The organism is Pseudomonas sp. Marseille-Q5115 (assembly GCF_916618905.1).
In the GTDB taxonomy this organism is placed as follows: domain Bacteria; phylum Pseudomonadota; class Gammaproteobacteria; order Pseudomonadales; family Pseudomonadaceae; genus Aquipseudomonas; species Aquipseudomonas japonica_A.
The window spans coordinates 3,143,701-3,602,308 of the sequence record NZ_CAKAKI010000001.1; the positions used below are offsets into that span (position 1 = coordinate 3,143,701).

390 protein-coding genes, 13 tRNA genes, 1 other RNA gene and 8 pseudogenes (1 of these 412 cut by a window edge) are annotated in these 458,608 nt (G+C 62.2%); 184 read left to right on the plus strand and 228 right to left on the minus strand.

The genetic code is table 11. The features are described from left to right. Window positions 1–678, plus strand: the 3' portion of a protein-coding gene (fabI, locus tag LG385_RS14440) for an enoyl-ACP reductase FabI (protein WP_225774864.1). 117 nt of this gene lie to the left of the window's left edge; the window shows 678 of its 795 coding nt (coding positions 118–795); its start codon lies beyond the left edge, outside the window; it ends in the stop codon at window positions 676–678. Between the two features lie 65 nt (window positions 679–743). On the opposite strand, the gene LG385_RS14445 is transcribed toward fabI, so the two are convergent. The 6 genes from LG385_RS14445 to tig form a co-directional block, all read right to left on the minus strand. After that, on the minus strand, window positions 744–2,618 hold the full coding sequence (locus tag LG385_RS14445; protein ID WP_225774865.1) for a SurA N-terminal domain-containing protein: 1,875 nt from the start codon (window positions 2,616–2,618) through the stop codon (window positions 744–746). 152 nt (window positions 2,619–2,770) lie between these two features. Then, entirely contained in the window at window positions 2,771–3,043 is a 273-nt protein-coding gene (locus LG385_RS14450; protein WP_181114811.1) for an HU family DNA-binding protein, read from the minus strand. Window positions 3,044–3,190: 147 nt separating this feature from the next. Further along, a complete protein-coding gene (gene lon / locus LG385_RS14455; protein WP_181114813.1) occupies window positions 3,191–5,587 on the minus strand; it encodes an endopeptidase La in 2,397 nt (798 codons plus the stop codon). Window positions 5,588–5,749: 162 nt separating this feature from the next. Beyond that, on the minus strand, window positions 5,750–7,033 hold the full coding sequence (gene clpX / locus LG385_RS14460) for an ATP-dependent Clp protease ATP-binding subunit ClpX (RefSeq protein WP_181114816.1): 1,284 nt from the start codon (window positions 7,031–7,033) through the stop codon (window positions 5,750–5,752). Between the two features lie 106 nt (window positions 7,034–7,139). Beyond that, the gene (gene clpP, locus LG385_RS14465) at window positions 7,140–7,778 is read right to left on the minus strand and encodes an ATP-dependent Clp endopeptidase proteolytic subunit ClpP (protein WP_181114818.1); all 639 of its coding nucleotides are present in this window, start codon (window positions 7,776–7,778) and stop codon (window positions 7,140–7,142) included. Window positions 7,779–7,866: 88 nt separating this feature from the next. Beyond that, on the minus strand, window positions 7,867–9,180 hold the full coding sequence (tig, locus tag LG385_RS14470) for a trigger factor (RefSeq protein WP_181114820.1): 1,314 nt from the start codon (window positions 9,178–9,180) through the stop codon (window positions 7,867–7,869). Between the two features lie 269 nt (window positions 9,181–9,449). On the opposite strand from tig, the gene LG385_RS14475 reads away from it, so the two are divergent. Continuing rightward, window positions 9,450–9,983, plus strand: a complete 534-nt coding sequence (locus tag LG385_RS14475) for a biliverdin-producing heme oxygenase (RefSeq protein WP_225776249.1) — start codon at window positions 9,450–9,452, stop codon at window positions 9,981–9,983. Between the two features lie 6 nt (window positions 9,984–9,989). Here the strand turns inward: LG385_RS14475 and hepT are convergent, their stop codons facing one another. From hepT to LG385_RS14500, 5 genes are all read right to left on the minus strand, one after another. Then, a complete protein-coding gene (hepT, locus tag LG385_RS14480) occupies window positions 9,990–10,427 on the minus strand; it encodes a type VII toxin-antitoxin system HepT family RNase toxin (RefSeq protein ID WP_225774866.1) in 438 nt (145 codons plus the stop codon). Beyond that, window positions 10,417–10,812, minus strand: coding sequence for a type VII toxin-antitoxin system MntA family adenylyltransferase antitoxin (gene mntA, locus LG385_RS14485; RefSeq protein ID WP_225774867.1), 396 nt, complete (start codon window positions 10,810–10,812; stop codon window positions 10,417–10,419). The genes hepT and mntA overlap by 11 nt, the downstream gene beginning before the upstream one ends. 143 nt (window positions 10,813–10,955) lie before the next feature. Continuing rightward, window positions 10,956–11,040 (minus strand) — tRNA-Leu (locus LG385_RS14490). Between the two features lie 53 nt (window positions 11,041–11,093). Further along, a tRNA-His gene (locus tag LG385_RS14495) sits at window positions 11,094–11,169 on the minus strand. Between the two features lie 44 nt (window positions 11,170–11,213). Continuing rightward, a tRNA-Arg gene (locus LG385_RS14500) sits at window positions 11,214–11,290 on the minus strand. A 290-nt stretch (window positions 11,291–11,580) separates the two neighbouring features. On the opposite strand from LG385_RS14500, the gene folD reads away from it, so the two are divergent. Further along, window positions 11,581–12,435, plus strand: coding sequence for a bifunctional methylenetetrahydrofolate dehydrogenase/methenyltetrahydrofolate cyclohydrolase FolD (gene folD, locus LG385_RS14505; RefSeq protein WP_225774868.1), 855 nt, complete (start codon window positions 11,581–11,583; stop codon window positions 12,433–12,435). 103 nt (window positions 12,436–12,538) lie between these two features. Here folD and LG385_RS14510 read toward each other — a convergent pair whose 3' ends face one another. The 6 genes from LG385_RS14510 to LG385_RS14535 all read right to left on the minus strand — a co-directional run bounded on the left by LG385_RS14510 (window position 12,539) and on the right by LG385_RS14535 (window position 18,489). Next, window positions 12,539–14,281, minus strand: a complete 1,743-nt coding sequence (locus LG385_RS14510) for an ABC transporter substrate-binding protein (RefSeq protein ID WP_181114824.1) — start codon at window positions 14,279–14,281, stop codon at window positions 12,539–12,541. A gap of 64 nt (window positions 14,282–14,345) precedes the next feature. Then, a complete protein-coding gene (locus LG385_RS14515) occupies window positions 14,346–14,618 on the minus strand; it encodes a DUF2160 domain-containing protein (protein ID WP_181114826.1) in 273 nt (90 codons plus the stop codon). A gap of 12 nt (window positions 14,619–14,630) precedes the next feature. Next, window positions 14,631–15,425, minus strand: a complete 795-nt coding sequence (locus LG385_RS14520) for a carbohydrate ABC transporter permease (RefSeq protein WP_181114828.1) — start codon at window positions 15,423–15,425, stop codon at window positions 14,631–14,633. Window positions 15,426–15,437: 12 nt separating this feature from the next. Beyond that, entirely contained in the window at window positions 15,438–16,301 is an 864-nt protein-coding gene (locus tag LG385_RS14525) for a carbohydrate ABC transporter permease (protein ID WP_225774869.1), read from the minus strand. After that, window positions 16,298–17,395, minus strand: coding sequence for an ABC transporter ATP-binding protein (locus LG385_RS14530; protein ID WP_225774870.1), 1,098 nt, complete (start codon window positions 17,393–17,395; stop codon window positions 16,298–16,300). The genes LG385_RS14525 and LG385_RS14530 overlap by 4 nt, the downstream gene beginning before the upstream one ends. Further along, a complete protein-coding gene (locus LG385_RS14535) occupies window positions 17,395–18,489 on the minus strand; it encodes an ABC transporter ATP-binding protein (protein WP_181114834.1) in 1,095 nt (364 codons plus the stop codon). Before LG385_RS14535 ends, LG385_RS14530 begins: the two co-directional genes overlap by 1 nt. A 211-nt stretch (window positions 18,490–18,700) precedes the next feature. Here LG385_RS14535 and LG385_RS14540 point away from each other — a divergent pair. Continuing rightward, window positions 18,701–20,490 (plus strand): annotated as a pseudogene (locus LG385_RS14540) (sigma-54-dependent Fis family transcriptional regulator). A gap of 85 nt (window positions 20,491–20,575) precedes the next feature. Here the strand turns inward: LG385_RS14540 and cysS are convergent. Then, window positions 20,576–21,958 (minus strand): cysteine--tRNA ligase, encoded by a 1,383-nt coding sequence (cysS, locus tag LG385_RS14545; protein ID WP_225774871.1) that lies wholly within the window; start codon window positions 21,956–21,958, stop codon window positions 20,576–20,578. Between the two features lie 7 nt (window positions 21,959–21,965). Beyond that, window positions 21,966–23,666 (minus strand): glutamine--tRNA ligase/YqeY domain fusion protein, encoded by a 1,701-nt coding sequence (locus LG385_RS14550; protein ID WP_225774872.1) that lies wholly within the window; start codon window positions 23,664–23,666, stop codon window positions 21,966–21,968. A gap of 143 nt (window positions 23,667–23,809) precedes the next feature. On the opposite strand from LG385_RS14550, the gene LG385_RS14555 reads away from it, so the two are divergent. Further along, on the plus strand, window positions 23,810–24,313 hold the full coding sequence (locus LG385_RS14555; RefSeq protein ID WP_225774873.1) for a peptidylprolyl isomerase: 504 nt from the start codon (window positions 23,810–23,812) through the stop codon (window positions 24,311–24,313). Next, window positions 24,310–25,032, plus strand: coding sequence for a UDP-2,3-diacylglucosamine diphosphatase (locus LG385_RS14560; RefSeq protein ID WP_225774874.1), 723 nt, complete (start codon window positions 24,310–24,312; stop codon window positions 25,030–25,032). The genes LG385_RS14555 and LG385_RS14560 overlap by 4 nt, the downstream gene beginning before the upstream one ends. A gap of 6 nt (window positions 25,033–25,038) precedes the next feature. Here LG385_RS14560 and LG385_RS14565 read toward each other — a convergent pair whose 3' ends face one another. Then, window positions 25,039–25,863, minus strand: a complete 825-nt coding sequence (locus tag LG385_RS14565) for a substrate-binding periplasmic protein (protein WP_413247327.1) — start codon at window positions 25,861–25,863, stop codon at window positions 25,039–25,041. A 182-nt stretch (window positions 25,864–26,045) separates the two neighbouring features. On the opposite strand from LG385_RS14565, the gene LG385_RS14570 reads away from it, so the two are divergent. The 3 genes from LG385_RS14570 (at window position 26,046) to LG385_RS14580 (ending at window position 27,251) form a co-directional block, all read left to right on the plus strand. Beyond that, a complete protein-coding gene (locus tag LG385_RS14570; protein ID WP_181114850.1) occupies window positions 26,046–26,603 on the plus strand; it encodes an exonuclease domain-containing protein in 558 nt (185 codons plus the stop codon). 64 nt (window positions 26,604–26,667) lie between these two features. After that, entirely contained in the window at window positions 26,668–26,949 is a 282-nt protein-coding gene (locus LG385_RS14575) for a pyrimidine/purine nucleoside phosphorylase (protein ID WP_181114853.1), read from the plus strand. A 119-nt stretch (window positions 26,950–27,068) separates the two neighbouring features. Continuing rightward, on the plus strand, window positions 27,069–27,251 hold the full coding sequence (locus LG385_RS14580) for a PA1571 family protein (protein WP_225774875.1): 183 nt from the start codon (window positions 27,069–27,071) through the stop codon (window positions 27,249–27,251). Between the two features lie 33 nt (window positions 27,252–27,284). Here LG385_RS14580 and pdxB read toward each other — a convergent pair whose 3' ends face one another. Genes pdxB through rlmM form a run of 3 tightly spaced genes read right to left on the minus strand, consistent with a single transcriptional unit; the run spans window position 27,285 to window position 29,798 of the window. Then, entirely contained in the window at window positions 27,285–28,427 is a 1,143-nt protein-coding gene (gene pdxB, locus LG385_RS14585; protein ID WP_225774876.1) for a 4-phosphoerythronate dehydrogenase PdxB, read from the minus strand. Window positions 28,428–28,444: 17 nt separating this feature from the next. Further along, window positions 28,445–28,699 carry a sulfurtransferase TusA gene (tusA, locus tag LG385_RS14590; RefSeq protein ID WP_181114861.1) on the minus strand — a complete coding sequence of 85 codons (255 nt, stop codon included), beginning with the start codon at window positions 28,697–28,699 and terminating at the stop codon, window positions 28,445–28,447. 43 nt (window positions 28,700–28,742) lie between these two features. Beyond that, window positions 28,743–29,798, minus strand: a complete 1,056-nt coding sequence (gene rlmM / locus LG385_RS14595) for a 23S rRNA (cytidine(2498)-2'-O)-methyltransferase RlmM (protein WP_181114864.1) — start codon at window positions 29,796–29,798, stop codon at window positions 28,743–28,745. A 234-nt stretch (window positions 29,799–30,032) separates the two neighbouring features. On the opposite strand from rlmM, the gene acnA reads away from it, so the two are divergent. The 3 genes from acnA (at window position 30,033) to LG385_RS14610 (ending at window position 35,232) form a co-directional block, all read left to right on the plus strand. Beyond that, on the plus strand, window positions 30,033–32,771 hold the full coding sequence (gene acnA, locus LG385_RS14600) for an aconitate hydratase AcnA (protein WP_225774877.1): 2,739 nt from the start codon (window positions 30,033–30,035) through the stop codon (window positions 32,769–32,771). 143 nt (window positions 32,772–32,914) lie between these two features. Further along, the gene (locus LG385_RS14605; protein ID WP_225774878.1) at window positions 32,915–33,610 is read left to right on the plus strand and encodes an RHS repeat-associated core domain-containing protein; all 696 of its coding nucleotides are present in this window, start codon (window positions 32,915–32,917) and stop codon (window positions 33,608–33,610) included. Window positions 33,611–33,666: 56 nt separating this feature from the next. Then, a complete protein-coding gene (locus LG385_RS14610) occupies window positions 33,667–35,232 on the plus strand; it encodes a methyl-accepting chemotaxis protein (RefSeq protein WP_225774879.1) in 1,566 nt (521 codons plus the stop codon). Between the two features lie 6 nt (window positions 35,233–35,238). Here the strand turns inward: LG385_RS14610 and LG385_RS14615 are convergent, their stop codons facing one another. Then, window positions 35,239–35,898, minus strand: a complete 660-nt coding sequence (locus LG385_RS14615) for an alpha/beta family hydrolase (protein WP_225774880.1) — start codon at window positions 35,896–35,898, stop codon at window positions 35,239–35,241. Window positions 35,899–36,050: 152 nt separating this feature from the next. Here LG385_RS14615 and ccoN point away from each other — a divergent pair, with 152 nt between their 5' ends. From ccoN to LG385_RS14670, 11 genes are all read left to right on the plus strand, one after another. After that, window positions 36,051–37,493, plus strand: coding sequence for a cytochrome-c oxidase, cbb3-type subunit I (gene ccoN, locus LG385_RS14620; protein WP_225774881.1), 1,443 nt, complete (start codon window positions 36,051–36,053; stop codon window positions 37,491–37,493). Next, window positions 37,490–38,098: a cytochrome-c oxidase, cbb3-type subunit II gene (gene ccoO / locus LG385_RS14625; protein WP_225774882.1), complete on the plus strand. Its 609-nt coding sequence runs from the start codon at window positions 37,490–37,492 to the stop codon at window positions 38,096–38,098. The genes ccoN and ccoO overlap by 4 nt, the downstream gene beginning before the upstream one ends. A gap of 4 nt (window positions 38,099–38,102) precedes the next feature. Next, window positions 38,103–38,270, plus strand: coding sequence for a cbb3-type cytochrome oxidase subunit 3 (locus tag LG385_RS14630; protein ID WP_225774883.1), 168 nt, complete (start codon window positions 38,103–38,105; stop codon window positions 38,268–38,270). Continuing rightward, the gene (gene ccoP, locus LG385_RS14635; RefSeq protein WP_225774884.1) at window positions 38,263–39,177 is read left to right on the plus strand and encodes a cytochrome-c oxidase, cbb3-type subunit III; all 915 of its coding nucleotides are present in this window, start codon (window positions 38,263–38,265) and stop codon (window positions 39,175–39,177) included. Before LG385_RS14630 ends, ccoP begins: the two co-directional genes overlap by 8 nt. Then, a complete protein-coding gene (locus LG385_RS14640) occupies window positions 39,174–40,511 on the plus strand; it encodes a 4Fe-4S dicluster domain-containing protein (RefSeq protein ID WP_225774885.1) in 1,338 nt (445 codons plus the stop codon). The genes ccoP and LG385_RS14640 overlap by 4 nt, the downstream gene beginning before the upstream one ends. Further along, window positions 40,508–41,044 (plus strand): FixH family protein, encoded by a 537-nt coding sequence (locus tag LG385_RS14645; RefSeq protein ID WP_225774886.1) that lies wholly within the window; start codon window positions 40,508–40,510, stop codon window positions 41,042–41,044. Before LG385_RS14640 ends, LG385_RS14645 begins: the two co-directional genes overlap by 4 nt. Continuing rightward, the gene (locus LG385_RS14650; protein WP_225774887.1) at window positions 41,041–43,482 is read left to right on the plus strand and encodes a heavy metal translocating P-type ATPase; all 2,442 of its coding nucleotides are present in this window, start codon (window positions 41,041–41,043) and stop codon (window positions 43,480–43,482) included. The genes LG385_RS14645 and LG385_RS14650 overlap by 4 nt, the downstream gene beginning before the upstream one ends. Beyond that, window positions 43,479–43,655, plus strand: coding sequence for a cbb3-type cytochrome oxidase assembly protein CcoS (gene ccoS / locus LG385_RS14655; RefSeq protein ID WP_225774888.1), 177 nt, complete (start codon window positions 43,479–43,481; stop codon window positions 43,653–43,655). Before LG385_RS14650 ends, ccoS begins: the two co-directional genes overlap by 4 nt. Next, a complete protein-coding gene (locus LG385_RS14660) occupies window positions 43,648–44,340 on the plus strand; it encodes a sulfite exporter TauE/SafE family protein (RefSeq protein ID WP_225774889.1) in 693 nt (230 codons plus the stop codon). Before ccoS ends, LG385_RS14660 begins: the two co-directional genes overlap by 8 nt. 130 nt (window positions 44,341–44,470) lie before the next feature. Then, entirely contained in the window at window positions 44,471–45,205 is a 735-nt protein-coding gene (fnr, locus tag LG385_RS14665; RefSeq protein ID WP_225774890.1) for a fumarate/nitrate reduction transcriptional regulator Fnr, read from the plus strand. Between the two features lie 56 nt (window positions 45,206–45,261). Next, complete coding sequence (locus LG385_RS14670; RefSeq protein WP_181114907.1) at window positions 45,262–45,810, plus strand: adenine phosphoribosyltransferase; 549 nt, start codon at window positions 45,262–45,264, stop codon at window positions 45,808–45,810. A gap of 68 nt (window positions 45,811–45,878) precedes the next feature. Here the strand turns inward: LG385_RS14670 and recR are convergent, their stop codons facing one another. From recR to dnaX, 4 genes are all read right to left on the minus strand, one after another. Next, window positions 45,879–46,481, minus strand: a complete 603-nt coding sequence (gene recR, locus LG385_RS14675; protein WP_225774891.1) for a recombination mediator RecR — start codon at window positions 46,479–46,481, stop codon at window positions 45,879–45,881. Window positions 46,482–46,556: 75 nt separating this feature from the next. Then, window positions 46,557–47,588, minus strand: a complete 1,032-nt coding sequence (locus LG385_RS14680; protein ID WP_225774892.1) for an NADP-dependent oxidoreductase — start codon at window positions 47,586–47,588, stop codon at window positions 46,557–46,559. A gap of 224 nt (window positions 47,589–47,812) precedes the next feature. Beyond that, on the minus strand, window positions 47,813–48,139 hold the full coding sequence (locus LG385_RS14685; protein WP_181114914.1) for a YbaB/EbfC family nucleoid-associated protein: 327 nt from the start codon (window positions 48,137–48,139) through the stop codon (window positions 47,813–47,815). Between the two features lie 27 nt (window positions 48,140–48,166). Further along, a complete protein-coding gene (gene dnaX, locus LG385_RS14690; RefSeq protein WP_225774893.1) occupies window positions 48,167–50,215 on the minus strand; it encodes a DNA polymerase III subunit gamma/tau in 2,049 nt (682 codons plus the stop codon). 157 nt (window positions 50,216–50,372) lie between these two features. On the opposite strand from dnaX, the gene LG385_RS14695 reads away from it, so the two are divergent. Beyond that, window positions 50,373–50,858 (plus strand): N-acetylmuramoyl-L-alanine amidase, encoded by a 486-nt coding sequence (locus LG385_RS14695; protein ID WP_225774894.1) that lies wholly within the window; start codon window positions 50,373–50,375, stop codon window positions 50,856–50,858. A 3-nt stretch (window positions 50,859–50,861) separates the two neighbouring features. Here LG385_RS14695 and LG385_RS14700 read toward each other — a convergent pair whose 3' ends face one another. The 8 genes and pseudogenes from LG385_RS14700 to LG385_RS14730 all read right to left on the minus strand — a co-directional run bounded on the left by LG385_RS14700 (window position 50,862) and on the right by LG385_RS14730 (window position 68,297). Then, entirely contained in the window at window positions 50,862–51,122 is a 261-nt protein-coding gene (locus LG385_RS14700) for a hypothetical protein (protein ID WP_225774895.1), read from the minus strand. Window positions 51,123–51,218: 96 nt separating this feature from the next. Further along, window positions 51,219–52,700, minus strand: coding sequence for a hypothetical protein (locus LG385_RS14705; protein ID WP_225774896.1), 1,482 nt, complete (start codon window positions 52,698–52,700; stop codon window positions 51,219–51,221). Between the two features lie 11 nt (window positions 52,701–52,711). Next, the gene (locus LG385_RS25780; protein ID WP_413247382.1) at window positions 52,712–53,992 is read right to left on the minus strand and encodes an autotransporter outer membrane beta-barrel domain-containing protein; all 1,281 of its coding nucleotides are present in this window, start codon (window positions 53,990–53,992) and stop codon (window positions 52,712–52,714) included. Between the two features lie 108 nt (window positions 53,993–54,100). After that, window positions 54,101–54,910: pseudogene (locus LG385_RS25785) on the minus strand (right-handed parallel beta-helix repeat-containing protein); the annotation flags it as partial. A gap of 129 nt (window positions 54,911–55,039) precedes the next feature. Continuing rightward, complete coding sequence (locus LG385_RS14715) at window positions 55,040–56,992, minus strand: hypothetical protein (protein WP_225774898.1); 1,953 nt, start codon at window positions 56,990–56,992, stop codon at window positions 55,040–55,042. Further along, on the minus strand, window positions 56,989–63,735 hold the full coding sequence (locus LG385_RS14720) for an RHS repeat domain-containing protein (protein WP_225774899.1): 6,747 nt from the start codon (window positions 63,733–63,735) through the stop codon (window positions 56,989–56,991). The genes LG385_RS14715 and LG385_RS14720 overlap by 4 nt, the downstream gene beginning before the upstream one ends. 65 nt (window positions 63,736–63,800) lie before the next feature. After that, entirely contained in the window at window positions 63,801–66,419 is a 2,619-nt protein-coding gene (locus tag LG385_RS14725; protein ID WP_225774900.1) for a hypothetical protein, read from the minus strand. Window positions 66,420–66,437: 18 nt separating this feature from the next. Beyond that, complete coding sequence (locus tag LG385_RS14730) at window positions 66,438–68,297, minus strand: hypothetical protein (RefSeq protein WP_225774901.1); 1,860 nt, start codon at window positions 68,295–68,297, stop codon at window positions 66,438–66,440. Between the two features lie 224 nt (window positions 68,298–68,521). On the opposite strand from LG385_RS14730, the gene LG385_RS14735 reads away from it, so the two are divergent. From LG385_RS14735 to LG385_RS14765, 7 genes are all read left to right on the plus strand, one after another. Next, window positions 68,522–69,631 (plus strand): hypothetical protein, encoded by a 1,110-nt coding sequence (locus LG385_RS14735; RefSeq protein ID WP_225774902.1) that lies wholly within the window; start codon window positions 68,522–68,524, stop codon window positions 69,629–69,631. Window positions 69,632–69,662: 31 nt separating this feature from the next. After that, complete coding sequence (locus tag LG385_RS14740) at window positions 69,663–71,615, plus strand: hypothetical protein (RefSeq protein WP_225774903.1); 1,953 nt, start codon at window positions 69,663–69,665, stop codon at window positions 71,613–71,615. A gap of 20 nt (window positions 71,616–71,635) precedes the next feature. Further along, entirely contained in the window at window positions 71,636–76,678 is a 5,043-nt protein-coding gene (locus LG385_RS14745) for an RHS repeat domain-containing protein (RefSeq protein ID WP_225774904.1), read from the plus strand. Window positions 76,679–76,776: 98 nt separating this feature from the next. Next, window positions 76,777–77,310: a fimbrial protein gene (locus LG385_RS14750; protein ID WP_225774905.1), complete on the plus strand. Its 534-nt coding sequence runs from the start codon at window positions 76,777–76,779 to the stop codon at window positions 77,308–77,310. 54 nt (window positions 77,311–77,364) lie between these two features. After that, window positions 77,365–78,105 (plus strand): molecular chaperone, encoded by a 741-nt coding sequence (locus tag LG385_RS14755; protein WP_225774906.1) that lies wholly within the window; start codon window positions 77,365–77,367, stop codon window positions 78,103–78,105. Window positions 78,106–78,123: 18 nt separating this feature from the next. Continuing rightward, window positions 78,124–80,610 carry a fimbria/pilus outer membrane usher protein gene (locus LG385_RS14760; RefSeq protein ID WP_225774907.1) on the plus strand — a complete coding sequence of 829 codons (2,487 nt, stop codon included), beginning with the start codon at window positions 78,124–78,126 and terminating at the stop codon, window positions 80,608–80,610. Window positions 80,611–80,639: 29 nt separating this feature from the next. Then, window positions 80,640–81,743 (plus strand): fimbrial protein, encoded by a 1,104-nt coding sequence (locus tag LG385_RS14765; protein ID WP_225774908.1) that lies wholly within the window; start codon window positions 80,640–80,642, stop codon window positions 81,741–81,743. 88 nt (window positions 81,744–81,831) lie between these two features. Here the strand turns inward: LG385_RS14765 and ffs are convergent. The 6 genes from ffs to LG385_RS14795 all read right to left on the minus strand — a co-directional run bounded on the left by ffs (window position 81,832) and on the right by LG385_RS14795 (window position 90,900). Beyond that, window positions 81,832–81,928: signal recognition particle sRNA small type (ffs, locus tag LG385_RS14770), an RNA gene on the minus strand. Between the two features lie 101 nt (window positions 81,929–82,029). Next, window positions 82,030–83,208, minus strand: coding sequence for a putative zinc-binding metallopeptidase (locus LG385_RS14775; RefSeq protein WP_225774909.1), 1,179 nt, complete (start codon window positions 83,206–83,208; stop codon window positions 82,030–82,032). A 101-nt stretch (window positions 83,209–83,309) separates the two neighbouring features. Beyond that, entirely contained in the window at window positions 83,310–85,634 is a 2,325-nt protein-coding gene (gene ligA / locus LG385_RS14780) for an NAD-dependent DNA ligase LigA (protein ID WP_225774910.1), read from the minus strand. A 118-nt stretch (window positions 85,635–85,752) separates the two neighbouring features. Then, window positions 85,753–86,562, minus strand: a complete 810-nt coding sequence (gene zipA, locus LG385_RS14785) for a cell division protein ZipA (RefSeq protein ID WP_181114936.1) — start codon at window positions 86,560–86,562, stop codon at window positions 85,753–85,755. A 191-nt stretch (window positions 86,563–86,753) separates the two neighbouring features. Continuing rightward, window positions 86,754–90,239, minus strand: coding sequence for a chromosome segregation protein SMC (gene smc, locus LG385_RS14790; protein ID WP_225774911.1), 3,486 nt, complete (start codon window positions 90,237–90,239; stop codon window positions 86,754–86,756). A gap of 1 nt (window position 90,240) precedes the next feature. Next, the gene (locus tag LG385_RS14795; protein WP_225774912.1) at window positions 90,241–90,900 is read right to left on the minus strand and encodes a GntR family transcriptional regulator; all 660 of its coding nucleotides are present in this window, start codon (window positions 90,898–90,900) and stop codon (window positions 90,241–90,243) included. A gap of 211 nt (window positions 90,901–91,111) precedes the next feature. Between LG385_RS14795 and xdhA the strand changes: the two genes are divergently transcribed. The 5 genes from xdhA to LG385_RS14820 all read left to right on the plus strand — a co-directional run bounded on the left by xdhA (window position 91,112) and on the right by LG385_RS14820 (window position 97,829). Continuing rightward, on the plus strand, window positions 91,112–92,566 hold the full coding sequence (gene xdhA / locus LG385_RS14800; RefSeq protein ID WP_225774913.1) for a xanthine dehydrogenase small subunit: 1,455 nt from the start codon (window positions 91,112–91,114) through the stop codon (window positions 92,564–92,566). Next, on the plus strand, window positions 92,559–94,952 hold the full coding sequence (gene xdhB, locus LG385_RS14805; protein WP_225774914.1) for a xanthine dehydrogenase molybdopterin binding subunit: 2,394 nt from the start codon (window positions 92,559–92,561) through the stop codon (window positions 94,950–94,952). Before xdhA ends, xdhB begins: the two co-directional genes overlap by 8 nt. 3 nt (window positions 94,953–94,955) lie before the next feature. Continuing rightward, window positions 94,956–95,810 carry a xanthine dehydrogenase accessory protein XdhC gene (gene xdhC, locus LG385_RS14810; protein WP_225774915.1) on the plus strand — a complete coding sequence of 285 codons (855 nt, stop codon included), beginning with the start codon at window positions 94,956–94,958 and terminating at the stop codon, window positions 95,808–95,810. Further along, window positions 95,807–97,111, plus strand: a complete 1,305-nt coding sequence (guaD, locus tag LG385_RS14815) for a guanine deaminase (protein ID WP_225774916.1) — start codon at window positions 95,807–95,809, stop codon at window positions 97,109–97,111. The genes xdhC and guaD overlap by 4 nt, the downstream gene beginning before the upstream one ends. Before the next feature lie 85 nt (window positions 97,112–97,196). Further along, window positions 97,197–97,829, plus strand: a complete 633-nt coding sequence (locus tag LG385_RS14820) for a LysE family translocator (RefSeq protein WP_225774917.1) — start codon at window positions 97,197–97,199, stop codon at window positions 97,827–97,829. Between the two features lie 93 nt (window positions 97,830–97,922). Here LG385_RS14820 and LG385_RS14825 read toward each other — a convergent pair whose 3' ends face one another. Beyond that, a complete protein-coding gene (locus LG385_RS14825; RefSeq protein WP_225774918.1) occupies window positions 97,923–102,830 on the minus strand; it encodes a dermonecrotic toxin domain-containing protein in 4,908 nt (1,635 codons plus the stop codon). Between the two features lie 85 nt (window positions 102,831–102,915). After that, window positions 102,916–103,269, minus strand: coding sequence for a hydroxyisourate hydrolase (gene uraH / locus LG385_RS14830; protein ID WP_181114954.1), 354 nt, complete (start codon window positions 103,267–103,269; stop codon window positions 102,916–102,918). A gap of 204 nt (window positions 103,270–103,473) precedes the next feature. Between uraH and puuE the strand changes: the two genes are divergently transcribed. From puuE to LG385_RS14870, 8 genes are all read left to right on the plus strand, one after another. Further along, window positions 103,474–104,403, plus strand: coding sequence for an allantoinase PuuE (gene puuE / locus LG385_RS14835; RefSeq protein WP_225774919.1), 930 nt, complete (start codon window positions 103,474–103,476; stop codon window positions 104,401–104,403). After that, window positions 104,400–104,915 (plus strand): 2-oxo-4-hydroxy-4-carboxy-5-ureidoimidazoline decarboxylase, encoded by a 516-nt coding sequence (gene uraD / locus LG385_RS14840; RefSeq protein ID WP_225774920.1) that lies wholly within the window; start codon window positions 104,400–104,402, stop codon window positions 104,913–104,915. Before puuE ends, uraD begins: the two co-directional genes overlap by 4 nt. A 19-nt stretch (window positions 104,916–104,934) precedes the next feature. Next, on the plus strand, window positions 104,935–105,927 hold the full coding sequence (gene alc / locus LG385_RS14845) for an allantoicase (RefSeq protein WP_225774921.1): 993 nt from the start codon (window positions 104,935–104,937) through the stop codon (window positions 105,925–105,927). A gap of 30 nt (window positions 105,928–105,957) precedes the next feature. Then, entirely contained in the window at window positions 105,958–106,470 is a 513-nt protein-coding gene (locus LG385_RS14850; RefSeq protein ID WP_225774922.1) for an ureidoglycolate lyase, read from the plus strand. 389 nt (window positions 106,471–106,859) lie between these two features. Further along, window positions 106,860–107,648 carry an outer membrane protein OmpK gene (locus LG385_RS14855; protein WP_181114965.1) on the plus strand — a complete coding sequence of 263 codons (789 nt, stop codon included), beginning with the start codon at window positions 106,860–106,862 and terminating at the stop codon, window positions 107,646–107,648. Between the two features lie 168 nt (window positions 107,649–107,816). Beyond that, the gene (locus LG385_RS14860) at window positions 107,817–108,563 is read left to right on the plus strand and encodes a 4'-phosphopantetheinyl transferase family protein (RefSeq protein WP_413247328.1); all 747 of its coding nucleotides are present in this window, start codon (window positions 107,817–107,819) and stop codon (window positions 108,561–108,563) included. A gap of 443 nt (window positions 108,564–109,006) precedes the next feature. Then, the gene (locus LG385_RS14865; protein ID WP_225774923.1) at window positions 109,007–111,904 is read left to right on the plus strand and encodes a ribonucleoside-diphosphate reductase subunit alpha; all 2,898 of its coding nucleotides are present in this window, start codon (window positions 109,007–109,009) and stop codon (window positions 111,902–111,904) included. Window positions 111,905–112,061: 157 nt separating this feature from the next. After that, a complete protein-coding gene (locus LG385_RS14870; protein ID WP_181118877.1) occupies window positions 112,062–113,303 on the plus strand; it encodes a ribonucleotide-diphosphate reductase subunit beta in 1,242 nt (413 codons plus the stop codon). A 161-nt stretch (window positions 113,304–113,464) separates the two neighbouring features. Here the strand turns inward: LG385_RS14870 and LG385_RS14875 are convergent, their stop codons facing one another. Next, window positions 113,465–113,863 carry a nuclear transport factor 2 family protein gene (locus LG385_RS14875; RefSeq protein WP_225774924.1) on the minus strand — a complete coding sequence of 133 codons (399 nt, stop codon included), beginning with the start codon at window positions 113,861–113,863 and terminating at the stop codon, window positions 113,465–113,467. 205 nt (window positions 113,864–114,068) lie between these two features. Here LG385_RS14875 and LG385_RS14880 point away from each other — a divergent pair, with 205 nt between their 5' ends. From LG385_RS14880 to LG385_RS14895, 4 genes are read left to right on the plus strand one after another with little or no spacing between them, the layout of a single operon-like run. Next, a complete protein-coding gene (locus LG385_RS14880; RefSeq protein ID WP_225774925.1) occupies window positions 114,069–115,241 on the plus strand; it encodes an ABC transporter substrate-binding protein in 1,173 nt (390 codons plus the stop codon). Window positions 115,242–115,244: 3 nt separating this feature from the next. After that, window positions 115,245–116,114 (plus strand): branched-chain amino acid ABC transporter permease, encoded by an 870-nt coding sequence (locus tag LG385_RS14885; protein ID WP_225774926.1) that lies wholly within the window; start codon window positions 115,245–115,247, stop codon window positions 116,112–116,114. Next, window positions 116,111–118,603, plus strand: a complete 2,493-nt coding sequence (locus LG385_RS14890; protein ID WP_225774927.1) for an ATP-binding cassette domain-containing protein — start codon at window positions 116,111–116,113, stop codon at window positions 118,601–118,603. The genes LG385_RS14885 and LG385_RS14890 overlap by 4 nt, the downstream gene beginning before the upstream one ends. Continuing rightward, a complete protein-coding gene (locus LG385_RS14895) occupies window positions 118,600–119,823 on the plus strand; it encodes an amidohydrolase family protein (RefSeq protein ID WP_225774928.1) in 1,224 nt (407 codons plus the stop codon). Before LG385_RS14890 ends, LG385_RS14895 begins: the two co-directional genes overlap by 4 nt. Before the next feature lie 32 nt (window positions 119,824–119,855). Here the strand turns inward: LG385_RS14895 and LG385_RS14900 are convergent, their stop codons facing one another. Both LG385_RS14900 and LG385_RS14905 read right to left on the minus strand, forming a co-directional pair. Then, entirely contained in the window at window positions 119,856–120,560 is a 705-nt protein-coding gene (locus tag LG385_RS14900) for a GntR family transcriptional regulator (protein ID WP_225774929.1), read from the minus strand. A gap of 117 nt (window positions 120,561–120,677) precedes the next feature. Next, window positions 120,678–122,249 (minus strand): gamma-glutamyltransferase family protein, encoded by a 1,572-nt coding sequence (locus LG385_RS14905; protein WP_225774930.1) that lies wholly within the window; start codon window positions 122,247–122,249, stop codon window positions 120,678–120,680. Window positions 122,250–122,476: 227 nt separating this feature from the next. Here LG385_RS14905 and LG385_RS14910 point away from each other — a divergent pair, with 227 nt between their 5' ends. Then, complete coding sequence (locus LG385_RS14910) at window positions 122,477–122,941, plus strand: DUF411 domain-containing protein (RefSeq protein WP_181118876.1); 465 nt, start codon at window positions 122,477–122,479, stop codon at window positions 122,939–122,941. A 67-nt stretch (window positions 122,942–123,008) separates the two neighbouring features. On the opposite strand, the gene LG385_RS14915 is transcribed toward LG385_RS14910, so the two are convergent. The 3 genes from LG385_RS14915 to LG385_RS14925 form a co-directional block, all read right to left on the minus strand. Beyond that, entirely contained in the window at window positions 123,009–123,212 is a 204-nt protein-coding gene (locus LG385_RS14915) for a DUF1289 domain-containing protein (RefSeq protein ID WP_181118875.1), read from the minus strand. Beyond that, complete coding sequence (locus tag LG385_RS14920; protein WP_225774931.1) at window positions 123,205–123,585, minus strand: hypothetical protein; 381 nt, start codon at window positions 123,583–123,585, stop codon at window positions 123,205–123,207. Before LG385_RS14920 ends, LG385_RS14915 begins: the two co-directional genes overlap by 8 nt. 131 nt (window positions 123,586–123,716) lie before the next feature. After that, window positions 123,717–124,625, minus strand: coding sequence for a LysR family transcriptional regulator (locus LG385_RS14925; RefSeq protein ID WP_225776252.1), 909 nt, complete (start codon window positions 124,623–124,625; stop codon window positions 123,717–123,719). Window positions 124,626–124,886: 261 nt separating this feature from the next. On the opposite strand from LG385_RS14925, the gene LG385_RS14930 reads away from it, so the two are divergent. Continuing rightward, window positions 124,887–125,288 (plus strand): putative quinol monooxygenase, encoded by a 402-nt coding sequence (locus LG385_RS14930; RefSeq protein WP_225774932.1) that lies wholly within the window; start codon window positions 124,887–124,889, stop codon window positions 125,286–125,288. Window positions 125,289–125,326: 38 nt separating this feature from the next. Then, complete coding sequence (locus tag LG385_RS14935; protein ID WP_225774933.1) at window positions 125,327–125,731, plus strand: DUF1330 domain-containing protein; 405 nt, start codon at window positions 125,327–125,329, stop codon at window positions 125,729–125,731. A 114-nt stretch (window positions 125,732–125,845) separates the two neighbouring features. Here the strand turns inward: LG385_RS14935 and LG385_RS14940 are convergent, their stop codons facing one another. Further along, window positions 125,846–126,673 carry an outer membrane protein OmpK gene (locus LG385_RS14940; RefSeq protein ID WP_225774934.1) on the minus strand — a complete coding sequence of 276 codons (828 nt, stop codon included), beginning with the start codon at window positions 126,671–126,673 and terminating at the stop codon, window positions 125,846–125,848. A gap of 627 nt (window positions 126,674–127,300) precedes the next feature. Between LG385_RS14940 and LG385_RS14945 the strand changes: the two genes are divergently transcribed. From LG385_RS14945 to LG385_RS14980, 9 genes are all read left to right on the plus strand, one after another. Further along, entirely contained in the window at window positions 127,301–128,311 is a 1,011-nt protein-coding gene (locus LG385_RS14945; protein ID WP_225774935.1) for an ABC transporter substrate-binding protein, read from the plus strand. Between the two features lie 18 nt (window positions 128,312–128,329). Further along, window positions 128,330–129,355: an aromatic ring-hydroxylating oxygenase subunit alpha gene (locus LG385_RS14950; protein WP_225774936.1), complete on the plus strand. Its 1,026-nt coding sequence runs from the start codon at window positions 128,330–128,332 to the stop codon at window positions 129,353–129,355. A 16-nt stretch (window positions 129,356–129,371) separates the two neighbouring features. Beyond that, window positions 129,372–130,199 (plus strand): ABC transporter ATP-binding protein, encoded by an 828-nt coding sequence (locus LG385_RS14955; protein ID WP_225774937.1) that lies wholly within the window; start codon window positions 129,372–129,374, stop codon window positions 130,197–130,199. A gap of 19 nt (window positions 130,200–130,218) precedes the next feature. Beyond that, on the plus strand, window positions 130,219–130,506 hold the full coding sequence (locus LG385_RS25470; RefSeq protein ID WP_263974699.1) for a hypothetical protein: 288 nt from the start codon (window positions 130,219–130,221) through the stop codon (window positions 130,504–130,506). Continuing rightward, window positions 130,416–131,021 carry an ABC transporter permease gene (locus tag LG385_RS14960; RefSeq protein ID WP_263974700.1) on the plus strand — a complete coding sequence of 202 codons (606 nt, stop codon included), beginning with the start codon at window positions 130,416–130,418 and terminating at the stop codon, window positions 131,019–131,021. The genes LG385_RS25470 and LG385_RS14960 overlap by 91 nt, the downstream gene beginning before the upstream one ends. 14 nt (window positions 131,022–131,035) lie before the next feature. Beyond that, window positions 131,036–132,469 carry an amidohydrolase family protein gene (locus LG385_RS14965; protein WP_225774938.1) on the plus strand — a complete coding sequence of 478 codons (1,434 nt, stop codon included), beginning with the start codon at window positions 131,036–131,038 and terminating at the stop codon, window positions 132,467–132,469. Further along, window positions 132,466–133,419, plus strand: a complete 954-nt coding sequence (locus LG385_RS14970; RefSeq protein WP_225774939.1) for a PDR/VanB family oxidoreductase — start codon at window positions 132,466–132,468, stop codon at window positions 133,417–133,419. The genes LG385_RS14965 and LG385_RS14970 overlap by 4 nt, the downstream gene beginning before the upstream one ends. Window positions 133,420–133,573: 154 nt before the next feature. Further along, a complete protein-coding gene (locus tag LG385_RS14975) occupies window positions 133,574–134,632 on the plus strand; it encodes a glycosyltransferase family 4 protein (protein WP_225774940.1) in 1,059 nt (352 codons plus the stop codon). 4 nt (window positions 134,633–134,636) lie between these two features. Next, the gene (locus LG385_RS14980; protein WP_225774941.1) at window positions 134,637–136,796 is read left to right on the plus strand and encodes an amylo-alpha-1,6-glucosidase; all 2,160 of its coding nucleotides are present in this window, start codon (window positions 134,637–134,639) and stop codon (window positions 136,794–136,796) included. A gap of 114 nt (window positions 136,797–136,910) precedes the next feature. Here LG385_RS14980 and LG385_RS14985 read toward each other — a convergent pair whose 3' ends face one another. The 4 genes from LG385_RS14985 to LG385_RS15000 form a co-directional block, all read right to left on the minus strand. Continuing rightward, window positions 136,911–137,477, minus strand: a complete 567-nt coding sequence (locus tag LG385_RS14985) for a GNAT family N-acetyltransferase (RefSeq protein ID WP_181115032.1) — start codon at window positions 137,475–137,477, stop codon at window positions 136,911–136,913. A 258-nt stretch (window positions 137,478–137,735) separates the two neighbouring features. Further along, window positions 137,736–139,730 (minus strand): M10 family metallopeptidase C-terminal domain-containing protein, encoded by a 1,995-nt coding sequence (locus LG385_RS14990; protein WP_225774942.1) that lies wholly within the window; start codon window positions 139,728–139,730, stop codon window positions 137,736–137,738. Between the two features lie 116 nt (window positions 139,731–139,846). After that, window positions 139,847–140,545, minus strand: coding sequence for a polysaccharide lyase family 7 protein (locus LG385_RS14995; protein WP_225774943.1), 699 nt, complete (start codon window positions 140,543–140,545; stop codon window positions 139,847–139,849). Window positions 140,546–140,780: 235 nt separating this feature from the next. After that, on the minus strand, window positions 140,781–144,863 hold the full coding sequence (locus tag LG385_RS15000) for a bifunctional nitrate reductase/sulfite reductase flavoprotein subunit alpha (protein WP_225776253.1): 4,083 nt from the start codon (window positions 144,861–144,863) through the stop codon (window positions 140,781–140,783). Window positions 144,864–145,268: 405 nt separating this feature from the next. On the opposite strand from LG385_RS15000, the gene arfA reads away from it, so the two are divergent. Beyond that, window positions 145,269–145,442: an alternative ribosome rescue factor ArfA gene (gene arfA, locus LG385_RS15005; RefSeq protein WP_225774944.1), complete on the plus strand. Its 174-nt coding sequence runs from the start codon at window positions 145,269–145,271 to the stop codon at window positions 145,440–145,442. Between the two features lie 26 nt (window positions 145,443–145,468). Here the strand turns inward: arfA and LG385_RS15010 are convergent, their stop codons facing one another. Then, window positions 145,469–146,020 carry an ATP-dependent Clp protease proteolytic subunit gene (locus LG385_RS15010; RefSeq protein ID WP_225774945.1) on the minus strand — a complete coding sequence of 184 codons (552 nt, stop codon included), beginning with the start codon at window positions 146,018–146,020 and terminating at the stop codon, window positions 145,469–145,471. 334 nt (window positions 146,021–146,354) lie between these two features. Here LG385_RS15010 and LG385_RS15015 point away from each other — a divergent pair, with 334 nt between their 5' ends. After that, on the plus strand, window positions 146,355–146,960 hold the full coding sequence (locus LG385_RS15015) for a hypothetical protein (protein ID WP_225774946.1): 606 nt from the start codon (window positions 146,355–146,357) through the stop codon (window positions 146,958–146,960). Window positions 146,961–147,053: 93 nt separating this feature from the next. On the opposite strand, the gene LG385_RS15020 is transcribed toward LG385_RS15015, so the two are convergent. After that, window positions 147,054–147,539 (minus strand): GNAT family N-acetyltransferase, encoded by a 486-nt coding sequence (locus tag LG385_RS15020; RefSeq protein WP_181115057.1) that lies wholly within the window; start codon window positions 147,537–147,539, stop codon window positions 147,054–147,056. Between the two features lie 210 nt (window positions 147,540–147,749). Here LG385_RS15020 and LG385_RS15025 point away from each other — a divergent pair, with 210 nt between their 5' ends. Both LG385_RS15025 and LG385_RS15030 read left to right on the plus strand, forming a co-directional pair. Continuing rightward, on the plus strand, window positions 147,750–148,412 hold the full coding sequence (locus LG385_RS15025) for a hypothetical protein (protein ID WP_225774947.1): 663 nt from the start codon (window positions 147,750–147,752) through the stop codon (window positions 148,410–148,412). Continuing rightward, the gene (locus LG385_RS15030; protein WP_225774948.1) at window positions 148,405–149,055 is read left to right on the plus strand and encodes an RES family NAD+ phosphorylase; all 651 of its coding nucleotides are present in this window, start codon (window positions 148,405–148,407) and stop codon (window positions 149,053–149,055) included. The genes LG385_RS15025 and LG385_RS15030 overlap by 8 nt, the downstream gene beginning before the upstream one ends. Before the next feature lie 136 nt (window positions 149,056–149,191). Here the strand turns inward: LG385_RS15030 and LG385_RS15035 are convergent. Continuing rightward, window positions 149,192–149,268, minus strand: a tRNA-Val gene (locus LG385_RS15035). Window positions 149,269–149,399: 131 nt separating this feature from the next. Between LG385_RS15035 and LG385_RS15040 the strand changes: the two genes are divergently transcribed. Continuing rightward, a complete protein-coding gene (locus LG385_RS15040) occupies window positions 149,400–151,076 on the plus strand; it encodes a methyl-accepting chemotaxis protein (RefSeq protein ID WP_225774949.1) in 1,677 nt (558 codons plus the stop codon). Window positions 151,077–151,123: 47 nt separating this feature from the next. On the opposite strand, the gene LG385_RS15045 is transcribed toward LG385_RS15040, so the two are convergent. The 4 genes from LG385_RS15045 to LG385_RS15060 all read right to left on the minus strand — a co-directional run bounded on the left by LG385_RS15045 (window position 151,124) and on the right by LG385_RS15060 (window position 156,220). Continuing rightward, window positions 151,124–152,119, minus strand: coding sequence for an asparaginase (locus LG385_RS15045; protein WP_225774950.1), 996 nt, complete (start codon window positions 152,117–152,119; stop codon window positions 151,124–151,126). Next, window positions 152,116–153,297 (minus strand): hypothetical protein, encoded by a 1,182-nt coding sequence (locus tag LG385_RS15050; RefSeq protein WP_225774951.1) that lies wholly within the window; start codon window positions 153,295–153,297, stop codon window positions 152,116–152,118. The genes LG385_RS15045 and LG385_RS15050 overlap by 4 nt, the downstream gene beginning before the upstream one ends. An 11-nt stretch (window positions 153,298–153,308) precedes the next feature. Then, entirely contained in the window at window positions 153,309–154,208 is a 900-nt protein-coding gene (locus LG385_RS15055) for a nitrilase family protein (RefSeq protein WP_225774952.1), read from the minus strand. A gap of 116 nt (window positions 154,209–154,324) precedes the next feature. Then, on the minus strand, window positions 154,325–156,220 hold the full coding sequence (locus tag LG385_RS15060; RefSeq protein ID WP_225774953.1) for a flavin monoamine oxidase family protein: 1,896 nt from the start codon (window positions 156,218–156,220) through the stop codon (window positions 154,325–154,327). Between the two features lie 295 nt (window positions 156,221–156,515). Here LG385_RS15060 and LG385_RS15065 point away from each other — a divergent pair, with 295 nt between their 5' ends. From LG385_RS15065 to LG385_RS15075, 3 genes are all read left to right on the plus strand, one after another. Beyond that, the gene (locus LG385_RS15065; RefSeq protein WP_225774954.1) at window positions 156,516–157,235 is read left to right on the plus strand and encodes a hypothetical protein; all 720 of its coding nucleotides are present in this window, start codon (window positions 156,516–156,518) and stop codon (window positions 157,233–157,235) included. An 82-nt stretch (window positions 157,236–157,317) separates the two neighbouring features. Then, complete coding sequence (locus LG385_RS15070; RefSeq protein ID WP_225774955.1) at window positions 157,318–158,214, plus strand: alpha/beta hydrolase; 897 nt, start codon at window positions 157,318–157,320, stop codon at window positions 158,212–158,214. A 43-nt stretch (window positions 158,215–158,257) separates the two neighbouring features. Further along, entirely contained in the window at window positions 158,258–159,139 is an 882-nt protein-coding gene (locus LG385_RS15075) for a formate/nitrite transporter family protein (RefSeq protein ID WP_225774956.1), read from the plus strand. Here LG385_RS15075 and LG385_RS15080 read toward each other — a convergent pair whose 3' ends face one another. Then, entirely contained in the window at window positions 159,140–160,252 is a 1,113-nt protein-coding gene (locus LG385_RS15080; RefSeq protein ID WP_225774957.1) for an MBL fold metallo-hydrolase, read from the minus strand. 265 nt (window positions 160,253–160,517) lie between these two features. Here LG385_RS15080 and LG385_RS15085 point away from each other — a divergent pair, with 265 nt between their 5' ends. The 4 genes and pseudogenes from LG385_RS15085 to LG385_RS25795 all read left to right on the plus strand — a co-directional run. Continuing rightward, on the plus strand, window positions 160,518–163,109 hold the full coding sequence (locus LG385_RS15085; protein ID WP_225774958.1) for an EAL domain-containing protein: 2,592 nt from the start codon (window positions 160,518–160,520) through the stop codon (window positions 163,107–163,109). Window positions 163,110–163,188: 79 nt separating this feature from the next. Next, complete coding sequence (locus tag LG385_RS15090) at window positions 163,189–164,370, plus strand: GAF domain-containing sensor histidine kinase (RefSeq protein WP_225774959.1); 1,182 nt, start codon at window positions 163,189–163,191, stop codon at window positions 164,368–164,370. Between the two features lie 193 nt (window positions 164,371–164,563). Beyond that, window positions 164,564–165,250: pseudogene (locus LG385_RS25790) on the plus strand (PAS domain-containing protein); the annotation flags it as partial. A gap of 111 nt (window positions 165,251–165,361) precedes the next feature. Continuing rightward, window positions 165,362–165,790, plus strand: a pseudogene (locus LG385_RS25795) (methyl-accepting chemotaxis protein); the annotation flags it as partial. Window positions 165,791–165,792: 2 nt separating this feature from the next. On the opposite strand, the gene LG385_RS15100 reads toward LG385_RS25795, so the two are convergent. Next, a complete protein-coding gene (locus LG385_RS15100; protein ID WP_225774961.1) occupies window positions 165,793–166,917 on the minus strand; it encodes a GNAT family N-acetyltransferase in 1,125 nt (374 codons plus the stop codon). Window positions 166,918–167,232: 315 nt separating this feature from the next. On the opposite strand from LG385_RS15100, the gene LG385_RS15105 reads away from it, so the two are divergent. Next, window positions 167,233–168,513, plus strand: coding sequence for a putative porin (locus LG385_RS15105; RefSeq protein WP_225774962.1), 1,281 nt, complete (start codon window positions 167,233–167,235; stop codon window positions 168,511–168,513). A gap of 45 nt (window positions 168,514–168,558) precedes the next feature. On the opposite strand, the gene LG385_RS15110 is transcribed toward LG385_RS15105, so the two are convergent. Together LG385_RS15110 and hrpA are read right to left on the minus strand one after the other, a co-directional pair. Then, complete coding sequence (locus LG385_RS15110) at window positions 168,559–169,680, minus strand: beta-ketoacyl-ACP synthase III (RefSeq protein ID WP_181115088.1); 1,122 nt, start codon at window positions 169,678–169,680, stop codon at window positions 168,559–168,561. Window positions 169,681–169,762: 82 nt separating this feature from the next. Next, complete coding sequence (hrpA, locus tag LG385_RS15115) at window positions 169,763–173,674, minus strand: ATP-dependent RNA helicase HrpA (RefSeq protein WP_225774963.1); 3,912 nt, start codon at window positions 173,672–173,674, stop codon at window positions 169,763–169,765. Between the two features lie 382 nt (window positions 173,675–174,056). Between hrpA and LG385_RS15120 the strand changes: the two genes are divergently transcribed. Both LG385_RS15120 and LG385_RS15125 read left to right on the plus strand, forming a co-directional pair. Next, window positions 174,057–175,418 (plus strand): glutamine synthetase family protein, encoded by a 1,362-nt coding sequence (locus tag LG385_RS15120; RefSeq protein ID WP_225774964.1) that lies wholly within the window; start codon window positions 174,057–174,059, stop codon window positions 175,416–175,418. Window positions 175,419–175,434: 16 nt separating this feature from the next. Next, window positions 175,435–176,724 (plus strand): NAD(P)/FAD-dependent oxidoreductase, encoded by a 1,290-nt coding sequence (locus LG385_RS15125; protein ID WP_225774965.1) that lies wholly within the window; start codon window positions 175,435–175,437, stop codon window positions 176,722–176,724. A 41-nt stretch (window positions 176,725–176,765) separates the two neighbouring features. Here LG385_RS15125 and fadD1 read toward each other — a convergent pair whose 3' ends face one another. Beyond that, window positions 176,766–178,463, minus strand: coding sequence for a long-chain-fatty-acid--CoA ligase FadD1 (fadD1, locus tag LG385_RS15130; RefSeq protein ID WP_181115099.1), 1,698 nt, complete (start codon window positions 178,461–178,463; stop codon window positions 176,766–176,768). A 174-nt stretch (window positions 178,464–178,637) separates the two neighbouring features. Beyond that, window positions 178,638–180,365: a long-chain-fatty-acid--CoA ligase gene (locus LG385_RS15135; protein WP_225774966.1), complete on the minus strand. Its 1,728-nt coding sequence runs from the start codon at window positions 180,363–180,365 to the stop codon at window positions 178,638–178,640. Between the two features lie 170 nt (window positions 180,366–180,535). Between LG385_RS15135 and LG385_RS15140 the strand changes: the two genes are divergently transcribed. Then, the gene (locus LG385_RS15140; RefSeq protein WP_225774967.1) at window positions 180,536–181,006 is read left to right on the plus strand and encodes a MaoC family dehydratase; all 471 of its coding nucleotides are present in this window, start codon (window positions 180,536–180,538) and stop codon (window positions 181,004–181,006) included. 131 nt (window positions 181,007–181,137) lie between these two features. Here LG385_RS15140 and LG385_RS15145 read toward each other — a convergent pair whose 3' ends face one another. Continuing rightward, window positions 181,138–181,296 carry a hypothetical protein gene (locus tag LG385_RS15145; protein WP_181115106.1) on the minus strand — a complete coding sequence of 53 codons (159 nt, stop codon included), beginning with the start codon at window positions 181,294–181,296 and terminating at the stop codon, window positions 181,138–181,140. A gap of 60 nt (window positions 181,297–181,356) precedes the next feature. Continuing rightward, window positions 181,357–181,683 (minus strand): aspartate-semialdehyde dehydrogenase, encoded by a 327-nt coding sequence (locus LG385_RS15150; RefSeq protein ID WP_181115109.1) that lies wholly within the window; start codon window positions 181,681–181,683, stop codon window positions 181,357–181,359. A gap of 208 nt (window positions 181,684–181,891) precedes the next feature. Between LG385_RS15150 and rapA the strand changes: the two genes are divergently transcribed. After that, a complete protein-coding gene (gene rapA, locus LG385_RS15155; RefSeq protein ID WP_225774968.1) occupies window positions 181,892–184,732 on the plus strand; it encodes an RNA polymerase-associated protein RapA in 2,841 nt (946 codons plus the stop codon). 72 nt (window positions 184,733–184,804) lie between these two features. Here the strand turns inward: rapA and LG385_RS15160 are convergent, their stop codons facing one another. Then, the gene (locus tag LG385_RS15160) at window positions 184,805–185,110 is read right to left on the minus strand and encodes a DUF2288 domain-containing protein (protein ID WP_225774969.1); all 306 of its coding nucleotides are present in this window, start codon (window positions 185,108–185,110) and stop codon (window positions 184,805–184,807) included. 359 nt (window positions 185,111–185,469) lie between these two features. On the opposite strand from LG385_RS15160, the gene LG385_RS15165 reads away from it, so the two are divergent. From LG385_RS15165 to LG385_RS15185, 5 genes are all read left to right on the plus strand, one after another. Further along, window positions 185,470–186,588 (plus strand): branched-chain amino acid ABC transporter substrate-binding protein, encoded by a 1,119-nt coding sequence (locus LG385_RS15165; RefSeq protein ID WP_225774970.1) that lies wholly within the window; start codon window positions 185,470–185,472, stop codon window positions 186,586–186,588. A 219-nt stretch (window positions 186,589–186,807) separates the two neighbouring features. Then, window positions 186,808–187,731 carry a high-affinity branched-chain amino acid ABC transporter permease LivH gene (gene livH, locus LG385_RS15170; RefSeq protein WP_181115118.1) on the plus strand — a complete coding sequence of 308 codons (924 nt, stop codon included), beginning with the start codon at window positions 186,808–186,810 and terminating at the stop codon, window positions 187,729–187,731. Next, window positions 187,728–188,981, plus strand: coding sequence for a high-affinity branched-chain amino acid ABC transporter permease LivM (locus LG385_RS15175; RefSeq protein ID WP_225774971.1), 1,254 nt, complete (start codon window positions 187,728–187,730; stop codon window positions 188,979–188,981). Before livH ends, LG385_RS15175 begins: the two co-directional genes overlap by 4 nt. Next, window positions 188,978–189,745, plus strand: a complete 768-nt coding sequence (livG, locus tag LG385_RS15180; protein WP_181115123.1) for a high-affinity branched-chain amino acid ABC transporter ATP-binding protein LivG — start codon at window positions 188,978–188,980, stop codon at window positions 189,743–189,745. Before LG385_RS15175 ends, livG begins: the two co-directional genes overlap by 4 nt. Before the next feature lies 1 nt (window position 189,746). Next, the gene (locus LG385_RS15185) at window positions 189,747–190,448 is read left to right on the plus strand and encodes an ABC transporter ATP-binding protein (protein ID WP_225774972.1); all 702 of its coding nucleotides are present in this window, start codon (window positions 189,747–189,749) and stop codon (window positions 190,446–190,448) included. A 7-nt stretch (window positions 190,449–190,455) separates the two neighbouring features. Here the strand turns inward: LG385_RS15185 and LG385_RS15190 are convergent, their stop codons facing one another. Then, window positions 190,456–191,349: a LysR family transcriptional regulator gene (locus LG385_RS15190; RefSeq protein WP_225774973.1), complete on the minus strand. Its 894-nt coding sequence runs from the start codon at window positions 191,347–191,349 to the stop codon at window positions 190,456–190,458. A 94-nt stretch (window positions 191,350–191,443) separates the two neighbouring features. On the opposite strand from LG385_RS15190, the gene LG385_RS15195 reads away from it, so the two are divergent. The 3 genes from LG385_RS15195 to LG385_RS15205 all read left to right on the plus strand — a co-directional run bounded on the left by LG385_RS15195 (window position 191,444) and on the right by LG385_RS15205 (window position 194,481). Continuing rightward, entirely contained in the window at window positions 191,444–192,046 is a 603-nt protein-coding gene (locus LG385_RS15195) for a short chain dehydrogenase (RefSeq protein WP_225776254.1), read from the plus strand. Window positions 192,047–192,098: 52 nt separating this feature from the next. Beyond that, window positions 192,099–192,773, plus strand: coding sequence for a hypothetical protein (locus tag LG385_RS15200; RefSeq protein WP_225774974.1), 675 nt, complete (start codon window positions 192,099–192,101; stop codon window positions 192,771–192,773). Between the two features lie 100 nt (window positions 192,774–192,873). Then, window positions 192,874–194,481 (plus strand): NAD(P)/FAD-dependent oxidoreductase, encoded by a 1,608-nt coding sequence (locus LG385_RS15205; RefSeq protein WP_225774975.1) that lies wholly within the window; start codon window positions 192,874–192,876, stop codon window positions 194,479–194,481. A 6-nt stretch (window positions 194,482–194,487) separates the two neighbouring features. On the opposite strand, the gene LG385_RS15210 is transcribed toward LG385_RS15205, so the two are convergent. Next, entirely contained in the window at window positions 194,488–195,579 is a 1,092-nt protein-coding gene (locus tag LG385_RS15210) for a PLP-dependent cysteine synthase family protein (protein WP_225774976.1), read from the minus strand. Window positions 195,580–195,781: 202 nt separating this feature from the next. Between LG385_RS15210 and nhaA the strand changes: the two genes are divergently transcribed. Beyond that, window positions 195,782–196,969, plus strand: coding sequence for a Na+/H+ antiporter NhaA (gene nhaA, locus LG385_RS15215; protein WP_225774977.1), 1,188 nt, complete (start codon window positions 195,782–195,784; stop codon window positions 196,967–196,969). A gap of 40 nt (window positions 196,970–197,009) precedes the next feature. Here nhaA and LG385_RS15220 read toward each other — a convergent pair whose 3' ends face one another. From LG385_RS15220 to dinG, 5 genes are all read right to left on the minus strand, one after another. Continuing rightward, window positions 197,010–197,474 carry a glycine zipper 2TM domain-containing protein gene (locus LG385_RS15220; RefSeq protein WP_225774978.1) on the minus strand — a complete coding sequence of 155 codons (465 nt, stop codon included), beginning with the start codon at window positions 197,472–197,474 and terminating at the stop codon, window positions 197,010–197,012. A gap of 79 nt (window positions 197,475–197,553) precedes the next feature. After that, the gene (pdxH, locus tag LG385_RS15225; RefSeq protein ID WP_225774979.1) at window positions 197,554–198,201 is read right to left on the minus strand and encodes a pyridoxamine 5'-phosphate oxidase; all 648 of its coding nucleotides are present in this window, start codon (window positions 198,199–198,201) and stop codon (window positions 197,554–197,556) included. Window positions 198,202–198,214: 13 nt separating this feature from the next. Next, the gene (locus LG385_RS15230) at window positions 198,215–199,225 is read right to left on the minus strand and encodes an OmpA family protein (RefSeq protein ID WP_225774980.1); all 1,011 of its coding nucleotides are present in this window, start codon (window positions 199,223–199,225) and stop codon (window positions 198,215–198,217) included. 109 nt (window positions 199,226–199,334) lie between these two features. Next, the gene (locus LG385_RS15235; RefSeq protein WP_225774981.1) at window positions 199,335–200,480 is read right to left on the minus strand and encodes a serine hydrolase domain-containing protein; all 1,146 of its coding nucleotides are present in this window, start codon (window positions 200,478–200,480) and stop codon (window positions 199,335–199,337) included. A 96-nt stretch (window positions 200,481–200,576) separates the two neighbouring features. Next, window positions 200,577–202,721, minus strand: a complete 2,145-nt coding sequence (gene dinG, locus LG385_RS15240; protein WP_181118838.1) for an ATP-dependent DNA helicase DinG — start codon at window positions 202,719–202,721, stop codon at window positions 200,577–200,579. Between the two features lie 96 nt (window positions 202,722–202,817). On the opposite strand from dinG, the gene LG385_RS15245 reads away from it, so the two are divergent. Then, window positions 202,818–203,225, plus strand: coding sequence for a hypothetical protein (locus tag LG385_RS15245; RefSeq protein WP_225774982.1), 408 nt, complete (start codon window positions 202,818–202,820; stop codon window positions 203,223–203,225). A gap of 86 nt (window positions 203,226–203,311) precedes the next feature. Here LG385_RS15245 and LG385_RS15250 read toward each other — a convergent pair whose 3' ends face one another. Further along, window positions 203,312–203,947, minus strand: coding sequence for a TetR/AcrR family transcriptional regulator (locus tag LG385_RS15250; protein ID WP_181115146.1), 636 nt, complete (start codon window positions 203,945–203,947; stop codon window positions 203,312–203,314). A 70-nt stretch (window positions 203,948–204,017) separates the two neighbouring features. Between LG385_RS15250 and LG385_RS15255 the strand changes: the two genes are divergently transcribed. Continuing rightward, complete coding sequence (locus LG385_RS15255; protein ID WP_225774983.1) at window positions 204,018–205,148, plus strand: aminotransferase class V-fold PLP-dependent enzyme; 1,131 nt, start codon at window positions 204,018–204,020, stop codon at window positions 205,146–205,148. Window positions 205,149–205,362: 214 nt separating this feature from the next. Here LG385_RS15255 and LG385_RS15260 read toward each other — a convergent pair whose 3' ends face one another. From LG385_RS15260 to LG385_RS15320, 13 genes are all read right to left on the minus strand, one after another. Next, window positions 205,363–206,145 carry a TatD family hydrolase gene (locus tag LG385_RS15260; RefSeq protein ID WP_225776255.1) on the minus strand — a complete coding sequence of 261 codons (783 nt, stop codon included), beginning with the start codon at window positions 206,143–206,145 and terminating at the stop codon, window positions 205,363–205,365. 24 nt (window positions 206,146–206,169) lie between these two features. Continuing rightward, window positions 206,170–206,526 (minus strand): PilZ domain-containing protein, encoded by a 357-nt coding sequence (locus LG385_RS15265; RefSeq protein WP_181115150.1) that lies wholly within the window; start codon window positions 206,524–206,526, stop codon window positions 206,170–206,172. A gap of 31 nt (window positions 206,527–206,557) precedes the next feature. Then, entirely contained in the window at window positions 206,558–207,541 is a 984-nt protein-coding gene (locus LG385_RS15270) for a DNA polymerase III subunit delta' (RefSeq protein WP_225774984.1), read from the minus strand. Beyond that, window positions 207,534–208,166: a dTMP kinase gene (tmk, locus tag LG385_RS15275; RefSeq protein ID WP_225774985.1), complete on the minus strand. Its 633-nt coding sequence runs from the start codon at window positions 208,164–208,166 to the stop codon at window positions 207,534–207,536. The genes LG385_RS15270 and tmk overlap by 8 nt, the downstream gene beginning before the upstream one ends. 10 nt (window positions 208,167–208,176) lie before the next feature. After that, window positions 208,177–209,307: an endolytic transglycosylase MltG gene (gene mltG, locus LG385_RS15280; protein ID WP_225774986.1), complete on the minus strand. Its 1,131-nt coding sequence runs from the start codon at window positions 209,305–209,307 to the stop codon at window positions 208,177–208,179. 2 nt (window positions 209,308–209,309) lie between these two features. After that, the gene (pabC, locus tag LG385_RS15285) at window positions 209,310–210,125 is read right to left on the minus strand and encodes an aminodeoxychorismate lyase (protein WP_225774987.1); all 816 of its coding nucleotides are present in this window, start codon (window positions 210,123–210,125) and stop codon (window positions 209,310–209,312) included. Continuing rightward, window positions 210,125–211,369, minus strand: a complete 1,245-nt coding sequence (gene fabF / locus LG385_RS15290) for a beta-ketoacyl-ACP synthase II (RefSeq protein WP_225774988.1) — start codon at window positions 211,367–211,369, stop codon at window positions 210,125–210,127. The genes pabC and fabF overlap by 1 nt, the downstream gene beginning before the upstream one ends. A gap of 110 nt (window positions 211,370–211,479) precedes the next feature. Beyond that, complete coding sequence (gene acpP, locus LG385_RS15295) at window positions 211,480–211,716, minus strand: acyl carrier protein (protein WP_004884578.1); 237 nt, start codon at window positions 211,714–211,716, stop codon at window positions 211,480–211,482. A 193-nt stretch (window positions 211,717–211,909) separates the two neighbouring features. Continuing rightward, window positions 211,910–212,650 carry a 3-oxoacyl-ACP reductase FabG gene (fabG, locus tag LG385_RS15300; protein WP_181117373.1) on the minus strand — a complete coding sequence of 247 codons (741 nt, stop codon included), beginning with the start codon at window positions 212,648–212,650 and terminating at the stop codon, window positions 211,910–211,912. A gap of 16 nt (window positions 212,651–212,666) precedes the next feature. After that, the gene (gene fabD, locus LG385_RS15305; RefSeq protein ID WP_181117372.1) at window positions 212,667–213,605 is read right to left on the minus strand and encodes an ACP S-malonyltransferase; all 939 of its coding nucleotides are present in this window, start codon (window positions 213,603–213,605) and stop codon (window positions 212,667–212,669) included. A 93-nt stretch (window positions 213,606–213,698) separates the two neighbouring features. Beyond that, window positions 213,699–214,733 carry a phosphate acyltransferase PlsX gene (gene plsX / locus LG385_RS15310; RefSeq protein ID WP_263974701.1) on the minus strand — a complete coding sequence of 345 codons (1,035 nt, stop codon included), beginning with the start codon at window positions 214,731–214,733 and terminating at the stop codon, window positions 213,699–213,701. Window positions 214,734–214,736: 3 nt separating this feature from the next. Beyond that, window positions 214,737–214,919, minus strand: a complete 183-nt coding sequence (gene rpmF / locus LG385_RS15315; RefSeq protein WP_168081858.1) for a 50S ribosomal protein L32 — start codon at window positions 214,917–214,919, stop codon at window positions 214,737–214,739. Window positions 214,920–214,932: 13 nt separating this feature from the next. Further along, complete coding sequence (locus LG385_RS15320; protein WP_181117370.1) at window positions 214,933–215,460, minus strand: YceD family protein; 528 nt, start codon at window positions 215,458–215,460, stop codon at window positions 214,933–214,935. A gap of 109 nt (window positions 215,461–215,569) precedes the next feature. Here LG385_RS15320 and LG385_RS15325 point away from each other — a divergent pair, with 109 nt between their 5' ends. Continuing rightward, window positions 215,570–216,148, plus strand: a complete 579-nt coding sequence (locus LG385_RS15325) for a Maf family protein (RefSeq protein WP_225774989.1) — start codon at window positions 215,570–215,572, stop codon at window positions 216,146–216,148. 116 nt (window positions 216,149–216,264) lie between these two features. Here the strand turns inward: LG385_RS15325 and LG385_RS15330 are convergent, their stop codons facing one another. Genes LG385_RS15330 through rluC form a run of 3 tightly spaced genes read right to left on the minus strand, consistent with a single transcriptional unit; the run spans window position 216,265 to window position 218,894 of the window. Then, window positions 216,265–217,263, minus strand: coding sequence for a S49 family peptidase (locus LG385_RS15330; protein WP_225774990.1), 999 nt, complete (start codon window positions 217,261–217,263; stop codon window positions 216,265–216,267). A gap of 4 nt (window positions 217,264–217,267) precedes the next feature. Beyond that, window positions 217,268–217,945: an HAD-IA family hydrolase gene (locus LG385_RS15335; RefSeq protein WP_225774991.1), complete on the minus strand. Its 678-nt coding sequence runs from the start codon at window positions 217,943–217,945 to the stop codon at window positions 217,268–217,270. Continuing rightward, complete coding sequence (gene rluC / locus LG385_RS15340) at window positions 217,938–218,894, minus strand: 23S rRNA pseudouridine(955/2504/2580) synthase RluC (protein ID WP_181117366.1); 957 nt, start codon at window positions 218,892–218,894, stop codon at window positions 217,938–217,940. The genes LG385_RS15335 and rluC overlap by 8 nt, the downstream gene beginning before the upstream one ends. Window positions 218,895–219,660: 766 nt before the next feature. Here rluC and rne point away from each other — a divergent pair. Further along, on the plus strand, window positions 219,661–223,071 hold the full coding sequence (gene rne, locus LG385_RS15345; protein WP_225774992.1) for a ribonuclease E: 3,411 nt from the start codon (window positions 219,661–219,663) through the stop codon (window positions 223,069–223,071). Between the two features lie 117 nt (window positions 223,072–223,188). On the opposite strand, the gene LG385_RS15350 is transcribed toward rne, so the two are convergent. From LG385_RS15350 to LG385_RS15400, 11 genes are all read right to left on the minus strand, one after another. After that, the gene (locus tag LG385_RS15350) at window positions 223,189–223,782 is read right to left on the minus strand and encodes an NTP transferase domain-containing protein (protein WP_225774993.1); all 594 of its coding nucleotides are present in this window, start codon (window positions 223,780–223,782) and stop codon (window positions 223,189–223,191) included. Continuing rightward, window positions 223,779–224,729, minus strand: coding sequence for an XdhC family protein (locus tag LG385_RS15355; RefSeq protein WP_225774994.1), 951 nt, complete (start codon window positions 224,727–224,729; stop codon window positions 223,779–223,781). The genes LG385_RS15350 and LG385_RS15355 overlap by 4 nt, the downstream gene beginning before the upstream one ends. Window positions 224,730–224,808: 79 nt before the next feature. Next, a complete protein-coding gene (murB, locus tag LG385_RS15360; RefSeq protein WP_225774995.1) occupies window positions 224,809–225,837 on the minus strand; it encodes a UDP-N-acetylmuramate dehydrogenase in 1,029 nt (342 codons plus the stop codon). Continuing rightward, on the minus strand, window positions 225,834–226,601 hold the full coding sequence (gene kdsB, locus LG385_RS15365; RefSeq protein ID WP_225774996.1) for a 3-deoxy-manno-octulosonate cytidylyltransferase: 768 nt from the start codon (window positions 226,599–226,601) through the stop codon (window positions 225,834–225,836). Before kdsB ends, murB begins: the two co-directional genes overlap by 4 nt. After that, window positions 226,598–226,783 (minus strand): Trm112 family protein, encoded by a 186-nt coding sequence (locus tag LG385_RS15370; protein WP_181117360.1) that lies wholly within the window; start codon window positions 226,781–226,783, stop codon window positions 226,598–226,600. Before LG385_RS15370 ends, kdsB begins: the two co-directional genes overlap by 4 nt. Before the next feature lie 27 nt (window positions 226,784–226,810). Beyond that, a complete protein-coding gene (lpxK, locus tag LG385_RS15375) occupies window positions 226,811–227,818 on the minus strand; it encodes a tetraacyldisaccharide 4'-kinase (RefSeq protein ID WP_225774997.1) in 1,008 nt (335 codons plus the stop codon). Further along, on the minus strand, window positions 227,818–228,249 hold the full coding sequence (locus tag LG385_RS15380) for an ExbD/TolR family protein (RefSeq protein WP_225774998.1): 432 nt from the start codon (window positions 228,247–228,249) through the stop codon (window positions 227,818–227,820). Before LG385_RS15380 ends, lpxK begins: the two co-directional genes overlap by 1 nt. Continuing rightward, entirely contained in the window at window positions 228,246–228,881 is a 636-nt protein-coding gene (locus LG385_RS15385; protein ID WP_225774999.1) for a MotA/TolQ/ExbB proton channel family protein, read from the minus strand. The genes LG385_RS15380 and LG385_RS15385 overlap by 4 nt, the downstream gene beginning before the upstream one ends. 64 nt (window positions 228,882–228,945) lie before the next feature. Beyond that, window positions 228,946–231,192, minus strand: coding sequence for a DNA internalization-related competence protein ComEC/Rec2 (locus tag LG385_RS15390; protein ID WP_225775000.1), 2,247 nt, complete (start codon window positions 231,190–231,192; stop codon window positions 228,946–228,948). Between the two features lie 81 nt (window positions 231,193–231,273). Further along, window positions 231,274–232,053, minus strand: coding sequence for an ABC transporter permease (locus tag LG385_RS15395; protein WP_225775001.1), 780 nt, complete (start codon window positions 232,051–232,053; stop codon window positions 231,274–231,276). Beyond that, a complete protein-coding gene (locus LG385_RS15400; protein ID WP_225775002.1) occupies window positions 232,050–232,982 on the minus strand; it encodes an ABC transporter ATP-binding protein in 933 nt (310 codons plus the stop codon). The genes LG385_RS15395 and LG385_RS15400 overlap by 4 nt, the downstream gene beginning before the upstream one ends. A 357-nt stretch (window positions 232,983–233,339) precedes the next feature. Here LG385_RS15400 and LG385_RS15405 point away from each other — a divergent pair, with 357 nt between their 5' ends. Both LG385_RS15405 and LG385_RS15410 read left to right on the plus strand, forming a co-directional pair. Continuing rightward, on the plus strand, window positions 233,340–235,787 hold the full coding sequence (locus tag LG385_RS15405; protein WP_225775003.1) for an acyl-CoA dehydrogenase: 2,448 nt from the start codon (window positions 233,340–233,342) through the stop codon (window positions 235,785–235,787). Between the two features lie 65 nt (window positions 235,788–235,852). Then, complete coding sequence (locus LG385_RS15410) at window positions 235,853–236,263, plus strand: PA2817 family protein (protein ID WP_225775004.1); 411 nt, start codon at window positions 235,853–235,855, stop codon at window positions 236,261–236,263. Between the two features lie 68 nt (window positions 236,264–236,331). On the opposite strand, the gene LG385_RS15415 is transcribed toward LG385_RS15410, so the two are convergent. The 5 genes from LG385_RS15415 to LG385_RS15435 form a co-directional block, all read right to left on the minus strand. After that, window positions 236,332–237,318 carry a zeta toxin family protein gene (locus tag LG385_RS15415; RefSeq protein WP_225775005.1) on the minus strand — a complete coding sequence of 329 codons (987 nt, stop codon included), beginning with the start codon at window positions 237,316–237,318 and terminating at the stop codon, window positions 236,332–236,334. 178 nt (window positions 237,319–237,496) lie between these two features. Next, a tRNA-Gly gene (locus LG385_RS15420) sits at window positions 237,497–237,572 on the minus strand. A gap of 3 nt (window positions 237,573–237,575) precedes the next feature. Then, window positions 237,576–237,651 (minus strand) — tRNA-Glu (locus LG385_RS15425). A gap of 92 nt (window positions 237,652–237,743) precedes the next feature. Next, window positions 237,744–237,819, minus strand: a tRNA-Gly gene (locus LG385_RS15430). Window positions 237,820–237,821: 2 nt separating this feature from the next. Continuing rightward, window positions 237,822–237,897: transfer RNA gene (locus tag LG385_RS15435), tRNA-Glu, on the minus strand. A gap of 306 nt (window positions 237,898–238,203) precedes the next feature. On the opposite strand from LG385_RS15435, the gene LG385_RS15440 reads away from it, so the two are divergent. Continuing rightward, window positions 238,204–238,971 (plus strand): hypothetical protein, encoded by a 768-nt coding sequence (locus tag LG385_RS15440; RefSeq protein ID WP_225775006.1) that lies wholly within the window; start codon window positions 238,204–238,206, stop codon window positions 238,969–238,971. A gap of 32 nt (window positions 238,972–239,003) precedes the next feature. On the opposite strand, the gene LG385_RS15445 is transcribed toward LG385_RS15440, so the two are convergent. Both LG385_RS15445 and LG385_RS15450 read right to left on the minus strand, forming a co-directional pair. Then, window positions 239,004–239,486 (minus strand): GAF domain-containing protein, encoded by a 483-nt coding sequence (locus tag LG385_RS15445; RefSeq protein WP_225775007.1) that lies wholly within the window; start codon window positions 239,484–239,486, stop codon window positions 239,004–239,006. Continuing rightward, entirely contained in the window at window positions 239,483–240,373 is an 891-nt protein-coding gene (locus tag LG385_RS15450; RefSeq protein WP_225775008.1) for an ATP-binding protein, read from the minus strand. The genes LG385_RS15445 and LG385_RS15450 overlap by 4 nt, the downstream gene beginning before the upstream one ends. Window positions 240,374–240,497: 124 nt before the next feature. Between LG385_RS15450 and LG385_RS15455 the strand changes: the two genes are divergently transcribed. Next, window positions 240,498–242,828: a response regulator gene (locus LG385_RS15455; RefSeq protein ID WP_225776257.1), complete on the plus strand. Its 2,331-nt coding sequence runs from the start codon at window positions 240,498–240,500 to the stop codon at window positions 242,826–242,828. Here the strand turns inward: LG385_RS15455 and LG385_RS15460 are convergent. Both LG385_RS15460 and msrB read right to left on the minus strand, forming a co-directional pair. Beyond that, window positions 242,815–243,306, minus strand: a complete 492-nt coding sequence (locus LG385_RS15460) for a glutathione peroxidase (RefSeq protein ID WP_225775009.1) — start codon at window positions 243,304–243,306, stop codon at window positions 242,815–242,817. The genes LG385_RS15455 and LG385_RS15460 overlap by 14 nt on opposite strands. Continuing rightward, complete coding sequence (msrB, locus tag LG385_RS15465) at window positions 243,306–243,713, minus strand: peptide-methionine (R)-S-oxide reductase MsrB (protein ID WP_181117346.1); 408 nt, start codon at window positions 243,711–243,713, stop codon at window positions 243,306–243,308. The genes LG385_RS15460 and msrB overlap by 1 nt, the downstream gene beginning before the upstream one ends. A 156-nt stretch (window positions 243,714–243,869) precedes the next feature. On the opposite strand from msrB, the gene LG385_RS15470 reads away from it, so the two are divergent. From LG385_RS15470 to LG385_RS15480, 3 genes are all read left to right on the plus strand, one after another. Next, window positions 243,870–245,081 (plus strand): pyridoxal phosphate-dependent aminotransferase, encoded by a 1,212-nt coding sequence (locus tag LG385_RS15470; RefSeq protein ID WP_225775010.1) that lies wholly within the window; start codon window positions 243,870–243,872, stop codon window positions 245,079–245,081. A 209-nt stretch (window positions 245,082–245,290) separates the two neighbouring features. Continuing rightward, window positions 245,291–246,178 carry a protease HtpX gene (gene htpX / locus LG385_RS15475; RefSeq protein WP_181117344.1) on the plus strand — a complete coding sequence of 296 codons (888 nt, stop codon included), beginning with the start codon at window positions 245,291–245,293 and terminating at the stop codon, window positions 246,176–246,178. Window positions 246,179–246,333: 155 nt separating this feature from the next. After that, complete coding sequence (locus tag LG385_RS15480) at window positions 246,334–247,101, plus strand: DODA-type extradiol aromatic ring-opening family dioxygenase (protein ID WP_225775011.1); 768 nt, start codon at window positions 246,334–246,336, stop codon at window positions 247,099–247,101. Window positions 247,102–247,216: 115 nt separating this feature from the next. Here the strand turns inward: LG385_RS15480 and LG385_RS15485 are convergent. Together LG385_RS15485 and LG385_RS15490 are read right to left on the minus strand one after the other, a co-directional pair. After that, a pseudogene (locus LG385_RS15485) lies at window positions 247,217–248,912 on the minus strand (DEAD/DEAH box helicase). Between the two features lie 257 nt (window positions 248,913–249,169). Beyond that, window positions 249,170–249,946: a spermidine synthase gene (locus LG385_RS15490; protein WP_225775012.1), complete on the minus strand. Its 777-nt coding sequence runs from the start codon at window positions 249,944–249,946 to the stop codon at window positions 249,170–249,172. A gap of 126 nt (window positions 249,947–250,072) precedes the next feature. Here LG385_RS15490 and LG385_RS15495 point away from each other — a divergent pair, with 126 nt between their 5' ends. Continuing rightward, on the plus strand, window positions 250,073–251,419 hold the full coding sequence (locus LG385_RS15495; protein ID WP_181117341.1) for a class II 3-deoxy-7-phosphoheptulonate synthase: 1,347 nt from the start codon (window positions 250,073–250,075) through the stop codon (window positions 251,417–251,419). Here the strand turns inward: LG385_RS15495 and LG385_RS15500 are convergent. Together LG385_RS15500 and LG385_RS15505 are read right to left on the minus strand one after the other, a co-directional pair. Further along, entirely contained in the window at window positions 251,400–252,626 is a 1,227-nt protein-coding gene (locus LG385_RS15500; protein WP_225775013.1) for a winged helix-turn-helix domain-containing protein, read from the minus strand. The genes LG385_RS15495 and LG385_RS15500 overlap by 20 nt on opposite strands. 102 nt (window positions 252,627–252,728) lie before the next feature. Further along, entirely contained in the window at window positions 252,729–252,962 is a 234-nt protein-coding gene (locus LG385_RS15505) for a DUF1127 domain-containing protein (protein WP_225775014.1), read from the minus strand. 96 nt (window positions 252,963–253,058) lie between these two features. Here LG385_RS15505 and LG385_RS15510 point away from each other — a divergent pair, with 96 nt between their 5' ends. Beyond that, window positions 253,059–253,913, plus strand: a complete 855-nt coding sequence (locus LG385_RS15510; protein ID WP_225775015.1) for a LysR substrate-binding domain-containing protein — start codon at window positions 253,059–253,061, stop codon at window positions 253,911–253,913. Here the strand turns inward: LG385_RS15510 and LG385_RS15515 are convergent, their stop codons facing one another. Further along, complete coding sequence (locus tag LG385_RS15515) at window positions 253,914–254,663, minus strand: sulfite exporter TauE/SafE family protein (protein ID WP_225775016.1); 750 nt, start codon at window positions 254,661–254,663, stop codon at window positions 253,914–253,916. A 180-nt stretch (window positions 254,664–254,843) separates the two neighbouring features. Between LG385_RS15515 and LG385_RS15520 the strand changes: the two genes are divergently transcribed. After that, a complete protein-coding gene (locus LG385_RS15520) occupies window positions 254,844–255,314 on the plus strand; it encodes a MarR family winged helix-turn-helix transcriptional regulator (RefSeq protein WP_181117337.1) in 471 nt (156 codons plus the stop codon). 71 nt (window positions 255,315–255,385) lie between these two features. On the opposite strand, the gene LG385_RS15525 is transcribed toward LG385_RS15520, so the two are convergent. Both LG385_RS15525 and earP read right to left on the minus strand, forming a co-directional pair. Further along, a complete protein-coding gene (locus LG385_RS15525) occupies window positions 255,386–255,955 on the minus strand; it encodes an elongation factor P (protein ID WP_225775017.1) in 570 nt (189 codons plus the stop codon). A gap of 41 nt (window positions 255,956–255,996) precedes the next feature. After that, window positions 255,997–257,127, minus strand: coding sequence for an elongation factor P maturation arginine rhamnosyltransferase EarP (gene earP / locus LG385_RS15530; RefSeq protein WP_225775018.1), 1,131 nt, complete (start codon window positions 257,125–257,127; stop codon window positions 255,997–255,999). 132 nt (window positions 257,128–257,259) lie between these two features. Between earP and LG385_RS15535 the strand changes: the two genes are divergently transcribed. The 3 genes from LG385_RS15535 (at window position 257,260) to LG385_RS15545 (ending at window position 258,694) form a co-directional block, all read left to right on the plus strand. Continuing rightward, the gene (locus LG385_RS15535; RefSeq protein ID WP_225775019.1) at window positions 257,260–257,736 is read left to right on the plus strand and encodes a hypothetical protein; all 477 of its coding nucleotides are present in this window, start codon (window positions 257,260–257,262) and stop codon (window positions 257,734–257,736) included. Beyond that, window positions 257,736–258,218, plus strand: a complete 483-nt coding sequence (locus tag LG385_RS15540; RefSeq protein ID WP_225775020.1) for a GreA/GreB family elongation factor — start codon at window positions 257,736–257,738, stop codon at window positions 258,216–258,218. Before LG385_RS15535 ends, LG385_RS15540 begins: the two co-directional genes overlap by 1 nt. Before the next feature lie 95 nt (window positions 258,219–258,313). Then, on the plus strand, window positions 258,314–258,694 hold the full coding sequence (locus LG385_RS15545; protein WP_181117332.1) for a hypothetical protein: 381 nt from the start codon (window positions 258,314–258,316) through the stop codon (window positions 258,692–258,694). Between the two features lie 55 nt (window positions 258,695–258,749). Here LG385_RS15545 and LG385_RS15550 read toward each other — a convergent pair. Beyond that, window positions 258,750–258,839 (minus strand) — tRNA-Ser (locus LG385_RS15550). 197 nt (window positions 258,840–259,036) lie between these two features. Between LG385_RS15550 and LG385_RS15555 the strand changes: the two genes are divergently transcribed. The 3 genes from LG385_RS15555 (at window position 259,037) to LG385_RS15565 (ending at window position 261,553) form a co-directional block, all read left to right on the plus strand. After that, window positions 259,037–259,732: a crotonase/enoyl-CoA hydratase family protein gene (locus LG385_RS15555; RefSeq protein ID WP_225775021.1), complete on the plus strand. Its 696-nt coding sequence runs from the start codon at window positions 259,037–259,039 to the stop codon at window positions 259,730–259,732. Between the two features lie 81 nt (window positions 259,733–259,813). Further along, window positions 259,814–260,551 (plus strand): lysophospholipid acyltransferase family protein, encoded by a 738-nt coding sequence (locus LG385_RS15560; protein WP_225775022.1) that lies wholly within the window; start codon window positions 259,814–259,816, stop codon window positions 260,549–260,551. A gap of 30 nt (window positions 260,552–260,581) precedes the next feature. Next, the gene (locus tag LG385_RS15565) at window positions 260,582–261,553 is read left to right on the plus strand and encodes a magnesium and cobalt transport protein CorA (protein WP_225775023.1); all 972 of its coding nucleotides are present in this window, start codon (window positions 260,582–260,584) and stop codon (window positions 261,551–261,553) included. Window positions 261,554–261,635: 82 nt separating this feature from the next. Here LG385_RS15565 and LG385_RS15570 read toward each other — a convergent pair whose 3' ends face one another. The 6 genes from LG385_RS15570 to LG385_RS15595 all read right to left on the minus strand — a co-directional run bounded on the left by LG385_RS15570 (window position 261,636) and on the right by LG385_RS15595 (window position 267,070). Continuing rightward, window positions 261,636–262,370 (minus strand): amidotransferase, encoded by a 735-nt coding sequence (locus LG385_RS15570; RefSeq protein WP_225775024.1) that lies wholly within the window; start codon window positions 262,368–262,370, stop codon window positions 261,636–261,638. 495 nt (window positions 262,371–262,865) lie between these two features. After that, a complete protein-coding gene (locus LG385_RS15575) occupies window positions 262,866–263,687 on the minus strand; it encodes a transglutaminase family protein (RefSeq protein ID WP_181117327.1) in 822 nt (273 codons plus the stop codon). Beyond that, complete coding sequence (locus LG385_RS15580) at window positions 263,684–264,634, minus strand: alpha-E domain-containing protein (protein WP_225775025.1); 951 nt, start codon at window positions 264,632–264,634, stop codon at window positions 263,684–263,686. The genes LG385_RS15575 and LG385_RS15580 overlap by 4 nt, the downstream gene beginning before the upstream one ends. After that, window positions 264,624–266,057, minus strand: a complete 1,434-nt coding sequence (locus LG385_RS15585) for a circularly permuted type 2 ATP-grasp protein (RefSeq protein ID WP_225775026.1) — start codon at window positions 266,055–266,057, stop codon at window positions 264,624–264,626. The genes LG385_RS15580 and LG385_RS15585 overlap by 11 nt, the downstream gene beginning before the upstream one ends. A 335-nt stretch (window positions 266,058–266,392) precedes the next feature. Then, window positions 266,393–266,734, minus strand: a complete 342-nt coding sequence (locus LG385_RS15590) for a ribonuclease E inhibitor RraB (protein ID WP_181117324.1) — start codon at window positions 266,732–266,734, stop codon at window positions 266,393–266,395. A gap of 99 nt (window positions 266,735–266,833) precedes the next feature. After that, entirely contained in the window at window positions 266,834–267,070 is a 237-nt protein-coding gene (locus LG385_RS15595; RefSeq protein WP_225775027.1) for a hypothetical protein, read from the minus strand. A gap of 184 nt (window positions 267,071–267,254) precedes the next feature. Between LG385_RS15595 and LG385_RS15600 the strand changes: the two genes are divergently transcribed. The 13 genes from LG385_RS15600 to pdeM all read left to right on the plus strand — a co-directional run bounded on the left by LG385_RS15600 (window position 267,255) and on the right by pdeM (window position 284,525). Further along, the gene (locus LG385_RS15600; RefSeq protein ID WP_225775028.1) at window positions 267,255–269,786 is read left to right on the plus strand and encodes a penicillin acylase family protein; all 2,532 of its coding nucleotides are present in this window, start codon (window positions 267,255–267,257) and stop codon (window positions 269,784–269,786) included. Window positions 269,787–270,057: 271 nt separating this feature from the next. Then, on the plus strand, window positions 270,058–270,804 hold the full coding sequence (locus tag LG385_RS15605; protein WP_225776258.1) for a gluconate 2-dehydrogenase subunit 3 family protein: 747 nt from the start codon (window positions 270,058–270,060) through the stop codon (window positions 270,802–270,804). Window positions 270,805–270,806: 2 nt separating this feature from the next. Then, window positions 270,807–272,594: a GMC family oxidoreductase gene (locus LG385_RS15610; protein ID WP_225775029.1), complete on the plus strand. Its 1,788-nt coding sequence runs from the start codon at window positions 270,807–270,809 to the stop codon at window positions 272,592–272,594. Between the two features lie 6 nt (window positions 272,595–272,600). Beyond that, entirely contained in the window at window positions 272,601–273,917 is a 1,317-nt protein-coding gene (locus tag LG385_RS15615; protein WP_225775030.1) for a cytochrome c, read from the plus strand. A 251-nt stretch (window positions 273,918–274,168) separates the two neighbouring features. Next, window positions 274,169–275,185, plus strand: coding sequence for a ligase-associated DNA damage response exonuclease (locus LG385_RS15620; RefSeq protein WP_225775031.1), 1,017 nt, complete (start codon window positions 274,169–274,171; stop codon window positions 275,183–275,185). Beyond that, window positions 275,182–276,840 carry an ATP-dependent DNA ligase gene (locus tag LG385_RS15625; RefSeq protein ID WP_225775032.1) on the plus strand — a complete coding sequence of 553 codons (1,659 nt, stop codon included), beginning with the start codon at window positions 275,182–275,184 and terminating at the stop codon, window positions 276,838–276,840. The genes LG385_RS15620 and LG385_RS15625 overlap by 4 nt, the downstream gene beginning before the upstream one ends. A 235-nt stretch (window positions 276,841–277,075) precedes the next feature. Beyond that, a complete protein-coding gene (locus LG385_RS15630) occupies window positions 277,076–277,855 on the plus strand; it encodes a transporter substrate-binding domain-containing protein (RefSeq protein ID WP_181117311.1) in 780 nt (259 codons plus the stop codon). A gap of 97 nt (window positions 277,856–277,952) precedes the next feature. After that, window positions 277,953–278,681, plus strand: a complete 729-nt coding sequence (locus tag LG385_RS15635; RefSeq protein ID WP_225775033.1) for an ABC transporter permease — start codon at window positions 277,953–277,955, stop codon at window positions 278,679–278,681. Further along, a complete protein-coding gene (locus LG385_RS15640) occupies window positions 278,678–279,421 on the plus strand; it encodes an ABC transporter permease (protein WP_375139707.1) in 744 nt (247 codons plus the stop codon). Before LG385_RS15635 ends, LG385_RS15640 begins: the two co-directional genes overlap by 4 nt. 9 nt (window positions 279,422–279,430) lie before the next feature. Then, window positions 279,431–280,546 carry a succinylglutamate desuccinylase/aspartoacylase family protein gene (locus LG385_RS15645; protein WP_225775034.1) on the plus strand — a complete coding sequence of 372 codons (1,116 nt, stop codon included), beginning with the start codon at window positions 279,431–279,433 and terminating at the stop codon, window positions 280,544–280,546. 13 nt (window positions 280,547–280,559) lie between these two features. Beyond that, a complete protein-coding gene (locus tag LG385_RS15650; RefSeq protein ID WP_225775035.1) occupies window positions 280,560–281,324 on the plus strand; it encodes an ABC transporter ATP-binding protein in 765 nt (254 codons plus the stop codon). A gap of 64 nt (window positions 281,325–281,388) precedes the next feature. Continuing rightward, a complete protein-coding gene (locus LG385_RS15655; protein WP_225775036.1) occupies window positions 281,389–283,869 on the plus strand; it encodes a ligase-associated DNA damage response DEXH box helicase in 2,481 nt (826 codons plus the stop codon). Next, complete coding sequence (gene pdeM, locus LG385_RS15660) at window positions 283,866–284,525, plus strand: ligase-associated DNA damage response endonuclease PdeM (RefSeq protein ID WP_225775037.1); 660 nt, start codon at window positions 283,866–283,868, stop codon at window positions 284,523–284,525. The genes LG385_RS15655 and pdeM overlap by 4 nt, the downstream gene beginning before the upstream one ends. 22 nt (window positions 284,526–284,547) lie before the next feature. On the opposite strand, the gene LG385_RS15665 is transcribed toward pdeM, so the two are convergent. The 3 genes from LG385_RS15665 to dcd form a co-directional block, all read right to left on the minus strand. Next, window positions 284,548–285,351, minus strand: coding sequence for a transporter substrate-binding domain-containing protein (locus LG385_RS15665; RefSeq protein ID WP_413247383.1), 804 nt, complete (start codon window positions 285,349–285,351; stop codon window positions 284,548–284,550). A 92-nt stretch (window positions 285,352–285,443) separates the two neighbouring features. Further along, window positions 285,444–285,653: a hypothetical protein gene (locus tag LG385_RS15670; RefSeq protein WP_181117304.1), complete on the minus strand. Its 210-nt coding sequence runs from the start codon at window positions 285,651–285,653 to the stop codon at window positions 285,444–285,446. Between the two features lie 108 nt (window positions 285,654–285,761). Continuing rightward, a complete protein-coding gene (gene dcd / locus LG385_RS15675) occupies window positions 285,762–286,328 on the minus strand; it encodes a dCTP deaminase (RefSeq protein WP_181117303.1) in 567 nt (188 codons plus the stop codon). Between the two features lie 302 nt (window positions 286,329–286,630). Here dcd and LG385_RS15680 point away from each other — a divergent pair, with 302 nt between their 5' ends. Continuing rightward, window positions 286,631–286,840, plus strand: a complete 210-nt coding sequence (locus LG385_RS15680; protein WP_181117302.1) for a cold-shock protein — start codon at window positions 286,631–286,633, stop codon at window positions 286,838–286,840. Between the two features lie 82 nt (window positions 286,841–286,922). Here LG385_RS15680 and apbC read toward each other — a convergent pair whose 3' ends face one another. Beyond that, window positions 286,923–288,017 (minus strand): iron-sulfur cluster carrier protein ApbC, encoded by a 1,095-nt coding sequence (apbC, locus tag LG385_RS15685; protein WP_225775039.1) that lies wholly within the window; start codon window positions 288,015–288,017, stop codon window positions 286,923–286,925. Window positions 288,018–288,142: 125 nt separating this feature from the next. Here apbC and metG point away from each other — a divergent pair, with 125 nt between their 5' ends. From metG to LG385_RS15700, 3 genes are all read left to right on the plus strand, one after another. Then, complete coding sequence (metG, locus tag LG385_RS15690; protein WP_225775040.1) at window positions 288,143–290,182, plus strand: methionine--tRNA ligase; 2,040 nt, start codon at window positions 288,143–288,145, stop codon at window positions 290,180–290,182. A 21-nt stretch (window positions 290,183–290,203) separates the two neighbouring features. Next, entirely contained in the window at window positions 290,204–290,842 is a 639-nt protein-coding gene (gene nth / locus LG385_RS15695) for an endonuclease III (RefSeq protein ID WP_225775041.1), read from the plus strand. 118 nt (window positions 290,843–290,960) lie between these two features. Then, window positions 290,961–291,143 carry a PA3496 family putative envelope integrity protein gene (locus tag LG385_RS15700; RefSeq protein ID WP_225775042.1) on the plus strand — a complete coding sequence of 61 codons (183 nt, stop codon included), beginning with the start codon at window positions 290,961–290,963 and terminating at the stop codon, window positions 291,141–291,143. A 74-nt stretch (window positions 291,144–291,217) separates the two neighbouring features. On the opposite strand, the gene LG385_RS15705 is transcribed toward LG385_RS15700, so the two are convergent. After that, on the minus strand, window positions 291,218–291,850 hold the full coding sequence (locus tag LG385_RS15705) for a response regulator transcription factor (RefSeq protein ID WP_181117297.1): 633 nt from the start codon (window positions 291,848–291,850) through the stop codon (window positions 291,218–291,220). Window positions 291,851–292,237: 387 nt separating this feature from the next. On the opposite strand from LG385_RS15705, the gene LG385_RS15710 reads away from it, so the two are divergent. Further along, window positions 292,238–292,753: a hypothetical protein gene (locus tag LG385_RS15710; RefSeq protein WP_225775043.1), complete on the plus strand. Its 516-nt coding sequence runs from the start codon at window positions 292,238–292,240 to the stop codon at window positions 292,751–292,753. Window positions 292,754–292,801: 48 nt separating this feature from the next. On the opposite strand, the gene LG385_RS15715 is transcribed toward LG385_RS15710, so the two are convergent. Then, complete coding sequence (locus LG385_RS15715; protein WP_181117295.1) at window positions 292,802–294,019, minus strand: argininosuccinate synthase; 1,218 nt, start codon at window positions 294,017–294,019, stop codon at window positions 292,802–292,804. A gap of 121 nt (window positions 294,020–294,140) precedes the next feature. After that, window positions 294,141–295,145, minus strand: coding sequence for a flagellar protein MotY (locus LG385_RS15720; RefSeq protein WP_318781402.1), 1,005 nt, complete (start codon window positions 295,143–295,145; stop codon window positions 294,141–294,143). 244 nt (window positions 295,146–295,389) lie between these two features. Between LG385_RS15720 and pyrC the strand changes: the two genes are divergently transcribed. The 4 genes from pyrC (at window position 295,390) to bfr (ending at window position 298,092) form a co-directional block, all read left to right on the plus strand. Continuing rightward, window positions 295,390–296,436: a dihydroorotase gene (gene pyrC / locus LG385_RS15725; protein ID WP_225776260.1), complete on the plus strand. Its 1,047-nt coding sequence runs from the start codon at window positions 295,390–295,392 to the stop codon at window positions 296,434–296,436. Continuing rightward, window positions 296,433–297,107: a ribonuclease T gene (gene rnt, locus LG385_RS15730; RefSeq protein WP_225775044.1), complete on the plus strand. Its 675-nt coding sequence runs from the start codon at window positions 296,433–296,435 to the stop codon at window positions 297,105–297,107. The genes pyrC and rnt overlap by 4 nt, the downstream gene beginning before the upstream one ends. Before the next feature lie 125 nt (window positions 297,108–297,232). Then, a complete protein-coding gene (locus LG385_RS15735) occupies window positions 297,233–297,451 on the plus strand; it encodes a bacterioferritin-associated ferredoxin (RefSeq protein ID WP_181117292.1) in 219 nt (72 codons plus the stop codon). A gap of 161 nt (window positions 297,452–297,612) precedes the next feature. Continuing rightward, window positions 297,613–298,092, plus strand: coding sequence for a bacterioferritin (bfr, locus tag LG385_RS15740; RefSeq protein WP_225775045.1), 480 nt, complete (start codon window positions 297,613–297,615; stop codon window positions 298,090–298,092). A gap of 67 nt (window positions 298,093–298,159) precedes the next feature. Here bfr and grxD read toward each other — a convergent pair whose 3' ends face one another. Next, window positions 298,160–298,501, minus strand: coding sequence for a Grx4 family monothiol glutaredoxin (gene grxD, locus LG385_RS15745; protein WP_225775046.1), 342 nt, complete (start codon window positions 298,499–298,501; stop codon window positions 298,160–298,162). Between the two features lie 128 nt (window positions 298,502–298,629). Beyond that, window positions 298,630–298,923, minus strand: coding sequence for a hypothetical protein (locus LG385_RS15750; protein ID WP_040261033.1), 294 nt, complete (start codon window positions 298,921–298,923; stop codon window positions 298,630–298,632). A 339-nt stretch (window positions 298,924–299,262) separates the two neighbouring features. Here LG385_RS15750 and argF point away from each other — a divergent pair, with 339 nt between their 5' ends. Together argF and LG385_RS15760 are read left to right on the plus strand one after the other, a co-directional pair. Further along, entirely contained in the window at window positions 299,263–300,183 is a 921-nt protein-coding gene (gene argF / locus LG385_RS15755; protein WP_181117288.1) for an ornithine carbamoyltransferase, read from the plus strand. Next, complete coding sequence (locus LG385_RS15760) at window positions 300,180–301,247, plus strand: ABC transporter ATP-binding protein (RefSeq protein WP_225775047.1); 1,068 nt, start codon at window positions 300,180–300,182, stop codon at window positions 301,245–301,247. The genes argF and LG385_RS15760 overlap by 4 nt, the downstream gene beginning before the upstream one ends. Window positions 301,248–301,266: 19 nt before the next feature. Here LG385_RS15760 and LG385_RS15765 read toward each other — a convergent pair whose 3' ends face one another. Beyond that, window positions 301,267–302,073 carry a PhzF family phenazine biosynthesis protein gene (locus tag LG385_RS15765; RefSeq protein WP_225775048.1) on the minus strand — a complete coding sequence of 269 codons (807 nt, stop codon included), beginning with the start codon at window positions 302,071–302,073 and terminating at the stop codon, window positions 301,267–301,269. A 33-nt stretch (window positions 302,074–302,106) separates the two neighbouring features. Further along, window positions 302,107–302,577 carry a Cys-tRNA(Pro) deacylase gene (ybaK, locus tag LG385_RS15770; protein ID WP_181117285.1) on the minus strand — a complete coding sequence of 157 codons (471 nt, stop codon included), beginning with the start codon at window positions 302,575–302,577 and terminating at the stop codon, window positions 302,107–302,109. Between the two features lie 274 nt (window positions 302,578–302,851). On the opposite strand from ybaK, the gene LG385_RS15775 reads away from it, so the two are divergent. The 9 genes from LG385_RS15775 (at window position 302,852) to LG385_RS15815 (ending at window position 320,970) form a co-directional block, all read left to right on the plus strand. Further along, window positions 302,852–303,715, plus strand: coding sequence for an MIP/aquaporin family protein (locus LG385_RS15775; protein ID WP_225775049.1), 864 nt, complete (start codon window positions 302,852–302,854; stop codon window positions 303,713–303,715). Between the two features lie 56 nt (window positions 303,716–303,771). Beyond that, on the plus strand, window positions 303,772–305,253 hold the full coding sequence (gene glpK / locus LG385_RS15780; protein ID WP_225775050.1) for a glycerol kinase GlpK: 1,482 nt from the start codon (window positions 303,772–303,774) through the stop codon (window positions 305,251–305,253). Window positions 305,254–305,336: 83 nt separating this feature from the next. Continuing rightward, window positions 305,337–306,095 carry a DeoR family transcriptional regulator gene (locus LG385_RS15785; protein ID WP_181117282.1) on the plus strand — a complete coding sequence of 253 codons (759 nt, stop codon included), beginning with the start codon at window positions 305,337–305,339 and terminating at the stop codon, window positions 306,093–306,095. Between the two features lie 169 nt (window positions 306,096–306,264). Beyond that, complete coding sequence (gene glpD / locus LG385_RS15790; RefSeq protein WP_225775051.1) at window positions 306,265–307,794, plus strand: glycerol-3-phosphate dehydrogenase; 1,530 nt, start codon at window positions 306,265–306,267, stop codon at window positions 307,792–307,794. A gap of 70 nt (window positions 307,795–307,864) precedes the next feature. Further along, complete coding sequence (locus LG385_RS15795) at window positions 307,865–309,730, plus strand: sensor histidine kinase (RefSeq protein WP_413247384.1); 1,866 nt, start codon at window positions 307,865–307,867, stop codon at window positions 309,728–309,730. Continuing rightward, window positions 309,727–311,073, plus strand: a complete 1,347-nt coding sequence (locus tag LG385_RS15800) for a sigma-54-dependent transcriptional regulator (RefSeq protein WP_225775053.1) — start codon at window positions 309,727–309,729, stop codon at window positions 311,071–311,073. The genes LG385_RS15795 and LG385_RS15800 overlap by 4 nt, the downstream gene beginning before the upstream one ends. A gap of 59 nt (window positions 311,074–311,132) precedes the next feature. Further along, window positions 311,133–315,572, plus strand: coding sequence for a hypothetical protein (locus LG385_RS15805; protein ID WP_225775054.1), 4,440 nt, complete (start codon window positions 311,133–311,135; stop codon window positions 315,570–315,572). A 117-nt stretch (window positions 315,573–315,689) separates the two neighbouring features. After that, window positions 315,690–316,607 carry a transcriptional regulator MetR gene (gene metR, locus LG385_RS15810; protein WP_225775055.1) on the plus strand — a complete coding sequence of 306 codons (918 nt, stop codon included), beginning with the start codon at window positions 315,690–315,692 and terminating at the stop codon, window positions 316,605–316,607. A 67-nt stretch (window positions 316,608–316,674) separates the two neighbouring features. Next, window positions 316,675–320,970: a DEAD/DEAH box helicase gene (locus LG385_RS15815; protein ID WP_225775056.1), complete on the plus strand. Its 4,296-nt coding sequence runs from the start codon at window positions 316,675–316,677 to the stop codon at window positions 320,968–320,970. Window positions 320,971–320,977: 7 nt separating this feature from the next. Here the strand turns inward: LG385_RS15815 and nadA are convergent, their stop codons facing one another. The 4 genes and pseudogenes from nadA to LG385_RS15835 form a co-directional block, all read right to left on the minus strand. After that, window positions 320,978–322,036: a quinolinate synthase NadA gene (gene nadA, locus LG385_RS15820; protein ID WP_225775057.1), complete on the minus strand. Its 1,059-nt coding sequence runs from the start codon at window positions 322,034–322,036 to the stop codon at window positions 320,978–320,980. A gap of 96 nt (window positions 322,037–322,132) precedes the next feature. Continuing rightward, window positions 322,133–323,377 carry an EAL domain-containing protein gene (locus tag LG385_RS15825; protein WP_225775058.1) on the minus strand — a complete coding sequence of 415 codons (1,245 nt, stop codon included), beginning with the start codon at window positions 323,375–323,377 and terminating at the stop codon, window positions 322,133–322,135. A gap of 161 nt (window positions 323,378–323,538) precedes the next feature. Further along, complete coding sequence (locus tag LG385_RS15830) at window positions 323,539–323,706, minus strand: general stress protein (protein ID WP_225775059.1); 168 nt, start codon at window positions 323,704–323,706, stop codon at window positions 323,539–323,541. A 268-nt stretch (window positions 323,707–323,974) separates the two neighbouring features. Then, window positions 323,975–324,109: pseudogene (locus LG385_RS15835) on the minus strand (general stress protein); the annotation flags it as partial. 460 nt (window positions 324,110–324,569) lie between these two features. Here LG385_RS15835 and LG385_RS15840 point away from each other — a divergent pair. After that, window positions 324,570–325,856, plus strand: a complete 1,287-nt coding sequence (locus LG385_RS15840) for an Nramp family divalent metal transporter (RefSeq protein ID WP_318781423.1) — start codon at window positions 324,570–324,572, stop codon at window positions 325,854–325,856. Between the two features lie 83 nt (window positions 325,857–325,939). Here the strand turns inward: LG385_RS15840 and LG385_RS15845 are convergent, their stop codons facing one another. Together LG385_RS15845 and copC are read right to left on the minus strand one after the other, a co-directional pair. Beyond that, a complete protein-coding gene (locus LG385_RS15845) occupies window positions 325,940–326,446 on the minus strand; it encodes a DUF4142 domain-containing protein (protein WP_225775061.1) in 507 nt (168 codons plus the stop codon). A gap of 109 nt (window positions 326,447–326,555) precedes the next feature. Continuing rightward, window positions 326,556–326,909 (minus strand): copper homeostasis periplasmic binding protein CopC, encoded by a 354-nt coding sequence (copC, locus tag LG385_RS15850; RefSeq protein ID WP_225775062.1) that lies wholly within the window; start codon window positions 326,907–326,909, stop codon window positions 326,556–326,558. Window positions 326,910–327,044: 135 nt separating this feature from the next. Here copC and LG385_RS15855 point away from each other — a divergent pair, with 135 nt between their 5' ends. After that, entirely contained in the window at window positions 327,045–328,052 is a 1,008-nt protein-coding gene (locus LG385_RS15855; protein ID WP_225775063.1) for a LacI family DNA-binding transcriptional regulator, read from the plus strand. A gap of 2 nt (window positions 328,053–328,054) precedes the next feature. Here the strand turns inward: LG385_RS15855 and LG385_RS15860 are convergent, their stop codons facing one another. The 6 genes from LG385_RS15860 to LG385_RS15885 all read right to left on the minus strand — a co-directional run bounded on the left by LG385_RS15860 (window position 328,055) and on the right by LG385_RS15885 (window position 334,950). Further along, window positions 328,055–328,792 (minus strand): SDR family oxidoreductase, encoded by a 738-nt coding sequence (locus LG385_RS15860; protein ID WP_225775064.1) that lies wholly within the window; start codon window positions 328,790–328,792, stop codon window positions 328,055–328,057. After that, on the minus strand, window positions 328,785–330,326 hold the full coding sequence (locus LG385_RS15865) for an FGGY-family carbohydrate kinase (protein ID WP_225776261.1): 1,542 nt from the start codon (window positions 330,324–330,326) through the stop codon (window positions 328,785–328,787). Before LG385_RS15865 ends, LG385_RS15860 begins: the two co-directional genes overlap by 8 nt. Window positions 330,327–330,336: 10 nt before the next feature. Continuing rightward, on the minus strand, window positions 330,337–331,428 hold the full coding sequence (locus LG385_RS15870; RefSeq protein WP_181117267.1) for a zinc-binding dehydrogenase: 1,092 nt from the start codon (window positions 331,426–331,428) through the stop codon (window positions 330,337–330,339). Between the two features lie 74 nt (window positions 331,429–331,502). After that, entirely contained in the window at window positions 331,503–332,507 is a 1,005-nt protein-coding gene (locus LG385_RS15875; RefSeq protein ID WP_225775065.1) for an ABC transporter permease, read from the minus strand. Then, on the minus strand, window positions 332,470–333,984 hold the full coding sequence (locus LG385_RS15880) for a sugar ABC transporter ATP-binding protein (RefSeq protein WP_225775066.1): 1,515 nt from the start codon (window positions 333,982–333,984) through the stop codon (window positions 332,470–332,472). Before LG385_RS15880 ends, LG385_RS15875 begins: the two co-directional genes overlap by 38 nt. 36 nt (window positions 333,985–334,020) lie before the next feature. Continuing rightward, window positions 334,021–334,950: a substrate-binding domain-containing protein gene (locus LG385_RS15885; RefSeq protein WP_318781403.1), complete on the minus strand. Its 930-nt coding sequence runs from the start codon at window positions 334,948–334,950 to the stop codon at window positions 334,021–334,023. Window positions 334,951–335,130: 180 nt separating this feature from the next. On the opposite strand from LG385_RS15885, the gene LG385_RS15890 reads away from it, so the two are divergent. Beyond that, the gene (locus LG385_RS15890; RefSeq protein ID WP_225775067.1) at window positions 335,131–335,859 is read left to right on the plus strand and encodes a DUF4198 domain-containing protein; all 729 of its coding nucleotides are present in this window, start codon (window positions 335,131–335,133) and stop codon (window positions 335,857–335,859) included. A gap of 198 nt (window positions 335,860–336,057) precedes the next feature. Here LG385_RS15890 and LG385_RS15895 read toward each other — a convergent pair whose 3' ends face one another. The 19 genes from LG385_RS15895 to LG385_RS15985 all read right to left on the minus strand — a co-directional run bounded on the left by LG385_RS15895 (window position 336,058) and on the right by LG385_RS15985 (window position 351,649). Continuing rightward, the gene (locus LG385_RS15895; RefSeq protein ID WP_225775068.1) at window positions 336,058–337,917 is read right to left on the minus strand and encodes a diguanylate cyclase domain-containing protein; all 1,860 of its coding nucleotides are present in this window, start codon (window positions 337,915–337,917) and stop codon (window positions 336,058–336,060) included. 144 nt (window positions 337,918–338,061) lie between these two features. After that, window positions 338,062–338,137: transfer RNA gene (locus tag LG385_RS15900), tRNA-Lys, on the minus strand. Window positions 338,138–338,198: 61 nt separating this feature from the next. Further along, window positions 338,199–338,873, minus strand: coding sequence for a 7-cyano-7-deazaguanine synthase QueC (queC, locus tag LG385_RS15905; protein WP_181117261.1), 675 nt, complete (start codon window positions 338,871–338,873; stop codon window positions 338,199–338,201). A gap of 24 nt (window positions 338,874–338,897) precedes the next feature. After that, window positions 338,898–339,545 carry a 7-carboxy-7-deazaguanine synthase QueE gene (gene queE / locus LG385_RS15910; protein ID WP_181117260.1) on the minus strand — a complete coding sequence of 216 codons (648 nt, stop codon included), beginning with the start codon at window positions 339,543–339,545 and terminating at the stop codon, window positions 338,898–338,900. A 161-nt stretch (window positions 339,546–339,706) separates the two neighbouring features. Further along, entirely contained in the window at window positions 339,707–340,543 is an 837-nt protein-coding gene (ybgF, locus tag LG385_RS15915) for a tol-pal system protein YbgF (protein ID WP_225775069.1), read from the minus strand. A 6-nt stretch (window positions 340,544–340,549) separates the two neighbouring features. After that, window positions 340,550–341,059 carry a peptidoglycan-associated lipoprotein Pal gene (gene pal, locus LG385_RS15920; protein ID WP_181117258.1) on the minus strand — a complete coding sequence of 170 codons (510 nt, stop codon included), beginning with the start codon at window positions 341,057–341,059 and terminating at the stop codon, window positions 340,550–340,552. Between the two features lie 52 nt (window positions 341,060–341,111). Continuing rightward, on the minus strand, window positions 341,112–342,410 hold the full coding sequence (gene tolB, locus LG385_RS15925; RefSeq protein WP_181117257.1) for a Tol-Pal system beta propeller repeat protein TolB: 1,299 nt from the start codon (window positions 342,408–342,410) through the stop codon (window positions 341,112–341,114). Then, complete coding sequence (tolA, locus tag LG385_RS15930) at window positions 342,407–343,510, minus strand: cell envelope integrity protein TolA (protein ID WP_225776262.1); 1,104 nt, start codon at window positions 343,508–343,510, stop codon at window positions 342,407–342,409. The genes tolB and tolA overlap by 4 nt, the downstream gene beginning before the upstream one ends. Continuing rightward, window positions 343,510–343,962 (minus strand): protein TolR, encoded by a 453-nt coding sequence (tolR, locus tag LG385_RS15935; protein WP_225775070.1) that lies wholly within the window; start codon window positions 343,960–343,962, stop codon window positions 343,510–343,512. The genes tolA and tolR overlap by 1 nt, the downstream gene beginning before the upstream one ends. 13 nt (window positions 343,963–343,975) lie before the next feature. After that, entirely contained in the window at window positions 343,976–344,671 is a 696-nt protein-coding gene (gene tolQ, locus LG385_RS15940; RefSeq protein WP_181117255.1) for a protein TolQ, read from the minus strand. Further along, a complete protein-coding gene (ybgC, locus tag LG385_RS15945) occupies window positions 344,661–345,128 on the minus strand; it encodes a tol-pal system-associated acyl-CoA thioesterase (protein ID WP_225775071.1) in 468 nt (155 codons plus the stop codon). The genes tolQ and ybgC overlap by 11 nt, the downstream gene beginning before the upstream one ends. A gap of 140 nt (window positions 345,129–345,268) precedes the next feature. Next, complete coding sequence (gene ruvB / locus LG385_RS15950) at window positions 345,269–346,306, minus strand: Holliday junction branch migration DNA helicase RuvB (protein ID WP_225775072.1); 1,038 nt, start codon at window positions 346,304–346,306, stop codon at window positions 345,269–345,271. 1 nt (window position 346,307) lies between these two features. After that, entirely contained in the window at window positions 346,308–346,919 is a 612-nt protein-coding gene (gene ruvA / locus LG385_RS15955; RefSeq protein ID WP_181117252.1) for a Holliday junction branch migration protein RuvA, read from the minus strand. Window positions 346,920–347,035: 116 nt separating this feature from the next. Continuing rightward, on the minus strand, window positions 347,036–347,566 hold the full coding sequence (ruvC, locus tag LG385_RS15960; protein ID WP_181118801.1) for a crossover junction endodeoxyribonuclease RuvC: 531 nt from the start codon (window positions 347,564–347,566) through the stop codon (window positions 347,036–347,038). Continuing rightward, the gene (locus LG385_RS15965) at window positions 347,563–348,309 is read right to left on the minus strand and encodes a YebC/PmpR family DNA-binding transcriptional regulator (protein ID WP_181118800.1); all 747 of its coding nucleotides are present in this window, start codon (window positions 348,307–348,309) and stop codon (window positions 347,563–347,565) included. The genes ruvC and LG385_RS15965 overlap by 4 nt, the downstream gene beginning before the upstream one ends. A 93-nt stretch (window positions 348,310–348,402) precedes the next feature. Further along, window positions 348,403–350,178 carry an aspartate--tRNA ligase gene (gene aspS, locus LG385_RS15970; protein ID WP_225775073.1) on the minus strand — a complete coding sequence of 592 codons (1,776 nt, stop codon included), beginning with the start codon at window positions 350,176–350,178 and terminating at the stop codon, window positions 348,403–348,405. An 83-nt stretch (window positions 350,179–350,261) separates the two neighbouring features. Beyond that, on the minus strand, window positions 350,262–350,483 hold the full coding sequence (locus LG385_RS15975; protein ID WP_225775074.1) for an FmdB family zinc ribbon protein: 222 nt from the start codon (window positions 350,481–350,483) through the stop codon (window positions 350,262–350,264). Between the two features lie 123 nt (window positions 350,484–350,606). After that, on the minus strand, window positions 350,607–350,951 hold the full coding sequence (locus LG385_RS15980; protein WP_225775075.1) for a ribbon-helix-helix domain-containing protein: 345 nt from the start codon (window positions 350,949–350,951) through the stop codon (window positions 350,607–350,609). A gap of 224 nt (window positions 350,952–351,175) precedes the next feature. After that, on the minus strand, window positions 351,176–351,649 hold the full coding sequence (locus LG385_RS15985) for a Dps family protein (RefSeq protein WP_181117246.1): 474 nt from the start codon (window positions 351,647–351,649) through the stop codon (window positions 351,176–351,178). A 368-nt stretch (window positions 351,650–352,017) separates the two neighbouring features. Between LG385_RS15985 and LG385_RS25545 the strand changes: the two are divergent. Next, a pseudogene (locus tag LG385_RS25545) lies at window positions 352,018–352,338 on the plus strand (cold shock domain-containing protein membrane protein); the annotation flags it as partial. An 84-nt stretch (window positions 352,339–352,422) separates the two neighbouring features. After that, window positions 352,423–352,620 carry a cold shock domain-containing protein gene (locus LG385_RS15990; protein WP_225776263.1) on the plus strand — a complete coding sequence of 66 codons (198 nt, stop codon included), beginning with the start codon at window positions 352,423–352,425 and terminating at the stop codon, window positions 352,618–352,620. Window positions 352,621–352,627: 7 nt separating this feature from the next. On the opposite strand, the gene LG385_RS15995 is transcribed toward LG385_RS15990, so the two are convergent. Next, window positions 352,628–352,837: a SlyX family protein gene (locus LG385_RS15995; protein WP_181118798.1), complete on the minus strand. Its 210-nt coding sequence runs from the start codon at window positions 352,835–352,837 to the stop codon at window positions 352,628–352,630. Then, complete coding sequence (locus LG385_RS16000; RefSeq protein ID WP_225775076.1) at window positions 352,837–353,262, minus strand: HIT domain-containing protein; 426 nt, start codon at window positions 353,260–353,262, stop codon at window positions 352,837–352,839. The genes LG385_RS15995 and LG385_RS16000 overlap by 1 nt, the downstream gene beginning before the upstream one ends. 747 nt (window positions 353,263–354,009) lie before the next feature. Here LG385_RS16000 and LG385_RS16005 point away from each other — a divergent pair. The 3 genes from LG385_RS16005 to LG385_RS16015 all read left to right on the plus strand — a co-directional run bounded on the left by LG385_RS16005 (window position 354,010) and on the right by LG385_RS16015 (window position 358,135). Next, on the plus strand, window positions 354,010–355,344 hold the full coding sequence (locus LG385_RS16005; protein WP_225775077.1) for an OprD family porin: 1,335 nt from the start codon (window positions 354,010–354,012) through the stop codon (window positions 355,342–355,344). A 119-nt stretch (window positions 355,345–355,463) separates the two neighbouring features. Then, window positions 355,464–357,179, plus strand: a complete 1,716-nt coding sequence (locus tag LG385_RS16010; protein WP_225775078.1) for a proline--tRNA ligase — start codon at window positions 355,464–355,466, stop codon at window positions 357,177–357,179. A 17-nt stretch (window positions 357,180–357,196) separates the two neighbouring features. Next, window positions 357,197–358,135: a hypothetical protein gene (locus tag LG385_RS16015; RefSeq protein WP_225775079.1), complete on the plus strand. Its 939-nt coding sequence runs from the start codon at window positions 357,197–357,199 to the stop codon at window positions 358,133–358,135. Between the two features lie 75 nt (window positions 358,136–358,210). On the opposite strand, the gene dinB is transcribed toward LG385_RS16015, so the two are convergent. Beyond that, window positions 358,211–359,272 (minus strand): DNA polymerase IV, encoded by a 1,062-nt coding sequence (dinB, locus tag LG385_RS16020; protein WP_225775080.1) that lies wholly within the window; start codon window positions 359,270–359,272, stop codon window positions 358,211–358,213. 173 nt (window positions 359,273–359,445) lie between these two features. Between dinB and LG385_RS16025 the strand changes: the two genes are divergently transcribed. The 4 genes from LG385_RS16025 (at window position 359,446) to LG385_RS16040 (ending at window position 363,895) form a co-directional block, all read left to right on the plus strand. Beyond that, window positions 359,446–359,522: transfer RNA gene (locus LG385_RS16025), tRNA-Met, on the plus strand. 162 nt (window positions 359,523–359,684) lie between these two features. Beyond that, window positions 359,685–359,761: transfer RNA gene (locus LG385_RS16030), tRNA-Met, on the plus strand. 217 nt (window positions 359,762–359,978) lie between these two features. After that, complete coding sequence (gene mprF / locus LG385_RS16035) at window positions 359,979–362,621, plus strand: bifunctional lysylphosphatidylglycerol flippase/synthetase MprF (RefSeq protein ID WP_413247329.1); 2,643 nt, start codon at window positions 359,979–359,981, stop codon at window positions 362,619–362,621. Beyond that, window positions 362,621–363,895 carry a virulence factor family protein gene (locus LG385_RS16040; protein ID WP_225775082.1) on the plus strand — a complete coding sequence of 425 codons (1,275 nt, stop codon included), beginning with the start codon at window positions 362,621–362,623 and terminating at the stop codon, window positions 363,893–363,895. Before mprF ends, LG385_RS16040 begins: the two co-directional genes overlap by 1 nt. A 61-nt stretch (window positions 363,896–363,956) precedes the next feature. Here LG385_RS16040 and LG385_RS16045 read toward each other — a convergent pair whose 3' ends face one another. After that, on the minus strand, window positions 363,957–365,798 hold the full coding sequence (locus LG385_RS16045) for a potassium transporter Kup (RefSeq protein ID WP_413247385.1): 1,842 nt from the start codon (window positions 365,796–365,798) through the stop codon (window positions 363,957–363,959). 300 nt (window positions 365,799–366,098) lie between these two features. Here LG385_RS16045 and rimO point away from each other — a divergent pair, with 300 nt between their 5' ends. From rimO to tsaA, 4 genes are all read left to right on the plus strand, one after another. Next, the gene (rimO, locus tag LG385_RS16050; protein ID WP_225775084.1) at window positions 366,099–367,436 is read left to right on the plus strand and encodes a 30S ribosomal protein S12 methylthiotransferase RimO; all 1,338 of its coding nucleotides are present in this window, start codon (window positions 366,099–366,101) and stop codon (window positions 367,434–367,436) included. Window positions 367,437–367,502: 66 nt separating this feature from the next. After that, the gene (locus tag LG385_RS16055; protein ID WP_225775085.1) at window positions 367,503–367,970 is read left to right on the plus strand and encodes a GNAT family N-acetyltransferase; all 468 of its coding nucleotides are present in this window, start codon (window positions 367,503–367,505) and stop codon (window positions 367,968–367,970) included. A gap of 62 nt (window positions 367,971–368,032) precedes the next feature. Next, on the plus strand, window positions 368,033–368,494 hold the full coding sequence (locus LG385_RS16060) for a DUF1456 family protein (protein WP_225775086.1): 462 nt from the start codon (window positions 368,033–368,035) through the stop codon (window positions 368,492–368,494). Window position 368,495: 1 nt separating this feature from the next. Further along, entirely contained in the window at window positions 368,496–369,191 is a 696-nt protein-coding gene (gene tsaA, locus LG385_RS16065) for a tRNA (N6-threonylcarbamoyladenosine(37)-N6)-methyltransferase TrmO (protein WP_225775087.1), read from the plus strand. A gap of 49 nt (window positions 369,192–369,240) precedes the next feature. Here tsaA and fpr read toward each other — a convergent pair whose 3' ends face one another. Beyond that, window positions 369,241–370,020, minus strand: a complete 780-nt coding sequence (gene fpr, locus LG385_RS16070; RefSeq protein ID WP_181117231.1) for a ferredoxin-NADP reductase — start codon at window positions 370,018–370,020, stop codon at window positions 369,241–369,243. A 150-nt stretch (window positions 370,021–370,170) separates the two neighbouring features. Here fpr and LG385_RS16075 point away from each other — a divergent pair, with 150 nt between their 5' ends. Beyond that, window positions 370,171–371,097 carry a LysR family transcriptional regulator gene (locus tag LG385_RS16075; RefSeq protein ID WP_225775088.1) on the plus strand — a complete coding sequence of 309 codons (927 nt, stop codon included), beginning with the start codon at window positions 370,171–370,173 and terminating at the stop codon, window positions 371,095–371,097. Here LG385_RS16075 and LG385_RS16080 read toward each other — a convergent pair. After that, window positions 371,094–371,456, minus strand: coding sequence for a diacylglycerol kinase (locus LG385_RS16080; RefSeq protein WP_225775089.1), 363 nt, complete (start codon window positions 371,454–371,456; stop codon window positions 371,094–371,096). The two genes, LG385_RS16075 and LG385_RS16080, sit on opposite strands and share 4 nt — an antisense overlap. A 68-nt stretch (window positions 371,457–371,524) precedes the next feature. Then, window positions 371,525–372,175 carry a response regulator transcription factor ErdR gene (gene erdR / locus LG385_RS16085; RefSeq protein ID WP_225775090.1) on the minus strand — a complete coding sequence of 217 codons (651 nt, stop codon included), beginning with the start codon at window positions 372,173–372,175 and terminating at the stop codon, window positions 371,525–371,527. 166 nt (window positions 372,176–372,341) lie between these two features. Here erdR and LG385_RS16090 point away from each other — a divergent pair, with 166 nt between their 5' ends. Further along, on the plus strand, window positions 372,342–373,226 hold the full coding sequence (locus LG385_RS16090) for a DMT family transporter (RefSeq protein WP_225775091.1): 885 nt from the start codon (window positions 372,342–372,344) through the stop codon (window positions 373,224–373,226). Here LG385_RS16090 and LG385_RS16095 read toward each other — a convergent pair. Further along, complete coding sequence (locus LG385_RS16095; RefSeq protein ID WP_225775092.1) at window positions 373,145–373,912, minus strand: tRNA-uridine aminocarboxypropyltransferase; 768 nt, start codon at window positions 373,910–373,912, stop codon at window positions 373,145–373,147. The genes LG385_RS16090 and LG385_RS16095 overlap by 82 nt on opposite strands. A 162-nt stretch (window positions 373,913–374,074) precedes the next feature. Between LG385_RS16095 and LG385_RS16100 the strand changes: the two genes are divergently transcribed. After that, complete coding sequence (locus LG385_RS16100; protein ID WP_181117225.1) at window positions 374,075–374,485, plus strand: quorum-sensing-regulated virulence factor family protein; 411 nt, start codon at window positions 374,075–374,077, stop codon at window positions 374,483–374,485. A gap of 62 nt (window positions 374,486–374,547) precedes the next feature. Further along, window positions 374,548–375,642 (plus strand): LOG family protein, encoded by a 1,095-nt coding sequence (locus tag LG385_RS16105; RefSeq protein ID WP_225775093.1) that lies wholly within the window; start codon window positions 374,548–374,550, stop codon window positions 375,640–375,642. 45 nt (window positions 375,643–375,687) lie between these two features. Here the strand turns inward: LG385_RS16105 and recX are convergent, their stop codons facing one another. The 3 genes from recX to LG385_RS16120 all read right to left on the minus strand — a co-directional run bounded on the left by recX (window position 375,688) and on the right by LG385_RS16120 (window position 377,889). Then, window positions 375,688–376,149, minus strand: a complete 462-nt coding sequence (gene recX / locus LG385_RS16110) for a recombination regulator RecX (RefSeq protein ID WP_225775094.1) — start codon at window positions 376,147–376,149, stop codon at window positions 375,688–375,690. A 41-nt stretch (window positions 376,150–376,190) separates the two neighbouring features. Next, on the minus strand, window positions 376,191–377,276 hold the full coding sequence (gene recA / locus LG385_RS16115) for a recombinase RecA (RefSeq protein WP_225775095.1): 1,086 nt from the start codon (window positions 377,274–377,276) through the stop codon (window positions 376,191–376,193). Window positions 377,277–377,388: 112 nt separating this feature from the next. After that, entirely contained in the window at window positions 377,389–377,889 is a 501-nt protein-coding gene (locus LG385_RS16120) for a CinA family protein (RefSeq protein WP_225775096.1), read from the minus strand. Window positions 377,890–378,146: 257 nt separating this feature from the next. Between LG385_RS16120 and mutS the strand changes: the two genes are divergently transcribed. Both mutS and fdxA read left to right on the plus strand, forming a co-directional pair. Then, the gene (mutS, locus tag LG385_RS16125) at window positions 378,147–380,714 is read left to right on the plus strand and encodes a DNA mismatch repair protein MutS (protein ID WP_225775097.1); all 2,568 of its coding nucleotides are present in this window, start codon (window positions 378,147–378,149) and stop codon (window positions 380,712–380,714) included. Between the two features lie 189 nt (window positions 380,715–380,903). Further along, window positions 380,904–381,227 (plus strand): ferredoxin FdxA, encoded by a 324-nt coding sequence (fdxA, locus tag LG385_RS16130; RefSeq protein WP_225775098.1) that lies wholly within the window; start codon window positions 380,904–380,906, stop codon window positions 381,225–381,227. Between the two features lie 442 nt (window positions 381,228–381,669). Here fdxA and rpoS read toward each other — a convergent pair whose 3' ends face one another. The 8 genes from rpoS to LG385_RS16170 all read right to left on the minus strand — a co-directional run bounded on the left by rpoS (window position 381,670) and on the right by LG385_RS16170 (window position 388,821). Continuing rightward, window positions 381,670–382,674, minus strand: a complete 1,005-nt coding sequence (gene rpoS, locus LG385_RS16135) for an RNA polymerase sigma factor RpoS (protein ID WP_181117218.1) — start codon at window positions 382,672–382,674, stop codon at window positions 381,670–381,672. Window positions 382,675–382,782: 108 nt separating this feature from the next. Next, entirely contained in the window at window positions 382,783–383,664 is an 882-nt protein-coding gene (locus LG385_RS16140) for a peptidoglycan DD-metalloendopeptidase family protein (RefSeq protein WP_225775099.1), read from the minus strand. A 172-nt stretch (window positions 383,665–383,836) separates the two neighbouring features. Beyond that, complete coding sequence (locus tag LG385_RS16145; protein WP_181117385.1) at window positions 383,837–384,472, minus strand: protein-L-isoaspartate(D-aspartate) O-methyltransferase; 636 nt, start codon at window positions 384,470–384,472, stop codon at window positions 383,837–383,839. 38 nt (window positions 384,473–384,510) lie between these two features. Continuing rightward, window positions 384,511–385,260, minus strand: a complete 750-nt coding sequence (surE, locus tag LG385_RS16150) for a 5'/3'-nucleotidase SurE (RefSeq protein WP_181117216.1) — start codon at window positions 385,258–385,260, stop codon at window positions 384,511–384,513. 11 nt (window positions 385,261–385,271) lie between these two features. Then, on the minus strand, window positions 385,272–386,306 hold the full coding sequence (gene truD / locus LG385_RS16155; RefSeq protein ID WP_225775100.1) for a tRNA pseudouridine(13) synthase TruD: 1,035 nt from the start codon (window positions 386,304–386,306) through the stop codon (window positions 385,272–385,274). Next, the gene (gene ispF / locus LG385_RS16160; protein WP_225775101.1) at window positions 386,303–386,776 is read right to left on the minus strand and encodes a 2-C-methyl-D-erythritol 2,4-cyclodiphosphate synthase; all 474 of its coding nucleotides are present in this window, start codon (window positions 386,774–386,776) and stop codon (window positions 386,303–386,305) included. Before ispF ends, truD begins: the two co-directional genes overlap by 4 nt. Window positions 386,777–386,849: 73 nt before the next feature. Next, the gene (gene fghA / locus LG385_RS16165; RefSeq protein ID WP_225775102.1) at window positions 386,850–387,698 is read right to left on the minus strand and encodes an S-formylglutathione hydrolase; all 849 of its coding nucleotides are present in this window, start codon (window positions 387,696–387,698) and stop codon (window positions 386,850–386,852) included. 10 nt (window positions 387,699–387,708) lie between these two features. Next, a complete protein-coding gene (locus LG385_RS16170) occupies window positions 387,709–388,821 on the minus strand; it encodes an S-(hydroxymethyl)glutathione dehydrogenase/class III alcohol dehydrogenase (protein ID WP_181117212.1) in 1,113 nt (370 codons plus the stop codon). A gap of 100 nt (window positions 388,822–388,921) precedes the next feature. On the opposite strand from LG385_RS16170, the gene LG385_RS16175 reads away from it, so the two are divergent. Beyond that, on the plus strand, window positions 388,922–389,845 hold the full coding sequence (locus tag LG385_RS16175) for a LysR substrate-binding domain-containing protein (RefSeq protein ID WP_225775103.1): 924 nt from the start codon (window positions 388,922–388,924) through the stop codon (window positions 389,843–389,845). Here LG385_RS16175 and ispD read toward each other — a convergent pair. The 23 genes from ispD to rpsB all read right to left on the minus strand — a co-directional run bounded on the left by ispD (window position 389,842) and on the right by rpsB (window position 415,767). Next, the gene (gene ispD, locus LG385_RS16180) at window positions 389,842–390,528 is read right to left on the minus strand and encodes a 2-C-methyl-D-erythritol 4-phosphate cytidylyltransferase (RefSeq protein WP_225775104.1); all 687 of its coding nucleotides are present in this window, start codon (window positions 390,526–390,528) and stop codon (window positions 389,842–389,844) included. The genes LG385_RS16175 and ispD overlap by 4 nt on opposite strands. Beyond that, the gene (ftsB, locus tag LG385_RS16185) at window positions 390,525–390,803 is read right to left on the minus strand and encodes a cell division protein FtsB (RefSeq protein WP_225775105.1); all 279 of its coding nucleotides are present in this window, start codon (window positions 390,801–390,803) and stop codon (window positions 390,525–390,527) included. The genes ispD and ftsB overlap by 4 nt, the downstream gene beginning before the upstream one ends. A 140-nt stretch (window positions 390,804–390,943) precedes the next feature. Then, entirely contained in the window at window positions 390,944–392,233 is a 1,290-nt protein-coding gene (gene eno / locus LG385_RS16190) for a phosphopyruvate hydratase (RefSeq protein ID WP_225775106.1), read from the minus strand. Between the two features lie 116 nt (window positions 392,234–392,349). Continuing rightward, complete coding sequence (kdsA, locus tag LG385_RS16195) at window positions 392,350–393,195, minus strand: 3-deoxy-8-phosphooctulonate synthase (protein ID WP_181118781.1); 846 nt, start codon at window positions 393,193–393,195, stop codon at window positions 392,350–392,352. 3 nt (window positions 393,196–393,198) lie between these two features. After that, a complete protein-coding gene (locus LG385_RS16200) occupies window positions 393,199–394,842 on the minus strand; it encodes a CTP synthase (RefSeq protein WP_225775107.1) in 1,644 nt (547 codons plus the stop codon). Window positions 394,843–395,138: 296 nt separating this feature from the next. Beyond that, on the minus strand, window positions 395,139–396,443 hold the full coding sequence (tilS, locus tag LG385_RS16205; RefSeq protein WP_225775108.1) for a tRNA lysidine(34) synthetase TilS: 1,305 nt from the start codon (window positions 396,441–396,443) through the stop codon (window positions 395,139–395,141). 50 nt (window positions 396,444–396,493) lie between these two features. After that, window positions 396,494–397,441 carry an acetyl-CoA carboxylase carboxyltransferase subunit alpha gene (locus LG385_RS16210; protein ID WP_181117205.1) on the minus strand — a complete coding sequence of 316 codons (948 nt, stop codon included), beginning with the start codon at window positions 397,439–397,441 and terminating at the stop codon, window positions 396,494–396,496. 152 nt (window positions 397,442–397,593) lie between these two features. Continuing rightward, window positions 397,594–401,115, minus strand: a complete 3,522-nt coding sequence (dnaE, locus tag LG385_RS16215) for a DNA polymerase III subunit alpha (protein WP_225775109.1) — start codon at window positions 401,113–401,115, stop codon at window positions 397,594–397,596. A gap of 79 nt (window positions 401,116–401,194) precedes the next feature. Next, window positions 401,195–401,815, minus strand: coding sequence for a ribonuclease HII (gene rnhB / locus LG385_RS16220; protein ID WP_181117383.1), 621 nt, complete (start codon window positions 401,813–401,815; stop codon window positions 401,195–401,197). Window positions 401,816–401,844: 29 nt separating this feature from the next. Further along, a complete protein-coding gene (lpxB, locus tag LG385_RS16225) occupies window positions 401,845–402,975 on the minus strand; it encodes a lipid-A-disaccharide synthase (protein WP_225775110.1) in 1,131 nt (376 codons plus the stop codon). After that, on the minus strand, window positions 402,975–403,751 hold the full coding sequence (gene lpxA, locus LG385_RS16230; RefSeq protein WP_181117202.1) for an acyl-ACP--UDP-N-acetylglucosamine O-acyltransferase: 777 nt from the start codon (window positions 403,749–403,751) through the stop codon (window positions 402,975–402,977). The genes lpxB and lpxA overlap by 1 nt, the downstream gene beginning before the upstream one ends. Continuing rightward, window positions 403,748–404,188, minus strand: coding sequence for a 3-hydroxyacyl-ACP dehydratase FabZ (gene fabZ, locus LG385_RS16235; RefSeq protein WP_040261126.1), 441 nt, complete (start codon window positions 404,186–404,188; stop codon window positions 403,748–403,750). Before fabZ ends, lpxA begins: the two co-directional genes overlap by 4 nt. A gap of 131 nt (window positions 404,189–404,319) precedes the next feature. After that, a complete protein-coding gene (gene lpxD / locus LG385_RS16240; RefSeq protein ID WP_225775111.1) occupies window positions 404,320–405,381 on the minus strand; it encodes a UDP-3-O-(3-hydroxymyristoyl)glucosamine N-acyltransferase in 1,062 nt (353 codons plus the stop codon). Further along, window positions 405,378–405,881, minus strand: a complete 504-nt coding sequence (locus tag LG385_RS16245; protein ID WP_181117200.1) for an OmpH family outer membrane protein — start codon at window positions 405,879–405,881, stop codon at window positions 405,378–405,380. Before LG385_RS16245 ends, lpxD begins: the two co-directional genes overlap by 4 nt. Window positions 405,882–405,924: 43 nt before the next feature. Further along, window positions 405,925–408,282, minus strand: a complete 2,358-nt coding sequence (gene bamA, locus LG385_RS16250) for an outer membrane protein assembly factor BamA (protein ID WP_225775112.1) — start codon at window positions 408,280–408,282, stop codon at window positions 405,925–405,927. A gap of 73 nt (window positions 408,283–408,355) precedes the next feature. Further along, a complete protein-coding gene (rseP, locus tag LG385_RS16255) occupies window positions 408,356–409,702 on the minus strand; it encodes an RIP metalloprotease RseP (RefSeq protein ID WP_225775113.1) in 1,347 nt (448 codons plus the stop codon). A gap of 58 nt (window positions 409,703–409,760) precedes the next feature. Then, a complete protein-coding gene (gene ispC, locus LG385_RS16260) occupies window positions 409,761–410,951 on the minus strand; it encodes a 1-deoxy-D-xylulose-5-phosphate reductoisomerase (RefSeq protein WP_225775114.1) in 1,191 nt (396 codons plus the stop codon). Then, window positions 410,948–411,769 carry a phosphatidate cytidylyltransferase gene (locus LG385_RS16265; RefSeq protein WP_225775115.1) on the minus strand — a complete coding sequence of 274 codons (822 nt, stop codon included), beginning with the start codon at window positions 411,767–411,769 and terminating at the stop codon, window positions 410,948–410,950. Before LG385_RS16265 ends, ispC begins: the two co-directional genes overlap by 4 nt. Continuing rightward, complete coding sequence (uppS, locus tag LG385_RS16270; RefSeq protein WP_181118183.1) at window positions 411,769–412,524, minus strand: polyprenyl diphosphate synthase; 756 nt, start codon at window positions 412,522–412,524, stop codon at window positions 411,769–411,771. Before uppS ends, LG385_RS16265 begins: the two co-directional genes overlap by 1 nt. Window positions 412,525–412,540: 16 nt before the next feature. Next, entirely contained in the window at window positions 412,541–413,098 is a 558-nt protein-coding gene (frr, locus tag LG385_RS16275) for a ribosome recycling factor (protein WP_181118181.1), read from the minus strand. Then, on the minus strand, window positions 413,098–413,838 hold the full coding sequence (gene pyrH / locus LG385_RS16280; protein WP_181118179.1) for a UMP kinase: 741 nt from the start codon (window positions 413,836–413,838) through the stop codon (window positions 413,098–413,100). The genes frr and pyrH overlap by 1 nt, the downstream gene beginning before the upstream one ends. A gap of 167 nt (window positions 413,839–414,005) precedes the next feature. Then, entirely contained in the window at window positions 414,006–414,872 is an 867-nt protein-coding gene (gene tsf / locus LG385_RS16285) for a translation elongation factor Ts (protein WP_225775116.1), read from the minus strand. 154 nt (window positions 414,873–415,026) lie between these two features. Then, on the minus strand, window positions 415,027–415,767 hold the full coding sequence (gene rpsB / locus LG385_RS16290) for a 30S ribosomal protein S2 (protein ID WP_181118175.1): 741 nt from the start codon (window positions 415,765–415,767) through the stop codon (window positions 415,027–415,029). Between the two features lie 289 nt (window positions 415,768–416,056). Here rpsB and map point away from each other — a divergent pair, with 289 nt between their 5' ends. Genes map through dapC form a run of 3 tightly spaced genes read left to right on the plus strand, consistent with a single transcriptional unit; the run spans window position 416,057 to window position 420,791 of the window. After that, window positions 416,057–416,842: a type I methionyl aminopeptidase gene (map, locus tag LG385_RS16295; RefSeq protein WP_225775117.1), complete on the plus strand. Its 786-nt coding sequence runs from the start codon at window positions 416,057–416,059 to the stop codon at window positions 416,840–416,842. A gap of 36 nt (window positions 416,843–416,878) precedes the next feature. Continuing rightward, entirely contained in the window at window positions 416,879–419,581 is a 2,703-nt protein-coding gene (locus tag LG385_RS16300) for a [protein-PII] uridylyltransferase (RefSeq protein ID WP_181123156.1), read from the plus strand. Between the two features lie 13 nt (window positions 419,582–419,594). After that, a complete protein-coding gene (gene dapC / locus LG385_RS16305; RefSeq protein WP_225775118.1) occupies window positions 419,595–420,791 on the plus strand; it encodes a succinyldiaminopimelate transaminase in 1,197 nt (398 codons plus the stop codon). A 9-nt stretch (window positions 420,792–420,800) separates the two neighbouring features. On the opposite strand, the gene LG385_RS16310 is transcribed toward dapC, so the two are convergent. Together LG385_RS16310 and katB are read right to left on the minus strand one after the other, a co-directional pair. Further along, window positions 420,801–421,334 (minus strand): ankyrin repeat domain-containing protein, encoded by a 534-nt coding sequence (locus LG385_RS16310; protein WP_225775119.1) that lies wholly within the window; start codon window positions 421,332–421,334, stop codon window positions 420,801–420,803. A gap of 54 nt (window positions 421,335–421,388) precedes the next feature. Beyond that, a complete protein-coding gene (katB, locus tag LG385_RS16315; RefSeq protein ID WP_225776264.1) occupies window positions 421,389–422,858 on the minus strand; it encodes a catalase KatB in 1,470 nt (489 codons plus the stop codon). A 438-nt stretch (window positions 422,859–423,296) separates the two neighbouring features. Here katB and LG385_RS16320 point away from each other — a divergent pair, with 438 nt between their 5' ends. Genes LG385_RS16320 through LG385_RS16335 form a run of 4 tightly spaced genes read left to right on the plus strand, consistent with a single transcriptional unit; the run spans window position 423,297 to window position 426,371 of the window. Further along, window positions 423,297–423,644 carry an ArsC family reductase gene (locus LG385_RS16320; RefSeq protein WP_225775120.1) on the plus strand — a complete coding sequence of 116 codons (348 nt, stop codon included), beginning with the start codon at window positions 423,297–423,299 and terminating at the stop codon, window positions 423,642–423,644. Window positions 423,645–423,677: 33 nt separating this feature from the next. Next, window positions 423,678–424,712 (plus strand): 2,3,4,5-tetrahydropyridine-2,6-dicarboxylate N-succinyltransferase, encoded by a 1,035-nt coding sequence (dapD, locus tag LG385_RS16325; RefSeq protein WP_225775121.1) that lies wholly within the window; start codon window positions 423,678–423,680, stop codon window positions 424,710–424,712. Between the two features lie 52 nt (window positions 424,713–424,764). Further along, the gene (locus tag LG385_RS16330; RefSeq protein WP_225775122.1) at window positions 424,765–425,970 is read left to right on the plus strand and encodes an aminotransferase class V-fold PLP-dependent enzyme; all 1,206 of its coding nucleotides are present in this window, start codon (window positions 424,765–424,767) and stop codon (window positions 425,968–425,970) included. Then, entirely contained in the window at window positions 425,967–426,371 is a 405-nt protein-coding gene (locus LG385_RS16335) for a SufE family protein (protein ID WP_225775123.1), read from the plus strand. Before LG385_RS16330 ends, LG385_RS16335 begins: the two co-directional genes overlap by 4 nt. On the opposite strand, the gene tcdA is transcribed toward LG385_RS16335, so the two are convergent. Further along, window positions 426,352–427,158 (minus strand): tRNA cyclic N6-threonylcarbamoyladenosine(37) synthase TcdA, encoded by an 807-nt coding sequence (tcdA, locus tag LG385_RS16340; RefSeq protein WP_225775124.1) that lies wholly within the window; start codon window positions 427,156–427,158, stop codon window positions 426,352–426,354. The two genes, LG385_RS16335 and tcdA, sit on opposite strands and share 20 nt — an antisense overlap. 140 nt (window positions 427,159–427,298) lie before the next feature. On the opposite strand from tcdA, the gene LG385_RS16345 reads away from it, so the two are divergent. The 7 genes from LG385_RS16345 (at window position 427,299) to LG385_RS16375 (ending at window position 436,227) form a co-directional block, all read left to right on the plus strand. Beyond that, entirely contained in the window at window positions 427,299–429,893 is a 2,595-nt protein-coding gene (locus LG385_RS16345) for a glycosyltransferase (protein WP_225775125.1), read from the plus strand. Window positions 429,894–429,963: 70 nt separating this feature from the next. Further along, window positions 429,964–431,115 (plus strand): succinyl-diaminopimelate desuccinylase, encoded by a 1,152-nt coding sequence (dapE, locus tag LG385_RS16350; protein ID WP_225775126.1) that lies wholly within the window; start codon window positions 429,964–429,966, stop codon window positions 431,113–431,115. After that, window positions 431,115–431,948 carry a putative RNA methyltransferase gene (locus LG385_RS16355; protein WP_225775127.1) on the plus strand — a complete coding sequence of 278 codons (834 nt, stop codon included), beginning with the start codon at window positions 431,115–431,117 and terminating at the stop codon, window positions 431,946–431,948. The genes dapE and LG385_RS16355 overlap by 1 nt, the downstream gene beginning before the upstream one ends. A gap of 23 nt (window positions 431,949–431,971) precedes the next feature. Beyond that, complete coding sequence (locus LG385_RS16360) at window positions 431,972–432,346, plus strand: hypothetical protein (RefSeq protein ID WP_181118190.1); 375 nt, start codon at window positions 431,972–431,974, stop codon at window positions 432,344–432,346. Between the two features lie 87 nt (window positions 432,347–432,433). Continuing rightward, window positions 432,434–435,007: a glycerol-3-phosphate 1-O-acyltransferase PlsB gene (gene plsB, locus LG385_RS16365; RefSeq protein WP_413247330.1), complete on the plus strand. Its 2,574-nt coding sequence runs from the start codon at window positions 432,434–432,436 to the stop codon at window positions 435,005–435,007. 113 nt (window positions 435,008–435,120) lie between these two features. After that, window positions 435,121–435,513, plus strand: a complete 393-nt coding sequence (locus LG385_RS16370; RefSeq protein WP_225775128.1) for a YbaY family lipoprotein — start codon at window positions 435,121–435,123, stop codon at window positions 435,511–435,513. Window positions 435,514–435,540: 27 nt separating this feature from the next. Continuing rightward, entirely contained in the window at window positions 435,541–436,227 is a 687-nt protein-coding gene (locus LG385_RS16375; protein ID WP_181118145.1) for a DUF4197 domain-containing protein, read from the plus strand. A gap of 6 nt (window positions 436,228–436,233) precedes the next feature. On the opposite strand, the gene LG385_RS16380 is transcribed toward LG385_RS16375, so the two are convergent. After that, window positions 436,234–437,016 (minus strand): class I SAM-dependent methyltransferase, encoded by a 783-nt coding sequence (locus LG385_RS16380; RefSeq protein ID WP_225775129.1) that lies wholly within the window; start codon window positions 437,014–437,016, stop codon window positions 436,234–436,236. Between the two features lie 93 nt (window positions 437,017–437,109). Between LG385_RS16380 and LG385_RS16385 the strand changes: the two genes are divergently transcribed. The 5 genes from LG385_RS16385 (at window position 437,110) to LG385_RS16405 (ending at window position 440,137) form a co-directional block, all read left to right on the plus strand. After that, entirely contained in the window at window positions 437,110–437,742 is a 633-nt protein-coding gene (locus tag LG385_RS16385) for an energy transducer TonB (RefSeq protein WP_225775130.1), read from the plus strand. 79 nt (window positions 437,743–437,821) lie between these two features. Then, window positions 437,822–438,043, plus strand: a complete 222-nt coding sequence (locus LG385_RS16390) for a cysteine-rich CWC family protein (protein ID WP_225775131.1) — start codon at window positions 437,822–437,824, stop codon at window positions 438,041–438,043. Further along, window positions 438,033–438,740, plus strand: coding sequence for a pseudouridine synthase (locus LG385_RS16395; RefSeq protein ID WP_225775132.1), 708 nt, complete (start codon window positions 438,033–438,035; stop codon window positions 438,738–438,740). Before LG385_RS16390 ends, LG385_RS16395 begins: the two co-directional genes overlap by 11 nt. 317 nt (window positions 438,741–439,057) lie before the next feature. Continuing rightward, a complete protein-coding gene (locus LG385_RS16400) occupies window positions 439,058–439,936 on the plus strand; it encodes an alpha/beta fold hydrolase (RefSeq protein WP_225775133.1) in 879 nt (292 codons plus the stop codon). Between the two features lie 127 nt (window positions 439,937–440,063). After that, a tRNA-Gly gene (locus tag LG385_RS16405) sits at window positions 440,064–440,137 on the plus strand. A gap of 186 nt (window positions 440,138–440,323) precedes the next feature. On the opposite strand, the gene LG385_RS16410 is transcribed toward LG385_RS16405, so the two are convergent. Continuing rightward, entirely contained in the window at window positions 440,324–440,749 is a 426-nt protein-coding gene (locus LG385_RS16410; RefSeq protein WP_225775134.1) for an HPF/RaiA family ribosome-associated protein, read from the minus strand. Between the two features lie 154 nt (window positions 440,750–440,903). Here LG385_RS16410 and LG385_RS16415 point away from each other — a divergent pair, with 154 nt between their 5' ends. After that, the gene (locus LG385_RS16415; RefSeq protein WP_225775135.1) at window positions 440,904–441,116 is read left to right on the plus strand and encodes a hypothetical protein; all 213 of its coding nucleotides are present in this window, start codon (window positions 440,904–440,906) and stop codon (window positions 441,114–441,116) included. On the opposite strand, the gene LG385_RS16420 is transcribed toward LG385_RS16415, so the two are convergent. Beyond that, a complete protein-coding gene (locus LG385_RS16420) occupies window positions 441,110–442,198 on the minus strand; it encodes a glycerophosphodiester phosphodiesterase (RefSeq protein WP_225775136.1) in 1,089 nt (362 codons plus the stop codon). The genes LG385_RS16415 and LG385_RS16420 overlap by 7 nt on opposite strands. Before the next feature lie 186 nt (window positions 442,199–442,384). On the opposite strand from LG385_RS16420, the gene LG385_RS16425 reads away from it, so the two are divergent. Next, on the plus strand, window positions 442,385–443,398 hold the full coding sequence (locus tag LG385_RS16425; RefSeq protein WP_225775137.1) for a DUF4917 family protein: 1,014 nt from the start codon (window positions 442,385–442,387) through the stop codon (window positions 443,396–443,398). Here LG385_RS16425 and LG385_RS16430 read toward each other — a convergent pair. Beyond that, window positions 443,395–444,618 (minus strand): class I SAM-dependent methyltransferase, encoded by a 1,224-nt coding sequence (locus LG385_RS16430; RefSeq protein ID WP_225776265.1) that lies wholly within the window; start codon window positions 444,616–444,618, stop codon window positions 443,395–443,397. The genes LG385_RS16425 and LG385_RS16430 overlap by 4 nt on opposite strands. Before the next feature lie 204 nt (window positions 444,619–444,822). Here LG385_RS16430 and bglX point away from each other — a divergent pair, with 204 nt between their 5' ends. Continuing rightward, on the plus strand, window positions 444,823–447,114 hold the full coding sequence (bglX, locus tag LG385_RS16435) for a beta-glucosidase BglX (protein WP_225775138.1): 2,292 nt from the start codon (window positions 444,823–444,825) through the stop codon (window positions 447,112–447,114). Window positions 447,115–447,134: 20 nt separating this feature from the next. Here bglX and LG385_RS16440 read toward each other — a convergent pair whose 3' ends face one another. From LG385_RS16440 to LG385_RS25475, 8 genes and pseudogenes are all read right to left on the minus strand, one after another. Next, complete coding sequence (locus LG385_RS16440) at window positions 447,135–448,775, minus strand: ABC transporter ATP-binding protein (protein ID WP_225775139.1); 1,641 nt, start codon at window positions 448,773–448,775, stop codon at window positions 447,135–447,137. Between the two features lies 1 nt (window position 448,776). Next, window positions 448,777–449,799, minus strand: coding sequence for an ABC transporter permease (locus LG385_RS16445; RefSeq protein WP_225775140.1), 1,023 nt, complete (start codon window positions 449,797–449,799; stop codon window positions 448,777–448,779). Continuing rightward, window positions 449,799–450,863 carry a microcin C ABC transporter permease YejB gene (locus LG385_RS16450; RefSeq protein ID WP_225775141.1) on the minus strand — a complete coding sequence of 355 codons (1,065 nt, stop codon included), beginning with the start codon at window positions 450,861–450,863 and terminating at the stop codon, window positions 449,799–449,801. The genes LG385_RS16445 and LG385_RS16450 overlap by 1 nt, the downstream gene beginning before the upstream one ends. Before the next feature lies 1 nt (window position 450,864). Further along, window positions 450,865–452,739, minus strand: a complete 1,875-nt coding sequence (locus LG385_RS16455; RefSeq protein ID WP_225775142.1) for an extracellular solute-binding protein — start codon at window positions 452,737–452,739, stop codon at window positions 450,865–450,867. A gap of 115 nt (window positions 452,740–452,854) precedes the next feature. Beyond that, window positions 452,855–455,566 (minus strand): TonB-dependent receptor, encoded by a 2,712-nt coding sequence (locus LG385_RS16460; RefSeq protein WP_225775143.1) that lies wholly within the window; start codon window positions 455,564–455,566, stop codon window positions 452,855–452,857. Between the two features lie 168 nt (window positions 455,567–455,734). Then, a complete protein-coding gene (locus tag LG385_RS16465) occupies window positions 455,735–456,136 on the minus strand; it encodes an ExbD/TolR family protein (RefSeq protein WP_181118116.1) in 402 nt (133 codons plus the stop codon). A 1-nt stretch (window position 456,137) separates the two neighbouring features. Beyond that, complete coding sequence (locus LG385_RS16470) at window positions 456,138–456,845, minus strand: MotA/TolQ/ExbB proton channel family protein (protein WP_181123172.1); 708 nt, start codon at window positions 456,843–456,845, stop codon at window positions 456,138–456,140. A 31-nt stretch (window positions 456,846–456,876) separates the two neighbouring features. Further along, window positions 456,877–457,709 (minus strand): annotated as a pseudogene (locus LG385_RS25475) (energy transducer TonB). Window positions 457,710–458,608 lie beyond the last annotated feature (899 nt).

A 458,608-nucleotide genomic window follows, 5' to 3' on the forward strand; every position in this document is an offset into this window, starting at 1 on the left:
CAGAACGACAAACTCAAAGGTCGTGTCGAGGAATTCGCCAGTGGCTGGGGCTCGGGCCCTGAGCTGTGCTTCCCGTGCGACGTGGCAAACGATGACGAAATCGCCAAGGTGTTCGAGGCGCTGGCGCAGAAGTGGGACGGCCTGGATTGCATCGTTCATTCGGTCGGTTTCGCGCCGGGTGACCAGCTCGATGGCGACTTCACCAGCGCTACCACCCGTGATGGCTTCCGCATTGCCCATGACATCAGCGCCTACAGCTTCGTGGCACTGGCCAAGGCCGGCCGCGAGTTGATGCAGGGCCGCAACGGTAGCCTGCTCACCCTGTCTTACCTGGGCGCCGAGCGCACCATGCCCAACTACAACGTAATGGGCATGGCCAAGGCCAGCCTTGAAGCTGGCGTACGTTACCTCGCCCGCAGCCTGGGCCCGGAAGGCATCCGCGTGAACGCTATTTCGGCCGGCCCGATCCGCACCCTGGCGGCCTCGGGCATCAAGAACTTCCGCAAGATGCTGGACGCCAACGAAGCTCAAACCCCACTGCGCCGCAACGTGACCATCGAAGAAGTCGGCAACGCCGGCGCCTTCCTGTGCTCGGACCTGGCCTCTGGCGTAAGCGGCGAGATCATGTACGTGGATGGTGGTTTCAACACCACGGCCATGGGTGACCTCACCGAGTAATCGGTTGGTTTATCCCGCCCACAAAAAAGGCCGCGATCAGCGGCCTTTTTTGTGGGCGGGCGCTATCAGTAGCGCTTCACCTCGGCTTTTTCCTGAAGCTGCTTGCGGAACGCGGCGAAGTCCATCTGACCCTGGCGCGAGGCCAGCGCCTGGCGATAGGTGGTCTTTTCCTGATCCGTAGGCATTGCGCCTTCGTTTACCCCGTTAAGGCGCAGTACCACGAGGCTGCCATCGCGCAATGCAACGCTGGCGAAGGTTGGCTTGCCCTTCTCGCTCGGCTTCGGCATCTGGAATACCGCATTCAATACGGCAGCGTCGAAACCTTCCTGGGTACGGCTGGCCGCTTCCGCGGTTTTCCAGGCCTGACCATTCTGTGGCGCGGTCGGGGCAGCCTTGCCGCTGCGCAGGTCTGCGAGCAGCGCTTCGCCCTTGGCTTTCACCGCCTCTGCGGCACGCTCGCGGGCCAGTTCCTTGCGAATCGGCTCGGCTACGGCTTCCAGCGCCAGCTGGGCAGGCTTGCGGTGCTCCTTGGCATGAATCACCACAGTAGTGTCCGGATCCAGCTCGATAGCGCTGCTGTTGGCGCCCTCTTCCAGCACTTCCTGGCTGAACGCAGCCTGGATCACGGCACGGTTGGCGGTGATGCCCTGGGCGCCGCCGTCACGGCCGAACGGCTCGGACGTTTGCACGGCAAGGCCGAGGTCCTGCGCGGGTTGCGCGAGGTCCGACGCCTCGAAGGCGGCGTCTTCGAGCTTCTTGCTCGCTTCCACGTAGCGCTGCTCGACCTGCGAGGTTTTCAGTTCGCGGGTGAGCTTGTCTTTCAGGCTGGCGAAGGTAGGCACCTGAGGCGCTTCCACGCCGAGCAGCTTGATCAGATGGTAGCCGAACTGGGTACGCACCGGCGCCGACACCTGATCGGCCTTGAGGCTGTACAGGGCGGTTTCGAAGGCCTCGTCATATACGCCTTTGCCGGCATAGCCCAGGTCGCCTCCATTGGCGGCAGAGCCCGGGTCTTGGGAGGTTTCCTTGGCAACCTTGGCGAAGTCTTCACCCTTCTCCAGGCGTTGCTGGATTTCGGTGATGCGGGCCTTGGCCTGCTCGTCGGTCACCTTGTCGTTCACTTCCACGAGGATGTGAGCCGCGCGGCGTTGCTCGGCGAGGTTCGAAATCTCTTTCTGATACTGAGCCTGCAGGTCCTCATCACTGACCTTCACCTGATCGAAATAAGCAGACTTCTTCAGCTCGATGTAGTCGATCACCACCTGATCCGGGCTCATGAACTCTTTGGCATGGGCGTCGTAGTAGGTTTTCACGTCCTCGTCACTGACCTTGATCGCGGACGGATCGGCTTTAAAGGTGAGGTTGGCAAAGTCGCGGGTTTGCTTGTTCAGGCGTGCATAGGCCGCTACTTCGTCCTCTGTCACAAAGCTGCTACCCGCCAGGCCGGCGCGCAGTTGGCTGATCAGCATTTCCTCGGCGAGCATCTGACGGAACTGCATCCGCGAGAAGCCCAGCTGGCGAATGAACTGGTCGAAGCGTTCAGCGCTGAAGGCGCCGTCCTGCTGGAACTCCGGCATCTGCAGGATCACTTGATCCACTGCGGCGTCGGTGAATACGAAGCCCGCGTCGTGCGCGCCCTGCAGCAGCAGCTTGCGATCGATCAGGCCCTTGAGGGCAGCTTCGCGCAGCATCTTGTCGTCGAGCAGGGAAGGGTCGAATTCGCGCCCAAGCTGCTGCATGAGCTGGCGGCGCTGCATCTCGACCGCCTGGCCAAGCTCGGCCTGGGTAATGGTGTCGCCGTTTACCTTGGCGGCGTCCTGGCTGTGACTGGTGGCGCGGAAGATCGCGTCGAAACCCGTCAAGGCCATCAGCACGACAATAACGCCGATGATTGTCTTGGCAATCCACCCCTGTGAATTGTCCCTGATGTTTTGAAGCATGCTTCCCCCAGCAACGGCCAGTTACATCTCCGACCGCCCAGAACCGATATGAAAAAGGCGCATCCGAGGATGCGCCTTCTCGTCACTTGCCGAACAGCGCCACCGGAGCCGGACGACCTTGGCCACCGTGGCCGGTCGCGCCCGCTCGGTGATCAGTTGACCGCGTCTTTCAGGCCTTTGCCAGGCTTGAAGCCCGGGATCTTGGCTGCGGCGATCTTGATCGCTTCGCCCGACTGCGGGTTACGGCCGGTGCGCTCTGCGCGCTCCTTGACCTGGAAGGTACCGAAACCGACCAGCACAACGGAGTCGCCACTTTTCAGCGCGCCGGTAACGGATTCGATCACAGCGTCCAGCGCGCGACCTGCAACGGCTTTCGGGATATCAGCGGATGCAGCGACGGCATCGATCAGTTCCGACTTGTTCACTCTAAGTCCCCTTATCTCTATCTTGAGTTATTTCTGGATATTTTTTTTGAATACTGTGTGTTGCCGGACACGCTGCCGACAAAACGAGCCGCTTTTCAAGGCGGCTCTTGAATTCTGTCTGGGAGCTTTCCCGTACAAATGGCCTGCCTAGTGCGTACTGACCCTTTCCTTCGCGTCAGCGTCGCGCTTGTCATCCTTTGCAACTATCTCGGGAGCCACGTCGGGCAAGGGCTCCGGCGCGTATTGCAGCGCAATTTGAAGGACCTCGTCAATCCATTTGACAGGCTTGATTTGCAGATCCTGCTTGATGTTGTCCGGAATTTCCTTGAGGTCACGCACGTTTTCCTCAGGAATGATCACCGTCTTGATTCCGCCACGGTGCGCGGCGAGCAGTTTTTCCTTCAGCCCGCCAATCGCCAGTACCTGGCCACGCAGGGTAATCTCCCCTGTCATCGCCACATCAGCCCGCACAGGAATCTGGGTAAGCGCCGACACCACCGCTGTGCACATGCCGATACCGGCACTCGGGCCATCCTTGGGCGTGGCGCCTTCAGGCATGTGAATGTGCGTGTCGCGCTTCTCGTGGAAATCGAGCGCGATACCCAGGCTTTTTGCCCGGCTACGCACCACGGTAAGCGCGGCAGTGATGGATTCTCCCATCACGTCACCCAGCGAGCCGGTCTTGATCAGGTGGCCCTTGCCAGGCACCACTGCCGCTTCGATGGTCAGCAGCTCGCCACCCACCTGCGTCCAGGCAAGGCCGGTAACCTGGCCGATCTGGTCTTGCTGCTCCGCCAGCCCGTAACGGAACTTGCGTACACCCAACAAGTGCTCAAGCGACTCGGGCGTTACCTTCACCGCCACGTTTTTAGCCTGAGCGTGCTCCTTGACCACCTTGCGGCAGATCTTGGCAATTTGCCGCTCGAGGCTGCGCACACCCGCTTCACGTGTGTAGTACCGAATGATGTCACGGATCGCCTGGGTGTCGATTTCCAGCTCGGTTTTCTTCAAGCCGTTGGCAGTGACCTGCTTGGGCGTGAGGTACCGGGTAGCGATGTTGATCTTCTCGTCTTCGGTGTAGCCGGGCAACCGGATGACTTCCATGCGGTCCAGCAGCGCTGGCGGGATGTTCATCGAGTTGGAGGTACATAGGAACATCACGTCGGAAAGGTCGTAGTCCACTTCCAGGTAATGGTCGTTGAAGCTGTGGTTCTGCTCCGGATCCAGCACTTCGAGCAATGCCGAGGCGGGGTCGCCACGCATGTCGCTGCCCATCTTGTCGATTTCGTCGAGCAGGAAGAGCGGGTTGCGCACGCCGACCTTGGTCATCTTCTGAATAAGCCGGCCGGGCATGGAGCCGATATAGGTCCGGCGGTGGCCGCGGATTTCCGCTTCGTCACGCACCCCGCCCAAGGCCATCCGCACAAACTTGCGATTGGTAGCGTTGGCGATCGATTCTGCCAGGGAGGTTTTACCTACCCCGGGCGGACCCACCAGGCACAGCACCGGGCCGCGAATCTTCTTCACGCGCTTTTGCACGGCAAGGTATTCGAGGATACGTTCTTTCACTTCCTCGAGGCCGTAATGGTCGGCGTCGAGGATTTGCTCGGCGCGAGCGAGGTCCAGGCGCACCTTGCTCTGGGCTTTCCACGGCACCTGGGCGAGCCAGTCGATGTACGAACGCACCACGGTGGCCTCGGCAGACATCGGCGACATCTGCTTGAGCTTGTTGAGCTCGGCGGTCGCCTTGGCCATGGCGTCCCTGGGGAGCCCTGCAGCCTCGATGCGCTTCTTCAGCTCCTCGACTTCGTTATGGCCTTCCTCACCGTCGCCAAGCTCCTTCTGGATGGCTTTCATCTGCTCGTTGAGGTAGTACTCGCGCTGGCTGCGTTCCATCTGTTTCTTCACGCGGCCACGGATGCGTTTCTCCACCTGCAGTAGGTCGATTTCGGCATCCAGCAGGGCAAGCACGCGCTCTACGCGGGCCGACAGCTCGATGATCTCGAGGATTTCCTGCTTCTGTTCGATCTTCAGCGCCATGTGCGCGGCCATGGTATCTACCAGGCGCCCGGGCTCGTCGATGCTGTTGAGCGAAGACAGCACTTCAGCCGGGACTTTTTTGCCCAGCTGTACGTATTGTTCGAACTGCGACAGGAGGCTGCGCACGAACACTTCAGCTTCGCGATCCGGCGCTGCGCTTTCCTCGATCAGGCTGACCTGTGCACGCACGTGCCCGTCAACCTCCAGGAATTTTTCGACAGTGCCGCGCTGCTCGCCTTCCACCAGCACCTTCACGGTGCCATCGGGCAGCTTGAGCAGCTGCAATACGGTGGCTACGGTACCGGTTCGATAAAGGGCGTCCTCGCCCGGATCGTCATCCCCGGGATTACGCTGGGCCAGCAGAAGGATCTGCTTCTCGCCCGCCATCGCGGCCTCGAGGGCTTCGATGGATTTCTCGCGTCCCACGAACAGTGGGATCACCATATGCGGATAGACCACCACATCACGCAATGGCAGGAGAGGCAATTCGATGGTCGTCTTCATGGTTTCGCCTCTTCAGCGGCGCAAAGCCGCTCACAGATGAAAATAAGCCTGAGGCTAATCTGGGGGTAGCCTCGGGAAAAAACAAGCATCGGACTCGGACAAAAAAAGGGCCCGAAGGCCCTTTCTGCTATCGCTCAGCCCAAAAAGCCGGCAATGCGCGAATCACGCATCGGGTGCTGCCTTGGCAGGCGGCTCGCTGTTCTCGTAGATCAACAGCGGCTTGGACGTACCATCGATCACGCTTTCGTCGATCACCACCTTGCTGACGTCCTTCTGGGAAGGAATTTCATACATGGTGTCGAGCAACACGCCTTCGAGGATCGACCGCAGGCCACGGGCACCGGTCTTGCGCTCCAGGGCCTTGCGGGCCACGGACTTGAGCGCATCGGCACGGAACTCGAGGTCCACGCCTTCCATTTCGAACAGCTTGCCGTATTGCTTGGACAACGCGTTCTTCGGTTCGGTGAGGATTTGAACAAGCGCCGCTTCGTCGAGCTCGTCGAGCGTCGCCAGCACCGGCAGGCGACCTACGAACTCGGGAATCAGGCCAAACTTCACGAGGTCATCCGGCTCTACTTCACGCAGGGACTCGCCAACCTTCTTGCCTTCTTCACGGCTGCGAACCTCGGCGTTGAAGCCGATGCCGCCTTTGGTGGAGCGGTTCTGGATGACTTTTTCAAGCCCGGAGAACGCACCGCCGCAGATGAAGAGAATGTTGCGGGTGTCAACCTGCAGGAATTCCTGCTGGGGATGCTTGCGCCCGCCCTGCGGCGGTACCGAGGCCACGGTGCCCTCGATGAGCTTGAGCAAGGCCTGCTGCACACCCTCACCCGACACGTCACGGGTGATGGAGGGGTTGTCCGACTTGCGGGAAATCTTGTCGATTTCGTCGATGTAGACAATACCCATCTGGGCCTTTTCCACATCGTAGTCGCACTTCTGCAACAGCTTCTGAATAATGTTCTCGACGTCTTCACCCACATAGCCGGCTTCGGTCAGCGTAGTGGCGTCGGCGATGGTGAAGGGAACGTTGAGCAGGCGAGCCAGGGTTTCGGCAAGCAGGGTTTTGCCCGAGCCGGTGGGCCCGATCAGCAGAATGTTGCTCTTGCCGAGCTCGACGTCGTCGTTTTTCTTGTCGCGCTGGTTCAACCGCTTGTAGTGGTTGTACACCGCGACCGCCAGGACCTTCTTGGCACGCTGCTGACCAATGACGTACTGGTCGAGAATGCCGCTGATTTCCTTGGGCGACGGCAACTTGTGAGAGCTGCTCTCTGCCTGTGCTTCTTGCACCTCCTCGCGGATGATGTCGTTGCACAGGTCGACGCACTCGTCACAGATGAAGACCGAGGGGCCGGCAATCAATTTGCGTACTTCATGCTGGCTTTTGCCGCAGAAGGAGCAATAGAGCAGTTTGCCGTTGTCCTCGCCGTTGCGGGTGTCAGTCATTCGATCTATCCAATCCTGTAGGCTTGAAACACAAGATGAAGGCAATTGCGGGCTTTTTCAAGCCCGCGAATGGCGGGAACGCCCCGCCACACAGGATTCACGCCTATTACGCGGGCATTTGCCGCTTGTCGAGAACCGAGTCAACGAGACCGTACTCGGCCGCGCGCGGGGCGCTCATGAAGTTGTCGCGGTTGGTGTCCTGCTCGATGGTTTCGATGCTTTGGCCGGTGTGATAGGCCAGCAGTTCGTTCAAACGGGCACGGATGGACAGGATTTCCCGGGCATGGATGTCGATGTCCGACGCCTGGCCCTGGAAGCCGCCCAACGGCTGGTGAATCATCATGCGAGAGTTGGGCAGGCAGTAACGCTTGCCCTTCGCACCGCCAGCCAGCAGGAACGCACCCATGCTGCACGCTTGACCGATGCAGATGGTGGATACGTCCGGCTTGATGAACTGCATGGTGTCGTAGATCGACATGCCAGCCGTTACCGAGCCGCCGGGTGAGTTGATGTAAAGGTGAATGTCCTTGTCCGGGTTTTCGGCTTCCAGGAACAGCAATTGCGCTGCGACCAGGTTGGCCATGTAGTCTTCGACCGGCCCGATCAGGAAGATCACCCGCTCCTTGAGGAGGCGTGAGTAGATGTCGTAGGCGCGCTCGCCACGCGCGGACTGCTCGATAACCATCGGGACCAGGCCACCAGCGGCCTGGATGTCAGAGCTCTGAATATAAGAATTGCGGGACATGCCTGCACTCACTCCCAATTAGTCATGCCTTAGATACGCATAAGCCAGCGCGAAGGCTGGCTTATGGTTATTCCGAAGCTGGGCCGATTTACGCGGCTTCAGGCGCCGCCTGGGCCGGTTTTACCGCTTCTTCGTAAGAGACCGCTTTGTCAGTCACACTAGCTTTCTGCAGAACAGTATCCACAACTTGTTCTTCGAGCACAACCGAACGGACTTCGTTCATCTGCTGGTCGTTCTTGTAGTACCAGCTGACTACCTGCTCTGGCTCCTGGTAGGCCGAAGCCATTTCCTGGATCAGCTCACGCACGCGGGCGTCGTCCGGCTTGAGTTCGAACTGCTTGACCACTTCAGCCACGATCAGGCCGAGCACCACGCGGCGGCGGGCTTGCTCTTCGAACAGCTCGGCGGGCAGCTGGTCCGGCTTGATGTTGCCACCGAACTGCTGAACGGCCTGCACGCGCAGACGGTCGATTTCGTTGGACAGCAGAGCCTTCGGCGCTTCGATCGGGTTGCTGGCGAGCAAACCGTCCATGACCTGGTTCTTCACCTTGGCCTTGATCGCCTGGCGAAGCTCGCGCTCCATGTTCTTGCGAACTTCGGTGCGGAAGCCGTCGATGCCGCCTTCCTTGATGCCGAACTGGGCGAAGAATTCGTCGGTCAGCTCAGGCAGGGTGGGGGCGGAAACACTGTTGACCTTGACGGTGAACTCGGCGGCCTTGCCGGCCAGGTCCAGGTTCTGGTAATCCTCGGGGAAGGTCACGTTCAGCACGCGCTCTTCGCCGGCCTTGGCGCCCACCAGGCCATCTTCGAAGCCCGGGATCATGCGGCCAGAGCCCAGCACCAGCTGGGTGCCGGTGGCCGAACCGCCGGAGAAGGCTTCGCCGTCGATCTTGCCGACGAAGTCGATGTTCAGCTGGTCTTCGTTCTGCGCTTCACGCTCGACGGTTTCGTAGCGAACGTTCTGCTTGCGCAGGATGTCCAGCATGTTGTCGACGTCGGCGTCGTTCACTTCGGCGCTCTGGCGCTCGACGTTGATGCCTTCGAAACCGGCAACGGTGAACTCAGGGAATACTTCGAAGGTGGCGACGTATTCGAGGTCCTTGCCCTTTTCGAAGACTTTCGGCTCTACCGAAGGCTGGCCAGCAGGGTTGAGCTTCTGCTCGACCACGGCTTCGTAGAAGGTCGCCTGGATCAGGTCGCCGAGGGCTTCCTGACGCGCTGCGGCTTCGTAGCGCTGGCGAATCACGCTCATGGGCACCTTGCCAGGGCGGAAGCCCGGCACTTTTGCCCGGCGGGCAGTCTGTTGCAGACGCTTGTTGACTTCGGTCTCGATGCGCTCGGCGGGCACGCCGATGGTCATGCGGCGTTCGAGCGCCGAAGTGTTTTCAACAGAAACTTGCATGGATATTCCTCGTTGCACAGACGATAGCCGGCGATTCCCGACTCCAGATCAAGGGCAAGCATTCTAGTCACTCGACTGGCAGAAGTCACCCCACCCGCACCACCTGAAACACAGCGCCCGAAAACCGCTGACAAGTAGCCCCAGCCAGAGCCTTCGGGCCCCTCCGCGCAACGGTATGCCGTCGCCTGCGAGGCTGTTATCCTCTGGGCATTCGCCTGTTCCCGGAGAGCACCATCATCGCCTCGGATACCTCCCCCGCCCTCGCCGCGCTGCGCGAGGCTACCCGCGACCTGCATGCCGCGCTCGACGCCGCCTCGCCGCTGAGCTCGCCAGGCTTCACCGGCGCTGACTACCTTATATACGCCGCTCGGGTGATCGGCTGGATGCAGCCCGTGGAGCGCCACCTGTACGCCGGTGATTTACCATGGCCTGCTGAATTCGCACCTGCGGCCAGGGCACAGAAGAGCGCCTGGCTGACCGAAGACCTGAGCGGCGACACGCAGCACCCGGAGTGCCCCTACGCGCCCCGCCCCGCCTCACTCGCCGAAGCGTACGGCCTGGCCTACGTGTGCGAAGGCGCAACCCTGGGCGGCGCCTACCTCTATAAGCGTCTGTCTCCCCAACTGGCGCCCATGCCGCTGCGCTGGCTGCACGGCTACGCCGCCGATACCGGCGTTATGTGGAAAGGCTTTCTGGCCCATCTGGCGCGGGATGTCACCGCACCCGCAGACATCGAAGCGGCGGCCAATGCGGCGCGGGAAGGGTTTGTTACGTTTGAGCGGTGGATGAGCGAGGGGCGGTGAGGTCGATCAAGCCTCCGACTGCTGAGAACTTCCGCCATCCCGGCGCAGAACAGCCGAGCTGAACGCCACGAAATCATCCAGGTGCCGGGTGATAATGGCCACCATGATCGGAAGCTGAAGCTTCTGATATTCGTGCACGGCGATATTCCGGAAGCCCACCATGTTTTTCATGGAAGGCGCTAACTCGGCGCTTATCCACCCACCACGGGCCAACAGGTCGAACACGTCCCGCGCGCTCTGAGGCACGCCAAGGCGTTCGCGACGAATCAAATAATGCCCCATATCGAGAGCCGCCTCGCAGGCGCGCTGAATATTGAGGATCGCAGCATCCTGCCGGGTGAAGTCCGCCTCGAACGTTTCTGGTCCTTTTTCATACTCTTCGCGCGCCCGGGCCACACACCGCTCGATGGAAGCGGCTTTGTTGATCAGAATGTCATCGATCATGAATACGTCCCGTATGAGCAATATCGCTGAGCAATCCGGCGCGCGCAGCATCCAGCCCGGTTTTTTCGCTCAGTATAAAGGCTTCGTAGATCTGAGCCTCACCGCCGCTGGACCAGAGACAGCGGCCCGTGGTGATGACCTGGTACTGCATGACCGAGCTGGCGCTGCGCAGATCGAGCAGGTCGACGGGAAGATGAAGAATATCGGCGAGCGCTCCTGCGAGTTCCCAGAGCAGTTGGGGATCTACCACACCGCCCGCAAGCACCGCGATATCGATATCGCTGGTTTCGGTTGCCTGCCCGGTCGCCTGGCTACCGAACACATAGATAGCGATCAAACCAGGAAGCCGATCCCGCAGAAGGGCTTGTACCGCCGCAAGATTCATCAGATTTCCTCCGTACCTGAAGCCGCCCCCCTATCAGCTTGCGCTTCATGCCAGGGGTTTCAGGCCTAACAGTATTCATGCGGAAGTCGCGGGCATACCTCGAAAACAAAAAAACCGCCCCAAAGGACGGTTTTTTTGTTACATGGTGCGGACGAAGAGACTCGAACTCTTACAGCTTGCGCCGCTGGAACCTAAATCCAGTGTGTCTACCAATTTCACCACGTCCGCATGAAACGCTTAAAGCAAAGGCGCCAGACTTGCGTAAGGCGCCTTTGTGAATATGGGGTGGACGATGGGAATCGAACCCACGACAACTGGAATCACAATCCAGCGCTCTACCAACTGAGCTACGCCCACCATATTGCATTACTTGTTCAGGGCTGAGTGCCAAAGCTGCCAAATGGCGCGCCCGGCAGGACTCGAACCTGCGACCATCCGCTTAGAAGGCGGATGCTCTATCCAGCTGAGCTACGGGCGCTCTGTATTTCAACTTCAGGGCTGAAGTGAAAAAGCCGCACCGCGTAAATGCCTGATAACCAATTGAAGGACAAGAGGTTTTCAGCGGTCACTTGCGCCAGCGTTAGGCCCTGCCCGACAAGTGCGACGAATCTTATAGAGGGCCCCAAGGGCAGTCAACTGTTTTGTAGAAAAAAATGCATTGAATTAAAGGAGTTAGCGGATTCGCTCGTCTCGGCGCCTTTGACCTGACCGCCCGGCATGCGAGAATACCCGCACATTTTCTTCCCCTTCGATGGTTTATCACGCGTCATGACAGCACAACTTATCGACGGCAAGGCCATTGCCGCCAGCCTGCGCCAGCGGATTGCCCAGCGAGTGGCCCAACGGCGGGAACAAGGGCTGCGGGTTCCCGGGCTGGCCGTCATCCTGGTGGGCACCGACCCTGCGTCGCAGGTGTATGTGTCTCACAAGCGCAAGGACTGCGAAGAAGTCGGCTTCCTGTCTCAGGCGTACGACCTTCCAGCCACCACGTACCAGGACGAACTCGAAAGTTTGATCGACCGGCTCAATGCAGACCCGGCCATCGACGGCATCCTGCTGCAACTGCCATTGCCCGAGGGGCTGGACGCATCCGGGCTGCTGGAGCGAATTCGCCCCGACAAGGACGTGGACGGCTTCCACCCCTACAACATCGGCCGGCTGGCCCAGCGCATTCCATTGCTGCGGCCCTGTACGCCCAAGGGGATCATGACGCTGCTGGAAAGCACCGGCCAGGACCTCTATGGCATGAACGCTGTGGTAGTGGGCGCCTCCAACATTGTGGGCCGCCCCATGGCCATGGAGCTGTTGCTCGGTGGCTGTACGGTCACCGTTACCCATCGCTTCACCCGTGACCTGGCCGACCATGTCAGCCGTGCCGACCTGGTCGTCGTGGCTGCGGGCAAGCCGGGGCTGGTGAAAGGGGAGTGGATCAAGCCGGGCGCTATCGTGATCGACGTGGGCATCAACCGCCAGGAAGACGGCAAACTGGTAGGCGACGTGGTGTACGAAACCGCCCTGCCCCGCGCTGGCTGGATCACGCCCGTACCCGGCGGCGTGGGCCCCATGACCCGCGCTTGCCTGCTGGAAAATACCCTGTACGCCGCCGAGGCACTGCACGGCTGACCTTTAAACACCCAGGAACTGGTAGTGAACAGTCCGTCCATTCCCGGGCTTCACCCGGTCCTACTCCTGTAGACCGGGCATTAGTCCGGGAATGGCGGCATGTTTATTTCTTCGCCGCCTCCCACGACTTCAGCAGCTCGTTGTAGTTGACGGTCTGGCCCTGGGGTTTCTCGTTGGCCAGTTTGGGTTTGGGCGCGCCGGGCTGGTCGAACCAGTACTGGGCGGTTTTCTCCTCGTTCAGCTTAGGCCCGCACGCGGAGTTGGCCTGCGCGCGCTCCAGCCGCTTGAGCACTGCATCCTGATCCGCCGCCAGCCCGTCGAGGGCTTCCTGGGCAGACTTCTCGCCGCTGACCGCATCAGACACGTGCTTCCACCACAGCTGCGCCAGTTTCGGGTAGTCCGGCACGTTGGTCCCGGTCGGCGTCCACTGCACCCGCGCCGGGCTGCGGTAGAACTCCACCAGCCCGCCGAGCTTGGGCGCCAGGTCGGTCATGGCCTGCGAGTTGATGTCCGATTCGCGAATCGGGGTCAGCCCTACGATGGTCTTCTTCAGCGACACGGTCTTGGCGGTCACGAACTGTGCGTACAGCCAGGCGGCCAGCCGCTGCTTCTCGGGGGTGGATTTGAAGAAGGTCCAGGAACCGGTGTCCTGGTAGCCCAGCTTCATGCCCTCCTCCCAGTAGGGGCCCTTGGGCGACGGCGCCATCCGCCACTTCGGCGTGCCGTCGCTGTTCACCACCGGCAAGCCAGGCTTGGTCATGTCTGCGGTGAAGGCGGTGTACCAGAAAATCTGCTGGGCCACCGCGCCCTGGGCCGGCACCGGCCCTGCTTCGGAGAAGGTCATGCCGGCGGCTTGCGGTGGGGCATAGGCCTTGAGCCAGTCGATGTATTTCTGCGTGGCAAATACCGCGGCAGGGCCGTTGGTATCGCCGCCGCGGGTCACGCTGGAACCCACCGGGCGGCAGTTCTCCACGCGGATACCCCACTCATCCACAGGCAGGCCGTTGGGCAAACCCTTGTCGCCGCCACCGGCCATGGAGAACCAGGCGTCGGTGAACCGCCAGCCGAGGGACGGATCTTTTTTGCCGTAGTCCATGTGGCCATAGACGCGCTTGCCATCGATCTCTTTCACGTCTTCGCTGAAGAACTTGGCGATGTCCTCGTAGGCGGACCAGTTCACTGGCACGCCCAGGTCATAGCCATACTTGGCCTTGAACTTCGCTTTCAGGTCAGGGCGCTCGAACCAGTCGGCGCGGAACCAGTACAGGTTGGCGAACTGCTGGTCGGGCAATTGGTAGATTTTCTTGTCGGGCGCGGTGGTGAAGGAAATGCCGATGAAGTCGTTGATGTCCAGGGTTGGCGAGGTGTAATCCTTGCCCTCATTGGCCATCAGGTCGGTCAGGGATTCCACCTTGCCGTAGCGGAAGTGGGTGCCGATCAGGTCAGAGTCGTTCACCCAGCCGTCGTAGATGTTCTGGTCGGACTGCATCTGGGTCTGCAGCTTCTCAACCACGTCGCCCTCTTGCACCAGGTCGTGGGTCAGCTTGATGCCGGTGATCTCGGTGAACGCCTTGGCCAGTACCTTGGACTCATATTCATGGGTGGTGAGCGTCTCGGACACCACCTTGATGCTCATGCCGCGGAACGGCTTGGCCGCTTCGATGAACCACTTCAGCTCGGCCATCTGTTGATCCGGGGTAAGGGTGGAGGGCGTGAATTCACTGCCGATCCACTTTTTTGCCGCATCTTCATACTGATCGGCGAAGGCGTGCGAGCCGTAGGCAGTGAACACCAGCAGGGCGGCCAGCGTGATGCCCTGTCGCCTGTTGTTTTTATTCTCGAACATGGGGAATCTCCCGAATGGATGTACGCGCCAGGCCAACGGCCCGCGCTGTTCTAGCAAAGGGCGTTCAGCCCCAGCGCATCACTACTGCCAACCACACCAGGGCCAGCGCCGAGGCGACCCAGATGCTCCAGTCGGTAGCGCCCACGATCACCAGGTGAAGGTAGGCGCTACCAAGAAGGCCGATAAACAGCCGATCGCCGCGGGTAGTGGCAATGGGCAAAAAGCCCCGCCGCTCGGCACCCGGCCAACGCAATTCGATAGTGGTCATGGCCACCAGCAACAGGCCTACGGCAATGAAGAACACCGCGGTAGGAAGAGTCCAGGCCATCCAGCTCATGCTACGGCTCCCTTAAACACGGCCCAGGGCAAAGCCCTTGGCCACATGGTTGCGAACGAACCAGATCACCAGCAGGCCTGGCAGGATGGTGAGCACACCGGCTGCCGCCAGCACCCCCCAGTCGATCCCGGCGGCCGACACCGTACGGGTCATGACCGCAGCGATAGGCTTGGCGTTGACGCTGGTCAGGGTGCGCGCCAGCAGCAACTCCACCCACGAAAACATGAAACAGAAGAACGCCGTCACACCGATGCCGGAGCCAATCAATGGGATGAATATCCGCAGGAAAAACTTCCAGAAACCGTAGCCATCAATGTAGGCCGTTTCGTCGATCTCTTTGGGCACGCCCGACATGAAGCCTTCGAGAATCCACACCGCCAGCGGCACGTTGAACAGGCAATGGGCAAGCGCCACGGCATAAGGCGTGTCGAACAAGCCGATGGAGGAATACAGCTGAAAGAACGGCAACAGGAACACCGCCGGCGGCGCCATGCGGTTGGTGAGCAGCCAGAAGAACAGGTGCTTGTCGCCGAGGAACCGGTACCGGGAAAACGCATAGGCCGCCGGCAGCGCCACCAACAGCGATATCAAAGTGTTGAGGGTCACGTAGGACAACGAGTTGAGGTAGCCCTCATACCAGCTGGGATCGGTGAAAATTACCTGATAGTTCTGCAGTGTGAAGTCTTTGGGCCACAGCGTGAGGCCACCGAGAATCTCCGTGTTGGTCTTGAACGACATGTTGATCAGCCAATAAATGGGGATCAGCAAAAACGCCAGAAACATCGTCAGGGCAATGGGTTTGCGCATGGTCGTTGCTCCTTAGTCCTGGTCGCCATGGGTCATGGCGGTATAGAACAGCCAGGACACCAGCAAAATGATCAGGAAGTACACCAGCGAGAACGCCGCCGCCGGCCCCAGGTCGAACTGCCCCACCGCCATCTGCGTGAGAGTCTGGCTCAGGAAGGTGGTGGCATTACCTGGGCCGCCGCCGGTGAGCACGAAGGGCTCGGTGTAAATCATGAAGCTGTCCATGAAGCGCAGCATCACGGCGATCAGCAGCACGCTTTTCAGCTTGGGCAGTTGGATATAGCGGAACACCGCCCAGGGCGAGGCCCGGTCGATGCGCGCGGCCTGGTAATACACATCGGGGATTGCCCGCAGGCCGGAGTAGCACAGCAAGGCCACCAGCGAGGTCCAGTGCCACACGTCCATCACCAGCACCGTGCCCCAGGCATCGCGGGTGTGCGCGGCGTAGTTGTAGTCCACCCCCATGGCGTTCAGCGCCCAGCCCATCAGGCCGATGTCGCCGCGGCCGAAGATCTGCCAGATGGTCCCTACCACGTTCCATGGAATGAGCAGCGGAATGGCCATCACGATCAGCACCAGAGAGGCACGTCGCCCCTTTGCCGGCATGGTGAGGGCAATGCCGATCCCCAGCGGAATCTCGATGGCCAACACGCACGCCGAGTAAACGAACTGGCGCAGGAGTGAGTCATGCAGGCGTGGGTCCTGCAGCACCTGCCGATACCAGTCGGCGCCTACAAAGAAGCGGCTGGAGGTATCGAAGATGTCCTGCACCGAGTAGTTAACCACGGTCATCATCGGCACGATGGCGCTGAAGGCGACCAGGATGAACACAGGCAGTACCAGCCACCATGCCTTGTTGTTGGGCACCTTGTTCATTGGTCGGCCTCCACCAGCACATCGTTGGCATAGAGCATCAGCCAAGGTGCCGGGAAGCTCACCGGCACATCACCTTCCGGCAGTTGCCGATCCTCGGGCAACCGGGCCATTACCCGTTGCCCACCGAGCTCCAACGTGACGATGCGATAGGTGCCCAGGTCTTCCACATGGCGCAGCCGCGCGGATAAGGTGTGCTCCGAAGGCGCATCCCAGATGCGGACGAATTCGGGGCGGATGCCCAATTGCAAACGCTGCCCGGCCAGCGCCGGCAGTTGCCCCGAGAGCCCGGCGGGCACCGGCAAGGTCACGTCACCGAAGGTCAGCTCACCGTTGCGCTCGGTCACCTCGATCAGGTTCATGCCCGGGCTTCCAATGAAGTAGCCGACAAAGCTGTGGCGAGGCCGCTCGAACAGTTCGCGAGGGGTGCCGAACTGTACGATCTGGCCGCCGTACATTACCGCGATCTTGTCGGCGAAGGTGGAGGCCTCCAGCTGATCGTGGGTCACGTAGACCATGGTGATGTTGAACTGCTCGTGGATTTGCTTGAGCTTGCGCCGCAGCTTCCATTTGAGGTGCGGGTCGATCACCGTCAGCGGCTCGTCGAAGAGGATCGCCGACACGTCATCGCGCACCAGCCCCCGCCCCATGGACACCTTCTGCTTTTCGTCGGCGCTGAGGTTGCGGGCCTTTTTACTCAGCACCGGCGTGAGCTCCAGCACCTCGGCGATTTCCTGAACCTTCTGGCGCACCCGGTCCGCTGCCATGCCCTGGTTGCGCAGCGGGAACGCCAGGTTGTCGAACACCGTCATGGTGTCGTACACCACCGGGAACTGAAACACCTGGGCAATGTTGCGCTGCTCGGGGGTAAGCTCGTTCACCCGCTTGCCGTCGAACAGCACCTGGCCTTCAGACGGCGTGAGCAAGCCGGAAATGATGTTGAGCAACGTAGACTTGCCGCAGCCGGACGGCCCCAGCAGCGCATAGGCGCCACCCTGAGCCCAGATGTGGTCAAGCTGGCGCAAGGCGTAATCTTCCGGCGCGCCAGGTTGCCGGGCATAGCTGTGGGCCAGTTGCTGCAAACGGATCTCGGCCATCAGGCAACCCTCGCCGCGCGCCGGCCGGGGGCTTGCACCAAACGCCCCTGCGGCTCGAACACGAACAGTTTATGAGTGGGGATGTACACCTTGATCGGGGCGTCCACGGCGAACTCATGCACACCAGGCAGATGCGCCACCAGGCGCCATTGATCATTGCGAACGTGGAGGAAGGTTTCAGAACCGCTGATTTCGGCCAGCTCCACCGTTACGGCCAGTTCCAGGTCGTCATCGTTGGACGGCACCAGGCTGATATGGCTGGGGCGCACGCCAAAGCGGAAGTCCCCCTCGCCTATCCCTTGAAGGTCGGCATTGAGGGGAAAATGCGCGAAGTCGGCGAAGCTGGTTTCCCCGCCGCTGATCCGCCCGGGCAATAGGTTGAGCGGGGGCTCGGAGAACAACTCTGCCGCCAGCACCTCGCTCGGGCGTTGGTACACCTGCGCGGTATCACCGCTCTGGATGATCCGCCCCTCGTGCACAATGGTCGTGGTGCCGCCCAAGGCCAGCGCTTCGTTCGGTTCAGTGGTGGCGTAGATAGCGATGGTATGGCGGGCGGCGAACAGCTCGCGCATTTCCAGGCGCAGTTCTTCGCGCAGCTTGTAGTCCAGGTTCACCAAGGGTTCGTCGAACAGGATGAGCTCGGCGTCCTTCACCAGCGCGCGGGCCATGGCCGTACGTTGTTGCTGCCCACCGGAGAGCTCCAGCGGATACCGCGAAAGAAAGGGTTCGATCCGCAGCATCTTGGCCGTGGTACGCACGCGCTGGTCGATTTCATCGTGGGCCAATCGTGCCTGGCGCAGCGGTGAGGCAATGTTTTCGTAAACGGTAAGGTTCGGGTAATTGATGAACTGCTGGTAAACCATCGACACCTTGCGAGCACGCACCGGCACACCGGTCACGTCCTTGCCATGCATCAGCACCTGGCCGCTGTCGGGCCGGTCCAGGCCGGCCATCAGTCGCATGAGGCTGGTTTTGCCGGACAAGGTACGCCCGAGCAGTACGTTGAAGGAGCCGGCTTCGAAGCGCAGGTCGGCGTTGTCGATCCAGCGCTGCCCGTCCACGATGCGACACACATTGCGCAGTTCCAGTGCCATGGCGGCAACCTTGTTGTTGTAGTGCCAGGGCTATAGCCACATCCGTGCCATTTTCCAGAAAGCCCCGTTCCAGGGCCCGCCGCTGCGCCTGAAGGTTCGCAACTGAACAAAAATGAACAGCCAGGACTGAACAATTGAACACCCGAAGTGTTGACAAGGTTCAGGTTTGAACAACACTGGGTGAACAAAAATAACCATAAAGGGCAGCGCAATGTCCGCAAGCAGCCACGGCATCGTTCACGAACAAGCCATCCGCGAAGCCTGGGCGCGCTCTGTCGCCGCTGGGCTTCACGCGCACGATGCCCCTGACCACGGCACACCGACGCCCGCTTCCGTTGAGCAATGGCGAGGGCGCCGGAACGAACTGCTAAGTATCGCCGATACCCAACTGCTACCCACGTATGGCCAGGTACTGGCGCCCATCCAGGCGCTACTGGTGCTGGCCGATGAACACGGTCGGCTGTTACGCAGCTGGGGCACGCCGCGCTTTGAGCCAGTCCAGGCCCGCGCTTTCATGGAGGGGGCTGATTGGAGCGAGGCCCGTGTGGGCTGCAACGCTCTGGGCACGGCGCTCGCTTGCGGCCAGGCGGTGCACGTGGAACACGACGAGCACTTCCTGGCGGCCAACCGGTTCATGAGCGGTTCCGCCGCGCCGGTGTACGATGCGGACCGGCGCCTGGTGGGCGTACTGGGACTGTCCAGCGATAGTTTCCTGCCGCCTTCGCATACTCTGGGCACCGTGAAGATGATGGCGCAAGCGCTGGAAAATGCCCTGCTGGAGGCTCGCTTCGCCGGGGGCTACCACCGGCTGGTATTCAATACGGCGCGCAACAACCTGGACAGCCCCTGGGCGGGCGTGGTTGTGGTGAACCCTCGAGGCCAGGTGATTGCAGCCAACCGACGGGCAGACACGCTGCTGGGCAAGGATCCGCGAAACTTGCCAATCGAGACTCTTTTCCGAACCAGCCTGGCAGACCTGGCGGCCCGGCCTGCCCCACTCCCGTTTCCCCTGCTTGCCGCCGGCCGCAGCCGCCTCCAATGTTTGCTGAACCCACCCACGAACCCACACCCCAGGCAACCGCCTCGCCCAGCGAACAAACCGCGCTGGTGAATAAAGGCCTGCGCATGCTCGAACGGGATATTCCGCTGCTGATCAGCGGAGAAACCGGCGCCGGGAAAGAGGTGCTGGTGAAGGCGCTGCATACTGCCAGTTCCCGCGCCAGCCAACCGCTGATAGCAGTGAACTGCGCGGCGATCCCGATGGAGCTGGTGGAGTCCGAACTGTTCGGCTATGAAAAAGGCGCGTTCACGGGTGCGAACCAGAAAGGCAATGCAGGGCTGATCCGCAAGGCGGACAAAGGCGTGCTGTTTTTCGACGAAATCGGCGACATGCCGCTGCCCACCCAGGCGCGGCTATTGCGCGTGCTGCAGGAGCGCTGCATTCAACCCTTGGGCAGCGGCGATCCAGTGGCGGTGGATGTGCGGGTGATTTGCGCGACCCACCGGGACCTGGCGCAAGCCGTGGCCGAGGGCAGCTTTCGTGAAGATTTGTACTACCGCATTGCAGGCTGCACATTGAAGCTGCCGCCGCTGCGCGAACGCAGCGACCGCCTTGAACTAATTCACGCGATCTGGGAACAGCACCGGCAGCCCGAACAACGCGCCGGTTTCAGTGACGCGGCGCTGCAGGCGCTGATGAACCACCCCTGGCCCGGCAACCTGCGCCAGTTGAGCAGCGTGATTCAAGTGGCGCTGGCCTTGGCAGACGACGGCAGGATCGAACCGGAGCATTTGCCCGACACCCTCCTCGCCCCCTTCGCCCCTGCGCCATCACCCCGGGTAGTGGAAGTACCCGCCCAGGACATCAACGCCCTGCTGCGGGCCACCGACGGCAATATTTCGCAGGTGGCACGCCGGCTGGGCGTAAGCCGCAACACCGTGTACAAACGCCTGCGCGAGATGAACGCAGGCGCTTGGCCAGCGGAGAGTGCAGGCCCGTAGGAGCTGGCGCCAGCCTGCGAACAGGGCCATCAAGCCCTGATCGAGGCCATTATCTGGCTCCGCCAGGTCTCGCATGCAGCCGACGTTAGTCCGCCAACCGCCAGGTGGTGCCGCCTTTACCATCCTCCAGCACCACGCCCATGGCGGTGAGCTGATCGCGAATGCGGTCCGATTCGGCCCAGTTCTTGTCCGTACGGGCCTGGAGCCTTGCCTGGATCAGCGCTTCCACCTCAGCGGCATTCACACGGCCTTCGGCATCGGCGCGCAGGAAGGCTTCGGCGTCCAGTTGCAGCACACCCAGCAGATCACCCAGTTCACGCAAACGCCCGGCCAGGCCAGCGGCGGCCTGGGCGTCGGTGTCACGTAGGCGGTTGATCTCCCGCACGAGGTCGAACAACACCGCGCAGGCTTCGGCGGTGTTGAAGTCGTCGTTCATGGCGGCAGCGAACCGCTCCACGTACGCCTCGCCACCTACCGCCGCGCTCGCCGGCAAGCCCTTGAGCGCGTGGTAGAAGCGGTCCAGCGCGCTCTTGGCGTCGCGCAGGCTGTCTTCGGAGTAATTGATGGCGCTGCGGTAATGGCTAGCCACCAGCAGGTATCGCACTACCTCTGGGTGGTACTTTTCCAGCACATCGCGAATGGTGAAGAAGTTGTTCAACGACTTGGACATCTTCTCGCCATTGATGCGGATCATGCCGCAGTGCATCCAGGCATTGGCGTAGGGCTTGCCGGTTGCGGCCTCGCTCTGGGCGATCTCGTTCTCGTGGTGCGGGAACTCCAGGTCGCTGCCGCCGCCGTGGATGTCAAAGGTTTCACCCAGGCAGCAGGTGGACATCACCGAGCACTCGATGTGCCAGCCCGGCCGACCGGGGCCCCAAGGGGACTCCCAGCTTGGCTCACCCGGCTTGGCGGCTTTCCACAGCACGAAGTCGAGCGGGTCCTGCTTGGCCTCCTCCACCTCGATGCGAGCGCCGATGCGCAGGTCTTCGATGCGCTTGCGCGACAGCTTGCCATAGCCTTGGAACTTGCCCACGCGGTAGTACACATCGCCATTGCCTGGCGCGTAGGCGTAGCCCTTGTCGATCAGGGTCTGGATCATCGCCTGCATGCCAGGGATGTGATCGGTGGCGCGTGGCTCCTGATCGGGTGGCAGGATGTTCAGCCGGCGCTCGTCCTCGTGCATCGCCTCGATCATGCGCGCGGTAAGGGCGTCATAGGGCTCGCCGTTCTGGTTGGCCCGGTTGATGATCTTGTCTTCGATGTCGGTGATGTTGCGCACGTAGGTGAGGTCGTATCCACTGTAGCGCAGCCAGCGGGTGATCAGGTCGAACGCCACCATGCTGCGGCCGTGCCCCAGGTGGCAGTAGTCGTACACGGTCATCCCGCACACGTACATGCGCACCTTGTTGCCATCCAGTGGCTTGAACGGCTCCTTGGCCTTGGTCAGCGTGTTATAGATGTTCAGCACGGCGGCATCAGCTCCAGGAGTCACGCAGGGTCACGGTACGGTTGAATACGGGCTTGCCCGGTTGAGTGTCTTTCAGGTCGGCGCAGAAGTACCCTTCGCGCTCGAACTGGAAACGGTCCTCGGGCAGTGCCTGGGCCAGCGAGGGCTCGGCGCGGCAACCGGTGAGGATCTGCAGCGAATCCGGGTTGATGTTGTCCAGGAAGCTGCCGCCTTCTTCGGATTTTTCCGGGTTGGCCGAACGGAACAGGCGGTCGTACAGGCGCACTTCGCATTCCACGTTGGCCTCGGCCGGTACCCAGTGGATCACGCCCTTCACCTTGCGGCCCTCGGGGTTCTTGCCCAGGGTGTCGGGATCGTACGAGCACAGCAGCTCGACGATGTTGCCGTCGGCATCTTTCACCGCTTCGTCGGCACGGATCACGTAGGCGCCACGCAGGCGCACTTCGCCACCCGGCTCCAAACGCTTGTAGCCCTTGGGCGGGGCTTCCATGAAATCGTCACGGTCAATGTACAACTCCCGCGCGAACGGCAATTGGCGCACGCCCATGTCTTCCTTGGGATGGCGCGCCAGTTCCAGCATCTGCTGCTGGCCTTCGGGGTAGTTGGTGATGGTCACCTTCAGCGGGCGCAGCACGCACATGGCGCGTGGCGCGGTGCGGTCCAGGTCTTCGCGGATGCTGAATTCCAGCATGGCCATGTCCACCACGCCGTCGGAACGGTTGGTGCCGATCATCTCGCAGAAGTTGCGAATCGCCTGCGGGGTGTAGCCACGGCGGCGGTAGCCCTGCAGCGTGGACATACGCGGGTCATCCCAGCCGCGCACGTGCTGTTCATCCACCAGTTGCTTGAGCTTGCGCTTGCTGGTGATGGTGTAGTTCAGGTTCAGCCGGGAGAATTCATACTGGCGCGGCTTGCTCGGCACCGGCAAATTCTCCAAAAACCACTCGTACAGCGGCCGATGGCCTTCGAACTCCAGGGTGCAGATCGAATGGGTGATGCCTTCGATCGCGTCGGACTGCCCGTGAGTGAAGTCGTAGTTGGGGTAGATGCACCAGGCGTCGCCGGTCTGGTGGTGATGCGCATGGCGAATGCGGTAGAGGATGGGGTCGCGCAGGTTCATGTTGGGCGAAGCCATGTCGATCTTCGCCCGCAGTACGCGCTCGCCGTCCTTGAATTCGCCGGCCTTCATGCGGGCGAACAGGTCGAGGTTTTCCTCTACCGAACGCTCACGGAAGGGGCTGTTCTTGCCCGGCTCGGTGAGGCTGCCACGGTATTCGCGGGCCTGCTCGGGCGTGAGGTCGTCCACATAAGCCTTGCCGGCCTTGATCAGTTCCACCGCCCAGGCATGCAGCTGGTCGAAGTAGCTGGAGGCGTAACGCACCTCGCCCGCCCACTGGAAGCCCAGCCATTTCACGTCCGCCATGATGGCGTCGATGTATTCCTGGTCTTCCTTGGCCGGGTTGGTGTCATCGAAACGCAGGTGGCAACTGCCACCGAATTCCTCGGCCAGGCCGAAGTTCACGCAGATGGACTTGGCATGGCCAATGTGCAGGTAACCGTTGGGCTCCGGCGGGAAGCGCGTGACGATGGCAGTGTGCTTGCCGGCCTCGAGATCGGCCTGCATGATCGGGCGCAGGAAGTTGGCCGGAACTACAGGCTCAGCCTTGGCGGCGGCGTTCGAAGCGTTGTCGGCGGTAGGCTTGGTCATGGAATCCTTCAAATACGGTGTAGGCCAGCTAAAACTAGGCCAGGTAAAACAAAGCCCGTATCATAGCTCAAGCTTTCAAGGCACTAACAGGCCGCTACCCTAAAACCGTGGCGCCACTTGAATATCTGACAAGAGTGAATTTTATGTCCAAGGTCAAATTGTCCACCAACCACGGCGACATCGTTCTGCAGCTCAACGCAGACAAGGCACCTGGCACCGTTGCCAACTTCATCGAATACGTAAAGGCCGGCCACTACGAGAACACCGTGTTCCACCGTGTGATCGGCAATTTCATGATCCAGGGCGGCGGCTTCGAGCCTGGCATGAAAGAAAAGACCGACAAGCGCGCGCCCATCAAGAACGAAGCCAACAACGGCCTGCCGAACAAGAAGTACAGCGTCGCCATGGCCCGCACCATGGAGCCGCACTCGGCCTCCGCGCAGTTCTTCATCAACGTGGCCGACAACAGCTTCCTCAACCACACCGCGCCTACCACCCAGGGCTGGGGCTACGCCGTGTTCGGTGAAGTGATCGAAGGCCAGGACGTGGTCGATGCCATCAAGGGCGTTGCCACCGGCTCCAAGGCTGGCCATCAGGACGTGCCGAAAGAAGACGTGGTCATCGAGAAAGCCGAGATCATCGAGTGATACTGCTGATCTCTGATCTGCACCTGCAAGAAGAACGCCCGGACATCACCCGGGCGTTTTTGCACTTCCTCGAGGGCCGTGCCCGCGCTGCTCGCGCGCTCTATATCCTCGGGGATTTTTTCGAGGCCTGGATCGGCGACGACGCCATGTCTCCCTATCAGGCCAGCATTTGCCGCGCCCTGCGGGAGCTGACCGACAGCGGCACCCTGGTGTACCTGATGCATGGAAATCGGGATTTCCTGATTGGCGAAGCATTCTGCCAGGCCGCCGGCTGCACCCTGCTCAGCGACCCTTGCGTGATCGACCTGGACGGCGAAGAGGTGTTGCTGATGCACGGCGACCTGCTGTGTACCCGCGACGAAGGCTACCTCAAGCTGCGCCGTGTACTACGCAACCCGCTTACGCTGTGGGCGCTGCGACACTTGCCGGTGGGCTGGCGGCAGCGGCTCGCACGCCGTTTGCGCAACGAAAGCAAGGCGCATACCCGCATGAAAGCCCGCGACATCGTCGACGTTACACCCGACGAAGTACCCCGCGTTATGGGCCAGGCCGGCGTGACCACCCTGATCCACGGCCATACTCACCGCCCGGCGGTACACAAGCTTCAGGTGGGCGAGGCGCCAGCGCGGCGAATTGTGCTGGGCGACTGGGACCGCCAGGGCTGGGTGCTGGAGTGGGACCGCGAAGGCGCGCGGCTCGAAGCCTTCGAGCTGGGCTGAGCGCCGCTACGGCACCCGGTGCCCGATCACCGCGGTGCCGTCTACCCGAGGCAGCACGTCCACGTTGTACGGGGCGAACAGCCGCTTCATTACGCCACTGGCATGCAACTGCTCCAGATAGCTCGCCAGTTCGTCGCCAGTGATCGGGCCGTCTGGCCTCAACAACGCATAGTGATGATAGACCTGGTCCGTGCGTTGAGACACCAGCAGTGAAGCCTTCAGCTCAGGGTATTTGTCGAAAAAGCTGGTGAGGTAGGAGCGGGTAACCAGCGCGATGTCCGCTCGGTTGCGCGCCACCATCAACAGATTGCTGTCGTGTGAGTACGTCAGGGTCGCCTGATAATGGCTGACCAGGTACTCCGGCTCGGCATTGAAACCGGCGAACGCATAGTGATAGCCGCTGTACAGGGCCATACGCTTATTGGCCAGGGTCGCGAAATACCGATCGTCGCGGCCGTCCATGCGCCGACCCACGAACACTTCGGCGTCCTCCAGGCCCATGTCCACGGCAACATGGGGCGTAGCCTCCCAACCCCATCGAGGGTTCTCGAAGATAGCCATGTCCACCCGCCCCTGGCGCAGGTCCTGAAACCTGCGCGGCAGCGACGTAGGCACCAATGTGAACAGGTAGCGGCCTTGCACACGGTTCAGTGCCGCCACAAGGTCAGGCAGCAAACCCGTGTCGGCCCCGCTTTCAGGATGTACGGTGTAGGGCGGAAAGTGCGCCGCGGCGACTTTGACAACCTCCTGAGCCTGGGCGGCCGGGCCTGCGCAAAGAGCAGCGAACCAGGTCGCGAACACGAGGGCGGCCCGCGAGGGCGTGAGGAACAAGGCGGACGCTCCAACTGGATAATCGACATAAGCTAGGCGTTTTCACCCGCACAAACAACTTCGGTCCTTGTTCATCGCCTGGATTGTGGCTTATCACCCCATGGGCCACCCTTGAGCGTAGGTATCGGAACCTTCCCGGCTTGGCTAGGCTCTAGCCTTGAACGCTATTCAAGGGGCCACGTATGCCGCATTGGCTGGTCATTGACCTGGAAGCCACCACCGACGAGGGTGGCTGGCCGGTCGAGGAAATGGAAATCATCGAGATCGGCGCCTGCCTGGTCGACCGCGACGGCCGCGAACTGGACCAGTTCCAGCGGTTCGTTCGCCCTCAACGCAGGCCCTTGCTCACGTCCTTTTGCCGGGAGCTGACACATATCACCCAGGCCGATATCGACGGGGCCCAACCGTTGCCGCAGGTATGGGCACAGTTCGAGCGCTGGCTGGGCCGCATGCCCGCGTCCTTGGCGGGATGGGCCAGCTGGGGAGACTACGACCGGCAGCAGTTTGTATTGGCCTGGCGCGAATACAACCTGGCCAGCCGGCTTGCCAGTGTGCCCCATGTGAACCTCAAGCAGCGCTTTGCCAAGGCTCGCCAGCTTCCCCGACCTACCGGGCTCAACGGCGCCCTTCAGCTGGCCGGCCTGCAGTTCCAGGGCAGCCAGCATCGCGCGCTCGAAGACGCACGCAATACGGCTCGCCTGCTGCCCCTGGCGTTACCCGAACAGTACAAAAGCGGATGACGCCCCCGGCTCGCTTGGGCATACTGGCACACCGTTTTTAGCCCCAAGCGAGAGGAATCGCCCCATGTTCAAGGTCAACGAGTACTTCGACGGCACTGTGAAATCCATTGCCTTCGAAACCGCTGAAGGTCCGGCCACCATTGGCGTGATGGCTGCGGGCGAATATGAATTCGGCACGGCGCAACGGGAAATCATGCATGTGGTGTCCGGCGCGCTTACCGTGAAACTGCCTGACAGCGACGAGTGGGAAACCTTCGAGGCCGGCAGCCAGTTCAATGTGCCCGCCAATAGCAAATTCCAGCTCAAGGTCGCCAGCGAAACCGCTTACCTCTGCGAATACCGCTGAGTTCCCCCTCGGGGAACTCATGCGCAAGGTAAAAGTCTGCTGCCTGGGCTGGCGTGTAACCGGAGGGTCACGCAGCCGGCCTAGTGCATTCAAATCGCCAAGCCTATGAGGACCTGCGCATGAGCCCACAACACGCCGCCGAAGTTTCTCCCGATCAACAACCGCTGCCTGAGCATCACCGGGTAGGTGGCGCCATCATCGATGAGGCCGGTCGGGAAATCCCCATTACCGAGGGTATGGTGCGCGAAGCGTGCCAGGCGCTGGAGACTTCCCGCAGGCAGGAAGCTCAGGTTACGGGTTGACGCTCCATTCAGCGCTCGGGGCTCATTCCCAGGTCACACCAGCGTGGCGCCCAGGGCCTCCACGTACTGGCGCAAGAGCGGCGCCTCGCCGTCGATCCGCACATTTAGCCCGTTGATTTCCCTCCGCGGCGGGTAGGCCTTGCGCAAGGCATCGAACGCTGCGCGCTGGCGTGCGGGGTCGTCACTGAGGCTACGCCGGAAGGCCGCATCGTCGCTGCGGGGGTCGTACACCGCTCGGCACAGCATCGCCAGCGCCCAGGCCGGGTCGGCGCGGCCGTCCAACGTAATGCTCGCCAGTGCTGGCGAAGGCAGCAATGCGCCCAGCGACACCTGCGACGGCACGCCTTGCCATGCACACAGCGCCTGATAGATCGCAGCCGTACCGCGCTGGCGCCCTTCCAGGCTGTAACCGGCGATGTGCGGCGTAGCCAGTACGCACAGGTCGGCCAGGGCAAGGTCGACGGCGGGCTCCTGTTCCCATACATCCAACACAGCCTGAAGATCGTCACGGGCCAGCAATACGGTTTTCAGCGCTTCGTTACCAACCACCGGGCCCCGCGCTGCATTGATGAGCCAGGCACCCGGGCGCAGGCGCTCAAGGCGTTCACGATCGAACAGGTGCCAGGTGGGGCACGGCCCGGTTCGCGTCAACGGGGTGTGCAGGCTGATCACGTCGCATTGCTCGATGATGTCTTCCAGGCTGCAATAGTCGCCCCCTTCCGCAGCCTGTCGGGGCGGGTCGCACACCCGCACATCCCAGCCCAGCCCGCGCAGCACCGCTGCCAGCCGGCCGCCCACCTGGCCCGCGCCAACGATACCGTAGCGCCGCTCGGGCAGCGCTACGCCGTCCAGTTCGGCCAGGGTAAACAGGCTGGCAAGCACATAATCCACCACGCCACGGGCATTGCACCCTGGCGCGCTCGCCCAGTGGATGCCTGCGGCTTCGAGCCATGGCAGGTCCAAGTGGTCGGTGCCGATGGTGCAGGTGCCCACAAAGCGGACCTTGCTGCCTTCGAGTAACGCTTGATTGACCGGCGTAACCGAGCGCACCAGCAGCACATCGGCGTCGCGAACGGCCTCGGCGCTGAGGGTGCGCCCAGGCAACCGGCGGATTTCACCAAAGCCCTGGAAGAAGGCCTCGACCAGGGGAATGTTTTCGTCTGCCACGATCAGCATGGGGGGCCTATGGGCGCTTACTGCGCCTTCTTGCGAATCCAGTAGAGGTAGGTGCCGGCCGTTTCGTCCTGGCCAACCAGTTCGTGTTCGAGAAAAGCACAGAATTTGGGAATGTCACGTCGGGTAGACGGATCCGTGGCGATGACTTTAAGCAGCCCGCCCGCGGGCAGGTCGCGCACGTGCTGGTGCAACATCATCACCGGCTCCGGGCAATTGAGGCCGGTGGCGTCCAGCACAGCATCTACGTTCAGGTGTTCAAGGGCTTCGGGCATGGTTACCTCTTAAGACGAGCCAGTGGATCAAGGGGCACGCGCATCAGCGATCGAGCCGGCGCAGGTGGCAGGTGACTTCCTCGCGGTCGTGGTACAGCTGCTTGCAGCCGATGGCCACATTTATACGCCGGGCCTTGAAGCCTTCGCGAATCCGCTCCAGCAACCGACGCACTTCGGCGTACCGCTGCTTCATTGGCAGTTTGAGGTTCACCACCGCCTCGCGGCAATGCCCCTCCCCCAGCCAGGTCTCCAGCAATGCCGCGTTGCGGGCAGGTTTTTCCACGATGTCGCACACCATCCAGTCCACGGGTGGCCGCGGTGCGTAAGTAAAGCCGTCCGCCATCAAATGACGCACCAGCCCAGTGTCCATCAGGCTTTGAGCCATGGGTCCGTTATCCACGGCGGTAACCAGCATCCCGCGGTTCACCAGTTGCCAGGTCCAGCCACCGGGCGCCGCGCCCAGGTCCACGGCGGTCATGTCGCTGTGCAAACGTTCGTCCCACTGGTCGCGGGGAATAAAGTGGTGCCAGGCCTCTTCGAGCTTGAGCGTAGAGCGGCTGGGCGCCTCACGGGGAAACTTCAAGCGTGGGATACCCATGGGCCACATCGCGCTGTTCTGCTCGTCGGCCACGCCCACGAACACTTGGCGCCCGCTGATGAAAGTGAGCAGCAACCGGGCGCCTGGCGGGCCAGAACGCAGCTTTCCGGCCTTTTCCAGCGCCTTGCGCAGCGGCGCTTCGAACTTGCGGCAAAACGTGGATAGCTCCTTGCCGTCGTTGGTGTCCAGCACTTCAAGCCACAGGCTGCTGAAGGTGGGGTAATCCTTCAGCGCTTCGAGCAATACGCTGATACGGTCGGTTTCCGGCAGTGCCACGTACTGGCCGCGTGCCCATTGGCGAGGGAAAATCAGCTCGCTGAAGCGCAACTGCGCCATGAAGCGCGCCGGGCCGTCGGCATCGGTACAGATGAATTCGGCGCAGGCGCTGGCCGGCTTCGCGCGGGCGTAGCCGGGTACATTCAGGGTGGCCGCGTGTTCGCTGACTTCGGCGCACACCTCGCCCTCGAAACCGGGGCGGCAGTGGAACAACAAGGTATTCATCTACACTCCGCAGGTCACGCCGTTCGGGTAGCCCCTGCATTGATCGAGGGGTGGCGCGATAAACCGCGGATGATAGCGCAGCCGCGCCCGCCGTGGGCCGTTGGGTTGCTACCGTTCGAGCGCTGCACAATTCCCATGGCAAACGCATGGGAACCCCCGAGCCGCCGGGAAAGTCCAGTGCAAAGAAGCTCAGCCAATGGCCCGTGCCGTGCGGGCCGTCAGGAGACCCTTTACATGCCCTCCCTCGATAGCCTGAAAACCCTGCAGACCCTCAAGGTCGGCGACCGTGAATATCACTATTTCAGCTTGCCAGCCGCCGCCGCGCAGCTGGGCGACCTTCAAAAGCTGCCCATGTCCCTCAAGGTGCTGCTGGAAAACCTGCTGCGCTGGGAGGATGGCGCCACCGTCACCTCGGCCGATTTGCACGCCTTGGCTGACTGGCTTAAAGAACGGCGCTCGGACCGCGAAATCCAGTACCGCCCGGCGCGGGTACTGATGCAGGACTTCACCGGCGTGCCCGCCGTAGTAGACCTGGCTGCCATGCGGGCCGCTGTGGCCAAGGCCGGCGCCGACCCGCAGCGCATCAACCCGCTGTCTCCGGTAGACCTGGTCATTGACCATTCGGTGATGGTGGACCGATACGGCAGCGCCGAGGCGTTCGGCGAAAACGTCGACATTGAAATGGAGCGCAACGGCGAGCGTTACGCCTTCCTGCGCTGGGGCCAAAGCGCGTTCCACAACTTCAGCGTGGTACCACCGGGCACCGGGATCTGCCACCAGGTGAACCTGGAATACCTGGGGCGCACCGTGTGGACCCGCGAGGAAGACGGCCGCACCTACGCCTTCCCGGACACACTGGTGGGCACTGACTCCCACACCACCATGATCAACGGCCTGGGCGTGCTCGGCTGGGGTGTGGGCGGTATCGAGGCAGAAGCTGCCATGCTGGGCCAGCCGGTGTCCATGCTGATTCCCGAGGTGGTGGGCTTCAAACTTACCGGCAAGCTGCGCGAGGGCATCACCGCCACCGACCTGGTGCTGACCGTGACCCAGATGCTGCGCAAGAAGGGTGTAGTTGGCAAGTTCGTGGAATTCTACGGTGACGGGCTGGCCGAGCTGCCGTTGGCGGACCGCGCCACCATCGCCAACATGGCACCTGAATACGGCGCTACCTGCGGCTTCTTCCCGGTGGACGACATTACCTTGGGCTACCTGCGTTTGTCGGGCCGCCCCGAGGAAACCGTGCAACTGGTAGAGGCCTACTGCAAGGCGCAAGGCCTGTGGCGTCTGCCGGGCCAGGAACCGGTGTTCAGCGCCCAGCTAGAGTTGGACATGAATGAAGTGGAATCCAGCCTCGCCGGGCCCAAACGGCCTCAGGACCGGGTGCCGCTGGGCAAGGTGAGCCAAGCCTTCAATGACTTCATCGGGTTGCAGCTCAAGCCCGCCGACAAGGAGGAAGGCCGGCTGGAAAGCGAAGGCGGTGGCGGCGTGGCCGTGGGCAATGCCGACCAGGCAGGCGAAGCTGAATACAGCGACGGCACGCACACCTATGCGCTGAAGCACGGCGCGGTGGTGATCGCGGCGATTACCTCCTGCACAAACACCTCCAACCCCAGCGTGATGATGGCAGCCGGTTTGCTGGCCAAAAAGGCTGTGGAGAAAGGCCTTAACCGCAAGCCCTGGGTGAAAACCTCACTGGCGCCCGGTTCCAAGGTGGTGACCGATTACTACAAGGCCGCTGGCTTGCTGACCTACCTGGAACAGTTGGGCTTCGACCTGGTGGGCTACGGCTGCACAACCTGCATCGGCAACTCCGGGCCGCTGGACGCGCCCATCGAGAAAGCCATTCAGCAGGCGGACCTCACCGTGGCCTCGGTACTCTCCGGCAACCGCAACTTCGAGGGCCGAGTGCACCCTCTGGTGAAAACCAACTGGCTGGCTTCTCCGCCCTTGGTAGTTGCCTATGCCTTGGCGGGCAACGTGCGCATCGACATTTCCAGCGAGCCGTTGGGCACCACCCCAGACGGCAAACCGGTGTACCTGCGCGACATCTGGCCCAGCCAGAAGGAAATCGCCGAGGCGGTGGCCAAGGTGGACACTGCCATGTTCCACAAGGAATACGCCGAAGTGTTCGCCGGTGATGCCCAGTGGCAAGCCATCGAAGTGCCGCAAGCGGCGACCTACGTGTGGCAAGAGGATTCCACCTATATCCAGCATCCGCCTTTCTTCGAAGACATCGCCGGCCCGCTGCCAGTGATTGCGGACGTGAACGGCGCGTATGCGTTGGCGGTGCTGGGCGACTCCGTGACCACCGACCACATCTCCCCCGCCGGCAATATCAAGGCTGACAGCCCCGCCGGGCGTTACCTGCGGGAAAAAGGCGTGGAGCCCAAGGACTTCAACTCCTATGGCTCACGCCGGGGCAACCACGAAGTGATGATGCGCGGTACCTTCGCCAATATCCGCATTCGCAACGAGATGCTGGGTGGCGAGGAAGGCGGCAACACCATTCACATCCCGACCGGCGAGAAGCTGGCCATCTACGACGCGGCCATGCGCTACCAGGCCGCTGGTAATCCCCTGGTGATTCTCGCCGGCCAGGAGTATGGCACTGGCTCCAGCCGCGACTGGGCCGCCAAAGGCACCAACCTGCTGGGCGTGAAGGCGGTGATCGCCGAGAGCTTCGAGCGCATTCACCGCTCCAACCTGGTGGGCATGGGCGTGCTGCCGCTGCAGTTCCTGTCGGAGCAAAGCCGCAAGACGCTGGGCCTTACCGGGCGCGAACGCTTCGACATCCTCGGCCTCAGCGGCGCCACCCTCGCCCCGCGCATGCACCTCACCTTGCGCATCACCCGCACCACGGGCGAGCAAACCGATGTGGAAGTGCTGTGCCGGATCGATACCCTCAACGAAGTGGAATACTTCAAGGCCGGGGGGATTCTGCACTACGTGCTGCGGCAGTTGATTGCCTGACCTATCCCGGGCCGCCGCCGGTAGTCGGCCAAAGCCCGGGAATGGACTGCTACCAGGGTGCCCTTTGCGCTCTACCTGGCTGTTTGTCAGCTGTTGCGGGTACGCATTGTCTGTTGGGATAGGGCATCTGCTGGAGAGATGCCATGACCCGCATAGCACTGACTATCACCGACCTGCCGGGCTCTGTGCTTGCGCAGTATGGGTACCCGCAACGTTTCGCCTATACCCCCTTCGGCGGGCTACCTGTGCGAATCGCTGGAGCATCGGCTTACCACAGCCTGTGGCTGGAGGATGGTTACTACCTGCCAGGTAACGGCTACAGAGCTTACTCGCCGCAATTGCTGCGTTTTTACGCACCGGACAGTTGGAGCCCGTTCAGAGAGGGAGGGATGAATGCCTATGCTTATTGCCGGGGAGAACCTATTAATCATGCAGATCATACGGGGCATGCGCCCTTTAATATCTGGCGCAAACTGCTAGGCGCTCTGCGGGGCAAGCGTAAACAGGGACTGACCAGTACAAGCAGCCAGCAATCGATAACGTCCGGGATCGCCAATCCTGACTTTGTCGATTCTCAATTAGTGGCCACAGCGCCTTCACTTCCCCCTAAGCCGCCTGCTAATCCTCTGCCACTGCCAAGCCGAGAGCCAATCGGGCGCCTCGATAAAAAACGCGCTGTAGTTGCGCCACCAGTACCACACAAAGCGCCGATCAAGCCCGTCAGGCAAGAACGAGCAAAGTCGCCTGAAACGACCACTCATGTTCAAATGCGCAGGCGTCCAGACGGCACCATCGAATGGGAATTCGAGCCGGAGGTATGGACAGCTGTTAAGCGCTAAGGTTTTAGCCCCAGCCGCCGACACCCTGCCAAAGCACTCAGCGGAACCTGCCCCCCATGCGCAACAACCAGCCCGTCACTCAGCGTGAGCGTACCTTCCCGGCCCATCAGCGGTTGATCTCTACCACTGATACCAAGGGGATGATCAGTTACTGCAACGATGCGTTCGTCGAGATCAGCGGGTACGGGCGCGAGGAATTGATCCGCGCGCCGCATAATCTGGTGCGTCACCCCGACGTGCCGTCGGCGGTGTTCGAGCACATGTGGCAAACCCTCAAGAGCGGGCGGCCATGGATGGGCATCGTAAAGAACCGCTGCAAGAACGGCGACTTCTACTGGGTGAACGCTTACGTCACGCCAGTGCTGGAGAACAGCCAGGTGGTGGGCTATGAATCCGTGCGGGTAAAACCGACGGCCGAGCAGATCCGCCGCGCCCAGGCTTTGTATGCGCGCCTGAACGCTGGGAAGCCGGCAATCGCCGCCGTGGAGCGCTGGGCGCCCGTGGTGCGGGACTGGCTGCCCTTTATTCTGGTCAGCCAGATCGGCTTTTTGATTGGCTTGTGGCTGAACACTGGCTGGGGCTTCGCATTGGCTGCCGCGTTGTCGGTCCCGCTTGGGTTGCTGGGCTTGAGCTGGCAGCAGCGTGGCCTCAAGCGCCTGTTGCAACTGGCCGAGCAAACCACGTCCGACCCGTTGATTGCACAGATGTACACCGACAGCCGTGGCGTTCAGGGCCAGTTGGAGATGTCCATGCTGAGCCAGGAAGCACGCCTGAAAACCTGCCTCACCCGCCTGCAGGACACCGCCGAGCACCTCAAGGGCCAGGCTCGGGAAGCCGATAGCCTGGCGCATGAAAGCTCCGAGGGCCTGGACCGGCAGAAGGCCGAAACCGAGCAGGTGGCCGCCGCGGTCAACCAGATGGCTGCTACCACCCAGGAAGTGGCCAACCACGTACAGCGTACCGCCGACGCGACCCAGCAGGCCAATCAGCTCACCAGCCGTGGCCGCGATATTGCCGGAGAAACCCGCGAAGCCATCGAGCGCCTGTCCGCCTCGGTGGGCGAAACCGGCCAGACCGTGACTCGCCTGGCCAAGGACAGTGACGAAATCGGCGGCGTGGTGGACGTGATCAAAGGCATCGCCGACCAGACCAACCTGCTGGCGCTCAACGCCGCCATCGAAGCCGCCCGCGCCGGTGAGATGGGCCGCGGGTTCGCTGTGGTGGCCGATGAAGTACGCCAACTGGCGCAGCGCACCACCGAATCCACCGGGCAGATCCACAGCCTGATCGCCAAGCTGCAACACACCGCCACGGCTGCCGTGCAAACCATGGAAGCCGGCCACCGCCAGGCGCAGGAAGGCGTGGCGCGGGTAATGGAAGCCGACCAGGCACTGGTGGGCATCAGCGAAGCGGTGGCCAACATCACCGACATGGCCACGCAGATCGCCGCCGCGACCGAGGAGCAGAGCTCTGTAGCCGAGGAAGTGAGCCGCAACATCACCACCATTGCCGAGCTGGCCGATCAAACCTCCGGCAAGGCCCAGAGCACCGCGCTGCTGAGCGAAGCCCTGACCCAGACTGCGGCAAGCCAGTACTCGCTGGTGGAGCGCTTCAACCGGTAACTGACACTACAAAAACGCGCAGATGCGGTCCGCTGCAGCTTCCAGGTGTTGCTCATGGGTAAACCCGGAGCTTTTCAGCGGCTTGAGGTCATGGTCCGCAGCGGGTAGCCAGTACAGTTCGATGGCGGGCGAAAGCGTATAGCCCTCTACCGTGGCGCGGTTACCCAAAGCGTCGCGCTCGCCCTGGAGAATCAACGTAGGGACCTGCAGCTCTGCCAGGTGCTCGGTACGCGGCTTTTCCGGCTTGCCGGCGGCGTAGAACGGATAACCCAGGCATACCAGGGCATCGGCGCCCAACTCGTTGGCCAGCAAACTGGCCATGCGCCCGCCCATGGATTTGCCCCCAATGGCTAAGCGCCCGGGCACCTGGGTGCGGGCCAGTGCGTACACCTCACGCCACTTTTCCAGCAAGCGCACTTGCGGGTTGGGTGGCCGCTTGCCGCCGTCCACGCGGCGCTGGGCCATGTAGGGGAACTCGAACCGCAATACATCGATGCCGCCCTTGGCCAGCAAGCCCGCCACGGTGTTCATGAACGGGCTGTCCATGGGCGCCCCCGCACCGTGGGCCAGGATCAGACACGTGCGCTCGTCCTCGCTGGCCGCCCCCGTGGCGCTGTCCCACAACCAACCGTTATCGCGGACCCGTTCCGCCCATTCATCGCTCACGTTCGGTTCCTCCCAGGCAAAGCCCGACTGTGCCCGAACCTGGCGCAAAGTGCCACGTTGGCCCTGCCCCCGAGGCCGTCGGTCGCATTGCACAGCGAAGCGGCTTCCCCCACACTGCGGCCCGCTGCCCGAGACCGACAGTGGACCCTGACATGAGCACAGCACCGCCCAGCGCGGCCTATAACTACCGGGTGGTACGCCAGTTCACCGTGGCGACCGTGGCTTGGGGCATTCTCGGCATGGCCGTGGGCGTGCTCATCGCCGCGCAGCTGGTATGGCCCGCGTTGAACCTCGACCTCCCCTGGACCACGTTCGGCCGCTTGCGCCCGTTGCACACCAACCTGGTGATTTTCGCCTTCGGCGGCTGCGCGCTGTTCGGCACTTCGTTGTACGTGGTGCAACGCACCTGCCAGGCCAGGCTGATCTCTGACGGCCTCGCCCAATTCGTGTTCTGGGGGTGGCAGGCCGTGCTGATCGCTGCGGCGGTAACCTTGCCGCTGGGGTACACCACCAGCAAGGAATACGCCGAACTTGAATGGCCCATCGCGCTATTGCTGGCGGTGGTGTGGGCGGCCTACGCGTGGCTGTTCTTCGGCACCCTCCGGGCGCGCAAGGTTCGGCATATCTACGTAGCCAACTGGTTCTACGGCGCGTTCATCGTGGTGATGTTGATTCTTCACGTAATCAACCACCTGGCGCTGCCGGTGAGCCTGTTCAAGTCTTACCCGGTGTATGCCGGTGCTACCGATGCCATGGTGCAGTGGTGGTATGGCCATAATGCCGTGGGGTTTTTCCTCACCACCGGCTTTTTGGGGATGATGTATTACTTCGTGCCCAAGCAGGCCAATCGACCGGTGTATTCCTATCGGCTGTCCATCGTGCACTTTTGGGCGCTGATTACCTTGTACATCTGGGCGGGCCCGCACCACCTGCATTACACCGCCCTGCCCGATTGGGCGCAAAGCCTGGGCATGGTGATGTCGGTGATCCTGCTGGTGCCCAGCTGGGGCGGCATGATCAACGGCATGATGACCCTCGCTGGCGCCTGGGACAGGCTACGCACCGACCCGATCCTGCGATTTCTGGTGGTGGCGCTGGCCTTTTACGGGATGTCCACCTTCGAAGGGCCGATGATGGCCATCAAGACGGTGAACGCGTTCACCCACTACACCGACTGGACCATCGGCCATGTGCATGCCGGCGCGCTGGGCTGGGTGGCGATGATCACCATCGGCGCCACCTACCATATGGCGCCCCGGGTATGCGGCCGCCCGGCCATGCACAGCCTCACGGCCATCCATGCGCACTTCTGGCTGGCCACCGCAGGTACGGTGCTTTACGTGACCGCCATGTGGACCAATGGCCTGGCTCAGGGCCTGATGTGGCGAGCCGTGCTGGACGACGGCACCTTGGCCTACAGCTTTGTGCAGACGGTGGTGGCCAGCCGGGGCGGCTATGTGGTGCGCCTGATCGGTGGCGCCTGCTTCGCCAGCGGTATGCTGGTAATGGCCTGGAACCTCTGGCGGACCATCCGCGCCAGTAGCCCCGCCGAGGCCGAGCGCGCAGCGGCCGTGCCTGAAGGGGCCGCGCAGTGAACCATGCCCGCCTCGAAAAAAATATCGGCTTGATGGCGCTGATGATGGTGCTGGCGATCAGCGTGGGTGGCCTCACGCAAATCGTGCCGCTGTTTTTCCAGGACGTGACCACAAAGCCCTTGGCTGACATGCGACCACGCAGTGCCCTGGAGGTGGAAGGCCGCGACGTGTTCATCGCCAACGGCTGCGTGGGCTGCCATTCCCAGATGATCCGCCCGTTGCGCGCGGAAACCGAACGCTACGGCCACTATTCCCTTGCGGGTGAAAGCGCCTGGGATCACCCCTTCCTGTGGGGTTCCAAGCGCACCGGGCCGGACCTTGCCCGCGTGGGCAAGCGCTATTCCGATGCCTGGCATGTGGCCCACCTCATAGACCCGCGCAGCCTGGTGCCCGAATCCGTGATGCCGGCTTACCCCTTTCTGGCGCAAACGCCGGTGAACGGCAGCCACACCGCTCGCAAGCTGCAAACCCTCCGTGCCCTTGGCGTGCCCTATACCAATGCGGAAATTGCCGGGGCCGAGGCAGCGGTGCGGGGCAAGACCGAAATGGACGCCCTGGTCGCCTACCTGCAGGGCCTGGGCACGGCCATCAAGGCAGGGCAGTGACTCGATGGATATCGGCACCCTGCGTGGCCTCGGCACTTTGATCGTACTGCTCGGCTTTGTGGCGCTGTTCAGCTGGGCGTGGAGCGGCAAGCGTCGCGCGGCCTTCGATGAAGCCGCCGCACTGCCCTTCGCGGACGAACCCCACGGCCACGGCGAGCAACCCGATGAGTAGCTTCTGGAGCCTGTACATCAGCGTTTTCACCTTGGGCACCCTCGCGGCGCTGGGCCTGCTGTTATGGGCTACGCGCCACGGCCGGGGTTCGGTGGAGCACGAAGGCTTCGACGGCATCGAGGAACACGACAACCCCCTGCCGCATTGGTGGCGTTGGCTGTTCATCGCCACTCTGGTGTTCGCCGCCCTGTACCTGGCGCTCTATCCCGGGCTGGGCAACTGGCGCGGGCTGCTGGGCTGGACCAGCGCCGGGCAGTGGCAAGCGGAGCAGGCGCAGGCACGGCAGATGTATGGCCCGCTGTACGCACGCTTCAAGGCGATGCCAATTGAAGCCATAGCCAAGGACACGCAGGCACTGGCCATGGGCGCTCGGCTGTTTGCCAGCAATTGCGCGCTTTGCCATGGCGCCGATGGCAAGGGGGCCCCTGGCTATCCTGACCTTACTGATAGCCTGTGGCGCTGGGGCGCGGACCCCGCGGCACTCGTTGCCAGCATTGGCCAGGGCCGCACAGGTGTGATGCCGGCCTGGGGCGCCGTGTTGGGTGACCAAGGCACGCGAGACATCGCCGCCTATGTGCTGCAGCTCAATGGCCGCCCAGTGCCCGACGCCGAAGCGGCAAACGCAGCCAATGGCGCAGCACGCTATGCCCAGGCCTGCGTCGCCTGCCATGGCTCTGCCGGCCGCGGCAACCCCCTCGTGGGCGCGCCCGATCTCACCCAGGCGCAGGGGTTTATTTACGGATCCGGCTTTGAAGACGTGCGTCGCAGCATTCATGAAGGCCGCCAGGGGCACATGCCCGCTCAGGCGCAGTTGCTGGGTGATGACCGGGTACGGGTGCTGGCCGCCTATGTATACAGCCTGGCCCAGCCAGCTCAGCCCTCCTCCGATACTGAGCCCGCGCCATGAACCGCCTGCCATTGCGAGACATCACGCAAGCTGTGCCCGTGTCGCGCCCGCGCAATCGCCTGCCGCGCAGGGTGAATGGCCGGTACACGCGCCTGCGCCAGGTAATCGGTGCCTGCCTGACAGCGGTGTTCTTCACCCTGCCCTGGTGGCGCTGGAACGGGGAGCAGGCGGTGTGGCTGAACCTGAGACAAGGCCGTTTTAGCCTGTTCGGCGCCAGCTTCTGGCCAGAAGACCTGAACCTGCTGGCCTGCGCCTTGATCGTGGCTGCGTTCGCGCTGTTCTTCGTCACGGTAATCGCTGGCCGAGTGTGGTGCGGGTATGCATGTCCGCAAACCCTATGGGCGGCGATATTCACGTGGTGCGAACGCCTCACCGAGCGCGGCCTCCGCAATGGCCGGCCCAAGGCTGCGCGCCGAGTGGCCAAACACTTGCTATGGCTTGGCGTAAGCGGCTGGACCGCGGTTACGCTAGTAGCGCTGTTCGTACCGTGGCACACCCTGCTGCCAGCCCTGGTCGGCGGAAATCTCGGGCTGCCCACCTTGGGCTGGCTGGGCGGTATCACCCTGGCGACCTATGGCAATGCCGGCTGGCTTCGAGAACACCTGTGCGTTTACCTGTGCCCCTATGCACGCTTCCAGGCCGTGATGTTCGACACCCACACGCCGGTGGTGGCCTACCACTCTGACCGCAACGATTGTGTGGAATGCACGCTGTGCGTGCAGGTGTGCCCCACCGGCATCGACATTCGCGAAGGCTTGCAGATCGCCTGCATCGCCTGCGGCGCGTGCGTGGATGCCTGCGACGGGGTGATGGCCAGAATGAATCTTGCGAAAGGTCTGGTGGCTTATCGCGGCACCGCCCCCTCCGGGCGCCCCAAAGGCCCTACACTGGGCCCGCTACGGCACCCGCTATGGCGCCCGCTGCTGCGCCCGCGGCGGGTAGGCTACGGCGTTGCGCTGCTGGCAAGCCTGGCCGTTCTGGGTTACGGGCTGGGCAGCCGGCCGCTGGTGTCGCTCAGCGTGAGCAAAGACCGCCTGCTGTACCGGGACCGTGGAGACGGGCACATCGAAAACCTATACAGCCTTACCCTGATGAACAAGAGCCAGCATACCCGCCTCTATCAGCTTAGGGCCACAGGCCTCACGGAGTTCGCCTGGCGCGGCGTAGCGCAGTTGAGCCTGGCACCTGGCGAGCAGCGCACGTCAGCCATCAGCCTGGCGCTGCCCTACGCTCGGGCCACCCACCAGCCAGTGAGTTTCGAGGTGAGCGAGGCAAGCTCATCAGCATTACCCGAGGCGCGAGCCGCCAGCCTGTTCACTGGGGTGGCCCGATGAAAAACGCTTCCAGCCGCTGGTACAGCCACCGCTGGCCCTGGTTCATCGTTGCCCTGCTGGGCGGCTCGGTAGCCGGAAGCATTGGCCTGCTGGTGCTTGCCATCAACACGCAAGATGCGGTGGTGCATGACCATTACCGCGACGCCGGCAAAGGCGTCGACCGCGAGCTTGGCGCAGACCTGCTGGGCCGCAAGCTGGGCCAACGCGCGGAGCTTGAACTGGACAGCCTGACCGGCGAAGTGCGCCTGCGGCTGCGTGGCGCCAGCAAGCCCGAGCGGCTGGCCCTCAACCTTGTTGCGCCTGCGCAGGCAGAGCGGGACCTGCACCTGGTACTGCTGCGTGGGCCTTCCGCTGCCCGAGGTATCACTCAATACCGTGGGCAGTTCGAAGGCCAAGTGACGGGCCGCCACCTGGTGGAATTGCTGGGCGAGAGCCCCGAAGGCACTTGGCGCATCTATGAACAGGAATGGCTGGTGCCCGACCACCCGGTAACCCTGGGCGATGATGCACTGAGCGGGGCCCTTGCGCCGTGACAGCCGCTGCCCGCCTCGGCGACCCTGCGCCGGTCAGCTGCTTTCATTGCCAGGCGCCAGTGCCCGCGGCGGTACTGGACCGCCACGCCAGCGAGCTGCTGGGCAAGCGCCAGGCGTTCTGTTGCCAAGCCTGCCGTTGCGTGGCTGAAAGCATCGCGCAGGCCGGGCTGACGCAATATTACGAGCACCGTGACCAGCCGCCTTCGCCACCTCTTCTTCCCTCACCTCATGCAGACGACCATGCCGACACGCTTGACGCTGCTGGCGCCCTTGACGGATTCGTCAGCGAGGCGGGTAACGCGGCCCGTATCACACTGGCGCTCGAAGGGGTGCATTGCGCCGCCTGTGGCTGGCTGATCGAACACTGCCTGCGCGGGTTGCCAGGCGTTGAAGCGGCGGAGGTCAACGTCAGTAGCCGGCGCCTGAGCCTTGTATGGCACCCGCGAACGTTGCCGCTAAGTCGCGTTTTCCGCCAGCTGCAGCGCATCGGTTACCACGCCAAGCCGTGGCGTGCCGATGAGGCTGCCATTACTCAGGCCCTGGAAGCGCGAGCGGCGCTCAAACGCCTGGGAGTAGCGGGCATACTGTGGTTTCAGGTGATGATGGCCACGATGGCGACGTGGCCAGAGTTCAAACTGGGGCTCAGCCCGCAATTGCACACCATTTTGCGCTGGGTCGGGCTGTTCCTCACCACACCCATCGTGTTCTACAGCTGCGCGCCCTTCTTCCACGGCGCCTGCCGCGCCTTGCGGGCCCGGCAAGCCAGCATGGACCTTTCAGTCGCGCTGGCCATCGGCGGGGCCTACTGCGGCGGCATTTACACGGCCGTGACAGGCAAGGGCGAGCTGTATTTCGATACGGTTGGGATGTTTGCGTTCTTTCTACTGGCAGGCCGCTATCTGGAACATCGCGTGCGGGCCCGCGCCGCTCAAGCGGCCGTGAGCTGGGAACAGCAGTTGCCCCCCAGCTGCCTGCGCCTGGGGCATGAAGGGATCAGTGAACGGGTGCTCACGAGCGCGCTCAGGGTGGGCGACGAAATCCTGGTACCGCCGGGCGCTACCGTGGCCGCCGACGGTGTCATCCTCCTCGGCCATTCCCGGCTGGACGAAGCCCTGCTGACCGGTGAGTTCAAGCCCTGCGCTCGTGGGCCTGGGGATTGCGTGAACGCTGGGACGATAAACCTGGGTCAACGGCTGCGTGTACGGGTCACGGCAGTGGGCGATCACAGCCAACTGTCCACCATGGGCAGGTTGCTGGAGCGTGCCCAGGCCCAAAAGCCGGCCCTCGTACGCCTGGCTGACAAGGCAGCGCGGTGGTTTATGCTCGCCTCGCTCTGCGCGGCTGCGCTGTTTGGTGGCCTATGGTGCTGGCTGGACCCCGCCCAGGCCCCTTGGGTAGTACTGGCGATGCTGGTGGCTACCTGCCCGTGCGCGCTGTCACTCGCCACGCCCACCGCGCTCGCCGCCGCCCTGAGCGCGCTGCAGCGACAAGGCGTGCTTATTACCCGAGGCCATGTGCTGGAGACCCTGGACCGAGTCGATACCCTGCTGCTGGACAAGACTGGCACGCTGACCGAAGGCCGGCCCCGGCTGGTGAGTATCCAGCCTTTGGGCGCGCGGTCGCAAAGTGATTGCCTGGAGTTGGCCAGTGCACTGCAACAGGATTCGGGCCATCTGCTGGCCCATGCGTTTCCATCAGCGTGGGTGCTGGCTGAAGCGGTGCAGGCGGTGCCGGGGCTGGGGCTCGAAGGCTTGGTCGAGGGGCGACGGCTGCGCCTGGGCGCGGCACGTTGGGCGAGCGCGCTTTCACGCAGCACCGAACCCACGCTTCCAGACAGCGAGCGGCAATGGCTTTTGTTGGCTGACACTGAAGGCCCACTGGCCTGGTTTGGCCTCGACGACCATCTGCGCGACGACGCGCTGGCGCTGCTGAAGTTCGCCCGTCGCCGAGGCTGGCGCGTGTTGGTGGCGTCCGGTGACAGCACTGGCACTGTGATGTCGCTGAGCGAGGCCCTGCACATTGAGGCGCATGGAGGATTGTTACCTGCTCAAAAGCTGCAACTGCTGGAGCGGCTGCACAGCGAAGGAAGAACCGTGTTGGCGTTGGGCGATGGCAGCAATGACGCTCCGTTGCTCGCACAAGCCGACGTTGGAATCGCCATGGGCCAAGGGACCGACCTGGCGCGAACGAAGGCCGACGCGGTATTGCTCACCAACCGGCTTGCCGCAGTGGTGAGCACCCTGCGCACGGCACGCCGCTGTCGGCGCGTGATCGTGCAAAACCTCGCTTGGGCCAGCGTCTACAACGGGCTGGTGCTGCCGTTCGCGGCCATGGCGCTGGTCACGCCGGCCTGGGCGGCCGCAGGCATGTCGCTGAGCTCACTACTGGTGACCCTCAATGCCCTGCGCTTGAGCACGCCCATGAGCCACACCGAATGAGCGCGCTGTATTACCTCGTTCCCGCCGCGTTGTTGATCGTCAGTGCGATCCTGTGGCTGTTCGTGTGGGCCGTGAACAGCGGGCAGTATGACGACCTGGACTCGCCCGCGCGGCGCCTGTTGATGGACGAGGACAGCGCCCCCCAGAGACGCCGCGAGGCGCCCGATGACTGAGATGGTTTCCATCGTGGCCACGGCCTTCATGCTGGGCTTGCTGGGCAGCGGCCATTGCCTGGGCATGTGCGGCGGGCTGATGGGCGCGCTTGCCACCGCGGCCACGCCTGGCCGGCCGCCTCGGCTCGCCTTGCTGCTGGGCTACAACCTGGGCCGAGTCAGCAGTTATGGCCTGGCCGGGCTGGCCTTCGGTGGCCTTGGCATGGCCGTGGCGCACAGCCCTGCGTTCACCCTGTTGCGCACTCTGGCGGCGATGCTGTTGATTGCCCTGGGCGCGTACCTGGCTGGCTGGTGGCACGGCGTTACCCGGGTAGAAGCCCTGGGCCGTGGGGTATGGCGTTATTTGCGGCCGCTGAGCCAGCGGTTGTTGCCACCGCGCAGCACGTCCCAGGCCATGGCACTGGGTGCGGTGTGGGGCTGGCTACCGTGCGGGCTGGTGTACAGCGCCCTGCTATGGAGCGCCGCTCAGGGCGATCTGCTCAAGAGCGCCCTGAGCATGATGGCGTTCGGCTTGGGCACCTGCCCGATGATGTTCGTCACGGGCATGGCCAGCCATACCTTGCTGACCTGGTTGCGACGCCGGGGGGTGCGCATGGCGGCTGGCGTGCTGGTGATTGCCTTTGGGCTATGGAGCGTGCCAGGGCCGCATCAACACTGGGTGATGGCGCGGGTGAGCCTCGGGTAGGCGTTGCTCGTGGTGTGCGCTGCACTGTTAGCATGGATCCTCTAACAGCGGCCGGGCGCGCCCGCCCTGCCCCTGCGCTGGAAAAAATCGGTTACCCTTGCGTTTTACAAGTGATTCAAGGAATTTCAAGATGTCCGAGCCACTTAAACAAGGGGCAGGCCATCAGGCGCACTGCAAGGATTGCAGCCTGGCCCCCTTGTGCCTGCCATTGTCCCTGAACCTGCAGGACATGGACGCGCTGGACGCTATCGTCAAGCGCGGCCGCCCGCTGAAGAAAGGTGAGTTTCTGTTCCGTCAGGGCCATCCTTTCGGCGCCCTCTACGCGGTGCGCTCCGGTGCCCTGCGCACGTTCAACCTCAGCGATGGCGGCCAGGAGCAGATCACCGGCTTCCACTTACCCAGCGAGCTGGTCGGGCTATGCGCCGTGGACACCAATTATTACCCGGTGTCGGCGGTGGCGCTGGAAACCACCTCCGTGTGCGAAATCCCGTTTGATCGGCTGGAAGACCTGGCCGCGCAACTGCCGCAACTGCGGCGCCAGTTGCTACGGTTGATGAGCCGCGAGATCCGCGACGATCAGCAAATGATGCTATTGCTGTCGAAAAAGAGCGCCGACGAGCGGATCGCCACGTTCCTCATCAACCTGTCGGCCCGCTTCCGCGCCCGGGGCTACTCGCCCAATCAGTTCCGCTTGAGCATGTCGCGCAATGACATCGGCAATTTCCTGGGGCTGGCAGTGGAAACCGTGTCGCGGGTATTCACCCGCTTCCAGCAGAGCGGGCTGATCGTAGCCGAAGGCAAGGAAGTGCGCATTCTGCAGCCGGTTGAACTATGCGCGTTGGGCGGCGGGGCGATGCAGGGCTGACCATGACCGGCACCAGGCGGGTATAATCCCCGTTTTTGTGCCTGCCGAGACGTACCATGTCCTTCGACGATTCGACCATCAAGTCCCTGATCCGCCCCGTTGTGGACTTCCCCAAGCCCGGCGTGGTGTTTCGCGACATCACCCCGCTGTTTCAATCGCCACGGGCGATGCGCACGGTGATCGATCATTTCGTGGAGCGGTATGTGGAGCAGAACGTTACCCACATCGGAGCCATGGACGCCCGCGGCTTCCTGATCGGCGCCGTGGTGGCCCACGAACTGAACAAGCCGCTGATCCTGTTCCGCAAGCAAGGCAAGCTCCCGGCCGACGTGATCTCCGAGGGCTATCAGACCGAATACGGCGAAGCCTTCCTGGAAGTGCACACCGACAGCCTGTGTGAAGGCGACTCGCTGGTGTTGTTCGATGACTTGATCGCGACGGGTGGCACCCTGCTGGCCGCGGTGAACCTCACTCGCCGCATGGGTGCCCATGTGCACGAAGCCGCTGCCATCATCGACCTGCCCGAACTGGGCGGCGGCCAGCGCCTGATCGAAGCCGGCGTGCCGGTATTCAGCCTTACCGCGTTCGCTCTGGATGAGATGTAGGCCTGATTTAAAGGTTCGGGGGCTTTGCCCCCTCCTACACGGGCTTTAAGGAATCCAGGATTCGGCCATCAGAGCGCCATCGGCTTGCGCCCCGCAAGGGAGTGAGCCAAGGTGCCGCCGTCGACCATTTCCAGCTCGCCGCCCAGGGGCACACCGTGGGCGATGCGGGACACCACCAGGCCTTTTTCGCTGAGCAGTTGCGCGATGTAGTGGGCGGTGGCTTCGCCTTCAACGGTGGGGTTGGTGGCCAGGATCACTTCGGCCAGGCTCGTTTCCGCTTCCACACGTTGGATCAGCTCCGGAATGCCGATGGACTCCGGGCCCAGGCCATCGAGCGGTGACAGGTGGCCCTTGAGCACGAAATAGCGGCCTCTATAGCCCGTCTGCTCTACCGCGTACACGTCCATTGGCCCTTCGACCACGCACAGCAGGGCGTCATCCCGGCGTGGGTCGGCGCACTGCGGGCACAGTTGCTCCTCGGTAAGGGTACGGCACCGTTGGCAGTGCCCTACCCCGTCCATGGCCCGGGCCAGCGCCTGGGACAGCCGGGCACCGCCCGTACGGTCGCGCTCCAGCAATTGCAGCGCCATGCGCTGGGCGGTTTTCTGACCGACGCCGGGCAAAATGCGAAAGGCATCGATCAGTTGACGGATCAGTGGGCTGAAGCTCATTCAGAAACAACCTGACAAAAAACGGCGGAGACGCGGGTTATACCCGCGCCCCTGCAACGGGTCAACGTTCCCCGATCAATCACTCACCTTGACTACCAGCTTGCCGAAGTTCTTGCCTTCCAGCAGGCCGAAGAATGCCTCCGGGGCTTTCTCCAGGCCCTCGACCACGTCCTCGCGGAACTTGATCTTGCCGTCACGGACCCACGGCACCATGGCCGAGAAGAACTCGGCCTGGCGGTCCTTGAAATCATCCATCACGATAAAGCCCTGCATGCGTACTCGCTTGGTGAGCAATACCCGCGGCAACAGGCTGAAGCGGTCCTTGCCCTCGGGCAATTCGTCCGCGTTGTAGTGGGCGATCAGGCCGCACAACGGGATGCGCGCGTGAGCATTGAGCAACGGCAACACCGCCTCGAACACCTTGCCGCCCACGTTCTCGAAGTACACATCAATGCCCTTGTCGCAGGCTACCGCCAGGTCTTGGGCGAAGCTGTCGCTGCGGTGGTCGATACAGGCATCAAAGCCCAGCTCATCCACCACATAGCGGCATTTGTCCGGGCCACCGGCCACGCCCACCACCTTCAAGCCCTTGAGCTTGGCCACCTGCCCCACCACCGAGCCCACCGCGCCGGAAGCGGCGGCCACCACCAGGGTTTCACCTTCCTTGGGCTGACCGATGTGGGTCAGGCCCATGAACGCGGTCATGCCCGGCATTCCTAGCACACCCAGCGCCATCGAAGGCTGGGGAATGCCAGCCGGCAATGGCAGCAACCCGGTACCGTCGGAAATGGAGTGGGTTTGCCAGCCCGTGATACCGACCACAAGGTCGCCTTCCTGGAATTTCGGGTGGCGCGATACTTCAACCCGGCTCACAGCCCCGCCGGTCATCACCTCGCCGATTTCCACCGGTGGTGCATAAGACGGCGCGTCGCTCATACGGCCACGCATGTAAGGGTCCAGCGATAGCCAGAGCGTGCGCAGCAGCACCTGACCGTCCTCCAAAGGAGGCAGGGTTTGGGTTTCGCTACGGAAGTTTCCAGCTACAGGTTTGCCCTTCGGCCGGGAGGCGAGGACGAAACGGTGATTCTGGATGGCGTCGGCGGCCATAAGCGCGGCTCCTTCAATGGGGGTTGAAGGAAGACCGCGCTGGCCAGAGGGCGTTCGCTATATTAGAACCAAGGAAAATGTCTTCGAGCGAAGGTCAGGCAAGGCGAAAACAGGCGAGGAACGGACCGGGCTGGCGACCCAGTTTACTGGTTGTAAATGAGAATTCCGACCGGGCTGGCGATCCAGCCTGTTTTCAACGCAGCATCACCGATGCGCAGATACATTTAGAAAGGCATTTTGAAGCCAGGGGGCAACTGCATCCCCGCCGTCATCCCCGACATCTTGTCCTGGCTGTTCTGTTCGATCTTGCGCACGGCGTCGTTCACGGCGGCGGCGATCAGGTCTTCCAGCACTTCCTTCTCTTCCTGCATCAGGCTGTCGTCAAGGGTGATGCGCTTGACGTCATGACGGCCGGTCATCACCACGCTCACCAGGCCTGCGCCCGATTGGCCGGTGACTTCGGCATTGGCCAGTTCTTCCTGCATCTTGGCCATTTTTTCCTGCATCTGCTGGGCCTGCTTCATCAGGCCTGCCATGCCACCTTTCATCATGGGACGGTTCTCCACTCTCGTTCGGTTTCATTCGCCCTGGTTGGCCAGGGCGTCCAGGGGTTCAATGGTATCGTTGCGCACGGTGGCGCCAAACCGTTCCATCAGCTGGCGGATGAACGGGTCGGCGGCGATTGCCTCCTCGGCCTCGTGCTGGCGCTCGGCGCGCCGACGGGCAGCGGCCTGGGCGGGGGTTTCCTGTTGCGGCCGCACCAGTTCTATCTTCACTGTGAGCGTGCGGCCCAGGTGCTGGTTCAAGGCGTCGTTCAGGCGCCGTTGTTGAGTGGCGTTGAACAGCGCGCCCTGGGCCGGGTCCAGGTGCAGCAGCCAGGTATCGCCATCCACGGCGACCAGGCTGCAGTTGGCGGCAATGCTACCGGTAAGGCCCGATACCGGCAGCTTCGGGAACAGCTCCAGCCACTGCAGCGCCAGGCCGCTAGCGGGCGCGGCGGCAAGGGCCGGCTCGGGCGGGGTTACCGGCTCGGCGGCGTGGCTGGCCAGGTCGTCCAGGTAACCATAGCTGGCAGGGTCGGCATCGCCCGGGTAATAGTCATCGTCGGCCGGCGGCTCGTCGTCGCGCAGCATGCCGGCGGGCTGGTATTCGATAGGCGCGCCCGCGTTGTCGTCCAGTTCGGCGTCCTTTTCAGGCGCCGGGAGCACCACACTCGCCGGGGTTGGCACGGGCATGGGCGGCAGTTCCGGCGGTTCGGCGCGGGTGTCCAGGATAGCCTCGGGCGCGGGTGCCGGTGCCAGCATGGGCACTTCGGCATCGCTGGCGGCGGGCTCGTTCCAGGGCAGGCTCGGGTCGTCGGAGGCGATGGCTGGCGCCGCTGGCGCTGTCATGAGCCGGGGTTCGGGCGTTGGCTTGGGTTTTATCGGCTCGGGCTGCGCAGGTGCTGTTACAGGCGACGCGACCGGGGCCACCGCCTCAGGGGAATCAGCCGTGGCCTGGCTGATCCCCGCCGGCTTTAGCTGCGCTGGCGGCGCCTGCTCGCCTGCTGGCCGGAACGCCAGCATGCGCAGCAGTACCATTTCGAAGCCGCCGCGTGGCTCGGGTGCCAGCGGCAGGTCTCGGCGCCCGATCAAGCCCATCTGGTAGTAAAACTGCACGTCTTCGGCCGGCAGCGCCTGTGCCAGTGCCAACACCTGCTCGCGATCACCCTGGCCGTTGTCCACGGCCTCCGGCAGCGCCTGGGCGATAGCGATACGGTGCAAGACGTTGAGGATTTCGGCCAGCACACCGGCCCAGTCCGGCCCCTGCTCTGCCAGGTGGCCGATCGCTTCTAGCAACGCCTTGGCATTACCGTCCAGCAACGCCTGTAATACGCCGAATACCTGCCCGTGGTCGAGGGTGCCCAGCATTGCGCGTACGTCCGCGGCCTGCACCTTGCCCTCGCCGAAGGCAATGGCCTGGTCGGTGAGGCTCATGGCGTCGCGCATGGAGCCATCGGCAGCGCGGCCCAGCAACCACAGCGCATCGTCTTCGAACGGGATGTTCTCCGCGCCCAGCACGTGGGCCAGGTGCTCGACCACCCGCTCGGGGGTCATGTTCTTCAGCGAGAACTGCAGGCAGCGGGACAGAATGGTCGCCGGCAGCTTCTGCGGGTCTGTGGTGGCGAGGATGAACTTGACGTAGGGCGGCGGTTCTTCAAGCGTTTTGAGCAAGGCATTGAACGAGTGCGACGAGAGCATGTGCACTTCGTCGATCAAATACACCTTGAAGCGGCCACGGCTGGGTGCGTACTGCACGTTGTCCAGCAGTTCGCGGGTGTCTTCGACCTTGGTGCGGCTGGCGGCGTCGATCTCGATCAAATCGACGAAGCGCCCTTCGTCCACTTCCCTGCACACCGAGCAGGTGCCGCAGGGCGTGGAGGTGATGCCGGTTTCGCAGTTCACGCACTTGGCGATGATGCGCGCGATGGTGGTTTTGCCCACGCCACGCGTCCCGGTAAACAGGTAGGCGTGGTGCAGCCGCTGGTTGTCCAGCGCGTTGATCAGGGCCTTGAGCACATGGCCCTGCCCGACCATTTCGCGGAACGAACGCGGCCGCCATTTACGTGCAAGAACCTGATAACTCATGGAAAACCGTCACGACCTGAAGCTTTGGACCGCCAATCGTAGCCGAGCGGGCGGGAAAAAGCATCCGCCCCGGCGTAGCCGGTAGCCTTTCCTGGTTGGCGTTCACGCCCCGCCACGCTTTGCTGTGCGCCCGTTTTCACTGCAAAGGACGCAGCCCATGACCACCATTTCCCTCAAGCAACGCTCGCGCACAGACTGGCTGGTAGTGCACTGTTCCGCCACCCGCGCGGCCGCGATGGTGCGCGCTTCGGACATCCGCGCCTGGCACCTGTCCCAAGGCTGGGCCGATATCGGCTATCACTACGTGATCTGCCGGGATGGCAGCGTGGACCGGGGCCGTGATGAAAGCACCGTGGGTTCCCACGTGAAAGGCTTCAACCAGGCATCGGTGGGCATCTGCCTGGTGGGCGGCCTGGATGCGGCGGGCAAGCCGGAAAACAACTTCACCCCGGCGCAATTCGCCAGCCTTCACCGCTTGCTGGCCGAACTCAAAGGCCGCTATCCCGGGGCGACGGTCCGCGGGCACCGGGACTTCTCACCGGACCTGGACGGCAATGGCCGAATAACCCCGAACGAATTCAGCAAGGCCTGCCCATGCTTCGACGTGGCGCAGTGGCTGGCAGCCCATCCGCTGCCGTGCTGACCCTCATTCAGGCCGCAAGCGCACCGTATAGTGTGCTTCTATGCCTTTCATCTTCGGCTGGAAGTGCGTGTTGCTGATCAGATAGCTGGCAACTTCACCGTCGGGCTGGTGATGCTCGAGGGTATCGCCAGCGCCGGCGTTGAGGGTTTCTTCCCAGATCAGCGCCTTGTTGGCTTCCAGCCGCGTTTCGAAGGGGCCGAAGCGGGTGCCGTCGATACGCAGGATATACACCGTATCCAAGGGCTGGCTAAGCGACTGTTCCACGTGCGGCTACTCCGTAACAAATTCATTAATCACTTCCGGTGAAATATGAAGTAGCGAGGGTGCCTTGTAAATGCGAGCTATCGGCTGGCGCGTTGGTCAGTCGACAAGGTTCAACTGTCGAACCGGGAAATTGGGCACGCCGGCCGGTGGCCAGGTGGCGCCACGGTCCCAGCTCACATAGGCACGCAGCCGAAGCGGATTATTACGCAGAAAGAGCGCGATATCGGCTTTGGGTACGACCTGGGTAATCCCGGTGGCCAGCTCAGCCTGGGTCACCGCACGCCGGTCCACCACGACCTTCTCGTACACGCCGCCGCTTTGCAGGGTTCCGTAAAGGGTCAACTTCACGCGCTGATCGGTACTGATCAACGCCCATTTCTCAAGAATCAAAGTTGCGCCGTTAGCCGGTATCCGCGCAAGGCTAAGGTAGGTGAAGCCTTCCGCTTCCCGGCATCGCACCATGGGGAACTGATCTGCGCGCATGGCCGAAACCGCCAGCGTAGTCACTGCCGAAGGTTCGGCCCCGCTGTGGGCGTACACCGTATAACCGACCGCCAGCGTGCGGCTCAGGTGCGCGCCGATGGCGGTGGGAGGGACGGTAAATACCCAGGGACGGTGCGCTGCGGCAAGCCGAGCGGACGTCCAGCCTCCGGCCTGATCGGCCTCGCCCCACTGCAGCACGATGGCTTCATCCTCATATATCACCGCGTCGGGCGGTACTTCGACCGTGACACCTTGCAACGCCCGAGACGGGTCGAGGCTTTGCCGAGGGGGCGTGCCGGTTCCTTGCGTTACCGACGGTGGCGGCAGGTCACGGGGAACCGGAGCGGCGGCAACGGTGATCGAAGAAGGCCACGATGGGCTGCCTTCGTTGCCCGCACGGTCTACCGCCCGATAATAAGCGTAACGCGTACCGTCACCCCGATCGCGCAACACCTGCCCCTGGTACGCATAGGTCACCTTGGGCGCTTGAAGGTCTTCCTGCGACAACACCCAGTCGCCCACCCAGTTTTCATCAGTGGGCAACGCCTTGGCCAGGCTCTCGCTCCAATAAAACTGCAGCGTGTCACCTGGCCTCAAGTCGCTGAGCGAGAGCACCTCTACTTCTATTTGGTCCCCATGGGTTTCGAGGTAATGGGCAGTAACGGTGCCTGTCGGGGCAAGGTCGTCAGGGAAGACGAGCGACTGTCCCCCGGCCGGTGCAGTAAGGTCGATCCACAGCGATATTTTCCGCGACCGACCGTATTCGCCATTGGCAAGCTGAACACGGTAGTCCAGTGCATGTTCGCCTTCTTCCCAGTGGCTCATATCCACGTCGACGAACAGGTCGTCGTCGGGGATAGGCGCTATCCACTGCTTGTGGCCCAGCTCTTCACTCCCTCGGTATATCCAGAGTGTCTCCGGATGCTCCGGCGTAGGGCGCGAGTTCAGCCATGGAACAACCTGAACTCGCACGGGGGCAGAGCGTGCTGCGGTCGGCAGGAGGTGCGCCCGGGGGTCGCCTGGTACCGGGGGAAGCGCCGCTTCTATCAGCAGCTCTTCGTCGATTACATCGTCATCCAACGCTTCACCCCTCATACCACCTCCTTTTACCAGTGATAACGCAGCCCGACATTGACACCCCAGGGCTGCTCGATGGCCTCGCCGTGGCTGTAATCAAAGTCGGCGTGCAATTGCAGACGATCAGCGACCGAGACCGCGATGCCGGCGCCCAATTCGCCGCGAGAACCCGCCAGGTCGTTGTCGAACCGGTTACCGTTCACCGATACGGCATTATTGCGAGCGAACTCTCTGGCCACCGTCGCACGTACGTAGGGCTGTACTTTCTGGCCGCTCGACAGATCGAAGGTCCGGCCGGCTGTCACACCTGCCTTGCCCAGCAGCGAGCGCGCGCGGTCGCCATCTGCCTGCATGCCATTGTTCAGGTCGTAGTCGCGGCCTTGTACCGCCAGGGCGGTCCATTGGGTGTAGGGTTCCAGGAAGTAACCATCGTCCAATTCGATATGGCGCCCGAACTCGGCGCTGACACCGGCGCCGACAGTGTCGTAGTTCCCCTTGGCGCGAGACTCGTCGCTCAGGGTCACGTCGGCCTTGTTGCGGAAGCGGTTCGCCTTGATCGTGCCGTCGAAGTAGTAGCCGCTTGCCTTGTCGAACCACGTGGTGTACAGGCCCGCGTAGTAGCTGTTCACCTCACCGGTGGTGCCGCGGGTGAGGTCCAGGTTGGATTCGCTGTAGCCTGCCATCACGCCTACCAACCACTGCCCGTCCCCCCAAGGGGCGGCAGCGTCGGCCCCCAGGGAAAGACCATGCTGATACTGGCTGTAACCCACACCATTACCCGTGGCCACGTTGAACTTGTTGCCGTAGGAGCGCAGCCAACCGCCGGATTTGCCTTCCGTCAAGCGCAACTCACCCATGCGGCTGCGCAAGGTGCTCATTTCGCCATACCACACAGTGGGCGTAGCGTTGAACAGCGCCAGCACCGAGGCCGTACCCGGCGTGATCTCGTCAGTGGGGGTGAGGTACCAGTCATTGCCGTTCTGCACCAGGTCGTACTGGTAGGCACCTACGTCCACGCGCCCGTTGAGCAGCGAGAACCGGGCAACACCATCGGCCGTTTCAACCACCTGGATATCATTGCCGGTGGCCGCGTCCTGGCCGCTGGCGGCGATTTGCAAGGTGTGGTCCCCGGCTGAACTACCGGTGATTTGCAGCAGATCGGAGGTGTCTGTGGAGAAGTCGGTATGCAGGGCAAAGTTGCCAGCCCCGGAAAGTTCGCCCACCTGCAGGGTAAAGAAGTCACTGCCTTCGCCCAGTTTCACGGTCCCGCCGTTCATGCTCAGGGCCGCGAGGCTGGCGCTTTCGACCATGTTCCACTGTGCATTGCTGTCTACGGCAAGGCTGTTGAGGTTCTCGAGGCGGCCGGTCCAGCTGGCGCCGTTGCGCAACAGCAGGTCCCCGGTGCCGCCGTTGTCGACTACGTAGTCGCCCACGATGGCGCTGTTGTCTGCGGTCACATGCCCGTTGGAACCATCGTTCACATGGACCGCCACGCCGCCGTTGCCCGTCAGGGTGGTGCCATCTTGCAACAGGATGTCCGCTTCGACTGGGTAATAGGCCTCGAAACCTACTTCGATCGCCGCTTTGCTGGTTCCGACGACCTGACTCCCGATCAGGGTGAGTGCCGAAGATCCCATGCCTGGGATAAATTCACCAAGCATGACGCCACTCTCCCCGGTGATGGTGCTTTGGCTCACCGTGGCGTTTGCGGACCACAGCTCCATGCCCGCAGACGTTTCTCCAGTCACAGTGCTGTTGCTCATCTCAAGCGAGCCCTGGCTCACTTGTACACCGCCGCCGACGCCGCTGATGACGGAATTAATGATTTGCAGCTCCCCCCCGGGGCCGAGGTGCACTGCGTAGCTGTTACCTGGCCTTGTATCGAGGTTGGTCACCTGGCTATTGCTGAGTACACCGCTACCTGTGAAAGCGGCTTTATGGTTAGAACTATCCGGTACTGCGGTTTTTGTAATGACTACACCATCGAATAGTAAACGACCACCCGGCATTGCGCTGACTGTCAGGATTGAAGCATTTTTGGCAGTAAGGGTGGCGCCATTTCGAACATCATAGTATTGGCCCGTATCACCAGTTATTTCCGTGTCCGTACTGATGACTACGGCATGGGCCGACAACGGAAAAAAAACAAGCGTTGCAACTGCATGGTAAATATTCCTTTTCAACGCACGTTCAATAGAAAGCGCAAGTACACTATTCGACTGATGCATTTTTCCCTCGCTACTGGCATGAAGACATGATCACGGCCCAAGCATGGCCGGGCCGCGAGTGTAACGACGAGTATCAGAATACGAATTCAGAATAGTCCTAATCTTCCAGGCGGCCCTGCGGCCCGCTGTTCAGTCGACCCTACACGACGAGTCGGCCGTATACATCCCAACATCTTGTTTCTTGTCCGGGGTGGTCCATCCGGAAAACATGGCGTCGAAGGTAGCCTGGACCCGGCCTCTCCCAATATGCCCATCGGCAAGCGGCACATCTTCATAAATGCACAGCAGGTAGGGATCATACGGAATCTCCCATATGAACCCCGTGGCGGGATAGGTTGTGCCCACTTGCACTGTACGTGAGTACTGCCCTCGCGTTATAGGCGCGTCGGCTAGCGAAGAGGGAGCCCAGGACAGTGTCAAGGTGTCTCCAGCCTTCAAGTAATACGACAGGTCCGGCACTTCCACGTGAATCACCATGCCAGTTAAAGGATCGCCGTTTTCATCCTCTCCCTCAGCGGGGCGTAATGCAGTGCAAGTAAGGAACCCAGCCGTGTTTACATGAGGGAAAATCAACTCTGGCAAAGGCAGCGCGGCAATGGTCACTTGCTGGCTCCGGCTTTGCCAATAGTTACCCGATAAAGGCGTAACAAGATGATAATAGAGCGACCACGTACCGTTGTTACGGGTTTGGATGGCGGCCCAGGGCACTGTTATTTCAATCAACTGAGGTACGGTATCACCTTCGGATGGCGCCTCTGGAACTTCCCCCTCCGCAAGGAACTGATCATCCAGATACAACCTTAAGCTCTGCCCTTCGCTCATGCCTTCAACACGTTCTACCAAGACTATTGCGTCCATGCCGAAGTCGGCAGGAATCAAAGCGTTGTTCGGCCCCCCACTGTTTGGTATGAGCACTGGCAGTTCGAGGGCCTCGTTGATTGGATCCGGCCACCCCTCGACGGGATCTGTCGGGCCTTCCACGTGGAAATTGACTTTGATGGTGGTGCTCTGCCGAGACCCCATGATCAACCCACCGCGCACTACTTCATACGCCACCTCCGTGTCCACGTCGCCGGTAGCCTCACCATATTCCCTCTGAAGCACAGGGTTGGGAACGTGTACCTCCAGCGGGCCACCAGGGAACGGCCAATCCGATGGTACAAATTCATACACCTCCTGACCCCAGTGCAACGTGATGGCATCGCCTTGGGCCGCATTTTGGAAAGGGGGAATTTCGACGACAACGCCCTTGATCGCATCAGCGATGACCAATACATCGTCATCGGATTCCTGCGCAAGGGGTACCCTGGGCGCAGAGAGGCCAGTAGCAAGTTCGCCCAGGGCTACACTGACCTGCCGGGGCTGAGCAAAGCCGCTGAAATTGCCGGCTTTGTCGGCAAGCACATAAGACACGACATATGAGCCGGAACCCGCATCGACGATGCTCGCGGCTGGCACCGTGAAGGTGATATCGCCGGTTTCCGGGACGGGTTGGCCGGCAAGAATCGGCTCTGCGCCGGGCGGCGGCCAGGATCCGCCGAAGCGAACCCAGTACAGGCTGCACACGTCACCGCTTCTGCGCGCCGGATACGACGGCACTGTGACTACGATATCATCCTCCAACGCTTCATCCGTGATAGGCGATGGGGTCACGGCAGCCTGGGGTGGGGTCGCCTGTTCGTAAGGCGGGGTACGGTCGGTGATGAAGCTCACGAAATCGGTGTAGTCAATATCGCCGACGAGGAGTGTGATCTCTACCCTCAACGCCATTGGCCCTTCGCGGGCGAGTAGGTCCGGCGGCACCTCCATCTGCAGCGGGAATTCAGTTTCGACCGATACCATATAGGGCGTCCCCACCGGAGCCCAGCCGTCCAGCTTGTCAGGGTCGGGGTTCGCGCCCACCCAGAGCTGAGCCTGTGCCGGCTGCTCTTGTCCCACCGGTGGCAAGTTGGCCCACGCCGGCTGGCGCACCGTCAAGCCGCTCTCCCACGCGGTACGCTTCAAGGTATTGTCGGTAGTGTCTGCGATTGCGTCTGCGGGGATTTCGGGCGCTGCGACGGCACGGTTGCTAAACTTTTTCATGGCTGTTCTCCTGCTGCGTGCTGGATTGCGGACGAATCCCGAAGGGCGAGCTCGCTCTTGCGCTCGGCGATAAGATGGTCAGCGGCTCGTACAATGCCGATGTGCTTGTCCCCCTCCACCAGCGTGACCAACTGCCCCTCCTGATAAAAGCGGTGCTCGGTCGTGCCCTCGGCCTTGCGCCCTGAAATGATGTCCGACGGGTCGTACTGGTAGGTGGCCGACGGTTCGCCATCCAGGCCACCTACGTTCACCAACCGTCCTAACAGGTCGTATTCGAGGGTGCGGCCAGCATCATCGAGCACGAGGTTACCGTCCGCGTCGTATTGCAGGTCTATCCGGGCGGGATAATCAGGCTGGTGATCATTCTCGATGGCGCTGAGCTGGGCAGGGTCAGCCTTTTCATACAGGTACTGCGCGAAGTTGCTCCCGGACGCGGTCACGTGCCGGCGCAAGTTCGAGATATGCACCGTGCCCGCGCGAAGCTGGCGATGGAACTTGCGCAGCTGCTCAGTGGCCTCGTCGCTCCAGCTGGTTGTGACGTAGGTATGGTTATCCAGCGCATCCAGTTCAAACAATTGGCTGCTGATGCGCTTGCCGTACGGATCTATAGGGCATTCCGGGCCGCTGCACTCGTACCAGGTCAAGTGGCCCCTGGGGTCGTACTCGAACAACTCATCGCGCAGGGTTTCATCGCCTTCGCGCAGGGTGCGTTGAACGATGCAATCGGCGCTGTCATAGCGTTGCGACAACACACTTACGGTACCGTCGATATCGAATCGGCGCTCCACTTCCCGGCCAAGGCTGTCGTAAGTCAACGAAGTGGCGAGGTAGGCGCCTGTGTTCGGATGGTCCACCGTGCGCACCGTATGCGGACGGCCCAGCAGGTCATAGTCGAGGGTGCAGGTGAGCTCGGGCTCGAAGCGCAGCCCCGACTCGGCACCCACCTCACTTTTGCTCAAACGACCGGCGCTGTCATAGGTGTAGCGCTGGGTAGCCTGGGCCACATCCGTGTACCGAAGCAGGCGTTCACCCACGCTGTAACGGTATTGCATGGCGTAGGTGGTGCCATCGAGGCTGCGTTGCTCGGTTTTCAGCCGACCGTTGGTGAAATAGGTGCGGTTCATCACCTCAACCGCATCCTTCTCACAGGCCATCAAACGGGCGGTGTGTTTGTCGTAATGGTAGATTTCCTCCGTATTGCTACGCCGCCGGATGGGCTCCTCGCCCAGCCGCAGCTGGTATTCGTACTCGATGGTGTGCTGCCGGGGCGTGATCACCGTACGCGGCCGGGTCGCGCTTGCTTCATAAATCATGGTGCGCTCACGGCCACCGGTATTGCTGGCGATCATCCGCCCCAGGCCGTCGAAGGTCTGGGTGCCCAGCACCTTGCCATCCACCGCTATCTCTACAGGCAGATCATCATCGCTATGGACGGCATATTGCCGCTCCACCCTCGCGCCATCGGGCAGTTCCCGGGCCGTTTCGCGGTCGTACACATCCAGCTCGATCAGGGTTTCCCGTTGGCTGCGCCCCCACGGGGTGGTTTCTCTCACCTTGCGGCCCAGCCCGTCGTAACCGTAGGTGGTTGTGTCGTTCACCCCGTCGTCTCCCTCCCGATGAACGCTTACGGGGTCACCGAACAGGTTTTTCACCGTCGTGATCAACGCGCTGGCCCTTTCACCCGCCTCGACTTCCTGCCACTCCTTCACGGTAGGCGCGATACCGTCGCCGATCGGGCACGCTTCGGAAACACGGCGAACATTGTCCGGTCCGATCTGTACCCGTTCCTGGCCCCAATCGTCGTACTCCAAGCTAGTGGTCAGAGCCAAGGGTTGCCACCCATCCTCGACGTCTTCGGGTTGGCAATCGTCGTAAACCGTTTCCTGCGCCTTCTGTCCCAAGGCGTTGTAGCGGGCCGTGTAGATCTGCAGGCCATCGGCGCTGCGGCGCTGACCGGTATGGGGAGCCTGCGCGGCGCCCGGCTCGGCGCGCCGCTCTTCAACGACGCGCCCGATTCCGTCGGTGTACGTGGTGAACTGAACCCCTTGAACATCTTCTTCAACCTGCCAGGCCGGCTCGCCCTCCGCAGCCAAGCCGTAGCGATAGCGGCGGAACGCCTCATCCACTGTTCCAGGGGCGAGGATTTCCTCGGTAAGCCGCTGCAAGGCATCGTAGTGGTAGCGCACCTCCACATCGTTGTCGTCGCGCTGGAGCAACACCTGGCCGGTGAGCACTGAATGCTCTTCGTTCACGGCACGCGAGGTCTTATCAAAGCCAATGAAGGTACTGGTGGTCTTGAGCACGCTCTGGGGAAGCCAGGCGCTGCCCTCCAACACATAATCGAAGCGGGTCGTGGTGGTCGGCGCTTCGTCGACACGCAGACTTGCAGAGGCGAGGCCCGTCGTGGTTTTCAAGTCATGGAAGGTAGCGATCTGCTTCTCCAGGCGGCCAAGCGTGAGTGGCTCCTGAGCATCCTGATACCAGTGGTTTTCAATGACCTGATAGGGCGTGGTTTCATGCCCATCAAGGCTTTTTTCCTCGCGGGCCTGCACCGGCCAGGCGGGCTCGGCGCTATCGGCCAGCGCTGGCAGCGCCCGATAGAAGAACCGGTGTACCCTAACCGGCGCCTTGCCTTCGCCGCCATCGGCAGGTGTTACGGTGGTTTGCTTGCGTTGGCGAGTGAACCCATGTGGGTCTGCGGGGCAATCCTCGCCATCGCCTTCTGCAGGATAGTACTGATGCCGTGTGATCACCCCGGTGGCCGCGGTTTCCACTAGCAGGTTGCCGTGGTGGTCGTAATCGGTCAGCACGCGCTCCGTACGCGTCCCTGCCGCGCCGCTCCACCGCGTGGTGGCTTGCTTCACCAGCTGGCAGTTCGCCGGTTGGTCGCGGAAATCCTTGCCCTCCTCGAGGTGGTATTGGGTTTCGGAGCGCTGGGTGTGGCCGTTCTGCGTGGTTTCCTCCAGCGTGAGCAGATGGAAGGCGTTGAACACGCGCTTTGTGGTGCGCACCGCCTGGTCGTCCACCATCAAGGCTTGCTCGGTGCCGTACTGATAGGCCTTGTCGGCCTTGTACAGATTGTCCAGGCCATCGTCTGCCCACGGGATACTGCCCTGCCCACCACCAAGGAAATTGTTATCCCGAAGCTGGCCCTCAACCTCTATCTGGTAGCTATAACGGGTAGTGATCGCGGGCTGCCCCTGACCGGGCTCCAGCAAATGCTGCGTTACCCGGGGCAGATTCGCCCTGCCCGCGGTAGTGGGGAAGCGGTGCCCACTATCTTCATAGGACATACGCTCGCGCGCTCCCGCGGGCGTGGTCACCTGCTCGATGTAGCGATAGCCGTTGCGGCTTGCGTAAGCGAACTCCCAGGCCGCCTTCTCGGGTACAGGCAAGGCCAGGCGCGATACTTGCTCATCAGCGTCAAGGGTGAGGTCGAAGGTCGCCACTTCCTGATCGCCGCTTGGGTAGAACCGCACGCTGATCAGATCGTTGGACCGCTCGATGCGCAGCAGCTCGCGGCTGTCATCGGCAACGGAGGTGAGCGTTGGATATCCGCGAAACGGCTCGTACTCAAGGCTTACGCTGTGCCCCGAAGGCGCAACCAGCCGTACCGGCAACGCTACCCGGCCGTCGGCGCTGTCCATGAGCTGAAGGTATTCCACCAGGCCATCAAGATGCACAACGCGCCAGTGTTGGCTGTCATCCTCATGGAAATGGAAGGTCTCCAGCTTGCGCTCTTCCAGGGCCGGCGTGCCACCGCTACCGGTGACCTTGAACTGCTGGCCGGTATAGAGCGTAAGCATGCGATTGCCGTCAGGCTCGAACCGCGTAAGGCTCAAGTCCCAGCCCAGGCCGAAGCCACGATTGCGGGTATCAATGGGGTTGTAGGAGAGCTTCAAGGGCAACACCGGCCCCGCAAGCGCATTGGCCTTGAGCTCTGGTAGCGCTGTGGCCACCGTGTACAAGCCCGTGCGTGGGTCCACCCCGGTGTCCAGGAAGCTGAGGAAATTGAATGCGTTGGAATGCAGTCGAGTCGTAGCCTGACGCATGGAAGCTTCCCCTCGTGTGGTGACTTTCAGCGTATTGCGGGTATCGGTCTGGAACCCGATTTCCAACCGATGACGGTTGCCGGACTGGTCAATGAGCGACACCCGCAGCGGTCGGGGGGTGGACGTCCATGTGTCCCAGTCAACCGTGCCGAAACGGGCGGTGAAGGTTTTCAAGGGGTGCGGATCGCTTTCGAATTCCGCTTCGTTGTCGAACCAGAACGGGAATTTATTAACCCTGTACAAGGCCAGCCACAGATGGCCCGGGGTGGGGTCCTGGTTCGGCTCGAGGCTGGGCGACAAAGGATGGCCACGTAGCCGCGCCAACCAATGCAGCCAGGGATCGTAGGTCAGCGTTTTCCACTGCTGATCATCGGTTTCGCCAGGAAGAAGCCTTGGCCGGAACGTATAGCCGGTATAAGTGCAATACGTCTCCTCCATCAGTTCGCTCTCCCAACGCAATAGCGAAAGCTGGGCGGTACGCAGGTGCTCTTCAACCTCAAATGTGCAATCTAGAAAAAGCACTTCCAAGGCGTCCGAGCGAGGCCGGTAGGAGAGCTGCCAATAGTCCAGCGATGTGAGGCATTGCCCGAAGGGGTCCTCCATATCCCCTTCGTATACCGTGCAGCTGGCCGGGAATTCCGCCCCCGGGGGCCGTTGCCGGCTTAATGTATATACACCGCTTGTTTCATTGGGGGGTTCAACGGTGGTGATCGTCACACAGCCATCAGTGTCGGGAGAGGATTCGTGCCATATGTCAGCATAGTCCTTGAAGTTAGCCACGAATTGCACGGCGCCTACTCCACTGCCCGCCGGATCGAGTTGAGCCAGCAAGTACAGGGTCCGGACTGTAGTGCCGTCCTCTGGATCGTTCATAGGAACCGATCCCGTCGCCCTGGAAACGCTACTGCTCATGAAATCGTAACGGTTACGCACCAGAGTGGTGGCAAACATCCGGGAGTCCCCGTCGCTTATCACGTCTTCCCCGGGGTCTAGGAACTCGACGTCCGAACCGTTTCTGACCCTGAGCCGCAGCGAGGACAATTCATCTTCCGTGAGCGGGTAATAGGTGATGTTGCCATAGCCGTCGGTCACGCCAGCCGTTTGAATGGTTATGCGTATTTCCACCGGTTGGCGGCCATTTGCATATTGGCGGTCACTGAACCGATCATTGGGTTGACCATTTTGCGTACATTCGAGGGTGAATTTTTGCAGGCGCGACCAGCGAGGGGTATTCAGCGCAGGCGGCGTGAGATCCACGATCGCGAACCCTTTACTCATGACGCCCGTTGCGACCACCAGCGCCTGGGTGTGTTCGCCTTGGGCGGGCGCCTGGTACTCCAGGGAATGATCGTCGACCGTCACGTTGCCTACATCGTTGACCACATAAGCGGCGCTGACAGGACGCTCGGCCGTCAACCGGGCGTAGCCGTCCATTTCGATACCCGCCACGGGAGGCGTGAGCGCAAGGGTATAGCCAGCTGGGGTCAACACGATCATCGCAAAGGCTTGGCGGCCTTCACTGTCACTGGCCGTAATCCGTACCTGGTAGTAGCCCGGCGCGAGGTCATCGGGGATCACGTACTGCGCCGCCATCCCCTGGACCGTCAATTTCCCCGGCGCATTGGCCGATAGCGCCCATTTCACGGCGCTGCCCAGGCCGTGAGCCGTCAGGGCTACGGAATCCGTCCCCAATAGCCCTGCATGAGGTTCGGTGAGGCGGTCGGTCGCCGTCCCGATACGTCGCAAGGCCCATTGAGGTGCTACTACCGGTGTCAATACGGATGGCGGGGGAACATCAGCTGATCGAGGTTGCCCGAAAGCAACCACATTCTGTGCCTCGCCTGGCCGCAACCAGTGATCGATTTTCATGCATGGTTTGCCGCCTAGTACCGACAGTAGCGGCACAAGTTCGTGTTCCCGATAAGGGGGGGCGGGTTCCTCGCCTGGGTTTCGCAGCAACTCGCCCAGCACCGGCGCGATGTAAATCGCGGCATCGTAAAAGCCAGCGCCATCCGGGTCGGTATCGGGCAACAGAAACGGCGGGCTATGCATGGCAATACCGCTTTCGGAAAGCTGCGCAGATGAACCAAAGAGGTTGACTGCGTAACGATCCCCGCCATTCTCCGAAGGGCTGATTGCCAGGTAGAATCGCCTGGGCGACAGCACCCCCTGCGCAGGCAATCCCAGGGTATGCGTACGCAGTACACCTGGACCTGCTTGCCCGTGCAGGTGGGCTTCCAAGGCGGCGGCAATCTTTTTGCGGGTAGCTTCCACGGTTCCCAGTCGGGTGTGGACACTATAGGTTGACGGCCAATGCCATTGGACCTGCCCTTGGAGGTCCACCTCCAGGCGGAGGGAGGCCAGGGACGCACGCAGCTCCAGATCATAGCCCTGGCCTTCAGCGAACTGGACTTGTTCGATGAAGTATTCGATCCCGTTGGACGTGCCAGTCACCCGATAGCTGCCAGCCACCAGTGAAAAACGCAAAACCGCATCGCCGCCGCCCAGGCCTGCGGCTTCTACCGAAAGCGACGGCGCGCCGAAACGCACGCCTTGGAAAACCACGGTTTCATTATCACTGGTAGCGAGTATTGAAGAATACTCGCTGGCGACCTTGTGAGTTCGTGGCCGGGTGGCAAACGCCTCCTTCAACAGGCCATTGAACGCGTCCAGTTCAAGTACCATGAGCATCCCCCAATCAAGGTTGACGTCATGGAGACTCAAGTATGCTTTCAACTCAGTGTAAGTCATGGACATTATCGACCCCCTGAACCTTGCGCGGCGTGTGGCCCGCTTGCCGCTATTTTTCGTGGGCTATCTGTTAACTTGAAAAATGGCTGGGCATCCTTGCCACTTGTACCTGGCTCAGGGATATCTACCCAAGGCAGTGGAATAAGTACCGTGCCGTAATAATCAGGCTCGGCCCCATCGCCAATTTTACGCGCGGGAATACGCCGGAGCTTCGCCCGGCCTTTAGGTATCTCGCTGTCCCGAATCTTCATCACAACCACTACGAACTGTTGCGGTATGTCAGCCCTATATACGTACTCGGCCGAGCCATTTTCGAGGACCCGCAGGTTGCCCTCCCCCAAACAGTGGTTCCAGTGTGGCTTCCACCTGTCGAAAACCAGCTCTTCGCCATTGTCTTTGGCGTAGGCCCGTATACTCAGCGCACACAGGCCATCGACGTTGGGCTTTTTCTCGACCACAAGCGCTATGCTGGGCGCCAGATATCGAACCAGAAAGTAGGCATAGGTGGTGTTGCCGAGGTTATCTATAAAGTTAGCCTGACGAAGGTCGAACCCCTTCGGTTTTTTTTCCACACCCTCCTCATCCTCATCCCAAAGTTTACTACCCGTCGGCGCGGTGTATTGCCACGGAAAGTCAGCTATATCGCTTCTTTTCAGCACCTCCCCTATTACTTCCTGATCACCCATCATATGCCCCTCGACCGATGCAGTATCACTGACCGACGTTACCGAGAGGTACCGCAACTTTGCTTTCTCCATTACTTGAACCACCGGGCCAAGCATGATGCCAGAGCTGTACACATTGACCAGCGTGAGGCTTGCATATACACGCTCGTCACCCTTGAAGGTCACCTCTGCCTTTATTCTTACTGTAATGAAATTTTCGCCCACCAGCGTTTCGGGGGCAGAATAATTAGTATTGATCGCGCCTGGATCATCAAAATGCCCTACATCCTCATCGTAGAGAACCCCTTCCACCGACCAGCTGACCGTGGCCAACTCCGCTATATCCGTTAGCGCGATTTCGACGGAGACTTTCCCTTTGGCCTGAATATGCTCGACTGATTCACCAGAAGCGTTTGAAACATTAATATAAAATCGTGTTCTTGCCGGGGAAACATGGCCAAAAAGAACCACTCCGCGGGGCAAGTGCATACTTTCCAGCTCTACCGGGTTCTCACCGCGGAACAGCAGCTGATTCAGGCGCATGGCATTCAGATAGCCTACCGGCATAGAGAGGGCGTCATCGACCAATGGTAATACTTTTCCAATAAAGAGCTCGTTTTCAATGGCGTTGACAATCTCGTTCAGCAATGGGTGTTTTTCAAGCCCTACGAGAGCTCTTTGCAGAGGCTTGACCGCACTACGGTTGTCGACCAAGACCAACTTGATATCATTGTTTTCGAACGTAAGCTGGTACGACCACTCGTACGCCCACTGGAAGTCGACGTCAGTTTCCATGCCGTTGATGCTGCAGGAAAACTTTTGTTTGTTCGACCATTTCAAATCCGCGAATATGCTGTTTTCTCTGGTAGCAAATTGTATCGTGAGCGGCGCGGACAAGCTGTCATCCTCTGCGCTCAGACCAAGTTCCAGAGCAGGCGTGGAGCCACTGAGGATAACCTCATCTTCACCCTTTACCACCGGGATGCTGAAACGCTCGGACTTGAGCCGCCCTTGGCGGAATTTCATCCCACTGAATTGGTTGTCGGCATCGAGAAGTTGCATAATCGAGTAGCCGGGCTCTGCCAAGGTCGCCAGGCCTTGCTGAAGAATGCGTCGCAACATGAATGCGCGCCCCAGGGCCATGGTTGCGCTGTAGCCACTAGGTAGAAGATAAGCGCCGGGAGCGTCGGGCGGAAAGCTTGCAGTGTCGTCTTCGTCAGCCTTGATAAACAACACGACGGCACCGTCTCCACTCACCGACGAGGTGCCGGTGCCCGTTTCGCTCAATGCATGGATGCGAATATTGAAATCGGTGGGCGTAAAAAAGGCATTGGGGTCGCTTTTCAACGTATTGAGTTCGAAGGTGGTAAGTTCCGGCTCCATTGCCTTGAATACTCGATCCATGGCTGCAGCAGCCCGATGTTGAACTTCCTTTGCGGGGCTGACGGTGAAGCGGCTTTCCTCAATATCACGCGTGTTCTGTAACGAAATGGTAACTTTACCTCCCTCCACCCCCCCTACCCACCTATCCAAGGGAACACGGGTATATTGATCCAGGCCATTCAATGGAGACATATAGCGAATTTTCACAGCGGGGTAATGAGACTTCGGATCGAGTTCCTCACTATAGGTATCCCTTTCAAGGTTTACCTGTACCCCGCTCGCGGCCTTCAAGGTAAGCCTTGCACTGCTGGAACTCCAGACGCTGTCCTCGAAGCTCAATTTCGGCGCATAAAACTCTACACCGCCAAGCCAGGTGTACTCATCCTGATCGGAGTCGAAGTGGCCGCTGGTTGCTGGCATTGGGTCACCGTCGAACCGCTCGACATACTCTTGGAACAACAACTGGTTGGTTTTCAACTTGTCGTAGGCTACAACTGCGCTGCACCCCCAGGTATGATCATGTGCTTTCATCCACTCCAGGAGCTTTTCCGGATCTTGCTGTTCTCGCTTGCTCATAAGAGCATCCTCCGAAAATCAATTTATGAGTTGCAAATCCAACCGGGGGAAATCAATGCGTGAGGTGCCATTGTCAAAACTCAGCTGCACGGTCAGGCGCAGCGAGGTGTTAGTTGTGAAAGCGTTGAAGGTGTCGGCGGGTACACGCAGGCTCACGTAACCGGCAAGCACTTCAGCGGGGGTGATAGTTTGGCCGCTTGCCTGGTTCGCGGTCGCCCAGAAGCGCTGATCCCCTGCAGGTGTATTGCCTACACCTTCTACCCATAGCCGCTGGTCCCTTTGCATCAGCAGCCATCGATCAAGTCTCAGCGTTACGCCTGTGGCCCTGGCTTGGCCAAGCGACAACCTGTTATCGGACGTGGCTTCGCTGCAGGCAAGGTGCGGCAGATACTGCGTGTCTGGAGCGCGGATAAGCAGGCGAAACGGTTCAGAATCCACGTACCCGCCTACATCGAGTACCGCGCGATAAAACACGTTGAACCGTTTCGCTTCGCTATCGCCCATATTCGGAGCGGCGTACTGAGCTGGGATAAGAAATGCGGGTGGCGACTCGTCAGGCAATGGGCGATGCTGCTCCAGCTGGCCTCCGTTGATATCCCCTTCCCAATGCATGTGTAAGGTTGCGCCGCCAAATTCGGCGCCTTCCGGCACTCGAACCGTGACACCCCCGTTGCGTGCGATAGCATCAGGGCGCAGGTAGCCTTGGTTGTCCGCCTCACCGGGGTCCTGATTGATCCCATCGATCAGAGGAAACGGCATGCGCAGTGCCGGCCTCACCGGCAATGGCAATACGTCACTCTTCAGCTGGCTCCCCAGCCGGGCGAAATGCCAATACACTTCGCTGTTACCAAGCCCCAGTGAAGCAAGCTCGGCAGGATTGACGAGGAATTCGAGCTTCTGGCTGTCCATCACCGAGGGGTCGACCTGCAGGGTGCGGATCACCTCGTTGGCGCTTCCGATCCAGTGGAGGAATACCGCATCGGCGTTCAGCATTCGCCGGTAAATCGGGCAGCGCACCCGCAGCCCCGCCGGGTAGCCTGCGGGATCAAGCGCCCCGCCTGGGAAATCGGGAAGCTGAGGCGCCTCAAGATAGGGAGGAAGCGCGGTTTGCGTCGCCCAGCAGTCCGCCGAGCTAGGCACCGAGCCGAAGATGAATTGTTGCTCGATGGACACACTGGCGACTTGAGGCGCGGCGTAATCCACACGGTAGAAGAGCGCGCCGTGGTAACCATCGCTTTTGCGTAATTCGCTTTTCGGTAGTGCCCATACCATCGGCACACCAAGGTCGGCTACGGTGAGCGTGAGGCGCTGCGTCCAGGGGGTAATGGGCTGGCTATCGTCTGCGCTTCGGTAGCCCTGCCAGGTCAAAGTCACTTCATCGCCAACCGCCATTGCCTGGTAAGGCGGGGCGCACACCAGCGCCTCGCTGCTGATCAGCGTGAGGTCGATGATCAAACCATGACTTTCACGAATTTGCGCTACCGGCAGTTGCATATCCACCGCTGCAGGGCGATCAATAAAGCAGATCAGCCGCAGCGACTCACCAACATGCACACTGGTCGGGGTAAGCACTTCATAGGAGTAGAACGCTTCGCCGCCCCGCAGGGCCTCCAGGTGAATATTACCAATCTGCACCTGCACTCGACCGTCTTCGAAATTGAACTCGGTAACATCCACCAGGACGTCCTCATCGACAGCACGTCCAGCTATGTCACGACCTCGCCAATGCGCAACGATCTGGTCACCGATTTTGATGTCGGAATATTGGACATACGTGAGTAAGTTCCCACCTTCAAGATCGTCAACGAAAATGACCTGCCCACGCATGACGGGAATTTGCGGGTAAGCGCCAGGCTCGAGGGTTTTATAATGCTGCATCAGGGACATCTCCGCAGAGGAGTTCTGCAGTAATTTGTAACGCGCAACGCGGAGCAGGTGTACTGGCAGAACTGCTAGGTTTTTCATTTCAACGCCCGATATTTCATTAGATTGGAGCGTGAAAACTTCCGCACAAACCTGACAGATCTGCCAGGTAGTCACCTGGGTGCAGGGGTGGTTACATACCGGAAAGTGAACACCACTTCATGCGCCGGAGAATTTTCATGGAAAATTTTAAAAAATACCTAGGCCGCTTTTTAATTCTTGGCATTGGAATTCTGGCGATGGCGGCGGGCACCCAAAGTGCGCAAGCTGCGCGGGCTGAGCCTGGGGGATGGATGCCCACCTGCGCCGGAGCAAATATAAAACTTGACTGCAACCCGGACGCTGATCACACCAATTATATATTGAATGGACGCGCAGGCTTGCGCGATCAAGGCGGTAACGACATTTCTAACGCACAGGTCGCAAGTTGCAGCAGGTTCACTGTGAACGGAAAGATGGTCGAATTCACATCCGCTCCTAGAGAACAACGCGTAGCGGCTGGAAGTGAATTCAAGTGTAATGCTGGCGAAGCGCTGACTGCGCTCACCTATGAAAGAGACAATGACACCGTCACCGCCACATACACCTGCAGGGCGTTGAGCGCGGCAACGGGAAAGTCCACCCGCGCCTCGGTTAGAAGCGCTGCACATCCGACTTCGGGGCTGGATAGTGTCGATTTCCGCGATGGCGCCCAAACATGCACATCGAGCGAGGTGGCTGTTGGGGGTAAGTTTGGTTCAGTTTCAAGTAATGCTGAGCTTTTCTGTGCAACCCTGAGTTCAAACGGGCAGGCGGCAGAAGCAGAGGCAGTATTTCACTATTTTCATCAGGAATCTCAAGCTGCCTTGGGGGAATGTTCGCTCTATCTATCTGACTCTGCCGTCGTTGCCCGGGCACACAGGGGCGACGAAAATGGTGCCACCGCTTACGTATGCGCACGTTATTTCCAGAATGGCAAGCCCCTGAAATATGTAGGACGGGCGGTGGAGCAATCCGTTGAAAACGAGAGCAATACCCAGGACTTCAAATGTTCAATCGAGGCCAACGAGGTCATGGTAGGGCGTAGTCACAGTGGCGATGAGAACGAAGAAACCACCTATTGGTGCCAGTCGTTTTCAGAGCCTACCTTCAACACGCCCATTCGCGTACAGAACGAAACCAGAAAGCCAGAAAGCCCGATAAAAGAGTCGGGTGCACTGCTCGACTGCTCACCGGGGGTCTACTTGGGCCGATATCACAGCGGGGATGAACAAGGTAACTCGCTTGCATTCTGTGCTGAGTTGTACTGAGACCTCACCGATTCACCGAAGGAGTCGCCGAATGAATGTTCGACAGATCCGCGCCGCCTTTCTGATGCCCTTGGCGAGCCTGTGCTGCTTTATGGCTCAACCCATTTGGGCAGCGGCGCCCCTGGGCTCAGTGACGTTACTAAGCGCAACCAACACAGAGCATGTGCTTGACGATGGGGAACAATGGGGGCGGCCCATGGAGTACGACTTACGTGCCAACGGGGCGCCCATCAAGCCAAATGAAGCACGCGCCCTTTCATTCCTGAATATTCCTTCCTCCACGCGGATATTTCTGAGCAGCGATGGGAACTGTGCACGTAACAGCGAGGTAGACTTCTGGATCGAGCTCGCTGCCACTCGGGAGGCCACTTATCCTCCGCCGTCTTCGCAAGTAAAATACATGACGCTGATCGAACTTGCCGCTATTGGCGAAACCGAGTCTCTCGGCGGCCTGGCGTTGGTGGAAAAGCACATCAAGATCTCTACTGGCGTTGACCGGGTCGCATGTGTGCGCATTACTACCTCCCGGCGGCCAGGTGACGTTGTACCTAGCGTTCCCTTGACCTTCTCGGACCAAGACATGGATTTCCCCCCTAGGGGGGACCAGACGTGCCCAAGCCCAGGTGTGCTGCGCGGCCGTAGGGGTGTAGTTCGACCAGAAGGCATGCTCCGCCAGAATATATGCGGAGCTTCTCTATCCATGCGGCCATCCAATGCCCAGAGTACGTCTCCGTTGCCTTGGATAAATACTATAAACGAGTGCCCTATCAATACTGTTTTAACAGGAACATATAACCATTCTGACGGCCCAAACCAAGTGCACCTCAACTGCGCCACGCTTTTGGACACGGAAGGCCGCCCCTTATGGATTAAACCAGACGATCACTTCGACATAGTTGGTAAATATTCAGACCACGATTTCTCTTGCCCTGATGGAAAAGTGATAACCGGCATACGCACAGGCAAGCTGGAAAACGAAAATTTCGATATTGGGTTCCGATGTGCAACTGTACTGGGATATCCCTCCGCTGATGGCGCCCGCTCTACTGCAGACGGCCCCAACGCCGATACCGGAAAAATCACTTTCATTGACGATAACGTGGACGCAAACGATAAACCATACATATACAATTTTCCTGACTACGGAATTTCACGTCAGTTCGAACTTCGGAATTACCTGTCGGCGTTTCCCTTCTATAGCGGTGATACCGGAGCGGGCAAACATAACATCAACCTCTTCCGGCTCGATAACATGGCGCCGGCTACGACCGTCACTCTTAGCTCGGATCCCATGTGCGCGACTACGGGGGACTTTCACGTAACGCTCAAGAGTGTTCGCGCAAATGCCGGCACACCCGTTATTTCATTGGAAGCGGCCTTCAAGACAGAAGTTGGCTCGATGCTGGAGAACGGCCTGGAGATGGTCAGCAAGAGCGGCAGCCCTCTGAACAAGGCGTTGCGCTGCGTGGCCGTGAGGGTGTCGCGCAAGCCAGGCCAGCGGGAACCTGCGCCGGTACCGGTGGTACAGGGGGGATGGCAATGGGTGATCGAAAACGACCATGAATTTGCTTGTGCAACTGGGGTGCTGACCGGGCGCGGCCACCAGGCGGATGAGACAGGCCAGACTCAATATGCCTGTTCCACATCGCCAAACCTTGCCAAGGGGCCTGTACAGACCTACGACGGGATCCGGGAAAACAGCAATACGTGGTTCGTGTGCCCCTTCGATCAGGCATTGATCGGGCGCGCCCACCACGGCGATGAAACCGGCGTCACCACCTACCGGTGCGCCACTGTGACCTACAACGGCAGGCCGGTAAGCATAGCCCCGAGCGATGCCTGGGTACCGGTAGCCGAGGACAATCACCAGTTCCGCTGCCCCCCGAATGAAGCGCTGATCGGGCGCTGGCATACGGGTGATACCGAGAGCGGCAACGGCGAGCAGAAAAATTCGGCTTATCGCTGCGGCAAGCTTCAGTACTAGTTCACACGAGGAAGCCATTCATGAGCGCATCAACCGAAGTTCAATCCAACGCCTTCAATTTCGGTGATTTTCTCAGCGCGGGGGTAGACCCTCGTACCGGGCACTTCATGATGAACATCAACTTGCCCAGCTTCAGCAGCAATGATCTGATGGGCCCTACCCTTCCGCTTGCGCTGAGCTACAACTTGCTCAACGGGCAGAACCACGGGTTCGGCAAAGGCTGGAGCCTGAACCTCAGCCGCTATAGCCCTGACAACCATCGCGTGCTTAGCCTGAGAAGCGGTGAGACATTCTCGGTGACCGCGCCTAGTACGGGCGATCAGCCCGCCCCCATCGAAGAACAGAAGATTCCAAGCTTTCATTTGCACGCAGCGGACCTTTCCAATGGGCCCTATCGCGTCGTTCACCGGTCGGGCGAGGTGGAGCATCTGGTTCAGTTCGAGCCGCTCGGTGGCAGGGTAGCCGTACCTGTGCAGGTAACGGGGCCGCTCGGCCATGGGTTGACCCTCCAGCACAATCTGAGCGCAGATTCCCCGAGGGAGCGACCTGAGAACGTACTGGACGACGACCATCGGCTGACCCTCCAGCACAATCTGAGCGCAGATTCCCGGGGGGTGCGTCTTGAGAACGTGCTGGACGACAAGGGCAACGTGTTGCTGAGGCTTGAATATCACGTGGATCGGGTAATCGCTCGCCTTGCGCCCGAAGGGAACGAGGCCCAGCTGCAGCTGGATTTTTTGCTGACGAATGAACGCCTCACACGTGTGGAGGTTCAGGGCGTCCCCAACGCCGCCTGGACGCTACGTTATGAGGTGATACACGGCTACGACTGCATCGTGGAAGCGCGAACCCCACAGGGCACGATCGAGTTTCTGGACTACGCCGACGGTGGCCATATGTTCCCTGGGGACGTGAGGCCCGCCTTGCCGCGGGTGACTTCACACCGGTTGTACCCTGGCGCCGGCATGCCGCTGATCGAAACCGCGTGGGCGTACTCTTCCGAGAACTACCTGGGCTATGGCGGCATGGAGTCGCCCTGGCAGAACAATGGCACTGATCAGTTGTACGAAGTCACCAGGCCCGACTTCAGCTACTCCACCGTGGAGCGGCTGCTTGCGCCGCAAACAGGCGGGCAACCCGCCGCAATATCGCTGCGTGAAATCCGCCGTACTTACAACCGCTTCCACCAAATGGTGGAGCAACGCACCGAGCGCAATGGCCATGTACTGACCGAGGCAATTGCCTACCATACCGACGATAACAAACAATTTCGTGACCAACCCGCGTACTTTCAGCTGCCCCGCGTGCGCCAGGTTCGCTGGGAGAAGCTTGGAGGGGCCCGCAACGAGAAAACCGAGCACCGCTATGACACCCACGGCAACCTTGTATGGCAGCAGGGCGCGGATGGCACTGTGGAGGAGTACGAATACTATCCGCCCGAAGGCGACGGTGACGCCTGCCCGCCGGAGCCCAACGGCTTCTCGAACCTGCTCAAGTGCAAGCGTGTCGTGCCAAGCGAAGGCAGGCCCGGCGAGGATCCGGTACGTCAAACGGTATACCGCTATGTTCGCCTGCCCGCACTTTCCGGCATCGACGCACCGGGGCTCAATGTACTGGCAGAAGCGTGCCTGCATTGGGTCAACGGTGAGCATATAGAGGAGCTGTCGCGGGAAACCACCGAATACCACAACGTGCCCAGCGACCGTTTGCTGCACGGGCGGGTTGCGCGGCAGCGGTCGCAGGTGAACGGTTACACTGCAGTTACCGAGTTCACCTATAGCGCCAGTGGCGAGGGTTTGCGAGACCGGGCCATCACTACACAAACCGCCAGCCTCGGCCATGACAGGCAGGGTAAGGGTCACCGCCGCGCAGACGCTATTATCAGCGAGCGGACAGTCAACTGCCTGACGGGGACCGAACGGGCAACCCGTGACAACGAAGGCGTGGTACAGCGCAAGGAGTACGATGCGCTAGGCCGCCCTGTGAGCGAAACCATCGAAGGGCCTGGGGCTGCCAGCCGAACCTACCGCTACGCCTTCGCCGGGGTGGACGGCAATAGTGAAGGCAATCAAACCATGGCTGTCGATGTGAATGGCGTAGAGGTCACGACGGTGACGGATGGCTTGGGGCGCCCGGTCAGTGTATTCCGCAGCCTGGTCGCCGGCGAGCAGGGGGCTCATATCTCCCGCTTTGCCTACGACGAACTGGGCCATTGCACCGAACAGGTGGAATTTGACGACTACCCCGGCGCGCCCAGCGAGCTGATCACGCGCCGCATCTTCGACGACTGGGGCAACCTGAGCCGTGTGACCGGCCCGGACGGCTTGGTTACGGTGACCCAAACCTCGCTCACGCCGCTGGCACCCGCTGCAAGCACCCTGCTGCGGTGGCAGGAGCACCCGGCCCTCCCTGGCGAGCGCCTGAGCGAGACCTTCACTCAATACAACACATTCGGTAAGCCAGATTATGAGGAACGCCGCCTGAATGAAGGGGCGACGCAGCGGTCGGCTGACCGTATGGAATACCTGTACGATGGCCTGGGCCGATGCATTCGGCAAACGGAAACCTTGCCGATAAAACCGGGCAGAGGCCTGAACGCCCATACCCGCACCACAGCTTTTACCTATGACGCGTGGGATCGCGTCTGTACTACCACTCGCCCGGACAAGAGCGAGCTCAGAACAACCTTTGCCCCGTTCAGCTCGCAAGCGCTGGCTACAAAACTGACCCTGGACGGAAACGGGCAACAGTTCGATGTTGGCGAGCAAACGTTCGACCACCTCGGCCGATTGATCAAGCGGGGCCACGGCACGTTGCACGAAACGCTGGAATACAACCCGGGCTCCCTGCTGGTGAGCGCCCGTACCTTGGCAAACGGGCAACGCCTCGCCTACCAATATGAACCTTCCTTGACCGCCACACCCACCCAGGTGAGCGGAGGCGGCCAGGCGCAGCTGTTTGAGTACGACGCGCGCACCGGCCTGGTCACCGGCGGCGAAGCCAACCAGGCCTCCACCTCGTTCATCTACAACCGGCTGGGGGAGGTGGAGCAAAGCATTCTCAAAGACCAGCAATACCCCGACCATGTCACTACTTTCACGCATTCACTGCAGGGGCGAAGGCTTAGCCGCGCTGCCACCGACACAGCACCTGCCGCCCATGAGTATGACTCAGCCGGGCGGTTGGCCCGAACGACGCAGGGGCTGGTTGACACCGTGCACGCCTACAACGCGCTGGGGTTGCTCGCTGAAACCACCACTACCGCGCCCGACGGTAAATGCCGCACACGCCGTTATTATGACAGCCTGGGGCGCGAGGTAGAGCGCCGGGTAAACCTCACTGGGATGGCCGAGTGGGTGATACGCCAGACCTGGAGCGACGACGACCTGCTCCTGCACCGTCAATTCGAAAGCGACGGGCAGCCTTGCCTGGACGAGGCCTTTGAATACGACCTGCTCGGGCGGCTTAACTATTGCGCATATCAGGGGGACGACGGTTGGCTGCCTACGGACCGATTCGGCCAGCGAATCGCGTCAGAGACAGTGGAGTTCGACGCCTTGGGTAACCTTGAGCGTGTAATCACCCTGTTTGCTGGCGGAGGCGCCGAGGTCCAGGCCGTGCACGAGTACGATCAACGTAATCGCTCGCAATTGATCGCTATCAATTACCTGTCCGATGACACTCGTTACCCCGCCAGGGAAAACTTTGCCCATGACACCCAGGGTTGCCTGACCCAGGCTGGGGAGGGGCATACGTTCGTATACGACTTGCGGGGCCGAATGATCGAAGCGGCTACGCAGGGCGGCGCTGTGCGTACGTACCGCTACGACCCCCATGATGAATTGTTGGGTGTGATGGATGCCGGCCTTAAAGAAACACGGTATTTCTATGACGGCTTGAGCGTGAGCCACACCACCTCGCCCACCGGCGGGATGCAATATCAGTACGATGGCGACGGCCACGCCGTGGCGGAACACGACGCCTCGGAAGAAGCCCGATTGCTGGCTACCGATGCCAACGGGAGTATCCGTGCCAGCCGCCACGGCGGCGCAGTAGCAATGACCGGTTACGACGCCTGGGGCAACCCGAACGGGCCATTGGCAAGCACCTTGGGCTACAACGGCGAACGGCATGACAGCCTGCTCGATGGCTACCTGTTGGGCCAGGGTTACCGGGCATATCTGCCGCGCCTGCGCCGGTTCAACGCACCCGACTCCGCCAGCCCCTTCGAGGGGGGTGGGCTTAACCCCTACGCCTATGCCGGGGGCAACCCCATCACCTTCCACGACCCTACCGGCCATTTCACCAGCGAGGTCGCGGGGCCACGGCGGATTCCTGAGCCCCAGCCCGTGCCTGAACCAAGTTGGTGGCAAAAGTGGATGCCTGTGGCGATAGGCGTTGTTACAACGGTAGTGTTTACGATGATCTTCCCTCCTGCGAGTGCAGCGGCATGGGGGCTGGTGCTGGGCACGGCCGCAGCTTCCACTACATGGAACTCCCTGGTTGCGGCGGACGTGGTCGAAGACAATGCGATAGTGGGCGTCATGTTGCTGATGGCTGACATGGGCGCGGAGCCGCTGGCGGCACGGCTGGCAGGTGGCGGTGCGCGGGCAGCCTCAAAAGCAGGTATTTCCGCTGCGGAATCCGCTAGTTCCATCGCTCCAAAAAGCTCCCGATACATAGCTTTTAGCGCAAATACACGTGGCCGGATCGCGAACAGGCCGGCGAGTGTGGAGATCGAAGGTTCCCGGGGACCGTTGAGCACAGCCTCAGAACGCATAAACATGAATTTCTTTGAATATCCGAAGGTTCACAAGGCCACACTTGCCAAACCTCCAGTTACCACTGACGCCTCAACTTCTCCGCTTTCCCGTACCGCTTCCAACGCAAGCCTGCACTCTGCGGATACACCTCCGCCCCCCGCGCCCGGAGTAGCAAAACTCGCGCAGGAGTGGCCGCCCGTAGCTCCAGTGAACAGGTTGTTCGGCACTCAAATTACCCTTGGCTTTGATCGTGTCCCCTCCCTGGCGGGTAGACCCGCGCTCAGACGCACTTCAACCTGATTATAAGAATCTGCCCACTACCTGCTCCCCTCCGCTCCCCCTAAAGTGCGGCACGCGCCTGCCCCCATCAGGCGCCGTCACACTTCAAGGAGCTCTACATGAAACGTATTTCAGTCGCCGTCGCCTTCATGGCTGCGGGCACCGCCGCAATGGCGAACACCGGCACTATCCAGTTCAAGGGAAAGATTACCGACGCAACCTGCGCGATCGAAGTCATCGATCCTATTTCCGGTTCGAACAACAGCATGATCCAGCTGGGCACATACAACAAAGCGTATTTCACCGCTGCCAATGTTCGCACCCCTGCCCGCCCGTTCCAACTGTGGATCAAGGATGCGAGCAAATGCGGCCTCAAGGATGGCGACACGGTCAGCGTGATCTACACCGGCCTGGACGGTGCGGTCGGTGATTATTTCCAGATCAAGCAGGGTACTGGCGCGGCGGGGAGCGTTGCTGTTGCGCTGAAGGACCGCAACAGCGGCGACATCAAGCCTAATACCCCCACCATCACCTATCCCATCACCAGCGGCGAAAATCGCCTGAACTTCTCCGCTTCCATGATCGCCACCGCTGCCACGGTGACTGCCGGTTACGTGGATTCCGATATCCAGTTCGTCGTCAACCTGCCTTGACTGTCAGCCACCCCCAGCGTTGCGACGCTGGGAGTGGCCTCGCCGGAGTGTTCCATGTTCATGCCTTTTTCTCGGGGCCGCCCTTCGCGCGCCCTGGCGTCGGCGCTCGCCGTGTGGCTGGCGTTCGCCGCCGCCCCTTCCCATGGCGCCTTGACCATCGGTGCCACCCGCGTGGTATTCGAGGGCGCCCAACGCAATACCACGGTGATGGTGCGCAACCCTTCCAGCCAGGTATTCGCCGCGCAGGTGTGGGTGAACACCGAGGCGGACGATACCACCACGGCGGTGCCCTTCATGCCGTCCCCCGGGTTGTTCCGGTTAGACCCCGGCAAGGAGCAACTGGTGCGCATCAACGGCCTGCCCAACGAGCTGCCGCAGGACCGCGAATCGCTATTCTTCTTCAATCTGCAAGAAATCCCCCAAGCCCGGCCAGGCGCTGACACCGCCAACGTGCTGACCATCGCGCTGCGCACCCGGATCAAGGTGTTTTACCGCCCGAACGCCATCAAGGGCGACCCTCACAAGCGCCTAGGCGAACTCACGTGGCATTGGGATGCCAACGCGCGCCAGCTGCTAGTGCACAACCCCACGCCGTACCACATCACCTTCAAGCGCCTCACGGTGGCCCAAGGTGACGCAGGGCGTGTGGAACCGGGCATGGTCGCGCCCTTCGCCGACCAGCGCTTCGACCTCCCCGAGGGCCAGGGCCAGCCAAAACACGTGCGGTTCAGTGCCATCAACGATTACGGCGGCATCAGCGAACCCCTGAGCGTCACCGTACAGCCACTTCCCTGAGCGTCGGAGCGTAGTGCAATGATTCCATCCGATAAGCGCCCAGGCGTCAGCATTCGCAGAGGGCAGGCGCTGGCATTCACCGTGCCTGGCTTGTTGGCAGCCAGCCTCCAGGCCAGTGCCGACCCCGTCCGATTCAACCCGGGCTTTCTTTATCCCGGTACCGCCGGCACCGCCGCGCTCGCTGCCCTGGAGCAAGGCAACACCCTCAGCCCTGGCCGCCACACCGTGCGGTTGCTGGTCAACCGCGAGGACCTCGGGCAACACGTGGTTTCATTCGAAGCCGATGCCCAGGGTAACGTGCAGCCTTGCCTCTCTGCCGCCTGGCTGCAAACCTTCGGCCTTCGCCTGGAGACCGTGCACGACCCTGCGCTGCTCCACCCCGCATGCATCGACTTGCCGGCCGCCGTCCCCGCCGCCACAGCGCAGCTCGACGCTCGGGACATGACCCTGAGCCTGTCGCTGCCACAGGCCTTCATGCGCCGCGAAGCCAGCGGCTACGTGGACCCCGCCCGCTGGGACGATGGCATCAACGCAGGGTTCATCAACTATCAAGCGTCCGCTCAGCGCGGCAGTGGTCAAACCAGCAGACGGGCCAGTGAAGACGTGCTGCTGACCACCGGGCTCAACATGGGCCCATGGCAGCTGCGCGGCGGCTTCAACCTGCGCAGCAATGAACATGAACGCCGTTGGCTGCGAAACTACACCTACCTGCGGCGAGACGTGCCGGGCCTGAATGCCAATATTACTGTGGGTGAAGCCAGCACGGGCGGGGACGTATTTTCATCACAGCCCATCCTTGGTGCGGTATTGGCCAGCGACATGGGCATGTTGCCCGATAGTTTGCAGGCCTACGCCCCAGTCATCAGGGGCGTTGCCCTTAGCCGAGCCAAGGTAGAGGTGCGCCAGAACGGCTATACCGTGTACAACAGCTATGTGAGCGCGGGGCCGTTCACGTTGGATGATCTGGCAATATCGGGCAATGGTGAACTGGAAATCATCGTTACCGAGGCCGACGGCCAAGTCCGGCGCTTCACTCAACCTTATGCCACGCTCGGCAACCTGTTGCGCCAGGGCACATGGCGTTACGAAGGGTCGATTGGTCGCTATAACCCCTCTTACACCGCGCTGGGCCAACCCTTGCTGGCACAAGCCAGCCTCGCCCGGGGGCTGGCATGGAACACGACACTCTATGGTGGCGTGCGCCACGCCGATTTCTACCAGGCAAGCACCCTTGGCGCAGCACGAGACCTGGGCCGATGGGGGGCGTTGGCGGCAGACGTTACCCTGTCGCGCAGCCAAAGCGCCACGGGCGATGGGCTTCATGGCCAAAGCTATGCGGTGCGTTACGGCAAAGCGTTCCGCACCCGCACCTACCTGCGCTTCGCCGGCTATCGCTATTCCACGGAAAACTACCGGGACTTCAACGAAGCCGTGTACGAACACAGCCGCTACGCGGGATTCGGCGGCAACCGACGCAGCCGCTTCGAGGCCTCGCTCAATCAGCCGCTGGGCCGCAGCACTTCCACGGCGCTCACCCTTTCCCAAGAGGACTATTGGGGCGATCGTCCAAGCCGGCGGCAGTTCCACTTCAGTGTAAGTACCTCGCACCGCTCGGTTCAATACAGCGCCTACGCGACTCAGTCACTCACCCATTACAGCGGCCAGGCCCACAACGACCGCCAGTTTGGCGTGGCGGTGTCGATCCCCTTGGACTTCGGCAACTGGTCCACGGTGTCTCTCGATGGGTTACGCAGCCAGAACCAATGGTCCCGGCGCGCTACCTTCAGCACGCTCGACCAGGAACGTGGCTTGAACTACAGCGCCTCGCTCGCTCAATCCGGCCAGGCGCCCACCAATGCCGCCGCGAGTGTTGGCTACCAGGGCCAATGGGGCAGTTACAGCCTGGGCTACAGCTCAGGCCAGGATTACCGCAGCCTTTCCGCCAGCGCTTCGGGCTCGCTGGTGGTCCATCGGGACGGCATCGTGCTCGGTTCCATAGCCGGAGACACCATGGCGCTGGTACACGTACCCGGCATCGAGGGCGTGGGCGTGGCGAACAGCGGACGCACCCTCACCAATGCCGACGGTTATAGCGTGGTGCCTTACCTGCGGCCGTACCGGGTCAACACGGTCACCCTGGAAACCAGCCGGTTGGGCCCGGATGTGGAGATCGAGAACGGTGCTCAACAGGTGGTGCCGCGCCGGGGCGCTATCGTTCGCGCCGGTTTCGAGGCGCGCAAGGTCAACCGTCTCATTCTGCAGGTAGTGGACCGGTCCGGCGCCCCGCTGCCCTTCGGAACCCAAGCCATGGCAGCCAACGGAGACGTGCTTGGCATGGTGGGCCAAGGAGGCCAATTGCTACTGGCCACCTCCCTCGATCAGCAAACCCTGACGCTCGCCCGGGAAAGCGAAGAGCGCCCTTGCACCTTGCCCCTTACCCCTGCGGCTTGGCCCGAGCGCGATGGCTTCCGCCAACAGCGCCTGATTTGCGACTCAACCTTGTGACCCTGCCACTTCAGGTTTCGACACCCATCATGAAAAACACCTGCTTGATCGTACTGGGGGCGGCACTGGCGACAGCGGCTGCGCCCAGCCATGCCCGTTCGCCTGTTACCCGCTTGCCAGACCACGGCTGCTATTGGAGCAACGGCAGCGGGCCCATGCCATTCGTTCGTGACTTTGGCGTTGCCTTCGTCGCCCGTGATGCTCCGCCTGGAGCGGTAATCGGCCAGGCTCGCTCCGAAAAAGGCGATTATCAAACCAATGGCGAAGTGGAGTGTGCGAACATGCACGGCAGCTCTCCCCCAATAACCTTCGAAACCACCGCCACGGCCGCGCTGGTGCCGCCCCCTCCGGTGAATGCCCCACCCTATCTGCCCCAGCGGCTGCTCGCCACGAACGTTCCAGGGATCGCCGTACAGATCGAATATGGCCTACCGTTCAACGGCCCGGCGCAGTACAGCGTTTTCACCCCCGTGGACGGCTTGCCGCCGATCCCACCCTTCGCCGCAGTCATGCATTGGTCCAGCGATGCGTTCAGATGGCAGTATTCCGGCGGCTACTCGTACCTTACCCTGGTAAAGACCGGCCCAATCGCGCCCGGCGTGCATCAGGTGCTTCCACAAGTGCTGTATACGGGTTCGTTTTCCGATATAGGCCTGGCGCTCACGTTTGCCGTCACCGGGACGGTGATCCAGGCCCAATGTGACGTAGGCGCCAGCACGCCGTCGTACGTGGAGTTGGGCAGCTGGAACCGTACCCACTTTACTGCACCGGGCACCACGACCACGGAGGTTCCATTCGCACTGGAACTGGAGAACTGCGGGGACGATCCCAATAACAGGAACACGGAGATCTACCTGCAGTTCGATCCCCAGCGGGGCTCTTACCCGGTGGATGGGGCTAATGGAATATTCTCGCTCACACCCGCCTCGACTGCCGCAGGTATGGGTGTGCAGGTATTGCGCGGCGACGGCACACCGATGCCGCTCAACCGCATGGTGCAGATGCAGCGCCTTCCCGGCGGTGGCTCGACGCAATTGCCCTTTCTGGTGAGGTTCTACCAGACCGGAACGCCGAGCGAAGTCACGCCGGGCAACGCCGATGCCTACCTGGGGTTCACGCTGAGTTATCTGTAGCCACGAGAAGTCCGGCCGAAAGGTCGGGCTTGGCTGCCGAAGCAAAAGTCAGGAAGAGAGAGAGGGGAATAATCAAGTAAGGTGGCCACCCCACCAGCCACACCCCGGCACACAATGTTCCCGCTGTGGCTGCTCCCTTCCGGGCCTGACCAGGTTAACGGGTAATCGTTGCGGGGGGACCGATGGGGTCGCCATAACGCACGCTTGCCGGGTTGCCCGGTAAGCGGGGGCCATTGTACCGATGTGGCAGTGAGATACAACCGCCACGGTAAAAAAAGCCGTCAACTCAAGCCGTTGGCGTTGCCTCCACTTGCAGCACGTCGTCGGCACGGCCACCGGCGTCCTGTATCACCAGATGAATGAAATGCAATTTGGCGATCACTGCCGGCGGTAACACGAACGGGTAGAAGTCCGGCTGGCCCATGGCACGGGACAGCTCGTTGAGCATGCCCGCCAATTCGATCCAGTTGTTCACGAATGCGAGAAACGCCGCACCGCTCTCATGAGTAGGGTCGTACAGGGTTTGCAACGGGAAGCGTGGGTAGGTCAGCTCCATGCGCCGCGCGCTCATGCCGAAGCCCAGCGCCGTATCCACCGCATCCATCATGTGCAGGTAGTGCGCCCAGGTCTCGGCCCAGTCTTCCCATGGGTGCATGGTGGCGTAGCTGCTCACATGCCGCTCTTCCCAGCCCGCGGGCGGGCCTTGCTCGTAGTGGCAGCTCAAGGCCTGGCCGTAGTCGGCCTGCTCATCACCGAACACGGCGCGGAATTTCTCCAGCCACGGCGTCCCGGCAATCAGCCTGTCCCAGTAGTAATGGCCTACTTCGTGGCGGAAATGGCCGAGCAAAGTGCGATAGGGCTCATGCATCTGTTGGCGCACCTGCTCGCGGTGAGCGTCATCCGCTTCGCTGATATCCAAAGTGATCAGCCCGTTCGCATGTCCGGTGGTGGGCGCGGTGCCGTCCACCGCTGTGCCCACGAAATCGAAGCACAAGCCGCGGGCTTCGTCCTCGGTCTTGGGGATTACTTTCAGGCCCAGGTTGATCAGCTGTGCCACCAGCCGGCGCTTCGCGGCCTCGACCTTGCGCCAGTGCTCGTGGTTTTCCGGGATGGACAGGTCGGGAATGGTGCGATTGAGCCGGCAGGCGGCGCACAGCGGATTGTGGTCGCTGACCGGGATCAACCAGTTGCACGCTGCTGGGGTATCAAGGTTGGCGCAGCGTCGCACCGGGCCTGCTTCAGGCGCGGCGTCCAGGTACCAGGTACCGGTTTGTTCGGCTTCGCCAAGTGAGGAAACGACATTGAACCCTGGCAGGTAGCCCAGCGCGTGCTCGCACGCCAGGCACAGGCTATTGTTGAAAAAGATTGACTGCCCGCATTGGCAATCCCAAACGCTGCTGTGACGCGCGCCCTGCTCGGAGGGGGTGGCGATGCGGGATGAAATGTTTTCGAAATAACGGTACATGGCGCGCTTCCAGTGGGCTACGCCAGAGTGGATACGAAACCGCAGGCAGGGTTCCACTGGGGTTACCGTTGGTTGCCCAGCGCCCCGCCCGTTTCGCTGTACTAGCCGGCCAGGAAGGCCAACAGCTGGGCTTCGTCCATCACGGCCACCCCCAACTGCTGTGCCTTGGCCAGTTTGCTCCCGGCCCCAGGCCCCGCGACTACGGTGTGGGTTTTCGCAGACACCGACCCCGCTACTTTAGCGCCCAACGCTTCGAGCTTTTCCTTGGCTTCGTCGCGGCTCATGCTTTCCAGCGTGCCGGTGAGCACCCAGGTTTGCCCAGCCAGCGGCAGCCCTTCCACCGTCCGCCTGGCGCTGCTCCAATGCATGCCGAAGTCTCGTAGTTGCGCCTCCACCGCCAAGGCAGCATCACGCTGGGCGGGGTCGGCGAAGTAGCTGCGCAAGGCTTCGGCAGCGCGTTCGTTCACGGTCTGCCGCAAGTCGAGCCAGTCTGCCGCGGCCAGGGCCTGCAGCGAACCGAAGCGCTCGGCCAGCTTCTGCGCAGCGCCAGGGCCTACGTAGGGGATTTCCAGCTTGGCCACCAAGCCATCGAAGGTCGTAGCCGCCGCATACTCGGCATGCAGCTCGCCTTCGTCCTGCAACGCCACGCCGCGCTCCAGCAGCTGGGCGATTACGGTGCGGTTGTGTTCTTCTTCGAAGAAATGGCCGATTTCGTAGGCAACTTCATTGCCGATGTCTGGCAAGTAGGTGAGCACGAGGGGAAGCGCGGCCATGATCCGCTGCAGGCTGCCCAGCGAACGGGCCAGTACCTTGGCGGTTTCTTCGCCCACATCGGGAATGCCCAAGGCGAAGATAAACCGTGCCAATGAAGGGTTGCGGCTGGCGTCGATGGCCGCGATCAGGTTGCGGCTGGAGATCTCAGCGAAGCCTTCCAGGCCAAGTACCTGTTCCTGGGTGAGCTGGTACAGGTCGGCCGGCGAGCGCACCAGGCCGTTATCCACCAGTTGCTCGACGATCTTGTCGCCCAGGCCGTCGATGTCCATGGCCCGGCGAGACACGAAGTGAATGATCGCCTGCTTGAGCTGCGCGGCACAGGCCAGGCGGCCCACACAGCGGTACACCGCGCCCTCGGTCACCACCTGCTTGCCCTTGCTGCGCTTGATCAGCTGGGTGCGCTCCACCTCCGAGCCGCACACTGGGCAGTGAGTGGGCACGGCAACAGGCTGTGCATCGGCCGGGCGGCGTTCCAGTACCACTTGCATCACCTGCGGGATCACGTCCCCGGCGCGGCGGATTATCACCGTATCGCCGGTCATCACGCCCAGGCGGGCAACTTCGTCCATGTTATGCAGGGTGGCATTGGCCACGGTCACACCCGCGACCTTCACCGGCTTAAGCCGGGCGACCGGGGTAACGGCACCGGTGCGCCCCACCTGAAATTCCACGCCCAGCAGCTCGGTGAGCTCTTCCATGGCGGGGAATTTATGCGCGATGGCCCAGCGTGGTTCACGTGAGCGGAAGCCCAGCTCGCGCTGCGCCGCAATGCTGTTGACCTTGAACACTACACCGTCGATTTCGTAGGCGAGCGCGTTACGCCGCTCACCGATGCTGCGGTAGTAGGCCAGGCATTCCTGCGGCCCCTTGGCCGGCTTCAGCTCATGGCTGATGGGCAGGCCCCACTGTTGCAGCTGCTTGAGGTTGCCGATATGGGTGTCGGCAATGTCGTGGCTGACCTGGCCGATGCCGTAGCAGCAGAACTCCAGCGGGCGGCTGGCGGTGATGCGCGAATCCAGCTGGCGCAGGCTCCCGGCAGCAGCGTTTCGGGGGTTGGCGAAGGTCTTGCCACCCGCCTCGGCCTGGGTGGCGTTCAAGCGCTCGAAGCCAGCCTTGCTCATGTATACCTCGCCGCGCACTTCCAGCGTCGCGGGCCAGCCGCTGCCCTTGAGCTTGAGCGGGATGTTGCGCACGGTGCGTACGTTGGCGCTGATGTCCTCGCCCGTAGTGCCATCGCCGCGGGTGGCGCCTCGCTGTAACTGCCCGTCCACGTACAACAGGCTCACTGCCAGGCCGTCCAGCTTGGGCTCGCAGCTGTACTCGATCACTTGCCCCTTGCCGGCATCCAGGCCTTCCGCCACGCGCCGGTCGAAGTCCAGCAGGTCCGTTTCCGCGAAGGCGTTGCCCAGGCTGAGCATGGGGATTTCGTGGCGGATCTGGCTGAAGGCCGTTTGCGCGCTGCCGCCGACCCGCTGGGTGGGTGAATCTGGCGTGATCAGCGTGGGGTGGTCTGCCTCCAGCGCCTGAAGCTCCCGAAACAGCCGATCGTACTCGGCGTCGGGAACGCTCGGCTCGTCCAGCACATAGTAGCGGTAGTTGTGCTCGTCGAGTTCGGCGCGCAGTTCAAGGATTCGAGTCTGGGCAGTGGTCATCGGCAAAAGGTCCGGCCTGCGCAAGCGTACAGGTGCGCTTGCGGTTAAACGAAAGGGGTAAAAACCAAAAAAGCCAGCCCGCCGTGGGGCGAGTCTGGCTTTTCAACCATAGCGCGGGTCAGCGCTTCTGGGTAAGGGCGCGGCGCTCGAACTCCACGATGCGCTGGCGGTAGTGCTCGATGGTTTGCGCGGTGAGTACGCTGCGCTGGTCATCCTTGAGCTCGCCGTCCAGTTCATGGGCCAACTTGCGCGCCGCCGCCACCATCACCTCGAAGGCAGGCTTGGGATGGCGCGGGCCTGGCAGGCCCAGGAAGAAGCTCACGGCACGAGTGGTGAAGTGGTCGATGTCGTCCAGGTCGAACACACCAGGCTTCACCGCGTTGGCCATGGAGAACAGCACCTCGCCGTTGCCGGCCATGCTTTCGTGGCGGTGGAAGATGTCCATGTCACCAAACCGCAGGCCGCTTTCAAGGATGTTCTGCAACAGCGCAGGGCCCTTGAAGCCGTTCGGGTCGCGGGAAATCACATTGATTACCAGCACTTCTTCCACGGGCGCCGGCTCTTCGCCGAAGCCCTCGGCGTCATCCAGGCCAAAGTCTTCACGGGCGTTCATGCGCGGCTCGTCCACCGCCAGCTCGGTTACCCGGGGCGCTTCCTGCGGCTTGCGCCGGCGCGATTCGCGGCTGGGCGCGGTCATCGACGGCAGGTCGGTTTCGTCCAGTTGCGGTTCCTGGTGAGTATCAAGTACTCGAGGTGGGCCAAGTACTTCAGTTGGCCCCTCTTCGTCCGGCAGGTTGGAGAAACTGCGATCCAGCCTGAACTTGAGCTTGCCCTTGCCGCCGCGCATGCGGCGCCAGCCGTCGAAAAGAATGCCGGCAATCACGATGATGCCGATGACGATCAGCCACTCGCGCAGACCGATTTCCATGAAGTCCTGTGCCTCGAAAAAGATGTCAAAAATGGGTCAGGTAAAAAACCCTTTAAAACGTAGCCCCAAGCCTATGTTCTGGTTGGTGTTTTTGCCACGCGTATAAAAATATGAACAATAAACTAGCACGACCAAAGGCAACTTTACACCATCCGCGTCATGTGTTTTAGCTCCAACGCTCGCCGCTTGCCTCAGGCATCGACCATGGCCAGTGCCTCTTCCACGTCTACCGCTACCAGCCTTGAGCAGCCCGGCTCATGCATGGTCACGCCCATCAGCTGGTCGGCCATCTCCATGGCGATCTTGTTGTGGGTGATGTAAATGAACTGCACGGTCTGCGACATTTCCTTCACCAGGCGGGCGTAACGTCCTACGTTGGCGTCATCCAGCGGCGCATCCACTTCATCCAGCATGCAAAACGGCGCTGGGTTGAGCTGGAAGATCGAAAACACAAGCGCGAGCGCCGTCAGGGCTTTTTCCCCGCCGGACAGCAAGTGAATGGTGCTGTTCTTCTTGCCAGGCGGCCGGGCCATGATTGTGACCCCTGTATCGAGTAAATCTTCGCCGGTCAGTTCCAAATAAGCGCTACCGCCGCCAAATACCTTTGGAAACAACGCCTGCAGGCCGTTATTGATTTGGTCGAAAGTGTCCTTGAAGCGGTTACGGGTTTCGCGGTCGATCTTGCCGATCACACTTTCCAGCGTGGCCAGGGCTTCGACCAGGTCCGCGTCCTGAGCGTCCAGGTAACGCTTGCGCTCGGACTGCTGGCGATACTCCTCGATGGCCGCCAGGTTGATCGCCCCCAGGCGATTGATGCGCGCATCCAGCAGTTGCAGCGCTTCTTCGGCGGCGGCCTCGGTGGCGTCGGCCGCCAGGGTTTGCAATACCCCGTGCAGGTCGTAGCCGTCCGCATGAAGCTGTTCCTGCAAGGCCTTGCGGCGCACGCTCAGGCCTTGCCATTCAAGCCGGTGCTGCTCCATTTGCCCACGCAGCAACTGCGACTGTTGCTCGGCCTGGGTGCGGCGTTTTTCCGCGTCGCGCAGCTCGCGGTCGGCGTCGTCAAGCGCGGCGCGAGCGGTGCGCATGTCCTCGTCCGCAGCCAGGCGCTGCTCCAGCAGGCCTTCGAGGGTAAGGCGGAACTCTTCGAGCGGGGCCTCGCCCTCTTCCAGGTTGAGGCTCAGTTGTTCCTGCCGTTCTACCAGCCTGGCCGATTGCAGTTCCAACCGTTCCAATGCCTGGCGCGTAGAGTTGTGCTGCGCCCGCAGTGAGCCCAGCCGCAGCGCCAATTGATGTGCGCTGTCTTTGTGCTGCCGGGCTTCGTGGCGCACCTGATCGAGGCGTTCACGCAGGCTTTCCCGCGCGGCTGCCAGGGTGTCGCGTTGCCCGGTGTCCTCGGCCATGGCGTCCAGTGCTTCCTGCAACAGCAGGCGGCATTCACCGATGGCTTCGGTTTCCATGGCACGCTGCTCGGCCAGCTCGGTGGTTTCCTCGTCGAGCCGGCGGCGGCGCAAGGCCAGTTGCTCGGCACGCGCCTGGCTGGCGGAGCGCCGCGCCTTGAGTTCACCCAATTGCCGGGCTTCGTCCTGAAGCCTGCGGCGCACGTGTTCACGGGCCTGCTCGGCATCCTGCTGTGCCTGGCGCGCTTCGCTCAACCGTTGTTCAAGCTCGGCTTGCACCGCTTCAGCGGCTTCGCGGGTGGCGTGCAGCGTTTCCAGTTCATGAGCACGGGCCAGCACACCGCCTTGAGCATCACTGCCGCGGCTGACCCGCAGGAAATGCCGGCCTACCCAGTAACCGTCACGGGTGGCCAGGCTTTCACCCGGCGCCAGGCTGCCACGCAGTGCAAGCGCGGCGTCCAGGCTATCCACCGGGCGTACCTGGCCAAGCCAGGCCGAGAGGTCTACCGGGCCGCTTACTTTTTCCAGCAGGCTGCCGGCCAACGCCGGAGTCGGTACCGCCTGGGCAAGCCGCAGCTCGCCGCCATCGAAGGTGGGCAGGCCATCGGCAGCCAGGTCCTGGAGCAGCACGGCCTGCAAGTCGGCACCCAGCACCGCCTCCACGGCCTGTTCCCAACCTGCCTCGACGCGCAAACCTTCAGCCAGGCGGGGTTGCGTTTGCAGGCCCTGGTCTCGCAGCCAGTCGCTCACGCCGCCGGCCGGGTTCAGTGCGGCCTGTTGCAGTGCTTCCAGCGAAGCCAGCCGGCCGCCCAGCCGTTGCAGCTCGCCCTGCCCTGCCTGTTGCTGCTGGCCGAGGGCGTGCAGTTCTTCGCGCAAGGCTTCCAATTGTTCGCCTTGCTGCTGCTCCTCGGCCTGCAACTCCTCCATGAGCATTTCGGCGGCAGCCAGTTGCTCGTTCAGCTCCACGATGGCGGCATCTTCAGGGTCGGCCGCCAGGCCCGCGAGTTCTTCGGCCAACCGACGCTGGCGCTCGGCCAGGCGTTCGAGGCTTTGCTCCAGTTGTTGCAAACGCGCCTGTTGCACTTCGGCCTGGCGGCGTGGCTCGGCGGAGCGGGTGTTGAAAGCGTCCCATTGTTCCTGCCAGCCTTGCATGGCGGCTTCTGCGGCCTCCAGCGCCGCGGCGCTTTCTTCGGCGGCAGCGGCGGCGATGGCCTGTTCGGGCTCCAGCATGTCCAGTTCTTCGCCCAGGGTAGCGAGCAGCGTCTGGTCGTGGCCCAGATGGGAGTCGGTCTCCTGGCGGGCACGCTCGGCTTCGCGCAGGTCTTCCTGCAACTGGCGCAGCCGTTGCTGGCCATGCTGGATGCTCTGCTCTACCCGTGCGATATCGCCGCCCACGGAATAGAAGCGTGCCTGCACCTGATTGAAGCGCTCGGAGAGCTCGTGGTGCCCGTCCCGCAGCCGTTCGATGCTAGCGTCGGCGCTGCGCTGGTCGGCCACCAGCGCCTCGAAGCCCACTTCCTGCTCACCAATGATGCTCTCGCGCTGGGCTACCAGTTCGTCCAGGGCACGCCAGCGCAGGGCCGACAGCTGGGCCTTGAGCTGGCGCTCCTCGGCCTTGTATTCCTGGTACTTCTCTGCCGCCTGGGCCTGGCGGTGCAAGCGCTCCAACTGGCGGTCCAGCTCCTCGCGAAGGTCGGTGAGGCGCTCGAGGTTTTCCTGGGTGCGGCGGATACGGCTTTCGGTTTCGCGGCGGCGCTCCTTGTACTTGGAAATGCCAGCGGCTTCCTCGATGAAGTTGCGCAGCTCCTCGGGCCGCGCCTCGATCAGCCGCGAAATCATGCCCTGTTCGATGATCGAATAGCTGCGCGCGCCGAGGCCGGTGCCCAGAAAGATGTCGGTGATGTCCCGCCGGCGGCATTTGGTGCCGTTCAGGTAATAGGTGTTCTGCCCGTCGCGGGTGACCTTGCGGCGGATGGAAATCTCGGCATAGGCGGCGTACTCGCCGATCAACGTGGTTTCGGCGTTATCGAACACCAGCTCGATGCTGGCCTGGCTGACGGGCTTGCGGCTGGTGGAGCCGTTGAAGATCACGTCCGTCATGGACTCGCCACGCAGGTTTTTCGCCGAGCTTTCGCCCATTACCCAGCGCACCGCGTCGATGATGTTGGACTTTCCGCAGCCATTGGGGCCCACCACCGCCGCCATGTTGCTGGGGAAGTTGACCGTGGTAGGGTCTACGAAGGACTTGAACCCCGCCAAGCGGATGCACTTGAGGCGCATGTCAGGCCGGGCCCAGGGCGGCCAGCACCAGTTGGCAGCTCAGCTCGCAGTACGCTTGCAGCTGGCGCCGAATGCTCGCCTGGTCGCGGGCACGCACCGCGTTCAGCAGGCCATCGAACAGCTCAAGGTAATCGGCCATCACGGCCTTGCGCTGCTCCAGGGCCAGGTAGTAGTTGCGGTTCATGGCCGGCTGCAGGTTCTCGACCGTTTCGCGCAGGTAAGGGTTGTTGGCGAACGGATACGCCGCGCGCATCACATTGAAGCTATCGTCAACAAAGGCCTGGATGGCATTGGCCTCGGCGCTGGCCCGCAACCGCTGTTGCAGCGCCAGGAAGGGTGCGAGGTCGGCTTCGGTGCGCCAATGTTCGGCCACCGCGTAGCCCAGCAGGATGTACAGCTCACCCATGAGGGTGCACAGGCTGCGCACATGGTGAGCGTTGAGCTCGCTCACGTGGGCGCCGCGCCGCGCCAGGATCACCACCAGGTGCCGCCGCTCGAGGATCAGCAACGCTTCGCGCACCGAGCCGCGGCTCACGTCCAGCGCCTGGGTTACTTTCTGCTCCTGGATGCGTTCGCCGGGGCGCAGCTCGCCGCGCACGATGCGGTCGGCCAGGTGGCGGGCAATCTGCTCGGCGAGGCTGTCCGAGGCCTTGAACGTCATGATGGTCTCTGCGGGTCCGGGAAATGCGCAAGGCGGCGATTGTATAGCAAATACTGGTCGGCTGAAGCGGGCGAACTGGCACGAAATACGCTTGATCTCCTTCAGGCCTTCGAACCTGACTCAAAGGTCAGAAAATTATTGACCTTCCAGTCAACCCGCTACTACATTCGCCGAGCCCTTACGAATACCGCCACAGCTTGCGAGGTCGCCCGTGATCCAGTTCCTGCTTGACCACCAGCTGTGTTCCGAGGAGCACCTGGACCCCAACCTTACCGTGCTGCAATACCTGCGCGAACGGCGCAACCGGCGTGGTACCAAGGAAGGCTGCGGCACGGGTGATTGCGGCGCCTGCACGGTGGTGCTGGGCGAGCTTGTGGCCCAGGCAGACGGTACGCCGGGCCTGCGCTATCGCAGCGTGAATGCCTGCCTCACCTTCATTGCCACCCTGCATGGCAAACAGCTGATCACCGTGGAAGACCTCAAACAGCAAGGGCAACTGCATAGCGTTCAGCAGGCCATGGTGGACTGCCACGGCTCCCAGTGCGGCTTTTGCACGCCGGGCTTTGTGATGAGCCTGTTCGCCCTGCAAAAGAACTGCCCCGGCGCCGACACACCGGCCATTCATGAAGCACTGGGCGGCAACCTCTGCCGCTGTACGGGCTACCGGCCTATCGTGGAAGCCGCCACCCAGGCGTGCGCTGCACCTGTCGAAGACAGCTTCGATACGGGTGAAGCCGCCACTATCGCGCAGCTCCAGGCGATTGCTGCCCAAAGCCCCGGCGAGCTGACGAGCCCTGCTGGCCACTGCCGAATCCCTACCAGCCTGGTCAGCCTCGCCCAAACTTACGCCGCCGAGCCGCAAGCCCGGCTATTTGCCGGTGGCACCGACCTGGCGCTTGAGGTGACCCAGCAACGCCGCCCGTTGACCTCGATGATCTACCTGGGCCAGGTGCCTGAGTTGCGGCAGATCACGTCCACCGAGCACACACTGACCCTCGGCGCGGCCACACCGCTCACCGACTGCTACGCCGCGCTGGCTGAGGATTACCCGGACTTCGGCGCGCTGCTGCACCGATTTGCTTCACTCCAGGTACGTAATCAGGGCACGCTGGGTGGCAACATCGGCAACGCTTCCCCCATCGGAGACGCACCGCCGCTGCTGCTGGCGCTAGGCGCTTCACTACTGTTGCGCCATGGCGACACACAACGGGAGTTGCGATTGGAAGACTTCTATCTGGACTACCGCATCACGGCCCGCCAGCCCGGCGAGCTCATCGAGGCGGTGAAGGTGCCGCGCCCGGCTGGAGACAGCTTGTTCCGCGCTTACAAAGTTTCCAAGCGCCTGGACGACGACATCTCAGCCGTGTGCGCGGCTTTCAATCTCACTCTGGACAATGGGCAGGTAACCCAGGCGCGTATCGCTTACGGCGGGATGGCGGCCATCCCCAAGCGGGCCTACGCATGCGAAGCCGCCCTACAGGGCCAGCCGTGGACCACTGCCAGCATCGAAGCAGCTTGCCAGGCCCTCGCCGAAGACTTCACCCCCCTCAGCGACCTGCGCGCCAGCAGCGAGTACCGCTTGCTGGTGGCCCAGAACCTTCTTCGTAAATGCCTGATCGAAACCCATACACCTGACCTTCCGACCCGGGTGGCCGCTCATGTCTGATTCCCACACTCACACATTGACCGAGCAACAGCTGGCCGAGGCGTTCCGCCAGGGCATCGCTACCGGCGTTGGCCGCAGCGTGCGCCATGAAAGCGCCGAGAAGCACGTGAGCGGTGAAGCCCAATACATTGATGACCGCCTGGAATTCCCCAACCAGCTGCATGTGTACGCACGCCTGTCAGAGCGCGCCCACGCCCGATTGGTGAAGGTGGATACCTCGCCCTGCCTGGCGATCCCCGGGGTACGCCTGGTCATCACCCATGAAGACCTGCCCGCCCTCAAGGACATCGGCCCGCTGGTACCAGGGGACCCGCTGCTGGCCATCGACAAGGTGGAATACGTGGGCCAGCCGGTGCTGGCAGTGGCTGCCTGCGACCTGGAAACCGCCCGCCGCGCGGCCATGGCTGCGGTGATTGAATATGAAGAGCTTGAACCGGTACTGGACGTGGTGGAGGCCTTGCGCAAGCGTCACTTTGTGCTGGACAGCCATACCCACCAGCGCGGTGACAGCACCGCAGCGCTGGCCACCGCACCCCACCGCCTGCAAGGCACGCTGCACATTGGTGGCCAGGAACACTTTTACCTGGAAACCCAGGTGGCCTCGGTAATGCCGGGCGAAGACGGCAGCATGCTGGTGTACTCCTCCACCCAAAACCCCACCGAAGTGCAGAAGCTGGTGGCCGAAGTGCTGGGCGTGCCGATGGCGAAGGTGGTGGTGGACATGCGCCGCATGGGTGGCGGCTTCGGCGGCAAGGAAACCCAGGCTGCCGGCCCTGCCTGCCTGTGCGCGATCATTGCCCGCCTCACCGGGCAGCCTACCAAGATGCGCTTGCTACGTGGCGATGACATGGCCATGACGGGCAAGCGCCACCCCTTCTACGTTGAGTACGACGTCGGCTTCGACGATACCGGTCGCCTGCATGGCATTGCCATGGACCTGGCCGGCAACTGTGGCTATTCGCCGGACTTGTCCGCCTCCATCGTCGACCGGGCAATGTTCCACGCCGACAACGCCTATTACCTGGGCGACGCCACCATCAATGGCCACCGCTGCAAGACCCACACCGCCTCCAATACGGCCTATCGCGGGTTCGGCGGCCCTCAAGGCATGGTGGCCATCGAGGAGGTGATGGATCGCATCGCCCGGCACTTGCAGTTGGACCCGCTGGCAGTGCGCAAGGCCAACTACTATGGCAAGCATGACCGCAACGTGACCCACTACTACCAGACGGTGGAACACAACCTGATCGAGGAAATGACCGCTGACCTCGAAGCCCGGGCCGATTACGTCAGCCGGCGCAAGGCCATCACGGCCTTCAATGCCCACAGCCCGGTGCTGAAAAAAGGCATGGCGCTGACCCCGGTAAAATTCGGTATATCGTTCACGGCCAGCTTCCTCAACCAGGCCGGCGCGCTATTGCACATCTACACCGACGGCAGCCTCCAACTGAATCACGGCGGCACCGAAATGGGCCAGGGCCTCAATACCAAGGTGGCTCAGGTGGTCGCGGAGGTGTTCCAGGTGGACATCAGCCGGATCGAAATCACCGCTACCCATACCGGCAAGGTGCCAAATACCTCGCCCACGGCAGCGTCCAGCGGCGCCGACCTCAACGGCAAGGCGGCGCAGAATGCCGCGCTCATCCTGCGCCAGCGGTTGGTGGACTTTGCCGCTGCCCATTGGCGGGTAAGCGCCGAAGACGTGGTGTTCAGCAACGGCATGGTTCGGGTGCGCGAGCAGCTCATGACCTTCGAGGCCTTGGTGCAACTGGCGTATTTCAATCAGGTGTCGCTGTCGAGTACAGGCTTCTACAAAACCCCGAAGATCTTCTATGACCGTTCACTGGCCAAAGGCCGGCCGTTCTACTACTTCGCCTTTGGGGTCGCATGCAGTGAAGTGCTGGTGGATGTATTGACCGGTGAATACAAGCTCACGCGGGTAGACATCCTTCACGACGTAGGGGCCTCGCTGAACCCGGCCATCGACATCGGCCAGGTGGAAGGCGGCTTTATCCAGGGCTTGGGCTGGCTGACCTGCGAAGAGCTGGTGTGGAACGACAAAGGCCGCCTGCTCACCAATGGGCCGGTCAGCTACAAGATCCCTACCGTGGCCGACGTACCGGAAGCGTTCAACGTGCACCTGGTGGAAAACCGCAAGAACCCCGAAGACACGGTATTCCACTCCAAGGCCGTGGGCGAGCCGCCGTTCATGCTGGGCATCAGCGCCTGGTGCGCGATCAAGGATGCGGTGGCCAGCCTGGCCAACTATCAGGTGCAGCCGGCGCTGGACGCCCCTGCCACGCCTGAACGGGTGCTGTTGGCCTGCCAGGCGCTGCGCGAAATCCAGCCCTCCCCCGTTCCCGTCAAACAACCAGCGGAGGCCTGAACCATGACCGACTGGATCAGCGCCCTGGCCGAGCTGCATGCCGCTGGCGAACCCTGCGTATTGGTCACCTTGATCGAGGAACGAGGCTCTACGCCGCGCAACGCCGGGGCGAAGATGGTGGTCACCGCCACCACCGCCTACGACACCATCGGTGGCGGCAACCTGGAATTCAAAACCCTGGCCATGGCCCGGGAGCTGCTTGCCGAGGGAGCGAGGCAATCCCGCCTGGAGCGCTTCAGCCTCGGCGCCAGCCTGGGCCAATGCTGTGGCGGCGCGGCAGTGGTATTGCTCGAACCGCTGGGCCAGCCCCAGGCCCATATCACCGTGTTCGGCGCCGGCCATGTAGGCCGCGCGCTGGTGCCGCTGCTGGCCAGCCTGCCCTGCCGAGTGCGCTGGGTGGACGCCCGCGCCCAGGAATTTCCGCCCGTGCTGCCCGCGGGGGTGGAAGCGATCGTCAACGACGACCCGGTGGAGGAAGTAGACCGCATGCGCCCGGGCAGTTATTGCCTGGTCATGACCCACGATCACCAGCTGGACCTTGCCTTGAGCGAGGCCATCCTGCGCCGCAACGACACCCACTGGTTTGGCCTGATCGGGTCGAAAACCAAACGCGCACGTTTCGAGCACCGGCTGCGAGATCGCGGCATTCCCCCCGAAACGCTTGCGCGCATGCGCTGCCCGGTCGGATTGGCGCCCGTGAAGGGCAAGCTGCCAATGGAGATTGCAGTCTCTGTCGCCGCCGAGATCATTTCACTTTATAACGCACGCTTCGGCGAAGGCATCCAGGGCGGGGAAACCCTTGCCCGGTTGCTGCCGCAGTCGCGGCGTACTTCCACTGCAGGACAGCACCTTTCATGACTTCAACCCGTAAAGCTTACCGTGCCGGCCTGTTGCACAGCCTGGGCGACCCTGTCGAACTCGGCGTCGATGCCTCGTACCAGTACATCAGCGATGGCCTGCTGATAGTGGAGGAGGGAAAAATCGCCGCCATGGGCGAGGCCGCCGACCTGTTGCCCACCCTGGGCGATGACACCCCGGTGGAGCACTTCGAAAATGCGTTGATCATGCCCGGCTTCGTCGACACCCATATCCACCTGCCGCAAACCGGCATGATCGGCGCGTACGGCGAGCAACTGCTGGATTGGCTCAACACCTATACCTTCCCGTGTGAGCGGCAGTTCGAAAACAAGGCCCACGCCGACGATGTGGCGGCGCGCTTCCTGGCCGAGCTGCTGCGCAACGGCACCACCACCGCGCTAGTGTTCGGCAGCGTGCACCCCGAGTCTGTGGATGCCTTGTTCGAAGCATCACAGCGGCTGAACCTGCGGATGATCGCCGGCAAAGTGATGATGGACCGCAACGCCCCGGATTACCTCACCGACACCGCCGAAAGCAGTTACATCCAGAGCAAGGCGTTGATCGAACGCTGGCATGGCAAAGGCCGCTTGCACTATGCGGTTACGCCTCGATTCGCGCCTACCAGCACGCCTGGGCAACTGGCGCTGGCCGGCCGGTTGCTGCGCGAGCACGACGGCCTGTACCTGCAAACGCACTTGAGCGAAAACCAGAAAGAAATCGAATGGGTGAAGGCGCTGTTCCCCGAGCGCACCGGCTACCTGGATGTGTACGACCATTACCAGCTGCTGGGCGAGCGCTCGGTGTTCGCCCATGGGGTTCACCTGTGCGACGCCGAGTGTGCGCGCCTGGCCGAAACCGGCTCGGCCATCGCCTTCTGCCCAACCTCCAACCTGTTCCTGGGCAGCGGCCTGTTCAACCTGCCCATGGCCGAGCAGCACAAGGTAAAAGTGGGCCTTGGCACTGATGTGGGCGGCGGCACCAGCTTCTCCATCCTGCAAACCCTGAACGAGGCCTACAAGGTGATGCAGATGCAGGGCGCGCGGCTCAGCCCGTTCAAATCCTTGTACCTGGCCACCCTGGGTGGCGCACGTGCGTTGTCGCTGGAAGACCGGATTGGCAGCCTCAGCCCTGGCCATGAAGCGGATTTTTTGGTGCTGGACCTCAACGCAACGCCGCTGTTGTCGTATCGGCTGGCGCAAGCGCGAGATATCGCCGAAACCCTCTTCGTGCTGATGACGCTGGGGGACGATCGCGTGGTCAAGCAAACCTTCGCCATGGGCGAGGTGGTGCATCGCCGATGACGGGCTACCAGAACTCCGGCTCGGGCGCTGCGACTTGCCAAAGTTCGCGGCGCGCAGATAATTCCCTCCCGCTCTGGAGCCCTCCATGAACCTTGATACCTGGCTACTCTTTGTCACCGCAGCGTTCGTGGTGATCGTCATTCCCGGGCCACTGTCCTTGCTGATGGTCAGCAACAGCCTGAACCTGGGTATCGTTCGCGCCTGGCCTGCGTTCGTCGGTGGAGTGAGTGCCTCGCTTTGCCTGCTCAGCGCCTCGGCCCTGGGGCTGGGCGCGCTGCTCGCGGCGTCCGCTACGGTATTCGGGGCGCTGAAAGTGGCTGGCGCGCTTTACCTGTTTTACCTGGCGTGGGCCAGCTGGCGTCAGGCACGTACGCGCACAGCGGGCGCTGCGCCCGTAAGCCCGCCGCAAGCGGGCTTCGCTTCGCTGTTCGGCCGTGCATTTACCCTGGGTGCCAGCAACCCCAAGGACATCCTGTTCTTTGCTGCATTTCTTCCGCAGTTCATTCGTGCGGATGTTCCGTTGGGCCCCCAGCTGGCGGTGATGGTCCTCACCTGGGCGGCGTTGGATCTGTGTTGCAAGCTCGGCTATGGATTGCTGGCGCGCAGCGCGGGCGGTTACCTGCGTAGCGGCCGCGGCCAGCAATGGTTCAACCGCGCCAGTGCGGCATTGTTCGCCACGGCTGGCACGGTGGCCTTGATCGGCCAGCGGCCTTCATAGATCAGCCAGCCGCTGTATCGCAACACTCCCATTCAGGTCCGCATCCAGGCGCAGCGTTGCTACCAGGCGCACTACCCGCCCCTGTGCCAAGGCCTACTGCAACGCTTCGGCTGGAGCCCCTTCCAGTCGTAGCTGCCAGTGCGCGATCCAGGCACCGGACAGCGCTTGCACCCCGTCGTCCAGCGCCACATTCGTAAGCCCGCCCTCGCTCACCTGCAAGGCCACAAGGTACAGATGGTTGGTCGCAGGCTGCCGGTACTGGGCAAAGCCACCCGCCCGATGGTCCAGTACCAGGCCGTAGCGCCGTAACATGTCGTCGATCACATTAGGCGCGTGATGCCGCATGCGCGGCCGGCCGAGCGCTGCTACCAGGCTACGGGTATGAGGCTCCACGGGCTGCAGGTACACCACACTCAGCGCATTGCCTGTTCCCTGTATATCGCCCGGCAATGCAAGCTGCCATCCCGCGCTGTCAGGCAAGGCTATGGGATGTTGCCGGGTCAGCATCAGTAAAGGGTCGGCCAGCTCACCGAAGACCGTACTGTCACCGATCCACGTCAACAGCACATGCTCCAGGCGCAACAACCGGGCGTGATCCTGGCCCTGCGCCCGTTCGAATACCGCCCGCGCTGCGTTGAGGGCGCTCGGCCGAGTGATTCCAGGGCGTACACGGCTCACCTGGCGATCCAGCGGCGCGATGAACAGAGGCCGACGGACCGTCCATTCCTGCGCGGCCCTGGACACGATCCATGGCTGTTCCGCGAACCGCTCTCGCAGGCACTGTTCCAGCGCATCGAAGGTGAGCGGCGATGGTAGCCCTGCGGGCCGTGTAAGCATGATGCCGTTACCGTCCTCGGTCGGGAACAAGGGAACCCAGCGACCCTCCACGCGCGCGCCTTCCACCAGCGCCGTTGCCTCCTGGCGGTACAGCCCGGAGCCCGGCGCGGTCTCGAGGTCTGTAGGCTGAAGCGCGCGGGCGTTGTCGCGCCAGCTGCGCAGATTCAAAGGCCCACCCTGGACCGCGGACGGCATCCGGACGCGCTCCCACACGAGTTCGGGCCGGGGCCCATCGAGCAGCACGCCGCCCAGCAGTGGGTGCAGTCGGCGTTCAGCCCTCGCCGTGCGCAACAAGGCGGCCAGCTCGGGGCTTTTTACCCCTGAGATGAACAGATCCATCCAGGCCGCGCTCAGCAGGTTGACGCCATTGGTGGCTTGCATCTGCAGCGGGCCGGTCACGGGATGCTGCACCAGGATATAGATCCTCTGGGTACGTGGGTTGCGCAATACCGAAAGGTAACGTATGGGCGTTGCGTGACTTAGCAGCAGCTGGTAGCCGCGACGGGTGATCATATGACCAATCGCGGCCTGAGCCGCTGGCACGCTGTCGAAGGCCAAGGCCCCGCGGATCGCCTGTTCCTCGGCCGGGTTCAACGCCCAGCGCAGCTGATCGAAGCGATTGGGTACGTTGCGCCGGGCCACAGTCACTTCCATCTGGTGAATTCGCCGAACGGCCAGCGCCTGCAAGGGGTCCGACGCAGGGTCGTTGAGCAGGCCCTCCAAGGCAAGCAGGCGGCGCTGTGTGAGCCCCTGGGCTTGCGGGTCGGCATGATGGTAAATGGCTTGCCCCCAGGCCTGACGGCTATCGGCGGCAATGTCCGGGAACCTTCGGGCAAGCCGCTCGGCAAAGGTTTCGGTGTAGCCTCCAATAATCTGCGGCGCCTGTGAACGGCTTTGCCCCAACAGCACCCGCACCGGGCCGCGGCCGTCGCGGATAAGGTCATCCAGGTCCTGCAGGTGCGCGGGGGGCCGGCCTGCAGGTGTGATGAAGCGCGCGGCACCCGGGCTGGCTTCATGGGGCACAAGGGGGTAATACTGCCCTTGCCACCGAACCCCTCCGTGCAACAGAGGGTTTTCGAAGAACCGCACACTCACTTCTCCGCCCAGCAGGCCAGGGATGACTTCGTCCGCCTCGCCAAGCGACCAACGAACCGCTTGCCACCCTTGCCCGCTTGCAGAGGGGGCCGGGGCAGCGCCAGCGCCGGTGCGATAACCTAACGCCCACGCCGGAGGAGTACCGTCGGCCAGGTAGGCGCAGGCGAACTCGGTGGCCTGCTGGGCATTAGGGAACTGGTATTGCTCCAGTAGCCTGCGCCCTCGCTGTAGCGCCTGCAGGCGCGTGGCGCCGGTGAAGGGCGCATGTGCGCTGCCAGGGCCCCACGTGGCGAAGACTTGCTCGGCATCGGTCAACTTGCCACCGCCCCCACGCAGGCCGGTCTCGGCATGGATGACCCACCGTTCACCTTCCCTGCGAACCGGTGCTTCGTAGCGCCGGGTCGCGGTCGCCCGCAAGCGCAGGGTGTTCTCCTCGGCGCGGCGATACACAGCATAGGCGCGGCCGTCTTGCCATATATATTGCTCACCGGCGGAGCGCCAACTCCCGGCATCACGCCCGAAAAGCGGCGTTGCGTCGCGCAGGCGAAGGGGCGCTTCGTAGCCGGCGAATGCCGATCGACCGACCTGAAGGCCACCGCGTGCCCTTACGTGAGCGCGTATCGCCTGCCGCAAGCTGACCGCAGTGCCCGCCACAGGTACCACACTGAGCAGAACGTCCAGCACGCCGGCGGCCACTCCCAGCGCAGCGGCACCCAGGGCTTGCGCATCCTGCTGATGCCATGCTGCGGCAGCGGCACGGCTACTGTCATAGATGTCCTGCAGGCCGATCAGCGTGCCCACGCCAGGCAACACGGCCAGCCCCGCGCGCAAATATCCCAGATCGCGGTGATGGGCCGACAAGTTACGTGCCTTGAGCAACTCGCGCTGGCTTCGGCCCTGGTGTGTGGCACGGCCCTGAAGCCATGCGCGACGGTCATGCAATTGCATCCCGACCAGGGTTTGGCCGAGGCTGGCTGGCGCGGTCAGGTAGCCCTCGTAATGCCGCTGTGCGGCCTGGTGGAAATAGGACAACCATCGTAGCGGCTCACCACCCAGGCGGTGTGCGACATAGTCGGCAAGGGCAGGCGTTACCCGTATGCCGTCACATAGGGCGCCGAGGGCAGCGGCAAGAGCGTCCCGTTCCAGTAGCGCATACCCGGCGGGCGCGCCTGGCAGGCACAACACGGTACGGCCTGCATCAACGTCAACCAGCGCGCAACACCCCTGCAGGGGCTCGCCACGTTCTTCCTGGGCGTGGATTACCAGCCAATGTATGCGCAGGCCCTGATCGGCCAGGGCGGTCGCGTCATGTAGTGCGGCGGCCGTACGCACCATCGCCAGGCCTTCTTCGCTCAGGTGATGCTGCCAGTGTGCCATGCGCGCCTGGCATAGCAGTTCCCGCTCATAGGGTACGCGCAACCGTTCCGGGCGCTCGGCCAAGGCAGGATCGAGCAGGCGGCGTAGAAGCGCCTCATACTGCTTGAGGGGGTCCAGCGCTGGCAGGGCGCTTAGCAGATAAGCAGCCGAAATGCCCTCCCGCTGCCAGCGAGCCATATTCAACCGTTCGACTTCAGCCTCGTCGAGTGCATCGAGGTTTTCAGTGGCCAGTTGAGTCAGGGTCAGGGTTTCCCAGTCATCGCTGGGGATCCACCGGAGCCCGCCATCGGCGGGTTCGGTGTCGAGCGGCGGCAGGAACGTCCCCATCGGTGGCGGCTCCAGCACAATGCCCGGGCTGAACCAATGGAAGGTGACACTGACGGGCCGGGTGAGGATCGCTTGCTCGGGATTGAGGGCAATACCCAGGTCTTGCTTGATCCGCTCGGCCAATAGCTGCCCGGCGAAGGCCGGAAACGCCGGTAGCTGCTCGCTGAGCCAGAGCTCCAGTTCCGCGGCAGCCTGGTGATAAGCCGCCAACTCAGTGGCGGCGGCTTCACGCTCCTCTGGGGTGCGTGCCAATAGCCAGGTGGGCATGTGCTGGACCAACGCATCGGCCTGCCATTGTCGTTCGACCGACGCCAGCGCCTGCTGGCGCGTAGCGTCTACAGGTATGGCCAACGCGCCACGCGCTTCATCCAAGGCCTGTTCAAGCGCCAGGCCGGGCTCGGCCGCTTCCAGCCGTTGGGCCCAGTGTTCGATCAACGCGTCGATGGCTGCGCACAGCCCTCCGCTCAAAGGCGCCAGCCCCAATGACGACGAATCGGCCTCTGCATTGCCTGGCAAACCGCCGAGGGCTGTAGCGAAGGGCGCCGTCAGCGTGAACGCCAATCTCCCTCGCAGTGTTTGCGGGTGCTGCGTATGGAACAGCCCTCCGCCCTCGCCGTGTACCCATAGCAACAGCGGCAGGGTGCTCAGGTTGGCCGCCCATTCACGCGCCGGCGCAATCACCCAGGCGTTGGGAACCGTCGCGGCCTGCCATCGCACCTCTAGGGCCGACGCGCTGCCCGAGGCGAGCAAAGGCTCGAATGTGGCCAGGGCCTGTGCGGGGATCTGCCCTTCTTCGCACTGGAGCCGCACTTCGGCGAGCAGCGCCTGGAGAATCAACGAGCGTAAGCCCTCGTGCTGGTTGCGCAATGAAGCGGCATTACCGATGCTCCCCAGCACGCGCCCCGCCCCTTGCCAGGCGAGCTGGCGCTGGGAAAGCGCGGCGCGGAAGCTCGCCAGACGGGGCTCGCCAGGAGCGTCTTCGCCGAAGCGGGCCGTGAGCAGAGCGCGGTGCGCCGAAACTTGGTCCAGAAGCCATTGCTGTGGGTAATTGTCCGGCTGGCTTCCCAGCGATAACAGATCAGCGTAGGCCTGCGCCTGCTGTCGTTGGGCGGCCGCCAGGGCGGTTCGCCAGCTTTGTGGGTGGGCAATGAACCGCGGGGCTAGTTCGGTGAATTCGGCGCAGGGATCGGCGCCTTGGTTGACCCCCTCCAGCGCGTCGGCCAACTGGTTCAGCCAATCCACCGGTGCTTCGGCGTGAAGGAGCGCCGCGGCAATGTAGGCGGCGGCCTCTGCTTCAGGCTGGCTATCTGGAAGGTGAGCTTCGGGGAGGGGGATGATGTCGAGCAGGCTATCGAATTCATTCATGGCTACGGCTCCTGGGAGAAGGAGCCGCAGTGTGCTGAAGCCTCAGCCATGCCGGTGGTAGATACCGCTGCGCCCGAAGGGGCGTTCAGCTGCCGCGATAGGTCGAATAGCTGTAGGGAGAGAGCAGCAGCGGCACGTGGTAATGCGATTGCTGAGCGTCGATGCCGAAGCGCAGTACCACTTCATCAAGGAAAGGCTGGCCGGGTATTTGTGCTCCATGCTCCCGCTGGTAGGCCCCGGCTTCGAAGTGCAGCTGGTATACCCCTGTAACATACCCAGGGCCGTCGAGCAGCGGCTGATCGCAGCGGCCGTCTTCATTGGTGAGGGTGCGACATAGCAACTCGAGTCGCTCTCCGTCGACCCGGTACAGTTTTACCGGAATGCCGGCCCCGGGGCAGCCTCGGGAGGCATCCAGTACGTGTGTAGTCAAACGCCCCATGAGGGCCTCCTTGTGAGGTTGGCGCACCGCTTTCGTGCAGCGGCTTCGCTGAATTCAGACGCTGCGCATGGCAACGCCGAGGGTACTAAAAAAACTGACCACATGGGCAAGTTTCTTGCAACGGGAAAGCCGCCGAGGCAGGATACCTGACCGGAAAAACATCAGCACTTTACACCTACCGCGCCAGCCAGAAAGGAACCCGCCGTGAGCGCCCACTATCCCCGAAACCTCGTTGGCTACGGCGAACATCCGCCACACCCGCAATGGCCTGGCCAGGCGCGTATTGCCCTGTCCTTCGTGCTCAACTATGAAGAAGGCGGTGAGCGCAACGTCCTCCACGGCGACAAGGAATCTGAAGCGTTCCTTTCGGAAATGGTCGCCGCGCAGCCGCTGCAAGGCGCACGCAACATGAGCATGGAATCGCTGTACGAATACGGCAGCCGCGCGGGGGTGTGGCGCATCCTGCGGCTGTTTGAGCAACAGGGCGTCCCGCTTACGGTGTTTGCCGTGGCCATGGCCGCTCAGCGCCATCCCGAGGTGATCCAGGCAATGGTCGCCGCCGGTCATGAGATCTGCAGCCACGGCTACCGCTGGATCGACTACCAGCACATGGACGAGGCCCAAGAGCGGGAACACCTGCTCAAAGCCATCGAGATCCTCACCAACCTCACCGGCGAACGCCCGCTGGGCTGGTACACCGGGCGCACCGGGCCCAACACCCGCCGGTTGGTGATGGAGGAAGGTGGGTTTTTGTATGACTCGGACACCTACGACGATGACCTCCCCTACTGGGAGCCCGCAACGCCCACCGGCAAGCCCCATCTGGTGATCCCCTACACCCTGGACACCAATGACATGCGCTTCACCCAGGTACAGGGCTTCAATAATGGCGAGCAGTTCTATCAGTACCTGAAGGATGCCTTCGACGTGCTGTACGAGGAAGGCGCCGAGGCGCCCAAAATGCTCTCCATCGGGCTGCATTGCCGGCTGATCGGCAGGCCGGCGCGGCTAGCCGCCCTGCGCCGCTTCATCGAATACGCCAAAAGCCACGAACGGGTATGGTTCGCCCGGCGCGTAGACATCGCCCGCCATTGGCACGCCACGCACCCTTTCCAGCCGCAGGTGGCCCCATGACTGCATTTTCTACCCTCCCCGGCCAGGATCTGGACCGAAACGCCTTCATCGCGGCGTTCGGCGACCTCTATGAGCATTCCCCATGGGTTGCCGCAGATACCTGGGACCGCCTGCAGGGCCAAGGGTTGAACAGCATCGAAGCCGTGCATGCCGCCATGAGCGAAACGCTGCTGGCCGCCGATACCGCTCGCCAGCTGGCCTTGATCAACGCCCACCCGGACCTTGCCGGCAAAGCCGCGGTGGCCGGCGAGCTTACCGCCGCCAGCACCAGTGAACAGGCCGGCGCAGGCATTCATTTGTGCACGCCGGCGGAGTTTGCCCGCTTCACGGAACTCAACGATGCCTACAAGGCGCGCTTCGGCTTCCCCTTCATCATGGCGGTGAAGGGCAGCGACCGGCATCAGATCCTTGCCGCCTTCGAAGCACGCATTCATCACACCCGCGAAGTGGAGTTCGGCTGCGCCCTGGCCGAAATCAACAAAATCGCCCTGTTCCGCCTTCACGCCCTTTAACTGCTCAAGGCCCGACCGTATGAAAGCCTACGCCGCACCCTTCGAAAAATACCTGAACCTGGCCGACGCCCGTCTCGGCACCCGTGCGCTTTCGGTAAGCGACGACTGGTTTGCCGACGTGAACCGCTTGTTCCAGCCGCACCCGGCGGTGTGGAAAGAAGGCGTGTTCGATGACAACGGTAAATGGATGGATGGCTGGGAATCGCGACGCAAACGCTTCGAAGGGTACGACCATGCGGTGATCCGCCTTGGCGTGCCGGGCACGCTCAAGGGCGTGGATATCGATACCTCCTGGTTCACCGGCAACTTCCCGCCCTCGGCTTCGCTGGAGGCCTGCTACCTGGCCAGCGGCGACCCGGATGAGCACACCGCTTGGGTAGAAGTACTGCCAGCGGTAGAACTGCAGGGCAACAGCCACCACTATCACGCCATCAGCCATGAACAACCGGTAAGCCACCTGCGCTTCAACATCTACCCGGACGGTGGCGTGGCACGGCTGCGCGTGCACGGCATACCGGCCGTGGATTGGTCAGGCACCGGCGACGAGCCACTGGACCTGGCCGCGGCGCTGAACGGCGGCCGCGCATTGGCGTGTTCCGACCAGCATTACGGCCACATGAGCAACCTGCTCAACCCCGGCCGCGGCGTGAACATGGGCGATGGCTGGGAAACCGCGCGGCGCCGTACGCCGGGCAACGACTGGGTGATCATTGCCCTGGGCCACCCCGGCACGGTGGAGCAGATCGTGGTCGATACCCTGCACTTCAAGGGCAATTACCCGGACAGTTGCTCGATCCAGGCCGCTTTCGTGAAAGGCGGCACCGACAGCCAGATCGAAACCCAGAGCCTGTTCTGGCGCGAGCTGCTGCCCAGCCAGAAGCTGCAGATGCACCAGGAGCACCACTTCGCCGAGCAGATCCGCGACCTGGGCCCGATCACCCATTTGCGCCTGAACGTGTTCCCTGATGGCGGCGTAAGCCGGCTGCGGGTGATCGGCCGCCCTGCGCGCTGAGGCGCGCTTTTCTATCCGGAGACCTTCTGCATGCGCCAGCTGACCATCGAGCCCCTGAGCCGCGAAGCCTTCGCGCCATTTGGTGACGTGATTGCCACCGAAGGGCGCGATCACTTCTTGATCAACAACGGTTCCACCGAGCGCTACCACCGGCTGGCCGATGTGCAGCTGAGCGGCCCTGAAGACACCGGGATCATCAGCATCTTCCGGGCGCAGGCCTTGAGCATGCCGATGCCTGTCACCCTGTTGGAACGCCACCCCCATGGCAGTCAGGCGTTCGTGCCGCTGCTGGGCCACCCATTTCTGATCGTAGTGGCGCCGCCTGCGCAACAGCCTGACCCTGCGGCGATTCGCGCGTTTCTCAGCGATGGCCGCCAAGGCGTGAATTACCACCGGGGGGTGTGGCACCACCCGGTGTTGGCGCTGCATCCGCTCGACGATTTCCTGGTGGTGGACCGCAGCGGCCCAGGCAATAACTGCGACGAGCATTTCTTCCCCCTGGCCGAGCAGTGGCTGCTGGATCGCTCGCACATCAATGCCTGACTCGGGCCTGAGGCGCATCCAGGTTGCTCAGGCCTGGATCGCCACGGGCGCGAAAGCGAACCAAGGCGCACCTGATCAGGCCACTTGGCCGTTGATACTGCTGTGACATACGCCCCGTCATAGGGCGATTGCCTTTCAGAATGCTCCTAATTATGCTGCGCGCCCTTTGCCGATGGCCTACCCACTTCTCCTTTTACGCCTGCGCTTGTTGAAGCGTATCGCGTACTGGTGCCTTTCCTGACCTGTCGGACAGGCATTCAGGGCTCCATCCAGAAGCTGGCGCAGCAATTGCTAAAGGGTTCTGGCGGCCAGCGAACCTGACCGATCGGACAGCACATTTATCCAGGCGGCGCCAATGCAGCGCCGCTGTAATCACCAGGGAGCTTTCAATGAACCGTACCCTTTCCAGCCTTCTGGTCGCCGGCAGTGTGCTGGCGGCAGGCAATGCCCAGGCGGCCGGCGATTGGCTGCAATGGCAAAGCAATAGCCTGACCTACCTGAACGGGCGGGATTTTACGGTAGACCCGGAAATACAGCAGACCTTTACCTTCGAGCACGCGGACTCCTGGAAGTACGGGGACAACTTCCTGTTCGTGGACAAGATCTTCTTCAACGGCAAGGCCTCGTCCAGTTCGGGTAACAGCACCCTGTACGGCGAGTTCAGCCCGCGTATTTCCGCTGGCAAGATCCTCGACCGCCCGATCAAGTTCGGCCCGGTGAAAGACGTGTTGCTGGCGCTGACCTATGAGTTTGGCGAGGGCGACAACGAGTCTTACCTGTTCGGCCCGGGCTTCGACCTGGACGTGCCAGGCTTCGACTACTTCCAGCTCAACTTCTACAAGCGCATAACCGACGGCCCACGCGCCGGCGACAACGTCTGGCAGATCACCCCGGTATGGTCCTACACCATTCCGGTAGGCAAGTCGGACGTGCTGATCGACGGCTTCATGGACTGGGTAGTGGGCAACGACAGCAATAACCGTGGCGACTACCACGCCAACCTGCACTTCAACCCGCAGATCAAGTACGACCTGGGCAAGGCGTTGAACATGGCCGACCGCCAGTTGTACGTGGGGATCGAATACGACTACTGGAAAGACAAGTACGGGATCAAGGACACTCCGTACTTCGACACCGACCAGAACACCGCCAGCCTGCTGGTCAAAGTGTTCTTCTAAGCAGCGGTGCGAGCCATCCGGTGATAGCACTCGCCTACAGGGCCCAATGCGGGCCCTGGTAGGAGTAGGCGCCAGCCTGCGAACGTGGCCCATGAATCCGGTGCAAAGCCTGCTGGGCGTATCTCGCGAAGCTTCCTATAGGCCGGGCCTGGCGGCACAATACCCGCCATGAGCGATATGCCTTTCCACCCCGCCTGCTGCACACCACTGGCCTACCACTTCCCGCTCCCCTCGCCGGTAGCGGGCAGTGCATTCGCCAGTTGTGGCTTCGAGCCGTCCTGGCTGTTGATCGACGACTTCCAGCGCAGCGGCGTACTCAAGCCCGCCAGCATCGAGCGTTCGGTGGCCAAGCGTCAGGCCGAGTTTCTCGCCGGCCGCTTGTGCGCGCGCGCCGCGCTGGCTCAGCTTGGGTTACCCGAGGTGGATATTCCCATTGGCGAGGATCGCGGCCCGGTATGGCCCCAGGGCGTTACCGGTGCGATCACCCATGGCCAGGGCTGGGCCGCAGCCATCGTCGCGCCCGCAGGCTACCAGCGCGGGCTGGGGTTGGATGCGGAAACACTGCTCGAACCCGGGCGCGCCCAACGCCTGGCTGGGGAAATACTCACCCCCGCCGAGCTGGAGCGCTTGCCCACGGACCCGGCCCAGGCCGCACTGGCAATCACACTCACGTTTTCGCTGAAGGAAAGCCTGTTCAAGGCCCTTTACCCCCTCGTGCGCCAGCGTTTTTACTTCGAAGCAGCCGAGGTGCTGGCCTGGTCCCATGAAGGCAAAGCGCGAGTACGGCTGCTCACCGACCTGGGCGCCGGTTGGACGTACGGCACGGAACTGCCAGGGCAGTTTTGCGTCCAGGGCAGTCGATTGTTGAGCCTGGTTTGTATCCCCGCCCAAGATGACGAGCGGCGATTTTCCTGAGGTATTCCTACAACCCGCAGCTGGCGCGGCCCGCAGCCGTGCGCAGGATTTCCCCCACATTTTGCCCACACGTTATCCACATTTCTTCATGTTGCAATGACCGGCCAACCGCATTATCGTGTAGCCCGTTGGCGCTAAACCCACTACATGTAGTGGTTCGCCGCTTCGCTAGAACACAATTCTCATAGAAATTTCAAGCCCTTTTCGCGGTCATTCCCTGGCCGTCGAACACGGGCTGCCAGGCGCCCCCGCGCGCGCTGGCTACCAACCTGTTATGCCACGGAGGCGCCCTGTCGCACCTCCTTAATTTTTGAAGTCGCTGTATACCGGCCAAGCCGGCTGATGGCCTTTACGGCCAGGTCGCTTTCGTCGGTTGTCGTGCTTCGCATGGAACGGCAGCCACCCTGCCGCGCCTAAATTCACATCAAGATCGTGGAGAACCTATGCACACCGACACCACTCGCGAGAACCCGCAAGGCCAGGCGCCTCAGGGCGTGGGCTCCACTCAGGAGCTGAGCGCCACCGCGCCCGGCCAACTGCGCGTGATCAAGCGTAACGGTACGGTCGTCCCTTACACCGACGACAAGATCACCGTGGCCATCACCAAGGCGTTCCTCGCAGTGGAAGGCGGAAACGCCGCGGCTTCCTCGCGCATTCATGACACCGTGGCACGGCTGACCGAGCAGGTCACCGCGACCTTCCGCCGTCGCATGCCGTCGGGCGGCACCATTCATATCGAGGAAATTCAGGACCAGGTAGAACTGGCCCTGATGCGCGCCGGTGAGCAGAAAGTCGCCCGCGACTACGTGATCTACCGCGACCAGCGCGCCAAGGAGCGTGCCAGCCGCAGCAACGCCGGCCAGCCCGCGCAGCCGCACCCGAGCATCCGCGTGACCCGCGCCGACGGCACGCTGGAGCCGCTGGACATGGGCCGCCTGAACACTATCATCACCGAAGCCTGCGAAGGCCTGGCGGAAGTGGACGGCGAGCTGATCCAGCGTGAAACCCTGAAAAACCTCTACGACGGCGTAGCCCTCAGTGACGTCAACACCGCGCTGGTAATGACCGCCCGTACCTTGGTTGAGCGTGAGCCGAACTACTCCTTCGTCACCGCCCGCCTGCTGATGGACACCCTGCGCGCCGAAGGCCTGAATTTCCTGGGCGTTGCCGAAAGCGCCACCCACCATGAGATGGTCGACCTTTACGCCAAGGCGCTGCCAGCCTATGTGGCCAAGGGTGTGGAATACGAGTTGCTGAACCCTGAGCTGGCCAACTATGACCTGGCCAAGCTGGGCGCGGCCATCGATCACGAGCGCGATCAGCAGTTCACCTACCTGGGCCTGCAAACCCTGTACGACCGTTACTTCATCCATAAGGATGGCGTGCGCTTTGAACTGCCCCAGGTATTCTTCATGCGCGTGGCCATGGGCCTGGCCATCGAAGAGAAGAACCGCGACGAGCGCGCCATCGAGTTCTACCGCCTCCTGTCGTCGTTCGACTACATGGCCTCCACGCCTACGCTGTTCAACGCCGGCACCCTGCGCCCTCAGCTGTCGTCGTGCTACCTCACCACCGTGCCGGACGACCTCTCCGGCATCTACGGCGCCATCCACGATAACGCCATGCTGTCCAAGTTCGCTGGCGGTCTGGGTAACGACTGGACGCCGGTCCGTGCACTGGGCTCGTACATCAAGGGCACCAACGGCAAGTCCCAGGGCGTTGTGCCGTTCCTCAAGGTAGTGAACGACACTGCCGTGGCGGTAAACCAGGGCGGCAAGCGCAAGGGCGCGGTGTGCGCGTACCTGGAAACCTGGCACTTGGACATCGAGGAATTCCTCGAGCTGCGCAAGAACACCGGTGACGACCGTCGCCGCACCCACGACATGAACACCGCGAACTGGATTCCCGACCTGTTCATGAAGCGTGTGTTCGAAGACGGCAAGTGGACCCTCTTCTCCCCTTCGGAAACCCCGGACCTGCACGACCTGACCGGCAAGGCCTTCGAAGAGCGTTACGAGTACTACGAAGCCCTGATCGAATACGGCAAGATCAAGGTCTACAAAACCCTGCAGGCCAAGGACCTGTGGCGCAAGATGCTCTCGATGCTGTTCGAGACCGGCCACCCGTGGTTGACCTTCAAGGACCCGTGCAACCTGCGCAGCCCGCAGCAGCACGTGGGCGTGGTCCACAGCTCCAACCTGTGCACCGAGATCACCTTGAACACCAACAAGGACGAGATCGCGGTCTGCAACCTGGGCTCGATCAACCTGCCGAACCACATCGTCGACGGCAAGCTGGACACCGCCAAGCTCGAGCGCACCATCAAGACCGCCGTGCGCATGCTCGACAACGTGATCGACATCAACTACTACTCGGTGCCGCAGGCGCGCAACTCCAACCTGCGCCATCGCCCTGTTGGCCTGGGCATCATGGGCTTCCAGGACGCGCTGTACCTGCAGCACATCCCGTACGGCTCCGAAGCGGCCATCACCTTCGCCGACCGTTCGATGGAGGCGGTGAGCTACTACGCGATCCAGGCCTCCTGTGACCTGGCCGACGAACGTGGCGCCTACGAGACGTTCCAGGGTTCGCTGTGGTCCAAGGGCGTATTGCCGCTGGACTCGCTGGAAACCCTGATCGAGCAGCGCGGCGCCAAGTACATCGAAGTCGACCGCAGCGAAACCCTGGACTGGGCACCGGTGCGCGAGCGTGTGCAGAAAGGCGTGCGCAACTCGAACATCATGGCCATCGCACCGACCGCAACCATCGCCAACATCACCGGCGTATCGCAGTCGATCGAGCCGACCTACCAGAACCTCTACGTGAAATCGAACCTGTCGGGCGAGTTCACCGTGATCAACCCCTACCTGGTACGCGACCTCAAGGCGCGCGGCCTGTGGGACTCGGTCATGATCAACGACCTGAAGTACTACGACGGTTCGGTGCAGCAGATCGAGCGTATCCCGCAAGAGCTGAAGGATCTGTACGCCACCGCGTTCGAAGTGGACACCAAGTGGATCGTGGAAGCGGCCAGCCGTCGCCAGAAGTGGATCGACCAGGCCCAGTCGCTGAACCTGTACATCGCCGGCGCCTCGGGCAAGAAGCTGGACGTGACCTACCGCATGGCGTGGTTCCGTGGCCTGAAAACCACCTACTACCTCCGTGCCCTGGCCGCCACCAGCACCGAGAAGTCCACCATCAGCACCGGCAAGCTGAACGCGGTCCCCAGCGGCACCGCCGGCGCGCTGCCCGCAGCCCCCGAGGTTGCACCCCCCGCCGGCCCCGCCCCGGTGCCGAAGGCGTGCGCCATCGACGAGCCGGATTGCGAGGCGTGTCAGTAATACCCGCGTCTGGCGCCCCTGATGGTGGGCGCCACGCACGCAACGCTCGAGGCGTCCCGGCGCCTCACTCTTCCAAGGCTGCTTGCCCAGGCGAGCACCGCTAACACCCGGCCCACCCTGCCCTGGCAGCGGTGGGCTACATCCAGGAGAACCCGCCATGCTGAGCTGGGACGAATTCGATAAAGACGACGGCGACGCCGCACAGGCCAATGGCAGCCAGGCACCAGCCGGCGCCATGGACAAACTCGACAGCGCTGGCGACGCCGCCGCGCACGAAGCCCGCGAAGTGAGCGCTAACGACAGCGCGGCGGTCGCCCGTGCCAAGGCCGCGTTGAACAGCCTGGACATCGCCGAGGGCCTGGCCGAGCTGGAAGGCTCCGCTGCCCGTGTGAAGGTTGATGAAAAGCGCATGATCAACTGCCGCGCCGACCTCAACCAGCTGGTGCCCTTCAAGTACGACTGGGCCTGGCAGAAGTACCTCGACGGCTGCGCCAACCACTGGATGCCGCAAGAGGTCAACATGACGGCCGACATCGCGCTGTGGAAGAGCCCCGAAGGCCTGACCGACGACGAGCGCCGCATCGTGATGCGCAACCTGGGCTTCTTCTCTACCGCCGACTCGCTGGTGGCGAACAACCTGGCACTGGCCGTATACCGCCTGATCACCAACCCGGAGTGCCGCCAGTACATCCTGCGCCAGGCCTTCGAAGAGGCGATCCACACCCACGCCTACCAGTACTGCATCGAGTCGCTGGGCATGGATGAGGGCGAGATCTTCAACATGTACCACGAGATCCCTTCCGTCGCTAAAAAAGCGGCCTGGGGCCTGAAGTACACCCGCGCCATCTCCGATCCGAAGTTCGACACCGGCACCCCGGAAACGGACAAGGAGCTGCTGCGCAACCTGATTGCCTATTACTGCGTGCTTGAAGGCATCTTCTTCTACTGCGGCTTCACCCAGATCCTTTCCATGGGCCGCCGCAACAAGATGACCGGCGTGGCCGAGCAGTTCCAGTACATCCTGCGCGACGAATCCATGCACCTGAACTTCGGCATCGACGTGATCAACCAGATCAAGATCGAAAACCCGCACCTGTGGGATGCCGAGCTCAAGGAAGAAGCGACCCAGATGATCCTGCAGGGCACCCAGCTGGAAATCGAATACGCACGCGACACCATGCCGCGCGGCGTATTGGGCATGAACGCGGCCATGATGGAGGACTACCTCAAGTTCATCGCCAACCGGCGTCTGTCCCAGATCGGCCTGAAAGAAGAATACCCAGGCACCAGCAACCCGTTCCCGTGGATGAGCGAGATCATGGATCTGAAGAAGGAAAAGAACTTCTTCGAAACCCGCGTGATCGAGTACCAGACCGGCGGTGCGCTGAGCTGGGATTGATAAGCGCTTCGCGGGTGCCCAAGGTCAGCTGGTTAACGTCGGCTGAACCCATCGTCTGAGAAACCGAGCCACCCCTGTTCGATACAGGGGTGGCTTTTTTCTGGGCGCAGATTACCTGTCGGTCTAAGTCAGGTAGCAAGACCGCTGCAAAAAGCGCTGTTTCACGCTTTGCCGATCTCCGGCGTCAGCAGCCACTCAGCGCTGTCATTCCACACGTCCATACGGGTGATTTTGCCATCACGCACCTCGAAGCGATCCAGATAACGGTTGCCCGAGAAGCTGCGGCCGTCGGCCCATTCGCCGTACAACGTACCGTTGGAATACACCACGGTATGGTCGCCCCGATCCATCCAGTCGAAAATCCCCAACGCTTTCTTGACCCAAGCGTACCGCGAACCGTTGAACGCAGTGATCGCCTGGGGATTGGGCATTGCTCGCCCGCCGGTAAAGGTGATCTGTACATCGTCACTCATGAACGTTGCGGCGCGAACCGGATCCGGAGCCATCGACGCCTCAAGAAAATTGCTAACAATCTGTACGCTCTTATTGATTTCCATCATTGCTATAACTCCTCGATCAAGGGATGCCCGGCCACCTAGAATGCTTCTGCTTGGTGCGAAATGCTTTGTTTTAGCGCGAAAGCAGGCATTTTCATATCCAGTTCGGCCGTCTTAGCCGCCTGCAGGACTGGCATCCTACTTGCTAGCAATAAATATGCAACTGCTAGCAATCAGGAGGATACTTATGGCCATCCGGCTTCCAAACATGCACCGACTGTTGTTCCCCGTGGCTGCGGCAGTCACCTTTAACACCGTGATGCTCTGCACCGCGCAGGCAGCCGAACCCCCGATCAAGGTCGGCTTGGTCGCAGCCTTGTCGGGTCAGTCGGCCAAATCCGGGGAAGCCCTGACCCGCGGCCTGACGATGGCCATCAACGAGGTCAACGCCAGCGGCGGCGTGCTGGGGCGTCAGCTGGAGCTGGTGCGCCGGGACGATGAAAGCAATCCGTCCAAAGGTATGCTCGCCGCGCGCGAACTGGTCCAGCGAGAAAAGGTGACCGTACTGTTTGGTGGGCTGGATACGCCGGTTTCGCTGGCCATCGTGCCGCTGGCCAATCAGATGAAAGTGCCGTTCATGGGTATCTGGGCGGCAGGCACGAAACTCACCGAGAACGGTGCAGCTGATAACTACGTGTTCCGGGTCTCGGCGGTCGATGAGCTGGTGGACGAGGCGCTAGTGAAGTACGGCGTCGAGAACGGCATGACCAAGCCGGGGATGATCCTCATCAATAACCCATGGGGAGAGTCCAACGAGGCGGGCTTCAAGCGCGCCTTGGAAAAACGTGGCCTTGCCAATGCCGGCGTCGAGCGCATTCAGGACAGCGATCTGGATGTAGTGCCACAACTGACCCGCTTGAAGAACGCCGGTGCAGACACCCTGCTGATGGTCGGCAACGTAGGCCCGTCGGCGCAGGTCGTCAAATCCCTGGACCGCATGGGTTGGGAGGTGCCGGTGGTTTCTCACTGGGGACCGGCCGGTGGCCGCTTCGGAGAACTGGCAGGGCCGAACGCGTCCCGGGTGCACTTCATCCAGACCTACGTGTTTACCGAGCACAACAGCGCCAAGGGCGATGCACTGCTCGCCGCCTTGAAAACCGCCTACCCGCAGATCAAGACCCTGGCCGACGTCACGCCAGCGGTGGGCATCGCCAATGCTTACGACGCGCTGCATCTCGCGGCGCAAGCCATCGAAAAAGCCGGCAGCACCAACGGCCCGGCCGTGCGCGATGGGTTCTATGCGATCAGCGACTACGACGGCTTGATCAAGCACTACAAGCAGCCATTCAGCGCGACGAAGCATGATGCTCTGGGGCCGGACGACTACCTCTTTACCCAGTTCGTCAACGACCAGATCGTACCGCTCAAGCCACAGGAGTAAGCGATGTTCACCGCCGCCATCGTCACCGGATCAGGCCTGGGCAGCATGTACGCGTTGCTGGCGTTGGGCTTTCACCTGACTTACGTCGTTTCCCGCACCGTCAACTTTGCCCAGGGCAGCGCCATGATGGTCGGCGCGGTACTGGGTTACACCTTTTGCATCAGCTGGGGCTGGTCTGCGTGGCTAGCGGTGCCGCTCACGCTGATCCTCTGCGCGTTGTATGGCCTGGTGATCGAGCGCTGCCTCGTGCGGCCATTCCATAGCCGCGGGTCGCAGGCCTGGCTGATGGCAACGGTGGCGGGTGGCATCCTGGTGGACAATCTCGCGCTGTTTACGTTTGGCAAAGAGCCTCGCCAGTTCGAGAGCAGCCTGGCGAGCATGAAGGTCGGGCTGTTTGACAGCAATGTGGGCGCGCTGCAGTTGCTGATTCCGCTGGCCGGGGCGGCCATTGCGCTGGCGTTGTATCTGGTGCGGCGTTACACCCGCCTGGGCAAGGTGCTTGAAGCCTGCGTGCAAAATCCCCGCGCGGCGATGCTGATGGGCATTAACGTGAACCGTGTCGTGGCCATCGCCTTTGCAGTGTCCACCGTGTTTGCGGGGGTAGCGGGCTTGCTGATCGCGCCGCTATTCAGTGTCAACGCAGACATGGGCATGTTGTTTGGCTTGAAGGCGTTTGCAGTCGCTATTCTCGGCGGCATCGGCAGCGCAGGAGGCGTATTTGCCGCCGGGTTGCTGTTCGGCCTGGCCGAAGCCCTCATTACATTGAACTTCGGCTCTGCCTTCACCCAGATATTCACTTTTGCCTTGGTGATTCTGGCGCTGGCAATTCGTCCGAATGGTCTGTTCGGCAGCAAGGCATTGGTGAAGGTATGAACTACATCAAACCGCTGTCAGCCCCGGTGTCCCTTGTCGTGCTGGCTTTGGCCTGCGGCACCATGGCCGTCACGCTCGACAGCTACTCACTCCTGGTTTTCACCCTTTGCGCGCTGGCCGCAGTGGTCGGTGTGGGCCTGAATATCCTGATCGGCCTCAGCGGGCAGATTTCCTTCGGCCATATCGCCTTCTACGCGATAGGCGCCTACGTCTCGGCGCTGTTGACCCTGGCAGGCTGGCCTTTATGGCTGGCCTTGCCAGTGGCCGGCGGTGTGACGGGCCTGGTGGGCGCGCTGTTGGCCATCCCTGCGCTTCGGGTCAGCGGCCCGTATCTGGCAATGATCACCATCGCCTTTGCGTTCGTGGTGCATCACAGTCTGATCGAATGGCGGGCCGTCACGGGTGGCTCCAACGGGCTGATGGGTATCCCGCTGCCGGAATTGGCCGGGTTTGATCCGGCGGTTCTGCTAGCCCTGTCAGCCGCGGCATTGATGATCGGGGCCCTCGTGTTCTATCAGCGCCTGAGCCACAGCAGTTGGGGCATGGCCATGCGCGCGGTGAAAGCGTCGGAAATCGCTGCCCGCTCGTTGGGATTCAACCCGGTGATCAGTAAAACCCTGGCGTTCGCGTTGTCTGCGACCTTGGCCGGGCTCGCCGGCGGTTTGCTCGCGCCGTTGCTGATGTTCATCAACCCGGAATCCTTTCCGTTTTCCCAATCCATCCTGTTTGTTCTGGCGGTGATCGTCGGCGGCAGTGGCACGCTGTTCGGGCCGCTGATCGGCGCACTGTTGATCGTACTGTTACCGGAGCTGCTGTCGGATTTTGCCGAGTACCGCTTACTGGTCTTTTCCGTACTGCTGCTGATAGTGCTATGGATCGTGCCCAACGGGCTGCTGGGTGCCCTCGCCAGGCGCTGGGTCAAACCGGCTCGCTTGCTGCCGCCAACGCGCATCGATCAGGAACGCATCGGCGCTCATTTACGCAGCCGTGGCCCGTCTTCAGGTTTGCGCGTTACGGATATCGGCATTCGCTTCGGCGGCGTGCAGGCCGCGCAACATGTCACCCTGCATGCACCCGCTGGCAGTATTACCAGCATCATCGGCCCCAATGGCGCGGGAAAAACCACGGTGCTGAACATGATCAGCGGGTTTTACGCCCCCGACAGTGGCCAGATCGAACTGCAACAATCGCTGGCGGGGCTGGCTGCCTGGAAAAGCGCCCGGGCAGGCATCGCCCGCACTTACCAGACCACCCTGTTGTTCGGCGAAATGTCCGTACTCGACAACCTGCTGGTAGCGATGCAGAAGGGCCGCCTGGGCCTGCCGTTCAGCCGAGCCTCCGATGCGCAACGCAACCTCGCATTGCACCTGCTGGCGTTGGTGGGCTATCGCGGGGAAGTGAACATCGCTGCCGCGGATTTACCCCATGTAGACCGCCGGCTGGTTGAAATAGCCCGGGCCCTGGCAACTGCTCCTGCAGTGTTGCTGCTGGATGAACCGGCCGCCGGCCTCGGCCGTCGTGACACCGATGACCTCGCGGTATTGCTACGCAAGCTGGCGGGCTTCGGTCTCACGGTGATTCTGGTCGAACACGACATGGCGCTGGTGATGTCGGTGTCCGACCACCTGCTGGTGCTTGACGCGGGCAAGCCGATCGCGTCCGGTTCTCCGGCGCAAATCCGCCATAACCCGCAGGTGATTGCCGCGTATCTGGGCGGTACCGACTATCAGGCCACGCCACGCGCGCAGCTCTGGGCAGGAAGCCGCGATGCGCGGCTGTATATCAAGGATCTGGTCATCGACTACGGCGCATCCGCCGTGGTGGACAAGGTCAACCTGGTGGTCAATCCCGGCGAGCTGGTGGCCATTCTTGGCGCCAACGGTGCCGGCAAGTCGAGCATCCTCCAATGCCTGGCAGGCCTGCATCGCGCCAGCAGCGGGAGCATCCTGCTAGATAACGAAAACATCGAACAGGCCAGTGCCAGCGACGTAGCCGCGAAGGGGCTGGCGTTGGTACCCGAAGGCCGCCAGGTGTTTCCTTACCTGAGCGTGCGGGACAACCTGTTGCTCGGTGCTTATTCACGTGGCGAAGCGGTTGATGCCAACGCTGAAATCGAGGCCATCCTCACGCGCTTTCCGCGCCTGCGGGATCGCATCAACAACCCGGCCGGCCTGCTCTCCGGGGGCGAACAGCAAATGGTTGCGGTGGGCCGCGGCCTGATGGCCAAGCCGAAAATCCTGTTGCTCGATGAACCCTCCCTGGGGCTGTCGCCGGCCATGATCGGTGAATTGTACGACGCTCTGGCGGCGCTACGTGACGAGGGCGTGACCATTCTGCTCGTGGATCAAATGGCCAACCTTGCCTTGCAAGTGGCCGATCGCGCTTACGTGCTGGAAACCGGAATCATCGTCAAAGCCGCCAGCGCCGCTCAACTGCGCGACGATAAGGACTTGGCTGCGGCTTACCTGGGTGAAGGAGCCAGCGCATGACCGCCTTGAAGATCGTTAACGCGCGGCTGGGCGACAGTGACCACCTGACCGAGCTGTATGTCGAGCACGGGTATTTCGTTCCCGCCCCAGGCCCGGGCACCCGCCATTGGGACACCCTTGATCTGCATGGCCAGCTCGTTATTCCCGGCCTCATCGAAACCCATATCCATCTCGACAAGGCGTGCATCATCCAACGCTGCCATCTGCAGGAGGGTACGTTGGCCGAAGCCATTGCACAGACCCGGGAGGCAAAGGCCGCCTTCACCGAAGACGACGTGTATCGCCGCGGCGCTCAGGTGCTGGACAAGGCTATCGTGCAAGGCACGACCCACATGCGCACCCATGTGGAGCTGGACCCACAGATCGGAATGACCGGTTTCAATGCCATTCGCCGCCTGCAGGCTGACTATGCGTGGGCAATCAGCCTGGAAATATGTGTGTTCCCTCAAGAGGGGCTTTTGAACAATCCAGGTACCGAGGCGCTCTTGTGTCAAGCGTTGGAGAGTGGCGCGACAGTCCTCGGCGGTTGCCCGTACACGGACAGCGACCCGCTCGGGCAGATCCAGCGTTTGTTCGAGCTGGCGGCGCGCTACAACTGCGATCTCGATCTACATCTGGATTTCGACCTGAACCCCGAAGGCATGACCATCATGGAGGTTGCGCGCTGCACGCAGTTGCATGGCTGGGGCGGCCGCGTGACCGTCGGCCATGTGACCAAACTGTCGGCTTTGCCCGAGGCATCACTGATGGCGCTTGCCCGGCACCTGGCCGACGTGGGCGTACAAGTGACATGCCTGCCCAGCACCGATCTGTTTCTGATGGGCCGTGAAGCGTTCCACAGCACACCCCGGGGCCTGGCGCCGCTAGCACATCTGCACGCCTGCGGTGTGACCTGTTCGCTGTCTACCAACAACATCGGCAACCCGTTTACGCCCTATGGGGACGCGTCGCTGGTTCGTCAGGCGAACCTGTACGCCAACGTCTCCCACATGGGCACTGGGGCGCAGCTGCTGCAATGCCTGGCGTGGGTATCCACTGAGTCGGCACGCCTGCTCAGGCTGACAGACTACGGCCTGACGCCGGGCTGCCGCGCCGACTTCATTGTCTTCGACGCGCCCTCGCCAGCCGCAGTGATCGCCGGGATATGCGCACCACTGATGGGCTTCAAGGCGGGACGGCAGACGTTCAGCCGGCCGGCCGGCAAGTTGTTGAAGCCGTAGCCAGACAGGTGTGACCTGCCGCAGGCAAACGCCTAAAGCGGCGCCACACAGAACTCACTCAACGCCTGTTTGAGGTTGAACTCCTCAGGCGCTTGCTCTTCCAGCGCAAGTTGCCCTTCGAGTTCGTCCAGGTGCTCGAGCATGACCGCTACGGCCTTTGCGTTATCGCCGTGCTCCAGCGCGGTGATGATTTCCTGATGCTCATCCGACGCGCAGGACGGCACGTCGTTGCGTTGATACAGCGCCACGATCAGCGAGCTGCGCACCATCAGGTTACCGAGAATATCGCTGAGCACGGTATTCCCGCTGATCTCTCCGAGCAGCAGGTGAAACTCGCTCAGTTCACGAACGATCGCCCGGCGATCCGTGTCGCTGGTGGCCTTGCGCTCATTGTTCATGTGGCTGGCAATGCGCTGCCGCTGTTTGCGCATTGCGGCCGGAGTAATGGCCTCGACGATTGCACGTTCGATGGCTCGACGGGCGCTGAAGATATCGCGGGCTTCCTTTGCCGAAGGCTGGGCCACCATGGCGCCGCGATTCGCTTCGATGGTTACCACTTTTTGCATCGCCAGCCGCTGCAGTGCTACCTGCACATGATTGCGGTTGGCCTGCAAGGTTTCGACGATATGGGCTTCGACCAACCGAGTGCCGGGCGGCAGGCGATGTTGGGCAATGGCTTTGAACAGCGCATCGGCGATACGCTGCACCTCAAGCTGTTTCGCGGTAACAGTGCTCAACCCATCCTTTCCTTTGTTGTCCAGAACGCCCCATGCCAACACACAAGAGAGCGGATGGCGAGCAATCGCAGGCATTATCCGCCAGCAGCCTCACCCCGCCAATACCTGGTTCACCGGTCAGCCCGTCTGGCCCAGAGCCGTACCCTCGCCCCGTGGATCATGCATGGCGCAAAGCCCACCCCGGGCATCGATGGCGATGATTCCGGCGTGGCCCGTCATTGGGCTGCGGGCGGGTATGATTTCCACCTCATGCCCTAGCGCCGCCAGGCCTTCAACGGTGGCAGCGCTCATGTTCGCCTCCAGCTTGAGATTGTCAGTGCTATCGAAAAAACTGCGGCCCAACAGAAAGCGCGGGGCTTCCAACGCTTGATCGATGGGTTGCTGATAGTCGATCAGTTGCGTCGCCAACACCATTTGGGTCTGCGGTTGACCATCGCCACCCTGAGTGCCGAAGAAGAAGCGCCGGCCATCATCAGCCAGGTAACAGGACGGGTTGAGGGTGTGCGCCGGGCGCTTGCCAGGCGCCCAGCCGTTGGGGTGGCCTGAGTGGGTGCTGAACCCGGCAGCACGGTTGTGCCACAGCACACCGGTGTCACCCAGGATGCAACCCGAACCGAAATCGTGAAACAGGCTCTGGATAAGACAGGCCGTGCGGCCCTGAGCATCCGTGGCAGCCAGCCATACCGTGTCGGCGGGACGCCCCGGCTCGCTCCACGGAGTCGCACGCTGGGCGTCGATGGCATCGCCATACCCTTGAATGTGCAGGGCGTCGAGGCTTGCAGCAAAATCCCAAGGCTTGGCCAAGGGATCGCACAACTGCGCGTTGCGCCGTAGCAAGGCGTGTTTGATGGCTTCAACCAGATAGTGGTAGTAAAGCGCGCTGCCATTGCCGGCCTGTACGAGTGGTGTGTGCTGCAATGCGGCCATGGCCTGCAACGTGTACAGCCCCTGGCAAGGCGGCGCGACATTGTATAGCCGGCCTTCGCGGTAACGTACCGAGATCGGTGCAGTTTCGTGTGCTCGCGTGGCGGCAAGATCCGCTGCCGTCAAGCCGCACCCCAGCCGGTCAAAGGCCGCGCCGAAGGCTTGGGCCAGCTCGCCCTTGTAGAAATCCTCTACCCCGCGCTTTGCCAGATGCCGCAGGGTGTTGGCAAGCTCCGGCTGACGCAGCGTGTCGCCCTCGCACAGCCAGCGCCCGCCGTTCTTGCACAAACGATGAAGGTCCGGCCATTGCTCGATCAGTGGCTGACGCAGGGTTTGCCAAAACAGTTGCGACTGTGAAACCGGGGTACCTGCATCCGCCACGCTCGCGGCGTCTTCCAGCAGGTCCGCCCACATGAGCCTGGAGCCCCACTCCTGGCGGCTGATGTTCGCCGCAGCCTGCCAACTCGCCATCGCCCCTGCCGTGGTGGCGACCGACGTCGGGCCTCTCAAGCCGATGGTGCCGCCCTCAGGCAAACGCTGCCCGGCTTGTCCGATCCCCACGATGGTGCGCACCTGGCTGTCGTGGATCATCCACAGGGCATCTCCGCCAAGGCCGGTCATGTGTGGGAAAACCGCTGCAAGCATGGCGCTGGCCGCCAACATCGCATCAATGGCAGTGCCACCTGCGTCGAGCACCCGCATCCCTGCGGCAGTGGCCTGGGCATGGGGCGTACAAATCACGGCAAGGCTGGACGTAGCGATCATGGTTCGAGGCCTTATCTTTGCTAGCTATCTGGAAATTTATTGTTAGCAAAGCAATAACCAGGCCTCGTTCGCGCTGATCAGCTTGACTGTGCTATCAGCAGGCGCCGCATTCTTCTTTCCTGGTGTAAGTGCACACTCGCCCCATCAAACCCGATTACAATTTCAGCCTTGCCGTAGCAGCTCAGCGCTCATGGCCGCCAAGCCCTCAACCTGCCGGGTGATCCCACATGACTTTCAAAGCCCTTGCCGCCCCTGCACGACGCCTTGCCATACTTCTCACGTTGGCCAGCGCTTCGCTAGCACAGGCCTCCCCTGCTCAACTGATCGATGTATACCGCGACCCCAATTGCGGATGCTGCTCCAAATGGATCGCTTACCTGCGCGACCATGGCTTCACGGTCAACGACCATGTTGAGGAGAACATGAGCGCGGTAAAGGCCAAGCTGGGCGTGCCGGAAAAGCTGATGTCGTGTCATACCGGCGTGGTGAATGGGAAATTCATCGAAGGGCATGTGCCAGTGCAACAAATCGTTGAGCTTGAGGGCCGCGCGGACCTGATGGGTGTAGCCGCGCCCGGCATGCCGATGGGGTCACCTGGCATGGAAGCGGGTGGACATAAAAGTGCCTATCAGATCATCGGGCTAACGAAGACGGGCCAGCAGCAAGTGGTGGCGGATTACCCAGCGGAGTAACTGACGCGCTGGTATACCCGCTTGCTTCCTAAAGCCCCACGATTGGAAATAGTAGCCAGTCACAGCTTCATTTACCCACCGGCGAATCCTTGTTTTTCTTTTTGAGGATCGCCTTCATGCGCGCGGACGCTTTTTGCACGGCCGCCATTTTTTCGGGCCGTTTCATGCTGCGCCATTTGCGGATCTCGTCCCGAGTGCGGCCGCAGCTCACGCACATTTCGCTATTGAGCTGACACAGCGATACGCAAGGGTTTTCGATGTCTTTAGCCATGCTTGCCACCAGAACGTGCGCGGGCATTCAGGCGCGCGGCCCAGTCACCGCCGTGCTGGGTTGCACAGCGCTGCTCGGAGTCGAGTGCAACAGTTAACCTCATATCTGAAAGGGCAATACCCGCTTGCTGGATGGCTGCCACGGTGAGGTCTTGGATCAACGCATTGGTCACGCCAACACTTGCGGCCAGCCTGTTCGCGTCGCTATCGAATATCCACGTCACCACCAGCCTATAAGGCAAGCGGCTGTAATCCGCCTGGTGGGTAAGCCATTCAAAACCGCTGATTTCGCACTTGGCCTGTTCGCACGCCAAGGTCAGCTCTCGCGTCAGCTCGCGGTCGATGCGCGAGTGATTTCGACTCAGTGAGCCCATTCGCCCTCTCCGTAAGCAATAAGTACATCAATGATGCAACACGCTGCCGAGTCGATTGTATTCAATCAAGCGCAGGCTTCGAAGCGCTGCCTTGCCCGGTTGGGGCGGTCACTGACCATGACGGCGGTCGGCTAAAGCCCCATCGGCTTCTGTTCCCGGATGAATTCGATCAGCAGCCGCAGCCCGGTCGGCAATTGCCGCCGGCTCGAATAGTAGATATGAAAGCCCTCTTCCACCGGTGCCCATTGCGTGAGCACGAGCTTCAGACGGCCATCATCCACATAAGGCGCGACAAGAGGTTCCGGGAGATACATCAGGCCGGCCCCGCCAAGCACTGCAATAAGGCCCGTTTCGGCCTGATCGACCGTGACGGATGTGGGCACGGCGATCTCGAACGCTTGGCCCTCGCGCTCCAGTTCCCAACGGTAGATTCGATCATCGCCAAGGCGGTTGCTGATGCAGCGGTGGTTCAACAGGGCCTCGGGATGCTCAGGTGTTCCATACCGGTCCAGATAACCCGGCGCCCCAACCACCACCCAGCGGATATCAGCCGACAAGCGCCGGGCGATCATGCCTTCAGGGACCGTTGCGCCGTAACGGATACCCGCATCAAAGCCGCCGTCGGTGACATCGACCAAGCGGTTGCTGGCCACGATGTCGATCTCCACATCCGGATAGCGGTCCATGAAGGCCGGCATGATGGGCGCTAGCAACAGATTGGCCGCTTCGACGGCCGCATTGATACGGACGCGCCCACTTGGCGTGTCCCGAAATCGGTTGAGCATCTCCAGTGCAGTATCGATTGCTTCGAAGGGCTGGCTGACCGACTCCGCCAAGGCCTCGCCTGCGGCAGTAAGCGTCACACTTTTCGTAGTGCGATTGAGCAGCCTTACGCCAAGTCGGCTTTCCAGCCCCTTCAACGCATGGCTCAACGCCGAGGCGCTCACGCCCAATTCGACGGCCGCGCGGCTGAAGCTACGGTGACGCGCAATGGTGAGGAAATAAATCAGATCGGCGACGTCGGCGCGGCGTGTTTGAATGTTGATATGCCCCCCTTGTCCAGCAAGGCCTTTGCGTGCCCGCTTATGCACATGATGGTCGTGTCACGCACTTTTGCCCGCCGCAGATGCGCAGCTCGGAGGGCAATTCCAGCCGTCGATAATATAGGCCGCAGCCAGTGTTTCACCAGCTGATGCTGAATGTGGCTCACAACACCGTGCAAAGGGCCCCGCTACGTGAAAGCTCTATGTCTCGTTATGCTAGGCCCATGACCAACCCACCGGAAACTTGGAAGGCCCCTGATGGCACAGAAAAAGAACCGGCTGAAAGCTACCGCATCAGTGATGGCAGTGGCGGCGGGCCTCGCCGGTATGGCGCAGGCGCAGGACGCCGAACAAACGGTTGTGCGCATTGCCGAGCTAGTCATCGACCCTGTTCAGCTTGAGGCTTACACAGCTGCGGTGAAGGAAGAGATGGAAGAATCCATTCGCGTCGAGCCAGGTGTTTTGGCGATTTACTCGGTCGCAGAGAAAGGTAAGCCGAACAGCCTGCGCTTTTTTGAAATCTACGCGAACGATGAAGCGTATCGGGCTCACCTCGAATCGCCGCACTTCAAGAAATACGTAGCCGTCACCCAGCCAATGATCCAGTCCCGCAAGTTGATCGAGACGGTCCCAGTGCAGCTTAGTGCCAAGGGCCGGTAGCCACTGCATTCCTTTTTCCGCGCATGGGAACGATAAAGATGAAGCTCAAATGCACGCTTCGCCTCGCGGTGCTGGCCGCTGTGGCGGGAAGCTTGATGGCGCCTCTCGCGCAAGCGCAAAGCCTGGCGCTCGCCAGCCAGGCGGAAAAGGTACCTGCCTATTATGTGGCGGACTTTGATCTCAAGGACCCTGAGGCAATCAAACCTTACCGGGACCAGGTGGATGCGACGTTCAAGCCTTACAGTGGCCGCTATGTCGTGCGAGCGGGCCAACTGGACCGGCTTGAGGGAAATCCGCCCTCGCACCGCCTGATCATCATCAAGTTCGACAGCCTCGAGCAAGCACGGGCCTGGTACAACTCCCCCGAATACGCCAGGATTCGCCCATTCCGGCAACGTTCCGGGCATACCGACTCGTACATCGTCGAGGGCTTGGCGGAGTAACCGAAGCTCGTCGGCGACAAGCGCCCAGGCCACCAAGCCATCAAGTCGAGACGGCTTATGAAACCCTGGGCGCTGGTAGCAGGCACGAAGAGGTTTGTACGGGATGCCCACTCGTTAGAAGTGCGCCTTCACCAACAGGCTCGCAGTGTTCTGGTCGGTGGGAAACCCATGGCTGTCCTCGATACCGTATTTGTCCGACCAGTAGTCATACTCGATACCTACATAAAGTTGCCGCGGCCCTACCTTCAACGCCTTGCCAAGGTCGTACTTGAGTTGCGGGTTGAAGTGGAAGCTGCTTGCAACGTAATTGGACGAGCCCTTATTGCCCACGTCATTGACGTACCACTCGGCATAGCCGTCAAAGCGGATGTCTGAGGCGCCGAAGGGGAAGGTCATCGACCATACCGGGTTGATTTGCCACTGCCCGGACGCCTTGCCGGAAATACCGTCTGGCCGGCGGTAGTAGGTGTTGAGCTGCACCCAGTCGAAGCCGGGGATTTTCAGATCAAAGCCCGGGCCCAGCAGGTATCGGCGGCTGGTGCCTTCGCCGCGCTCGTAGGTAGCGGCCACCAACACATCAGTGATCGGCCCCCACGCCATGCTGTGCCCAGTGACCTTGCCCAACGACAGCCGCGGGGAAAATTCCCCGTAATAGCTGTGGCCGGCATTGCCGTGCAGGCCGGCGGACCACTTGTTGTCCACGAACAGGAACATGTCGCCCCAGCTCCAGCCGCTGGCGTGCTCGAAGGTGATGGTGTTCACGATGTCGTTGCCGGTGCCGTCCACCTTGTAGTTATGGCCGTACAGGTAGCTGAGGCTGTTGTCTTGCCAGATCAACGGGCTGGCCTGGCTGGCCTCGCCGAACAAGGCAAACGCCAACAGTGGCAGCGACAGGCGAAGGGAGGCGGAGCGCGAAGCGGACGCGGCGAAGGTACAGGTCATGGATGATCCCTCAAGCAACGGTGCCGGCCGCCTTCATAAGCGGCCGACGGGCATCGGCAAGGGGATACCTGGGCAAATAGAAGCAGCTCCCTGGCCTACCGCGCCAGGCACCCTTGCCGGGTGTGCGGCACAGGCCGCAGAGCAATGTCCCGTGGTGGGCTGATCGAATACCGAGCCCCACTGACCGCTTCTACTCAAGCGGTGCTATAGCAGCCAGCGTGCCAACCGGGCGAAGCGGGCCTGGATACGATCCTGGGCAAAGATCGGTACAACGGCGCAGCCCTCCCGCGCACCATTCTCAATCGTTCGAATATGGCGCTCGCACCATTACTGCCCATGCAGGCCGTTACGTGACAGAGATAACCCCGCACCTGCCGGGTTTGGCGATGTGGCACGCTTTTGGCTAAAACCCCTTTTGAGTAGAAGCGGTCAGCGTGGGCTCTTTCCACGCAGGGCATTGCTCTTGCGGCGCATGGCGCCGTACATCCGGTGTGGATGCTTGAACGTGGCCAGCCCTGGCCATGGCAAGAGAGACGATAGCCCCAGGCACCGCTGTGCCCTGCTCCACTCTCCTGCCTTCGTTCTGCTCCTGCCGGCCACTCGGAAAGGGATGCGGAAACGATGGCCATGAATAAACGGTTTGCTGCCTTCAACCTGCTGGGCGCCGGCGTGCTTGCCGGCCTGACGGGGCCACTGGCGTACGCGGGTGAAAAAGTGACGCTGCTGACGTCCTGGTACGCACAGGCCGAACACGGTGGCTTCTACCAGGCGCTGGCCGAAGGGCTTTACGCCAAGGAAGGCCTTGAGGTGACCATCCGCATGGGTGGGCCGCAGGTCAACGGCATGCAACTGCTGGTGAGCGGCCAGGCGGATTTCATCCTCAACTATGACCTTCAGGTGCTGAAAAGCGTTGAGCAAGGCCTGCCGGTGGTGGCGGTGGCGGCCGCGTTCCAAGGCGACCCTCAAGGCTTGCTCACCCACGAGAACGTCGACGGCTTGAAGTCGCTCAAGGGCAAAAGCGTGCTGGTGTCCACCTCGGGGCAGCAAACCTGGTGGCCATGGCTCAAGCAGAAATACGGCCTGGATGATGCTCAGGCGCGGCCCTATACCTTCAACCTGCAACCCTTTTTGGCCAACCCCGACGCCACGCAACAAGCCTATGCCAGCTCGGAGCTGTTCCAGGCGATCAAGGCCGGCCAGAAGCCCAACTTCTACCTCTTCGCCGACGACGGCTACCCGCCCTACGGCTCCACGGTGGTCACCCGCCGGGACGTTATCGAGCAACACCCGGAGCGGGTCGCAGGCTTTGTGCGCGCCAGCATGGAGGGCTGGAAGCACTACCTCAACGACCCTGCCCGCGGCAACGCGCTGATCCAGCAAGACAACCCCAACATGAGCGATGAGCTCTTGGCCTGGGGCGTGAGCACCTTGCGCAAATACCGCCTGGTGACCGGCGGCGACGCCACCACCCAAGGCATTGGCGTGATGACCGACGCCCGCTGGCAGGCCACCCGCGATTTCATGGTGCAGGCCGGGCTGCTCGGCGCCGCAGCGCCTTGGCAAAGCGCCTACAGCACGCAATTCGTGAAAGCCCTGAACGTGCTGCCCGACCCTGCCGACCTTGCCGCTAGCCACTGATTTTTCTGGAGTACACCCATGCTGGTAACCCAACAACCTGTATTGCGCCGTTTCTGGTACGCACTGCTACCCATGACCGCCCTGGACAACGGCCCGCAGCCGTTTACCTTGCTCGGCGAACCCCTGGTGCTGTGGAAGCACCCCACTGGCGAGCCGGTGGCCATGCGCGACCGCTGCTGCCACCGCACCGCGAAACTCTCCAAAGGCTTTGTGAGCGAAGACGGCAACATCGCCTGCGGCTACCACGGCTGGGAATACGATTGCACCGGCGCCTGCGTGAAAATCCCACAAAACCCGAGCGGCGCTATCCCGCGCGGGGCCAGCGTGCAGGCGTTTCACTGCCAGGAAAAATACGGCTACGCCTGGGTGGCCCTGGACGATCCGTTACGCGACATCCCGGACTTCCCCGAAGACGGCGCACCTGGCTACCGGCGGATCTTCCAGTTCTACGAACAGTGGAATACCAGCCCGCTGCGGGTGATGGAGAACTCGTTCGACAACTCGCACTTCTCCTTCGTGCACAAAGCCAACTTCGGCCTGTTCGATCAACCGGAACCTGCCACCTACGAATTCCGCGAAACCGACTACGGTTTCGAGGCTGAAACCCTGGTGCCCATTCGTAACCCAGAAGCGAGCTACCGCATTACCGGCAGCCAGCAGCCCATCACCCGGCGTCATCTGGTCAACCGCTATTACCTGCCGTTCTCCCGCCGCTTTGGCTGCATGTACCCGGACAGTGGCATCCATCACATCATCTACAACTGCGCCACGCCCATCGACGATGGTCGCCTGATGCTGGTGCAGTGGCTGTACCGAAATGACAGCGAAGAACAGTGCGGCACCCAGGAATTGATCGACTGGGACGCGGCCATCACCGCCGAAGACCGCGAGATCCTCGAAGCCACAGACTACGACGCCTGTGTCGATACCCGCCGCCAGGTGGAGATGCACATGCCGTCCGACAAACCCGGCCTGATGATCCGCCGGCAATTGTTGGGCCTGCTCGAGGCCCATGGCGAAAACGAAGTGTTCCTGCGTTCCTGACCCCGGGGTGCCCCTTATGATGCTGCATAGTCTTGCGATGCCCGCCGCGCCCGTGCTTGACCAGCCCGGACCGAACACGCCGTTGTTCGCTAACCAGGTCGAGAAAACCTACCCCAACGGCACCCAGGCGTTGCAACGGGTGAAGCTGCTGATTCAGCAAGGGGAGTTCGTGTCGCTGCTTGGCCCCTCCGGCTGCGGCAAAAGCACCCTGCTGAAGATGTTCGCCGGGCTTGAGCAGCCGTCCGCCGGGCACGTGCGTTGGTGGGGCAAGGCCGCGCCGGGCGACGGCGAGGCCGGGCAGAGCCTGGGCATGGTGTTCCAGGAAGCGACCCTGATGCCCTGGGCGCGGGTGCGCGATAACGTGCGCCTGCCGCTGGACCTGGCGGGCGTACCGCACGCCGAGAGCGAGCCCAAGGTGGCCGCCGCGCTGGACCTGGTGGGCCTTGGCCGGTTTGGCGCGGCCTACCCCCGCGAGCTGTCCGGCGGCATGCAGATGCGTGCGTCCATCGCCCGCGCGCTGGCCACAACGCCGAACCTGCTGCTGATGGATGAGCCCTTCGGCGCCCTCGACGAATTCACCCGCAACAAGCTCGACAGTGACTTGCGCGACCTTTATGCCCGGCAAGACCTCACCGTAGTGTTCGTCACGCACAGCATCTATGAGGCTGTGTTCCTGTCGTCCCGGGTGTTGGTGATGGGAGCGCGGCCGGGGCGGGTGATCGCCGACGTGGCCATCGACGGGCCCGCGCTGCGTGACGAGGCCTTCCGCGCGTCGCCAGGGTTTATCGCGCAATGCGCGCACCTCTCGCAGCTGCTGGTTGAAGCCAACCATGGCCATCACTGATCTCGCCAGGAGGCTTTCCATGTCTGCATCCCCTACCCCCTGGCTTGCACGGCCACGCCTGCTGGGCATCGTTTCGCCCATGATCGTCGGTGCCCTGTTGCTGGGCGTATGGCAACTCGTCTGCATCGCCTGGCATGTCCCGGTGTACCTGGTGCCCTCGCCGCTAGATATCCTGCGCACGCTGATCGCCGATGGGCCCATGCTAGCGGGCGCGCTATGGGTCACGGTGAAATCACCTGCCTGGCCTTTGCGCTGGCGGTGCTCATCGGCACGCTCGCGGCATTTGTGTTCGTGCAAAGCCGCTTGATCGAGGCCAGCCTGTTCCCTTATGCGATCCTGCTGCAGGTAACCCCTGTGGTCGCCATTGCGCCGCTGATCATCATCTGGTGCAGCAACACCACGCTGGCGCTGGTGATTTGCGCCACCCTGGTGGCGATCTTCCCGGTGATCGCCAATACCGTGCTGGGGCTGCGCAGCGTCAGCCCTGGCCTGCTCAACCTGTTCCGGCTCAACGGCGCCAGCCGTTGGCAAACCCTGCTGCGGCTGCGCATTCCCAGTGCCCTGCCGTGCTTTTTTGCCGGTTTACGTATTGCCAGCGGGCTGGCCCTTATCGGCGCGGTGGTGGCCGAGTTCGTTGCCGGCACCGGCGGCACGGGTGCGGGGCTGGCTTACCAGATCCTGCAAGCGGGCTTTCAACTCAACATTCCCCGGTTGTTCGCCGCCCTGGTGCTGATCGCGCTGACCGGCGTAGCACTGTTCAGCCTGATGGCGCTGCTGGCCAGGCTCAGCCTGCGGCACTGGCACGAGAGTGAATTGCAATGAGAGGCGCGACCCAAATGACTCAAAACAACAGTTGGCTGGTGCGCAATGCGAGCGCGATTCTCACTGGCCTGAAGGGCTCGGCGGCGCGGCACGTGGGCCCGGATATTCGCATTACCGCAGGCACCATCAGCGCGATTGGCACGCTTTCCCCACTGCCCGGTGAACGCGTGCTGGATGCCAGTGGCTGCGTGGTCTACCCGGCGTGGGTAAACACTCACCATCATCTGTTCCAATCGCTGCTCAAAGGCATACCCGAAGGCATCGACCACAGCCTCGGGGCCTGGCTGGCCGCAGTACCCTACCGGTACCGCGGGTTGTTCGACGAGGACAGCTTCCGCCTTGCCGCCCGAATCGGCCTGGTGGAGCTGGCACGCTCCGGGTGTGTCACGGTGGCCGATCATCACTACCTGTACCTGCCCGGCATGGGCTTCGACAGCGCGGCGGTGCTGTTCGAAGAAGCCGAGCGGCTCGGCTTGCGCTTTGTGCTGTGCCGTGGGGGTGCTACCCAGGCGCGGCAGGCCGAGGGGGCCGTGACCGGGGCGGGCGCGGAAACGTTGGACCAGTATCTGCAGGACGTTGAGCGGCTGGTTCAACGCTACCATGACCCGGCTGCCGACAGCTGGCGGCGGATCGTGATGGCTCCAACCAGCCCACCGTATTCAATGCCGCCGGAGCACCTGCGCGAAGCAGCCCGCGCGGCTCGCAGGCTAGGCATCCGGCTGCATAGCCACCTCAGCGAAACCGTGGAATATACCAACGAAACCCAGCGCCGCTGGGGCATGTCGCCGGTGGCTTTCTGCGCCGAGCACGAGTGGCTTGGCGAGGATGTGTGGTTTGCCCACCTGGTGAAGCTGGCGCCCGAGGAAATTCAACTGTTGGGGCAAACCCGTACCGGAATCGCCCATTGCCCGCAAAGCAATGGCCGGCTCGGCAGCGGCATTGCCGACGTGGTGGCACTCGAAGCCGCTGGCGTGCAGGTGTCAATCGGGGTCGATGGCGCGGCCTCGAACGAGGCGTGCGACATGATCAGCGAAACCCACGCCGCCTGGCTGCTGCAACGGGCGAAGGCAGGCGAACGCGCCCTGCCAGCCTCGGCCGGAGGGGCAGAGGAAGGCGGCGCGCACGCGGCAACCGTCGAGGACGTGGTGCGCTGGGGCACGGCCGGCGGCGCGGGCGTGCTCGGGCTAGGGAAAGTGGGCAGCCTGGCGGTTGGCATGGCGGCTGACCTTGCCATCTATCGCCTGGATGAGCCGCGCTATTTCGGCCTTCACGACCCCGCTATCGGGCCCGTGGTTGGTGGCGGCAGGCCTACGCTACGGGCATTGCTGGCAGGCGGGGAATTGAGGGTCGAGAACGACCGGATCCCTGGCCTGGACCTGGCCGAACTGGGCGAGCAAGCGCGCCAGGCCGTTCACCGTTTGCAACGCGCGGCGGGGGTACGGTCATGACCTGGAACGCCATGCGAGTCACCGGGCTGCGCCTGGAACAGCCCGGCATCCTGGGCTTGGAGCTCAGCCCTGCAGACGGGCAACCCTTGGCCACCACCTGGGAGGCCGGTGCCCACGTGGACCTGCGCCTGCCCGGCGGGCTGGTCCGCCAATATTCGCTGGCGGGCCTGCCAACCGACGGGCGGATGCTGATTGCTGTGAAGCGCGAAGCGCAGTCACGCGGCGGGTCGCAATGGCTGCACGAACAGCTGCGGATCGACACCCTGCTGGACGTGGGCCCGCCCCGTAACCTGTTCAAGCTCACCAGCGGCAACGGCCCGGTAGTGCTGATAGCCGCCGGCATTGGCCTCACGCCCTTGCTGGCCATGTATCGCCGGTGCATGGCAGAGGGTCGGCCAGTACGGCTACTGGGTTTTTCTCGCGCGCCCCGGGCCCCTCGCCTGCTGGAGCAGCTGACAGGCGACGTGCAGTGGCATGGCGGGATGGCTGCGGCCCGGATAGCCGAGGTTCTACCGCTCCAGCTGGGAACCTGGCAAGCCGGAAGTACGCTGTATACCTGCGGGCCGCCGGGGTTCATGGACCGGGTGCAAACCACTGCCGTTGAATTGGGCTGGCCAGAGGCCGCACTGCACCGCGAGCATTTCCAGCCGGCTGCCGAACCCGGCCCCGCTGCTGCTATGGAGGATAACTGTGAGCTGGTACTGGCCCGCAGCGGCAGTCGGGTTTCGGTGCGGCCAGGGGAAAGCCTGGCGAACGCCGCCGCCCGGGGTGGAACCCTACTGCCGTTGTCGTGCGGGATGGGCATCTGCGGGGCTTGCGTAACGCGGGTGATCGAAGGCGAAGCGGACCACAGGGATGACTGCCTGACGCCCGCGCAACGGGCAAGTGGTCAATGGATAGCGCCGTGCGTATCCGGGTGCCGCGGTGAGCGCCTGGTGCTGGATGCCTAGGGGGACGAGCCTGACATATACCGCTGCCCCGGACGGGTTGAACTATTGACGGTACGCTTACTCTCCTGTTGGCAGCGTCCCTAAAATCCAGCCTGCTAATCGCCGGTCGCCTTTGCCTTTTCTGACTCTGTTTACTCATCAACGGAGACAGACAATGAAGATTGCGCAAATAGCCCCTCTTTACGAGGCAGTACCGCCACGCCTCTATGGCGGCACTGAACGGGTGGTCGCTCACTTGACCGATGCACTCGTCGACCTTGGCCACCAGGTCACACTATTTGCCGCAGGCAGCGAAGGGACGAAAGCCACACGCGTAACGGGGCGAGCCCACCCACTCAGGCTCGACCCGGAACCGTTCAAGTCCGACCTTGCAAGCCACCTCAGCATGCTGCACGACGTCAAGCGCCGGGCCCATGAGTTCGACATCGTGCACTTCCATATCGACCTGCTGCACTTCCCGTTTTTCGAAACCATGGCCGATCGCACGCTCACTACGTTGCACGGCCGCCTCGACATGAACGACCTGAGCGGAGCGTACCAGCGCTGGAGTGACTTTCCGCTGGTGTCTATTTCCGACCATCAGCGCATTGCATTGCCGCGCGCCAACTGGCACGAAACCATTCCTCACGGCCTCGCCCTAAACGCCTATACGCCCAGTTACCGAGCCGGCGGCTACCTGGCGTTTCTCGGGCGTATTTCCCCTGAAAAACGCCCCGACCGTGCCATCGCCATTGCCATTGCGGCCGGCTTACCGCTCAAGCTCGCGGCCAAGGTAGATAACGCCGACAAGGACTACTTCGATGCCGTGATCAAGCCGATGCTCGATCACCCGCTGATCGAGTTCCTTGGCGAGATCGACGATGCCCAGAAAGGCGAATTCCTCGGCAATGCCCAGGCGTTGCTGTTCCCGATCGATTGGCCGGAGCCCTTCGGCCTGGTGATGATCGAGGCCATGGCCTGCGGCACACCCGTGATCGCCTGGCGTTGCGGGTCGGTGCCGGAAGTCATCGACGAAGGCGTAACCGGTTTTATCGTCGACAACGAGCCCCAGGCCGTTCGTGCCATAAGCCATGCCCTGGAACTGGACCGACGTCAGGTTCGCCGCACGTTCGAGGCGCGGTTCTCGGCCCAGGTGATGGCCAGGCAGTACGTTGCCGCTTACGAAACAATCCTGGCCTCGCACCCGCTGGTTCCTTTCAAGCGGACGGCCTGAGCCAATGCCCACGCGCTTGACCTATGGCGAGGCGGCGCTGCATCCCTCTGAACCGGGCACCGCCATGCCCGAGGGTGTCTTCGTGCTGCTTAGCGATGACACCTTGCATGTGGCAGACGCCTACGGCGACATTTATGGCGGTGAAGACGGCTTGTTCCGCGACGACACTCGGATACTGTCCCGCTACCGCCTCACCCTGGCTGGGCAACGCCCTTCCCTGCTGTCGGCGAAGGTCAGCCAGGACAATGTTTATTTCATTTCGCACCTGACCAACCATGCACTCCCGGCGCTGGGAGAGGACAAATTGCCTCAGGGGGTGCTGCACATTGAACGCAAACGGTTGATCTGGGACCAGCGCCTGTTCGAGTGCGTCAGCCTGGTCAATTACAGCGACCGCTCTTCGGTGGTACCTCTGCGGCTGGAATTCGCGGCCGATTTCAGGGATATGTTCGAGGTTCGGGGTGCGCAGCGGGTCAGCCGAGGCACCCAGGCAGTGCCCGCGGTGAGCGCCCGGCAGGTGAAGTTTGGCTATGTAGGGCTGGACCGCAAAAAACGAAACGTCGCGATCAGTTTCTCGACGTCACCTACTCGCCTTGATGAGCGCAGCGCCCTGTTTGCCATCAGGGTGGCGGCGCGCGCCCAGGAATCCCTATACATCGAAATTGGCGCAGCGCCCGAAATACCTTCCCGGCTGCGGTTCCGCGCCGCCGCAGCGCGGGCCCGTAGTGCGATGAAGGCCAAGCAGCGACGTGGCGCAACCTTCAAGGTGTCGGGCAGGCTGTTTCAGGGCTGGCTGGACAAATCCCGGGCCGACCTGGCGCTGCTGACGTCCGACCTCCCCACCGGCCCCTATCCCTACGCCGGCACCCCGTGGTTTTCGACGCCGTTCGGGCGAGATGCGGTCATCACGGCGTATCAGCTGTTGTGGATCAACCCAGCGATGGCCAAAGGCGTGCTGGGCTATCTTGGCCTGCATCAGGCCCGGGAAGTGTCGACGTTTCGGGACGCCGAGCCTGGCAAAATCATGCACGAGACCCGCAAGGGCGAAATGTCCTTGCTCAACGAATTGCCCTTTGGGCGCTACTACGGCGGGGTCGATACCACGCCGCTGTTCGTGATGCTGGCGGGGGCTTACGCACGGCGTACCCTGGACCATGCCTTTATCGAAACGCTGTGGCCAGCACTCGAGCTGGCGGCGCAATGGATTGAAAGCAACGCCGCGAACAACAAGGATGGCTTTGTCAGCTATGCCCGAGGTGAAACCAGCGGGCTCGCCAATCAAGGCTGGAAAGACAGCCATGACTCGGTGTCCCTCGCCAATGGCGGGTCACCTGAAGGCCCGATTGCGCTGGTTGAGGTCCAAGGCTACGCCTACGGTGCGTACCTGAGCATGGCGCAGCTGTCTGAAGCACGCGGGCAACCCGAGCGTGCGCAGCACTGGGCCGCCCGGGCCGAAGCCATGCGCCAAGCCGTAGAGCGCTGCTTCTGGATGGAAGAGAAGCAGTTCTATGCCTTGGCCCTCGATGGCCGGGGCAAACAGTGCCAGGTGTGCGGCTCCAACCCCGGGCACCTGTTGTTCACCGGGCTGCCGCGCCCGGAACGCGGGCGACTGGTGGCCCGCAAACTGCTCAGCCCGCCACTTCACAGTGGCTGGGGTGTGCGCACGCTCGGCATGGAAGAAGCACGGTACAACCCGATGTCGTACCACAACGGCTCGGTCTGGCCACACGACGTGGCCCTCTGCGCCGCAGGCATCGCCAAGTATGGCGGGCAGGCCGGGGCGGAGCAGCTGTTGTCCGGGATCTTCGAGGCGGCAGTGCACTTCGACATGCGCCTGCCTGAGCTGTTTTGTGGCTTTACCCGAACTGCCCCATGCGAAGCACCCACGCCGTATCCGGTGGCCTGCCTGCCACAGGCATGGGCAGCAGGGTCGGCGTTCATGTTGCTGCAAGCGTGCCTGGGCATTCAGATCGATGCCCGCCAGGCCCGGGTAATCGTCACCGACCCGCAACTGCCGGCCGGGATCGACTGGCTCAAGATGCGCCACCTTCAGTTCGGGGACTACAGCGTGGACATTATCTTCCAACGGGTCGGGGATCGGGTAAGTGCCTATATCGAACACCAGAGCGGGCCGACACGGGTGCTGATGGATATTCGGATTTGACGGCCATGGAACGAGCAACTTCGGGAAAAGTACAAGCCCTGCCTAAACTTCCAGGACAACGCATCAATCGAACAGCCGGATAAATAAATAGCTCGGAATGATTACTTAAAAAACCTACTGCAAAACATACTCGTGAAATACCCTAGGGCCATGTTGCTCGTCTTGCCGGCTGGTGAACCCCATACTGTCGGCAAGAAACTGCATTTCCTGGTTGCCGGAAGCGTCCATCGAGGAAATTTTCCGAAAGCCCTGGCGCGTGGCAGTGTCCATCAAATGTTGCATCAACGCAGTTGCCACACCTCGGCGCTGCCAGGCCTCGGACACTGCTATCGCAAACTCGCAGTGTGCATCGCCTTCAAAGGCCCCGTAGCGGGCAGTTCCGATCTGTGCCAGCTTGTTCCCTTCGTAAGCAAGGGCGATGTAGGCCATGCGATTGGGCGAGCCCACATCCATAAGCTGATTGTGCGTTCCGTGGAGGTCGCTGAACGAAGCGAGGAACCGAAAATGCGGAGTATCCTTGCCAAGGGCCTCGAAAAAAAGAAGGTCCCGCTCCCGATCCGACGAAGCAAGCTCACGGATCAGTATCGGAGAGTCGTCTTTCAAGGACTCCAGCCAATAATCCCCTTCCAGGCCGTTAGTTTCGTCATCGAATCGCTTTATAATACCGGCATTATAACTCATGCAAATTCCTCCTGAATTTAGTTCAACTTCCATTGCAGCATAGGCTTACGCGAACTTTAAATACGGTTTATTTATAAAAGCGGAGCCATTTCAGACAGTCGGTAGCCGCTTCGCATAGCGCAAAAGCTGAAATGCAGCACTGCATGAAATAAGCGAGTTGATTATCAAAAACTTAGGGGAATCAAACGCCATTCAAATGAATGACAACCATTGGTGGCACCCAGAGATAAACGTCGTACACATGACGGCGGGCAGCGCTCACCCCACCGGATTGGCAATACCGAGCATTTCAACCCGGGGCTCGGCGACCGCCGTCGCTGCGAACAGAAAGTCGCTGTCATCGAGTTCAAGGCCGTGGTTGCCGGCCAGGGAAACCTCGAAACGACGCCCGGCCCCGTCTACCTGGAAGTTTTTGAGGTACGTTCGGTCCAGCGTTGCGCTGTAACTCACTTGCAGCGTATCGGCCGTTCCGTCGCCCAACCTGGTAAAGCCCATAGCTGCCAGGTCGATACGGTCGTCACCGTCCACATAGTCGATGATCAGGTCTGCCGCACTGGTGGTGGCGGTGCGATAGCTGTCTTCAAGGGCAACGAAGCGAAAGAGGTCTTCGCCCGCTCCTCCCACCAGCCGGTCGCGGCCACTGCCCCCCACCAGCACGTCGTTGCCGGCTCCCGCGTCCAGGCGATCATTCCCGGCGAGCTCCTCCAGTACCTCCGGTAGCACAGTGCCGTTCAGGCGGTCGTTCCCCGCAGTGCCCTGCTTCAGCACAGGCGCAAATATCAGGGTGTTTGAATCCAGCGCCCCGCTGAAGTCCCCTTCAAGTACCAGTTCGAACCTGTGCCCTTCAGCATCCGGCTGGAAGCTTTTGAGGTACGTGCGGGTACCGTCGGCGTTGGTGTGTATCGCCAAGGTACCCTCGCGGCCATCGCCCAAGCCGGCAAAACCAAGAGCGATCAGGTCTATGCGGTCCTCGGTCGGATCAAAATCGCGGATGCGGTCCGCAGCGTTCTGGGTGATGCTGCGGTAGCTGTCCTCGACCGAGGCGAAGCGGAAGATATCCGCACCCTCACCGCCCACCAGCACATCCCGGCCGCCATTACCCTGCAGCAGGTCGTCACCCCCCAGGCCGCGAAGTGTCTCGCCTTCAGCCAGGCCCTGCACATCGTCCGCTACCCGGCTGCCGTCCACGTGGTACCTGCCATCCGGGCTGGCGAAGGTCGTGTCCAGCTGCCCGTCGGCGGTCAGCCGCACTACGGCGTAGTCGCTGCTTCCGTTCACCTGGGTGGCACCGCCAAGCAGGAGCTTGCCGTCGGCCTGCACCGTTACCGCATAGGCGAAATGCGCCGAACCTTGCGGGTTTACCATCGCCACTCCGCCAGCGCCAAAGGCGGTGTCCTTGCTGCCATCAGGATCAAGGCGCACCACGCTGAACGCCTCGTCGAGATTGCTACCGGCGATCACGATCTTTCCATCGTTCTGCACCGCCAGGGCACCGCGAAAATCCGCAAGGTCTTGAGCGTCGAACACCACCCGCCCTTGCTCACCGAACCCGGTATCGAGTGTTCCATCGGCGTTCACCCGCACCAGCCCAGGCCGATAGGTGCCCTCTACGAAAAGATCGCCCGCCAGGATGAACTGTCCATTCTCCATCGGCAGGGTAAATGCCTTGAACGCAAAGGTGACGGTCTGATCCACGCCCACGATGCCTTGATCGCCAAACGTGACATCCGCCGTGCCGTCAGGCAGCAGCCGCAGTAGTTCTACCCGCCCTGCAGTAGTGCTGCTGACCAGTAACGTGCCGTCCGGGCTTGCATGAAGGTGGGTAAGGTCCGGATCGTAATCATCCGGGATCGCCGCCCGGCTATTGGCGGCATAACTGGCATCGGGCGCACCGTTCGCTGCGAAACGCAGCACGGAGAGGTCCCAGGATTCGCTGCCGGGGTTGGATTGCAACGCCAGGGTAGTGTCATCGGGCAGTACTGTTACCTGGTAGCCCGTCGCGTCGAGCGCTGTGCGGCCGTCGTCGCCGAAGCCGGTGCTCACGCGGCCATCGGCATTAAGCCTTACCTCCGTTGTTTCGGCAGCTCGCGGGGAACCGTTGAACACGCTTAGGCCAACGACATTGATGCTGCCATTGGCTCGCACGGCCAGGCTATTGAAAAAATCCTCGGAAGTGGCCACGTCCAGCAAGGCAATGCCCGGCGCGGTTCGGCTGAGATGGGAGGCAGCGGCAGGCAGGTCAGCGGTCGACATGGTTCGATCCTTCTGTAGAGGACAGTAAGCCGTTCACGACACGCTTTACAGTAGTGCGCCGGGCCAGAGATGCCACTCCCTGGCTGCGCCGCCCATCCGCTGCTTGCTGGCACCTCTTACTGGGCCGCTACCGGTGCAGCCGTAGCCTTGGCGTTATGCTCGGCCACCAGCTTGTAGAAGGTCACCTGCCCGCCTTCGGTGGCATAGCCGGTGTTGTCCTGGGTATACACACCGGCCTTGAAGTACAGGTCCTTGGTTTTCCAGCCGGGGTCGAGCTTGTAGCTCCATTGCGCGCCAGCGGCGTTAACCAGCAACTGGCCGCTCGGCGTGAGGTGGATGGTGTAGGTGATACGCGTGGCCAACGGCACGTTGGAGGCGATGTTGATCACTGTTGGCTCATCCTGCTCGGGGCTTGGCCGTAGCTTGGCGACAATATTGCCAAGGCGCTTGGCGTCCTTGTACTGGTATTCCACCTTCAGCAGCGGCTCGTTGCTGCCGTACTGGTGAATCTGCCCGATGACCACCTTGCCGCTGGAGGGCACCTGATTCACGCTGAGGCTGGCGCGCAGGAAGTTATCGGCATCGGGGTACTTCCAGTTATGCACCCGCCCGTCCGGGAAGGTCTCTCGCAATTCCGAACGCGGAAACTTCGCGCTTTTCGTCACAGAACCCGTCACGGGCGCCCAGAAGAACAACGTACCGGAGTCGCTATGGAAGTAGCTGTCCCGGTAGCCAGCGGCCAGTGCTGGCGTATCGACTGTCATCGCCGGGCTTCCAACCGGCACACTCAAGTTCCAAACAGTTAGGTCGATCATGGAAATTCACCTTCAAGGCAGGTATCCATCGAAAGAAGCCGGGGCGCATCAGCGGGCGGGAATGCCCGTGCCAGGTGCGTTACTGTTTAGAGAATGAGCAAAAGATGAATGACTGCATGGGCGCATGCCCCGCCTGTCCGGTGCTCGCCAAGTGCTTGATTTATTGGATCCTCAAAATATGCCGTTAGTCGGCTCACGGTTTCGGCTGTGTGAACCGCCTTTCCCACCACAGCTTTTAATACACGTCCCGCAGATATCGCTTCTGTTGCGCCAACGTTCGGATATAAACCTGGGCCGTTTCGCTGGTATGGCCACCGTGGGTTCGAGCAATGTCGCAGAGGGCTGTTTCCACGTCCCGGGCCATGCGGCTGGCGTCCCCGCATACATAAAGCGAGGCGCCCTCTTCCAGCCAACGCCATAACTGCGCGCCCTGCTCGCGCATGCGGTCCTGCACATACAGCTTGTTGGCCTGATCGCGGGAAAACGCCAGGCTGAGAGAGGTCAGCAAGCCATCGCTGTGCATCCCTTCCAGTTCCTCGCGGTAGTAGTAATCCGACGCGGCGTGCTGTTCGCCGAAGAACAACCAGTTGCGCCCGGTGTGGCCCAGGGCGCGCCGTTCATGCAAAAACCCACGAAACGGCGCAATGCCGGTGCCGGGGCCGATCATGATCATCGGCGTGTCGCCCTGTTCAGGTACGCGGAAGTGGCGCGACGCTTGAACGAACGCTTGCACATCACGGCCGAGTGCGCGGTCAGCGAGGTAGGTCGAGGCAACCCCCTTGCGCTGGCCGTAACGCACCGTACCCACCGTAAGGTGCACCTCGCCGATGTGGGCGAGAGGGCTGGATGCAATGGAATACAACCGGGGCTGCAAGCGTTTCAAGCTTGCCAGCAGCTCGGGGGCCGCATGGCTGGCGGGAAACTCCCGAAGCACGTCTGCCAGCTGCCGGCCCCATAGCCAGTCCTTGAGCACGGCACGCTTGGGCCCGAGCAGGTCGCCCAGCGCCGCATGGCCGCTTCGCTGCGCCACGAGCGCCAATGCTTCAGGGGTCGGCCTGGCGATTTCATAGTGGTCCATGAGCGCTATGCGCAAGGGCATTTCGCCTGCGCTGGGCACGACCACGGGCTGCTCGCCATCAAGCCCACTGTGATCAAGAATTTCTTCGACCAGCTCGGGGCAGTTACGCGGCCATACACCAAGGGCGTCGCCGGCTTCATAACGCAGGCCGGAGTCGTCCAGCGCGAAAATCAGTTGCCGGGTGTCTTTGCTGGATCCTGCTTTATTGAGCTTTACGCTATGGGCCAGGCGCAAGGCGGCGGGGCATGCCTTGGTAATGGCGGGTGCAGCCACTACTGGGGGTATATCTGGCTTTTCGCCAAGGCCTTGCCCTAGCCCGTCCAGTAACGTGTCCAGCCACTGCTGCGCGGTGTCATCGGCGTCGGCCTCGCAATCGAGCCGCGCGGCCAGGCGCTGCGCACCCAGCTCCGAAAGGCGCTGGTCCAGGTTCTTGCCGTGCTGGCAGAACCGGTCGTAACTGGTATCGCCCAACGCCAGCACGGCATAGCGCACCTTGGCCAGGTTCGGCGCACCTGTGTTCAGGGTCTTCCAGAACACCTGCCCGTTATCGGGTGGGTCGCCGTCACCGAAGGTGCTGCTGAGCAACAGCAGGTTGCTCGCCTGCTCCAGTTGATGTGCCGGGTAGCTGTCCATCGATGCCAGTTCCACGCTGCAACCCGCCGCAGTGAGGCGCTGGGCGAAGCGTGCGGCAAGGGCTTGGGCATTACCCGTTTGCGAAGCCCATAACAGGGTGATCGGCAATGCATCAGGGTTGGCCGCAGGTACGGCCAGGTGTTCGGCGGCCAGCCCGGCCGTGCGGCTGAACATTCCAGCGAGCATCCCGTCCAGCCACAGCCTCACAGGGGCGGCCAACGGCGCGCTTGCGGGCAGGCTCGGTATGCCGGCGTTCGGGTTGGCGCGCAGCCCCCCGATGAAGCCGCCCATATAGGTACGCTCAGCATCGCTCAGCGGCGGAGGGGCAGACTGCTGTACCCCGATCAGGTTGGCAAAGGCGTCGATAGCAGCCATGTCGGTTTCCCTGCACGTAAGCGGAAGGTGGGCCTGTGCCTCTTCATGAACCGAGGTTTCCAGAAACTGGTGGTCAAGCAGGTCCACACGGCTGAGGCTGACCGCACAGAACTTGAATTCGGGCTGTTGGGAGATCGGATCGATCGCATCGTTGGTGACCGCATTGATCGCGAGGTTTTCGCCATAGAGATCATTCCAATGGAATGGCGCGAAGCAGGCACCTGGGCGCACGCGGTCACTGACCAGCACCGGCAATACGGCACGGCCGCGGCGCGAGCGCACTTCAAGGTGATCCTTGCCCTTCACACCCAGGCGCTCGGCGTCTTCGGGGTGCACTTCTATGAAGGGCCCCGGGTTCAGCTTGTTGAGGGTGGAGATTTTCCCGGTCTTGGTCAGGGTGTGCCATTGGTGCTGCACCCGGCCGGTGTTGAGTACAAACGGGTACGCCACGTCGGGCAGCTCGGCCGGGGGCATATACGGCCGCGCAAAAAACCGCGCCTTACCGTTTGCCGTAGGAAACGCCAGCCGCGGTTGGCTGCCATCCTCGCGCACGGCCAGTGCCTGGCTGATGCCATTGTTAAGGTAGCGGATCGGTGAACGGCTGCCGTCGGCCTCCCCCGCGCTGGGCCACTGTACGGGGCCTTGGCGCAACCGGTGATGGCTAACGCCCCGGATGTCATAACCGGTGCCCGGATTGTGAAAGCGTTTGATTTCCTCGAACACATCCGCCGCGCAGCTGTAGGAAAAACCCTCGGCATAACCCATGGCACAGGCGACTTCGGCGATGATGCGCCAGTCGGCCATCGCTTCGCCGGGCGGCGGTACGGCCTGCTGCATGAGCGTGAGGTTGCGTTCAGAGTTGATCATCACGCCCTCGGCCTCGGCCCACAGCGCGCCGGGCAGCAGTACGTCCGCATAGCGGTTGGTCTCGGTGTCGAGGTAGGCATCCTGGGTGATCACCAGCTCTGCCATTTGCAGGCCCTCGATCACCTTGGCGCGGTTAGCCACGCTGGCTACCGGGTTGGTGCAGATGATCCAGCAGGCCTTGACGCCGCCGGCGGCCATGCTTTCGAACAATGCAACGGTGCCCGACCCCAGCCGGGTGTGCAGCGTGCCCTCCGGGATACCCCAGGCGCGTTCCACGAATGCACGGTCCTCGTCCACCAGCACCGAGCGCTGACCTGGCAGGCCGGGGCCCATGTAGCCCATCTCGCGCCCGCCCATGGCATTGGGCTGGCCGGTGAGTGAAAACGGCCCACTGCCGGGCTGGCAGATCTTGCCGGTGGCCAGGTGCAGGTTGCACAGCGCGTTGGTGTTCCAGGTGCCGTGGGTGGACTGGTTCAGGCCCATGGTCCAGCAACTCATCCAGGCCCCGGCCTCGCCGATCCACTGCGCCGCCTGGGCGATCGCTTCGGGCGCCAGGCCGGTGATCTGCGCTACCGCTTCGGGGGTGTACTGAGACAGGAATTCCGGCAGCTCGCCCCACCCCTCGGTGAATTCGGCGATAAACGCCGCGTCGGTGTGGCCGTTTAGGTGCAACAGGTACAACAGGCCATTGAGCAGGGCCAGGTCGGTGCCTGGGTTGATCTGCAGGAACAGGTCGGCTTTTTCCGCCGTGGCGTTGCGCCGAGGGTCCACCACGATCAGCTTCGCCCCGGCCTTCACCCGGTCCATCATGCGCAGGAAAAGAATAGGGTGACAGTCGGCCATGTTCGCGCCGATCACGAAAAACAGGTCGGCCTTGTCCAGGTCGTCATAGGCACCGGGCGGGCCGTCGGCGCCCAGCGACAGTTTGTAGCCGCTACTTGCGCTGGCCATGCACAGGCGTGAGTTGGATTCGATCTGGTTGGTGCCGATGTAACCCTTGGCCAGCTTGTTCACCAGGTACTGGGCTTCGAGGGACATTTGCCCGGACACATAAAAGGCTATGGCGTCCGGCCCGTGGGTGTCGAGGATGGCACGCAGGCGCTCGGCCGTGCTGCGCACCGCTTCAGCCATGGGCGTGCGTACCGGCTCCAGCGCCCTGCCCTCACGCAGGTAAGCGTGGGCCATCCGGCCAGAGCCCTCCAGCACCTGGTGGCAGGTAGTCCCCTTGGTGCACAGGCGGCCGCCATTGGTGGGGTGCTGCTTGTCGCCCACCACTTTGCTAACCCGCCCCTCCCGTACCTGCATGACAATGCCGCAGCCAACGCCGCAGTAAGGGCACACACTTCGAATCGTTTGTTCCGCCACGGCCTTTTCTCGCCCCTTTAAAAACGAAAACGCCATGCGGCCCTTCTGAACGTTTCAGAGGGCAGCACGGCGACGTTGTCGTGTTGGGGTGATCGACGTTGACCACAAGCAGGCTGAAGCAATGGCTATGCCATACGCAGCAACCGCCCGTGGCACGGGCCCTGAACGGTAAACACAAGGGGTGTGTTGCGTTTCAGGTGCACCATCAGGCAGCGCTGTGCTGGCCTGCGGTGCAGAAACGGGCCGTGTTACTGGCCGTCAGCGCGGCAACCTGATCGGTTTGATGATTATGCTCATCGGCCGGAATGATGGCCGATGCTTCCGGTATCTTGCTAAAATCGACTCCGCCAAGGGCCCTACCCAGCCCTTGCCACCGCGTATCAGCAACCGCCAGGAGAATGCCCGATGGCAACCCGCAAGAAACGCCCCAACAAGGCCAAGAGCATCGTTGCCCAACCACTGTTCAGGTCCAGGCAAGAACGCCCAGGCAAAGGAAAAGGCAGTTATAAAAGAAACGGCTCCCCTCAGTGGGAGCCGTCTTCGTTTCCGGGGTTGGTAAATATCACCGAAGCAGCCTGAAGGCTTCGCTTACAGGCCGATGCCCGTCAGCCGTGCACGCTATAGCACACAGCGTCCGCCGGCATGGGCAGTTCGTCCACTGCGTGAACCACGCCCGCGCCCAGGGCTTCCTCGGCATTGAGAATGCGGGGAGCGGCGATCAGGCAGCTCGAAACATCAAGCGGAACGCTGGCGCCATAGGTGCGCTCATCAACGATGCGCGAATAAAGCTCTAGGTCATAATCCAGGCTCATGGCGTACTCGGACATCCGCGCATGGTCCACCGAGCCGTGCAAGTTCCAGTGGAACGGGTGGAACAGGAATTTGCTGTGCTTGCAAGCCGTGCGCCGCTGCCCTGCAAGGAAAATGATATTACCCATGGACTCCACCGTGCCCAGGTTATGGGTGTGCACAGGGATAGGTAACGCGATGAGGAAGTTGTACAGCGAAAAGCCATAGCTGCACTCGCCGCCCATGGTTGCGATCTTGATCACGATGTCGGAAGCGCCTTTCTGCACCGCCAGCGAACACTTTTCGATCAACTCCCCTGTGGAGGTGGAATTGATCGATGAAGTGAAATGCACAATGTGTGTGGTCATGGGTGACTGCTCTCCATGCGGCAAAGTAAAGCGAACTGATCACGCCCGTACAGCTTGGGCGACAGCCCTTGGCCTGCCGCGTAGGCTGGGCCTCGGCCGCGGGTTGAGTGGTGTGAGGTGACGGCACATACCCCTCGAGGGACCGGCGGCGGCTATAAATGTGGAACCAGCCAGCGACCAGCCAGTTCAAGAGGGCCCATGCCGCAGGACGAACGGCCCAAAATAACGGCGCACCGATTATTGGTGCGCGATGTAGTTTTGGTGCCTTGAAATAGTCCGCCGCGGGTGGCGAAGTTATAGGAGAATCGCCCGCCTGAATCCTTCGGAGGCTGTAATGTCCCTACCCCGCTCCCTCGCCTGGCCCCTCGGCCTGATCACGCTTTGCGCCCTCGCTGCCCCCACCTGGTCGGCCCAGCAAGGCTCGAAAGCCGCCACCGCGCCGTCTGCTGCCAGCGCTGCAACCTCCATCTCCCTGCTGGCGGGCAAGCTGCGTTTCAGCCTGCCTTCGGGCTATGAAAGCGCCGCGTTGCCTCCAGGGGATGCCAGCAACGGAACGGCCGGGGCTGAGGGCACGCTCTACATGAACGAAGCGCAAAAACGCATCGTGGTGGTGACGGAGATGCCGCTTCAGAACGCCCTTGATGCCAGCAAAGCGGAGAACGATGCCTTTCTGGCCAGCGCCAGCCAAGGCTTCATCAGCCGACAAGCCCAGGGCCTGCCAGACTTCCATCAGACCGGCGACAAGCGGGTGAGCCTGAACGGCCTGGCCGCCCAGCAAATCGACGCCACGGCCACGATTGGCGGCGGTAAAACCCTTACCACCTACTTCATGGCGGGTGCTGGGCCACGCATGGCGATCGTGCAGGTCATTTCACGAGAAACGGACCGTGCAGGGCATGACGCGGTGCTGCAACGCATCACCTCAGGCGCTGCTCGCTGAGCCGGGCGCGCTGGTACCAAAAACGTTCCCAATGCCTGAGGCAGTCGCAAGCATTATTGCCTGCGGGCCTGTCGCCGCTTCCGGCGGATGCTCTTAATCGCGCCCCAGGGCAAACTTCTCCAACCCTTCCCCTTCCAGCCGGTAACGTACCCACTCTTCATGGGCCTTGGCGCCAATGGAGGTGTAGAAGTCGATCGCCGGCTGGTTCCAGTCCAGCACGCTCCAGTCCATGCGGCCGCAGCCGGTATCATGGGCGATCTTCGCCAGGTGGCGTAGCAGCGCCTTGCCCGCCCCGATACCACGGTGCTGTGGCGACACGAACAGGTCTTCCAGGTAGAGGCCCTTGCGGCCCTGCCAGGTGGAATAACTGAGGAAATACACGGCAAAGCCCACCGGCTGCCCGTCCACTTCGCAGATCAAAGCCTTCGCTGGCGAGGGTTCATCGAACAGGCTGCGCTCAATGTCAGCCAGCTTCGCCTGGACCTCGTGTTCGGCGTTTTCGTAGATCGCAAGCTCGGTGATATACCCGAGGATCACAGCGGCGTCGCTTCGTGTGGCATCACGAATATGAAGGGTCACGGCAAAACATCCTTAAGCAATAGACGGTACCCAAGGATACTGGCTCAGGCCGCTTCGGCTATCACGACATTTTGAAATGACCGGTTGCTCCTGGCCTTTTGGATTCCAGCGGTCCGGATGAACGATCCTTAACCTTGATTCACTGAGAGGTTGCGATTAGATTGATTAGATGGTGTAGGCACCTACTGTCGTAATCAAGAGAGACATGACATGGCGTACTCGATCGAAACGCTGGAGATTGGCGAGGCGTTAAGCGGTAATTTCAGAGTTCACGCTCATTCGCATGACGAGAGTGGCATCCTGATCCCAGTGCACAACGCTTCACCGGAGGTTCTGGAGGGGCTCGTCCAGTCTTTCCTGCTTGTATCCAAGCTCTATTGCGAAAAGCTTGAGCCTGTGTCTGCCGAAGTTGTAGCGAAAATCGCAGAGATGTATGTGCCCAAAGCACCTGCGCCTTCGACTGTCCTGTTGCAAGCCAAGATGATGGCAGAAGCCAAGCGGAGCGTTCTGCAAAGCGGCGACTGGATCACCGCCAACGATATTGCTGAGTTAGCGAAATTCAGCTCGGCAAACCCAAGCACTCAACCAAGCAAATGGAAGCGCGAGAAACGTATCTTCGCAATCCGTCATAACGGAATCGACTACTTCCCGATCTATGCCTTGGATGAGGATACAGGGTACCGTCCCTATGCGGGTTTGAAAGACATCATCCAGGTACTGGAGTCACGTAAAGACGGTTGGGGCATGGCCTACTGGTTTGCCTCTCTCAACGGCCGTTTGGGCTCCAAGGCCCCTAAGGATCTGCTGAAGACCGACCGAGGCCGCGTGTTAGCCGCCGCTAAAATCGAGGTGGCTGGTATTACTCATGGTTAGTCGTACGCGCCCCGCTGTACCTGATGGAGAGCTTTACCTCACCTACACAACCCTCCCGGCGAAAAGCATTCTTCACCGGGTGCATCAGCACCGGTTTGAGGCTAATCAGTTCAACCCCACTGGCAGCGGAGATGCTCGGTTCAGCCCCATAAGGAGTGCTGCCGGCCAAATCATCCCCACCCTCTATGCCGGCACCACCTTCCATTGCGCTGCCATGGAGACTCTATTCCATGAGATCCCGTATGCCGCTGGTTTCAAAACCCATCAGCGGAGCCTGATGCAGGGTAACGTTCACTCTCGGATCAAGCTAAGCGCTGAACTAACACTGGTGGACCTCTCCTCCAAAGCTCTGCGGCAACTGGGGATTGAACGGTCTCACCTGATCGACACCGACTCTGACCACTATCCCTATACCCGGCAATGGGCAGAGGCTATCCATAGGTTTTCGCCACATGCCCAAGGCTTGCGCTGGGTCTCGAGGCAAGATGATACGGCGGCCGCTGTAGTGCTATTCGGCGATAGAGTGATCTCAGAAGACATAGCCCTGCACTCACCAAGCCGGGACGTGCTGCAGGATCCGGCGACTTTCGACGAGGTGGTAAAGCTCGCGGCTTTGATCGGGGTGCTGCTCCTCGATTCTTAGCGATACAAGCGACACAAGTACCAGCTTTGCGTCACCAGCTGCACAGAAGCAATGTGCGCTATCGCCGAAAAGCCAACAAAAAAGGGCGACCCTTTCGGATCGCCCTTCATGTGCCCCGATCACCGGAGCTGGAAGCTGGTAGGCACAATTGGACTCGAACCAACGACCCCCACCATGTCAAGGTGGTGCTCTAACCAACTGAGCTATGTGCCTGCTGTGGCGCGGCATTCTACGGATATTGAAGCGGCTGTCAACCCGCAAAAGCCAGCTGGCGATCGCTGTCATAAAGCCATCATCTTGGACTGTTACAAGGCGTAGTCTTTTTGCGCTCAAGGCCGCACGCCGTGTTCAGATTCCGTCGTAACTCCACTGCTCCACGTCGCCTGTTTCTACGTAAGGTCAGTATCGGGCTGCGCCTGTTTGGCGGCTTTGCCGTCTGCGCGCTGTTGTTAGCCAGCCTGGGGGTGTTCTGCCTGGGTGAAATTCACGCCATCCGCGCCCAGGCCGAGCTTATAGAACAGGGGCCGCTATCGAGCATCGCCCAGGCAGACGCCATCGCCCTGGACCTCGGCAAGCTTCGCACCGAAGCGGCGTTGCTGCTCAGCTCGGCCAACGACCCGGGCGAGATGGTCAATCGGCGTATCGCGGTGGAGCAGCTCGCTACCTCCCTGGAACCCGCTATCAGCGATTACCTGGATAGCCTGCACGTCGGTGCCGAGCGCGATTCGGTGCTATTGCTGCGTGACGCTTATGTGCCCTTCCTCGCCACAGTGAAGGACGCGATTGCGCTTATCGACCAAGGGCAAGCGGCGACAGGCGTCAGCAAAGCCAACGAGGCGTTGAGCCTTCAAGGTGGCTTGATGGACATGCAAGTGCAGCTGTTGCGGGAACTCAACAAACAGACGTCCGCCGAAGCGGTACAGCACGCGGCGAAGCAAGCTGAACGCAGCGAATTGATCGTGCCGGTGGCCACGGCAGCGGCGTTGCTGCTGATGCTGTTGCTGGCCTGGCGGCTCACGCTAAGTATCACCACTCCGCTACGCCAGGCTGTACAGGTTGCACGAGGTGTGGCGGCGGGCGACCTGCGGGTGTCAGCAGCGGTGGGGTGCGTGCAGGGCAACGACGAACCCGCTCAGCTGTTGGCGACCTTGGGGCATATGCGGGAACAGTTGCATGAGCTACTCAGCCAGCTTGGCCAGAGCGTGGACCGCCTCAACAGCGCGGCGCGGGATATGGGCGAAGTAATGCAAGGCAGCGCAAGCGACTTGCAGCTGCAATACACCGAGATCGAGCAGGCCGCCACGGCCGTTAACCAGATGAGCAGTGCCGTGGAAGCGGTGGCGGCGAACGCGTTGTCCACGTCGGACGCTTCCCGCGACTCGGCGACCGCAGCGCACCAGGGGCAAGCTCAGCTGGACGCCGCAATGGGTGACATCGATCAACTTGCGGGGCAAGTGGAAAGCGCAGCCACCCAGGCAAGGCAGCTTGCCAGCCAGACGCAGAGCATTCACAAGGTACTGGACGTGATTCGAAACGTGGCAGAGCAGACCAACTTGCTGGCCCTCAACGCAGCCATCGAGGCGGCCCGCGCGGGCGAAGTAGGCCGAGGCTTTGCGGTGGTGGCCGATGAAGTGCGTGGGTTGGCCCACCGTACTGGCGCCTCTACCCGGGAAATCGAACAGATGATGAGCGAAATTCGCGGAGGTACCGAGCTGGCTGTGAAGGCATTGAGCGACAGCGCCACCCAGGCCGGCCGCACTCGCGCCCGCGCGCAAACAGCCCGCAATACCCTAGGCACCATCTACGAATCGGTGGCGGGTATCGACAGCCGCAACCAGTTCATCGCCGGCGCCGCCGCTCAGCAGGCGCAGGTATCGCGCGACATCGACAATACGCTGTCGAAGATACGCGACCTGTCGCTGCAAACCGCCAGCGGCGCCACCGACACCCGTGCTGCCACTGAAGCCCTCGGGCGGCTGGCCAGTGAGCTGAAACAAATGATGGGAAGGTTTTCGCTGTAAGCGCCATTCCTGCAGCACTTCACTGCGGAATGGCGCTCGACAGTTTCTCAAGCAGCCAGCGTACCCGCAGCAAGGCGAGCCGGCAGGCTTTCGCCGGCCCCTGCCCCGACCAGGGCCCATAACAACAAGCGGCATTTGCGCGGGCACAACTCGCCTGCCATATGAATGCCGTGCCGCTGCAGGTCGATCTCCCCACCGGCGAACCCATAGGTATGGAACGCCGTGGTGCCAGCACCGGTGCGGCTGGCGACGATAACCGGCATGTGCCGCGCCGCCAGCGCCAGTGTGGATACCCACCCGGACGGCACATGCCCGGCGCCAAAGCCTGCGATCACCACACCGGCGTAACCTGCGCGCAAGGCGCCTTGCAGCAGCTCCGGCCCCTCCCCCAGCGTGGCTTCGATCAAGGCGACGCGTTGATCGAAGCGCTGCACCACCAGCGGCTCGGGCAATGGCGCAGGCGGGAGGCGATAGCGGACCCGCCCTTCGATCACATGGCCGATCGGCCCGGTGTTGGGCGACGCAAACGCCTCCAGTGCCAGCGCGTTGACCTTGCGCACGTCCCCCGCCTGGTGCACCTGCCGGTTCATCACCACCAGCGCGCCGCGGCCGATGCTGGCGGGGTCGAGCGCTACGCGGGCGGCGTCCAACAGGTTGGCCGGGCCATCAGCGCCCACGTCATCCGCGCCGCGCATGGCACCGGTCAGCACCAGCGGAACGGGCTCGGCCCATTGCAGGCCGAGCAGGTACGCGGTTTCTTCCAGGTTATCGGTACCCTGGCTAAGCACTACCCCTGCGGCACCGGCGCGAACCTGCTGACGAGCCCACGCCAGCGCCGCCTGAACCTGCTCGAAATCCAGCGAGGGGCTGGGCACCAGGCACAGGGTGTGAGCCTGCACCCGGGCCAGGCTGGCCAGTGCCGGCGAGCGTTCGGCCCAAGCCTGGGCACCTACCGCTGGCACGATCCCCTCCGCGCCCTCACGGGCCGCCATGCTCAACGTGCCGCCCAAAGCCCCGAGCGCGAGGCGTGGCAAGCTACTCATGAATTCACCAGCCAGCCCACCAGGGGTACCAGGGACACAACACCGATGGCCATGCTTAGTACATTCCCGACATAAGGGTGCACATGCGCTGGCAGGCGACCGCTGATTGCCACAGCCAGGGGTGGCATCAATAGCGCGCCCAGGAGGGCGCTCAGGGCAATCACCGCAGGCGCAGGGCCCAGCACGAGGATGCAAGCCGGGACAAGCGATACCAGAGGGATATAGGTGGGATACCAGCCCCGCTCTGCCCATTGGTGGCGCCATATCCATACCCCAGCCGCTGAGGCCAAGGCCTGGCCCAGCACGAGTTGAGGCAGCCAGCCTGAACCGTAGAAAGGGCTGGCCGGGTTGAGCCACCAAGCCAGCAGTGCCCCTCCAATCAGGCCAGCGCTTGCCCATTCATTTCCGTAAAAAGGTGCCTCGGAAAAGTCCGCGAGCACGCGTCGCACACCCCAGCGCAGCCCCTGCCGTTGTGGTTCACGTAGCTGCGGGGCAGCAGCTGGCGTGGCAGGTGCCGATACCAGTACCGGCCACCGCCGGCACAGTTCGAACGCCACCAGGCTTGCCACGGCCATGCCCGCCACGTTACCCACTACTACCGGCAAGCCGAGCGGCACACACACGTAGGCCACCAGCAGCAGGCTGGCCGGCGTAACCAGCCACGCGCCCATCAAGGCGCCGCTGAGTGCCACGCGCCAGCCTGCGCCGTGCAGCAACACAATGGCCGCCGGCAGGGAAACGAAGGCAACGAACGTGGGCTGCCACAGGCCTTCATTCAGCGCCCAGCCCCAGGTCAGGTTGCCCAACAGTAGCCCCAGCGTGGAACTGAGCAGCACCCAGGGCCAGCGGCCACTGCCATACGCGATCGGGAAGCCCTGCCAGCGATTTCCCCTCTGCCCCATCCACCAGGCGAGCAACCCGCCGGCGATCAGGCCTAGTGACGCGAACTCGTGTTTATAGAAGGTCACCTCGCTCATATCCCCAAGCACCCAGCGCCACCGAGCCGCTGGATGATCGAGATGAGACATCATTTCTGCATAACCCGGCCAAGCCAGGGACGCACCTGCCGTGTCCAGCAGGGCCAGGCCTGCAAGTACGCTGATCACCGAAGCAGTGATCAGGGCGACCATGAATAGAGAAATGCCGAAAGTCCCGATTTTCCTATCAGAAACGTGCATGACCACTCTCCTCAGCGCGGCATCATCGGGTGGTGCCGGTAGCCCAGCATCGGATCGTAAAGGTCGGTACGCCGGTCCCGTGGCAAGTCGTTCAAGCTGTTCCAGATCGGAGCGCTGCGGGCGGATACGAGGTCGATGTCGGCGTACAGGATCGTCTCCTCTTGCGCACCGGCCACTCGCCCAAGGGGCCATCCGTTGGTGCCTGCAATCAGCGAGCATCCAAGGAAACGATCTCCCCGGTCGCAACCAACGCGGTTAGCCGCCGCAATGAATACGTTGTTAGCGTGCGCCGCTGTGATGGTGAGGTAGCTGGCCATGCATTTGCCGGCTTCATCGAACAACGGCGGCGGCGTCCACACCCAGTTGTTCAGGCTGCAAATGATGTCGGCGCCCTGTAAGGCCAACAGCCGGGGCACTTCTGGAAACCAGACGTCCCAGCAGATCATCAGGCCGATTCGGCCGATGGCCGTTTCGAATACCGGGAAGCCCAGGTCCCCCGGGCGGAACCAAAGCTTTTCAGCATTCCAGAGGTGCGCCTTGCGGTATTTACCTATGTACCCCTCGGGGCCGACAAGCACTGCCGTGTCGTAAAGCCGGGCACCCTCACGCTCTGCCACCCCAGCGGCCAGATAAACGCGGTGCTTGCTGGAAAAGGCCTCCCAGCACTGCACGCTCGGCCCCTCGGGCACCGGCTCGGCGAGGGCATAGGCCTCGGTTCGGCCACGGAAGGCATAGCCCGTATTGCAAAGCTCGGGTAGCACGATCAGGTTCGCACCGTTCGCTACTGCGTTTTCGGCGAGCGCCAAGCCTTGAGCCAGGTTGGAAGGGCCGTTGTCGACCCCGCATTGGGGGTCGAACTGCACTACCGCGACGCGTACGGGGCTGATGGCAGGGTCAGAAGGCGGGTTCATGAGAGGAACTCTTATTCGAATGGATGGATCACCATTTGATACGCATCCATAAGGATTTGAAACCCGCCGGTTTCTGAAGGGCTTGTGCGAAATGTCTGGGAAGAAGAGCGCTCCCTTTAATCCTGGGGTTCGTAGTACCGGGGATACCTTTCTAAGGAGAAGCCCCCCTCAAAAGCGGCACCGGTATTACTGGCCAGATGAATCACTGCATCAACAGCCCGGCGAAGCGCAGGCTCGGTCCAACCGGCATCCGCGCTATAGCCCTCCCCTGCGAAATAAAGATGCGCCTGGCCAGAATGGTTGCGGTTGAAGGCCATTAGCCGCACGACATCGCCATAGGTTCCGGCGCGGTACAATCTTGCGCACCCATGTGAACTAGGATCGTTCAGCCATCGCTGCACGCGCGCATTGGATACATCCACATAGGGGGACACTGGTTTTCCAATGTTTGTACACCTAATAAGGATTCGGTCCAGCTCGGCTAAACATCGCTCGACCAGATCCACATCACTGAATGCCATCAGCTTATTAGCGTCGTCTTCCCATGTGTAGCTAAGCAACAGACAATCGGTTTCATACCCAGGCCCGTACTGGTAGGCGTAAACATCATGAATAAAGCTGTCCGTTACCATGATCTGCGGAATGGCCTGCCCCTCTGTCAAAAAGGATTTGTCGAGCGGCAGATACACTTTACAACTGCTTTCCCAATGCGCTTGCTTGCAAGCGTCGATGAATTCGAACGGAAGAACGTCGGCGTCGAAACCTTCCACCTGCACCTGCGTTTCCAAAACCCAGGACGGAATGGTTATAACGACTTCGTCGAACTCTAGTGAGGTGCTACCGTCCGGCATCTCCATTGCCACCTCGACCGAGCCTTGGAGATGGCGACGGATGCCGGTTACGCTCGTACCCATATAAAGGCCGTCGGGCCTGGTTTTGAGATGCTGGTAAAGCGATTCGTTTTTTTCAGGAATGGGTAGGTACATCATGGCGTCATCGAGCGCCGCTATACCCAGCCATGCTGGAGGATCAAAAGCCATTCCTCGCGAGTCGGTTGGATGTACTGAATCAGGTGGAGCAGGTAGCGGGTGTTCCCTTGAATCCACGCGGCCGTGTACCAACTGAAGATTGCTGCTGAACCCAAAAATCGCCGTACGGATCGGGTACAGACAACACACGTCGTAGAAAGCCCCCCAGCTACCGTCTCCGATGCCGATTGAATAGAAGATTCTGGACTCTTCTCGACTCATGCCTAAACCACCAAAATCAGCCGAGATAGTCACCTTTTCAGGCGTCGGATCAAGTAACACCAGTTCACGAAAAGAAAGGGAAGCGTAACGATCAACCATTGCTGCCCAAAAGCTTTCCCACTTCGAAGTACCGAAGTACTGAGCAACGACGTTGCAGATCCGCTTGGCAAAGCGAAGCCACTTTTCATGGACCCTATACAAGGTATCCGTAGGCGGCGGTACATCTCCCGTCGGGTTGTCCCAGAGCAGCATCTTCGGAACAGATCCCTCAAGGCAGCCGTCACGCAGATAGATTCCGGTCTGTGTTACCCATGGTGTCCCAGGGTTAGGGAAGTTTGAAGACTTCAGGTCAAACAGTCCGGCGTAATAAGCCATGAGCGATCGCCCGTCCTTTACCGGTTCACCAGTTAAATTAAAGAACGGCATACGCATGGCCCCCATCTCGAATGGCGAGCCGCCGTCTTTATCAACGAGGGTCAAATGGCGTCCCCCCAGGCGGGTGGATTGTTCAATCAGGGTGACACGTTCGAACCCCATCCGAACCAACTCACGCGCAGCACAAAGTCCTGCAATGCCGCCGCCAATAATTGCTATGCGTCGCTGAGGGTCGGCGGCCGCCCCGATCCCCCCGGGCTGCTCCAATAACCTACGGTAGTCGAAACAAAGGTCCGGGGGATTTGGATAGCGGGCGGTCCATGAGTCCGGCTCAGGCGTGTGCCCTCCAAGATGTGCGGGGTGATCGAAGCTTGAACCAATAGTCATGCATGCTCTCCTTGCAATCAGTGTGTCAGGAGCGCGTTTGTACGGCTTATCGGTCGTGCGCAAACGGTATATAGGTACACCGTCTCGCTACTAATCATTTTCCGCCTCATTTCGCTTGGTGACGGGCCCGCCCCTCCCACGGAGTAGAAATGCCCCCACAAGGTCGTAGATCTTTGCCGAACCAGTGTGGACAGGAAAACTCCTGTAGGACATTTCCCAAACACCTCCGGCGCCCTGTCCCCTCCCCGGCGCCGATGGTAAAAAAACGTTCCTTTTCTTCAACAGGCATCGGCCCATGTTGTTACCGCAGGTCAGAGCGATCCTTGGCTTTCTCAATACATGCAGGGCTCATCGCCCCTACCCGCAACGGCCGTTCGTGGCCTTGCTCGAGCGCATCGCGAAAGGGTGCCTGCGGGCGGGCATCGCGATATTCCTGATCACGCTGGCCATCGCCGCATGGGCCTGGCTGGGGCAGCCGCTGGGTGGCGTGCTGCGGTTCATTGGCGTGTTCACCGGGCTGGCCAGCATGGTGCTGATACTGTTGGCGTTGTGCTTCCCCATAGTGGCTGCCGCCGTATCGCTACGGTTCTGGCGGAGCGATACGCTGGTCCAGATGCTCAGCGACTTCGACATCCAGGCCAAATACGTTCAGACGTTACTGGGCCACACCACACCCCACCTGGAGCAGGCGCAGCTGCTGTTGGCCCAGAAAGTCGCCCGGCTCGAACGCCGTGCAGCTATCGTCGTAGGCGAAAAGGTTGCAGTGTTTACCCTCATCGCCACAGGCTTCGCCGCCCTGCAGGCATTGGGCGGGTTCGACTTCATACGCGCTGCGCTGACCCAGGGGCTGACGCAGTCCCCGCTCATGCTCGGGCTCACGATCGTGTCGGCGCTACTGGTAGGGCTGGCGGCGGGAAGCCTTGCGCTGCGCCTGCTCACCGATCGTTATCGCTACGAGCTCGAGCTGCTCGACCTTGCCTTGCAGGCCCGCAAGGTCAGCGAAGCACGCCCATGATGCCGCCCGCCTGGAGGGTGCAACCCAGGGCGCCTGGAACAGTCCTAACGCCAGCACCTTTGGTTTTTCAAGGCACAGCCACATGGCATCGACCCCTGCTGGAAAGCGCCGCCGCTGGCTGGCCCTCTCGTTCCTTGCCCTGTGCATCGCGGTAGGCACGCCCTACGGATGCTCACGCCTGGCCTACAAGGAGCGCGAGCTTATCTTTAACATCGAGCCCGGGCCGGCCAGCTGGTTCAGCGGCGTGCCCAAGGGCATGGTGGAGATGAACATCCCGGTAGCGGCCGACCTGGCAAGCGACCGCCAGTACCTGCACGCGTGGTGGTGGCCGGCGGCAACGCCGGGTGCGCCCGCCGCGCTCTACCTGCACGGCACGCGCTGGAACCTCACCGCACAGCTGCGCCGCATCGGCCAGCTTCGGGAGATGGGTTTCTCGGTGCTCGCCATTGACTATCGCGGCTTCGGCGAAAGCCCCGGCACGCTGCCCTCCGAGCGCAGCGTGTATGAAGACGCCCAGGCCGCCTGGAGTCGCCTGGTGGCCCTTCAGCCCGACCCGGGCAAACGCTTCATCTATGGCCATTCGCTCGGCGGTGCGATCGCCGTGGAGCTGGCAGAGCGGATCGGCGAGGGGGAAGCGCCGGCGGCGTCCGGGCTGATCGTGGAATCCACCTTCACCAACATGGCGGACGCGGCGAAGGCGGTGATCGACACCTCGCTGCCGATTCGCTGGATCCTCTCGGAGAAATTCGATTCGGTCGACAAGATTGCCAACATCGGCATGCCGGTGCTGATCGTTCACGGCACCGACGACAAATACGTACCGGATCGCTTCAGCCAGGCCCTGTTCGCCGCCGCCGTGGCGCCCAAGCGATTGCTGCTGGTGCCGGGGGGCACGCACAACAACAGCATGGGCGTGGGCAGCCGCGAATATGCACTGGCCGTGCGCGAGTTGTTCGGCGTAAGCGCGGCGCGCAACTAACGCAACGGGCGGCAGTCAGTAGCTCAACGCCCGGAGCGAACGAATGATGACCGAACCAGACCGCGACAAAATCGACCCGCACCACTCAGAGCATGACAAGAAAACCCCCGGCCTTTCGCCAGACGAAAAACAGGAAGTTGACGAAAGTACCCCGCCTCGCCCGGCAGTACTTCACGAGATCATCCGCAGCCAGGGCGACCACGAACTGGAGCGCAGCGTAGCGGCGCTGTTCTGGTCAGCGCTGGCGGCAGGGCTCACCATGGGCCTGTCGCTGATGGCCATGGGGCTGCTCAACGCGCGGCTTCCTGATGGCGACCCCAGCCATGTGATCGCCAGCTTCGGCTATTCGGCGGGGTTCCTGGCGGTGATCCTGGCGCGGCAACAACTGTTCACCGAGAACACCCTTACCGCCGTACTCCCGGTAATGACCCACCCTACCCTGGCCAACGCCGGGCGGCTGTTACGGCTGTGGGGGGTGGTACTGGGCGGCAACCTCATCGGCACCTTGCTGGTGTCCTGGGTGATGCTACGGCTGCCGATTTTCGATGCAAGCACCGATGCAGCCTTTCTCGACATCGGCCGCAAGGTCATGGAAAACGCGCCCGGGCAGATGTTCTCCAAAGGGATCATCTCAGGCTGGATGATCGCCACTATGGTGTGGATGATCGCCGCGCTCGATAACGCGCGCATCTGGATCATCGTGATGATCACCTACCTCATGGCGCTCGGCGATTTCACCCACATCGTGGTAGGCGCCGCCGAGGTGTCGTACCTGGTGTGGGCGGGCGAGCTGCCATGGAGCGAGTTCTGGCTGGGCTTCGCCGGCCCGACCCTGGCAGGCAATATCATCGGTGGCAGCTTCATCTTCGCGTTGATCAGCCACGCCCAGATTCGCAGCGACGCCTCCAGCTCGCCAGGGAAGTGATCACGGGCGCTGGGCCGTTGCCGAGCTGGCCTCGGGCGAGCCCACCGGTTCGGATTCACGCCACCATGGGGTGCCACGCTGAGGCCGGAGCATGTCGAGACGCTCGCCCAACCGTGGGGTCGCCAATGGCACCCCCGCAGCATCGGCCAGGCGAGTGATGCGCTCGAAAGGCTCCTGCCACGAATGGATCGACAGGTCGAAGGTCCCGTTGTGAATCGGCACCATCCAGCGACCGCCCACGTCCTGGCACGCCTTCAGGCTTTCTTCCGGCTGCATGTGCACGTTCGGCCAGGCGACGTTATAGGCGCCGGTTTCCACTAACGCCACATCGAACGGCCCATAGCGCTCGCCGATCCGCTTGAAGCCATCGAAATAGCCTGAGTCGCCACTGAAGAACAGCCGCCATTGCGGGGCTATCACCACCCACGACGCCCAGAGCGTCTGGTTGCTGTCGAACAGCCCGCGGCCGGAAAAATGCTGGGCCGGCGTGGCAGCGAAACGAACGCCCGCCACTTCGGTTTCTTCCCACCAGTCCAGCTGCCGCACCTTGGCCTTTGGTGCGCCCCACTCCACCAGTGTGTCACCTACGCCCAACGGCGCCAGAAACTGCTCGGTCGTGGCCGCCAACGCCATTACGCTGGCATGGTCCAGATGGTCGTAGTGGTTATGGGACAAGATCACTGCCTTGAGCGGCGGCAACTCGGCCAATGCGATCGGCGGTTCGTGGGAGCGTTTCGGGCCGGCCCACTGCACCGGCGAAGCCCGCTCGGAAAACACCGGGTCGGTGAGGAAAAAATCACCGTGGCTCTTGAACAGCAGGGTGGAGTGACCCAGGCGCCACAGGCTGTTGTCCGGCGCGTCGAGCAGTGCCTGGCGAGACAACGGCTGCACGGGCAGCGGCGCGCTTGGGCGGGTTTCGGGGGGCTTGCGCAACAGCAGGTACTTGAATCCGATCCGCACTTTTTTCCACACGCCATCCCGCGGGAGCACGGTCAGGTTCTGGTATCGGCCTTCCTCCCAGCGTGAGCGCGGCAAGGGGCTATCGTCTTCACTGGCATTCAAGGGAGGCAGGGCCATCAGTAATAGCGCTCCGGTCACAAGGATTGATTTCATTCGGCCTCCGGAAGGGGGTTGGGCCAGGTTGGGCCGAGCATACAGACCCCGCCTGGCCAGCGCACCTATGCGGCCCGCAACCCAAGCCACGCGGCCGGACAGTCGGTCGGTTTTACCGGGAACCTCTATGCGCAGCGCTACGTCGAGATAACTACGAACCTTGCGCGCGCAGGCTCACCTCGCCTTCTATAACAAATGAAGAACGGTCGCTCACATCGGCCAGCTGGTGAGCGCCCACGGCTCTGTAAAAGGAAATGGCCGAAAAATGGAAACCAACGCGTCCGTGGTCAGCCCTCAGCCTCAGTTCATGCGTACCCGGCGATTTTTGCTGATCGTGGGTGCGATCTTTGCCGTGATCTTTGCCGCTGCGTTGATAACCCTCTTTACCCTGGCCCGGCGGCTGGATGTCGCCGATGTGCAAGAGAGCCAATTCTTTACTGAAAAAGCCCTTGAATCGCGCCTTGCCACCAACCTGGCCATGGTGCAGACCAATGCGATCTGGGACACCGCCTACGAACAACTCGCAGCCGGCCCACTGAACCGCGCCTGGGCATTCGATGAGCGCAACATGGGCAGCGCGCTGTACAGCACCTCCGGTTATGAAGGGGTGTTCGTGATCGACCGGCGCGCCACGCGCTATGCGCTGTACAAAGGCCAGCCGAGCGAAGCCCCGTTCGCCTCGTTCATTGATACACGCCAGGCCGACATCGTGGATGCCGCCCTTAATGCAGCGCCTCAGCGGGAGGGCATCAGCCGATACGTGCTGCTCAACGGCTGGCCGGCATTGCTGGTGGCTGCGGCGATCCAACCCGATAGCCCAAAGGCCGGCCTGGATTTGCGGCAGTTGCCAGTACTGGTGCTTGTCGACCAACTGACGCCTGAAAAGCTTGCCTTGCTGGGCGAGAGTTTCGGCCTGAAGAACCTTAGCGTCGATCGCCAGCCCGGCAAGCGCGCCAGCATGCAACTGGACCACACCGGCTTCTACCTGACCTGGGCCCAGGCCGAACCTGGCCGAGAGCTGTTATGGAGTGTGCTGCCGGCGCTGTTGACCATTGGCGTCATCCTCACGCTGCTGCTGGCCTACTTCTTTTACTTCGCGATTCGCGCGTCCCGGCACATTGACGAGCACGTTCGGGGCCTGCGTGCCAGTCACCGGGCACTGGCCGCCAGCGAGGAACGCTTCCGCGCGGTGGCCGAGGCCGCGTCGGATTGGATCTGGGAGGCCGACAGCCGAGGCCGGCTGACGTACTTGTCTGGCCGCTTCGCCGAGGTGACCGGCTACGGTGTAGAGGCCTGGATGGGGGTGCCAATCGATCAGTTACTCAGTTGCGAGACCACACCCATCGGGCCATGGCTCGCCTCCTTGCCTGAACATCCGCACAACCCGCCCAACCTGCGGTGTGCCTATCGGGACAACAATAACGACCGCCGCCATTGCCGCGTATCGGCGCGGCCGATCCTCGAAGGCGGCCAGGTGCTTGGCTTTCGCGGCACGGCCAACGACATCACGGAGGAAGTGGCCGCCCACGCGCAGATTCAGCACTTGTCCTTGCACGATGCGCTTACCGGGTTGCCCAACCGCAACCTGCTGGGACGTTACCTTGAAGAGGCTCTGGCTACACGTCATGAGGGCCCTCCCCTGACCCTCTTGCTGATCGATCTGGACAATTTCAAGCCCATCAACGACAGCCTTGGGCACCCCGCCGGTGACGTGGTGCTACGGGAAATCGCCAAGCGGCTCAAGGCCTGCACCCGGGACCTGGACCTGGTGGCACGCCTGGGCGGGGATGAGTTTGTGCTGATCCTCTGCGGCCCGGAAAACCGCTTCGAGATCGACCGCTTCTGTCAGCGCCTGGTGGAAAGCCTTCAGCAACCTGTGGGTTATGGCGAGCACAGCCTGCACGTAGGGGCCAGCCTGGGTATTGCGCAAAGCCGCCTGCAGGGCTACGACAGCCAGGAGCTGATTCGTTGCGCCGACATCGCCCTCTACGAAGCCAAGGCCGAGGGAAAAAACACCTGGCGTTACTATTCCGAGCAAATGAGCGAACAGATCCAGCACCGCCGCCGCCTGGAAAGTGAGCTTCGCCTGGCAATACGCAACAAAGAGTTCGTACTGCATTATCAGCCGCGCTATCAGGTCAACGGTCTGGCGATTGTTTCAGTAGAAGCCCTGGTGCGCTGGGACCATCCCATCGATGGGCTGATCGGCCCTGATACGTTCATTCCGCTGGCGGAGCAGTCCGAGCTGATCGTGCCCTTGGGCCGCTGGGTGCTGCAGGAGGCCTGTGAAACGGCGTGCAAATGGCCACAGCCCTTGATCGTGTCGGTCAACCTGTCGCCAGCGCAGTTCGCCCGCAGCGATGTGGTCAAGGATGTCCGGGAAACCTTGATCGCCACTGGCTTGCCGGCACAGCGGCTGGAGCTGGAAATCACCGAGAACGTAATGCTCACGGCCATCGACAATGCGCTGGCCACCATGACGGCCCTCAAGGAGTTGGGGGTGAAACTGAACATGGACGATTTCGGCACGGGCTATTCGTCACTGGGCTACTTGCGCGCTTATCCATTCGACAGCATCAAGATCGATCGCCGGTTCATTGCCGCGCTCAATGGCAGCAACGCGGCAGAAGGCGACCGCGCCGTGGTGCGCGCGATCATCAGCCTGGGTAAGGCCATGGGCATGACCGTGACCGCCGAGGGCGTGGAAACCGAGCAGCAGTTGGACGTACTGACGTCCGACAAATGCCATGAGGTGCAGGGTTATTTCCTCAGCCGCCCCATCGACAGGCAGGCTTTGGAAACGCTGCTTCAGCGGCAGAGCGAATCTGCCATGCCCGACCGTGCCACTGCCCGCTAAGTGCCGTTGAACCGGCGTTGCTTACAAACCCTGGCGGCATGGTTACACTGTGCCATCGAACGTTTTTGAGCAGTGGCCCATGGCGACCAGCATCAATGAAGATGTCGCCCTGATCGGGCGCATACAGGCGGTACCGGCAATGCTTCGTGTGGTATGCGAAACCACAGGCCTGCGTTTCGCCGCCGTGGCCCGCATCACGGATACCCATTGGACAGCCTGTGCCGTGGATGATCGGCTTGGCTTCGGGCTGGCCCCGGGCGACGAGTTGCCACTCGATACCACGCTGTGCGATGAGATCCGCGGTAGCCACCGCACCATCGTGATCGACCATGCCAGTGCCGATCCGGATTTCTGTGACCACCACACGCCCCGCCTGTATCGCTTCGAAAGCTACGTATCCGTGCCCATGTTCCTGCCGAACGGCACGCTGTTCGGCACCATCTGTGCCTTCGATCCCCTGCCGGTTGCGCTTCGCCAAAGCACCGCCCCGGCCATGATCGAATCCTTCGCCAGGCTGCTGACCGTGATGATCGAGGCCGAGGGGCATCAACGGCGTACCGAGCGAGCCCTGTCGGACGAGCAGGAAACCGCCGAGTTGCGTGAGCAGTTTATCGCAGTGCTGGGGCACGACTTACGCAACCCTCTGTTCGCGATCAACGCGGGTACCGAGCTGTTGCTGCGGCGGGCACCAGATGACCGCGCCCGTAATATCATCGAACACATCAGGTCCAGTGGGCAGCGGGCGGCGCGCCTCGTGGAGGACGTGCTGGACTTTGCCCGGGCACGCCTGGGCGGCGGCATTACCGTAAAGATTGAGCCGTGCCCGGACCTTGCCGATGCGCTCCGCCAGGTAGTGGCCGAACTTCAAGGCATACATCCTCAGCGCGTGGTACAGCTGGAAATCGGCGCGGTGGATGGCGTTTATTGTGACCGTGAGCGCGTTACCCAGCTGGTATCCAACCTGGTGAGCAATGCGTTGCTCCACGGCGCGCAGAACGAGCCGGTGACGGTCACCGCCACCCGCGACGAGCAAGGCCTGCGCATCAGCGTTCACAACATGGGCGTGCCAATGGACAGCCAGGTGCTGGCGCAGTTGTTCCGGCCGTTCTCCCGCAGGGGCAGCAACCGCCCCGGTAATGGCCTGGGCTTGGGCCTGTACATCGCTTACCAGATTGCCGTCGCCCATGGCGGCACGCTCCAGGCAAGCTCCAGCGCCGAGCAGGGCACGTTGTTCACTTTCAACCTGCCCACCCCCGCCTGATCCGGCCGGCCCTTCGGTCGGCTCATGCGAAAAAATCTAAAGCACGTGGATCCGGTGCCGATGCCCTGACATCTTTCTTCCAGCTATGGTCAGGGTGCGCCCAATGTTCAATAAGGGACTGAAAACAGAATTGGCAGCCTTGCGCGAGGAAGTCGCGTCGGTTCAGCAGATCAGAGACGGCCTGGATGCCGACATGATCATTATCCGCATTGACCCACACGGCCGCATCGAGCACGTGAACGCGAACTTCGAGGCGGAGATGCTCTATCGCCGCCAGGACCTTATTGGCAAGGCGCTGGAAGAGATCGTGCCCGACCATGTGAAGCGCGACGATTTCCACCTGCGAGCTCGGCAGGCACGCGAACGTGGCGAGCATTTCAGCGGCGCGTTGCGCCTGCTGCGCCGTGATGGCCGGGAAGCCTGGCTGCGCGCGCTGATGATTCCGTTCAGAACGGGCGAAGGCGTGCTTACCGGTTTCAAGCTCTATGCCAACGATCTTACCCGCACCATCGAAACCTCCCGTGAACAGGAAGGCGTGATCAAAGCGCTGCTGCGCTCCACTGCGGTGATCGAATTCGACCTCCAGGGCAACGTACTCACCGCCAATGATCGCTTTCTCCAAGGCATGGGTTACCGCCTGGAGCAGATCAAAGGCAAACACCACCGTCTGTTTTGCACCGCTGAAGAGGTGAACTCGCCCCGCTATCACGCCTTCTGGGAACAGCTGCGCCGGGGCGAGTATGTGGCCAGCCGTTTCGAGCGAGTGGATAGCCATGGGCGCCCCGTGTGGCTCGAAGCGTCCTATAACCCGGTACTCGATGCCAACGACCGGCTGGTGAAGGTGGTGAAGTTCGCCACCGTGATCACCGATCAAGTGAACCGTGAGAAAGCCGTGGCAGATGCCGCCAACATCGCCTACAGCACCTCGGTGCAGACCGACACCAGCGCCCATCGCGGCGCCGATGTGGTTCAGCAGACCGTTGCGGTGATGCGTGACCTTGCCCGGCATATGCAAGAGGCGGCAGAAGGCATCGAGGCGCTCGACCAGCAGAGCCAGATCATCAGCACCATCATCAAGACCATCAGCGGCATTGCCGAGCAAACCAACCTGCTGGCGCTGAATGCTGCGATCGAAGCCGCCCGGGCCGGCGAACAGGGACGTGGTTTTGCCGTGGTGGCCGATGAGGTTCGCCAATTGGCCTCACGCACTACCCAGGCCACCGCAGAAATCGCCAGCGTGGTGCAGAAGAACCAGAAGCTGGCCTCGGACGCGGTAACCGTGATTGCGACCGGCAAGCAACAGGCACAGGACGGGCTCGCGCTGGCCGGCCAGGCCGGTAACGTGATCGTGGAGATTCAGGACGGGGCGCAGAAGGTGGTGAGTGCGGTCTCGCAGTTCGCCACCCAGCTGGGCAAGTGATTTCAGCCTTGCCGATACGGCAGGGCCTCACGCGCCTCCACCGCGTATTGCGCGACCCCTTCGCGTTCCCGCTCCAGGAACTCACCGACCGCCGCCCGTAAACCGGGGTGCAACAGGTAATGCCAGGAGCGGGTAATCACCGGCTCGAACCCCCGGATCAGCTTGTGCTCGCCCTGCGCCCCGGCATCGAAACGCGCCAGCCCCATGGCGATGGCCTGGTCCATGCCCTGATAGAAACAGGTTTCGAAATGCAGCCGATCAAATTCGGCCAGGCAACCCCAATAGCGCCCATACAAGGTGTGCTCATCGACCAGGCAGAACGCCATGGCCACCGGGCGACCAGCCTGATGCGCGAACACCACTCGAATGGCCTGCGGCATACGTTCGGCCAACAGGCTGAAGAAGGGTCGCTCCAGATAAGGCGCCTGGCCCCTTACCTCGTAGGTATTGGCGTAACAGGCATAGACAAAATCCCAGTGCGCCTCGCTTAGCTGGCCACCCTCCAGCCATTCGAATTCAAAGCCCTGGGCCGCTACCTGCTCACGCTCCTTGCGCATTTGCTTGCGCTTACGGGAGCTGAGGGTATCTAGAAAATCCTGAAAGTCCCGATAGCTACGGTTATGCCAGTGATATTGGCAGCCCAGCCGCTCCAGCCAGCCCGGCTCTTGGGCGATGCAGGCATCCAGGCCAGGCTCGGTGAAGTTCACATGCGCGCCAGAATAGCCACTGCTGGCCAGATACTCAGGCAGGGCCTGCAGCAATTCCACGCCATGTTCAAGGTGTTGGGCCAGCAGGCGGGGGCCGGTCACCGGGCTGAACGGCACCGCGCAGAGCAGCTTGGGATAGTACGCAAGCCCGGCGCGGCGGCAGGCGTCGGCCCAGCCGTGATCGAATACGTATTCACCATAGGAGTGGCTTTTGCGGTAAGCGGGTAACGCCGCTCGCAAGTGCTCCCCTTCCCACAGCAGCAAATGCTCGGCTCGCCAGCCGGTTCCCGGGCCTACACTGCCGCTCGCTTCCAGGCTGCTGAGAAAGGCGTGCCGCAAGAACGGCTGGGCGCCTGTCAGCAAGCCATCCCAAGCGGCAGCCGGGACCTGCTCCAGGCTGCTCGCGATCTGTACTGTCATAACCCTCTCCCCCACGGCCCGTTGCGCCGAGTATTGCGTAAAAGCCCTGCGCATTCCCAGTGAAGCCCTACCGGCGGCAGGGCATGCAATAGCGGCACTTTGCCCTTGCCTGACCTACAACCCTTGTGCTAGAGCCACCGACGCCGCTGCGCTTGTCATCATTCTGCCATGTTGGCGCCACTCGCCTGTCACATTCGGCCGCAATACTTGCGCCAATTTTCAAAGACGGGGAGCCCAGTGCATAACCCCGCGGTGCCGTCCTTCTGGACCTGAATTGGGGTGAACCGCATCCCGCCTTTAACCAGGGAGAAACCTATGCGTCTTGTTTCAACACGAACCGGAGCCGGCGTTTGCGCGGCCATGTTGCTGGCCACCAGCCTGCCCGCAAGTGCTGCCGTTGATGAGAAGCTGCTGGAGATACTTCGCGCCAACGGTTCGATCAACGCTGCTCAGTACGCCGACCTGCAGGGCGAGCTGGCGCGCGACAAGCAGGCGCAAGCGCAGCAGGTGGCTGCGGCGCAGGAATCCAAGAAACAGGAATTGTCAGCCTTCGAACAGAAAGTGGCCTGGGCGGCGAAAACCCAGATCAAAGGCGATGTTCGCCTGCGCTACGAAGACCAGAACACCGACGGCGCCGCCAGCAACAGCGGCAAGGACACCGACCGCCAGCGCGTACGCGCCCGCTTCGGTGTGTACAGCGAAATCAACCCGCAAGTGGACGCCGGCATCCGTCTGGCCACCGGCAGCAGCAACGATGCCCGCTCTACCAACGAAAACCTGGACAACTACTTCGTCAAGAAGAGCTCCTGGGTTGACCTGGCCTATCTGGACTATCACCCCACTGCCCTGCCCAACCTGCACCTGATCGGCGGCAAGATGGCCCAGCCGTGGGTAAACATGGGCGATGTGATCTGGGACGGCGATATCAACCCTGAAGGCCTCACCGCTACGTACAAGCATGCCATTGGCAGCAAGTCCGAGCTGTTCGGCAGCGCAGGCTATTACAACCTGAAGGACAACGTGGACGGCGAAGGCGTACAGTTCCGCCACGACCTGAAGATGTACGCCGGCCAACTGGGCGGCCGCTTCGGTGTGACCGACAACCTCAAGCTCACCGTGGGCGGCAGCGTGTACGGCTTCGACGGCGACGAAGACACCACCACCCTGTCCGTCAATGGCAACACCGCTGGCCAACAACAGCAGTTCAAGCTGTATGAAGGCTTCGCTCAGATGGACATCACTGGCCTGGCGATCCCGCTGGCGGTGTATGGCCAATACGTGAAGAACGCGGACGCCGTGAACGACCAGGACACCGCCTGGCTCGCCGGTGCCAAGACGAAGCTGTTCGACAAGTGGGGCCTGGACTACAACTACCGCGACGTTCAGCGTAACGCCGTTGTGGGTGCGTTCACCGACTCGGACTTCGGCGGCGGCTACACAGGCGCTCGTGGCCACAAGCTGAAAGTGTCGTATGACATCGACAAAAACTTTGCCTTGGGCGCAACGTACTTCATGGCCGAGTCCGACACCTACGTGGCGAACAAGACCAACGCCGACGTAGACACCCTGCAAGTGGACCTCGAAGCGAAGTTCTGATGCGGTTGTAACAGGTTCGCGGGCTTCGGCCCGCGAACTGTCCAATCACCGCTTGCGCAGGATCACGCTACCGATCGAATACCCTGCCCCGAACGAGCTCAGCACGCCGAGGGCGCCGCTGGGCAGATCATCCTGGTGCTTGTGCAAGGCAATCACCGAACCGGCCGAACTGGTGTTGGCGTAGGTATCGAGAATCACCGGTGCTTCTTCCGGGCTGGCGTCACGGCCCAGCAGCTTTTTCACGATCAGGTGGTTCATGCTCAGGTTGGCCTGGTGCAGCCAGAAGCGCGACACCTTGCTTACCTCGATGTCATTCTCTTCCAGGTGCTTGCCGATCAGTTCGGCCACCATCGGGCACACTTCGCGGAATACCTTGCGACCTTCCTGCACGAACAGCTTGTCGTCGGCGCCCACGCCTTGCGCCTCGGCGCGGTTGAGGAAGCCGAAGTTGTTGCGGATGTTGTTGGAGAACTGGGTCAGCAGCTTGGTGCTGAGCACTTCGAACTGATACGGCGAGGTAGCCAGGTCGGCACGCTCCACCAATACCGCCGTAGCGGCGTCACCGAAAATGAAGTGGCTGTCGCGGTCGCGGAAGTTCAGGTGGCCAGTGCAGATTTCCGGGTCTACTACCAACACCGCGCGGGCCTGGCCAAGTTGCACGGCGTTGCAGGCTGTTTGAATACCGAAGGTGGCCGACGAGCAGGCCACGTTCATGTCGAAGCCGAAGCCCTGGATGCCAAGCGCCTGTTGCACTTCGATAGCCACGGCGGGGTACGGGCGCTGCAGGTTGGAACACGCCACGATCACCGCGTCTACGTCCGCCGCAGTGCGGCCTGCGCGTTCGAGGGCCTGGCGGGCGGCGGCCACCGCCATTTCGCAGAGGATCGACGGCTCGTCGTTGCTGCGTTCGGGCAACCGCGGCACCATCCGCTGCGGATCGAGGATACCGGCCTTGTCCATCACATAGCGGCTTTTGATGCCCGAAGCCTTCTCGATGAACGCGGCGTTGGATTCGGCCAGCGCTTCCTGCTCGCCCCGGGCGATCGCCTCGGCATGGGCGGCATTGTGCTGGTGTACCCAGGTATTGAAGGACTCCACCAATTCTTCGTTGGTGATGCTCTGGGGCGGCGTGAACAACCCGGTGCCACTGATAACGACGTTATGCACGTTCGTTCCTCTGAATAATGGGCGCCTGATCAGGCAATGACCGGCAATTTTGCCATATCTGGAACGAACGTGCCCGCTTGCCTCAGGCCTCCACCATTGCCCATTGCCTGGCCAGGCGCTTGTCGGATACAGGTACCTTCGTTCCCAACTGTTGAGCGAAGAGCGACACGCGATACTCCTCGAGCCACCAGCGGTACGTCATTAGTTCAGGGTCGCGTTTGCCCTCCTGGGCATGCTTGGCGGCGCGGGCCTGATACTGCGCCCACAGCGTGCTCAGCTCGCCGCTCCATACCCGATCGCGTTGCACCTGGGCACCGATCTTGTCCAGGCGCAGCTCGATCGCCTTGAGGTAGCGCGGCAATTCCTTGAGCCACTGCGCTGGCGTTTCCCTCACGAAACCAGCATAGACCAGCCCGGCCAGCTGTTGCTTGATGTCGTTCAGCGCCACGGCCTGGGCCAGGTCTATCCGGCCCTTGAAGCGCTTCTGCAGCCCGTGCCAGAGGGTAAGAATTTCCAGCACCAACCGGGACAGGCGTTCGGCATGCTCCGTCCAACCGCCGCGTTTGCGCTCGGCCAGGCTGGCCAGCCCGGCACCGTCGCGCGGCAAGGTCGCCTCACCTTCCAACACACAGCTGTCCAGGCTGGCCAAGAGGATGTCTTCCACCAGCGCTTCGATGCGGCCCAGGTCCCGGTACAGCAGGCCCATCTGGGTTTGCCCGGGCAGCTTGGATCGCAGGAACCGCGCAGGCTCTGCCAACTGCTGCAACAGCAAGCGCTGCAAGGCCCTGCGGTGTTGGTAATCAGCTTCGGCGGCAGTGGAGAAGCGCCCTTCGCGCACTTCACCCTGCTCTTCCACCAGCGCGGGGTAAACGGTCAGTTGCAGGCCGGCCACGCTGTGGCGGGCGGTTTCGGCCACCGCGGAAAACGCCTTGGCCTGCACCGGCCCGGGCTCTCGGGCGGCGGCCGGCATGGCGAGCGCCGCTTGCCCGGCTTCGGCGAAGCGTGCCATGAGCGCATCGAGGTCGCGCCCTTCACCGAGGAACTTGCCGTTGGCGTCCACCACCTCCAGGTTCATCCGTAGGTGCCCTTCGAGCTGGCGCTCGGCCTCGGCCCAATCGTCTTCATTCACCCTCGCGCCGGTCATGCGGGTGAGTTCGGCGCCCAGCGCCTGGTGCAGCGCGCCCTGGCCGAACACCATACGGGCCAGCGCCGCCTTCACGAAGTCCGGCACCGGCACGAAGTTCTTGCGCACCGCCTTGGGCAGGTTTCGCACCAAGGCCACGCAGCGGGCCTCGATCAAGCCAGGCACCAGCCAGGCCAGCCGCTCGGCCGGCAACGTGGAAAGCAAAGGCGCGGGCACCCGCAGCGTTACGCCGTCGCGGGGGTTGCCGGGCTCGAAGTGATAGCTGAGCGGCAAGGTCAGGTCGCCTACCTTGAGGGTATCGGGGTACAGCGCCGCGGTAACCTCACTGGCCTCCCGCGCCAGCACGTCTTCCTCGCGCATGATCAGCAGGTCAGGTTTTTTCTGGCTTTCGGTGCGGTACCAGCTGTCGAACGTGGCGGTCTGGTGAATGTTCTCCGGCAGCCGCGCCTCGTAGAAGGCGTAGAGGGTTTCTTCATCGGCGAGGATGTCCCGCCGGCGCGCCTTGGCCTCCAGCTCATCCAGCCGTTCGAGCAAGGCCCGGTTGGCGCTCAGGCAGCGGGCACGGGACTGAATCTCCCCGCGCACCAGCCCTTCGCGAATAAACAGCTCGCGCGATGCCACCGGGTCGATAGGCCCGAAGTGCACCGGGCGACGGCCGACGATGATCAACCCGTAGAGGGTCAGTTGCTCGAAAGCCACCACCTGGCCGCGTTTCTTCTCCCAATGGGGCTCGAAATGGTTGCGCTTGATCAGGTGTTCGGCCAGCGGCTCCAGCCACTGGTTGTCGATCTTGGCCACCACGCGTGCATAGAGTTTGGTGGTTTCTACCAGCTCGGCGGCCATCAGCCATTGCGGGCGCTTGCGGCCTATGCCGCTGGACGGGTGAACCCAGAACCGCCGCTGGCGGGCGCCGAGGTAGTCGCCCTCCTCGGTCTTTTGGCCTACCTGGCTCAACAGGCCCGAAAGAATGGCCCGGTGCAGCTTGGCGTAATCCGCAGGCTCCGGGTTTACCGGCAGTTGCAGTTCGCGGCAGATCAACGAGAGCTGGCGGTGCGCATCGCGCCATTCGCGCAGGCGCAGGTAATTGAGGAAGTTCTTGCGACACCAGTTGCGCAGCGGGTTGGAGCCCAGCGCCTGGCGTTGTTCCTCGAATCCGTTCCACAGGTTGACCAGCCCGGCGAAATCCGAGTCCACGTCTTTCCATTGCGCGTGCGCCTGGTCGGCCGCCTGCTGGCGCTCCGGCGGCCGCTCGCGGGGGTCTTGCACCGAGAGCGCGCTGGCCACGATCAGCACTTCGGCCAGGCTACCCTGCTGCGCGCCTTCGAGCAGCATGCGCCCCAGGCGCGGGTCCACCGGCAGCCGCGCCAGCTGCCGGCCCAGCGGCGTGAGCTGGTTTTCGCGGCTTACCGCGCGTAACTCCTGCAGCAGGTTGAAGCCATCACTCACCGCCTTGCCATCCGGCGGCTCGATGAACGGGAAGGCATCGATCGCGCCAAGGCGCAGGTGCAGCATCTGCAGGATCACCGCAGCCAGGTTGGTACGCAGGATCTCCGGGTCGGTAAACGCCGGCCGGGCGTTGAAGTCTTCTTCGCTGTACAGCCGCACGCACAGGCCCGGCTCTACCCGGCCGCAGCGGCCCTTGCGCTGGTTGGCACTGGCCTGGGACACCGCTTCGATGGGCAGGCGCTGCACCTTGGCGCGGTAGCTGTAGCGGCTGATCCGCGCCGTGCCGCTGTCGATCACATAGCGAATGCCGGGTACGGTGAGCGAGGTTTCCGCTACGTTGGTGGCCAGCACCACGCGTCGGCCCGGGTGCGACTGGAAAATACGCTGCTGCTCGGCGGGCGAGAGCCGCGCGTACAACGGCAGAATCTCGGTATGGCGCAGCTGTGCCCTGCGCAGGTATTCCGCCGCATCACGAATTTCGCGCTCGCCCGGCAGGAACACCAGTACGTCGCCTGGGCTTTTGCGTTCCTGGCGCTCCAGCTCGGCGAATTCTTCCAGCGTGGCCAGAATGCCCTGGTCGATGCTGAGGTCTTCCTCCACCGCGTTGCCGTTTTCGTCCTGCTCGCCCACCAGAGGGCGGTACCAGACGTCTACCGGGAAGGTGCGCCCGGACACCTCGATCACTGGCGCGCCATCGAAGTGTTGCGAGAACCGCTCCAGGTCGATGGTCGCCGAGGTGATGATGACCTTCAGGTCCGGGCGCCGGGGTAGCAGGGTTTTCAGGTAGCCGAGCAGGAAGTCAATGTTCAGGCTGCGCTCGTGGGCTTCGTCCACGATAATGGTGTCGTAGCGCTCCAGAAAGCGGTCGTGCTGGGTTTCGGCCAGCAAGATACCGTCGGTCATCAGCTTGATCAGGCTGCTTGCGCTTGTCTGGTCCTCGAAACGCACCTGATAGCCCACCAGCGCGCCAAGGGGCGTGCCCAATTCCTCGGCTACCCGCGTGGCCACGCTGCGCGCGGCGATCCGGCGCGGCTGGGTGTGAGCGATCAGGCCCGCCTGACCACGGCCCAGCTCCAGGCAGATCTTGGGCAGCTGGGTAGTCTTGCCCGAGCCGGTTTCCCCGGCGATCACTACCACTTGGTGCTCGGCGATCAGCTTCTTGATTTCGTCGCGCTTGGCGGCGATCGGCAATTGATCGTCGTAGCGGATGCTCGGCACGCTGGCCCGCCGCGCTTCCACGGCCGCGCAGGACGCCTGGTAGCGCTCCAGCCAGCGGGCCATTTTGGTTTCGTCGGGCGTTTTGCGCAGTTCGTGCAGCTGGCGCCGCAACCGGTGGCGGTCCGCGGTCTGGGCGTGGTCGAGGTTACGTAGCAGCGTATCGATAGAAGGCGTGGGTTCGGTCATCAGTGTGGCCCGGGCGGGCACGGCAATAAATGTGCGAAGGATTGTCGCAGATTTGCCCCGGTTTCGCGCCTGTTCGAAATGTTTAGCCAGCCTGCAACCAAAGATCGCCGAATACCCGTTTAAGGCACCGAAGCGGCCATGGGAGTATCCGGGCATGATTTCGCCCGCGCCCTGCCCCCGCTCTACCACTGGCCCTTCGGTTTCGAAGCGTGGCGGCCATCCCGGCGAAAATCCCCTGTTCAATGTGATCCTCGCCTTTTGGGCGTTGTGGCATTGCCGCCACGCCCGCCCGCCGGACGCCCTCGCCCTTCAGAGCTGATAACCCCGCGCTTCCTGGCGCGGCTTTCTGAACGTGCGCCCACGAGGCGCGAGCGAGCAAGCCATGTTTGCAACTGAGCAAGAGGCCCGGGTGTTCCTTGAACACAACCCGGATATCGAACTGTTCGAGCTGTTTATCCTTGATGCCAACGGCGTGCCCCGTGGCAAGCTGCTACACCGCGAAGAGCTGCTGGCGACCTACGCCAGCGGTCGCCCCCTGCCCAGCACCATGTTGGGCCTGACCCTCAACGGTGACGACGTGGCAAACTCCGGGCTGGTGTGGGAGGTGGGGGACATTGACTGCCGCGCCTATCCCCTGCCCGGCAGCCTGGTGCGGCTGCCCTGGCGGCAGGTGCCCACCGCAGCGGTACAAGTCAGCCTGCATCCGGTGGAAGGCATGCCGGCCACGGTTGCCGACCCGCGTCATGTGCTGGCGCAGGTGATCGAAGGCTTGCAGCACGACGGCTATTACCCGGTGATGGCCTGCGAACTGGAGTTCTATTTGCTCGACCAGCGTCGGGACGCGCAAGGCCGGCCACAGCCCGCGCTGGACGCCGATGGTGGCCGGCCACGCAGCACTCAGGTCTATGGCCTGCGCGAACTGGAGCAGATCGAGCCGTTCCTGGCCGACCTCTATGCCGCGTGCAAGCTGCAAGGCATTCCGGCGCGTACCGCCATTTCAGAATACGCCCCCGGGCAGGTGGAAATCACCCTGGAGCATGGGCCAGCGCTGGCAGCCATGGACCAGGCCGTGCGCTACAAGCGCCTGGTAAAAGGGATCGCTCACCGTCACGGCATGCAAGCCTGCTTCATGGCCAAACCGTTCGACCACCTGGCGGGCACCGGCATGCACATGCACGTGAGCCTTACCGATGCCCAGGGCCACAACCTGTATGCCAGCGAAGATAAAGCGGGTACGCCCTTGCTGCGCCAGTCCCTGGGCGGGATGCTGGAACACCTGCTCGAAAGCCTGTTGCTGTTCTGCCCCAATGCCAACTCTTACCGCCGTTTCCAGGCCAACAGCTATGCGCCATTAGCCCCCACGTGGGGCGTGGACAACCGTACGGTGAGCCTGCGAGTGCCCGGTGGCCCTGCGCCCACTCGACACATCGAGCACCGTATCTGCGGCGCGGATGCCAACCCCTACCTGGCCGCAGCGGCGATCCTGGCGGCGATCCATGACGGTGTAACCCGGGAACTGGACCCCGGCGCGCCTGTGCAGGGCAATGGCTATGCCCAGGCAACCACTTTGCTGCCTACCGACTGGTTGAGCGCCCTGGATGCCATGGGTGGTTCAGCGTGGGCGCGGGAGGCCTTCGGCGGTGGCTTCATGCAGGTGTATATGGCCGTGAAGCGCGCCGAGTATCGGCAGTTCATGGCTGAAGTCAGCGAACAAGACTGGCGCTGGTATCTGACCCAGGCCTGAGCCTGTATCCGGAGAAATGGAAATGACAGCTCGAAGCCCTTCGTATTACACGGCCACTATCGCCGAGGAGAGCGATTACCCCGTCTGCCAAGGCAGCCATGAGGTAGACATCGCGATCATCGGCGGTGGCTTCACCGGCGTGGCCACGGCAGTGGAGTTGGCCGAGCGCGGCTTTCGCGTGGCTATCGTGGAGCAGAACAAGATTGGCTGGGGCGCCAGTGGGCGCAACGGTGGGCAGGTAACAGGCAGCCTGTCCGGTGATGAAGCCATGCGCAAGCAAATGCGTCAGCACCTGGGCGATGACGTGGATGACTTCATCTGGGCGTTGCGCTGGCGAGGCCATGCCATCATCGAAGAACGCGTGCGCCGTTACGGCATCGCCTGCGACCTCAAGCATGGGCACCTGCATGCCGCCATGAAGCCCGCCCATATGGACGAATTGCGGGCGAGTTTCGATGAAGCCCGCGCCCGTGGCATGGGGGATGACGTGACCCTGCTGGACCAGGCCGGGGTGCGCGACCACCTGCAAAGCGACCTGTACGTCGGCGCGCTGAAGAACACCCGCAACCTGCACTTGCACCCGCTCAACCTGTGCCTGGGTGAGGCACGCGCGGCCCATGGCCTGGGTGCGCTGGTGTTCGAGCACAGCGAGGTGCTGGAGATCGTTCACGGTGACCGGCCGGCGGTGATTACCCGTAACGGCCGTATCAATGCCGCGCAGGTGGTCTTGGCCGGGGATGTGTATCACAAACTGGAGCCGGCAAAGCTTGCCGGCAAGATTTTCCCCGCCATGGGCGGCATCGTGACCACTGCGCCGCTAGGGGAGCTGGCCCGTACGCTTAACCCGCAGGACCTGGCAGTGTATGACTGCCGCTTTGTGCTGGATTACTACCGCTTCACCGCCGATGGCCGCCTGCTGTTCGGCGGGGGCGCCAATTATTCCGGGCGGGATTCGCGGGATATCGCCGGCGAGCTGCGCCCGTGCATCGAGCGCACCTTCCCGCAACTCAAAGGCGTACAGATCGACTTCCAGTGGAGCTGCGCCATGGGCATCGTGATCAATCGCATTCCCCAGTTGGGCAAGCTGTCCAGCAACGTATGGTACTGCCAGGGCTACTCGGGCCATGGCATCGCAACCAGCCATATCATGGGCGAGATCATGGCCGAAGCCGTGAGCGGCACGCTCGAGCGCTTCGACACCTTTGCCCAATGCCGACACGTGCGAGTGCCCGCCGGCAGGTTGCTGGGCAACCCATTGCTGGCGGCGGGGATGTGGTATTACCAGATGCTCGAGAAGTTGCGATAGAGAAGGTGTGGGCCCACAGCCCCCACAGGCTGAGCGTGAGCTCAAGCGGTTTTCTTGAGGCCCAGTTTCTTAAGCTCGGCGTCACGCAGTTCCCGGCGCAGTATCTTGCCCACGTTGGTAGTAGGCAAGGTGTCGCGGAATTCCACGGCCTTGGGCACCTTGTAGCCGGTCATGTTGGCGCGCATGTGGTCCAGCACCTGATCACGGGTAAGGGTCATGCCGGGCTTGACCACCACGAACACTTTGATCGCCTCGCCGGATTTGTCATCCGGAATGCCGATGGCCGCGCATTGCAGCACACCCGGCAAGGTCACGAGCACGTCTTCCAGTTCGTTGGGGTACACGTTGAAGCCAGACACCAGGATCATGTCCTTCTTACGGTCCACGATGCGCAGGTAGCCATCGGGCTGGATCACGGCGATGTCGCCGGTTTTGAGCCAACCGTCGGCATCGAGGATTTCCGCGGTTGCGTCAGGCCGCTCCCAGTAACCCTTCATCACCTGAGGGCCCTTCACGCAGAGCTCGCCCGTTTCGCCGAAGCCCAGTTCACGGCCTTCGTCGTCGGTTACCCGGCACAACGTGGACGGCACCGGGATGCCGATGGTGCCGATCTGCACTGCCTGCTTGGGGTTCACCGTGGCCACGGGGCTGGTTTCGGTCATTCCGTAGCCTTCGCAGATGGAACAGCCCGTCACTTCGCGCCAGCGTTCGGCCACAGCCGCCTGCAGGGCCATGCCGCCAGAAAGGGTGAGCTTGAGCGTGGAAAAATCGAGCCGGCGGAAGTCCGCGTTATTGCACAGGGCAACGAAGAGGGTGTTGAGCCCTACGAAACCGCTGAACTTCCACTTGCCCAGCTCCTTGACCATGGCCGACAGGTCGCGAGGGTTGCTGATCAGGATGTTGTGGTTGCCCATCAGCATCATGGCCATGCAATGGAAGGTAAAGGCATAGATGTGGTAGAGCGGCAGCGGCGTGATCAACACCTCGCTGCCCTCGGCCAGGTTCGAACCCATCAGTGCCTTGCACTGCAGCATGTTGGCTACCAGGTTGCGGTGGGTGAGCATCGCACCCTTGGCCACGCCCGTGGTACCGCCGGTGTACTGAAGCACAGCCACGTCTTCGCTGGCCGGGGACGCCTCGCGCACCGCCACGCCCCGGCCCAGCGCCAGGGCCTGATTGAAGCGAATGGCGCCGGGAATGTGGTAGGCCGGCACCATCTTTTTCACGTACCGCACCACACTGTTCACCAGCAGCCGCTTGAGCGGCGGCAGCAGGTCGGCCACTTCTGTCACGATCACATGGCGCACGGAGGTTTTTGGCACGACCGCCTGCGCCAGATGCGCCATGTTGGCCAGGCATACCAGCGCCTTGGCGCCGGAATCCTTGAACTGGTGCTCCATCTCGCGGGCGGTGTACAACGGGTTGGTGTTCACCACGATCAGGCCGGCCCGGATGGCGCCGAATACCGCTACGGGATACTGCAGCACGTTGGGCAGTTGCACGGCAATACGGTCACCGGGCACCAGGTCGGTATGCTGCTGCAACCAGGCCGCGAAGGCACCGGACAGCTCATACAGCTCGCCATAGGTAAGGGTTTTGCCCAGGTTGCTGAACGCTGGCTTGTCGGCGAACCGCCGGCACGACTGCTGGAGCACCGCTTGAATATTCGGGTATGCGTCTGGATCGATCTCGGCGGGGATCCCCGGCGGGTACTTGTCTGTCCAGAAATTGTCGGCCATGGGAACCCTGCTCCTCGTGCAGCGAGATCACCGCATTCGATGCGGTTTTTATAGATATGGTGAAAAGCGGGCCGAGATTATCAGCTTTGCGAAAGACCGCCTAGAGCCCGACCGGGCTCCAAGGTCATATTCGAAACCGAATATGAAACTTCGGTCACGTTTAGAGTAATTACCCTAAACGTTCTGGGCCGCAGTGGCTTCAGGTGCCGCTGCGGGGGCTTCGTCGCGCAGGGCACGGCGCAGGATTTTCCCGACGGGCGTCATTGGCAGGCTGTCGCGCACCACGATCTGGCGGGGCACTTTATAAGCGGCGAGGTTCTCTCGGCACCAAGCGTTGAGTGCAGGCACATCCAGGGTCCCCTCGCGAGAAACCACAAACAGCCGCACAGCTTCGCCGGTACGGTCGTCCGGCACGCCGATGGCCGCGCAGTTAAGCACCTGCGGGTGGGCCATGACCACGTCCTCGACTTCATTGGGGTACACGTTGAAGCCCGACACGATGATCATGTCCTTCTTGCGGTCGACGATACGTACGAAGCCACTGTCCTCGATTACCGCGATGTCACCGGTTTTCAGCCAGCCCTCGCTGTCGATGGTTTCGGCGGTTGCGTCAGGCCGCTGCCAGTAGCCTTTCATCACTTGCGGGCCCTTGACGCACAATTCCCCCGGCTCCCCGAGCGCAAGTTCATCGCCCTGCTCGTTCACTACCCGTAGCGTGGTACCCACGGCCGGTATACCCACCGTGCCCAGGCGGGCGGCCTCGCCATACGGGTTGGTGCACACCACCGGCGAGGTTTCGGTCAGGCCATAGCCTTCCGAGATGCGGCAGCCGGTGAGTGTTTCCCAGCGGTCGGCAGTGGCCTTCACCAGCGCAGTACCACCAGAGTTGGTGACCTTCAGGCCGGAGAAGTCCAGGCTGGCGAAACCTGGGTGGTCCATCAACGCAACGAACAGGGTATTGAGCCCCACCAGCGAGGTGAAGCGCCAGCGGCTCAGCTCCTTGATTAATGCGGGAATGTCCCGCGGGTTGGTGATAAGCACGTTGTGATTGCCGGTGACCATCATGCACATGCAGTTCGCCGTGAAAGCATAGATGTGGTACAGCGGCAGCGGCGCAATAGCGGTCTCTTCGCCTTCGTGCATCAGGCGCTGGCCATCCGGGCCCACCTGCGCGAACCATGCCTGCATCTGCTGCATGTTGGCGAGCAGGTTGCCATGGGTGAGCATCGCCCCCTTGGCCTGGCCAGTGGTGCCGCCGGTATATTGCAAAACGGCGATGTCCTCTCGCTGCAGCGGCACCGGCGTTACCCCGCCCTTGCGGCCGATTCGCAGCGCTTCGTTGAAGCGGATCGCGTTGGGCAGGTGATAGTCGGGCACCATCTTCTTGAACCGGGCTACCGCCAGGTTCACCAGCCATCCCTTGGCGGCGGGAAGCATGTCCCCCATCCGGGCCTCGATAAGGTACTCAAGCGGTGTATCCGCAGCCACCTCCTGTACCCGGTCACCGAACAGGTTGAGGTACACCAGCGCCCGCGCGCCGGAATCATTGAACTGGTGGCGCATTTCCCGGGCGGTATACAGCGGGTTGGTGTTGACCACGATCAACCCCGCGATCAAGGCGCCGAACACCGCAATCGGGTACTGCAGCACATTGGGCAGTTGCACCGCGATGCGGTCCCCCGGGACAAGGCTGGTATGCTGTTGCAGCCAGGAGGCAAAGGCGAAAGCCTCGCGCTCCAGCTCCCCGTAGCTCAAGGTGCGACCCATGTTGCTGAAGGCAGGCTTGTGGGCGAAGGCACGGCACGAATGCACGAACACCTCGGGCACCGATTGCCAGGCGGTGAAGTCGATTTCGGCGGGTACCCCGGCGGGGCGCTTGTCGTTCCAGAAGTCAGGTTGCATTGTTGTTTTCCCCTGCTTGGGTGCGGGCTTCATGCCAGCGCAGCCTTGGCGAAAGTAGCAGCTGAGCCGTTGATGGCAATCCCGGAACAGGCGTTATTTACATCCTGAATTGATTAGCCGAAGCCACAAGGCGATACACTAGGCATTTACGCGAACAGGACCGTTTCTGCATGACCGCCAGCACCAATACCCCTTATGACGCCCTCGAAGTCGGCCAGACCGCCAGCTACAGCGAAACGGTAACAGAGCGCCATATCCAGCTGTTCGCCGAGCTTTCGGGTGACCGCAACCCAGTGCACCTGGACGCCGAATACGCGGCCAAAACCATCTTCAAGGAGCGCATCGCCCACGGCATGATCAGCGGCGCGCTGATCAGCGCGGCCGTGGCCTGCGAACTGCCAGGCCCGGGGACCATCTACCTGGGCCAGCAAATGTCTTTCCAGAAACCCGTAAAGCTGGGCGACACCCTCACTGTGCGCCTGGAAATCCTCGAGAAGCTGCCCAAGTTCAAGGTGCGCATCGCCACGCGCGTGTTCAACCAGCGGGACGAACTGGTCGTGGATGGCGAAGCGGAGATCCTGGCGCCCCGCAAGCAGCAGAGCGTGACCCTCACTGAGTTGCCACCGATCACGGTAGGCTGAGCGCTTCACCGAGGGCAGGCAAAAAAAGGCGGCCGAAGCCGCCCAATATGCCTTGCGTGCCCGAGGTCAGCGGGGAGCCGCCTCGAGGTACGAACCTTACCGCCCCCGGCCGCGCCGCGACCTGATCGGGATCAATGCTTTTTCGGTTTTTTCCGGGCTTTCTTCTTCGCCGTCATCGGCATGGCCTGCTCGAAGGCGCGGCGCACTTCGGCCAGGCGCTTGTCGTTGAGATCATGCTGGCGACGCGCTCGCTCGGTGGCGAAATCCAGAAGGTTGTCGTCTTGGCTCATGGTCGTGGCACGTAAAAAAGGTGTGCGCCTATCATGGCGCGTCCCTGCCACGATGGCCAGTCACACTTCGAGGTCTACCCACAGGCCTTGCCGAGGGGGCGCGTCCATCAGCGGCACAGCAGGCACGGTGTTGTCGGCGTTCAACACGTCGCCAGGCACAACCAGGGCCGCCTCGGGCTCCCCCTCGCGTTGCCTGCGGCGACGGCGCTCCTCGTGCTCGCGCAGCAATAGCGCCGCGTCCTCGCGTTCACGGTTGCGCAGGTCGATATCGGTGTCGGCCGAGGGCGGCTGCGCCGGGGCAACCGGCGGAATTTCCGGGTTGGGCTTGACCGGGTCCAGCTGAGGGTTCACTGGCACAAAGGGCTGTAATGTCACGGGTGGAATCATCTCGCCTCCAGGCGCCTGCCAGGTCGGCTACCGATCGTCAGGGGTGAGAACGGAGGGCTGGCTGACCAGCGTATCGGCCGACCGCTTGTAAAGTTGAGCCCGGATGGAGACCAGCCGTCGGCAAAGCTGGCCTACAATTGCGCGAGGCGACTTTGGTTCCAGCGGGGTGTTCCGTTAGAATCCTCGGCTTTTGCAGGCGGAGTAAGGCATGGCGCAGCAGTATCAACCGGGACAACGCTGGATCAGCGACAGCGAAGCCGAGCTCGGCCTGGGCACGGTGATCGCCCAGGACGGCCGCTTGCTGACGGTGCTCTACCCTTCGACCGGGGACACGCGCCAGTACGCCTTGCGCAATGCACCCCTTACCCGCGTACGGTTTTCGCCCGGCGACCTGATCACACACTTCGAGGGCTGGAAGCTCACGGTGCGCGAAGTGGAGGACGTGGACGGCCTGCTCGTTTACCACGGCTTCAACGCCCAGCACGAACCGCGCACCCTGCCAGAAACCCAGCTGTCCAACTTCATTCAGTTCCGCCTGCCCAGCGACCGCCTGTTCGCCGGGCAGATCGACCCGCTGCAATGGTTCTCCCTGCGTTACAACACGCTGCAACACAGCAGCCGGCTGACCCAGTCCTCCCTGTGGGGCCTTGGCGGTGTGCGAGCGCAACCCATCGCGCACCAGCTGCACATCGCCCGTGAAGTCGCCGACCGTATCGCCCCACGCGTATTGCTGGCGGACGAAGTAGGCCTGGGTAAAACCATCGAAGCCGGCCTGGTCATCCACCGCCAGTTGCTCAGTGGGCGCGCCAGCCGGGTGTTGATCCTGGTGCCGGAAAACCTTCAGCACCAGTGGCTGGTGGAAATGCGCCGCCGCTTCAACCTTGAAGTGTCGCTGTTCGATGCCGAGCGCTTCCTCGAAAGCGATGCCAGCAACCCGTTCGATGACGCGCAGTTGGCGCTGGTGTCGCTGGAGTGGCTCACCCACTCCGAGAAAGCCCAGGATGCGCTGTTCGCCGCCGGGTGGGACGTGCTGGTGGTGGACGAAGCGCACCACCTGGTATGGCACCCGGATCACGTCAGCCCTGAATACGGCCTGGTGGAACAGCTGGCCCAAGTCATTCCTTCGGTGCTGCTGCTCACCGCCACACCGGAACAGCTGGGCCTGGACAGCCACTTCGCGCGCCTGCGCCTGCTGGACCCTAACCGATTCCATGACCTGGAAGCCTTCCGCCACGAAAGCGAACACTACAAGCCTGTGGCCGAAGCCGTGCAGGAGCTGCTGGAACAGGGCCGCCTGTCCGAAGCCGCGCACAAGACCATCCACGACTTCCTTGGTGCCGAAGGCGAGGCATTGCTGGGCGCCGTGCAGGATGGCGACGTTGAAGCCAGCGCCCGCCTGATCCGCGAGCTGCTGGACCGCCACGGCACCGGCCGCGTGCTGTTCCGCAATACCCGGGCCGCCATTCAGGGCTTCCCCGAGCGCGAGCTGCACGCCAGCCCGCTGGAAGCACCGGCCGAATACGCCGAGCTCACCGGGCACGATGCGTTGCACCCGGAGCTCGCGCTTCAAGGCTCGCTGGGTGATACCGACGAACACCGCTGGTGGCGCTTCGACCCACGGGTCACCTGGCTGATCGACACGCTCAAAGCCTTGAAGAAGATGAAGGTACTGGTGATCTGCGCCAAGGCCGAAACCGCCATGGACCTTGAAGACGCCTTGCGGGTGCGCTCGGGCATTCCGGCCACTACCTTCCACGAAGGCATGAGCATCCTGGAGCGGGACCGCGCGGCCGCCTACTTCGCCGACGAAGAGTACGGCGCCCAGGTGCTGATCTGCTCCGAGATCGGCTCTGAAGGCCGTAACTTCCAGTTCGCCCACCACCTGGTGCTGTTCGATCTGCCAGCGCACCCCGACCTGCTTGAACAACGCATCGGCCGCCTGGACCGTATCGGCCAGAAGCACGTGATCCAGTTGCATGTGCCCTACCTGGCCGCCACGCCGCAGGCGCGGCAGTTCCGCTGGTACCACGAAGCGCTGAACGCCTTCCTCAACACCTGCCCCACCGGCAACACGCTGCAGCATCGCTTTGGCGAGCGGCTGCAAGCGCAACTGGACGGTGGCAGCGAAGCCGAATTCGAAGCGTTGATCGCCGAGGCACGCACCGAGCGCGAGCAACTGGAAGCCGAACTGCACAGCGGCCGCGACCGCCTGCTGGAGCTCAACTCCGGCGGCGCTGGCGAAGGCCAGGCGCTGGTCGAGGCCATCGAAGAGCAGGACGACCAGTTCGCACTGCCGATCTATATGGAAACCCTGTTCGATGCCTTCGGTATCGACAGCGAGGACCACTCGGAAAACGCGCTGGTCCTCAAGCCCAGCGAGAAGATGCTCGACGCCAGCTTCCCCCTGGGGGACGACGAAGGTGTGACCATCACCTACGACCGCCAACAGGCGCTGTCTCGCGAGGACATGCAATTCCTCACTTGGGAACACCCCATGGTTCAAGGCGGCATGGACCTGGTGCTGTCCGGCTCGATGGGCAACACCGCCGTGGCGCTTATCAAGAACAAGGCCTTGAAGCCCGGCACGGTCCTGCTCGAGTTGCTGTATGTGAGTGAGGCCGTGGCGCCACGGGCCTTGCAGCTGGGCCGCTTCCTGCCCCCCATGGCGCTGCGCTGCCTGTTGGACGGCAACGGCAATGACCTGGCGCCACGGGTGGCGTTCGAAACGCTCAACGATCAGCTTGAAAGCGTGCCCAAGGGCAGCGCCAACAAGTTTATCCAGGCCCAGCGCGACGCCCTGGCCCCGCGCATCAATGGCGCCGAGGCAAAAGTAGCGCCACGCCATGCCGAGCGTGTCGCCGAGGCGCAACGCCGTCTGGGTGCCGAACTGGACGAGGAAATAGCCCGCCTGACCGCGCTGCGCGCGATCAACCCGAGCGTACGCGAGAGCGAAATCCAGGCGCTGCGAGATCAACGCGAACAGGGCCTGGCGATGCTGGCCAAGGCCGCCCTGCGCCTGGAGGCCATCCGCGTACTGGTTGCTGGTTAACGTTGAACAACCAGCCGGTGGCGCCCGCAACGGGTCGCTACCGGCTGCAATGCACCGCTATAGGGCGGCACTCTAGCTGCTTGCCCTTTCCTGGAACACAACCCACGGCGATACAACGACAGCCCACAGTTGCGGGTCGCGCTCTACCAGTTCTGCCGCCCGGCGTTCTCCCAGCCTTTCCAGCGTGCCTGCCTCAAGCCAGGCGCTTACCCGCCCTTTATCGTTTTTGGCCATTGCTTCGGCGACCGCTACCAGGTCCAGCTCTGGAGCGACCCACAAGAGTGCGCCCTTGGCAAAGAAGGGCTGTAGCTCTTGCCAGCTGATCTTTGCCGTCTCGCCGAGCAATTTGGCATAGAGGGTGCTTGTGTGTTGTGTCATTGGCCGGGCCTGAGAAACTGAGGTGGCGGCTATGATAGCGAGTGCGTCAGTTCTGAAAAACCCGGTTTCAAATCCGCGTCACACAGGAAACACCCGCAATTTCGGGGCTTGAGCGCGATGAACGGCAAAGCCCTGCACTCAATATATAAAAAACTTTCACAGAAGCGACATAATGCCAAGGTACGGCAACTGGCCAGCTTTCCAAGGGCTCAAGGTGCAATCTACACTGCGCCGGTGATACCACGGGGCGGGCCGGGTTTGGTCGATTCTGGTGCACCTGCGAAAGCAGGTTCGCGATACCGGTCCCGAGGCCCCCGCCGCACGGACTATAAGAACTAAAAACACGAGAGTGGAGCCCTATGCACAACACTACCAAGATGTCCAAGCTGTTCGCCGCCATGGTACTCGCGGGCGCCGCGAGCTACTCTTACGCCGCCGACACCATCAAGGTCGGCATCGCTGGCCCGAAAACCGGCCCGGTCGCTGAATACGGTGCCATGCAGTTCCGTGGTGCCCTGATGGCCATCGACCAGATCAACGCCAAAGGTGGCGTGGATGGCAAGAAGCTCGAAGCCGTGCAATATGACGATGCCTGCGATCCCAAGCAGGCCGTGGCCGTGGCCAACAAGGTAGTCAACGACGGCGTGAAGTTCGTGGTAGGCCACCTGTGCTCCAGCTCCACTCAGCCGGCCTCCGACATTTATGAAGACGAAGGCGTGCTGATGATCACTCCGGCCGCTACCAGCCCGGACATCACCAGCCGTGGCTACAAGCTGGTGTTCCGCACCATCGGCCTGGACAGCGCCCAGGGCCCGGCAGCCGGCAATTACATCGCCGATCACGTGAAGCCCAAGGTTGTGGCGGTCGTCCACGACAAGCAGCAGTACGGTGAAGGCATCGCCACCGCCGTCAAGCAAACCCTCGAAGGCAAGGGCGTGAAGGTTGCCGTGTTCGAAGGCATCAACGCCGGCGACAAGGACTTCTCCTCCCTCATCGCCAAGCTCAAGCAAGCCAACGTGGACTTCGTCTACTACGGCGGCTACCACCCCGAACTGGGCCAGATCCTGCGCCAGTCCAAGGAAAAAGGCCTGAACGCGAAGTTCATGGGCCCGGAAGGCGTGGGTAACGACTCGATCTCGCAGATCGCCGGGGAAGCGTCCGAAGGCTTGCTGGTTACCCTGCCAAAATCCTTTGATCAGGACCCGGCCAACCAGGCTCTGACCCAGGCCTTCAAGGACAAGAAGGAAGACCCGAGCGGGCCGTTCGTATTCCCGTCCTATACCGCCGTGCAAATCATTGCCGATGGCATCAAGGCCGCGAAAAGCGAAGACAGCGAGAAAGTGGCCCAGGCCATCCACGCTGGTTCCTTCAAGACCCCGATGGGCGACCTGAGCTACGACGACAAGGGCGACCTGAAGAACTTCCAGTTCGTGGTCTACGAATGGCACTACGGCAAGCCCAAGACCGAAGCGAAGTAATCCGCCCACCAAGGCCCCTCAAAGCCCACTGCCCTCGCGCAGTGGGCTTTGTTTTACGAGTACCGAAGCCTGTGCCGTGATCCGGCAAGGGCTTCCCCTGAAAATCTTAAAACCGTTACACGCGGTTCGCCGGACCAGCCGAGGCTGAAGGCTCCTTGAGAGTGCCTACCCCGCCCAGCTCGCCGGAGAAATGCAGACAGGTTTTTAGGAGCGCGGCAAATGCCCGATATTTTTCACTACCTGCAACAGCTGGTTAACGGCTTGACCATTGGCAGCACCTACGCCCTGATCGCCATCGGCTACACCATGGTCTACGGCATCATCGGCATGATCAACTTCGCCCACGGCGAGGTATACATGATCGGCTCCTACGTGGCCTTCATGGTGCTCGCAGGGCTGGCAATGATGGGTATCCACAGCTTGCCTGTGCTCATGATCGCCGGCTTTGCCGCGGCCATCCTCGTCACCAGCGCCTATGGCTACAGCATCGAGCGCGTGGCGTATCGCCCGTTGCGCAACAGTAACCGCCTGATCCCGCTGATTTCCGCGATCGGCATGTCCATCTTTCTCCAGAACGCTGTTCAGCTGTCGCAGGGGTCAGGCAACTTCGCGATTCCCAACCTGCTGCCGGGCAGCGTCAGCTTTGGCCCCGGTGGCGCACAGGAAGTACTGATTTCCTACATGCAGATCCTGGTGTTCGTGGTCACCTTGGCAGCCATGTATGGCCTCACCCTGTTCATTTCCCGTTCACGCATGGGCCGCGCCTGCCGCGCCTGCGCCGAAGACATGAAAATGGCCAACCTGCTGGGGATCAACACCAACAGCGTGATCGCCCTTACCTTCGTGATCGGCGCCGCGCTGGCCGCGGTCGCGGCAATGCTGCTGAGCATGCAGTACGGCGTGATCAACCCCAGCGCCGGGTTCCTCGTAGGCCTGAAAGCGTTCACCGCGGCGGTGCTGGGCGGTATTGGCAGCATCCCGGGGGCCATGCTTGGCGGCCTGGTGCTAGGCGTCGCCGAAGCGTTCGGCGCCGATGTATTCGGCGATCAATACAAGGACGTGGTGGCTTTCGGGCTGCTCGTGCTGGTGTTGCTGTTCCGCCCGACCGGCATTCTCGGTCGCCCGGAGGTTGAAAAGGTATGAGCAAGTCTATCAAGTCCGCGCTGTTCAGCGCGCTGCTGGTATGGGCCGTGGCCTACCCGGTGTTCGGGCTCAAGCTGGTGTTCTCCGGCGTAACCTTGCAGGTGCAGGGCGCTGATCCCACGACCGTGATCATCATCGCCCTGTGCTCGGTGGCCCTGTTCGTCCGCGTGTTGCTGGCCAGCCGCAACAGCGGTGCAAGCAAGCCAAGCCGGGCCCCGCTGCTGCCGACCAACGTCTCCAACTGGCTCACCCTGCCGCGCACCCAGCGCTGGGGCCTCGCCGCGTTGATCGTGCTGGCATTCATCTGGCCATTCTTCGGCTCCCGAGGGGCGGTGGACATCGCCACGCTGGTGCTGATCTACGTGATGCTCGGCCTGGGCCTCAATATCGTGGTCGGCCTGGCCGGCCTGCTGGACCTGGGCTACGTGGGCTTCTATGCCGTGGGCGCCTACAGCTATGCCCTGCTCTCCCATTACCTGGGTTTGAGCTTCTGGGAATGCCTGCCACTGGCGGGCCTGCTGGCGGCACTGTTCGGCTTTGTGCTGGGCTTCCCCGTGCTGCGCCTGCGTGGTGATTACCTGGCCATCGTCACACTGGGCTTCGGTGAGATCATCCGCATCTTCCTGCGTAACCTCACCAGCATCACCGGCGGCCCGAACGGTATCGGCAACATTGAAAAGCCTACCTTCTTCGGCCTCAGCTTCGAGCGGCGGGCAGCGGAAGGGGCGCAGACGTTCCACCAGTTCTTCGGGCTGGACTACAACGCGGCGGACAAGGTGGTGTACCTGTACCTGATCGCCCTGCTGCTGGCCCTGGCGGCGCTGTTCGTGATCAATCGCCTGCTGCGCATGCCGATCGGCCGTGCATGGGAAGCGCTGCGTGAAGACGAAATCGCCTGCCGCGCGCTGGGGCTCAACCCCACTGTGATCAAGCTGTCGGCCTTTACCCTGGGCGCCGCCTTCGCGGGCTTCGCCGGCAGCTTCTTCGCCGCGCGGCAGGGGCTGGTCACGCCCGAATCCTTCACCTTCATCGAGTCGGCGATCATTCTCGCCATCGTGGTGCTGGGCGGAATGGGCTCGCAGCTTGGGGTGATTCTCGCGGCGATCGTGATGATCCTGCTACCTGAATTGATGCGTGAGTTCAGCGACTACCGCATGTTGATGTTCGGCGCCTTGATGGTGCTGATGATGGTGTGGCGCCCGCAGGGCCTGCTGCCCATGCAACGTCCCCACATGGAGCTGCGTCGATGAGCCGTGAAATTCTGCAAGTCAGCGGCCTGTCCATGCGCTTTGGCGGGCTGCTGGCGGTCAACGGCGTGGCCTTGACCGTCAAAGAGAAACAAGTGGTGTCACTGATCGGCCCCAACGGCGCCGGCAAAACCACAGTGTTCAACTGCCTTACCGGCTTCTACAAGCCTACCGGCGGCACCATCCTGCTGGACGGTGAGCCGGTGCAAGGCCTGCCCGGCCATGTGATCGCCCGCAAGGGCGTGGTGCGCACGTTCCAGAACGTTCGCCTGTTCAAGGACATGACCGCGGTAGAAAACCTGCTGATCGCCCAGCATCGGCACCTGAACACCAACTTCCTGGCCGGGTTGTTCAAAACCCCTGGTTTCCGTCGCAGCGAGCGCGAGGCCATGGAATACGCCGAGCACTGGCTCGAGCGGGTGAACCTCAAGGACGTGGCCAACCGCCCTGCTGGTACGTTGGCGTACGGTCAGCAGCGCCGGCTGGAAATCGCCCGTTGCATGATGACGCGCCCGCGCATTCTGATGCTCGACGAACCGGCCGCGGGCCTCAATCCTCGTGAAACCGACGAGCTGAAGGCATTGATCGGCGTGCTGCGCGAGGAATACAACGCAACCGTGCTGCTGATCGAGCACGACATGAAGCTGGTGATGACCATCTCCGACCACATTGTGGTGATCAACCAGGGCACGCCCCTGGCCGATGGCACACCCGAACAGATCCGGGACAACCCCGACGTGATCAAAGCCTACCTGGGGGAAGCCTGAGATGCTGCGTTTCGAGAACGTATCGACCTTCTACGGCAAGATCCAGGCCTTGCACTCGGTCAACGTGGAGATCAATCAAGGCGAGATCGTCACGCTCATCGGTGCCAATGGCGCTGGCAAGTCGACGTTGCTGATGACCCTGTGCGGCTCGCCGCGGGCGCAGTCGGGCAGCATTCGCTACCTGGGCGAGGAGCTGGTTGGGCTGGATTCGGCGCAGATCATGCGCAAGAGTATTGCCGTGGTACCTGAAGGGCGCCGGGTGTTCGCCCGGCTTACCGTCGAGGAAAACCTTGCCATGGGTGGGTTCTTCACCGAGAAAGGCGACTACCAGGCCCAACTGGACAAAGTGCTGCAGTTGTTCCCTCGGCTCAAGGAGCGCTACAACCAGCGGGGCGGGACCATGTCCGGCGGCGAGCAGCAAATGCTCGCCATCGGCCGCGCCCTGATGAGCAAGCCGAAATTACTGCTGCTCGACGAGCCCTCACTGGGGCTGGCACCGATCATCATTCAGCAGATCTTCGACATCATCGAGCAACTGCGGCGTGATGGGGTGACAGTCTTCCTGGTGGAGCAGAATGCCAACCAGGCGCTGAAGGTGGCGGATCGTGCCTACGTGCTGGAAAACGGCCGGGTGGTCATGACCGGCACGGGCGAGGCACTGCTTACCGACCCGAAAGTGCGCGACGCCTACCTCGGCGGCTGACCAGCGACTATTGCTCGGCGCCTGCCCCCCAGGCGCCGAGCCAATCGGCGACTACCTTTACCCGCCGGGGCAAGCCTGCGGTATAGCCATGCACGAGATACAACGGTAGGCGCCGCGCCTTGTAGCCACTCAACAACCGCACCAGCCGACCTTCGGCCAGGTCCTGCGCGATCAGGTACGCAGGCAGGCGCGCGATGCCGGCACCCGCCAGCGCGGCGTGGCGCAGCAACGTGTAATGGTTGGTCCGCACCGGGCCATTCACCTGCACCTCGCAGGGTTGATGAGCCACATGGAAGCTCCAGCGTTCAGGATGGCTTGCATGGCTATGCAACAGGCATGCATGGGCCTGCAGGGCTTGCGGTGAAGCAGGGCTGCCATGCGCGGCAACATAGCCCGGCGCGGCGCAGGTCACTTCTTCCATATGCAGAAACGGCAGGGCTACCAGCCGCTCTTCCGTGCCCACATGGTCGCGGACAGCGAGGTCAAAGCCCTCCCGCAGCAAGTCGCGGTAACTGTTGGAAAGGTCGACTTCCACTTGAAGGTTGGGGTAGTCCCGCTGCAGGAAGCCGAACAAGGGCTGAAACACCGCCTCCCCTACCGACACTGGCAACGTGAGCCGAACCAGCCCAGCAGTATCGTCCCGCAGCCCAGCCAGCGTTTGCCTGGCACGCTCGCTTTGCTCGAGCAACGCCTGGGCCTGGGGCAATAGCGCCGCGCCGGCTGCGGTGAGCCCTAGCCGACGGGTAGTGCGATGAATCAACTGCACACCACACGCGCGTTCCATTTCGCTGACGCGCTTGGACAGCTGCCCTTTGCTCCAGCCCAACTGTTGGGCGGCGCGCGTGAAGGAGCCCTCGCTTATCAGTACCGCAAACGCACACAGGTCTTCCGTGGTGCTCATTGTTTCCTCACAGAAACAGTAGATGATTTATTCGGTAGGTTATCCCACCCAACGCCAGGCGTAGAGTGTGACTTCACTCACAGAGGGGACACTTATGGAAATCCTGTTGATCGGTGCAAGCGGCACGGTAGGCACTGCTATCGAGCAAGAGTTGGGGCCGCGCCATGAGCTGATTCGCGCCGGCCGAAGCCACGGCGACGTTCGCGTGGATATCACTGACCCGGCGTCCATTAGTGCGCTGTACCGAAAGGTGGGAACGGTAGACGCCGTGATCTGCGCGGCCGGCCAGGTGGTATTCAAGGCCCTGCCAGAGATGACCCCCGAGGATTTCGAACTGGGCCTTCGTAACAAGCTCATGGGCCAGGTGAACCTGGTAATGCTGGGCCAGGCCGCGCTCAACGACGGCGGCTCATTCACCCTCACTAGCGGGATTCTCAGCGAAGCGCCGATTGCCAGCGGCGCCAGTGCGGCCATGGTAAACGGGGCACTGGACGCGTTCGTGCGCGGCGCCGCCATCGAGCTGCCTCGCGGCCTGCGCGTCAACTCGGTAAGCCCCACAGTGCTGCTAGAAGCCTTGCCGTCGTACGGGCCCTACTTCCGGGGGTTCAAACCCGCAACGGGTGCCGACGTCGCGCTGGCCTACGCGCGCAGTGTCGAGGGCCGACAAACCGGGCAAACGTACCGCGTCGGTTACTAAGCGCGGCAGAATTACGTGTTAACGTGGCCGACCGTTTGATGGAGGCCACCTGATGCACGCTGTTCGCCCCTTGCTGCTCGCCACCCTGCTACCCCTGTTCGCCGGTTGCCAACTGTTCGATTTCATGGGGGATGACGCGCCAGCCGAGCTGTCAGGGCAGACCCGCATGCAGGGCACCTTGACCGCGGCAGAGGATGGATTGGTGTTCACCCCGTGCGACTCATCGCGAACGTTCAAGGTGAATGATAACGGCAATACCGGCATCGCCGAAGAAGCCGCCGCGTTGGGCGATGGCTCGGGCGCATTGTTCGCCGATGTCCGCGGACGCTTCGATGGCAATACCGTGGAAGGCAGCGCAGGCGATTTGAACCTGCAAACTCTGTATCGCATGGAACGCGCCAGTGGCGGCTGCAAGGACCCGAACTTCAAGCTCAGCGCTTATTACGCGCAGGGTCATGGCCCCGAATGGGGAGTGCGGGTGAGCCCCAACGGAATGAAAGTGCAACGTGAAGGCCAGCCCGATCTCGCCGTGCCTTACATGCAGGAGCAGATACCCGGTGGTGGCACCAGCTTGAGCAGCGAAGCGAACCATCAACGGATCGAGCTATGGATTGCTCCCCAGCGCTGCGTAGACGGCACTCGGGTGACCTTCCTCAGCGCCGAGCTGCGGCTGCGGGATCAGGTGCAGCGTGGCTGCGCCTACCCTGGTGGTGCGCAAGGCCAGTAAGGCCGCGCGGCGGGTGCACCTGTGGCCGCGGCGCCGTGAGCGGGTATAATCGCCGGCTTGCATTAGCGCCGCGACAGCGCGGCCGGCCACTGGACCCACCATGTTACGAATTACCGAACTCAAACTCCCCCTGGATCACACTGACGACGCCTTGCGTCAGGCCATTGTCCAGCGGTTGAGCATTGCCAACGAAGACCTGTTGGCGTTCACCATTTTCAAGCGCAGCTACGACGCCCGTAAAAAGAACTCTGAGCTGCTGTTCATCTATGCGGTGGACGTGACCGTTGCCAACGAAGCCGCCGTGCTGGAGCGCTTCGCTGGCGATCATAACGTTGTGATCGCCCCGGACATGGCCTACCGCTTCGTTGGCCAGGCCCCTGCAGCGCTGGAACAGCGCCCATTGGTAGTAGGCTTCGGCCCGTGCGGCATCTTCGCCGCGTTGTTGCTGGCACAAATGGGCTTCAGGCCGGTCGTGCTGGAGCGAGGCAAGGAAGTGCGCCAGCGCACCAAGGACACTTGGGGCCTGTGGCGCAAGGCCGAGCTGAACCCCGAATCCAACGTGCAATTCGGCGAAGGCGGTGCGGGCACCTTTTCGGACGGCAAGCTGTACAGCCAGATTCGTGACCCGCAACACCATGGCCGCAAGGTCCTGGAAGAGTTCGTGAAGGCCGGCGCGCCGGAAGAAATCCTCTACGTGAACAAGCCCCACATCGGCACCTTCCGGCTCACCGGCATGGTGGAAAACATGCGGCAGGAAATCATCGCCCTCGGCGGTGAGATCCGTTTCGAATCCAAGGTCAGCGACCTGCTGATCGAAGGCGGGCAGGTGCAAGGTGTGGAACTTGCGAATGGCGAGCAATTGCTGTCCCGCCACGTGGTGCTCGCACTGGGCCACAGCGCCCGTGACACCTTCCGCATGCTCCACGCGCGTGGTGTGTACATGGAAGCCAAGCCGTTCTCGGTCGGCTTCCGGATCGAGCACCCGCAGTCGGTCATTGACAAGGCCCGCCTGGGCAAATATGCAGGGCACCCCAAGCTAGGCGCGGCCGATTACAAGTTGGTGTATCACGCCAGCAACGGCCGCTCGGTATACAGCTTCTGCATGTGCCCAGGCGGCACCGTGGTCGCGGCCACCTCCGAGCCAGGCCGTGTGGTCACCAACGGCATGAGCCAGTATTCGCGCAACGAGCGCAATGCCAACTCCGGCCTGGTAGTAGGTATTTCGCCCGAGCAGGACTACCCCGGCGGCCCGCTGGCCGGCATCGAGCTGCAGGAACAGCTCGAAGCTGCCGCTTACGTAATGGGGGGCAGCAGCTACCACGCGCCCGGGCAACTGGTGGGGGATTTCATCGCGGGCCGTGCTTCGACCGCCCTGGGCAGCGTCGAGCCTTCCTACAAGCCCGGCGTGGCGCTGGTGGACCTTGCGGCTTCCCTGCCGGCTTTCGCCATCGAGGCCATCCGTGAAGCGCTGCCGGCCTTCGACCGCCAGATCAAGGGCTATAGCATGCACGACGCAGTGCTGACCGGGATCGAAACCCGCACCTCCTCTCCGCTGCGCATTACCCGGGACGAAAGTTTCCAGAGCCTGAACCTCAAGGGCTTGTTCCCGGCCGGGGAAGGTGCTGGCTATGCGGGCGGTATCCTCTCCGCTGGCGTGGACGGCATTCGAATCGCCGAGGCCGTGGCACGAGACATGCTGGGCGCCTGACGCCCTTCACCCATGGTGGGCCAGCACGGATGCTGGCAGCGGCGCACCCTGCTCCACCACATCCCTGATGGCTGCCAGTGATTCGGCCAGGTCCAGGCCCTGGCCGGCCAGCCATCCCGCGTTGTAATACGTGCTTACGTAACGCTCGCCGCTGTCGCACAACAGGGTCACGATAGACCCATGGCGCCGTTCGTTCCGCATCAGCGCGGCGGCGGCCAGCGCGCCCACCAGGTTGGTGCCACTGGACGCCCCTACCCGCCGCCCCAGGTGCTCGCTGAGGTAATGCATGGCCGCCAGCGACAGTACGTCGGGCACCTTCACCATGCTGTCGATCACGCCCGGCATGAACGAAGGTTCTACCCGTGGCCGCCCGATACCTTCGATACGCGAGCCATGGGGCAATGTGAGCTCACGGTTACCGCTGCGGTAAGCCTCGAAGAACACTGACCGCTCGGCGTCGGCGCACAACACGCGGCTACGGTGCTGGCGATAACGCACATAGCGGCCAAGGGTGGCAACTGTGCCCCCGGTGCCGGGGCTGGACACCAGCCAGTCGGGCTCGGGATGGCGCTCAAGGCGCATCTGCTGGAAGATCGACTCGGCGATGTTGTTGTTGGCGCGCCAGTCCGTGGCCCGCTCGGCATACAGGAACTGGTCCATGAAATGCCCACCAGTCTCGGCCGCCAGCTCCAGCGATGCCTGGTGGATTTGCGTAGGGTCGTCCACCAAGTGGCTCTTGCCGCCATAAAAGGCGATCTGATCTATCTTCACCTGGGAGGTCGAGGCCGGCATCACCGCGATAAAAGGCAGCCCCAGCAAGCGCGCGAAGTAAGCCTCGGAAATGGCCGTCGACCCACTTGACGCTTCGATTACGGGCTTGCCGGGTTTGAGCCAACCGTTACACAGGGCGTAGAGGAACAGCGAGCGGGCCAGCCGGTGCTTGAGGCTTCCGGTCGGGTGGCTGGACTCGTCCTTGAAATAAAGGTCGATGCCCGGGAACCCAGGTAGCGCGAAGGGGATCAGGTGAGTGTCGGCGCTGCGCTGGAAATCGGCCTCGATCAAGCGGATGGCGTCCAGGCCCCAGTTACGGTCGGTCATGAATAAAACCCTTTGGCGTGCCGCCGCTGACTCAAGCCAGCCGACACAAACGGAAACTCATTATTGGAATAGTCCGCAAAGCCACGGAGTGCGGGGGCCGCGGCTACTTTAAAACGGTTATAAGCTTATACTTTTTGTTTGCCGGGCGGCCACTGCAGGTTAGGGTACGCCTCCTTTCCACACACGACCAAGGAGGGAGCCCTTGTCCGTACGCCTCTCGCTGCGCAAATTCTTCGCGATGGAAGCTACTGGCGGCCTGCTGTTGATCATCGCTGCCGTCGTTGCCCTTGTGGCCAACAACTCGGCCGCTTCAGCGGGCTACCAAGCTTTTCTGGACATACCGGTATGGCTGAAGATCGGCCCGCTGGAGCTCGCCAAGCCACTGCTGCTTTGGATCAACGACGCCTTGATGGCGCTGTTTTTCCTGCTGATCGGCCTGGAGGTGAAACGCGAAATGTTACAGGGCCACCTGGCCAAACCTTCCCAGGTCATCCTGCCCGGTGCCGCCGCCATCGGCGGCATGGTAGTCCCCGCGCTCATCTACTGGGCATTGAACTATCAGGAGCCCGCCGCTGCGGCGGGCTGGGCCATCCCCACCGCCACGGACATTGCCTTCGCCCTGGGCGTACTCGCGTTGCTGGGCAAACGGGTGCCCTCCTCGCTCAAGCTGTTCCTGATGACCCTGGCCATTATCGACGACCTGGGCGCGATCGTGATCATCGCGCTGTTTTATTCTGGCACGCTCTCCAGCACCGCGCTGATGCTTGCCGCGGGCTGCCTGTTGGCACTGTTCGGGTTGAACCGCGCTAATGTCAGGCACCTTGCGCCTTACCTGCTGATCGGTATCGTGTTGTGGGTGTGCGTGCTCAAAAGCGGCGTACACGCCACCCTGGCCGGGGTAGCGCTGGCAATGTTCATCCCGCTGCGGGGAGAGAAGGAAAACGCTGAGCCCCCACTGCTTCGGCTTGAACATGCGCTTCACCCGTGGGTGGCCTATGCCATTCTGCCGCTGTTCGCCTTCGCCAATGCAGGGATTCCCCTGGCCGGTATGACCCTCGAAAGCTTCACCCATCCGGTGCCGCTGGGGATCACACTGGGGCTGCTTGCGGGCAAGACCATCGGCGTGTTCGGGCTTACCTGGCTGGCGGTCAAGCTACGGCTGGCAGCGCTGCCGGCCGGGGCCAACTGGGGCCAGCTGCTGGGAGTGGCCGTGCTGTGCGGCATTGGCTTTACCATGAGCATTTTCGTGGGCTCACTGGCTTTCGATGCGTCCACCAGCGTCTATGCCGGCCAGGATCGAATGGGCATCCTTACCGGTTCGTTCCTGGCGGCGGTGGGTGGTTACCTGATCATGGCCCTTACCAGCCAAAAATCGCCGGGAGCTTCTTGATCCGAGGGGCCTGAATCGGCCCCTGAACGCCCCAACGGTATCAGTGGCTGACGCGGCTGGTACCGTCCACGGTCATGATGCGCACGCGCTCACCTACGCGGAACACTTCATTTTCCTGAACCTGCTGCACATAGGCGCGGGTGCTGCCGTCGTCTTCGCGTACGGTGATTTCAACGCCCTGGGTTCGGGTCAGGCCTTCTTCGCTTGCCGAACCGAGCAGCCCACCCGCCACTGCCCCGATTACCGCCGCAACGATGCTGCCGCGGCCACCGCCAACGGTGCTGCCTGCCACGCCACCCACGATGGCGCCAGCGCCGGTACCGATAGGCGTCTTGGTCCCTTCGATCTTCACGGGCCGCAGGGATTCGATGGTGCCCATGCGCACGGTTTGCACGCGGCGGGCCTCATCACGGGAATACGTGTCGCCGGTGAGGCTGGATGCACAGCCGCTCAGCAGAACGGTCATGGCGGTGAAGCAGCTGGCGAGAACAACAGAATTACGCATGGATCACACTCCGTAGGACAGACGGCTATTAGACGCCGTCCTACGAAGCGTGTCACGAAACCGAAGGGTTTTGAAGGGGTCAGGGCGCCAGGCGCTGACGATTCCAGGCACCCTGGTGCGAGCGGTAATCCAGGCGATCATGCAGGCGGCTGGGGCGCCCCTGCCAGAACTCGATCCGGTCGGGAACCAGACGGTAGCCGCCCCAGTGCTCGGGGCAGCTGGGCGGGATATCGCCAAAGCGCTGGCGGGTCACTTCCAGAAGGTTTTCCAGCTCTGCCCGGCCCGTAATGGGCCGGCTTTGCGGCGATGCCCACGCCCCGATCTGGCTGCCCAGCGGGCGCACCTGGTAGTACGCCTCGGACTCGGCAGCCGCCACTTTCAACGCCCTGCCCTCGATGCGCACCTGGCGCTCGAGGGTAGGCCAGAAAAAGGTCATGGCAGCGAAGGCATTGAGCGCCAGGTGCTGGCCCTTGGCGCTCTCGTAGTTGGTGAAGAACGTAAACCCTTGGTCGTCCATACCCTTGAGCAGCAAAACACGGCAATGAGGGCGCCCCTCACTGTCCACGGTTGCCAGGGTCATGGCATTGGCTTCAACCGGCAGTTGCTCGGTGTGCACGGCCTCGTCGAACCATTTGCGGAACAAAACCAGCGGGTCGGCGGGAGCTTCGCTCTCGGTCAACCCATCCCGGGTATAGTCACGGCGCATGTCCGCCAGGGATTTACTCATCGTCGCGGCCCGCTCAGTTCTTGGCTTGCTGGTCTGCGGCAGGTTTCTTCACCGCGGCAGCCTTCTTGGCCGCTGGCTTTTTCTTCGCCGCCACGGCAGCCGGCTTGCTGGCCTTCTTGCTTGCAGTGGCTTTCTTGGCAGGGGCCGCGGAGGTGGCTGCCGGTGCGTCCGGAACGGCCTTCACGTCCTGCAGGGCAACGATAGCGGCAGCCACCGGGGTAGGCTGATCATACTTGGCCATCAGCGTGGCCATGCCGCTTTCCGGCGTTACCAGCATTTCCACACGACGGTTCAGCGCACGGCCCGCCGGGCTGTCGTTGGCGGCACGCGGCACTACCGAACCCATGCCGCGCAGGCTGAGGCGGTTACGCTGCAGGCCGCTGAGGCGGAAGATCGCCGCCACGGACTGCGCCCGCTCGAGGCTCACCTTTTTGTTGGCATCGGCCGCGCCGGTGCCGTCGGCATGGCCAAGGATCAGCACCGAAGTCTTGCTGTCACCTTCCAGCGCCTTGGCCACATTGGTAATGGGCGCAAGGGAGACCGGCAGCAGCATGGCCGGGCGGTCCGGGTTGAACGAACCGTCCACCGGTGCGGTGACTACCAGCATGTCGTCATGGCGCTCGAGCTGGAACTTGCTGCCTTTGATCGCTTCGCGCAGCTTGGGCTCATAGGCATCCAGCCAGGCCTTGGTGACCGCTGGATCGACTTTCGCGGCAGCAGCGATGGCCGCCGCCGGAGCGCCCTTGGGATTGACTGCCGCAGCCTGAGCTTTCGCTTCACCGCCGAACGGCCACCACCAATGACCTTCGCTGGCTGCCTTGGCATCGGAGGCCGCCTCGGCCTTTGCCACCCGATCCTGTACGGCCTGTTCTACGCCATTGTCCTTGGCCACTTCCTTGGCAGCTTCCTCCCGGCCGAAGGGCCACCAGCCCGCATCCGCTTTGGAGGGAGCTTCCTGCGAGGTGTGGGCACAGCCTGTAATGGCCAGGCACAAGGCGAAAGCGAGAGTCTTCTTGGCGTACATGGTCGATCCGGAAAGTGGAGTCAATAAATCGGGTTAGAAAACCCACATAAATCGTTGATTGGATGGTAGAACATTCCAGCGCCAGTGAGCTACCGTCGGTCGTGTCGCACTACAGGCACTGGGCGACCGCGCGCGCGAGTTTTTGCGCACGCGGGTCCATCAATATATAGGGGCCTAGGGTATTGGTGACGAAGCCGAACGCCACGCCGGTGTGCGGGTCGGCGAAACCCACCGAGCCGCCAGCGCCGGGATGCCCGAACGCACCTGGCCCCATCCCGAAGGTCGCGTTGGCCAGCGTTGGCTGGTCGAGCATACACCCCAGACCGAAACGCGTTGGGGTGAGCAAGGTAAGGTCGTCGCCCTGGCTATGTTCACGAGTGAGCTCGTCGAGCCACTCGCCGTCCAGTAATTGCCCCTCAAGCAGGCCCTGGTAAAAACCCGCAAGGCTTCGAGCGTTGCCGTGGCCGTTCGCAGCGGGCTGCTCCATGCGGCGCCATTCGGGTTTATTGGTGCTGGTGAGAATGGAAGGTGGATTGGTAAAGGCCCGCGTGCTCAGCGCTTCTGGCTCGCGCAGCGTCACCTGAAGCAAGCGCTGGGCGGCGGCGTCTCCCGGGTTGCCTTTGCCGCGAGCCACGTGGGCGACGCGATGGAATTCGCTGTCGCTAAGGCCGATATGGAAGTCCAGGCCCAGCGGTGCCACTACCCGGTCCACGATCGCACGACCGGGCGAACGCCCGTCCACTCGCCGGATCACCTCTCCAAGCAGCCAGCCGTAGGTGATCGCCGCATAGCCGTGGGCAGTCCCCGGCTCGAACCAGGGGCGCTCCGCCGCCAACGCCGCGGTCATCACCGGCCAGTCATACAACGCCTCTGCCGGCAAAAGGTCGCGCAGCGCCGGCAGGCCGGCCCGGTGGCACAAGAGCTGGCGCACGGTAATCGACGCCTTGCCGTTCACGGCAAATTCAGGCCAGTACTGCGCCACGGGGGCGTCCAGAGCGAGCTTGCCCTCGGCGGCCAGTTGCAGTGCTGCCACTGCCGTGAGGGTTTTGGTGCATGAGAAGAGGTTCACCAGCGTATCGCTGTGCCAGGCCTCGGTGCCGTCCTTGTCGCTGGTGCCGCCCCACAGGTCGACCACCGTTTCGCCGTTTACCTGCACGCACAAGGCCGCTCCACGCTCCTGGCGATCCTCGAACAGCGCGGCGAACGTATCGCGCACCGTTTCGAATTCCAGCGAATAATGGCCTTTGACTAGCACAGAAGCTCCCGGTGGGTTCGGCAAAAATGGTTTGGCATTGTTTCAGCCATTCACGGCTTTGTGAAGGGAATCGGCAGGGCGTTCGGCGGGCGCCTGCTAGCCGATTTCCCGGCGAAACGGCGGTAATGCATCGAGAATGGCCTTGCCATAGCGCTGAGTAACCACGCGACGGTCCAGCAAGGTGATCATTCCGCGGTCCTGCTCGGTGCGCAGCAAGCGGCCGCAGGCCTGAATCAGGCGCAGGGACGCGTCCGGTACGGCGATTTCCATGAACGGGTTCCCCCCGCGCGCCTCGATCCATTCAGCCAACGCTGCTTCCACGGGGTCGTCGGGCACCGCGAAGGGTATTTTCGCGATCACTACGTGCTCGCAGTAGGCCCCGGGAAGGTCGACGCCCTCGGCAAAGCTGGCGAGGCCGAACAATACGCTGCTTTCCCCGTCGTCGACGCGCGCCTTGTGCTTGTTCAAGGTTTCCTGCTTGGAGAGGTTGCCCTGAATGAACACCTGCCGGCGCCATTCACGGTCCAGCCCGTCGAAAACGTCCTGCATTTGCCGGCGGGACGAGAACAGAACGAGCGAGCCCCGCGAGCCTTCGACCAGCCCGGGAAGCTCACGGATGATCGCGGCGGTATGGGCGGCGGCGTCACGTGGGTCGGCGCGTAGGTCTGGCACCCGCAGCACCCCTGCGTCGGCATGATGGAACGGGCTGGGGACCACGGCCGTGACGGCATCCCTGGGTAGCCCGGCGCGCATGCGGAAACGGTCGAAGCGGCCCAGCGCGGTCAGCGTGGCGGAGGTCACCACCGCGCCGAAAGCCACATTCCAGAGATTGCGGCGCAGCATTTCCGCGGCAAGGATAGGGCTGGCGTTCACTTCGAGGTCGTACAGCGAACCGGCTTCCACCAGGGTGAGCCAGCGTGCCATGGGCGGGCTGCCTTCCGGATCCTCGGCGGTGAAGGCGACCCACAGCTCCCAGCTGCCCTGCGCGCGGGCGAGCAGCGTGCCGAACAGCGGGTACCATTCCTCTGCCTGGTGGCTGGCAATCCCGATATTCACCTCGCCTTCCATCCCTTCCTTGAGCAACTCGGCCAGGCGGGTATAGAGGTCGGTGAGCCGGGCGAAGCCTTTTTTCAGCTCCAGGCCCATCTCGCGGATATGCTCGGGCACCAGCCCGCCCACGAACCGATGCCGTGGCCGTTCGCGGCCTTCCATGTCTTCGCCGGGCCGGAAGTCTGCCAGTTGCTCGCAGGCGCCGTACATGAACTGCATTTGTGCCTTGAGCTCGCGGGCCAGCTCCGGCACTTGCTCGATCAGTTTGCCGAGGTCACCGGGCAAAGGATGCTGGGCGAGCAGCTTGGTGAGGTTGCGAGCCGTTTGCTCAAGCCAGTCAGCCGTTGAGCGCAGCCGCGTGAAATGGGCAAAGTGGCCGATGGCTTTGTCCGGCAGGTGATGCCCTTCGTCGAACACATAGAGTGTGTCTTTCGGGTCTGGCAGTACGGCGCCGCCGCCCAGCGCGAGGTCGGCCAGAACCATGTCATGGTTGGTGACGATCACATCTACCTTGCCCATGCCTTCCCGCGCCTTGAAGAAGGTGCACTGCTGGAAGTTCGGGCAATGGCGGTTGGTGCACTGGCTATGGTCGGTGGTAAGGCGCGCCCAGACAGGATCTTCCAACGCCTCGGGCCAGCTGTCACGGTCACCGTCCCAACGGTTGCCGGCCAGCTTCTCGATCATCTTGGTGAACAGCTTGAGGCTGGCCTCGTCCACGTCGATGGCAAAGCCTTCGTCCTCGAACAGCTGGGCGGTGGCGTTCTGCGCCTGCCCTTCCTGCAGCAGGGCATCGAGCTTGGACAGGCACAGATAGCGCCCGCGCCCCTTGGCCAGCGCGAAGGTGAAGTTGAGCCCGGCATTGCGCATGATGTCCGGGAGGTCCTTGTGGACGATCTGTTCCTGCAGGGCCACGGTAGCGGTTGCGATCACCAGCCGCTTGCCAGCAGCCTTGGCGGCAGGAATGGCCGCCAGGCTGTACGCCACGGTTTTACCGGTACCCGTGCCTGCCTCGACCGCAACCACGGCCGGTTCGCCCACGCGCCGCCCCTCCTCGTCGCACGGGACGGCGCCCAGCGCCTTGGCCACCTCGGCGATCATCAGGCGTTGGCCATAACGGGCCTTGAGCCCCTTGGCCTCGAGAAAACGGCTATAGGCGCCCTGGATGGTTGATTTGAGTTCAGTGCTGAGCATGGAGTCCGAGCGGCCCAAAGGGCTGGATGGATTATCAGTAGTTCGGGAAGGTCGCTATCATACCCGCTATTGCCTGAGGCGCCGACCGAAAGTCCGATGAACTCGACAACTTTTCATTTCAACGCCCCGCTCGCGCTTGCCGCGGCAGCCGCTGCGTGCTGCCTGGCACTGGTGTATGGCGCCATTTACGTACGCCAACCGCTACGGCTGCGCCGCACCTGCGGGTTTGCCTGGGCCTGCCTGGCAGTATCAGCCGGCTGCCTGGTCGCATGGTTCAAAAGCCACTTTCCCAGCCTGGAGACCGCGCCTCGGCCGGTGCAGTGGCAACTGGGCGCTACCCTTGCGGCGGGCGCATTGCTGGCCCGGGTAAGCCTGTTGCGCGCTGGAGAACTGGCCGCCGCTGACGGCCAAGGCGCTGTTTACCTGGCGCGTATCGTGCGCTGGCAGTTGGTCGCGGCGGCAGTGCTGCTGGGGGTGGGTACGGCGGTGGGAATGGCAGGGTAGCGATTGGAGCAGCCCTGCCGGGCTGGTCGCCGCCAAGGCGGGCTGCTACAGAGCCGTATTGGCGGATGCAAGAGAGCGAGCGCCGTTCAGGCTGGCCCGTCACCGTCGCGCTTGCGCTTGTTGCCCATCCGTACGCCGATGTCCATGAGGAACTGGAAAAACCCTTCCTGGTCCTCCAGCACATTGCTCCAGAACGGCGAGTGATAGAGCGCTACGGCGCCATGCACCAGCGCCCATGAGGCGCAGTAATGAAAGTACGGCGGTACGTCTTCGAGCTTGCCTTCATCGATACGGCCCTTGATCAACTGAGTGAGCCGATCGAAGTTGGACGCCCGAATGCTGTGCAGCTCGGTGACCATTTCCGGTACCTGGTTGCCCTTCACCACCTTCTCTTCCAGCCGGTCGAACAGCCGGTAGCGCTGTGGGTCGCGCATGCGGAACTCGAAATACGCGCGCGACAGTGCTTCCTTGTCACGGTCCACGTCGGCGGAGTGCAACAGGCCGTTGAGGTCACGCTCATAATCAAGCATCAGCCGCAGGTAGATTTCGGCCTTGGATTTGAAATGCTTGTAGATGGTCCCTTTGCCGATACCCACCGCATCGGCGATCATCTCCACGGTCACGCTGTCTTCGCCCTGTTCCAGAAACAGTTTGAGCGCCGTGTCGAGGATTTCCTGTTCCCTACGGCGGAATTCGCGGACCTTTCTAGGTTCTTTCTGCATACACGGACCGGGGCTGAATCGAAGCCGGTATTATGCCTAAATTGCGTCAAATTGCACGGATCATCCGATTATGTCCAGGTTTGTAGACGAGTTCCCCCAGGCCCCAGGGCTTCTGTATCTCAACCATGCGGCGGTCTCCCCCTGGCCACGTCGCAGTGCGGAGGCAGTCACCCGCTTCGCTCAGGAAAACGTGCTGGTCGGCGCCCGCGACTACCCGGCCTGGCTGGACGTGGAACAGCGCCTGCGGGAGCGCTTGCAGCGTTTGCTCAATGCTCCAGCGGCCGCCGACATTGCACTGGTGAAGAACACCTCTGAAGCGCTTTCGTTCGTGGCTTTCGGCCTGGACTGGGCGCCAGGTGACCAGGTTGTGATCAGCGACGAGGAATTTCCCTCCAATCGCATCGTCTGGGAAGCCTTGGCGCCCAAGGGCGTGGAGGTCATCAAGGTCAGCCTGGCAGGCCCGGACCCGGAAGCCGCGCTGTTGAGCGCCTGCGGGCCACGTACCCGCCTGTTGGCCATCAGCGCGGTGCAATACGCCAGCGGCCTTAAAATGGACCTCGTGCGCCTGGGCCGGGGGTGCAAGTCAAAAGGCGTACTGTTCTGCATCGATGCGATCCAGCAACTGGGCGCCGCCCCGTTCGATGTACAGGCCTATGAATGCGATTTCGCCATGGCGGACGGGCACAAATGGATGATGGGGCCTGAGGGCCTTGGCGTGTTCTATTGCCGTGCCGAGCTGCGTTCAACCCTGCGGTTGCAGGAATATGGCTGGCATATGCTGGAGCACATGGGCGATTACACCCGTGACACCTGGGAGCCGGCCAACAGTGCGCGGCGCTTTGAATGCGGCAGCCCGAATATCCTAGGCACCATGGCGCTCGAAGCCAGCCTGGCCCTGCTTGAAGAAGCAGGCATGGTGAACGTAGCCCAGGCAATCGAAAACCACATCGTCGCGCTGACTGCCGGCATCGAGCGTATCCCCGGTGCACGGATTCATTCTCCGCTCGCCGCTGAACGCCGGTCGGGCATTCTTTCCTTTAGCGTGGATGGCAAGGACAGCCTCGCCTTGCACAAGCAACTCATGGCCGAGGGGGTGGTTTGTATTCCACGCGGGAAGGGCGTGCGCTTTTCACCTCACTTCTATACCACCGACAGCGTGATCGCCGAAGCCTTGGCCATTCTGACCCGACTGTGCAGGTGAGTTGTCAGCAAGGGGCGGTTGATTCCAAAACTGTTTAAAAAACGACCATTTTCAGCTGGACGAATAGAGAAGCTAGCCAATACTGAAACTGTTGGTACACCCTACCCCCCATAGGGTGAGCCGATAAAGGTGTCGACGGACCGCGCACCTTTGTTTTACTCCTAATGGTCTTAACCCGGATTCCCCCCCAGAACCCGGGTTTTTTTTGCCTGTTTCAAGCCACCCTTGCCAGCGGGAACAGCTGCCGGAAGTTTGCGGTGGTTTGCGCGGCGAACTGTTCATAGGGTTCGCCGCGAAGGTCGGCAAGAAAAGCCGCCACTTCATAAACATACTGCGGCAGGTTGGGCTTGCCTCGGTAGGGGATCGGCGCAAGGTAAGGGGAGTCCGTTTCGACCAGCAGGCGATCAGCCGGGACCTGACGGGCCACTTCACGCAAGGCTTCGGCATTGCGGAAGGTTACAATGCCGGAAAGGGAGATATAAAAGCCCAGGTCCAGCGCAGCCTTGGCCATGGCCCAGTCCTCGGTAAAGCAGTGCAGCACCCCGCCCTGTGGCAAGGCTGCTTCGCGAAGCAGCTCCAAGGTGTCCGCCTGGGCGGCACGGGTATGCACGATCATGGGCTTGCCGGTAATCGCCGCAGCTTCCAGGTGCAAGCGGAACGAAGCTTTCTGAACCTCGGCCGATTCGGGTTCGTAGTGATAATCCAGCCCCGTCTCGCCAATGGCCACCACGCGCGGGTGGTCCAGCTCGCTCAACAGCCACGGCAAGGTAGGCGCGCCTTCGGGGGCCACATCCAGCGGATGAATGCCCACCGAACAATCCACGTCCTCATAGCGGTCCGCCAGGTCGCGTACCGCCTGTGCGTTATCCGCGCTCACACCGATGCATAAAAAATGGCCCACGCCCCTCGCCCGAGCCGCGTCCAACGCGGCATCGAGGGAGCCGCCGTGGATGGAGAGGTCGAGGCGATCGAGGTGACAGTGGGAATCAACAAGCAGCGGCGAGGAAGAATTCATTGGGCTCTACATGGTATGGGTCGGCCGGTCCGACTTCAGCGCACCGGCGAGGTAGGTTTCGATCTTGTTGCGGGCGGTGTCGTCGCCATCGTTGAACTGCACGCCCACGCCGGCTGCCCGGTTGCCCTGCGCGCCACGCGGAGTGATCCAGGCGACCTTGCCCGCCACCGGGATCTTCTCGGGTTCATCCATCAGGTTGAGCAGCATGAAAAGCTCGTCGCCAAGCCGGTAGCTCTTGGCGGTGGGGATGAACAGCCCGCCGTTCTTGATAAATGGCATATAGGCGGCGTACAGCACTGCCTTGTCCTTGATGGTCAGCGACAGGATACCGCTACGCGGACCCGGAGCGATCGGCTGGTTCATTGATCATCCTTACTACTGAAGAAGTGCCTGCCTAGCGCTGATCTGGCAATGCCAGCCAGGACACCAGCAAGGTTTCGAGTAGCAATACACGGTTGAGGTTCGCTTTTGAGAGCACCTTCTGGCGATGCTGAAGCACCCAGTCCTGGATAGCCATTACTTTGCCAGTTGTTGTTTTCTGGGCGAGATATTGCAGTACTTTGCGCATATCACTCAAGCCTAAACCGTCCTCGTCCTGCGTCAACCGGTACCGCAGCAGCCGCTGGGCCCAGTCGCAGAACCAATCGAACAGCCAGATCAGCGGCACATCTTTCCAGCTTTCAGCCAACTGCGTGGGGCTTTGCTGTTGCTTGAGCAGGCGTTTGACGCCCTCCACCACCGTGGCGCGCTGGCCGAGTACGTCCTGAGCGTGCAATTGCCTGGCCGCCAAAGGCGACGCGTTAGCAAGGGCAAGCAGTTCTTCTCTTGCCTCGGCGGACACATCCGGCAATGCGACTGCAAGCCACTGCGCAGCCTCTGCAGGTGTGGGCAGTGGGCATGGTTGCTGCACGCAGCGGCTACGAAGGGTAGGCAACAGGCGGCTGGGCTGGTGGCTTACGAGCAACATCACCGTATTGCCCGAGGGCTCTTCCAGGCTTTTGAGCAACGCATTGGCGGCGTTGAGGTTCATCACCTCTACCGGCTCGATCAGTACCACTTTGCGCCCGCCCAGTTGTGCGGTCTGGCTCACGAAATCCACCAGCCGGCGCACCTGGTCAACCACGATTGCCTTGTCTGCTTCCTCGGGTTGCAGCAGGAAATTATCCGGGTGGCTGCCCGCCGCCAGCAGCAGGCAACTCTTACATTGGCCGCAGGGCTTGCCAGCGCTGGCGTTGCAGAGCAGCAAGGCCATGAACTGCTCGGCCAATTCCCGCTTGCCAATCCCGGCGGGGCCTTGCAACAGGTACGCATGGGCGTGCTCGGTCCGGCTGCTCAGTTGCTGCCAAAGCCCGGCCTGCCACGGGTAGGGCTCACCCACGGGCGCGCTCCAGCCAATGTGGCAGGCTATCGTGCAGCCGCGCCTGAACCTCTGCCAGGGGCAGGCTGGCGTCGATCACCTGGTAGCGCAGTGGGTCGGCCGCGGCGCGGGCCAGGTAAGCCTGGCGCACGGCTTCGAAGAAGCTGCGGGCTTCCTGCTCGAAGCGGTCCAGCCGGCCACGTGCCGCCGCACGCGCCAGCCCCACTTCGACAGGAAGGTCGAACACCAGGGTAAGGTCTGGGCGCAGGCCGCCCTGCACGAAGGCTTCAAGCTGGGCGATGCGTTCTGTTGGTACGCCACGCCCACCGCCTTGATAGGCATAAGTGGCATCGGTGAAGCGATCACACAGCACCACCGCGCCCCGGGCCAACGCCGGACGGATGACCTGCTCGATATGCTGGGCCCGTGCGGCGAACATCAGCAGCAGTTCGGTATCCACCGCCATGGGTTCTTCGCTGGGCGCCAGCAAGAGCTCGCGGATGCGTTCGGCAAGCGGGGTGCCACCGGGCTCGCGGGTAAGCTGCACGTCTTTTCCGGCGTCTCGCAGGCGGGCGGCAATATAATCACGGTTGGTGCTTTTGCCGGCGCCTTCCGGCCCTTCCAGGGTGATGAACAGACCGCTCACTCAGGCTTCCTCATGGTTGTTGCGTTTCTTCGGCGGGGGCTGCCATCGCTGGCGCGACAGGCGCATCGGCGCCCGGAGCACTCTCCCCCGCTCCGGCAGGAACGGCCGTGGGACCGGGGCTGGAGCGATAGTCTGCGCGCCGCTTGAGCTGGTATTGGCGCACAGCCTGGTTGTGCGCTTCGATATCATCGGAGAACACGTGGCTACCGTCGCCCTTGGCGACGAAATACAGGCTGCTTCCGGCCGTGGGGTTCAGCGCGGCGCGAATGGCTTCGCGGCCCACCATCGAAATCGGCGTTGGCGGCAGCCCGGGGTTCAGGTACGTGTTGTAGGGGCTGGGTTCGCGCAGGTCGGCGCGGGTGATCCGCCCCGTGTAGCGCTCGCCCATTCCGTAGATGACCGTGGGGTCGGTTTGCAGCAGCATGCCAGCGGCCAGCCTGCGCACAAACACGCCGGCTATTTCCCCGCGCTCCTGAGGCACGCCCGTTTCCTTTTCGATCAGCGATGCCATGACCAGCGCCTGGTAAGGCTCGGTGTAGGGCAACCCGCCTGCGCGGGCTTGCCACTCCTGAGCCAGTACCGTATCCAGCCGATCGAACGCCTGCTCCAGCAGTTGCGCGTCACTCATCCCCTTCACGTATTTGTAGGTGTCCGGAAAGAACCGCCCTTCGGGAAACACGCCGGGGTGGCCGAGTTTGGCCATCACCTGCTCATCGGTAAGCCCTTCCAGCGTTTGCTTGAGCTTTTCCTGGCGATCCAGGGCGGCGCGCACCTGGCGGAACGTCCAGCCTTCGACAAGGGTAAGGCTGTACTGCACCACCTCGCCACGCTGCCACAGGCTGAGCATTTCCCGCACCGTGGTGGTGGGCCCGAGGCGGTATTCGCCGGTGTGCAGCGGTTGGCTGTCCAGATTGAACCGCCAGTACAGCCGAGCCCAGAACGCACCCTTGAGCGCGCCCTGATCTTCGAGGCGGTTGAGCATGCCGCCTGGCGATGCGCCAAGGGGTACGTCGATCAACTGTTCCGCCGGCAATGACAGCGGTTGGTCCAGCACGGCCTGGACACGCCAGACGGCCAGCCCCATGGCGATGCCAGCGAGGATGACCAGGGTTTCGATCAGCAGCAGGAGTTTGCGTAGCACTGTCAGATATCCAGAAGTTCGCAGGCCATCTGCTGAAGTTTACGGGTGTGGGGCCCTGCCGGCCAAGCAAGCTGTGCATAGCGGCGGACCGGCCAGATGCCATAGACGCTGTTACACATGAACACTTCGCTGGCACTTGCCAGTTGCTCGAGGGGAATGTCCTCGACAACCACTGGCTGGTCGCCCGACATGGCCTGGGCAATCAGCTCCGCCCGCAGGGTGCCGGCAACGCCGCAACGGGTGAGGCCTGGAGTAACCAGCCGCCCCTCACACACCATGAACAGGTTACTGAACACGCCTTCGATCAGCCGGCCACTGGTATCGCGCATCAACCCCTCGGCGTACTCGGTGCCTTGCCATTCGGCGCGGGCCAGTACCTGCTCCAGGCGGTTGAGGTGCTTGAGGCCAGCGAGCAAGGGCTGTTCGGCCAGCCGAGTGTTGCACGGGTACAGCGCGATACCCTCGGCTTGCCGTCGCACGGGGTACTCCGGGAGCGGGCTGCTCTGGAGAATACGCCGTGCTGGCGCATCAGGGTCGCCCGCATAACCGCGTGCGCTATCGCCTCGGGTAATGATGAGCTTGAGTACGCCATCGCCCAGTTGGCCGCCATAGGCGTGCAGCTCAGCGCGCAGCGTTGGCTCATCGAAAGGTAGCCCCAGGCGCGCGCAGCCATGGGCCAGGCGCTCGAGGTGCCGCTCCAGCAGTTTAGGCCGGCCGGCACGCACCCGAAGGGTTTCGAACAGGCCGTCGCCGTATGCCAGGCCACGGCTGGCCAGGCCGATCGCACTGGCTGGCCGGCCATCGACCCAGGCTTCCATTACTCGCTGAACCGGCGGAACACCAGAGAGCCGTTGGTACCACCAAAGCCGAAGGAGTTCGACAGCACGACATCGATCGGCATTTCCCGCGCTTCGTGCGGCACGAAGTCCAGATCGCAATCGTCGTCCGGCTCATCGAGGTTGATGGTCGGCGGCGCCACCTGATCACGAATCGCGAGCACGCTGAAGATGGCCTCGACCGCACCCGCCGCGCCCAGCAAATGGCCGGTCATGGACTTGGTGGAACTGACCGCCAGCTTGTAGGCGTGCCCGCCGAACACCGACTTGATCGCCCGTACTTCGGCAAGGTCGCCGGCTGAGGTTGAGGTGCCGTGGGCATTGATGTATTGCACCGCGTCGGGCGCCAGGCCGGCGTCCTTGAGGGCATTGACCATGCAACGGGCCGCGCCCGCGCCGTCTTCGGGTGGGGAGGTCATGTGGAAGGCGTCGCCACTGGTGCCGAAGCCAACCAGTTCGGCATAGATCCGCGCCCCGCGCGCCCGGGCATGCTCAAGCTCTTCGAGCACGAGCGCACCGGCACCGTCGGACAGCACGAAACCATCACGGCCCTTGTCCCACGGCCGGCTGGCGCGCGTGGGCTCATCGTTGCGCGTGGACAAAGCCCGCGCCGCGCCAAAGCCACCCATGCCCAGGCCGCAGGCGGCCATTTCGGCGCCGCCGGCGATCATCACGTCCGCTTCGCCATAGGCGATATTTCGGGCCGCCATGCCAATGCAGTGGGTGCCCGTGGTGCACGCCGTGGACACGGCGTAGTTTGGCCCCTGGATACCCAGGTGGATCGACAGGAAGCCTGAAATCATGTTGATGATCGAGCCGGGCACGAAGAACGGAGAAATCCGCCGCGGCCCCTGCTCGTGAAGCGTACGGCTGGTGTCCTCGATATTGGTGAGGCCACCGATACCCGAGCCCATGGCCACGCCAATGCGCTCACGGTTGCTGTCGTCGATGTTCAGCCCCGCATCGCGCACAGCCTGAAAGCCAGCGGCCAGACCATACTGAATGAACAGGTCGAGCTTGCGGGCCTCTTTGGGCGAGAGATACTGCGCCACATCGAATGCCTTGACCGAGCCGCCAAACCGAGTGGAAAACGCTGACAGGTCGGTATGCTCGATCGGACCGATGCCGCTTTGGCCGGCCAGAATGCCTTGCCAGGTACTTGGCACGTCAACGCCCAATGGCGACAACATGCCCATTCCAGTGACCACGACGCGTCTACGCGACACAGTGTTCTCCTTAATACTTTGTTTCAACCTCTTGCCCTATTTAAAGAAAAAACCGCACGCCCATTGAAGGCAGTGCGGTTTTCTCTGACAAGAAGCGTCGAATACGGCAATCAGGCCTGGTGGCTGTTGACGTAGTCGATGGCTGCTTGAACGGTGGTGATCTTCTCGGCTTCTTCGTCTGGAATCTCGGTTTCGAATTCTTCTTCCAGTGCCATTACCAGCTCAACGGTGTCAAGAGAATCAGCGCCCAGGTCTTCAACGAAGCTGGCGGTGTTAACGACTTCTTCTTCTTTGACGCCCAGCTGCTCGGCAACGATTTTCTTGACGCGTTCTTCGATGGTGCTCATACCTGGTTTTCACTCCTAGTGGATAGTCTGGCAACTGGCCGGTGTGTAAGTTTATAGGAAGGCACTCGCATTTCAAGTTGAATGCGACCCCACCAAACGCCGGCCGGCGACCTCTATAATCTGGATGCAGCTTTATAACGGATTTTGGGGCATTACGTATGACATTTTTTCCGCGGTGCCCCATTGAGCTGGATCACATGTACATGCCGCCGTTGACCGGAACGGTCGCGCCGGTGACATAAGCAGCGCCATCGGAAGCCAGGAAGCTGACCACCTTGGCGATTTCCTCAGCCTGGCCCAAACGGCCCAGGGGGATCTGAGTCAACAGGCCTTCACGCTGCGCCTCCGGAAGCTCGCGGGTCATGTCGGTATCGATGAAGCCCGGGGTGACCGAGTTCACCGTGATGCCCCGAGAGCCCACTTCACGCGCCAGCGCTCGGCTGAAACCTTCCAGGCCAGCCTTGGCTGCGGCATAGTTTACTTGCCCGGCGTTGCCCATGGCACCCACCACCGAGCCGATGCTGATGATGCGGCCCCAGCGAGCCTTGGTCATGCCACGCAGCACTGCCTTGGACAGGCGGAACAGACTGTTCAGGTTGGTATCGACCACGTCGAACCATTCGTCGTCTTTCATGCGCAACATTAGGTTGTCGCGGGTGATCCCGGCGTTGTTGACCAGGATGGCCGGCGCGCCGAAACGCTCCGAAATGGTGGCCAGCGCGGCAGCGACCGATTCGTCGTTGCACACGTTGAGCTCCAGGCCCACGCCTTCGATATTGTGTTCCTTGAGGGTGGCGCTGATGCGCTCGGCCCCCGAGGCACTGGTTGCAGTGCCGATGACCACGGCGCCCTGGCGGCCCAACTCGAGGGCGATCGCCTGGCCAATGCCACGACTCGCACCGGTCACCAGTGCCACTTTACCTTGCAGGCTCATGCCAGCTTCTCCTGTTTCAAGCCAAGGCCGCGCGAGCGGCGGCGAAGGCATCGGGGGTATCCAGATTGTAGGTTTCTATGCCGTCGGCGCAGCGCTTGTTGAGGCCGGACAACACCTTGCCCGGGCCGCACTCAACCAGTTGCCTGGCACCTTGCTGAGCCAGCAGCGCAACGGATTCCACCCAGCGAACCGGCATGTACAGCTGAGCCAGGAGGTTGTGCTTCAGATCCTCCAGCGTAGCCGGAACGGTAGCGGTCACGTTTTGTACCAGCGAAATCTTCGGCGCCTGCCAGTTGATGGCGGCCACAGATTCGGCGAAGCGCTCGGCCGCAGGCTTCATCAATGCGCAGTGCGATGGCACGCTCACGGGCAGCGGCAGGGCACGCTTGGCTCCGCGTGCCTTGCAGGCTTCGATGGCACGCGCCACAGCGGCCGCGCTACCGGCAATCACGACCTGGCCCGGCGAGTTGAAATTCACCGCGCTTACCACGTCACCGTTCGCCGCTTCGGCGCACGCCGCGATAACGTCTTCGTCTTTGAGGCCCAGCACAGCAGCCATACCGCCCTGCCCGGCCGGCACGGCTTCCTGCATGAGCTGGCCCCGACGCTCGACCAGCCGAACCGCGTCGGCCAGGCCCACGCTACCAGCTGCCACCAATGCGCTGTACTCGCCCAGGCTATGGCCAGCCACATAGGCCGGCAGCGCGCCGCCTTCAGCCTGCCATACGCGCCACAGCGCGATGGATGCGGTGAGGATCGCCGGCTGGGTTTTGTCGGTCTGGTTCAGTTGCTCGGCGGGCCCCTGCTGGGTCAACGCCCAGAGGTCATAGCCAAGGGCCTCGGACGCCTCCTTGAAGGTTTCGCCAATCAACGGGTGCTGCCCAGCCTGGTCGGCGAGCATGCCGAGTGACTGGGAGCCCTGCCCAGGAAAGACGAATGCGAGGGTTGCAGACATTGAACGCGCCCTTATCGATGCAGTGGTCGAAAATGCTCCCGGCCATGGCCGGAAACGAAAATCCAGTGTTGGATGATAACCGGAACCGCCCGGTCACATTCTATCGCCGTCTTCCTGCTTGGGTGAAAGTACAGCGGCCAGCCCCTGGCCGAGCTGACGTGGCAGGTTGCTTTCCACTTGCTGAAGAGCGCGCTCGATCGCGGCTTTCAAGCCCTGTACACCCGCCGCGCCGTGGCTTTTTACGACAATGCCTTGCAAGCCCAGGAAACTGGCGCCGTTGTGCCGCGCCGGAACCAGCTCTTCGCGTAAGCGCCGCAGGGCCGGGAGGGCGACCGCGCCCGCCAGCCTGGCAAACAGCCCGCCACTGAACTGCGCTTCGATACGCTCGCCGATCATGCTGGCCAGCCCCTCGCTGGCCTTGAGCAATACATTGCCAACGAAGCCGTCGCACACCACCACATCGGCCTCACCGCGGTACACGCCGTCACCTTCAATGTAACCAATGTAGTTGAGCCCGGCCTTTTGCAATAGCCGCGCTGCTGCCTTGACCTGCTGGTTGCCCTTGATGTCCTCGGTGCCCACATTGAGCAATGCCACCCGAGGGCGTATCACGCCTTGGGCCTGGGCAGCCAATGCCCCCATATGGGCGAACTGGTACAGGTGCTCGGCGTCGCAATCCACGTTGGCGCCCAGGTCCAGCACCTGGCAATGGCCCGTGCGCGTGGGGATTGCCGCAACCATGGCGGGGCGGGTCACGCCGGGCAGTGTTTTAAGTACATGACAGGACAGTGCCATGAGCGCACCGGTATTGCCGGCGCTCACCACTGCGTGCACACGGTCGTCCCGCAACGCTTGCAGCGCAATGCGCATGGAAGCGTCCGGCTTGCCGCGCAACGCCTGGGACGGCTTGTCGCTCATGCCGATCACTTCGGTAGCAGGCAGAATCTGAAGGCGAGCACGATCGACACCCCGATGGGTGCTGAGGATTTCTTCAAGGAGCTTGGGTTGACCAACGAGGGCCAGGTACAGCGAGGGGTGTTCGGACAGGCAGGCGACACAGGCCTGAACAATGCTGCGGGGACCGAAGTCCCCGCCCATTGCGTCGATCGCGATGATCTGAGCGGACAAGGATTACTCGTCAGCGCCCTTGTCGATCACTTTGCGACCACGGTAAACGCCTTCAGGCGAAACGTGGTGGCGCAGGTGAACTTCACCGGTGGTTTTTTCAACGGACAGTGCGTTCGGCTCGAGAGCGTCGTGCGAACGGCGCATGTCGCGGGCAGAGCGGGATTTTTTGTTCTGCTGAACAGCCATAATTGATTAACTCCTAAACGTTTGGGTCACGCTTTAACTGCGCCAATACACTGAACGGGTTGGACCGCGTTACCTCGTCCTCGCTCGGCTCGGGCTCTTCGAGACCCGCCGGCTGCTGGCATTCTTCCGGATGATGAGCGGGAATGATCGGCAGCGCGAGAAGAAGCTCCTCTTCGATCACATCCCGCAGGTCCAGGGGACCTTCGCCCAGTTCCAGCACGTCATAACCTTTCGGTAACGATTGGGTATTCGCACCCTCCTTCACCACGGCGTATGTACATTCGCTGTGGATCGGGAGGGTGACCAGCTCAAGACAGCGCTGGCAAACCATCTTGACCTCGACACTCAGATCACTGCGCATGAGCACGGTGTGATCTTCGTCTCGCTCGAAGATGAATTTACCCTGGACCGTACCGACATCATCGGAAAGCAGGTCGCAAAGTCTCTCCAAACTGGCAAGAGGCAGGCTACCGTTTAAGGCAGCGCCGCGATCGGCCAATTTGCGCGGGTCAACGTGAGGTGGAATCGGGTCATTCAACATAGGCGCGACATTCTAGGGATGCCCCCTTGCTGTGTCAAAGGAAATTAGGCCATCGGCAGCGCAGCGGCGCAGGCGTAGAATCACGGCCTTTATTATGGAGAGACCACCCGTGCGGCCATTGATTCTGGCGTCCAGCTCTACCTACCGACACGCCCTGCTGAGCCGCCTGGGCCTGCCTTTCGAGAGCGAGGCACCCAACCTCGACGAACGGCGCCTGGACGGCGAGCCTGCTCGTGAGCTGGTGCTGCGGCTGGCCGAGGCCAAGGCCAGGGCGCTGGCCACGCGACACCCCGCACACCTGATCATCGGCTCCGATCAGGTGGCCGTGCTGGGTGACCGGATACTGGGCAAGCCGGGCGATTTTGAACAGGCACTGGAACAACTGACCGCCGCGAGCGGCCAGCGAGTGACCTTCCTGACCGGCCTGGCCTTGCTCGATAGCCATACCGGCCAATGCCAGGTAGACGTGGTGCCGTTCTCGGTCAACATGCGCCAACTGGACCGAAGCACCCTCACCCGCTACCTCCAGGCCGAGCAACCCTACGATTGCGCCGGCAGCTTCAAGGCAGAGGGCCTTGGCGTGAGCCTGTTCGAAAGCACCGAAGGGCCGGATGCCACCAGCCTGGTCGGCCTGCCGCTGATCCGCCTGGTGGCGATGCTGGGAGAGGCTGGGGTGGTGGTGCCTTAACAAGCTACAAGCTACAAGCTACAAGCTACAAGCTACAAGCTACAAGCTACAAGCATGCTGCGTTCAGCTTGCGGCTTGCGGCTTGCGGCTTGCAGCTTAAAGCTTGCCGCTTACGGCTAGCGAAGCGTCGGGCCGGCGAAGCCCATCCAGAGGGCCATCTCGCTGGCCACGCTGGCGCCGAGCTTTTTCGAGAAACGGTCCAGCGGGGATTCTTCGACGGTGAAGTCCACCAGGTCCTTGGCGTGCACGATTTCCCGCGCCACGTAGCTGCTGCTGGCCAGGCCGTCGATCAGCCCCAGTTCCAGTGCCTGTTCGCCGGACCAGATCAGCCCTGAGAACAGCTCCGGGTGGTCCTTGTCTTTCAGGCGGTCGCCACGCCCGGCCTTCACCTGAGCGATGAACTGCCGATGGGTGGTGTCCAGCACGCCCTGCCAGAAGCGGGTTTCAGACTCTTTCGCCGGCTGGAAGGGATCGAGGAAGGCTTTATGCTCGCCAGAGCTGTATGGCCGGCGCTCCACGCCGAGCTTCTCCATAGTGCCAACAAAGCCATAGCCCGCCGCCGTAACGCCAATGGAACCCACCAGGCTTGCCTTGTCGGCATAGATCTCGTCTGCCGCGCTGGCAATGTAGTAGGCCCCGGATGCACCGAGGTCAGCGATCACCGCGTACACCTTGATATCGGGGTGCAAGCCACGCAACCGGCGGATTTCGTCGTACACGTAGCCACTTTGCACAGGGCTGCCGCCCGGGCTGTTGATGCGCAGCACCACGCCTTTCACCTTCGGGTCTTCAAAGGCAGCGCGCAGGCTGGTCACGATGTTGTCAGCGCTGGCGTCTTCCTTGTCGGCGATCATGCCCTTGATGTCGATCAACGCCGTGTAACTGCTGGCGGTGCCGCCGCTTTTCTCCAGCTTGGCGAACGGCGAGAACAGAAACAGCATGCCCAGCAAGTAAAGGAAGGTCAGGCTTTTGAAGAAAATGCCCCAGCGCCTGGCGCGCCGCTGTTCCTGCACACTGGCGAGCAGGGTTTTCTCCAGCAGCTTCCAGCTACGGTCGTCGGAACTGCGAGGGCCCGGCTCTTCTTCGGCGGAGGGCGCTTTCCATTGGTCTGACATCCGTTCATTCACCTTTCGAGGACAAGGGTTCGCCAGGGCTCAGCCAGGCGGTCAATTGAGCAAAGCGTTCCACGGCCAGCACCGGTTCGTACGCCATCAGCGCATCGAGCTCGATGGCGCCATAGCCTACTGCGACACACGGCATGCCCGCGTTGCGAGCCATCTGCAGGTCGAATGCCGAGTCGCCGATCATCAACGCACGGTCAGGCCGCACGCCGCAGTAAGCGAGGATTTCTTCGAGCATCAGCGGGTGCGGCTTGCTTCGCGTTTCGTCGGCTGCCCGGGTAATGTCGAAGAAGCTCTCCAGCGAATGCCCCTTCAATACCCGGTCAAGGCCGCGGCGCGCTTTCCCCGTGGCCACGGCCAGCCGGTAGCCCGCCTGCCGAAACAGTTCCAGCCCCTCAGCCACCCCGGGAAAGAGCGGCGACGGGGAGGCTTCAAGGGCAATGTAGCGCTGGGCATATTGATCGCGGAAGGTGAGCACTTCAGCCTCGCTCAGGCGAGGATACAAGGCCTGAATCGCCTCCGGCAGCCCCAGCCCGATGATGCCTTTGACCTGCGTGGCGTCTCGCGGCAACAGCCCACAGGCGACGGCTGCATGCTGCATGGCATCGACGATGCGGCCAATGGAATCGGCCAGCGTTCCGTCCCAATCGAAAATCAGCAGATCGTAATCAGGCACTGGCCAGGCGCTCCACCGCGGCGGCCCATAACTCGTCTACGGGCGCCTGCACGTCCAGGCGGCTGCCGTCAGGAAGGGTCAGAGACAGCGCATAGGCATGCAGGAACAGCCGCTTGCCGCCCAGATCGCGCAGCTCACGGGTGAAGTCCTCGTCGCCGTATTTGGCGTCTCCGGCAATGCAGTGGCCGGCATGCAGCGCGTGCACGCGAATCTGGTGAGTGCGCCCGGTCACCGGCCGCGCCTCCACCAACGTGGCGAACTCGCCGAAGCGGCGCAGCACCTTGAACAGCGTCAAGGCCTCCTTGCCCTCGGGATTGACCTCGACCATGCGTTCGCCGGAGCGCAGGTTGCTTTTGAGCAATGGCGCGTTCACTTGCTTCTTGCTGGTAGGCCAGTGGCCGCGCACCAGCGCCATGTAGCGCTTGTCCACGCCATCGCCGCGCAGCGCCTCGTGCAGATGGCGCAACATGCTGCGCTTCTTGGCGATCATCAGCAGCCCGGAGGTGTCCCGGTCGAGCCGGTGCACGAGTTCGAGCTCCTTGGCATCCGGGCGCAGCTGACGGAAGGCCTCGATTACCCCGAAGCTGAGCCCGCTGCCGCCATGAACGGCAATGCCGGCAGGCTTGTTGAGGATGATCAGGCCCTTGTCTTCGTGCACGATGGCGGCCTCGAGGCGCTGCAGCAGCCCTTGGGCAACCGGCACCGGCGCGTCACGCTCGGGCAGCCGGAGCGGCGGCACACGTACGATATCGCCGGCCTGCAGTTTGTATTCGGGCTTGATACGGCCTTTATTGACGCGTACTTCGCCCTTGCGCAGGATGCGATAAACCAGCGTGCGAGGTACGCCCTTGAGCGCCGTGATAAGAAAATTGTCGATGCGTTGGCCGGCAAGTTCCGGCGCAACTTCAAGCAACTGAACGCCCGAAGTTGGAGGAGAGGTCGTGGTCATGGCGCGGATAATATCAATTTTTCAGCCATTTGAAGCACTTAATGTTTGCTGCTATAGTCCCGAACGCCGCCATAAGCGGCCGGGGAGTGACAGACGGTAAACGACCGCCGCTTACCCAGATGTTCACCGAGGACGCGAGGCCGTCCGACGGGGCTTACACCGCGCGACGAACCTACGGTTCGCACAAGGCGCAGCCTGGCAAGAACGAGTTGAATCCAACAGGGCGGTCTTATCGTGCCCTGGGTGTTCGAATCCTGCGGCTTCTCTATAAGCGCAGCCGTTTTATCGGGCAATGGTGCAGGCTTCGGAAATACAAGCCTTGATTTTTTTAGCGTGCGACAGCCAACCGGCGTCGTGATAAATGCCAACCCGTTGCGGATTCAGCGCGCGGCAGCACCCGAATTATCAGGGATACGTGTAGGGTGGAGATGCACAGGTAGCGTGCCGTGTGGCACCGAGCCCGCCAGTGGCAGCCAGGGTGTCAGCGTTCATACGGGTACTTTCCGTACGGGCCTGACCAGAACTGGCCCGCGGCACGGCCGGCCCAGATGCCCTCGAGGGCGTCCACGATGCACTACCCGATTCCTCCTCCTGACTGAGTGCTTTTGACACCACACAAAGGCAGGACGCGGCGCCATGACACAGGCAAAAAGCCTGAGCGCTGGCAGGGAAGCCCCCTCAGGCCTCTCTCGCACCTGAACACCGACCGTGAGAAGTCGTGTGTGCCGAACGCCGTTTCCGGCAGCCCGGAAACCGACGGTACTACATGAAAAGAATGCTGATTAACGCAACTCAACCCGAAGAGTTGCGTGTAGCCCTGGTAGATGGCCAACGCCTCTATGACCTGGATATCGAATCCGGCGCGCGCGAGCAGAAAAAGGCCAACATCTACAAAGGCCGCATCACCCGTATCGAGCCCAGCCTCGAAGCCGCCTTCGTGGACTTCGGCTCCGAGCGCCACGGCTTCCTGCCCCTCAAGGAAATCTCCCGCGAATACTTCAAGAAGGCTCCCGAAGGGCGAGTCAACATCAAGGAAGTATTGAGCGAAGGCCAGGAAGTCATCGTTCAGGTCGAAAAGGAAGAGCGTGGCAACAAGGGCGCCGCCCTCACCACGTTCATCAGCCTGGCCGGTCGTTATCTGGTGCTGATGCCCAACAACCCCCGCGCTGGTGGCATCTCGCGCCGCATCGAGGGTGAAGAGCGCAACGAACTGCGCGAGGCCCTCAACGGCCTGGTCGCCCCCGCCGACATGGGCCTGATCGTTCGCACCGCCGGCCTTGGCCGCAGCAGCGAAGAGATGCAGTGGGACCTCGACTACCTGCTGCAACTGTGGACCGCGATCAAGGAAGCTTCCTTGGACCGCTCCGCGCCTTTCCTGATCTACCAGGAAAGCAACGTGATCATCCGCGCCATCCGCGATTACCTGCGCCAGGACATCGGCGAAGTGCTGATCGACAGCGTTGAAGCGCAGGAAGAAGCCCTGACCTTCATCCGCCAGGTGATGCCGCAGTACGCCAGCAAGATCAAGCTTTACGAAGACAGCGTGCCGCTGTTCAACCGCTTCCAGATCGAAAGCCAGATCGAGACCGCCTTCCAGCGCGTGGTCGACCTGCCTTCCGGCGGCTCCATCGTGATCGACCCGACCGAAGCCCTGGTGTCCATCGACATCAACTCCGCTCGCGCGACCAAGGGTAGCGATATCGAAGAAACCGCCCTGCAGACCAACCTGGAAGCGGCCGAAGAAATTGCCCGCCAGCTGCGCCTGCGTGATATCGGCGGCCTGATCGTCATCGACTTCATCGACATGACCCCGGCCAAGAACCAGCGCGCTGTTGAAGAGCGTGTACGCGAATGCCTCGAAGCCGACCGGGCACGTGTTCAGGTAGGCCGCATCTCCCGTTTCGGCCTGCTGGAAATGTCCCGCCAGCGCCTGCGCCCTTCCCTGGGCGAAAGCAGCGGCATCGTTTGCCCACGCTGCAGCGGTACCGGCATCATCCGCGACGTGGAATCGCTGTCCCTGGCCATCCTGCGCCTGATCGAGGAAGAAGCCCTCAAGGACCGCACCGCGGAAGTACGTGCCCAGGTGCCGATCCCGGTGGCGGCCTTCCTGCTCAACGAAAAACGCAACTCGATCACCAAGATTGAACTGCGCACCCGCGCGCGGATCATCATCCTGCCGAACGATCACCTCGAAACGCCGCACTTTGAAGTGCAGCGCCTGCGTGACGACAACCCGGAAGTGCTGAACGCGCAGTCGAGCTACGAGATTGCCGCCGCCGAAACCGAGGAAGTGCAACCGGTTGCCGCTACCCGCACCCTCGTTCGCCAGGAAGCTGCAGTCAAAACCGCCCCTGCCCGTGCCAACGCGCCGATGCCAGCCAGCGAAGAGCCCGCCCCAGCCGCCGCGGCACCGCAGCCAAGCACTGCGCCGGCCACCGCCGAACCGAGCCTGTTCAAGGGCCTGGTGAAGTCGTTGGTAAGCCTGTTTGCTGGCAAGGAAGAGCCTGCTGCCCCGGTAGCCGCCGTTTCCGCGCCCAAGCCTGCTACCGAGCGTGGCGGGCGTAACGAAGAGCGCCGTAACGGGCGCCAGCAGAGCCGCAACCGCAACGGCCGCCGCGACGAAGAGCGCAAGCCACGCGAGGAGCGTGCACCACGTGAAGAGCGCGCACCCCGTGAGGAACGCGCACCGCGCGAACTGCGTGAAGATACCCCTTCCGTAGCGCGCGAAGAGCGCCCGGCCCGCCCGCCACGCGAGGCACGCGCCCCGCGTGAGGATCGCCGCCCGCGCGAAGATCGCCCGGTACGTGAGCTTCGCGAACCTCTGGATGCGCCAGCTGCACCTCGTGAAGAGCGCCCGGCCCGTGAAGAACGCGCCGAACGCCCTGCTCGCGAAGAACGCGCGCCACGTGAATTGCGTGAACCGCGTGAAGAACGCGCCCCACGTGAAGAACGTGCGCCGCGTGAAGAGCGTGCCCCGCGTGAGGAACGCGCCCCTCGTGAAGAGCGTGCCCCGCGTGAGGAACGCGCCCCTCGTGAAGAGCGCCAACCGCGCCCTGCCCGTGAGGAGCAACCTGCTCAGGAGCCGACCACGGCCGAAGACGCGGTATTGAACGAAGAACTCCAGGACGACAACCAGGAAGGCAACGACGGTGAGCGCCCGCGCCGCCGTTCGCGTGGCCAGCGCCGCCGTAGCAACCGCCGTGAGCGTCAGCGTGACGCCAACGGCGAACTGATTGGCGGTGAAGGCGACGACGCCGAAGGCAACGAAACCTCGGCATCGACCGAAACCAACGAAGCCACCGGCGCCACCGCTGCTGTAGCTGCCGCTGTGGTTGTGGAGGGCGTGATCAGCCAGGCGGCCGAGGCCCAGGCCCACCACCAGGCCGAACAAGCCACTGCCAGCGTCGCACCGGAAGCCGCTACCGCTGCCCCGGAAATCGTTGCCACCCCGACCGAACAGGCAACGTCCATCGTGCCTGAGCCGTTGGAGCGCCTGGTAGAAGCCCCTGCGGTTGAAGCCGTTGTTGAAACGGCACCCGAGCCGCTTCCTGAGGCAGAGGCAGCACCGATCGTGGAGCAACCGGTTCAACACGTGGAGGTGCCAACGGCGACCGAAGCGGCTGAACTGCCCGTGCCGCCAGTCGCTGACGAACCCGTGCATGTAGCGCCTGTCCAGGCCCCGGCCGCGCAAGAAGCCTTCACTGAGGCTACCCCTGCCGCCGAAGCGCCTGTAGTCGAAGCGCCTGCCCCGGCTCCGGTGGTGCTGTCCAATGGCCGCGCGCCGAACGACCCGCGTGAAGTGCGCCGTCGCAAGCGCGAAGCCGAACTGGCCGCCGCGGCTGCTCGTGAAGCCGAAGAAGCCGCGCAGCTGGCCAACGCCAATGCGCTGGCCCAGGCCGAAGCACCGGTTGAAGTTGAAGTATCGGCACCGGTAGTGGTCGAGCCTGCGCCAGCAGCCGAAACCGAAACCGAAACCGAAACCGCGACCGCTGCTCAAGCAACGCCGGCAGCAGAGCCCGCTACGGCGCCCGCTACAGCGCCTCAGGCCGAGCCTGAAGCCGCCAGCGAGCCAGTGCCAGTTCCGGTAATCGATGAAAACGTGCAAAGCGCTGAAGAAGTGGCTGGTACGGTCGAGGAAACCGAAGCGCAGAACAAGGAGCCCAAGCCTCTGGCCTGAGCCCCGTGATTGAAAAAGCCCCTGTCATCGCAAGGTGACAGGGGCTTTTTTATGACGTAGGGACCGGTACAACCGAGCATTTGCGCTGGCTATGGTTCGGGGGCGGTCGCCGCCCTCCTACAGAGCCAGATCCTCAGGAAGGTCTACATCCCGTAGCACCCCAGGATCATCGACCTCTATCAGCGTCACCCTGCCCTGCTGCAGCAAACCTCGCCCGCCCTGGTCTCCGCTCAGAGCCATCAGCGCCTGGGCATACGTCGCGTCGAAGCCCACGGGATGGCCCCGCTTGCCTTCACGCAAAGGAACCACAGCATGGCCGGCGGTAATGGCGTCAACGACGCGGGAATGAGTTTGAGCACGTATCCATGGCATGTCACCGAGGGCTACCAGCCAGCCGGCGGCACCAGCGCGGGCACGCACGGCGGCACTGAGGCTGTCGCCCATGCCGGCCGAGGGCACCACGAGAGTATCGAAGCCGTAGCTAGCGGCCAGCGCCGTCATCTCGCCAAGGCGCTCGCTGCCTTGGCGCAGCACCAGCAATCGTTCACCGGCCCATTGGCTGAACGCCGACAAACTGTGTGCCAATACCGCCCGCTCACTGCCGTCCAGCCCTGTGCACGGGGCCAGCAGCTTGTTGGCTTCACGCCCCGCCTGCTCGGCAAAGCGGCGACCGTAGCCCGCGGCCAGCACCACGGCACATACCCCGCTCATGCGGCCTGGTTCTTGATGGCAACAACTTGGGCCATCAGCGACAGTGCGATTTCCGCCGGCGTGTGGCTACCGATGGGCAAGCCGATCGGGCCATGCAGGCGGGCCAGGGAAGCGCTGCTTACGCCAAGGCAGGCAAGGTTTTGCTTGCGCTTTTCACTGTTCACCCGCGAGCCCAACGCGCCCACGTAGAAGGCTTTGGAATCCAATGCCGTTAGCAACGCCATATCATCCAGGCGCGGGTCATGGGTCAGCGCCACGATCGCGGTGCGTTCGTCGGGGTGAATCGCCAATACCGCGTCGTCAGGCATGCCCGGGACGAAGCGCGCCTGCGACGCCTCCCATCCTTGGCTGAATTCGGTGCGGGGGTCACAGATAAGTACTTCGAAATCCAGCAGGCCAGCGATGTCCGCAACGCAGCGGGATAGCTGGCCAGCCCCGATCAGCAGCATGCGCCAGCGTGGCCCGTAAACGGCGCGTAGCTGTTGGCCGTCAAAGTGCTGGGACGTTTCGCGGTCGGCCGTTTCAAGTCGAACAGCGCCGCTGGCAAGGTCCAGTTCGCGGGCAACTATCTCATGGTTGGCACAGCGCGCCAGCAGCTCGTCGACCCATCCTGCATCCTGTATCCATTCCTCGGTAAGGCGCAGCGTGCCGCCGCAAGGCAGGCCAAAGCGCGCTGCTTCCTCCTTGGTAACACCATAGGTAACCAGCTGAACCTCGGGCCCTTCGCGCTGCAGGCGCCCGTCATGCAGGCGGCCAATCAGGTCGTCCTCGATACAGCCGCCGGACACCGAACCGCTGACAACGCCATCATCGCGCAGGGCAAGCATGGCGCCCGGTGGGCGTGGCGCGCTGCCCCAGGTTTGTACCACGGTATAGAGCACCACGGCGCGGCCTTCTGTCAACCAGCCTTGCATGTCCCGCAATACGCCAAGATCGACGCTGTTCATTGCTTACCCCTTCACCGCTACCATTACCTGTGCGCTCGCAAACGAGTACAGGTATCGGACGGCAACGCAGCGGCGTGGTTCAGGTGGCAGGGAGCACATTAGGCTCCATTTCCAACGTAACGCCAAAGCGATCGTGAATGTCGGCCTGGATATCGCGGGCCAGGGCCAATAGCTCTTGGCCCGTCGCGGCGCCATGATTGACCAGCACCAGGGCCTGATCCTTGTGCACCGCGGCGTCGCCACGCCGATAGCCCTTCCAGCCAGCCTGCTCGATCAGCCATCCGGCCGCCAGTTTCACCTGGCCATCGGGCTGAGGGTAACCGACCATCGCGGGCCAGCGTTGCTGCAAGGCTGCCGCCTGCGCCTGGGCCACTACAGGGTTTTTGAAGAAGCTGCCGGCATTGCCAAGCACGGCCGGGTCCGGGAGTTTTTCCCGGCGGATCGCGCAGATTGCGTCACTGACGGCTTGCGGGCTGGGCGCCGTGATGCCCTGCTCGGCCAGGCGCTTGCGAACCGGCCCGTATTCGAGGTGCAACGGCGCCTCGCGATCCAGCCAAAAGCGTACCCGCAAGATCACCCAACGCCCGGGTTGCTGCTTGAACAGGCTGTCGCGGTAGCCGAAACGGCAGGCTTCCACGCTGAAATCCAGCAGCTGGCCAGTATGGCGGTCCAGCGCAGTGAGCCCGGCGAAGACGTCCTTCACTTCTACGCCATAGGCGCCCACGTTCTGCATCGGCGCGGCGCCTACAGTGCCAGGGATAAGGCTGAGGTTTTCCATCCCTCCCAGGCCCTGCCGGAGGGTCCAGCACACGAAGTCATGCCAGGGTTCGCCCGCCTCGGCCTCGATCATCACCCGGCTGCCGTGTGTTTCGAGCAACCGCCGGCCGCGGCTGGCCATGCGCACTACCAGCCCGGGTATGTCCTGGAGCAACAGTACATTACTGCCGCCCCCCAGCAGGTGAACGGGCAGGTGGTGTTGCTCGGCGTACGCCAGCGCGGCGATCAAGCCAGCATCGTCGGCCACCTCCACAAACTGTGCTGCGCGCACGTCCACACTAAAGGTGTTGTAAGGCTTGAGCGATACGGCTTCGCGAATCGCCGGGGTCATCCGGCCTCCAGCAGGCGTCGCACCCGCTCCAGGTCTTCGGGGGTGTCTACACCAGGCGGCGGCGCGATGGACGCCTCCTCCACATGAATACGCACGCCATGCCAAAGCGCCCGGAGCTGCTCAAGGGACTCGGTCTTCTCTAGCCAGCAGGGGCCCCACCGCACGAAATCCTGGAGGAAGCCGGCGCGGTACGCATAGATGCCAATATGCCGCTGATACGGTACGCCTTCGGGTAGCTCGTTCGGCCGCTGGGCCAGCGCATCCCGTGCCCAGGGCAAGGGTGCCCGGCTGAAGGTAAGGGCCAGGCCAGTAATGTCGGCCACCACCTTCACCACGTTGGGGTTGAACAGCTGGGCCGCTTCGAGCAGCGGCTCGCTGAGCGTGGCCATGCGTGCCCGGGTGTTGGCCGCAAGGTTGCCAGCCACCTGATCGATCACCACCGGCGGGATCAGCGGTTCGTCACCCTGCACGTTCACCACGATAGCGTCTTCAGCCAGCCCCAGATGGGCAGCCACTTCGGCCAGGCGATCGGTGCCCGATTCATGGTCGGAGCGGGTCATGACCACTTCTGCGCCAAAGGCTTCACAGGCTGCCTGGATACGCGCGTCGTCGGTAGCGATCACCACCCGCGCCGCCTTGCTTTGCCTGGCCTGTTCCCATACGTGCCGGATCATCGGCTTGCCGGCGATCTGCTGCAATGGCTTGCCGGGGAAACGGGTAGAGGCGTAACGGGCAGGAATGACAACCGTGAACGCCGTGGTCATTTTTCGAGGCGCTCGTCGTCGGTAAGGGTGCGGGCCTCGCTTTCGAGCATTACCGGGATACCGTCGCGAATGGGATACGCCACCCCGGCGCCCTTGCTGATCAGTTCGGTCTTGTCCTCGCTCAGCTTGAGCGGGCCCTTGCAGATAGGGCAGGCGAGAATGTCGAGCAGTTTGGTGTCCATAAGGGTCCTTGCATCAAGGGGCAGGCTTCAGGCGCCTGGCTGGCCCACCAGGCGAGCCAGGCAGGCATCGAACCAGGCCACGAAGGCTGGAGAAGGTTGCGCATCCACCGCCAGGTACCACCAGTTATTGCGGGCGAAACCCTGGCATTTTACTGCGTCCTTTTCGGTCATCAGTACCGGCAGGGAAGGTTCGAATGTCAGTTGCTCGGCACTGTAGGTGGCATGGTCGGCGAAGGCGTGCTCGGTCGGGCGCCAGTTTAGCGCTTCGAGGGTAGAGAAGAAACGCCGGGGGTTACCGATGCCGGCAACCGCATGCACGGCCTGCCCCGACGGGAAATGATCGAGGCCAACCCGCTCGCCGGACGCCACGTTGACCAGCGCGGTGGGCTGCAAGGTCATGCCGTAGCCGAGGCTTGAATCCCCTTGTTGGCCGTTGCACAGCACCGCGTCTACCTCGGCGAGCCGCTCGGGTGGCTCGCGCAGGGGCCCCGCCGGAAGGCAGCGACGATTGCCCAGGCCGCGAGCGGCGTCGATCAATACCAGTTCAAGGTCGCGCGCCAGGCGGTAGTGCTGCAACCCGTCGTCACACAGGATGAGGTCCAGCGGGTGCTCGGCGAGCAGGGCCCGGGCCGCCTGAGCGCGGTCTGGATCGATGGCCAGCGGTACGCCGCTGCGCTGCACGATAAGCAGCGGTTCATCCCCTGCCACGGCTGCTGCATCGCCAGCCCTTACCTGCCAGGGAAACTGTGGCGGGCGCGCACCGTACCCGCGGCTGATCACCCCCACGCGCAGGCCTGCCTGGCGGCAATGGTCGATCAGCCAGAGGATCATCGGCGTTTTACCGGTACCCCCTACGGTGATATTTCCCACTACCACCACGGGAACGGGGGCTCTCCACCCCGGGCGGGTACCGTCCTTGAACGCTTGGCGGCGGCGGCCGGCCACTCGCCGGTAAAGCGCTTCCAGCGGCGTGAGCAGCGACAGCCCGGGATGGCCTTCGTACCACGCCGCGAGCAGGCGATCAGAAAATGCCATCAGTGAGCCGCCTGCGCCTCGACCGTGGTCATGCTGAGGCGGCTGAAGCCAAGCTTGCCCGCAGCGTCCATCGCAGTGATCACCGCCTGATGGGGGGTTTTCCCGTCGGCGCTGATGGACAACGGCAGGCTGGTATCGCCGCCGGATTCTGCCTGCAGCGCCGTCAGCAATGTGTCCAGGTCACTTTTTGGCAGCACGTGTTTATTGATGGCGTAGTTGCCGTCAGCGCTGATCGCGATGTCCAGCCGCTTGGGTGGGTTTTCTTCCGGCGCACCATTCACGGCTTGTGGAAGTTCCACACGCAGGGCCGTCTCGCGGGTGAAGGTGGTGGTGACCACAAAGAACAGCAGCAGGATGAACACCACGTCGATCAGTGACGTGAGGTTGATGTCAATCTCTTCGCGGCGCCGGCGGCTTCGGCGGAACTTCACGCCCGGCCCCCCTCGATGTCTACTTCGCGGTCACCGTGCAGCACCTCCACCAGCTTGATGGCGTCCTGCTCCATGCGTACCACCAATTCGTCGATCCGCCGTTGCAACAAGCGGTGGAAGAATACCGCCGGGATCGCTACGAACAGCCCGGAAGCGGTAGTGATCAAGGCCTTGGAGATACCGCCTGCCAGCACCGTAGCGTTAGTGGCGTTACCGCTGGCATTGAACGCGCTGAAAATATCGATCATCCCCAGCACCGTGCCCAGCAAACCGAGCAGCGGCGCCATGGCGGCGATGGTACCGAGAGCCCCCACATACCGTTCCAGCTCGTGGATCACGCTACTGGCGGCTTCTTCGATACATTCTTTCATGATGTCCCGGCCGTGGCGGGAATTGGCCAGCCCGGCAGCAAGCACTTCGCCCAAGGGAGAATTGGCGCGCAACTCCTTGAGCTTTTCGCTGTTGAGTTGCTTGTCCTTGATCCACTTCCATACCTGCGCCACCAGATTGGGCGGGGTGACCCTGCTGGTGCGCAGTGTCCATAGGCGCTCGGCAACGATCGCAAGCGCCGCGACGGAGCTCAGAATAATCGGCAACATCATCCAGCCACCGGCTTTTACCAATTCCCACACAGTGCGGCACCTCTCGAACAAATTCGGCAACTCTATCACAACCGCCCGCGCACAGGCCGGCAGCCTATCGCCCATCCTCTGGCGCATCATTGCGCCATAAACGCGGGCGCGCCCGCCATTTGATGGGTGTGCTATCCCGGCCCAGTACCCATTCGACCGCGCCTGCCCGGGCGCTGTCGAACGGTACGATGCCCCGCTGCGCCAGCCGCTCGGACACTTCCGGGTGGGGATGACCGAAGCGATTGTTCCAGCCCCGGGAGATCAACACGTTCGTGGGTGCCAGCGCATCGAGGAATCCGGCCGAGCTCGACGTGCGGCTACCGTGATGGGGCGCCTGAAGCCACTTCACATTTAGTCCGGGCCAGGCCGCAAGCAGCGCCCGCTCGGCCTGGCTGTCGATATCGCCAGTGAGCAGCAGCCGCTCGCCGTTGGCTTCGATCAGCAACACGCAGGACGCCGGGTTGGGGCTTTGGGCACGGGGCCAGCGCCAGGGTTCGAAACGTACCCCATCCCACTCCCATGGCTGCGCGCCTTCGCAGGGTTGGCCTTGCCAGCGTCGAGGGGCGGCGCTGGGCTCGCCAACCAGCACGCGTGTTGGCAGCAGCTCGCGGATGACGGACTCCGCGCCGCCGCTGTGGTCGGCATGGTCGTGGCTGATGATCAGGGTATCCAGCCGGCGTACCCCGAGGCGGCGCACACTCGGTACCACGATGCGTTCGCCGGCATCTCCCGCGCGATAGGCCGGCCCGGCATCGAACAGCAGGGCGTGGTGGCGGGTGCGTACCAGGATGGACAAGCCCTGCCCCACATCAAGCTGCACCACCTGCGCCTGCCCCCAGGAGGGCCTTGGCAGTGGTGCGAAAGCCAGCTGCAGAATGAGCGGCGCCCCAAGCCAGCGCAGCGGAACCCCAGCCGACAACAAAAGCAGCACCGCACCGCACGCTGCCAGCAGCCAGGCCCATGACGGCACGCGAGGCCCAAGCCAGGGCGGCGACATTTCAGCCGCCACGGCCAGCACGCCGAGCAGCCCTTCAAGCGCGCCAGCGGCGCACCCCAACAGGAACTCGCCCGCCCCTGGCAACCACACCCCGAGGGTGCCGGCCAACGCCAACGGCAACACGATAAAGCTGATCCAGGGCACGGCAAGCAAGTTGACCAGAGGCCCACTGAAGCTGATGCCCAGCCCCAGCGCACTCATGACCACGGCCAGCCCCAGCGCCACCAGCCACTGCGCGCGCCACCATGCTCGCCACCAGGGCCAGCCCCCCAGCCGCCCGGAGAACCCGAGCAGCAGTACCGCCACCGCGGCGAACGACAACCAGAAACCGGGCGTGAGGCTGGCCATGGGGTTGATCAGCAGGACGGCTACCAATGCCAACAGCAGCGGCGTGAAAACCCCCATATGCCGGTACCGCCAGCGCCAAAGCAACGTGATGCAGATCATCACGCAAGCGCGCTGCACCGGCACCTCGAACCCGGCAAGCAGGCCGTAGCATAGGCCGGCGCCCGCCGCGCCAACGCACGCGCAGGGCAACCAGGGCAACGGGCGCGGCCATGCACCCAGCCGAGCCAGCCCCGCCACCAGCCCGTATACCAGGCCGGCGAGCAAGCCTACGTGTTGCCCGGATATAACGAACAGGTGGACGGTACCGGTGGCCTGCAGTACCCGCCATTGCTGTGGGCGCAACCCGGAATCATCTCCGAGCACCAACGCTACCAACAATGGCGCCAGCGCATGGGCAGACGACGACAGCATCTTCTCCCGGACCACCTCACGGAGGCTCAGGCTACCGGCTTCCACACGGTAACCGTCCTTGGCATGGGCGGTGGCGCCAATGCCTTGGGCGAACAGCCAGGCTTCGTAATCGAAACCGCCAGGGTTGACCACCCCGCGAGGGCGAGCCAGCGACAACGCCAGCCGCCAGCGATCCCCGCTGCGCACGGCCGCGCCGCCGGGCCAGTTCACCCGAATAAGGCTGGGCAACTCACCACGGCGCGAAACCGCATCACGCAGCTCGAAGCGAACGCCTGTTGCGGTGGATACCGGCAGGCCCACGACCCGCCCCTCTACCCACACTGTTCGATCGTCAAGACGTGGATCGAGTTGATCGGCGCTGGTGCGCAAGGCACAGAACAGTGCCCACGCCAGCCCGGCGAGCGCTGATCCAGCACATCGGCTGACCCGCCCGGGTTGGAACGCGAACATCAAGCCCGCCACGGCCAGGCTTGCCACTACCCATTCCGGCGGCAAACCAGGCCACCAGCGGGCCCCTAGTACACCTGTTACAAAAGCCAGCAGCGCTGCTCGCATACCCCCCTCCCTGGCGGCCCGGCGCAGTATGGCCGGGCAAGGCTACCAAGGGGGAATTGGACCGTTACCGGGTATTTGGCGTCAGGTGCGCATGCCTCGGCCGCTGACCAGCAAACGGGCGCAGCAGAGGTACAGCACAACTGTGGCCACGCACATGAAGGTCAACGCAGTGCCAATCTGGATGTCCGACACGCCTAATATGCCGTAGCGGAACGAGTTCACCATGTGCAGCACCGGGTTGGCCAGCGACAGGGTCTGCCAGATCGGCGGCAGTAGGTTGATGGAGTAGAACACGCCCCCCAGGTAGGTCAGGGGTGTGAGCACGAAGGTGGGGATTATCGAGATATCGTCGAAGTTGCGGGCGAACACAGCGTTGACGAAGCCCAGCAGGGAGAAGATGGTCGCGGTCAGCACCACTACCACGATGGTCACGCCAAGGTGATGCACGTGCAGGTCGGTGAAGAACAGCGACAGCAGCGTGACGATCAACCCTACCGCCAGCCCTCGCAGCACGCCGCCGAGGGTATAGCCGACGAGGATGGTGTGAGAGGACACCGGCGACACCATCAGCTCTTCGATGGAGCGCTGGAACTTCGCGCCGAAGAAGCTCGAGACCACGTTGCCATAGGAGTTGGTGATCACCGACATCATGATCAAGCCGGGAACGATGTATTGCATGTAGGTAAACCCGCCCATGCCACCGATCTGGCGGCCGATCAGGTTTCCGAAGATCACGAAGTACAACACCATGGTAATCGCTGGCGGCAGCAGGGTTTGTGGCCAGATCCGCATGAAGCGGCGAACTTCCCTGTAAACGATGGTATTGAGGGCAACCAGGTTGGGCGACAGTTCGGTACTCATACGGCCACCTTCGCCAGGTTCTTTTCAACCAGGGACACGAACAACTCCTCTAGCCGGTTGGTCTTGTTACGCAGGCTCAGCACTTCGATCTGGCGCAGGGCGAGTTGGCCGAACAGCGCGGTAATACCCGCTTTTTTATCGACCTGCACTTCCAGTGTATGAGGATCGAGCAGGCGGCACGGGTAACCGATGAGTTCCGGCGCTTTATCCAGGTTCTGCCCCAGGTCCAGCACGAAGGTTTCGACGGTGAGCTTGCCCAGCAACTTGCGCATGCTGGTGTTCTCGGCAATGGTCCCGTGATCGATGATGCCGATGTGACGGCAGAGTTGCTCGGCCTCTTCGAGGTAGTGCGTGGTAAGAATGATGGTGATGCCCTTGCGGTTGAGTTCGGTGAGGAACGTCCACATGGACCGGCGCAGCTCGATGTCCACACCCGCGGTGGGCTCATCGAGGATCAACAGGCGAGGTTCATGAATCAACGCCCGGGCAATCATCAGCCGGCGCTTCATGCCGCCCGACAGTGAACGCGACGGCGCGTCCCGCTTCTCCCACAACCCCAGTTGGGTCAGGTACTGCTCGGCACGCTCCTTGGCGACCTTCGGCGCAATGCCGTAATAGCCGGCCTGGGTCACCACGATGTCGAAGGTTTTCTCGAACTGGTTGAAGTTGAATTCCTGTGGCACCACGCCAATGGAGCGCTTCAGCCGTGCCGGATCGCGGTCCAGATCGTGACCGAACACATTCACCGTGCCGCTGGTTTTGTTCACCAGGGTGGACAGGATGCCGATGGTGGTGGATTTACCCGCGCCGTTGGGGCCGAGCAATGCGAAAAAGTCGCCTTCGGCAACATCCAGGTCGATCCCTTTGAGGGCCTGGAAGCCGTTGCCATAGGTCTTGGTTAGCTGCCGGATGGACAGTGCGGAACTCATGACAGATCAATACCGATAATAAGGTGGCCGGAAAGTTAAGGGCCACCGAGGTGAATTACAATGTCTGGCGTTCGCTTTCATGCTGCCGACGTGCGGTGCATGCGTACAGTGAAGCGCGTCGATAGTCATTATCAGGAGCAGGTCATTGCCCTGCCCTTCTGCTTCAACCGACCGGCCACACCGCCGTTAAGTTTCGCCGGCGCGCCGGGCGCCTACTACGAACTCAGCGTTCACAGCAGGGTCACTACAGGCACAGCCCGGCAGCGAAGCGGCCCGGCAAGATCGAGGCCGTGCCGGCTTCATCGCGCAGCTTGCGCGGTGCGCTCAAGCCCGGCCCCACCATCCGGAGAGAAACGTATGTGGGTGTTCGGTGTGTTGATTCTGTTGTGCGGCATCATCTGGCTCTGCCATAGGCGAGTGTCGCCCTTGCCCGTCCTGGGCATTGCTGCCGTTTATGTGCTGGGGCTTGGCCTGTTTACCGACACACCTGGCGTGATGTTGGCTGTTCTGTGGCTGCTGCTGGCGGCGGTCACGGCGTTTGTCACCTTGCATGGCCTGCGCCGCCAATGGTTCACCAAGCCCATGTTCGCCTGGGTCAAGCGCACCCTGCCGCCCATGTCCAGCACCGAGCGGGAGGCCATCGAAGCTGGCACCGTATGGTGGGACGGCGAGTTGTTCAGCGGCCGGCCCGACTGGCATACCTTGCTCAACTACTCGCCTTCCGTGCTCACCGCCGAGGAACAAGCCTTTATCGATGGGCCGACCGAGGCCTTGTGCACCATGGTCAACGACTGGCAGGTGGGCCAGGACATGGACCTCTCGCCCGAAGCCTGGGCCTATATCAAGCAGAACGGGTTCTTTGCCCTGATCATTCCCAAGGAATACGGCGGCAAGGGCTTTTCGGCCTATGCGCATTCGCAGGTGGCGATGAAGCTGGCGACCCGAAGTGGCGACCTCGCCTCCACCGTGATGGTGCCCAACTCGCTTGGCCCGGCAGAGTTGCTGCTGCATTACGGCACCGAGGAGCAGCGCAACCATTACCTACCGCGCCTGGCCAAGGGTGAAGAGATCCCCTGCTTCGCCCTCACCGGCCCCCTTGCCGGCTCGGATGCTGGCGCCATGCCAGACGTTGGCATCGTTTGCCGGGGGCAATGGCAAGGCGAGGAAGTTCTGGGCCTGCGCCTGACCTGGGAAAAGCGCTACATCACCCTCGGCCCGGTCGCTACCTTGCTGGGCCTGGCGTTCAAGGCCTACGACCCCGACCATTTGTTGGGCGACAAGGATGAGTTGGGCATCAGCCTGGCGCTGATCCCCACCGACACGCCCGGCGTGAATATCGGCCGGCGGCATGTGCCACTGGGCGCTGCCTTCATGAACGGCCCCAACAGCGGCAAGGACGTGTTTGTGCCACTGAGCGCGCTGATCGGCGGCCCGGCCATGCTGGGCAAAGGCTGGATGATGCTGATGAACTGCCTGTCGGTGGGCCGCTCCATCTCGCTGCCGGCCGTAGGTACTGGCGTGGCGAAATACAGCAGCCTGGTCACGGGGCGCTATGCAAGCATTCGCGAGCAATTCAATGTGCCACTGGCCGCGTTCGAAGGTATTCAGGAATCGCTCGCGCGCATTGGCGGCAACGCCTGGCTGATGGACAGCGCCCGCATCCTCACCGCCCGCGCGGTAGACCTTGGCGAAAAGCCCTCGGTGCTCTCGGCGATTCTCAAGTACCACCTCACCGAACGCGGCCGCGAATCCCTCACCCACGCCATGGACGTGCACGGCGGCAAGGGCATCATTGCCGGCCCTAACAATTACCTGGCGCGTAACTGGGCCGGCGCGCCTATCTATATCACCGTGGAAGGGGCCAACATCCTCTCCCGTAACCTGATGATCTTCGGCCAGGGCGCCATCCGCTGCCATCCGTTCGTGCTCAAGGAAATGGCGCTGGCCAGCCAGGGCGATAGCCATCAGGCACTCGAGGCGTTCGACCGCGTCTTGCTTGATCACCTGGGATTTGCGGCAGGTAACGCGGCCAGCACGCTTGCGCTTGGCCTGGGTGTTGGGCACCTGGAACGCCACCCTGGCGATCGCCTGAGCCAAGGCTACTTCCGCGCACTGGATCGGCTTGCCGCAGCCTTCGCCATGTTGGCGGACCTGAGCATGATGCTGCTTGGCGGCAGCCTCAAGCGCAAAGAGCGTTTATCTGCCCGGCTGGGTGACGTGTTGAGCTACCTCTACCTCGGCTCGGCCGCGCTCAAGCGCTACCACGATGAGCAATCCCCCGAGCACCTGCAGCCGCTACTGCGTTGGGCCATGGAAGAAAGCCTGGGCAAGGCCGAAGCCGCGCTCGCCGGCGTGTTGGCAAACTTCCCCAACCGCCTGCTGGGTAACCTGCTTACGCTGGTGGTATTCCCGCTCGGCCGTAGCCACCCCGGCCCGGACGATCGACTGGAAGCCGAAGTGGCCGGCATTCTTGGGCGCAGCGAAGAGGACCCGGCCCTGGCCGCCCTGCTTGAAGGCTGCTACCGCCCCGAAAACCCGAGCGACCCCGTGGGCGGCTTGCGTGCCACATGGCAACTGCTGGCCAAGGCAGCACCTGTGCAGCGCAAACTGCATGCGGCGCTCAAAGGTGGACAAGTGTCAGCGGCGCCAGGCCAGACAGCCATAGAGGCTGCGGTGGAACAGGGCGTGCTCCAATTGGCCGAAGGCGAAGTGTTACGCCAGGCCGAAGCTGCTCGCCGGAAGGTGATCGACGTGGATGACTTCGCACCTGAAGCCCTCAGTCGCACCGACGGGCAGGTGCGCTGAACCGCCCCGGGACAACAGGCGCGGCGGCGCTTATACTGCCGCGCTTTTCAGACAGGAGCCCTCCCGTGGCCAATCCGATCATCGAGCATCATCTGGCACTGCTGCGCCACCTGCGTGGAATCCTCGTGGCCCTGGGCGAAGCCGAGCAAGTGCCTGAAGAAAGCCATGCCCTTTTCGTGGAACGGTTCGATGAACTGATCGACGCCCTCATCGACGAGACACCGGAGAATTTCTACCTAGGCCAGGACCTGCTCTGCCAGGTGTTCACCCGCTACCCGCAGATTGCCCACTTGGTGCCACGTGACTTGCTGTGGTTCTTCGGCGGGGACTGCCTGCATTACATGCCTGATGACGAGATTGACTTGTATCAGCAGTTGGAAGACCGCCGCCACGAAGCGGAAGCGAACGATGAACCGTTCGACTGGAATCAGGAAAAGCAGTTGCTGGCGATGTCGGAGAACGGTCCGAAACACTGACAGCCACCAGGCGCAGGGACTCGGGGCGACTCTCTGACCGCCCCGGTTCTGGCCTGGTAATGCCCTGGTTATGGGTAGATGTACTTCATCACATACAAACTCAACTCCCGGAACACCTCGCTGGGCACATTGGGCATCAGTGCCTGCGCGCGCTCCATTGTCTTGCAATTGTATTTGACCATTTCCTCACGCACCTGCGCATCGATCATCCCGGCATTCACCACCTGCGCATACTGAAGATAGGAGCACGGGAAGTTCGCCGAGGCGTTTCGGCGGATCTCGAAATATGGATTAAGGCGCGGCAAGCTGGTGAAGGGCTGGTCGTAGTATTGCGCTTGGGGGGTAAGCTCCGACGGGGATGTACATTCGCTATGGCAGAGCGGCTTGCTCTCCATTCCGGTCTCTATGCCACGGTGATACAGCGTGATCTCGGAGCCAGGCACCTGCGTACAAGCGTTTTCGAATGCATCAAGGATCGCCCGGGCATTGAGTTGAGAGGCTTCTATCGCTGACAGCGTCAAAACCCGCTCGACTTCATTGCTTGCAACGCTGTTCACAAAGCGATCCAAGGTCGCCCAATGGCTGAATTCTTTCTGACAAGCGATCATATGCACTTCAAACTGGTAACCCGCCTTTACCGCATCAGCCGGAAAATCAGCAAACTTGGCACTATCGAGAGCAGTTTCCATAATGATGTTGTAGCGATTTTCAAGGGCATGGCCTAACACCCTATTGCCCAAGTCCCACACAAATTTATTGGTATGCTCGTACACATGGCGAATACCATGATCTTTCATACGCTCATATTGAGGATGGTGTTTGCGAAATGAGGGGAGGTAGAGGCTTACATAGTTTTCGTAGCGGCCGCTGGGTAACAGCTTGTTTTCGAGCAGATACGTCTTACCCGAGCCTTGAGTGCCCGCCACGACCAAAATCTTCGGGCTAGGCTCACACTCCAGGCACTCGGCGTCACGCGCTTTAGCGAACAATGATTCGCTAAGAGTGGCGAATGCCTTGTCCAGGTCAGCTTTGGTATGGGAGTAAAGAGAATTCATGCTGCCGGTCCTCGATAGCGCCGAAAGTGGCGAATCGACAACTTAAGGGGGGTGCCAGCGGGTTTGGCGGTAGTTACGTATGCCCCAATTGGCATCGACCAAAAACCGCACGCATGAAAAAAGGGCCCGGAGGCCCTTTTCTCTGTAGGTCAGCCCATGAACATGGCCAACCTGAATTTGGAGCGGGAAACGAGACTCGAACTCGCGACCCCGACCTTGGCAAGGTCGTGCTCTACCAACTGAGCTATTCCCGCAAATGGCGTCCCCTAGGGGACTCGAACCCCTGTTACCGCCGTGAAAGGGCGGTGTCCTAGGCCACTAGACGAAGGGGACAACTGCCCGAAACAACCTTCGGTCATTTCAGCAACCGCGACCACAAGGGCCTCGGATTTTACTGATACCGCCTGAGCCGTATCAAAGTAAACTGGAGCGGGAAACGAGACTCGAACTCGCGACCCCGACCTTGGCAAGGTCGTGCTCTACCAACTGAGCTATTCCCGCAATGGCGTCCCCTAGGGGACTCGAACCCCTGTTACCGCCGTGAAAGGGCGGTGTCCTAGGCCACTAGACGAAGGGGACACACTACAACATTCACTCCCTGCTGCGGTTGGCTAAGTGCTTTACGCTGCAAGTGGCGCGCATTCTAGGGGCGGTTTTGATACCCGTCAACCCCTCCGGAAAAAATTATTCAAATCAAAGGGTTCGACTCGCTTGCCGGGCCCTTGTTGCTCGTCGTACGGCGCTTTCACCCTATTGGCGGGGCTATGCCGGGCAATGCGCCACGCGCATAATCGACGCCTCGGCAAAGCTCGTGGAGGGGCAGCCCTGTCACCCCTCCCAGGCAGCCACTACACTCAAGCCATTGCTTTAGATGAGGTTCGCCCCGTGACACACATGATGATCGCCGCGATTGTGATTGCGGGCATTGCGATACTCATTGCCATCGGCTTCCTTAACAACATGGTAGAAGCCAACAAGGCGGAGAAGGTGCGCCTGGGCCATGAGTTCAAGGACCGTTTGCGCCGCTGCGCGGAAATCAACGAACGCTTCCCCGGCCAGCTCACCACCCCAGAGCTGAAGATGCTGATGCTCCGGCTCGAACACAACGTGGTCAAGCGGGCGCTGGCACTGAACAAAGGCAACCTTGACCTAAAGGAACGGCTTGCCGAGCTTGAGCTCGATATGGGCAAAGAGGAACTCGAGATCAAGAACCCTGTGGCCTCGATCACCACCGAATCCCAGGCCAAGGATGTGAGCTTCCTGATCGAGGCGTTGCATCATCAAATCCTGCGCGCTGCTCAGGAAGGCATTTTCAAACCGGGCGAATCCCGTCATTGGGCAGGGGTGATCCGCGGGTTGCTGGTGAAGCTGCACCTGGAGTTCTTCAATAACCTGGGGCAGCAAGCCTTTCAGGACGGCGACCCCGGCCATGCCCGCCTGGCCTACGAGCGCGCCGTGCAGTATTTGAAAAAACAGCCCGATCCCTCCCTGTACAGCGAAGAAATGGCCTATGCGCAAAAGATGGTCGCGCGTGCCGATGCACTGGTATTGAACAAGATCCAGGCCCACGACGGCGACGTGAACGAGCTCACCGCCGGGCTGAAGGAAACCGAAGAACAGACGGAGTGGAAGAAAAAGGCCCTCTACGACTGAGAGGGCCTTGGGCAGCGCCGCTGACCTGAGTATTACAGGTCAGTGGCCTGCAGGAAGATTTCCGCCAGCCGCTCGATACCCGCTTGATCCTCCTCGGTGAAACGTCCCACCGAGGGGCTGTCCAGATCCAGCACCCCAATAAGCCTGCCCTCCTTCACCAGCGGAACCACCAGCTCGCTGTTCGACGCGCTGTCGCAGGCTATATGGCCCGGGAATGCATGCACATCCTCCACGCGCTGGGTGATACGCGTGGTCGCAGCGGCGCCACATACACCTTTGCTGAAGAGTATACGCACGCAGGCGACCTTGCCCTGGAACGGGCCGAGTACGAGTTCTTCGTTACGGTTGAGGTAGAACCCAGCCCAGTTCAGGTCGCCCAGCTCGCTGTACAGGAATGCCGACATTTGCGCGGCGTTGGCGATGAAATCCCGTTCCCCGGCCAACAGCGCCTCGAGTTGCGCGCATAACAAGGCATAGCCGTGAAGGCCATCTCCGGTGGATTGCAGATCGATCATTGCTCAGGCTCCAGCATTTGCAGGCCCACCCACTGGCGGGCAAATTGATAGGCGCAACGCCCGTTTCGGTTGCCGCGCGAGGTGGCGAAGCGGACCGCGAGCACGTCGAACGCCGCATCCCGCTGCCAGCTCAGCCCCGCGCGAGCGGCCAATTGGTTGACCCAGTGCTCCACCACATTGAGGTAGTGCGCCTGGGTGAAGGGGTAGAACGACAGCCACAGGCCGAAACGGTCAGACAGTGCGATCTTGTCCTCCACGGCTTCGCTGGGATGCAGCTCGCCTTCTACCCGTGTCCAGTTATCGTTGTCGCTTTGTTTCTCCGGCACCAGGTGCCGCCGGTTCGACGTGGCGTACAGCAGCACGTTTTCAGGCGCCTGCTCGAGCGAACCATCCAGCACGCTCTTGAGCACACGGTAATCACCTTCGCCGGCTTCGAACGATAGGTCGTCGCAGAACAATACGAAACGCTGCGGCTGTTTGCGCAGCTGCTCGACCACGCGCGGCAAGTCTGCCAGGTGATCGCGCTCGATCTCGATCAGCCGCAACCCATGGCCGGCAAATTCCGCCAGCAAGGCCCTCACCAGCGAAGACTTGCCGGTACCGCGCGAGCCCCACAGCAACGCATGGTTGGCTGGCAGCCCTTCAAGCAACTGGCGCGTGTTGCGTTCCAGCTGGTTGCGCTGGTTGTCCACCCCTTGCAGGTCGCTCAAGCGGATATCCAGGCTCACCTCAAGGGGCAGCAAATAGCCTTCGCGGCCGTCCCGTTGCCAGCGCGCCGCGAGCGTATTCGCCCACTCGATGTGCGGCCTTGGGGCCGGCAGCAAGGGTTCCAGGCGGGCCAGTACTCCTTCGGCGCGTTCCAGGAACGCAGATAAACGTGAGTCCACAACTTCACCTCGGCGCTTACAAGCGCTATACAGGATGCAGGATGCGCCCATGTGCCACAGGGCCGGGGACCGACCCATTGACTATGCTGGGGGATGCATCATCAAGGAAAACAGCCCGATGCCCATGAGCATCAAGTTCAACCAGCGACTGTCCTATAAACAGGCCCGGCTCACAGTGTTGCTGGGCCTGATACTGGGCACGCTCTTGAGCCTGGTACAAATTTCCCTCGATTATGCCAGCAGCCGCGACCTGCTCAAACGCCAGATCGCCTCCTTGCTGGAGGTGAGCCAGAACCCTGCCTCACGAATCGCCTACAACATTGATCGGGAACTGGCCCTCGAGCTCACCCGCGGGCTGCTGCGATCCGAGTCGATCGTCGGTGCCCGCATCACCGACAACGAAGGCACGCTGCTCGCGGCCGTCGAGCGTCCGAAGGCCCAAACCCCCCACCGGTTCATTACCGATGCCTTGTTCGGGCGAAGCCTGGAAATCGAAACCAATCTGTTTCTGGAGCACCGCCCCGAAGAAAAGCTGGGCACCCTGAGCGTAGCCATCGACACCGCCGCATTGGGGGGTCGATTCATCGACCGGGCGGAGGTCACGCTCATCAGCGGGTTTCTGCGCACCATGCTGTTCACCGCCATTTTGTTGGTGGTGTTTTATTTCATGCTCACCAAACCGCTGGTCACGGTAGTGGGCCACCTGAGCCGCGCCAGCCCAGGGGCGGCGGACCCGCAACACTTGCCCTGCCCCCGCGGCCACGAGCGCGACGAAATTGGGGTGCTGGTGAGGGTGGCCAACCAGCAGCTGGACCGCACAGCCGTGGAAATTCGGCAGCGGCGGGCGGCCGAGGACCGGCTTACCGCCTACCTGGATGAGCTCGAAAGCATTGTGGCCGCGCGTACCACCGAACTGGAAGCCAGCAATCAACGCCTCAGCCAATCGAACCAGGAACTGGACGAAGCCCGCCGTACCGCATTGGAAATGGCCCAGGCCCGCTCGGCATTCCTGGCCAACATGAGCCACGAAATTCGCACCCCGCTCAATGGCCTGCTGGGCATGATCGCGCTTACGCTGGACAGCCCGCTCACGACGGAACAACGTCAGCAGCTGGCGATCGCTCATGATTCGGGGAAAGTACTGGTAGAGCTGCTGAACGATATTCTCGACCTGTCGAAGTTCGACGCAGGTCAGCTGGAGTTGGAGGCGTTGCCGTTCGACCTGTCGGTGCTGGCCGAAGACACCGCCAACCTGTTCAGCCAGAACGCCGCGCCCGAGGTGGAGCTTACCTGCCTGGTGCAGCCGGGCTTTCCCGCCATGGTGCTGGGCGACCCGATGCGCATCCGCCAGATCATCAGCAACCTGCTCTCGAACGCGCTCAAGTTCACTCGCCACGGGCGGGTCGACGTACGCCTGCAGACAGTGGGCGAGTACATCCGTATAGAGGTTCGAGACACCGGGATCGGTATTGCGCCAGAAGCTCAGCACAAGATTTTCAAGCCGTTCACCCAGGCGGGCGCGGCGATCACTCGACAGTTCGGCGGAACCGGCCTGGGGCTGGCGCTCACCAGCAACCTCTGTACGGCCATGCAGGGCCGGCTAAACATCAGCTCCAGGGCGGGCGTGGGCAGCCGCTTTTACGCCGACCTCCCGCTGACGGTACACACCGCCGCCTACCCCGCTCCACAGTTGCGGGGGAGAGTGTGGGCCGTATGTGATGCCGGCACCGGGCTGGCTGAGTTGCTGGATGAATACCTCCCGCGGTGGGGGCTGGAGTATCAGCGCTTCAACAGCCATGAAAGCCTTGAGAACATACAGCCGGACCTGCTGATCACCGATTGCCTGGAGTGCCTCCCCAGGCTTCGCCCTGCCGTGGCGGCGCCGTTGCTGCTGGTAACGGCTTATGGGAATTTCCTGCCGATGGAGCAGGCTGCGGCCCTTATGCCCATACAACAGCTGGCCCGCCCGCTGGCACGTCAGGGGCTGCTGGAGATCATGCGCAGCCATCTGGACGAGCAACCCCCCGGCTTGCCGGGCCCCGCCACCCCTGAGGGGAACGCACCGCGTCAGGCGCGGATACTTCTGGTGGAGGACAACCCCGTCAACCAACTGGTGGCCAAGGGAATGTTGAGCAAGCTGGGCTGCGAAGTGGAGGTAGCGATCAATGGCGCCGAGGGGTTGAGCGCGCTGGAACGCCAACCGTTCGACCTGGTGTTGATGGACTGCAATATGCCGGTGATGGACGGCTATGAGGCGAGCCGGCGCATCCGTGAAAGCGGCCGGTGGCCGGGCCTGCCGATCATTGCACTCACCGCCAACGCCATGCCCGAGGAACGGGAACGCTGCAAGGCGGCGGGAATGTCGGACTACCTCTCCAAGCCCTTCCGACGGGAAGAGCTGATCGGCCTGATCGACCACTGGGTCTCGGCGCCGCACGCTCCTACGAACGGCTGAGCAATGCCTGAATATCTGCCTCGAGCTTATCCGGCCGGGTGGCCGGGGCGTAGCGCTTTACCTGCTGCCCGGAGGCGCCCACCAGGAACTTGGTGAAATTCCACTTGATGGCCTTGCTCCCCAGAAGGCCAGGGGCCTGTTGCTTCAGCGCGAGGAACAACGGATGTGCCTGAGGGCCGTTCACGTCAACCTTGCGGAACAACGGAAAGGTCACGCCGAAGTTAAACTCGCAGAACTGTGAAATCTCCGCTTCGGCGCCCGGCTCCTGGCCGCCGAACTGATTACAGGGGAACCCCAGCACCATCAGCCCTTGATCCTTGTAGCGCTGCCACAGCTGCTCCAGCCCCTGATATTGCGGAGTGAAGCCACACTTGCTGGCGGTATTGACCACCAGCCAGGCCCGCGCAGGAAGGTCCGCGAGCGTTTTCGTGCCTCCCGCAATCAGTTCGCAAGGAACGTTCAGCAGCGGCGAGCCCATTACACCCGCTCCCCTTCAGTGGTCACCAACTGCAGGCATACGGAGTTGATGCAGTAGCGCAGGCCGGTAGGCGGCGGGCCATCGGGGAACACATGGCCCAGGTGGGCATCGCAGGTGGAGCAACGCACCTCGGTGCGAATCATCCCGTGGGTGGTATCGCGCAACTCGACCATCGCCTGGTCGCCGATGGGCTCATAGAAGCTGGGCCAGCCGCAGCCTGAGTCGAACTTCGTGCTTGAGTCGAACAGAGGCGCTTCACAACAGATGCAGTGGTAGATGCCGGCCGTTTTAGTGGCATTGTACTTACCGGTGAACGGGCGCTCGGTACCGGCCAGGCGGCATACGCGGTATTGCTCTGGGTCGAGCATCTCGCGCCATTCTTCCAGGGTTTTATCAATCTTTTGCATGGCTTTGCCTCGGCTACGGAAAATCCGCCGGAGGTGGCTTTTCCGTGATGGGGACGGCACGTATCATTGCGCCTTCAATCGTTGCCAGTCTGTCACCGGCGCTTCGCGCATTCAAACTCATTTCGGCGCCGCCCGGCCACTCTTCGGGATCTCATCATGCAGTTCAGCAAATCGAACAAACTCGCCAATGTCTGCTATGACATCCGTGGGCCGGTGCTCAAGCACGCCAAGCGGCTGGAAGAAGAAGGCCATCGCATCCTGAAGCTCAATATCGGCAACCCGGCGCCGTTCGGCTTCGAAGCGCCTGAGGAAATCCTCCAGGACGTGATCCGCAACCTCCCTACCGCCCAAGGGTACAGCGACTCCAAGGGCCTGTTCAGCGCGCGCAAGGCGGTGATGCAGTACTACCAGCAAAAGCAGGTAGAAGGCGTGGGGATCGAGGACATCTACCTGGGCAATGGTGTGTCCGAGCTGATCGTGATGTCCATGCAGGCCCTGCTGAACAATGGCGATGAGGTGCTGATACCGGCGCCGGATTACCCGCTCTGGACCGCCGCCGTGAGCCTGGCCGGTGGCCACGCTGTGCATTACCTGTGCGACGAACAGGCCAACTGGTGGCCAGACCTGGAAGACATCAAGGCCAAGATCACCCCGAACACCAAGGCCATGGTGATCATCAACCCGAACAACCCCACCGGGGCCGTGTATTCGAAAGAAGTGCTGCTGGGCATGCTGGAACTGGCTCGCCAGCACAACCTGGCGGTGTTCTCGGACGAGATCTACGACAAGATCCTCTACGACGAAGCCGTGCATATCAGCAGCGCTTCGCTGGCCCCGGACCTGCTGTGCCTGACCTTCAATGGCCTGTCCAAATCCTACCGGGTAGCAGGCTTCCGCTCGGGCTGGATGGCCATTTCCGGGCCTAAACAGCACGCCCAGAGCTACATCGAGGGCCTGGACATTCTTGCGAACATGCGCCTGTGCGCCAACGTGCCTAGCCAGCATGCCATCCAGACCGCACTGGGGGGTTACCAGAGCATCAACGACCTGGTGCTGCCGCCAGGTCGCCTGCTCGAGCAACGCAACCGCACGTGGGAATTGCTCAATGACATCCCAGGCGTGAGCTGCGTGAAGCCCATGGGCGCGCTTTATGCCTTCCCGCGGATCGACCCCAAGGTATGCCCGATCCTCAACGATGAAAAGTTCGTGCTGGACCTGCTGCTGTCAGAGAAGCTGCTCGTTGTTCAAGGCACGGCCTTCAACTGGCCGTGGCCTGATCACTTCCGTGTGGTCACCCTGCCGAGGGTAGACGATCTCGAACAAGCCATTGGCCGCATTGGCAGCTTTCTGCGCACCTACCGCCAGTGACAGCGCCGGGGGTGGGCGGCCAGTCACCCCCGTGCCAGAGCCCCCGCCCTCCCGCTTCGCTGCGCCTACCGAGTGTCGAAGAGTCGACGCAGCGTGTAGGAAACTTCTGAAGACACAGTTTGAAATAGTCGTTCTGTTGAATCGCCGGAGGGGGCGCCTTATATAGCCGACTACGCTTCACTTCAATCCGTCAGGAGTAACTCGACACCATGATGCGCATTCTGCTGTTTGTGGCCACCAACCTTGCGGTGGTGCTGATTGCCAGCATCACCCTGAGCCTTTTCGGCTTCAACGGCTTCATGGCGGCAAACGGGGTAGACCTCAACCTCGGCCAGCTGCTGATTTTCTGCGCGGTCTTCGGCTTTGCCGGCTCGCTGTTCTCGCTGTTCATTTCCAAATGGATGGCGCGCACCAGCACGGGCACCCAGGTGATTACCCAACCGCGCACTCGCCACGAACAGTGGCTGTTGCAGACCGTGGAGCAGCTGTCCCGCGAAGCCGGCATCAAAATGCCCGAAGTGGGGATTTTCCCTGCCTACGAGGCCAACGCCTTCGCTACCGGCTGGAACCGCAACGATGCCCTGGTCGCGGTAAGCCAGGGCCTGCTCGAGCGGTTTTCCCCGGACGAAGTGCGCGCGGTACTGGCGCACGAGATCGGCCACGTGGCGAACGGCGACATGGTCACCCTCGCATTGGTACAGGGCGTGGTGAACACCTTCGTGATGTTCTTCGCGCGGATCATCGGCAACTTCGTCGACAAGGTCATCTTCAAGAACGAAGAAGGCCAGGGCATGGCGTACTACATCGCAACCATCTTCGCCGAGCTGGTACTGGGTATCCTGGCCAGCATCATCGTGATGTGGTTCTCGCGGCGCCGGGAGTTCCGCGCCGATGACGCCGGTGCCCGCCTCGCCGGCACCGGTGCGATGATCAATGCGCTGCACCGCCTGCGGGCTGAGCAGGGCGTGGCGGTCACCATGCCAAGCACCCTCACGGCCTTTGGTATCAATGGCGGCCTCAAGCATGGCCTGGCCGGCCTGTTCATGAGCCACCCGCCTCTCGAGGAACGGATCGACGCCTTGCGTCGGCGCGGGTAACCCACCAGAGGGCGACGAAAGTCGCCCTCTTCGTTTGTGCCGGGCGCGTCGCGCATGCGCCTATGAATTCGATTGATTCATGCGAAAAAACCCGTTGGATTTCTACCCCTGGGCTCGATGAAGATAGCGCATTACTGTTTATCCACGAGGCCGCCATGCTGCCCAGTCTGTTTATCTCCCACGGTTCCCCCATGCTGGCGCTTGAGCCTGGCGCCAGCGGGCCGGCCCTGCGCAAGCTTGCCGCCGCGCTGCCAAGGCCCAAGGCCATAGTGGTGGTATCCGCCCACTGGGAGAGCCCTACCCTGCAGGTAAGTAGCCACCCTGCTCCGCCTACGTGGCACGACTTCGGAGGCTTTCCCCGCCCGCTCTACGAGCTGCAATACCCCGCTGCCGGAGAACCGGAGCTTGCAGCCAGGATAATGGATCAACTTGTCGAGAAAGGGCTGCCTGCCACCCTGGACCCACAACGGCCATTCGACCACGGTGTATGGGTGCCGCTGCGGCTGATGTACCCGGAAGCAGACATCCCCGTGGTGCAGGTTTCACTGCCGAGCCAGTACGGGCCTGCGTTGCAGATCGCGGTAGGCAAGGCGTTGGCCTCGCTTCGGGAGCAGGGCATGCTGCTGATCGGTTCGGGCAGCATCACTCATAATTTGCGTGAGCTGGACCGCCAGGCAGAGGACGAAGCCGCTACACCTTGGGCATTGGCGTTCAGGGACTGGATTGCGAGCAAGCTCGGCAGCGGAGAGATAGAAGCATTGCTGGATTACCGCCGCCAGGCACCGCATGCCGTGCGCAACCACCCGAGCGAGGAGCACCTGTTACCGCTGTACTTCGCGCTGGGGGCGGGCGAGCGCTTCAGCATCGTGCATCAGGGCTTCACCCTTGGGGCGCTGGGGATGGATGTGTATCGGTTTGATTGAAGCGTCGCCTGCCCCTTCGCGAGCTTCGCCTATCGCCTCCCCCCACTTCTAGGCCGGGCTCTGAAAACAAAAACCCCCGCACTCAGGCGGGGGTTTTTGTTACAGCAGGCGCGGCTCAGTCTTCGCGATAACGGCGCAGTTTCAGCTGCTTGCCGGCAACGCGGGTGTCCTTGAGCTTGGCCAGCAGGCGGTCGAGGCCGTCTTCCGGCAGCTCAACCAGGCTGAAGCTGTCACGCACCTGAATGCGGCCGATGGTTTCGCGCACCAGGCCGCCCTCGTTGAGGATGGCGCCCAGCAGGTTTTTCGCGGCGATACCGTCGCGAGCACCCAGTGCGGTACGGCAGCGAACGCGGCCTTCGCCCAGTGGCATCGGGGCGCGGCGCTCGTGGCGCTCACCGCTACGCTCACCGGTGCGCTCGCGCTGTGCGGCTGCGGTCGGTACCAGCGGCTGGTCACGCTCAACGGTCGCCAGGTCCAGTGCCTGGCCATTGGTGGCCTTGCTCAGGAGTGCGGCGGCCAAGGCGCGCGGGCTGCAACCGATATCCGCGGTAAGGCGGTCGAGCAGCTCGCCATGGCTGGCTTCGGCGTCGGCCACCAGCGGCGCGATGCTGTTGGTCAGCTTCTTGATGCGGGCATCCAGTACCGCCTGAGCGCCTGGCAGGCGCACTTCGGTAACCTTCTGGCCGGTCACACGCTCGATCACCTGCAGCATGCGACGCTCGCGCGGGGTAACCAGCAGCAGCGCGCGGCCTTCGCGACCGGCGCGGCCAGTACGGCCGATACGGTGAACGTAGGACTCGGGGTCGTACGGCATGTCCACGTTGAACACGTGGGTGATGCGCGGTACGTCCAGGCCACGGGCAGCGACGTCGGTGGCGACAACGATGTCCAGGCGGCCATCCTTGAGCGAGTCGATCACGCGCTCACGCTGGTTCTGGGCGATGTCACCGTTGAGCGCAGCAGCCTTGTAGCCCTTGGCTTCCAACGCGCTGGCCAGATCCAGGGTAGCCTGCTTGGTGCGCACGAAGGCGATCAGCGCATCGAACTCTTCCACTTCCAGCAGGCGCAGCACGGCGGCTGCCTTCTGATCGGCGTGAACCAGCAGGTAAGCCTGCTCGATCGCCGAAACGGTCTGGGTCTTGGTCTGGATCTTGACGTGCTTGGGGTCTTTCAGGTGACGCTCGGCGATGGCCCGGATGGAGGCCGGCAGCGTAGCCGAGAACAGCACGGTCTGGCGGGTTTCCGGCATGGCATCGAAGATCACTTCGAGGTCATCCATGAAGCCCAGCTTGAGCATTTCGTCAGCTTCGTCGAGCACCAGGTGGTTGACGGTGGCCAGTACCTTTTCGTCGCGGCGCAGGTGGTCGCACAGGCGGCCAGGGGTGGCTACAACGATTTGAGCGCCGTTACGAATGGCTTTGAGCTGCGGGCCCATCGGGGCACCGCCATATACTGCTACAACGTTCACGCCAGGCATTTGCTTGGCATAGGTTTCGAACGCTGTAGCCACTTGCAGCGCCAACTCACGGGTTGGCGCCAGGATCAGGGCTTGCGGCTCGCGTTTGCTCGGGTCGATACGGGACAGGATCGGCAGAGCGAACGCGGCGGTTTTGCCGGTACCGGTCTGCGCCTGGCCGATCATGTCATGACCGGCGAGGATGATCGGAATCGATTGCTGCTGGATCGCGGAGGGTTCTTCGTACCCTGTGGCGATAACGGCTGCAACGATGCTTGGATGGAGTTCGAGCGCGGCGAAGCCGCCGGATTCCTGGGTCATGGGTCTGCCTCTAAGTGCATCCGCAAAGACCCATGCTCCAAAGTTGCGCATGCCGTAAGACTTCGAGAGTCACCCTGGCAACTTTGGCGGCGGGGATTTGCGAAAACGATTGATGAATGAATCGTCAGGAGAGCCCGCTAGCGCGGACGTCAGCCGAAGCTGTCTTCGGAGAATGCTACCTAAACGTGGCCCGTTAAAAGGCCGGCGCGCATCATACCTGAAAAGCGCCCTTGCGGGGGAGTTTTTTCTCAGGCAAGACAGCGCTGCCTCGCCTGTGGCCATTGGCTTTGCTCAAGAGGCCGGTCGTAGCGCCTTCAACAGGCTTTCGAGCGAGTAACCCAGCCGCGGCGCCAGGGTTGCGCAGCGCTGATGCAGGGCGTCGAAATCCAGTTGCTGGTCCAGGTCGGCAGGTACCAGCAGGATCACGTTCCCTTCCTTTACCGGCAGCTCCCAATAGTGGCGGTGGTACAGGCCCCGCAACAAGGCGGCGCCTAGCGGCTTGCCGTCATCGCTGGCCCATTGATTGATCACCAGCCAGCCACCCGGGTTGAGCCGTTGCTGGCATTGCTCGAGAAACCGCCAGGCGAGATGAGCCACGCCCGGGCCCTGATCCGTATAAAGGTCGACGAACACAAGGTCGGCCGACTCGGCGGTAGGCAGCAGTTCGAGGGCATCGCCGATCCGGATGTACAGCCGCGGGTCGTCTGCCAGGCCCATGTACTCCATGGCAAGGCGCGGCACATCCGGGCGCAGCTCGATGCACTCCACATCCTCCAGCGGCAGGTGCGCCAGGCAGGCCTGAGTGAGGTTGCCGGCACCGAGGCCAAGGAACAGCGCGGTTTCCGGAGCGTCATGACACAACGCGCCAATCAGCATGGCACGGGTGTAGTCATACTCGAGCCAGGCGGGGTCGGGCATGAACACGCAGCTTTGTTCGATGGCCGCGCCGAACTCCAGGAAGCGGTAGTCACCCACCTCCCACACGCGGACCACGCCGAAGGCGTCCTCCACTTCGGCAAGCAGGCGCTCCTCGGAAGGAGGCGGCGTGGGTTGGATCGGTTCGTCCACGGCGAGGCGTTCTTCAGGCGGAAACCGGCCATTCTCCCTGAGTCCCGGGCAATTCGCCAGCGCAGCGAACCCGGGCACTTGTGGGGTAATATCCAGCCCCCCTGCCCTTCAACCCGCGAGGTCACCATGTCCGCCCCCTGGAGCCCAGACAGCTGGCGCTCACTGCCGATCAAGCAGCAGCCGAGTTATCCTGACGCCGATCACCTGGCCAAGGTGGAACGTACCCTCGCCGGCTTCCCGCCACTGGTGTTCGCTGGCGAGGCGCGTGAATTGCGCCGACAGTTCGCCGAAGTCACCCAGGGCCGCGCGTTCCTGCTGCAAGGCGGCGATTGCGCCGAGAGCTTCGCGGAGTTTTCCGCCGCCAAGATCCGCGACACCTTCAAGGTATTGCTGCAAATGGCGATCGTGATGACCTTCGCCGCAGGTTGCCCAGTGGTGAAGGTGGGGCGCATGGCCGGCCAGTTTGCCAAGCCTCGCTCGGGCAACGACGAAACCCAGGGGCTGGTGACGCTACCGGCGTACCGCGGGGACATCGTCAACGGCATCGGCTTCGATGAGCAGAGCCGCACGCCGGACCCGGAGCGGCTGATGCAGGCGTATCACCAGTCCACCGCCAGCCTTAACCTGCTGCGGGCCTTCGCCCAGGGTGGCTTTGCCGACCTGCATCAGGTGCACAAGTGGAACCTGGATTTCATCGCCAACTCCGCGCTGGCAGACAAATACCACCGCCTGGCGGACCGCATCGACGAAACCTTGGGGTTCATGCGCGCCTGCGGCCTGCACGAGTTGCCTCAGTTGCGGGAAACCAGCTTCTTCACCGCCCACGAAGCGCTGCTGCTCAACTACGAACAAGCCTTCGTGCGCCGCGACAGCCTCACCAACGATTGGTACGACTGCTCGGCCCACATGCTCTGGATCGGCGACCGCACCCGCCAGCTGGACGGTGCCCATGTTGAATTCCTGCGGGGGGTGAACAACCCCATCGGAGTGAAAGTCGGCCCCACCATGGACCCGGACGAACTGGTACGCCTGATCGACGTGCTAAACCCGGACAACGACCCCGGCCGCCTGAACCTGATCGTGCGCATGGGTGCAGGCAAGGTGGGCGATCACTTGCCTCGCCTGCTACGGGCTGTGCAGCGCGAGGGGCGGCAGGTGCTGTGGAGCAGCGACCCGATGCACGGCAACACCATCAAGGCGAGCACCGGCTACAAGACCCGGGATTTCGCGCAAATCCTCGGCGAGGTGAAGGATTTCTTCCAGGTGCACCAGGCCGAAGGTACTTACGCGGGCGGTATCCATATCGAGATGACGGGGCAGAACGTCACCGAATGCATTGGCGGGTCACGGCCGATCACCGAAGACGCCCTGTCCGATCGCTATCACACCCATTGCGACCCCCGCTTGAACGCCGACCAGTCGCTGGAACTGGCCTTCATGATAGCCGAAACGCTCAAAGGGGTTCGTCGCTGAGTTCAAGCGCAGCCTGCAGCGCCAGCCCTTCGGGGCGTGGGCATTGAATATCCAGCGCCGCCAGGCCCAGCCAGGCGGCCAGGGCTTTCAAGGCAGCCGCCAGCGCCTGCATGGCATCATCGCCCAGCGCCGGGCCTTCCTGGTGCAGGGCGTGTACCCGCAAGCATCCATTGGCACGGTCGGCGCGAATGTCCACCCGCGCCACCAGGGCTTCCCGGTGTAAAAACGGCATCACGTAGTAGCCGTATACCCGGCGGGCCGGCGGCGTGTAGAACTCCAGCCGGTAGCGGAAGGCAAACAGCCGCTCGGCGCGGTCGCGCTCCCATATCAGCGAATCGAACGGGGATAACAGCGCGCTGACATCCACCTTGCGAGGTATTCGCGAAACCGGCAGGCACCAGGCCGGCTGCGCCCAGCCTTCCACTTCGCAACGTAACAGGCCGCCCTCTTCCTCCAACTCCAGTAGCCGGGCCCGAGCATCGTCGGGGCCGAGACGGAAATAGGCGCGAAGGTCCCGCTCGGTAGCAACACCCAGCGCCCGCGCGGCATGCAACAGCAGCGCGCGCTGGGCATCGGCTTCATCGGGCGTGGGTTGGGCCAGCAGCGCGGCTGGGAATACACGCTCCGGCAAATCGTACAGCCGCTCGAACCCGCGGCGCGATGCGACCGTTACTTCACCTGCCGCAAACAGCCATTCCAGGGCCATTTTCTCTTCGCTCCAGTCCCACCAAGGCCCCGCCCGCTCCTTGCGCGTGGACAGGCTGCCTGCGCCCAGCGCGCCGTTGCGCCGAACGTGGTCCAGTACTTCGGCCACCCGCCGGGGCTGTTCGGCGCCAAACCGCGCCAGCTCCCGGTAAATGCCCTCGCCACGGCGGGCACGCGCCATGCGCCAGCGCAGAAGGGGTTCCAGGCCCAGCGGCAACAGCGAAGCTTCATGCCCCCAATACTCGAACAGCTGCCGGTGCCTGCCCTTGCCCCAGGCAAGGCGATCCAGGGCCTCGCGCGAATATTCGCCCAGGCGGGAATACAGCGGCAGGTAGTGTGAGCGTGCCAGTGCATTGACCGAATCAAGCTGCAAGGCACCCAGGCGCTCAGCCATTGCCAGCAGGTGGCGGGGTTCATGTCGGCCCTGGCGTGCACCGAAACCTTGGGCATGAAGTGCCAGCCGACGGGCTTCTGGCTGGCTGAACGATTCACGCGGCGGCATAGGCAAGTCCGAAGATGCAAATTCATACCTTAGCCCAGGAACCCCTCAGCAGCGGCTTCAACTCCGTGGAGCCTGCCATAGCCGGCTGTGCCAGCCCCAAGCTCAATGCTTGAGTGGGTCATCCCAGAACGGCCGGTCGGCTTCGGACACGATATCGGCGCGGCTCAGCCCCAGGTCATGCAGCGCGTTGTCGCTCAACGACGCCAACTGCCGCCGCTGCTGCGCCAGTTCATGCCAACGACCAAGGCGACCGAAAACGCTCTTTAGCCAAGCCGTAACCGGCAAGAAATGAAACGGCGCCGGGTGAGCCCGCACAAAACCTTTTTGACCTTTCATCTTGTCGCCCTCCGTGAGTGATGGGCAAAGTGTCTGCCTGGCGATAAGATCAATCCAACGAATGTTTTTTATCCCTCCCATCTCGGGGTTTGATGAATGGCCACGTATCCCAGCATTGATTCAGATGTACTGCGCACTTTCGTGGCCATTGCCGACCACGGGGGATTTACCCGCGCAGGCGAGCTGGTCAACCGCACTCAATCCGCCGTGAGCATGCAGATGAAGCGGCTGGAAGAGGATGTGCTGCAGCGACAGCTGTTCGAGCGCGACGGCCGGCAGGTTCGCCTGACCGCCGAGGGGCAAGTACTATTGGGCTATGCCCGGCGCATCCTCAAGCTGCACAGTGAAGTGTTCAACACGCTCCGCGCACCGCATATGGTCGGCACGGTGCGCATCGGTACGCCAGATGATTACGCCATGCGGTTCTTGCCGGGCATCCTGTCGCGGTTTGCCGAGGCTTACCCGCTGGTGCAAGTGGAAGTGCATTGCGAAAGCTCCAAGGCGCTGATGAACCGCCAGGACCTTGACCTGACCATCGTGACCCGCGAACCGGGCAACGAGATCGGCCAGCTGTTGCGTCAGGAACGCTTCGTGTGGGCCGAGGCGAGCGGTTTCTCACCCCACGAGCGAGACCCGATCCCACTGGCCATGTTCAACACCGACTGTTTCTGCCGGGCCTGGGCCTGCAATGCGCTGGATACGCGGGGCAAGCCTTATCGCATTGCCTACACCAGCCCGAGCCTGGCGGCGATCATGGCCGTGGTCACCGCGGGCCTGGCGGTCACGGCCCAATTGCGCAGCCTGATCCCGGCGGACATGCGCATCCTCGGCCCGGCCGAGCAACTGCCAGAGCTGCCGCTGGCGAATGTGATGCTGCTGCGCAATGCGAGCACCCAATCGACGGTGACTGAATCCCTGGCCGAGTTCATCTCCGAGGGCTTTCGGCTGTGATCACACCTTCATTGCCAGCATCAAGGCACACAACAGCAAGAACCCGCAGAAGGCTGCGCGCAACACACGCTCGGGCAAGGCATAGGCCAGTTTCACACCCCAACTGATGCTCAACAATCCGCCTACCGCCATCGCCAGGCCCATGGGCCAGTTCACATGGCCGTGCAACGCATAGGTCACCAAGGTGATGCCGGTACTGGGCGCGGCAAGGGCCAGCGATAGCCCTTGGGCCACTACCTGGGAAGCACCGAACACCGCCGTAAGCACCGGGGTGGCAACCACCGCGCCGCCCACCCCGAACAGCCCGCCCGCCAGCCCCGCCAGCCCACCGAGCGCTGCCAGCCATGGCCAGCCATGTTTGAGCGCCTGGCTGGGGGGCGTCTGGTGCCCGAACATACGCACCAGATTCGTGAGCACCAGAAACAGCAGAAAACCAATGAAGCCTTTGCGCATCACGGCGCCATCCAGCCCTACCGCCCACAGCGACCCCAGCCAGGCGCACACCAGCCCGGCGATACCCAAGGCCACGGCGTGTCGGTGATCGATTCGATTGCGTTGGTGATAGCGCCACAGCGCCAGCAGCACATTGGGTACCACCATCACCAGCGCGGTGCCCTGCGCCAGTTGCTGGTCCAGCCCGAACAACAACCCCAGTGCCGGAATGGCGATCAGCCCCCCGCCGATGCCGAACAAGCCGCCAAGCGTTCCCAATGCCGCGCCAAAGGCTACATAGCCTACCCAGTCCAACATGCCGAGCCTCCGTAAAAAACGCGCCATCGTACGGGAAATGAACATTTAACGAACTTCTGAATGCGTTCACGGTTCGAAATTTCAGGCTGCTCACGCAGTACCGATAGAGCCGACATGGATTGAATGGCACACTAAATACCAGCGCACCACTTTTATCGTCATTCGACATCAAGGATCAGCATGAAAGCCGAACATTCAACAAAACAGGCGGCCGACTCCGGCGATCACTTGCTGCTGGATAACCAGCTTTGCTTTGCCCTTTATTCCACCTCACTGCTGATGACCAAGGTCTACAAACCCCTGCTCAGCAAGCTGGGGCTTACCTACCCTCAATACCTGGCCATGCTGGTGCTGTGGGAGCGCGACGGCATGACCGTGGGCGAGATCAGTACGCGCCTGCTCACCGACCCTGGCTCCCTTACGCCCCTGCTCAAACGGCTGGAAAGCCTGGGCCTGCTCAGCCGAACCCGCAGCAAGGAAGACGAGCGCGTGGTGATCGTGAACCTGACCGACGCTGGCCGGAACCTGCGCGACGATGCGCTGGAGATACCGGCCTGTGTCTTCGGCGCGGTGGCCATGGACCCACCTGACCTGCGCAAGCTGCAGGACCGCCTGCTGGAACTGCGCGGCCGGCTTCAGGATAACGTCTGAGCCCCACCTAGGCGCATCGCGCAGGCACAAAAAAACCCGGCGCCTGGCCGGGTTTTTCATCGCAGCGGAGCTTACTTCGCGCGGCCCTTGTAGGAACCGCCTTCGCGCGTATCGATCTCGATCATGTCGCCGATTTCGATGAAGTCGGCTACCGACAGTTCGGTACCGTTTTTCAGTTTGGCAGGCTTCATGACCTTGCCGGACGTATCGCCACGGGCGGAACCTTCGGTGTAGTCGACCTGACGCACGATGGTGGTCGGCAGCTCTACGGATACCAGGCGGCCTTCGAAGAACACGGCTTCGCAGATGTCGGTCATGCCTTCTTCGATGAACGGCAGAACGGCTTCGATATCTTCGGCGTTCAGCTCGTACATGGTGTAGTCGGTGGTGTCCATGAAGGTGTAGCTGTCACCACTGATGAAGGACAGAGTGGCTTCCTTGCGATCCAGGATCACGTCGTCCAGCTTGTCGTCAGCCGAGTACACGGTTTCGGTCTTGTAGCCGGTCAGCAGGTTTTTCAGCTTGGTCTTCATGATCGCGCTGTTACGGCCGGACTTGGTGAATTCGGCCTTCTGCACCAGCCAAGGATCGTTGTCGATCCGCAGGACGGTACCGGGTTTGAGCTCTTTACCAGTTTTCATTACGCAATTCCGAATAGGGGTGGTGACGGTCTAGCCGCGTATCATAGCGAATTTCGGCAAAACTGCACCAGCGCCGTGGCAAGGTCCGGGCGAGCGGCCATTTGCTCGCACCATGCGCGGGCGTGGGCTTGCAGCACGTCACGATGGGCCTCGAAGTTCACCCAGGCGGTGGCCATGTCCCCGTCCATGTTCCAGGCGCGCCACAGCCCGGACAACGCTTCGGCGGCAGCGGCGGGCAGTGCCTCGGTGTAAAGGTCGAGGAAGGCCTCGAGCTTTTCCCAGTGTGCGTATTCATCCTGCCGGTAGATGTGCCAGAGCATCGGCCGCGCTGCCCATTGGGCCCGTACGAAAGAGTCCTCCCCGCGCACGGCATTGAAGTCGCATGCCCATAACACATGGTCGTAATCGCGCTGAGAAACGAACGGCAACACCTGGACCGTGAGCGCACCCCGCACGCAGCACTGGCCCGGTTGCAGCCGCTCCCCTGTCCAAGGCTCCAGGCTGGCCAGCACTCGCCCCTCCGGCACTAACAGATGGATGGGCTGGGCGGACTCCGACAGTTGCGTCAACCAGCCCGGCAGGCCGTCGTTCTCGTAGGCGAACAGCGAGATCAGCCGAGCACCGGGCGCCGGGGTTACACCAAGGCTGCGCAGGAACCCGGCCCGTATACCTACGTCATGCTCGAACACCGCCCGGCGCGCGAGCAGGTCCGCTTCGCGCAGCAAGCCGCCGGTGTCCTGGCGAAACCCTGGGAAGAAGAAAAACTTTCTCAACCCGCCGGATTTCATCGAGGGCAGGCCGTGGCACCCCCCCACCCACGGCTCGGCGCTCAGGTAATCGAGGTTGACCCACAGGGTGGGGCCGGGCCGGGCCGCCAGAGCGGCTTCGTACTCCGCAGGCAGTTTGCAGCCGAATGCTTCTATCACTACCTGCGCGGCAAGGGCGCCCGGCCACGGATCGCGCCAGGCACACACCTCCACACCTTGCACCTGCTGCGCCTGGGCATGGGGATCGGCGCCCGGGCACAGTCGAGCGAACGCGCCGAGGTCGTCGATCCACAGGCGAACCTTCAGGCCGTGTTCACTCGCCAACTGGCGGGCCAGGCGCCAGGTCACTCCGGCGTCACCGAAGTTGTCCACCACCTTGCAGAAAATATCCCAGCTGTTGTCCATTGTGCTCCTGCCGAGCAAGGCAAACCGCGAATTGTGCGGGCTGGCCTCAGGGCCGTCCACTGTAGGCAGCACGGACTGTGCCACACTATCGGCAGGTGCTTGTGCCGTCGGCAATGTTTTCGGAGACCTGAAATGCCCGTCCACCCTCCCCGCCGCACGCTCGCGGTGCGTATTCCCAGCCTTTCGCTGGTGCTGTCCATTGCACTGGGTATGTGGCTGGGCTTCCTCCTTATACTCGTGACCGGCTGGGCCGCCTGGCATTACGGCTATGCACCGCCCTTCGCCCCAAGCCCTACCGCGAGTACTGGCGCTGCTACCGCACCGCCGCGCCCGGTCGACCGCCAGCCTGCGCAGGTGCCAAAGCCAGTGCCTGCACAGCCAGGCATGCAGCCGCCTTCGGACCCGAAGCCGGAGCCAGGGCCTGGAGCCGATGAGATGTTCCAGCACTATCAACAAAACCTGCACTCACAGGCGTTGCGTGACGCAGAGGCGGCAGCCCGCGCCAACCCTGCAAACCAGGCCAACCCAAAATGCCAGTTCTGGCTGGAGCAGGCACAAACGGCCGCCACCGATGACAGCCGCGAACAGGTGGCGAGGTTCTGCAACTGATGGACAAAGCTAACCTGCACGGGGTGATTGTGAGCGCACTCGAACGCGACCTGGCGGTGGCCCAGCGCGCGGCGCAAACCGCCTATGAAGCCGCAACCCATGAAGAAAACGTCGCGGAGAACAAATACGACACCCTGGGCCTGGAGGCGTCTTATCTGGCCACGGGGCAAGCGCGGCGCATGGCCGAAATCGCCCAGGCGCTTAGCCGGGTTCGGGAGCTGCGCATCGCCGAGCACGCCCCTGAGCATGGCCTGCGTATCGGTGATTACGTGGAGCTGGAGAATGCCGAGGGCGAACTGCGCGCGCTGTTCATCGGCCCTGACGCTGCAGGCCTGGTGGTTCAGGTAGAAGGCCGAAACGTGACGGTGATCACGCCCAACGCCCCGCTCGGCCAGGCCTTGCTGCGCCACCGCGAAGGCGATGAAGTTCACCTGCACGTGGCCGGCAAGCCTCAGCACTATGTGATCACCCAGGCCTGGTAAGCACTGCCCCTGCCCCTCCGTCGCCCCGACATTGACGAAGCGCCCTCATGAGCTATCACCAGAGGAAGCTTTCGTGAACGGGGCAGGAGCGCAGCATGGCCAAGATCACTATCCAGGCCGGTGACTTTCTTCAAGGCGACGGCCACTTCGAGAATGACGCCTTCACCCTCAAGACCGTGCGCAACCCTTCAGAGGGCGAGAAAATACCGCTCAGCCGGGTCGCCCGGCTTACCATCGCCAATGAGGAAACCGCGCGCCACCTGGTGCCGGCGCTGGGTTGGGGCATGGCCGGCGCCCTGGTGGCGGGGCCGGTAGGTTTCATGGCGGGGCTGTGGTTCGGCGGCAAGGAACATGAGGTGACCTTCGTGGCCACGCTCAAGGATGGCCGCATGCTTACGGCGATCGCCAACCGGGAAACGTTCGGGCAGATCAATGATACGCTGGCCCCGAAAACGCCGCGCGACCGGCTGGCCTAGGTCGAGCCAAAAGCAAAAAGCCCCGCAAGCGTTGGCTTGCGGGGCTTTCTTTATGTGGCGGTGAGGAAGGGATTCGAACCCTTGATACAGTTTCCTGTATACACACTTTCCAGGCGTGCTCCTTCAACCACTCGGACACCTCACCGTAGCTCTTCACACCGTCAGTGTGTCGAGGCGCGCTAATGTAGTCGAAACAGAATCGGATGGCAAAGCTTTTTTTATGCTTTTCATGCGCTTACCCAAACGGCAAGCTGCGGCCGTGACTGCCAGGTCACCCGCCGCGCTTTACCGGAACGAAGGTGCCAGTTAACGTTTGCCTCCTCTCATACAAGGAACCGCTCCATGTCCGACCTGATCGACTACCGCCTCGACGAAGGCGTGGCGACGCTCACTCTCAACAACGGCAAAGTGAACGCTATTTCTCCCGCAATGATCGAGGCGTTCAATCAGGCGCTGGACCGGGCCGAAACCGACCGCGCGGTGGTAGTGATCACCGGCCAGCCCGGCATTCTCTCCGGCGGCTACGACCTCAAGGTAATGACGGCCGGCCCGCAACAGGCGGTGGAACTGGTCACCGCAGGCTCTACACTGGCACGCCGGCTGCTCGCGCACCCGCACCCGGTGGTGGTGGCGTGCACCGGCCATGCCGTGGCCAAGGGCGCCTTCCTGCTGCTGGCGGCGGACTACCGCATCGGCGTTGAAGGCCCGTTCCATATCGGCCTGAACGAAGTAATGATTGGCATGACCATGCATCACGCCGGGATCGAACTGGCGCGTGATCGCCTGCGCCGCTCGGCGTTCCACCGCTCGGTCATCTGCGCGGAAATGTTCGACCCTCAGGGCGCCTTGAGCGCGGGCTTCCTCGATGAGGTAGTAGCGCCTGAGGCCTTGGCGGCAGCGGCAACCAAGGCTGCACAGCGCCTGAAGAGCATCAACCAGCTTGCCCACCGCAACACCAAGCTCAAGGTACGCAAGGCCCTGCTCGACACCCTGGAAGAAGCCATCGCGCTGGACCGTGAACAGTTCAAGGTAGGCTGAGGCAGCAACGCCCTCGATGTCATTTGCCGCTTGCAGGCCACGACCGTACACTGCGTGGCCTTTGCATCGAGAGTAGTTGGCATGCTCTACGTCGTTCGCATGGCCTTGCTGGGCCTGAATTTTCTGGTGGTGGGCGTGCTTGGCCTGCTGGTCGGGCTGGCCCGGCCGTTCAACCCGGACAACAACCGGATCTTCGCGCGGCTGTACAGCCGGCCGTCGCTGGCGCTGATGGGCCTGCGGCTGGAGGCGGACGTCGCCACACTACAAGCGCAGCCGCCAGGCTTCGTGATCATCGCCAACCACCAATCCAATTTCGATGTGTTCTTCCTCGGCTCGATCGTGCCACGCCGCATGGCGTGCATCGGAAAGAAAAGCCTGGGCTGGGTCCCCTTGTTTGGTCAGCTGTTCTGGCTGGGCGGCAACGTGCTGCTCAACCGGGACAACGCCTACCAGGCCCGACGGGCGCTGCAAACCACCAGCCGGATACTGCGCGACCAGCACACGTCTATCTGGATTTTCCCTGAGGGTACGCGTAACCCTGATGAGCGCCTGCTGCCGTTCAAGAAGGGCGCATTCATGATGGCGATCGACGCGGGCGTGCCGATCGTTCCGGTCTGCGCCAGCCGCTATGTGCGAGCGCTGGACTTCAACCGCCGCCACAGTGGCGACATTCGGGTACGCTCACTGGCGCCAATCCCTACCCAGGGGCTTACCGCCAAGGATATTCCCGACCTGATGGCACGCTGCGAGCACGCCATGCAGGCCTGCATCGACGAGCTGTCTCAGGTCACTGAACTGCAAGCACACGCACCACTCTGATCTGGCGACACCAGTGGAGATCCACCGATCATGGGCCGAGTCGTTGCCGCGGCGGTGTACAGCGCCGGCAAGAAAGTTACTGACATCAAGCTGGAGGATGGCCGCCAGTGGGCCTGCCAGCCTCGCCACTTCGTGTGGATCGGCCTTGAGGAGCCCGATGCCGCCACGCTGTCCTTGTTGCAAAAGCAGTTTGGCCTTCACGAGTTGGCTATAGAAGATGCGCTGGAGCGTCACAGCCGGCCCAAGCTGGAAACCTTCGGCGACGCGCTGTTCATCGTGACCTACTCACCCGTGCGGCGCGAAGGCAAGCTGGAATTCATCGAAACCCATATCTTCGCTGGCAAGGGGTACGTGATCACCTGCCGCAACGGCCACTCTGCTTCGTACGCGCTGGTACGCCAGCGCTGCGAGGCGCGGCCGATCCTGCTGGAGCATGGCGAGGATTTCGTGCTGTACGCCATCCTCGATTTTGTGAGCGAGAACTACCAGCCCGTCACCGAAAGCATCCATCAGGAAATCGAAACGCTGGAGCAGAACGTGCTGAGCCAGGCGCTCAACGAGCGGGATATCCATTGCCTGCACAACCTGCGCCGGGACCTGCTGCGCATGCGCCGCTACCTGGCACCGATGGTGGAAATCAGTGAGGAACTGCAACGGCTGGATTTTCCGTTCATCGACAAGAACATGCGGCCGTACTTCCGCGATGTGCAGATCCACGTCACGCGGCAGATGGAAGATTTGACCGGCATTCGTGACATCGCCAGCCAAACCATCGAAATCGGCATGCTGCTCGAATCCGCGCGGCAAAGCGTTACCCAACGCAAGTTCGCCGCCTGGGCCGCCATCCTGGCCTTCCCCACCGCCATTGCCGGCATCTACGGCATGAACTTTCAGTACATGCCAGAGCTGAACTGGCACTACGGTTACTTCACGGTGCTGGGCGTGATCGTGGTGGGCTGTTCAGGGTTGTTCGCCAGCTTCAAGCGGTCGGGGTGGTTGTAAGCTGGTCATTCCCGGGCTACTGCCTGGTCCCACATGGTGATCGCCATCCGTTGTGTGACCAGGTAGCTGGATTGCTGCCGAATCAACCCGCTTTCTGCGCCTGCTCCCGCGGCGCGGCCACGAAGCGCATCATCCATTCGGCAACGGTGGCGCCGTCGTGGTCGTGGGCCAGGCTGTCCATGGCCGCCTGATACTCATGCTCTCCGAGGTTCTGCTGGCGAAGGTCGAGCAACGCGCGGGAGTAGTCGTGGACAAACTCCGGGTGGCCCTGGAAGCACAGCACCTGATCGTTTAGCTGGTAAGCGGCGTAGCGGCAGAATTCGCTGGAGGCGACCACGGTGGCCCCTTCGGGCAGCTCGGTCACCTGGTCCTGATGGCTGATGAGCAGTGTCAGGTCACCGCTGTGTGGGGTCATCCAGGGGGCCTGAGCGTGCAACTGGTACCGGTGGCTACCCACGCCCCAACCTTGCTCTGCCCGTTGCGCGCGGCCACCCAGCAGCAGCGCCAGCAGTTGGTGGCCGAAGCAGATCCCGAGCAGTTTGTCGCCCCGCTGGTAGCGCTCGAGCAAAAAGGCCTTGAGGGTTTCGATCCAGGGATCGTTGCCGAACGAGTCCGCCTTGCTGCCCGTGACCAGGTAAGCATCGTAGCGCGCGTTCTCGGGCGGATACTGCCCGTCCACCACATTGAACACGTCGAAATCCGCGGCCACCGGCTGGCGTTTGAACAGCGCCTGGAACATCGCGCCATAGCCGGTGTACTGCTCCACCAGCTCAGGGCGAATGTGGTCGGTTTCGAGGATGCAGATGCGCAACGACATGGGTATCGGTCTCGGGTCGAAACAAGCGGGATTGCTTGCCGCAAGCCTGCATGGGAACGGTAGGTAAATGCAATACCACGGACAGACGAACGGTCAGGCGGTGAAGTGACTCTGCGCAGGCTGTCTAGGTCAACGTACTGAAACGATACGGCGAGGAGTTCCCCGGGATTTTGCAGCTAAATAGGGCAAATTCCTACCTGATCGTGCTGGACAGCACACTGTGTGCTTCTACATTGAAAAGTGTTCCGGTCGCGCGGGCCGCTCGCCTGCGCACCGCGACCAGCCAATACGCAGTGAAGCCGCCCCAGGCAGCGGGGCTGGCGCTGGTCAACAAAAAGAAAGGCTAGATGTCATGTTCAAACATCCCAAATTTCGCCAGGCGGGGCTCATTGTCTTTGCCACGACATTACTTTTGATCGTGCCCAACCTGGGGCGCTTCTTCGGCTAGCAGGCGCTAGCGGCCGCAGCCTCCGGGGCAGCGGCCTGGCGCATCGTTCACTGTTGCTGAGTGAGTACTGCCGTCGCACGTGCGGGCGCAGGCCCGGCGGTGACCTCTACGTGCCCGCTGCTGGCTTTTATTCCGCCTGCGCGGCGCATGGCGCGCACAGGGCAGGCGTCCAGATGGTCCAAGCCTACCGCCAGCTTGAGATGCCGCTCGGGCCGCGCCAGCCCCTCGGCTACGTCGAAGCTGTACCAGGCGCCATCAAGCCAGGCCTCCGCCCAGGCATGGTCGGCAAGCTCATGGCTCCCCGGCGTGTACAAATAGCCTGATACATAGCGCGCGGCGATGCCCAGCGTACGGGCACCGGCGAGAAAAGCGTGCGCCTTGTCATGACAGCCGCTACTGCGCTGCGTGAAGGCCTGGGTCGCGGTCAGCGGATGAGCCTCATTCCCTGCTGCAGCGGCCATGTGTGCACCGAGGCCATGCATCAGCTCGATCAAGGCGTTACGGTCGCGTCGATTGCCGCAGGTGGCGTGAGCGAATTCCCGCAGCCCCAGATCGGCCTCGGTCAGGCTGGTGGTTCGCAGGTAAGGCAAAGGCGACGGCCGTTCGTGTTCGGCCTCCAGGGTTTCGTTGATTTCAACCTGCCCACGGGCGCGGATGACAATTTCCCCATGGGGGTCCTCCAGGCTCAGCACGTGAAGCACATTGCCGAAAGGGTCGAGCTGCGGGCGAACGGCCCGTGGCAGGTCGAGCTGCCAGCTGAGCACCTGCTGGCGCTCGGTATCGTGCGGAGTAAGGCGCAGGTACTGAATGCTGCTGCGCACTTCGTCCTCGAAGCGATAGGTGGTTTCGTGACTGATCGTAAGCCTCATACAACCTCCAGGTAGCAGCGGTGAATGACGTTACCCAGCTCGCGTATTTCATCGATGAACTGGTTTAGCCACTCGTGCAGGCCTTCCTGCAAAATGTCGTCGATCCCGGTATAGCGCAAGCGCGCGTCCATCTCCGCTGCCGTACGTTGCGCGGGACGGCCATTGAGCCCCGGCAGGACCGAGAGAATCTGGTCGATTTCCTCGGTACAGGCGCGCAGGGAACGAGGGACGTCAGCCCTGAGCAACAGCAGCTCGGCCACCGGGCGCGCCGCCGGGGCATCCCGGTAGATTTCCGTGTAGGCCTCGAACGAGGACAACGCTCGCAGCAGTGCACTCCATTGGTAGTAACTCCAGGCCGAGTCGTCTGCCACGGTGTTGAGCGCTTTGATGCTCATCATTTCGTAGCGGGCATCGAGCAGGCGCAACGTGTTGTCGGCACGCTCGAGGAAGGTGCCCAAGCGGATGAAGCGGAAGGCATCGTTGCGCATGATGGTGCCGTAGGTAGCGCCACGGAACAGGTGCGAACGCTCCTTGAGCCACTCGCAAAAGCGGCTCATGCCGTATTGCGCCAGCCCCTGCGCCGCGATCCCGCGGATTTCCAGCCAGGTGGCGTTGATGTTTTCCCACATGTCCGCGGTAATTCGCCCACGCACCGCATGGGCCGACGCCCGCGCCGCGACCAGGCAGCTGTAGATGCTGCCGTGATTGGTGGCATCCAGTGCAAAGAAATGCAGCAGGCGTTCGTGGTCCAGCTCACCGTGGCGCGCAATGTAATCGTCGAGCGTGCCGGTGATCAGCAACGGCATGGCCATTTCGTCGAGGCCGGTGCGGCCGTCCTGGGGCATCAATGACAGCGAATAACTCACATCGAGCATGCGTGCCATGTTCTCCGCGCGCTCCAGGTAGCGCGACATCCAGTAAAGGTCTGAGGCGGTTCTACTGAGCATTGGGCAGGCTTCCTTGATCCTCGACAACCCAGGTGTCTTTGGTGCCGCCGCCCTGGGACGAATTGACCACCAGCGAGCCCTCGCGCAGGGCGACACGGGTCAGGCCGCCGGGCACCACTCGGGTTTCTTTGCCGGACAGCACGAACGGGCGCAGGTCGATATGGCGAGGGGCGATACCGTTTTCCACGAACGTGGGACACGTTGAAAGGCTGAGGGTGGGTTGGGCGATGTACGCCGCCGGCCGCGCCTTGATGCGCGCGCGGAACGCTTCGATCTCGGCAGCGGTGGACGCCGGCCCCACCAGCATGCCGTAACCCCCAGACCCCTGGGTTTCCTTGACCACCAGCTCGGGCAAATGCGCCAGCACATGGGACAGCTCCTCCGGCTTGCGGCACTGCCAGGTGGGCACGTTCTTGAGAATCGGCTCTTCGTCCAGATAAAACCGGATCATGTCCGTCACGAACGGGTACACGGACTTGTCATCCGCCACGCCGGTACCGATGGCATTGGCCAGCACCACGTTACCGGACCGGTAGGCCACCAGCAGACCAGGCACGCCCAGCATCGAGTCGGGGTTGAAGGCGAGCGGGTCGAGGAAGGCGTCGTCCAGCCGGCGATAGATCACATCCACCTGCTGGGGGCCGTGGGTGGTGCGCATGTACACCTTTTCGTCACGAACGAAGAGGTCTGCCCCCTCGACCAGTTCCACCCCCATTTCCCGCGCCAGAAACGCGTGCTCGAAGAAGGCGCTGTTGAAGCGGCCCGGCGTGAGTACTACTACGCTGGGGTCGTCCAACGGGCTGGAGCTTTTGAGCGTGTCCAGCAGCAGGCTGGGGTAGTGATCGACCGGTGCGATCCGCTGCGCCGCGAACAGCTCGGGGAAGAGGCGCATCATCATCTTGCGGTCTTCGAGCATATAGCTCACGCCGCTGGGGGTACGCAGGTTGTCTTCCAGTACGTAATAGCTGCCATCGCCATCGCGTACCAAATCCACCCCTGAAATGTGCGAATACACGTCCCGGTGCAAATCCAGCCCTTGCATCGCCAGCTGATATTGCTCGTTGGCCAGTACCTGCTCCGCTGGTATCACGCCGGCCTTGATGATGCGCTGGTCGTGGTAAAGGTCGGCGAGGAACATGTTCAGCGCCTTCACACGCTGAATGCAGCCGCGCTCCACCACTCGCCATTCACTGGCCGGAATACTGCGCGGGATGGTATCGAAGGGGATCAGCCGCTCGGTACCTTGTTCGTCCCCATAGAGGGTGAACGTGATGCCAGCACGGTGAAACAGCAGGTCGGCTTCACGGCGCCGTTGCGACAGGAGCTCTTCGGGGGTGCGGGCAAGCCATTGGGCAAAAGCCTGATAGTGCGGGCGAACATGGCCGTCCGCGTCGTACATCTCGTCATAAAAGGTGCGGCTCATGCCGTGCTCCTTGTCACCTGGACATACCTTTGTCGCAAGCCCCGTGCCAGCACTCTGAACTTCAAGCACCACGGTACCCGCTGCGGTTACCCATTACCGCAGGGGCAAGAACCGCACTAAAACCGTGCAAGCGCAGGCAGGGGAACAAAGGCCACGCCTCACGGGGACGCAAGCCCCCGTTAAAGGCTTATTGCTATGACCTATATAGTCGCGGTTGATTTCACACGCCTGGCCTATCGGGTGCAAACTTGGCGCCTGTTCGGCATCTACCGCCGACACCCTTTACGTTCCCGTTCGGCCACCCTTGAGGTGGCCTTTTTTTTTGGGCACCACCTTTACGCTCGGTGCCCAGGTAACCTGTGCTTTACGCCCCAGCCTTCTATTTCGCCGCCAAGCGGCTCTACAACACATTCAAAGTCGTGTTCGAACTCGCCGATCCCGAACCGAGTGGCATACATCAGCTTCGACAATTCCAGGTGCCAGGCGCCATCCGGGCGCTCCATCACCTGTGCGTTGAGAGACTCGCCCCTGAACTGACCAGCGGCGGCGCGGGCGCCGTCTTCGTCAGGGAACACCGCATAGAATTCGATGGGATGGATGGCGGCGAAGTCAAAGCCACCTTCTTTCATTTTGCGGAGCAACATCGTACTGATGTCTTCCTGGTAAACAGTGCTCATGTCTCGTCCTCCTGAAAGCGATGGATAGACTTTCCGTGTTACCGGCCACGCCGGTCACTTGCATGAAGCGTTCGAAGGTAAAGGGAGGCGTTTGCGGGTTCAGGGCTTTTCGTTGATGTCGGTGATTCTCACTCCATTCTGCTCTTCGAGCCATTTGACCGCGGGAGCCTCCACGCGGCCTTCGAAATCGTTGAGATCCGCCTTTGCGGTAACCGGGAACAACTTCGTACGCACCGCCACAGCCGCTTCTTCGGTAGTCGGCTGGTTATCCGACGCCAGCTCCAGGCGGTCAATGATGCCCTTGTGGTCTAGGAAGGTGATCTCCCACTTTCTCATTGGTATCTCCTTCGGGCCGTGATTGTAAGGATAAGAGGCCTCGTGCCTGCCCATAGTGGACCGGGCGGCTGGCAGGGTTGTTCCGCCCGTGTTGCCCTGAAATAAAGCCGATGGGCTGGCTTGCGAACCGCCGACAGGCTAACTACCTTAAGCGCCTTTCCGATGCTTGCCCCAGGAGCCCTCCATGGCGTTGTCTGCTTTCCGCCACTTTGTACCCCGTTTCGGCCTGGCCGCAGCCATTTCTGGCGCGCTCGGGCTAGCGGGGTGCCAGACCTGGGTCGACGACCACAACAGTGAAAGCCTGCCGCCCAGCATGGGGGTGCAGCCGCTCAAAGGGCTGGGGCAAAACGTGTCAGTTCGGCGCAACACCCTGGGCATGCCGCTGATCGAAAGCAGCAACTTCCATGATGCGCTGTTCGCCCTGGGCTATGTACACGCCAGCGATCGGATCAGCCAGATGGTGGGCATGCGCCTGCTGGCGCAAGGGCGCCTGGCCGAAATGGTCGGGCCAGGCGCACTGGAGGCCGACCGCTTCATGCGCACCGTGGACCTCAAGCGCCGTGCCGCCGAATTGTACGCCGCCGCCTCGCCGCGCTTGCGTAACTTCTTCGAGATCTACGCACGAGGCGTGAATGCCTGGCTGTTCCGTTACAAGGACAAGCTGCCGATGGACCTCGCACAGTCGGGCTACAAGCCTGAGTACTGGAAAGGCGAAGATTCGGCACTGGTGTTCTGCCTGATGAATTTCAGCCTGCAGATGAACCTCCAGGAAGAAATCAACAGCCTCGTGCTGGCACAGAAGGTAGGTGCCGACAACCTGGCCTGGCTGTTGCCCACCTACCCCGACGAGCCGTTGCCCTTCGATGAAGCGGCCAAGCTCAAGGGGCTGGCCCTGGGTGGGCAGTTCGCCAGCCTGAGCGCCGTCAGCGAGCAGCTCGCCGGCCTCGGCCAACTGGGCGTGGCGGCGTCCAACAACTGGGCACTGGCACCGTCGCGCAGCCGCAGTGGCAAGAGCCTGTTCGCCAATGACACCCACTTGCCCATCGGCCTGCCCAGCGCGTGGAATTTCGTGCAGATCCGCGCACCGAAATTCCAGGCCGCCGGGGTGTCGCTCGCTGGGGTGCCTGCGGTGGTGGCCGGCTTCAACGGCAAACTCGCCTGGGGCATGACCATGGTCATGGGCGATAACCAGGACGTGTTCCTGGAGCGGGTGAAGCGCGAGAACGGCGTATTGATGTACCAGGCCGACGGCAAGTGGCTGCGCGCGCCCGCACGCAACGAAACCTTTTTCATCAAGGGCCAGAGCCCTGTGCGCGAGGTGATTTACGAAACCCGCCACGGCCCATTGCTCAATACCGCACTGGGCGAACGCAAGGTGGGCGTGCAGCCCGCACCGTTCGCCAGCGGCTACGGGCTGGCCCTGGAAACGCCAGACCTCAAGGATGACCAGTCGCTGGATGCCTTCTTCAACCTGTCCCGCGCGCAATCGGTGGAAAAGGCCTTTGACAGTGCCCGTGACATCCGCGCTATCGCCTTGAATATGGTATTTGCCGATGCCAATGACATCGGCTGGCAGGTGACCGGTCGCTACCCGAACCGCAAGGATGGCAAGGGGCAGGTGCCTTCGCCCGGTTGGGACAGCCGCTACGATTGGGACGGCTACGCCGACCCGATGTTGCACCCCTATGATCAAACGCCCGCCAGCGGCTGGCTGGGTACCGCTAACCAGCGTACCGCGCAGCCGGGCTATGGCATGCAGCTGTCCAGCTCCTGGTATTACCCAGAACGCAGTGAGCGCATCGCCCAGCTGGCCGCCAACGGCAAGCAGGACGCCCGCAGCATGATCGCCTGGCAATACGACCAGACCACGCTTTTCGCCGCCAAGCTCAAGCGCATGTTCGAGGCGCCAGGTGTGGCCCAACCCCTGCAAAAAGCTATCGACGCCCTCCCGACCGCGGACCGCGCCAAGGCACGGGAAGCGCTCAGCCGATTGATGGCCTTCGATGGTCGGCTGTCGGCGGATTCGGCCGATGCCGCCCTCTACGAGCTGTTCCTTCAGGAGAGCGCGCGCCAAACGTTCCTTGACGAGCTGGGGCCAGAAGACAGCCCCGCGTGGAAGGCCTTCGTTGCCAATGCCGACCAATCTTATTCCGCCCAGGCCGACCACCTGCTCGGCCGCGACGACAGCCCGTTCTGGGACGACACGCGCACACCTGGCAGGGAAGACAAGCCAACGATCCTGGCCCGCAGCCTGGCAGCGGCGGTAACCAGCGGCGACAGCCTGATGGGCACGGACCACAAGGCTTGGCAGTGGGGCAAGCTGCATCAATACCGCTGGACCACCGAAGGCACCAAGATGGCTCCCTGGCTGGACGCTACCCAGCGCGCGGGCCTGGCTGCCCTCGATGGCTACCTCAACCGCGGCCCGGTACCGGCCGGCGGCGATCACACTACCCTCAACGCGGCGGCCTACCACTGGGGCAGCAACTTCGACGCCTGGCTGGTGCCGGCCATGCGCATCGTGGTGGACTTCGGCCAGCCCGAGCCCATGATGGGGGTGAACAGCACCGGCCAGTCCGGCAACCCGGCCAGCCCGCATTACGCCGATGGCATCCAGAACTGGCTCAAGGGCCAGTACATGACCTTCCCGATGCAGCCGCAAAACCTCGAGAAAGCCTATGGCACACAGCGGTTGACCCTGGTGCCGGCCAAGTAAGCCCTACCATACAGGGGCGGCCCAGATGGGCGGCCCCGCCGCTTCCGACCCGCATAAACCCTGCCCCGCATCAACCCCAACGTATTGCAAGATGTAACATCGCCGCACTCATCTGCTACCATGGATCCCAACAGCGTAGCTCCCTATCGTTTTTACGATCCGCCCGCCCCGGGCACCCCGTCCTATAAAAGCAAAAACAACGCCTCCTCGCTGATCCCCGCAATCGCTTCGCCGCACCTAACCGTGATTCACTCTCGAGGGAGATGCCATGATGGCAACCAGAAATAAAACCGGCCACTCCGACGCCAGGCGCGATTTCTTGCGCAAGTCGCTGACCCTGATTCCCGTGGTAACCCTGGCCAGCGCCGGTGTTGCCGCTCCAGTGCTGGCACAAACCCCTGCGCCAGTCCCCGCGCCGCCCAAACCGTCAACCGATGTGAATGACTACCACCCCACTTTCTTCACCCAGGAAGAATGGGCGTTCCTCAATTCGGCCGTGGCCCACCTGATTCCCAATGACGACCGCGGCCCGGGAGCTGCCGAAGCGGGAGTGCCGGAGTTTATCGACCGCCAGATGAACACCCCTTACGGCAGCGGTGCGTTGTGGTTCATGCAGGGCCCTTTCCACCCGGACGCACCCGCGGAGCTGGGCTATCAGCTTAAGCTCTCGCCACAGCAGATCTACCGCCTGGGCATTCAGGAAACCGACACCTATTGCCGTAACACCTTCGGCAAGGTGTTCGCTGAACTGAACGCCGACCAGCGCGAGCAGGCACTGCAGGCGCTGGACACCAACAAGGCGCCGTTCGAGGCCCTGCCCGCCAGCACGTTTTTCAACATGCTGTGGAGCAACACCAAGGAAGGCTTTTTCTGCGACCCCATCCATGGCGGCAACAAGCACTTGGTGGGCTGGACGCTGATCAATTTCCCGGGCGCCCGCGCCGATTTCATGGATTGGGTAGAGCGCGACGAACGCTACGCCTTCCCGCCTGTTTCTATCAACGGCGCGCGGGGTTGAGCATGGCCAAGGTACTCGAGAAGAAAAACGTGGTGATCGTGGGCTTCGGCTGGACCGGCGCGATCATGGCCAAGGAGCTTACCGAAGCGGGCCTGGAGGTGGTTGCGCTGGAGCGCGGCCCCATGCGCGATACCTACCCTGACGGGGTGTACCCGCAAACCATGGACGAGTTGACGTTCAACTCGCGCAAAAAGCTGTTCATGGACATTTCCAAGGAAACCGTAACCCTGCGCCACAGCGTGAACGACGTGGCCGTGCCCTATCGGCAGTTCGGTGCCTTCCTTCCGGGCACGGGCGTAGGTGGCGCGGGGCTGCACTGGTCGGGCGTGCACTTTCGGGTAGACCCGATGGAGCTGCGGATGCGCAGCCACTATGAAGAACGCTACGGCAAGAAGTTCATCCCCGAAGGCATGACGATCCAGGACTTCGGCGTGAGCTACGAAGAACTCGAGCCGTTCTTCGACTTCGCTGAAAAAGTATTCGGCACCTCCGGCACCGCCTGGTCGGTGAAGGGCGAAGTGGTGGGCGAAGGCAAGGGCGGCAACCGCTTCGCGCCCGACCGCTCCAACCCCTTTCCCCTGCCCGCGCAGAAGAACACCGTGTCGGCGCAATTGTTCGGCCAGGCGGCGGCTTCCTTGGGCTACCACCCCTACAACCTGCCGTCGGCCAACACTTCGGGGCCCTACACCAACCCTTACGGCGCGCAGATGGGCCCGTGCAACTTCTGTGGCTATTGCAGCGGGTATGCCTGCTACATGTATTCGAAGGCTTCGCCCAACGTGAACGTGCTGCCGGCGTTGCGCCAGGAGACGAAGTTCGAGTTGCGCACCGAGGCCCACGTATTGCGGGTTAACCTCACCGCCGACAAAAAGCTCGCCACCGGCGTGACCTACGTTGATGCCCAAGGCCGCGAGTTCGAGCAACCGGCCGACATCGTGATCCTGGGGGCTTTCCAGTTCAATAATGTGCGCCTGATGTTGCTGTCCGGCATCGGCAAGCCCTATGACCCGAAAACCGGTGAAGGGGTGGTGGGGCGCAACTTTGCCTATCAGAACATGGGCACCGTGAAAGCGTTCTTCGCCAAGGATCAGCACCACACCAACCCCTTTATCGGGGCAGGCGGCAACGGCGTGGCCATCGACGACTTCAACGCCGACAACTTCGATCACGGCCCACATGGCTTCGTGGGCGGGTCACCCTTCTGGCTCAACCAGGCTGGCACCAAGCCAATCTCCGGGGTGATTACCCCGCCGGGTACGGCCAAATGGGGCAGCCAATGGAAGGCGGCGACCGCGGACTATTACACCCATCACCTGTCGATGGACGCCCATGGTGCGCACCAGTCCTACCGGGACAACTACCTGGACCTGGACCCGGTGTACACCGATGCCTATGGCCAGCCGCTGCTGCGCATGACGTTCGACTGGAAAGAGAACGACATCAAGATGACCCGCTTCATGGTGGACAAGCTCAGCGAGATCGCCAAAGCGATGAACCCTACGGCCATCTTTGCGCACAAGCGCGAGTTCAACAGCCACTTCGACGCCGCCACTTACCAGACCACCCACCTCAACGGTGGCGCGATCATGGGCACCGACCCCAACACCAGCGCGCTCAACCGTTACCTGCAGAGCTGGGACGTGCACAACGTATTCGTTCCGGGCGCCTCGGCGTTCCCGCAAGGCCTGGGTTACAACCCCACCGGCCTGGTGGCGGCGCTGACGTACTGGAGCGCCCGCGCCATTCGCGAGCAGTATCTGAAAAACCCCGGCCCGTTGGTGCAGGCATAAGGAGCGATGACCATGAAAACCCTGCTCATCGCCTCCCTGGCATTGTCCAGCCTGCCCTTGTGGGCGGCTGACAACGTAGACCAAGCTCTGGTGCAGAAAGGCGAATACCTAGCACGCGCCGGGGACTGCGTGGCGTGCCACACCGCCAAGGGCGGCAAGCCCTTCGCTGGTGGCCTGCCCATGGAAACGCCCATCGGTACGATCTACTCCACCAATATCACCCCGGACAGCACCGGCATCGGCGCGTACGCGTTCGAAGACTTCGACCAGGCGGTTCGCCATGGCATCGGCAAGAGTGGCAGCACGCTGTACCCGGCCATGCCCTACCCGTCCTACGCCCGCGTAAGCGACAGTGACATGGAGGCGCTGTACGCCTACTTCATGCACGGTGTGCAGCCCGTAGCCCAGGCGAACAAGCCGGTGGATATTCCCTGGCCGCTGAGCATGCGCTGGCCGTTGTCGATCTGGCGCGCCATGTTCGCGCCCAAGGTAGAGCCATTCACCGTAGCGGGCGCGGCCGCCGGAACAGACGAGATCGTCAACCGTGGTGCCTACCTGGTCGAAGGGCTGGGGCACTGTGGCGCGTGCCATACGCCGCGGGCGATCACCATGCAGGAGAAAGCGCTCAGCCCCGCCGACGGCTCGGCGTTCCTGTCTGGCTCCGCGCCGCTGGAAGGCTGGATCGCCAAGAACCTGCGCGGCGATCACAAGGACGGCTTGGGCAGTTGGAGCGAAGCCGAGCTGGTAGCCTTTCTCAAGACTGGCCGCAGCGACCGCACGGCGGTGTTCGGCGGCATGAGCGATGTGGTCGAGCACAGCATGCAGTACATGAACGACGCCGACCTCACCGCCATTGCCCGGTACCTGAAAACCCTGCCGCCCGTGAACCCCGAAGACACGCCGCAGGTGTACGACCGCGCCGTGGGTGACGCGCTATGGAAAGGTGACGACAGCAAGCCGGGCGCGTCGGTGTACGTGGACAACTGCAGCGCCTGCCACCGCACCGATGGCAAAGGCTACACCCGCGTATTCCCCGCCCTGGCCGGCAACCCGGTGGTGCAAACCGCCGACGCCACCTCGCTGATCCATATCGTGCTGCGCGGCGGAACACTCATCCCCACACACACCGCGCCGTCCAGCTTCACCATGCCCGGCTACGCCTGGCGGCTGTCGGACCAGCAAGTGGCGGACGTGGTGAACTTCATCCGTACCAGCTGGGGCAACCAAGGCTCGCAGGTGTCGGCCAAGGAGGTTAAAGACCTGCGCGAGAACGACCTGGACACCACCTCCGGCGATGACCTTGGGCAGGTTTCTTCGAAATAACATAAGTGTTGGCCCTTATTCGCGAGCTCCGCCCGCTTCCCACAGATTGAACTCACCGCACCACCCCCTGTGGGAGACGGGGGGCCGGCCTTCCGGCGCAGCCGCAGGCGGAGCTCGCGAAAGAGGGCTTCAGAAAACCGCTCAAGACAGCTGCCTCCCACAGGTGAGCGAGCCCCACCATAACCACCCGGTGCAACTTCCCCTAACCCGCACCGCTCTGAACAAACAAGCCCTTGTCAGCGAAGCCGCCCATGGACCTTGTTATCGCACGCCCCGAAGGCTTGTATTGCACGGCCGGTGATTTTTACATCGACCCATGGCGGCCGGTGCCTCGCTCGGTGATCACCCACGGCCACGGGGACCATGCCCGCATGGGGAACGGGCATTACCTGGCGACCGATATTGGCGCCGGGATCCTGCGCTCCCGGCTGGGTGCAGACATCAACCTGCAAACCCTGGCGTACGGCGAGCAGTTGGTGCACAACGGAGTCACGATCAGCCTTCATCCTGCCGGGCACGTGTTGGGTTCCGCCCAGGTGCGGCTGGAATACAAAGGCGAGGTGTGGGTCGCGTCCGGGGACTACAAGGTGGAACCGGACGGTACCTGTGCGCCCTTCGAACCGGTGCGCTGCCATACCTTCATTACCGAATCCACCTTCGGCCTGCCGATCTACCGCTGGCAGCCGCAGGCAGAGATTTTCGAGGAGGTGAACCAGTGGTGGCGTGAGAACGCGGCGTCGGGCAAGGCCAGCGTGCTGTTCTGTTATGCCTTCGGCAAGGCCCAGCGCCTGCTGCATGGCATTGATGCCAGCATCGGCCCGATCCTCACCCATGGCTCAGTTGAACCGTTGAACCGGGTGTACCGCGATGCCGGGGTGCACATTCCTCCCACCCACTACGCCGGTGACTTCAAGAAAACCGATGAGGCCCTGCGTTCGGCGCTGATCGTGGCGCCGCCCTCAGCAGGTGGCAGTACGTGGATGCGCCGCTTTGGCGACTATAGCGATGCCTTCGCCAGTGGCTGGATGCGCTTGCGCGGCACCCGCCGCCGGCGCGGGGTGGATAGGGGCTTCGTGCTCTCGGACCACGCCGACTGGCCTGGCCTGTTGTGGGCCATCGAACAAACCGGCGCACAACGGGTGATGGTGACCCATGGCTCGGTGAACGTGCTGGTGCGCTACCTGTGCGACCAAGGCCTGGATGCTCAGGGCTTTACCACCGAATACGGTGACGAGGACGAAGCCGCCACGGAGCCCCAGCCAGAATGAAAGCCTTCGCCAGCCTTTACGCCGAGCTCGATGCCACCACTTCCAGCAATGCCAAGCTGGCCGCCCTGCAAGCGTACTTTGCCGAGGCCGCGCCCGAGGATGCGGCGTGGGCGGTGTATTTCCTGTCGGGCGGCCGGCCCCGCCAACTGGTGCCTACTCGCCTGTTGAGGGAGCTGGCTATCGCGCTCTCTGGCCTGCCGGAATGGTTGTTCGAAGAAAGTTATCAGGCGGTGGGCGACCTCGCCGAAACCGTGTCGCTGGTGTTACCGGATTCCCCCCACAGTAGCGAAGCGGGCCTGGCGTGGTGGATGGAGCATGAGCTTTTGCCCTTGCGCGGGCTGCCACCTGAAGAACTGACCCAACGGCTGCCGCCCCTGTGGCTTCAACTGGACCGGCAAAGCCTGATGGTGTGCCTCAAGCTGATCACCGGCAGTTTCCGGGTAGGGGTGTCCAAGCTGCTGGTGACGCGCGCGCTGGCTCAATTGGCCGGGCTGGACAGCAAGCGCGTGGCGCAGCGCCTGGTGGGCTACACCGACCTCTCCCACCGCCCTACTGCCGAGGGCTACCTCAAGCTGATCGCCGCTGAGAGCGATGACGAACATGCCCAGCGCGGCGGGCAGCCCTACCCCTTCTTTCTCGCTCACGCCCTGCAGCAACCGGTGGAGCAGTTCGATACCCTTCTAGGCCCATGTGACCAATGGCAAGTGGAATGGAAGTGGGACGGAATTCGCGCCCAGATAGTGAAGCGTGACGGCCACCTGTGGGTGTGGTCCCGGGGCGAAGAACTCGTCACGGATCGCTTCCCGGAGTTTCAGGCGCTCACCTGCCTCCCCGACGGCACCGTGATCGACGGAGAGATCGTGGTATGGAAAGCTTCTGAGGGCACCGAGGACGAACCGCCATCGGTGCAACCCTTCGCATTGCTGCAACAGCGCATCGGCCGTAAAACCCTGAGCCGTAAATTGCTGGACGATATTCCGGTGGCGTTGCTGGCGTACGACCTGCTCGAACATGAGGGCAAGGATTGGCGCAGCCAACCACAGGCGGACCGTCGTGACATGCTCGAGCAAGTGTGCGCGCACGCGGCCAGCCCCGTGCTGCATCTGTCGCCGGTGCTGCAGGGCGACAGCTGGGCCCACCTTGCCCAACAGCGCGAAGCCTCCCGGCGGCTGGGTGTGGAAGGCATGATGCTCAAGGCTCGCGATGCGCTTTACGGTGTAGGCCGCACCAAGGACATGGGCGTGTGGTGGAAGTGGAAGGTCGACCCCTTCACCGTGGACGCGGTGCTCATTTATGCCCAGGCGGGCCATGGGCGCCGCGCCAGCCTGTATACCGACTACACCTTTGCGGTGTGGGACGGCCCACCGGGAACCGAGCGAACCCTGGTGCCCTTCGCCAAGGCGTATTCAGGGCTGACCGATGCCGAAATGCGCCAGGTGGATGCGATCATTCGTCGCACCACTGTGGAGAAGTTCGGCCCGGTGCGAAGTGTTACCCCTACCTTGGTGTTCGAGCTTGGATTTGAAGGCATTGCCCTGTCAAAACGCCACAAAAGCGGGATCGCCGTGCGTTTTCCGCGCATGCTCCGCTGGCGTCACGATAAGCCCGTGGAGGAGGCCGATAGTCTCGCAACGTTACAAGACCTGTTGAGTTGAGCCCCGCCTCGCACCACAATAGCGCCGCCGAAACACTCTGCCTCGTAATGGCGCAGGGCGGTTGAACCCTTCGGGGCACCGGTTCGGTCAGAACTGCGACGCAAAGGGATTGCCATGCGTCTCGGCGGCCCGCCCATCAGGGACCATGGTGCGAATATTGCTATCACAATGATGTCTGGCACTCGCCGGTAACGCTGTACCTTCTGGCAAAAACCTTCGTCTTTAAGGACCGCAAATGAAAAAAACATGGCTGACCCTTTCCGCTCTGGCGCTTTGTCTGTCTGCTGGCGGCGCAATGGCCAAGGACTATAAAGAGCTGCGTTTCGGCGTTGATCCCTCCTACGCCCCCTTCGAATCCAAGGCCGCCGACGGCAGCCTGGTGGGCTTCGACATCGACCTGGGCAATGCCATCTGCAAAGAACTGAAGGTCACCTGCAAGTGGGTTGAAAGCGACTTCGACGGGATGATCCCGGGCCTGAAGGCGAACAAGTTCGACGGCGTGATCTCTTCGATGACCGTCACCCAGGCACGTGCCAAGGCCATCGACTTCTCGAACGAGCTGTTCTCCGGCCCAACCGCTTATGTTGGCAAGAAAGGCACCACCCTCACCCTCGAAGCACTCAAGGGTAAAACCGTGGGCTACGAGCAAGGCACCATTCAGGAGGCCTACGCCAAGGCCGTGCTGGACAAGGCTGGCGTGAAAACCCAGGCCTACCAGAACCAGGATCAGGTATACGCCGACCTGGTATCGGGCCGCCTCGACGCTTCCATCCAGGACATGCTGCAAGCCGAACTCGGCTTCCTCAAGTCCCCACAGGGCGCGGACTACGCGGTGAGCGAGCCGATCGTCAACGAAGAGCACCTGCCGGCCAAGACCGCGGTAGGCATCAAGAAAGGCAACAAGGAACTCCAGGCCCTGCTGAACAAGGGCATCGAGGCGCTGCACAAAGACGGCACCTACGAAGAGATCCAGAAGAAACACTTCGGCGACCTGAACCTGTACAGCGGTAAGTAAGCCTCCCCAAACGGCGCCCGCTCGCGCCCGCACGCTGGTTTCGGCCAGGCGTTCGCGGCGCGGGCGGGCGCCTTTATCGACTGTAAAGGGTTGATACATGCTTGATCACTTGTTGCAGAGCCTGGGGCTCTCGGCATTCAGTCTGAAAGGCTTCGGCCCCCTCCTTCTCGAGGGCACCTGGATGACTGTAAAACTCTCGTTGCTGTCGCTGCTGGTGGCCGTTTCCCTCGGCCTGATCGGCGCGAGCGCGAAACTTTCCAGCGTGGCCGCCTTGCGCGTGTGCGCGCAGATCTACACCACACTGATTCGCGGTGTGCCTGACCTGGTATTGATGCTGCTGATTTTCTACAGCTTGCAGATCTGGCTTACCCTGTTCACCGACGCCATGGAGTGGGACTACATCGAAATCAACCCCTTCGCGGCTGGGGTCATTACCCTGGGCTTCATCTATGGGGCGTATTTCACCGAAACCTTCCGTGGCGCCATCCTCGCGGTACCCCGTGGCCAGCAGGAAGCGGCCACCGCTTACGGCCTGTCCCGTGGGCAGCGTTTCCGCTATGTGATCTTCCCGCAGATGATGCGTTACGCCCTGCCCGGCATTGGTAACAATTGGATGGTCATGCTCAAGGCCACCGCCCTGGTGTCGATCATTGGCCTGGCAGACCTGGTAAAAGCCGCGCAGGACGCCGGCAAGAGCACCTATCAGCTGTTCTACTTCCTCGTGCTCGCCGGGCTTATCTACCTGCTGATCACCAGCGCCTCGAACTTCGTGCTGCGCCGGCTGGAGCGCCGGTTCAACGCAGGCACCCGGGAGGCCGTCCGATGATCGAGGCACTGCAGAATTACTGGGGCCCGCTGAACGAACTGATCAGCGACTACTGGCGCCCCTTCCTCTATACCGATGGCGTGAACGTGACTGGCCTGGCGATGACGCTGTGGCTGCTCAGCGCCTCCATCGCCATTGGTTTCGTGGTTTCGATTCCCTTGTCCATCGCTCGTGTGTCGCGCAAGTGCTGGATTCGCTGGCCGGTGCAGTTCTACACGTATGTGTTCCGTGGAACGCCGCTCTACATCCAGTTGCTGATCTGCTACACCGGCATCTACAGCCTGGAAGGCGTGCGCGATCAACCGTTGCTCAACGAGTTTTTCCGCAACGCCATGAACTGCACCATCCTGGCGTTTGCCCTGAACACGTGCGCCTACACCACGGAAATCTTCGCCGGCGCCATCCGCAGCATGGCCCACGGTGAAATCGAAGCAGCCAAGGCGTATGGCCTCAGCGGCTTCAAGCTGTATGCCCATGTGATCATGCCGTCGGTGTTGCGCCGTTCACTGCCGTTCTACAGCAACGAAGTGATCCTGATGCTTCACTCCACCACGGTCGCCTTCACCGCCACCGTGCCGGACATCCTCAAGGTCGCGCGGGACGCCAACTCGGCCACCTACATGACCTTCGAGTCGTTCGGGATTGCCGCACTGCTGTACCTGGTTGTCACCTTTACCCTGGTTGGGCTGTTCCGCCTTGCCGAACGCCGCTGGCTGGCCTTCCTTGGCCCGGCCCGATAAGGAGATCCGATGAAACAGCAACGCCACGAATTGCTCGCGCCGCTGCCCGGCACCGCGCGGGCCATCGAGAGCTTCCATTTCGGCCCCGAAGGCCAGGGCAAGATCTACATCCAGGCGTCCCTGCACGCTGATGAGATCCCCGGCATGCTGGTGGCCTGGTACCTCAAGCAGCGCTTCAACGAACTGGAGCAGGCCGGCCGCCTGCGCCGCGAGATCGTGCTGGTTCCGGTCGCCAACCCGGTGGGCCTGGAGCAGGTTCTCATGGACACGCCCCTGGGCCGCTACGAGCTGGAAAGCGGCGAAAACTTCAACCGCAGGTTCCTGGACCTCAGCGAGCAGGTGGGCGATGAGATCGAAGCCTCGCTGAGCCAGGATGAGCAACAGAACGTACAGCTTATCCGTGATGCACTACGCCGTGGCCTGTATGCTGAACCGGCCACCACCCAGTTGCAGTCACAGCGCCTTACCTTGCAGCGGCTGGCCTGCGATGCCGAAATGGTGCTGGACCTGCACTGCGACTTCGAAGCGGTCGAACACCTTTACACCACGCCTGAGGCCTGGCCCAAGGTGGAGCCGCTGGCCCGCTACCTGGGCTCCCAGGCCAACCTGCTGGCCACCGATTCGGGCGGGCAATCCTTCGACGAATGCTTCAGCCTGGTATGGCACAAGCTGAGCATGCGCTTCGCCGATCGCTTCCCCATTCCACAGGGCAGCTTCTCGGTGACCATCGAGCTGCGCGGCCAAGTGGATGTGAACCACGCACTCGCCAGCCGCGACGCTCAGGCCATCATCAGCTACCTGGAGCAGTACGGCGCCATCGACAGTACGCCCATGGACCAGCCCGAGCTGCTCTACCCCGCTACTCCGCTGGCCGGTGTGGAGCCGGTGAGCACGCCGGTGGGTGGCATTCTGGTGTTCTGCTGCATGCCTGGTGAATACCTGGAAGCCGGCCAATTGATCGCCGAGATCATCGACCCGCTGACCGACCGCGTCACCCAGGTGCACAACGAAAAGCCAGGGTTGCTCTACGCCCGTTCGCTGCGGCGCATGGCCACCGCCGGCATGGTGGTCGCTCGGATCGCCGGCCCCGAAGCCTACCGCAGCGGTTATCTCCTTTCTCCTTGAGGGCGCCACGCGCATGTACAAACTGACCATCGACGACCTGCACAAGCGCTACGGCGACAACGAAGTGCTCAAGGGCGTTTCGTTGAAAGCCCGCACGGGCGATGTGATCTGCCTGATCGGCGCGAGCGGCTCGGGCAAGAGCACCTTCCTGCGTTGCATCAACTTCCTGGAAACGCCCAACGCCGGCGCCATGAGCCTGGACGGCAACGTGATCGGCATGCGGGAAACCACCCATGGCCTGCATGTAGCCGACCCCGCCGAACTGCAGCGGCTGCGCACTCGCCTGGCCATGGTGTTCCAGCACTTCAACCTCTGGAGCCACATGACGGTGCTGGAAAACGTCACCATGGCGCCCCGGCGGGTGTTGGGCGTGAGCAAGCAAGAAGCTGAAACCCGCGCACGCGCCTATCTGGACAAGGTCGGCCTGCCTGCCCGCGTGGCCGATCAGTACCCGGCGTTCCTCTCCGGTGGCCAGCAGCAGCGTGTAGCCATCGCCCGCGCGCTGGCCATGGAGCCGGAGGTGATGCTGTTCGACGAGCCAACCTCCGCGCTGGACCCGGAGCTGGTAGGCGAAGTGCTGAAGGTGATTCAGGGCCTGGCCGAGGAAGGCCGCACCATGATCATGGTGACCCACGAAATGGCGTTCGCCCGCCAGGTATCGAGCCAGGTGCTGTTCCTGCACCAGGGCCGCGTGGAAGAACAAGGCGTCCCTGCGGACGTGCTCGGCAACCCGAAAAGCGAGCGCCTGCGCCAGTTCCTCAGTGTCAACCTGAAGTAACGGTTAAACGAATCCGTTGCCGGCGTGGTCACTGAAGAAAGCCTTCGGAGCCACGCCGCCCCTCATGCCACGCCCCCCCGATTACGCCAAAGCCTGGTTCGCTGCCTGCGGCTGGAAACCCTTTCCCTTTCAGAAGGCCCTTTGGGCAGCCAATGCCCGTGGCGAGTCGGGGCTGTTGCACGCCAGCACGGGCTCAGGCAAAACCTACGCCGTGTGGTTCGCGGCGCTGCAAGCCTTCGCCCCGGAAGCGCCGCCAATCACTGCCAGGCGCAAGGCGGCTGCCCCCTTGCGAGTGCTGTGGATTACCCCCATGCGTGCGCTGGCCGCCGATACGCACCGGGCCTTGCTCGCGCCTGTGGAAGCGCTGGAGATCAACTGGACGGTGGGCCTGCGCACTGGCGATACCAGCAGTGCCGAGCGCGCGCGCCAAGGCCGCCGCCTGCCGAGCGCGCTGGTGACCACACCCGAAAGCCTGACGCTGATGCTGGCTCGCGAGCAGGCCCGCGATGAGCTGGCCACCCTAGGCATGGTAGTGGTGGACGAATGGCACGAACTGCTTGGCAACAAGCGGGGCGTGCAGCTGCAACTGGCCTTGGCGCGGCTACGCCAATGGAATCCGGCCTTACGCGTGTGGGGCATCTCTGCCACCTTGGGCAACCTTGAGCATGCCCAACAGGTGTTGCTGCCCCAGGGCGGCGGCACGCGCATCGAAGGTGGCACCGCCAAGGTCATCCAGGTAGACACCTTGCTTCCTGCCGCGATCGAACGCTTCCCTTGGGCGGGGCACATGGGCCTGCGCATGCTCGATCAAGTGGTGGAGCAGTTGGAGGCAAGCCAGAGCAGCCTGGTTTTCACCAATACCCGGGCGCAATCGGAGGTGTGGTATCAGGCCATTCTCGAAGCGCGGCCTGAATGGGCCGGCCTGATCGCGCTGCATCATGGGTCGCTGTCGCGGGAAGTGCGCGAGTGGGTGGAGATGGCCCTGAAAGAGGGGCATTTGAAGGCCGTGGTGTGTACGTCCAGCCTGGACCTGGGCGTGGACTTTCTGCCCGTGGAGCGCGTGCTGCAAATTGGCTCGGCCAAGGGCGTGGCCCGGTTGATTCAACGTGCCGGGCGGTCTGGGCATGCCCCCGGGCGGCCCTCGCGGGTTACCTTGGTGCCCACCCATAGCCTGGAGCTGGTAGAAGCTGCAGCGGCCCACGACGCCCTTGAAGCTCGCCGGGTCGAACCTCGCGAATCGCCCGAAAAACCGCTGGATGTGCTGGTGCAGCACTTGGTAACCATCGCATTGGGCGGGGGCTTCGTGCCAGATGAGTTGTTGGCGGAAGTGCGCAGCGCCTGGGCCTATCGCCACCTTACCGATGACGAATGGGGCTGGGCGCTTGCGTTCGTGCGCCATGGCGGCGCCAGCCTTACCGCCTACCCGGATTACCGACGAGTCGAGCCAGACGCCGACGGCATCTGGCGGGTACCCGACGCGCGCATTGGGCGTCGTCACCGCATGGGCATCGGCACCATCGTCAGCGATGCCAGCCTCCACTTGAAGTACTGGAGCAAAGGCGGCGGGGGCCGATCATTGGGCAGCGTGGAAGAGGGTTTTATCGCGCGGCTACGCCCCGGCGAGGCATTTCTGTTCGCTGGCAAGGTGCTGGAGTTGGTGCGAGTGGAAAACATGACTGCCTATGTGAAGCGCGGCAGCGGCAAGAAGCCCTCCGTGCCGCGCTGGAATGGCGGGCGCATGCCACTGTCCAGCGAACTCGCCGATGCATTGGTCGCCAAGCTGGACGATGCCAGCCAGGGTATCTACGCCAGCGCGCCGATGCACGCGGTGCGCCCGTTGCTGGAGGTGCAGCAACAATGGTCCGCCCTCCCTACCCGACATACCCTGCTGGCTGAAAGCCTCAAGTCCCGCGAGGGCTGGCATTTGTTCCTGTACCCCTTCGCCGGGCGCCTGGTGCATTTGGGCCTGGCCAGCCTGCTGGCATGGCGGCTTGGCCAGCAGCGCCCGATCAGTTTCTCGATCGCGGTCAATGACTACGGCATGGAATTGCTCAGCCCCAGCGAAGTGGACTGGGGTCAGGCACTGAACAGCGAAGTGTTATCGCCTGCGGGGTTATTGGAGGACGCCTTGGCCAGCCTGAATGCCGGAGAGCTGGCGCTGCGACGCTTCCGGGAAATTGCGCGTATTTCCGGGCTGGTGTTCGGCGGCTACCCCGGCGCCCAGAAAAGCACCCGACAGGTTCAGGCCTCCAGCGGGCTGTTCTTCGAAGTGTTCAAGCAATATGACGCTGGCAACCTGTTGCTGACCCAGGCGCAGGAGGAGGTGCTGCGACAGGAGCTGGATGTGGTGCGCCTGGAGCAAACCCTTCAGCGGATCGCCGAGCGGCAGCTGGACCTGCGTACGGTAAAGCGCCCTACCCCGCTGAGTTTTCCGCTGTTAGTGGAGCGGATGCGCGAAAGCATGAGCTCCGAGAAGCTGGCAGACCGTATTGCACGCATGGTGAACGACCTCGAAAAAGCCGCCGGGCCAGAGGCACGACCATGAGCGGTGATCGCGAGTTGGTAGTAGCCGGCGAGCAGTTATGGTTGTTGGGCGAGAAAGCTATCTGGTGGCCCAGCCAACGGGCACTACTGATCGCCGACGCCCACTTTGGCAAGGCAGCCGCCTATCGAAGCCTGGGCCAGCCCGTGCCCCACGGCACCACCGGCACCAACCTGGCGGTACTGCAGCAGGTAATCGACCGCCACCCGGTGGAGCAGCTGATTTTCCTGGGCGACTTTCTTCATGGCCCGGGTTCCCACGCGGCCGGTACGTTGAACCAGTTGCGGGAATGGAGGGCGGCGAACCCGACATTGCGGATTGTGCTGATACGGGGTAACCACGACCACCGTGCCGGAGACCCGCCGCCCGACCTGGGCTTTGAAGTGGTTGCCGAGCCATTACTGCTAGGCAACCTGGCCCTGCAGCATGAGCCTCACCCTCACCCGGAACGCCATGTATTGGCCGGGCACGTGCACCCGGTGTTTTTCCTCACCGGCACGGGCCGCCAGCGATTGCGGCTGCCGTGCTTTCACGTAGGCCAACAGGTCACCCTGTTACCGGCCTTTGGCGCGTTCACTGGCGGGTTCGCCGTCGATCGCAAGCCTGGAGTGAAGTTGTTTGTGGTTGGCGATGGGCAGGTGTGGCCGGTGGCGGGGTGAGCGCATAAAACCTGTACGAGCTTTATTTGCGCGCCGGCTGCCAAGGGTAATCCAGCCAGTGCTGCATACGCTGGTCGAACCGGCCGCTGGCAATTTCCAGATGCAGCCATTGATCCACATAGGCCTTCAGGGCAACGTCCTGGGGCAGCAAGGCTGCTTTCTCGGAGAAGTCGAACGGCGCATCGGGGTGAACGGCACATAGCTCGGGGTGGAGCTTCTGTTGAAGGCGCGTCTCCACCGCATCCGTCATCATCAGATCAGCCTTTCCCTCTACGATCTGCTCGAAGATGGTCACGTTGTCCGGATGCACCAGGATCTGCGCCTGCTTGAGGTTGGCTCGGGCGAATTTCTCGTTGGTGCCGCCCGGGTTGACTACCGCCTTGACCTGCGGCTGGTCGATCTGGGCCAGGGTCTGATAGCGATCCTTGTTGGCACAAAGGGTTATTGGCGTCTTGCCGTCACGCTGATAGGGCAGCGAGAAAAACGCCTTTTTCTGCCGTTCCAGGTTCACTGATACGCCCGACAGCGCCAAGTCGTACTTGTCCGCGGCAAGGTCCGTCATCAGCGATGGCCAGCTGGTAGGGACCACTTCCAGCTTTACCCCGAGCGAGTCGGCCAGGCCCTTCGCGATGTCCAGGTCGAGCCCAATATACTGGCCGTTCTCTGGGGTCTTGTAGCTGAAGGGCTTGTAATCGCCAGTAGTGCCCACTCGCAGCACGCCACGATCCAGCACGGCTTGCAGATGATTGGGAGGCGGCTCGGCAGCCTGGGCGTAGGGGATGAGGGCAACGGCAAACAGGCAGGAAGCTAGGAACCGCTTGGGCAGGAGCTGAGCACGCATGGCAGGCCTTGATTGTGGTAATTGTAAAAGGGCTTCATCGCGAAGCCCTTTTACCTCAACTGGCTAGCCTGCGTAAATCACGCTACGGGCGCAGGGGGCGGTTGGTCGGGGATGGTGGGTTCACCAGGTTCGCTTGGTTGTTGAAAAGGTGTGTCAGGATCTGGCTGCCCCGGCACGCCTCCCGCCTGCATGACGGAGGGGTTGGCAAGCAGCGACCAGGCGAGCATGCCGACATGGTTCGGCCGCAGCGAGGCGAGCTTTGCACTGATGGTCGGGTCGATTTTCATAGGCACTCCTGAGCGTGGGCCCGTTTCGAAATACAAAATCGGGGAGTTCACACGGTAGAGTGACAGAACCGGGGCAAATTCCCCCGGTTCGTCGGCCCGCGCAAGTTTTCATGTACGCGGAAGCGTAACTCCGCGTTGGCCTTGATATTTTCCGCCGCGGTCCTTGTACGAGACTTCACATTCTTCATCCGACTCAAGGAACAGCATCTGCGCCACGCCCTCGTTGGCGTAGATCTTCGCCGGCAAGGTCGTAGTGTTGGAGAACTCCAGGGTGACGTGCCCTTCCCACTCCGGTTCCAGCGGGGTCACGTTCACGATGATCCCGCAGCGGGCATAGGTGCTCTTGCCCAGGCAGATGGTCAGCACATTGCGGGGTATGCGGAAATACTCGACGGTGCGGGCCAGAGCGAACGAGTTCGGCGGGATGATGCACACGTCACTCTTGATATCGACGAAGCTCTTTTCGTCGAAATTCTTCGGGTCCACCGTGGCCGAGTTGATATTGGTGAATACCTTGAATTCGTCAGCGCAACGCACATCGTAGCCGTAGCTGGACACCCCGAAGGAAATCACCCGGTCGGCCCCTTCGCCACGCACCTGGCGCTCGACGAAAGGTTCGATCATGCCGTGGTCCTGCGCCATGCGGCGGATCCACTTGTCTGATTTGATGCTCATGGGGGGCGTCCTGAAAGGGTAGAGATACACGTGCCGTGCATCTTACCGGGCCTGAGGCATGGGTTCAAAGCGCACCGAGGCACGATGGCACTGTCATGGCTCACTCCATTGCCCACTGCTCCTGATGAAATGGGCATTGGCAGGCCGAGGAAAAAGGTTTAAGGTGGCGCCACTGTGCTGCTTGTGTCACCGGGAATTACTGCAGGATGTTCATCATCAAGAAGAATTTTCATGCTCTTTGCACTCAGTTCCGGCCTGGGCTGTTCCAGCGCCGCAGTTAACTTTGTCCAAGGAGATATACCATGTCCAATCGCCAAAACGGCACCGTCAAGTGGTTCAACGACGAGAAAGGCTACGGCTTCATCACCCCTGAGTCGGGTGACGACCTCTTCGTACACTTCAAAGCCATCCAGTCCGACGGCTTCAAGTCGCTGAAAGAAGGCCAAGCTGTATCCTTCGTCGCTACCCGCGGCCAGAAAGGCATGCAAGCTGAAGAAGTCACTGTTCGCTGAACACTGGCTTGAGCAACACCTCGCTTCGGTGAGGTTGCGCTAAAAAAACCCCGCCTCGGCGGGGTTTTTTATTGCCTGCATTTCAGTCGTCAGACACGCTGATGGTCGGCAAGGGCGCGGCCTGCGCGGCCTCACGCGCAATGCGTGCGCCTACCCGACGGGCCAGGTCCTGGTAAACCATTGCGATCTGGCTGTCGGGTTCGGCGATCGCCGTGGGTTTGCCGCTGTCGGCCTGCTCGCGGATGGTCATCGACAGGGGCAGCGAAGCGAGCAGCTCCACACCGTATTCTGCCGCCAGGCGAGTACCGCCGCCTTCACCGAACAGGTGTTCGGCATGGCCGCAATTCGAGCAGATGTGCACGGCCATGTTCTCGACCACGCCCAATACCGGGATCTGCACCTTGCGGAACATTTCGACACCCTTGCGGGCGTCCAGCAAGGCCAGATCCTGCGGCGTGGTCACGATCACCGACCCGGCCACTGGAACCTTTTGCGCGAGGGTGAGCTGGATGTCACCCGTGCCCGGAGGCATGTCGATTACCAGGTAATCCAGGTCATTCCACGCGGTCTGGGTGATCAGCTGCAGCAGGGCACCGGACACCATCGGCCCTCGCCACACCACCGGCGTGTTGTCATCGGTAAGAAAGGCCATGGACATGACCTCTACCCCATGGGCCATCAGCGGAACGAACCACTTCTGCTCGCGTACCTGGGGCCGCGTACCTTCAGGGATGCCAAACATCACACCTTGGCTCGGGCCGTAGATATCCGCATCGAGAATGCCCACCTTGGCCCCCTCGCGGGCGAGCGCCAGTGCCAGGTTGGCTGCGGTGGTGGATTTACCCACCCCGCCTTTGCCGGAGGCGACCGCGATGATGTTCTTGACCGTCGCCATCGCCGGAACCTGGGCCTGGGCCTTGTGCGGCTGGATGCTGGAGCGCACATGAACCCTGGCCTGGCTGACCCCTTCCAGGCCTTCGATAGCGATCTGTAGAGTTTGCGCCCAGCCCGCCTGGAACAGCCCGGCGGCGTAACCCAGGCACAGATCGACCTCCACGCGCGGGCCGTCGATACGAACCGCTTCAACGCAGCCGGCGCTGACCGGGTCCTGCTCGAGGTAAGGGTCGGTGTACTGACGCAGCACGTTTTCAATCGCTGCGCGGGTGACGATGCTCATGGCAACTCCCTGGGGCAAGGCTTTCGGATAGCCGCCTATGCTACCTGTTCGGCCCCGCTGATGAAAAAAAAACCGCGGCGCTTTATAGTGTTCGGTCTTCGTTCCAGTTCAAGTAGCCGAGCCTTATGTCCGAGCCACGCCAGATTCTCGTTACCAGCGCCCTGCCCTATGCCAATGGTTCCATCCACCTGGGCCATATGGTCGAGTACATCCAGACCGACGTCTGGGTGCGCTATCAGAAGCTGCGCGGCAACCAGTGCATCTATGTGTGCGCCGACGACGCCCACGGCTCGGCGATCATGCTGCGCGCAGAAAAGGAAGGCATCACCAACGAACAGCTGATCGACGCGGTCAAGGCCGAGCACAGCGCCGACTTCGCCGATTTCCTCGTGGAGTTCGATAATTTCCATTCCACGCACTCGGAAGAAAACCGCGAGCTGTCCAGCGAGATCTACCTGCGCCTTCGCGACGCCGGCCATATCGCCACCCGCTCGGTGACCCAGTATTTCGACCCGGAAAAAAACATGTTCCTGGCCGACCGCTTCATCAAGGGCACCTGCCCCAAGTGCGGCACGCCAGATCAATACGGCGACAACTGCGAGAAATGCGGCGCCACTTACGAGCCCACCGACCTGAAAGATCCGAAGTCGGCTATCTCCGGGGCTACCCCGGTACTTCGGGACTCGAAGCACTTCTTCTTCAAGCTGCCGGATTTCCAGGCCATGCTACAGGCCTGGACCCGCAGCGGTACCCTTCAGGACGCGGTGGCCAACAAATTGGCCGAATGGCTGGATTCGGGCCTGCAGGAGTGGGACATCTCCCGTGACGCGCCCTACTTCGGGTTCGAGATCCCAGGTGAGCCCGGCAAATACTTCTATGTATGGCTGGACGCGCCGATCGGCTACATGGCCAGTTTCAAGAACCTTTGCGCGCGGCGCCCGGAGCTGGACTTCGACGCGTTCTGGGGCAAGGATTCCACCGCCGAGCTGTACCACTTCATCGGCAAGGACATCGTCAACTTCCACGCGCTGTTCTGGCCAGCCATGCTCGAAGGCGCCGGCTTCCGCAAGCCCACCGCCGTAAGCGTGCATGGCTACCTGACTGTGAACGGGCAGAAAATGTCCAAGTCGCGCGGCACCTTCATCAAGGCTCGCACCTACCTGGAACACTTGTCGCCCGAATACCTGCGCTACTACTACGCATCCAAGCTGGGCCGCGGCGTAGACGACCTGGACATGAACCTTGAAGACTTCGTGCAGAAGGTCAATTCCGACCTGATCGGCAAGGTGGTGAACATCGCCAGCCGCTGCGCCGGGTTCATCCACAAGGGCAACGCTGGCCGCCTGGTGGCCGGCAACGCCGAACCGGAACTGACCGCCGCATTCGTGGCGGCCGCCCCAGCTATCGCGGACGCCTATGAAAACCGCGACTTCGCGCGGGCCATGCGGGAAATCATGGCGCTGGCCGACCGCGCCAATGCCTGGATCGCTGACAAAGCGCCATGGGCCCTGGCCAAGCAGGACGGCAAACAGGCCGAGGTGCAGGCAATCTGTGCAGTGGGCGTCAATCTGTTCCGCTTGCTGATGATCTACCTAAAGCCGGTTCTGCCTACCCTGGCCGCCGATGCCGAAGCGTTTCTCAATGTGGAACCGCTTCGTTGGGACGACCACCACACCCTCCTGGCCGACCACCCGCTCAACGCCTTCAAGCCGCTGATGACGCGTATCGACCCGGCGCGGGTGGAAGCCATGGTGGAGGCCTCGCGGGAAAACCTGGCGCCTACCGCACCGCCGGCACCAACAGGCAACGGCGAGCTGGTAGCCGACCCGCTGGCTTCAGAGATCGACTTCGACGCCTTCGCTGCAGTCGATCTGCGCGTGGCGCGCATCTTGAAGGCCGAAGCGGTGGAAGGCGCGGACAAGCTGCTACGCCTTACGCTGGACCTGGGCGACGAGCAGCGGAATGTCTTCTCGGGTATCAAGAGTGCCTATCCTGATCCGGCAGCATTGGAAGGCCGCCTGACCATGATGATCGCCAACCTCAAGCCACGCAAAATGCGCTTCGGGGTATCCGAAGGCATGGTGCTGGCGGCCGGCCCTGGCGGTTCGGAGATCTACCTGCTGAGCCCGGACAGCGGCGCCAAGCCTGGGCAGCGGATCAAATAAGTACCTGCAAGGACCCGACCGATGAATGCTGCCAAGCGGCTGGAGATTTTCCGCCGCTTTCACGAAGACAATCCTGAACCTCGGACAGAGCTGGCCTATACCACCGCGTTCGAGTTGTTGATCGCGGTCATTCTGTCGGCGCAGTCCACGGATGTGGGCGTGAATAAGGCCACGGCCCGCTTGTTTCCAGTCGCCAACACCCCCGAAGCCATTCTGGCCTTGGGGGTGGAAGGGCTTTCGGAATACATCAAGACCATCGGCCTTTACAACAGCAAGGCGAAAAACGTCATAGCAACTTGCCGCATGCTGGTCGAACAGCATGGTGGTGTAGTGCCGGAAAGCCGTGAAGCGCTGGAAGCCTTGCCAGGCGTGGGGCGCAAAACGGCGAACGTAGTACTCAACACCGCGTTCCGTCAGCTCACGATGGCGGTGGACACCCATATATTCCGGGTGAGCAATCGCACGCGCATAGCCCCTGGCAAAAACGTGGTCGAGGTAGAAATGGCACTACTGCGGCATGTGCCAAAACCCTACCTTCTTGACGCCCATCACTGGCTCATCCTCCACGGGCGTTACGTTTGTCAGGCTCGCAAGCCTCGTTGCGGTAGCTGCCGTATCGAGGATCTGTGCGAGTACAAGGCAAAAACGTCCGACGATTGAAAAAACCGTCGCGGCGCTATGTTGACGATTGAAAAAATCTCTTTTACCCACTCTGGATTTGCCGATATAAGGTGCGCGAAGAGCGCCCCGTGGATGCCTGCCAGGCTGGAGTGGACGAATGACGACAGAGAAAGAAGAGCTGGAAGTGGTGGACGAAGATTTTGCTGTAATCGACGCCGATGAAGTCGAGCCGGTGGTCGAGGTAACCAAGACCAACCTGAGCAAGCGCCGGACCATCGACAATCTGCTGGAAGAGCGACGCCTGCAGAAACAACTGGACGACTACAACTTCGATTTCTAGCCGGCTGCGAAGGCCGCTGCCTGGGGAGCCACCGCTCTGGCGGCCCCTTTACCGGGGCCCTACCCGTCAATTGGCTAACCGACGATCCCGTTGCGCTGGGCGACCTCTACCAGGTCTACCAGAGATTTGGCGTTGAGCTTCATGAGCAGCCGGGTTTTATAGGTGCTGACAGTCTTGTTGCTGAGCAGCATCGCATCGGCAATCTGCTTGTTCGTGCGCCCCCGCGCCAGTTGTTGCAAGACCATCATTTCCCGACTGGACAGCCGCTGCACTAATTCCTTCTCGCTCACGTTCCCCATATGGCTGCGAACTGGATGCAGTGCTTGGTTGGGAAAATAGCTGTAACCCGACAATACGGCCTTGATCGCACTCAACAACTCCGTGAGATCCTGCTGTTTGCACACATAGCCCGCCGCCCCCGCCTGCATGCATCGCATCGAAAAGTGACCGGGCGCCTGGGAAGTGAGTACCAGCACACGCATGTGCGAAATCGAGCCTGCGGTGAGACGGCTGATGACTTCCAGTCCATCCAGCCGGGGGATGCCAATATCCAGGATAACGATATCGGGCTGCGCTTCGCGGGCCAGTTGCAGTGCATCCGCGCCGTTGTCGGTTTCGCCGACGACATCGTAACCATGGCGTTCCATTAACATACGTACCGCCAGGCGTATCACGGGATGGTCATCCACGATGAGTACTTTGTTCATGAGCTAATCCGATTGTTGCTGTTTATTGTGGAGCAAGGAAACATAGCCCAGTTTTCAGTGGCAGGTGTTACCGGAATTACTGGTTAGTGGAGTCTAAGATTCTCCTTACATGCGTGATCGAAATATCCTACAACTAACCTCGAGCGTTCGATTCCTGGATGCGGTGTGCATGGCAATGAGTGGGGAACGTTACACGCCCCTTCCCCGGACATCAATTGCGGCGCCCGGTTTTAAGCTGTCAACCTGTTACAGGTTGACGGTTTTACGGATAACTTCGGTTAAAAGGGCTTCACTTCGCTCTAGCGTTATCTAGTGCGGGAACCTGCTGGGCAAGCCCTATGCTGGTATCGAGACCGCAACGGTCGCCTTCAAGGACAAGGAATGACCATGAATATTTCGGCCCACTCCATCAATAACCCCCTGGCACTTATCGCAGTGCTTGCCGCCACCACCGAAGCCTCTGCCCTGGCCAGCCTCCCCCTGCTCGACGTGCGCAACCAGCAGGTATTCGTCTGGTTCCTTGTAGGCTTCCCCCCGTTTCTGACCGCTCTTTTTTTCATAACCTTGAATTTCAACCGGCAGGCTTTCACAGCCGGAAACGCTGACCCGCCTGCCCAATACCGGGAAGAAGCCGGCATCCCCGAAGCAGCAGCCATTGATCGCCCCGAGGCAACCGCCAAGCCTGCCCTTCCTGGCACGCCCGCCTCGACTTCGCTTTCGCCTGCGCACAGCACTGCGGATATTGGCCTGAAACCCGTGGCGGTCGAATTGCAGATCGTGGATAACGTTGAAGAGCTAGAACGCGAGGCGTTGTTTACTCTGGTACAGCAGTGGGCCCAAGGCACCCATGAAGAGGGGACGCAAGCGAAGCCGTGTGGCCTGATGCTGCTGAAACGGACCTGAAAAAAAACCGCGGCCCAGGCCGCGGTTCTTGTATGGCGCGTACGCACCTCAACCGAGGTGGCGGCCTTTGTTTGCGGCAATCCTCATGCGCAAAGCGTTGAGCTTGATGAAGCCTGCGGCGTCCGCCTGGTTGTAGGCCCCACCGTCTTCCTCGAAGGTCGCGATAGTGGCATCGAACAGCGAATCATCGGATTTGCGACCCACAACGATGACGTTGCCCTTGTACAGCTTCAGGCGCACTACCCCATTCACATGGGCCTGGGAGGCATCGATCATCTGCTGCAGCATCAACCGCTCGGGGCTCCACCAGTAGCCGGTGTAGATCAGGCTGGCATACCGGGGCATCAGCTCATCCTTGAGGTGAGCAACTTCGCGGTCGAGGGTGATCGACTCGATCGCCCGGTGCGCCTTGAGCATGATGGTGCCGCCGGGGGTTTCGTAGCAGCCGCGGGATTTCATGCCCACATAGCGGTTTTCGACGATATCGAGACGGCCGATACCGTTCTCGCCACCGATGCGGTTGAGGTCAGCCAGCACGGTAGCCGGGCTTTTTTCCACGCCGTCGATAGCGACGATATCGCCGTTGCGGTAGGTCAATTCCAGATAGGTCGGCGTATTCGGCGCGGCCTCGGGTGAAACCGTCCAACGCCACATATCCTCTTCGTGCTCGGTCCAGGTGTCTTCCAGCACACCGCCCTCGTAGGAGATGTGCAGCAGGTTGGCATCCATCGAGTACGGGGACTTCTTCTTGCCGTGGCGCTCGATCGGGATAGCGTGCTTCTCGGCGTAATCCATCAGCTTCTCACGGGACAACAAGTCCCATTCACGCCACGGAGCGATCACCTTCACGCCCGGCTTGAGCGCGTAGGCGCCCAACTCGAAGCGCACCTGATCATTGCCCTTGCCGGTAGCACCATGGCTGATCGCATCCGCGCCCGTTTCGTTGGCGATTTCGATCAGGCGCTTGGCAATCAGCGGACGGGCGATCGACGTACCCAGCAGGTACTCGCCCTCGTATACGGTATTGGCGCGGAACATCGGGAATACGAAATCACGCACGAACTCTTCGCGCAGGTCGTCGATGTATACCTCTTTCACGCCCATTGCCTGGGCCTTGGCACGCGCGGGCTCGACTTCCTCGCCCTGGCCCAGGTCAGCGGTGAAGGTCACCACTTCGCAGTTGTAGGTATCCTGCAGCCACTTGAGGATCACCGAGGTGTCCAGGCCGCCGGAATATGCCAGAACGACCTTTTTTACGTCCGCCATGCCATCACTCCACGGGGTTTTGCTGAAAGCCGCCGATTCTACCGCCGACTGCCGTGGATTTACAGTAGCGCGACAGGCACTGTTAGTGAAGCGACAATAATCGCGGCCGTTCGCGCAGGTTTCAGCCCTTCGCCGCCGGTTTGCCTGCAGCCGGAGCAGAGGCAGGCACCGCCGCCGGTGTGCTTGCGGGTGCTGGTGCGGCGGCCGGCGCTGCTGCTGCCTCGGCTGGTGCAACCGCAGGAGCCGGCGCAACATCAGGGACAGGTTTTTTGGCAAGCTCGATGTTCACCCGCCGGTTACGGGCACGGTTGGCAGCGGAGTTGTTGGGCACCAGGGGGTACTGCTCGCCGTGGAAGCGCACGTCGATGCGCTCTTCCGGCACGCCATGGGCTTTGAGGTAGTCGGCCACAGCCAGCGCTCGTCGGCGCGACAATTCGCGGTTGGTGAGGCGATTTCCGCTGTTGTCCGAATGCCCATCCAGTTCGATATGGTTGACCGCAGGATCTGCCTTCATGAACGCCAGGATAGTGTCCAGGCGCGCCTTGGCCCCCGCACTCAGGTCCACAGCGGTGCCCGGGAAGGGAATCTGGCTCATGCGTACCTGATCGAAATTCATCGGCAACAGTTTTGCCGTGCACGCTTGATAGTCATTCCATGCCTTGGTGAATTTGACCGGCAACAGGCGTACTTCCATTGGCTGCCCCGTCTCGCTGGAGACAGTGCGCACCACCGTGCTGCGACCTTCCATCAGCCCGCTGATAAGGCCGCTGGCCTGTCCTTGACTGGACGTCAGCACAACAGGCCCACCGCTCAGACGCGCCGCGCCCAGACTGACGTCTGCCCTGCCCGGCTGCCAAGGCGCCGCAGCGGCCATCAGTGTAGCGCTGCCCGTCCCCAGCGCGGCAATGCTGCTATTAAGGCGGAACACCACTTTTTCGCCAGCCCGGCGAACGAACTGGCCTTCGCCGAAATCAGCGACTGGCTGGCTCAAGCGGCATTCGAAGGCATCGCCCTCGACCTTCCACTCCACATTTTCCAGCCTTGTCTGGAAGGTGAACGCCATCGCTGGCGCTGTAGCGAGGCCACAGGCGATCAAGGATAAACAGGCAAGGAAACGATGGCCCACGGCGGACTCCGGTGCAGATGACTACGTACCCACTGCGTATCGGTCGCCTCGCGTCAAACTTGATAGCGGATGCTGCCACGAGGCTTTTCCGGTAGCATTCGCCCAAGCCCGTCATACTGGCAGCTAGCAGCGACGCCTCGGCGATGGCAGCGCCTGGCCGGGCCGCGCTCGGCCAGGGCTGCGGTTTCGCCATATCCGCTTCGCTGCCGGCGCCCCCATGAGTTCGACCCGCCTGGTACCTTTCATGTCCGACCGCATCACCCTGCTACGTCCAGACGACTGGCACATTCACCTACGCGACGGCGCCGCCCTGGCCCAGACCGTTGCCGACGTCGCGCGCAACTTCGGCCGCGCAATCATCATGCCCAACCTTGTGCCACCGGTGCGTAACGCCGAGCAGGCGGGCGAGTATCGTCAGCGCATCCTTGCCGCTCGCCCGGCCGGGAGCGCTTTCGAACCCTTGATGGTGCTCTACCTCACCGACCGTACCCAGCCCGATGACATCCGGTCGGCCAAGGCCTGTGGTTATGTACATGCCGCCAAGCTGTATCCGGCAGGCGCAACCACCAACTCCGATTCCGGTGTAACGTCCATCGATCGGTTGTTCCCGGTGCTTGAAGCCATGGCCGAGGAAGGCATGCCGCTGCTGGTGCACGGGGAAGTGACCCACGCGGATATCGACGTATTCGATCGCGAAAAAGCCTTCATCGACGAACACATGAGCCGGATCGTCGCACGCTTTCCCACGCTCAAGGTGGTGTTCGAGCACATCACCACCGCTGACGCGGTTGCGTTCGTGAACGCTGCCAACAGCAACGTGGGCGCCACCATCACTGCCCACCATCTGCTCTACAACCGCAACCACATGCTGGTCGGAGGCATTCGGCCGCACTTCTATTGCTTGCCGATCCTCAAGCGCAACACCCATCAGAACGCCTTGATCGAAGCCGCTACGAGCGGCAATGCGAAGTTCTTCCTGGGTACCGATTCTGCCCCCCATGCACGGCATGCCAAGGAAGCCGCCTGCGGTTGCGCGGGTTGCTACACCGCCTATGCCGCGATCGAACTGTATGCCGAGGCCTTCGATCAGGCGGGCAGGCTTGATCAGCTGGAAGGTTTCGCCAGCCTGCACGGGCCCCGGTTCTATGGCCTGCCGGTCAATACCTCGAAGATCACCCTGGCCCGCGAAAGCTGGGTAGCGCCGTCGGCCCTGGCCTTCGGCGAACATGAAGTCGTGCCCCTGCGTGCGGGTGAAGCCCTGCAGTGGCGAGTAGTGGAGACACAAGCGTGAGCGAAGACCAATTCGACGACGACCTCGACGGCCCGTCCTCATCCGCCAGCCGCCACCCCATGGCGGCTCGCTTTCGGGGCTATCTGCCGGTAGTAGTGGATGTGGAAACCGGCGGTTTCAACAGCGCCACCGACGCGTTGCTGGAAATTGCAGCGACCACGATCGGGATGGACGAAAAGGGCTTTGTGTTTCCGGACCACACCTGGTTCTTCCGTGTAGAGCCGTTCGCCGGCGCTAACATCGAGGCGGCCGCGCTTGAGTTCACCGGTATCAAGCTCGACCACCCGCTGCGCATGGCCGTGAGCGAGGAAAGCGCGCTTACGGATATCTTCCGTGGCGTGCGCAAGGCGCTCAAGGCCAATGGCTGCAAGCGCGCGATCCTGGTGGGCCACAACAGCAGTTTCGATCTTGGCTTCCTCAATGCGGCGGTCGCCCGCAACGACCTCAAGCGCAACCCGTTCCATCCGTTCTCCAGCTTCGACACCGCTACGCTTGCCGGGCTGGCTTATGGGCAGACGGTTCTGGCCAAGGCGTGCCAGAGCGCGGACATCGACTTCGATGGGCGCGAGGCCCACTCGGCCCGCTACGACACCGAGAAAACCGCCGAGCTGTTCTGCGGCATCGTGAACCGCTGGAAGGACATGGGTGGCTGGCGCGATTTCGACGCCTGATTTCATGACAAGCGTCGGGTACCTTTCATCGCCCGGCGCTTCAATCTCTCCTTGGCGTTTTGACACGCATTCTCATTAACATTAAGATCCGGGCATTCGAGTCATACAGCGACGGTGCCAGCGATATGTATGTTTGCCTCTGCACAGGTGTTACCGACGGTCAGATCCGTGAAGCCATCTATGAAGGCTGCTGCAGTTATCGGGAAGTCCGCCAGGCTACGGGGGTAGCCAGCCAGTGCGGGAAATGCGCCTGCCTCGCCAAGGAAGTGGTTCGTGACACCCTCGCGGAAGTCCGCACTGCCCAAGCCGTTTCGACCTTTCCAGCAGAGTTCACAGCTGCCTGACCAAACCGCTTGCTTTTAATTCGCTTTCCCATTGGCGGTTTAACGCAAATTCCTTCCATTGCCGTTCACATTCGCGATGGTTTGTGCTGCAAATGCCCGTTTGACACCGCCTTTTCCGGCGCGCAAACTTTCGGGCATCTGCACCTGCACAGGCAAAAATCATGAAAGGTGACGTCAGCGTCATACAGCATCTCAATCGTGTTCTCGGCAACGAGCTGATCGCCATCAATCAGTATTTCCTGCATGCGCGCATGTACGAAGACTGGGGCCTTAACAAGCTCGGCAAGCACGAGTACGACGAGTCCATCGATGAGATGAAACACGCCGACAAGCTCATCAAGCGCATTCTCTTCCTGGAAGGCATTCCCAACGTCCAGGAGCTGGGCAAGCTGTTGATCGGTGAGCATACCCGCGAGATGCTCGAATGCGACCTGAAGCTGGAGCAGAAAGGCGTAATGGACTTGCGCGCCGCCATCGCCCACTGCGAAACCGTAGGGGATTACGGTAGCCGGGACCTGCTCGAGGATATCCTCGAATCCGAGGAAGAACACATCGACTGGCTGGAAACCCAGCTGGGCCTGATCGACAAGATCGGCATCGAAAACTACCTGCAATCGGGAATGGGCGAAGAAGACGCCTGACGTTCCCGAGTGCAATAAAAAGCCCCGCCAGTGCGGGGCTTTTCTATTCCAGGCTGCCGTCAGGCATTCATGCGCCGGCCTGAGGCTCTGCCGTTTTGGCGACCGCGCCCTTGATCAGGGTTTGCAGTTCGCCATTGGCCGCCATCTCCGCAACGATATCGCTGCCGCCTACCAGTTCGCCCGCTACCCACAGCTGCGGGAACGTAGGCCAGTTGGCGTACTTGGGCAGGTTGGCGCGAATTTCAGGATTCTGAAGAATATCCACATAAGCGAATTTCTCGCCGCAACCCATGATCGCTTGCACCGCACGCGCGGAGAAGCCGCATTGTGGGGCGTTGGGCGAGCCCTTCATGTAGAGCAGGATGGTATTGCTGGCGATCTGGTCTTTGATGGTTTCAATGATATCCATGGGCACCTCAGGCTTGGCTACTCGACACCTGCGCGTCGACACGTGCCGCCATTGTAACGGAAAGCCGAGTGCAACGCTCGGTCTTCACCCGGCTGGCCAGCTATTGCGCCTGCTCCAGACAGCAACGCCTACTGCATCGCATTGCCGGAAGGCGGACTGAGCATTTCGATCTCGGTAATGGTTTCGACTTCGTCCTGCGGGACATGTACGCCGGTCATCTCGCCGATGATCTGCCAGTGGGCGTCCAGCTCCGAGCTGATTGTCGCCATTCGATCGATCATGTGCCTACCCGCCTCGCGGGCTACCTTGTCTTCGCTTCGCAGCAACTCGAACGACATGGTGGTGATCGATGCGGTGAGATGGGTAAGCGTGCGGGCCGTTAACCCAAGCAACTCCATCAACTGTTTTTCCTTCGCTTCCATTCGGGACTCCCTGTGTCGCGTGGGGCGCATTATCACCCACGGCAGAGCGTTGTGGAATGCTGTCACGTCAAAGCAGCCTCTTTGATGTGACACCCCTCAAGAAACGGACTCCACCCTGCGGCCGGCGTTCACCCCGATAGCGACGAATGGCGTGGTGACATGCCTGGCAATGGCATGGCGTTGAAAATCTGTGACAGCCGTTGGTAATAGGCGACATTTTTTTATACCATCGCGTCCTCCTTAACGATTCGCCGCCCCGTGCGGCCTTCGCCGACAGGTGCTCGCCTCCCCAGGGTCAGCGCGGCCCTGTATCCGGCATGTTGCAAAAAGGTAGTTAAAATGAGCGCCAGGCACTTTCTTTCCCTTATGGATCTCAGCCCCGACGAACTCTCACGGGTGATTCGCCGAGGAATCGAGCTCAAAGGCCTGCGCGACCGAGGCGTGCTGCACGAGCCGCTGAAAAACCGCGTACTCGGGATGATTTTCGAAAAATCCTCAACGCGCACACGCGTGTCCTTCGAGGCGGGGATGATTCAGCTCGGCGGCCAGGCAATCTTCCTGTCATCGCGAGACACGCAGCTGGGCCGTGGCGAACCCGTCGAAGATTCCGCCATCGTGATGTCAAGCATGCTCGACGCCGTGATGATCCGCACCTTCGCTCACTCCACCGTAACGACGTTCGCGGCAAATTCCCGCGTGCCGGTGATCAACGGGCTATCGGATGATTCGCATCCCTGCCAATTGCTGGCAGACATGCAAACCTACCTCGAACATCGCGGCTCCATTCAGGGCAAGACCGTGGCGTGGATCGGCGATGGCAACAATATGTGCAACAGCTACATCGAAGCTGCCGTGCAATTCGATTTTCACCTGAATGTGGCATGTCCCGAAGGGTATGAGCCAGATGCGCGCTTCCTGGCCCAGGCCGGGGACCGTGTGACAGTGCTCCGCGACCCTCGCGAGGCGGTCCGCGGTGCTCACCTCGTCAGCACGGACGTGTGGACCTCCATGGGCCAGGAGGATGAAGCGCAACAGCGCCTGGCGCGCTTCAAGCCTTACCAGGTCACCAAGGAACTGCTCGATCTGGCCGCTCCGGACGTGGTATTCATGCACTGCCTGCCTGCCCACCGCGGCGAAGAGATCAGCCACGATCTGCTCGACGACCCACGATCGGTCGCCTGGGATCAGGCAGAAAACCGCCTGCACGCCCAGAAAGCGCTGCTTGAATACCTCGTCAAACCTGCCATCCGAGCCGAATGAACGCTTCCGCATTATTGAGCTTGAACGCCCTGGCCTGTGGTTACGCAGGCCAACGCGTTGTCCAGAACCTCGACCTGCAACTTGCCCCGGGCGAAATCGGCTGCCTTCTTGGGGCCTCCGGCTGTGGCAAAACCACCACACTGCGAGCCATTGCCGGCTTCGAGCCTGTGCACGAAGGAGAGATTCGCCTTGCCGGCGAAGTGATCTCCAGCCACGGCTACACCCTGGTCCCGGAAAAACGCCGTATCGGGATGGTGTTCCAGGACTACGCCCTGTTCCCCCACCTTACAGTCGCCCGGAATATAGCGTTCGGCCTGGGCAAGCGCGCCGACGCCCCCCAGGTGATCAACGAGATGCTGGAACTGGTGAAGTTGCAAGGGTTGGGAGAACGCTTCCCCCACGAGTTGTCCGGCGGGCAGCAGCAACGCGTCGCCCTCGCTCGGGCGTTGGCCCCCGAGCCCCAGCTGCTATTGCTCGATGAGCCCTTCTCCAACCTTGATGTGGAACTGCGCCGCCGCCTGAGCCGCGAGGTCCGCGATATCCTGAAGGGCCGTGGCATCAGTGCGATCCTGGTGACCCACGATCAGGAAGAAGCCTTCGCGGTGAGCGACAAGGTCGGGGTTTTCCGCCGGGGGAACCTTGAGCAATGGGATACGCCCTACAACCTGTACCATCAGCCGCAAACGCCTTTTGTGGCCAGTTTCATCGGCCAGGGATACTTCATCCGGGGTGAGCTCATCAGCCCTGACACGGTTCATACCGAACTGGGCGAACTGCGCGGTCACCGGTCTTACGGGTGGCCCACCAATGCCGCGGTAGATGTGCTGCTGCGCCCCGATGACATCGTGCTGGCACCCGACAGCAGCCTGCGAGGGAAAATCACGGGCAAGAGCTTCCTGGGGGCATCCACCCTCTATCAGTTGCGCTTACCCACGGGAAGCCAGGTCGAAGCATTGTTCCCCAGCCATGCGGATTACCCAGTCGGCGAAGCCGTAGGCATCGCTGTCGCGGCCGAGCATCTGGTGCTGTTCGAAGCGCCTGGCAGCGTTCCGGCACACCTGTAAACCATCCTGGCAACGCCGCTCAGGCGGCTCCCTGCTCGGCACCCACCCCTGCGAGCAACCGGCCGGAAGCCATCAGTGTCACCTGGCCCCCGATGTGAACCCGCTCGCCCTCCAACCGGCAGGCCAGTTGGCCACCGCGGCGGGAGCACTGGTACGCGCTGAGCGTGTTCTTGCGAAGCCGCCGGGCCCAGTATGGGACCAGGCTACAGTGAGTTGTGCCCGTTACAGCGTCTTCTGGAATGCCCAGGCGGGGCGCGAAAAACCGGGAAACAAAGTCGTGCTGCTCACCTCGCGCGGTAATCACTATCCCGATCCACATCAGCCGCCCCAAGGCTGCGAAGTCGGGCTGGCAGGCACGCACCGCCGCCTCGGACTCCAGCACCACGAACAACTCATTGGCGCCTAGCACGTCGATGATATCCACGCCCAAGGCACGCTGGACCTCAAGGCTTACACCCTCCTCATCGGGGTATTGGGCAGGCAGGTCCAGCCACAAGCGCTCGCTGTCACGGCTCACGATGAGTGGGCCGCTGCGGCTGATGAACTCCAGCGTGTCTGACGCTTCAGCGTAGATCAGCTGCAGCACATGGGCTGCGGCCAACGTGGCATGACCGCACAGTGGCACCTCCACACGCGGGGTAAACCAGCGGATGCGCCACCCTCCTCCCTCGCGAACTACGAAAGCGGTTTGTGAAAGGTTATGTTCAGTGGCTATCCGCTGCAGCAGCTCATCGGGCAGCCAGCGGTCCAGGCGATACACAATGGTGGGATTGCCGCCAAAGGGGCCGCTCGAAAACACATCAACCTGGTGATACTCCAGATGCATACACCCCCCTGATGCACTCCACCGTCTACCCGCTCAGCCTTTCCCGATAGCCGCGAACGCAGCTGTAGTGAGAGTGGCCAATGCACTGGCGGGCAGTTCAACTTCCAGGCCACGTCGCCCTGCACTGACGAATATAGTTTCGAAGCCGCTTGCGCGCGCGTCGATGAAGGTACGCAGGCGTTTCTTTTGCCCCAGGGGGCTGATACCTCCTAGCAGATAGCCCGTGGCTCGCTGAGCGGCCAAAGGATCTGCCATGTCACACTTCTTCACCCCGGCAGCCTGGGCCAGTGCCTTGAGGTCCAGGCTCCCCACCACCGGCACCACTGCGACCAGCAGCTCATGCCGCTCGCTGGCGGCAAGCAATGTCTTGAATACCCGCTCAGGCTCCAGCCCGAGCTTCTCGGCAGCTTCGAGCCCATAGGAAGGCGCTTTGGGATCATGCTCATAAGCATGGACCTGATAGGTGACGCGGTGTTTCTTCAACAGGTCAATGGCGGGGGTCATGGTTTCGACGGCAACCGAGGCAACGATTTGAAACCCAAGCTTATATGCAAAGACGTGAATTGGCGCGCCCGCCGCGCGCGGACAGGGTTCTGACTCAAAAAGGTTCGAATCCGATCTTTACATACGCATTTACTGGTTATATTTTTTCGTTTGCGAATGCAGGGCAGAACCTTTTTGCCTTGAGTTCGTCTATTCCGTCCGAGAACGTCCCCGGCTGATTTTATGGCCACGCCGCGTGACGGTACGCTGAACAACAACAAAAATGAGGTACTGGATGTCCAACGATGCAAGCAAGCCCCTGCTGTCCGGCCAATGCACGGCCGAGTTCCTGGGCACCGCCCTGCTGATCTTCTTCGGCACCGGCTGCGTCGCGGCTCTCAAGGTTGCCGGCGCCAGTTTCGGGTTATGGGAAATCAGCGTGATCTGGGGCGTAGGCGTAAGCATGGCGATCTACCTTACGGCTGGAGTATCCGGTGCGCATCTCAACCCGGCCGTCAGTATTGCCCTGTGCCTGTTCGGTGATTTCGAACGGCGCAAGCTGCCGTTTTATATCGTTGCACAGGTGGCAGGCGCGTTCTGCGGAGCAGCCTTGGTCTATACCCTGTACAGCGCGCTTTTTTTCGAATATGAACACGCGCATCAAATGGTACGTGGCACCGAGGCGAGCCTGGAGCTGGCAAGCGTCTTTTCTACTTACCCCAACGCGGCGCTGAGCGATGGCCAGGCGTTCCTTGTGGAAGCGGTGATCACTGCCATCCTGATGGCCGTCATCATGGCGCTTACCGATGACAACAATGGCCTGCCGCGTGGGCCCCTGGCCCCCCTGCTGATCGGGCTGCTGATTGCCGTCATCGGTAGCGCCATGGGGCCGCTGACCGGCTTCGCCATGAACCCGGCACGGGATTTTGGCCCTAAGCTGATGACCTTCCTGGCCGGCTGGGGCGACATTGCCTTCACCGGTGGCCGCGCGCTTCCCTACTTCGTGATCCCCATCGCCGCTCCCATTCTGGGCGCATGCTTCGGGGCAGTGAGCTATCGCCTGCTGCTGGCGCGCCATCTCCCGGTCGCCTCCCCTGCAAGCCATACTTCCAGCACGGCCGAAGATCCCGCAAAAGAGGCCGATGCGCGCGTGTCCTGACCTGACCTGACCTCGCGTGACAGTCGACCCAACCAACAACAATCAAGGCAACCGCCATGAACGACAAGAATTACATCATCGCCCTTGACCAAGGCACTACCAGTTCCCGCGCAATCATCTTCGACCGGGATGCCAACGTTGTCTGCTCTGCCCAGCGAGAGTTCGCTCAGCACTATCCTCAACCTGGGTGGGTAGAGCATGACCCGATGGAAATCTTCGCCACGCAAAGCGCGACCATGGTGGAAGCCCTCGCCCAGGCCGGCCTCAGCCATGCCCAGGTGGCGGCACTGGGCATTACCAACCAACGGGAAACCGTCGTGGTATGGGACAAAGCGTCCGGCCGCCCGATCCATAACGCTGTCGTTTGGCAATGCAGGCGCAGTACCGAAATCTGCGAACAGCTCAAGCGCGACGGCTTTGAGGATTACATCCGCAAAACCACGGGCCTGGTCATCGACCCCTATTTTTCCGGTACCAAGGTCAAGTGGATTCTCGACCATGTGGAAGGAAGCCGCGAACGCGCACGGCGCGGCGAATTACTGTTCGGGACAGTGGATACCTGGCTGATCTGGAAATTTACTGGCGGCAAGGTGCATGTCACCGACTACACCAACGCTTCCCGCACCTTGATGTTCAACATCCATACGCTGCAGTGGGACAAGCGGATGCTGGAGGTGCTGGACATCCCTGAGCAGATGCTCCCGCAGGTGCGTTCGTCGTCTGAAGTGTATGGCCAGACCAAAAGCGGTATCGACATCGCAGGTATTGCCGGCGACCAGCAGGCCGCGCTATTCGGCCAGATGTGTGTCAACCCGGGCGAGGCCAAGAACACCTACGGCACGGGCTGCTTCCTGTTGATGAACACCGGCAGCAAAGCGGTATCGTCCCGCCATGGCCTGCTCACTACCCTCGCTTGCGGCCCACGTGGCGAAGTGGCTTACGCACTGGAAGGCGCGGTGTTCAACGGGGGCTCCACCGTGCAGTGGTTGCGCGATGAGCTGAAGGTAGTCAATGACGCCCTCGATACCGAGTATTTCGCCACCAAGGTAAAGGACAGCAATGGCGTTTACCTGGTGCCCGCCTTCACAGGCCTGGGCGCGCCCTACTGGGACCCGTACGCTCGCGGTGCGCTGTTCGGCCTGACCCGTGGCGTGAAGGTGGACCACATCATCCGCGCCGCGCTGGAATCCATCGCCTATCAAACCCGCGATGTACTCGATGCCATGCAGCAGGATGCCGGCGCACGGTTGAGTGCACTGCGGGTGGATGGCGGCGCGGTGGCCAACAACTTCCTGATGCAATTCCAGGCCGACATCCTCGGCACTCCGGTGGAGCGGCCGCAAATGCGCGAGACTACGGCCCTGGGCGCAGCGTATCTGGCGGGCCTGGCCTCTGGCTTCTGGGGTAGCCTGGATGAGCTGCGCAACAAGGCGGTAATCGAACGTACGTTCACGCCACAGATAGACGAAGCTCAGCGGCAAGCCAGTTATGCGGGCTGGCAACGGGCGGTCGAGCGCACCCGCGGCTGGGCCGAATGATCACCCTGCCCGCACCGGGCTAGCGAAACCGGGGGGCGCTGCGGCATCATGGGAAAATTTTGTTACTGCGACAAGGACTTCCCATGAACCTGCCCCCCCGTCAGCAGCAGATCATCGAACTGGTGCGAGAGCGCGGCTACGTGAGCATCGAAGAGATGGCTCAACTGTTCGTGGTCACGCCTCAAACCATTCGCCGGGATATCAACCAGCTCGCCGAGGGCGGGCTGTTGCGCCGCTACCACGGTGGTGCTGCCTACGATTCCAGCATCGAAAACACTGCATACGCCATGCGCGCCGACCAGATGCGCGATGAAAAACAACGGATCGCCGAAGCCATCGCGGCTCAGGTCCCGGACCACGCCTCGCTGTTCATCAATATCGGTACCACCACCGAATCCATCGCCCGCGCTTTGCTCAACCACAACCAGCTGAAGATCATCACCAACAACATCCATGTGGCGTCCATCCTCAGTGGAAAAGAGGATTTCGAGGTGCTGTTGGCCGGCGGTACCGTAAGGCGTGACGGCGGCGTGGTGGGCCAGGCCTGCGTGGACTTCATCAGCCAGTTCAAGGTGGATTACGCACTGGTAGGCATCAGCGGCATCGACGAGGAAGACGGCAGCCTGCTGGATTTCGATTACCAGGAAGTACGGGTCTCCCAAGCGATTATCGCCAACGCGCGCCAGGTCATCCTCGCGGCGGACTCCAGCAAGTTTGGCCGCAATGCCATGGTACGGCTGGGCTCGATCGCCCTGATCGACTGCCTGGTGACGGACAGCGCGCCAGCCCCGGCCCTCGTTCAGCAGCTCAACCAGCACAAGGTGCGCTTGGACGTGGTGTGAAGTTCGGCCCCGGCCAAAGGTTCCGCGCATTTTCATAATTGTTGTTTTCCGCTCACCCGATGAAGATTTTCAATCATCAGTGGGTAGCGGCTGCGCGAATGTTGGGCTACCATTTTCGAAAATGAACATTTGATGTTCGGATAAATTTCGAATCCGCCTGGAGGCCCACATGCCCGATACCTCAGCTTCGACCGAAACCCTTTACGACGTTGCGGTGATCGGCGGCGGTATCAATGGCGTGGGCATCGCCGCGGATGCCGCTGGCCGTGGGCTGTCGGTGTTCCTTTGCGAAAAGGATGATCTGGCCAGCCATACGTCATCAGCTAGCAGCAAGCTGATCCATGGTGGGCTGCGCTATCTGGAGCATTACGAATTCCGCCTGGTGCGAGAAGCCCTGGCTGAACGTGAAGTGTTGCTGGCCAAGGCGCCGCACATCGTCAAGCCCATGCGGTTTGTGCTCCCCCATCAGCCGCATCTGCGGCCGGCCTGGATGATCCGCGCGGGCCTGTTCCTTTACGATCACCTGGGCAAGCGTGAAAAGCTGCCGGCCTCACGCAGCTTGCGCTTCGGGCCACGAAACCCGCTCAAGGCCGACCTCAAGCGCGGGTTCGAATACTCCGATTGCTGGGTAGATGACGCTCGGCTCGTAGCCCTTAATGCCATCGCCGCGCGCGAGCACGGCGCCCATGTACGCACGCGTACCCGCTGCGTTCAGGCGCAACGCAACAATGGCGTGTGGGAAGTGCAGCTCGAAGGGCCCGACGGCGAGCGTTACACCGTTCGTGCCAAGGCGTTGGTGAATGCTGCGGGGCCTTGGGTCGCCCGTTTCATCCGGGAAGACCTCAAGCTGACCTCGCCTTACGGCATTCGCCTGATCCAGGGCAGCCACTTGATTGTCCCGCGGCTCTATGAAGGCGAGCACGCCTACATTTTGCAAAACACTGACCAGCGCATCGTGTTCGCGATTCCTTACCTTGATCGCTTCACCATCATCGGGACCACCGATCGCGAGTACACCGGGGACCCGTCCAAGGTTGCGATCACGCGCGAGGAAACGGACTACATCCTTAAGGTGGTGAATGACCACTTCAAGCATCAGCTCACCGCCGAAGACGTCCTGCGTACGTATTCCGGGGTGCGCCCATTGTGCAACGACGAGTCCGATAACCCATCGGCCATCACCCGCGACTACACTCTTGCTCTGAGCCACGAGCCCGGCCAAGCGCCGCTGCTGTCCGTGTTCGGCGGCAAGCTCACCACTTATCGCAAGCTGGCGGAGTCGGCCATGGCGCAGCTCAAGCCCTTCTTCCCTGAAATGGGCGCGGGCTGGACCGTCAACGCGCCATTGCCGGGTGGTGAAGGCATGACCACGCCAAAGGCACTGGCCGAGGCATTCCAGGCACGCGCACCCTGGTTGCCAGCCGCCTTGGCTGCGCGGTGGTCCGTCACTTATGGCGCACGCGGCTGGAAGCTTTTGGAAGGCTGCGAGCGCTTGTCCGACCTGGGCCAGCTGTTTGGTGAGGGCCTCTACAGCCGCGAAGTCGATTACCTCGTTCAAGAGGAATGGGCGCGCTCGGCCGAGGACATCCTCTGGCGGCGGACCAAGCTGGGGCTGTTCCTTGACGACGCCGCGCAGCAGGGGCTCGAGAACTACCTGGCTCGGGCGGTTATCAGCAACGGCAACCACCGCGCCGCCTGAGCCATTGAGCTCCGCCAGCATTGGCGGGCGGGTGTGCCTGTGTTGAAATGGCGCCCCGCTTGCCAATACCATCCTCGCTGCCGTGATTACCCCATTCATTCGCCGGTGGCTGCTGCTGCCACTGGCTGCCCTGGCTATTCCCGTGATCGGCCTGGCCGGCTACCTGTTGAGCGAAGCCATCGGTTTGCGCAACCAGGCGGACAGCGGCGCTCGCCAGTTGGAGCTTCACGCCCGCGCAGTCGAAAGCGAGCTCGATAAATACACCTACCTTCCCAGCGTGCTGGAGCTCGAGCGCAGCGTTCTGGATCTGCTCACCAGCCCTACTCCTGAAGGGCAACAGACAGTCAATGCTTACCTGAGCGGGCTGCAGGCGCGCAGCGCCAGCCGCGCCATTTTCCTGATGGACCTTCACGGCCATGTCGTCGCCAGCAGCAACTGGCGTGAGCAAGACAGTTTCGTAGGGGAGGATTTGTCGTTCCGCCCGTACTTCAAGGATGCGATCGAGGGACGGCCCGGGCGCTATTATGGAGTAGGAAGCACCACCGGGGAGGCGGGTTATTTTCTGGCCCATGGGCTACGAGACCACGGCACATTGATTGGGGTGGCGGTGGTCAAGGTACGCCTTGACGCGCTTGAAGCACGCTGGCAAAAAGCCCGGCTGGAAGCCTTCGTCAGTGACGAGAACGGCATCATCATCCTGTCCAGCGACGCCACTCGCCGGCTGAAGTCGGTAGAGCCGCTGGATGCCGAGCATCGTGAACGCCTGGCCCGCAGCCTGCAGTACTACTGGGCACCGCTGAGCGAGTTGCAACCGCTCGAGCGCGAGCCGCTGAGCGCTGGAGCCGAGCGGCTTACACTCAATCGGGAAGACGGCGGTGGCCATGTACGCCCCGCGCGCTACCTTGCTCAAAGCCTGTCGATCACAGATACGCGTTGGCGCATGACGCTGCTCACGCCGTTAAAGGACCAGCGACGGGAGTCCATCATCCACGGCTTTCTGGCCGCAATTGCTTTTGCCCTGATGGCGATCGTGTTGATTGCTCGCAACGAGCGACGCAAGGTAATCGCTACCCGCCTGGCTGCGCGCGAAGCATTGGAGGCGGCGAACAGCCTGCTGGAAAAGCGAATCGCCGATCGCACCCAGGACCTGCGCAACAGCAACGAACGGCTCAAGGAACAGATTCGCGAACGTCGCCACGCCGAACAGACATTGCGCCGCACCCAGGACGATCTGGTACGGGCCGGCAAACTCGCGGCGATTGGCCAGATGTCCACCAGTATCGCCCATGAGCTGAACCAGCCCCTGGCGGCATTGCGGACGCTATCCGGAAACACGGTACGTTTTCTGGAGCGGGGCCGCCTTGACGTCGCCAGCACCAACCTGCACACCATCAACGACCTGGTTGATCGCCTTGGGCGGATCATTGCCAGCCTGCGAGCATTCGCCAGGGGCAGTGAACACAGCGGCCGCGCCCAGGTTGACGTCGCGGTGGACACGGCCCGCGGCGTGCTGGATCAGCGCCTCCAGGCGCGCCCGTTGACGCTGGGTTGCACGCTCGAATCGGCGCAAGTGAGCATCGACCAGACGCGACTTGAACTGATCCTTATCAACCTGATCGGTAATGCACTCGATGCACTCGAGGGCGAAACGGCCCCGCGAATAGACATAACAGGGCAGATCATGGAAACGCATTATCAGCTCACCGTCAGCGACAATGGCCCCGGTATCGATGCCGAGAGCCGCGCCCACCTGTTTGAACCCTTCTTCACTACCAAACCCGGCGAGCAGGGGCTTGGCCTGGGGCTCACGCTTTCGGCGCAGTTGGCCGCAGCCGCCGGCGGCCAACTGCGCCTTGACACCGAGGTAACCCCTGGCGCCAGCTTCACCCTCATTCTGCCTTTGTACAACGCACAGCCCGGGAACGCCCAGCCATGAACGCAGCTTTGAGCGTATTGATCGTCGAGGATGACCCTCATGTATTGCTGGGTTGCCAGCAGGCACTGGGGCTTGAGGACATCCCCAGTGAGGGCGTGGCCAGCGCGGAGCTCGCGCTGGAGCGGGTAGGGGCGGATTTCCAGGGCGTGGTAGTGAGTGACATCCGGTTACCGGGCATGGACGGCCTTCAGTTGCTGGCGCGGCTGAAGGCAATCGACGCCAACCTTCCGGTGGTATTGATCACCGGGCACGGCGATGTCCCTTTGGCAGTGAACGCCATGCGCCAGGGCGCGTACGACTTTATGGAAAAGCCCTTTTCTCCGGAGCGGCTTGTGGAGGTGGTGCGGCGAGCCTTGGAACAACGGGCATTGGCGCTTGAAGTGTTGTCGCTGCGCCGCAGGCTTGCTGGCCGCGAAGCACTGGACCAACGCTTGATCGGCGGTTCCGCAGCCATGAGAAGCCTGCGTGAAACCATCAGCAATGTGGCCGACACCCCGGCCAATGTGCTCATTGTGGGCGAGACGGGTACCGGGAAAGAGCTGGTTGCCCGCTGCCTGCATGATTTCAGCCGACGCGCTTCCCAGCCTTTTGTTGCCTTGAATTGCGCGGCGTTGCCTGAGCCGATGTTCGAAAGCGAAATCTTTGGCCATGAGGCTCATGTGTTTGGCGGTGCCAATGCGCAGCGCATAGGCAAGGTTGAACACGCCGATGGCGGTACGTTGTTTCTCGACGAGGTGGAAAGCATGTCCGATCCGCTTCAAGTGAAGATGCTTCGCGTGTTGCAGGAGCGAACCCTGGAGCGGCTCGGCTCCAACCAGCCTGTAGACGTGGATATTCGTGTACTGGCAGCTACCAAGGCCGACCTGGTTCATGGCAATTACGAAGGCTACTTGCGCAGCGATTTCTACTATCGGCTCAATGTGGTCACCCTTGTCATCGCTCCGCTGCGTGAACGACGTGAGGACATACCCGAGCTGTTCGACCACTTCGTGCGCCAGGCCGCGCTGAGGTTCGACCGCGAGGTACCGCCGGCGACGCCCGCCACGCTCTCGGCGCTTGCCGCTCACAGCTGGCCAGGCAATGTGCGCGAGCTGCGCAATGTGGCTGAGCGCCACGCGCTGGGGTTGCCGCTGTTCAAGCACGGCCATGCACAGGCTTCTCGGTTGAACTTTGCCGAAGCTGTGGAGGCTTTCGAGCGGGGCCTTCTGGAGGACGCGCTGAATGCCAACGGTGGCAACCTTACTCAGGCCAGCCAGGTTCTGGGCATGGCCAAGACCACCCTGTTCGATAAGGTCAAGAAATATCGCCTTACCGAAGCGCATCGTGAGCCAAGCACTAAGTAACACCGGCAAATACCAGCGGCCCGCTTGAATGTCGGCTCCCTGTTCAGTGGAGCCAGCCCATGCCCATTACGCTCACCCCCGATCCCCTGATCGACCCTTTCGAGGTTATCCCTTCCATTGACGACAGCCCGTCTGTGCCTCCCACGTTATGGACGGGTGTAGACCAATGGCACGATCTGATCGAGCAACGACTCGACCCTGGGCACGAGGCGGACTCTGTCAGCGCCTGGGACGCTCTGGTCGCAGCCTGCACTGACCTTCAGGGCTTGCATGAGCAAAGCCGTGAGCACGTCGAATGGTTGCTGGCGCTCGATCACCTGTCAGACGCGACTGCGACCAACCGCGCGTACCGAGAAACGCAGCTGGCAGGTGCCATGGCAGAGGCCCGGTTGAATCACCTGCTTGGCACACTCAGCGACAACGAATACCGCGCAATCCTTTACTGCTTGCAGCCTTTGCTCGACGGACGCGAGCCCCCGCAGGCCTACTTGCTGGGCAAGGTCGCGGTCGATGACGGGGAACAGCACGCTAGCTGGGCAGGCGCCATCACGCTGACCACCCTGACGGCATTGACCGACTTTTCCCAGGCACCAAGGGTATTGCTTTACCGTTTTGGCGTTCATGGTGGGTGGACCGCCCACGACACCAGCCGGGATGTATTGAACGCGTTGGCGAACGCCCTGGGCGCCGACGAGAACCGCCGAGTCAAGCTTCGCCCCGCAAGCTGGACGGCGTTCAACGAAGTTTTGACTGACCAGCTTGCAGCCCTTCGTGCCGCACACACCTTTGGTGCGAAAGACGACACAGGAGCGCTTGAGCGCACGCGGCTCGAAGCGCTGGACACGCTTTGTGTCCCACTCAACCCTCCCCGCCTGTTGGCCTTGACGCGGGCAGAGGAAGTCCGCAGATCGCTGCGCCTGGGAGACGAGGCCCGAACATGGCTTGACCGCACCCCGGCAAATGTACGCACGGAGCTTGCCGGGTTGATCATCCGGTATACGGCCGCGCTCGAGGCCAGCGAACGCTTGTTACGTCGAACGCTACCTACCCGTCAAGCGTACGTCGAGCACAGGTTACGTGAACGATTGGAACGGGAATTTGACCTCACCGCACCCTGTCACGTAACGCTCACACTACCTATGCGCGTGATCCGGGTGGGCGAACTGATCAGCGGGGCTGCGGGCCCCGGAACACCGATACATTCGGTGGCGCGCCCCTCTGTAGAGACCGAACAGCTATCGCTGGAGGATCTGGCCCTCATACAAATCGATGAGCCAATGGCCGAGCGTCTCGAATTTCTCGAAGTGGGCGTCACCCCTGAACATCATCCTCAAGCCAACCTCATCAAGGGGACAATAACCCTGGCATGGCTGCGCCAGACCTTGCCCGATCTGGACGTGGCTGGCGGTTATGAACGCTTGCTCGCTGACGCCTATCTACAGGCGGGCGAATCTTCGGCGCTCGCTGAGGAACGTGAAGCCCTGTATCAGCCGTATGCCTTGATGCTCGAGATGCACGAGCTGATTGCCTGGCAACAGCGTCGCCTCGATGCGCGGGGCCGACACATAGTACGCGTTGCGCTTCATGCAACTACCGCTGACGCCTGGGCAAGCGAAGGGCTGAACATCACCATGCGTCCCGCCGCGCTGACCGTTTTCGATGAGCGCAGCCATAGCCATGGCAGCCCCCTGGCGGGGGTCGTTTTACTTCACGACCGGGCCACCGACACCGCAGTGCTGTACCTGCCCCAGGCGCCGGACGGCTGCGGGTTCAGCCAATATTCCACCCTGAAGGCCGCGACCGAGGCGCTGGAAGATCTGTTCATCGACACGACGCTGCGCCGTTACCTGTGCGGTCGGGCGCTCGAAGGCGACGCGCGTGCGCTGGAAAGCAAGGTCAGCCAGGCGCTAGCGCGCGGCTACCATCGGCTGATCGAATTCCGGGGGCCTTGGCCCACATCGCAATCGCTCACTGCCAACCAATACCTGGCGGAGCTGGGCCTCACGATTACCGCGCACAGGAACAGTTCGGTATCCAACACCGATCGTGTGTTCGAGCACGCTCTGCAGAGCCGGGGCACGGCGGTCAGTTACATTCGTATGGCACTGGGTTTTGTGCCCTTCGTGGGAAGCCTGATTGCACTGGCCGATGCGGTCGAAGCCGGTATCGAAGCGGGCCGTGCCTTTGCATCCGGTGAAAGCACGAAAGGCCTTGAGGCGACACGCTCGGTGCTGCTATCCATTACCGACGTCTTGTTCGATTTTTCCCCGGCCGGCCTGAGCTCAGGCTCGGCCAGCCTGTCGGCGACGGCAAGGGCGCGGCAACTGCGCCAAGGCTTGCCCGGCGCGGGGCGTTTCCGGCAACTATCGAAGTGGAACGCGCGGCATGCAGACCAGGCCTTCGCTGGCTATGAACGGCTAACGGCGCTGACATCCCAGCCGGGTACCAAGGGTCGCTGGCGCGAAGTGTACCGTGAGCCTGAGGGCGACTTCATCCTGCGCGGCAGCACCACCTACGCCGTAGAGTGGGATGCAACCTACCGAACCTGGCGGCTACAGCAAACCCGCACCCGCAGCTATCGGCAGCCGGTGGCGCTGGATGAAAGTGGTTGCTGGCAAACCCATGGTCAACTGTATGGCAGCCTGGTCGAGGGTGGCCTACGGGGCGGCGGTGGCGTGCAGGGCTACCTGGCGGACCGGCTCGACCCGCTATGGCCGGACACTCTACGGCGCTTGCTGCCGCGCTGGTGGACTGACGCTCAATTTCGTCGGCAACAGCAGTTACTTAGTGAATGCCAAAACCGGTGCCGTGCCACCATACAAAGCGATGCCCAGCTCAAGCAAGCCGCTGCAGCCTATCAAGCGGTGCATGGTTCGCCCCAGGCACCTGCCAGTGCCCGAGCGATGCTCGCAGCAACCGACCGGTTCGTCGAGGTAGCCACCACTTATCACGAAACTCTCGAAGCGCTTCGCGTACTGAGCCATGGCCGGCGACGGGCTGAATTCGAACAGGATCAAAGCCAGGTAGCAGCCACCCTGTGCTCAAGGTACCAGTCGTCCATCAGGGTGGCACTCGCCGAAACTGATCGACTGACAGATCTCGCGTTTTCCCAGCGAGCGGAAGTGACCCGCCTGCTCGATGCAGCTGGCACGGTCCCGCTGAGCGTCGATACGGTGATTACTCACTCCCGGCGCATTCAGGTTACCTTGGGCGAAACGCTGGACCTGACCAACCAGATCGACCAGCGCCTGGAAGCCGCCTCGATATGGCAGCGGCGCGTAAGCCTCCAAGAGCATCGGCGAAGGCTGCACCAATCCCAGGATCAACTTCGCCAGATGCTCGCGGGGCGCCATGGCACGCTGATACGCCTGGCGCTTCTGCTGGATCTGTCGCCCCGGGACAACCCCAGCCTGGCTTCCTGGCTGTATATGCGCCGAGCCTATCGACCGGCCAGAGAGCGTTTCGACCGCCTTGCGCGTTCTGCCTATAACACGGGCTCTTTGAATCTAACGCCCCAGCAGCGCCAGCGGCTACAAGCCCAGCTACGCGAGAGCACCAAGGCCCTGATGCGCACGGTACGCCGGCTTACCGTCAGTTACCCGGAACATTTTGACCTTCACTATTGCGAGCTGCTGCTGGAAGAATTACAGAAAATCCATGACGCTACCCCGGCGGCCCCGATACAGGCGTCCAGAACGCCCACACCTGACCGCCGTCGGTTGTTCGAAGCGGACAATCTGCTGCTCGTGGGCGAGCCCGTGTCAGGCGAACCAGATGTGCTGGTAATACGGCAGCTCAACGAGAACCCCGAGCGATGGATACGCCAACCCGACCAGCGTTGGGTGCGATCGGAGCAGCAACCGGCCTGGGATACCGTTCAACCGGTTGCTGATGTCAGCGTTCTGGCTCAACAGGCCGAGGCGCGCCTTCTGGAGTTGCCGGCGCTGCGGCTGCGGCTGCGGCGTTACCATCGCCCGAGCACATTAGCCGCAGACCTCGAAGACCTCTATATCGGTGAAAGTCAGGACCTGGAGTTTCGGCTGCGACAGCTGCAAGACGCAGGTGAAGCGCAGTACGGCCCGCTCATGCAACGGCTGCAGCAGCAGGCCAATGCGTTACGCGCTGAGGGCAGGCAGGCCCGGATCGCGCATTGCAAAGCCTCGCAGGCCCCTACTGGCGGGATACTAGAATATTTGGTGGGTGAGGGTGAAGCAACCATTCGCAGGGTAGAGGGCTTGCAAGCATCGGGCACCACGCCACGCAACCGCAATTGGCTGCAGGAATACGAAATACTGGATCGGGACAGCGGAAAGCCGCTGTTCTACGCGCACTTCCACTACCGCAAGGCTGAGCCTCGCTTCGCCGATTTCGAGGCGGCCCACTTGAAAACACCAGCGCAGCGTTACCTGGCCACGGCACCCGCAGGCGAACCCGCTATCTGGCGAGGAGAAATCAGCCGGCGGCTCGCGGCCGCCTTGTTCGAGCCCTTGTTCGCGTGAAGCACACGCGCCCTGTTCTGGCAGGGCGCGTTTCCCAAGGACGCCCGTGACAATTTCCCCCGCATGACACAAACTCATGCGAAATGCGATCAATCGGAAATATGCTCATGGTGCGTTGTGCTTGAAATTCGCCATCTCAAAACCCTCCAGGCCCTGCGCGAAGCGGACAGCCTGGTAGAAGCCGCCGAACGCCTGCACCTCACTCAGTCCGCCCTCTCGCACCAGTTCAAAGAGCTGGAGGACCGTCTGGGGATGTCGCTGTTTGTGCGCAAGACAAAACCTGTGCGGTTTACCAGCGCCGGGCTGCGTTTGCTGCAACTGGCCGATGCCACCCTCCCCCTGATGCGCGCCGCCGAGCGGGATATGGCCCGGCTGGCGGGGGGCACCGCGGGTCGCCTGCATATGGCCATCGAATGCCATAGCTGTTTCCAATGGCTAATGCCGACAATCGATCAGTTTCGCGATGCCTGGCCAGAAGTGGAGCTGGACCTTGCCTCCGGTTTCGCCTTCGCGCCGCTTCCTGCATTGGCCAGAGGTGACCTTGATCTGGTAGTCACCTCAGACCCGGTCGACCTGGCGGGCATCACCTATGTGCCCCTGTTTACCTACGAAGCCATGCTGGCCGTCGCCAACCAGCACGCGCTTGCCAGCAAGCCCTGGATCGAACCGGAAGACCTGCTTGATCAAACGCTGATCACCTACCCTGTGGAACGTGAGCGGCTGGATATCTTCACGCGCTTTCTGGAACCCGCCGACATCGAGCCGGCAGCGGTACGCACCGCCGAGCTGTCAGTGATGATGATGCAACTGGTCGCCAGCGGCCGCGGCGTGTGCGGGATGCCCCACTGGGCGCTGCATGAATACAGCTCGCGAGGCTATGTGAAAGCGCGCCGCCTTGGTGAAAAAGGCCTGTACGCCACGCTCTACGCCGCCATTCGCACTGACATGCTGGATGCACCGTTCATGCGCGACTTTCTGCTTACCGCCAAGGACACGTCCTTCGCCACGCTCGACGGCGTCAGCGCGGTACGCTGAGTGCACGCTGGTCGGCGCCATGGTGCCGACACTTGCAAGCGCAGGGCGGCAGCCCCATAAATGAGGCATGAACCTGCTTCCTTCAGACCTCGTCCCGGACAGCATCCTCGACGCTTTCCACCCGGCCGTTCAGCGCTGGTTCCGCCAAAGCTTCCCGGCCATGACACCGGCCCAGGCTGCGGCCTGGCCATTGATTCGCGCGGGGCGGTCCACGTTGGTTGCCGCCCCTACCGGCTCGGGCAAAACGCTCACGGCCTTCCTGGCGGTGCTCGACGAACTGGTACGCCAGGCGCTCACGCCTGAAGGCCTGCCGGAACAAACGTTGGTGGTGTATGTGTCGCCGCTCAAGGCACTGTCCAACGACATCCAGATCAACCTTCAGCGCCCGCTCGCCGGCATCAGCGAACAACTGCAGGCGATGGGCCTGCCACCCTTGAGGCTGCGCACAGCGGTGCGAACCGGCGATACCCCTCAGAAAGAACGCGCGGCCATGCGCCGACAGGCACCGCATATACTGGTGACCACGCCCGAATCCTTGTACGTACTGCTGGGCTCGGACGGGGGCCGGCAATTGCTGGGCGGTGTGAACACCGTGATCGTGGACGAGATTCACGCCGTGGCCGACAGCAAGCGCGGCAGCCACCTCGCACTGAGCCTGGAACGCTTGCAGGCGCTGGGCGACACGCCGTTGCGCCGCATCGGGCTATCGGCCACCCAAAAACCTATCGAGCGCGTCGCGGCGTTTCTGGTGGGCCACGAGCGCACCTGTGAAATCGTTGACGTGGGCCACGCCCGCCCCCGCGACCTTGCGCTGGAAGTACCGCCTGTACCCCTCGGCGCGGTCATGGCCAATGACGTGTGGGAGCTGGTTTACGACCGCCTCGCCGCCTTGTCTCGCGAGCACCGCACCACGTTGATTTTCGTGAATACACGGCGCCTGGCAGAACGGCTTACCCGACACCTGAGTGAGCGCCTCAGCCGCGAAGAGGTCGCGGCGCACCATGGCAGTTTGGCGCGCGAGCAACGCCTGAGCGCCGAGCAGCGGCTGAAGAACGGCGAACTGCGGGTACTGGTAGCGACGGCCTCGCTGGAGCTGGGAATTGACATCGGCGAGGTCGAACTGGTGTGCCAGATTGGCTCGCCGCGTTCCATCGCCGCGTTTCTGCAGCGTGTGGGCCGTTCCGGGCACCAGGTAGGCGGCACGCCCAAGGGGCGACTGTTTGCTACATCCCGTGATGACCTGATCGAGTGCGCGGCCTTGCTGGACTGCGTACGGAGAGGCGAGCTGGATGAACTGAAAATGCCCAAGGCGCCGCTCGACGTGTTGGCGCAGCAAATCGTGGCTGAGGTGAGCTGTAGGGAGTGGGACGAAAATGCCCTGCTGTCGTTATTTCGCCGGGCGCAGCCCTACGCCGAACTGACCGAAGCCGATTACCGCGAACTGCTGGCCACCCTTGCCGAAGGCTATAACACGCGGCAAGGGCTGCGCAGCGCCTACCTTCATCGGGACGCCGTCAGCGGTACGCTGCGCGGCCGGCGTGGCAGCAAGCTGACCGCCGTCACCAGCGGCGGCACCATTCCCGATAACGCCGACTACAGCGTGGTGCTTGAACCCCAGGGCCTGAATATCGGCAGCGTGAACGAAGACTTCGCGGTCGAGAGCCTGGCAGGGGATGTGTTCCAGCTCGGTAATGCCTCTTACCGGATCATTCGGGTCGAAGGCGGCCGGGTGCGCGTAGAAGACGCCAAAGGCATGCCGCCCAATATCCCCTTCTGGCTGGGCGAAGCACCGGGGCGAAGCGACGAACTTTCGCATTCCGTTGCCCGGCTGCAGGGCGCGATCAACGAGCGCCTGGCCGCCAGCGGTGAACAGCACGCGCCCTTGGTGGCTTGGCTTACCGAGGAGCTGGGGCTGGACGTTGCCAGCACCGAACAACTGCTGGATTACCTGGGGCGCACCCGCCAGGCGCTGGGGGCGCTGCCGTCCCAGAATACTTTGGTGATGGAGCGTTTTTTCGACGAGTCCGGCGGTACTCAGCTGGTGATTCATTCGCCCTTCGGCAGCCGGCTCAACCGCGCCTGGGGGCTGGCGCTGCGCAAGCGGTTCTGCCGCACCTTCAATTTCGAATTGCAAGCGGCCGCCAGCGAGGACGCCATCGTGCTGTCGCTGTCCACCAGCCATAGTTTCGCCCTTGAAGAGGTGTGGCATTACCTGCGTAGCGCCACTGCCGAGGCCATCCTCATACAAGCCCTGCTCGACGCTCCGCTGTTCGGCGTGCGCTGGCGCTGGAACGCGGCCACGGCCTTGGCGCTGCCGCGCTACACCGGTGGCCGCAAGGTCGCGCCACAGCTGCAGCGCATGAAAAGCGAGGACTTGATCGCCAACGTATTCCCGGACCAGATAGCTTGCCTGGAAAACATTGTGGGCGAGCGGGAAATCCCCGACCATCCGCTGGTTCGCCAAACCCTGGACGATTGCCTTCACGAAGCCCTCGACAGCGAGGCGTGGCTGCACCTTTTACAGCGAATCGAGACCGGTGACGTACAACTGATCAGCCGCGACCTCCCTTCGCCCTCCCCGCTAGCCGCGGCCATCCTGAATGCCCGGCCCTATGCCTTTCTGGACGATGCTCCCCTGGAGGAGCGCCGAACCCAGGCGGTACTCAGCCGCCGGTGGACCGACCCGGAATCGGCCGACGACCTCGGCGCGCTGGACCCTGACGCGATCCGCGCCGTGAGCGAAGAAGCATGGCCGCAACCGCGCAACCCGGACGAAATGCACGAGGCATTGATGACCCTGGGCGTGGTGGCAACTGCCGAAGCGCGGCTGGGCGCGGACTGGCCCGCCTGCTTGAGCACCCTGGCCAGCACCGGCCGAGCAGGTGAACTGATCACCGACGGGGGGTTGCACCTGTGGTTTGCCCGTGAGCGGCTGGCCTGCGTGCGCGCTGCCTATCCGGGCGGCTCGATACCCGGTGAGCTGAAAGACCTTCCCGGCTTCGAACACACCTGGGCAGTAGAAGACGCGCAATTGGAGCTGGTGCGCAGCCGCTTGAGCGGATTCGGCCCCTTGCGCGGCAGCGACCTGGCCGGCGCCATGGGGCTGCCCCTGAATGCGACCGAGCAGGCATTGGCGCGGCTGGAAGGTGAAGGCTATGTGCTTCGCGGCCAGTTTCGTCCAGACGTGGAAGGCGAACAATGGTGCGAGCGGCATTTGCTGGCGCGCATCCATCGCTATACCGTAAAGCGCTTGCGCCGGGAAATCGAACCGGTATCCCTGCAAGACTTCGTTCGGTTCCTGTTCGATTGGCAGCACCTTTCCACCGCTACGCGCATGGACGGCAGCGCGGCGCTCGCGCAGGTGCTGGCTCAATTCGAAGGGTATAGCGCGCCTGTAAGCGCCTGGGAAAGCGACCTGCTGCCGGCCCGGGTAAAAGGCTATAGCTTTACCTGGCTCGACGAAGCCTGCCGGTCGGGTAAAACGCTGTGGTTACGGCGTGCCAACGGCGCCAAGAGCGCCGGTACCACCCTGCGAGGCACACCTATCATGCTGCTGCCACGGGCCCGCCTGGGGTTGTGGCAAGCACTGGCCCACGACGACGCCAGCCCCACCGAACCCAGCCCGAGGGCGCAGAGGGTACTGGATGCGTTGCGTGAGCACGGCGCGCTGTTTTTCGATGAACTGCAGGACGAAGCCCGGTTGCTGCGCACTGAGCTGGAAAATGCATTAGCCGAGCTGGTCGCCGCCGGGCTGGTGAATGCCGACAGTTTCGCGGGTTTGCGTGCACTGGTCACGCCAGCCAGCAGCCGTCAGCAGCGCAGCAGCCGCCGCGGCATGGGGGCTTTCATCGGCGGCATGCAAGATGCCGGGCGCTGGGCCCTGCTCCGCCGCCCGGGCACCCCGCCCCCGCGCAATGAACAGCTGGAGCAACTGGCAATGACCTTGCTGCGCCGTTATGGCGTAGTGTTCTGGCGGTTGTTGGAGCGTGAAGCGGACTGGCTGCCCAGCTGGCGGGAATTGTTGCGCACCTTGCACCGGCTCGAGGCGCGGGGTGAAGTGCGCGGCGGGCGCTTTGTGGCCGGGCTCTCGGGGGAACAGTTCGCGCTGCCCGAAGCCATTCCGTTGCTACGCGAAGTGCGTCGCCGGCCGCTCGATGGCAGCGTGATTGCCGTTAGTGCCGTAGACCCGCTCAACCTGGTCGGCACCTTGCTGCCTGGAACCCGCGTTCCCGCGTTGGCAGGCAACCGGCTGGCGTATCAGGACGGCATCCCGGCCGCCGCGCTTATAGGCGGCAAGCCGGTGTATTGGGTCGAGCAAGCTCCCGCCCTGCGCGATGCGCTGGTGAAGAAAGCGGGGTGGTAGTGTTCCCCTACGCGTTCCCCGCCAGCCGCATGCGCGCGGCCTGGGTGAAGTCGAGCATACGCTTGAGCGGGCGGATGGCTTGGGGGATGAGTGCCGGGTCCACGAAGATTTCGTTGGTGCCTTCGCGCAGGCACTCCAGTGTGCGCTGCAACGTGTTCATGGCCATCCATGGGCAATGAGCGCAACTGCGACAAGCGGCGCCATTACCTGCGGTAGGCGCTTCGATGAAGGTTTTATCCGGGCACAGCTGCTGCATCTTGTAGAAGATGCCCCGGTCCGTGGCCACGATGAACGTAGGGTTGGGCATGCGCTGGGCCGCGGCGATCAGCTGGCTGGTGGAGCCTACTGCATCGGCCAGGGCGATCACGGCCTCCGGCGATTCGGGATGCACCAGCACCGCCGCCTCCGGATACAACGCCTTGAGATCTTCGAGCTGCCGCGACTTGAACTCTTCGTGAACAATGCACGCGCCGTCCCACAACAGCATGTCAGCGCCCGTGTGCTTCTGGATGTAGCTGCCGAGGTGGCGATCCGGCGCCCAGAGGATCTTCTCGCCGTTGTCCATCAGGCTTTCGACGATTTCCACGGCGCAGCTGGAGGTCACCACCCAGTCGGCGCGCGCCTTGACCGCCGCGGAAGTGTTGGCATACACCACCACGGTGCGGTCGGGGTGCTGATCACAGAACGAGCTGAATGCTTCCACCGGGCAGCCCAGGTCCAGCGAGCAGGTAGCCTCCAGGGTCGGCATCAGCACGCGCTTTTCCGGGTTGAGGATTTTTGCGGTTTCACCCATGAAGCGCACACCCGCCACCAGAACGGTGCTAGCACTGTGCTGGTTACCGAAGCGCGCCATTTCGAGCGAGTCGGACACACACCCGCCGGTTTCCTCCGCCAAGGCCTGGATCACCGGATCACAGTAATAGTGCGCGACCAGCACTGCGTCTCGCGCCTTCAGTTCTGCCGCGATGGCGCGCCGATATTCCGCCTCTTCGACAGGCGTAAGGGCCACGGGCTGGCGGGCATCCAGGTGGGCCTGGACCAGCAAGCGTTCGGAAATGTGAGACATGGACAAGACCTGCAAGCGCTGATGTGTACAGGACGCAACTATACACTGGCAGACCTTGCAGGGCTCGCGGCACTTGCCCGCGATGGCGAGCGGGGCTCAGAGCGCCTTGGGGTCGGACAACTCTGGCAGGCGCGGCACTTGCCAAAGGGTTGCCAAGGCCAACGGCATGGGCCGCCCGGTGAGGTAGCCCTGGACCTTGTCGGCGCCAAGGCGACGCAGGGTCAGCAGGTCTGGCAGGGTTTCGACGCCCTCCGCCACCACGCTGCAGTTCGTTTCCCGCGCGAAGGCAATCAGCGCCGAGGCCATGGCACGCTGCTGGGAATCGCCATGGATGCCTTGGGTAAGCGCCATGTCCAGTTTGATGATGTCGGGCCGTAACTGAAGGATATGGCGCATGCTCGCATAGCCAGCACCTGCGTCATCGATTGCCAGGCGCAAGCCCCTCGAACGCAACGGTTCGATGGACGCTACAAGGGCGCCATAGTCGGAAACGATCGAATGCTCCGTGAGTTCGAGCACAAGCCGCGATGGGTCACAGGTTGCCAATACGCGCGCCAGGCGCCCGGACAGGAACAGCTGCGGCGAACAATTGAGCGAAAGATAGTGGCCAGCCGGCAGCTGGGTCAGCCCCGCGAGGCCTTTTTCGACGGCACGCAGTTCCATCTCTAGCCCTAACCCGGCTTCGGCCGCGTCCCTGAACCAAAGGTCCGGGCTGCGCATGGGTTCGTCGGTAAAGCGTGCCAGGGATTCCCAACCACAGATCTGCCCGCGGGCAAGGTCAACGATCGGCTGATACACCACATTGGGTTGAGCCTTTGCCAGCGCGGCGCAGATGACGCGATGCTTGCGCAAGCGCTCGTCTTTCGCCTGCTGGTCGACCTCAAGGCGATCGGCTATCAATTCGGCAAATACCTTGAGCATGCTTAGGTCACGTTCGCCAAGACTGGTGTCCGCGTAGCCTGAAAAGCAGCACAAGGTGCCATACAACCGCCCATTGCTAAGGCGCACCGGAACGCTGATGTGCGCGCCAATCGGCAAGGCGCGCGTTTCAGGAATAGCCATGGCCAAGGGCAAAGCCGCCGTGTTGGGAATAAGCTGAGGCAGCCGACCATCCACCACTTTCTTGCAATAACCCGCTTCAAGGGGCAGCACGTCACCCGCCTTCAGCGGTGAAACTCCCCGCGCGTCTACATGGGTAAATACGCGGTCTCTCTCGCGAAAGCGGGAAACGAAAGCAACGTCCATGTCCAAATGCGTGCGAAGGGCCCGCAGTACTTTATCGATTCCTTCTTCCCCCACCGCAGGTGGGGGTTTCAGGGCCACAACACTGGTCAAACTCATTGACCGACCTCCCTGTTACAACGGCAATACAGAAAGGGTAGATGTTTTCAGGTTGGATCCGCCATCCTCCAATGCGACGAAGCTCACCGTTGCGCGTGCCATTCGTCGCATGAGGCCAGTGCTGAACGAAGGCCTGGCAATTCAATACTGAACCGGCGGCTTCAACCGTCACCGCGCCGACGGGTACCACCATTGCTGTGCTGGCCGCCAATGCGCGCTTTCTCGGCCCGGTCGGTCTTGACATCAACCGGAGCCGGCGTGCCTTTGCCGCCGTGGCTGGAATTATAGGGATCGGTTGAACCATAGGAAGGTTTGTGATGGTTGGTCATCGCTGATACCTCTATGTTTGTGCCAGAAGTACCGAAGACTATCCGGCTATTTGCATGTTAAATAATGTCGTGTAAGTAAAGCGCCCCGCTATCGAGACTGTTGTTTGCCAGTGAATAAAATGCCACTCTCCCTCACTGCCCGGCCATGTAAAACTTTTGTTCACAACCACGGCCAGCATCAAGTTCAAGTGGCGTTTGAATCAGAAGCAGTATTCAGCGCCTCCTTTCAGCTTTGTGTCGTGCTACCGCTCTTGGCAGCACCCCGATGGCTACGTCTCCCGCCCTTGCGACCGGCTTCCGCCGCCCTGGCTGGGTCGTTGGCAAAATTACCACCTGAAACACTTCCGCCCTTTCGCCCGGCTTCAGCGGCGCGGGTCGGGTTGTTTGCAAAGTTACCAGCGTTCTTACTCTTTACTGCCATGGCGATATCCTCCTGGATGTGGGTCGCTACATAGTTATGGAAGCAGGCAGTACGAATAAGTTTTTCGAAAACCGAAACGAAGCTGACAAACGGTCCGGCCAGATCAGGCTGCTATTTTGACCGATAAGCGAAAGTTGCATATGGATTAAGCATTTACTCGGCCTGATTGCAGCCTGGGCCAATAGTGACGGACTTTTGAGCGGACCGACGGTGCATGGCCCAACGCTGCGGGCGGTATGAGCCAGCGCGCGCCGAATACCAGCGCTTGAGGTACAGTGGTATCGGGCGTGAACGCTCGGCGTCCGCAGGGTTCATACCCTAGTGCTTTTTTATATCTCGTTGGAGCTGAACTGTGGCGGAGCCCGAAGACCGACCGAATTTCCGTGCCAATGATGGCGAGCCGGCCTTATTGAGCCGCTTCGGCGTAGGGGCGCAGCCCAGCATGGGGGATCTCAACGCCAGCATCCGCATTCCACAGAACGGCAGCTGGCTTCGTAGGCTGCTGGCCTTTGCAGGCCCTGGTTATATGGTAGCCGTGGGGTACATGGACCCAGGCAACTGGGCTACCGACCTGGCAGGCGGCTCGCAGTTTGGCTACATGCTGTTGTCGGTCATCCTGCTGTCCAACCTGATGGCAATTGTGCTTCAAGCCTTGGCGGCGCGCCTGGGCATCGCTACCGGCATGGACCTGGCCCAGGCTTGCCGGGCACATTACAGCAAGCCGGTACGTATCGCCCTATGGCTGGCCTGTGAACTGGCAATCATTGCCTGCGACCTGGCTGAGGTCATCGGCACGGCCATTGCGCTCAAGCTGCTGTTCGATATTCCGTTGATATGGGGCGCAATCCTCTGTGCGCTGGACGTGTTCCTGATTCTGTTGCTGATGCAGCGTGGGTTTCGCTGGCTCGAGGCATTCGTGGTGGCATTGCTTACGCTGATCTTCGTGTGCTTTGCCGCCCAGATGGTGATGTCTCATCCCCCAATCGGTGCGGTGCTGCAGGGTTTTATCCCACAAAAGGAAATCGTTACCAACCCCGCAGCCTTGTACCTGGCTATCGGGATCATCGGCGCGACGGTAATGCCTCATAACCTTTACCTGCATTCGTCGATCGTGCAAACCCGTGCGTACGAGCGTACCGATGCCGGCAAACGCCTAGGCCTGCGCTGGGCCGTAACCGATAGCACCATAGCCTTGAGCCTGGCGCTGTTTGTGAATGCGGCGATCTTGATCACCGCTGCGGCGGTGTTTCACTCGGCTGGGCGGACGGATGTGGTAGACATCGAAAAAGCCCACGAACTGCTCTCGCCGATGCTGGGTATCGGCATTGCTTCCACCTTGTTCGCGATCGCTCTGCTGGCATCGGGCGTGAACTCTACGGTAACCGCTACCCTGGCAGGCCAGATCGTGATGGAAGGCTTCCTTCACCTGCGCATTCCCGATTGGGCCCGGCGGCTGCTCACTCGCGGCTTGGCGGTGATCCCTGTGGTAATCGTCACGGCATTGTATGGCGAGCGCGGCACATCCCAGTTGCTGGTGTTCAGCCAGGTGATTCTGTCCATGCAGTTGCCCATGGCTGTGATCCCTCTGGTGCGCTTCGTTACCGACCGCTCGAAGATGGGCGCACTGGTCGCAGGCCGGGGCCTGGCGGTAGTGGCTTGGGTGATCTCGGGGATTATCGTGGTGCTGAACGTGAAGCTGCTGGTGGGTGCTGTGCAGGAGTGGTTGTAAAGCAGTCTGGGGGGAGTGGGCGAAGCTCGCGAAGCTCGCGAATGATACTTCGCGAACTTCGCCTTGGCTAAAGCGCTCAGTGCTTAGTGAGCATCGCCACCGTGCTTGGCGGCCAATTCCTTGGCGGCTTTGAGGTGAGCTTCGAGTTTGGGCAGGGTTTCCTTGGCAAAGGCCTTCAGTTCCGGGTCTTTGCCTTCGTTGGCTTCCTTCTGGAAGATCTCAATGGTTTGTTCGTGTGCCTTCACCTGGTTATTGGCGTAGGACTTGTCGAACGACTCCTCACGGATGTCCAGGATCATCTTCTTGGCTTTGTCCATCAATTCCGCGTCAGAAGCTACTTCAAGCTTCTTGGCCGTGGCGATGCCCTTGAGCTTCTCGTTGGCTGCAGTGTGATCCTTGATCATCATCTGGGCGAAGGTTTTCACGTCAGCGGATTGGCTTTTCTGCTCCGCCAGCTTGCCCGCTTCGATTTCCGCGATGCCTTTTGCCGATGCGTCATCGACGAAGTCTTCGGCATCCGCCGCGAAGGCCGTGTGAGCCCCCAGCAACAGGAATGCGCCACAAATGCCGGCTTTAAGCTTCTTGTTCATACGGATCGTCCTTTCATGAGTGACAGACAGGTGCGCGCAAAGCGCCTCACTCTTTCTCAGACGGAACGATCGCCGTACGGTTCAGGTTTTTTACCTGGCTACGCTGCAGCTATTTGACGTTGAAGGTGTACTGCCCCTCGCTACGGTGAGTGTCCACGGACACGACCTTCCAGTGCACCGTCCAGCTGCCGGCATGAAGCGGGGTGGCAGGGGTTGCCACAAGCACCGCGGTATTGTTGTCCGCCCGGTGCACCTGTGCCTTGGTGCTGTTGCCGGTGCTGTCGGTCAAGGTCACTTCACTGAAGGCCGGCTCCACGCCTTCAGTAAACGTAAGCCGCAACTCAGCAGGCGCGGCGACAGTAGAGCCCTCGGCGGGGCTAGGCGCTTGCAGGTGGGCATGGGCCCAGGTAAGGGACGAGACAGTACTGGCAAACACGAAACAGAGCGCGGTAGAAAGCTTCATGGCTGAACTCTTATGGAAGGGCGACCGGCTGGCATCATAGCGGTGCACGGCCGGTCACGCGAACATGGCCCGCTTGCGGCCAGGGTGGGATGTGGGATCATGCGGTTACAGCCATTGCCGGAGTACCGGGCCCCCATGAGCAAAAAGGCCTCCACGACCATCACGGATGTTGCTCGACGGGTCAACGTGACCACCATTACCGTTTCCCGGGCTTTCAACAAGCCACACCTGGTAAAGCCCGACACGCTGGAGCGCATTCTCGCTGCCGCGCGCGACCTGGATTACGTCCCCAATGCGTTCGCTCGCAGCCTCAAGCGCAGTGAAAGCCTGATCGTGGGCGTGGTTACCGCGTCGGTGGACAACCCCTTCTACAGCGAGATGATCAAGGCCATCTCCCGAGAGGCCAAGCAGCATGGCTATACGATCATGCTGATCGACACCGACGGGCTTGCCGATGTGGAAGAAAAGGCCATTGAAACCCTGCTCGGCTACCGGGTAGCGGGCATTATCCTGTCGCCGGTGTCAGATGAACCGGGCTACAAGCCTGCCTACCTCAGCCGCCTCGGCAATGGTGACGTCCCGGTGGTCCAGCTTGATCGCGCCTTGGCAGACGCGCCATTCAGCCAGGTGGTGCTCGACAACTACCACAGCGGCATGAAAGGCGCGCGCTACCTGTTGGCCAAAGCGCCACAGCTCGAGCGCCTGCTTGTACTGACCGGGCCGGTGGGCTCGCGCATCAGCCACGACCGGTTGGAAGGGGTGAAAGCCGCCATCGCCGATAGCCATCGGCCGATCCAGCTGGACGTGCTCGCCGGAGACTACACGCTGGAACCCGCCTACACCGCTACCTTGGGCTATCTGAACGATCACTTGCGTCCCGACGCACTGTTCGGCTTCAACCAGTTGATCACACTGGGCGCGCTCAAGGCGCTGCGCGAGCGAGGCATTCACCGCAGCGACATGGCCATCTGCGGGATCGACCGCCTGCCTTTCGCCGATATCTTCGAGTTCCCGGTGGCGTGCGTCGCGCATGACGGTACCCAGGCTGGCACCAGCGCCATGCGCCTGCTGCTCGAGCGTATCCGGGACCCGCTGCGCCCCCAGGCGCGGGAGGTGGTGGTGGGCGAGCTGGTGAATGCCTAGGCCTAGCGGCTGGTGTATCCGCCATCGACAGGCAAGCACACGCCGCTGATCATCGACGCTGCGCTACTGAGCAGGAACAGCACCGGCTCAGCGACTTCCGCAGGGGTGGCGAACCGCCCCAGCGGAATTGCCGCGAGCATGGGCGCGCTCTTGGCCGGGTCGCCCCAGGCATGGGTAGCCATGGGGGTAAGCGTAACGGTAGGGTTCACCGCGTTCACGCGTATACCGTACTGGCCCCATTCCCCGCATTGCACCCGGGTCATGGCATCCATGGCCGCTTTCGAGGCGCAGTAGCTCAAGTGATCGTCCAGGCCGACCATGGACGCCTGGCTGGAAACGTTGACGATACTGCCGGCAATACCGGCGGCGATCATGTCCTTGGCCACGCGGCCGGCAATGATCGCCGCGGCACGCACGTTCACGGCCATCACTTGATCGAAGGTGGCGGGGTCCACAGTAACCGCCGGATGCAACAAGGCGATGCCCGCGCAATTGACCAGCCCGTCCAGGGGCGGAAGTTCGGCGCAGGCTTTGAGCACCGCGCCAGGGTCAGCGATGTCTACCTGCAGCGCCATCGCGCCTTCCCCAGCCAGTTGTTCGAGGGCGTCGGCAGCACGGCCCATGGCGTATACGGTGGCGCCGGCCCGCAGCAGTTGGTGAGCGACCTCCAAACCGATGCCGCTGGTCGCGCCCGTGACCAGCACGCGCTGGCCGCTGAAGTCGAAGCGCAGGTTATTCATCGCGGGCACTCCGTAGCTGGTGGAAGATTGATTTAAGGGCCGGGTAGCATTGCCGGTAAGCATCGAAGAGCGTGTCGTAACGCTGGCGAACCGCCGGGTTCGGTACGGCGCGTTGGCGCAGTTGTACCCAGCCGCGCTCCGACTGCGCCGGGCCCAATAACCCGGCCGTGTGAGCGGCCAACAGGGCAGCGCCGTAGGCGGCCTCCACGTCCTGAGCGATGGTCACCACGTCGAACCCGGTGACATCGGCGATGATCTGCATCCACACGTCGGAGTGGCTGGCACCGCCCACCACGATCAGTTGCCGATCCAGCTCACCCACCGCCTCGCGCCCGGCTTCGATATTGTGCCGAAGCGCATAGGTCACCCCTTCGAGTACGGCGCGGTACAGATGCGCCTTGCCGTGGTGCAGGCCCAGGCCGATGAAGCTCGCGCTGGCCTTGGCATCCCACACCGGGCTGCGTTCGCCCATCAGGTACGGCAGGAACAGCAACCCTTCGCTACCGGCTGGCACCGTTGCGGCCAGCCGCTCCAGCGCAGCGTGAGGGTCTTGGCCCTCGATCAGCGGCAGTTCGCCTTCAGCCTGAGCGAACTGGTCCCGGAACCAGCTCACCGACGCCCCTGCGGTCAGTGCCCCACCAAAGCTGTAAAGCTGCCGCTGGCCGTCATACACATGCGGAAAGCTCACCAGGCCATGACGGGCGTCGGCCTGGTGGTCGAGGTAGCCCCAGCACATGCTGGTCCCGATCATCGCCACATGTTTGCCCGGGCGGGATACCCCGGCTGCGAGCGTTGCCATGGCGGCATCCACGCCCCCGGCGAGCACTGCCGTTCCGGGCGCCAGGCCGAGTTTTTCCGCAGGCCCCGGTAGCAGCCCGCCTACCACTTCATCGGAGTGCAACAGCCGTGGCGGCATCAGGCGCGAGTCGATGCCAAGGGCGCTCAGCATCGGTTCGGACCAGGCACGCGCCTTGATGTCGTACACCCCGCCGATGTTGCCGGCGCTGCTGTGGTCTATGGCCAGTTCACCGGTAAGGGCATGGTTCACGTAGCTGTTGGGAGGTAGCAACCAGCGCGTTTGTTGCCAGATGTCCGGGCGCTCCTGTTTGAGCCACAGCATCTTGGTAAAACCGTAGTAACTGTCCACGCCATTGCCGGTGATTGCCTGCAGCTGCTCGAGATTCTGCTGCGCCTTCACCTGGGCCACCTGCGCTTCGGCGCGGCGGTCCATCCAGATCAGGCACGGGTACAGCGGCTCGATCGCGCTGTTAACCGCAATACCCGAACCGCCGTACAAGCTGCTGATGCACAGCGCCTTGATCTGCTCAGGCTCTACTTTCGCCGCGGCAGTGCAGGCGGCAACGCAGGCATACACGGCGTCGAGCCATACCTGCGGCCATTGTTCGGCCCAGCCCGGCCTGGGGGTGTCTACCCGATAGGCCTGGCTGTGCCGCGTAATCAACTGGCCGTCGGGAGCCACCAGCACGGCCTTGGTGCTCTGGGTGCCGATGTCCACACCGATCACATACGCCATGGTCATGACCTCAGCCCTGCCCCACGGGTTTGAGCAGCACTTTGATCGAGCGGGTGGAATCGGCAAGCGCGAAGGCTTCGGCGTAATCATCCAGGCCGAAGCTGTGGGTCACGATGCCTTTGGAGGTAATCAAGCCTCGCTCGAACAGGTCAATGGCAATGGGGTAGCAGTACGGTCCCAGGTGTGCGCCGCGAACGTCGAGCTCCTTGCGGTCGCCAATGATCGACCAGTCAGCACTGGTTTCGGCGCCGAACACACTGAACTCTACGAAGCGGCCCAGTTTACGGATCAATTCCAGGCCCTGGGTCACCCCCACCGGCACGCCAGTGGTTTCGATGTATACGTCGCAGCCGTAGCCGTCGGTGAGGTCGGCGATGATTGCCTTGGCGTCGTCACGGGACGGGTTGATTACCACGTCGGCACCGAACTGACGCGCCAGCTCCAGGCGTTCGTCCACCATGTCGATCACCACCAGCTTGCGCGGGGTTTTCAGGTGCGCCACCTGAACCATGCACAGTCCCAGCGTGCCCGCCCCGGCGATCACCAGCACATCGTCCAACTGCACGTCGCCGCGGTTCACGGTATGAATCGCGCAGGACATGGGTTCGATCAAGGCACAATCTTCGAGCGAAATCGCCTCCGGGATCTTGTGAACGATGGCCGTGCGGGGAATGCGCATGTATTGGGCCATGCCGCCTTCGGCCACTTCGCGCTGGAAGCCGAAGATGTTGTGCACTTCGCACATCCAGTACTGGCCGCTTTTGCAGAAGCGGCACTTTTCACAGGGTACGATCTGCTCTGCGATGACCTTGTCGCCTACCTTCACACCGAAATGTTCTTCGGCGCCCTCCCCGGCCTGCTCCACGTAACCGAAGAATTCATGGCCCGGCACCACGGGTGCCTTCACCCAAGGGTTTTCTCCGCCCCAGAACATCGCGGCGCCCGAGTGGCATTTGCAGTCGCTGGCGCAGATGCCGCACGCGCCGATGCGCAGCACCAGTTCCAGCGGCCGCGCCTGAGGCTTGCCGATACGTTCCAGCCGATAGTCCTTGGGTGCGTGACACACAACGGCTTGCATGGTGTTCTCTGTGTTGTTTTCCATGACGATGTTCCTTTCTTGAAGGCGAAGTGACCCAGCAGCCGCGCAAGCTGCACTTGGGTGTATTGAACGTGCGCCTAGCGGCGGCGCTGGCGGCTGATGAAGATAGCGAGCAGGATGATCCCGCCCTTGATCACACTTTGGACGTACGGCGAAACGCCGAGCATGTTCAAACCGTTATTGAGTACGCCTAGCAGCATGGCGCCTACCAGGGTGCCGAGGATCACCCCGCGGCCACCGGCGATGGACGCGCCGCCCAGCACCACGGCCGCAATGGCATCCAGCTCGAAGGAAGCACCGGCGTTGGGCTGGCCGCTCATCAGCCGCGAAGACAACACCAGCCCCGCCACCGCCGCAGTGAACCCGCTGATCACATACACCAGCAGTTTGAACCGCCCCGCGCGCACCCCGGACAGGCGTACAGCCTCCTCGTTACCGCCAATGGCATACACGTAGCGACCCATGCGGGTGTGTTGCAGCATCACCCACGCCAGCAGGTAGGTGACCAGCATGATCAGGATCGGTACCTGCACACCAAGCAGCTTGCCCCGGCCGAACCAGGCGAACCATTCCGGCAAGCCGGAGATGGGATAACCGTCGGTGTACAGCAGCCCAAGGCCGCGCGCGATACCCATGGTGGCGAGCGTTACGATAATCGGCGGCATCTGCAGATAAGCCACCAGCAAGCCATTGCCCAGCCCGAAGCCGGCACCAATGACCAGCCCCGCGCCGATAGCCAGGGGTGGCGGTACCCCCGCCACGAGCAAACCGGCGCTGACGGTACCGCTCAACGCCATGACAGGGCCCACGGAAAGGTCGATGCCGCCGGTGAGAATCACGCACGTCATGCCTACGGCAATGATCGCGTTGATGGACACCTGCCGAACGATGTTCTCCAGGTTGGCGCCGGTGAGGAAGTTGTCACTGGCGAAGATCATGAAGGTCGTTACCAGCAACAGGCCCACGAACGGATAGAACGCCGGGGAGCGGATCAGTTGCCGGGCAAGGTCGCCGCCTGGCCGGTGGCGCGGGCGCGCAGCCGTTTCAATGGACGCGTTCAGATCGCTGGCTTGCGGTCGCATGGCGCATGACCTCTTGAGGATTGATGGCGCTGCCCTGCAGGGTGGTAACGATGGCGCCCTTGTTGAATACCGCCACGCGGTCGCTCATGCCGATGATTTCAGGCAGCTCGCTGGAAATCAGGATGATGGCGTAGCCCTGTTCGGTGAGTTTGCGCATCAGGCCGTAGATTTCGGCTTTGGCGCCTACGTCGATGCCGCGCGTGGGCTCATCGAAAATCAGCACCGTGCAGTGATGGTTTATCCAGCGGGCGATCACCACTTTCTGCTGATTGCCGCCGCTGAGGTTGATTACCAGGCTTTCCGGGCCCGGGGCTTTTATTGCCAGGGCTTTCATCAGCCCAGCCACACTGTCGCGCTCCTGCCCACGGTCGATCAGCCCGGTGGCGCGCTCGTACTTGCCGAGGTTGTTCAATGAAATGTTTTCGCGAATGCTGAAGTCCAGCACCAGGCCCTCGGTCTTTCGGCTTTCCGGCAACAATCCGATACCGTTGGCCAAGGCGGCGGCCGGGTCCTTGAGGTTCACCGGCGAGCCGTTCAAGGTCACTTCCCGGCTTACACTGGGCAGGGCGCCAATGACCGCCAGGGCCAGTTCCGTACGGCCTGAGCCGACGAGCCCGGCGAAGCCGAGGATTTCCCCGCGGTGTAGCGTGAAGCTGTTCTCCGGCCCTTTGCGGGCGAGCCGAAGGCGCTTGACATCCAATACGATTTCCTGGCCCTGAGCGTACTCGGGCTTTGGTGGAAAGCTGTTGGCGAGTTTGCGCCCGACCATCATCTCCACCAGTTGGTCCAGATCACTGTGGGCAGTCGCCATGCCGCCCACGTTGGCCCCATCACGCAGCACTGTGATGCGGTCACAGACCTCGAAGATTTCCTCCAGATGATGGGAGATGAAAATCATCGCCACCCCCTGACGCTTGAGTTCGCGCATTACATCGAACAGCAACTCGGCCTCGCCAGGGGTAAGCGTGGCGGTGGGCTCATCAAGGATCAGCAGGCGCGCCTCAAGCGCCAGCGCCTTCGCTATTTCCACAAATTGCTGCTGGGCCACGCTCAAATGTTGCACCGGGCAGCTCAGGTCAATGTCCACCCCAAGCCGATCGCACAACGCCGCGGCCCGCTCACGCATGTGCCGCTTGCGCAGCAGGCCGAAACGGCCGACCTGCTCATGGCCCAGGAAAATGTTTTCCACCGCGTTGAGGTAGGGAATCAGGCTGAATTCCTGGAACACGATGCCAATGCCCACCGCGATCGCGTCGTGGTAGGTGGCGAAGCGCCGGGCCTGGCCATCGAACTCGATCGTACCGCTGTCCGGATGCTCCACCCCCACGAGAATCTTCATCAAGGTGGATTTGCCGGCGCCGTTCTCACCCAGCAGCGCGTGGATCTCCCCACGCTCCACACTCAGGTCGATCCCCTTGAGGGCGTGCACCCCGCGGTATCGTTTGGAAATGTCCGTCAGCTGCAAAAGGCTGCCCATCGCTCACCTCGGCTGTCACTCGTTCAGCGTTCGCGGTTACCAGGTGAAGGTCTTGGCCTTGTCGCGATCCACCAGCAGGATGTCTACCGGCACCGCCTTGGGCACCTGCGCACCCCATTTGCGCGCGAGCGCCAGCCCGAGGGCGATACGCACCTGATCTCGCGGGTACTGGGCTGAGGTAGCGATGAACTTGCTGTCCGATTTCTGGATTTCCTTGATGGCATCGGGCGCGCCGTCCACGCTCACCAGTTTCACGTCCATGCCACTGGCTTCGATGGCTGCCAGGGCACCCAGCGACCCGTTGTCGTTCACGCTGAACAGCCCCTTGAGGTTAGGCTGCGCCTGCAGCATGTTCTCGGTCACGCTCAGGGCCTGGTCCCGCTCCTGCTTGCCGTTCTGGGTGCTGACGATCTTGATGCCCGGGAATTTGCCCAAGGCCTCCTTGCAGCCTCGGACACGCTCCAGGATAGGCACCACGGCGATACCGTCGAGGATGGCGACGTCACCCTTGCCTCCCAGCTTCTCGCCCAGGTATTGGCACGCCTGCACGCCCGCGTCGAAATTCTTCGAACCCACAAAGGCATCCAGCGGCCCCTCGGCCTGGGCGTCCACAGCCACAACGACCACACCTTTGTCATGGGCCATTTTTACCGCCGACTGCACGCCGACCGAATCCGTCGGGTTGATGACCAGGATATCTATGCCCTTCTGGAGCATGTCTTCGATGTCGCTGAGTTGCTTGGAAACATCATGGCGGGCATCGGTGACTAACAAGGTCGCGCCAATGCTGGTGGACGCGTCTTCGAGCGCGCCTTTCATGGTGACGAAATAGGGATTATTGATTTCCTGAAACGAGGCACCGATCTTCAGCGGAGCGGGCGCGGCGCTGGCGGCCAATGGGAGCGTGACTAAAAGCGCAGCGGACAGGAACGTACGGGCGAAGCGAAGCCGAGGATGCTTGTTCATGCGAGGGACCCTGTGGTTTTCTTGTTTTTGTACAGAATGTCATCGTTAACATTTTGTAACCTAGCAGAGGGATATGGCCCTGGCAAGGTGACTGCCGCTTAAATATTCGGTAACAGTGTAGCCGAGGCGCCGGGAAGGCTCTGTCGGTAGGATTGCCAGCTTGAACCTAGAGAACCGCTCATGAACCCAGTTCGCCTGTCCGCCCTTTTCATTGCCCTTCCCCTTCTGTTCGCAACCGCCGCCCAAGCGCATGGCCTGTGGACGGAACAACGCCGCGGCCACACCGAAGTGGTCTTTGGTGAAGGCGCCGAAGACGATGCCTTCGAGCCGGCCGCGGTAAAAGCGGGCTGGGCATGGGCGGCCGACGCAAAGGCGGTGCCTCTCACCATCGAACGGCTGACCGACCATGCCCGGCTGGCGCCCGCCAGCCCGGCCGCGATAACCGCTGTGGAATTCGACGCCGGTGTATGGAGCGAAACCAAAGACGGCCGCTGGGAAAACAAGGGGCGCAAGGAGATAAAAGACGCCAAGCAGTCGATGCAGGCCACCAAATACACCATCGCCCTGAATGGCCCCTACCAGCAACTGCCAAAACTGGACCAGCTTGGCCTGGTCATCGTGCCCGAGGTAGACCCAGCCACGCTCAAGCCCGGCCAGGCGCTACCGGTAAAGGTACTGTCCGCCGGCAAGCCAATGGCTGATGTGGATGTGTTCGCGGATTACCGTGGTGCGCCAGGCACGGTAAGCGGTAAAACCGACGCCAACGGCCGGGTCAGTATCACCATCCGCAATGAAGGGCTGAACGTACTGGCCGCCGAAGCCCTGGTTCCGGTAAAGGGGGATAACAATATCGACAGCTATGCGTACTTCGCATCGCTCACGTTCGTTGGCGCCAGGCACGCCGAATAGCCCCGAAGCCGCCTGGTTGAAGCCTCGCGCACATTCGGCGCTTCGATTGAAGGAAACGGAACGCGCAACGCCATGGTCTATCTCCTACACATCGGATAAGGAGCAAGACCATGCTGAAGTTCCTGGGCGGTACCGTAGGGATCATTTTCCTGATCGGCTTGATCGTGGTGATCGCGCTCTTCAAGTTTATCTTCTAAGTTACGTTGCTACCGGTAGCCGAGCTTCACCGCTGGCTATCTGGTAGCCGTTGCGCCCACGCCGCTTGGCCTCATACATCGCGGCATCTGCCAGGTTAAGAATGTTGTCCAGCTCGTCCAGCGGATGGCGTGAACGCAGTGCCACACCCACGCTAGCGCTAATATCGGCGGTACCGGCACTGAGCAGGAACGGCTGCGCCAAGGCAGAGCACACCTTCTCGGCAATCCGGCCGGCAATCGCCTCGCTTCCTACGCCTTCAGCCACCACAACGAACTCATCCCCCGCCAGGCGGCACACAAAATCTACCTTGCGAACCGTATGCTGCAACCGTAGCGCGACTTCCTTGAGCAGTTCATCGCCCACGTCGTGGCCGAACGCATCGTTGACGGCCTTGAACCCATCAAGGTCAAGGAACAGCATGGCAAACGACGATGCAGGCTCCTGCCCCATCTGCGCCAACAGCTCCGTGAGCGCGCGGCGGTTCGGCAGGCCCGTGAGTGGATCGCGCATGGCCTTGTCACGCAACGATCGCTCTACTTGCTTGCGCTCGGTCACGTCCTGCGACATCACGAAAAAACCATGAACCTCGCCGTCCCGAATGTCAGGTATGTAGGTGGCAGCCCACACACACGTGCGGTCAGCCACATAGTGCACATGGTCATTCACCACTCGCTCGCCAGCCAATGCCCGCCGGAACCAAGGCAGAAGTTCCTCATAGAGGGCCGGCGATAGCACTTCCTGGATGCGCCGACCTACGAGAGCCTGCGGAGCCACGCCGAACACCTGGCGGTACACGTCATTGTTGAAGAGGTAGCGAAGGTCCTTGTCCACGTGAGAGATAAGGATCGGCAGGTTGTCTGTGATCGTCTGCAAGGTACTGCGGCTTCTCACCAATTCTGCAGTGCGAACCTGTACCCGTCGTTCCAGCTCGGCCTGGTAATCCTTGAGCAAGGCTTCATCCTGCTTGCGCAGCGAAATATCCAGGATGTCCGCAATGAGATGCTGAGGTTGCCCCAAAGCATCGCGTACCAATGCAACGCTAAGCTCCACCCACACGGCCGTGCCGTCCTTGCGGATATAGCGCTTTTCCAGAGAATAGGTATTTCGACGACCTTCCAAAAGCTCGGCGTGCAGCGACAAATCAGCTTGAAGGTCATCCGCATGAGTAATGGCAGCGAACGTTTGGCTCATCAGCTCAGCGCGGGTGTAGCCTGTGAGTTCGCAGAGCTTGGCATTCACCTCTGTGAAGTGGCCGGTGAGGTCTACCAGGGCCTTGCCGGTCGGCGCCTGCTGAAAGACGGTCGCAAACCGCGCCTCCACCACCGCCCTGGCTTGCCGCTCATCTTCATTTACACGCCGAACGTCCCGCGCCACGGAGCGCTGCAAAAGGTCCCGTTCAACCATGCGTGCAAGGTCCATCATTCCTGCTTTTTCCGCATCCGAAAGCTGCCGCGGCACGGTGTCTATGGCGCACAGCGTGCCCAGCACCAACCCATCGGTCGTACTCAAAGGCACCCCGGCATAAAAACGCACGTACGGGGCCTCGGTCACCAGCGGGTTATCCGCAAAGCGTTCATCCGCCAAGGCGTCTTCAACGAGCAGCATGTGCTGGGCATTCAGAGCGTGTGCGCAGAACGCGATGTCACGTGAGGTTTCGCATACGTCCAAGCCAACCCTGGACTTGAACCACTGCCGGTTGGCATCTACCAATGACACCAGCGCAATCGGCACCCGCAGCAGTTGCGCCAATAGCCGGGTCGCACGGTCAAAGCATTCTTCCGCGGGGGTATCCAGGAGGTCGAGGCTGTGCAGCATGCGCAGGCGTGCTGTTTCATTCAACGGAGGGGTGGCAATTTGCATGACGTTCTACCGCACCAATCAGACCATTTGACGTTCCCGCGCCTCGGCGCACGAGGGAACGGCAATTCCTTTATCGGATGCAGGTATAGCAAACTGAAGGGCCGGAAACGAAAAAGGCACCGCCTTGGCGGTGCCTCTTGAATGTGGTGGGTCGTGTAGGATTCGAACCTACGACCAATTGGTTAAAAGCCAACTGCTCTACCAACTGAGCTAACGACCCTCTTGGTGGTGCGCATCATACTGATTTTTAAGCAGTAATCAACCCCAGCCAGGCAAAAAAGTCACTGGTAACGGGTGGGATCCGCCACGCCCGCCGCCGCAAAGCCCTCCGCGCGCAGCCGGCAACTATCGCACTTGCCACACGCGCGACCGTGGTCGTCCGCCTGATAACAGGAAACCGTAAGGCTGTAATCCACCCCATGCCGCACGCCTGCCCGCACGATGTCAGCTTTGCTGAGGTTCTGCAGCGGGGCACGAATGGTAAAGCCCTGCCCTTCAACGCCCGCCTTGGTGGCCAGGTTGGCCATGCGCTCGAACGCCTCGACGAATTCGGGACGGCAATCCGGATAACCGGAATAGTCCACGGCATTCACCCCGATGAAGATATCCCTCGCGCCCAGCACTTCCGCCCAGCCGAGCGCGAGCGACAGGAAAACGGTATTGCGGGCCGGAACGTAGGTAACAGGAATCCCCTCGGTCGGCGCTTCCGGCACAGCGATACTGCTGTCGGTCAACGCTGAGCCGCCGATGCCATTGAGGTTGAGGCCGATCACCTTGTGCTCCACCGCGCCCAGGTCCCGGGCTACCTGGGCGGCGGCGTCGAGTTCGGCGCGGTGGCGTTGGCCGTAGTCGAAACTCATGGTGTAGCAGGCGTACCCGTCCGCGCGGGCCATGGCAACCACGGTGGCGGAATCGAGCCCACCGGACAGCAGGATAACGGCTTTCTTGTCAGACACAGGAAGTTCCTCGTTCAGCGGGGTTCAACGGCCGGGCTCATCGTTCCATAGCAATTTGTGCAGTTGGAACTGGAAGCGAACCGGCAGGTTGTCCGCAACGATCCAGTCTGCCAGTTCGCTTGCTTTCAAATCGTGATGGCTGGGAGAAAAGAGTACTTCACCGGCTCGTTCGCTCAGGTTGTACTCAATGACCTTGGACACTGCCCAGTCGTAGTCCTCGCGCGAGCAGATCACGAACTTCACCTGGTCGTTGCGCGTAAGCAACGCAATGTTTTCATAGCGATTACGGTGGCATTCGCGGGACCCCGGTGTTTTCAGGTCCACTACCCGGCTTACTCGAATATCGGTTGCACTGATGTCCAATGCTCCGCTGGTTTCGAGCGATACCTCATAGCCTGCGTCGCACAACCGTTGCAACAGCGGGATCGCATTAGGTTGCGCCAGCGGCTCGCCGCCGGTCACGCACACATAGCGTGGCCGCAGTGCAGCAACCTGCTCCATGATGCTGTCCAGGCTGAACAGCGTGCCGCCGCTGAATGCGTAAGCGCTGTCGCAGTACTGACAGCGCAACGGGCAGCCCGTAAGCCGAACGAAGACCGTGGGCAGGCCAGCGGTACGGGTCTCGCCCTGAAGCGAGTGGAATATTTCGGTAATACGTAGAGTGTCAGACATGGTCGCCACGGGCGTAGCAGCTAAACAGGCCACCCGCCTCCGCCAGCACCCTCACCCCTCGGCGGGGCCGGAAAGGTGGAGGGTTGTTGATAAGGGGCGAAGATTCTAACGAAAAAACCCGCGGCATGCGCGGGTTCGTTCATGAAGCTTCACCGGTACGATCAAAGCCGCTGAAGGTCTCGCTGCGCCAACTGGGCGGCTGCAGTGCCCGGGAACTGGCTGATGACCTGCTGAAGGATGGGCTTCACCCGATCAGTGTGGCCAAGCCGGCGTTCCACATCCGCCCGTTTGTACATGGCGTCAGGCACCTTGGGGTGCTTGGGGTACAGCTGGCTTACCTTGGCGAACGCCTGGCCGGCACCCTGAAGGTCACCCTTGGCGAGGTTCACTTCGCCGAGCCAGTACTGGGCATTGCCCGCGTACTGGCTATTGGGGTACTTGCGCAGAAACGCAGCGAACGCCTGGCTCGCCTTGTCGAAGTCCTTCGCCTTGATCAGGTCGAAGGCTGCGTCGTAATAGAGTTTCTCCTTGGCGGGGTCTGCCGGCTCAGCGCTGGCAGCGGCCTGGTCGACGGGCGCGCCCGCCGCAGCCATGTCGGCGCCTGAGGCACCGCCAGTGGCGGAATTCTGGGAAGCATCGGCAGGAGCTGCCGGCTGTTGCACAGGTGCACCCGTGCCGATACGGCGATCGAGGTCCTGATAGCGATCCAGTGCTTCTTGCTTCATTTGCTGGATCTGGTTTTGCTGGACTTCCAGTTGACCGCGCAAGCGGGCAATGTCTTCCTGCATTTGTTGCAGCTGCATGAACAGCTCGCCCTGCGCCGAGACAGGGGCCGATGAGACCCCCGTCCCGGCGTAGGCGCCGCTCGTGCCATAACCGGAGGGTGGATAGCTGCTGCCGTTTCCGGCACCACTTCCATCAACCACGGGAACCGCTGCCCATACCGAAAACGGCAGGGCAAGCGCGATAGCAGTTAAAGCACGACGGCACGCTCGCATGACGAATTACTTACGCAGTTCGACGCGACGGTTTTGAGCCCAGGACTGCTCGTCGTTGCCGGTAGCGACTGGACGCTCTTCGCCGTAGGAAACAACTTCCAGTTGAGCTGGGGAAACGCCCTGCAGAACCAGGTAACGCTGAACAGCCTTGGCACGACGCTCACCCAGCGCCATGTTGTATTCGCGGGTACCGCGCTCGTCGGTGTTACCTTCCAGAACGACGCGAGCACCGCTGGCTTTCAGGTCCTTGGCATGGACGTCCAGGGCACGCATGGCTTCCGGCTTCAGGTCGGAGCTGTCGTATTCGAAGTAGAAGGTAGTGATAGCGCGCAGAGCGGCTTCGTCGCTCAGGCTGCCATCGACGGCGCCGGTGTTTGCACCGTAGCCAGCGTTTGGATCGACAGCACCAGCACCAGCGCCTTCACCAGCGTTGTCACCGCCCTTGGAGGAGCAACCTACAGCTACAGCCATGGCCAGGGCCAGCGCAGCGAATTTACCAAACTTCAGCATTTCCATCGTGAAACTCCTAATGAACCCCAGTGTGTTAAGTATAACGTTGTGCGCCGCATCAGTTCAGGTAAGGGGACCAGGAAGGTTCTCTGACTTCGCCTTGAGCGGTAGGAAGCGGGAGCCTTACGCGTCCATTGAGGGACACGAGCATCAAGACTCCCCGGCCCTGCGAGCGGGTGGCGTAGATTACCATGGTGCCGTTGGGCGCAACAGTAGGCGACTCATCAAGACTCGAGTCCGTGAGGATCTTCACGTTACCGCGCTCGAGGTCTTGCGAAGCCACCTTGAAATTGGTGAAGCCATCTTGACGATGGATCATCACCAAAGTCTTCTCGTCGGCAGACAGTTTAGGGTTTGCGTTGTAGTTACCGACGAAAGTCACCCGTTCAGCGTTGCCGCTGCCAACCGCGGTTTTGTAGATCTGCGGCTTGCCGCCACGGTCGGAGGTGAAATACAGAGTGGAACCGTCCTTGCCCCAGAAGGGTTCGGTATCGATTGCCGGGCTGTTGGTTACGCGGGTCAGCCCACGGCTGCCCAGGTCCATTACATAGATTTCCGGGTTGCCGTCTTTCGACAGCACGAAGGCCAGGCGATTACCGTCGGGCGAGAACGCCGGCGCGCCATTGAGGCCTTCGAAGTTGGTCAGCTGCTCGCGGCGGCCGGTATCCACGTATTGAATGAAGATACGCGGACGCTTCTGCTCGAAGGACACGTAGGCAATGCGCTTGCCGTCCGGAGCGTAACGCGGCGAGAGGATGGGCTCGCGCGATTGCAGCAGGGTCACGGCGCGGGCACCGTCGTAGTCCGAACGCTGCAGGGTGTAGCGGGTGTTGGTGCCGCCGAAGCGCTCGGCGGTGACGTACAGCATGCGGGTAGAGAACGCGCCCTTGATGCCGGTGAGCTTCTCGAACGACTGGTCCGCGATGTAGTGGGCCATGTCGCGCAACTGGTCAACGCCTCCGCTCACGCTGCCGGTGCTGACCTGTTGCTCGGTGGCCACGTTGAACAGTGTGTACTGAACCTGAAGCCGGCCGCCAGCTGGCACGATATTACCCACCATCAGGTACTGCGCGCCGAGGGCCTTCCAGTCACGGAAGATCACTTCGCTGGCCTGGGAAGGCAGGCTGATCATGTTCTGCCGTGGAATCGGCGCGTAGTAACCCGAATTGCGCAGGTCGTCGCCGATGATCTGCGCCATGTCGTCAGGCAGCGCACCGCCCTGGTAGCCGAACGGCACCACCGCGATGGGAGTGGCACGGTCGGAACCGCTGGTGACCATAATGTTTTTTTCATCGGCGCTGGCGAACCCCGCCGCGCAACACAGCACGACAAGCAGGCCTCGGAGAAGATTAATCACAACGCAAGATCCTCAGGTGTGAATGTCATTTTGAATGAACGGTAAGGGTTGAAATCTGCAGGCTTGAGGCCTTGCATCTCGGTCAACCGGCCAATGTTCTTCACTGCCGCCACCGCGGAACTGTCGTACGGGCCATCGCCGCTGGATTTCGCGACGCTGACATTGGTGATGGTACCGTCCGGCAACATGTTGATCTGCAGCACTACGGTCATCCCCTTGCGCGCCGACGGTGGGCGAGCCCAGCCTTCGGCAGCCCGTGAGCGGATGAGGTCATCGAAGTTGCCCGCGACTTCATCACCCTGCTCGTCCGCCAGTGCCTGTTGCCGCTGCGGCGTATCGGACAACAGGTCCGCCAGCGCCTGGGCTTTCTTGTCTTCGGCAGCCTTGCGGGCAGCATCCTGCGCTTTCTTCTTGGCCGCATCGGCAGCCGCTTTCTTCTTGGCTTCCTCTGCCGCCTTGGCTTTCGCCTCTTCGGCGGCCTTGGCCTTGGCGTCGTCAGCTGCTTTTTTCTTCGCGTCTTCGGCCGCCTTGGCAGCATCCGCCGCGGCTTTTTTCTTCGCGTCTTCAGCCGCTTGCTTCTTCGCGTCTTCCTCGGCCTGTTTCTTCGCTTCTTCTTCAGCCTTCTTCTTGGCGATATCCGCCTGCTCGGCTTTTTTCGCTTCGGCGGCTTTCGCGGCATCGGCGGCCTTGGCAGCTTCTGCGGCCTTTGCGGCGTCTGCAGCTTTCGCGGCAGCCTCGGCTTTCTTGGCTTCGTCAGCCTTGGCGGCAGCCTCGGCCTTTTGAGCGGCCTCGGCTTTCTTTTGTTCCGCCGCCTTTATTTCCTCCTGCTCGACCTTTTTGGTTTCCATCTGCTCGACTTCCGTTTGGCGCGCGGCGGATTTTTTCGCCTCGCCAGCGAGCTTCTGGTTGGTCTGCGTGGTGGCCTGGCTCTTGGACTTGAGCTGGTAAAGCGTGGCCTGAACGATAGGCTTGGCGGGCGGAAGCTCCGGCGTCATGGCAAAGCTTGCGAACAGCATGCCGAAAATGAGCACATGCAGCGCGACGGCCCACACCGTGGGCCAGAAGTAGTTTTCCGAGGCGGAATGCTCTCGATGTCGCATCACGGGGCCTCGGTGATCAAGCCGACATTACCCACGCCAGCTTTTTGCAGGCCACCCATGGCACCCATCACGGCACCATAGTCGACCGCCTTGTCGCCGCGGATGAACACCTGGGTCTTTTTCCCATTGGCATTGCCCTGGTTGATGATCGCCGTCACCGCCTGAGTCATCTGGGGCAGGCTTTGTGCACGGTCCATCTGCTTGTCGGTGTCGACTTCGCTGCCCAGGTTCCAGTAGTAGGTTTTGTCGGCCTTGATGGAAATGGTCAGCACCTGGGTGTTGTTGTCTTGCGGCAAGGCCTCGCTGGACACCTTGGGCAAGTCCACTTTCACGCCCTGATTGAGCATGGGTGCGGTGACCATGAAGATGACCAACAGTACCAACATCACGTCGATGTAGGGCACCACGTTCATCTCGGCCACCGGCTTGCGTTTTTGCCGAACTCGAGCCATTGGAAGTACCTGCTTACTCTTCGCTGGTGTGCACTTTGCGGTGCAGGATCGCCTGGAACTCGTCGGCGAAGGTGTAGTAGCGGCTGATCAGGGTTTCGCTGCGCGCGGCGAAGCGGTTATAGGCAATCACCGCTGGAATGGCCGCGAACAAGCCGATGGCAGTGGCAATCAGTGCTTCGGCGATACCCGGCGCCACGGTGGCGAGGGTGGCTTGCTGCACGGCGGCCAGGCCGCGGAAGGAGTTCATGATCCCCCATACGGTACCGAACAGGCCGATGTACGGGCTGGTGGAACCTACGGTGGCCAGGAACGGAAGCGTTTGCTCGAGCTTTTCTTCCTCCCGGGAGATAGCCACGCGCATGGCACGGCCCACGCCTTCCATGACCGCATCCGGGTCTACCCCTGGCTGCTGGCGCAGGCGGGAAAACTCCTTGAAGCCGGCGCGGAAGACCTGCTCCACACCCGAATCCGGATCAGGGTTGCTTCCGGCCTGCCGATACAGCTTGGACAGGTCGATCCCGGACCAGAAGCGCTCTTCGAAGGAATCAAGGGCACGGCGGCCCGCGCGAATCAGGTTGCTGCGCTGAAAAATGATGACCCACGAGGTGACCGAGGCGGCCACCAGGATCAGCATCACCAGCTGCACCACGATACTGGCGTTACTGACCAGGCTCCACATGGAGGTATGGTCGACGGCGTTAGCTTCCACGCTGGTTCTCCTGCTCTTGAGTTGTACCCAAGCCATCATCGGCGGCAAATGCCGCATGCATGGCGGGTGGAATGGCTCGGGGTTTGAAGTTGTCGGCACGCACGCAAGCCACCAGGAACTGGCCCTCGCATAACAGCCGGTGATCCGATGCTCGCCGTACCTGCTGAACAAACCGCAGGCTGGCGCGATTCAATTCGCTTACCTTGGCGCTCACCAGCAATTCGTCGTCCAGCCGCGCCGGCACGTGATAGCGCGCCTCGCTGGAATGAACCACGAACAGGAGGTTTTCCGCCGCGAGCACGGACTGGACATAGCCCAGCTCGCGCAGACGCTCGGTGCGTGCCCGCTCCATGAACTTGAGGTAATTGACGTAGTAAACGATGCCGCCGGCATCGGTGTCTTCGTAGTACACGCGACAACGATGAACGAACGGCGCAAGCCCGTTTTGCGCGCGCATACTCTAGTGCGAACTCCCTGGGTTGCCAATCCGGCCGAGCAATTGTTTTTTCAATGACTTGGAGGCTCTCGACGACCCAACCGTCACAACAGCGACTATGACCATCGAAACGCGCATTCGATCAGCGTGCACGCACCCTTTCATTGCAATTCCTCGGGGGCGCCTGGCTCGAAACGTTCGGGGCGGTTAAGCCCGAAATGCAGGTAGGCGTGCCGTGTGACCACCCTCCCCCGCGGTGTGCGCATGATGTAGCCCTGCTGAATGAGGTAAGGCTCCAGCACGTCTTCGATGGTGTGCCGTTCCTCGCTGATCGCCGCGGCCAGGTTATCTACGCCAACGGGGCCGCCATCGAACTTCTCGATCATGGTGAGCAGCAATCGGCGGTCCTGGTGGTCGAAGCCACGTTCGTCCACATCCAGCAGGTTGAGCGCCAGGTCTGCCACGGGCTTGGTGATGTCGCCCTTGCCACGCACCTGGGCATAGTCGCGTACGCGCCGCAGCAGGCGGTTGGCAATACGCGGCGTTCCCCGGGCGCGGCGAGCGATTTCGTAGGCACCTTCAGCGTCGATGGCCAGGCCGAGAATGCGCCCGGAGCGGGCAACGATGGTGGCCAGGTCTGCGTCGCTGTAAAACTCCAGCCGCTGCACGATGCCAAAGCGATCGCGCAAAGGGTTGGTGAGCATGCCGGCGCGAGTGGTCGCGCCCACCAGGGTAAACGGCGGCAGGTCCAGCTTGATGGAACGGGCGGCAGGCCCTTCGCCGATCATGATGTCCAGCTGGAAGTCTTCCATGGCCGGATACAACACTTCCTCGACAATCGGTGACAACCGATGGATTTCATCGATGAACAGGACGTCATGAGGCTCGAGGTTGGTGAGCATCGCAGCCAGGTCTCCCGGGCGCTCCAGCACCGGCCCGGAGGTACTCTTGATCGAGACGCCCATTTCCTCGGCGATGATATTGGCCAGGGTGGTCTTGCCCAGCCCGGGCGGCCCGAAGATCAGGGTGTGGTCGAGGGACTCGGAGCGCCCGCGAGCCGCCTGGATGAACAGCTCCATCTGCTCGCGCACCACGGGCTGGCCAATGTACTCAGCCAGCTTGAGCGGCCGGATGGCGCGGTCCTGTTGATCTTCGCGGTCTCGCCCGGCGGCGGATATGAGGCGGTCGGCTTCGATCACGTCAGATCATCCCCTTGAGCGCCCGGCGGATAAGGTCCTCGCTCGACAGGCCCTTTTCATTCACGGCAGACACAGCCTTGCTGGCTTCCTGCGGTTTGTAGCCCAGTGAGACGAGCGCGCTCACCGCGTCGGTTTCGGCGGTGGCCACCGGCGCGCGCGGCATTACGCCGTCGTCGGGCACCAGTTCGAACATTGCCGGTGAGGTTTGCCAGGCCTTGAAGCGGTCCTTGAGTTCGACCAGCAGGCGTTCGGCGGTCTTCTTGCCCACACCGGGCACCTTGACCAGCGCACTGGTATCCTGCGCCTGCACGCAGCGCACCAGTTCATCCACCTCCAGGCTGGACATCAAGGCCAGGGCCAGCTTGGGGCCTACCCCGTTGAGTCGGATGAGCTCGCGGAACAGCTCACGCTCACGGCGCTCGTAGAAGCCGTACAGCAGCTGTGCATCCTCACGCACTACCAGGTGCGTATGCAGGGTAAGCGGCTGGCCCACCGGCGGCAGGCGATAAAGCGTGGTCATGGGCACTTCCAGCTCGTAGCCAAGCCCATTCACATCGAGAATCAGGTGAGGCGGTTGTTTTTCCGCCAGGGTGCCGCGCAAGCGTCCGATCACGTAAAAGTCCTGAAATGCCGACACCCATGGGGGAACCGGGGCCCTTCACGAGCCAGTGCGCATGATCGCAGCATGAGCAGCGTCGGCAAATAAAAATGTTGTAAGGGATGATGCGGTCAAAGCCGTAGGCGACCACCGCGGCTACGGGCCGTGCTCAAGCCATGCGGAACCAGGCTGGAACGGGTGTGAGCGTGACACAGCGCGATCGCCAAGGCATCGGACGCATCGATCTGGGGTTTGGTGGTGAGCTTGAGCAGGTGCATGACCATCAGCTGGACCTGCTCCTTGCTCGCGCCGCCCGTACCGGTGATCGCCTGCTTGACCTGAGTGGCCGAGTACTCGGCGATTTCCAGGCCCTCTTCCGCCGCAGCAACGATCGCCGCGCCCCGCGCCTGCCCCAGTTTCAGGGCAGAGTCGGCATTACGGGCCATGAACACCCGCTCGATGCCCATGGTTACAGGGCCATGGGCGGCAATCACTTCGCGCACGCTGCGATAGACCACTTGCAGGCGTTCGTGCAGCTCGCCGCTACCGGTGCGGATACAGCCCGAGGCGATGTATTCGCACCCTCGCCCCAGGCCACGGTCAAGCACCACGCCATAGCCTGTGATGCGCGAACCAGGATCAATCCCGAGAATAAGGCTCAACCGAGTTGTTCCATGACGTCATCGGCGATGGCCGCGTTGGAATAAACGTTCTGCACGTCGTCCAGGTCCTCGAGCATATCGATCAGTTTCAACACCTTTTCGGCGCCCTCACGGTCCAGGTCGACCTGGGTACTGGGTTCCAGAATGATCTCGGCGTCGACCGCCTTGAAACCTTGGGCTTCCAGCGCCGTGCGTACGCCGTAGAAACTGGCGAACGAGGTGAACACGTCCACCGAACCATCTTCATGACTGACTACATCGTCGGCTTCGGCCTCGATGGCCGCTTCGGTCAGGGCATCTTCATCCACGCCGGTGGCAAAGCTGAGGTGGCCCTTGCGCTCGAACAGGTACGCCACCGAACCATCGGTGCCCAGGTTGCCGCCGCATTTGCTGAAGGCATGGCGCACCGCGGCCGCCGTACGGTTACGGTTATCGGTCATGGCCTCGACCATGATGGCAACGCCACCCGGGCCGTAGCCTTCGTAACCCAGCTCCTCGACGTTCTCGCCTTCGGTAGAGCCCACGCCGCGAGCAATGGCGCGATCGATGATATCGCGGCTCATGTTGGCGCCCAGGGCCTTGTCCAGCGCCAGGCGCAGGCGCGGGTTGGAACCAGGATCACCCCCACCCTGTTTGGCCGCGACCGTCAGCTCGCGAATCCACTTGGTGAAGATCTTGCCCCTTTTGGCATCCTGGCGTTCTTTGCGGTGCTTGATATTCGCCCACTTGGAATGACCGGCCATACAGACTCCGAAACGTTTTCATAACAAACCGCCCCCGCGCGTGAAACGCGGCGGGGGCGCGGGGAATTGCCGGGCTGCGCGGGGCGCGCCCGTTTATTCGGCCTTGGGTTGTTCGCGCAGGCGAATATGCAGCTCGCGCAGCGCCTTGGCGTCCACTGCCCCTGGTGCCTGGGTCATGACGTCCGCAGCACTTTGGGTTTTCGGGAACGCAATGACTTCACGGATCGACTGCGCCCCAGTCATCAGCATCACCAGGCGATCGAGGCCGAAGGCCAGGCCACCATGGGGTGGAGCGCCGAACTTGAGCGCGTCGAGCAGGAAGCCGAACTTCTCTTCCTGTTCCTCCGCCTGGATGCCGAGCAGGCGGAACACCGCCTGTTGCATTTCCTTGCGGTGGATACGGATCGAACCGCCACCGAGCTCGGTGCCGTTGAGCACCATGTCGTACGCACGGGACAGCGCGCCAGCCGGGTTGGCTTCCAGCTCTGCCGGGGTGCACTTGGGTGCGGTGAACGGGTGATGCAGGGCGCTGAAGCTGCCGTCGTCGTTCTCTTCGAACATCGGGAAGTCCACCACCCACATCGGCGCCCACTCGCAGGTAAGCAGGCTGAGGTCATGACCAAGCTTGATACGCAGCGCGCCCAGGGCTTCGCTGACGATCTTGGCCTTGTCTGCACCGAAGAAGACGATGTCGCCGTCCACCGCGCCCACGCGATCCAGGATCACGTTGAGGTTGGCCTCCGGAATGTTCTTCACGATGGGCGATTGCAGGCCTTCCACGCCCTTGGCGCGCTCGTTGACCTTGATGTACGCCAGGCCCTTGGCCCCGTAGATGCCTACGAACTTGGTGTAATCGTCGATCTGCTTGCGCGGCATGCTCGCGCCACCTGGCACGCGCAGGGCGGCAACGCGGCATTTCGGATCGTTGGCCGGGCCGCTGAATACCTTGAATTCCACGTCCTTGAGCTGGTCGGCAACGTCAACCAGTTCCAGCGGGTTGCGCAGGTCTGGCTTGTCCGAACCGTAGCGGCGCATGGCTTCTTCGAAGGTCATGTGCGGGAATTCGCCGAATTCCAGGTCCAGCACTTCCTTGAACAACTTGCGGATCATGCCTTCGGTGAGGCCCATGATCTCGCTTTCGTCGAGGAAGCTGGTCTCGATGTCGATCTGGGTGAATTCAGGCTGACGGTCGGCACGCAGGTCTTCGTCGCGGAAGCACTTGGCGATCTGGTAGTAGCGGTCGAACCCGGCGACCATCAGCAGTTGCTTGAACAGCTGGGGCGACTGCGGCAGGGCGAAGAAGCTGCCGGGGTGGGTGCGGCTTGGCACCAGGTAATCGCGGGCCCCTTCCGGCGTGGCGCGGGTGAGGATCGGGGTTTCGACGTCCAGGAAGCCGTTTTCGTCGAGGTAGCGACGGATGCTGCTGGTAATGCGCGAACGCAGGCGCAGTTTATCGGCCATTTCCGGGCGACGCAGGTCGATGAAACGGTAACGCAGACGGGTTTCTTCGCCCACGTCGGAGTATTCGTTCAGCGGGAACGGCGGGGTTTCGGCTTCGTTGAGCACTTCCAGCTCGTAGCCAAGCACTTCGATGGCGCCGGAGGCCATGTTCGGGTTTACCGCGCCCGCCGGGCGAAGGCGCACCTTGCCGGAAATACGCACCACGTATTCGCTGCGTACGCGGTCGGCAGCGGCGAAGGACTCGGCGCGATCAGGGTCGAAGACCACCTGGGCCATGCCTTCACGGTCGCGGATGTCCAGGAAGATTACCCCGCCATGGTCACGACGGCGGTGGACCCAGCCGCAAAGGGTGATTTCCTGGCCGTCCAGGCTCTCGTTCAATTGGCCGCAATAGTGGCTGCGCATCATGATGGTTGGTTCACTTATAGTCAGTCGTGTTCGGGCAGGCCCGCATTACCGGGAGTGTGCAGCACCCGGCGAAGGGGGGCAACTCAGTCGGCCTTGTCGGCGCCGGCGAGGTTTTTCTTGGCGCCGGTCTTGAAATCGGTTTCGTACCAGCCAGTGCCGCCCAGCCGGAAACCGGCGCGGGATACGGTTTTCTTCAACTGTGCCGCCGCGCAGACCGGGCAGTCGGTCAAGGGGGCGTCACTGATTTTCTGGATGGCTTCCAGTTGGTGACCACAGCTTTCGCATTGGTAATTGTACAGGGGCATATTACAGGCGCTCGGCTACAAACGTGGCCCTGATGGGCGCTGGTTGACGTAAGCGCGGAATTATATCTGGTTAACCGCGCCCACCTGCAAGCGCCCCGCTATGCGTTCATCGCCTTAAAGCAGTCAATCACCGCCTGGTTCACGGTCTTGGCCGTCCTGTTCCAGCAGATACGCCACACACACTACCCGTACCAGCCCGCTGAAATTCTTCACGCCGCCGTGGCGCAAATGCACTTCCCGGTCCAGATACGACAACAACTGGCTCACCGAGCACCCGTTTCGCCCAGCCAGGGCCTCGAGAATGTTCCAGTACACCTGTTCGAGGCGCAGGCAGGTAGCGAAACCGTTAAGCCTCACCGAGCGGGCAGTGGGTTGCGCCAACGCCATGTCGAAATCTTTCTGGAATGGATCAAGCAGCAACTTTGCCGCGCCGCAGCCGCGAACGGGATTAGGACAATCGGTAAACATCAGAGCACCTTCCTTGGCAGTGTCCGCGCACGCAACGGCGCAGCCCAGGCCTATCTAAACCCTGGGACGTGGAAGGCGGGAGGGAGCGAAGCGATAAGAAAGGTAGGAAAACGGATCCTCAGCTGCAAGCTGCAAGCCGCAAGCCGTTCGCGGTGGCCGTACCACCGCATTCCAGCCTGAAGCTTGCCACTTGCCGCTTGCCGCTTGCCGCTTGGAGCTCGGTATTACTGGTTTTCGAGCATGGCGCGGAGCATCCACGCGGTTTTCTCGTGGGTTTGCATGCGCTGGGTCAGCAGGTCAGCGGTCGGCTCATCGCTGACCTTTTCCAGCAGCGGGAACAGGCTGCGCGCAGTGCGAACCACGGTTTCCTGACCGGTGACCAGTTGCTTGATCATTTCCTCGGCCGCAGGCACGCCCTCTTCAACCTTGATGTTCGACAAGCGCTCATAGGTGGCATACGTACCTGGCGCCGGGAAGCCCAGCGCACGGATACGCTCGGCAATCGAGTCGACCGCCAGGGCCAGTTCGTTGTATTGCTCTTCGAACATCAAATGCAGGGTGCGGAACATCGGGCCGCTGACGTTCCAGTGGAAATTGTGCGTCTGAAGGTACAGCACGTACGTGTCCGCCAGCAGGCGCGACAAGCCGTCAACGATCGACTTGCGGTCTTCTTCATTGATACCGATATCAATTGCCATGGAGTTCCCCTTGTTGGTTTAAACGTTTCAAAAGGTGCACGGGCTACTGTAACAAGAGCGCCTGAATGGCGCAGCCTTCCCTTTGCGACAGGGCCAGACGCCGGACGTCGGCAAAGGGGGTGCAAAGTGCCACGCCAGCCGGATGGAATTGAGTCCGGGGGGTAGTTTCCTGTTAAATACCCAGTGTGTCGCTCGCGCATTTCCAATTCCCTTCGAGTCACCGCTTCCTTTTCTGTTCCATGCGGTTGTCATGCAGGGCCGGTGCGCTGGCGCATAGGCCTATCCCTCCGGTCGTCCGTTCACATTACACACGTGTGCCACGAGGGATCAGCGCTTCTTGATCCTCTGAAAAAATGTGAGTCATAAACATGTTGAAAAACGTTCATCTCCTAACGGGCGCGGGCGCATTGCTCCTGGCAGCCCTGCCCGGCCTTGCGCCGGGCGCCCTGCCGTACTTGTCGCAGACCGATGCCTTTCATCTGGCCTTCATCGGGTTGGGCAACCTGCTGTTCGCCCCGCTGATCCCACAGTGGAAACACAACCCGCGGCAAACGCTGCAAGGCTTTGTCAGTGCCTTGCTGGTGCTGGCTGCGGTGCTTCAGGCATTGGTGCTCTACGCTCCCTTGCCGCTGGTAGCTGGCGAACCCGCGGTATGGCTCGGCCTGCTGTCCATGCTTGCTGCCGTGATCCTGCAGCTTGCAGCCAGCGGCCCGAAGAAATACGTAGCCCCCGCGCCGGCGAATTTCAACGCGGCCAACCGCGATACCGGGACCGTGAAGTGGTTCAACACCTCGAAAGGCTTCGGGTTCATTTCCCGGGATTCGGGTGATGACATCTTCGTTCACTTCCGCGCCATCCGTGGCGAAGGCCACCGCGTACTGGTCGAAGGCCAGCGCGTGGAGTTCTCTGTAATGAACCGTGACAAGGGCCTGCAGGCCGAGGACGTGGTGGCGGCCGCCCCAGGGCGCTAATAACGTTTCAGTAATGGGGCGGTGGGGGTTCCTCCCCGCCCTCTTCAAACTGCCCACCAGCCATTTCCCGATAACGTTCTATCAACTGCCCTAGTTGCGCTTGCATATGGGTCAACTGACGTTGCTGCTCCACTAGCACCTCGTTCAAGGCCTGGATGGTGTCGTCCTGGAATGCCAGGCGGGTCTCGAGCTCGGTTACACGGTCGTCAGTGCTCATCAATTCTCTACCCACGTGAACGTGGCGGGCAGCATGGCCCGCAAGGTGTCTTTCAGCGCATCGAGCTGTTCAGGGCGATATTCAACCGCTGGTACCTTTCCCCATACCGGAGCTGGCCATGCCGGGTCTGCGGTGTAACGGGCAATCACGTGAACATGTAGCTGCGCCACGACATTTCCCAGGGCGGCCACATTGATCTTGTCGGCCTTCAGTGCCGTTTTCACGCCTTCGGCGAGCTGGGCGGTTTCTACCGCAAGCTGGGCTTGCTCGGCCTCGGTGAGCTCGAATATTTCAGTAGTAGCCGCACGACGCGGTACGAGGATCAGCCAGGGGTAGTTGGCATCCTTGCTGAGCAGCAATTGGCAAAGCGGGAAATCTCCCAACACCCAGGTATCAGCCTGCAGGCGTGGATCGAGTTCGAACATGGCGGGCTCCTGTGGAGACGAAAGCGGCAATTGTGCCACGGGACGCCAATGTTCACCCGGCACCGCTCCGCTTTGGATCATTGAAGTGAGCGATCGCACCAATACAAGGCTTGACCGCCGCTGTTTTCGGATACAAATGGCCGACACGCTACGTATCACCGAGCCAAAAGCCTTTATCCCAACGATCGCGATCGGACCAGGGCTTGCCAAGCGGCGGGTTTGGGCTAGCCTCTGTCAGCGCCAGTGCTACTTTTCGCACCATTTAGGAACATAGCGGCTACTATCAGTGCACCGGAACCGTTGATCATCAATAAGTAACGTGACATTGGTAACACTCTGCCGAGGTTTTGAGGAGCACCATATTAAAGCGTGAAGGGTGTCAAGCCCGAGCCGAGGGGCCTTTGACCCCAGTGGCAGCGGGGTTTTCCATTGCCTCGCGAAAAAAAGTGAAAAAAATGTGAGCTGGCGGAAGAGTTGAGCACAGTTGTTGCAATTGCTTCGATACGTCGGTTACTCGGCAGGGATGTCGGCCCCGCCCTTACCTCGCAATGATCGAGGCAGGCAAACACGACGTAACAGATTGACGGCGGCATGCGGACTGGGTTTTGAGAACCTTTCGCAGTGCAACCCAGAACAGAACAAGGTGGGCGGAACCCCGGTTGCGCCATCCAGAAAAGAAAGAGCCGACCTGATAAAAAACCAAGCGGCCGGCAGTACTCTTCCTAAAAACCAAAGGAGCAAGTCACGATGAGAGTGATGAAGTGGAGCGCAATCGCACTGGCAGTAACCGCGGCGGCGACCTCGCAGCTGGCAATGGCTGAAGCCTTCGTTAGCGATCAGGCCGAAGCCAAGGGTTTTGTTGAAGACAGCACGCTGAATGTGTTGCTTCGCAACTACTACTTCCACCGTGACAACAGAAACGGCGGCAATGACCAACGTGACTGGACCCAGGGCGTTCAGGGCGTCTACAGCTCCGGCTTCACCACCGGCACCATCGGCGTAGGCGTTGATGCCTTCGCCTACGGCGGCCTGCGCCTGTGGGGCCTGGACAAGTATTCGGGGTCAGGCAACCTGACCGTTGACCCGGAAGACGGCGACAACCACAGCAACTTCGGCAAGGCCGGCGCTGCCGTCAAGTTCCGCGTCTCCAAGACCCTGCTGAAAATCGGCGACCAGCAGCCGAGCACCAGCCCGGTATTCGCTGTGGGCGGTAGCCGCTTGCTCCCGCAAACCGCTAGCGGCATCACTCTGATGAGCAGCGAGCTTGCAGGCCTGGACCTTGAAGCGGGCCACTTCTACTCCGGCACCAGCCAGAACACCACCAACCGTGATGGCGAGATCTGGTCGCAGTACGGTAACCGTCGGGCTAATAGCGCTGACTACCTTGGCGGCCGCTACGCACTGAACGACCAGCTGAGCGTTGGCGTTTATGGCGTGAAGCTCGAAGATCTGTGGGACCAGTACTACGGCAACGTGAACTACGTGCTGCCACTGTCCAACGATCAGTCCTTGACCTTCGACCTGAACTACTACCGTACGGTTGACGAGGGTAGCTCCGAACTTGGCGACATCAGCAACAACACCTACTCGTTGTCCGCTGCCTACGCCTTCCTCGCAGGGCATACCCTGACTCTGTCCTGGCAGAAGGTCAACGGCGATACGCCATTCGACTACATCGGGATCGGTGACAACAACAAGGGTGGTGACTCGATCTTCCTCGCCAACTCCATCCAGTACTCCGACTTCAACGGCCCAGGCGAGAAATCCCTCAAGCTGCAATACAACCTGGACATGGCTACCTACGGCGTTCCAGGCTTGAGCTTCATGGCTCGTTACGCTTATGGCTGGGACATCGACGGCTCGGGCATCTCGCCTACCAGCGGCTACGCCGAATACGGCTACGGCGACGATGGCAAGCACCACGAAACCAACGTTGAAGCCAAGTACGTAGTTCAGACCGGTCCGGTCAAGGACATGTCCTTCCGTATCCGTCAGGCCTGGCACACCGCCAACGCCGACCAGGCCGAAGGCGACCGCGCCGAGTTCCGCCTGATCGTCGACTACCCGATCTCGATTCTGTAATCGAATCACGGGTAACCGCTGCATCGAAAAGCCCGGCCCAGCGCCGGGCTTTTCATTGGCGGCGCTTGCTCCGTACAATGCCCAGCTCTATCTGAATTCAGCAACCGACACGGCCTACCATGCGCACCAGTCAATTCCTGCTCGCCACACTGAAAGAAACCCCGTCCGACGCGGTGGTCATCAGCCATCAGCTGATGCTGCGCGCGGGGATGATTCGCAAGCTCGCCTCCGGCCTGTACACCTGGCTGCCGATGGGCCTGCGGGTGATGCGCAAGGTGGAAGCCATCGTGCGCGAGGAAATGAACGCCGCCGGCGCCCTGGAAGTGCTGATGCCCGGCATCCAGCCTGCAGAACTGTGGCAGGAATCCGGCCGCTGGGAGCAATACGGCCCCGAGTTGCTGCGCCTCAAGGACCGGCACGCCCGGGATTTCTGCGCGGGCCCCACCCACGAAGAAGTGATTACCGACATCGCGCGCAACGAGCTGAACAGCTATAAACAGTTGCCGATCAATCTGTACCAGATCCAGACCAAATTCCGCGATGAAATCCGCCCGCGCTTCGGCCTGATGCGCGGCCGCGAATTCATCATGAAGGACGCCTACTCCTTCCATGCCGACCAGGCTTCCTTGCAGGAAACCTACGACCGCATGCATCAGGCGTACTGCAATATCTTCTCCCGGCTGGGCCTGAACTTCCGCCCCGTCGAAGCCGACAACGGCTCCATTGGCGGCGCCGGCTCCCATGAGTTCCATGTGCTGGCCTCGTCGGGTGAAGACGACATCGTGTTCAGCAACGGCTCGGACTACGCCGCCAACATCGAGAAGGCCGAAGCGCTGCCGCGGGAAACCGCCCGCGCCGCCGCCTCCGAGGCGTTGCGCCTAGTGGACACGCCGGATACCAAGACGATCGCTGCACTGGTGGAAGGCTTCGACCTGCCCATCGAAAAAACCGTCAAGACGCTGGTGGTGCATGCCGCCGAAGCTGGCAAACTGATTGCTCTGGTCGTTCGCGGCGATCATGAGCTGAACGAAATCAAGGCTGCCAACCATCCGCTGGTGGCCAGCCCGCTGGTAATGGCCGGTGAGGCCGAGCTGCGCGAGGCCATTGGTGCCGGCGCAGGCTCGCTGGGCCCGCTGAACCTGCCGCTGCCCTGCATCATCGACCGCTCCGTGGCCATGATGAGCGACTTCGCCGTGGGCGCGAACATCGACGACAAGCACTACTTCGGCGTGAACTGGGAGCGTGACCTGCCGCTGCCGGAAGTCGCCGACCTGCGCAATGTGGTCGAGGGCGACCCTAGCCCGGACGGCAAGGGCACCCTGGAGATCAAGCGCGGTATCGAAGTGGGCCATATCTTCCAGCTGGGCACCAAGTACAGCGAGGCGATGAAAGCCCAGGTACTGGGCGAGAACGGCAAGCCGGTGACCATGACCATGGGCTGCTACGGCATTGGCGTTTCCCGCGTGGTGGCCGCAGCCATCGAGCAGAATCACGACGCCAACGGGATCATCTGGAGCGATACCCTCGCCCCCTTCCAGGTGGCCCTGGTACCGCTGCGTTACGAGACCGAGCAGGTGCGCGAAGCAACCGACACGCTTTACCGCGAGCTCACCGCCGCTGGTATCGAAGTATTGCTGGATGATCGCGACAAGAAAACCAGCCCGGGGATCAAGTTTGCCGACATGGAACTCATTGGCATCCCTCACCGCATCGTCATCAGCGATCGCTCCCTGGCCGACGGCAAGCTGGAGTACAAGCAGCGGACCGAAAGCGACGTCCAGAGCCTTGATGTGACCGAAGTGCTGCCGTTCCTGCGGGCACGCCTGGGCCGTTGATCACCGAGTAAGCGTTCATGTCTACACGAAGTTTTTCCTGGCCCGGTGTCGCCGCCTTGTGCGGCGCCTGCCTTCTGGCCGGATGCGCGAACCAGATGTCCCAGCGCAGCGAGCATGAGGCACGTACCGAGCGCAAACCCATCGAGCATCACCTCTCGGTGGACATTGGCGAGCCGTTGATGGACCAGCCCCAGCGTCGGGTTCGGGTAATGGAGCAGGCCACGTTCGAGGCAACGGATTTCGACGTAACCCGCCGTTATGACCGTTACACGCCGTATCAAGCCTGGCGGGAGTTCTATGAGGTTCCGTTGGGCGCGGTGGCGATCGTTGGTGGTGTGGCGGCCAATGCGCTCAACGTGGTGCTGCTTGGCCGGCTGCCGGAAAACGTCACGCATGGCTGGATCAACTACGGCTTTGCCGGGATCAACCCGTTCATGAACGCGCAGTCCAACGGCCGTGCGGAGCAGAACCTGGCCGCGATCGACGAGGTGCAGGGTGACAAGCGACAGGAAGTGACCTTGGAGCCTTGGGCTGAAAAGCCCGTTGAAGTCACCGCTGGGCCGGAAGTTTATGCCCTGAACACGGACCGCAAGGGCTACCTGCGCCTGAACCTGCTGGATGCGCCATTCGCCGACCAGGAGTTGCAACATGTGGATCGGCTGGTGCTGACGGCCAGGGACGATGACGGCACCTCACGCGCCACGGCCACGCTGCAACTGGCCCTCACCCTGCGAACCCGAGTCACCGAAGCTCACAAGCTCATCTATGACGACCTCGAGGACGACGAGGTAAGCCAGTGGGTGTACCGGGTAAAACGGCTGTCGCAGCTGGGCTTCGAGGACGAGGCCAATGAACTGCAACAAAGCTTGCTGGAACTCACCCACAACGATCCGGAATTGCAGCGTGATTTCATCAAGGTTTTGGCCAAGGATGCGGGCCGCAAGGTAGACCAGTAACCCGGTAGCGTCGGGTTTACGAATTCCGCTGGCACCCGCTCCCGCCCCTTACAGAGGCGGGAGCGCTGCCCACACCTATTCCCCAAACAATTCCAACTGGGTAAGCGCACCGCGCAAGTCGTGCAACCGCACCCCTATGCCGAGCAAACGCACGGGCTTGTTTCCGCGGGCATAGGCCTGGGTCAACAAGCTGCGATAGCTGTTCAGGTCCCGCGCGGCGTTGGCCTGTTCGAGGGTTGTCTGAGTGAAGTCGTGAAACTTCACCTTGACGAAGGGCTTTCCCAATCGGTAGCTGTCATCGATCCTTTGCAGGCGGCCAGCGAGCGTTTCCATCAGCTCGGGCAGTTTATCCAGACAGGCATCCAGCCCCGGAAGGTCATGGTCGTAGGTGTTCTCTACACTCACCGACTGCCGCCGGCTATCTACGTGCACGGGGCGCTCATCGATACCCCGCGCCAGTTGATACAACCGCTCCCCAAAACCTCCAAACTCCCGGATCAGGTTCAGCCGTGACCACTCCAGGAGGTCGGCGCAACGTTCTATGCCCAGGCGTACAAGCTTTTCTGCCGTGACCTTGCCTACTCCGTGCAGTTTGGCCACAGGCAGGTCGGCGATGAAAGCGTCAACTTCGGCTGGGGTGATGACGAACAGCCCATTGGGTTTGCGCCAGTCGCTGGCAATCTTGGCAAGAAACTTGTTTGGCGCCACTCCCGCTGACACGGTGATATGCAAGCGCCGGGCGACATCCTGGCGAATGGCCTGAGCAATGCGCGTTGCGCTGCCACTGAAATGCGGCGATTCGGTAACATCCAGGTAGGCCTCATCCAGCGAAAGCGGCTCGATCAGGTCGGTGTACTGTTGGAAAATCGCGTGAATTTCCCGGGAGGCTTCTTTATAGGCATCGAAACGAGGCCTCACGATAGTGAGGTCAGGGCACAACTTCAGCGCATGCCGGGAGGACATGGCCGAACGCACGCCATAGGCACGCGCTTCATAGTTACAGGTGGCAATCACGCCCCGCCGATCGGCGGAGCCGCCCACGGCCAGAGGCTTGCCCGCCAGCTGGGGATCGTCGCGCATTTCGATCGCGGCGTAAAAGCAGTCGCAGTCGATATGAAGTATTTTCCGCTGTGCCATCACTGATCGAAATCGTTTGATACAGGTGAATGAATATACAGTGTTTTCGAACGGCTCGCCTGCCCCGCTGCGTCGCTGCGCATCAATCAAACGCTAAACATTTGACCCAAAAGCAGTTTTTCGTCGATAACGGTTGACATTCGCAGCGGCAAGCGTAGAATCCACCCCACAGACGCGGGATGGAGCAGTCTGGTAGCTCGTCGGGCTCATAACCCGAAGGTCGTCGGTTCAAATCCGGCTCCCGCAACCAAATACGAAAGGCCACTTGAAAAAGTGGCCTTTTTTATTGCGCCTGAATCAATGCCGAGCCGCGCCTGCGGAGCGCGGGTGCGGTGCGAACCAATGCGCAAAGGTCTTGAAGCAGATTCATGTTGACTTCCTGCCAAACGCCCCTATAATGCGCAACCACAGACGCGGGATGGAGCAGTCTGGTAGCTCGTCGGGCTCATAACCCGAAGGTCGTCGGTTCAAATCCGGCTCCCGCAACCAATTAAAGAAAGGCCACTTGAAAAAGTGGCCTTTTTTTTTGCCTGTGCCAACCTTGGTGCTGTCTGACCCTACCACTGTGGGCATGAACTTCCCTCCCGCCGGAAAGGTCTGGTCGAAGAGCGGGCAGGTCTAGAAATTCGCAAAAATTTCATTTTGTAGGGATTGGTAAGTTGTTCAGATACCTCCATCCTGTCGCGCTCAATAGGCGAGGTCATTGATGCGCCCCGAAATGCCTGAAGTAAACGACACCCCAACTTCTCCAGAACCTCTACCCCGCGGCCGTCTACGGTGGCTGGAACTGCTGAGCCAATACCGCCAGCCTTTGGGGATCGGGCTTACCCTGGTCATGTTTGCCATCGCGTTGATCGCCTGCCGGCGAATGCTTCGCGACCTGGACATCTATGCACTCCACGATTCGGTAGCGGCAACGCCGAGCTCCGCGCTGCTGGCCGCGCTAGGGTTCACCGTTGCCGGGTTTGTAGTGCTGCTGGGCTATGAATGGTCTGCATCGCGGTACGCTGGCGCCGCCCTGCCCCCCCGCGCCCTGGCGACAGGCGGGTTCACGGCGTTCGCGATCGGCAATGCGGTCGGGCTGTCGCTGCTGTCTGGTGGATCGGTCCGGTACCGCTTGTATTCAAGACTGGGTGTAGGCCCGGCAGAAGTAGCACGCATGACGCTTTTCGCCAGCCTCTCGCTGGGCTGCGCACTGCCCCCCTTGGCGGCGCTTGCTTGCCTTAGTGACCTGTCGGCTGCTTCCACTGCCCTGCGCCTGCCACCCGCACTGCTCGGGGCTATCGCCGCAGCGGTGTTGCTGCTCACGGCGGGGCTGGCGGTAGGTGTATACCGTCGGCGCGCGCCCGTGCAGCCGTTCCCGCACAACCTGATCGTTCGTGCCGGGCGCAGCACCCTGCGGCTACCATCACTGCGGCTGTGCCTGCTGCAACTGGTGATCACAGCCCTGGATGTCGCGATCGCCGCGGCCGTGCTTTATAGCCTGCTGCCCGAGGCGCCGCCGTTCGGTGCTTTCCTGCTGGTCTACCTGCTGGCACTGGCTGCGGGGGTGCTCAGCCATGTACCCGGTGGTGTAGGCGTTTTCGAAGCCATCCTGCTGGCCGCCTTTGCCAACCAATTGGGCGCCGCTCCCCTGGCCGCGGCCCTGCTCCTCTATCGGCTCATTTATGTAATGCTGCCGTTTCTGGTTGCCTGCCTGTGGTTGCTGGCCACAGAGGCCCGCCGCCTGCTGTTCGCGCGCAATGCCATCCGGGCGGCTTCGGGGCTGGCCGCGCCCATTCTGGCGGTGTTGGTGTTCCTGTCAGGCATGGTGCTGCTGTTTTCGGGCGCCACCCCGGAGATCGACACCCGGCTGCGCCACATGGGCTTCTTGATCCCGCACCGGCTGATCGACGCCTCGCACTTCGCGGCAAGCCTGATCGGCGTGCTTTGCCTGCTGCTGGCGCAAGGCTTGCGCCGCCGCCTGTCCGCTGCCTGGATGTTGACCGTGATCCTCCTGCTGGTAGGCGCCCTGTTGTCGCTGCTCAAGGGCTTCGACTGGGAAGAGGCCAGCGTACTCACGCTCACCGCCTGCCTGCTGGCAGTGTTCCGTCGCTCGTTCTACCGGCCCAGCCGTTTGATGGAGCTGCCGCTGTCCCCGTTCTACCTCATGGCCGCTGCCTGTGTGGTTGGCGCCTCGATCTGGCTGCTGTTCTTCGCCTATCAGGATGTGCCCTATAACAACCGCCTGTGGTGGCAGTTCACTCTGGATGCCGATGCCCCCCGCGGCTTGCGCTCGGCATTGGGCAGCGCTGTGCTGCTGGTGGTAGTGGTACTCACCTGGCTGCTGCGCACCGCGCGGCCAGTGATTCACCTGCCCGGCCGAGATGAATTGGAGCGGGCGCACAAGATCCTCATGGCCTCGCATCAACCCGACGGGGGCCTTGCGCTTACCGGCGACAAGGCGTTGCTGTTCCACCCCAACGACAAGGCATTCCTGATGTACGCCCGTCGTGGCCGCAGCCTGGTGGCGTTGTACGATCCGATCGGGCCGACCCAGCCCCGGGCCGAGATGATCTGGCAGTTCCGCGACCTGTGCGATTTCCACCATGCGCGCCCGGTGTTCTATCAGGTCCGCGCCGAGAACCTGCCCTTCTACATGGACATCGGCCTTACCGCCATCAAACTGGGCGAGGAAGCCCGCGTGGACCTGCGCCGGTTCGATCTCGAAGCCAAGGGCAAGGAGATGAAAGACCTGCGCTACACCTGGAACCGGGGCACGCGCGATGGCTTGAGCATGGAAATCTACGAGCCTGGTACCGCGCCGCTCGATGAACTGAAAGTTATCTCCGACGCCTGGTTATCAGGTAAAAATGTACGCGAGAAAGGGTTTTCCCTTGGCCGCTTCAGCCCGGACTACCTCAAGCATTTCCGTATCGTGATCATCCACTTCCAGGGCCGGCCGGTGGCGTTCGCCAACCTGCTGGAAACCAACAGCCACGAACTGGCCAGCCTGGACCTGATGCGCTCACATCCGGAAGCGCCGAAGCTGACCATGGAGTTCATGATGGTGGGGCTGATCCAGCACTACAAACAGCTGGGTTACGGCCGTTTCAGCCTGGGCATGGTGCCGCTGTCCGGCTTGCAGCCGCGGCGTGGTGCGCCCCTCACGCAGCGCCTGGGCTCGATGGTGTTCCGCCGGGGCGAACAGTTGTACAACTTCCAGGGGCTTCGCCGGTTCAAGGACAAGTTTCAGCCTGACTGGGAACCTCGTTACATGGCCGTACCCGCGGGGCTGGATCCGCTCGTGGCGCTGGCTGACACCGCCGCCCTTATCGCGGGCGGCCTGACTGGATTGGTGAAACGCTGATGATTCGACGTTACTGGCGCCCCGCGCTGTTTGCGCTGTTGATCGTGATCGTAGTAGCAGCCGTGGCTTTCTGGTGGGTGAACCGTCCGGTGCCACCTGCAACGGCAGAGCCTGTAAAACTCAGTGACGGCAGCGAAGCGACTTTGGTAACCCCAGGCCAGCGCGCGAAAAGCGTGATGGCAGTGGCGGTGCCGGCCGACCAGGTACTCACCGAGCGGCAGCTGACTGACCTTAGCCGCACGGGCGCGGCGCGCATCATTCAGGTGGTTCTGCCCAAGGAGGACTGTGTCGCCCAGCAGGCCGCCTTCGATGCCGCGCTCAAGCAGTTGAAGGCCGCTCCCGACGTTGTCGGTGGCATTGGCCCCGGTGCCTCGCTCGCCTGGCGCTGGCTTGCCACCCAAGGCAACGACAAGGCCCGCGCAGTGTCGGTGGACTTCACCGTCGAGCAGCCCAATTGCAAAGCGGACGTGCCGAAAAAAGCCGACCACGGCAGCTGGTCCGTTGCCTGGAATGACTGGCCGGACGATGTGAGCGCTACCTTCGTACGCGGCCAGGCGAACGCCCAGAACAGCATCAGCGACTACGACGTGAAGCTCCCGCAACTGCTCAAGACGCAGTTGACCCAAGCGGTGATGGGGGAAAACGACAAAGGCCTCAAAATGCCCGTGGTCGAAGTGCCGTCGAACAAACCTAATGACACCGTAACCTTCTTCCTGTCAGGTGACGGCGGCTGGCGCGACCTGGACAAGGACGTGGCCGAGGATATGGCCAAATCCGGCTACCCCGTGGTGGGCATCGACACGCTTCGCTATTACTGGCAGCACAAGTCGCCGGAAGAAAGCGCCGAGGACCTGGTAGAGCTGATGCAGTACTACCGGCAGAAATGGGGCGCCAAGCACTTCGTGCTGGCGGGCTATTCCTTCGGCGCGGACGTACTGCCGGCCATCTACAACCGCTTGCCCGCCGAGGAACAGGCCAGGGTAAGCAGCATGATCCTGCTGGCATTCGCCCGCAGCGGCAGCTTTGAAATCCAGGTGGAAGGCTGGCTGGGCCAGGAAGGCAAGGAAGCGCCTACCGGCGTGGAACTGGCCAAGGTGCCAGGTGCGAAGGTGCTGTGCGTGTATGGGGCCGAGGAAGCCGACGAAAGCGGCTGTACCGAAGCCACCGACACCGGCGAGAAGCTCCAGCTGCCCGGGGGCCATCACTTCGATGAAAACTACCCGGCCCTGGCGCAGCGCCTGATTCAAGCGATCGACAAGCGCAACGCTCAATAAAGAAGAGCGCCCCCCCGGGCTTTACCGCCCGGGAACCGCGCCCCGATGAACAGCCGGCTTGCTACATCTCTACCTGCGTACCCAGTTCGATCACCCGGTTCAGCGGTAGCCTGAAGAAGCGCAGATTGCCGTTGGCATTCTTGAGCATGAAAGCGAACAACCCTTCCCGCCAGCGAGCCATGCCCGGCAGGCGGGAGGGAATGACGGTTTCCCGGCTAAGGAAGAAGGTGGTGCGCATCGGGCTGAAATCCAGGTCCTCGAGATGGCACAGCGCGAGCGCCGCCGGCACGTCGGGCTCGTCCATGAAGCCGTAATGCAAGATCACCCGGTAAAAGCCTTCGCCAAATGCCTCTACCTCTACCCGTTCCTGCGTCGGCACGCGCGGCTGATCCTCGCTGAGTACCGTAAGCAGCACGATCTGCTCGTGCAGTACCTGGTTGTGCAGCATGTTGTGGAGCAAAGCGTGGGGTACGGCGTCCTGTCGGGCAGTAAGGAACACCGCCGTGCCCTGAACGCGGTGCGGCGGCTGCACGCGGATGCTGCCAATGAAGATAGGCAGTGGCAGGCTGCCTTCGTCCAGGCGCTCGACCAGCAGCTGTTTTCCGCGCTTCCATGTGGTCATCAGGATAAACAACGCAGCACCTGCCAGCACAGGGAAGGCGCCGCCTTGGACCACCTTTGGCACGTTCGCGGCAAAGAACAGCATGTCCACCATCAGGAAGCTGCATAGCAGTGGCACAGCCACTACCACAGGCCACTTCCACAACCGCAGGATCACCGCCGACAGCAATACCGTGGTGCACAGCATGGTACCGGTCACCGCTACGCCGTAGGCTGAGGCCAGCGCACTCGACGACTCGAAGCCCAGCACCAGCAGGATCACGCCCACCATCAGCATCCAGTTGACGGCGCTGATATAGATCTGCCCCTGCTCGCTGCTGGAGGTGTGCTGGATGTGCATGCGCGGGATATAGCCTAGCTGGATGGCCTGGTGCGTGAGCGAGAACGCACCGGAAATCACCGCCTGGGACGCAATTACGGTGGCCATGGTGGAAAGCACCACCAGCGGAATCAGGGCCCAGCTCGGCGCCAGCAGGAAGAACGGGTTACGCGCCGCTTCGGGGTTTTCCAGCAACAGGCCACCCTGGCCAAAGTAATTGAGCACCAGCGCCGGCAGGATAAGGGCAAACCAGGCACGGGCAATGGGCTTGCGCCCGAAGTGGCCCATGTCGGCATACAGTGCCTCTGCCCCGGTCAATGCCAACACCACGGCACCCAACACTGCGATGCTGATGCCCGGGTGGCTGGCGAAGAAACGCACCATCCAGATCGGGTTGATGGCGTGGAGTACTTCGGGGTGATGGGAAATACCCAGCACGCCGAGCGCGGCCAGCACCACGAACCAGCACACCATAATCGGCCCGAACAACTTGCCGATACGGGCGGTGCCGTGTTTTTGCAGGATAAACAGGCCGATCAGGATAACCAGCGCCACCGGGATCACCCAGTGCTCAACCCCGTCGAACGCCAGCTCGAGGCCCTCGACCGCGGACAATACCGACACCGCCGGGGTAATCATGCTGTCGCCGTAGAACAGGGCAGCGCCCACCAGGCCGAACGCTACCATTACGGAACTTACCCGGGGGTGGCCGGCCACAGCGCGGCGTGCCAAGGACAGCAATGCCATGGTGCCCCCTTCGCCTTGGTTGTCAGCGCGCAGCACGAACAGTACGTACTTGATCGACACCACCCAGATGAGCGCCCAGAAAATGAGCGACAGCACGCCAAGCACTCCCTCGTGGGTGACGGTGACCCCATACCCGCCCATGAACACTTCCTTGAGGGTGTACAATGGGCTGGTACCGATGTCGCCATAGACCACGCCCACTGCCGCGACCAGCATGCTCAGCGGCTTCGCCGCGGCATGGCCGCCCTCTGCCTCATTGCTTGCCTGAACCATCCACTTCTCCTGCTACCCTTGATCCCGGCTTCGAGCGCCGAGCGGTGTTTTTGTTTCGTGCCCGTTGCAGCGCGCAACCGGTGCCTCACGAGGGGGCGAAGCATAGCGCAGCGCTGGTCGTATTTCCCCCGTTTAACGCTGGCAATGAAGCGCGCGCATCGCTAGAATTGCGCACTTTTTGATCAGACGCGCCCAGCGCGCAACCGGGTGAACCCACGGCTTCGCCCCACACCGAGGTTAGTCATGTCTACTGTCACTCCGCCCGCCGCCAATCCAAAGGTCGGCTTCGTTTCTCTGGGCTGCCCCAAGGCCCTGGTCGATTCGGAGCGGATCCTGACCCAGCTGCGCATGGAAGGCTACGAGGTCGTCCCTACCTACCAGGATGCCGACGTGGTGGTGGTCAACACCTGTGGCTTTATTGACAGTGCCAAGGCCGAATCGCTCGAAGTGATCGGAGAGGCCATTGCCGAGAACGGCCGCGTGATCGTGACCGGCTGCATGGGCGTGGACGAAAGCGTTATCCGTGACGTGCACCCTAGCGTGCTCGCCGTGAGCGGCCCGCAGCAATACGAGCAGGTAGTGAACGCCGTACACCAGGTTGTGCCGCCACGCCAGGACCACAACCCGCTGATCGACCTGGTACCGCCGCAGGGCATCAAGCTCACGCCGCGCCACTACGCCTACCTGAAGATTTCCGAAGGCTGCAATCATAGCTGCAGTTTCTGCATCATTCCGTCCATGCGCGGCAAGCTGGTCAGCCGTCCGGTGGGCGATGTGCTGGATGAAGCCCAGCGGCTGGTGAAGGCGGGCGTGAAGGAACTGCTGATCATTTCCCAGGACACCAGCGCCTATGGCGTAGACGTGAAATACCGCACGGGGTTCTGGAATGGCCAGCCGGTGAAAACCCGCATGACCGAACTCTGCCAGGCGCTCAGCACCCTGGGCGTGTGGGTCCGCTTGCACTACGTGTACCCCTATCCGCATGTGGACGAACTGATCCCACTGATGGCAGCCGGCAAGATCCTGCCGTACCTGGACATCCCGTTCCAGCACGCCAGCCCCAAAGTGCTGAAGCTGATGAAACGCCCGGCCTTTGAAGACAAGACCCTGGCGCGCATCAAGAAGTGGCGCGAGCTGTGCCCGGAGCTGGTCATCCGTTCGACCTTCATCGTGGGCTTCCCGGGGGAAACCGAAGAAGACTTCGAGTACCTGCTGGAGTGGCTCACCGAGGCGCAGCTGGACCGCGTGGGTTGCTTCCAGTATTCCCCCGTGGAAGGCGCGCCAGCCAACGAACTGGCCGACGCCGTGCCGGATGACGTGAAACAGGACCGCTGGGATCGCTTCATGGCGCATCAGCAAGCGATCAGCGCAGCACGCCTGCAAACCCGCGTGGGCCGCGAGATCGAAGTATTGATCGACGAAGTGGACGAGCAAGGCGCCATTGGCCGGTGCTTCTACGACGCGCCGGAAATCGACGGCAATGTGTATGTAGAAGCCGATCGGCCGCTCAGCCCGGGTGACAAGGTAATGTGCCGAGTGACCGAGGCGGACGAATACGACCTGTGGGCAACCGCCCTCTGAGGTTGCAAGAAAACAACGCCCAGGCGGGCTATAGTGGTGCTGGCAAGTGTCAAGGAGACCTTAGCCATGCCAGCGCCCTTTTCCATCGGTACCCCGGGCCCCGGGGACTATCCCGAGCTGCTTCGCGTGTGGGAAGCCTCAGTGCGGGCTACTCATAGCTTCCTTCCGGACAACTATATCAACGAGTTGAAAGCGCTCATGCTCGAGCGCTACCTCGACCTGGTGATGTTGATCTGCATCCGTGATGGCAACAAACGAATAGCGGGCTTTGCCGGCGTTGCCGTGGGAAGGGTGGAAATGCTGTTCATCGACCCGCCCTATCGCGGGCGCGGGCTGGGCAAACGGTTGCTGTGGTACGCCATCGACCACCTCAATGCCGAGGCCCTGGATGTGAACGAGCAGAACGCCCAAGCCGTAGGGTTTTACTTGTGCCAAGGCTTTGAAGTGGTCGGCCGCAGCGAAGTGGATGGCATGGGCCAGCCGTATCCCCTGCTACACCTGCGCCTGGTTGCGCGCCCTGCCCGCTCGGCCTGAGCAGCAGGCGGCTGCGGCAGGTACACTATGCGCTTTTTACGCTCAGGGGCTTTTGACTACCCATGATTCACAACGATGTACTGCGCGGCCTGCGCTACATGCTCAATATCAGCGACGGCAAACTGGTCGATATCATCGCGCTGGGCGGCCTGGCCGTGCCGATCGAAGCGGTGCGCACCTACCTGAAGAAAGAAGACGAAGCGGGGTTCGTTCGCTGCCCGGACGCAGTGATGGGCCACTTCCTGGACGGCCTGGTGGTTCATCGGCGCGGCAAGGACGACAGCCGCCCACCGCAACCTGTGCAACTGCCGGTGACGAACAACGACATTCTGAAGAAGCTTCGTGTGGCCTTCGAGCTGCGCGAAGACGACATCCGTCAGATTTTCGAACGGGTCGATTTTCCCGTATCCAAGCCGGAGCTCAGTGCGCTGTTCCGCAAGGTTGGCCACGACAACTATCGCCCGTGCGGTGACCAGCTACTACGTAACTTCCTCAAGGGCCTCACGCTCCGGCTGCGCCCCTGACATGACCTACACAATGGCGCCCGTGGGTCATGTGCGGTCATGCTTCAAGGAAAAATTCGCTATCCCCAGGCAACCGGCACTGGCCAGCGCTGCCCGGGGCTGCCTGGAACTGCTGGCGCCCTACGACCGCGCAGAAGCAGTGCAGGGGCTGGAAGGTGTGAGCCACGTGTGGCTGCTGTTCGTGTTTCATCAGGCGCTGGAAGCACAGCCACGGTTGAAGGTCCGCCCCCCACGCCTGGGCGGCAACCGCAGCATTGGTGTGTTCGCCACCCGCGCGACGCATCGCCCTAACGGAATAGGCCAATCCGTGGTCAGGCTGGACCGGGTAGAGCCGGGAAGGCTGTGGCTATCCGGCATCGACCTGCTCGATGGCACGCCTGTTCTGGACATCAAGCCTTACGTTCCCTACGCCGACCAGGTGCCGGGCGCGGTAAATACCTTGGCCGACGCGCCGCCCCCAGGGGTGGCGGTGGAATGGAACGAGCAAGCGCTTGAACAGGCGAGCGCACACGGCCAGCGACTGGGAGAGCCCCTGGTAGCACTGATCGAACAATGCCTGGGGCAAGATCCCCGCCCTGCGTACCAGGTACCCGAGCCAAGCCGCCAATACGGGGTAAAACTATGGGACGTGGAAGTGCGCTGGCATTACCCTGACCTCCACACCATCAAGGTGCTGGAGGTTGTACCCCAGGCATGAAAAAGCCGCTCGGCCTCTACAGCGGAGCGGCTTTTTTACGGCAGCGGGCTTATTTCTCGACGAAGGCACGCTCGATCAGGTAGTCGCCCGGCTCGCGCATGCGCGGCGAAACGGCCAGGCCGAAGCTGTCGAGCACTGCGCTGGTTTCGTCCAGCATGCTCGGGCTACCGCAGATCATAGCGCGGTCGTCCTGCGGGTTGATCGGCGGCAGGCCGATATCGGCGAACAGCTTGCCGCTGCGCATCAGGTCGGTCAGGCGGCCCTGGTTGCGGAACGGTTCACGGGTAACGGTGGGGTAGTAGATCAGCTTGTCACGCACGCCCTCGCCGAAGAATTCGTTCTGCGGCAGGTGCTCGGTGATGAACTCGTGGTAAGCCACTTCGTTGGTGTAGCGCACGCCATGCACCAGGATCACCTTCTCGAAGCGCTCGTAGGTTTCCGGGTCCTGGATGACGCTCATGAACGGCGCCAGGCCGGTGCCTGTGCTAAGCAGGTACAGATGCTTGCCAGGCTTCAGATCGTCAAGCACCAGCGTACCGGTAGGCTTCTTGCTGATGATGACCTCATCGCCTTCCTTCAGGTGTTGCAGCTGGGACGTGAGCGGGCCGTCCGGCACCTTGATGCTGAAGAACTCCAGATGCTCTTCCCAGTTGGGGCTGGCGATGGAATACGCGCGCATCAGCGGGCGGCCGTTGGGTTGCTGCAGGCCGATCATCACGAACTGGCCGTTCTCGAAACGAAGGCCCGGGTCGCGGGTGCACTTGAAGCTGAACAGGGTATCGTTCCAGTGATGAACACTGAGCACGCGCTCGTGGTTGAAGTTGCTCATTGAAGAAAGGCTCCTGAAAACTCGGTACCCTGTCTGGCAGGTGCATGCCTGGCAGGCGCCGACACTGCGGCATGATTGCGCGGTATTCTAGGGCCCGCCACAATATCTGTTAAATGAATTATCAAGATATACCTAATCGGTTATATAGATATGCGATTCACACTTCGACAGCTACAGGTTTTCGTTGCCGTTGCGCAGCAGGAAAGCGTGTCTCGCGCGGCTTCACTGTTGGCCCTTTCGCAATCTGCGGCCAGCACCTCCATCACCGAGCTGGAGCGGCAATCGAGCTGCCAGCTGTTCGACCGCGCCGGCAAACGCCTGAGCCTGAACGCGCTCGGCCATCAACTTTTGCCCAAGGCCGTTGCGCTGCTTGACCAAGCCAAGGAAATCGAAGACCTGCTCAACGGCAAGTCCGGTTTCGGCTCGCTGGCTGTCGGTGCCACGCTCACCATCGGTAACTACCTGGCCACCCTGCTGATCGGCAGCTTCATGCAGCGCCACCCGGAAAGCCAGGTGAAACTGCACGTACACAATACCGCGCATATCGTGCAACAGGTGGCCCAGCATGAGCTGGACCTGGGCTTGATCGAAGGCGATTGCCATCATGGCGACATAGCGGTCCACCCATGGGTGGAAGACGAGCTCGCAGTGTTCTGCTCTCCTTCCCATCCACTGGCAGCCAAGGGCGAAGCGAGCCTGGACGAACTGGTGCAGGAAGCGTGGATTCTGCGTGAACAGGGCTCCGGCACTCGCCTTACGTTCGACCAAGCCATGCGTCACCACCGCTCGCTGCTCAACGTACGCCTGGAGCTGGAGCACACCGAAGCCATCAAACGTGCGGTGGAATCCGGGCTGGGTATTGGCTGCGTGTCCCGCCTGGCCCTTCGCGATGCGGTGCGGCGCGGTAGCCTGGTGTACATCGCCACGCCGGAGCTGGACCTGTCCCGGCAGTTCTTCTTTATCTGGCATAAACAGAAGTACCAGACCTGCGCAATGCGTGAATTTCTCGAGCTGTGCCGCACGTTCACGGCCGGCGTGCGCCGCAGTGACGAGATTGTGCTGCGCCCGGTGGCCTAGATCAGAATGATGCCCCACACCAGGGCAATAAGCGTGAGTGCCACGAATTGCGCGGCGCTGCCCATGTCTTTGGCGTTCTTGGACAGCGGGTGGCGCTCCAGCGAAATACGGTCAACGGTGGCTTCGATCGCCGAGTTCACCAACTCCACGATCAGCGCCAGCAGGCACGCGAGCACCAGCACAGCGTGTTCTACCCGGCTCACCGGTAGAAAAAAGCTCAATGGAATGAGCACTGCATTGAGCAAGACAAGCTGGCGGAACGCGGCTTCGCCAACGAAGGCGGCTTTTAGCCCGGCCATCGAATAACCGGCTGCGTTAACGATGCGTTTGAAGCCACTGTGGCCTTTGAAAGGAGACATGAACGGGCCCTACGTTTGCGGTGCTGCACCTTACCCGATCGGCCTGTCGGATGCAGCTACCGAAGCGGTCAACTACCGCCGACAGAGGCCAGCTGTTGGAGTAACAGCGCCGCCTGGGTTCGGGTACGCACACCAAGCTTGCGGAAGATCGCCGTGACATGGGCCTTGACGGTGGCTTCCGAAACGCTCAGCTCGAAGGCGATCTGCTTGTTCAACAGCCCCTCACACACCATGGTCAACACTCGGAACTGTTGCGGCGTGAGGCTGGCCAACCCCTCCCCTGCTTCGCGCGCCTGAGCGCTGACTTCCACGGGTTCGAAGGCTTGCGGTGGCCACCAGTCATCCCCCTCCAATACGGCGCGGACCGCAGCCTGGATCGTTTCCAGCGGGCTGGACTTGGGAATGAACCCGCTGGCGCCAAACTCCCTGGCGCGGACCACCACGGCGGGCTCGTCCTGGGCAGAAATCATCACTACGGGCACCTGTGGGTATTGCCCCCGCAGCAACACCAGGCCGGAAAACCCATAGGCCCCGGGCATGTTCAGGTCAAGCAGCACCAGGTCCCAGTCATCCTTCTGGGCAAGCCGGGCCTCGAGCTCAGCAATGCTTTCGGCTTCGGAAATCTTCGTCTCGGCCCCGGGGCCCAAGGTCAATGCCTGGCGCAAGGCACTGCGAAAGAGCGGATGGTCATCGGCGATGAGAATGTCGTGGCTGGCCATCAGCGGAGATCCTGTGTGAACGAGCGAGGTACGGCCAGGCGGCTATCACAGGCGTGACGATCTGCCGCAACCAAATCGGCGCCAAGCATGCCCAGACCGACAGGGGTGGTCAAGTTGCCTGCATTGGGGCACAGTTTCGCCCCCAGAATATTCATGGAGTGAATGAATGCACCGCCAAGCCCTGCGCGCCGACCTGTTGATGCTGCTTACCGCAATGATCTGGGGGTCTGGCTTCGTTGCGCAAACCGCCGGCATGGAGCATGTCGGGCCGTTCCTGTACACCGGGCTGCGCTTCGCCCTGGGTTCGCTCTGCCTGCTGCCCCTGCTGTACTGGCGCACCCGCCGCGCGCCTCAAGCGGCAACCCGAGGTCAGTGGGGCGCAGGCATCGCCATGGGCCTGGCGCTTGCGTTGGGCATCAACCTGCAGCAGTTCGGCCTGCAGTTCACCACCGTGACCAACGCCGGGTTCATTACGGGGTTGTATGTGATTGTAGTACCGGTAGTGGGCCTGTTTCTTGGCCACGCTACTGGCGCCGGCACCTGGCTGGGCGCTTGCCTGGCGGTGATCGGGATGTACCTGCTGAGCGTGAACGAGCATTTCGAAGTCGCCCCCGGCGACTGGCTACAGCTGGCAGGGGCCTTTGTATGGGCGGGGCACGTATTGCTGGTAGGGCATTTCGCCAGCCGCCACGACGTAATCCGGCTGGCGTTCATCCAGTTTGTGGTCTGCGCCCTGGTCAGCCTTGGGCTGGCCGTGGTGTTCGAGCCCTTCCACGCCCAGGCGATGGTAGATGCCATCCCCGCCGTTGCGTACGGAGGTATGGTCGCGGCCGCACTCGGCTACACCTTGCAGGTGATCGCCCAGCGGCACGCCATCACCTCTCATGCAGCGATCATTTTCTCGCTCGAAGCCGTGTTCGCAGCGATCGCCGCCACGCTGTTTTTAGGCGAGGTGCTGACGCCGCGGGGTTATCTCGGCTGCGCGGTGATGCTGGCCGGCATGCTGGTGGCGCAACTCTGGCCTTCACGCGCCAAGGCGGCGCTGGCCTGAGGGTCGGCAAGCTGCGGCCGGGGCAGGCCGCGCTTGGCCGCCAGGTAGTGGCTGCTGAACAGGTCGAGCCATGTGTCCAGGGCCTGCGCTGCGCCGGTTTCTCCGGCCAGCCCTAGGCACATGGCGGCGACCTCCGCCGTGCAGAAGTGATCGTCGCGCCTCGAACGGCGCAGGCGGTAACGGGATATTTCCTCGGGCGCCAGGCTCAACACGGGAAACCGATCCAGGTACGGGCTTTTGCGGAACATCTTGCGGGCTTCGGTCCAGGTAGCATCCAGGAGAATGAACAGGGGCCGCTTGCCGGACGACATCGCTACGGTGTTCACCACCCGGCTCGGTGGCTGTACGAACTCACCTGGAAACACCAGGTAAGGCTCGAAGCGGGGATCTTCGAGCAAGGCTAATAGTGCCGGGTCTACATGGGTTCGCTGCCAACCGAAGGCAAAGGTATCCCGAATCACGTCGGCAATCAGCCAGCCGGTATTGGTGGGCTTCAACGCCTCAACGTCGTGCATCAGCAGGCATACCGCCGCGTTACTGGATGCTTGAGGCTGTAACGCGCAGAGGCAATGGCTGGGAAGCACCCGGCACCGCGAGCAACGGGGGCTTTTAGAGCCTCTGGCAATGAAGGGCCGGGTACTGCGCGCCAGGCGCTCGGCGCGCAGGCGAAAAACGGCATGGGACATGAGACGGCCAGGCAGGGTAAAGCACGCATTCTACCACCCGGCCTGAGGGTACGGCGCTATCCGCAGCGGTTATACTCCCCACCGCCTGCCGTCCGGAACACGGGCGGGCGCAGCCGGTCCAACAGGCTCGCGCCGAAGGCGCCATCAGATCGAGGAGGTTTCATGCCACGCTTCACCATCGCTGTTTCCCTGCTTCTGGCGCTGCCCCTGGGCATCGCTCAGGCAGCTTCGCTACAAGACTATGAGCTGACCAAGACGCTCGAGAAAGTAGCCAAGGAAAGCAGTGTGGGCACACCGCGGGCAATCAACGAGGACATCCTCGACCAAGGCTACACCGTCAAGGGTAACGAGCTGATTGATCACCTGGCCGTGCGCCCCAGCCATGCGGCGAAAATGCGCGAGAACCCTCAAGAGGTTTACCTGCAGCTGGGCGCGAGCGTGTGCCGCAATGAGGGTTACCGGCAACTTATGGCGCGTGGAGCCGTGATGCGCTATGAATTTACTGAGAACAAGACGAAAAAACCTGTAGCTACGCACCGCTACACCGCCGCCGACTGCGGCATGAAACCCTGACCTGCTTTCCTGGCCGGCGCGGGCATTGCAGCCGCGCCCGCCTGCTGTGACGGAGTGGTTGCATGCCTTATCACCCTAACCAGAACCTCACCGAGCATTTCGCCGTGCATGGCCGTGACCTGCTTGAACAGGTGGAAGCGCAGCTCTCGCAGCTGGGTCCGAATAGCCGCAACCTGCCGCTGTACCGCGATATGCTGCTTACCGTGTTACGTATGGCGCAGGAAGACCGCAACCGCTGGGATGCCAAGATCACCCTGCAGACCCTTCGGGAGCTGGACCACGCGTTTCGCGCACTGCATACCCATAAAGGTAGGCGCAAGGTCACCGTGTTCGGCTCCGCGCGCACGCCCAGGGAGCATCCTGTTTACGCCCTCACCCGCGCGCTGGGCGAAGCATTGGCCCGCGAAGACCTGATGGTTATCACCGGTGGTGGCGGTGGCATCATGGCAGCCGCCCATGAAGGCGCCGGGCGGGACCATAGCCTGGGCTTCAATATCACGCTGCCTTTCGAGCAGCACGCCAACGCGACGATCGAGGGCTCGGATCGCCTCTTGTCGTTTCATTTCTTTTTCGTGCGCAAGCTGTTCTTTGTGAAGGAAGCCGATGCGATCGTGCTCTGCCCTGGCGGTTTCGGCACGCTGGACGAGGCGCTGGAGGTGCTCACGCTGGTACAAACTGGCAAAAGCCCATTGGTGCCCGTGGTATTGCTGGACGCACCGGGCGGCACCTTCTGGCAGGGTGCCCTGCGCTTCATGAAAGAAGAGCTGGAGGCTAATCACTACATTCTGCCCAGCGACCTTAAGCTGATGCGGCTGGTTTACAAGCCTGAGGACGCGGTGGATGAAATACGCCGGTTCTACGCCAACTTTCACTCCACCCGCTGGCTGGGCACTACCTTCATCGTACGCATGCGCCACCCTCTGAGCAGTGCTGCACTGGCAAAAATGGAGGAAGCCTTCCCAGACCTGAAGCTGGGCGGCACGTTCGAGCAACATACTGTTGCACCTGAAAGCGCAGACGAGCCGGAACTGGCTCACCTGGCACGGCTGGCCTTCGCGTTTACAGGGAGAAACCAGGGGCGTTTGCGGGAACTGGTGGACTTCATCAACCAGCCCGAGCATTGGGTTGGACCGCCGAAAGATCAGGAGCGCACGTAGCCCGCGAATGCCGCAGAGCGGAATCGACGGGCAGATGCGGAAGGGCTAATCCCTTCCGCTAAGCAGCCGCCCGACCATATCCATCGAGTAACCCCGGTAGAGCAAAAAGCGGGTCTGACGGGCGCGTTCCTTTGGGTCGGTTGGCAACTGTGCAGCAAACTTGCGCTCCCACACGTCGCGCAGCAACGACCCCCAGTCCATCCCGCAAACACGCAGAGCCTGATCTACATCAGCCCGCTGCAACCCTCGCTGGGTCAGGTCTTCGCGAATACGCGCCGGCCCATAGCCCGAACGTGCCCGGTAGTTGATAAAGCTTTCCAGATACCGGGCTTCAGACAGCAGCCCTTCCTCGGCCAAGCGGTCCAGCTCTGACGCGATCAACTCGGAAGGCGCGCCCCGCTGGCGGAGTTTGCGCTCCAGCTCGACTCGCCCGTGCTCCCGCCTGGCCAGTAAATCCATTGCAGCACGACGAACAGCGACAGGGGTATCAAGTATTACGGCCGGCATGAAGAATGCCGACCGTTGACCAGGCGAAGATAAACGTTCAATTACAGATCGCTGTCGGCGTCTACGACTTCGTCAGGGGCCAGTGCGCCTTTTTTCACATCCTTGGCGTCTTTCGCGTCCTTGGCATCTGCGGCTGCACCGCTATTGAGCAACTTGTCACGGATCTGCTTCTCCAGCGCGGCCTTGACCTCTGGGTTCTCTTCCAGATACTTGGCGGCGTTAGCCTTGCCCTGGCCGATCTTGTTGTCCTGGTAGGCGTACCAGGCACCGGATTTGTCGACGAAGCCATTGGCAACGCCGAGGTCGATGATCTCGCCGTTCAGGTAAATACCCTTGCCATAAAGGATCTGGAATTCGGCTTGACGGAACGGAGGTGAAACCTTGTTCTTGACGACTTTCACCCGGGTTTCGCTACCCACGATGTCGTCGCCTTCCTTCACCGAACCGGTACGACGGATATCCAGGCGAACCGAGGCATAGAACTTGAGCGCGTTACCACCGGTGGTGGTTTCCGGGCTACCGAACATCACACCGATTTTCATGCGGATCTGGTTGATGAAGATCACCAGGCAGTTGGCGGTCTTGATGTTACCAGTGATTTTGCGCAGGGCCTGGGACATCAAGCGGGCTTGAAGGCCTACGTGCATGTCACCCATTTCGCCTTCGATCTCGGCCTTCGGCACCAGTGCCGCCACGGAGTCGACAATGATCACGTCCACCGCGTTGGAGCGCACCAGCATATCGGTGATTTCCAGCGCCTGCTCGCCGGTGTCCGGCTGGGAAACCAGCAGGTCATCGACATTCACGCCCAGCTTGCCGGCATACTCTGGGTCCAGTGCGTGCTCGGCGTCAACGAAGGCACAGGTTGCCCCGCTGCGTTGAGCCTGGGCGATCACGGACAGGGTAAGCGTGGTTTTACCCGAGGATTCCGGGCCATAGATTTCAACGATACGGCCTTTTGGCAGACCGCCGATGCCCAGCGCGATGTCGAGCCCCAGCGAGCCGGTCGAGATGGCAGGAATGGCCGAACGCTCATGGTCACCCATGCGCATGACGGCACCCTTACCGAATTGACGCTCGATTTGACCCAGGGCCGCAGCCAAGGCACGCTTCTTGTTGTCGTCCATTGATGTCCTCACGATTTCGATTTCGATAGGGCCGACAGCGCGCGGTACGCGACCTGAGCGGGCCAATAACTGTATAAGTAGACAGTATTATTCCACACCTTCGGCGGATCGCCTACCCCTGCCCGGGTTTTTCTCCTGCGGCCAATGCGACCAGCCCCTGCAGCGCGGCGACCACCGTTTGCTGCCTCACACTATGTCGATCACCATCGAACTGCTTGCGTTCGGTAAAGGTACGATCGCCATCCGCCCACGCCAGCCATACGGTGCCCACCGGCTTGTCCGCCGAGCCGCCTCCAGGCCCCGCCACGCCGCTTACCGCCACTGAAAAGCGCGCTTGGGCCTGACGCGCCGCGCCTTGGGCCATTGCCAGCACAACCTCCTCACTGACGGCACCCACAGTTTCGAACAACGCTTCAGGTACCTGCAGCTGCCTGTGCTTCTGATGATTGGAGTAGGTCACGTAGCCTGCCTCGAACCAGGCAGAGCTACCGGCGACGCGGGTGATCGCTTCGGCAATGCCGCCACCGGTACAGGACTCTGCCGTGGTAACGGTCGCGCCCAACGCTTGTAGCCGGCTACCCAGGGCAGTGGCAAGATGAGTGATGTCATCCATGGAAGCTCCTTGTTCATCTGGTTTGATCAGCCGTGCAACGTCCGGCCCTGGGGGTAGACTTTCCGACGGAACCGCCCTGGTGTCCATCGCCGATAGGCAACGGGGGATTTCAGGCTACGCGTTCTGCCCCGATCCTATGCACCTGGACGATGAATCACTGTTCAACCGCAGGCGCGGCACGTTTGGCAGCACGGAAAATCCCTGTACCATTGCCGGTTTTCGTCCTCTGTTACACGACAGCCGAGCAAAGCCCCTGAATGTCTGACCTGTCCAATCACACCCCGATGATGCAGCAATACTGGAAGCTGAAAAACCAGCATCCGGACCAGCTCATGTTCTACCGCATGGGTGATTTCTACGAGATCTTCTACGAAGACGCGAAGAAAGCGGCAAGGCTGCTGGATATCACACTCACTGCCCGCGGCCAGTCGGCTGGGCAGTCCATCCCCATGTGTGGCATCCCTTATCACGCTGCCGAAGGGTACCTGGCCAAGCTGGTGAAGTTGGGCGAATCGGTGGTGATCTGCGAACAGATCGGCGACCCGGCCACCAGCAAGGGCCCGGTGGAACGCCAGGTCGTGCGCATCATCACCCCAGGGACGGTAAGCGATGAAGCCCTGCTCGATGAGCGCCGTGACAACCTGATCGCGGCGCTGCTCGGGGATGAGCGGCTGTTTGGCCTGGCGGTGCTGGACATCACCAGCGGGCAGTTCATCGTGCAAGAGCTCAAGGGTTGGGAGCACCTGCTTGCCGAACTCGAGCGCATCAACCCGGTAGAGCTGTTGATTCCGGACGACTGGCCGCAGGGCTTGCCGGCCGAAAAACGCCGAGGCTCGCGCCGCCGGGCGCCCTGGGAATTCGAGCGCGATACCGCGCGCAAGCTGTTGTGTCAGCAGTTCGGCACGCAGGACCTCAAAGGCTTCGGCTGCGAACAGCTGACCCTCGCGATCAGTGCAGCCGGTTGCCTGCTGGCTTACGCCCGGGAAACCCAGCGCACCGCTCTGCCCCATCTGCGCAGCCTGCGGCACGAGCGATTGGATGACACCGTGGTGCTGGACGCGGCAACCCGGCGCAACCTTGAGCTGGACGTGAACCTCAGTGGTGGGCGCGACAACACCTTGCAATCCGTGCTGGACCGTTGCCAGACCGCCATGGGCAGCCGCCTGCTGGCCCGTTGGCTCAACCGCCCGCTGCGTGATCTGAAGATCCTCAACGCCCGTCAGGCGTCAATCCGGTGCCTGCTGGAAGGCTATCGCTTCGAAGGGCTGCAGCCCCAGTTGAAGGCTATTGGAGACCTGGAGCGGATTCTCGCCCGTATCGGCCTGCGCAATGCGCGCCCCCGCGACCTGGCACGCCTGCGGGATGCCTTGGCGGCACTCCCTGAACTACAGAATCAACTGGCCGATCTCGAAGCCCCGCATCTCGCTCAACTGGCGACCATCGCCGGTACTTATCCAGAGCTGGCTTCGCTGCTGGAGCGGGCGATCATTGATACACCTCCCGCGGTCATTCGCGACGGCGGTGTACTGAAGGTCGGCTATGACGCCGAGCTCGACGAACTGCTGTCGCTGAGCGAAAACGCCGGGCAGTTTCTTATCGACCTCGAAGCCCGTGAAAAGGCCCGCACCGGCCTTGCCAACCTCAAAGTCGGCTACAACCGCGTGCACGGCTATTTCATCGAGCTGCCCAGCAAGCAGGCCGAGCAGGCGCCTGGCGACTACATCCGGCGGCAAACCCTCAAAGGCGCCGAGCGCTTCATTACACCGGAACTCAAGGCCTTCGAAGACAAGGCGCTGTCAGCGAAAACCCGTGCCTTGGCGCGGGAGAAGATGCTGTATGAGGCGTTGCTCGAAACGCTCATCGGCCACCTTGCGCCGCTGCAGGACACCGCCGCCGCGCTCGCCGAGCTGGATGTGTTGAGCAACCTGGCCGAGCGCGCGCTGACCCTGGACCTGAACTGCCCCGCTTTTGTGGACGAGCCCTCTATCCGGATCGAGCAAGGGCGACACCCCGTGGTAGAGCAGGTGCTTACCACGCCGTTCGTGGCCAATGACCTGAGCCTGAACGACCAGACGCGCATGCTGGTGATCACCGGGCCAAACATGGGCGGCAAGTCGACTTACATGCGCCAGACCGCGCTGATCGTACTGCTGGCCCATATCGGCGCATTCGTACCCGCTGCCCGCTGTGAGCTGTCCCTGGTGGACCGCATTTTCACTCGCATCGGGTCCAGCGATGACCTGGCCGGCGGGCGGTCCACCTTCATGGTGGAAATGAGCGAAACCGCGAACATTCTTCATAATGCCACCCACGCAAGCCTGGTGTTGATGGACGAAGTAGGTCGGGGCACGAGCACGTTCGACGGGCTTTCTCTGGCGTGGGCCGCAGCCGAGCGGCTGGCACACCTCAAGGCGTTCACGCTGTTCGCGACGCATTACTTCGAGCTCACCGTGCTGCCAGAGAGCGAGCCGGTGGTCGCGAACGTTCACCTGAACGCTACCGAGCACAACGAGCGCATCGTGTTCCTTCACCATGTGCTCCCGGGGCCGGCGAGCCAAAGCTATGGCCTGGCCGTGGCGCAGCTGGCAGGCGTGCCGGGGCCGGTCATCGAGCGGGCGAAAGAGCACCTGGGCCGCCTTGAAACCGCCAGCTTGCCCCGCGAAGTGAACCCCGTTCGACCGGGCAAGCCGCAGGTGCCGCACCAGAGCGACCTCTTTGCACAGCTGCCTCACCCGGTGCTGGACGATCTGGTCAAGGCCGACCTGGATAACATGACGCCACGCGCAGCACTCGAACTGCTCTACACATTGAAACAGCGGGTCTAACGCCAAGGGCCGCAAGCTGATAGAATCCCGCGCGGTTTGGGAAGTCCACCCTAGAGACTGGGACCTATAAGGTCCCGCAGGGTCCGCGAGGCACACCTGTGACCATCAGCCTGGAACACCAGGCCAGCCCCGAACCTGCCGGGCCCTTTCCGTGGGGCCCGCGACAGCCGCCTGAGGAGAGAATTTGAAATGACCTTCGTCGTCACCGACAACTGCATCAAGTGCAAGTACACCGACTGCGTAGAAGTGTGTCCGGTGGACTGCTTTTACGAAGGCCCGAACTTCCTGGTCATTCATCCCGATGAATGCATCGACTGTGCGCTCTGTGAGCCTGAATGCCCGGCACAGGCGATCTTCTCCGAAGACGAGGTCCCGGATGACATGCAGGAATTCATCGCATTGAACGCCGAGCTGGCGGAAGTGTGGCCGAACATCACCGAGCGCAAGGACGCCCTGCCGGAAGCGGAAGAGTTCGATGGCGTGAAAGGGAAGATCAAGGATCTGGAGCGCTGAGAGGCGTGGCCTGATTGCCGGCCCGCTTTTTTCCGCGCAATAAAAAAGGGGGGTCTAGGCCCCCCCGTATTGTCTTCCCTGGTCCCTGTATTTCCTTTTCATCATCCTGATGAATCGCATCATGCGATGTCCTGGCAACCTTCCGTGGAAGCCCGTGTCTGTCCGTGGACACAGTTCAAATAATAGGCTTTTCGGAGCGGCGAACAACCCAAGGGTTTTTGCAAGAAAAGTCGTTTCCAAGCTATTACAACCAAAAAACATTGATAATTCAGTGTCTTAGAATTTTTCTTGGCACGCCAAGGAATTTTTTCACACAGCCAAGCGCTGTTTTCTCACGCAATGCGTAAGCTTTTTCCTACGCTTTATTGAGAAATCCAAGGCTCAAGAAATGCGGTCAAAGAAAAGCCCCGCATGGGCGGGGCTTTTCTCGATCGAATGGGAATCACTGGAACAGTGATTCGCTCGACAGGCCATTGCGTTCGAGAATTTCGCGCAAACGCTTGAGGCCCTCCACCTGGATCTGCCGCACGCGCTCACGGGTGAGCCCGATCTCCAACCCTACGTCTTCCAGCGTGCTGCTTTCATGGCCACGCAGGCCGAAGCGGCGCACAACCACTTCACGTTGCTTGTCGGTCAGTTCGGACAGCCACTGATCGATACTCTGTGACAGGTCATCGTCTTGAAGCAGTTCGCAAGGATCGGTGGGTCGATCGTCGGTCAGGGTATCGAGTAATGTCTTGTCGGAATCCGGCCCAAGTGAAACATCGACCGACGACACTCGCTCGTTCAACCCCAGCATGCGCTTCACCTCGCACACAGGCTTCTCGAGCAGGGCGGCTATCTCTTCAGGCGACGGCTCATGATCGAGCTTCTGAGTGAGCTCGCGGGCCGCCCGCAGGTATACATTGAGCTCCTTGACCACGTGAATGGGCAAGCGAATCGTGCGGGTCTGATTCATGATCGCGCGTTCGATGGTTTGCCGAATCCACCAGGTGGCGTAAGTGGAAAAGCGGAACCCACGCTCGGGGTCGAACTTCTCGACAGCCCGGATAAGCCCCAGGTTGCCTTCCTCGATAAGGTCGAGCAGCGACAGGCCGCGATTCACATAACGCCGGGCGATCTTCACCACCAGGCGCAGGTTGCTCTCGATCATCCGCTTGCGGCCGGCGGGATCGCCCTTCTGAGACAAGCGCGCGAAGTGAACTTCTTCCTCGGGGGAGAGCAGCGGGGAAAAGCCGATTTCGTTCAGATAAAGCTGAGTGGCATCAAGGGCACGGGTGTAATCGATGTACTTGTGCTGTTTGAGCGCAGAAGATTGCCTGGCCTTGGAGCGTACCGCTGCCAGCGGGGCGTCCTCATCGACCGCCGAATCAAGGACGATGCCGGTTTCTACCAAAAGCACCTCATCGTCGATGTCAAACTCCGGCGCTTCTCTGTTAAGAGCCATTGTTATAGTCCCTTTGCGAGTTCGACCTCAAGCCCAAGCGCGCCTGGTTTCCATGGCTGCGCAGGAGCCTGTCCCCACTACGTGGTCAGTGACAGGCTGCAGCGTTGTTCAACGTCGTGGCAGAAACTGCATGGGGTCTACCGGCTTGCCCTGACGGCGAATTTCGAAGTGAAGTTTCACCCGGTCGGTACCCGTGGAGCCCATTTCGGCAATCGTCTGCCCGGCCTTGACTTGCTGCCCCTCCCGAACCAGTAGCCTACGGTTATGACCGTAAGCACTCACGTAGGTGTCACTGTGTTTGATGATCACCAACTCGCCGTAGCCCCGTAATCCACTTCCGGCGTACACCACGGATCCATCAGACGCAGCGAAAACAGGCTGTCCCAAATCCCCTGCGATATCAATTCCTTTATTCAAACTACCGTTTGAAGCGAATTTGCCTATCAAAACGCCATTCGCCGGCCAGGTCCAACCCCCCGCCACTACTTCGCCAGCAGGCACTGGCGTGCTCACGGGCGCGGTGACAGCGGCGCTTTCGGGACTCGAAACACCCGGTGTAACCGCTGCGGGTGCCACAACCGGACGTCGTATGATTGTGGTTGTGCTGGAGGATGACGTGGAGCTGCTTCGGGTCACGACGGTGGGGGCAGGCGCGCTCGCCACCGCTGGGCTACCGGCCTGGCCATCGAAGCGCAGCACCTGGCCCGGACGAATGGTATAGGGGGCCGGGATATTATTGCGTGCACCGAGGGCCTTGTAGTCCCAACCGTAGCGAAATGCGATGGAGTACAAGGTGTCGCCGCGCTTGACCACATATTGACCCGTGGTGGTCTGAGGGCGCTGGGGTGTGGCTGCCGCACGGTCGACTACTCGCACGCCACTGCTCGGCGTGCTCGAACAACCGGCCAGCAAAGCCGCGATAGCCAGCGCGGGGAGCAGGCGCTTGGCGCGCAGCACACTCACACACTGACCAGAAACTGTCGAACTCACCCGCTACTCCCTTTGGATGATGGATTCACAAGGCCGGCAGTATAACCGAGCCTGATAACCGGCCATGCCCATAAAGGCGTTGATAAACAAAAAGATGGGCGAAGAACCTCAAGCCCCTCTATGACCGGCCATGGGCGAGGGAATTCCGGAACACATGCCGGAGCCTGAATGCTCAGGCCAGCGGGCCGGTCAGCAGCGGAACAAAGCGGACCGCGCCCAGCACGTGACGGGCGAAGCCATGCTCTTCGCGGATAATCAACATCAGCTGCTGTACCTCGCCAGCGCCCACGGGAATGACCATGCGGCCGCCAGGCGCCAGTTGGTCCAGCAAGGCCTGGGGCACGTCGGTAGCTACCGCCGTAACGATAATCCCGTTATAAGGCGCCAGCGCCGGCCATCCCTCCCAGCCATCGCCCCAGCGGAACACCACATTACGGACGTTCAGGGCCTGCAAGCGCTCCTTGGCGCGGTCCTGAAGGCCTTTGATGCGCTCCACCGAGAATACCCGTTCAACCAGCTGGGCAAGGACGGCGGTCTGATACCCCGAGCCCGTGCCGATTTCCAGCACCTTGTCCAATGGCCCGGCGGCCAGCAGCAGCTCGCTCATGCGGGCAACCATATATGGCTGGGAAATTGTCTGGTTGTTGCCAATGGGCAACGCGGTGTCTTCATAGGCGCGGTGCGCGAGTGCCTCGTCCACGAACAGATGACGTGGCGTCTTGCGCAGCACATCCAGCACCTGCCGGTTGCAGATGCCCTCCTCGGACAGCCGCTGGATCAGCCGTTCACGGGTACGCTGGGAAGTCATGCCAATGCCATGGTGCAGCAGGTCGTCTTGCCCTCGCATCAGCGCAGCTCCTCCAGCCAGGCCCCAAGCGCCTCGAAGGCTGGATGGAACGTGCGGTCGAGCTGCAAAGGCGTTACTGAAACATAGCCCTGCATCAGGGCGTGGAAGTCAGTACCGGCACCACCGTCTTCCGCGTCTCCCGCCGCCGCGATCCAGTAGCCGGGCTTCCCTCGCGGGTCTACCACCAGGCTTGGGCGTGCCGCGCGTGCCCTGTGCCCAAGGCGGGTGAGCCGAATACCACGGATGGCCTCGAGCGGAAGGTTGGGGACGTTGACGTTTATCACGGTGCGCGGCGGCAGTTTCAACTCATTCTGCGCTTCGACCAGTTTGCGAGCGTACCAGGCAGCGGTCGGCAGGTTGTCGAGCTGGCGCGACGCCAGTGAAAACGCGAAAGACGTGTGCCCCGAGAAACGCCCTTCAAGGGCAGCCGCCACAGTGCCGGAGTAGATCACGTCATCACCCAGGTTTGCCCCCAGGTTGATACCGGACACCACCAGGTCCGGGTCCTCATCCAGCAAGGCGTTCAAGCCCAGGTGAACGCAGTCCACAGGGGTGCCGTTCAGGCTGATGAAGCCATTGTCGAGTGTGATCGGATGCAGCGGCCGATCGATCGTCAGGGCGCTGCTGCACCCGCTGCGGTCCTGGTCTGGCGCAATCACCGTGCAGTGGGCGAAATCCGCCAGCGCAGCATGAAGCGCGGCGATGCCTGGGGCGGTGACCCCGTCGTCATTGGAGATCAAGATACGCATGGGCTTTCCGTCTACCCCGCTTGCACCAGATCGAACAGCTCACGAACCACCACGGTGGCGAAGCATCCGGTGGGCAGGATGAAATCCAGTTGCAGAATGTCAGGCTCGGGATAATGCCACGACAGCTCCCGTATGGGCAGTCGAAGAATGCGACGTTCGTGATCCAGCCCTGCTTCGGCCAGCCAATCGCACAACGTAGCCTCACGGGTATGAACGGCCTGTTCCAGCGCTAGCGTATCGCCACTAGCTGGGGAAATGCCCTTGCCGTATAGCGCTCCCGTGGGATGCAGGTCCAAAGCCTCCAGCCGGTGGTCGGCGCATTCAACCTCGCCCGCAATGAAGAAGCTTCGGCTGTCAGTGAACGCCAGTACGTCGCCCGGCCGCGCCTGGTTCCAGCTGCCCTCCTCTACCCGCCTGGCCAAAATCTGGTTGAACAGGTAACTACGGGCCGCTGAAAGAATGCGCGAGCGCACGTTGCGCTGGTCAGGCAAGCGGGCGTTTTCGGCATAGTGCCGGGCGTGCGCAAGGTTACCGCCGTCATGGCCAAAACGCTGGCTGCCAAAATAATTGGGCACCCCGCATTGTTTGATCTGATTCAGGCGCTGCTCTATAGCGGCGTGGTCCGCCGTCAAGGACGTCAACCGCAACGAAAAGCCGTTGGCCGAATGAGCACCGCGCTGAAGCTTGCGGCGGTGGCGTGTCGCCTGGAGGATACGCAGGCTGGCGTCTTCGGCCTTGGTGAGGTCTGGCTCGCCCTTGCCCGGCAGGTGCAAGCTGAACCATTGCCGGGTGAGCGCCTGGCGGTCCTTGAGGCCCGCGTAACTGATCATCTTCACCGGAACGCCCGCCGCGCGAGCCAGCCGCCGGGCCGCCTCCTCGGTATTGAGCTCGCGCTTTTCAACCCACAGCCACAAGTGTTCGCCATCCCCGGCCAGGGGAATATCGAGCACCTCGTTGACCTGAAAGTCTTCGGCCGTGGCCTTGAGCACAGCGGTACCCAAGGCATCGCCTGAAGCGCGAGGACCCAGCAGCTCCCACTCGTTCATGAGGCGAGCAACAGGGCAACGGCGTGAACCGCAATCCCCTCCTCGCGGCCAGTGAAGCCCAGCTTTTCGGTGGTTGTGGCCTTCACGTTCACCTGATCGATCGCCACCTGAAGGTCGGCAGCAATAGCCCCGCGCATGGCTTCGATATGCGGTGCCATTTTGGGCGCCTGGGCAACGATGGTGGCGTCCACGTTACCTACCACCCAACCCTTTGCCCGCACCAGCTCGACCACATGCCGCAGCAACGCTCGGCTGTCGGCGCCCTTGAAGCGTGGGTCTGTGTCAGGAAAATGCTTGCCGATATCGCCCAGCGCAGCCGCACCCAGCAGCGCGTCGCTGAGGGCATGCAGCAGCACATCGCCGTCTGAATGGGCAATCAGCCCGGCGGTATGGGGGATACGTACCCCGCCCAGCGTGATGAAATCGCCGTCACCAAAACGGTGAACGTCATAGCCGTGCCCGATACGCATAGAAAAACGCCCTGTATAAGTCAGGGCGCGATTCTACCTTGCCGAGGCGGGCTTGGGCATCGTTGCCGCCGGTTCACGCCAACCCGAGGGCCGCGGCGTGGTGGCGCAGGTGGTCGTCGATGAAGCTGGCGATGAAGTAATAGCTGTGGTCGTAACCCGGCTGCAGCCGCAGGGTGAGCGGATAACCGGCGTCGCCGGCCGCTTTTTGCAACGCTTCGGGTTTCAGCTGCGTTGCGAGGAAATCATCGCGATCGCCCTGGTCGACCAACAGCGGCAATTGTTCCTTCGCCTGGCCCAGCAACACGCTGCTGTCCCATTCACGCCAGCGGTTGCGCTCCTGGCCCAGGTATCGCCCGAATGCTTTCTCCCCCCAAGGGCAATCCATCGGATTGCTTATGGGCGAAAACGCCGAGATCGAACGGTACTTGCCGGGGTTTCGCAAGGCACACACCAGCGCGCCGTGCCCGCCCATGGAGTGGCCCGCGATAGACCGGGCATCGCTGGCGGGGAAGTTCGCTTCGATCAGCTCGGGCAGTTCGCTCACCACATAGTCATGCATGCGGTAGTGCTGTGCGTAGGGTGGCTGGGTTGCATTGAGGTAAAACCCCGCGCCCAGGCCGAAATCCCAGGCGCCGTCCGGGTCGCCGGGAACATCCGGCCCCCGAGGGCTGGTATCCGGCGCCACGATGATCAGCCCCAGCTGTGCGGCCAGGCGCTGGGCGCCGGCCTTCTGCATGAAGTTTTCGTCGGTACAGGTCAGCCCGGAAAGCCAGTACAGCACTGGCAGGGTTTTACCCGATTCCGCCTGGGGTGGCAGGTATACCGCAAATACCATGTCGCACCCCAAGGTACTGGAGCGGTGTTTGTAGCGCTTGTGCCAGCCGCCGAAGCTTTTCTGGCAAGAGAGGTTTTCAAGACTCATGGCGCCACCCTCAGAAATGAATCACGCTGCGGATGCTCTTGCCTTCGTGCATCAGGTCGAAGGCCTTGTTGATGTCTTCCAGCGGCATGGTATGGGTGATGAAGGTGTCCAGCGGGATTTCGCCCTGCTCGGCCATTTCCACATAGCTGGGCAGTTCGGTACGGCCGCGCACGCCACCGAAGGCACTGCCGCGCCATACGCGCCCGGTCACCAGCTGGAACGGCCGTGTGGCGATCTCTTGCCCTGCGCCGGCGACGCCGATGATCACCGATTCGCCCCAACCCTTGTGGCAGCACTCCAGCGCGGCACGCATCAGCTGCACATTGCCGATGCATTCGAAGGAGAAGTCCACACCGCCATCGGTCATGTCCACTACCACTTCCTGGATCGGCTTGTCGAAGTCCTTCGGGTTAATGCAGTCCGTGGCGCCCAGCTGGCGGGCAATCTCGAACTTGGCCGGGTTGATGTCGATGGCAATGATGCGGCTGGCCTTGGCCTTTACTGCGCCCAGAATTGCCGAGAGGCCGATGCCACCCAGGCCGAAGATGGCGACCGTATCCCCTGGCTTGACCTTGGCGGTGTTAAGCACAGCGCCAATACCCGTAGTAACGCCGCAGCCCAGCAGGCACACCTTTTCCAGCGGCGCCTCCTTCGGAATGCGCGCCACGGAGATCTCCGGCAATACGGTGTACTCGGAGAAGGTGGACGTACCCATGTAGTGGAACAGCGGCTTGCCCTGGTAGGCGAAGCGGGTGGTGCCGTCTGGCATCAGGCCCTTGCCCTGGGTGGCGCGGATTGCCTGGCAGAGGTTGGTCTTGCCGGACAGGCAGAACTTGCACTGGCGACATTCCGGGGTGTACAGCGGGATCACATGGTCGCCCACCGCAACCGACGTGACGCCTTCGCCGACCGCTTCCACGATCGCACCGCCTTCGTGGCCCAGGATGCTCGGGAAGATGCCTTCCGGGTCCGCGCCAGACAGGGTGTAGGCATCGGTGTGGCAGACGCCGGTGGCCACTACGCGCAGCAACACTTCACCGGCCTTGGGCATGGCCACATCCACTTCAACGATCTCCAGCGGCTTCTTCGCTTCGAAGGCGACCGCGGCACGGGACTTGATCATGTGAACTCCTGGGGCATAGGTAAAAATCAAAGTGTACGCTACGCCTCCACTGTGGATAATTAGCGCGTGCGGGAAATATTATTGCAGCCCAGGGATAATCATGAGTGCGTTGCGCTGGGAAGGGCTGGATGAGTTCGTGGCGGTGGCCGAGCATGGTCAATTCAGCGCGGCAGCAGTGGCGTTGGGCGTGTCTTCGTCCCATGTGAGCCGGCAAGTAGCCCAGCTGGAAGAACGCTTGCAAGCACGCTTGTTCTACCGCAGTACCCGGCGGGTGAGCCTGACCGAGGCCGGCCATACGTTTCTTCAGCACTGCCGTCGGCTACAGGACGGTCGCGAGGAGGCCATGCGCGCGGTGCACGACCTGGCCAGCGCTCCAAAAGGCCTGCTGCGCATGACCTGCGCGGTTGCCTACGGCGAGCGCTTTATCGTGCCGCTGGTCACCGATTACCAAGCCCGCTACCCGCAGTTGCAGGTAGACATCGAACTGACCAATCGAACGCTGAACCTGGTGGACGAAGGGCTGGACCTCGCCGTTCGGCTGGGCCGTTTGCAGGATTCCCGGTTGGTGGCCAGCCGCCTCGCCCCTCGCCGCATGTACCTCTGCGCTTCGCCCGGCTATCTGGAACGTTATGGGCGGCCTCATAGCTTGTCGGAGCTCTCCCGACATAACTGCTTGATTGGCAGCAGCGACCAGTGGCTGATGCAAGAACACAACCGCGAGGCCATTGTGCGGGTGCAGGGCAGCTGGCGCTGCAACAGCGGCCAGGCTGTGCTCGATGCCGCGCTCAAGGGTATGGGCTTGTGCCAGTTGCCGGACTATTACGTACTCGAACATCTTCGCAGCGGTGCGCTGGTGTCGTTGCTCGAAGCCAACCAGCCGCCGAATACCGCCGTGTGGGCACTGTACCCCCAGCAGCGTCACCTTTCGCCCAAGGTGCGCGGGTTGATCGAGCATTTGCGGGAAGGATTGGCGGGGCGGGAGGAATATTCCCAGGCCACGCCTTGCCCTACAGATCAGGGCTAGCGGCGCAGCCAGGCCAGGTCTTCGGGGCGAGTGACCTTGATGTTGTCGGCACGGCCTTCAATCAGGCGCGGGGCATGGCCCGCCCATTCCATGGCAGACGCTTCGTCGGTCACGGCAACGCCAGCCACCAGCGCATCGGCCAGTGCCCGCTGCAGGGGGCCCAAGCGAAACATCTGGGGCGTGAAGGCATGCCACACCACGCTTCGGTCGAGGGTATCGGCAACCCGGCCGTCCGCGCCCGCGCGTTTTAGGGTGTCCTTGGCAGGCACGGCCAGCAAGCCACCCACGTCGTCATGGGCCAGCTCGGCCAGCAGGCGCTCCAGATCACTGGCCGCCAGGTTAGGTCGGGCGGCGTCGTGAACCAGCACCCAGTCCCGGCTGCCAGCGCCCAGTTCGTTTAGCTTGAGCAGGGCATTGAGCACTGAGTCGCAGCGCTCACGCCCGCCTGTAGCGCGGTGGATGGCGGGGTTTGCAGCGCAGCCGAGTTCCGGCCACCAGGTGTCGTCTGCCGCCAGGCTTACCACCATCCCGCGCAGTTCCGGGTGGCCAAGGAAGCAGTCCAGGGTGTGTTCGAGCAGGGTTTTGCCAGCGAATGAAAGGTATTGCTTGGGGCGGTCGGCCCCCATGCGCGAGCCAACGCCGGCGGCGGGGATGACCACCCAGAAAGATACGGGCGGGGTCATTGGGTAATCTGGTAGAGGGTTTCGCCATCCTTGACCATGCCCAGCTCATGGCGGGCACGCTCTTCGACGGTTTCCATTCCTTTTTTGAGCTCGAGCACTTCGGCGTCCAGCACGCGGTTGCGTTCGAACAGGCGCTCGTTTTCGGTTTTTTGATCGGCGATCTGCTGTTTCAGGTCAGCGGCCTGGGCAAAACTGCCCGTGCCCACCCATAGCCGATGCTGCAAGCCAGCCAGCAACAGAATGAGTACCAGAAACAACCAATAGGGACTGCGCATCGAAGAATCCAGTGAAAAGTCAGTCCAGATAGCACAAAGCCTGGCATCCGCCAGGCCCTATGCAGTCCGTATCGCCGGGAAGCCATCAAGGCGACAGGGCCGAGTATCACCCTGCCCGCCGCCTTTTTACCACTTCCTGATCAACCGCGAAACTCGGCCCGACCTTTGTACGGTGCGCGCTCGCCCAATTGCTCTTCGATACGCAGCAGTTGGTTGTACTTGGACACGCGGTCCGAACGGCACAGCGAGCCGGTTTTGATCTGGCCGGCGGCAGTGCCTACGGCCAGGTCGGCGATGGTCGAATCTTCGGTTTCGCCCGAGCGGTGCGAGATGACGGCCGTGTAGCCGGCGGCCTTGGCCATCTGGATGGCTTCGAGCGTTTCGGTCAGGCTGCCGATCTGGTTGAACTTGATCAGGATGGAGTTACCGATCTTCTTGTCGATGCCTTCCTTGAGGATCTTGGTGTTGGTCACGAACAGGTCGTCACCGACCAGTTGCACCTTCTCGCCGATCTTGTCGGTCAGGATTTTCCAGCCGGCCCAGTCGGACTCGTCCAGGCCGTCTTCAATCGAGATGATCGGATAGCGCTGGGTCAGGCCCTTCAAGTATTCGGCAAAGCCTTCGGCGTCAAAGCTGTGGCCTTCGCCGGAGAGGTTGTACTTGCCGTCTTCGTAGAACTCGCTGGCCGCGCAGTCCAGGGCCAGGGTTACATCGGTGCCCAAGGTGTAGCCAGCTTTTTCAACGGCTTCGGCAATGGCTTTCAGCGCGTCTTCGTTGGAGGTGAGGTCAGGTGCAAAGCCACCTTCATCACCTACGGAAGTGCTGAGGCCGCGAGCCTTGAGTACGGCCTTGAGGCTGTGGAAGATTTCCGCGCCCATGCGCAACGCGTCGGCGAAGTTTTTCGCGCCAACCGGCTGCACCATGAATTCCTGGATGTCGACGTTGTTATCGGCATGCTCGCCACCGTTGATGATGTTCATCATCGGCACAGGCATGGAGTACACGCCCGGGGTGCCATTGAGGTTGGCGATGTGTGCGTACAGCGGCAGGTCCTGGTCCTCGGCCGCAGCCTTGGCGGCTGCCAGGGACACCGCGAGGATAGCGTTGGCGCCCAGGTTGGCCTTGTTCTCGGTACCGTCGAGCTCGATCATGGTGTGGTCGAGGGCTTTCTGGTCAGCCGGGTCCTTGCCCAGCAGCGCATCGCGGATCGGGCCGTTGATGTTGGCCACGGCCTTGAGCACACCCTTGCCCAGGTAACGGCCCTTGTCGCCATCACGCAGCTCCAATGCTTCGCGTGAACCGGTGGATGCGCCGGACGGCGCGCAGGCGCGACCGATGATGCCGTTGTCCAGAAGCACGTCAGCTTCTACGGTCGGGTTACCACGGGAGTCCAGAACCTCACGACCTTTGATGTCGACGATTTTTGCCATTGTTGTAAACACTCCAGATTGGACGAGAACGACGCAGCTGAGGGATGGAACACGCCCCGCGACTCCTGTCATCAGTGCGGGGCGTTGAAAGGCGTTGCTGACCAGCGAAACCGCGATCAGGCGGTCTCTATGATCGGAAAACTCTTCACCAGTTCATCGAGTGCCTTGAGTTGGCTCAGGAATGGCTCCAGCTTGTCCAGGCGCAAGGCACAGGGGCCGTCGCAGCGGGCGTTGTCCGGGTCGGGATGCGCCTCGAGGAACAGCCCGGCCAGGCCCTGGCTGATACCGGCCTTGGCCAGGTCGGTAACCTGGGCGCGGCGCCCACCGGCCGAATCGGCGCGGCCACCCGGCATCTGCAGGGCGTGGGTCACATCGAAGAACACCGGGTACTCGAACTGTTTCATGATGCCGAAGCCCAGCATGTCGACCACCAGGTTGTTATACCCGAAGCTCGAGCCACGCTCGCACAGCACCAACTGGTCGTTACCAGCTTCCTCACACTTGGTCAGGATGTGTTTCATTTCATGCGGCGCGAGGAACTGCGCCTTCTTGATGTTGATGACGGCATTGGTTTTTGCCATCGCGACCACCAGGTCGGTCTGCCGCGACAGGAAGGCCGGCAGCTGGATGATGTCACACACCTCCGCGACCGGCGCGGCCTGATGCGGCTCATGCACGTCGGTGATCACCGGCACGTTGAAGGTGCGCTTGATCTCTTCGAAGATCTTCAGCCCCTCTTCCATGCCCGGGCCACGGTAGGAATTGACCGAGGAGCGGTTGGCCTTGTCGAAGCTGGCCTTGAACACATACGGGATGCCGAGCTTGTCGGTCACCCGTACGTATTCTTCGCACACTTTCATGGCCAGGTCGCGGGACTCCAGCACGTTCATGCCGCCGAACAGGGCCATGGGCTTGTCGTTGGCCAGCTCGATGTTGCCAACGCGGATCGTTTTCTGTGCCATGGGTCAGCCCTTGTTCCTTTGTGTCAGGCTCTGTTGAGCGAGCGCGGCTTTTACAAAACCGCTGAACAGCGGGTGGCCATCGCGCGGGGTAGAGGTGAATTCGGGGTGGAACTGACAGGCGACGAACCACGGATGGTCGTTGCCTTCCACGACTTCGACCAGTGCGCCGTCGCCGGAGCGGCCGGAAATTACCAGGCCCGCCTCTACCAGCTGCGGCAGCAGGTTGTTGTTCACTTCATAGCGATGACGATGCCGCTCGACGATCACGTCCTTCTGGTAGCAGGCATGTACTTTGGAGTTGGGCTCCAGCAGGCATTCCTGCGCGCCAAGGCGCATGGTGCCGCCCAGGTCCGACGTTTCGGTGCGGGTTTCGACCGCGCCGGTGGAATCCGCCCATTCAGTGATCAGGCCCACCACGGGGTGGCCGCTGTTGCGCTCGAACTCGGTGGAGTTGGCATCGGCCCAGCCCAGTACGTTACGGGCGAACTCGATCACCGCTACCTGCATGCCCAGGCAGATGCCCAGGTAAGGAACCTTGTTTTGACGAGCGAACTGCACCGCGCGGATTTTGCCCTCGACACCGCGCAAGCCGAAGCCGCCCGGCACCAGGATGGCGTCCACACCTTCGAGCAGGCCGGTGCCCTGGTTCTCGATGTCTTCGGAGTCGATGTAGCGCAGGTTCACCCGGGTGCGGTTCTGGATACCGGCATGGCTCATCGCTTCGATCAGCGACTTGTACGCATCCAGCAGCTCCATGTACTTGCCGACCATGGCGATGGTCACTTCATGCTCAGGGTTGAGCTTGGCATCGATGACCTTGTCCCACTCGGCCAGGTCTGCGCTGCCGCACTGCAGGCCGAAGCGCTCGACAACGAAATCATCCAGGCCCTGGGCATGCAGCACACCCGGGATCTTGTAGATGGTGTCGACGTCTTCGAGGGAGATGACCGCACGCTCTTCAACGTTGGTGAACAGCGCGATCTTGCGACGCGAGGACGCGTCCACCGGGTGGTCGGAGCGGCAGATCAGCACGTCCGGTTGCAGGCCGATGGAGCGCAGCTCCTTGACCGAGTGCTGGGTAGGCTTGGTCTTGGTTTCGCCAGCGGTGGCGATATACGGCACCAGGGTGAGGTGCATCAGCATGGCACGGCGAGCGCCGACCTCGACCCGCAGCTGGCGGATGGCTTCGAGGAACGGTTGGGACTCGATGTCACCAACGGTGCCGCCGATTTCCACCAGGGCCACGTCGGCATCGCCGGCGCCCTTGATGATGCGACGCTTGATTTCGTCGGTGATGTGGGGGATCACCTGAATGGTCGCGCCCAGGTAATCACCGCGGCGCTCCTTGCGCAGCACGTGCTCGTACACACGGCCGGTGGTGAAGTTGTTGTTCTGGGTCATGGTCGTGCGGATAAACCGCTCGTAGTGACCCAGGTCCAGGTCGGTTTCGGCGCCGTCATGGGTGACGAACACTTCGCCATGCTGGAAGGGGCTCATGGTGCCTGGATCGACGTTGATGTACGGATCCAGCTTGAGCATGGTGACCTTCAGCCCCCGCGCCTCCAGGATGGCCGCCAGTGAAGCCGAGGCGATGCCTTTCCCCAATGAAGAAACAACACCGCCCGTGACGAAGATGTAACGCGTCATGAAAAACCCTAGAAGTCTGCGTTAAAGCGGTCGGAGCCGCCGGGGAAAGCGAAGGAAGGCCCGCCGCGCGGAACAGCGTCCCGCCTGCGAGGGCCCCGACAACCAGCGACATTTGCCGCGCACGGTACGAAACACTGACGCATACATACGAACCGGCGCATGTCGCCGGCAAGTGAGCTGCTACACATTTCAACCATCGCCCAGCAAAGACTGCTCGGTAATCGGCAACTTCGGCGGTTACAAGCACGCGCAGAAGCTGTATCAAGAAGGGAGGGTAGTCTACCGGAAAGCGGCTTTCATCTCAAACACCGGTCAATCGTCGGTGGCTGCCAATGCAGTTCGCCCGGGATGGCAGACAGCCGTGGCAGGTTCGCCACGGCAACCAGTTGCCCCTCCAGAAACAGCAAAGGCAAGCGCCCTCGAACGAAGCCGGGCACACCCGCTTCGTTCAACAACCGCTTCAGATCACGGCTGCCGCGCCCGGGAAGCGACATGCGTTCACCCCCCTGGCGATAGCGCACCTCGAGCCGACCAAGCGGTAGCGGGCCGTGCCAATAGGCCGCACCATTGCCTGGCAAGTTCAAGGCCTGGCCGGGCCTCTCCCAGGCAAAAGGCAAGGTCGGCGCCTCTCGCCAGGGGCCGGCCACCCACCACACGCGATCCACCGCCCGGTATACCGCACCGTCTGCCAATGCCCACACTGGCGTTGCATCGGGCGCAGCGTCCCGGAGCCCCACCCAACCTGCCCAATGATCTGTATCCGGTAGCCGGCTCAGCGGCGCCAGCCAGGCGCGGATGGCGTTGCGCTGGCGGGCTTCACTCAGCCTGCACAGCGGCGCCAGCGCCAGCGAGGGCAGCGGCAGCCACGGAAACGGCGTGCCTTCCTGCGCCAGCCGCAGGTCTTGCTCGGCAACCTCGTCGAGCAGGCTCAGCGCCTCGGCAAAGTGCGCCGCGCTTCGCGCAAGGTTCGCCGAGGCAGCCGGCCAACGCGCCCGCAGCGCTGCCATTACATGATGACGAAGATAGTTACGGCTGTACCGAGGGTCGGCATTGGAAGGGTCTTCTATCCGGTCAAGGCCATTGGCCTGCGCGTAGGCCTGCAGCGTATCGCGCTCCACATTCAACAATGGGCGTATCAGCGTGCCGCTGCCCAGCGCGCGGTGCGCAGGCATGGCTGCGGCGCCACGCACGCCTGCGCCGCGCAGCAACCGCAACAGCAAGGTTTCGGCCTGGTCATCACAATGCTGCCCAGTGAGCATCACCTCGTTGCTCCCAAGGGCGGCACCCAGCGCGGCGTAGCGGGCATCGCGCGCGGCCTGCTCCAGGCTGGGGCCCGGCGCTACCCGGACCTGCACAACCTCGAACGGCACGCCGAGGCGTTCGCACAGTTGCCGGCAATGAGCCGGCCAGGTATCGGCAACCGCTTGCAGCCCATGGTGAATGTGGATAGCCCGCAGCGGCGGCAGCGCATGCGTGCGGGCCATTGCCGCCAGGGCATGCAGGAGAACAGAGGAGTCCAGCCCGCCGGACAGCGCAACAACCCACCCGGGTGCGTTACGCCATGGGCCAAGCCGGGTGAGCAAATGCTCGGGGAGGTTCACGCGGCAGCTCCCGAAGGGCGCCGTGCCAAGGGCTGGCACGGCAACAGGGCTTACAGGCCGTAGCTCATCAGCCGCTCATAGCGGCGGTCGAGCAGTGCCGGAAGGTCGAAACCACTGAGCATGTCCAGCTGTTCGATCAGCGAGGCACGCAGGGTTTGCGACGCCAGCGCTACATCACGGTGTGCGCCGCCCAGCGGCTCGTCGATCACCTTGTCGACGATGCCCAAGCCCTTGAGGCGCTCGGCGGTGATACCCATGGCCTCGGCGGCGTCAGGCGCCTTGTCGGCGGTTTTCCAGAGAATGGAAGCACAGCCTTCAGGGGAGATGACCGAGTAGGTCGAGTACTGCAGCATGTTGAGCTGGTCGCACACGCCGATCGCCAGCGCGCCACCGGAACCCCCTTCGCCGATCACCGTGGCGATGATAGGGGTTTTAAGCCGCGCCATTACCCGAAGGTTCCAGGCAATGGCTTCGCTCTGGTTGCGCTCTTCGGCATCGATACCCGGGTACGCACCAGGTGTGTCGATGAAGGTGAGGATCGGCATCTTGAAGCGCTCGGCCATTTCCATCAGGCGGCACGCCTTGCGGTACCCCTCGGGGCGCGGCATGCCGAAGTTGCGGCGAACCTTCTCGCGCACTTCGCGGCCTTTCTGATGGCCGATCACCATCACCGGCCGGCCTTCGAGGCGGGCGGTACCGCCAACGATAGCGGCGTCATCGGAGAAGTGGCGGTCGCCGTGCAGCTCTTCGAATTCGGTGAAGATCTGCGGGATGTAATCCAGCGTGTAAGGGCGGCGCGGATGACGTGCCAGGCGCGCGATCTGCCAGCTGGTCAGGTTGCCGAAGATGCTCTCGGTCAGCGTGCTGCTCTTTTCCTGAAGGCGAGAGATCTCATCGCTGATGTTGAGTGAGTTGTCGTTGCCGACAAGGCGCAGCTCTTCGATCTTGGCTTGCAGGTCAGCGATTGGCTGTTCGAAATCCAGGAAATTCGGGTTCATAGGCTTCCGTCTTGGGTCGACGGCCAGGCGGCCGGTTGATCCGTTTGGCGCCATACCATACGTAAGTGGCGCCTTGAGGTCGAGATGTAAAAACAATGCGCTCGCAGCCCTTGGGCCCGAGCGCGTGCCGGAGCGGGATCGGTGGCCCTGGCTCAGCGATAATTCAGGAAGACGTTCTCCCGTCCGAACTGGTCACGCAAGGCCTGGATGAGGCTGTCGGCCGGGTCAATGCGCCAGGCTTCGCCGAACTGCAACAGGGCCCGGGCCTCGCTTGAACTGTAGTCCAGGGTAATCGGGCAAGCGCCCCGGTGCTTGTTCAGCAGGTTACCGAGCCAGTTGATGCGGTCGCCGCCCAACGCCTTGATATCCACTTTGATCCGCAGGCTTTCCGCCAACTGGGTACGGGCATCTTCCATGCTCAGTACACGCTTGACCCGCAGCCGCAAACCGCCGGAAAAATCGTCGTTGCTCACCTCCCCTTCCACCACCACCACAGTGTCGGTCTGCAGCAGGGCCTGGGCACCATGGAAGGCATCGGCGAACAGCGACGCCTCGATCCGCCCGGAGCGGTCATCCAGGGTAATGAAGCCCATCTTGTCGCCCTTCTTGTTCTTCATCACACGCAGCGCCACCACCATGCCGGCGATGGTCTGGGTATCCCGGGCGGGCTTGAGGTCGATGATGCGCTGGCGGGCGAAGCGGCGGATTTCCGTTTCGTACTCGTCGATAGGGTGACCTGTGAGGTACAGGCCCAGCGTGTCTTTCTCCCCCTTGAGCCGCTCCTTGAGCGACAGCGGCCGGGCCTTGTCGTGATTGGCATAGACATCCGCCTCGGCATCGGCGAACACACCACCGAACAGGTCCACGTGGCCACTGTCCTGGGTGCGCGCGGTTTGCTCCGCCGACTTGATCGCCTCTTCCATGGCCGCCAGCAGCACGGCGCGGTTGCGGTCGATGTTTGCCTGATACGCCTTGGGTTCGTCCTGGAAATACGGGCCCAGGCGGTCCAGCGCACCGCTGCGCACCAGGGCATCGAGGGTGCGCTTGTTGATGCGCTTAAGGTCTACCCGGGCGCAGAAATCGAACAGGTCCTTGAAGGGCCCCGCCGCGCGGGATTCGACAATTGCCTCCACAGGGCCCTCGCCTACCCCTTTGATCGCGCCCAGGCCATAAACGATGCGGCCATCGTCGTTCACGGTGAACTTGAATTCCGAGGTGTTCACGTCCGGCGCGTCGAGGCGCAGCTTCATGCTGCGTACCTCCTCGATCAGCGTGACCACCTTGTCGGTGTTATGCATGTCCGCAGACAGCACCGCCGCCATGAAGGGCGCCGGGTAGTGGGTTTTCAGCCACGCGGTCTGGTAGGAGACCAGCCCGTAGGCCGCGGAGTGAGACTTGTTGAAGCCATAGCCCGCGAACTTTTCCACCAGGTCGAAAATGTTACCGGCCAGGTCCGCGTCGATACCGTTGCTTGCGCACCCTTCGATGAAACCACCGCGCTGCTTGGCCATTTCTTCGGGCTTTTTCTTACCCATGGCACGGCGCAGCATGTCGGCGCCGCCCAGCGTGTAACCCGCCATCACCTGGGCGATCTGCATCACCTGTTCCTGATACAGGATGATGCCGTAGGTGGGCGCCAGCACGGGCTTGAGCCCTTCGTACTGGTAGTCCGGGTGCGGGTAGGCCAGCTCGGCACGGCCGTGCTTGCGGTTGATGAAGTCGTCCACCATGCCCGACTGCAGCGGCCCGGGGCGGAACAGCGCTACCAGTGCGATCAGGTCTTCGAGGCAGTCGGGCTTGAGCTTCTTGATCAGCTCCTTCATGCCGCGCGATTCAAGCTGGAACACCGCCGTGGTCTCGGCCTTCTGCAGCAGGCTGTAGGTCGGCTTGTCGTCCAGTGGAATGAACGCGATGTCCAGCGGCTCCTCGCCGACCTTGGCGCGGTCACGGTTGATGGTGCGCAGGGCCCAGTCGATGATCGTGAGGGTTCGCAGGCCCAGGAAGTCGAACTTCACCAGCCCGGCCGCTTCCACGTCGTCCTTGTCGAACTGGGTCACCAGGCCGTCGCCGGCCTCGTCGCAGTAGATGGGCGAGAAGTCCGTAAGCTTGGTCGGGGCGATTACCACGCCCCCGGCGTGCTTGCCCACGTTCCGGGTGATGCCCTCGAGCTTGAGGGCCATGGTCCAGATTTCGGCGGCTTCTTCGTCACTGGCAAGGAAATCGCGGAGCATTTCCTCCTGCTCGAAGGCCTTTTCCAGGGTCATGCCCACTTCGAAGGGGATCATCTTCGACAGGCGATCGGCCAGGCCGTAAGACTTCCCCTGCACGCGGGCTACGTCACGCACCACCGCCTTGGCCGCCATCGAACCGAAGGTGATGATCTGGCTGACAGCGTTGCGCCCGTACTTGTCCGCCACATAATCGATGACCCGGTCGCGGCCATCCATGCAGAAGTCCACGTCGAAGTCGGGCATCGACACCCGCTCGGGGTTGAGGAAGCGCTCGAACAGCAGGTCGTATTCCAGCGGGTCCAGGTCGGTGATCTTCTGCACGTACGCCACCAGCGAGCCGGCGCCCGACCCCCGGCCCGGGCCCACCGGCACGCCGTTGCTCTTGGCCCACTGGATGAAGTCCATCACGATCAGGAAGTAACCGGGGAACCCCATCTGGATGATGATATCCAGTTCGAAATTCAGCCGGTCCACGTACACCTGGCGGCGCGCTTCGTAGTTCTCGGTGGTTTCACGGGGCAACAGTACGGCCAGCCGTTCCTCGAGGCCGTCGAAGGAGACCTTGCGGAAATATTCGTCGATGGTCATGCCATCGGGGATGGGGTAATCCGGCAGGAAGTGCTTGCCGAGCTTGACCTCGATGTTGCAGCGGCGGGCGATTTCCACGGAATTGCGCAGCGCATCGGGCAGATCACTGAACAGCTCGGCCATTTCTTCCGGGCTTTTGAGGTATTGCTGGTCGCTGTAGTTACGTGAACGGCGCGGATCGTCCAGCGCCCGCCCCTCACCGATGCACACGCGGGTTTCGTGTGCGTCGAAATCCTCGGCCTTGATGAAGCGTACGTCGTTGGTCGCTACCAATGGCGCGCCGAGGCGATCAGCCAGGGCGACAGCGGCATGCAGGTACTCTTCATCCCCGGCCCGATTGGTGCGTTGAAGTTCCACATAGAAGCGGTCCGGGAATACGCCCATCCAGTAGCGCAGCAACGCCTCGGCTTGGCCTGGATCGTTGCCCAGCAGTGCCTGGCCGATTTCCCCTTCCTTCGCGCCGCTCAGCGCGATCACGCCGGCGCTGGCCTCGGCGACCCACTCCCGCTCGATGATGATCAAGCCGTTGCGCTGGCCTTCGATGTAGCCGCGAGAGATGAGCTCGGTAATGTTGCGGTAGCCCTGGGCGTCCATGGCCAGCAAGGTAATGCGGCTCAGCGGGGCGTCCGCGCCCGAGCCAGCGAGCCACAGGTCCGTGCCGCAGATCGGCTTGATGCCGGCGCCCATGGCGGCCTTGTAGAACTTCACCAACGCGCACATGTTGCTCTGGTCGGTAACCGCTACCGCCGGCATGTTCATGGCTGTAAGCGACTTCACCAGCGGCTTGATCCGTACCAACCCGTCTACCAGGGAATATTCGGTGTGCAGGCGAAGGTGTACGAATGAAACCGACATGGAAGGTCCGTTGGCGAGAAAAACGATAGCGGGGAATTGTAGCGGCGGCTGGCTGTTAATGCAGCCGCCGAACAGCGCGTCAGGCTTCGGCGAAATCCGCGTCGCGCGCTTCGAAAGCGGCACGCACGGGTGCGAAGGAACGCCGGTGGATCGGCGTGGGGCCAAGCCGGGCCAGGGCCTCCAGGTGTACCGGTGTACCGTAGCCCTTGTGGCTGCCCAGGCCATAGCCTGGGTAAATCAGCTCGAAAGCGGTCATTTCACGGTCACGGCTTACCTTGGCCAGGATCGATGCCGCCGCGATGGCCGGCACCTTCGCATCGCCTTGCACCACTGCGGCGCTGGGTACCGCCAGCGTGGGGCAACGGTTGCCGTCGATCAATGCCAGCCGAGGAGTGATGTGCAGGCCGGCAACCGCCCGCTGCATCGCCAACATGGTGGCGTGCAGGATGTTGAGGCGGTCGATCTCGTCCACTTCTGCGCGGGCAATGCTCCAGCTCAGGGCTTTTTCGCAGATCTCTTCATACAAGGCTTCGCGGCGGGCCTCAGTGAGTTTCTTCGAATCGTTGAGGCCAAGGATCGGGCGGGCCGGGTCGAGAATGACCGCGGCCGTGACCACCGCACCACACAGCGGGCCACGGCCCACTTCGTCGACGCCGCAGACCAGTTCTTCGACCAGGGTGTAATCCAGGCCCATTTGCAGTTGTGTCGGTTCCATCACGGGGTTCCTGGTCAGCGTGCCAACAGTTGCAGCACGGCGTCCGCCGCCTGATTGGAGGCGTCCTGACGAAGCGTACGGTGAATCGCATCGAAGCCGGCGGTCTGCTCGCCCGGGTTATCGAGCAGCGGCAGCAGGGCTTCGGCCAACGCCTCGGGCGTGGCGGCGTCCTGCAGGATTTCCGGGACCAGCGCACGCTGGGCAAGGAGGTTGGGCAAGGACACGTATGGGCTTGTGACCATACGTTTGAGCATCCACCAGGTCAACGGGGCAAGGCGATAAGCCACCACCATTGGTCGCTTGTACAAAAGTGCTTCCAGGGTAGCGGTACCGGAAGCGATCAGTACCGCGTCGCAGGCGGCCAGGGCTTCATGGGATTGCCCGTCGAGCAAGGTGATGGGCAGCGAACGCCCGGCAAGCAGGGCCTGCAGCTGGCCGCGACGCTCCGGGCTGGCGCATGGCACCACGAAGCGAAGGCTCGGGCGGGCTGCGAGCAAACGCTGCGCCGTGTCGAAGAACAGTGCACCCAGGCGACGGACCTCGCCCCCCCGGCTACCTGGCATCAGCGCCACCACCGGCCCTTCCGGCGCAAGCCCCAGGGATTCCCGCGCCTGGGCCCGATCGGCCTGCAGCGGAATCTGATCAGCCAGCGAATGGCCCACGAAACGCACCGGCACGCCCTTCTCTTCGTAGAACCTGGCCTCGAAGGGGAAAAGCGTAAGCATCAGGTCACAGCCTTCGCGAATCTTCAGCACCCGCTTTTGCCGCCATGCCCATACCGACGGGCTCACGTAATGCACGGCCTTGATGCCCTCGCGGTGCATCCGGGCTTCGATAGCCAAGGTGAAATCCGGCGCGTCTATACCAATGAACACGTCCGGCCGGGCTTCGAGGAGGGTCTGTACCAGCTGCTTGCGGCGGGCCAGCAGTTCACGCAGCCGGCCGAGCACTTCCACCAGGCCCATCACGGCCAGCCGCTCCATGGGGAAGTAGGAGCGCAAGCCCTCGGCTTCCATCCGGGGGCCACCCACGCCAATGAAACGCACCCGCGGATGGCGAGCCCTGAGCGCACGCATCAGGCCTGCTCCCAGGATATCGCCGCTGGCTTCGCCTGCTACCAGCGCGACGCAAAGTTCGGCTGGCATCAGCGGGTGATGCCGCGGGTAGCTTCCCGGATGGTCGACACAAACAATGCCACTTCCGCGCAATTTTGCGCGGGCTCCTCAAGCCGGGCCAGTGCCTGGTCGATGGTCAACCCCTGGCGGTAAACCACCTTGTAGGCGTTGCGTAGCGTGTGAATGGTCGCATCGCTGAAATTGCGACGGCGCATGCCTTCGAAATTCATGCCACGCGCCTCAGCCGGGTTGCCGAATACGGTCACAAAGGCCGGGACGTCCTTGCCGATGGCCGTACCCATGCCCGAGAAGCTGTGGGGGCCGATGTGGCAATACTGGTGCACCAGGGTATAACCGGAAAGGATCGCCCAATCACCTACGTGCACGTGGCCAGCCAGCGCCGTGTTGTTGACCAGGATGCAATGGTTGCCGATCACGCTGTCATGCCCCACATGGGCATAGGCCATGATCAGGTTATGGTCGCCGATGGTTGTTTCGGACCGGTCCTGCACCGTACCGCGATGGATGGTCACCCCCTCGCGGATCACGTTGTGATCACCGATGACCAGGCGCGTGGCTTCGCCCTTGTATTTGAGGTCAGGCGTGTCCTCACCGATGGACGAGAACTGATAGATCTTGTTGTGCCGACCGATGCGGGTAGGCCCGCGCAGCACTACGTGAGGCCCGATAACCGTGCCTTCACCGATTTCTACCCCTGCGCCGATGATCGACCACGGGCCTACCTCGACACCTTCAGCCAATACGGCCGAGGGGTCGATGATTGCACGAGGGTCGATCAAGCTCATAGTTTGCGTTCCGCGCAGATGATTTCAGCGGAGCACACAGGCTTGCCATCTACGGAGGCCTGGCAGTCGAATTTCCAGATCTGGCGTTTGCAGCTGATAAAGCGTGCTTCGAGGATAAGCTGGTCGCCGGGGGTAACCGGCTGGCGGAAGCGCAGCTTGTCCGAACCTACGAAGTAGTACAGGGTCCCGTCCGCAGGCTTTACGTCCAACATCTTGAAGCCGAGGATGCCGGCGGCCTGGGCCATTGCTTCGATGATGAGCACCCCTGGCATGATTGGATGCGCTGGGAAATGACCGTTGAAGAACGGTTCATTGATGCTGACATTCTTGTAGGCGCGAATGCGCTGGCTCTCGACATCCAGTTCCACCACCCGGTCCACCAGCAGGAAAGGGTAGCGATGAGGCAAGTATTCGCGAATCTCGTTGATGTCCATCATGTCGGGGGAAAGCCTGTATAAAAGAGAGGGAGCGCGCAGCCTGCGGGGCCGCCTAGGTGGGCCGCGGGTACGGCACTCCTTGCCTCAGCAGCGCAGTCTAGCGGTAGTGCGCTGCTGATAGTGAAAAGGAATCAGCCATCTGATGACCCATCGTCGGCCCGGGTCACCGCTTCGATCCGCTTTTCTGCCTGAGCCAGCCGACGGTACATGTCGTCGAGCTGGCGAATGCGCGCCGCGCTCTTGCGCCATTCCGCGGCCGGCTGCATCGCGGTGCCGGAGGAGTATGCACCCGGCTCGGTGATGGAGCGCGTGACCATGGTCATTCCGGTAACGAATACGTGGTCGCACAGTTCGATGTGGCCAACCAGCCCCACGCCGCCCGCAAGCATGCAGTGCTTGCCGATCTTGCTGCTTCCCGAAATACCCACGCATGCCGCCATGGCCGTGTGATCGCCAATCTGGACGTTGTGGGCAATCTGGATCTGGTTGTCGAGCTTTACGCCGTTGCCGATCACAGTGTCTGCAAGGGCGCCGCGGTCTACCGCGGTGTTCACGCCGATTTCAACGTCATCGCCGACCGTTACGCCGCCGATCTGGGCAATTTTCTGCCACACGCCTTTTTCATTGGCGAAGCCGAAGCCCTCGCCGCCGATGACCGCCCCCGATTGAATCACCACTCGCTTGCCGATGCGCACGTCGTGGTAAAGGGTGACCCGGGGCGCGAGCCAGCCGCCTTCCCCGACCACGCTGCGGGCACCAATGAAGCAGTGTGCCCCGAGGGTAACGCCGGCGCCGATAACTGCACCGCTTTCGATAACCACGAACGGGCCGACGCTTGCCGAAGGATCGACCTCGGCGTCGGCGGCGACCACTGCGCTGGGGTGCACGCCAGCGGGTGCACGAGGCTTGGGATCGAAACGGTGGGAAATGTGAGCGTATGCCAGGTAAGGATCCGGCACTACGAGGGCATTGCCTGGGTAGCCCTGCGCATCCTCACGCTTGAGCAGCACCGCCCCGGCGCGAGTGGTCGCCAGGTGCTTGCGGTATTGAGGGTTGGCCAGGAAGCTCAGCTGAGAAGGGCCGGCCTCCTGCAAGGTGGCCAGCCCATCTATCAAGTGCTCCCGGGAGCCGATGACTTCGGCGCCCAGGGTATCGGCAATGTCGCCGAGGGTAAGGCTCGACGTCATCATCACTTGGTCTGGTTCATGCGCTCGATGACCTGACGGGTGATGTCGTACTGAGGCTTGACATCAATGACTGCGCCGCGCTCGAGCACCAGGTCGAAGCCACCGGCCTTGATCACGCCTTCGACAGCGCTGTCGAGCTTGGGCTTGAGTACCTTGAGCATGTCGCGGTCGGCCGAGGCCTTGGCTTCGTTCAGCTCCTTGGACTGGAACTGGAAGTCCCGGGCCTTTTGCTTGAAGTCCAGCTCCAGGCGCTCACGCTCAGGCTGCTGCATCTTGTCGCCGCCTTTTACCAGACGGTCCTGAATATCCTTGGCGCTGCTTTCCAGGGACTTGAGCTTGGTCAGCTGCGGGCCGAATTTCTTTTCGGCATCCACGGCGTACTTCTTGGCAGCGTCGGATTCGAGCAGCGCCATTTGATAGTTGAGCACCGCGATCTTCATTTCGGCGAAGGCGGGGGTCGCGAACATGGCCGCGGCCACGATAACCAGTTGAGTCAGCTTGCGCACGATAAACTCCTGCGAATTCGTTGTGTGTGGGCCGGGGAGACGCTTAGAACGTCTGCCCCAACGAGAATTGGAAGATCTGGGTTTCGGCTTCGTCGGGCTTCTTGATCGGCATGGCCAGGCTGAAGCTCAACGGGCCCAGGGCGGTGATCCAGGTAACGCCCAGGCCAACCGAGGCGGCCATGTTGGAGAAGTCGATGGAACCGCAGTCCTTGGTGCTTACCGGGTAGGTAGCGCTGGCCGAGGAGTACTGGCACTTGGAGTCGAAGACGTTACCCACATCGGCGAACAGGGAGGTGCGCAAGGACTTCTGGTCCTTCACGAACGGCATCGGGAAGAGAATCTCCGCGCCGCCGGTGATCATCACGTTGCCACCGAAGGCCAACGGATCCTGGTCGGGATCGTTGGTGGCCGGGGTACTGCGCGGGCCCAGGGTGCTGTCCTTGAAGCCGCGCACGGAGTTGAAGCCGCCCGCGTAGTAGTTCTCGTAGAACGGCAGGCCGTCGGTAGAACCGTAGCCGTCGCCATAACCCAGTTCCGTGTGGAAACGCATGGTGTAGTTTTCGGTGATCGGCGTGAACAGCTGGCCGCGGTAGTCCAGCTTGTAGAACGACAGGTCGCTGCCCGGTGTGGTGGTTTCCAGGGTGAGGCTCTGGGAATGCCCACGGGTTGGCAGGGTGCCGCGGTTCAGGGTGGAATCCGACCAGCCCACCGACGCCTTGAAGTTGGTGAAGCTGTCGCCTTCCCGATCGATGAAGTCGTAGATCTCGCCAACGGTATAGGTACCGGTGTTGATCTCGTCCTTCTGCACGGTAAGGCCGAAGGTGAGGCGTGAGGTTTCGCTGATCGGGTAGCCGAAGTTCAGGCCGGCACCCAGGCTGTCCACCGCGTAGCTGGCCACGTCGACGTCGAGGTCGTCGTAGTCGGTTTTACGGTAGAAGGCGTTGTAACCGAGGCTCACGCCATCCGGGGTGTAGTACGGATCGACGAAGCTGAAGTTGTAGCGGGTCTGGTACTCGGACCGGGTAAGGCCGATGCTGACCTTGTTACCGGTCCCCAGGAAGTTGCTCTGGCTGATCGAACCACCCAGGATCAGGCCCGCGCTCTGGGCGAATCCCACGCTGGCGGTGATCGAGCCGGACGGTTGTTCTTCCACGGTGTAGTTCACGTCCACCTGGTCGTCGGTGCCAGGCACCGCCGGGGTTTCGACGTTCACTTCCTTGAAGTAGCCCAGGCGCTCCAGGCGGGTCTTGGACTGGTCGATCAGGTAGGTCGAGGCCCAGCCGCCTTCCATCTGGCGCATTTCACGGCGCAGCACTTCATCTTCGGTCTTGGTATTGCCGCGGAAGTTCACGCGGTTCACGTAGGCGCGCTTGCCCGGGTCCACCATGAAGGTGATGTCCACGGTGTGGTCGTCGTCGTGGGGCTGTGGCACGCCGTTGACGTTGGCGAAGGTGTAGCCCTCGTTGCCCAGGCGGCGGGTGATCAGGTCGGAGGTGGAAGTCATCACCTTGCGCGAGAACACCTGGCCGGGCTTGACCAGCAGCAGGTTCTGGATCTGGTCCTCGGGCACCTTGAGGTCGCCGCTGAGCTTGACGTCGCGAACCTTGTACTTCTCGCCTTCGTTCACGTTCACGGTGATGTAGACGTGCTTCTTGTCCGGGGTAATCGACACCTGGGTGGAGGCGATGTCCATGTTGATGTAGCCGCGGTCCAGGTAGTACGAGCGCAGGCGCTCCAGGTCACCGGACAGTTTTTCGCGGGCATACTTGTCGTCGTTCTTGAAAAACGACAGCCAGTTGGTGGTCTTGAGCTCGAACAGGTCGACCAGGTCTTCCTCGGCGAAGACGGTGTTGCCCACCACGTTGATGTGCTGGATGGCCGCGACCGTGCCTTCGTTGATCTTGATCTTCAGGCCCACGCGGTTGCGCGGCTGGGTCACCACTTCGGTGTCCACGGTGGCCGAGTAGCGGCCCTGGGCCACGTACTGGCGCTGCAGCTCGTTGCGCACGCCTTCGAGGGTGGCCCGCTGGAAGATCTCGCCTTCGGCCAGGCCGGACTGTTTCAGGCCCTTGAGCAGGTCTTCGGTGGAGATGGCCTTGTTGCCTTCGATCTCGATGCTGGCGACCGACGGCCGCTCCACCACGTTGATCACCAGGACGTTGCCGTCGCGGCCCAGTTGAATGTCCTGGAAGAAGCCGGTCTTGAACAGCGCGCGCGTGGAATCCACCAGCTTGCGGTCATCGGCCTGCTCGCCCACGTTCAGGGGCAGGGCGCCGAAGACGCTGCCGGCGGATACCCGCTGCAGGCCGTTGACGCGAATATCGGAGATGGTGAAGGACTCGGCGTGAACTTCGGTGATCATCAGTGCGGACAGCACCGCAGTAAGCAGCAGACGTTTCATGAAGTCCTTTCTTATTCCAACGGGCAATAAACAAACTGCCGCATAGGCGGCAGGTTCGCAATTGTGCGACTCATTACAACCGACCCAGGTCGTTTATCAGGGCGAGCAGCATAACGCCGACTACCAGACTGATACCGATCTGAACCCCCCAGCCCTGTACCCGATCGGAGACCGGACGACCCCTGACCCATTCGATCAGGTAAAACAGCAGATGCCCCCCATCCAGGACGGGAATGGGTAGCAGATTGAGAACCCCGAGGCTGATGCTGAGATAAGCCAGGAAATTCAGGAAATCCCCAAGGCCCGACTGGGCCGAAGCGCCCGCCACTTTAGCAATGGTTATCGGTCCACTCAAGTTTTTTACCGAGAGCTCGCCAAAGAGCATTTTCTTCAGCGAATCAAGGGTCAACACGCTCATCTCCCAGGTTCGCCGAGCGCCCTCGACCAGCCCATCGAGCGGCCCGAAGCTGATCTCGCGCAGCATTTCCGGGGGCCACGCTACGGGCGCTACGCCCGCGCCCAGGTAACCTGCGGCGGTTTCACCCTTGCCCTTGCGGGCCAGGGTAACCGGAACATCCAGGCGCTGGCCGTCGCGCTGTACCTGCAAGGTCACTTGGCGGTTGGCCCGCTGACGCACGGCGTCTACTACTTGCTGCCAGTCCGCAAGCGCTACCCCATCCAACGCCAGCAGGCGATCGCCAGACTTCAGACCGGCGGCGGTGGCCGGCCCTTCCGGATCGATTTCGGCCAGCACCGGCTCAAGCACCGGCCGCCATGGCCGAATGCCCAACGAACGTACGGGATCCGGCTCGTCGCTACCCTTGAGCCAGGCCACCAGGTCAACGGTGTGAGCACTGGTGCCGCCCTCCCCTGTCACCCGAATGTTCAGGCTACCGGTTTCACCCAGGCGGCGGACCAGTTCCATGTTGACACCTGACCAGCCTGTCACCGGCTCGCCGTCGATCTCCACGATTTCCTGCCCCGGCTGCAGACCGGCGCTTGCCGCCAGGCTGCCGCTTTCGACCGCACCGATTACCGGCCGGACCTGTTCGCTGCCAAGCATGGCCAGCACCCAGAAAAAGGCGATTGCGAGCAGGAAATTGGCCACAGGGCCGGCAGCAACGATCGCGATGCGCTGACGAACGGGCTTGCGGTTGAAGGCCTGATCAAGCTGCTCGACCGGAACCTCGGCTTCCCGCTCGTCGAGCATCTTCACGTAACCGCCGAGCGGAATTGCCGCCACGACGTACTCCGTGCCCTGTTTATCGCTCCAGCGCAGCAAGGGTGTGCCGAAACCTACCGAGAAACGCAGCACCTTTACCCCGCACCGGCGGGCAACCCAGAAGTGACCGAATTCGTGGAAGGTCACCAGCACCCCGAGTGCTACAAGGGTGCCGACCAGCATATAAAGTGCGCTCATAGGTTTCTCCGCAGCACCCGGGAGCAATTATCCAGAACCGGGGCGCACCAATCGGAACTCATCGGCCCCACCGAGTCAACCACTGCCCGGCAAGGTGACGGGCGCTGGTATCGGCGGCGAAGACCGCGTCGAGGTTTTCCAGCGGGCCTGCCGGGGACTCGCCCAGCACGGCTTCGATCATACTCGCGATCTCGGTGTAGCGGATGCGCCGCTCGAGAAACGCCGCGACCGCCACTTCATTCGCCGCATTGAGCGTGGCCGGGGCACTGCCACCGGCTTCGGCGGCCTGGCGCGCCAGCCTCAGGCAAGGGAAGCGCTGCTCATCCGGGGCCTGGAAATCCAGCCGTGCTACAGCGAAAAGGTCCAGAGGTGCCACACCGGAGTCGATCCGTTCGGGCCATGCCAGCGCGTTGGCGATGGGCGTGCGCATGTCGGGATTTCCCAGCTGCGCCAGCACCGAGCCGTCGACGTAGTCGACCAGCGAATGGATGACACTCTGGGGATGAACCACGACTTCGACCTGCGACGGCCGCGCGTCGAACAGCCAGCAGGCTTCGATCAGTTCCAGGCCTTTGTTGGCCATTGTGGCCGAATCCACCGAGATCTTGCGCCCCATGGACCAGTTGGGATGGGCACAAGCCTGCTCTGGCGTGACGGTTGCCAGTTCCGCCAAGGGGGTTTCCCGGAAGGGCCCACCGGAAGCGGTGAGCAGGATACGCCGTACGCCCACCTGAGCGAGCCCCTGCGCGTAGTTGCCCGGCAAGCACTGGAAAATGGCGTTGTGCTCGCTGTCGATGGGCAACAGCACGGCGCCACTGTCCCGCACAGCCTGCATGAACAAGCCCCCGGACATGACCAGGGCTTCCTTGTTGGCAAGCAATACCTTTTTGCCAGCACGTACCGCTGCCAATGTAGGAGGCAGGCCAGCTGCGCCGACGATGGCCGCCATCACGGCGTCCACTTCGCTGGCCCGGGAGACCTCGCACAGCCCCTCCTCCCCATGCAGCACATCGGTCGCCAGCCCCGCGTCGCGTAACCGCTGGGCGAACTCACCCGCATCGGCCGCGGTGGCGACCACAGCCAGCTTCGGGCGGTGCTGCTCGCAAAGGGTGAGCAGATCACTCAGGCGGGAATGCCCGGTAAGTGCGTGTACTTCGTAGCGATCAGGGTGGCGCGCCACCACATCCAGGGTGCTACGCCCAATGGACCCAGTGGCGCCCAGTACGGTTATACGCTGTCGCCCGCTCACATCAGGCTCCAGTTGGCGAGCCACAGCAGCACCGCGAACACGGGAATGGCCGCGGTAAGGCTGTCGATACGATCGAGCACGCCGCCATGGCCTGGCAACAGCTGGCTGCTGTCCTTTATCCCGGCCTGGCGCTTGAACATGCTTTCGGTAAGGTCACCCACCACCGACACCAGGACCACGATTGCCGCGATCACCAGCGCACCGATCAGTTGCCCTGCGGCCCATCCGCGAGCCAGCCCGGTGATCAACGTAACCAGCAAGGCGATACCCAGGCCGCCGTAGAGGCCCGCCCAGCTTTTGCCCGGGCTGACCGCAGGGGCCAGCTTGCGCTTGCCAAAGGCCCGGCCGGAGAAGTAAGCGCCGATATCGGCCACCCAAACCAGCACCATGACCGAGAGGATCAGCCAGTTGCCCAGGCCCGATGGCCACTGCTTGAGCACCAGCAGGCCCTCCCAGGCTGGAAGCAATACCACCCAACCGATGATCAGTTTACGGGGAGTGCTGGACCAATGCGGCGTGGAGCCTGGGTAGGTCATGACCAGCCAGGTCGCCACGCCCCACCATACGACCGCGAGGCCGAGCAACCATGGCGCCAGGCCCGGCAAGGCATACAACACCAGTAGCGCCAGGGCCACTACCGCTGCGTAGCCCACCCTCGCCCCCTGGGCTTCCCAGCCGGCGAGCCGGGCCCACTCCCATGCACCCAAGGTAACGACTGCGCCGATGAAAAGCGCGAACCATCCGCCATTGAGGAGAAAGAACCCGATCAGGGCGACAGGCAACAGGACCAGCGCGGTCAAAATGCGTTGTTTAAGCATCAGGCACGGGCTCCGGCCTCGACCTGCTCGCTGGTTTTACCGAAGCGACGCTGGCGGGAGGCGAAATCGGCCAGCGCCGTGCGCATGGCCTCGTGTTTGAAGTCCGGCCAATACAGGTCGGAGAAGTACAGCTCGGCGTACGCCAGCTGCCATAGCAGGAAATTGCTGATCCGGTGCTCGCCGCCGGTGCGGATGCACAGGTCTGGCAAGGGCAGATCACCCGTCGCAAGGCAACCCTGCAGCAGCGCCGGGGTGATGTCCTCGGGGCGCAACTTGCCGGCCTGCACCTGATAGGCCAGCTGCTGCGCGGCCTGGGCGATATCCCACTGGCCGCCATAATTGGCGGCGATCTGTAGCACGAAGCGACCAGGCCCTGCAGTCAGGGCCTCGGCTTCACGCATGGCGACCTGCAGATCAGGATGGAAACGGCTGCGGTCACCGATGATCCGAAGGCTGATGTTGTTGTCGTTCAAGCGGCGGGCTTCCCGTCGCAGCATCGTGAAGAACAGCTCCATCAGCGCACCGACCTCTTCGGCGGGCCGCTGCCAGTTCTCGCTGGAAAAGGCAAACAGGGTCAGCACTTCGACGCGCGCCTCGGCGCACACCTCGATCACCGCGCGCACGGCATCCACGCCAGCCTTGTGCCCAGCCACACCGGGCAGCAGGCGCTTCTTCGCCCAGCGGTTATTGCCGTCCATGATGATCGCCACGTGTCGCGGGACGGACACGGACGCTGCCGGCTTGATCTTTTCCATGAGCACGACGGTGTCCTTAAACGGCCATCAGGTCCTTTTCTTTTTCTTCCAGCTTCTTGTCGACTTCAGCCACGTACTTGTCGGTCATTTTCTGGATATCGTCAGCGCCACGGCGTTCTTCGTCTTCGCTGATTTCCTTGTCCTTGACCAGCTTCTTGAGCTGCGCCAGGGCGTCGCGACGCACATTGCGCACGGCAACCCGCGCGTCCTCGGCCACGGCACGGGCCTGCTTGGTGTAACCCTTGCGGGTTTCTTCGGTCAGGGCAGGCATCGGCACACGGATGGTGGTGCCGGCGCTGCTCGGGTTCAGGCCCAGGTCGGAGTTGAGGATGGCTTTCTCGATCGCCTTGCCCAGGTCTTTGTCGTGCGCAACGATCTTGAGGGTTCGAGCGTCTTCAACGGTAACCGAAGCAACCTGGTTGAGCGGCATTTCGCTGCCCCAGGCCGGCACTTTCACGCTTTCCAGAATGCTGGGGTGAGCACGGCCGGTACGGATGCCGCCCAGGTTATGGGACAGCGAGTTGATAGCGCCGTCCATGCGGCCCTTGGTGTCTTTCTTGATATCTTCGATCATTACATGCCTTCCTCGATCAGGGTGCCTTCGCCGCCGCCAACCACGATGTTGAGCAGGGCGCCAGGCTTGTTCATGTTGAAGACCCGCAGCGGCATCTTGTGGTCGCGGCACAGGCAGATGGCAGTAAGGTCCATCACGCCCAGCTTGCGGTCCAGCACTTCGTCGTAGGTCAGCCGCTCGAACTTCTCGGCATGCGGGTCCTTGAACGGGTCCGCGGTGTACACACCGTCCACCTTGGTAGCCTTGAGCACGATATCAGCGTCGATTTCGATACCGCGCAGGCAGGCGGCCGAATCGGTGGTAAAGAACGGATTACCGGTGCCAGCGGAGAAAATTACCACATCGCCGCTATTGAGGTGACGCACGGCCTTGCGGCGGTCGTAGTGGTCGGTCACGCCCACCATGGAAATGGCGGACATCACGATGGCCGAGATGTTGGAACGCTCGAGCGCGTCACGCATCGCCAGGCCATTCATTACCGTGGCCAGCATGCCCATATGGTCGCCCGTTACGCGGTCCATGCCGGCCGCGCTGAGCGCCGCGCCGCGGAACAGGTTGCCCCCGCCGATGACCAGGCCTACCTGTACACCGATACCCACCAACTGGCCCACTTCCAGCGCCATGCGGTCCAGCACCTTGGGATCGATACCGAACTCTTCGGAGCCCATCAGGGCCTCGCCGCTGAGTTTGAGCAGAATGCGTTTATAGCGAGGTTGACGACCACTCACCTGCTGGGCCATTGCGTATCTCTCCTGCGGCGTTCTTGAATATTTCAGGCCTTTGGCCTGTTGCAACCCGGGCGCTTCTGGCGCCCGCCGAGGGACCTTGAGGCCCACGGGGTATCACTTTGACAAAGAGGCTGCGCGCGTGAGCGGGCAGCCTCTTTGGGAGACAGCAGTAACCTGTCTTATTGCTTGCTGGCGGCAGCCACTTGTGCGGCAACTTCGTCAGCGAAGTTGTCGACCGGCTTCTCGATGCCCTCGCCTACCTTGAAGTAGGTGAAGGAAACGATTTCGGCGCCTGCTTTCTGAGCCAGAACACCCACGGTGAGCTCAGGGTTCTTCACGAACGCCTGTTCTACCAGGCTTGCTTCAGCCAGGAACTTCTTGATGCGACCAGCCACCATGTTTTCCACGATGTTGTCTGGCTTGCCCTTGATCTTCTCTTCGTTCAGCTGCAGGAATACGCCCTTCTCACGCTCGATGGCTTCGGCGGAAACTTGCGAAGGCAGCAGGAACTCAGGGTTGGTGGCTGCCACGTGCATGGCGATGTCTTTCGCCAGCTCGGTATCGCCACCCTTGAGAACAACAACCACACCGATCTTGTTGCCGTGCAGGTAGGTACCGATCACGTCACCTTCCACGCGCGCCAGACGGCGGATGTTGACGTTTTCGCCAGTTTTGCCAACCAGTACCAGACGGTCGGCTTCCATGGCTTCGATCAGCGGCTCGACGGTGGTCAGCTTGTCGGCGAATGCTTTCTGGACGCTGGCGGCAACGAATGCCTTGAAGTCATCCTGCAGAGCCAGGAAGTCGGTCTGGGAGTTGACTTCGAGCAGCACGGCGGCCTTGCCGTCGTCCTGGATTGCGATCGCGCCTTCAGCAGCGACGTTGCCTGCCTTCTTGGCAGCCTTGATCGCGCCCGAGGCACGCATGTCGTCGATTGCTTTTTCGATGTCGCCGCCGGCCTTGGTCAGGGCCTTCTTGCAATCCATCATGCCTTCGCCGGTACGCTCGCGCAGTTCTTTGACCAGCGCCGCAGTAATCTCTGCCATTTCAAAATCCTCTCGAACAGGTTTTCGGCCATACCGCCCGCGTATGAACGGGCATTGAAATTCTGACCCGCGGGGCCGCTTCGGCCTCGGCGGGTGGCAAAAAGGGGGCCTAGCCCCCTTTTCGCTTACCGTGCCATTGTCAGGCGCGGTCGACTCAGCCTTCTACTGCCTCGCTGGTAGCGTCCTGGGCGAATTCGCCAGTACCGCCAGCAACGTTGTTGCGACCACGGATAACAGCGTCGGCCATCGAACCCATGTACAGCTGGATTGCGCGGATGGCGTCGTCGTTGCCCGGGATCACGTAGTCAACACCTTCAGGGCTGCTGTTGGTATCGACAACGCCGATGACCGGAATGCCCAGTTTGTTTGCTTCGGTGATCGCGATGCGCTCGTGCTCGACGTCGATGACGAACAGTGCGTCAGGCAGGCCGCCCATGTCCTTGATACCACCCAGGCTGCGATCCAGTTTTTCCAGGTCGCGGGTGCGCATCAGGGCTTCTTTCTTGGTCAGCTTGGCGAAGGTACCGTCTTCGGCCTGGGTTTCCAGGTCACGCAGGCGCTTGATCGACTGACGAATGGTCTTGTAGTTGGTGAGCATGCCGCCCAACCAGCGGTGATCCACGAACGGCGAGCCGCAACGTGCTGCTTCTTCAGCAACGATCTTGCCGGCGGAACGCTTGGTGCCAACGAACAGGATCTTGTTCTTGCCCTGGGCCAGTTTCTCGACGAAGCTCAGCGCTTCGTTGAACATCGGCAGGGTTTTTTCCAGGTTGATGATGTGAATCTTGTTGCGCGCGCCGAAAATGAACTTGCCCATTTTCGGGTTCCAGTAACGGGTCTGGTGGCCGAAGTGCACACCGGCCTTCAGCATATCGCGCATATTGACTTGGGACATGATAGTTCCTTGATAAGTCGGGTTAGGCCTCCACGTATCCCAATGATCCAACCCATGGCCTTGCGGCCCGGGCACCCAGGTCATCGTGTCGATACGTGTGTGGGTTAAAGCCAAGCGGGGAAGGCCCCCGCAAAGCGGCGCACTTTATATCACACAACGCGGCAAAGAGAAACCGTGGCGCACCCCTGCCCCGGCGCACCCGCGTCGGCAAGGCCTTCCCGGGCACGGCTATGGTAGAATCGCCACTTTGTACATTTATACCCGCACCGATGGTGCCGAGAGAGCCTGTATGACCGTAACCATCAAAACCCCCGAGGACATCGAGAAGATGCGCGTCGCCGGCCGCCTGGCCGCCGAGGTGCTGGAGATGATCGAGCCGTATGTGAAGCCCGGGGTCACCACCGATGAACTGGACCGCCTGTGCCACGACTATATCGTGAACGAACAGAAGGCCATCCCCGCCCCGCTCAACTACAAGGGCTTCCCCAAGTCCATCTGTACCTCGATCAACCACGTGGTGTGCCACGGCATTCCCAACGAGAAGCCACTCAAGGATGGCGACGTCCTGAACATCGACATCACGGTGATCAAGGACGGCTATCACGGCGACACCAGCCGCATGTTCCATGTAGGCACGGTGCCTGAGTGGGCTACCCGGCTTTCCCGCGTGACCCAGGAATGCATGTACAAGGGCATCGAAGTGGTTCGCCCAGGCGCGCGGCTGGGGGATATCGGCGAAGTCATCCAGAAACACGCCGAGAAGAACGGCTTCTCCGTGGTGCGCGAATACTGCGGCCATGGCATCGGCAAGGTCTTCCACGAGGAGCCGCAGGTGCTGCATTACGGCCGCGCGGGCACCGGGATCGAGCTCAAGGAAGGCATGATCTTCACCATCGAGCCGATGATCAACCAGGGCAAGGCCGATACCCGCCTGCTGGGCGACGGCTGGACCGCGATCACCAAGGACCGCAAGCTGTCGGCACAGTGGGAACACACCGTGCTGGTCACTGCCAACGGCTACGAGATCCTCACGCTGCGGCGCGACGACACCCTGCCGCGCACCTCAGCGAACTGACGGTTCAGTACGGCCCTATAGAAGGAAGGCGATCCGATGCCGCAGGTAGATCCGGAGTTGTTCGATCGCGGCCAGTTCCAGGCGGAACTGGCCCTCAAGGCCAGCCCCGTGGCTGCGTTCAAGAAGGCCATCCGCCAGGCGCGCGACGTGCTCAACGAGCGCTTTGCCTCGGGCCGTAACGTTCGCCGACTGGTGGAAGACCGAGCCTGGTTTGTGGATAACATCCTGCAACAGGCCTGGGCGCAGTTCGACTGGAGCGAGGAAGCCGACATCGCCCTGGTGGCGGTAGGCGGCTATGGCCGGGGCGAGCTGCACCCCTATTCCGACATCGACCTGTTGATCCTCCTCGAGGATGCCGACCATGAAGTGTTCCGCGATTCCATCGAGCGCTTTCTTACGCTGCTCTGGGACATCGGCCTGGAGGTAGGGCAAAGCGTGCGTTCGGTCGAAGAGTGCGCCGAGGAAGCCCGCGCCGACCTTACCGTCATCACCAACCTGATGGAATGCCGCACCATTGCCGGGCCGGAGCGGTTGCGCAAGCGCATGCTGGAAGTGACTGCGCCAGATCGCATGTGGCCAAGCAAGGAGTTCTTCCTGGCCAAGCGGGCTGAACAAAAAGCCAGGCACCACAAGTACAACGACACCGAATACAACCTGGAACCCAACGTGAAGGGCTCTCCGGGTGGGCTACGGGATATCCAGACCATCCTCTGGGTGGCCCGCCGCCAATACGGCACGCTCAACCTACAGGCGCTGGCCGGCCAAGGCTTTTTGCTGGAGAACGAGGGCGACCTGCTTGCCGCTTCCCAGGAATTCCTTTGGAAGGTGCGCTATGCGCTTCACATGCTGGCCGGGCGCTCCGAGGATCGCCTGCTGTTCGATTACCAGCGGCGCATTGCCGAGCTGCTGGGCTACAAGGACAGCGATGCCAAGCTGGCCATCGAAGCGCTGATGCAGAAGTACTACCGGGTAGTGATGCGCATTGCCGAGCTGAGTGACCTGATCATCCAGCACTTCGAGGAAGAGCTGCTGGCCGATGAAACCGGCACCTGCGTCACCCCTATCAATGCGCGCTTCCAACTGCACGATGGTTACATCGAAGCCACAGCGCCCAATGTGTTCCGCCGCTTCCCCTTCGCCATCCTCGAAATTTTCGTGCTCATGGCGCAAAGCCCGGAGATCAAGGGCGTTCGCGCGGACACCATCCGCCTGCTGCGCGAGCACCGCCACCTGATCGACGACAACTTCCGCCACGACATTCGCAACACCAGCCTGTTCATCGAGCTGTTCAAGTGTGAAATCGGCATCCACCGCAACCTGCGGCGAATGAACCGCTATGGCATTCTCGGCCGCTACCTGCCCGAGTTCGGCCATATCGTAGGCCAGATGCAACACGACCTTTTCCACATCTACACCGTGGATGCGCACACGCTGAACCTCATCAAGCACCTGCGCAAGCTGCAGTACACGCCGGTGTCAGAGATGTTCCCGCTGGCCAGCAAGGTCATGGGCAAGCTGCCCAAACCGGAACTCATCTATATCGCCGGCCTGTACCACGATATCGGCAAAGGGCGTAATGGCGACCATTCCGAGCTCGGCGCCGTGGATGCCCAGGCCTTCTGCGAGCGGCACCAGCTGCCACCGTGGGACAGCCGCCTGATCGTGTGGCTGGTGCAGAACCACTTGGTGATGTCCACTACGGCGCAGCGCAAGGACCTTTCCGATCCGCAGGTGATTCATGACTTTGCCCAACTGATGGGGGATGAAGCGCACCTGGACTACCTGTACGTGCTGACGGTGGCGGACATCAACGCCACCAACCCGAGCCTGTGGAATTCCTGGCGGGCCAGCCTGTTGCGCCAGCTGTACACGGAAACCAAGCGCGCGCTGCGTCGCGGCCTGGAAAACCCGCTGGACCGCGAAGAGCAGATTCGCCAGACCCAGGCGGCCGCGCTGGATATCCTCGTGCGCAGCGGCACCGACCCCGACGACGTGGAGCAACTCTGGAGCCAGCTGGGCGACGACTACTTCCTGCGGCATACCGCCGGGGACGTGGTATGGCACACCGATGCGATCCTTCAGCAGCCGGCCGACGGCGGCCCGCTGGTGCTGATACGCGAAACCACCCAGCGCGATTTCGAAGGGGCGAGCCAGATCTTCATCTACGCGCCGGACCAGCACGACTTCTTCGCCGTGACCGTGGCCGCCATGGACCAGCTCAACCTGAACATCCATGACGCGCGCATCATCACCTCGAGCAGCCAGTTCACCCTTGATACATACATCGTGCTGGACAACGACGGCGGCTCGATCGGCAATAACCCGCAGCGTATCCAGCAGATCCGCGACGGCCTTACCGAAGCCCTGCGCAACCCCGATGACTACCCGACCATCATCCAGCGCCGCGTGCCGCGCCAGCTGAAGCATTTTGCCTTCGCGCCCCAGGTGACCATTCTCACCGACGCCCAGCGGCCGGTAACCATCCTGGAACTCAGCGCGCCGGACCGCCCCGGCCTGCTGGCACGCCTGGGGAAGATTTTCCTGGAATTCGACCTGTCGCTGCAGAACGCGAAAATCGCCACCCTTGGCGAACGCGTGGAGGACGTGTTCTTCCTCACCGACGCCCACAACCAGCCACTGGCCGACCCGCAACTGTGCGCGCGCCTGCAGGACGCCATCGTCGAGCAGTTGAGCGTGCCCCAGGCGGGCGGTATTGAACTGTCTCGCCTTAGTATCTGACTTCGAGCTACCGATGAACCAAGCCCTGAGCCACTTGCAGCCCTACCCGTTCGAAAAGCTCCGCGCCCTGCTGGCCGGCGCCCAACCGCCGGAGGGCAAGGCACACATCGCGTTGTCCATCGGCGAACCCAAGCACGCGTCGCCGGCCTTCGTCGCCAAGGCGCTGGCCGACAACCTCGACCAGCTGGCGGTGTACCCCACCACCGCCGGCCTGCCGGCCCTTCGCGAGGCCATCGGGCACTGGTGCGCGCACCGTTTTGGTGTGCCTGCCAACTGGATCGACCCCGCACGCCATGTACTGCCGGTGAACGGCACCCGCGAGGCGCTGTTCGCCTTTGTACAAACGGTGGCGGAACGGGACCGCGACGGCCTGATCGTGAGTCCCAACCCCTTCTATCAGATCTACGAAGGGGCGGCGATCCTTGCCGGCACCCAGCCGCATTACCTCCCTTGCCTGGAAGCACACGGCTTCAATCCAGACTTCGACGCGGTGCCGCCGCAGGTATGGGACCGTTGCCAGGTGCTGTTCCTCTGCTCCCCGGGCAACCCGACCGGCGCATTGATCCCGCTGGACACGCTCAAATCGCTGATTGCGCTGGCGGACAAACATGACTTCATCATTGCCGCGGACGAATGCTACAGCGAGCTGTATTTCGATGAAGGCGCGCCGCCGCCGGGCCTGTTGAGCGCATGCGCGGCACTGGGCCGGTCGGACTTCAAGCGCTGCGTGGTGTTCCACAGCCTGTCCAAGCGCTCCAACCTTCCGGGGCTGCGCTCAGGGTTCGTGGCCGGCGACGCCGATGTGCTCAAGGCGTTCCTCCTGTATCGCACCTACCACGGCTGCGCCATGTCCATCCCCACCCAGCTGGCGAGCATCGCGGCCTGGAATGACGAAGACCATGTGCGCGCGAACCGTGACCTGTACCGGGAAAAGTTCGACGCCGTGCTCGAGATTCTCGGCCCAGTCCTCGATGTGCAGCGGCCCGATGGCGGGTTTTACCTGTGGGCAGGCGTGCCCATGAGTGATGAAACCTTCTGCCGCGAACTCTTCTGCGAACAGCATGTAACCGTGGTGCCGGGCTCTTACTTGTCCCGTGAGGTAAACGGGGTGAACCCGGGCGCCAACCGCGTTCGCCTGGCCCTGGTTGCGCCGTTGGCCGAATGCATCGAAGCGGCCAATCGTATCCGCGCGTTCCTCGAGGCGCGGTAAACCCTTACCTTACGGCAGCGGCTGGAACTCGCCTTTGGCCAGCGAATGGACGTCGTTACCCAGCGCGTCCTTCGCGTCCAGGTTTGCGCCCCTCGCCGCCAGCGCCGCAAGAATGTCCTGGCGCTGGAACAATGCCGCGTACATGGCGGCGGTTTGCCCGCTGCGGTTACGTTGGTCGGGGGAACAATCCGCCGCAACCAGCCGCCGCGCAATGGTCAGCTCTCCTTTGAAGATTGCGCCCATCAGCGCGGTATTGCCTCGCGCATCCTGAGCGCAAGGGTCGGCGCCCGCCGCCAGCAGTTGCTCCACGGCGCCCTGGTGGCCGTGATAGGCCGCAAGGATCAGCCCGGTATAGCCCTTGTCGTCCTGGATATTCAGATCGAAGTGGGCCTCGATGAACGCACCCAGCATGTCAGCGTTGCCTTCCCGAGCCGCTTCGAAGAACAAGGTTCGTAACTGAGCCTGGGTATCGGGTACGGCCGGCGCAGCCACCGCTGGGCCTATGAGGCCTGCAAGCAGCAGCATCAAAAAAAATCTTCTCATGTGATTTGCCCTGCGCGAAGGCCCATGCCGCGAGCGACATGGGCCTGAACGGGATCAGTCCTGCAGCTGGGCGGCGAGCGCCTTCACCTTGGCCAGGTCACCCTTGGCCACCTTCGTCACGCCGGTGCCGTACTCAGGGTCCGCCTTGTAGAGGAAGGAAAGCATGATGTTCTTGCTTTGCGCATCGGTGGTCGCGAGCGATTCGCCGAAGCTCTGGATCAGGTCCTGGCGGTCCTTCTGGCTATACGAGCGGTACAGGTCACCCGCTTGCTTGAAGTTCTGCTCGCGCTGGATCTTCGCCTGCTGGGTGGTGCCGGTAAGCGGCAGCTGGCTGTAGCGGGCGCCTTCATCCGATTCGCGCGGGTTCAAGCGGCTCGGCTCGTAATTCACGCCGGTGGTGGTATGGCCACCGTTCATGGCGCCGTCCTGGTTACCGTTGTTCACCTCAACACGTGGGCGGTTCACCGGCAGGCTCAAGCCATTGGTGCCAACGCGATAAAGTTGGGTATCGGCATAGGCGAACACCCGGCCTTGCAGCAACCGGTCCTCGGAGGGCTCGATGCCCGGTACCACGTTGGCCGGCGCCATGGCCACCTGCTCGGTTTCCTGGAAGAAGTTATCCACGTTCTTGTTGAGTACCATCTGGCCGATCTTGCGCTCCGGCACATCAGGCCAGATCTTCGTCGCGTCGAGCGGGTCGAAGGCAAACTTTGCCAAGTCTTCGGGCTTGAGCACCTGGATATACAAGTCCCATTTCGGGAAGTCGCCCTTGCCGATGGCTTGTACGAGGTCGTGGGTCATGTGGCTGTAGTCTTTGGCCTGCACTTTCGCCACTTCGGCCGGGTCCAGGTTCTTCAAGCCTTGAAGGCTTTTCCAGTGAAACTTGACGTAGTGCACTTCACCCTTGGCATTGACCAACTTGTAGGCATGTACGCTGTTGCCGTCCATGAAGCGATAGCCCGCGGGCGTGCCTTCATTGGAGTACAACAGGGTAAGCGTGCGCGTGGCCTCTGGTACATGGGAAAAGAAATCAAAGCGGCGGGAATCGTCGTCCAGGTTGGTGCGCGGGTCCGGTTTGAACGCATGCACCATGTCCGGGAACTTGATCGCGTCACGAATGAAGAACGTGGGGAAATTGTTGCCCACCAGGTCCCAGTTGCCGTCGGCGGTATAGAACTTGGTGGCGAACCCGCGCGGATCACGTAGGGTTTCGGGTGAGTGATTGCCGTGTACCACGGCGGAGAACCGCACGAACACCGGCGTGTGCTCCCCGGCCTTGAATACCTTGGCGCGGGTGAGGTCGCTGAGGTCTTCAGTGGCGGTGAACTCGCCTTTGGCACCCGTACCACGAGCGTGAACCACTCGCTCCGGGATGCGTTCGCGGTCAAAGCGCTGCAGCTTCTGGATCAGTTGAACGTCCTGCAACACAGCAGGGCCATTGGGGCCGGCCGTCTGGGAGTTCTGGTTATCACCCACCGCCGCGCCGTTGTCGCGGGTCAAGGTGCTGGCAAATGCCGAAGTCATGGTCAGCGCGCCAAAGGCAACAACGCCCAGCGCCTGGCCACTCAGGCTGGTAAGTTTCATGCTATCCCTCTCGGATTTATTATGCTGAACAGCCACTGCGGTGACTGAGGTGCAATCCTAGAGATCGAAACTTGTTAACCTGTAATTGAAAGACCCTATCGCACTAATAAATTAAAATTCAGCAACTAAAAGCGGCAAGGTTACTACTTGGCGCGCGCGAACATGGAAACACGCGCGAATACCATGCAGGCTTCTACAACATCAACTTCAAAGTGTAACCAATTCGAAATCATTTCCCGGCATCGCCGTTGTTACTTGAAGTGGGCGCTCCCCTGCGACCACACAGTCATGGCGCGGACGGTAGCGATGCCGCATAATTCACGACCTTTCATTTTCCGGAGCACAGGCTGGGGCCCACTGGGCCGCCGCTTCACGCACATGGCTTACACACTTTTCGGCATCAAGGCGTGCGACACCATGAAAAAGGCCCGCGGCTGGCTGGATGAACATGGCATCGCCTACAGCTGCCATGACTACAAGGCCCAGGGCATCGACCGTGAGCACCTGCAGCGCTGGTGCGAAGCCCATGGCTGGGAAACCGTGCTCAACCGCGCGGGTACCACCTTCCGCAAATTACCGGACACCGACAAGGCTGGCCTGGATCAGGCCAAAGCCATCGAGCTGATGCTCGCCCAGCCCTCGATGATCAAGCGTCCGGTACTCGACCTCGGCGACCGAACCCTCGTGGGTTTCAAGCCAGACCACTACGCAGCGGCCCTGAGCTGATCAGCCGGCCCTGCCCTTCAAGAGGAACATCGCATGTCTAGCACACTGTTCAGCCTGGCCTTTGGCGTTGGCACCCAGAACCGCCAGGGCGCCTGGCTGGAAGTTTTCTACGCCCAGCCACTGGTTTCCCCGTCCGAAGCGCTGGTCACTGCCATCAGCGGGCCGCTGGGTTACACCGGCGGCAACCAGGCAATCACCTTCAACAGCACCCAGGCTTCGCAACTGGCCGAAGCGCTGAAGGCGATCGACCCCGCACAAGCTGCCCTGCTGACGCGCCTGGCCGAGAGCCAGAAGCCGCTGGTTGCCACGCTGCTGGCCGAGGACGCGGCGCTGACTTCCACGCCCGAGGCGTACCTCAAGCTGCACCTGCTGTCCCATCGCCTGGCACGGCCCCATGGCTTGAACCTGGCGGGTATCTTCCCGCTGTTGCCCAACGTAGCCTGGACCAGCCAGGGCGCGGTCGACCTCGCCGAGCTCTCCGAGCGCCAGCTTGAAGCACGCCTGAAGGGCAAGCTGCTGGAAGTGTTCTCGGTGGACAAGTTCCCGAAAATGACCGACTACGTGGTACCGGCCGGTGTACGCATCGCCGACTCGGCACGGGTACGCCTGGGCGCCTACATCGGCGAAGGCACCACCATCATGCACGAAGGCTTCGTGAACTTTAACGCTGGCACCGAAGGCCCGGGCATGATCGAAGGCCGCGTATCGGCTGGCGTATTCGTGGCCAAGGGTTCGGACCTGGGCGGTGGCTGCTCCACCATGGGTACCCTCTCCGGTGGCGGCAACATCGTGATCAAGGTGGGCGAAGGCTGCCTGATCGGCGCCAACGCCGGTATCGGTATTCCCTTGGGCGACCGCAACACCGTGGAAGCTGGCCTGTACATCACCGCCGGCACCAAGGTAGCGCTGCTCGATGAAGCCAACCAGCTGGTGAAAGTGGTGAAGGCGCGCGAACTGGCGGGCCAGAACGACCTGTTGTTCCGCCGCAATTCCGAAACCGGCGCGGTCGAATGCAAGACGCACAAGTCGGCCATCGAGCTTAACGAAGCGTTGCACGCCCACAACTGATGACTGCGACCGGGGTCGCCACATCCGCCGCCCCGGCGCCAGGGTCCCGAGCATGTCCGAGCCTTCTCCCTGGCGGGGGGATTTTCCCGCGGTCGCCGCGCTGGAGCGGCAACAGCAAACTTATCTGGACAGCGCCGCCACTTCGCAGAAGCCGCAGGCCATGCTGGATGCGCTGACCCACTATTACGCGCACGGTGCCGCCAACGTGCATCGCGCGCAACATTTGCCAGGGGCGCTCGCCACCCAGGCGTTCGAGGAATGCCGCGAGAAAGTCGCGCAGTGGCTGCATGCCGGTGCACCTGCCCAGGTGATCTTCACACATGGCGCTACGTCGGCACTGAACCTGCTGGCCTACGGCCTGGAACACCTGATCGGCAACGGCGACGAAATTGCCGTAAGCGCCTTGGAGCACCACGCGAACCTGTTGCCTTGGCAACAACTGGCCCTGCGCCGCAATGCCCGGCTGGTGGTGCTTCCGGCCGATGCCCAGGGGCGCATCGACCTCAACGAGGCCGGCGCGCTGATCGGGCCGCGCACGCGTATTCTGGCCGTTACCCAACTGTCCAATGTACTGGGCACCCAGCAGCCGCTGGCTCCGTTGCTTGCCCTCGCGCGGCAGCATGGGGCACTCTCGGTGGTCGATGGCGCGCAAGGTGTGGTGCATGGCCGCCAGAACGTCGCCGCGTTGGGGTGCGACTTTTACGTATTTTCCAGCCACAAGCTTTACGGGCCCGACGGCGTGGGCGTGCTTTACGGCCGCAGTGAAGCGCTGGGCAGGCTTCAGCACTGGCAGTTCGGCGGGGAAATGGTGCACTTGGCCGATTACGACCAGGCCAGTTTCCACCCGGCGCCCCTGGGCTTTGAAGCGGGCACCCCACCCATTGCAGGCGTGATTGGCCTGGGGGCTACGCTGGATTGGCTCGCCTCCCTGGACACAGAAGCCGTACTGGCCCACGAGCGTGCGCTGCATCAGCAGTTGCTGCGTGGCCTGGGTGACCGTGAAGGCATTCGTGTACTTGGCGCGCCCGACACGGCCTTGGCCAGCTTTATGGTAAGCGATGTGCACAATGCCGACCTCGCTCACCTGCTCACTGACCAGGGCATCGCGGTACGTGTGGGGCACCATTGCGCAATGCCGCTGTTCAAGCGCCTTGGGCTCAACGGCGCGATCCGGGTGTCGCTGGCGATGTATAACGACTCAACCGACCTGCAGCGCTTTTTTGAAGCGCTAGACCGCGCCCTGGAGTTGCTGCGATGAACCTTTCACCCGAAGCCGCCGAGGCCGCGCAACGCTTTGCCGCCTGTGCATCCTGGGAAGCCCGGGCGCGCTTGCTGATACAGGAAGGCGACCGCCTGGCACCGCTGGCCCCGGAGGAGCGTAACGACGCCAACCGGGTTCACGGGTGCGAAAGCCAGGTGTGGCTGGTGGGCGAACGGCACGAAGGCATCTGGCAGTTTCGGGCCGCCACCGACGCGCGATTGCTGCGCGGCCTGTTGGCGCTTTTGCTGGTGCGGGCCAATGGCCTGGAGTCGCAGGCGTTGGCCGAGCTGGACCTGGCCCAATGGTTTGCGGGCCTGGGGCTGCAACGCCAGCTCACCCCGTCGCGCAGCAACGGGTTAAATGCAGTGCTGCAGCGCATCAAGGCGTTGGCTGTTTGATACCTGTTTCTGCCTTGGCCACCAGCTTGTCCACCACCCGGCTAGCGGCGACCATGCCGAAGGTGGCGGTTACCATCATCACTGCGCCAAAGCCGCCGGCGCAGTCCAGCTTAACGCCCTCCCCCACGAACGCTTTGGTGGTGCACACGCTGCCGTCCGCGCCTGGATAGCGCAGCTGCTCCGTGGAAAACACACAGGGCACGCCATAGTTTCGTGAGGTATTGCGCGAGAAGCCGTAATCCTTGCGCAATAACGATCGCACTTTCGAGGCAAGTGGGTCGTTCCAGGTGCGGTTGAGGTCCACGATGCCAATTTGCGTAGGGTCTACCTGCCCACCGGCCCCACCCGTGGTCACGATTGGCAGCTTGCGCCGCTTGCACCAGGCAATTACCGCCGCCTTGGCGTTCACGCTGTCGATGCAGTCCACTACGTAATCAAGCCGGTCGGTCAGGTATTGGGCCAGGTTTTCCTTGGTCACGAAATCAACTACCGCATGCACGGTGCACGCCGGGTTGATGGCCCGCAGCCGCTGCGCCAGCACTTCCACCTTGGGCTGGCCTACGTTGCCTTCCAGCGCATGGGACTGCCGGTTGGTGTTGCTCACGCACACGTCGTCCATATCGAACAGGGATATCTCGCCTATTCCCGTACGCGCCAGCGCTTCCGCCACCCACGACCCCACACCGCCCACGCCTACCACCGCCACGTGCGCGGCCCGCAACCGGGCCAGGCCCGCCGCGCCATACAGGCGGGCTACCCCGCCGAACCTTGGATCATCACTGCTCATTGCCACACCTCGTCAAGCGAGCGGCAATTATACGGGCAGTCGCGGCCAGGCGAAGCCTAAGCCGATATTCATCACCGTACGGCAACTTTCGGCGCCGTCTGGTTTCAGCTATTGAAGAACTGCAAGGACGTTGTCATCAAATGCCTACCCGCAAGTTGGGCCTGAACCTGGTCACGGTGATGGCGATCGCCGCGCTGTTCATCGGATGCTGGGCCCTGATCAACCGCCCCGTCTCAGCGCCAGACTGGCCAGACCGGATTTCGGGCTTCTCCTATTCACCGTTTCGCCTGGGTCAGAACCCCCAACAGGACCGCTACCCTAGCGATGAAGAAATCCGCCAGGACCTGGAGCAGCTCAGCCACTACACCGAAAGCGTGCGCACGTATTCGGTGGCTGGCAGCCAGGCGGACGTGCCCCGCCTTGCTGAGGAAGCGGGAATGCAGGTCACCCTGGGGATCTGGATCGGTAACGACCTGGCGCGCAACGAACAAGAGATCGCCACCGGCATCGAGCTCGCCAATCAGTACCGCAGCGTGGTGCGGGTGGTGGTGGGCAACGAGGCGCTATTTCGTCAGGAAGTGACCCCCAAACAATTGATCGCCTACCTGGACCGTGTGCGCGCTGCCGTGAAGGTGCCAGTCACCACCTCTGAACAATGGCATATATGGAACCACCACCCCGAACTCGCCGGGCATGTGGACCTGATCGCCGCGCACATTCTGCCGTACTGGGAATTCGTGAAGATGGAAGACGCCGGCCGGTTCGTGCTGGACCGTGCCCAGGAGTTACGCCAGCAGTTTCCGAAAAAGCAGCTGTTGCTCTCCGAGGTAGGCTGGCCGAGCAACGGCCGCATGCGGGGCGGCGCGGATGCCAGCCAGGCGGATCAGGCGATCTACTTGCGCAAGCTGGTGAACACCCTCAACCGCCGCGGCTATGACTACTTTGTGATCGAAGCCTACGACCAGCCCTGGAAAGCCAGCGATGAAGGCGCGGTCGGCGCCTACTGGGGTGTGTTCAACGCGGCGCGGCAACCCAAGTTCAACTTTACAGGGCCAGTGGTGGCGATCCCCCAATGGCGCCTGCTAGCCACCGCTTCGGCAGTGCTCGCGCTGGTGGCCCTGGCCTTGCTGCTTATCGACGGCTCGGCCCTGCGCAACCGCGGCCGTGCCTTCCTGACGTTCATCGCGTTCTTGTGCGGCTCGGTACTGGTATGGATCGCCTACGACTACAGCCAACAGTACAGCACTTGGTTCAGCCTCACCGTAGGTTGCCTGCTGGCGCTGGGGGTGATGGGCGTGGCGACCGTGTTGCTGACCGAAGCCCATGAGCTGGCCGAGGCGGTATGGACGCGCAAGCGGCGACGCTCGTTCGAGCCGGTGACTGGCAACGACGCTTATCGCCCCAAGGTGTCGATCCACGTGCCGTGCTACAACGAGCCGCCTGCCATGGTGAACGCCACTCTGGACGCGCTGGCCGCTCAGGATTATCCCGACTTCGAAGTGCTGGTGATTGATAACAACACCGCGGACCCTGCCGTGTGGCAGCCGGTGGCCGCTCATTGCGCCGCGCTCGGGCTCCGGTTCCGGTTCTTTCATGTGGCCCCGCTGGAGGGCTTCAAGGGCGGCGCGCTGAACTACCTGCTGGCCCATACCGCGAGCGACGCCGAAGTGGTGGCGGTGATCGACTCGGACTACTGCGTGGACAGTCACTGGCTCAAGCACATGGTGCCGCACTTCGCAGACCCGCAAATCGCGATCGTGCAGAGCCCGCAGGATTACCGCGATCACCACGACAGCCTGTTCAAACAGCTGTGCCATCTGGAATACCAAGGGTTCTTCCAGATCGGCATGATCACCCGCAACGATCGGGATGCAATCATCCAGCACGGCACCATGACCCTCACCCGGCGCAGCGTGCTGGATCGCCTGGGCTGGGCCAAATGGTGCATCTGCGAGGATGCCGAGCTGGGCCTGCGGGTGTTCGAGGAGGGGTTGTCCGCTGCGTACCATCCCCACAGCTATGGCAAGGGCCTGATGCCCGACACCTTCAGCGCCTTCAAGAAACAGCGCGTACGCTGGGCCTACGGCGCGGTGCAGATACTCAAGCGCCACGCCCGGGCGCTGTTGCTGGGCCGTGAAGGCCGTCTGAGCCGGGGCCAGCGCTATCACTTCGTGGCCGGTTGGCTGCCGTGGATCGCCGACGGCATGAACATCTTCTTCACCTTCGGCGCATTGCTGTGGTCCGGTGCGATGATCATCGTGCCCAACCGCGTAGAACCACCCTTGCTGGTGTTCGCCATTCCGCCGCTGGCGCTGTTCGCCTTCAAGGTGGGCAAGCTGCTGTTCCTGTACCGCCGGGCAATGGGCTTGCCGCTGCGTCGAGGGCTGTGCGCGGCGATGGCTGGGCTGGCGCTGTCGCACACCATCGGCAAGGCAGTGCTGTACGGGCTGTTCACCAAAAGCATGCCGTTCGTGCGTACCCCCAAGCTTGCCCGGGTGCATGGCGTGAGCATGGCGCTGAGTGAGGCCCGCGAAGAACTTTACGTGCTGGTTCTGCTGTGGGGTGCGGCCATCGGCATTTGCCTGGCCCAGGGGTTGCCCAATTCCGACGCCCGCTGGTGGCTGGTGATGTTGCTGGTGCAATCGCTGCCGTACCTGGCCGCGGTGGGGATGGCGGTGGTGTCAGCCGCGCCACGGCTGCGGCGGGCGGCGAAGGTAGCGATGGGCGACGCCTGAGCGGGCGCGCCCCGTAAGCGTTTTTGCTTTACCATACGCAGCCTTTTTACCGCCTTGCCCGGAGTGACCCATGACGGCCGCCGCTGATCTTTCGCCCACCCTTGCCTTGGCCTGCGAGCTGATCCGGCGCCCCTCGATCACCCCGCTGGACGCCGACTGCCAAGGCCTGATGATGCAGCGGCTGGCGGCTGCCGGCTTCGCCCTCGAGCCCATGCGTATCGAAGAGGTGGATAACTTCTGGGCCCGCCATGGCCAGCAGGACGGCCCAGTACTGTGCTTCGCCGGCCATACCGACGTGGTGCCCACCGGCCCCGCCGAAGACTGGCAGCACCAACCGTTCAATGCCCTGATCGACGCCCACGGCATGCTGTGCGGGCGGGGCGCTGCTGACATGAAGGGCAGCCTGGCCGCGATGGTAGTGGCAGCCGAGCGGTTCGTGAAGGATTACCCTGATCACCGTGGCGCGCTCACGTTCCTGATCACCAGTGATGAGGAAGGCCCGGCGCATCATGGCACCAAGGCCGTGGTAGAGCGGTTGCGCGCCCGCAACGAACGGCTGGACTGGTGCATCGTGGGCGAGCCTTCCAGCACCACGCTGGTAGGCGACGTGGTGAAGAACGGCCGCCGCGGTTCGCTCGGGGCCACGCTGAAGGTGCGCGGCAAGCAGGGCCACGTGGCCTATCCGCACCTGGCGCGCAACCCCATCCACCTGGCGGCGCCGGCACTGGCCGAACTTACCAGCGAGCACTGGGACAACGGCAACGCGTTCTTCCCACCTACCAGCTTCCAGATCTCCAACATCAACGGCGGCACCGGGGCTACCAACGTTATCCCGGGCGAACTCACCGTGGTGTTCAACTTCCGCTTCTCCACCGAGAGCACGGTTGAAGGCCTGCAACAGCGCGTGAGCGCCATCCTCGACAAGCATGGGCTGGACTGGCACATCGACTGGGCGTTGTCCGGCTTGCCGTTCCTCACCCAGCCCGGCGACTTGCTGAGCGCGGTGGCCGGCGCGATCAAGGACGTTACCGGCCGCGACACCCAGCCGTCCACCAGCGGCGGCACCAGCGATGGCCGCTTCATCGCCACACTGGGCACTCAGGTGGTGGAGCTGGGGCCTGTGAATGCCACCATTCACCAGGTGGACGAGCGCGTGCTGGCCAGCGACCTGGACGTGCTCACCGACATCTACTACCACACCCTTGTGAAGCTGCTCGCCTGATGCTGACCTGCCCGCTGTGCTCCGCTCCGCTTTCGGCCGCCGACAACGGTGTGGCCTGCCATGCCGGCCACCGGTTCGACCGCGCGCGCCAGGGTTACTTGAACCTGCTGCCCGTGCAGCACAAGAACAGCCGCGCGCCAGGCGATAACCAGGCCATGGTGGACGCCCGCCGCGCGTTTCTTGATGAGGGCCACTATGCGCCCGTTGCCGCGCGGCTGGCTGAACTAGCCCGTGAGCGGCAGCCAAAGCATTGGCTGGATATCGGCTGTGGCGAGGGCTACTACACCGCTCAGTTGGCCGAGGCCCTTCCCCGGGCCGGGGGCTATGCGCTGGATATTTCCCGCGAGGCGGTCAAGCGTGCCTGCCGCCGCGCCCCGCAGGTGACGTGGCTGGTGGCGAGCATGGCGCGCGTGCCGCTCGCTTCGGCCTCCTGTGATTTCATCGCCAGTGTGTTCAGCCCGCTGGACTGGAACGAAGCCCACCGCCTGCTGCGCCCGGGTGGCGGGCTGATGAAAGTAGGCCCTACCCGCGACCACCTGATGGAATTGCGCGAGCAGCTGTACGATGAAGTGCGCGAATACGTGGACGACAAGCACCTGGCCCTGGCGCCAGAAGGTATGGTGCTGGCCCACTCCGAGGTATTGACCTACCGGCTGCGCTTGATCGCCGGCGACAGCCGCGCCAACCTGTTGGCGATGACGCCCCACGGCTGGCGGGCGAGCGCCGAGCGTCGCACCGCCTTGATCGAGCGCCCCGGCCCGTTCGTGGTAACGGTCGCCATGCGATACGATTATTTTGTCAATGAGCGCGGCGCTGCCCCGGCAGCACCATGAGCCATCACACCAGCGAGCCGAGCATGCAGCAACCGGATATCGAGATTTACCTCAAGGATGCCGACGTGAACCACAAGGCAATCACCGCCTGGCTGACCGATGCGCTGGGCCCTTGTACCGCCTGGGCGCAAAAGGGCCAGGTCTGGAAGTGCCGCGCCGGCGACATTCCCGTGACCTGGGTGCCGATGGCCGTGGGCAAATGGAACAGCCTGTTCCTGGAAAGCGACCGCACCCCGTGGGCCGATGACCTGGCCTGCGCCCGCGCCGCCCATGCCGCCCTTGGCGTGGAAGTGCGCTGCGCTCCGGGTGGCTGGCTGGAAGAGGAAGGCGAGGAAGACGCCGACCGCTGGATACGGGTGAGTGCCGAGGGCGAGCAGGAAATTACCTGGCGGACCTGATTGCGTATCCCATTGGGATACGGGGCGCATGAGGCATTCTTGCCGTGATCTGTCACACTATGCGCTCGTTAACCTGAGCCTGCCCGAATGTCCTCCTCTGTATTGCACCGCGTCGTATCCAGTGCACTGCGTCGGATCCTTTACCTGTGGGTCCGCTCGGAAACCATCAATACCAATGTGGGAGCCGGCCTGGACCGCAGCCGCCCCATCGTGTACGTGCTGGAAAGCCCCGCCGCCACCGACCTCGCGGTCGTCGACCACGAGTGCAAGCGCCTGGGGTTGCCGCGGCCGGTATTGCCCGTTGCGCTTGGTGCAGTGGTAGAACCCAAGGCGCATTTCTACCTTACGCCGGCCGCCGACTGGCTGGGCCGACAGGACAAGCGCGGAGCCCCACCCACACTGCAGCGGCTAGTGGCCGCCTGCGCGGGCAACCCGGGCGAAGACGCCTTGATCGTTCCGGTAAGCGTGTTCTGGGGGCTGTCGCCGGACAGCGAATCCAGCCCCTGGGAGCTTCTGTTCGCGGACAGCTGGGCCGTTACCGGACGCCTGCGCCGGCTGGTCACGGTACTGATCCTGGGCCGTAAAACCCGCGTGCAATTCGCTCCGGCCGTCTCCCTGCGTACCCTGGTGGATGCGGGTAAAGGCCAGGAGCGGACGGTGCGCATGGCCCAGCGCCTGCTGCGGGTTCACTTCCGTCAGCAAAGAGCCGCGGTGATCGGGCCGGATATCTCCCACCGCCGCCACTTGGTCAAGGGCTTGATCCACGCGCCACTGGTGCGCGCGGCCATTGCCGAGGAAGCCGCCCGGGAGAAAATGACCCTGGAACGCGCCGAAGCCCAGGCCCTGCGCTACGGCAACGAGATCGCCTCGGATTACACCTACACCGCTATCCGCTTTCTGGAAGTGGTACTGAGCTGGTTCTGGAACAAGATCTACGACGGCATCAAGGTCAGCCAGATCCAGCAGGTGCAGGAAGTGGCGCCGGGGCACGAAGTGATCTATGTGCCGTGCCATCGCAGCCACATCGACTACCTGTTGCTTTCGTACCTGTTGTTCCGCAACGGCCTCACCCCACCGCATATCGCCGCAGGCATCAACCTGAACATGCCGGTCATCGGCAGCTTGCTGCGCCGCGGTGGCGCGTTCTTCATGCGCCGCACGTTCAAGGGCAACCCTCTTTACACCGCCGTGTTCAACGAATACCTCCACACCCTGTTCACCAAAGGGTTCCCGGTCGAGTACTTCGTGGAAGGCGGGCGTTCGCGGACCGGGCGGATGCTGCGCCCCAAAACGGGCATGCTGGCGATCACCCTGCGCAGCTACCTGCGGTCATCGCGCACACCCATCGTGTTCGTGCCGGTGTATATCGGCTATGAGCGTGTTCTGGAGGGCAGGACCTACCTGGGCGAGCTTCGCGGGGCCAGCAAGAAGAAAGAGTCGCTGTTCGACATCTTCAAAGTGCTGGGCGCGCTCAAGCAACGCTTTGGCCAGGTGGCGGTGAACTTCGGGCCACCGATCAAACTCACCGAATTCCTCGACGCTCAACAGCCCGGTTGGCGAGCGGAACCCGCAGCTGCCGACTTCAAACCTGACTGGCTCAACCCCGTCACTAATCGCCTGGGCGAGCGGGTAGCGTGCAGCATCAACGAAGCCGCGGCCATCAACCCGGCGAACCTGGTGGCACTGGCGCTGCTGTCCACCACTCGGCAGGCGTTGGACGAAACCGCGCTGGTGCGCGTGCTGAACCTGTTCCTCGGCTTGCTGCGCTCGGTGCCCTACTCGCCTTACACCACCTTGCCGGAAGGCGACGGCCAAGCGCTGATCGACCATGTGAAAGGCATGGGGCTGGTGGCTGAGCAAACCGACGCTTTGGGCCGCATCTTGTACCTCAACGAGCAGAATGCTGTGCTCATGACGTACTACCGCAACAACGTGCTGCATGTGTTCGCCTTGCCGGCCCTGCTCGCCAGCCTGTTCCAGAGCTCGGCGCGGATCAGCCGCGAGCAGGTGCTGCGCTTTGCCCGGGCTCTCTACCCCTACCTGCGCGCCGAGCTGTTCATCCGCTGGTCGGTAGAGGAACTCGATGCAGTGATGGACCAGTGGCTTGAGGCATTCGTCAGCCACGGCCTGCTGCGTCACGAAGCCGGCACGTACCTGCGCCCGGCACCGAGTTCGCGGCAGTTCGTGTTGCTTACCCTGCTGGCGCGTGGGATTACTCAAACGCTGCAGCGCTTCTACATGGCGATCGCACTGTTGCTCAACCATGGCCAGTACGGGCTTACCGCCGAAGCCCTGGAGGACCTGGCCACCGTGATGGCGCAGCGGCTGTCTATCCTGCACGGCCTGAACGCACCCGAGTTCTTCGACAAAACGCTGTTCCGCCACTTCATCCAGGCATTGGTGGACACCGGTGTGGTTCATCGCAATGAAGGAGGCAAGCTGGGCTATCAGGAAGGCCTGGGCGAGCTGGCCGAAGGCGCGGCCAAGCGAGTGTTGTCGGCAGAGGTGCGCTTGTCCATCCGCCAGGTGACCTTGCACCGCAATGAGGACCTGGCGGTGGAAAGCACAGGTGCCGTGCCTGAAGCGCTGTTGGCAGATGCCCCTGACGAGACTGCGCCCGATCAACAGCACGCCGGAGACAATAAACGCAACGAGGCGTGAACGTACAGCGGGCGGTGCAATGCCGCCCGCTTCGGACCCGCTTCGGACCTTCCCTCGCTGCGCACCGGGGCGCGATCCGTTACAGTGCCCTGGTACTTTTTCGGGAGCTGCCTGTGAAAACCCTCGCCGCCTTGTTCGTTTCCCTGTTGTTAGCCGGTTGCCATCAGTGGCCAGCCGCCTCCGTACTCAGGGGCGAAGCCTTTTACCTTCAACGCATCGCCTTGCCGCCCACGGCGGTATTAAGCGTCACCCTGGCCGATGTGTCGCTGGCTGACGCCACGGCTCGGCCGCTGGCCCGCTACACCGGCGCTGCGGGCGCGCAGGTGCCCATCGCCTTTGAATTGAGCTACGACCGCGGCCTTGTGACCCCCGGGCACCGCTATGCTTTGACTGCACGCATCGAGGCGGCCGGAGAGCTGCTATGGATCAATACCCAGGCGTACCCCGTGGCACTCGATGGCAGCGACGCGCAGCCGCTGCGCATCAAGCTCGACCCGGTCCGTTGACCCTTCCACTGCCCATAAGGTGCCGCCATGTTCCGTAGATCCGCCTCTCTCGTTACCCTCTTCGCCGGCGCGCTGTTGGCTGTTCAGGCGTCGGCGCTATCGCTTAGCGACCTGTCCCAGGCCGATGCCAGTGGCGGCCTGAAAGACGCCCTCAGCCAGGGCGCCCAGATCGCCGTGAAGCAACTGGGCACGCCCGGTGGTTTCAGCAGCAACCCGCAGGTACGCATCGAGCTGCCGGGCAAGCTGGGCAAAGCCAGCAAAATGCTCAAGCAGTTTGGTCTGGGCCCACAGGTAGAGGCGCTGGAAACCGGCATGAACACCGCCGCCGAAGCCGCGGTGCCACAGGCGCAGGCCATTCTGGTGGACGCGGTGAAGCAAATGACCGTCGCCGATGCCAAGGGCATTCTGGCCGGTGGCAACAATTCGGCCACCCAATATCTGGACAAAACCAGCCGCGAGCAGATCCGCGCCAAGTTCCTCCCCATCGTGAAGCAGAACACCGACCGCATCGGCCTGGCGCAGAAATTCAACGCGGTCGCCGGCCAAGCCGCAACCCTCGGCGCCGACCCGAAGGTGAGCAGCATCGAAGGCTACGTCACCGACAAGGCGCTGGATGGCCTGTTCGAGGTGATTGCCAGCCAGGAACAGAACCTGCGCAAGAACCCCGCCGGCGCGGCTACCAGCCTGGCGAAGAAGGTGTTCGGGAGCCTCTAGGGCCCGTCAGGGCTTGAGGGATTTGCGGGCATAAATGTCATAACGGCTCGACTTGCCTTCGAGGGTAAACGAAGGCACAGGGCCTTCGATCGGCGGCGCCTTGCGCGGGCGCTTCACCGTCACCCGGTGGGTGGCCAGCGCCAGGGCCGCTTCGAGCAACGCTGGTGCGTCCAGGTCATCGCCCACGAGCGGGCGGAACAGGCGCATTTCCTTCTTTACCAGCGCGCTTTTCTCCCGATGGGGGAACATCGGGTCCAGATACACCACCTGGGGCGTATCGCCTTGCCAGCTTCGCATCAGCTCAATCGCATTGCCGTGGTGCAGGGTCATGCGGGCAACGATCGCAGCCACCTCGGCGTCACTACGGGCGCGCTCCAGGCCATCGCGCAGTAGCTGGGCGATGATGGGCTGGCGCTCGATCAGGTCCATGCGGCAGCCCAGGGTCGCGAGCACGAAGGCATCCTGGCCCAGCCCTGCCGTGGCATCCAGTACATGGGGGCGCACCCCCGGCTGCAAGCCTGCGGCTTTCGCGATCATTTGCCCGCTGCCGCCGCCGAACTGCCGCCGGTGCGCCGCGCCGCCCTGTAGAAAATCGACCCACACTGGCCCGGGGGCATCGGCGCCCAACTGTTGCAGCTGCACGCCGGCCGACCCTACCTGCAGGGCAAATTCCGGATCATCCAGGGCCAGCGGCAGCCCAAGGTCGGCCGCCAGGGCCTTCGCCGCGGTAACGTAGGCCTCGCCCAATGGGGTTACCTGGATGCGGCATGCCGCCTGTCGCTCTTGCATGGGCTGTACTCGAAAGGGTTAAATCTTTGCCGCTGGCGGCCGATAGTTACTGTGTCCGGTATTTTGCCAGAGCCACGCAGCCCACTGAACGCCATGACCGATCTGATTTCCCCACCTGTTGGTTATTTGTCTCCGGTTGGCAACTACAGCCGGCGCAATACCCAGACCCTGGGCGGGGTGAGTCACCTGTGGCAGGATTTTTTCGCCAGCGCACTGAAGGCTGAAGGCGAAGCCAGCGAGGCCGTTGATAGCGAAGGCGCTCCCCTACCGCTCCCCATGCCTGCCTCCGCCGAGAGTCAGGGAGCAGCAGCCACCAAATGGCTGGGCCAGGTGCACGAGCAACGCGAGTGCGAAATCGCCGACAACGTGATTGAACCCCCCAAGCCACTGTTCCTGCCGATCGCCGAATTCGAAACCGACCTCTTGCCGCCGGCGAACGTGCCGTACCCGCCCGAAGAAGTTCAGGCCATGCAGTACGAGCTGGACCTGGACATGGGTTGGCGGCGCCCATTGGTCATGGCCAATGGCACGCCGGCGCCCGAGCCCGGACCGGCGCCGAAACCGCGCGCGCTGTACCTGCCTATCGCGGAATTCGACACCGACCTGTTGCCGCCGCCGAACGTACCGTTCGACGAACAGACCGTCATTCATCAGCAACGCGAGTTCGATTTCGATACCGGCTGGGCGCGCCCGATCGTGTTGCAGAACCTGCGCGTCACCGCCTAAGCACCCGGCCGTTTCGTAAAAGGCCGGCTGTGCGACAATAACGCCATTGCTCCACGTCGCGACCGCCTCGAGATTGCCCATGACGGACCCTTCCACCTGCCCCGCCTGCGGCGCGGCCAACGCTTGCGCAATGGCAACCGGCAACGCCACGGATTGCTGGTGCTTCAGCGTTACGGTCAACCCAAGCGCCGTGGCGGCGCTGCCTGAAGCGGCGCGGGGCACGGTATGCCTGTGCCAGCGTTGCGCCACGGCCTCGCCGGAAAACCGCGCAGTACTGCCTGAGGCTGGCGATGCGGATTGACCGCTTTGTCACCAACCTGCCAGGGTTCACTCGCCAGCAGGCGCGCCTTGCCCTGGCCCTTGGCGAAGTATTGGTCGACGGCCAGGCCGTTCAGGACCCTTGCCTGGATATTCGCCCGTTCAATAGCGTCACGGTGCGCGGCGAGCACGTGCAGCTGGGCTACCCCGCGCGGTACCTGATGCTGCACAAGCCGGCCGGTTGTGTGAGCGCCACCTCTGACCCTGAGCACAGAACCGTGCTCGATCTGTTGCCTGATGATGAGCGCGCCGACCTGCACCTTGCTGGCCGCCTGGACTACAACACCACAGGCTTGATGCTACTCACCAACGATGGGCAATGGTCGCGCCGGCTTACCCAGCCGGACAGCAAGCTGCCAAAGCTTTATTACGTGGAAACCGAACAGCCGATCGAAGCGCATTACTCCCAAGTGTTCGCCGCAGGCCTGTATTTCGCGTACGAAAACCTCACCACCCGGCCGGCGCAATTGACGGTGCTGGGCCCGCGCCAGGCACACCTCACATTGGTGGAGGGGCGCTATCACCAGGTGAAGCGCATGTTCGGGCATTTCCAGAACAAGGTGACGCGCCTGCATCGCCTGGCCGTGGGCCCACTCACCCTGGACCCTGCTCTCGAACCCGGCGAATCCCGGCCCTTGACGCCCGCAGAGCTGCAAAGCCTGTCAGCCTCGCCCGCGTGAAGTCACATTTGCACGCTACCGCTCGGCTGAAAACTTCACCGCCGGGCTCGATTCGCTTTGCTGCATGGGCCAATGCCTGCTTGACTGCACCTCAGGCGGTCACCGGCTGACCGGCCAGTATTGGTTGTCTCTCCTAGAAATACCCACCGATTGCCATGCGCCGGCATTTCTCGCGCTATCGGTCCTGCCCTCCATAACAACAGCCGTCGGCTACTTGACCGACCTGGGCCCCTTTCAAAGGCAATTGCCTACCTGTCATGAACACCGTGCAAAGTCGATTGCGCGAGTACCCGTTTCTTTGCCAGGAGTCGACGACTATGAGGCCAGAAATCGCTGTATTGGATATCCAAGGACAGTACCGGGTTTACACGGAATTTTATCGCGCGGATGCCGACGCGCCGACGATTATCCTTATCAACGGTTCGTTGGCCACTACCGCCTCCTTCGCCCAGACCGTGCGCAGTTTGCAGCCCTACATGAACGTGGTGCTGTATGACCAACCGTATGCGGGGCGCTCGCAACCCCACAATACGTTTGATCGGCTGATCAGCAAGGAAGATGAAAGCCATATATTGCTCGAGCTTATTTATCACTTCCATGCCGAACACCTGATGTCGTTTTCCTGGGGTGGAGCTTGTGCCTTGTTGGCGCTGGCCCACAGGCCTGCGTCCATCGAGCGCGCGGTGATCAGTTCGTTCTCGCCCCGGGTAAACGGTCCGATGCGTGATTATCTCGAACGCGGTACGCAGCATCTTCAAAGTTGCGCGCGCAGCGAACTGGGCATGCTTATCAACGAAACCATCGGCAAGCACTTGCCTTCACTGTTCAAGCGCTTCAACCACAAATACGTGTGCGGCCTGGCCGAGCATGAATACCTTCAAATGGACCGGCATGTGACGGAAGTGCTGGCCCATAACCTGGGGGACGCGCTTTATCGCGCGCGCGAAATCAAGGCGCCGGTGATGTTCCTAAACGGCGAGCTGGATGAATACACCACGGTGGAAGATGCCAGGCTGTTCGCTGATCACGTGCCGCGCTGCAGCTTTCGCGCGATCACCGGTGCGGGGCATTTCCTTGATATGGAACACAAGCATGCCTGCGAAGCGACCCGCACCGCGCTGCTGGATTTCCTGTGCGCCAGGCCGCAACGCCAAAGCAGCTACGCCCAATCGGAAGGCCGGGTGCTGGCGCTTTAGCCAGCCGCCCCGCCTTTGAAACACGCCCAAGTGCCCGCCCCGGGAGGGGCCGCGCGGGCCGTTTCGCTGCGCGGGTAAAAAAGAAGTTCTTTTTTCGAAGGCTTTCTGGTAAAAAGTACAGCCTCAAGCGGGTGTAGTTTAGTGGTAGAACGGTAGCTTCCCAAGCTCTAGGTGAGGGTTCGATTCCCTCCACCCGCTCCAGATTTTCCCTTCCTTATTTTTCTTCCGCTCGTTGTGGTCATTTCGACCCATGACATTTGTTTTTAAGCTGACTGCATCTCACGAAGCTTGCGTAGTGGCATCCGTTCCCGACCTCCGTATACTGAAAAAGCCGGGCAGATGCCCGGCCTTTTAATGCAAGATCATTTCTGATCGCTATAAACGCGGTTACTCCTTCCCAGCCGCCTCAAGCTTGGCCAGGAATTCGTCCTCCAGCATCGCGTCCACTTCTGCCGAGGAGTCTTCCTGCACTTCGGGTGCGGTGATCTGGCCGGTGGACAGCACGGGCTCGTCCAGGCGGCCCATCAGGTGTTCCAGTGCGTGGCACATCTTGTCGGCTGCGCCTTGTACTGCCAGGTCGAGTGCTTCGGCCTTGTGGGTAACAGAGATAGGTGAGTGCCCCTTGGGCCGGGCTTCAATCTGGCAGCGCTTGTCCTGCGCGCCCGCCTTGTCGGCGTTCTCGTCGCTGACGTGGATCTCCACTCGGGTCAGGAAATCGTCGAACCGTTCCAGGGCGTCTTCAACCGTACTGCCTACCCAATCATGCAGACCTACGCCGGCGGTGACCTGGTTGCTGTTGACCTGTACCTGCATGGGTATTCTCCAGTGTTATTGCAAAGGCTTGTTTCCCTTAGAGGTACACCATAGGGCGATCGGTTCCCTTGGGGTGGCGGGCGTACTGCTGGAGGCCGACGGCACCAACCTGCGCACAGGGAGTCTGTACTTCGAGGCCGAAGGAGTAATGAGCATGCCGGATTCGCTGCATCACGCACTGGAGAAGATCTACGAGAATCAGGTCGCGCTGGCTGCGGCGATTGAGGAACTGGCGCTGTGGATCGAGGTACGCGGTGACGATGCCGCCACCGCGGGAAGCGTGCGGGATGCCCTCGATACCCTCGAACGCAATGCCGAGCCGCTCGGCCGCTGGATCGCCGAACTGCACGGCATCTCGGGTCAGTAACCTTCGGCGGCGAGGATGTCCTGCACGGAGCGGTCAGCCGGGCGGCCATCGAACTTCAACAGCTCGGCGGCTCGGTTGGTGAACACGCCGTCCACGCCCGCTTTTTTCACCTTTTCGAAGTCCACCGGGTCGTCCACGGTGTACACGTGCACCAGTAGCCCCTTGGCATGGGTGAGCTTGTTCATCCAAGGCTGCACCAGGTCCATGTAGCTTTGGTCGCCGCCTTGGGTGAGCGCGGCGGAAGGCCCAGTGGCCACCGCGCCCTGTGCCTTGGCGAAATCCACCCACTTGGCGAACTCTTCCTTGCTGGCCGGGCGCTGGCTGGCGTAGTACGCCGCTTTATCCTTCATCCCGGAGTCGGCGAAGGCCACCTTGGATTCAGGTTCGATGCTCCCCTCGCCTACCCACAACAACAGCACCTTGGGTACCTTTGGCATTTCCTTGGCCAGCAGTTCCAGGCTGGCTTTCTCGAAGGTTTGCAGCACTACGCGATGGCCAGGCGCAACCTCACCGGCAGGCGTAAGCCAGCCACGCGAGATGAGTTTGGCCTTGAGGTCTGCCTCGATCCCCGGGTAAAGATTGGGCACCTTGGTTTCGATATACAGCCCGGTGCGGTGGTTAGGGTCGGCGTCGGCGATGTCGATGATTTCATCGAGGGTCATCACCTTGGCGCCTGCGAACCCCGCTCGCCCCCGCTCGGGGTAGGCCACGTTGAACCAGCTACCGGCATCCAGCTCGCGTAATTCGGAAAGGGTGAAGGCGCTGATGGGCCGCTCGCGGCGCTCCGGAAAACGCGCCGCTACGTCAGTGGTGCGCAGCAAGGTATCGTCATGGAACGCCACAAGCTGGCCATCGCTGGTGCGTTGCAGGTCCATTTCCAGGTAATCCGCGCCAAGGTCCCTGGCAGCCAGGTAAGCCGGCCGGGTGGATTCTGGCGCGTCATAGCTGGCGCCGCGATGGGCAATGACGGCCGGCCAGGCGATATCCGCCTTTTTGGCCAACGCCTCGGGCGATGGCGCGGCGGCAAGCGCCGACGGCGCGGCGAGCGCCAGGCATAACACTGCAGTGGTCCAATGGTGCATTGCTACCCTCTTCACAGGCTTCCCCTTTTCCACAGTTGAAGGTTGCAGGCAGCATAGCGCAGCGGCCCTGCAGGCAAGATGACAGTCGCGACAGCGAACCTCACGCCTGCGACATGGCCAAAACCGTGAACGCAGACAGCAACGTGATACAGTCGCGCCAGCCTTGGTAACCGAATTGCTGCACCTATGGAACGAAACGACATCACCGCCGCCCTCCCAGCCTGGAAGGACACCCGCCTGGCTTCACACTGCACCGGCTTGCTGCTGGGCAACGGTGCCAGCCGGGCAATCTGGCGAGGCTTTGCCTACGATTCACTCTTTGAACTGGCGCAGAAAGTGCGCAACCGCCCCTTGGGCCAGACCGATCAGGCGCTGTTCAAGGCGATGGGTAGCGAAAGCTTCGAGCAAGCGCTCAGTGCCCTGAACACCACCACCCGGGTGAACGCGGCGCTGGCGATCGGCGCCTCCGGGCCGCTGAACCGCTACTACGCGATCAAGGAAGCACTCATCCACGCCATGCGCAGCGTGCACCTGCCCTGGCGGCTGTTGCCCGCCACCACCCGTAGCGCGCTCAACGAAGCTTTGCGAGGGTACGGTCGCATCTACTCCAGCAACTACGACCTGCTCTGCCACTGGGCGGTATGGGAAGCGCCAGAGGGCTTCGACGACGGCTTGGACGTGGACGCAGGGTTCGATCCGTGCCGGCCCGCCACCGGGGATCACCAGTTGTTCTACCTGCACGGTGGGCTGCACCTGCTCAAAGACCGCGACGGCGCCACCCGCCGGCGTGTGGCTGCGGGCAGTGAGCTGCTCGATGGCTTCGCGATCAATACGCCCGGCGACGTGCCGTTGTTCGTCAACGAAGGCAACAGCGCAGACAAACTACGCGGCATTCGGGGCTCAGATTACCTCACCCATTGCCTGGCATCGCTGGCGAGCCATCAAGGCCCGATGTGCCTGTTCGGCCATCAACTCAACCGGCAGGACGCTCACTTGCTGGCGGCCCTGCGCGCAGCCCCTGTGGAGCAAATGGCCGTGGCGATCTTCCCGCTGAGCGAGCCGTGGATTCTGAGCCAGAAGCAGCACTACCAGCAGCTACTCGGTGACCGGATGGCACTGGAGTTCTTCGACGCCACCAGCCACCCGCTGGGTGCCCCTTCGCTGAACATCCCCCAGGAAAAGCCCCGGGCGCGGCGTTAGTTCGAAGGCAGCAAGCCATCGGCCTGAAGCAGGCGTTCCAGGCAGTGCTCGTTCACGCCGTAGAACGCCTTGAGGGCCTGAATGCGTGCCAGGCGTGAGGCTACGTCCACAGGCGCCGAGCGCTTCACCGCCAGGATCATCTTGTTCTTGCTGGTGTGCTCCAGCGACACGAACTCGAACACCTTGGTCTCATAGCCGCAGGCTTCCAGGTACAGGGCACGCAGACCGTCGGTCAGCATTTCGGCCTGCTGGCCCATGTGCAAGCCGAACTGCAGCATCGGGCCCAAGGGCTCGGGGCTGTGCATTTGCGGCCGCAGTTCCTTGTGGCAGCACGGCGAACACATGATGATCGCCGCCTGGCTGCGAATGCCAGTGTGAATGGCATAGTCGGTGGCCACATCGCAGGCATGCAAGGCAATCATCACATCGATGCGGGCCGGTACCACGGTACGTACATCGCCGTGTTCGAACGTCAGCCCGGGGTGATCCAGCTCGGCCGCCGCCTGATTGCACAGGTCGACCATGTCCTGGCGAAGCTCCACCCCGGTAACCGAAGCTTCGCGCCCCAGCCCGTGGCGCAGGTAGTCATGGATAGCGAAGGTAAGGTAACCCTTGCCCGAACCGAAGTCCGCCACCCGCACGGGCGCCTCCGTTGCCAGCCCGGCCTGGGTGAACGCATGGGCGAACACCTCGATGAACTTGTTGATCTGCTTCCACTTGCGCGACATTGCCGGCACCAATGCGCCGTGGCGGTCAGTTACGCCAAGCGCGGCCAGGAAAGGCCGGTCGAGCTCCAACCAGCGTTGCTTGGCGCGGTCATGCTCGGCGCTGGCCGCTGGCTGCGGTTGCTGGGCCTTGGAACGGTGCAGGCGGGCCTTGCCCTTCTTGCCGAATTCGAGCTGCACGGTTTCATCCGTGGTTTGCAGGTGCGCGTTGCGGAACTGCTCCGGCAGTGCCGCTGCGATCTCGGCCAAGCCCTCTTCCACCGCATGATGGCGGGTGATATCGCGGGTACGGTAGCGCAGCACAAAGCCCAGCCGGGGCTGCCCCTTGACCGTAAGCGGCTTGACCGTAGTGCGCTCCAGCTCCGCTTCCGCTCCCACATGACGCGCCAATACCAGCTTCACCCAGCGGCCTTCATTCAGCGCCAGGCGCAACTGGTCGAGGAAAGCGGCCCGTGGGTCGTCGGTGGGCAGAGGCGAAGCGGGCACGGCAGGCATCAAGCGAATCTCGAGAAAACGGCGGGCGGCCATTCTAAGGCACACAGGCAAAAAGCGGAAAAACGCTCGCCAGCCGGTGGGTTGACTGGATCGCCCGGCAACGATGGGTTACAACGGTGCTCAAACAACAGCCACGGTTTTACGCCATACCTTTGGCGACGCGTGTTCGCCGACCCCTGCAGGGCCCCGCCCAGGAATGATTTCATGAAGAAGCTGTATCTGCTTGGCCTGGCCGTTGCCTTGGCCTGCCCTCCGATCCTTGCCGCCAGCACCAACACGGATAGCGCGACCAAGGACGCATTCATTATCGACCTGATCAAGCGCATGACACTGGACGAAAAGATCGGCCAGTTGCGCCTGATCAGCATCGGCCCGGAAATGACCCACGAGCAGATCCGCAAGGAGATCGCCGCGGGGCGCATCGGTGGCACCTTCAATTCGGTGACCCGCCCTGAAAACCGCCCCATGCAGGACGCGGCCATGAACAGCCGGCTGAAGATCCCGATGTTCTTCGCCTACGACGTGATCCACGGGCAGCGCACCATTTTCCCCATTAGCCTGGGCCTGGCTTCCAGCTGGGACATGGACGCCATAGGCGTGAGCGCGCGCACCTCGGCGCGCGAAGCGGCGGCGGATAGCCTGGACATGACCTTCGGGCCGATGGTGGACATTTCCCGCGACCCCCGCTGGGGCCGCAGCAGCGAAGGCTTTGGCGAGGATACCTACCTGGTGTCGCGCATCGCCAAGGTGATGGTAGAGGGTTACCAGGGCAAGGACGTCAGCGCGCCGGACAGCATCATGGCGGCGGTGAAGCACTTCGCCCTGTACGGCGGTGTGGAAGGTGGGCGCGACTACAACACCGTGGACATGAGCCCCACCCGCATGTACCAGGATTACCTGCCACCCTACCGCGCCGCGCTGGATGCGGGAGCAGGCGGGGTAATGGTCGCGCTCAACTCCATCAATGGCGTACCGGCCACGTCCAATACCTGGCTGATGCAAGACCTGCTGCGCAAGGACTGGGGCTTCAAAGGCCTGACGGTGAGCGACCACGGCGCGATCATCGAACTGGTCAAGCATGGCGTGGCGCGGGATGGCCGCGAGGCCGCGAAGCTGGCGATCCGCGCGGGCATCGACCTGAGCATGAACGACATGGTGTACGGCCAGGAACTGCCCGGCCTGGTGAAAACCGGCGAGGTGCCGGAAGCCGAGATTGATAATGCAGTGCGCGAAGTGCTCTCGGCCAAGTACGACATGGGCTTGTTCGCCGACCCGTACCGCCGCCTAGGCAAGGCAGAAGACGACCCGGCCGATACCAACGCCGAAAGCCGCCTGCACCGCGAAGAAGCCCGTTCGGTGGCCCGCCGTTCCATGGTGCTGCTCAAAAATGCCCGCGACACGCTGCCGCTGAAGAAGGCCGGTGCCATCGCCGTGGTCGGCCCGCTGGCCGATGCGCCGATCGACATGATGGGTAGCTGGTCGGCCGCGGGGCAGCCGAAGCAGTCCATTACCCTGCTGCAAGGGATTCGTGATGCCGTGGGCAACCAGGCGCAGGTGATGTATGCCAAGGGCGCCAACGTCACCAACGACCGCAACAGCCTGGCGTTCCTCAACCGCATCATCTTCGACCGTACCGAAGTGGACGTGGACCCACGCTCGGCTCAAACCATGATCGACGAAGCCCTCAAGGCCGCCGCCAGCGCGGACGTGATCGTGGCGGCGGTGGGCGAATCCCGCGGCATGTCCCACGAATCCGCCAGCCGTACTACGCTGGAAATACCAGCACCCCAACGGGCCCTGCTCACCGCGCTGCGCGCAACCGGCAAGCCGCTGGTGCTGGTATTGATGAATGGCCGGCCACTGTCCCTGGTGCAGGAAACCCAGCAAGCCGACGCCATGCTCGAAACCTGGTTCAGCGGCACCGAAGGCGGCCATGCCATCGCCGACGTACTGTTCGGCGACTACAACCCGTCGGGCAAGCTGCCGGTAACCTTCCCGCGCTCGGTGGGCCAGGTGCCGATGTACTACAGCCACCTGACCATTGGCCGGCCGTTCATTCCCGGCAAGGCAGGCAACTACACTTCGCAGTATTTCGATGAAGACACCAGCCCGCTGTTCCCCTTCGGCTACGGCCTGAGCTACACCACCTTCGATGTGTCTGAGGTTCACCTTTCCGCCAACCGTCTCAAGCGTGGTGAAACCCTCAAGGCCAGCGTGACCGTGCGCAACACCGGCAAGCGCGACGGCGAAACGGTGGTGCAGCTGTACCTCCACGACGTTGTGGCCTCCATGGCACGGCCGATCAAGGAGCTGAAGAACTTCGAGAAGGTGTTCCTCAAGGCGGGCGAGCGCAAAGAGGTTACCTTCGAGCTCAGCGAAGACGACCTGAAGTTCTACAACACCCAGCTTCAGTACGCCGCCGAGCCAGGCGACTTCGATGTGCAGATCGGCCTGGATTCGCAGGACGTGAAGCAGGCGCGGTTCGAGTTGTTCTAAGGCCGGATCTAACTGTGCCGCTACGGAGGCGCCAGGCAATCCGTAGCAGCCGGCCTTGGCCGCGACCCGTGTTCGGCGGGCTGTTCGCCCAACCCGGAGGCCGCAATCAGCTCCCGGGTATAGGGGTGTTCCGGCGCGGCGAAGATCCGCCGCGCCGGGCCCTGCTCTACCACCCTGCCTTCCCGGATCACGATCAGGTCATGGGCCAAGGCACGTACCACCGCCAAGTCATGGCTGATGAACAGGTACGTCAGCCCGTGGCGTAACTGCAACGACCTCAGTAGCTCCACGATCTGCTTCTGCACCGTGCGGTCCAGGGCGGAGGTGGGCTCGTCGAGCAGGATCAGGCTGGGCTCTAGCACCAATGCCCTGGCAATCGCGATGCGCTGGCGCTGGCCCCCGGAAAACTCATGGGGGTAGCGATGGCGAGTGTCAGGGTCCAGCCCCACTTCACCCAGCACCCGGATTACCGCGGCCTCCTGCTCGACGGGGGTGCCGATGCCATGGGTAAGCAGGCCTTCGGCGATAATCTGTTCCACCGACATGCGTGGGCTGAGGCTACCGAACGGGTCCTGGAATACCACCTGCATCTGCCGCCTGAATCGGCGCATGGCGGCAGGGTTTTGCAGCGTGAGCTGAACGTTGCCGAAGCGCACGCTGCCCTCACATTCCACCAGTTGCAGGATCGCCTGGCCAAGCGTGGACTTGCCCGAACCGGACTCGCCCACAATGCCCAGGGTTTTGCCCTTGAGCAGGGAAAAGCTCACACCGTCCACCGCCTTGATGTATGAGCGCTCCCGGCTGAACAAAGGCTTTGGCAATGGGAACCATACCCGTAGCTCGTCGACGGTGAGCAGGTAGTGGTCGAACAGCACCGGCACCGGTCGGCCATCGGGCTCGGCCTCGATCAGCATGCGGCTGTAAGGGTGCCTGGGCTGAGCGAACAGATCGTCGGTAGCGGCCTGTTCCACGATCTCCCCACCGCGCATCACGCACACCCGCTGGGCAACCCGCCGTACCAGGTTCAAGTCGTGGCTGATCAACAGCAAGGACATGCCCAGGCGCGCCTGCAGATCGCGCAGCAGTTCGAGAATGCGCTGTTGCACAGTCACGTCCAGGGCGGTGGTGGGCTCATCGGCAATCAACAGGTCCGGCTCGTTGGCCAGGGCCATGGCAATCATCACCCGCTGCCGTTGGCCACCGGACAGCTGATGCGGGTATGCCTTCAAGCGCTTGGCGGGATCGCGGATACCCACCAGTTCAAGCAGCTCAAGGACCCTGTTTCGCGCCGCGGTGCCACCCAGCCCCTTATGTACGGCCAGCACTTCACCAATCTGCTTTTCCACCGTATGCAGCGGGTTGAGGGACGTCATCGGCTCCTGGAAGATCATCGCGATACGGTTGCCGCGCAATTCGCGCAAGCGCCCCTCGCTCGCCCCCACCAGGTCCTCGCCGTTGAAATGAATACAGCCCTGGGTACGCACCTTCGCCGCGGGCAGCAGCCGCAGGATCGAGTGGGCCATCACCGACTTGCCCGAGCCGGATTCGCCCACCAATGCCAGGCACTCCCCCCGGCGGATGTCGAGGCTTACCCCGTGTACCACCTCGCGCTCCCCGAACGCGACGTGCAGGTCCCGGATTTCGATCAGGTTGTCGTGCATGTCAGCTCCTTGGGTCGAACGCGTCGCGGCAGGCTTCGCCGATGAACACCAGCAGGGACAAAATCAGCGCCAATACGCAAAACGCTGTAAGGCCCAGCCAAGGCGCCTGCAGGTTCTGCTTGGCTTCGCCTACCAACTCCCCCAGCGACGCCGTGCCCGCAGGCATGCCGAAGCCGAGAAAATCCAGCGCGGTGAGGGTAGAAATGGCGCCAGTCACAATAAACGGCAGGTACGTCAAGGTGCTGGTCATGGCGTTAGGCAGGATGTGCCGGCGCATCAGCGCGCCATCGGTCAAACCCAGCGCCCGGGCGGCTTTCACGTATTCCAGGTTGCGCCCCCGCAGGAACTCGGCGCGTACCACATCCACCAGGCCGAGCCAGGAGAACAACGCCATGATCCCCAGCAGCCACCAGAAACTGGGGACCACGAACCCGGACAGGATGATCAACAGGTACAACACCGGCAGGCCTGCCCAGATTTCCTGTAGGCGCTGCCCGACCAGATCCACCACCCCGCCGTAGTACCCCTGGATGGCACCGGCGAATATGCCGATCACCGTACTGATGAGGGTGAGGAGCAAGGCGAACAGGATGGATACGCGCGCCCCGTACAGCGCGCGGGCCAGCACATCCCGCGCCTGGTCGTCGGTGCCCAGCCAGTTCTGTGCGCTGGGAGGGCTGGGCGAAGGCGCGGTGAGGTCCCAGTTCACCGATTCGGGCCCGAACGGGATGGGCGGAAACAGCATCCAGCCGTGTTTGCTGGCGATCAGTTGGCGCACGTACTGGCTGGTGTAATCCGGCTCGAAAGGCAGTTCGCCGCCAAAATCGGCCTCTTTGTAGGTATGAAGAATGGGCATGTACCACTGCCCCTCGTAGCTCACCAGCAGCGGCCTGTCGTTAGCCAGCAACTCCGCGCACAGGCACAGCAGCAACAGGCCCAGGAACAGCCAAAGCGACCACCAGCCCCGGCGGTTGGCCTTGAACGCCTGAAGGCGGCGTTTACCCAAGGGAGAAAGCGAGAACATCAGGCGGCCCTCCGGGCAAAGTCGATACGGGGGTCTACCAGCGTGTAGCAAAGGTCGCCCACCAGCTTGATCAGCAGCCCGAACAGGGTGAACAGGAACAGCGTGCCGAACACCACGGGGTAGTCCCGGGACACGGCGGCGTCGTAGCTCATGCGCCCTAGGCCGTCGAGGTTGAACAGCGTTTCGATCAGCAGCGAGCCCGCAAAAAACACGTCGATCAACGCCTGCGGGATGCCTGCCAGCACCAGCAACATGGCATTGCGAAACACGTGCCCATAGAGCGTGCGCCGTTCAGTAAGCCCCTTGGCCCTGGCGGTGGTCACGTATTGCCGGCTGATTTCGTTGAGGAAGCTGTTCTTGGTCATGATGGTGAGCGTGGCGAAACCACCGATCACCAATGCCCCTACCGGCAGTACCAAGTGCCAGAGGTAATCCAGCACCTTGCCGGTGAAGGGCAATTGATCGAAGCCCTCGGACACCAGCCCTTGCACGGGAAACCAGCTCAGGTAACTGCCGCCGGCGAACACCACGATCAACAGGATGGCGAACAGAAACGCCGGCATGGCATAGCCGATGATGATCGCCGTGCTTGTCCATACGTCGAACCGGCTGCCGTGATGCACCGCCTTGCGAATGCCCAGCGGGATCGACACCAGGTAGGTGATCAATGTGGCCCATAAGCCCAGCGATATCGTGGTGGGGAGCTTTTGCGCGATCAGTTCGGTCACCGGCGCGCCACGAAAGAAGCTGTTGCCGAAATCCAGGCGGGCGTAATGCTCGATCATCAGCCACAGGCGCTCGTGCATAGGCTTGTCGAAACCATAGTGCCGTTTGATTTCTTCGATCAGGGCGGGGTCCAGGCCCTGGCTGGAGCGGCTGCCCCCTCCCCCGGCCATTTCGCCACCACCGCCGCCCACGCCTTGCTTGCTGACGCCCTGCAGGCGAGCGATGGCTTGATCCACCGGCCCGCCGGGCGCGGCCTGAACGATCACAAAGTTCACGACCAGGATGCACAGCAGCGTAGGAATGATGAGCAACAGGCGACGCAAGATGTACTGCGGCATGTCAGTGCCCCTCCGAGTTGTGCGCCAGGGCGCTCATTTGCAGGGTGCTCAGCGGGGTAGCGCTCACTTGCCACCACGTGTCCAGGCCCACGTCGTAGGCAGGCGGCGTGGCAGGCATGCCGAACCGGTTGAGGTACGCCACCGGAGTGCCTTCGCTGTAGTAGTTCTGGATGGCGTAATAGCCCCACTGCAGCACCCGATCGAGGGCGCGGGCGTGATGCACCATGTCGCTGCGGCTGGTGGCGCTGACCAGGCCGTCGATCAGCGCATCCACGGCGGGGTCCTTCAGCACCATGAAATTGGAGCTTCCGGGTTGGGTTGCGCTGGCCGAGCCGTAGAGGTTGTAGAGCTCGCGACCGGGAGAAATGATCGGGTCGCCGCTGCGCGGGAAAGTCACCACGATCATGTCGTAGTTACGGGCATTCATCAGGTTGTTGTACTGCGCACCGTCGATGCGGCGCATTTCCAGCCCGATGCCGATCTGCGCCAAGGTGCGCTTCATGGGCAGCACCAGCCGGTCGAAGCCGCCCTGCCCGTCCAGGAAGGTGAATTTCAATTGTTCGCCCTGGGCGTTCACCAGGCGATTGTGATCCGGGTGCCAGCCCGCCTCGGCGAGCAATTTGAGCGCTTGCAGCTGTTTGTCGCGGATGTACCCGCTGCCATCGGTGGCAGGCGACTGGTACACCTGGGTGAACACCTCGTCCGGGATCTTCCCCCGCAGTGGTTCAAGGATCGCCAGCTCCTGGGCATCGGGCAATTGTGTGGCCGCCATTTCACTTTTGGGGAAGTAGCTGCTCTGGCGCCGGTAGAAGCCGCGCATCATGTGCTGGTTTGCCCAGTCGAAATCCCACAGTAGTGTCAGCGCTTCGCGCACCCGCCTGTCCTGGAAGATCGGCCGTTGCAGGTTGAACACAAAGCCTTGGGCCGCCACCGGCCGGGGCTTGGCCAGGATAGCCCGTTGCAGGCGTCCGTCTGCGAGTGCGGGGCTTTCATAGCCCACCACGTAGCCACTGGAAGAAAACTCGCGGTTGTAATCGAACGCCTGGGCTTGCAGCAGTTGGCGCGCGACTTCGGTGTCCGCGTAAAAATTCACCGTCAGGGTGTCGAAGTTGTACATCCCGCGGCTCACGGGCAGGTCTTTGGCCCACCAATCCTTGACCCGCTCGAAGGTAATGCTGCGGCCGGGATCTACCCGGCTGATGCGATAGGGGCCGCTACCCAGCGGTGGTGTGAAGCCGCCACCGCCGGCAAAATCGTGGTCTTTCCAGTAGTGTTCCGGCAAAACTCGCATGGTTGCCAGGTCCAGCGGCAAGGTGCGGTTGAGGTTGCTTTTGAAGTTGAAGCGCACCTGCCGCGGGCCCTCCACAAACACATCGGCCACATCACCATAGAGCAGGCGGTAGCTAAGGCTGGCCTTGGTTATCAGCTGATTGAAGGTGTAGGCCACGTCCTGGGCGGTAATGGGCGTGCCGTCATGGAACCGCGCACGCGGGTCCAGGTAGAAACGCACCCACATACCCGCAGGATCCTGCTCCATCTTTTCGGCAACCAACCCATACACCGTGTAAGGCTCGTCCAGGGAGCGGTAGGCCAAGGGCGAATACAGCCAGGTGTCCACCTGGCTGACTGCGGTGCCCTGGTCGTTGGTGGGCATGATGTAATTGAATTGAGCGATCTCCTCGGAGGAGCGGCTCAGCGAGCCGCCTTTGGGGGCCTGTGGGTTCACGTAGTCGAAGTGTTGAAAACCGGGCGGGTATTTAGGCGGCTCGCCATACACCGTCATGGCTGTCACGGGCATCGCCTGGGCGCCCGACACGTGCAGGTACAGCGCGGCTGCCAACAACAGCCACCGCGGCAAAACAAAGTGCAGTTGCATAACCGGACGTCCTCGAGCGCACACACATAGCGCCTGAAAAAAACCCTGGCCGCCTGGCCAGGGATGCCGAACACAGGCAATCGAGCGGGCCGGAGCGCAGCCCGCCGAGGGTGCTTCAGAAGTGGTAGGTCGCGCGGGCGAACAGCGTGCGGCCCAGCGGGTCGGTGTAGCGTGGGTCGTAGCCGCTCTGGAACGTGTAGTTCTGGTTGGAGAACGGCGGGTCGCGGTCGAGGATGTTCTTCACCCCCACGTCCACGTCCAGGGTTTTGGCGAAGGTGTAGCCTGCGGCCAGGTCCCAGAGCATGTACGAGGCCACATGGTCATTGGTGGTGCGGTCGTAGTCGTTGTAGCCCGAGGTGTAGCGGTTGGTGATCGAAGCGCGCGCCGGCCCGTAGGTCCAGGAGCCGGTGATGTTGTGTTTCCAGCGGGCCGCCACACCGTAGCCCTGGAAGTCGCCCACCCGGTCGATGTAGGCGCCATCGATCGTTTGCTGGTAGTCGTAGCGGCTGACGTAGGTGCCTTGCAGGTCAACGCCAAACTGGCCGAACGGGGTGGCCGGGAAGCGGTAATTCAGGCTCACATCCACACCGCTGGTTTTCACGTTACCCAGGTTGGCCAGGCCGGTGATGATGTGGTCGATAGAGCCATCCGCCGCCCGTACGATGCGATCGCCGTACAGTTCGGGATGCGCGAACACTTCGGACTCGGGAAACTCTTCGATCTGCCCGGCGATCTTGATCCACCAGAAGTCCAGGCCCATCGAGAGATTGCGCACCGGTTGATACACGAAGCCTGCGGTGACGTTACGGGCAGTTTCCGGTTTAAGGTCCTGGTTGCCCCCCGTGTTGTTGAGGAACTGCTGATTGCAGTCGCGGCCGCCGTTACCGCCAGGCTGCAGCGTACCGCCCGTACACAGGCGAGGGTCGTTGTAGTTGCCTTGGCTGAAGGTGGTGTAGGTAGGGTTGTTCAGCTCATACAGCGACGGCGCGCGAAAGCCCTCGCTGTAGGCGCCGCGCATCACCAGCTCCTTGAAGGGCTGGAAGCGGAACGAGTACTTCGGGTTGGTGGTGCTGCCAAAGTCGCTGTACTTGTCGTGCCGTACCGCTGCGGACAATTCCAGGCTGTCGAACACCGGTACGTTGATTTCGGCATATTCGGCGCTGATGCTGCGATCGCCCGACACCGAGCTGTTCGGGTCTACGCCAAGGCTGGAAAGGTCGCCCGCGAAGTCTTCCACCGTTTCGTGGAATTTCTCCTTGCGGTATTCACCGCCCAGCGCCAGCCCGACAGGGCCCGCGCCGAACCAGTCGCCGATTTCCCGGGTGAGCTTGCCGTCCATGGATGACACGCGCCCCGTGGAAACTGCATAGGTCCCGTGGTAGGTATTAGCGTCGATGTACGCCTGCCCGGCGTCGCTTTGAGGGCCGAAGGGGTTGAGCAGCCCGCTGTCCAGGCCGGCAATCATGGCCGAGTCGCTGACGTAGCCGTTGGTGACCTTGTTGTACACCTGGTTCTGGTTGTAACCAGCGCCCACGTTATAGTCCCAACCCGCCACCGTGCCGTCGAAGGTCAACTGGAAGCGCTGGCTGGTGTTCTGATCCTTCGATTCGCGGTCCCCGGCTGCGGTCTCGCGCCAGTTCACATCCACCGGCTGGGTGGGGTCCAGGGCGAAGTCCGTTGGCGCTGGTGTGATGCCGTTGCCCGGGTAATACGGCGAACCGGGGGACAAGCTGAGGCCGGTCAAGGGCGCGGGCGCCACGCTGGTGCTGTTGTTATTGCGAGACCAGAAGTAATCCAGGCTCACGTTATGGTCGTCTGCCAGTTTGCCTGTGGCCTTGCCAAAGAAAGACGTGGCCTCGGTCTGCGGCAGCAGGTCGATGGAATTGCGCGTGCTGTAGCGGCACACGCCGTCGCTGGCGATCTGGTTGGCGCCACTGCACGCTGGTGCCAGCGGGTTGGTGGCATTGCCGTTCTGGCTGTAGTTGCCGGGGAAAGAGGTACCGGAGGTGTTGTCCAGGCCGCGGCCGGGCACGTAGTCCTTGTCGAAGCCCCGGTCATTGGCATCCAGGTTCTGCTGCGTGCGGTAATTGAACACGCCCATCACGTTGAACCTGTCCTGCTCCAGGTCGCCGTAGCCCCAGCTGCCGCTGATGTCCTTGCTGCCGCCGCCGCCATCCTGGGTGGGGGTTTCGCCGCCGAGGGTGAGCGTGCCGTCGGTGAGGGATTTCTTGGTGATGAAGTTGATCACGCCGCCGATCGCGTCGGTGCCGTACAGGGCCGAGGCGCCGTCGCGCAGGATTTCTACCCGGTCGATGGCCGCGAACGGGATCATGTTGAGGTCGACCGCGCCACCTTGTGAGGTGGTGCCGGCCATGGCGTTGTTGGCCAGGCGGCGGCCATTGAGCAATACCAGGGTTTTGTTGGCGCCGATGCCGCGCATGTCAGCGAAGCTGGCCCCGCCGGTAGCAGTGCCCACGGAACCGGCGGCATTGTTGATGGAGTTGCTGCCGGTTACCCGCTGCATCAATTCGGCGGTGGTGGTCACGCCCTGCTTTTCCAGGTCGGCGGTACGCAGGATGGTGATCGGCACCGCGGTTTCGGCGTCCACCCGGCGAATGGCCGAGCCGGTTACTTCAACCTTTTGCAGCTGGGTGGTCACCGGCGCCGGCGCTATCACCGCTGCTTGCGCGCTGTTGGTTTCTTCGGTGCTGTCAGCGGCATAAACGCCGCCCATGCCCATGGCCATTACGTAAACCGGCACCATGCGATGCCGTTGCAGGGTGGTGACCAGAGGCTTGAGGGTAAACCCGGGAAAGCTCATCAACATGTTAACTTCCGATTGTTCTCAGACGTTGATTGAAATGGCCTTGTGAGCCCTGTTTGCTCCGGGTGGGTTTTGCCGGCCCGGAAATTTCCTTTCTTCAAACAAGCCGCTCCCCTGCAAGGCCCGGAAGGCTCGCACAGGGTTGCTGCTGGGTTACGGTTGCCCGAAGGCTTAACGCGTGGTCATCACCGAGATGCGGGTGATCCCGGAGCGCTCAATCGAAGCCATCGCTTTGGCCACCTGGCCGTAGTTCACGCTGGTGTCGGCCTGCAGTTGCACCCGTACCTCCGGGTCCTTGGCTTTTACGTCCTGCAGGCTCTTTTCCAGCAACTCGGGCGCAACCTCGGCTTTGGCGAGGAAGAACTTGCCGTCCTGATCCACGCTCACCACCACCGGGTCCTTCTTCTCGGCGGGCGCCACGGCGTCGGTCTTGGGCAGGTTCACCTTGATCGCGTTGGTCATCAGCGGCGCGGTAACGATGAACACCACCAGCAACACCAGCATCACGTCCACCAGCGGGGTAACGTTCATCTCGCTGAGTACTTCATCGCTGTCCTGGGTCGAGAAGGCCATGTCAGCTTGCCTCCCGCACGCCGTGGGCATGCTTGTGGGCGATGGGCTCGCGGGTTACGGCAAAGGCGCTGCGCTGGGCAAGGCTGTCGAAGTCATGGGCGAAGTCGTCCATGTCTGCCAGGGCAAGCTTCAAACGCCGAAGGAAGAAGTTGTAAATGAGCACCGCTGGCACGGCGACCGCGATCCCTACCCCGGTGGCGATCAGCGCATGGCCGATAGGGCCGGCGACGGTTTCCAGGCTGGCCGAGCCGCTGGCCCCGATGCTTTGCAGGGCTTCCATGATTCCCCAGACCGTTCCGAACAACCCAATGAACGGTGACGTGCTGCCGATACTGGCCAGCACGGCCTGGCCGGCTTCCAGCGCCCGGCGTTCCCGCTGGATCTGCTGTCGCAGGTTACGTTCGAGCCGGTCCTGCCGGTTGATCGTGTGAGCCAGTTGCTGAGCGGTGCGCGGGCTGTCATCCACCGCCATGGCCTCGAAGCCGCTGTTGGCGATGCGCGCCAGCGAGCCAGGGTACTGGCTGGAATGCTCTGCGGCGGTGAGCAGGTCGGGCGCCGTCCAGAACGCCTTGGTGAACTGACGGTTCTGCGACTTGAGGCGCAAGTATTGGGCGGACTTCACCAACAACAGCCCCCAGCTGAGCACGGAGAACAGGATCAAGGCCCAAAGCACGCCCGGGACAATCATTGCAGACAGTGATGCGTTCATGGCTTACCTCGTAACAGCTGAAATGTGTGAGTTATTGCGGCAATTTGAAGTCGATGGTCTGGGTGGCGAACCCGTCGATGGGCGTGTCCCCGCGCCTGGCTGGAATGAACTTCCAGTTGCGCACCGCAGCGACCGCTGCTTCGTCCAGTTGAGGCTTGCCACTGGAGCGGGTCACCTCCACCGTCCCGGCACGCCCGTTGGCCAGCACCTGAATGCGCAGCACCACGGTGCCCTCCCAATTGCGCCGTAGCGCCAACGAGGGGTACTCCGGCGGCGGATTGCCCAGGCTTGCCAGGCCAGACACCGCGGCGGTTTCCTTCACAGGCGCGGGCACTGGCGCGGCGGGAGCAGCGGGGGCCGGCGTGGGAGCCGGTGGCGCTGGCGGCGTGGCTGCGGCTGGCGCCGGGGTTGGCGCGGGCGGCGTCGGCGCTGCGGGCTTTTTCACCGGCTGCGGCTTGGGCACCGGCCTGGGCTTCTCCACCTTTTTTTCCACAGGCTTAGGTGGCGGCTTGAGGGCGTCCGGGTCCTCCTCTGGCGCTGGCGGCGGAGGGGCGGAGGTGGTGGAGGCGGTGGCGGCGGCTCGGGTGGCGGTGGCTCAGGTGTAGGCGGTGTGGGGCTGGTCAGCTCCACGGTCATTTCCGGCACCTGCGGCGCAACCTCGGGCAGTGGCGCTGGCTGATGCTGTATCAACCACCAGGCGCCCCCATGTACCAGCAGGGAAACGGCCAACAACAGCAGCACCTGGGGTTTCTTTAGAGTACCGGGCGTTGAAGTGTTAGCTCTGAACTGAACAGCGTCCCAGGCCGACGTTCGTTCTTTAGCCAACATAAAGTGTGGAGGCTTCTTTCTTACCGCGTCACTCATTAACGCTCCCTCTACTGGATGAAGGGCAAAAGGAATCCTTCCAAACATCCTTGAATGTTTGAATGTGCTTGGCACTTTTAATACGGCGACATGTACCCGCACTCCCGCAAAGATAGTTGCGAAAGTTTATTCAGTGCAGAGACAGCATCAGTTCGAACGTTTCACGGAATGCCTCCTTAAACAGCTTTGTACAGATAGCTATGGCTCCATTTACACCTTGTTACAGAGCAACCGCTGTGCCAGAAACCCTACCGTAGAGCCGCTCCAGTTCGATAGCTAAATTCATGTCGCATTTCTGTAACTTTCACTTTTCATGGGCGAAAATCTGCCCTTCCCTGGGCAGCGGGCTTTTAAAAAACATTTAGTAGGCTGCGCGGCGGCGTGACCAGCCAGTCAATAAACAACCGGGGCCGCACGCTCCACAACACTTTTAAAAAATGCACCAATCCTTAAAGGCGCGGGCGCAAATGGTGCGTCTCGTTTTTTATCTGACCATCCACTACTTCCTTGACCACAACAAAAGGAAGGGCACAGGCTCCCCATGCCGCCTGAATAGAAATGCATACGGTTTTATAAGCGAAATAAAGTACACGCCGGGCGGAATCGACTCTTCCAGCCTTATATGAACGCAGCGCGTTTTGTCGAAGGAGGCTTAGCGCCCCGGCGGTATTCCAGGTGGATAGTTGCGGTAGGGCGCGAGGGTGGCCGAGGGCCGAGTCAGCCCCGGCATGGGAAGCCAGGCGCAGGCAGGATGGGCATGGGAGGTGAGGCAGAGGAGCGAGAACGGCACGAACGATGAGCAGACTTCAAACATTGGCCAATTTCCATTTCCTGCAAAACGACCGCTTTTGACGGCATTCTGCACCGCGAATGAACAGGATGACTGTCCGTTGATGGCA

What these genes read in the sequence shown, in the direction of transcription:
- LG385_RS14445 (WP_225774865.1), bottom strand. Translation starts at nt 2,618, where the DNA reads ATGCTTCAAAACATCAGGGACAATTCACAGGGGTGGATTGCCAAGACA.
- lon (WP_181114813.1), bottom strand. Translation starts at nt 5,587, where the DNA reads ATGAAGACGACCATCGAATTGCCTCTCCTGCCATTGCGTGATGTGGTG.
- clpX (WP_181114816.1), bottom strand. Translation starts at nt 7,033, where the DNA reads ATGACTGACACCCGCAACGGCGAGGACAACGGCAAACTGCTCTATTGC.
- clpP (WP_181114818.1), bottom strand. Translation starts at nt 7,778, where the DNA reads ATGTCCCGCAATTCTTATATTCAGAGCTCTGACATCCAGGCCGCTGGT.
- tig (WP_181114820.1), bottom strand. Translation starts at nt 9,180, where the DNA reads ATGCAAGTTTCTGTTGAAAACACTTCGGCGCTCGAACGCCGCATGACC.
- hepT (WP_225774866.1), bottom strand. Translation starts at nt 10,427, where the DNA reads ATGATCGATGACATTCTGATCAACAAAGCCGCTTCCATCGAGCGGTGT.
- mntA (WP_225774867.1), bottom strand. Translation starts at nt 10,812, where the DNA reads ATGAATCTTGCGGCGGTACAAGCCCTTCTGCGGGATCGGCTTCCTGGT.
- folD (WP_225774868.1), top strand. Translation starts at nt 11,581, where the DNA reads ATGACAGCACAACTTATCGACGGCAAGGCCATTGCCGCCAGCCTGCGC.
- LG385_RS14510 (WP_181114824.1), bottom strand. Translation starts at nt 14,281, where the DNA reads ATGTTCGAGAATAAAAACAACAGGCGACAGGGCATCACGCTGGCCGCC.
- LG385_RS14515 (WP_181114826.1), bottom strand. Translation starts at nt 14,618, where the DNA reads ATGAGCTGGATGGCCTGGACTCTTCCTACCGCGGTGTTCTTCATTGCC.
- LG385_RS14520 (WP_181114828.1), bottom strand. Translation starts at nt 15,425, where the DNA reads ATGCGCAAACCCATTGCCCTGACGATGTTTCTGGCGTTTTTGCTGATC.
- LG385_RS14525 (WP_225774869.1), bottom strand. Translation starts at nt 16,301, where the DNA reads ATGAACAAGGTGCCCAACAACAAGGCATGGTGGCTGGTACTGCCTGTG.
- LG385_RS14530 (WP_225774870.1), bottom strand. Translation starts at nt 17,395, where the DNA reads ATGGCCGAGATCCGTTTGCAGCAACTGGCCCACAGCTATGCCCGGCAA.
- LG385_RS14535 (WP_181114834.1), bottom strand. Translation starts at nt 18,489, where the DNA reads ATGGCACTGGAACTGCGCAATGTGTGTCGCATCGTGGACGGGCAGCGC.
- LG385_RS14550 (WP_225774872.1), bottom strand. Translation starts at nt 23,666, where the DNA reads ATGACCAAGCCTACCGCCGACAACGCTTCGAACGCCGCCGCCAAGGCT.
- LG385_RS14555 (WP_225774873.1), top strand. Translation starts at nt 23,810, where the DNA reads ATGTCCAAGGTCAAATTGTCCACCAACCACGGCGACATCGTTCTGCAG.
- LG385_RS14570 (WP_181114850.1), top strand. Translation starts at nt 26,046, where the DNA reads ATGCCGCATTGGCTGGTCATTGACCTGGAAGCCACCACCGACGAGGGT.
- LG385_RS14575 (WP_181114853.1), top strand. Translation starts at nt 26,668, where the DNA reads ATGTTCAAGGTCAACGAGTACTTCGACGGCACTGTGAAATCCATTGCC.
- LG385_RS14580 (WP_225774875.1), top strand. Translation starts at nt 27,069, where the DNA reads ATGAGCCCACAACACGCCGCCGAAGTTTCTCCCGATCAACAACCGCTG.
- pdxB (WP_225774876.1), bottom strand. Translation starts at nt 28,427, where the DNA reads ATGCTGATCGTGGCAGACGAAAACATTCCCCTGGTCGAGGCCTTCTTC.
- tusA (WP_181114861.1), bottom strand. Translation starts at nt 28,699, where the DNA reads ATGCCCGAAGCCCTTGAACACCTGAACGTAGATGCTGTGCTGGACGCC.
- rlmM (WP_181114864.1), bottom strand. Translation starts at nt 29,798, where the DNA reads ATGAATACCTTGTTGTTCCACTGCCGCCCCGGTTTCGAGGGCGAGGTG.
- acnA (WP_225774877.1), top strand. Translation starts at nt 30,033, where the DNA reads ATGCCCTCCCTCGATAGCCTGAAAACCCTGCAGACCCTCAAGGTCGGC.
- LG385_RS14605 (WP_225774878.1), top strand. Translation starts at nt 32,915, where the DNA reads ATGACCCGCATAGCACTGACTATCACCGACCTGCCGGGCTCTGTGCTT.
- LG385_RS14610 (WP_225774879.1), top strand. Translation starts at nt 33,667, where the DNA reads ATGCGCAACAACCAGCCCGTCACTCAGCGTGAGCGTACCTTCCCGGCC.
- ccoN (WP_225774881.1), top strand. Translation starts at nt 36,051, where the DNA reads ATGAGCACAGCACCGCCCAGCGCGGCCTATAACTACCGGGTGGTACGC.
- LG385_RS14630 (WP_225774883.1), top strand. Translation starts at nt 38,103, where the DNA reads ATGGATATCGGCACCCTGCGTGGCCTCGGCACTTTGATCGTACTGCTC.
- ccoP (WP_225774884.1), top strand. Translation starts at nt 38,263, where the DNA reads ATGAGTAGCTTCTGGAGCCTGTACATCAGCGTTTTCACCTTGGGCACC.
- LG385_RS14640 (WP_225774885.1), top strand. Translation starts at nt 39,174, where the DNA reads ATGAACCGCCTGCCATTGCGAGACATCACGCAAGCTGTGCCCGTGTCG.
- LG385_RS14645 (WP_225774886.1), top strand. Translation starts at nt 40,508, where the DNA reads ATGAAAAACGCTTCCAGCCGCTGGTACAGCCACCGCTGGCCCTGGTTC.
- ccoS (WP_225774888.1), top strand. Translation starts at nt 43,479, where the DNA reads ATGAGCGCGCTGTATTACCTCGTTCCCGCCGCGTTGTTGATCGTCAGT.
- LG385_RS14660 (WP_225774889.1), top strand. Translation starts at nt 43,648, where the DNA reads ATGACTGAGATGGTTTCCATCGTGGCCACGGCCTTCATGCTGGGCTTG.
- fnr (WP_225774890.1), top strand. Translation starts at nt 44,471, where the DNA reads ATGTCCGAGCCACTTAAACAAGGGGCAGGCCATCAGGCGCACTGCAAG.
- LG385_RS14670 (WP_181114907.1), top strand. Translation starts at nt 45,262, where the DNA reads ATGTCCTTCGACGATTCGACCATCAAGTCCCTGATCCGCCCCGTTGTG.
- recR (WP_225774891.1), bottom strand. Translation starts at nt 46,481, where the DNA reads ATGAGCTTCAGCCCACTGATCCGTCAACTGATCGATGCCTTTCGCATT.
- LG385_RS14680 (WP_225774892.1), bottom strand. Translation starts at nt 47,588, where the DNA reads ATGGCCGCCGACGCCATCCAGAATCACCGTTTCGTCCTCGCCTCCCGG.
- LG385_RS14685 (WP_181114914.1), bottom strand. Translation starts at nt 48,139, where the DNA reads ATGATGAAAGGTGGCATGGCAGGCCTGATGAAGCAGGCCCAGCAGATG.
- dnaX (WP_225774893.1), bottom strand. Translation starts at nt 50,215, where the DNA reads ATGAGTTATCAGGTTCTTGCACGTAAATGGCGGCCGCGTTCGTTCCGC.
- LG385_RS14695 (WP_225774894.1), top strand. Translation starts at nt 50,373, where the DNA reads ATGACCACCATTTCCCTCAAGCAACGCTCGCGCACAGACTGGCTGGTA.
- LG385_RS14705 (WP_225774896.1), bottom strand. Translation starts at nt 52,700, where the DNA reads ATGAGGGGTGAAGCGTTGGATGACGATGTAATCGACGAAGAGCTGCTG.
- LG385_RS25780 (WP_413247382.1), bottom strand. Translation starts at nt 53,992, where the DNA reads ATGGTCGAAAGCGCCAGCCTCGCGGCCCTGAGCATGAACGGCGGGACC.
- LG385_RS14715 (WP_225774898.1), bottom strand. Translation starts at nt 56,992, where the DNA reads ATGAAAAAGTTTAGCAACCGTGCCGTCGCAGCGCCCGAAATCCCCGCA.
- LG385_RS14720 (WP_225774899.1), bottom strand. Translation starts at nt 63,735, where the DNA reads ATGCTCATGGTACTTGAACTGGACGCGTTCAATGGCCTGTTGAAGGAG.
- LG385_RS14725 (WP_225774900.1), bottom strand. Translation starts at nt 66,419, where the DNA reads ATGAGCAAGCGAGAACAGCAAGATCCGGAAAAGCTCCTGGAGTGGATG.
- LG385_RS14730 (WP_225774901.1), bottom strand. Translation starts at nt 68,297, where the DNA reads ATGCAGCATTATAAAACCCTCGAGCCTGGCGCTTACCCGCAAATTCCC.
- LG385_RS14735 (WP_225774902.1), top strand. Translation starts at nt 68,522, where the DNA reads ATGGAAAATTTTAAAAAATACCTAGGCCGCTTTTTAATTCTTGGCATT.
- LG385_RS14740 (WP_225774903.1), top strand. Translation starts at nt 69,663, where the DNA reads ATGAATGTTCGACAGATCCGCGCCGCCTTTCTGATGCCCTTGGCGAGC.
- LG385_RS14745 (WP_225774904.1), top strand. Translation starts at nt 71,636, where the DNA reads ATGAGCGCATCAACCGAAGTTCAATCCAACGCCTTCAATTTCGGTGAT.
- LG385_RS14750 (WP_225774905.1), top strand. Translation starts at nt 76,777, where the DNA reads ATGAAACGTATTTCAGTCGCCGTCGCCTTCATGGCTGCGGGCACCGCC.
- LG385_RS14755 (WP_225774906.1), top strand. Translation starts at nt 77,365, where the DNA reads ATGTTCATGCCTTTTTCTCGGGGCCGCCCTTCGCGCGCCCTGGCGTCG.
- LG385_RS14760 (WP_225774907.1), top strand. Translation starts at nt 78,124, where the DNA reads ATGATTCCATCCGATAAGCGCCCAGGCGTCAGCATTCGCAGAGGGCAG.
- LG385_RS14765 (WP_225774908.1), top strand. Translation starts at nt 80,640, where the DNA reads ATGAAAAACACCTGCTTGATCGTACTGGGGGCGGCACTGGCGACAGCG.
- LG385_RS14775 (WP_225774909.1), bottom strand. Translation starts at nt 83,208, where the DNA reads ATGTACCGTTATTTCGAAAACATTTCATCCCGCATCGCCACCCCCTCC.
- ligA (WP_225774910.1), bottom strand. Translation starts at nt 85,634, where the DNA reads ATGACCACTGCCCAGACTCGAATCCTTGAACTGCGCGCCGAACTCGAC.
- zipA (WP_181114936.1), bottom strand. Translation starts at nt 86,562, where the DNA reads ATGGAAATCGGTCTGCGCGAGTGGCTGATCGTCATCGGCATCATCGTG.
- smc (WP_225774911.1), bottom strand. Translation starts at nt 90,239, where the DNA reads ATGCGCCTCAAGTGCATCCGCTTGGCGGGGTTCAAGTCCTTCGTAGAC.
- LG385_RS14795 (WP_225774912.1), bottom strand. Translation starts at nt 90,900, where the DNA reads ATGACGTTCAAGGCCTCGGACAGCCTCGCCGAGCAGATTGCCCGCCAC.
- xdhB (WP_225774914.1), top strand. Translation starts at nt 92,559, where the DNA reads ATGTCTGATTCCCACACTCACACATTGACCGAGCAACAGCTGGCCGAG.
- xdhC (WP_225774915.1), top strand. Translation starts at nt 94,956, where the DNA reads ATGACCGACTGGATCAGCGCCCTGGCCGAGCTGCATGCCGCTGGCGAA.
- guaD (WP_225774916.1), top strand. Translation starts at nt 95,807, where the DNA reads ATGACTTCAACCCGTAAAGCTTACCGTGCCGGCCTGTTGCACAGCCTG.
- LG385_RS14820 (WP_225774917.1), top strand. Translation starts at nt 97,197, where the DNA reads ATGAACCTTGATACCTGGCTACTCTTTGTCACCGCAGCGTTCGTGGTG.
- LG385_RS14825 (WP_225774918.1), bottom strand. Translation starts at nt 102,830, where the DNA reads ATGAATGAATTCGATAGCCTGCTCGACATCATCCCCCTCCCCGAAGCT.
- uraH (WP_181114954.1), bottom strand. Translation starts at nt 103,269, where the DNA reads ATGGGGCGTTTGACTACACACGTACTGGATGCCTCCCGAGGCTGCCCC.
- uraD (WP_225774920.1), top strand. Translation starts at nt 104,400, where the DNA reads ATGACTGCATTTTCTACCCTCCCCGGCCAGGATCTGGACCGAAACGCC.
- alc (WP_225774921.1), top strand. Translation starts at nt 104,935, where the DNA reads ATGAAAGCCTACGCCGCACCCTTCGAAAAATACCTGAACCTGGCCGAC.
- LG385_RS14850 (WP_225774922.1), top strand. Translation starts at nt 105,958, where the DNA reads ATGCGCCAGCTGACCATCGAGCCCCTGAGCCGCGAAGCCTTCGCGCCA.
- LG385_RS14855 (WP_181114965.1), top strand. Translation starts at nt 106,860, where the DNA reads ATGAACCGTACCCTTTCCAGCCTTCTGGTCGCCGGCAGTGTGCTGGCG.
- LG385_RS14860 (WP_413247328.1), top strand. Translation starts at nt 107,817, where the DNA reads ATGAGCGATATGCCTTTCCACCCCGCCTGCTGCACACCACTGGCCTAC.
- LG385_RS14865 (WP_225774923.1), top strand. Translation starts at nt 109,007, where the DNA reads ATGCACACCGACACCACTCGCGAGAACCCGCAAGGCCAGGCGCCTCAG.
- LG385_RS14870 (WP_181118877.1), top strand. Translation starts at nt 112,062, where the DNA reads ATGCTGAGCTGGGACGAATTCGATAAAGACGACGGCGACGCCGCACAG.
- LG385_RS14875 (WP_225774924.1), bottom strand. Translation starts at nt 113,863, where the DNA reads ATGATGGAAATCAATAAGAGCGTACAGATTGTTAGCAATTTTCTTGAG.
- LG385_RS14880 (WP_225774925.1), top strand. Translation starts at nt 114,069, where the DNA reads ATGCACCGACTGTTGTTCCCCGTGGCTGCGGCAGTCACCTTTAACACC.
- LG385_RS14885 (WP_225774926.1), top strand. Translation starts at nt 115,245, where the DNA reads ATGTTCACCGCCGCCATCGTCACCGGATCAGGCCTGGGCAGCATGTAC.
- LG385_RS14890 (WP_225774927.1), top strand. Translation starts at nt 116,111, where the DNA reads ATGAACTACATCAAACCGCTGTCAGCCCCGGTGTCCCTTGTCGTGCTG.
- LG385_RS14895 (WP_225774928.1), top strand. Translation starts at nt 118,600, where the DNA reads ATGACCGCCTTGAAGATCGTTAACGCGCGGCTGGGCGACAGTGACCAC.
- LG385_RS14905 (WP_225774930.1), bottom strand. Translation starts at nt 122,249, where the DNA reads ATGATCGCTACGTCCAGCCTTGCCGTGATTTGTACGCCCCATGCCCAG.
- LG385_RS14910 (WP_181118876.1), top strand. Translation starts at nt 122,477, where the DNA reads ATGACTTTCAAAGCCCTTGCCGCCCCTGCACGACGCCTTGCCATACTT.
- LG385_RS14915 (WP_181118875.1), bottom strand. Translation starts at nt 123,212, where the DNA reads ATGGCTAAAGACATCGAAAACCCTTGCGTATCGCTGTGTCAGCTCAAT.
- LG385_RS14920 (WP_225774931.1), bottom strand. Translation starts at nt 123,585, where the DNA reads ATGGGCTCACTGAGTCGAAATCACTCGCGCATCGACCGCGAGCTGACG.
- LG385_RS14930 (WP_225774932.1), top strand. Translation starts at nt 124,887, where the DNA reads ATGGCACAGAAAAAGAACCGGCTGAAAGCTACCGCATCAGTGATGGCA.
- LG385_RS14935 (WP_225774933.1), top strand. Translation starts at nt 125,327, where the DNA reads ATGAAGCTCAAATGCACGCTTCGCCTCGCGGTGCTGGCCGCTGTGGCG.
- LG385_RS14940 (WP_225774934.1), bottom strand. Translation starts at nt 126,673, where the DNA reads ATGACCTGTACCTTCGCCGCGTCCGCTTCGCGCTCCGCCTCCCTTCGC.
- LG385_RS14945 (WP_225774935.1), top strand. Translation starts at nt 127,301, where the DNA reads ATGAATAAACGGTTTGCTGCCTTCAACCTGCTGGGCGCCGGCGTGCTT.
- LG385_RS14950 (WP_225774936.1), top strand. Translation starts at nt 128,330, where the DNA reads ATGCTGGTAACCCAACAACCTGTATTGCGCCGTTTCTGGTACGCACTG.
- LG385_RS14955 (WP_225774937.1), top strand. Translation starts at nt 129,372, where the DNA reads ATGATGCTGCATAGTCTTGCGATGCCCGCCGCGCCCGTGCTTGACCAG.
- LG385_RS25470 (WP_263974699.1), top strand. Translation starts at nt 130,219, where the DNA reads ATGTCTGCATCCCCTACCCCCTGGCTTGCACGGCCACGCCTGCTGGGC.
- LG385_RS14960 (WP_263974700.1), top strand. Translation starts at nt 130,416, where the DNA reads ATGGGTCACGGTGAAATCACCTGCCTGGCCTTTGCGCTGGCGGTGCTC.
- LG385_RS14965 (WP_225774938.1), top strand. Translation starts at nt 131,036, where the DNA reads ATGACTCAAAACAACAGTTGGCTGGTGCGCAATGCGAGCGCGATTCTC.
- LG385_RS14970 (WP_225774939.1), top strand. Translation starts at nt 132,466, where the DNA reads ATGACCTGGAACGCCATGCGAGTCACCGGGCTGCGCCTGGAACAGCCC.
- LG385_RS14975 (WP_225774940.1), top strand. Translation starts at nt 133,574, where the DNA reads ATGAAGATTGCGCAAATAGCCCCTCTTTACGAGGCAGTACCGCCACGC.
- LG385_RS14980 (WP_225774941.1), top strand. Translation starts at nt 134,637, where the DNA reads ATGCCCACGCGCTTGACCTATGGCGAGGCGGCGCTGCATCCCTCTGAA.
- LG385_RS14985 (WP_181115032.1), bottom strand. Translation starts at nt 137,477, where the DNA reads ATGAGTTATAATGCCGGTATTATAAAGCGATTCGATGACGAAACTAAC.
- LG385_RS14990 (WP_225774942.1), bottom strand. Translation starts at nt 139,730, where the DNA reads ATGTCGACCGCTGACCTGCCTGCCGCTGCCTCCCATCTCAGCCGAACC.
- LG385_RS14995 (WP_225774943.1), bottom strand. Translation starts at nt 140,545, where the DNA reads ATGATCGACCTAACTGTTTGGAACTTGAGTGTGCCGGTTGGAAGCCCG.
- arfA (WP_225774944.1), top strand. Translation starts at nt 145,269, where the DNA reads ATGGCAACCCGCAAGAAACGCCCCAACAAGGCCAAGAGCATCGTTGCC.
- LG385_RS15010 (WP_225774945.1), bottom strand. Translation starts at nt 146,020, where the DNA reads ATGACCACACACATTGTGCATTTCACTTCATCGATCAATTCCACCTCC.
- LG385_RS15015 (WP_225774946.1), top strand. Translation starts at nt 146,355, where the DNA reads ATGTCCCTACCCCGCTCCCTCGCCTGGCCCCTCGGCCTGATCACGCTT.
- LG385_RS15025 (WP_225774947.1), top strand. Translation starts at nt 147,750, where the DNA reads ATGGCGTACTCGATCGAAACGCTGGAGATTGGCGAGGCGTTAAGCGGT.
- LG385_RS15030 (WP_225774948.1), top strand. Translation starts at nt 148,405, where the DNA reads ATGGTTAGTCGTACGCGCCCCGCTGTACCTGATGGAGAGCTTTACCTC.
- LG385_RS15045 (WP_225774950.1), bottom strand. Translation starts at nt 152,119, where the DNA reads ATGAGTAGCTTGCCACGCCTCGCGCTCGGGGCTTTGGGCGGCACGTTG.
- LG385_RS15050 (WP_225774951.1), bottom strand. Translation starts at nt 153,297, where the DNA reads ATGCACGTTTCTGATAGGAAAATCGGGACTTTCGGCATTTCTCTATTC.
- LG385_RS15055 (WP_225774952.1), bottom strand. Translation starts at nt 154,208, where the DNA reads ATGAACCCGCCTTCTGACCCTGCCATCAGCCCCGTACGCGTCGCGGTA.
- LG385_RS15060 (WP_225774953.1), bottom strand. Translation starts at nt 156,220, where the DNA reads ATGACTATTGGTTCAAGCTTCGATCACCCCGCACATCTTGGAGGGCAC.
- LG385_RS15065 (WP_225774954.1), top strand. Translation starts at nt 156,516, where the DNA reads ATGTTGTTACCGCAGGTCAGAGCGATCCTTGGCTTTCTCAATACATGC.
- LG385_RS15070 (WP_225774955.1), top strand. Translation starts at nt 157,318, where the DNA reads ATGGCATCGACCCCTGCTGGAAAGCGCCGCCGCTGGCTGGCCCTCTCG.
- LG385_RS15075 (WP_225774956.1), top strand. Translation starts at nt 158,258, where the DNA reads ATGATGACCGAACCAGACCGCGACAAAATCGACCCGCACCACTCAGAG.
- LG385_RS15080 (WP_225774957.1), bottom strand. Translation starts at nt 160,252, where the DNA reads ATGAAATCAATCCTTGTGACCGGAGCGCTATTACTGATGGCCCTGCCT.
- LG385_RS15085 (WP_225774958.1), top strand. Translation starts at nt 160,518, where the DNA reads ATGGAAACCAACGCGTCCGTGGTCAGCCCTCAGCCTCAGTTCATGCGT.
- LG385_RS15090 (WP_225774959.1), top strand. Translation starts at nt 163,189, where the DNA reads ATGGCGACCAGCATCAATGAAGATGTCGCCCTGATCGGGCGCATACAG.
- LG385_RS15100 (WP_225774961.1), bottom strand. Translation starts at nt 166,917, where the DNA reads ATGACAGTACAGATCGCGAGCAGCCTGGAGCAGGTCCCGGCTGCCGCT.
- LG385_RS15105 (WP_225774962.1), top strand. Translation starts at nt 167,233, where the DNA reads ATGCGTCTTGTTTCAACACGAACCGGAGCCGGCGTTTGCGCGGCCATG.
- hrpA (WP_225774963.1), bottom strand. Translation starts at nt 173,674, where the DNA reads ATGACCGAACCCACGCCTTCTATCGATACGCTGCTACGTAACCTCGAC.
- LG385_RS15120 (WP_225774964.1), top strand. Translation starts at nt 174,057, where the DNA reads ATGTTTGCAACTGAGCAAGAGGCCCGGGTGTTCCTTGAACACAACCCG.
- LG385_RS15125 (WP_225774965.1), top strand. Translation starts at nt 175,435, where the DNA reads ATGGAAATGACAGCTCGAAGCCCTTCGTATTACACGGCCACTATCGCC.
- fadD1 (WP_181115099.1), bottom strand. Translation starts at nt 178,463, where the DNA reads ATGGCCGACAATTTCTGGACAGACAAGTACCCGCCGGGGATCCCCGCC.
- LG385_RS15135 (WP_225774966.1), bottom strand. Translation starts at nt 180,365, where the DNA reads ATGCAACCTGACTTCTGGAACGACAAGCGCCCCGCCGGGGTACCCGCC.
- LG385_RS15140 (WP_225774967.1), top strand. Translation starts at nt 180,536, where the DNA reads ATGACCGCCAGCACCAATACCCCTTATGACGCCCTCGAAGTCGGCCAG.
- LG385_RS15145 (WP_181115106.1), bottom strand. Translation starts at nt 181,296, where the DNA reads ATGAGCCAAGACGACAACCTTCTGGATTTCGCCACCGAGCGAGCGCGT.
- LG385_RS15150 (WP_181115109.1), bottom strand. Translation starts at nt 181,683, where the DNA reads ATGATTCCACCCGTGACATTACAGCCCTTTGTGCCAGTGAACCCTCAG.
- rapA (WP_225774968.1), top strand. Translation starts at nt 181,892, where the DNA reads ATGGCGCAGCAGTATCAACCGGGACAACGCTGGATCAGCGACAGCGAA.
- LG385_RS15160 (WP_225774969.1), bottom strand. Translation starts at nt 185,110, where the DNA reads ATGACACAACACACAAGCACCCTCTATGCCAAATTGCTCGGCGAGACG.
- LG385_RS15165 (WP_225774970.1), top strand. Translation starts at nt 185,470, where the DNA reads ATGCACAACACTACCAAGATGTCCAAGCTGTTCGCCGCCATGGTACTC.
- livH (WP_181115118.1), top strand. Translation starts at nt 186,808, where the DNA reads ATGCCCGATATTTTTCACTACCTGCAACAGCTGGTTAACGGCTTGACC.
- LG385_RS15175 (WP_225774971.1), top strand. Translation starts at nt 187,728, where the DNA reads ATGAGCAAGTCTATCAAGTCCGCGCTGTTCAGCGCGCTGCTGGTATGG.
- livG (WP_181115123.1), top strand. Translation starts at nt 188,978, where the DNA reads ATGAGCCGTGAAATTCTGCAAGTCAGCGGCCTGTCCATGCGCTTTGGC.
- LG385_RS15185 (WP_225774972.1), top strand. Translation starts at nt 189,747, where the DNA reads ATGCTGCGTTTCGAGAACGTATCGACCTTCTACGGCAAGATCCAGGCC.
- LG385_RS15190 (WP_225774973.1), bottom strand. Translation starts at nt 191,349, where the DNA reads ATGAGCACCACGGAAGACCTGTGTGCGTTTGCGGTACTGATAAGCGAG.
- LG385_RS15195 (WP_225776254.1), top strand. Translation starts at nt 191,444, where the DNA reads ATGGAAATCCTGTTGATCGGTGCAAGCGGCACGGTAGGCACTGCTATC.
- LG385_RS15200 (WP_225774974.1), top strand. Translation starts at nt 192,099, where the DNA reads ATGCACGCTGTTCGCCCCTTGCTGCTCGCCACCCTGCTACCCCTGTTC.
- LG385_RS15205 (WP_225774975.1), top strand. Translation starts at nt 192,874, where the DNA reads ATGTTACGAATTACCGAACTCAAACTCCCCCTGGATCACACTGACGAC.
- LG385_RS15210 (WP_225774976.1), bottom strand. Translation starts at nt 195,579, where the DNA reads ATGACCGACCGTAACTGGGGCCTGGACGCCATCCGCTTGATCGAGGCC.
- LG385_RS15220 (WP_225774978.1), bottom strand. Translation starts at nt 197,474, where the DNA reads ATGCGTAATTCTGTTGTTCTCGCCAGCTGCTTCACCGCCATGACCGTT.
- pdxH (WP_225774979.1), bottom strand. Translation starts at nt 198,201, where the DNA reads ATGAGTAAATCCCTGGCGGACATGCGCCGTGACTATACCCGGGATGGG.
- LG385_RS15230 (WP_225774980.1), bottom strand. Translation starts at nt 199,225, where the DNA reads ATGTACGCCAAGAAGACTCTCGCTTTCGCCTTGTGCCTGGCCATTACA.
- dinG (WP_181118838.1), bottom strand. Translation starts at nt 202,721, where the DNA reads ATGCTCAGCACTGAACTCAAATCAACCATCCAGGGCGCCTATAGCCGT.
- LG385_RS15245 (WP_225774982.1), top strand. Translation starts at nt 202,818, where the DNA reads ATGAACTCGACAACTTTTCATTTCAACGCCCCGCTCGCGCTTGCCGCG.
- LG385_RS15250 (WP_181115146.1), bottom strand. Translation starts at nt 203,947, where the DNA reads ATGCAGAAAGAACCTAGAAAGGTCCGCGAATTCCGCCGTAGGGAACAG.
- LG385_RS15255 (WP_225774983.1), top strand. Translation starts at nt 204,018, where the DNA reads ATGTCCAGGTTTGTAGACGAGTTCCCCCAGGCCCCAGGGCTTCTGTAT.
- LG385_RS15265 (WP_181115150.1), bottom strand. Translation starts at nt 206,526, where the DNA reads ATGAACCAGCCGATCGCTCCGGGTCCGCGTAGCGGTATCCTGTCGCTG.
- pabC (WP_225774987.1), bottom strand. Translation starts at nt 210,125, where the DNA reads ATGGAAGCCTGGGTCGATGGCCGGCCAGCCAGTGCGATCGGCCTGGCC.
- acpP (WP_004884578.1), bottom strand. Translation starts at nt 211,716, where the DNA reads ATGAGCACCATCGAAGAACGCGTCAAGAAAATCGTTGCCGAGCAGCTG.
- fabG (WP_181117373.1), bottom strand. Translation starts at nt 212,650, where the DNA reads ATGAGCCTGCAAGGTAAAGTGGCACTGGTGACCGGTGCGAGTCGTGGC.
- fabD (WP_181117372.1), bottom strand. Translation starts at nt 213,605, where the DNA reads ATGTCTGCAACCCTCGCATTCGTCTTTCCTGGGCAGGGCTCCCAGTCA.
- rpmF (WP_168081858.1), bottom strand. Translation starts at nt 214,919, where the DNA reads ATGGCTGTTCAGCAGAACAAAAAATCCCGCTCTGCCCGCGACATGCGC.
- LG385_RS15320 (WP_181117370.1), bottom strand. Translation starts at nt 215,460, where the DNA reads ATGTTGAATGACCCGATTCCACCTCACGTTGACCCGCGCAAATTGGCC.
- LG385_RS15330 (WP_225774990.1), bottom strand. Translation starts at nt 217,263, where the DNA reads ATGTCAGACCAATGGAAAGCGCCCTCCGCCGAAGAAGAGCCGGGCCCT.
- rluC (WP_181117366.1), bottom strand. Translation starts at nt 218,894, where the DNA reads ATGACCACGACCTCTCCTCCAACTTCGGGCGTTCAGTTGCTTGAAGTT.
- rne (WP_225774992.1), top strand. Translation starts at nt 219,661, where the DNA reads ATGAAAAGAATGCTGATTAACGCAACTCAACCCGAAGAGTTGCGTGTA.
- LG385_RS15350 (WP_225774993.1), bottom strand. Translation starts at nt 223,782, where the DNA reads ATGAGCGGGGTATGTGCCGTGGTGCTGGCCGCGGGCTACGGTCGCCGC.
- LG385_RS15355 (WP_225774994.1), bottom strand. Translation starts at nt 224,729, where the DNA reads ATGAACAGCGTCGATCTTGGCGTATTGCGGGACATGCAAGGCTGGTTG.
- murB (WP_225774995.1), bottom strand. Translation starts at nt 225,837, where the DNA reads ATGACCCCGGCGATTCGCGAAGCCGTATCGCTCAAGCCTTACAACACC.
- kdsB (WP_225774996.1), bottom strand. Translation starts at nt 226,601, where the DNA reads ATGACCACGGCGTTCACGGTTGTCATTCCTGCCCGTTACGCCTCTACC.
- LG385_RS15370 (WP_181117360.1), bottom strand. Translation starts at nt 226,783, where the DNA reads ATGGACACCAAACTGCTCGACATTCTCGCCTGCCCTATCTGCAAGGGC.
- lpxK (WP_225774997.1), bottom strand. Translation starts at nt 227,818, where the DNA reads ATGGCATTTTCTGATCGCCTGCTCGCGGCGTGGTACGAAGGCCATCCC.
- LG385_RS15390 (WP_225775000.1), bottom strand. Translation starts at nt 231,192, where the DNA reads ATGCGAGCAGCGCTGCTGGCTTTTGTAACAGGTGTACTAGGGGCCCGC.
- LG385_RS15395 (WP_225775001.1), bottom strand. Translation starts at nt 232,053, where the DNA reads ATGAGTACCGAACTGTCGCCCAACCTGGTTGCCCTCAATACCATCGTT.
- LG385_RS15400 (WP_225775002.1), bottom strand. Translation starts at nt 232,982, where the DNA reads ATGAGTTCCGCACTGTCCATCCGGCAGCTAACCAAGACCTATGGCAAC.
- LG385_RS15405 (WP_225775003.1), top strand. Translation starts at nt 233,340, where the DNA reads ATGTGGGTGTTCGGTGTGTTGATTCTGTTGTGCGGCATCATCTGGCTC.
- LG385_RS15415 (WP_225775005.1), bottom strand. Translation starts at nt 237,318, where the DNA reads ATGAATTCTCTTTACTCCCATACCAAAGCTGACCTGGACAAGGCATTC.
- LG385_RS15445 (WP_225775007.1), bottom strand. Translation starts at nt 239,486, where the DNA reads ATGATCGATCTGCAATCCACCGGAGATGGCCTTCACGGCTATGCCTTG.
- LG385_RS15455 (WP_225776257.1), top strand. Translation starts at nt 240,498, where the DNA reads ATGAGCATCAAGTTCAACCAGCGACTGTCCTATAAACAGGCCCGGCTC.
- LG385_RS15460 (WP_225775009.1), bottom strand. Translation starts at nt 243,306, where the DNA reads ATGGGCTCGCCGCTGCTGAACGTTCCTTGCGAACTGATTGCGGGAGGC.
- msrB (WP_181117346.1), bottom strand. Translation starts at nt 243,713, where the DNA reads ATGCAAAAGATTGATAAAACCCTGGAAGAATGGCGCGAGATGCTCGAC.
- LG385_RS15470 (WP_225775010.1), top strand. Translation starts at nt 243,870, where the DNA reads ATGCAGTTCAGCAAATCGAACAAACTCGCCAATGTCTGCTATGACATC.
- htpX (WP_181117344.1), top strand. Translation starts at nt 245,291, where the DNA reads ATGATGCGCATTCTGCTGTTTGTGGCCACCAACCTTGCGGTGGTGCTG.
- LG385_RS15480 (WP_225775011.1), top strand. Translation starts at nt 246,334, where the DNA reads ATGCTGCCCAGTCTGTTTATCTCCCACGGTTCCCCCATGCTGGCGCTT.
- LG385_RS15495 (WP_181117341.1), top strand. Translation starts at nt 250,073, where the DNA reads ATGTCCGCCCCCTGGAGCCCAGACAGCTGGCGCTCACTGCCGATCAAG.
- LG385_RS15500 (WP_225775013.1), bottom strand. Translation starts at nt 252,626, where the DNA reads ATGCCGCCGCGTGAATCGTTCAGCCAGCCAGAAGCCCGTCGGCTGGCA.
- LG385_RS15505 (WP_225775014.1), bottom strand. Translation starts at nt 252,962, where the DNA reads ATGAAAGGTCAAAAAGGTTTTGTGCGGGCTCACCCGGCGCCGTTTCAT.
- LG385_RS15510 (WP_225775015.1), top strand. Translation starts at nt 253,059, where the DNA reads ATGGCCACGTATCCCAGCATTGATTCAGATGTACTGCGCACTTTCGTG.
- LG385_RS15515 (WP_225775016.1), bottom strand. Translation starts at nt 254,663, where the DNA reads ATGTTGGACTGGGTAGGCTATGTAGCCTTTGGCGCGGCATTGGGAACG.
- LG385_RS15520 (WP_181117337.1), top strand. Translation starts at nt 254,844, where the DNA reads ATGAAAGCCGAACATTCAACAAAACAGGCGGCCGACTCCGGCGATCAC.
- LG385_RS15525 (WP_225775017.1), bottom strand. Translation starts at nt 255,955, where the DNA reads ATGAAAACTGGTAAAGAGCTCAAACCCGGTACCGTCCTGCGGATCGAC.
- earP (WP_225775018.1), bottom strand. Translation starts at nt 257,127, where the DNA reads ATGGACAACAGCTGGGATATTTTCTGCAAGGTGGTGGACAACTTCGGT.
- LG385_RS15535 (WP_225775019.1), top strand. Translation starts at nt 257,260, where the DNA reads ATGCCCGTCCACCCTCCCCGCCGCACGCTCGCGGTGCGTATTCCCAGC.
- LG385_RS15540 (WP_225775020.1), top strand. Translation starts at nt 257,736, where the DNA reads ATGGACAAAGCTAACCTGCACGGGGTGATTGTGAGCGCACTCGAACGC.
- LG385_RS15545 (WP_181117332.1), top strand. Translation starts at nt 258,314, where the DNA reads ATGGCCAAGATCACTATCCAGGCCGGTGACTTTCTTCAAGGCGACGGC.
- LG385_RS15555 (WP_225775021.1), top strand. Translation starts at nt 259,037, where the DNA reads ATGTCCGACCTGATCGACTACCGCCTCGACGAAGGCGTGGCGACGCTC.
- LG385_RS15560 (WP_225775022.1), top strand. Translation starts at nt 259,814, where the DNA reads ATGCTCTACGTCGTTCGCATGGCCTTGCTGGGCCTGAATTTTCTGGTG.
- LG385_RS15565 (WP_225775023.1), top strand. Translation starts at nt 260,582, where the DNA reads ATGGGCCGAGTCGTTGCCGCGGCGGTGTACAGCGCCGGCAAGAAAGTT.
- LG385_RS15570 (WP_225775024.1), bottom strand. Translation starts at nt 262,370, where the DNA reads ATGTCGTTGCGCATCTGCATCCTCGAAACCGACCACATTCGCCCTGAG.
- LG385_RS15575 (WP_181117327.1), bottom strand. Translation starts at nt 263,687, where the DNA reads ATGAGGCTTACGATCAGTCACGAAACCACCTATCGCTTCGAGGACGAA.
- LG385_RS15580 (WP_225775025.1), bottom strand. Translation starts at nt 264,634, where the DNA reads ATGCTCAGTAGAACCGCCTCAGACCTTTACTGGATGTCGCGCTACCTG.
- LG385_RS15585 (WP_225775026.1), bottom strand. Translation starts at nt 266,057, where the DNA reads ATGAGCCGCACCTTTTATGACGAGATGTACGACGCGGACGGCCATGTT.
- LG385_RS15590 (WP_181117324.1), bottom strand. Translation starts at nt 266,734, where the DNA reads ATGAGCACTGTTTACCAGGAAGACATCAGTACGATGTTGCTCCGCAAA.
- LG385_RS15595 (WP_225775027.1), bottom strand. Translation starts at nt 267,070, where the DNA reads ATGAGAAAGTGGGAGATCACCTTCCTAGACCACAAGGGCATCATTGAC.
- LG385_RS15600 (WP_225775028.1), top strand. Translation starts at nt 267,255, where the DNA reads ATGGCGTTGTCTGCTTTCCGCCACTTTGTACCCCGTTTCGGCCTGGCC.
- LG385_RS15605 (WP_225776258.1), top strand. Translation starts at nt 270,058, where the DNA reads ATGGCAACCAGAAATAAAACCGGCCACTCCGACGCCAGGCGCGATTTC.
- LG385_RS15610 (WP_225775029.1), top strand. Translation starts at nt 270,807, where the DNA reads ATGGCCAAGGTACTCGAGAAGAAAAACGTGGTGATCGTGGGCTTCGGC.
- LG385_RS15615 (WP_225775030.1), top strand. Translation starts at nt 272,601, where the DNA reads ATGACCATGAAAACCCTGCTCATCGCCTCCCTGGCATTGTCCAGCCTG.
- LG385_RS15620 (WP_225775031.1), top strand. Translation starts at nt 274,169, where the DNA reads ATGGACCTTGTTATCGCACGCCCCGAAGGCTTGTATTGCACGGCCGGT.
- LG385_RS15625 (WP_225775032.1), top strand. Translation starts at nt 275,182, where the DNA reads ATGAAAGCCTTCGCCAGCCTTTACGCCGAGCTCGATGCCACCACTTCC.
- LG385_RS15630 (WP_181117311.1), top strand. Translation starts at nt 277,076, where the DNA reads ATGAAAAAAACATGGCTGACCCTTTCCGCTCTGGCGCTTTGTCTGTCT.
- LG385_RS15635 (WP_225775033.1), top strand. Translation starts at nt 277,953, where the DNA reads ATGCTTGATCACTTGTTGCAGAGCCTGGGGCTCTCGGCATTCAGTCTG.
- LG385_RS15640 (WP_375139707.1), top strand. Translation starts at nt 278,678, where the DNA reads ATGATCGAGGCACTGCAGAATTACTGGGGCCCGCTGAACGAACTGATC.
- LG385_RS15645 (WP_225775034.1), top strand. Translation starts at nt 279,431, where the DNA reads ATGAAACAGCAACGCCACGAATTGCTCGCGCCGCTGCCCGGCACCGCG.
- LG385_RS15650 (WP_225775035.1), top strand. Translation starts at nt 280,560, where the DNA reads ATGTACAAACTGACCATCGACGACCTGCACAAGCGCTACGGCGACAAC.
- LG385_RS15655 (WP_225775036.1), top strand. Translation starts at nt 281,389, where the DNA reads ATGCCACGCCCCCCCGATTACGCCAAAGCCTGGTTCGCTGCCTGCGGC.
- pdeM (WP_225775037.1), top strand. Translation starts at nt 283,866, where the DNA reads ATGAGCGGTGATCGCGAGTTGGTAGTAGCCGGCGAGCAGTTATGGTTG.
- LG385_RS15670 (WP_181117304.1), bottom strand. Translation starts at nt 285,653, where the DNA reads ATGAAAATCGACCCGACCATCAGTGCAAAGCTCGCCTCGCTGCGGCCG.
- dcd (WP_181117303.1), bottom strand. Translation starts at nt 286,328, where the DNA reads ATGAGCATCAAATCAGACAAGTGGATCCGCCGCATGGCGCAGGACCAC.
- LG385_RS15680 (WP_181117302.1), top strand. Translation starts at nt 286,631, where the DNA reads ATGTCCAATCGCCAAAACGGCACCGTCAAGTGGTTCAACGACGAGAAA.
- apbC (WP_225775039.1), bottom strand. Translation starts at nt 288,017, where the DNA reads ATGAGCATCGTCACCCGCGCAGCGATTGAAAACGTGCTGCGTCAGTAC.
- metG (WP_225775040.1), top strand. Translation starts at nt 288,143, where the DNA reads ATGTCCGAGCCACGCCAGATTCTCGTTACCAGCGCCCTGCCCTATGCC.
- nth (WP_225775041.1), top strand. Translation starts at nt 290,204, where the DNA reads ATGAATGCTGCCAAGCGGCTGGAGATTTTCCGCCGCTTTCACGAAGAC.
- LG385_RS15700 (WP_225775042.1), top strand. Translation starts at nt 290,961, where the DNA reads ATGACGACAGAGAAAGAAGAGCTGGAAGTGGTGGACGAAGATTTTGCT.
- LG385_RS15705 (WP_181117297.1), bottom strand. Translation starts at nt 291,850, where the DNA reads ATGAACAAAGTACTCATCGTGGATGACCATCCCGTGATACGCCTGGCG.
- LG385_RS15710 (WP_225775043.1), top strand. Translation starts at nt 292,238, where the DNA reads ATGAATATTTCGGCCCACTCCATCAATAACCCCCTGGCACTTATCGCA.
- LG385_RS15715 (WP_181117295.1), bottom strand. Translation starts at nt 294,019, where the DNA reads ATGGCGGACGTAAAAAAGGTCGTTCTGGCATATTCCGGCGGCCTGGAC.
- pyrC (WP_225776260.1), top strand. Translation starts at nt 295,390, where the DNA reads ATGTCCGACCGCATCACCCTGCTACGTCCAGACGACTGGCACATTCAC.
- LG385_RS15735 (WP_181117292.1), top strand. Translation starts at nt 297,233, where the DNA reads ATGTATGTTTGCCTCTGCACAGGTGTTACCGACGGTCAGATCCGTGAA.
- bfr (WP_225775045.1), top strand. Translation starts at nt 297,613, where the DNA reads ATGAAAGGTGACGTCAGCGTCATACAGCATCTCAATCGTGTTCTCGGC.
- grxD (WP_225775046.1), bottom strand. Translation starts at nt 298,501, where the DNA reads ATGGATATCATTGAAACCATCAAAGACCAGATCGCCAGCAATACCATC.
- LG385_RS15750 (WP_040261033.1), bottom strand. Translation starts at nt 298,923, where the DNA reads ATGGAAGCGAAGGAAAAACAGTTGATGGAGTTGCTTGGGTTAACGGCC.
- argF (WP_181117288.1), top strand. Translation starts at nt 299,263, where the DNA reads ATGAGCGCCAGGCACTTTCTTTCCCTTATGGATCTCAGCCCCGACGAA.
- LG385_RS15760 (WP_225775047.1), top strand. Translation starts at nt 300,180, where the DNA reads ATGAACGCTTCCGCATTATTGAGCTTGAACGCCCTGGCCTGTGGTTAC.
- LG385_RS15765 (WP_225775048.1), bottom strand. Translation starts at nt 302,073, where the DNA reads ATGCATCTGGAGTATCACCAGGTTGATGTGTTTTCGAGCGGCCCCTTT.
- ybaK (WP_181117285.1), bottom strand. Translation starts at nt 302,577, where the DNA reads ATGACCCCCGCCATTGACCTGTTGAAGAAACACCGCGTCACCTATCAG.
- LG385_RS15775 (WP_225775049.1), top strand. Translation starts at nt 302,852, where the DNA reads ATGTCCAACGATGCAAGCAAGCCCCTGCTGTCCGGCCAATGCACGGCC.
- glpK (WP_225775050.1), top strand. Translation starts at nt 303,772, where the DNA reads ATGAACGACAAGAATTACATCATCGCCCTTGACCAAGGCACTACCAGT.
- LG385_RS15785 (WP_181117282.1), top strand. Translation starts at nt 305,337, where the DNA reads ATGAACCTGCCCCCCCGTCAGCAGCAGATCATCGAACTGGTGCGAGAG.
- glpD (WP_225775051.1), top strand. Translation starts at nt 306,265, where the DNA reads ATGCCCGATACCTCAGCTTCGACCGAAACCCTTTACGACGTTGCGGTG.
- LG385_RS15800 (WP_225775053.1), top strand. Translation starts at nt 309,727, where the DNA reads ATGAACGCAGCTTTGAGCGTATTGATCGTCGAGGATGACCCTCATGTA.
- LG385_RS15805 (WP_225775054.1), top strand. Translation starts at nt 311,133, where the DNA reads ATGCCCATTACGCTCACCCCCGATCCCCTGATCGACCCTTTCGAGGTT.
- LG385_RS15815 (WP_225775056.1), top strand. Translation starts at nt 316,675, where the DNA reads ATGAACCTGCTTCCTTCAGACCTCGTCCCGGACAGCATCCTCGACGCT.
- nadA (WP_225775057.1), bottom strand. Translation starts at nt 322,036, where the DNA reads ATGTCTCACATTTCCGAACGCTTGCTGGTCCAGGCCCACCTGGATGCC.
- LG385_RS15825 (WP_225775058.1), bottom strand. Translation starts at nt 323,377, where the DNA reads ATGAGTTTGACCAGTGTTGTGGCCCTGAAACCCCCACCTGCGGTGGGG.
- LG385_RS15830 (WP_225775059.1), bottom strand. Translation starts at nt 323,706, where the DNA reads ATGACCAACCATCACAAACCTTCCTATGGTTCAACCGATCCCTATAAT.
- LG385_RS15840 (WP_318781423.1), top strand. Translation starts at nt 324,570, where the DNA reads ATGGGGGATCTCAACGCCAGCATCCGCATTCCACAGAACGGCAGCTGG.
- LG385_RS15845 (WP_225775061.1), bottom strand. Translation starts at nt 326,446, where the DNA reads ATGAACAAGAAGCTTAAAGCCGGCATTTGTGGCGCATTCCTGTTGCTG.
- copC (WP_225775062.1), bottom strand. Translation starts at nt 326,909, where the DNA reads ATGAAGCTTTCTACCGCGCTCTGTTTCGTGTTTGCCAGTACTGTCTCG.
- LG385_RS15855 (WP_225775063.1), top strand. Translation starts at nt 327,045, where the DNA reads ATGAGCAAAAAGGCCTCCACGACCATCACGGATGTTGCTCGACGGGTC.
- LG385_RS15860 (WP_225775064.1), bottom strand. Translation starts at nt 328,792, where the DNA reads ATGAATAACCTGCGCTTCGACTTCAGCGGCCAGCGCGTGCTGGTCACG.
- LG385_RS15865 (WP_225776261.1), bottom strand. Translation starts at nt 330,326, where the DNA reads ATGGCGTATGTGATCGGTGTGGACATCGGCACCCAGAGCACCAAGGCC.
- LG385_RS15870 (WP_181117267.1), bottom strand. Translation starts at nt 331,428, where the DNA reads ATGGAAAACAACACAGAGAACACCATGCAAGCCGTTGTGTGTCACGCA.
- LG385_RS15875 (WP_225775065.1), bottom strand. Translation starts at nt 332,507, where the DNA reads ATGCGACCGCAAGCCAGCGATCTGAACGCGTCCATTGAAACGGCTGCG.
- LG385_RS15880 (WP_225775066.1), bottom strand. Translation starts at nt 333,984, where the DNA reads ATGGGCAGCCTTTTGCAGCTGACGGACATTTCCAAACGATACCGCGGG.
- LG385_RS15885 (WP_318781403.1), bottom strand. Translation starts at nt 334,950, where the DNA reads ATGAACAAGCATCCTCGGCTTCGCTTCGCCCGTACGTTCCTGTCCGCT.
- LG385_RS15890 (WP_225775067.1), top strand. Translation starts at nt 335,131, where the DNA reads ATGAACCCAGTTCGCCTGTCCGCCCTTTTCATTGCCCTTCCCCTTCTG.
- LG385_RS15895 (WP_225775068.1), bottom strand. Translation starts at nt 337,917, where the DNA reads ATGCAAATTGCCACCCCTCCGTTGAATGAAACAGCACGCCTGCGCATG.
- queE (WP_181117260.1), bottom strand. Translation starts at nt 339,545, where the DNA reads ATGTCTGACACTCTACGTATTACCGAAATATTCCACTCGCTTCAGGGC.
- ybgF (WP_225775069.1), bottom strand. Translation starts at nt 340,543, where the DNA reads ATGCGAGCGTGCCGTCGTGCTTTAACTGCTATCGCGCTTGCCCTGCCG.
- pal (WP_181117258.1), bottom strand. Translation starts at nt 341,059, where the DNA reads ATGGAAATGCTGAAGTTTGGTAAATTCGCTGCGCTGGCCCTGGCCATG.
- tolA (WP_225776262.1), bottom strand. Translation starts at nt 343,510, where the DNA reads ATGCGACATCGAGAGCATTCCGCCTCGGAAAACTACTTCTGGCCCACG.
- tolR (WP_225775070.1), bottom strand. Translation starts at nt 343,962, where the DNA reads ATGGCTCGAGTTCGGCAAAAACGCAAGCCGGTGGCCGAGATGAACGTG.
- ybgC (WP_225775071.1), bottom strand. Translation starts at nt 345,128, where the DNA reads ATGCGCGCGCAAAACGGGCTTGCGCCGTTCGTTCATCGTTGTCGCGTG.
- LG385_RS15965 (WP_181118800.1), bottom strand. Translation starts at nt 348,309, where the DNA reads ATGGCCGGTCATTCCAAGTGGGCGAATATCAAGCACCGCAAAGAACGC.
- aspS (WP_225775073.1), bottom strand. Translation starts at nt 350,178, where the DNA reads ATGATGCGCAGCCACTATTGCGGCCAATTGAACGAGAGCCTGGACGGC.
- LG385_RS15975 (WP_225775074.1), bottom strand. Translation starts at nt 350,483, where the DNA reads ATGCCCCTGTACAATTACCAATGCGAAAGCTGTGGTCACCAACTGGAA.
- LG385_RS15980 (WP_225775075.1), bottom strand. Translation starts at nt 350,951, where the DNA reads ATGTTTACCGATTGTCCTAATCCCGTTCGCGGCTGCGGCGCGGCAAAG.
- LG385_RS15985 (WP_181117246.1), bottom strand. Translation starts at nt 351,649, where the DNA reads ATGGCAATTGATATCGGTATCAATGAAGAAGACCGCAAGTCGATCGTT.
- LG385_RS15995 (WP_181118798.1), bottom strand. Translation starts at nt 352,837, where the DNA reads ATGAGCACTGACGACCGTGTAACCGAGCTCGAGACCCGCCTGGCATTC.
- LG385_RS16000 (WP_225775076.1), bottom strand. Translation starts at nt 353,262, where the DNA reads ATGTTCGAACTCGATCCACGCCTGCAGGCTGATACCTGGGTGTTGGGA.
- LG385_RS16005 (WP_225775077.1), top strand. Translation starts at nt 354,010, where the DNA reads ATGAGAGTGATGAAGTGGAGCGCAATCGCACTGGCAGTAACCGCGGCG.
- LG385_RS16010 (WP_225775078.1), top strand. Translation starts at nt 355,464, where the DNA reads ATGCGCACCAGTCAATTCCTGCTCGCCACACTGAAAGAAACCCCGTCC.
- LG385_RS16015 (WP_225775079.1), top strand. Translation starts at nt 357,197, where the DNA reads ATGTCTACACGAAGTTTTTCCTGGCCCGGTGTCGCCGCCTTGTGCGGC.
- dinB (WP_225775080.1), bottom strand. Translation starts at nt 359,272, where the DNA reads ATGGCACAGCGGAAAATACTTCATATCGACTGCGACTGCTTTTACGCC.
- mprF (WP_413247329.1), top strand. Translation starts at nt 359,979, where the DNA reads ATGCGCCCCGAAATGCCTGAAGTAAACGACACCCCAACTTCTCCAGAA.
- LG385_RS16040 (WP_225775082.1), top strand. Translation starts at nt 362,621, where the DNA reads ATGATTCGACGTTACTGGCGCCCCGCGCTGTTTGCGCTGTTGATCGTG.
- LG385_RS16045 (WP_413247385.1), bottom strand. Translation starts at nt 365,798, where the DNA reads ATGCTGGTCGCGGCAGTGGGCGTGGTCTATGGCGACATCGGTACCAGC.
- rimO (WP_225775084.1), top strand. Translation starts at nt 366,099, where the DNA reads ATGTCTACTGTCACTCCGCCCGCCGCCAATCCAAAGGTCGGCTTCGTT.
- LG385_RS16055 (WP_225775085.1), top strand. Translation starts at nt 367,503, where the DNA reads ATGCCAGCGCCCTTTTCCATCGGTACCCCGGGCCCCGGGGACTATCCC.
- LG385_RS16060 (WP_225775086.1), top strand. Translation starts at nt 368,033, where the DNA reads ATGATTCACAACGATGTACTGCGCGGCCTGCGCTACATGCTCAATATC.
- tsaA (WP_225775087.1), top strand. Translation starts at nt 368,496, where the DNA reads ATGACCTACACAATGGCGCCCGTGGGTCATGTGCGGTCATGCTTCAAG.
- fpr (WP_181117231.1), bottom strand. Translation starts at nt 370,020, where the DNA reads ATGAGCAACTTCAACCACGAGCGCGTGCTCAGTGTTCATCACTGGAAC.
- LG385_RS16075 (WP_225775088.1), top strand. Translation starts at nt 370,171, where the DNA reads ATGCGATTCACACTTCGACAGCTACAGGTTTTCGTTGCCGTTGCGCAG.
- LG385_RS16080 (WP_225775089.1), bottom strand. Translation starts at nt 371,456, where the DNA reads ATGTCTCCTTTCAAAGGCCACAGTGGCTTCAAACGCATCGTTAACGCA.
- erdR (WP_225775090.1), bottom strand. Translation starts at nt 372,175, where the DNA reads ATGGCCAGCCACGACATTCTCATCGCCGATGACCATCCGCTCTTTCGC.
- LG385_RS16090 (WP_225775091.1), top strand. Translation starts at nt 372,342, where the DNA reads ATGCACCGCCAAGCCCTGCGCGCCGACCTGTTGATGCTGCTTACCGCA.
- LG385_RS16095 (WP_225775092.1), bottom strand. Translation starts at nt 373,912, where the DNA reads ATGTCCCATGCCGTTTTTCGCCTGCGCGCCGAGCGCCTGGCGCGCAGT.
- LG385_RS16100 (WP_181117225.1), top strand. Translation starts at nt 374,075, where the DNA reads ATGCCACGCTTCACCATCGCTGTTTCCCTGCTTCTGGCGCTGCCCCTG.
- LG385_RS16105 (WP_225775093.1), top strand. Translation starts at nt 374,548, where the DNA reads ATGCCTTATCACCCTAACCAGAACCTCACCGAGCATTTCGCCGTGCAT.
- recX (WP_225775094.1), bottom strand. Translation starts at nt 376,149, where the DNA reads ATGCCGGCCGTAATACTTGATACCCCTGTCGCTGTTCGTCGTGCTGCA.
- recA (WP_225775095.1), bottom strand. Translation starts at nt 377,276, where the DNA reads ATGGACGACAACAAGAAGCGTGCCTTGGCTGCGGCCCTGGGTCAAATC.
- LG385_RS16120 (WP_225775096.1), bottom strand. Translation starts at nt 377,889, where the DNA reads ATGGATGACATCACTCATCTTGCCACTGCCCTGGGTAGCCGGCTACAA.
- mutS (WP_225775097.1), top strand. Translation starts at nt 378,147, where the DNA reads ATGTCTGACCTGTCCAATCACACCCCGATGATGCAGCAATACTGGAAG.
- fdxA (WP_225775098.1), top strand. Translation starts at nt 380,904, where the DNA reads ATGACCTTCGTCGTCACCGACAACTGCATCAAGTGCAAGTACACCGAC.
- rpoS (WP_181117218.1), bottom strand. Translation starts at nt 382,674, where the DNA reads ATGGCTCTTAACAGAGAAGCGCCGGAGTTTGACATCGACGATGAGGTG.
- LG385_RS16145 (WP_181117385.1), bottom strand. Translation starts at nt 384,472, where the DNA reads ATGACTTCCCAGCGTACCCGTGAACGGCTGATCCAGCGGCTGTCCGAG.
- surE (WP_181117216.1), bottom strand. Translation starts at nt 385,260, where the DNA reads ATGCGTATCTTGATCTCCAATGACGACGGGGTCACCGCCCCAGGCATC.
- truD (WP_225775100.1), bottom strand. Translation starts at nt 386,306, where the DNA reads ATGAACGAGTGGGAGCTGCTGGGTCCTCGCGCTTCAGGCGATGCCTTG.
- ispF (WP_225775101.1), bottom strand. Translation starts at nt 386,776, where the DNA reads ATGCGTATCGGGCACGGCTATGACGTTCACCGTTTTGGTGACGGCGAT.
- fghA (WP_225775102.1), bottom strand. Translation starts at nt 387,698, where the DNA reads ATGAGTCTTGAAAACCTCTCTTGCCAGAAAAGCTTCGGCGGCTGGCAC.
- LG385_RS16170 (WP_181117212.1), bottom strand. Translation starts at nt 388,821, where the DNA reads ATGATCAAGTCCCGTGCCGCGGTCGCCTTCGAAGCGAAGAAGCCGCTG.
- LG385_RS16175 (WP_225775103.1), top strand. Translation starts at nt 388,922, where the DNA reads ATGAGTGCGTTGCGCTGGGAAGGGCTGGATGAGTTCGTGGCGGTGGCC.
- ispD (WP_225775104.1), bottom strand. Translation starts at nt 390,528, where the DNA reads ATGACCCCGCCCGTATCTTTCTGGGTGGTCATCCCCGCCGCCGGCGTT.
- ftsB (WP_225775105.1), bottom strand. Translation starts at nt 390,803, where the DNA reads ATGCGCAGTCCCTATTGGTTGTTTCTGGTACTCATTCTGTTGCTGGCT.
- eno (WP_225775106.1), bottom strand. Translation starts at nt 392,233, where the DNA reads ATGGCAAAAATCGTCGACATCAAAGGTCGTGAGGTTCTGGACTCCCGT.
- kdsA (WP_181118781.1), bottom strand. Translation starts at nt 393,195, where the DNA reads ATGGCACAGAAAACGATCCGCGTTGGCAACATCGAGCTGGCCAACGAC.
- LG385_RS16200 (WP_225775107.1), bottom strand. Translation starts at nt 394,842, where the DNA reads ATGACGCGTTACATCTTCGTCACGGGCGGTGTTGTTTCTTCATTGGGG.
- LG385_RS16210 (WP_181117205.1), bottom strand. Translation starts at nt 397,441, where the DNA reads ATGAACCCGAATTTCCTGGATTTCGAACAGCCAATCGCTGACCTGCAA.
- dnaE (WP_225775109.1), bottom strand. Translation starts at nt 401,115, where the DNA reads ATGTCGGTTTCATTCGTACACCTTCGCCTGCACACCGAATATTCCCTG.
- lpxB (WP_225775110.1), bottom strand. Translation starts at nt 402,975, where the DNA reads ATGCCAGCCGAACTTTGCGTCGCGCTGGTAGCAGGCGAAGCCAGCGGC.
- lpxA (WP_181117202.1), bottom strand. Translation starts at nt 403,751, where the DNA reads ATGAGCTTGATCGACCCTCGTGCAATCATCGACCCCTCGGCCGTATTG.
- fabZ (WP_040261126.1), bottom strand. Translation starts at nt 404,188, where the DNA reads ATGATGGACATCAACGAGATTCGCGAATACTTGCCTCATCGCTACCCT.
- bamA (WP_225775112.1), bottom strand. Translation starts at nt 408,282, where the DNA reads ATGAAACGTCTGCTGCTTACTGCGGTGCTGTCCGCACTGATGATCACC.
- rseP (WP_225775113.1), bottom strand. Translation starts at nt 409,702, where the DNA reads ATGAGCGCACTTTATATGCTGGTCGGCACCCTTGTAGCACTCGGGGTG.
- LG385_RS16265 (WP_225775115.1), bottom strand. Translation starts at nt 411,769, where the DNA reads ATGCTTAAACAACGCATTTTGACCGCGCTGGTCCTGTTGCCTGTCGCC.
- uppS (WP_181118183.1), bottom strand. Translation starts at nt 412,524, where the DNA reads ATGGAAAAGATCAAGCCGGCAGCGTCCGTGTCCGTCCCGCGACACGTG.
- frr (WP_181118181.1), bottom strand. Translation starts at nt 413,098, where the DNA reads ATGATCGAAGATATCAAGAAAGACACCAAGGGCCGCATGGACGGCGCT.
- pyrH (WP_181118179.1), bottom strand. Translation starts at nt 413,838, where the DNA reads ATGGCCCAGCAGGTGAGTGGTCGTCAACCTCGCTATAAACGCATTCTG.
- tsf (WP_225775116.1), bottom strand. Translation starts at nt 414,872, where the DNA reads ATGGCAGAGATTACTGCGGCGCTGGTCAAAGAACTGCGCGAGCGTACC.
- rpsB (WP_181118175.1), bottom strand. Translation starts at nt 415,767, where the DNA reads ATGTCCCAAGTCAATATGCGCGATATGCTGAAGGCCGGTGTGCACTTC.
- map (WP_225775117.1), top strand. Translation starts at nt 416,057, where the DNA reads ATGACCGTAACCATCAAAACCCCCGAGGACATCGAGAAGATGCGCGTC.
- LG385_RS16300 (WP_181123156.1), top strand. Translation starts at nt 416,879, where the DNA reads ATGCCGCAGGTAGATCCGGAGTTGTTCGATCGCGGCCAGTTCCAGGCG.
- dapC (WP_225775118.1), top strand. Translation starts at nt 419,595, where the DNA reads ATGAACCAAGCCCTGAGCCACTTGCAGCCCTACCCGTTCGAAAAGCTC.
- LG385_RS16310 (WP_225775119.1), bottom strand. Translation starts at nt 421,334, where the DNA reads ATGAGAAGATTTTTTTTGATGCTGCTGCTTGCAGGCCTCATAGGCCCA.
- katB (WP_225776264.1), bottom strand. Translation starts at nt 422,858, where the DNA reads ATGACTTCGGCATTTGCCAGCACCTTGACCCGCGACAACGGCGCGGCG.
- LG385_RS16320 (WP_225775120.1), top strand. Translation starts at nt 423,297, where the DNA reads ATGGCTTACACACTTTTCGGCATCAAGGCGTGCGACACCATGAAAAAG.
- dapD (WP_225775121.1), top strand. Translation starts at nt 423,678, where the DNA reads ATGTCTAGCACACTGTTCAGCCTGGCCTTTGGCGTTGGCACCCAGAAC.
- LG385_RS16330 (WP_225775122.1), top strand. Translation starts at nt 424,765, where the DNA reads ATGTCCGAGCCTTCTCCCTGGCGGGGGGATTTTCCCGCGGTCGCCGCG.
- LG385_RS16335 (WP_225775123.1), top strand. Translation starts at nt 425,967, where the DNA reads ATGAACCTTTCACCCGAAGCCGCCGAGGCCGCGCAACGCTTTGCCGCC.
- tcdA (WP_225775124.1), bottom strand. Translation starts at nt 427,158, where the DNA reads ATGAGCAGTGATGATCCAAGGTTCGGCGGGGTAGCCCGCCTGTATGGC.
- LG385_RS16345 (WP_225775125.1), top strand. Translation starts at nt 427,299, where the DNA reads ATGCCTACCCGCAAGTTGGGCCTGAACCTGGTCACGGTGATGGCGATC.
- dapE (WP_225775126.1), top strand. Translation starts at nt 429,964, where the DNA reads ATGACGGCCGCCGCTGATCTTTCGCCCACCCTTGCCTTGGCCTGCGAG.
- LG385_RS16355 (WP_225775127.1), top strand. Translation starts at nt 431,115, where the DNA reads ATGCTGACCTGCCCGCTGTGCTCCGCTCCGCTTTCGGCCGCCGACAAC.
- LG385_RS16360 (WP_181118190.1), top strand. Translation starts at nt 431,972, where the DNA reads ATGCAGCAACCGGATATCGAGATTTACCTCAAGGATGCCGACGTGAAC.
- plsB (WP_413247330.1), top strand. Translation starts at nt 432,434, where the DNA reads ATGTCCTCCTCTGTATTGCACCGCGTCGTATCCAGTGCACTGCGTCGG.
- LG385_RS16375 (WP_181118145.1), top strand. Translation starts at nt 435,541, where the DNA reads ATGTTCCGTAGATCCGCCTCTCTCGTTACCCTCTTCGCCGGCGCGCTG.
- LG385_RS16380 (WP_225775129.1), bottom strand. Translation starts at nt 437,016, where the DNA reads ATGCAAGAGCGACAGGCGGCATGCCGCATCCAGGTAACCCCATTGGGC.
- LG385_RS16385 (WP_225775130.1), top strand. Translation starts at nt 437,110, where the DNA reads ATGACCGATCTGATTTCCCCACCTGTTGGTTATTTGTCTCCGGTTGGC.
- LG385_RS16390 (WP_225775131.1), top strand. Translation starts at nt 437,822, where the DNA reads ATGACGGACCCTTCCACCTGCCCCGCCTGCGGCGCGGCCAACGCTTGC.
- LG385_RS16395 (WP_225775132.1), top strand. Translation starts at nt 438,033, where the DNA reads ATGCGGATTGACCGCTTTGTCACCAACCTGCCAGGGTTCACTCGCCAG.
- LG385_RS16400 (WP_225775133.1), top strand. Translation starts at nt 439,058, where the DNA reads ATGAGGCCAGAAATCGCTGTATTGGATATCCAAGGACAGTACCGGGTT.
- LG385_RS16410 (WP_225775134.1), bottom strand. Translation starts at nt 440,749, where the DNA reads ATGCAGGTACAGGTCAACAGCAACCAGGTCACCGCCGGCGTAGGTCTG.
- LG385_RS16415 (WP_225775135.1), top strand. Translation starts at nt 440,904, where the DNA reads ATGCCGGATTCGCTGCATCACGCACTGGAGAAGATCTACGAGAATCAG.
- LG385_RS16420 (WP_225775136.1), bottom strand. Translation starts at nt 442,198, where the DNA reads ATGCACCATTGGACCACTGCAGTGTTATGCCTGGCGCTCGCCGCGCCG.
- LG385_RS16425 (WP_225775137.1), top strand. Translation starts at nt 442,385, where the DNA reads ATGGAACGAAACGACATCACCGCCGCCCTCCCAGCCTGGAAGGACACC.
- LG385_RS16430 (WP_225776265.1), bottom strand. Translation starts at nt 444,618, where the DNA reads ATGCCTGCCGTGCCCGCTTCGCCTCTGCCCACCGACGACCCACGGGCC.
- bglX (WP_225775138.1), top strand. Translation starts at nt 444,823, where the DNA reads ATGAAGAAGCTGTATCTGCTTGGCCTGGCCGTTGCCTTGGCCTGCCCT.
- LG385_RS16440 (WP_225775139.1), bottom strand. Translation starts at nt 448,775, where the DNA reads ATGCACGACAACCTGATCGAAATCCGGGACCTGCACGTCGCGTTCGGG.
- LG385_RS16445 (WP_225775140.1), bottom strand. Translation starts at nt 449,799, where the DNA reads ATGTTCTCGCTTTCTCCCTTGGGTAAACGCCGCCTTCAGGCGTTCAAG.
- LG385_RS16450 (WP_225775141.1), bottom strand. Translation starts at nt 450,863, where the DNA reads ATGCCGCAGTACATCTTGCGTCGCCTGTTGCTCATCATTCCTACGCTG.
- LG385_RS16455 (WP_225775142.1), bottom strand. Translation starts at nt 452,739, where the DNA reads ATGCAACTGCACTTTGTTTTGCCGCGGTGGCTGTTGTTGGCAGCCGCG.
- LG385_RS16460 (WP_225775143.1), bottom strand. Translation starts at nt 455,566, where the DNA reads ATGTTGATGAGCTTTCCCGGGTTTACCCTCAAGCCTCTGGTCACCACC.
- LG385_RS16465 (WP_181118116.1), bottom strand. Translation starts at nt 456,136, where the DNA reads ATGGCCTTCTCGACCCAGGACAGCGATGAAGTACTCAGCGAGATGAAC.
- LG385_RS16470 (WP_181123172.1), bottom strand. Translation starts at nt 456,845, where the DNA reads ATGAACGCATCACTGTCTGCAATGATTGTCCCGGGCGTGCTTTGGGCC.